The organism is Serratia sp. SM04, assembly GCF_040280225.1.
Lineage (GTDB): Bacteria > Pseudomonadota > Gammaproteobacteria > Enterobacterales > Enterobacteriaceae > Serratia > Serratia sarumanii.
Window position 1 is genome coordinate 1 of sequence record NZ_JBEOQT010000004.1, and the last position, 366,257, is coordinate 366,257.

Below are 366,257 nucleotides of genomic sequence, written 5' to 3' on the forward strand. Positions count from 1 at the left end.
CCTCCGCCCCAACCTACCCCAAATCCCCCCCATTGCTGGCGATCACTTTCTTATACCACCAGAACGATTTCTTGCGGGTGCGGGCGAGGGTGCCGTTGCCCTGGTCGTCGCGGTCGACGTAGACAAAGCCGTAGCGCTTGCTCATTTCGCCGGTTGAGGCGGCCACCAGGTCGATGCAGCCCCAGGTGGTGTAACCCAGCACCGGCACGCCGTCGGCGATGGCGTCGGCCATGGCGCGGATGTGTTCGCGCAGGTAGCTGATGCGGTAGTCGTCCTCAATCTCGCCTGCTGCATTGAACTCGTCGTGCGCGCCCAGGCCGTTTTCCACCAGAAACAGCGGTTTTTGGTAGCGGTCGTACATCATGTTCATGGTGATGCGCAGCCCCAGCGGATCGATGCCCCAGCCCCAGTCGCTGCGCGGCACGTGCGGGTTCGCCAGCGATTTCACCACGTTGGCGGCGCTGCTGTTGTTGTCGTTCATGTCGGCGGAGGCGCAGCGCGAGGCGTAGTAGCTGAAGGAGACGAAGTCGACGGTGTGCTTCAGGATGTCGGCGTCTTCCGGCGCCATCGCGACGCTCACGCCTTTCTCGCGGAAGACGCGGGCGGCGTAGGAGGGGTAAGCGCCGCGCGCCTGCACGTCGATAAAGAACAGGTTCTCGCGGTCTTTCTCCAGCGCGGCCCACACGTCTTCCGGCTTGCTGGACCACGGGTAGAAGTTGCCGCCGGCCAGCATGCAGCCCACCTGGTTGGCGGGGTTCACTTCGTGGGCGATGCGCGTCGCCAGCGCGCTGGCCACCAGTTCGTGGTGCGCGGCCTGGTATTTCACCTGTTCGGGGTTTTCGTCCGCTTCAAACACCAACCCCGCGCCGGAGAACGGGCTGTGCAGCAGGATGTTGATCTCGTTGAAGGTCAGCCAGTATTTCACCAGCCCGTCGAAGGCTTCGAAGCAGGTGCGGGCGTAGCGGGTGAAAAACTCCACCATCCTGCGGCTGCGCCAGGAACCGTATTCGGTCACCAGATGCATCGGCACGTCGAAATGGCACAGGGTCACCAGCGGCTCGATGCCGTATTGGCGGCACTCTTCGAACAGGCTGCGGTAGAAGGCGATGCCTTCGGGGTTGGGCGTCAGCTCGTCGCCGTTGGGGTAAATACGGCTCCAGGCGATGGAGGTGCGAAACACGGTAAAGCCCATCTCCGCCATCAGCGCGATGTCGTCGCGGTAGCGGTGGTAGAAATCGATGGCGTCGTGGCTGGGATAAAATTCGTCGTCGCGCAGGCTAAAGCGCTTCTCCAGCCCGAGTTTGACCGCCATGCGGTGCGGGCCGTGCGGGATCATATCGACGGTGGTCAGCCCTTTGCCGCCCTCGCGATAGCCGCCTTCCGCCTGGTTGGCGGCTAAAGCGCCGCCCCATAAAAACCCTTTAGGGAATGTTGAGTCAGACATGCAATCCTCTGGTGTCTCAATGCGTTGCGCTGGCGGCGTTCGCCGCCGGTGCGGTTTGGCCGGGTGCGGCGGCGTTTTCCGGCAGATCCTCGAAGCCCAGCATTAGCGTGAGCGCGAACGATAGCACCACCGAGAGCGCCATCACCGCCACCACCCACACGATGCTCATCGGGTTGGCCGGATCGAAGAACTGCACGCTGGTGAACAGCCCGGGCGAGGCCATCGAATGGCTGGCCAGCCCGCCGATGCCGGCGACCGCGCCGCAGACGAAGCCGCTGATCAGGCTGGCGACCAGCGGCCGTTTCAGGCGCACCGCCACGCCGTACAGTGCCGGTTCGGAAATCCCCGCCACGATGGCGGAGGCGGCGGCGGCCAGCGCGGTCTGGCGCAGCTCGCGGTTCTTGGTTTTCAGCGCCACCGCCAGCGAAGCGCCGCCCAGCGACAGGTTGGCGCCGATCTCCGAAGGCATCACCATGCCCTCTTTGCCGGTCTCGGCGATGGTCTGGATGATGGTCGGGGTAAACACCCGGTGCATGCCCGTGATCACCAGCAGCGGCCAAATCGCCCCCATGATGGCCACGGAGAGCCAGCCCAAATAGCCGTGCACGGTGTAGACCAGCGCAGAGATGCCGCTGCCGATCCAGATGCCGAGCGGCCCGATAAGCAGAATGGCGATCGGCGCGGCGATCAGCACGATCAGCATCGGTTTGAGGAAGTTCTTGGTCACCGCCGGGGTGATGCGATCCACCCCGCGTTCGATGTGCGACAGGATCCAGGTCATCACCAGCGCCGGGATCACCGTGTAGGTGTATTTCACCGCCGTCACCGGGATGAAGGCGAATTCCACCGCCTGGCCCTGTGCCGCCTTGGCCATCAGATCGATAAAGTTGGGATGCACCAACACCCCGGCGATGGCGATCGCCAACGACATGTTGGTTTTGAACTTCAGCGCCGCCGAAGCGGCGACCATCACCGGCAGGAAGAAGAATGCGCCGTCGCCGATCACGTTGAGGATGACGAGGGTCGAGGAGCCTTTTTCGAATACCCCGGCCATGTCCAGGATCATCGCCAGCAGCTTCACCATCGAGCCGCCGATGATGGCGGGGATCAGGGGCGACATGGTGCCCACCAGCGCGTCGAGAATGCCGGCGACGATGCCCTTCAGGGTGAGTTGGCGTTTCACCGGGGTGGCGGGGGCCGCCGCGCCCGGCATGCCGAGCGCCAGCACCGCCTGATAGGCCTTGGCCACCTCGTTGCCGATGATCACCTGGCACTGCTCGCCGCTGTGCACCACGCCCAGCACGCCGTCGATAGCTTTCAGCGCCGGGGTGTCGATCCGCGTTTTGTCTTTCACCACGAATCTCAGGCGGGTCATGCAATGGGTCACGGCCTCGATATTGCCCGCGCCGCCCAGGGCGGCCACGATGGCGTGCGAGATCTCTGCGTAGTTCTTCGGCATGGCGTGTCGTCTCTCAGATAGCAATTCGGATAGCCTAAAGGCGAATATTTACTGCCTGGGCGATCCGTCGTTCCATCCGTATGAAACGCCCATAAGAAACCGGTTTCACAAAATCATGTATTGGTGTTTTATTGTTGGCAAGAACTATGATTTTTGGCGTTTCGTTTTCGTGATCTGGATCGTCAGGGATAAGTGCGCACCGACGCACAGGGGGGCGAAAGCGTTCCAAACGCCGGGCGTCTTGGGTAGACTGCGCTGAACCCATGGATTTTGGCGGCGCACAGATGGCAACGATACTCGAGGTGGCGAAAAAGGCCGGCGTTTCAAAGGCGACGGTGTCGCGCGTGTTGTCCGGCAGCGGCTATGTCAGCGAGGAGAAACGCGCGTTGGTGGATAAAGCCATCGCAGAAACCGGCTATCGGCCCAACCTGCTGGCGCGCAGCCTGGCGACCAACACCACCCAAACCCTCGGCCTGGTGGTCACCAACACCCTCTACAGCGGCAACTATTTCAGCGAACTGATGGCGCAGTCGGCGCGCATCATGGAGGCGAACGGCCGCCAGCTGATCCTGGCGGACGGCAAGCACACCGCCGAAGAGGAGCGGGCCGCCATTCAGTTTTTGCTGGATCTGCGCTGCGACGGGGTGATCATCTATCCGCGTTTTCTGTCGATCGCGGAAATGGACGAGATCGTCTCCCAGCACCGCCAGCCGATTCTGGTGATCAACCGGCGGCTGCGGCTGAACGACAGCTACTGCATCTTCAGCGATCAGCACGCCGCCGGCGCGGCGGCGGTGGCGCACCTGATCGCGCGCGGGCATCGCGACATCGCCTTTATCACCGGCTCGCTCGATTCCCCCACCGGGCTGGAGCGGCTTTCCGGCTACAAATCCGCGCTAGCGCAGCAGGGCATCGCGGTTAACGAGGCGTTGATCGTCGAGGGGAAATGGCACGCGCAAAGCGGCGTGGCGGCGGTCGATGCGCTGCTGGCCGGCGGGCAGCCGTTCAGCGCCATCGTCGCCGGCAACGACGAGATGGCCATCGGCGCGATGAAGCGGCTGGCAGAGCGTGGCGTGGCGGTGCCGGAGGCGGTATCGGTCATCGGCTTCGACGACATCCCGCTGGCGCCCTATACCGTGCCGTCGCTGTCGAGCATGAAGATGCCGGTCACCGAGATGATCCAGGAGACCATCAACCGCCTGCTGTCGATGCTGGACGGCGGCGAGCTGAGCAAGCGCCCCAGCTTCCCGGCCAGCCTGATCGAGCGCGAGTCGGTGGCGGCGGGGCCGTATTGGGGTGGTAACTGATCCATCCGCGCCTCAATAGACAAACCCGACGGCCGGCCTTATATTGCTAATGAGAATCACTATCAAAAACCTCGCCGACGGTCGGCGTCATCATTCACAGGCAGGGCGAACATGTCTACGTCCCCCCAGCGGTTACTGCAGGAATATCATCAGCAAGCGCAGGACTATGCGCTGTCGGACATGCTGCGTGCGCGGCGCGGCGTGTTGGCCGCCGATGTCGACATCGAGCTGGATGAACCCCACCGCGCGGGGCTGAAGATCGTGGTGATCCGCCGCGGGCGTCTGCGCTGTGAAAGCGGAACGGGGCCGCAGGTGGAGCTGAACGGCCCTTCGCTGTTGCTGGCCGCCGGGCGGGACGACTTCGTGTTGAACAACCTGTTCCAGGCCGGCGAACCGCTCGATTATACCCTGCTGCAGTTCTCAGCCGCCTGGCTGGAGCAGAACGATGTCCGCCTGCCGCCCGGCCTCGATGGGCGGCGGCATGCGCAGTTGGTGCCGCTGGCGGCGCCGACAGCGCTGATCGGCCAGGCCCGGCAACTGTTCGCCTGCCCGCTGCACGAGTCGCAGCGCGGGCTGTGGTTCAGCGCCAGGGCCAACGAGCTGGCGGCGCATTGCCTGCATCAATGCTGGAACCGCAGCGCTGCCGCGCCGTCTGTTGGCGTGCACCTAGCCGCGCGCGATGTGGCGCGCCTGCAGCTGGCGCGCGAAATCCTGTTGGCGGAGATGGAGCAGCCGCCGAGCCTGGATCAACTGGCTCAGCGCGCCGGGTTGAACACCCGCAAACTCACGCAAGGGTTCCGCCAGCTGTTTGGCGCCAGCGTATTCGGCCTGCTGCAGGAGCACCGGCTGCAAACCGCTTGGCGCTTGCTGAGCGAGCAGGATCTGCACGTTTCCACCGTCGCCTGGCAGGTGGGTTATACGCCGGCGCACTTCTCCGTCGCCTTCCGCAAGCGTTTCGGCGTCATGCCCTGCGACGTCAAAAAGCGTTAGCCACGCAATCGAAAGAAAAAGTCTCGCCGGCGAAAGCCTTTACGGATGAGGACGTCCGCCGCTTTTGGCTACAGTAAGCGCCTTTGCTGTGGAGGATCTCATGCTGAGTGACCTGCGGGCGCTGACGCGTCCTTTCCGCATCATGCTGTATTCCGCGCTGGCGCTGCAGGCGCTGGCCGGCGTCAGTTCGCTGTTTCCCTGGTTGGCGATAGCCCGGCTGGTGGACGCCGATCCGGCGGCCTATTCCTTCTGGCTTGGCGTCGCCGCCGGTGGCCTTGCGCTGTGGCTGTTCGCCCAAACGCTGGCGCTGCACCTCACTCATCTGCTCGACGCGCGTTTGTGTCATCGGCTGCGCAGCCAATTGGCCGCCAAGCTGGTGCGTCTGCCGCTGAACTGGTTTGTGCGGCAGGGCGAGAGCGGCGCCGCCCGGGCGCTGTCGCAGGACATTCAGGCGCTGCATCAGCTGGTGGCCCATGCGCCGGCGGAGTTGGTGCAGCTGGCCGTGGTACCCGGCTGCGCGCTGGCGCTGCTGGCGGCGGTGCAGTGGCCGCTGCTGCTGTTCGCGCTGATACCTTTGCTGGCGGCCGCGCTGCTGTTTCGCGTCATCCGTTCGCCGCGACTGCGGCCGGCGTTTGAACAACGCGATCGGGCGTTTCGGCAGTTGAACGACGATTATCGGCAGCTGGCGGCGCATCCGCTGTTGGCGCGCCAGTTTCCCGGTGCGGGCATCGAAGCGCGTGCGCGGCAGAGCCTGCGGGGCTTTCTCGCCGCCTTTCACCGTTGGCTGCGGCGTATCGGCGCGCTCGGCGCCGTGACCCAATTACTGCTCAGCGCCGCGCTGTCGGCCGGTTGGCTGTTGCTCGGCGCCCGCTGGCTGGCGCCCAATCTCACGCTGGCGGAGCTGGCGCTGTTCGTGTTGCTGTTGCGCAGCGTGGCGCAACCGGTGATGGCGATGGGGCACGGCGGCGATGCATTGCGCGCGGCGACGCTGGCCGCCGGCCGCATTCGGGCGCTGCTGGCGCATCCCGAAATACGCTGGGGAGGGCGCTCGACGATCGCTTCGGCGCCGCAGGGGGCGGCGCTGCAGCTGAGCGATCTCGGTTGCCGGCAGGACGAACGCTGGTTGCTGCAGGGCGTCAATCTGGCCGTCGAACCGGGGGAATGGCTGGCGATTGTCGGGGCGTCGGGCAGCGGTAAAAGCACGCTGCTGCGGTTGATCGCCCGTTATAGCGAGCCGGATAGCGGAACGGTATCGCTCGACGGCGTGCTCGCCGACGCGTTCTCGGCGCAGGCATTCAATCAGATGGTGGCCGTGGTGCCGCAGGAGAATACACCGCCGGCGATGTCGCTGCGCGACAACCTGACGCTGTTCGTCGACGGGGCCGACGATGCGCAGCTGCGGCGCGTGCTGGCCGCGCTGGGGCTGGCGGCGCGTTTGCAGGATAGGTTGGACGATACGCCTTCGCTTTCCGGCGGGGAGGCGCAGCGTCTCGCCATCGCCCGGGCGTTGCTGGCGCGGCGGCCGCTGCTGTTGGCCGACGAACCGACTTCGGCGCAGGATCAGCAAAATCGCGAACGCATTCTGACGGCGCTGGCGCAGCTGCCCGCCACCCGGCTGGTGGCAACGCACGACGCGGAACTGTGCCGCCGCGCCGATCGGGTGGCGGTGCTGGCGGAGGGGCGGTTGCTGGCGGTCGGCACGCCCGCCGAGATGGCGGATCATCCGGCATTGTTGGCGGCGTTGGCCGAGCGCCAGGAGGCGGACGATGAAGTTTGAGTTGGTGAAAGCGTTGGCCCCGGCGCTGTTGCTGATGGCGCTGGCCGCCGCGTTGGATGGCGTCTGCGCCTTGCTGCTGGCGGCAGCGGTGGCGAACTGGCAGCAAAATCCCGGCCATTGGCTAGGGCTGCTGGCGCTGGCTACGCCTCTCTTGCTGGCGGTGCAGTATGCGGCGGCCTCCCGCGGTTTCTTCGCCGGCGGCGCGGTGATGAGCTCGTTGCTGCGGGCGCTGTTCCGCCGTCTGCCGCGCGCGCTGTCGCCGCAGGAGCAGGCACCGGGTCTGTTGGCCGGGGCCATCGGTCAGACGATGTCGGCACCCGCGCACCTGCTGGCGCCGTTGGTTGGCGCGGTCGTCACGCCGCTGGCGCTGATCGCCGGGCTGGCCTGCCTGAGCCCGGGAGTGGCGCTGATGCTGCTGGCGGCCTGCGTGCTGTTGATGCTGGTGTTGCGCGGTTCGGCGGCCCGGCTGCACCGGCGAGAGCGAGAGCTTGGGGAGGCCAATCAGAGTATTGAAGGGGCGCTGATGCAGTTTGCCCGTCATCAGGCATTGCTGCGCTTCGGCTACGGGCAGGCGGCCGCCGCCGAGGCGTTGACGCAACGGTTGGATGACCATCATCGGGCGCACGCCGCGCTGCTGCGCCAAAGCTTGCCATATCACCTGTTGTTCAGCGCCGGGCTGCAGCTGACGCTGTTGGCGGCATTGTGGTTCGGTGCCCATGAGGTGCTGGCGCAGCGCCTGAACGTCGCCCAATGGCTGGCGCTGATGATTGTCCTGGCCCGCTTGTTGGAGCCGTTGCTTCAGCTTTCTCACCTCGATCAGGCGCTGCGTCAGTTGAAGAGCGCGTGGGCGCAACTGCGGCAGGCGCTGGCGTCGCCCGCGTTGCCGCTGCCGGAACGGGACGGCGCCGCGCCGCAGGACGACGGCATCGCGCTTGAGGCGCTGAGCCTGGCGGCGGCGCACGGCGGCTGGCGGCTGCGGGAAATAGGCGGAGCCTGCGCCGCCGGAGAGATGTTGGCGATCGTCGGCCCTTCGGGCGCCGGCAAAAGCAGCCTGCTGAGCCTGATGGCGCGCACGCAGGATCCGACGGCGGGGCGGGTGTTCTACGGCGGCCGTGACGTGCGCGCGCTGTCGGCGCGGCAATTGGCGGGCGGTCGCGGCGTGATGTGGCAAGACAATCGCCTGCTGCGCGGCAGCGTGCGCTGGAATCTGACCCAGGGGCGAACGGATATCGGCGATGAGCGTCTGCTGGCGCTGTTGGCGGCGCTGGATCTGCCGCCCGACGTGCTGGAAGAAGAGGTCGGCAGCGACGGCGATCGTTTCTCCGGCGGGCAGAAGCAACGGCTGTGCCTGGCGCGCACGCTGCTGCAGGGGGCGCCACGATTGTTGTTGGACGAACCGGGCGCCAGTCTGGATCTGCGCAACGCCGAGCGCGTGGCGGCCCTGCTGGCCGGCTGGCCCGGCACGCGGGTCGTCGTCACCCACGATCCCGCGTTGGCCTGTCGGGCGGATCGAGTGTGGGTGCTGGAAGGCGGGCGGCTGACGGCGGCGGGCAGCCCGGATGCGCTGCGCGAGGCGGGGGGCTGGTTCGCCCGTTTCTGCCAGGCGAAAATGACCGGCGATCGATAGAGAAACTCCGGCAATCGAAAAAGTCGCGGCGGCCGTTTTGTTAGATTGATAACGATTATCATTTAACAATAACAATCAGGGAAAAACATGCGACTCATTCACCTCTCACCAGTGGCGGCCGCGATGCGCCGCGGCGCGTTGCTGTGCGCGCTGTGCGGCACCGGGGCGCTGGCGCAGGATGCGCCGGCCAAAACGGACGTAAAAGAAGATACCCTCACCGTGACCGCCGGCGCGGCGGCGCGGGATGACTATGTGGCTCCCGGCGTCACCACGCTGGGGAAAATCCCGCTGAAACCGCGTGAAGTGGCCCAGTCGGTCAGCGTGATCGATCGCCAGCAGATGGAGCAGCAGAATCTCACATCGCTGGATGCGGTGATGACGCGCGCCACCGGCGTCACCAGCGCCCCCTTCGTGTTGCTGACCACCGCGTGGTATGCGCGCGGCTTCAAGATCGATTCGTTCGAACTGGACGGCGTGCCGACGCTGCTGGGCAATACCGCCAGCTCGCCGCAGGACATGGCGGTGTATGAGCGGGTGGAGATCCTGCGCGGCTCCAACGGCCTGCTGCACGGGCTCGGCAACCCGGCGGCCACGGTCAACATGGTGCGCAAGCACGGACTGGCGCAAAACCGCGCGCAGTTTACCGCCAGCGCCGGGAGCTGGAATCAGTATCGCGGCGAAGCGGACGTGGGCGGCCCGCTGAACGCGTCGGGCAGCGTGCGCGGCCGTGCGGTGATGGCATGGGAAGATCGCGATTATTTCTATCGCGTCTCGGATCAGAAAACCCGTTTGCTGTATGCCACCGTCGACGCCGATCTGACGCCGGATACCCTGCTGCGTGTCGGCGCGCAGTACCAAACCATCGATTCCGTCACCAATATGGCCGGGGTGCCGATGGGGAAAGACGGCAGCGATCTGCACCTGCCGCGCAGCACCTATCTGGACGTGGACTGGGATCGCTTCAAATGGGACACCACGCGGCTGTTCGCTGCGGTGGAGCATCGGCTGAACGACGACTGGCAGGCCAAGCTGAGCGGCGACTATCTGCACGCCAAGTCTCGCCTGCTGTATGCCGGCGCCTGGGGCAACGTCGATCCGGCCACCGGCGACGGCGCGGCGCTGATGGGCGGCGCCTATCGTTTTCGCAATCAGCAGCTGGGGCTGGACGCCAGCCTGAACGGCAAGATCGACGCCTGGGGGTTGCGGCACGAGTTGGTCGTCGGCGCCAGCTACACCCATGCCGAAGAAGAACAGTTCACCGCACGGTTTGATTCTGTGTTTCAGGTGCCGGTGAACGTCTACCGCTGGGATCCGCACGGCGTGCCGAAGCCAGCGATCGGCGCTTACAGCTCGCCGGGGTCGACCAAAACCGTTCAGCGCGGGGTGTACGGCATGGGCCGCATTAAACTGGCGGAGCCGCTGACGCTGGTGGCCGGCGCGCGCGAAAGCTGGTGGCAACTGCGTTCGCCCAGCGACACTCTGGAAGAGAACGCGCGTCTGACCCCCTACGGCGGCCTGATCTGGGATTTCGCCAAAGACTGGTCGTGGTATGCCAGCTACGCCACGGTGTTTCAGCCGCAGAGCGGCAAAACCTGGAGCGGGCAGATGCTTAAGCCGGTGGAGGGCCGCACGCTGGAAAGCGGGGTGAAGGCGTCGCTGATGAATGGCGCGCTCAACCTCTCGGCCGCGGCGTTCCGCATCGATCTGGAGAACAACCCGCAGGTGGATCCCGATCACCCGGGCGGCGGTTTCGATACCTGGTATATCAGCGGCGGCAAGGCTCGCAGTGAAGGCCTCGAGCTGGAAGGGCGCGGATACCTCACGCCATGGTGGGACGTCACGCTCGGCTACACCTATACCGACACGCGCTACACCCGCGACGCCGGCAACCAGGGGCGCGCCTACAACAGCCTGACGCCGCGTCATATGCTGCGGCTGTGGAGCGATTACGACCTGCCGTGGGATCAGCGCAAGTGGAGCATCGGCGGCGGCATCCAGGCGCAGAGCGCGTTCAGCAGCGCCAATGGCGCGACGACGCTGCGCCAGGGCGGCTATGCGCTGGTCAACGCACGGCTGGGGTATCGCATCGACGAGACCTGGTCGGCGGCGCTCAACGTCAACAATCTGTTCGATCGCCGCTACTACGCCGGGCTTTTCTCGCCGCAGTGGAACAACCGTTACGGTGAACCGCGCAACCTGATGTTCACCGTCAAGGCCGAGTTTTGATGAATATGCGCGTATGGGCGGCGTGCCTCGGCAGCGCCATGGGGGGCGTTACCCTGGCGCTGCTGTTGGCGCGCGGCTATCCCTCGGCCGACCCGCTCGATCGGCTTTACGGCGCGCTGTTTCTGGCGTTGTTCGGCGGCATCGCGTTGCTGACGTATAGCCTGCTGGCGCCGGACTGGCGTCGCACGCTGCTGCGCGCCTGGTTGTGGTGGCCGCTGCCGCTGGCGCTGCTGGAGGCGTGGCGATGAACGCCGTCGCGCGACGGGCTTTGGCGTCGCTGCATCGGGGCTGCGGCGCGTTGTTCGGCTGCGCGCTGTTCGTGGTCCTGTTCACCGGCTGCTGGAGCCTGGCTGGCGACAGCTTCACGCTGTGGTGGAACGGCGTGACGATGAGCGGCGAGCAACGGCCGTTGGCGCAGCTGCTGGACGACGCGAAAGCCTACGGTGAAGACGGCGCGGCGCCTTACGTCATGCTGCCGAGCGCGCGTTATCCGGTGATTCGCTTTTGCCGCGCCCCGGACGACTGCGCCCTCGCGCTGAGCGCCGTCAGCGGGCGGCTGGTCAGCCTGACGGCACCTACCACGCTGTTGGTGACGCTGCACAAGAACCTGTTTCTCGGCTTTCCCGGTCGGGTGTTTCTCAGTTTGTTCGGCATCGCGTTCGCTTTGCTGCTGATCAGCGGGATTGCGCTGCATGGTCGACGGCTGCGCCAGCTGTTGCAGCTGCGGCGGCGTCAGGGGCTGCGGGTGCTGCTGTTCGATCTGCACAATCTGTTGGGGCTTTGGTGCTATCCGTGGCTGGTGATGTTCGCTTTGACCGGCGCGTTATCCGGCCTCGGCGCGCTCGGTACTGTGCTGCTGGCCGACCGCGTCAGCCCCGGTGCGCCGCAGCGGGTGATGGCGCAGCTGATGGGCGGTGCGCAACCTGCACCGCCCTTGCCTGACGCCGGGCGTACTCTTGCGCAGACGATGGCGGCGCTGCGGCGCCAGGCACCGGAATTTACGCCGCAAACCCTGCAGCGCGCGCCGGATGGTGCATTGCTGGCGGTGGGCGGCGTCACTCGCGGTATTCCCAGCAGCGCGCTGTTCGAGCAATTTCGTTTCGGCAGCGGCGAGCAGCCGGCGCTGATGCGGCGCAGCGCCGCTCATCAGGGGCCATGGACGCGCGCGTTCATCGCCGTTCAGCCGCTGCACTATGGCCAATACGCCTGGTTGCCGCGGGCGGCGGCGGCGGTGAGCGCGCTGCATTTTTTGGCCGGGTTCGGCGCGGCGACGCTGGCGCTGAGCGGGCTGGGATTGTGGTGCCTACGGCAGCCGCAGCGCCGTGCCGCGCGCTTTATCACCGGCGTCTGCTGTGGTCTGACGGTGGCGGGAAGTCTGCTGTTGGCCGCCCGGCCGCTGGCGGCGTTCCCTGCCGCCTGGCTGTTTTGGGGAATGTGGGGCGCGGTGGCGCTGTTGGCGTGGCGAGTTTGGCCGGGGTGGTTATTGTTCCTCAGCGGAATGGCCAGCGGTACGGCGCTGCTGGTGGCGGCGCTCGGCCATATGCTCAGCGCCGGCCCCGGCCTGTACTGGCTGGACAGCGCTTTACTGTTAGTCAGCGCGGCTCTGTTCGCCGCCGGCTCCTTGTTATGGCAATCGCGCGGTGCCTGGCCGCGCCAATTGGAGTAAAACATGCGACAACTATTGCAACATCGGCATCTGGTGCTGACCCTGGGGCTGCTCTATTTTAGCCAGGGCATCCCGATCGGCATCGCCATGGATGCGTTGCCGACCCTGCTGCGCCATGACGGCGCCAGCCTGCAGGCGCTGGCGTTTTTGCCGCTGGTGGGGTTGCCCTGGGTGGTGAAGTTTCTTTGGGCGCCGCTGGTGGATAATCACTGGTCGCCACGCTTCGGACGCCGCCGCAGTTGGATTATTCCGCTGCAGTGCGTGGTGACGATGTGCCTGATCCTGCTCAGCGCGGTCGGCATTTCCGCGGCGGCGGCAGGGCTGTGCGTCGCGCTGCTGGCCGTCGCGTCGCTGGCCAGCGCTACGCAGGATATCGCCACTGATGGCATGGCGGCGGAACACGTCAGCGGTGAGTTGCTGTCGCGCGTCAATGCCATTCAAATCGCCGGGGTGATGAGCGGCTTCTTCGTCGGCGGGGCGGGCATGATGATGCTGAGTGCCCGGGTAGGCGTGCAGGGTGCGCTGCTGGCGATGGCGATCTTCCCTGCCGTCAGCCTGCTGGCGATTGGCCGCTTCCGACAACACGCCGATCTGCCGCCCGAACGCGCCGATTCGCGTCCGGCCAGCCTGCTGCGCACGCTGCGCCGTCGCGGCGCGGCGCGGTTGCTGACGCTCACGCTGCTGTCGGCGGTGACCGCGGTATCCGGCTTCGGGTTGGCCAAGCTGTTTTTAACCGATCACGGTTGGACGCCGGCGCAGGTCGGCCAGATCGGCATGGCCGGCGGCATGGTGACGCTGGTGCTCGGGTGCGGTGGCGGCGCCTGGCTGGTGAGCCGGCTCGGGGTGTGGAAGGCGTTCGCGGTTGGCCTGGGTTGTGCGCTGTGCGCCTCGCTGTGCTGGCTGGCGATGGCCAACTGGGGTCTGCAATCCGGCGGCGTGATCGCCGCGGTGATGGGAGGCGCGCTGGCTTCCGGAGTGACCTCGGTCGCTATCATGACTGCCGGCATGCAGTTCGCTGCGCAGGGCGATCAGGCGGGCACAGACATGACCATGGTGCAAAGCTCGCGCGATATCGGGGAAATGGTCAGCAATATGCTGATGGTGGGGATGACCGCCAGCCTGGGCTACCGTTTTTCCTTCGCGTTGGCGGCCGCTTTGGCCGTGCTGCTGCTGGGCATCAATCTGGCCAGCAACCGGCACCCTGCGGCGGTGCGGCGGCAAGAAGAGTAGAGGAGATAGTTGGGGCCGGTTAAACCAGCTATCGATGTTTAACTGCGGCGAGCTGAGCAAGCGCCCCAGCTTCCCGGCCAGCCTGATCGAGCGCGAGTCGGTGGCGGCGGGGCCGTATTGGGGAAAGACATAATCGCGTACCCGCCTTTTTCAGGTGCTACAACGCTTGAACCCGTCCCTTCGACAAAGCAAAAATCCCCAGCGCGCTGCCCAACGCCAGGGCGCTGGCGGCTGCCGTGGATAGCGCGAACTCGCGCGTGTAGGGCAACAGCAGGCCAGCCGCAGAGATGCTGCCCAGCAGCAGGCTAAAGAACAGCGCTTTTTTACGATAGGGCGCCTTAAGGTTGAGATAGGCGGCGACGGCGCAGACGATAAGTGTTCCGCCGACGACGACCAACAGCGGCAGGATGATGAGCGCCCCGGCGAGGAGATTGGACAGCCCAACGTCCCCCACGCCGGCGTAAGAGACAATAAGGAACATGATGCCGATGGCTAATACCGTGCTCAGTTTGATGACGATATAAGTGCTCGCGCACAGGTTAAGCGCCTTTAATGCTACTAGCATCACGTTGTTTGCCATCGTTCATCCTTGAGTTTGTCGGATAGGGGCCGCGTTGGTCTGGGGAATGGTTTATCTTACCCCAACGCCCCAATCCTTCCCCGAATCTCTTCCTCCGGCAGATCCACGCCGATAAACACCAGCGTACTCTTGCGCTCTTCCTCAGGCAGCCACTCCCGATCCCAGTCGGCGTTATACAGCCGCTGCACGCCCTGGAACAGCAGGCGGCGCGGCTCGTCTTCGATAGACAGAATGCCTTTGTAGCGCAGCAGGTTGTCGGCGTATTCCAGCAGCAGGCCTTCCATCACGTCGGAGATTTGCATCAGCGGCAGCGGCCGTTCCAGCGTCACCACAATTGAGCGGATGTCGCTCTGCGGCTGCGGGATGCGGCGGAACAGCGGGGCGGGCGGCGTCAGGTTGAGCTTGTCGTTCAGCGTAAAGCCTTCGATGTCGAACAGCACGCTCAGATCGATATCGCCGTGCGTCACCTTGTAGACCGGCGCGCGGGCGTTCATCCGCTGCAGCCGCTGGATCAGCGCTTCGCAGTCCGGCGCTACGTCGGTTTTGGTCAGCAGGATGCGGTCGGCGTAGCCCACCTGCGCCTGGGCGATGCTGAACTGGCTCAGCTGCTGCTCGGCGTGCGCCGCGTCCACCAGGGTGATGATGCCGTCCAGCAGGAAGCGCTCGCACAGGATCTCGTGCGAGAAAAAGGTCTGGGTAATCGGGCCGGGATCGGCCATGCCGGTGCATTCGATGATCAGCCGGTCGAACGCCAGCTGGCCGCTGTCGGCGCCGTCCAGCAGATCCAGCAGCGCGTCCGCCAGTTCGTTGGACTTGCTGCAGCAGATGCAGCCGTTGCTCAACGTGGTGATACGGCTGGCGCGATCGCCGATCAGCGCATCGTCGATCGGCACTTCGCCGAACTCGTTCTCGATGACCGCGATTTTATAGCCGTGTTCGGCGTTCAGGATGTGGCGCAGCAGGGTGGTTTTGCCGGCGCCCAAAAAGCCGGTCAGGATGGTGACTGCAATGGGTTTCATACGGATCCTTGTGACTGCAGGTTAACAGCAGCGCATGCCGCCTTTGCCGTCGCCGCCGTAGCGCGCTTGCTGGCGCTCGCGGAAAAATTCTTTATAGGTCATCACCGGCTTGTCCGGGTGGTTGTCTTTCATGTGCTGGACGTAGGTATCGTAGTCAGGCACGCCCACCAACATGCGCGCCGCCTGCCCGAGGTACTTCCCCGCCTGGCCGAGATTTCCGAACATAAGCCTTCTCCAACTTTACCCTGCATCACTACAGCGCTTGCTTAAGCCTGATATTAGGGGAAGCCGGGGGATGGGGTTCCCGCAGGGATGCCCCACCTCCGGGTCGCCCCGGGTATCTCGATTGCATCGCGCCGCACGCCTGGCATCTTGCGATACGCAGGCCGTGCGGCTTTGGGTACTACTTAACGTTTATTATGCAGGGTATCCGTTAAATCACATCAATGCTGGGTCGAAACTTTGACCTCCCCCTCAGTTACGCCGTCGGCGGGCGCGGCCTGCGGCACCGGCACGTAAGGCGTTTCCTGGTCGGTGCGTTTCGGGTTCTTGTGCGCCGCCATTGCGGTTTTCACCCCGTAGAAGATGATGCTGTACACCACCAGCAGGAACAGAATGCTCAGCCCGGCGTTGGTGTAGTTGTTCACCACGATGTGGTTCATGTTGGCGATCTGCTGGGCGCTCAGCTCGGCGCCGCCTTCGGCGATCTTGCGTTTGTACTCGCCGGCCAGGAAGAAGAAGCCTTCCAACTGCGGGTTGTCGCTGAACAGCTTCAGCCCCAGCGCGTAGGTGGTGCAGATCAGCAGCCACACCGCCGGCAGCACGGTCACCCAGATGTATTGGGTGCGCTTCATCTTAATCAGCACCACGGTGCCCAGCACCAGCGCCACGGCGGCCAGCATCTGGTTGGAGATGCCGAACAGCGGCCACAGGCTCTTCACGCCGCCGAGCGGATCCACCACGCCCTGATACAGCAGGTAGCCCCACAGCCCGACGCAGCCGGCGGTGCCGACGATGCCGGCCACCAGCGAGTCGGTTTTCTTCAGGAACGGCACGAAGTTGCCCAGCAGATCCTGCAGCATAAAGCGCCCGGAGCGGGTGCCGGCGTCCAGCGCGGTCAGGATGAACAGCGCCTCGAACAGAATGCCGAAGTGGTACCAGAAGCCCATGTTGGCGCCCGGAATGATCTGATGGAACACGTGGGCGATGCCCACCGCCAGCGTTGGCGCGCCGCCGGCGCGGTTCAGCACCGAAGGTTCGCCGATGTCGGTGGCGGTCTGCAGGATCTGTTCCGGGCTGATGACGAAGCCCCAGGAACTGACCGCCGCCGCCGCATGCACGGTGACGTCCTTCAGCGAAGCCATGATCATCGGCGCGTCTTCGGTGCCTAAGCGGTGCAGATCCGGCATGGTGATGCCCAGCGCCGCCGGCGGGGTGTTCATGGCGAAGTACAGGCCCGGCTCGATGATAGAAGCCGCCACCAGCGCCATGATGGCGACGAAGGACTCCATCAGCATCGCGCCGTAGCCGATAAAGCGCGCGTCGGTCTCATTGGCCAACAGCTTCGGCGTGGTGCCGGAGGCGATCAGCGCATGGAAGCCGGAGACCGCGCCGCAGGCGATGGTGATGAACAGGAACGGGAACAGGGTACCTTTCCACACCGGGCCGGTGCCGTCGACGAACTGGGTAACCGCCGGCATTTTCAGCTCAGGGTTGAGGATCACGATGCCGATCGCCAGCCCGACGATCACGCCGATTTTCAGGAAGGTCGCCAGGTAGTCGCGCGGCGCCAGGATCAGCCACACCGGCAGCAGGGCGGAGACAAAGGCGTAGCCGATCAGCGTGAAGGTGATGGTGGTGTCTTTAAAGGTCAGCGCCGGGCCCCAGTACGGGTCGTGCGCCACCACGCCGCCGAACCAGATGGCGGCCACCAGCAGCACGATGCCGATGATTGACACTTCACCCACGCGGCCGGGGCGCAGGTAGCGCATGTAGATACCCATAAACAGCGCGATCGGCACGGTGGAGCAGACGGTGAACACGCCCCACGGGCTTTCCGCCAGCGCTTTCACCACGATCAGCGCCAGCACCGCCAGGATGATGATCATGATCAGGAAGCAGCCGAACAGCGCGATGGTGCCCGGTATCGGCCCCATCTCTTTTTTGATGATCTCACCGAGCGAGGCGCCGTTGCGGCGCGAGGAGATGAATAGCACCATAAAGTCCTGCACCGCCCCCGCCAGCACCACGCCGCCCAGCAGCCACAGCGTGCCGGGCAGGTAGCCGACCTGCGCGGCCAGCACCGGCCCCACCAGCGGCCCGGCGCCGGCGATGGCGGCGAAGTGGTGGCCGAACAGCACGTTCTTGTTGGTCGGCACGTAGTTCAGGCCGTCGTTGTTGACCACCGCCGGGGTGGCGCGGCCGGCGTCCAGCTTCATCACTTTGGTGGCGATGTACAGGCTGTAGTAGCGGTAGGCCACCAGATACACCGCCACCGAAGCGACGACGATCCACAGCGCGCTGATGTGTTCGCCGCGGCGCAGCGCCACCACGCCGAGGCAGGCTGCGCCGAGTATCCCCAGCAGCATCCACGGAATGTGCTTTAAAATCCCCTCTCGTTTCATGAGGTATCCTTAATTCCAGTCTGCAAAATATGAATGAACTCATCCGCTTGTAAGAGATGTCAGAGTGGCGCGGTGAGCCGTAGCGTCTTTCCCGAGGTAAGGCGGGTTTAGGAACAGCTCATCATCGCCGGGGGTAAGGGGGGAAGACAGGCGTATTTCGGTCAGCGGTCAGATTCGCCGGGTGAACGGTTGGATTGGCGGGGTAAGCGGTTGGCGGCCTGGAGAAGAGATTCGGCCGCCGGCGGGCGACGGCCTGTCTCCTCAGGCCGTCTGCATGGCCTGCAGCAGGTGGATAAACGCGGCGCTGAGCGGCGGCGTCGCCGGCTCATGGCGGGTAAAGACGTAAAAGCGCGCGCTGATGTCTATCTCCTGCGTCGGGATTTTCTGCAGGTGCAGCTGCGGGGCGTAGTGCGCGACCACCCGATCGCTCAGCAGCGCGATATAGCCCTGCTGCCTGACCAGGCACCAGGTCGCCAGAAAGGAGTCGGTCTCGACGATCTGGCCGTGTGGCGTGTAGCGTTCGGCGATCTCGCGGATGGCGGCATGCCCCACCGAGCAGGAGCGCGGCACCACCCATTTGGCCTCGGCCGGCGGCTGCCCGGCTGCGGTTAGATCGCCTCCCTGATAGAGCGAGAAGCGCTCGCTTTTCAGCGCCTGCATGGCCAGATCGGCGCCGCCCGCCGCGCCGTTCAGGCTGCTGACCGCCAAATCCAGCTCGCAGTTTCGCAGCCGGGCCAGCAGGCCTTCCGGGCCGTCCTCCACCACCGTCACCCGGGTATGCGGGTAGCGGCGGTTGAAGCCTTCGAGCACCTGAGGCAGGTAGCATAGCAGCGGATCGACGCTCATCCCCACCCGCAGGCGCTTCTCGCCGTCAGCGCTCAGGCCGCGCAGCTCGTCAAACGCGTTGAGCAACTGATTGGTGGCGGCGTCTATTCGCCGGTAAAACAGCTCGCCGACCGCCGTCAGGCGCACGCCGCGGTTGCTGCGCTCCAGCAGCCGCGCACCGATGGTCATTTCCAGCTCTTTCAGCACCCGGCTGAGCGTCGGCTGCGAGATGGCCAGCTTTTTCGCGGCCTCGTGCAAGCTTCCACAGTGGACAATGTCTTTGAACATCGTCAGATGAGCCAGCTTTGGCATGGTTTTCATGGTTGATCTCCCTGGAAGTGAAAGGCATCAGCCGGAGCCGGCGATGCGGCTGTAATAGGCCTGCTTCATCATGCTGTCGTTCAGCAATTTATTGATGGTTTGGTCGAGCACCGGCGTGGTGACGGAGGCCGGCATCAAGGTGGCGGTGATCTCCACGTCGTCGTCGCCGAAGGGTTCGATATCCAGATGCGAGATAAAGCAGTTTTCCCCTTGCAGCACCTGTTTGAATTTGGCCAGCGCCTCACGCTGCTCATGCTCGAAGGCAATGACGCAAATCTGGTAGGTAGACTCGCCGTTAACGTCATTGAAGGGCTGTTTGTTGACCATATTGACCAGCGGGCGCAACAGGGTGTTGGCGGCGAGAACGAACAGCGTGGCGGCCAGCGCATCACCGTACAGGCCGCAGCCGGCGCAGGCGCCGACCGCCGCGGAGCCCCAGAGCGTGGCGGCGGTGTTCAGGCCGCGGATGTTCATCCCTTCCTTCATGATGGCCCCGGCGCCGAGAAAGCCGACGCCGGAGACCACGTAGGAGATGACGCGCACCGCGCCGCCGCTGCCGTCGATGGTCATGGCCAGATGGACGAAGATCGCCGCGCTGGTGGCCACCAGCGTGTTGGTGCGCAGCCCGGCGGTGCGCTGGCGGAACTGTCTTTCGTAGCCGATGGCGGCGCCCAGGACGGACGCGGTCAGCAGCGTCAGCAGTGTATGAATGAAATGCATGATAATAACTCGATGTATTATCCGCTTATCATGAGCCACCCGTGGCGGGGTAACTCTTGATAAACAGGTAGTTAAGTTGGCGGGGTTCCGTCCCGCCAGGCCAGGGCGGCGCTCAGTGCGCGGCGGCGATCTGCCGGCTGAGCGTCTCGCTGATTTTGTCCGTCAGCGGCTGCATCCCCTCGCGGGTGCGCGCCTCGCGGCGCTGCGTGATGTGATAGCAGCCGTCGAGGGTGCCGGCGCCCAGCAGGAGGACGCGGTCAGACATCATCACCGCCTCCTCTACGCTGTGGGTGACCAGCACGATGGAGCGGGTTTTGATTTGGCGCGTGCTCCAGATACGCAGCAGATCGCTGCGCAGGTGTTCGCCGGTATAGACGTCCAGCGCGGAAAAGGGCTCGTCCAGCAACAGCAGCATCGGTTCTACCGCCAGTGCGCGCGCGAAGCCGACCCGCTGGCGCATGCCGCCGGAAAGCTCGCGCGGGTAGGCGTCGCGGTAGGGCGAGAGCCCGACCAGATCGAGCATTTTCAGCGTCTGGGCTTCGACCACCTGCGGCGGCAGATCCTGCGCCTGCAGCCCGAAGGCGATATTTTGGTAGACGTTCAGCCACGGGAAAATGGCGAAGGTCTGGAACACCATGTTGATCTGCGGATTCGGCCCCGAGACTTTTTTATCCCCCAGCATCACGGTGCCCAGATCCGGCGCGATCAGGCCGGAAAGAATGCGCAGCAGGGTGGATTTACCCGAGCCGGACTGCCCCAAAATGCTGACGACCTCGTTGTCGTAAAGGCGCAAATTGATTTCATTCAGCACCAGACGTTTTTCTTTACCGGTAGGCTGAACGCTTTTGCTGACGTTATTGACCGTCAGCAGCGTGGTTTTTTTTACCAACATGATCTGTCTCCACCCAATTAAAAATATGAGCATGGAAAAAGGGCCGATATTTATCGCCGGGCAGGCGTAAAGTAAATGCGGGTGCAAATAAGCCTGACCGTTATCGGACTGTTAATACGCTTATGCTGGAGGGGTTAGCCCATCGGGCGTGCCGGTGCGGCATGCGCGGAGGCCAGAGGCTGAAGGGTAAAGCGAAGGGATGCTATAACTGACTCATATCCTGACACTTTCAGGATGCAATGGGATGACTATTGCTCCTGTGACCTCAGCGATTCCAACAATAAAATAAACAACCAACTGTCGCCGTCCATATCATTCTCCCGTTATTTTTCGTGTGGCCATAATACGCGTGCCATAGCCTGTTATTCAATGTGGTTACGCCGAATTATGGCGGCAAAATGTAATTTAATATGAATGCGGGAAAGATTTTCTTTATTCATTAAACGGGGCGTAAACGGAAGGCGCGAGAATGAATATAGGCATCATTTTATGGAAATATAAACCTGAATTAAACGAGAGAATAAGAGGCCAGCGGAAAGTCACATAATGAACCGGCCGGAGAGCATCCTCCGGCCGGGATGAGGATCAGAACTGATACATGATGCCGGTTTCGACGATGTCGTCGGCGCCGGCGCCGACGGCGTTCTGCCGTTGCAGCAGGTTGAGTTTGTACTCTACGTAGGTCGACATGTTGGCGTTGAAGCTGTAATTCAGCGCCAGATCCAGGTATTTGACCAGATCGGCGTCGCCGATGCCGGGCAGGTTGCGGCCGCGCGTTTGCAGGTAGGCCACCGAGGGCGTGACGCCGGAATCGAAGTGATACTGCGCGACCGCCTCAATAGCGTCTGCGCGCGGGGCGAAGCCGGCGTAGCGATCGCCGTCGACGTAGGTCATGTTCTCGGTGCGCGCGTAGCTTGCCGCCAGGTAGAGGTTGTCCTGGTCGTATTTCAGCCCCAGGGTCCAGGCCCGGGCGCGATCGCCGTCAGCCAGGCCGAAGCGCTGTTGCGCCACGGTGCGCGCAGAGTTGGCGTAAGCGGCGCCAACGTTGAGCCCCACGCCGGTGTCGTAGGTGGCGGAAAAGGCGTAGCCATCGCCGTTTTGCGTCTGGATATCCTTCGCCCGTTGAGCGTCGTCTCCCCGATTCTTCCCCTGATATTGCAGGCCGAGATCCAGGCCGTCGACCAGACCACCCAGGCTGCGGCTGTGGTAGGTCAGCAGGCCGTTGGCGCGGCCGGTCATAAAGTTGTCGGCCGCTTCGTAGCTGTCGTTGCCGAATTCAGGCAGCACGTCCGTCCAGCCGGCCACGTCATACAGCAGGCCGTAGTTGCGGCCGTAATCCAGGCTGCCCCAGTGGCCGAACGTCAATCCGGCAAAGCCCAGGCGGGTATAGCTGTCGCCCGGCCCGGCGCTTTCCGGCTGATCGAGCCCTGCCTGATATTCCCATTGGCCATACCCCGTCAGCGCGTCGCCGATCTGCGTCTCGCCTTTGAAGCCGAAGCGGGTATAGGAGCGGTCGCCGTTATTGTCGGCGTCGCTGCTGAAGTAATGCACGCCGTTCAGTTGGCCGTACAGATCCAGTTTATTGCCGTCTTTATTGACGATTTCTGCGCCGCTGGCGGCGGCCGGCAGCAGGATGACCAGCGTCATCAGCACGCTTTTATGGTTCATTTCAGTTCCCCAAGTGAATGAAAACAGGGCCGTTAACCGGCCGATTGCGCTTGCGCGATTTTTTTGTACAGGCAGCTGCGGATCCGATCGGTGAGGTGCCGCAGGCTGTCCCGGTTGCGCGCCGCACGCGGGATATTGACGCTGAACTCGTCGTCGATCCGTTTGCTGGTCGCGTCCAGGATCAACACCCGATCGGACATCAGCACCGCTTCTTCGACGTCGTGTGTCACCATCACCATGGCGCGCGTGCGCAGCCGGTTGTCTCCCCACAGCGCCAGCAGGTCGCCCCGCAGTTTTTGCGCGGTAAAGATATCGAGGGCGGAGAAGGGTTCGTCCAGCAGCAAGAGGTCGGGCTCTACCGCCAACGCCCGGGCGAAGCCCACCCGTTGACGCATGCCGCCCGAGAGCTCGCGCGGCCAGGCGTGCTCATAGCCGGTCAGGCCCACCAGACGCAGCAGCGCTCCCAGCCGCTCGGCGATCGTCTGCGGCGGCAGCCGTTGCGCCAGCAGGCCGAAGGCGATGTTGTCGTACACCGTCAGCCAGGGATAGAGCGCGTAGGACTGAAACACCATGCCGACGTTGGCGCTCGGGCCGTCGACCGGTTTGCCCGCCAGCGTGAGCGTGCCGCTGTCCGGTGGGATCAGCCCGGCCAGCATGCGCAGCAGCGTGGACTTGCCCGAGCCGGATTGCCCCAGAATGGTGACGAACTCGCCGGCGTGCACGGTCAGCGTCACGTCGCGCAGCACGGGTTTGGGGCGCTTGTTTTCGCCGATAAACGTCTTGTTCAGCCGGCGGGCGCTGATAATCACGTCTTGAGTCAGCATGTTGTTCCCCCTTGATCAGTCATATTTGAATTTGGTTTCCGCGATGCGATACAGCGGTTGCCAGACGAAGATGATGCACAGCGCCACCAGCGCGCACATGGCGGCGCAGCCCAGCGCGGACTCCGGGTTCTTGCCGGCGTCGGTGACCACGGAAATGAACGCGCCCAGCCCGGTGGCGCTGAGGGTGGTGCTGCCCCACTGGATCACCTCGGCGGCGATGGCGCTGTTCCAGGCGCCACCGGCTGCGGAGATGATGCCCGTCACGATGTAGGGGAAAATCGCCGGCAGCATGTAGTAGCGCCACCAGCGGAAGCGGCGCAGCCCGAAGGTTTCACTGACCTCGGTGATCTGCGTTGGAATGGCGGATACGCCGGCGATCACGTTAAACAACACGTACCACTGGGTGCCCAGCATGATCATCGGGATGGCCCACCAGCCGAGATCCTGATGATAAATGGCGATGAAGGCGGCGATCAGCGGGTAGAAAATGTTGGGCGGAATGGCCGCCAGGATCTGGATGATCGGCTGGAAGATCTTCACCAGCCGCGGATTCATGCCGATCCACACCCCCAGCGGCGTGAAGATCGCCACGCTGAGCAGCATGGCGAAGTACTGTTTGGGGAAGTATTCCCACAGCCGGTAACCGAACCAGACGCAGGCCAGTACCACGCCGAGATACCACAGGCTGCGCCACAGCCAGTTTCCCTTGGCGGCGAGCCTGAACAGGCGGTGCAGGCCGAGGGCGTACCACAGCCGCGGCAGCTTGAACAGCCACAGGTCAGCCAGCGCGCGCAGCGTGTGGCCCAGTGCCGCACCGACGTGCGAAAAGGCCAGACTGTTGTAGAACCACGGATTGCCGAGCGGCCGGCTGGCGGTGACGTCTTCGTATTTGAAGCGCGCGGTGTAGCGCACCAGCGGGCGGAAAACCAGCTGATCGAGCAGCACGATGTTGGCGGCCAGCGCGACGATCGCATACAGGATCGCCGGCACGTTCTGCTGCGCCAGCGCTTCGGCGATATAGGAGCCGACGCCGGGCAGTTCGACCGAGCGATCGCCGACCGGAATGGCCTCGGAGGCCACCAGGGCGAACCAGGCGGCGGATTGCGACACCATAGCGTTCCACAGCAGGCCCGGCACCGAATAGATGAACTCCAGCCGCCAGAAGCGTTGCCACGGGTTGTAATTGAAGCTGCGGGCGGCTTCATCCAGCTCCTTGGGCACGATGCGCAGCGTCTGATACAGCGTCAGCATCATGTTCCAGGCCTGGCCGGTAAACACCGCGAAGATGGCGGTGCACTCCAGCCCCATCACGCTGTGCGGGTAGAGGTTGAGAAAATACACGGTCGTGAAGGTCAGGAACCCTACCAGCGGCACCGACTCCATAAAGTTGACGAAGGGCAGGATCACCCGGCGCAGTGGCGTATAGCGCGCGGCCAGCACGGCGAATACCACAGAAAACAGCAGCGACCAGGCCATGCCGAGGAGAAAGCGCATGCTGGTTCTGAGCGAATAATAAAGCAGGTTCCAGGCATCAAGACTAATGGCAGAGACGTTTTGTTCATTGAAGTCACCGTGCATGTCACCCCAGGCACGAATAAAAAAGGCAATGAAAAAAACACCGATGGCGATAACGATAAAGTCATTTAAATAAGACTTTCTGAAAACAGATGTACCCCGGTTATTTTGCATAACGCAATACCTTATTTTTCCCATAAGAAATCCGTCGGCGCTCGGGGAATATGCCCGGCGACACCAGATAAATACCGCTGTAGCGGTGAGACAGACGTTGTTTTCGCAGCGGGGCGATGGGTGGGCCGGCAGAGTGGGAAAGGCCGTCAGAAGGGGAACGGTTGCCGCATTCCGTGTCTTTCAGAATGCAACGCGGATGGCATTACTGAAAGACGCCCAATAGCATTAGCGTAAAACTAAAACTTTCATCGCCCATGGGGCCCTCCTCGGTTTAAATATGGCAGGGAGAGGGTAATGTTTTTCGCCAATAAAAAGCAATTGGCGCCGCGCGGTTTTTACGGTTGATGTGTAACAGGATAAATATTCATTTTTTAATTGCTATATCCGGAAAATAAAATAACGCATTGTGGTGGCGATAAAGACGGGAAAAATAAATCGCGGCGAAATAAAACGGCGCGCCTGAAGGGTGCGCGCCGCCGTAAATCAATAAACCTGTCTGCCGTTGATGCCAGCGGGGAAAATGCCGGTGGCGAAAATATGCCCGTTGGCCTGGATCTGGTCGCCGGGCAGCATCTCCAGCGGGAACTCGGCCGCCAGGCAGCTGAGAAAGGCATTGCGATCGTCGGTGGTGGTAAAGCCAATCAGATCGTAGAACAGCAGCGACGCGATCAGCTGGCGATGTTCCGGGATGCGCCGCAGCAGCGCCGCCGACGGGAACGGCAGGTGGAAGAAAAACGCGCAGGCGTTAAGCAGCCCTTGCTCCTTCAGCGCTTGGGCGCAGGGCAGCAGCTGGTAGTCGTCGATGCAGACGGTATCGCCGGGGCACAGGTGCTCGCAGGCGATATCGGCAAACCGGCGGTTCAGCTGCCGATAGGCGCGGTAGTTTTCCGGCGTGAAGTGTGCCTTCTCCGGCTGGTTGTGGAACACCGGCCACAGGCCGTCGTGGTAATAGCCCTGATAGTGGCGGCGAAACTCCTCGATCGACAGCGGAAAGGTCACCTGATCGTAACCGGCGCGCTGCCGGCAGCTGATCGGGCGCTGCGCGAAATTCTGCACGTCGCCGTTCCAGCCGAGCCACAGCCCCGGTTCGGCATCGGCCGCCAGCGTCTGGCCGGCGCAGGCCAGATCCTTACCGTCGCACTGCTTGTTGGAAATCAGCACCAAACGAGACATGGGGGTCTCCTCATCAGTGAAGGGCGCGCAGGGCGTGTGCCGAACCATCGGCGCGCCAGGGTGCTTGCAGGGCGGGCAGCGTGACGCGCAGGCCGCGCAAGGCCGGATGCGCCAGGCAGCAGCGCGTCAGCCAGCTTCCCAACCCGACGCCGCGGTATTCGGCGCTGACGAACAGTTCGCTCACCGAGGCGAAGGTGGCGTAATCGGTCACCATGCGGGCGAAGCCGAGCAGGTGGCGCTTGCGGTACAGGCCAAAGCACAGGCCGTGGTACACCAGGCGCTCGGCCGCCGCCCGATCCGGCAGGCTGAGAAAACGTTGGATCGCCTCGATATCCAACAATTGCCGATCGGTGCTGATATGAAAAACGCCTTTACGCCAGCAGAGCAGCGGCTGCACGGGCGCTCGTTGCGGTTGCATATTCATGATTATCCTTAGGTTAATGAACCGGGGGGTTACAGCATCCAGCCGAGTTCGGCGGCGGTGACCTGTTCCTCGAAGCGGCGCAGTTCGGCGCTTTTGCAGGTGTGCCACAGGGTGCAGAACGCCGGGCCGAGCAGCTCACGCAGCGGATCGCTGTGGCGGAACAGCGCCAGCGCCTCCTGTTGGCCGAGCGGCAAGGGCGCGGCGTTGTCGCTCTCGCAGCCGTTGGCGGCGGGCGGCAGCGGCAGCGGCTGTTCCAGCCCGTGCAGCAGGCCGCCGAGCATCACCGCCAGCGCCAGATAAGGGTTGGCGTCGGCGCCGGCCAGGCGGTATTCGATGCGCTGGTTGGCGCTGTCGGCGCAGGGCAGGCGCAGCGCCACCGTGCGGTTGTTGTGGCCCCAGGAGGCGCGCAGCGGCACGTGCATGCCGGGGCGGAAGCGGCGAAACGCGTTGATGTTGGGCGCCAGGATCGCCATCGACGCCGGCATCAGCGCCAGCATGCCCGCCATCGCCTGCTGCATGTTGTCGCTCAGTTCGCCCGGCGCGCCGGTCAGCAGGTTCTCGCCATGCTCGTTCTGCAGGCTGATGTGGAAATGCAGCCCGCTGCCGGCGGCGTGGGCGCAGGGCTTGGCCATAAAGCAGGCGTGCTGGTGATGTTGCTCGGCAATCTGCCGCGTCAGGCGCTTTAGCGCCATGATCTGGTCGCAGGCTTCCAGCACGCGCCGGCTGTGATGCAGGTTCAGCTCGTACTGGCCGGAGGCGGCTTCGGCCACCACGCCGGTCAACGGCAGGTTTTGCAGGCGGGCGTGCCGTTCGATGTCGCTCAGCAGCGCATGGTGGCGCTCGGGCGCATCCACCGCAAAGCTCTGCGTTGGGCAGGTTTCCGCCGCGGCGGGGTGCTGCGGATCCTGCAGGTAGAACTCCAGCTCGGCCGCCACCACCGGGAAGCAGTTGCGCTCGTGCAGGCGCTTCAGCACCCGTTGCAACACCACGCGCGGCTCCAGCTCGCAGGCGCCGCCGTCGGCGTTTTGCATCGTCAGCAGCAGCTGGGCGTGGCGTTCAGGATCGCGCGCGCAGGGGCGCAGCGTGCCGGGCACCGGCAGGCACAGACGGTCCGGCTCGCCCGCCCGCTGCCCCAGCCCGCTTTCTTCAATCACCCGGCCGTGCAGATCCAGGGCGTAGATCGACAGCGGGAAGTAGCAGCCTTTCTCCAGCCCAAAGGCTTCGGCGATCGGCAGCCGCTTGCCGCGCAGCTGGCCGTTCAGATCGTGCAGATAAATATCCAGCTGCTCGGTCTGCGGATAGCGCTGCAGGTAGTGTTCCAGCTCTTTGTGGAAGGCGCGCGTTGGCGAAGCGGGCAGCTCCGCCAGCAGCGGATTGAAGCCGATGATATTAGCATGCATGGCGTGCTCCAGAACGACGACCGGTCACGGCCAGAGGCAGGGATAAACGCATGGGACAACTCTCTTGTGAGGCCATAGCGGCGATGTGAAAAGGGTATCTGCGGCGGCAAAAACTGTCTGTAAAAACGCCGTAACGTTAACGGGGCGCGGAATAAAAATGCCGTAAAGAGCGTGGCGGCGTTGGCGGGTTGGCCGCGCCGGCACGGTCTATACTGGCGAGACGGGCCGTTGAAGGAGAGATAACGATGAAGAGAATAGGGCTGCTTATCGTCGCGCTGGCCGCGTTCAACGCCACCGCGTCTTCCCCACACGCGTGGGCCGAGAGCGAACGGGCGATGCGCGCCGCCTGCCTGAAAGCCAGCGGGCTAAAAAACGCCAGGGTGGAAGGGGCGATCGTTCACTACGGTGATGACGTCGGCTATTCGGCGCTGTTTATCGGCGGGCGCTACCCGCAGCCGTTTATGAAAAATAAGCCGGGCAGGGAGCTGTGCTTATATCAGCGCGCCACGCAGAAGGCGGCGGTGCAGGCGGTGGAGGGGGAATAAATAATCCCAGTCTCCTTACTGTAGCTGTATTTCTCCTTTGGGATTAATTCTTAAGTTGAATTCTTTCATGTATTTACGCCTTTCCGTATCGTTATTCATCGAGACGCCGAGCAAGACGGAGTATTCCCCCTCAGCCCAGTTTACCTGCGGATAAGTGACGCATTGCCCTGGTTTCAGGTCAGGCAACGGAGTGACTTCTGGTGAGGTCCAGACGATATGCCATTGCTGTTGTTCCTGTCGTGAGACGAGCATTCCCCGGTTTTGCAGGCTGTCGCCGCTGCGAACACTGTTGATAGGCACGGCAAAGCAAGGTTGGTTGTCTTTTAGCGAGACATCCAACGGATGGTACCAGGGGTGAGTGGATTGACAGCCATTCAGTAGCAGTGCGCATAGCAAAGAGAGATAAAATCGGTGTTCACCGGCCGTAAGTTTTCTGGCGTTTCTGTGAGTTGTGGCCATGGTTTTAATCCGTTAAAACATGAAAAAACACCATAGCGAAAGTTCAGACATGATTAACCCACTTTGTCGCAATCTTTTGCGTTCGCTCACAAGACGGAAAGGTAAAGGAGTTTTGGATTCAATTCATTGATTGATATAGAGAATGATTTTGTTATTTTTATATTCATTCATTAATAAAAAGCCGGGTTGCGTGCTTTATTACCTCGCCAAATCCGCACGTTTTCTTCTCTGTCCGATGCTGATGTCGCTGTTCCCGTATCTCGTTGCATCCCATGTTCAAGTCGCAAGACGATAACCACCTTCTTTTTCGAGCTGCCGAACTGCAAGCACGTCGGGTTTACGGTCTAAGCGCGGGCTGCGCGCCACTCTCCGCCATTTCCCGTTCGATCACGGTCGCCAGCGCCTGCGCGGCGGAAGAGAGTTGGTGCTGCGCCAGGCGGATCAGGCCCACGCGCCGTTCGATGATCGGGCCGATCAGCGGCACGCAGACCGCCCCCAGCTCATCCATCTGTTGCTCGCACAGCGCCGGCACCGCGCTGGCGCCGAGGCCGTTGGCCACCATGCGCCCGACCGTCACCAGCTGGTGGCTTTCAAACGCCACCTCCAGCGTTCGCCCGCTGCGGGCCAGTTCCTGCTCCAGCAGCAGCCGCACCGCCGATGGCCGCTGCAGGGTGATGAAATCCAGCGTCAGCAGCTCCTTCCAGCTTACCTGCGCCTTGCGCGCCAGCGCCGAATCCTTTGGCACCACCGCCAGAAAGCGATCTCGGCACAGCGGGGTGAAGTGCAGGGTGTCGCTCGGCTCCGGCTCGAAGGCGATGCCCATCTCCACCCGCCCTTCGCGGATCATTTCAAACACCTGCTCGTTGATGACGTCGTGCACCGCCACGTTGATGCCGGCGTAACGATCGCGAAACGCCTTGAGGATCGGCGGCAGCGGGTTGCCGGCGAACGACGGCATGGCGGCGATCGCCACCTTGCCCATCTGCAGGGTGAAGCGCTGGCGCATCGCCTCTTCCGCGTTGTCCCAGTCCGCCAGCAGCTGGCGCGCCATCGGAAAGAAGGTTTCCCCCTCCGGCGTCAGCGTCACCCGGCGGGTGGTGCGCAGCAGCAGCGGCCCGCCCAGCGCGTCTTCCAGCCCACGGATCGCCAGGCTGAGCGCCGGCTGAGAAATATTCAGCCGCTCGCTGGCCTGGGCGAAGTTCAGAGTGTGAGCTACCGCTAAAAACGCGCGTAACTGTTTGATGCTCATTTTCATTTTGGTTTGCGTTAACTCTTTGTTAATTGTCGGTTAACGTGTGATTAATAAAAATTCTAAATGAATGCGGCATAAAAACAAAATTAACAAATCATTTTTGTGACCTGAAGATGCCCTCACGCAAGCCAGGGCATTTCGCCCTGCGCCGCAACATGCAGGGGCAACGATATGGCAGGGCTCGACAAACGCGTCGGCAGCTACCAGGAAGCGCTGGCAGGCCTGACGGACAACATGACGGTGCTGGCGGGCGGCTTTGGCCTGTGCGGCATCCCGGAAAATCTGATCGAAGAGATCCGCCGGCGCGGTGTGCGCGGGTTGACGGTGGTCTCCAACAACTGCGGCGTCGACGGGTTCGGCCTCGGGCGGCTGCTGGAAACCCATCAGATCCGCAAGGTGGTGGGATCTTACGTCGGCGAAAACGCGCTGTTCGAGCAGCAGGCGCTCAGCGGCGAGCTGGAGGTGGATCTCACGCCGCAGGGCACGCTGGCGGAGAAGATCCGCGCCGGCGGCGCCGGTATCCCGGCGTTCTTCACCGCCACCGGTTACGGCACGCCGATCGCCGAAGGCAAAGAGGTGCGCGAGTTCAACGGCCGCCCTTACATCATGGAAACCGCCATCACCGGCGATTTCGCCATCGTTAAAGGCTGGAAGGCCGATCACTTCGGTAACGTCATCTACCGCCACACCGCACAGAACTTCAATCCGCTGATGGCGACCGCCGGGCGCATCACGGTGGTGGAAGTGGAAGAGATCGTGGCGCCGGGCGAGCTGGATCCGGCGGCGATCCACACCCCCGGCATCTACGTCGATCGGCTGATCCAGGGCACCTTCGAGAAGCGTATCGAACAACGCACCCTGCGGGCATAAGGAGAATTCGCATGCTTACCCGTGAACAAATGGCGCAGCGCGTGGCGCAAGAGCTGAGGGATGGTTACTACGTCAACCTGGGCATCGGCATCCCGACGCTGGTGGCCAACTACGTGCCGGCGGGCATGGACGTGATGCTGCAGTCGGAAAACGGCCTGCTGGGGATGGGCGAGTTCCCGACCGAGCAGCAGCTGGACGCCGACATGATCAACGCCGGCAAGCAGACGGTCACCGCGCGCCTCGGCGCGTCGATCTTCGATTCGGCGCAGTCGTTCGCCATGATCCGCGGCGGCCACGTCGATCTGACCGTGCTGGGGGCGTTTGAAGTGGACGTCGAGGGCAACATCGCCTCGTGGATGATCCCCGGCAAGATGGTCAAGGGTATGGGCGGCGCGATGGATCTGGTGGCGGGGGCGGAGAACATCATCGTGGTGATGACCCACGCCTCGAAGAGCGGCGAGTCCAAGCTGCTGCCGCGCTGCACGCTGCCGCTGACCGGCGCCCGCTGCATCCGCAAGGTATTGACCGATCTGGCCTACCTGGAAATTGAAGACGGCGCCTTCGTGCTGCGCGAACGCGCGCCCGGCGTCAGCGTGGCGGAGATTGTCGCCAAAACCGCCGGCCGGCTGATCGTGCCGGATCAAGTGCCTGAAATGCGTTTCTGAGACGGAGGTGAATGTGCAACAACGTGAAGTGGTGATCGTGGCGGCAACGCGCACGCCGGTCGGCAGTTTTCACGGCGCGCTGGCGCCGTTGACGGCGGTGGAACTGGGCACGGCGGCGGTGCAAGGGCTGCTGGCGCAAAGCGGGGTGGCGCCGCAGCAAATTGATGAAGTGATCCTCGGCCAGGTGCTGACCGCCGGCTGCGGGCAGAATCCGGCGCGCCAGACCGCGCTGAATGCCGGGCTGCCCGTTACGACGCCGGCGCTGACTATCAACAAGGTGTGCGGCTCTGGTTTGAAGGCGGTGCATCTGGCGGTGCAGGCGATCCGCAGCGGCGACGCCGACGCGGTGATCGCCGGCGGCCAGGAGAGCATGAGCCAGTCGCCTTACCTGATGGCCGGCGCGCGCGCCGGTCTGCGCCTCGGCCACGCGCAGATGGTGGACAGCGTGATCCACGATGGCCTGTGGGACGCGTTCAACGACTACCACATGGGCATCACCGCCGAGAACCTGGCGGAGAAATACGCCATCAGCCGCGCCGAGCAGGACAGCTTTGCGCTGCGCTCGCAGCAGAAGGCGCAGGCGGCGCAGCAGGCCGGGCGTTTCGCGCAGGAGATCACGCCGGTGACGGTGCCGAAGCCGAAGGGCGAAGCGCTGCTTGTTAAGCACGACGAGCAGCCGCGCGACACCAGCCTGGAGGCGCTGGCGCGGCTGCGTCCGGCGTTTCGCAAGGAGGGCACGGTGACCGCCGGCAACGCCTCTTCGCTCAACGACGGCGCCGCCGTGGTGTTGCTGATGAGCGCGGAAAAAGCCGCTGAATTGCGTTTGCCGGTGCTGGCGCGCATCGCCGGTTACGCCCCGTCGGGCGTGGATCCGGCGATCATGGGCATCGGCCCGGCGCCGGCCGCGCGCCGCTGCCTGGAGAAAGCCGGCTGGCGGCTGGAGGAGGTCGATCTGATCGAAGCCAACGAAGCCTTCGCCGCGCAGGCGCTGGCGGTGGGCAAAGAACTGGGCTGGGAGGCGGAGCGGGTCAACGTCAACGGCGGGGCGATCGCGCTGGGGCATCCGATCGGCGCGTCCGGCTGCCGCATTTTGGTGTCGCTGCTGTACGAAATGCAGCGCCGCGGGGTGAACAAGGGGCTGGCGATGCTGTGCATCGGCGGCGGGCAGGGCGTGGCGCTGGCGGTAGAGCGCCCGTAAACAACCGAGGAGGGCACGATGCAGTCATCTGACTATGCGGTACTGGGCGCCGGATTGATGGGGGTGGGCATCGCCACCCACTTTATTCGCCACGGCCATGAGGTGCTGCTGTATGACCCGGATCCGCAGCGCCTGGCGGAGGCGCCGGCGGTGGCGAGCGGCATTCTGGCCGAGCTGAGCGACGTCGGGCAGTTTGATAACGATGAGCGCGACGCGGCGCTGGCGCGGCTGCGCGTGACCGGCGATCTGAACGACGTGGCGCGCGCCCGGCTGCTTATCGAGGCGATCCCGGAACGGCTCGAGCTGAAGCACGCGCTGTATGAGCAGTTGGAAGGGCTGATCGCCGACGACGCGGTGATTGCCAGCAACACCAGCGGCCTGCCGCCGGACGAGCTGGCGGCGCGCATGACCCATCCGCAGCGCCTGCTGATCGCTCACTTCTGGCACCCGCCGCACCTGATCCCGCTGGTGGAGATCGTACCCGGCCGCGCCACCGATCCGCGCCATCTGGCGGCGGTGCAGGCGCTGCTCGGCGGGATGGCGCTGGAGGCGGTGCTGCTGGAGCGCGCCGCGCCGGGGTTTGTCGGCAACCGGCTGCAGTTTGCGGTGCTGCGCGAGGCGCTGCACATCGTCCACAGCGGCATCGCCAGCGCCGAGGTGGTGGATCAGGTGATGCGCGCTTCGCTGGGGCGGCGCTACGCCATGGTCGGCCCGCTGGAGGCCGCCGACATGACCGGGCTGCCGACGGTGGCGGACATCGCCCACCACCTGTTCCCGGAACTGGCGACCGGCGACGAGATGATGGCGCTGGTGGAACAGCGGCTGCAGCGCGGCGATACCGGCCAGCGCAGCGGCCGGGGATTTTATCTTTGGGATGACGCACGCAGGGAACGCATTCAACGGCGACGGGCGCATCAGCTGCGCTTTGCGCTGAAACCGTAATTTCGCACTCCGTACCTGACAATAACAACAACCACCCCAATGGATTTCGGGTTGCAGCCAGGCGGCAAGCGCGTGAATTCCCAGGAGATTACTTAAGTAAGTGACTGGGGAGAACGCACGCAGGCAACAACGCTGCGGCACGAAAGACGCAGGGGAAAGAGGTGACCGATGAGCGTTTTGATTGCCCTGGCAGCACTGGGATTACTGATGCTGGCCGCCTACCGCGGCTACAGCGTGATTTTGTTCGCCCCGATCGCCGCGCTGGGCGCGGTGCTGTTGACCGATCCCGGCGCGGTGGCGCCGACCTTCACCGGGCTGTTTATGGAGAAGATGGTCGGCTTCGTGAAGCTCTACTTCCCGGTGTTCCTGCTGGGGGCAGTGTTCGGCAAGCTGATCGAGCTGTCCGGCTTCTCCCGTTCGATCGTCGCGGCGGCGATCCGCATTCTCGGCCGGCGTCACGCCATTCCGGTGATCGTGCTGGTGTGCGCGCTGCTGACCTACGGCGGGGTGTCGCTGTTCGTGGTGGCGTTCGCGGTCTATCCGTTCGCCGCCGAGCTGTTCCGCCAGAGCGGTATCCCCAAGCGGCTGATCCCGGCCACCGTGGCGCTCGGTGCTTTCTCCTTCACCATGGACGCCCTGCCGGGCACGCCGCAGATCCAAAACATCATCCCGACCAGCTTCTTCGGCACCAATGCCTGGGCCGCGCCCTGGTTGGGGCTGATCGGCTCGCTGTTCATCATCGCGGTCGGTCTGCTGTATCTTGAACGCCAGCGGCGCAAGGCGCAGCTGAAGGGAGAAGGGTACGGCACCGATCTGCTGAACGAGCCGGAAACCCCGGACGACATCAACCTGCCGAACCCGCTGATCGCCATCCTGCCGCTGATTTTGGTCGGGGTATTCAACCTTGGCTTCACCCATTGGATCCCGCAGTGGTACGGCGCCAGCCACGAGCTGACGCTGCCGGGGCTGGCCAAACCGATCACCACCGACGTGGCGAAAATCACCGCCATCTGGGCGGTGGAAGCGGCGCTGGTGTCGGGTATTCTGCTGGTGGTGGTGTTCGGCTTTCGCAATATTCGCGGCCGGCTGGCGGAAGGCAGCAAGACGGCGGTCGGCGGCGCGATCCTGGCGGCGATGAACACCGCCTCCGAATACGGCTTCGGCGCGGTGATCGCCGCGCTGCCGGGCTTTTTGGTGCTGTCGCAGGCGCTGTCGGCGATCCCCAATCCGCTGCTGAACGAAGCGATCAGCGTCACCCTGCTGGCCGGCATCACCGGGTCGGCCTCCGGCGGCATGAGCATCGCGCTGGCGGCGATGGCCGATAATTTCGTGGCCGCCGCCCACGCCGCGCATATCCCGCTGGAAGTGCTGCACCGGGTGGCCTCGATGGCCAGCGGCGGCATGGACACCTTGCCGCACAACGGCGCGGTGATCACCCTGCTGGCGATCACCGGCCTCAGCCACCGGCAGGCCTATGGTGGCATCTTCGCCATCACCCTGATCAAGAGCGCCGCGGTGCTGTTCGTGATCGGCGTGTTCTACCTGACCGGCATTGTTTAAAGGAGCGATACCATGAGTGTACAAGGCAAAACCGCGCTGGTGACCGGCTCGACCAGCGGCATCGGCCTCGGGATAGCATCCGTGTTGGCCGCCGCCGGCGCGCGCGTGATCCTCAACGGCTTCGGCGACGTGGCGCAGGCGCAAGCGCAGGTCGCGCAGCTGGGCGCCGCGCCGGGCTATCACGGCGCCGATCTCGGCGATGCGGCCCAGATAGCGGACATGATGGAGTATGCCGAACGCGAGTTCGGCGGCGTGGACATTCTGGTGAACAACGCCGGCATTCAGCACGTGGCGCCGCTGGATCAGTTCCCGGTGGAGAAATGGAACGCCATCCTCGCCATCAACCTGTCGGCGGTGTTCCACACCTGCCGATTGGCGCTGCCGGGGATGCGCGAGCGCAACTGGGGGCGCATCATCAACGTGGCGTCGGTGCACGGGCTGGTGGCGTCGAGAGACAAGTCGGCCTATGTGGCGGCCAAGCACGGCGTGGTGGGGCTGACCAAGACGCTGGCGCTGGAGACCGCGCGCACGCCCGTCACCTGCAACGCCATTTGCCCCGGCTGGGTGCTGACGCCGCTGGTGCAGCAGCAGATCGACAAGCGCATTGCCGCCGGGACCGACCCGCAGCGGGCGCGCGATGAGCTGTTGGCGGAGAAGCAGCCGTCGCAAGAGTTCGTCACGCCAGAGCAGCTCGGCGAGCTGGCGCTGTTCCTGTGCAGCGATGCGGCGGCGCAGGTGCGCGGCGCCGCCTGGAACATGGACGGCGGCTGGCTGGCGCAGTAGTGAATTCTCTTTCCCGGAGCGCGCAACGCGCTCCGTCGTTATTTCCCACCATGAGTTAATTCCCCTGCGTGACGGTTTACCTGCGGCAATAATATTTATTTGTTATTTGCTATCTTTATTCCCAGATAATCACGCCGGTTTATTTTGGGTGAAACGTGCGGATTGGTTTATTTCGTGCTGCGGTTATTACATTATTTTTCTCTGCGTTACAGATGAACACGTTTTTGCTGAAATTAAATCCAACCTGAAATAATGGCAGGTTATGGCGTGAATTTTTATATCTTGCGTGCGCTGTTCACATCGGGTAATTATTTCCGCGTGGCTTAAGACCACCGTGTTTATAACAATAATTTTTTTCGGGCAGGGGTAATAATGAGAAAAAATACAACGCCAATATTCATTGGCGGCGTCTTGCTGTCGGCGTTATCCGCCGGCGCACAGGCCGAGATCACCATTCTGGATAAAAACCCGCAGAGCAATGTGTTGCTGGCACCGCTCAGTTTAAAGGTGGGCGGCAGCATTCGCCCCGAGTGGATCTTCAATAACGGCCCGGAGCCGGGCTATGACAAAAACGGCCACGACGGCGGCACGCGTTTTCGCTTCAGCGGCGACTATGCGCTGACGCAGGACACCTCGATCATCGGCTATTACGAGTGGGGCGTCGATCTGGCGCACGCGCTCAGCTGGGACGGGCACTATAACGAAGACGGCAAGCGCGACTATCAGCGCCAGCTGTACGCCGGTTTCAAAGACGATCGTTACGGCACCCTGACCTACGGCCATCAATACGGCATCTATTATTCGGTGGTCGGCATCAAAAGCGACGTCTGGGATAACGATGGCCACGCGGGCGGCACCGGCATCGGTATTTCCGGCGACTACGACGGCGGCAATAAACCGAAAAACAGCATCAAGTACACCAATGATTTCGGGCCGGTAACGCTGTACGCCAACTATTTATTGCCGGAAGACGATCTGCACACCGCGGATAACCTGATTTATCGCCGCAAGGGCGGGGGCGGGCTGGGCTTCGATTACAAGGTGACGAAGGATTTCACCTTCAGCGCGGCCTACAGTTATACCGACGCGAAGATCAAAGACAATCTGTACAACGAAAAGGATTATCACCAGCAGCTGTCCGGCACCGCGTTGACCTGGCAGCCGAACAACTGGTACATCGTCGGCACCGCCAGCTACTACAAAGACTATGTGCCGAGCACCCGCCAGCGCACGCTGTCGCACTTCTTCGCCGGTGACGGCTACGGGCTGGAAGGCTTTGTCGGTTACACCTTCAATATCGACAAGCCGTTCCTCAAATCGATCCAGCCTTACGTGGCGGCGGACTCGCTGCGGCTGAAGGGGGACGAGGCGTATCACGCCAACCACGTTTACCTCGGCGCGGGTACCACCATCGGTTACGGACTGTCGGTGTACGTGGAGCGCACGCTGGCCAACAGCAGCGACAACGAGCCGGACTCCACCTGGATTACGGTGTTCTACGACTTCTGATTTTCACCTGCTCCAAGCCGGCGCCTGCGCCGGCTTTTTCACATGGTAATTGCGCCGCCCAGGGTTTCTCCAGAGGCGTTGCGCTCCGCCAGGTAGCGCGCCGGCGGTTTGCCCACTGCCTTTCTGAACATGGTGACGAAGCCGCTGGCGCTCTCGTAGCCCAGATCCAGCGCCACCGTCTGCACGCTCTCGCCCTGCGTCAAGCGCTGCAGCGCCAGCATCACGTGCAGCTGGCGCCGCCAGTGGCCGAAGCTCATGCCCATCTGTTGTTGCAAGGTGCGGCTGAGGGAGCGCTCGCTCATGCCGATGCGCTGCGCCCACTGCCCGAGGGTGGATTTGTCCGCCGGGCAGCTCAGCATGCCTTCGGTCAACTGCCGGATGCGCGCGTCGTCGGATACCGGCAGGTGCAGATTTTCGATCGGCGCGGCTACCAGCTGATCCAGCAACACCGCCGTCAGGCGCCCTTCGGCTCCCTGTTCGTCGTAGAGCGGTTCGAAGGTGGTGGCCTGCAGCAGCAGTTCGCGCAGCAGCGGCGAGACCGACAGCGTGCAGCAGTTTTGCGGCAGACCGGCGGCGGCATGTTGATCGACGAACAGGCAGTAGGCCTCGGTGGAGCCGGCGCCCTGGGCGTTGTGCAACACGTTGCCCGGCATCCACAGTGCGCACTGCGGCGGCACCAGCCACAGCCCATTCTCCACTTCGCAGCGGATCATGCCGCGCACGGTGTAAATCAGCTGCGCCTTCTGGTGGCGGTGCGGCTCGACTTCCCAATCCTGCTCGAGGGTCGAACCTTGCAGGGCAAACAGCGGGCGCGGCACCTGATCGATATCCAGACAGCGGCGGGGGATCTGTACTTTCATGAGAACAATTCTCAATTTGGCGGAATTGAAAAGTATTATGTCCTGATTGCGCAATGCGGTCTAGCGCCGGTGCCGATAAAGTAAGCGCCAGTCCTAAACCATTTCCTGAGGAAACTGATTATGTCATTGGATACCGCCGATTTTCCGCTGGTATGGATGCGCCAAAACGGGCGCGATACCCAGGCCGAGCTGGCCGAATTCAGCGCGCTGCTGGCGCGCGCCGAGCCTTTTGTCCTGATGACCGACCGCAGCGTCGGCGATGAAGGTGAAGAACACGATCGCGATGCCCGCACCCAGGTCGCGCTGTGGAAGCGCGATAACCGCGAGGCGCTGAAGCTGTGGGTGAAAGGCATGATCATGCTGGAGCCGGACGACGCCAAACGCGCGGCGGCGGAAGAGTTCGCCGAATACGGCGCCAAGTTCTGGGGCTATCCGGTGCTGGTGGCCGCCGATGAAGCCGCAGGCCGGGTATTGGCGCAGACGTTATTGTTAAAATAAGGGGAATACCATGCACCAGCAACAGGTGATTGAACAGCTGCTGGCCTGGATCGAGCAGAGCCTGGATCAGCCGCTGACGCTGGACGACATTGCCGCCAAGTCCGGCTACTCCAAGTGGCATTTGCAGCGGATGTTCAAGCAGCATACCGGCCATATTCTCGGCACGTACGCGCGCCGCAGAAGGCTGACCGCCGCCGCGCGCGAACTGCGCCTGACCGGCACCAGCGTGGCCTGCATCGCCGACACTTACCAGTTCGATTCGCAGCAGACCTTCACCCGTTGCTTCCGCAAGCAGTTCGGTCTGCCGCCGGCCAGCTATCGCCGCAGCCAGGATTGGTCGAGCTATGGCCTGCAGCCGCCGCTGCGGCTGACCGAAACACCGTTGCCGCAGGCCGATATCGTGACGCTGCCCGCCATGCAGCTGGTGGGCCATACCCAGCGCCGCAGCTTTACGCTGGGGCAGCTGGCGGCCTCCAAGTGCGAGCTGCGCCGCCACGCCTGGCGGCAGCTGCTGCCGCCGCAGGCGCTGCCGGAGGTGGTATACGGCCTCACCAGCCTGGAGGTCGACCGGCAACGCCGGGGTAACCCGCGCATGGCCTACACCGCCGCTTTGCCGGACGAAGGGGCGATGGGGGAGCGGGTGACTATCGAACAGGGTGAGTATGCCCGCTTCACCTATCAAGGGCAGGAGGAAGGGTTACAAAACTTTATCGTCCGATTGTATGACACCGCGATGCCGCAGATGAACGCCATCCGTCGGCCGGGGCAGGATATCGAGCTTTTCTACCCGGCGCAGGAGGGCCGCTGCCCGCTTGGCGGCGCGGCGATCCGCTGCGAATATCTGATCCCGATCCGGCGGGTAGAAGCGTTGGCCGCCGCCGGTTAGGCGGCGGTTCTCGCAAAAATTCGCCTTCGTGGCGCTTCAGGTTACAAAAAATTGCGATATTACATCGGTAATGGTTCACACTTTGATTGATGTGCACATATAATGCGCATCCGGTCAAATCCCCCCTGTTTTTCAGGCCGCAGCGCTTGGCTGCCGGCTGAAACCCATCGGGGTAAAAGTGGCCGTAGAAACCGATCCCCCTAATCGCCAGTGGCCTTGACCAACACGAAGATGAAAATGAGCATTCGCGCGTTATTAACCCTGTTTACGGCACTGGTTGCATTCAGCCAGGCTGCCTTCGCCGTCGTTTACCCGCTGCCGCCAAAAGACAGCCGTTTGGTGGGCGAAAATATCCAAATCACCGTACCGGAAGACAGCAAACTGCCGCTGGAAAGCTTCGCCGCCCAGTATCAGATGGGGCTGAGCAACATGCTGGAAGCCAACCCGGGCGTGGATCCGTTCCTGCCGAAGGCCGGCAGCACCCTGACCATCCCGCAGCAGCTGATCCTGCCGGACGCGCCGCGTGAAGGCATCATCATCAACAGCGCCGAGATGCGTCTGTACTACTACCCGAAAGGGTCCAACACCGTGGTGGTGCTGCCGATCGGTATCGGCCAGTTGGGTAAAGACACCCCGCTGAACTGGACCACCACCGTGCAGCGCAAGAAAGACGGCCCGACCTGGACGCCGACCGCCAAGATGCGCGCCGAATACGCAGCCGACGGCGAGATCCTGCCTGCGGTGTTCCCGGCCGGCCCGGACAACCCGATGGGGCTGTATGCGCTGTATGTTGGCCGCCTGTACGCCATCCACGGCACCAACGCCAACTTCGGCATCGGCCTGCGCGTGAGCCACGGCTGCGTGCGTCTGCGCGCCGACGACATCAAGTACCTGTTCGAGAACGTGCCGGTCGGCACCCGCGTGCAGTTCATCAACGAACCGATGAAAGCCACCGTCGAACCGGACGGCTCGCGCTACGTGGAAGTGCACAACCCGCTGTCGGCCAACGAAGAGCAGCTGCAATCCAAAGATCCGGTGCCGCTGACCATCTCCGCGCCGGTCGGCAAAGTACTGATGGACGCCGGCGTCAACCAGAGCGAAGTGGACGCGGCGATCAAGGCCCGTTCCGGTATGCCGGTGAAAGTGAACTGATCGCGGCGTAAAAGCCTCTGGCCCGTCATCACGGGTCTCGTGTCAGAGACTAAGGTCCAAACTCAGTTTGGACCTTTTTTTACATCGAATGAACCCGTTTTCGGGCTGCTGTTTCGACGGTGGACTAGAAGCGATAGGATGCGGAGAGATTTATTTGACGCGGCGAACCAGGCTGGATTTGTGCGGCGCTGGTTGCACTGAGGTAATACCTATTATCCAACACGTTTTCGGCACTTAACTGCAGATCCCAGCGTTTCCCGCCATAACCGATACGCACGTCATACCTCTGATAGCCGGGTAACGCAGTGGTGTTTTGATTGTCGGCGAAACGCTTACTTACTGCTGTTACACCGGCCTCACTGAACCAGCCTAACTTGTCTCTATAGCCTATATACAACTCACCGTTGCGCCGCGACACATTATTGGGGCGCTTGCCCTGGAATTGTTCCTCTGCTTTGAGAAACGAGGCATTTTGCAACGCCATACCGCCGCGCAGATAAAGGTTTGCTGTGAGGTTGGCGTTCATGCTCAGTTCCAAGCCATCGGTACGTTGCTGGCCCGTCAGTTGCAATATGTCTGGATTCTCCGGATCTCGGGTGCGGCGGTTATACATTTCAAGCCGGTAGAGGGAAAGCGTAGTGGTGACTTGCTGCTCCAACCAATCGCTTTTTACGCCGGTTTCAAATTGACGGGTATATTCCGGCGACAGGCGGTTATTTTTATTCTCTGGCGTTATGCCGATCAATCCGCCGCCGACGGGAGCATAGGTTTTGCTGAAAGACGTGTACAGAGCGTGTGCCGCAACGGGTTGCCATACCACGCCCAGCCTGGGGCTGATGTTGTTGTTGTTTCTGGACTCCTGAAGGTTTCTATCGTACCGATTGCTGGTGACGTGGAAGCGATCGCCGCGCAGGCTGGCGACGAGGTGCCAGTCATCTATTGCCATCTGGTTCTGCAGGTAGAATGCGTTATTTCGAACCTGATGGCGGCTGTGACTGGCCAGCAGCATATTACCGTCATGCTGTTGTCGTAATTTTTCTGGCGCGAATAGATTTTTGATAGGGAAGGGGCGATTATTGCGGTAGAGTTTTGGGTTGCGATTTTGCCAGCTTTGTTCAATGCCGATCAGAAGTTGGTGTTCGAATGCCCCAGCATGTACCAGCCCTTCGACTTCAAGATTGCTGCTGATATTTTTGGCGTGCAGGTCTTGTTGCCATCGTGCGCGCCTGACGTTATCTCCGCTAACGCCAGTGACGTAGGTGTTATCGAACTGGCTATTGAGCGAGCTGAACATGAGCAGGTGACGCAATTGCCACTGGAGGTTCAGTTCATAATTCAGGCGCGAACGTAACGAGTGGAATCGGTCATGGATATAGTCGTTTTCGGTATCGCTGTATACACTGCCGATGGCGACGTTAGCGGGGCGACCGTTTACCGCTGGAATGCCGCGATCGGGCGTACGTTTGCTACTTTGATAATCGTATTGCAACAACCCATTAAGCCGCGGCGTGATTTTCCATAGTCCTGAAGGAGCCAGTAAGATTTTGTCGCGTGAGACGCCGTGGCGAAAGCTATTTGCCTTCTCCTGAGCGACATTAAAGCGAAAAATTGTGCTTTCATCGAGATCGTGGTTGATGTCGGCGTGCAGGCGTTTAAAACCGTATTCTCCTATTTGCGTAGTGACTTTCGAACCTTTACCTTTCTGCGGTTTCTTACTGATGCGATTAATAATTCCGCCACTGCTTCCTCGTCCATATAATACGGCGGCCGGCCCTTTCAGCACATCGATACGCTCAATATTGCTCAGATCGCGCGTATATTGCATATCATCACGAAACCCGTCCAACAGTAAGTCATTACCGGCGGAAAAACCGCGAATTTTGACGTTGTCAAAACGGGTGTCTCCACTGGCGTTAACGCCGGGAACGCCACTCAAAGCTTCGCTTAATGTTGGCTGGCCAAAGGCGGTGGCCTGGTCAACATAAACGCTGTCGACAGTTTGCGGTATCAGCTTTAATGGCGTCATGGTTCGGGTTGCGGTGGACGTTTCATTGATATGCGTACTTCTTTGCTCAATAACGAGAATGTTTTCCTCTTCTGATTTTGCTGAGTGGCAAGAAAACAATAGCGTAAGACACATGGCGATACGACGATTCCTTTTCATCTTATTTCCCTAGTGAATATATATTAATGGATTTTGCGCCAGTGCTTATATTTTATGTTTATAGGACGTTTGTTCTTATTTAAAAATTATTGGTTGGTCTTGATTCATTTTTCTTGGTTATTAAAAGTGGTGCTCATGGGTTAATACATTGCCAGATAGGACAATAATGATTGTCTTACTCTGTTTCAACGCTGCATTTAGCGTGGTTTTTTGAATGGTACGAATATTTTGAGAAAGAAGTGTATAGAGGGGAGTCTTATTCTTTTACTCTCTGTGAAATATCCCGTTGCTCGAAGGTATAAAGGCCTGGAAGGCTCACAAGCGTTGAGGAATGGCGGCATGTCATTTTGAGGGGCGCAATGATTGTTGATGTCACTATTCTCACATTGCTCTCTCTGTTGTTGCCAGGTCAATATACCCACCTCGCAATTATTCCAATAAAAACTATCGCTAATTAATAAGTTATATCTCTTCCGTTATCGCCTGCCAGTGAAAAAATTCTCGCAAAAAATCCACACTGTGAAAATAAGATCACACAAGCGTAACAAAAGGTAAACAAACCCCTCCTATATTGGCTGCTTCGCTTTTGGGAGGGAGTGTCATGCGTAACTGGAACGAACCGAAAAAGAACAAAGCGCACATCGAACTGATCCCGATGATCGACGTGATGATGTTTTTATTGGTGTTTTTCGTCTTGATTAGCCTGAACGTCATTCCTGCGCTCGGGCTGAAAACGCAGCTGCCGTCCGCCGGCAGCGCGCAGCAGCTGAAGCCGCAGAAGAAAGCGATCATCACGCTGGGGGCCGACGAACAGCTGCAGCTGGATGGCCAGCCGATCGCGCTCGACGCGCTGGTCAACACGCTGAAGCAACAGCAGCAGGCCAACCAGACCACCACCATCATCGTCAACAGCGACAAGGGCGTGGCGGTCGAGCGGCTGGTGGCGGTGATGGACAACCTGCGCCAGGGCGGTTTCTTCTCCGTCTCCATCGCGACACGGAAGCTGTGACATGTATCTGCTCTATCGCTCACGTCATCTTTTCAGCTGGTTGCCGGCGCTGATTGTCGCCGGTTGCCTGCTGTTCGCCAGCCAGCAGGCGGCGCTGAAGATCCAGCCGCGCTACGACGAAACCGCCATCGAACTGGCGCTGGTGGAGCCTGAACCGGCGCCTGAACCTCAACCGGAAACGCCGCCGGAGCCCCAGCCAGAACCGCCGCCGCCCGAGCCGGAGCCGATCCCCGAACCGGTAGTGCCGGCGCCGGAGCCGATCGTGGAAGCCAAGCCGGTGCCGAAACCGCAGCCGAAGCCCAAACCCAAACCGGTGAAAGAGAAAGCCAAACCGGTAGAGAAGCCTAAACCGACGCCGGCGCCCGCCGCCCCGCGCGCGCTGGTCAGCAAACCGGCGGCGCAGCCCGCACCGACCGCCCCGGCCGCGCCGAAGGTGAATGCGCAGGCGATTGAAAACGGCTATCTGCTGGCCTTGCGCCGCGAGCTGGAACAGCGCAAGCGCTACCCAAGCGGGCGCCAGGCCTCGCTCGAGCGCCCGCAGGGCAACGTCGAAGTGTGGCTGGAGGTCGATCGCAGCGGGCGGGTGCTCTCTTCCGGCATCGCCAACAAAGCCGCCAGCATGTTGCTGAACCGCGCGGCGATGAGCAGCCTGCAAAGCATCAGTTCAGTAAAGCCGTTCCCGAGCGAGGCGTTCGCCGGGCAAACAACCAAAAGATTTACCGCGACGTTCAATTATCAGGCGCCTTAGCGCAAGGGTTAATCGTTTGATTTTTATGGGATGCACACAATGAAATCGTTTAATCGTTCTGGGATCTATCTGGCGGTGATGTCGGCAATGCTGCCGGGCGCCGCGCTGGCGGCCGACGCCACCGATGTCGGCACCATCAGCGTCAAGGGGCAGTCGCTCGGCGGCGGCATGATGGTGCAGGATGACAGCGCCAAGGCGCGCTCCACCGTCACCAAAGAAGCGATGGACAAAATGCCGTCGGCGGCCAACGCCATCGATAAGCTGAAATACACGCCGGGCCTGAACGTCAACAGCAACGACGCCAGCGGCCTGAGCGGCGTGGACTACACCATGCGCGGCATGAACTCGGATCAGATCGGCCTGTCGATGGACGGCATCCCGATCAACGACTCCGGCAACTACGCGGTATACCCGAACCTGCTGGGCGATGCGGAGAACCTGGAAGAGGTGTTCGTCACCCAGGGCTCCTCCGAAGCGGACGGCCCGCACATCGGCTCGAGCGGCGGCAACATCGGCCTGGTGACGCGCCGCCCGGCGAAAGACTTCGGCGGTTTCCTCAAGCAGACGCTGGGCAGCAATAATCTGAGCAAAACCTTTGCCCGCCTGGAGACCGGCGAATACAACGGTTTCAGCAACTGGATATCTTATTCGCACACCGAGGCGAAGAAGTGGCGCGGCGAAGGGCGCCTGTACTCCGACAAGTTCGAGATGAACTCGCTGTATGAAGACGGCAACGGCAACAGCAGCAATCTGGTGATGAAGTACAACCGCCAGAACAACACCAACTACAACACCCTGAGCAAGGCGCAGTTCCAAAACGATGGGCGTGGTACCGATTACGCCACCACGCCGGAGTACAACAGCAAAGGGCAGTTGAACAAGTATTACAAGATCGAACGCAACCCGTTCGAGAACTTCACGCTATCGTTCACCCAGAAACTGCAGCTGCGCGACGACCTGTCGCTGACCCTGCAGCCGTATTACTACTGGGGCAATGGCGGCAGTTTCAACGGCCAGACGGCATCGGTATTGTCCAGCACGTCGGACAGGGCCGGGCAGTATGACCTCAGCAACCTGCAGTCCAACACCTATTACCGCCCGTCGTGGACCCAAACCTGGCGGCCGGGCATCACCACCAAGCTGAAGTGGGACATCAACGAGCAGCACAGCCTGGATATCGGCTACTGGTATGAGCGTGCGCGCCAGCTGCAAACCCAGCCGTTCATCAGCATCAAGGACGACGGCAACCCGGCGCAGATTTGGGGAAAACCTGGCGGCTCCGATCAGGTGAAGGATGCCAACGGCAATACGGTGCAGGGGCGCAACCAGTACACCATCACCCCGGCGCAGAAGGTGTGGTTGCAGGATACCTGGTTCGCCACGCCGGACTGGACCTTCGTCGGCGGCCTGGCCTATCAGTATGTGGAGCGCAAAGGGGACAACCGCGGCAGCCTGTACAACGTGCCGGAGAAGCGCAAAGCCACCTATCATGAATTCCTGCCGAACTTCAGCGCCAGCTACAAGGTGAACCAGGAAAACCAGGTGTTCTACAACCTGACGCGCAACATGCGCACGCCGCCCAACTACGTGCTGTACAACGTCGGCGACTCGCTCAGCACTAAGCCTGAGCTAAGCTGGAACCACGAACTGGGCTGGCGTTTCCAGCAAGAGGACATGCTGCTGAGCGCCACGCTGTTCTACATGCGCTACAGCGATCGCCAGATCTCCACCACCAACGCGGCCGGCGACTACGAGATGATGAACATCGGTAACGTGGAGAACAAAGGGCTGGAGCTGGAGTGGAGCGGCCAGTTGCCGCATAACTTCAACTACTACACCTCGTATACCTACACCGAATCGAAGCAGAAGAACGACATCGTCAGCAACGGCGGGCTGCCGCTGCCGACCTCCGGCAAAGAGGTGCCGAACGTGCCGAAAAACCTGCTGAACATGACGCTGGGTTATGACGACGGGCTGTATTACGGCAGCGTCAGCGGCAAGTACGTCAGTGCGTTCTACGGCGATCTGACCAACGACGAGAAGATCGGTGGCCGCACGGTGTTCGATCTGGCGGCGGGCGTGCATCTGCCGGTGGACAAGAAAATTGTCAAAAGCGCCGCGCTGCGCTTTGGCATCAGCAACCTGTTTGACAAGGAATACCTGACCTCGGTGCGCACCACCACCTTCAACGCGGCGCCTTACGGCGGCGTGAGGGCCAGCACGCCGTATTACAACGTCGGCGAAGAACGCACCTTCAGCGTCTCGCTGGAAGCCACCTTTTAACTGAATGCCCCGCCGCCTGCCGGGCGGCGGGGAAGAGGAGCCCTGTATGGACGCCAATCTGTTGCACGACATTATTTTCTACGTGATGTACGCCGCGCTGGCGATTGCGCTGGTGATCATCATCGAACGCACGCTGTACTTCGCCTACACCCAGCGTCAGGCGCGCCGGCTGGAGCAGGCGCTGACGCCGGACGTGCGCCGCGCCGCCGATCTGCCGGACGAGCTGACCCAGCGCAACAGCCTGCCGATGACGGTGATCGCGCCGGTACTGGCGCAGAAACACCACGCCGGCGACCGCGAGGCGATCGGCGATCTGATCGACGCCCAGTACCTGCTGAGCAAGCCGCCGATGGCGCGCGGCCTGTGGCTGCTGGAAACCGTGGTCACCGCCGCGCCGCTGCTGGGGTTGCTGGGCACGGTGATGGGGATCATCGAAACCTTCAAGGCGCTGGCCGCCTCGGGGGTGTCCGAGCCGAGCCTGGTGTCGGCCGGGATGGGCACCGCGCTGTACGCCACCGGCCTCGGCATCGCCATCGCGCTGCTGTGCCTGGTGGCCAACAACTTTCTGCAGAGCCGCATGGAGCGCATCAACGAACTGCTGAAGGTGCTGCTGATCCGCGCCGGCCAACCGGCCAGCCGCCCGGAGAGCGGCAGCGGCGAACAATGGGTTGACAGCGGGGCGCCGCGCTATGCCTAATGGCCATCCAGTACGGCGGCCGCTCGGCCGCCTTTATACGGCATTGTGGGGCGGATGTTTGTTGATGTTGAGCCAGAGCGCCGCGGCGCGTTTTGCTATTCCCGGCTATGAGCTGGTGTACACCGCACCGGTGGAAACCGCGCTGCAGGCCGACGATCTGCGCAACACCGCCGAGGTGTGGCGCGAGATGTTCGACGCGGCGAAAACCCGCATCGATCTGGGGCAGTTTTACGTGGCGAATCAGGACGGTTCGCTGCTGGACGGCGTGCTGCAGCACCTGAAGGCGGCCGGCGAACGCGGGGTGAAAATCCGCTTTTTGCTGGAAGAGAAGGGCCTTCGCATGTCTACCGCCGAGACGCTGGAACAGCTGAAGGCGATCCCCAATCTGGAGCTGCGCATCATTTCTTACCAGAAGCTGAGCGGCGGCATTCTGCACGCCAAATATCTGCTGGTGGACGGCGAGCAGGCGTTCGTCGGCAGCCAGAACTTCGACTGGCGCGCGCTGGAACACATTCACGAAACCGGGCTGCGCATCAGCGACGCCAAGGTGGTGGGGCAGATCCAGGCGATCTTCGAGCAGGATTGGCAGGCGCAGGCGCTGCTGGCGCAGGATAAGCCGGTGCCGGCGCTGCCCGATTCGCCGCCGACGGCGCAGCCGCAGGGCAACTATCTGGCGGCCAGCCCGCGCGCCTACAACCCGGCGGGGGTGATTGATTCGCAGGCCGAGCTGCCGCGCCTGCTGGCCGGCGCCAAGCGGCGGGTGCGGGTGCAGGTGATGGATTACGCGCCGCTGTCGTTCGGCCCGGAACGCAGCCGCCCCTTCTATGCGGTGATCGACAACGCGCTGCGCAGCGCGGCGGCGCGTGGGGTGCAGATCGAGCTGATGGTGGCCAACTGGAACACCAAAAAGCCGGATATTGCCTGGCTGAAGAGCCTGGCGCTGGTGCCGAATGTGCAGATCAAGGTGGTGACCATTCCGCCGGCCAGCAGCGGCTTCATTCCGTTCGCCCGCGTCATCCACAGCAAGCTGATGACCATCGACGATGAGATTGCCTGGGTGGGCACCAGCAACTGGACCGGCGGCTATCTGGACAACTCGCGCAATCTGGAGCTGGTGATGCACAGCGCGGCGATGAGCGGGCGGTTGGACAAGCTGTACCAACAGCTGTGGAACAGCGTCTACGCCGAACCGTTGCGGCTGGATTACGACTACCCGCCGCCCAAGCCGGGCGGAGAATCCTGATGAGCAGGGCGCGGTTCACCTCCGCGCCCTGTGTTTTTTAGCGCCGCCAGCCGGCCTTCTCCAGCGCCGTCACCAGCTGCTCGGCGCTCAACCCTTCCGCCCGGTGGCCGTTGCCGCTGACGGTATTGGCCGCCAGCAACGCATTCACGATCGCTTCTTCCACCGCTTCCGCCGCGGCGGCGAACAGCGCCGAAATATAGTCGTTGTTCACCATGCGCAGCGGCGTGGTGAAGGCGCCTTTATTGGCGTAGTCGGCGGGCGGCAGGCCGTCGTTGCCGGTGGCGAAGGCGATGAAAATGTCGCCGCTCGAATCCTCGGTGCCGCCGCCGGTGCGGGCGATGCCGATGCTGGCGCGCTGCGCCAGCCGCGCACACTGGTGCGGCAGCAGCGGCGCGTCGGTCGCCAGCGCCACCACGATGGAGCCCATGCCGGGATGCGGCAACTGCGGCGTGAACGGCGAGGGGAGATGCCCCAGATGCCGGCCTACCGGGTAACCGCCGACCAGCAGCGACTCGCGCTTGCCGTGGTTGGCCTGCACGATGGCGCCCACCGTCCAGCCGCCCTGATCGGCGGGCAAGCGGCGCGACGCGGTGCCGCTGCCGCCTTTGAATTCATGGCAGATCATGCCGCTGCCGCCGCCGACCGCGCCCTCCTGCGGCAAGCCGCCCCGGGCCGCCTGCTGCGCCTGGCGCACGTGCTCGGCCTTGACGTGAAAGCCGTTGATGTCGTTGAGCAGGCCGTCGAAGGTTTCCATCACCACCGGCATATTCCAATACACCGCGTTGTCGCCCGCGGGCAGCGTTTCACGCTCCAGCGCGATCAGCGCATCGCGCACCACGCCCACGCTGTGGGTGTTGGTGAAGGCGATCGGGCTGGTCAGCAGGCCCGCTTCGCGCACCCATTCCAGGCCGGTGGCGTCGCCGTTGCCGTTCAGCACGTGCACCCCGGCAAAGCAGGGGGCGTGGCGGGCGGAACCGGGGCGCGGTTCGATCACCGTCACGCCGGTGTGCACGCTGCGTCCGTCCGCCAAATCGGCATGGATGCTGGCATGGCCGACGCGCACGCCGGGCACGTCGGTGATGGCGTTCAGCGGGCCGGGCGTGCCCTGTCCGATGATAATGCCCAGATCCTGAGCGCGCTGCGTCATGGTTATTCTCCTTCTATTGAGGGGGCGGCGAGGGGCGCCGGTTGGCGGCCGCGCAGATGGTTCAGCGCCAGCCCGAAGCCGATGATGCCGGCAATGATAATAAAGTCTTTCAGGCTGCTGGCGATCAAAATCGTCCACAGCACGTACAGGCAGCACAGCAGCGCCACCACCACCGGCAGCGGCCACAGCGGCATCAGGTACGGGTGGTGGAAGTGGCGGCGACGGCGGCTGATCAGCGCCGCCACCGCCATGATGATGTACACCAGCAGCAGCAGGATCACGGTGAACGAGGTCAGCGATTCGAGATCGGAGCAAAACGCCAGCAGCGCCGACGGCACGCCGAACAGCAGGGTGGCGATCCAGGGAGTGCCGAAGCGCGGGTGGATGATTTTCAGCGCCCGGTTAAACGCCGGCAGCCAGAAACCGTCACGCCCGCTGGCAAACATCATGCGGCTGAACTGCGCCACGATGGCGATGATGGCGTTGAACACCGACAGATAAATCGCGCCGCTTACCACCCGCGCCAGCGTCGGGCCGCCGAGCTGGGTGACCACATAGCCGACCGGATCGGCCTGTTTGGCCATCTCCGTCAACGACGGCGAGCCGATCAGCAGGGCGGTGAACGGCACCAGCTCCACCAGCACCACGATGAACAGCGTCAGCATGATCGCGATCGCCATCGGTCTGCCCTGTTCGCGCATGTCTTCCGCCATGTACACCGCCGCGCCGTAGCCGTTGTAGGAGAACAGCGCGACCCCGACCATGGCGACGATCAGCGGCAGCGACACCGGCGCCAGGCTGCCCTGCGCGTCCAGCATCACCGGCGCGGTGAGGATCTCCGTGCTCTGATGCGGGTGGCTGAAGCCGAGCCAGGCGATCAGCGCCAGCACCGCCACTTCCACCACCAGAAAGGCGCCGGTCAGCAGGGCGTTGGCCTTGATGTTGAAAATGGCGCAGATGCCGCCGACCAGCACGGTGAGCATGCCGGCGGTCGAGGCGTCGAACTGGGTGCCCAGCGCGGTGTTCAGGTAGGGCACCGCGCCGGTGGCCAGCACCGCCGGCACGAACAGCGAGGCGCTGAGGATAAACAGATAGGTCTGCAACCCGCACAGGGTGCCGAACAGGCGCTTGATGATGCTGTATTCGCCGCCTGCGCTGGGGTGTGCGGCGCCGAGTTCGGCATAGCACAGCGCGATGGCGGCGGCGACGCAGGCGGCGATCAGAAACGACAGAAAGGCGCCGCTGCCGGCGTTGGCGATCGCCAGCGGGGCGATGACGAAGATCGAACTGGCCGGCGTCACGCCGGACGCGGTGATCATCACCACGTCGAGGACGCTGAGATTGCCTTTGAAGGTGTGTTCAGGGGCGGACTCTTTCATGGGATAACGACTCCATTAACGTGTGAGTGAATTATTGTTTTGCTGCACAGGCTGTACGCAGGAATCAAATGGAGCGCGCGGAAAATCCCCTGCGCCTTTCAAGCCGCAGCGTTGTTGGCAGCAGATCATTCGCACCAGTCACTTACTTAAGTAAGCTCCTGGAGACGAATGACTTTGCCGCCTGGCTGCAACTTGAAATTCGTTGGGGATAAGTTTGTTATTTTTATCCCGATGGGAAGCTGAAGCTGGCGCTCCGGGCATCGCCGGAGGCCGGCCAGCGCTGGGTCACGGTCTTGCGTTTGGTGTAGAACCTGACGGCGTCCGGGCCGTAGGCGTGCAGATCGCCGAACAGCGAGCGCTTCCAGCCGCCGAACGAGTGGTAGGCCACCGGCACCGGCAGCGCCACGTTGATCCCCACCATGCCGACCTGAATGCGGCTGGAGAAGTAGCGCGCCGCCTCGCCGTCGCGGGTGAACAGACAGGTGCCGTTGCCGTATTCGTGGGCGTCGATCAAGGCCATCGCCTCCGGCAGCGACGCCGCGCGCACCACGCCGAGCACCGGGCCGAAGATCTCCTCCTGATAGATGCGCATGCCGGGCGTCACGCGATCGAACAGCGTCGGGCCGAGGAAATAGCCCTGGCTGGGGCGGCCGTCGGCGCCGGTCACGCTCAGTTCGCGGCCGTCCACCAGCAGCTCGGCGCCTTCGGCTACGCCCTGATCGATATAGCCTTTCACCTTCTGATAATGCTGTTGGGTCACCAGCGGCCCCATGTCGTTGCGGTTGTCGCTGCCGGGGCCGACGCGCATGGCGGCCATCTGTTGCCGCAGCCCGGCGATCAGCGCTTCGGCGGTGCCGTCGCCCACCGCCACCACCAGCGGGATGGCCATGCAACGCTGGCCGCAGGAGCCGAAGGCCGCGCCCATCAGCGCGCCGACCGCACCAGGGATATCGGCGTCCGGCAGCACCACCGCGTGGTTCTTGGCGCCGCCCAGCGCCTGCACCCGTTTGTTCTGCGCGCAGCCGGTGTGATAGATGTGCTCCGCCACCGGCGTCGAACCGACGAAACTGATCGCCTTCACGCGCCCGTCATGCAGCAGCGTCTCCACCGCTTCGCGATCGCCGTTGACCACGTTGAGCACCCCCGGCGGCAGCCCGGCCTCCGTCGCCAGCCTCGCGATATACAGCGCGGCAGAAGGCACGCGCTCGGAAGGCTTCAGCACGAAAGTGTTGCCGCACGCCACCGCCATCGGCCACATCCACAGCGGCACCATCGCCGGGAAGTTGAACGGCGTGATGCCCGCCACCACCCCCAGCGGTTGAAATTCGCTCCAGCTGTCGATGCCCGGGCCGGCCTCTTTGCTGTGTTCGCCCTTCAGCAGTTCCGGCACATAGCCGGCATATTCGATATTCTCGATGCCGCGCTGCAGTTCGCCCAGGGCATCGCTGAGCACCTTGCCGTGCTCGGCGGTGATCAGTTGGCAGATGGCGTCGGCGTGCTGCTCCAGCAGATCCTTGAGCTTCATCATGATGCGCGCGCGCTTCAGCGGCGGGGTGTCGCGCCAGGCGGGATAGGCCTGTTCGGCGGCGGCGATGGCGCGCTCCACCGTGGCGCGGTCGGCCAGCTGCACCTCCTGCGCCGATTGGCCGGTGGCCGGGTCGTAAACCGGCTGGCTGCGTTCGCCGCCGGCGGCGGGCTCGCCGTTGATCCAATGGGTAATGGTCATGGCTCTCTCCTTATTCGGTGGCGTTGAGGGCGTCGCCGACGGCGTTGATCAGCGCATCGATCTGCGCTTCGCTGCTGATGAACGGCGGCGCCAGCTGCAGGGTGTCGCCGCCGTAGCGCACGTAAAATCCGCTTTCCCAGCAGCGCATCGCCGCCTCGAAGGGGCGCCGCGCCGGTTCGCCCGGCCGCGCCGCCAGCGTAATGCCGGCCGCCAGGCCGATGTTGCGAATGTCGGCGACGTGTTTGGCTCCCTGCAGGCTGTGCACCGCGCGCTCGAAATAGGGCGCCAGCGCCTGTACGCGCTCCACCATCTGTTCGCGCTGCAGGATGTCCAGCGTCGCCAGCGCGACCGCACAGCTGACCGGGTGGGCGGAGTAGGTGTAGCCGTGCGGGAATTCGAGCTGGTAGTCCGGCTCGCCGCCGTTCATGAAGGTGTGGTAGATCTCCGGCCGCACCACCACTGCGCCCATCGGTTGCGCGCCGTTGGTCACCTGTTTGGCGATGTTCATGATGTCCGGCGTGACGCCGAACGCCTCGGCGCCGGTCATCGCGCCGCAGCGGCCGAAGGCGGTGATCACTTCGTCGAAGATCAGCAGGATGTCATGCTGAGTACAGATTTCGCGCAGGCGCTGCAGGTAGCCGACCGGCGGCACGATCACCCCGGCGGAGCCGGAGAAGGGTTCGACGATCACTGCGGCGATCGTCGAGGCGTCGCGCAGCGCGATGATGCGGCTGAGCTCTTCCGCCAGCTCCGCCCCCTGTTGCGGCATGCCGCGCGAAAAGGCGTTGCCGGCCAGCAGGGTGTGCGGCAGGTGGTCCGCCTCGGCGCCGGCGCCGAACGTCTTGCGGTTGCCGGCGATGCCACCGACCGAGATACCGCCGAAGTTAACGCCGTGATAGCCCTTTTCCCGGCCGATAAAGCAGGTTTTGCCTGCCTGGCCTTTGGCGCGCCAGTAAGCGCGCGCCATTTTCAGCGAGGTGTCTGCCGCTTCGGAGCCGGAGCCGGTGAAGAACACGTAATCCAGCCCCGCCGGCGTCAGTGCCTTGATCTTGTTGGCCAGTTCGAACGACAGCGGGTGGCCGAACTGAAACGCCGGCGAATAATCCAGCGTCGCCAGCTGGCGCTGGGCGGCGTCGGTGATTTCCTGCCGGCCGTGCCCCAATCCGCAACACCATAATCCGGACAGACCGTCGAAAATCTTTCTGCCGTCATGGCTGGTGTAATACGCCCCCGCGGCCTGAGTAATGATGCGCGGCTGCGCTTTAAAATTACGGTTGCCGGTAAAAGGCATCCAATGGGCCTCTAACCCTTCGGCATCGAGACTATTTAGCGGGTGATTTTCAGCGGCCATGTTTTCCTCCGAACAGGAAAATAAGAGCGATTAATGAAATAAACCGAGTTGTTAACGAATTGTTGTGCGAAATTGACTATGTACCGCTTGTTCTCTACTGTGAATAATCATATGTCGAAACTTACTTAAGGTTTTATGCAAGTAAAAAAGCGCGCGCTGTTAGGGCAATTGTCGGATATGGATCTGCGTTTGTTGCGGGTATTCAAGGCCGTGGTCGACTGCGGCGGCATGAGCGCCGCCGAACTGGAGCTGAACATCAGCCTGTCGACCATCAGCAAACACATCAAGGATCTGGAACAGCGGCTGGGTCTGACGCTGTGCCAGCGCGGGCGCGAGGGCTTTGCGGTCACCGACGAGGGGCTGTTGATCTACCAGGAAACGGTCAACCTGCTGGCGGCCACCGAGGCGTTCCGGCGCGGGGTGGACGAGGTACACCAGCGCCTGGGCGGGCAGCTGCACGTGGCGATATTCGACCATACGGTCAGCAATCCGCAGGCGCAGATCGGCCGAGCCATCGCGTTATTCAGCGAGCGCGCGCCGGAGGTTTCTTTGCAAATGTACGTGGAGCCGATTAATACCATTGAACGCGGCGTAATTGACGGGCAATTTCAGGTTGGCGTTATTCCCATGCACCGCAGCGCGGAAAGTTTATCTTATCATTCGTTATTCAGTGAGAGGATGTTCTTATATTGCGGCGCGCAGCATGAATTATTTTCCGCCCCCCATGAAACATTAAATTGGGATCTGCTGCACAATTATGCCTTCGCGGGATTAGGCTACCATTCGCCGAATATGGAACTGAGCCTGCAGCAACATTTGCATCGCAAGGCGACGGGGTTCGCGCAGGAGTCGATCGCCACGCTGATCCTCTCCGGCAAATACGTCGGCTTTTTGCCGGATCACTACGCGGCGTTTTTCGTGGCGCAGAACCTGATGCGGGCGATCAAACCGGCGCTGTTCCGCTATCACTGCGAATACTCCAGCGTGCTGCGCCGCTCGCCGGTGCCGCAGCGGGTGGTGAAGCTGTTCCATGAGTGCCTGCTGGCGGCCCACGGAACAGCGTGACGCTTACTGCTCTTTCTTCTTGCCGAAGATTTTGATCAGCGCGCCGACCAGGATGCCGACCGCGATGCCGGCGAAGATCCAGCCGATGATGCCCATTTCCTTACTCCTGCTAGTGCGTTGATCTGATTATACCCGTCATACTTGAAACTGCATCTGTGTTGGCTGCGAGTGCGTACGCCAGTCACTGACTTGAGTAAGCTCTGGCGAGCCGCCTCTTGCCGCCGGGATGCAGCTCCAACTATTTAGGGTAGATATCATCATTCGACGCGAAATGCCTTTTCGATCATCCGTTGCCGCTGCGCCGGCGCATAGTCGATCCAGGAATTCTTGCTGTTGGATTTCTCCAGCGCCACCGCCAGTTCCTGGCCGGAAATCGGCAAATCGTCCTGCCAGAACGGCGCGATGGCGTGGCGGGTGATGAAATCGGTCAGGTAGCTCTCCGGGCTGCCCTGCCAGTGCGGGTACAGGCGCGCGGCCAGCTCGGCCATCAGCGCGCGTTGCTGCGGCTGTTCGCTGCTTTCCAGCAGGGCGAGGAACGGCAGCAGCAGGCGGCCGCAGACCTGGCCGTGGTGGTAGTCGCGCAGCGCGCCGATCTCGCCGGCGATGCCGTGGATCACCCCCAGCCCGGCGGCGCTCAGCGTCAGTCCCCCGAGGTAGGAAGCCTGCATAATCGCTTCGCGCGCCGCATCGCTGCGGTTGAGCGCCGGCCAGGCCGCAAGGAAGTGGCGGATGCCGCTCAGCGACATGTCGCGCGTCATGGCGCTGGCGGTTTTCGACAGATAGGCCTCGAACAGGTGGGTGAAGGCGTCGATGGCGCAGTAGGCCAGCACCTTGTCCGGCGCGCCCGCCAGCAGCTGCGGATCGAGAATGGCGGTGTGCGGCACGAAGTTATTGTGGCGCAGCGAGGCCTTCACTTTGCTGACCTGAGTGTCGGTGATCACCGCGTTCTGCGTCACCTCGCTGCCGGTGCCGGCGGTGGTGGGAATGGCGATCAGCGGCAGGGTGGCGCCGCTGATTTTGCTGTCGCCCACCTTTTCCATATAGCGCAGCGTCGGCAGCGGATGCTCCACCAGCGCGGAGAACGCCTTGGCGGCGTCCAGCACGCTGCCGCCGCCGATGGCCACCACGCGCCGCGCCTGGCCGCGCCAGCGCGCCACCCAGGCGTCAATTTCCTGCGGTGACGCCTCGTGGCTGACGATCTCGGTGCCGATGAACAGTGGCGCCAGCGATTCGCGCAGGCCGGCGTATACCGGGCCGTTGAGAAAAGATCGGCAGCTGAACAGCAGCGTTGGCTGCGGATCGGCAAGCAGCAGCGGCGGCAGTTGCCGGATGCTGCCGTGGCCGAACCAGGTCTGGCGGTTGGCGATGATGTGGCTGACGGACATGAGGTCTCCTTGACGGCGTTGCAGGGCGCGATGCCACAGCATAAGCCAGCGGGCGCAGAGCGGCCACCGCTTTCCCCGCTGCGGCAACTTGTGAGTTGTTTAACATGTAAACGATCGCGTTCTTGCATTTCGGCGCGCCTGATGCTTTTTTTAACAGTACCGGCCGTCATGCGGCCAACCCCATCCGAAATCGGTAGATTGTTAATGTATTAATAATGGCGAGGCGGGTATGGATATTCAGGTTGAACGCTTGTCTGCGGTGATCGATGCGGTGGCCAGCCCGCGCTTTTATCCCAGCCTGTTGAACTGGCTGGAAGGGTTTTTCGCCTTCGACAACGCCATCGTTTATGCCTTCGAACGCGGCCGGCCGCCGCGCTGCCTGATCAAAACCGAGCGGGAAAACAGCGATGCGGTCAACCAGATCTACCAACAGGGCGCCTATCTGCAGGATCCGTTTTACCGTGCGCTGAACGACGGCGGCGCAGGCGAGGTACTCACGCTGCGCCAGCTGGCGCCCTGCGGGTTTTATCACAGCGACTATTACCGTAATTTTTATCGCAAGACCGGCTGGCACGACGAGGCCGGCGTGCTGCTGCAGCTGACGCCGGAGCGCGGGCTGGGGGTGTTCTTCGGCTCGGCGCGCCGCACGGTGGCGGTGCGCTACCCGCAGCGGGCGGATCTGCGCAGCGCGCTGACGCTGGTGAAAAGCGTGGCGCGGCTGCACGGCGAAGTGGTGGCGGCGCCGGCCGAGGCCGATACGGGGAACGACGATGGCGCGCAGGCGCGCTATCTGCTGACGCCGCGCGAGCGCGAGATTGTCGATCTGATCCTCGCCGGCTGCGGTTCGCAGCAGATTGCCGACCGGCTGTTCATCAGCCTCGGCACGGTAAAAAATCACCGCAAGAACATCTACGGCAAGCTGAACATCGGCTCGCAGGCCGAACTGTTCAGCCTGTTGCTGACCGCCCCGCAGCGCCGCAGCGCGTGAATGTATCGATCTATCCCCTATAGCTTTCAAGCTACAGCTAGGCGGCCAGGACGAGCGTCCCCAGGAGCTTACTTAGGTAAGTGACTGGGGTGAACGTCAGCAGCCAACAACGCTGTAGTTTGAAAGATGAAGGGGACGAATGTCCCTAAGGGGACATAGCGGCACGGCTGCCGCCTCCCGATAATCCGATGTCATGGCATAGGCAATCGGGAGTGCGGCAGTGAACAACGAAATCGAGTCCTTAACCTACTACGCGGCGACCAAAAAATACGATCTGCGCTTCCCGACGCTGGAAGAGGATCTGGACGTCGACGTGGTGATCATCGGCGGCGGCTTCTCCGGCATCAACACTGCGCTGGAGCTGGCGGAGAAGGGCATCACCAACATCGCCATTCTCGAAGGCCGCTATCTGGGTTACGGCGGCACCGGGCGCAACGGCGGCCAGGTGATGGCCGGCATCGGCCACGATCTGGAGAAGATCAAGCGCCACGTTGGCCCGGCCGGGCTGGAAACCATCTTCAAAATCAGCAACCTCGGCGCCGGCATCATCCGCGAGCGCATCAAGAAATATGACATCGACGCCGACTTCTGCTTCGGCTACGGCTACCTCGGCAGCAATGCGCGCCAGGAGAAGACCCTGCGCGGCTGGCTGAAGGAGTTCAGGGCGGTAGCGCCGCAGGAGGAAATTGAGCTCTATACCGGGGCGGAGGTGAAGCAGGTGGTGGGCTCCGACGCTTACAGCTGCGCGCTGAAACACATGGGCGGCGGCCACGTGCATTCGCTCAACCTGCTGCTGGGCGAGGCCAAGGCGCTGAGCGGCTACGGGGTGAAAATCTTCGAGAACAGCAGCGTGCTCAACGTGGAGTATGGCCCGCGCATCACGGTGCGCACCGCCATGGGCTCGGTGCGCGCCAACAAGATGCTGTGGGCCTGCAACGGCTTCCTCAACGGCATGGAGCCGCAGATTTATCGCAAGACCATCAATACCTACGCCTTCCAGCTGGCCACCGAGCCGCTGTCTGACGATCTGATCCGCCAGATCAGCCCGATCCGCGGCGCCTACAGCGACATCCGCCCGGTGATCGACTATTACCGGGTGACCAACGAAAACCGGCTGCTGTTCGGCAGCGCCACCCGCCTGATCGAATATTTCCCGTCGGATCTCAAGGCCTGGAACCGCAACCTGATGCTGAAAGTGTTCCCGTACCTGAAAGACGTGAAGATCGATCTGGCCTGGGGCGGCCCACTGTGCTGCAGCGCCAACCTGTTCCCGCAGATCGGCACGCTGCCGGATCGCGACAACGTGTTTTACGTGCAGGGCTACTCCGGCTTCGGCGTGACGCCGAGCCACATCGTGTGCAAGGTGCTGGCGGAAGGTATGAGCGAAGGATCCGATCGCTACGATCTGATGAGCTCGATCCCGCACGTCAACATCTTCGGCAAGGACAAGCTGCGGCGGGTGATGACCACCGCCGGTAAGGTTTGGCACCAGACATCCGGCTACTGGAAAGGCCGCCGTTAACCCTCAGAGGAGAATGACATGAAACCGTTACTGCTTAAACAACCGCTGCCGGAACTGCTGGAGATCGGCAGCGTCAGCAACCTGGGCGCCACGGTGATCGCCGGCACGCCGACCGTCGGCGTGGCCAGCATCTTCGGCGAGCCGACCGACAACCTGAACTGCGGCGTGTTCAGCTGCACCCGCGGCAGCTTCGTGATGGAGTATCCGTTCGCCGAGCACGCCACGGTGTGGGAAGGCAGCGCGACCCTGACCAACGAACGCACCGGCGAATCGGTGCAGTATCAGGCCGGCGATTCCTGGTTCGTTGAGAAAGGCACCCCGGTGCGCTGGGACATCACCTCGGATCGCTTCGTCAAACACTACCTCGCCATCGTCGAGGGCTGACGCCGTCATGCCCCCCTCGGCCCGCTGAGGGGGAGCGCCTTAGCCTAACGCCCGCGCAATAAAATCGGTCACCCGCTTGAGGATCCGATCCTTATTGGTTTCGTTAAAGCTCTCGTGCCGCCCGCCCGCATTGATCATCCGTTCGAAATCGTCGCCGCGCAGACGATCGAGCGCGGTTTGCGTTTCGCTCATCAGCACCAGCCGATCATCGTCGCCGTGGATCCACAGCGTGGGCAGCGCGCCGAAGCCCGGCCCGGCGTTGATGGCGGCGAGGATCCGCTGCATGGCGCGCAGGGTGGGGCGCTTGAACGGCCCGTGCCACACCAGCGGATCTTCCTGATACGCCGCGCCAACCGCCGGATCGCGCGCCAGGGTAGCGGTATCCAGCGGCGCGTCGGGGATCGTCGGCAGTTCGGCCAGATCGGAGATCGCCGTTCTGTCGCCAAGCAGCGGGCCGGACAGCACCAGCGCGCGCACCTCCTCGCCATAGCGCTGCACGTAGCGGGTAGCGATCATACCGCCCATCGAGTGGCCGATCACCACCAGCGGCAAGGTGGGGTATTGCTGCCGGAAATGGCTGACCACGCGCTGCACGTCGTCGACCACGGCGTCATAATCCTCGATCAGCACGCGTTCGCCCTGCGACAGGCCGTGGCCGAGATGGTCGGGGCCAAACACCCGCGCGCCCTGCGCCTGCAGCGTGCGTGCCACGTATTGGTAACGGCCGAGATGCTCGCCGTAGCCGTGTATCAGCAGCGCCAGATAGCGCGGCTGGTCATTTCCCCAATCATGCACGGCGATGTCGCCGTGACGGCCTTTGATAAAGCTGACGGTTTGTTCGGGCATCTTATTGTTCTCATGGTGGTAGGGTTGCCCTTCAGCGTAGCGGCTGGCGACGAAGTTGTCAGGGGCGCCGGGTGCGGCGCCCGCAGAGAGGGGATTACAGGCCGAACTGGCGCGCCAGTTCGTCGAGCGCTTCGCGCTGGAAGCGATTAAAGGCGTCGCGCGGCTGCTGTTGCTGGATGAACGCCAGCAACGGATCCTGCACTTCAGTGCGCACGCCGCTCAGCTGTTCCATTACCGCCAGCCCGCAGAACGGCACGTAGGATTCGGCGTAGCCGCCTTCGTGCACCATCACCAGTTTACCGCCGCACAGCCGGTCGGCGGCGTCCTGCACCAGCGCGGTCATGGCGCGGAAGCTGTCGCTGTGCAGCTGCATGCGCGCCAGCGGATCGAGGGCGTTGGCGTCGTAACCGCAGGCGACGATGATCAGCTCCGGCTCGAATTTTTCCAGTGCCGGGATGATGATGCGCCGCATGGCGTGCAGGTAGCCGTCGTCGCCGGCGCCGGCCAGCATCGGCACGTTAACGTTGCAGCCCGCCCCGGCGCCTTCGCCGCGATCCCGTTCGCCGGAATAGCCCGCCGGGAAGCAGCCGTCCTGATGCAGCGACAGCGTCAGCACGTCGCCGCGCTGCCAATAGATGTGCTGGGTGCCGTTGCCGTGGTGCACGTCCCAGTCGAGTACCGCCACCTTGCCGAGGCCGTAGCGGGCCTTGGCGCGCTCGATGGCGATGGGAATATTGGCCAGGAAGCAGAAACCCATCGATTGATCCGGCAGGCAGTGGTGGCCCGGCGGGCGCGACAGCGCATAGGCGTTATCCAGCTCGCCCTGCAGCACCGCCTCCACCGCCGCGCAGGCCAGCCCGGCGGAGAGTTTGGCAATTTCATAGCTGCCCGGCCCCAGCGGCGCTTCCTCCCCCAGCAGGCCGCCGCCGCTGTCGCTCACCTGTTTGAAACGCTGCAGGTAGTGGGCGGGGTGAATGCGCAGCAGGTCTTCTTCCGTCGCCGGTTCGGCGCTCAGCAGGGTGAGCTGGCGCGACAGGCCGGACACGTCCATCAGGTTCTTCATGCGCCGTTTGGTTTCCGGCGACTCGGCGTGGCCGGCGCCCGAGGGCGGTTGTACCCAGCCGCCGACCGGCAGGGTGGTGGCGTGCAGGCCGGTGCTGTGCCAGAAACAGCGTTCATCAAACAAGAAACCGGTTGTTCTTTTCACCTTTCTCCTCCTGTTATACGGCGCGGTGCGCGCGGTGAAGCCAGCGAAATCAACAGCAGCGACAGCAGCGCGCAGCCCAGCGCGCCGAACAGCAAGGCGTTGAAACCGCCGGAAGATTCGATCAGAGAGCCGGCCAGCGTCGGGCCGATGGCCATGCCGCCGCCGATCACCAGGTTGATGCCGTTCATCAGCTTGCCGTCGTTATCCAACCCGGCGACGCGCGCCAGAATGAACGGCAGCACGAAGGTCCAGGTGAATTTGAACAGCAGGGCCGCCAGGGCGAAGCGCAGCAGCAGGGGCTGGCCCGTCAGCAGCGCCACGCTGGCCAGCAGCAGGGCGTACCCCAGTACGATCGGGCGCCCGCCGCCGAAGCGTGCGCCGATCAGCGCCGCGGCCCCCGCGCCGACGATGCCGAGCAAGGTGGCGACGGCCAGCACCTGGCCGCTGTGGGCCGGCGACAGCCCGGCGCCGGCGGCGATGCCGCCGATAAAGGTCCAGACCGCGCTCAGGCTGATGTAAAAGGTCAGCACCGCCAGCACGGCGCACAGCTTGCGCGCCAGCGAGGCGGCGGGGCCGCTGCGGGCGGCGCGGGCAGCGGTGAAACCGTTGGGGAACGCCGGGATGAGCGGCAGGCAGCACAGCATGATGGCCGCCAGAATCAGGTAGACCGCCATCAGGCCGAAGTGCGCGAACAGCGGCGGCAGCACCAGCAGCCCGACCGCGCCCAGCACCAGCTGGCCGAGCACCCAGAAGGCATAGACCCGGCTTGGATTGGCGGTGCCGGCGGCGCAGGTGATGCACAGGATCATCAGGGTGCCGCCCGCCAGCGAGGCGATAAAGCGCAGCGGCAGCAGCAGGGTAAAATCCTGCGCCAGCGCCGAAGCCAGGTTGCCGGCGATAAACACCAGCGCCGACAGCGTAGCGACCCGCCGCCAGTTGATGCGCCCGATCCACCACCACGCCGGCAGCGTGGCCAGGCTCATGGCGCCGAGTTCGGTGGAGAACAGGTGGCCGATCTGCGCCGGGCCGAGCTGCCACTGCGCGGCGAGCTGGGCGGCCACGGCGGGGGCGGTCATCAGAATGCCCGGCGCGATGGCGGCGAAGACGATAATGGCGGTCAGCAGCCGCGGCGGGCAGGGGAGCGCCGCGCCGACGGCGGGCGCGGAAACCGAATCACTGGACATAAACCTTATTCCCCAAGCGTTAAGTGACGATGAAATATCCCGCCCGGCCCGATTGCGGGCAGGGGGAGGCCGCGCCATAAATGGCGAATACGTTTTGGCGTTATTTTCCGGCCGTCGGCAGCGGCGGCCGTTATCGGGCGTTAACCGTGGGCGAGAAAGCCGCCGGCGACCAGCTCGGTGCGGTTCACCACGTCGGTTTTGGCGAATATATTGCGCATATGGGTTTTCACCGTGGACAGCGAAATGCCCAGCTTCAGGGCGATGCGCTTATTGCTGGCGCCTTCGCGCACCAGGTTGACGATCTCTTGCTCTTTGGCGGTCAGCATCTGCGCCTCGCCGTCGGGCAGCAGATCGCGCGTCGCCAGCTCGATCAGCGGCAGCACCGCGCGCAGGCGGCCGCGCTCCACTTCGGTAAACGGCGTATCGCGGATCAGCGATACCCCGGCGACGATGCGCTTGCGCTGGCGGATGAAGATCTCCGTCATGTCGCGCATGTCGTTCGGCAGCATAAAGTCGTGGTAATAGCGGCGGTTGCCGGCGATCGCCGCCGGGCTCATGCCGACCATGGTGATGTCCTGGCGATGGAAATTGGCCGGCTGCAGCGGGTCTATCTGTTGGAAGTGGTTCAGATACTGCTGATGCGTTTTATCGGGCATGCCATACAGGATGTAGTGATCCGGCCGCAGGTCGCGATCGACCAGATAAAACACCCCGGCGGACACCGGGATCAGGTGCGTGATGGTCGCCAAACAACTGTTGATAAAGGCATCGGATGCTGTGCTGTGCATGATTCGTGTTCCTCCCTTTATCGTTCAATCTGGAGAAGGTTGGCGGTCAATATATGAACGATACAAGCATAGTTGTAGCAATTTGGCAACACAATAAAAACATATTAACAACGTGAGGCCGATTGCAATAAAACACATAAATAACAAGATGACACTGCGTTAATCAGGGCTTTTCGGTTCGGATTTATCGCGATTTTCATTAATAGGTTAATGAAATAATTCACCGCTTTTCCCGCTGAATTTACAGCGCTTTTCAATGTTTGCCCGGACGAAGCCCTCGCCGCCCTGCGCGTGCTACAGCCGATGCCGTCGCCGTCGTCCCTCGTTCTTAAGAACGATAGCCAGGTTTTTCCGCCGCTTCCTACACTGCGAATTGAAGATAGCGCCAGGCGGCGCCAAACGTATAAGACGAAAAAATGATGACCTTTCTCGGGCTGAGGCGTCGGGTTGTTCAGTCCGCATGACCATACGGGGAACGAACGATGCAGAAAAAAACGTTGGCGGTGGCGTTGAGCGGCGCCTTATCGGGCCTGGCGCAGGGGGCAGACGCCGATCGCCCCAATGTGCTGATCATTCTGGTGGACGACATGGGCTACTCCGACATCAGCCCGTTCGGCGGTGAGATACCGACGCCCAACTTGCAGGCGTTGGCCGAACGGGGCGTGCGCATGAGCCAGTACTACACCTCGCCGATGTCGGCGCCGGCACGGTCGATGCTGATGACCGGCAACACCAATCAGCAGGCCGGCATGGGCGGCATGTGGTGGTATGAGAGCACCGCCGCGCAGCCGGGCTATGAAATGCGCCTGACCGACCGCGTGACCACGCTGCCGGAGCGTTTTCGCGACGCGGGTTACGCCACCATGATGGCGGGCAAATGGCACCTGGGCTATGTCGACGGCGCCAAACCGACCGATCGCGGCTTCGAGCGCGCCTTCGCCTTTATGGGCGGCGGCACCAGCCATTTCGACGATGCGAAACCGCTGGGCACCGTGGAGGCGTTCCACACCTTCTACACCCTGAACGGCAAACGCGTGTCGTTGCCTAAAGATTTCTACTCCAGCAAGGCCTATGCCGATCAGCTGGAACAGTGGATCCGCGATACGCCGCAGAATAAGCCCGTCTTCGCCTATCTGGCGTTCACCGCGCCGCACGATCCATTGCAGGCGCCGGATGACTGGATCGCCAAATTCGACGGCAAATACGACGCCGGTTACCAGCAGGCCTATCAGCAGCGCATTCAGCGCCTGAAAGCGCTGGGGCTGATTTCCGAGCGTACGCCGATGCCGACGCTGGCGCTGGATAAGGCCTGGAACGCGCTGACGCCCGAGCAGCAAAAATATGAAGCCAAGACCATGCAGGTGTACGCGGCGATGATCGCTTACATGGACGATCAGGTCGGCGCGGTGCTGAACACCCTGAAGCAGACCGGCCGCGACCAAAATACGGTGATCGTGTTCGCCACCGACAACGGCGCCAACCCCGCCAGCGGCTTTTACTACGGCTCGAAGCCGGAGTATTGGCGGCAGTTCGACAACAGCTACGCCAACCTCGGCCGCAAGGGCTCGTTCATCTCCTACGGGCCGCACTGGGCCAACGTCAGTAACGCGCCGTACGCCAATTACCACAAAACCACCAGCGCGCAGGGCGGCATCAATACCGATTTCATCATCTCCGCGCCGCGGCTGAAGGGGCGCGGCGGCATCGACCGCACGCCGATGGCGGTGTATGACATCGCACCGACGCTGTATGACTATGCCGGCATCGACGCCAACAAACCGCTGAAGGCCAAACCGACGCTGCCGATGGTCGGCGTCAGCTTCAAACGCTATTTCAGCGGCGAGGCTGACCGCGTGCCGCGCGCGACCTACGGCGTGGAGCTGCATAACCAGGCCGCCTATGTGGACGGCGTCTGGAAGCTGCGGCGGTTGGTGAAGGCCGGGCCGACGGCGCAGATGGCGCCGTGGGGGCTGTTCAACCTGCATGACGATCCGCTGGAAACGCGCGATCTGGCCGCCGCCAACCCGGAGAGAGTCAAACGGCTGAGCGAGGCGTATCGCCGCTTTGCGCAGCAGGGCATGGTCATTGAAGCCAAAGGCGCAGCGATCGACTACCTCGGCGTCGACGCCAGCACCGGCGACTACATCGGCCTGGATCCGTTGACTCACAAACCGTTGCCGCAGGCGGCGCCATGAACCTGGCCCAGCTGCGCGCGCAGCAGATCCCGGTAGAGAGCGAACCGCGCGCGGCGGCGCCTTTTCATCTGTTGGTGAAGCCGATCGGCGCCGGCTGCAACCTGGGCTGCCGCTACTGCTACTATCCGCAGCGCCAGCAGGAGCGGACGCGCAAGATGGACGACGACCTGCTGGCGGAATTTATCCGCGGCTACATCGCCGCCCAGCCGCGTTACAGCCGCGAGATCAACTTCGTCTGGCAGGGCGGTGAGCCGCTGCTGGCGGGGATCGGTTTTTACAAGCGGGCGCTGGCGTTGCAACGCCGCTACGCGCCGCCGGGCGTGCGGATCAGCAACAGCCTGCAGACCAACGGCACCCTGCTGAACGACGCCTGGTGCCGGCTGTTCCGGCAGCATCACTTTATCCTCGGCGTCAGCCTGGACGGCGATCGCGAGGTGCAGGACGCCCACCGGCCGGACAAGCGCGGCGGCGCCAGCTATGACGCGGCGCTGTGCGGCATTAAGCTGTTGCAGCGCCATCAGATCGATTTCAACCTGCTGATGGTGGTGCACGACGGCGTCGCGGATCGCGCCGAGGCGATCTACGATCATGCGGTGGCGATCGGGGCGCGCTATCTGCAGTTCCAGCCGCTGATGCTGGAAGGGGATGCGCCCACCGCCGGCTATGGGCTGAGCGCCGCCAACTGGGGGCGCTTCATGCTGGCGGTATACCGCCGCTGGCGCAGCCGCGGGCACGTCGGCCAGGTGTTTGTGATGAACATCGAACAGGTCTACGCGCAGTATTTCACCCACGTCAGCCCCAGCTGCGTACACGCCGAACGCTGCGGCGGCAATCTGGTGATGGAGCCGGACGGGCGGCTTTACGCCTGCGATCATCTGATCAACGCGCAGCACCTGCTCGGCCATGCCGATCGCCACACGCCGCTCGCCACCCTGGCGGCAAGGGCGGCGGAGATGCCGTTCGGTAAAAACAAGAGCCTGCGCCGCGAGTGCCAACGCTGCAGCGTGAAAAGCGTCTGCCAGGGCGGCTGCCCGGCGCATGTGGGCGAAGATCGTTACAACCGGCTGTGCGCCGGCTATTACGCCTTCTTTTCCGCGCTGCTGGCGCCGCTGCGTGCCTACCCGCGCAGCCCGCAGGGAGCGATGCGGTGGCGCGCCGCCGTGAGCGCGGCCGCAGGTTGAAAGCGTCTCGTCCTTAAGGACGATAGTCAGCATTTTCCTTTCCTCTCTATAGTGAGATGACCGCCGCTGGCGGTGAAAAACCTGCAAGCACCTGCATGCATCAGGCCAAAACTATAAGAGGAAATAACCATGAACCTGTCGTCGCGGTTGCACGCCCACCTGGCTCGAGGCAAGGTCGGCTTTCCCACCACCCTGGCCAGTTCGGTCGGGGTGATCATGGCCAGCCCGGTGATCCTGACGGTCACCAGCGGCTTCGGCATCGGCGGCGACACCTTCGCGCTGGCGATGCTGATCGCCTTCATCATGATGCAGGCGCAGCTCACCACCTTCTCCGAAGCGGCGGCGCTGCTGCCGACCTCCGGTTCGGTTTACGACTACATCTCCTGCGGCATGGGACGCTTTTTCGCCATCACCGGCGCGCTGTCGGCCTACCTGATCGTGCACATCTTCGCCGGCACCGCCGAGACCATTCTCTCCGGCATCATGGCGCTGGTGAACTTCGAGCACCTCAACACCCTGATGGAAAGCCACAACGCCTCCTGGATGGTCGGCGTCGGGCTGGTCATCGTGTTCGGCCTGCTCAACGCGTTCGGCATCGAGGCCTTCGGCAAGGCGGAGATCGTGCTGACCTTCGCCATGTGGAGCACGCTGGTGATTTTCGGCATCGTCGGGCTGCTGTCGCCGCATGCGGTGCCGCTCGAGGGCTGGTTCGGCAGCACGCTGAGCCTGAACGATCCCTTCGCGGTATTCAGCCTGATCGGCATGGCGATGTTCATGTTCGTCGGCTGTGAGCTGGTGACGCCGATGGCGCCGGAGATCAAACGCTGCGATCGGGTGATCCCGCGCGCGATGGCGCTGGGGCTGTGCGGCGTGGCGGTGTGCATGGCGCTGTATGGCGCGGCGCTCAGCCACCAGGTGGAAAACGTGGTGATCGACGCCGCCAGCGGCGCGCGCCTGCTGGAAACGCCGATGGCCATCCCGGCGTTCGCCGGCCAGGTGATGGGCCAGTTCGGCAAATATTGGCTCGGCGTCGGCCTGCTGTTGGCCGGCGCGGCGACCATCAATACGCTGATGGCGGCGGTGCCGCGCATTCTGTACGGCATGGCGCTGGACGGCGCGCTGCCGCGCATGTTCGCCTATCTGCACCCGCGTTTTAAGACGCCGGTGGTCGGCATTCTGGTGGCGGTGTTGATCCCCTGCGTACACGCCTTCGCCATTCAGGGCAACCTCGACAGGATCATTCCGCTGGTGCTGGCGGCGGTGTGCGCCTGGGGCGTGGCCTACCTGCTGGTGACCTGCTCGGTGGTGATCCTGCGCGTGCGCCGCCCCGATCTGCCGCGCGCCTATAAATCGCCGTGGTTCCCGCTGCCGCAGATCGTTTCCAGCGTCGGCATCGTGCTGGCCATCGTTTACATCACGCCGCCGGGAATGAACCCGAGCGACATCTACATTCCCTTTGGCTGGATGATCGGCCTGACCGCCGCCTATGCGCTGTTCTGGACGCTGTGCGTGCAAAAAGTGAATCCGTTCAAGCCGGTGCCGGTAGAGCAGGTGCTGGAGAACGCGTTCGCCAAAGGTGAAAACGAGGAGGCGCAGTTTGATCGGCTTACTTCCCTCACTTAATCGCGCCTGGCGGCGAGCGCCGTCGGGCTATCGGCCGGGCGCCGCGCTGGATCGTCTGGCGCGCAACCTGGAACCCTACGCGTGCGAACGCCTGGCACCGGGCCTGCTGCGGCTGACGCTGCCGCAGGGGCCGCAGATCGAGATCGGCGAACAGGTCCAGGGGCTGTTTATGGCGCATATCGTCAGCCACCGCTTTCGGTTGCAGGGCGCGTGCGCGATGCAGCTTCCGTTGACGCTGGACGTGGTGACCGGCGGCTGGCTGCGGCGGCGCGGGGTGCGTTATCTGCTGCGCCAGCGCCACGCGGCCGCGCAGCGGGTACTGGACGGCCTGCAGCGCTACCCGCAGATCGGCGAGACGCTGGCGCAGCTGGATTTTCGCCGCGTGCGGCTGACGGTGAACGACGGGCGCTGGCAGGTGGATATCGAGCATTTTGCCGCGTCGGAGGTGGTCAGCCGTTTGCCGGCCGGCCGCCGCTACCTGCGGCTGGATGCCGAACAGCGGCGGCTGCTGTTGAGCAGCCTGCTGATGATCGGCCAACTGATGGAGAAGCTGAATCATGAATAGAGTGGTTGTGATTACCGGCGGCGGCACCGGCGTCGGCGCCGCCTGCGCCCGTCTGCTGGCGGCGCAGGGCGATCGGGTGTTCATCATCGGCCGCCGCCCGGAACCGCTGGCGGCGCTGGCGCAAGAGATCGGCGCGCAGGCGCTGGTGGGCGATGCCGCCAGCGGCGAGAGCTGGAACCACGCGCTGCTGCCGGCCATTCTGCGCGACGCCGGGCGCATCGACTGCCTGATCGGCAGCGCCGGCGGCATGGGCTTCAAGCGCATCACCGAGATGACCGACGCGCAGTGGCAAGGGGCGATGGACAGCAACCTCAACAGCGCCTTCGCCAGCGCGCGCGCCTGCCTGCCGGAGCTGATTAAAAGCGGCGGAAACCTGCTGTTCGTGGCCTCGATCGCCTCGCTGGCCGCCGGGCCGGAGGTCTGCGGCTACGTCACCGCCAAGCACGCGCTGATCGGGCTGATGCGCTCCATCGCCCGCGACTATGGCCCGCTGGGCGTGCGCGCCAACGCGGTATGCCCCGGCTGGGTGACCACGCCGATGGCGGACGAAGAGATGCAACTGCTGATGGACGCCCATCAGATTTCGCTGGAGCAGGCTTACCAGATGGTCTGCCGCGACGTGCCGCTGCGCCGCCCGGCCAGCGCCGAGGAGATCGCCCGCGTCTGCCGTTTCCTGTGTTCCAGCGAAGCTTCAATCATTACCGGCGCGGCGCTGGTGGCCGACGGCGGCTCCACCATCGTTGACGTGCCGACCCTGGCTTTCACTTCCCTGTAAGGAGCATTTCCATGAGTTCAGAAGCGGTATTCATTCAGGTTGGCGCGCTGGCGGAAGGCTTTGCGCCGCACAGCAATACGCTGGAACGGCAGCACGGGTTGGCGGGCGCCACGCTGACGCTGCGCTTTAGCGACGGCGCGACGCAGCGCTGCCGGTTTACCGACGAGCAGACACTGGAGTGGGGCGAACGGCGCGGCGTCGCCTATCGCGCCACCAGCATTCGCCCCGGCGTGCTGTTTATCGATTTTCTCGATCCCGCCCGCGCCAACGCCAGCATTACGCTGGTATGCGACCGCAATCAGGGCAACTTCACCGCGGTATACGGCCAGCTGCCGGACGAAGCGCAGGCGCGGCTCGATGCCTTCAGCCGGGTGGAGCAGGGGCTGCCGCTGACCGCGGTCGGGGCCGAATTCCGCTTCGGTACGCTGGACGACGCCGACGTGGCGCCGCCGGGCTTTACCGATGAGCTGATCGGCATGCGCAACATGTACACCTACAGCCCGACCGAGCGGTACGAGCACATCTACCTGAACGATAACTTCTACGCCTGGCAGTGTCTGGACGGGGTGGAGAAAGGGCTGGCGGACGTCGATCGCTGCCACTACGTGAAGGTGGCTGAGCAGCTTTATCTGTTCGTCTGGCGCGAGAAGATCATCCCGACGCTGGGCGTGGTGATGATCGATCTGCAGGGCATGCGCACCGACGGCAAGATCCTCGGTTATCAGGGCAGCGATTTCAGTGCGCTGAGCAACTTTGCGGTCGGTGCCCATGCGCAGGTGCTGAACACCACGCGCCACCCGCGAGGATAGGGCGATGAGCGCAACCTATGCGGCCGACGCCTTCGCGGGGCAGGCGGTGCTGGTGACCGGCGGCGCGCAGGGCATTGGGCTGGCGATCGTCAGCGCCTTTGCCCGCCTGGGCGCCGAGGTGACGATCGCGGACGTGCAGCTGCCGCAGGCGCAGGCGGCGGCGCAGGCGCTGCGGGACGAAGGGCTGAGCGTGCAGGCGCTGGCCTGCGATCTGGCCGAACCGGGGCAGGTCGCCGAGCTGGTGGCGATGGTGGGCGAGCGGCATCAACGGCTGGACGTGGTGATCCACAACGCCGCTTACTTTCCGCTGACGCCGTTCGCCGCTATCGACGCGGCCCTGCTGCAACGCACGCTGAGCGTCAATCTGATGGCGCCGTTCTTTCTGGCGCAGGCGGCGCTGCCGTGGATGCGCCGCCGGGGCGGCGGCTGCCTTCTGGTGACTTCGTCGGTGACCGGCCCGCGGGTGGCCTACCCGGGGCTGGCGCACTACGCTGCCTCCAAGGCCGGGGTGAACGGGTTTATTCGCGCGGCGGCGCTGGAGCTGGCGGCGGAGAAAATTCGCGTCAACGGCGTGGAGCCGGGGATGATCCGCACGCCGGCGATGGCCAACCTGGGCGACGCGCAGGTGAATCAGGCGATCGCCGCCTCGGTGCCGCTCGGGCGGCTGGGGGAACCGGAAGACATCGCCGCGGCGATGGTGTTTCTCGCCTCGCCGGCGGCGGCCTACATCACCGGGCAGACGCTGGTGGTGGACGGCGGCGCGCTGCTGCCGGAAACGAATTCTCTGCTTACCTGACGCTGCAGCGTTGTTGGCTGCAACGCCAATTAATTTGAGAATTCCGGTTGGTTAAATCACTTCTTAGTGGGATGCGCGGTGACGTTGGCGGGCAGGCTGTCGCCCAGGGTGATCAGCTCGTCCAGCAGCGCCATCAGCTGGTCCATTTTCTGCCGCGAAAAGGCGGCTTCAATCTCGGCGTAGCCCTGTTCCACCTGGTGGCGCGCCACTTCATACAGATCCTGGCCCTGCTGGGTCAGCGACACGTACAGCTTGCGCTGATCGTTGACCGGCTTGAGGCGGAAGATCAGCTTGTCACGCTCCATGCGCGAGAGAATGCCGGTCAGGCTGGGGCGCAGGATGCAGGTTTCCGCCGCCAGCTCGTGGAATTCGATCGAGCGGCTGTTGGCCAGCACGCGGATGATGCGCCACTGCTGTTCGGTCAAATTGTGGCTTTTCAGGATCGGGCGGAAGAACCCCATGGCGGTTTCACGCGCCTGCAGCAGGGCGATGGTTAACGATTCATGCATAAGTTTGGCCTTAGCTATCAAGGTGTTCGTTGTTACGGCGCTCGTTATGGGGGCGCCCGCCCCGCAAAGCCCGATTTTGTTAATAACTTAATAGTAGCCAAAGTTACCCGTAGGGATAAAGCAAAAATGCGTGCCGCAGCGAAAAATGGCGAGAAAAATGATTAATACGTTGAATAATCACGCTAATGTTCGTTATTTGTGAATATTTTGTTATCACGATCACAAATCACTCCAAGCGCGTTGCGTAAAAGCTGCACAGCGTATAAAAGTAATCATTAATATATTAATGAATGCCGGTTGTCATGTTTTGCCATTGGAGGAGTTCGCATGAAAGGCACCGTATTTTCCGTTGCGCTGAACCACCGCAGCTAACTGGACGCCTGGGATCAGGCGTTTCACCAGCCACCGTATCAGAGCCCGCCCAAAACCCCGGTGTGGTTTATCAAACCGCGCAACACCCACCTCGCCAACGGCGGGGCGATCCCGTTTCCGGCCGGTGAAACCGTGCAGAGCGGCGGCACGCTGGCGGTGATCATCGGCGATACCGCGCGCAAGGTGCCGGTTGAGCAGGTGAGCCGTTATCTGGCCGGCTACGCGTTGGCCAACGACGTCAGCCTGCCGGAAAGCAGCTTCTATCGCCCGGCAATCAAGGCCAAATGCCGCGACGGGTTCTGCCCGCTGGGGGAGATCGGCCAGCTGGAGGCTGCCGATCGGCTGGAGATCGTCACCGAGATCAACGGCGTGGAGCAGGATCGCTGGTCCACCGCCGATCTGGTGCGCTCGGTGCCGGAGCTGATCGCCGCCATCAGCGACTTTATCACCCTGCAGCCGGGCGATGCGGTGCTGATCGGCACCCCGCACCAGCGGGTGGAGATCAAACCGGGGGATGAGGTGACGGTGCGCGCCGCCGGCCTGCCCACGCTGACCAACCGCGTCACCCAAGCAGGAGCCGCATCATGAAACATGCCCGTATTCGCCATCATGGCCAGGCCGTCAACGTCCAGGTGGACGACCAGCTGCGCGTCACGCTGCCGAACGGCGAGGTGCTGCAGGAGCGCGAAGTGGAATGGCTGCCGCCGGCGCAGGGCACGGTGTTCGCCCTCGGGCTGAACTATGCCGACCATGCCAGCGAGCTGGAATTCAAGGCGCCGGAGGAACCGCTGGTGTTCCTCAAGGCGCCGAACACCCTGACCGGGCACCGCCAGGTGTCGGTGCGCCCGGCCGGCGTGGAGTACATGCATTACGAAGCCGAGCTGGTGGCGGTGATCGGCAAGACCGCGCGCAACGTCAGCCGCGAGCACGCCATGGAGTACGTGGCGGGTTACACCCTGTGCAACGACTACGCCATCCGCGATTACCTGGAAAACTACTACCGGCCGAATCTGCGGGTGAAGAGCCGCGACACCCTGACGCCGATCGGACCGTACATCGTCGATCGCGACGACGTCGCCGATCCGCACCGGCTGGCGCTCAGCACCTACGTCAACGGCGAGCTGCGCCAGCGCGGCAGCACCGCCGACATGATTTTCGACATTCCGTTCCTGGTCGCCTACCTGAGTGAATTCATGACGCTGCAGCCGGGCGACATGATCGCCACCGGCACGCCGAAAGGGCTGGCCGACGTGCAGCCGGGCGACGAAGTGGTGGTGGAGATCGAGGGCATCGGCCGTCTGGTTAACCACATTATCAGTGAAAAAGATTACGAGGAGAGCCTGCGATGAAAACCATCAACCATTGGATCAACGGCAAGAACGTCGCCAGCAAAGAGTATTTCACCACCACCAACCCGGCGAACGGCGAGGTGCTGGCGGAAGTGGCCTCCGGCGGCCAGCTGGAGATAGACCAGGCGGTGGCGGCGGCGAAAGAGGCGTTCCCCAAGTGGGCGAATACGCCGATGAAAGAGCGCGCGCGCCTGATGCGCCGCCTGGGCGAGCTGATCGACCAGAACGTGCCGCAGATCGCCGAACTGGAAACCGCCGACACCGGCCTGCCGATCCACCAGACCAAAAACGTGCTGATCCCGCGCGCTTCGCACAACTTCGAGTTCTTCGCCGAGGTGTGCCAGCAGATGAACGGCAAGACCTACCCGGTGGACGACAAGATGCTCAACTACACGCTGGTGCAGCCGGTGGGGGTATGCGCGCTGGTGTCGCCGTGGAACGTGCCGTTCATGACCGCCACCTGGAAAACCGCGCCTTGCCTGGCGCTGGGCAACACCGCGGTGCTGAAGATGTCCGAACTGTCGCCGCTGACCGCCGATCGCCTGGGCGAGCTGGCGCTGGAGGCCGGCATCCCGGCCGGGGTGCTGAACGTGGTGCAGGGCTACGGCGCCACCGCAGGCGACGCATTGGTGCGCCATAAAGACGTGCGCGCGGTCTCCTTCACCGGCGGCACCGCCACCGGCCGCCGCATCATCGAAAGCGCCGGGCTGAAGAAATTCTCCATGGAACTGGGCGGCAAGTCGCCGGTGCTGATCTTTGAAGACGCTGACATCGAGCGGGCGCTCGACGCCGCGCTGTTCACCATCTTCTCGATCAACGGCGAACGCTGCACCGCCGGTTCGCGCATCTTCATTCAGGAGAGCATCTACCCGGAATTCGTCAAACGCTTCGCCGAGCGCGCCAACCGTCTGCGCGTGGGCGATCCGCAAGATCCCAACACCCAGGTGGGGGCGCTGATCAGCCCGCAGCACTGGGAAAAAGTCTCCGGCTATATCCGCCTCGGGGTGGAAGAAGGGGCGACCCTGTTGGCCGGCGGCCCGGATAAACCGGCCGGTTTGAGCCACGGCAACTTCCTGCGCCCGACGGTGCTGGCGGATGTCGACAACCGGATGCGCGTGGCGCAGGAAGAGATCTTCGGGCCGGTGGCCTGCCTGCTGCCGTTCAAGTCGGAAGAAGACGGCCTGCGCATGGCCAACGACGTGGAATACGGCCTGGCGTCGTACATCTGGACGCAGGATGTGAGCAAGGTTCTGCGCCTGGCCCGCGGCATCGAAGCGGGCATGGTTTTCGTCAACACCCAAAACGTACGCGATCTGCGCCAACCGTTCGGCGGCGTGAAAGCCTCCGGCACCGGCCGCGAAGGCGGCGAATACAGCTTCGAAGTGTTCGCCGAAATGAAGAACGTGTGCATTTCCATGGGCGACCACCCGATCCCGAAATGGGGCGTCTAAGCCTCGGGCCACAATAATAACGAAAGAGATGAGAACAATGACGACAAAACTTACCACTAATGCTGTCCCTGCTCCCGACGTCGTGCGCTGTGCCTACATGGAAATTCAGGTCACGAACCTTAAAGCCGCACGCGAATTTTACGTCGATATCCTCGGCCTGGTCGTGACCGCCGAGGATGACAAAACCCTCTACCTGCGTTCGATGGAGGAGTTCATTCACCATAACTTGGTGCTGCGCGAAGGCCCGGTCGCCGCCGTTGCGGCGTTTGCTTTCCGCGTGCGCACGCCGGAAGACGTCGATCGCGCCGAAGCGTATTTCAAGGCGCTTGGCTGCCGCACCGAGCGGCGGGTGAACGGGTTCGCCAAAGGCATCGGCGATGCGGTGCGGGTCGAGGATCCGCTCGGCTTCCCGTATGAGTTTTTCTACGACGTGCAGCACGTCGAGCGTCTGGCCTGGCGCTACGATCTGTATACACCGGGCGCGCTGGTGCGCCTCGATCACTTTAACCAAATCACCCCTGACGTGCCGCGCGCCGTGGAATACATCCAGGGGCTGGGCTTCCGCGTGACGGAAGACATCCGCGATGAAGACGGCGTGGTTTACGCCGCTTGGATGCGCCGCAAGGCGACGGTGCACGATACCGCGATGACCGGCGGCGCCGGGCCGCGCATGCACCACATCGCCTTCGCCACCCATGAAAAGCACAATATTTTGGCCATCTGCGACAAGCTCGGCGCGCTGCGCAAATCCGATTTGATCGAACGCGGCCCCGGCCGTCACGGTGTCTCCAACGCGTTCTACCTCTACCTGCGCGATCCCGATGGCCACCGCGTGGAGATCTACACGCAGGATTACTACACCGGCGATCCGGACAACCCGACCGTGACCTGGGACGTGCATGACAACCAGCGCCGCGACTGGTGGGGCAATCCGGTGGTGCCGAGCTGGTATACCGAAGGATCGCTGGTGCTGGATCTCGATGGGCAGCCGCAGCCGGTCATCGAACGCAGCGCGCCCAGCGAAATGGCCGTCACCATCGGCGCAGACGGTTTTTCCTACACCCGTGAGGGCGATACGGAAAAAGGTTTCAAACTTGGCAATACGCTGTAAATGCCGCTGCGCGGGCCGCGCCCGCGCCTATGCGCCGTCTGGAGAACGCTATGCCCCATTTTTACGCTGAATGTACCGACAACATCCGCCGCGAGGCGGATTTGCCCACCCTGTTCGCCAAGGTCAACGAAGCGCTGGCGGCGACCGGCATCTTTCCGCTGGCCGGCGTACGCAGCCGCGCCATCTGGCTCGACACCTGGCAGATGGCCGACGGCAAGCAGGACTACGCCTTCGTGCACATGACGCTGAAGATCGGCCACGGCCGCAGCCTGGAAAGCCGGCAGCAGGTGGGCGAGATGCTGTTTGCGCTGATCAAGGAACACTTCGCCGCGCTGATGGCGCAGCGTTACCTGGCGCTCTCTTTCACTATGGAAGAGCTGGATCCGGTGCTGAATTACAAACAGAACAATGTCCACGCGCTGTTCAACAAGGCGTGAATAAGGGGTCGTAAATGCTGGATAAAGAGCAGGTTAACCGCGCCGTACAGCGCCTGCATCAGGCGGAAAAGAGTCGTGAACAGATCCGCGCGCTGTCGCTCGATCATCCCGAGATCACCATCGAGGACGCCTACGCCATTCAGCGGCAGTGGGTGGAGCTGAAGATCGCCGAGGGGCGCAAGCTCAAGGGCCACAAGATCGGCCTGACCTCGCGCGCCATGCAGGTGAGCTCGCAGATCACCGAGCCGGACTACGGCGCGCTGCTGGACGACATGTTCTTCAATGACGGCAGCGACATTCCGATCGATCGCTTTATCGTGCCGCGGGTGGAGGTGGAGCTGGCGTTCGTGCTGGCCAAGCCGCTGCGCGGGCCGAACTGCACGCTGTTCGACGTCTACAACGCCACCGACTACGTCATTCCGGCGCTGGAGATCATCGACGCGCGCAGCCACAACGTCGATCCCGAGACGCAGCGGCCGCGCAAGGTGTTCGACACCATCTCCGACAACGCCGCCAACGCCGGGGTGGTAATGGGCGGGCGGCCGATCAAGCCGGATGCGCTGGATCTGCGCTGGATCGCCGCGCTGCTGTACCGCAACGGCGTGATTGAAGAGTCCGGCGTGGCGGCGGCGGTGCTCAACCACCCGGCCAACGGTGTGGCCTGGCTGGCCAACAAGCTGGCGCCGTATGAGGTGGAGCTGGAAGCGGGGCAGGTGATCCTCGGCGGCTCCTTCACCCGGCCGGTGCCGGCGCGGCGCGGCGACACCTTCCACGTCGACTACGGCCCGATGGGCTGCATCAGCTGCCGCTTTGTCTAATAAGCAGGCTCGGCGAACCGGGCCGCAATAAACCGGGCGGGGAGCCATGCGCTACGCCCGCTTGTCAGGGAGAATGCGATGTTAACCAACCACTTCAAGCGTGCGCTGCAGGAAAAACGCCCGCAGATCGGGCTGTGGCTCGGGCTGTGCAGCAGCTACAGCGCCGAGCTGCTGGCCGGCGCCGGTTTCGACTGGCTGCTGATCGACGGCGAACATGCGCCCAACAACGTGCAAACGGTGCTGGGGCAGCTGCAGGCGGTCGCGCCTTACCCGAGCCGGCCGGTGGTGCGGCCGCCGTGGAACGACGCGGTGATCATCAAGCAACTGCTGGACGTCGGCGCGCAAACCTTGCTTATCCCGATGATTCAAAACGCCGAACAGGCGCGCGATGCGGTGCGCGCCACGCGCTATCCGCCGCACGGCGTACGCGGCGTCGGCAGCGCCCTGGCGCGCGCTTCGCGCTGGAACCGGGTGCCCGATTACCTGCAGCAGGCCGACGAGCAGATGTGCGTGCTGGTGCAGATTGAAACCCGCGAAGCGGTGAAAAACCTCGACGCCATTTTGCAGGTGGAAGGGGTGGACGGCGTGTTTATCGGCCCGGCGGATCTCAGCGCCGATATGGGCTTCGCCGGCAATCCGCAGCACCCGGAGGTGCAGCGCACCATCGACGACGCGATTGCGCGCATCCGCGCCGCCGGCAAGGCGCCCGGCATTTTGATGGCCAACAAGGCATTGGCGCAGCGCTATCTGGAAGCCGGCGCGCTGTTCGTCGCGGTGGGGGTGGACACCACCCTGCTGGCGCGGGCGGCGGAAGCCCTGGCTGACGAGTTCAAACAGGGCGGGGTGCAAGCGCCTTCATCGGGAGTTTACTGAACCATGAACCACGTCGATTCGCTGCCGCCGGCCAACCCGGCGCAGCAACATAAAGCGTTAACCGCCGCCGAGCAATCGGTGATTAAAAAGTTGTTTCGGCGCCTGATCATTTTCCTGTTCGTGTTGTTTGTTTTCTCTTTCCTCGACCGTATCAACATCGGCTTCGCCGGGCTGACGATGGGCAAAGATCTCGGCCTCAGCTCGACCATGTTCGGGCTGGCGGCGACGTTGTTCTATGTCACCTACGTGATCTTCGGCATTCCGAGCAACATGATGCTGAGCCGGGTCGGCGCGCGGCGCTGGATCGCCACCATCATGGTGCTGTGGGGCATCGCCTCCACCTGCACCATGTTCGCCACCGGGCCGACCAGCCTTTACGTGCTGCGCATGATCGTCGGCATCACCGAGGCCGGTTTCCTGCCGGGCATTCTGGTGTACCTCACCTACTGGTTCCCGGCGTTCTACCGCGCCCGCGCCAACGCCTTGTTCATGATCGCCATGCCGGTGACCATGGCGATCGGCTCGCTGGTCTCCGGCTATATCCTGGCGCTGGACGGGGTGATGAACCTGAAGGGCTGGCAGTGGCTGTTTCTGCTGGAAGGCATTCCGTCGGTGCTGCTGGGCGTGGTGGTGTGGTTTTACCTCGACGATACGCCGGCCAAGGCCAAGTGGCTGACCGACGAGGAAAAATCCAGCCTGCAGGCGATGATGGAGGCCGACAAGCTGCAGCTGGTGCAGCCCAACGGGCCGAGCAGCCACCGCGCGCTGCAGCAACGCAGCCTGTGGCGCGAGATTTTCACGCCGATCGTGCTGATGTACACGCTGGCCTATTTCTGCCTGACCAACACCCTGAGCGCGATCAACATCTGGACGCCGCAGATCCTGCAAAGCTTCAACCAGGGCAGCAGCAACGTGACGATCGGCATTCTGGCGGCGATCCCGCAGATCTGCACCATCGCCGGCATGGTGTGGTGGAGCAAACGATCCGACAGGCTGCAGGAGCGCAAGCATCACACCGCGCTGCCATACCTGTTCGCCGCCGCCGGCTGGCTGCTGGCGTCTGCCACCGATCACAGCCTGATCCAGCTGCTGGGGATCGTGATGGCCTCGGTCGGCTCCTTTACCGCCATGGCGATCTTCTGGACCACGCCGGATCAGTCGATCAGCCTGGAAGCGCGCGCGGTGGGGATCGCGGTGATCAACGCCACCGGCAATATCGGATCGGCGCTCAGCCCGCTGTTGATCGGCTGGTTCAAGGATCTGACCGGCAGCTTCAACTCCGGGCTGTATTTCGTCTCGGCGCTGCTGATCGTCGGCGCCGTGCTGGTGTGGCGCATCCCGATGAAGGATTCGCGCCCGAGGGCGACGCCTTGATGCGCAAGTGGGCATGATTGCAGGAGGTCATGAGGTGCGGAAAAGTACCGGCTTTATCGCCAACATCGATATTTGCAAAGAGTATGACGCGCGCTACGCCGCCGACGAGGTGCACTACGAAACCTTCGCCGGGCTGGCGGCATTCTTCGGCCGCGACATGCAGGTGCACTGGCACGACTGCTTCTTTCAGGTGCATTTCCTGGAAACCGGCAAGATAGAGCTGCAGCTCGACGATCAGCACTATTCGGTGCAGGCGCCGCTGTTCATCCTTACGCCGCCGTCGGTGCCGCATGCGTTCTTCACCGAACCGGACAGCGACGGCCACGTGCTGACGGTGCGCCAGGAGCTGATTTGGCCGCTGCTGGAGCGCCTGTATCCCGGCAGCAACCTGGCGCTGGACATGCCGGGCATCTGCCTGTCGCTGGCCGATGCGCCGCAGGAGCTGGGCGCTCAGCCACTACTGGGCGCTGATCCGCCGCGAGTTCGGCCAGAACCTGGCCGGGCGCGAACAGACGCTGGCGCTGCTGGCGCAGGCGGTGTTCACGCTGCTGCTGCGCAACACCGCGCTGGAAGACAACGCCAACAGCGGCGTGCGTGGCGAACTGCAGCTGTTTCAGCGGTTCAACAAGATGGTGGACGAGCGTTTTCGCGAGCATCTGCCGGTGCCGGAGTATGCGCAGGCGCTGGGGGTGACCGAATCGCGGCTCAACGACCTGTGCCGGCGCTTCGCCAACCGGCCGCCCAAGCGGCTGATCTTCGATCGGCTGCTGCGCGAGGCCAAACGCATGCTGCTGTTCAGCGCCTGCACGGTGCATGAAACCGCCTACAGCCTCGGCTTCAAGGATCCGGCCTATTTCGCCCGTTTTTTCAATCGGCTGGAAGGCTGTTCCCCCTCGACCTACCGCGCGGCGCAACACGCCCTTTCGTAACCGCGATCACAGTTTGCCGCGAAAGCGGCAAACTGACCTGAAAAGTACCGGCGATTGCCGCAAAAGTCTCTTCTCGAAACCGGCTTTGGCAGCTTCAATTAAGCAACCAAAAGAAAACATTATTTTAACAAATGGCCGGATCCACGGCCTGAAAAATGCCGATGACGAGGAAGACCCGATGAAACCAGAAGACTTTCGTGCCGACAGCAAACGCCCGTTCACCGGCGCCGAATACCTGAAAAGTTTGCAGGACAGCCGCGAAATCTACATTTACGGCGAGCGTGTGAAAGACGTCACCACCCACCCGGCGTTCCGCAACGCGGCGGCGTCTGTCGGCCAGCTGTATGACGCGCTGCACGATCCGGCCAGCCAGGATCGCCTGTGCTGGAATACCGACACCGGCAACGGCGGCTATACCCATAAATTCTTCCGCTATGCCCGCAGCCCGGAAGAGATGCGCCAGCAGCGCGACGCCATCGCCGACTGGTCGCGCCAAAGCTACGGCTGGATGGGTCGCACGCCGGACTACAAGGCGGCCTTCGGCTGCGCGCTGGGCGCTTATCCGGAGTTCTACGGCCAGTTCGCCGACAACGCGCGCCACTGGTACAAACGCATTCAGGAAACCGGGCTCTATTTCAACCACGCCATCGTCAACCCGCCGATCGACCGCCACAAGCCGGTCAACGAGGTGAAGGACGTTTACATTCAGGTGGAGAAAGAGACCGACGCCGGCATCGTGGTCAGCGGCGCCAAAGTGGTGGCGACCAACTCGGCGTTGACCCACTACAACTTCATCGGCTTCGGTTCGGCGCAGGTGATGGGCGATAACCCGGACTTCGCGCTGATGTTTGTGGCGCCGATGGACGCCGAAGGGGTGAAGCTGATTTCGCGCGCCTCCTACGAGCTGGTGGCCGGCGCCACCGGATCGCCGTTCGACTACCCGCTTTCCAGCCGCTTCGACGAGAACGACGCGATCCTGATCATGGATCATGTGCTGATCCCGTGGGAAAACGTGCTGATCTACCGCGATTTCGACCGCTGCCGCCGCTGGAGCACCCAGGGCGGTTTCGCCCGGCTGTTCCCGCTGCAGGCCTGCGTGCGCCTGGCGGTGAAGATGGACTTCATCACCGCGCTGCTGCAAAAGAGCCTCTCTTGCACCGGCGTGCTGGAGTTCCGCGGCGTGCAGGCCGATCTGGGCGAAGTGGTGGCCTGGCGCAACCTGTTCTGGTCGCTGAGCGACGCGATGTGCGCCGAAGCCACAAAATGGGAAAACGGCGCCTACCTGCCGGATTCCGCCGCGCTGCAAACCTACCGCGTGATGGCGCCGATGGCCTACACCAAGGTGAAACACATCATCGAGAAGAACGTCACCAGCGGCCTGATCTACCTGCCGTCCAGCGTGCGCGACATGAACAACCCGGAGATCGACAAGTACCTGGCGCGCTACGTGCGCGGATCGGACGGTATGGATCACGTCGAACGCATCAAGATCCTCAAGCTGATGTGGGATGCGATCGGCAGCGAATTCGGCGGCCGCCACGAGCTGTATGAGATCAACTACGCCGGCAGCCAGGATGAGATCCGCCTGCAGTGCCTGCGCCACGCGCAGGGATCCGGCAACATGGATCGCATGATGCAGATGGTCGACAAGTGCCTGGCCGATTACGATCAGCACGGCTGGAAGGTGCCGCACCTGCGGAACAATGACGATATTAATCAGTTGGATAATCTGCTGAAGTAATTCAGGAGGAGGTTGTATGTCTCAGGAAAATGAACAGCGCCTGCGCTTTCGCGACGCCATGGCCAGCCTGTCGGCGGCGGTGAATATCGTCACCACCGACGGCCCGGCGGGGCGCTGCGGCATCACCGCCACGGCGGTGTGCTCGGTAACCGATACGCCGCCGACGCTGCTGGTGTGCATCAACCGCAACAGCGCGATGAACCCGGTGTTTCAGGAAAACCGCAGGCTGTGCGTCAACGTGCTCAACCACGAGCAGGAGCTGATGGCGCGCCACTTCGCCGGCATGACCGGCGTCAGCATGGAAGATCGTTTCCGGCTGGAAGAGTGGCAGCTCGGCGCGCTGGGGCAGCCGGTGCTGCGCAATACCCTGGCCAGCCTGGAAGGGGAGATCGAGCAGATCCAGAGCATCGGCACCCACCAGATGTACCTGGTGCAGATCAAGCAGATCGCGCTGAGCGAAGCCGGCAACGGGCTGATCTACTTCAAGCGCAATTTCCATTCGGTGATCCACCCGATGGCGGTGCCGGCCTGAGGCGTTGGGGCGCAGCCCGCTGCGCCCCGCGTTTCAACTCTTGTTGGCCGCCAGATCGCTCACCAGGCGGTTGACCGGATCGCTCATGTTGGTGAACTTGCTCAGCTCAGAGCGGGTCACCACCACGAACACCCCGACGTTTTTCGCCGGGATCATCGCCATGTAGGTAATGAACCCGCCGCCGCCGCCGGTCTTCTGAATGATGCCCGGCAGCCCGTCCTTCGGCGCCATATACACCCAGCCCAACCCCAGCGCATCCGCTTGCCCCGGCACGTCCATGCCCTTCAGCGACACCAGATCGTGGCGCTGGAAGTACATGGTTTGCTCGCTGGCGGCGGTGGCTTTGCGCGGGCCGCTGGCGCTGGAGGAGAGGAATTGTTGCATCCAGCGCTGCATGTCGCGCGGGGTGGAGTAGACGCCGCCGCTGCCAGCCGCGGCGGTGGTGTCGCGGCAGGCGCTCGGGCCGGCCGCCGCCACCATCAGGCGCGAGCACTGTTCGGGGCTCGGCGTCAGCGTGGTGTCGACCATGCCGAGCGGCGCGGTGATTTTCTCTTTCAGCAGCGCGTTGTAAGGCTTGCCCGCGGCGCGCGACAGCGCGTCGGCCAGCAGGTCATACGCCAGGTTGGAGTAGGCGGCGCGTACGCCCGGCGGCACCGTAACGTTGGCATGCGCCAGCCACTGCCAGCGCTGGGCCTTGGTCGGCCAGGTGAACACCGGCGTCTTCGGCGGCTTCTTGCCCGGCTGCTCGCGCGGGAGCGCGCTGGTGTGCGTCGCCAGGTTCAGCAGGGTGATCGGTTGGCCGGCGTTGTAAGCCGGCACATAGGCACCTTTGGGGGCGTACTTGCGCAGCGGGTCAGTCAGTTTGACCTGGCCTGCCGCCGCCATTTTCACCATCACTTCGCTGGTCATCAGCTTGGTGATCGACGCGATGCGGATCAGCGAATCCGGGCGCGGGCGCAGGTTGTTGCCGGGTTTGGTATCGCCAAAGCTGCGGTTAACCACCTGATTGCCGTCGATCACCACCAGCGCCATGCCGGTGGCACCGCTGTTGTAGAAAATATGTTCGGCATACTGGTCGACGATTTGCGAAGCCAGCTGCGGGGGGGCGGCCAGCGCGGCCAGCGGCGCGGCGCACAGGCCCAGCGCCAGCAATAAAGCGGAGACAGAGTTCTTCAACGGTCGTTATCCATTTAACAATGCAGCGGGAAAGGGCGTTATTCGTCGCCCAGTGTAATGCGCTCAGGCCCTGGCTGCATGTAGAAAAAAGAGCGGTGACGATAAATTTTTTGACCGCCGGCGGCCTACTGCGCGCGGGCGAAAATGGCGATCACTTCATCGAGGTGCGCCTTCATCGCCTTGCGGGCGCCGCGCACGTCGCGCGCTTCGATCGCCGCCAGGATCGCCCGGTGTTCCAGCTCGGAACGGTGCGGCATGTCGTCCGGCGTATAGTGGCGCTGCAGCACGCGAAACATGCTGCCGTAACGGTGGCCGAGCAGGTGGCCGATAATGAACGCATAGGCCGGGTTGCCGCTGGCCTGGGCGATGCGGATGTGGAACAGCCGATCGCCGGGGTGAGTGGCGGAGCCGGCGCGGTTATCGCGGCAGTTCTGCTCGTAGGCGGCGCGGATGCCCGCCAGCTCTTCGTCGGTGGCGTGGCGCGCGGCCAGCGCGGCGGTCTCCGGTTCGATCAACAGGCGGGTTTGCAGCAGTGAAAACGGCGGCAGCTCGGCGTTGAAATCCAGTTCGATATTCAGTTCGTCGTCGATCTCCGCCCATTGGTTGCGGCCGGCCTGCGCCATCACCGGCTCCTGCGACGGCGCCAGCGGCGTTTGCGAGCGCACGATCACCCCGTTGCCGACCTTGACGTCCACCAGGCCGATCACTTCCAGCGCGATCAGCGCTTCGCGCACCGACGCGCGGCTGACCTGCAACTGCTGGGCGAGATCGCGCTCCGAGGGCAGGCGGCTGCCCGGCGGAAATTCGTTATTTTCGATCAGACGTTTGAGCTGGTCTGCTATCTGTCTGTAAATTCTTGGGTTTTCCAGTCGGGTAATCGGCATTTTTGACCTTTGACGATTCGGCGTTCAGTGATTTGGCGCACAATTATGCGACAAGGCGCTTGAGTAATCGTTATTCAAGTGTAAAAAAATGGTTAATTGAAATGCGGTTTCAAGGCTGTTTTATTAACTTCTTCCCCCAACGATAACGCGTAAAGCGTCTTTTGTCATGTTAGAGGCCTGACCTTTAACCGCCTTTAGTGGCCTGACCATTAGACCTTTAGGCCGAGGAGTCAAGATGGATTTAACCGGGAAACGCGTACTGATCACCGCCGCCGGGCAAGGGATCGGTTTTACCACCGCCAGGCTGTTCGCCGCCGCCGGTGCCGAGGTGATCGCCAGCGACATCAACCTCGAGCGCCTGCAGGGCTGCGCCGGGATCCGCGCACTGACGCTGAACGTCACCGATCCGGCCGCCATCGCGGCGGCGGCGGAAGCGATCGGCCCGATCGACGTGCTGTTCAACTGCGCCGGCGTGGTGCACAGCGGATCGATCCTCGATTGCAGCGAAGATCAGTGGGCGTTCGCGCTCGATCTCAACGTTACCGCGATGTTCCGCATGATCCGCGCCTTCCTGCCGGGCATGTTGGCGCGCGGCAAAGGCTCGATCATCAACATGTCCTCGGTGGCCTCGAGCGTGAAAGGGGTGCCGACCCGCTTCGCTTACAGCGCCAGCAAGGCGGCGGTGATCGGCCTGACGCGCTCGGTGGCGGCGGACTACGTCACGCAGGGCATCCGCTGCAACGCCATCTGCCCCGGCACGGTGGAGTCGCCGTCGCTGCGCCAGCGCATTGCCGAGCAGGCGCGCGAGCAGGGGCGCAGCGAGCAAGAGGTGTATCAGGCGTTCGTCGCCCGTCAACCGATCGGGCGCATCGGCACCACCGAGGAAATCGCCCAACTGGCGCTGTATCTGGCCTCCGACGCCAGTTCGTACACCACCGGCACGGTGCAGATCATCGACGGCGGCTGGAGCAACTGAGTCGCCATTTTTGAGAGAGGAACGCATGAAACTTTTACGTTACGGGCAACCCGGGCAAGAGCGCCCCGGCATGTTGGATGCGCAGGGCCGCCTGCGCGATCTGTCGCAGCATATCGCCGACGTGGGGGGCGCCGCGTTATTGCCGGCGTCGCTCGCCAAACTGCGCGCGCTGGACAGCGCCGCGCTGCCGCTGGTCGAAGGGCAGCCGCGCCTCGGCGCCTGCGTCGGCGGCATCGGCAAGTTTATCTGCATCGGCCTGAACTACGCCGATCACGCGGCGGAAACCGGCGCGGCCATTCCTGAAGAACCGGTGGTGTTCAACAAATGGACCAGCGCGGTGGTCGGCCCCTATGACCAGGTGGAGATCCCGCGCGGCTCGCAGAAAACCGACTGGGAAGTGGAGCTGGGCGTGGTGATCGGCCAGGGCGGGCGCTACATCAGCGAAGCTGACGCCATGCGCCACGTCGCCGGTTACTGCGTGATCAACGACGTTTCAGAACGCGAATATCAAATTGAACGCGGCGGCACCTGGGACAAGGGCAAAGGCTGCGACACCTTCGGGCCGATCGGCCCCTGGCTGGTCACCGCCGATGAGATCGCCGATCCACACAGCCTGAACCTGTGGCTGGAGGTGGACGGCAAGCGCTATCAGGACGGCAACACCAGCACCATGATCTTCCGCATTCCGCAGATCGTCAGCTACCTCAGCCGCTTTATGAGCCTGCAGCCGGGCGACGTGATCTCCACCGGCACGCCGCCGGGCGTCGGCATGGGGCAGAAACCGCAGCCCATCTACCTGCGGGCGGGCCAGACGATGCGTCTGGGCATCGAAGGGCTGGGCGAACAGCGCCAGCAAACCGTACAGGCCTAATCGGGAGCGCCGCCATGACCACCATTACCGCACTGCGGGTTGAAGACATTCGTTTCCCCACGTCGCTGGGGCTGGACGGATCCGACGCCATGAATCCGGATCCCGACTATTCCGCCGCCTACGTGATCCTGGAGACCGATCGCGCGGATCTCAGCGGCCACGGGCTGACGTTCACCATCGGCCGCGGCAACGAGATCTGCTGCGCGGCGATCCGCGCGCTGGAGCATCAGATCGTCGGCGAGCGGCTGGAAGATATCGCCGCCGACATGGGCGCCTTCTGGCGGCGCTTCACCAGCGACAGCCAGCTGCGCTGGATTGGGCCGGACAAGGGGGCCATTCACCTGGCGACCGGTGCGGTGGTCAACGCGGTGTGGGATCTGTGGGCCAAATCGGTCGGCAAGCCGGTGTGGCGGCTGGTGGCGGAGATGACGCCGGAGGAGCTGGTGCGCTGCATCGACTTCCGTTACATCACCGACTGCATCACGCCGCAGGAAGCGCTGGCGCTGCTGAAACAGCGTGCCGAGGGCAAAGAAGAGCGCCTGGCGCGGCTGCTGCAGGAGGGGTATCCCTGCTACACCACCTCCGCCGGTTGGCTGGGTTATCCGGACGACAAGCTGCGTCGCCTGTGCCAGGAAGCGGTCGACGCCGGTTTCTCCTACCTGAAGCTGAAAGTCGGGCGCGATCTGGAAGATGACATCCGCCGGGTGCGCATCGCCCGCGAGGTGATCGGCCCGGATCGCCGGCTGATGATCGACGCCAACCAGGTGTGGGAGGTGGACGAAGCCATTCCGTGGGTGAAGCATCTGGCGTTCGCCAAACCCTGGTTTATCGAAGAGCCGACCAGCCCGGACGACGTGGAAGGGCACCGCCGCATCCGCGAAGGGGTGGCGCCGGTCAAGGTGGCCACCGGCGAGATGTGCCAGAACCGCATCATGTTCAAGCAGTTCATCATGCGCGGCGCGGTAGACGTGGTGCAGATCGATGCCTGCCGTCTCGGCGGCGTCAACGAAGTGCTGGCGGTGATGCTGATGGCGGCCAAATACCAGCTGCCGGTCTGCCCGCACGCCGGCGGCGTCGGGCTGTGCGAGTACGTGCAGCACCTGTCGATGATCGACTACCTGTGCATTGCCGGCACCCACGAAGGCCGAGTGATCGAGTACGTCGATCATCTGCATGAACACTTTGTCGATCCCTGCGTGATCAACGGCGCGGCCTACATGCCGCCGAGCCGCCCCGGCTATTCGATCGAGATGCATTCGTCGTCGATCGAGCAGTATCGGTTCCGCGGGTGAGGCGGGAGGATCGCATGCCGCGCATCGACGCTCATCAGCACTTCTGGCGCTATCAGCCACGGCACTACCCGTGGATCGACGAGCGGATGAGCGTGCTGCGGCAGGATTTCGATCCGCCCCGGCTGCAGCCGCTGTTGCAGGAACAGGGGTTCGACGGCGCGCTGGCGGTGCAGGCGCGCCCCAGCGAGGAAGAGACGCTGGCCCTGCTGGCGCTGGCTGAGCAGGGCGAGGGCGTATGCGGCGTAGTGGGCTGGCTGGATATCGCTTCGCCACAGCTGGCGCAGCGTCTGGAGGCCTTGCGGCCTTATAGCGCGCTGCGCGGGGTGCGCCATCAGGTGCAGGACGAAGCGGATCCGGCGGCCTGGCTGGCGCGGCCGGAAGTGGGGCACGGCATGCAAACGCTGCAGCGCGCCGGGTATGTGTACGAGATCCTGGTGACGCACCGGCATCTGGCGGCCGCGGCGGCGTTCGCCGCCCGCCACGATGAGCACTGGTTGGTGTTGGATCATCTCGGCAAGCCGGATATCGCGCGCGGCGCGCGGCACTGGGCGCAGCAAATTCGGCCGCTGGCGGCGCTGCCGCACGTGGCCTGCAAGCTGTCGGGGCTGATCACCGAGGCGCCGGGTGGCCGGTGGCGGGCGGAAGAACTGCTGCCGTTCTTCGACGCCGCGCTGGAGGCGTTCGGCCCGCAGCGGCTGATGTTCGGCTCCGACTGGCCGGTGTGCCTGCTGGCCGGCGATTACCGCCAGGTGGTGCAACTGTGCGAACGGGCGCTGTCGACGCTGGGGGCCGCCGAGCAGGCGGCGATTTGGGGCGACACCGCCTGGCGAATTTACGGTTTAACGGAGTCTGGTTATGGATCTGTATCTGCAAGATAAGGTGGTGCTGGTCACCGGCGGCGGTGCCGGCATCGGCGCGGCGATTGCTCATGTGCTGGCCGAAGAAGGCGCGATCCCGGTGCTGGTCACCAACGCCGCGCCGGAGGCGGCGCTGCTGGCCGATTTGCAGCGGCTGCAGCCGCGCACCGAGGTGATCCTCACCGAACTGTGCGACGAGGCGGCCTGCCGCCGCGCGGTCAGCCAGACGCTGGCGGCCTTCGGCCGCATCGACGGGCTGGTGAACAACGCCGGGGTCAACGACGGCGTCGGGCTGGAGGCGGGGCGCGAAGCCTTCGTCGGCTCGTTGGAAAAGAACCTGGTGCACTACTACCTGATGGCGCACCTGTGCCAGGCGGCGCTGCAGGAGAGCCGGGGCGCTATCGTCAACATCGCCTCCAAGACCGCGCTCAGCGGCCAGGGCGGCACCAGCGGTTACACCGCCGCCAAGGGCGCGGTGCTGGCGCTGACGCGTGAATGGGCGGTGTCGCTGCGCCATGACGGCGTGCGGGTGAACGCGGTGGTGCCGGCAGAGGTGATCACCCCGCAGTACCAGCGCTGGCTCAACACCTTCGCCGAGCCGCAGCGGCAGATGGCGAAAATCACCGCGCGCATTCCGCTCGGGCAGCGCATGACCACGCCGCAGGAGATCGCCGATACCGTGGCGTTTCTGCTGTCGTCGCGGTCATCGCATACCACCGGGCAGTGGCTGTCGGTGGACGGCGGCTACCTGCATTTCGATCGGGCGCTGACGTGAGCGGCGCGGCGGCAGGGCGGCGCCGTTTCTGCCAGGCGCTCGATCTGATTGACTCACCGGCGCTGATTGCGGAGTACCTGCAGCATCATCAGCGCATCTGGCCGGGCATCGCCGCGCATTTGCGCGAGCACGGCATTCTGGACATGGAGATTTACCGGTTGGGCACCCGGCTTTTCATGATCGTGGAGGTCAGCGCCGATTTCGACGCTGCGCGCTTTGACGCCGCTAGCCTGAACAACCCCGAAGTACAGCGATGGGAAGCGCTGATGTGGCACTACCAGGCCGCCACCCCCTGGACGCCGCAGGGCGAAAAATGGGTGGAAATGGCGCGGATATTTTCTCTGCAACAGCAATAACGCCAACATCATCATCGCCAGACGATACGAGGGTATCACCATGCTTGCTGAAAAAAGCGCGGCCTCCGCGCAGCCGGGCGTCTCCGTGACCGCCAATCTGCGCTGGGCCTTTATCCTGGTCACCAGCCTGTTCTTCATGTGGGGGCTGTCCTATGGCCTGCTGGACGTATTGAACAAACATTTTCAGGAGACGTTGCATGTCACCAAGGCGCAATCGGGGCTGCTGCAGGCGGCCTATTTCGGCGCCTATTTCCTGGTGGCGCTGCCCGCCGGGTACTTTATGGACCGCAAGGGCTATAAGGCGGGCATTCTGGTCGGGCTGTGCCTGTATGCGCTGGGAGCGCTGCTGTTCGTGCCGGCGGCGTCGGCCAACAGCTTCGGCGTGTTCCTGTTCGCGCTGTTCGTTATCGCCAGCGGTTTGGGCTGCCTGGAAACGGCCGCCAACCCGTACGCCACGGTGCTGGGCGACGCGCAGGGCGCCGAACGGCGGCTCAACCTGGCCCAGTCGTTCAACGGCCTCGGGCAGTTTATCGGCCCATTGATCGGCGGCACGCTGTTCTTCTCCGCCAGCCAGTCCGCCGGCGGCGGCGATCAGAGCGCGGTGAAGATGACCTATGTGGCGATCGCCGTGCTGGTGCTGCTGATCGCGCTGTTGTTCAGCCGCACCCGGCTGCCGGCGATCCGCGAAGAGGAAAAACCGGTGCACGGCGTGATAGCGCAGGGATTATGGCAGCATCCGCATTTCGTCGGCGGGGTGATCACGCAGTTCTTCTACGTGGCGGCGCAGGTGGGCGTGGGGGCGTTCTTCATCAACTACGCCACCGAACACTGGCGCGAGGTGTCTAACCAGAGCGCCTCTTACCTGCTGTCGATCGCTATGATCTGCTTTATGGTCGGGCGCTTCTTCAGCACCTGGCTGATGGGGCGAGTCAAACCGGCGACGCTGCTGGCGGCCTATGCGCTGATCAACATCGCGCTGTGCGGCGTGGTGATGCTGAGCGTCGACGGGGTGTCGGTGGTGGCGCTGATCGCGGTGTTCTTCTTTATGTCGATCATGTTCCCGACCATTTTCGCCCTGGGGGTGAAAAACCTGGGTAAACACACCAAGCGCGCCAGCTCCTTTATGATCATGGCGATCGTCGGCGGCGCCATCATGCCGTACTTTATGGGGGCGCTGGCCGACCGTTACAGCACCGCGCTCTCTTATCTGTTGCCGCTGCTGTGCTTCGCGGTGGTGCTGGTTTACGGCCTCCGGCAGCGCCGCGCCTGATTCACCCCGGCGGCGAATCGGCCTTCGCCGCCGTTGTCAGCGCCTGTGGGCGCGTTCGCATCAGGATCGCCAGCGCCAGCAGCAGCACGATGCCGGACAGCACGCCGTTTATCGTTAAGCCTCCGGCGTCCACCACCAGCCCGCCCGCCAGCGAGCCGCAGGAAATCGCCAGATTAAACAGCGCGATATACAGCGAAGAGGCGACCTCGACCGCATTGGGCGCCGCCTTGAGCATCCACGCCATCAGCGACACGGAAACGCCGCCGTAGGCGATGCCCCACAGCAGGAGGAAGGCACCGCCGCTCAGCGGCGCGCGGCCCAGCAGCGGCAGCAGCAGGACGGCGAGCGCCAGCCCGAAGGCGATCAGCGCCAGGGTGCGGCGCAGCCGTTTGGCGGCGGCCTGGCCGGCGATGAAATTCCCGACGATACCGGCGGCGCCGTAGGCGAACAGCAGCGGCCCCACCCAGCGGCTCTCGATGCCGGCGACCGTCTGCAGCAGCGGGCGGACAAAGGTGTAGGCCATAAAGTGGCCGGCGACCAGCAGAAACGTCAGCAGCAGCCCGAGGAGCAACCGGCGATTCGCGCGCTGCGCGGTGAACGACCGCCAGCTCACCGCCTGCGTGACCGGCAGCGGCGGCAGCACGCACAGCAGCAGGAGCAGGGTCAGCGCCGCCAGGACGGCGACGGCCAGAAACGCCATGCGCCAGCCCAGCGCTTCGCCGAGGAACACCCCGAGCGGCACGCCGAGCACCGAGGCCGCCGCTACGCCGCCGAAGATGACGGACAGCGCCAATCCGACGGAGGCCGGCGGCACCAGACGTTCCGCCAATCCGCCGGCGATGGCCCAGATACCGCCGATGCAAAAGCCCAGCAGGATGCGCGCAGCGAACAGCAGCGCCATGGAGGTAGCGGCGGCGGCCAGCAGGTTGGCGGCGATCAGCAGCAGCAGAAAGACGATCAGCAGGCTGCGGCGATCCGTGCGCCGTGCGCCCAGCACCACCAGCGGGGCGAACAGCGCGGCGAACAGGGCAGGCAGGGAAATCAGCAGCCCGGCGCGGCCTATCGATGCGTTCAAGGTGCTGACTATCGGGGTCAGCAGCCCGACGGGCAGCATTTCTGCCGTGACGACGGTAAAGGTGGATAGGCCGATGGCGAAGGTCGCCAGCCAGGGTTTTGCGCCGCCGCCGGCGTGTAAGGCACTCATAATGACTCTCCCAACAGATGAAGAGCCTCAGTGTATCCGCGCCAAAATGGCTGATAAACTGGCCTGAATGCGCAACATTGGGGACAAATCATGGCTAATTTACCGTCTATGCCGTTGGATAACCTGACCGACCTGCTGGTGTTCATTCGCGTCGCCGACGCCTGTAGCTTCACGCTGGCGGCCGAGAGGCTGGGCATCTCCCGCTCGGCGGCGGGCAAATGCGTGATCCGATTGGAGGAGCGATTAGCCACCCGGTTGCTGCAGCGCACCACGCGCAGCGTCAGCCTGACCGAAGACGGCGCGGTGTTTTACGAGTATGCGCAGCGCATCCTGTCGCAGGCCGAAGAGGCGGAAACGGCGCTCAATACGCGGCGGCAAACCCCACGCGGGCGGCTGCGGCTGGATCTGCCGGTCTCGTTGGGGCGGTTGCATATCCTGCCGATTCTGCGGGAGTTTTTGGCGCAGTGGCCGGAGGTGGACGCCGACGTCAGCTTCTCCGACGATTACAGCGATCTGGTGCGCGACGGCATCGACGTGGCTGTCCGCGTCGGCGGCAACGACGACAGCCGGCTGGTGCGGCGGGTGCTCGCGCCACATCGCCTGATCACCTGCGCGGCGCCGGATTATCTGGCGCGGCACGGCACGCCTGCAAAACCGGAGGCGTTGGGCGATCACGAGACGCTGGTCTTCAGCCATCAGGGGCTGCCGGCGCCCTGGCGCTATTTGGTCAACGGCCAACTGCACGAACAGCCGGTGCGCGGCCGGATGCGTTTCAACAACGTCGAGGCCTTGAGGGATGCGGCCGTCGCCGGAGCCGGCCTGTGCCAGGTGGGGGCGTTTCTGGTCGGCGAGCAGATTGCGGCCGGCACGCTGGTGCCGGTGCTGGAGCGCTATTGCCGCCCGGGGCCGCCGATCTGCGCCGTCTATCCCAGCCGGCGCCATCTCTCCCCCAAGGTGAAACTGTTCCTGGCGGCGATCGAACGGCGCTGGCAGGGCAAGGCGATTTGGGAAACCGCTTAGCGCGAGCGATTCACGCCGCTTTCAAGGCCAGCGTTCGCCGCATTAAGCGGTAGCCGCCGGCCGCCACCAGCAGCACGATCAGCCCGGCGGTGAGCGTGACGCCGAAGCCGGCCGCTATCCCGGCGGCATCGATCGCCAGGCCCGCCAATGCGGCGCCGAGCGCCACGCCTATCCCCAGGCCGGTGACCATCCAGGTCAACCCCTCCGTCAGCCGGGAGGGCGGCACGATGTTTTCAACCAGCCCCATGGCAATGATCATGGTCGGCGCAAAAAACAATCCGGCAACAAACATCGCCGCCGCCAGCGTCAAGACATTGTGCACCCACAGCAGCGGCAGGGTGGTGAAGGCGGTGGCAAACGCCGCGTATAAGAACAGGCGAGGCAAGGGGACGGGGATCTTCATTGCGCCGAAAATCAGCCCGGCCAGGCAGGAGCCGAACGCGTAAACCGACAGCACGATGCTGGCGGCGGCCGGCTGTCCTTGCTGCTCGGCGAAGGCCACGCTGATGACGTCCACGGTGCCGACGATGGTGCCCAGGGCGATCAGCGCCAGCAGCAGGATCTGCATTGACGGCATGGCCAGGATGGCGCGCTGCCGCTGGTTATTGCGGGTGTAGACCGGGGGCTGAGTGCTTTTTTGGGAGGCGAATGCCGCAACGCCCGCCACCAGAAGCAGCGCGGCCACCAGAGGACCGGCTTCTGGGAAGAGTGAAACGCTAAGCCCCACGGCGATCGGTGGGCCGACGATAAAGGCCACTTCATCTAACACGGACTCGAATGAAAATGCCGTGTGCAGCTGTGGCGTGCCGCGATAAATTTCGCTCCAGCGGGCTCGGACCATCGCGGAGATGCTGGGCATGCCGCCCGCAAGCGCGGCGAAGACGAACAGCGTCCAGTCCGGCGCCCGATAGTGGGTGCAGAGCAACAGCAGTAGCAGGGCGAGCGTACTGATCCCGGTGGCATACGGCAGCACGCGGCTTTGGCCGTGACGATCCGCCGCGCGCGCGATTTGCGGCGCAAGCAGCGCCATGGAAAAGGCGAACGTCGCCGCCACCGCGCCCGCCAACCAATAAGAGCCGCGTACCTGTGAGAGCATGGTGATGATGCCGATACCGGTCATCGAGACCGGCAGGCGCGCGATCAGCCCGGCAGAGGAAAACGCCTTGCTGCCCGGGGCGTTGAACAGGTTGAAATAAGGATTTGCCATGGAAAGGGCTCCAGAAGTTGGCGGCTCAGTATTCGCTCAATGGCCATCATTGACATACGCCACGTATGTTACGTTAATTGACATACATGGCGTATGTCAATTATAACGTTCATCAATAACGAGGCGGGAGTGGACCCATGGCACGTAAAGCGCGCGCAGAAATGATTGAAGAAACCCGACAAAAACTGGTGGCGGCCGCCCGTCAGCAGTTCGGCAGCGTGGGGTATGCCGAGACGGTGATGGATGAACTCACCGCGCAAGCCGGCATGACGCGCGGTGCGCTCTATCACCATTTTGGCGATAAAAAGGGGTTGTTCCTGGCGGTTGTGAAGGCGATTGACGCTGAAATGGATGCGCGTCTTGCCGACATTACCGCGCGTACGGCGGATGACTGGGAGGCGTTTGCGGCGCGTTGTCGCGGTTATTTGATCATGATGACGGAGCCGCAAGCGCAGCGCATTCTGCTGCGCGACTCACCTTCGGTGCTGGGGGCTGAATATTTGCAGGCCAGTAAGCTGCAATGCATTGTCTGGATGACGGGCGCATTGCAGGCGTTGATGGCGCAGGGGCGCATCGCTGTCGCCGAGCCGGAATCGCTGGCGCATTTGATCAACGGCGGCCTGATGGATGCCGCGCTTTGGATCGCGCACCAGCCGGATGAGAAAACCGCTTTGGAGCAGGCGTTGGCCGGTTTGTCGCTATTGCTGAACGGCTTGCGGCCAACGGCCGCTTAACCGGGCAGGGTATTTACTCCTGCGGCAGCAGCAGGGCGGGCTGGACGTTTTGCGCCAGCTGAATATTGTTGCGGCCGCTGTGCTTCGCCAGATAGAGCGCGGCGTCGGCCGCGCCGATCGCCGATTCGACGTCCAGTTTTTCCAATGCCGAGATGCCGGCGCTGAGCGTCAGCGTACCGCTGTGCTGCGAGCTGGCGCCGTGCGGGATATTCAGTTCCGCCACCCGTTGGCGCACCCGTTCGGCCAGCTGCGCCGCGTAGCCTTCGTGCACGTTGGTCAGCAGCACCAAAAACTCTTCCCCGCCGTAGCGCACCACGATGTCGCGCGAACGCACCGCATCGCGGATGGCGATCGCCACCTGCACCAGCGCCCGGTCTCCCATGGCGTGGCCGTAGCTGTCGTTGTAGACCTTGAAGTGGTCGATATCCAGCAGCAGCACGTAGTGGCGGCCGGTTTGCGGTTCCAGCAGCATGTTGATCTTATTCTCCAGCCCGCGACGGTTATAAAGGCCGGTCAGGGGATCGAGCATGCTCAAATTATTGAATTTGTCCCGCTCGTTATACAGGTTGGCCACCAGCGCGTGGGTAAAGATTTCACTGCGTTTCAACATCAGGTGATGAATGGAAAAAGCAATAATAGGCAATAGCGTGGTGAATAATATCCGCAGGGTATTATGCATACCGTCTAAAGCCAGGATCATCATTGCGGAAGGCACGGCGTGTAAACAAAAGGCGGTAAAGTTGTCCGTCAGAGAAATAGCGCTGATAAAAAAGATGCTGAACAAACTAATTAATAAAAAATCTTGGTTATTCGGCAGGCAATATTGACTTTTAACGTAGATATGTGCAGCCCACAGCAGGCCGAGCACGCTGGCGAACAGGTTGAGTTTGTACAGGTATTGCCGCGGCGTATGCAGAGAAAATAGCGCTGCCGCCAGACAAAATAACGGGATGCATAATAAAGGCAGAGTAAAAGAAGGGACATCCCTAAAAGGGAACAATAACGTAAATATGGAAGAGGCGGCATTCATCATTAGAAAAAGAAATAATGCCAGGCGCTGCTTGCTGTTCAGTAATTCCTGATAAGAACGGGCGTTCATACGGAGGTCACTCTTTGCAAAGTCGTACTGTCGAATAATTAAGGTTGAGAAGCATTCCCTTGGCGCGAAATATCCACTTGAATTGCATGGTTGACCGTTGTGATTATTATCATGCAAACAGGACTAGGAATTTTCTTATGTCAAATTATCATTTTTTCCTGCTGGTGTCATCTGGGTTTGGTCATCGCAGCGAAAATGATGCGGCGGCCAAAAAAGTGTTATATGATATTGGTTATCATTATCACTTGAGGGGGTTGTCATGCTCACTGCCATGATTGCCGCATGCGGGCTATGGGGCGTCAGCTGGTGCCTCGGCGATCGCCTGGCCAGCGCCTGGGGCGTTTTGCTGCCATGCGCGCTGATGCCGCTGCTGGCCTTGATCGATCTCGATATGATGCAGCTGCGCAGCCTGATCGTGATAGCGATGTTGGCGACGCTGGTGATGCTGTTCAACAGCCGGCTGCGTCATTATCTGCTGCTGCCTTCCTGCATGGCGCTGGCGGGCGGCCTGGCGGCGGTCAGCCTCAACTTCAGCTTCGGGTAAAACGCCGGAAACGGCAAAACCACGCTTAGGCGTGTTTTTCATCAATGCGTTGGGATTTTTTCGAAGGGACTGCCGGAGAGATCATCAATTGGTGCGAAGAGAGGGACTTGAACCCTCACGTCCGTAAGGACACTAACACCTGAAGCTAGCGCGTCTACCAATTCCGCCACCTTCGCACAGTCGATGTTGTTGCTTTGATTTATATTACGTCGCCAGCTTGGTGCGAAGAGAGGGACTTGAACCCTCACGTCCGTAAGAACACTAACACCTGAAGCTAGCGCGTCTACCAATTCCGCCACCTTCGCATCGATGCTGAGTGCAATATAAATCATGTGGTTATTTGGTGCGAAGAGAGGGACTTGAACCCTCACGTCCGTAAGGACACTAACACCTGAAGCTAGCGCGTCTACCAATTCCGCCACCTTCGCGTACCAGAAACATTACCGGAGTAACGTTACCACGGAGGCGAATTCTAGAGATTTTGGCGGGCACGTCAACAGTTATTTCCCCGCATTGCAGGCGTTTGCTGGAAAAACAGCCATATCGCCGCTTTTCCGCTGGTCAAACAGCCAAATCAGCCAATCAATCAACACCCTGACCCGTGGCGCCAGGAAACGGCCGGGCGGATACATGATGTAAATCGGCATCGGCGGCGGCGGCGTGTCCGCCAGCACTTCCACCAGTTCGCCCCGTTCCAGCCAGGGGGCAAGCGAATAGCGCGCCGCCTGAATCAACCCCATGCCGGCCCGCGCGCCGGCGATGTAGGCGTCGGCGCCGCTGACGCTCAGCCGGGCGGGGAGTTCGCGCAGTTCCACTTTGCCGCCGCGGCAGAATTCCAGCGGGTAATCGCGGTTGCTGGCCAGGGAAAAATACCCCACCGCGCGGTGCGACGCCAGGCTATCGATGTCGAGCGGCGTGCCGCAGGCCTGCAGGTAAGCGGGGGAAGCGCAGGTGACCTGCGGCAATTGGGCGATGCGCCGCGCCACCAGGCTGTCGTCTTCGGTTTCCCAGGCGCGCAGCACGCAGTCCACGCCTTCGCGCAACAGATCGACGTGGGTGTCGTTGGCGCCCAGCGCCAGCGTGATGTCGGGATAGCGCCGGTAAAAGTCGTCCAGCGCCGGAATGACAATCTGGCGCGCCAGCGAATGGGGCATATCGATGCGCACTTTGCCGGACGGTTGCAGCTTATGGTGGCTGAACAGCGTGTCCGCCTCCTCCAGCGCCCCCAGCAACTGTACGCAGCGTTGATAGTAGAGGCTGCCTTCGCTGGTCACCTGCACCTGGCGGGTGGTGCGGATCAGCAGGCGCACGCCCAGCCGCTGCTCCAGCCGTTTCAACGCGTTGCTGACCGTGGCGCGCGGCAGCTGCAGGCGCTCGGCCGCCCGGCTGAAGCTGCCCAGTTCGACGATGCGGGTAAAAATGCGCATGGCTTGAACCTGATCCATGTCCACTCCGGATTGTTGGTGATTTTTGAACAGTGATGTGCAATCTGCATTATTTATCTTTGTAGCGTAAACAACCAGACTTTGCTGCGTTATCCGTTCATCGCATGAGGGCAGCACAATGCAACAACGTAAACTGGGTTCTCACGGCCCCCTCGTCTCCGCCCTGGGGTTGGGATGCATGGGCATGAGCGACTTCTACTCCACCGGCGCCGATCGGCAGGAAGCCATCGCCACGCTGCACCGGGCGCTGGAGCTGGGCGTCACGCTGCTCGACACCGCCGACATGTATGGCCCGCACACCAACGAGGAATTGGTGGGGGAAGCGATCAAGGGCAAACGGCAACAGGTGTTCCTGGCCACCAAGTTCGGCATCCTGCGCGATCCGGCGGATCCTTCGGCGCGCGGCGTCAGCAGCCGGCCCGAGTATATCCGGCGCTCGGTGGAAGGCAGCCTGCGGCGCTTGGGCGTAGAAGAGATCGATCTTTATTATCAGCATCGGGTCGATCCGCAGGTGCCGATCGAAGACGTCGTGGGCACGATGGCGGATCTGATCCGCGAAGGCAAGATCCGCCATATCGGCCTGAGCGAGGCGTCGGTCGCCACGCTGGAGCGGGCGCACAAGGTGCATCCGATCACCGCACTGCAGACCGAGTATTCGCTGTGGACGCGCGATGCCGAACAGGGCGTGCTGGCGGCCTGTGAGCGCCTTGGCATCGGCTTTGTGCCTTACAGCCCGTTAGGGCGCGGTTTCCTCACCGGCGCTATCCGGCGGCCGGAGGATCTGGCCGAGGACGATTTCCGCCGCGGCAACCCGCGCTTCCAGGGGGAAAACTTCGCCCGCAACCTGGCGCTGGTGGAGAAGGTGGGGGAGCTGGCGGCACAGAAGGGCGTCAAGCCTTCACAGCTGGCGCTGGCCTGGGTGTTGGCGCAGGGCGAGCACATCGTGCCGATCCCCGGCACCAAACGCCGTCGCTACCTCGAAGAGAACGTCGCGGCGGCGGAGATAACGCTGAGCGCGGCCGAACTGGCGACGATCGACGCGGTGTTTCCGCTGAGTGCGGCGGCCGGCGATCGCTACGGCGCGGAGTCGATGACTTACATCAACGGTTAAAAAAAAGCGCGGCCTCAGGCCGCGCTCTGTCGTTTTCCGCCAACGGCGAATTATTTCTTCTTCGGCGCGCGCGGCGGGCGGCCGACGGTGGCCTGATACACCTTGAAGCGGCCGTTCTGCGCCAGCACTTCGTGGCTGCCAAAGGTGGCGTCCAGAATGTCCGGGTACGGCAGGAAGGCGTTGGCGACGATGCGCAGCCGGCCGCCGATCGGCAGGTGTTTCACCGCGCCGCGGATCAGGGTTTCGGCGGCGGTCAGGCTGGTCTGCAGCCCGTCGTGGAACGGCGGGTTGGAGATGATCATGTCGAAACGGCCGGTGATGTCGGAGTAAACGTTGCTGACGATCACTTCGCCTTCGATGCCGTTGGCGGCCAGCGTCGCGCGGCTGGACTCCACCGCGGCGGCGTTGACGTCGCTGAGGGTCAGTTTCACCTTCGGCGACAGCTTGGCCATCACCGAGGCCATCACGCCGGCGCCGCAGCCGATGTCCAGCACCTTGCCTTTCATGTGTTTTTCCAGCGTCGACAGCAGCAGCGAGCTGCCGACGTCCAGGCCGTCGCGGCTGAACACGCCCGGCAGCGTTTTCACTTCCAGATCGTGCAGCTGATAGCTGTCCCACCAGTCGTCCAGGCTGAACTCGGTCTGTGCGTCCAGGCGGCCGTGATACAGGCCGCAGCGGCGCGCGCTGTCGATTTTCACCAGCGTGGCGTGGCCTTCCAGCGTTGGCTCGGCGCTGCGCACGCCGCTGCGGTTTTCACCGACCACGAACACGTCCGCGCCCACCGGCAGCAGCGCCAGGATGTTGCACAGCTGGAATTGCGCTTCCTGCTTACTCTTTGGCCAGTAGTAAACCAGCGTGTCGCAGTCGGCGACGAAAGCGGGATCGACGGTCAAACCGAACTGCACGTTATCGCCCATCGTCCGGTTCAGTAACTGCCAGTGATGGTATTGCTGAGTGTGGACGCGCACGTCCGCGGCCTCGAATTGGGCCGGCAGGCTGTCCTGCAGGTCGCCGGCAAACAGCACGCGGCGTTCGATAAATTCATCACTGTGGCGCAGCATGACTTCACTGGCGGGGGTTAATGCAGACATCAGATATTGGCTCCTGGAAATGAGACCGGGGATTATAGAGCTTTGTGGCGATATGTTCGACGGGTTTGTTGGCGCGGGCTGCGCGGGTTTGTTAGCATAGCGCGGCGCATGGCAGGCATGGCGCACCACAACGGGTAGGAATCGGCATGGCATCAAAACGCGACTGGCTGTTACAACAACTGGGTATTACGCAGTGGACATTGCGCCGCCCGGGCGTGTTGCAGGGCGAAGTGGCGGTCAGTCTGCCACCCGAGGCGCGCCTGCTGGTGGTGGCGCAGACGCTGCCCGCACCGGACGATCCGCTGTTTTGCGACGTGCTGCGCAGCCTGGGGCTGACGCCGGCGCAAACTTACAGCCTGACGCCGGAACAGGCGGCGATGCTGCCTGAAGAGACCGCATGCAACAGTTGGCGGCTGGGCGTGGCGGAACCGCTTGCGGTCGCCGGTGCGCAGCTACACAGCCCGGCGCTGGCCGAGCTTTCCCAAGACGCGGGGGCCAAACGCGCCCTCTGGCAGCAGATTTGTCATCATGAACACGATTTCTACCCTGACGGCGGCCGACCTGGCCACGGCCTTCACCATTGAGCAAGCCAGCCACGCTTTTCCCTGGACGGAAACCACCTTCGCCAGCAATCAGGGCGATCGCTACCTTAACCTGAAGCTGAGCGCCGACGGGGAGATGGCGGGGTTCGCCATCACGCAGATCGTGCTGGACGAAGCCACGCTGTTCAACATCGCCATTCATCCGCAGTACCAGCGCCGTGGCTTTGGCCGCCTGCTGCTCAACGCGTTGATTGAACGGCTGGAGAGCCGCGGCGTGGTCACGCTGTGGCTGGAAGTGCGCGCCTCCAACCAGGCGGCGATCGCGCTGTATGAAGATCTCGGTTTCAACGAGGTCACCGTGCGCCGCAATTATTACCCGAGCGCCCACGGCCGCGAAGACGCGATCGTGATGGCGCTGCCGCTGGCGTAATCCGCCCGGCCGGTAAAAGCATTGATTGTCACCGGTTGGCAAATCGGCGAAAATGCCCGGCTGTTATCTTTTATTCACCGCTTTGCCCGGCGCCGCGATCGGCGCGTTCTGATGATGTCGCAGGGCGGACTAACCGTAGAACCTGAAAACCATGTCTCCTAGTGAATTTGCCCGCGAAGTCTCCAAAAGAAGAACTTTCGCCATCATCTCGCACCCCGATGCCGGTAAAACCACCATTACCGAAAAAGTGCTGCTGTTCGGACAGGCGATCCAGACCGCCGGTACGGTAAAAGGCCGCGGCTCCAGCCAGCACGCCAAATCCGACTGGATGGAAATGGAAAAGCAGCGTGGGATCTCGATCACCACCTCGGTGATGCAGTTCCCGTACCGCGACAGCCTGGTCAACCTGCTGGATACCCCGGGGCACGAAGACTTCTCCGAAGATACTTACCGTACTCTGACCGCCGTCGACTGCTGTCTGATGGTGATCGACGCCGCCAAGGGCGTTGAGGATCGCACCCGCAAGCTGATGGAAGTGACCCGTCTGCGCGACACGCCGATCCTGACCTTCATGAACAAACTGGACCGCGATATCCGCGATCCGATGGAAGTGATGGATGAAGTCGAGCGCGAACTGAAGATCGCCTGCTCGCCCATCACCTGGCCAATCGGCTGTGGCAAGCTGTTCAAGGGCGTTTACCACCTGTACAAGGATGAAACCTACCTGTACCAGACCGGTAAAGGCCACACCATTCAGGAAGTGCGCATCGTCAAGGGTCTGAACAACCCGGAGCTGGATGCGGCGGTGGGTGAAGATCTGGCGGCGCAGCTGCGCGATGAGCTGGAGCTGGTGCAGGGCGCTTCCCACGAATTCGATCAGGAAGCCTTCCTGAGCGGCGAGCTGACCCCGGTGTTCTTCGGGACCGCATTGGGCAACTTCGGCGTGGATCACATGCTGGACGGCCTGGTGGCCTGGGCGCCGGCGCCGATGCCGCGCAAAACCGACACCCGCGAAGTGACGGCGGCGGAAGAGAAATTCACCGGCTTCGTGTTCAAGATCCAGGCCAACATGGATCCGAAACACCGCGACCGCGTGGCCTTTATGCGCGTGGTTTCCGGCCGCTACGAGAAGGGCATGAAGCTGCGCCAGGTGCGCACCGGCAAAGACGTGGTGATCTCCGACGCGCTGACCTTTATGGCCGGCGACCGTTCGCACGTGGAAGAAGCCTATCCGGGCGACATCATCGGCCTGCACAACCACGGCACCATTCAGATCGGCGATACCTTCACCCAGGGTGAAGACATGAAGTTCACCGGCATCCCGAACTTCGCGCCGGAACTGTTCCGCCGCATTCGCCTGCGCGATCCGCTGAAGCAGAAACAGCTGCTGAAGGGGCTGGTGCAGCTGTCCGAAGAGGGCGCGGTGCAGGTGTTCCGTCCGATCGCCAACAACGATCTGATCGTCGGTGCGGTCGGTGTGCTGCAGTTCGACGTGGTGGTAGCGCGCTTGAAGAGCGAGTACAACGTGGAAGCGCTGTACGAGTCGGTCAACGTGTCGACCGCGCGCTGGGTCGAGTGCGACGACGTGAAGAAGTTCGAAGAGTTCAAGCGCAAGAACGAGATCAACCTGGCGCTGGACGGCGGGGACAACCTGTCCTATATCGCGCCGACCATGGTGAACCTCAACCTGACGCAGGAACGTTATCCTGACGTGACCTTCCGCAAGACGCGCGAACACTGATCAATCGGCAGGGCGCCCAGTGCGCCCTGCACGCCTCTCCTATTCCCACTGCGCTAATTAATAAACCTCCCTCATATTTTTCTTGCGAACCTAGGACACCAGGCGATGTTCGTTCGGCCTGCATTTTCCGTCTAATGGTCTATCTTTAACGGGATGTCCGCACATTGCTTGAGAGTAAATCACTGTAATATGTTGTTTGTTTGGTGAGTTATTCTGATGTGTTGCCGATAGGAGACAGTCAGTATCTTTAAATATCAATGAGATAACTATATTTCAGTTTTGTGTGACTTAGCCTGTCGTCAATAGGCGACAGTTTTTTGGCTAAAAATCCAACGTCTGATTTATTTTCTTTGATTTTTAAGGTTTTTTTTGAGTTGGCACGGCCGTTGCAATATTCCTGTCGTGAACGCTTAATCGTATAGCGATGATGAAGTATTTACCGAGAAGGCCGCGTGAAGGTGGCCGCAGGGTTCCGGCGCTCTGGCGTTGTGAGCCCCCAACAAAAGGAAGAGATCGATGAAAAAGACCAAATTTGCACACTCGCTGATGGCTGTTGTATTGGGTTCTGTGTTGGTCAGCGGCAGTGCGCTGGCCGAAGAGAGTCTGCTCAACAAGGCGTCTAACGCCGCGGACAGTGCCGGTGCCAAAATCGATAGCTCCATGAAAAAAGTTGACGGTTACATGGATGACAGCGCGATAACGGCTAAAGTTAAAAGTGCGTTGGTGGAAGATAAAACCATCAAAAGTTCCGACATTTCGGTGAAAACCGAAAAAGGCGCCGTGACCCTGAGCGGGTTCGTCGGCAGCCAGGCGCAGGCGGAGCATGCGGTCGCTGTCGCCGGCAAGGTGGAAGGCGTCAAGACCGTCAGCGACAAGCTGCACGTGAAAGATGAAGCCAACCAGTCGATCAAATCGTATGCCGGCGACACCGCCACCACCAGCGAGCTGAAAGCCAAGCTGCTGGCCGATGACATCGTGCCGTCGCGCAATGTGAAAGTGGAAACCACCGATGGCGTGGTGCAGCTTTCCGGTGAGGTGAAAACGCAGGCGCAGTCTGAGCGTGCGGAAAGCATCGCCAAGGCCATCGACGGCGTGAAAAGCGTGAAAAACGACCTGGTGGTCAAGCCGTAATCCCGCCAGGCGCCCGTAACAAGTGACAACAAGCCGCATCGGTCGGGCCGTGAAGGCGGCCCGACATGTACCACCAAAAAAAGAAACTGATTTGCCGTCGACGCCCCGTTGTCGGGGCGGTAGACAGCAGCGAATTTTTTCACAATGGTAAGGAGAAGCTTATGTTTCGTTGGGGCATTATCTTTTTAGTCATCGCGCTTATCGCTGCGGCACTGGGGTTCGGTTCGCTGGCGGGCACCGCCGCCTGGGCGGCTAAAATCGTGTTTGTCGTCGGCATTATCCTGTTCCTGGTCAGCCTGTTCACCGGCCGCCGGCGCCCTTAGCCGGCCGGTATTTTCCTGCAAACTGTAACAAAGCTTAATTCCTTTTCTCACGTCGGGGAGGGCCGGCCATGAACAGCGACATCATCGTCGGGCGCTGGAAACAGCTGAAAGGCCAGGTATGGCAGGCATTGGCCGAATGGTCCGGCAGCGATTGCGTCTGGCTGGCCGGCAGCAATGATTTCCTCGCCGGCGTGCTGCAAGAGGATTACGGAAGAGAGCGAGACGCGGTATCCTCGGAGAAAACGTCTCACTGAGGATGCCAAGTTGGGATACAGAATACCCATCACGCTCGGCAATATAGAACCGCTGGCGTCTAAGCCCTTTCGGCCAGGCAAGATGGCGCTGGTCTGCGAAGGCGGAGGCCAGCGCGGCATTTTCACCGCCGGCGTGCTGGACGAGTTTCAGCGCGCGGGCTTTAACCCATTCGACCTGCTGATCGGCACGTCGGCCGGCGCCCAGAATCTGTCTGCCTACATTTGCGGACAGGTGGGCTACGCGCGCCGGGTGATCACCCGTTACACCACCTCGGCTCAATTCTTCAATCCGCTGCGCTTCGTGCGCGGCGGGCATCTGATCGATCTCGATTGGCTGGTTGATACGGCAGCGGCGCAGATGCCGCTGGCGATGGACGTAGCGGAACGGCACTTTACCGACGGGCGCGAGTTTCTGCTGTGTGCCTGCCGCAGCGACGATTTCGAACCGACCTATCTGCCGGCGCAGCGCGAGCGCTGGCTGCCAGCCATCAAGGCGTCCAGCGCCATTCCCGGCTTCTATCGCCAGGGCGTGGAGCTGGACGGCATCAGCTATCAGGACGGCGGCATCAGCGATGCGATCCCGGTGGAAGAGGCCTATCGCCGCGGCGCCGACACCATCGTAGTGATCCGCACCGTGCCTTCGCAGATGTACTACACCCCGCAGTGGATGAAGCGCATGGAGCACTGGCTGAGCGACAGCAGCCTGCAGCAGATGGTGCGTATCCTGCAGCATCACGAGCAAAGCTATCACCGCATCCAGCGCTTTATCGAGAAGCCGCCGGGCAAGCTGCGCATCTTCGAGATCTTCCCGCCGAAGCCGCTGGCCAGCAATGCGCTGGGCAGCCGACTGGGGTCGCTCAATCAGGATTATCACCTGGGGCGCCGCTGCGGCCGCTATTTCCTGGCCACCGTCGGCCAGTGGATGGCGCAGCCGGAGCCGGACGGCATGAGGGTGAAAAAAGCGCTGTCGCGCCGCCTGATCCAGCCGGAGAACGTCAGAATGCCTTCGCCGATCGTGACCGACATCGTCATGCCGTCCGATCTTGGCGCGCAGCCGGAGGCCGCGGTGGTGGCGCCGAAGATCATTCTACCGGGCGATCTGCCGCCGGGTGAAGGGGGCGCGCTGTGAGTTATGCCTTTACCGACACCCACTGCCATTTCGATTTCCCTCCCTTTACCGGGCATGAGGGCGAGAGCCTGGTGCGAGCGGCAAGCGCCGGCGTCACGCGCATCATCGTCCCGACGGTCACCGCCGATCGCTTCGCGCGGGTGCTGCGGCTGGCGCAGGATCACGCGCCGCTGTTCGCCGCGCTGGGGCTGCATCCGCTGTATATCGCGCAGCATCATGAGCCGCAGTTGGAGCAACTGGCGGCGCTGCTGGCCGAACGGCCGCGCAAGCTGGTAGCGGTGGGGGAGGTCGGGCTCGATCTGTATATGGACAACCCGCAGTTCGAGCGCCAGCAAAGCGTGCTGCTGGCCCAGCTGCGGCTGGCGAAACAGCATGACCTGCCGGTGATCCTCCATTCGCGCCGCACCCACGATCAGCTGGCTGCAGCCCTGCGGCGCGTGCAGCTGCCGCGTCGCGGCGTGGTGCATGGCTTCGCCGGCAGCCTGTCGCAGGCGCAGGCGTTTATCCGCCTCGGCTATTACATCGGCGTGGGCGGCACCATCACCTATGAGCGGGCGCAGAAAACGCGCGGCGTGATGGCGCAGCTGCCGCTCGAGGCGCTGCTGCTGGAGACCGATGCGCCGGACATGCCGCTGGCGGGCTATCAGGGGCAGCCGAATCGCCCCGAACGCGCCGCCGAGGTGTTTCAAACGCTGTGCGAGCTGCGGCCGGAACCGGCCGACGAGATCGCCGCCCATCTGCAGCGCAATGCTCAGGCGCTGTTTGCCATGCCGGATTGATGAGGTGATAACGTGACCTGCGTCACGTTATAAGATTTTCATTTGCGTCTCGTTGTATGCATTTGTGACATAAATCGGTGCGAGAGTGACCTCGCTCAGTATAATCCCCCCGAAACTCTCCAATAGCAGACCTCTCTTTATGAGCAGGGATGTATTTTATTTTTTGCAACAGGGAAACTTTGCATGCAACTCATCATGAGCCTAGTCGGCATGGCGGTGCTGATCGCCATTGCGGTGCTGCTCTCCAGCAACCGCCGGGCCATCAAACTGCGCACCGTCGCGTGGGCGTTCATCATTCAGGTCGGCATCGGCGCGCTGGTGCTGTATGTGCCGCTGGGCCGCAGCATCCTCGGCAGTATGTCGAACGGCGTGGCAAACGTTATCGCCTACGGCAATCAGGGCATTTCGTTCATTTTCGGCGGGCTGGTGTCCGACAAGATGTTCGAGGTGTTCGGCGGCGGCGGCTTCGTGTTCGCGCTGCGCGTCCTGCCGGTGATCGTGTTCTTCTCCTCGCTGATTGCGGTGCTGTACTACCTCGGCATCATGCAGTTGGTGATCCGCGTGCTGGGCGGCGGGCTGCAAAAGCTGTTGGGCACCTCGCGCACCGAATCGCTGTCGGCGACCGCCAACATTTTCGTTGGTCAGACCGAAGCGCCGCTGGTGGTGCGTCCGTATATCGCCACCATGAGCCAATCAGAACTGTTCGCGGTGATGTGCGGCGGCCTGGCCTCGGTAGCCGGTTCGGTGCTGGCAGGGTACGCGCAGATGGGCGTGCCGCTGGAATACCTGATCGCCGCGTCCTTCATGGCCGCGCCGGGCGGGCTGCTGTTCGCCAAGCTGATGGTGCCGGAAACCGAGCAGACCCACGATAAAGACGATGCGATGAAGCTGATCGCCGAAGAGGATCGTCCGGCCAACGTGATCGACGCGGCGGCTTCCGGCGCGGCCTCCGGCATGCAGCTGGCGCTGAACGTCGGTGCGATGCTGCTGGCGTTTATCGCGCTGATCGCCTTGCTTAACGGCATTCTCGGCGGCATCGGCGGCTGGTTCGATTATCCGCAGCTGTCGCTTGAACTGATCCTCGGCTGGGTGTTCTCGCCGATCGCCTTCCTGATCGGCGTGCCGTGGAGCGAGGCGATGACCGCCGGTTCGTTCATCGGTCAGAAGATCATCGTCAACGAGTTCGTCGCCTACATGAACTTCGGCGCCTATCTGCGTCCGGACGACGTAGTGGCGGCGGAAGGCCTGCAGGTGCTGTCGGCCCATACCAAGGCGATCATCTCCTTCGCGCTGTGCGGCTTCGCCAACCTTTCCTCGGTGGCGATCCTGCTGGGCGGTCTGGGCAGCATGGCGCCCAATCGTCGCCACGACATCGCGCGCTTCGGTCTGAAGGCCGTGGCGGCGGGCACGCTGTCCAACCTGATGAGCGCCACCATCGCCGGCTTCTTCCTGGCGCTGTAAGCCATCCCGAGTCCCGCGACGGCGCGACCGATCGCGGGACTCCGCCTATACTCTAAGCAACGCGGGTGCGTGCCGCACCCGCGATCTTCAGCCGCTTCTTTAGCGAATTTGTGAACGATATCGCGTTATTTTGTGATGTTCTTCACATATAATTCCGATCTGTTACAGTGCTATTTCATATAGTGTGACGATGAACGCGAATCGCCTCCGGCATTCGTGTTCAAATAGCTATTACTGGCCGGCCGCAAGGCGGGTGGCCATGTGCGGTGAGAAGGATCTCAGTTGCCGCCGCGGGAACGCCGTTCCCCAGCGCTATCTTCATGGAACCAAGTCCGCTCGCCAACACCCAGGTACTCAGTTGGAGAGTTTTATGACCGAATTAACCGCAGCAGCGCAACGTGCGCTGAATTTGATGGATTTAACCACGCTGAATGATGATGACACCGACGAGAAAGTGATCGCGCTCTGTCGTCAGGCCAACAGCCCGGCCGGCCACACGGCGGCCATCTGCATCTACCCGCGTTTTATCCCGGTGGCGCGTAAGGCGCTGCGCGAGCAAGGCACGCCGGACATCCGCATCGCCACCGTGACCAACTTCCCGCATGGCAACGACGATATCGGCATCGCGCTGGCGGAAACCCGCGCGGCCATCGCCTATGGCGCGGATGAAGTGGACGTGGTGTTCCCTTACCGCGCGCTGATCGCCGGCAACGAACAGGTCGGCTTCGAGCTGGTGAAACAGTGCAAGCAGGCTTGCCAGGCGGCCAACGTGCTGCTGAAAGTGATCATCGAAACCGGTGAGCTGAAGCAGGCCGATCTGATCCGCAAGGCGTCCGAGATCGCCATCAAGGCCGGGGCGGACTTTATCAAGACCTCCACCGGTAAGGTGCCGGTCAACGCCACGCTGGAAAGCGCCGAGCTGATGATGTCGGTGATCCGCGATATGGGCGTGGCGAAGACGGTGGGCTTCAAGCCGGCCGGCGGCGTGCGCACCGCGGAAGACGCGCTGCATTATCTGCAGCTTGCCGATCGTATTCTGGGCGAAGGCTGGGCCGATGCGCGGCATTTCCGCTTTGGCGCTTCCAGCCTGCTGGCCAGCTTGCTGGCCGCGCTGGGCCACCAGACCCAGACCGCCGGCGGCGGCTACTGATCGATTTCGTTGGCGGGCGCCAGGCGCGCCCGTCTGCACCGACTCTCGGCGACACAGGGGGATGCCTTGTTCCTGGCTCAAGAAATTATTCGTAAGAAACGCGACGGCCAGCCGTTAAGCGAAGCGGAAATCCGCTTTTTCATCAACGGCATTCGCGACAACGTGGTGTCGGAAGGGCAGATCGCCGCGCTGGCGATGACCATTTATTTCCATGACATGAGCATGCCGGAGCGCGTGGCGCTCACCATGGCGATGCGCGATTCCGGCACCGTGCTGGACTGGAAAAGCCTGGCGCTGAACGGCCCGATCGTCGACAAGCATTCGACCGGCGGCGTGGGCGACGTGACCTCGCTGATGCTCGGCCCGATGGTGGCGGCCTGCGGCGGCTATGTGCCGATGATCTCCGGCCGCGGCCTGGGGCATACCGGCGGCACGCTGGACAAGCTGGAAGCCATTCCGGGCTTCAATATTTTCCCGGACGATAACGCCTTCCGCAAAATCATTCAGGACGTCGGCGTGGCGATCATCGGCCAGACCAGCTCGCTGGCGCCGGCGGACAAACGTTTTTACGCCACCCGCGACATCACCGCCACCGTGGATTCGATCCCGCTGATCACCGCCTCCATTCTGGCCAAGAAGCTGGCGGAAGGGCTGGATGCGCTGGTGATGGACGTGAAGGTCGGCTCCGGCGCCTTTATGCCGACCTATGCGCTGTCGCAAGATTTGGCGCAGGCGATCGTCGGCGTGGCCAACGGCGCGGGCTGCAAGACCACCGCCCTGCTGACCGACATGAACCAGGTGCTGGCCTCCAGCGCCGGCAACGCGGTGGAAGTGCGCGAAGCGGTGCGTTTCCTGACCGGCGAATACCGCAACCCGCGCCTGCTGGAAGTGACGCTGGCGCTGTGCGTGGAAATGCTGCTGTCCGGCGGCCTGGCGCAAGACGAGGCCGACGCGCGCGCCAAACTGCAGGCGGTGCTGGACAACGGCAAGGCGGCGGAGGTGTTTGGCTGCATGGTGGCGGCGCAGCAGGGGCCGATAGACTTCGTCGAACGCTACGATAGCTATCTGCCGGCGGCAACGCTGAGCAAGCCGGTGTATGCTGAAAAACCGGGCATCGTCAGCGCCATGGATACCCGCGCGCTGGGCATGGCGGTGGTTTCGCTGGGCGGCGGCCGTCGCCGGGCGAGCGACGCCATCGATTACAGCGTTGGCCTGACCGAGGTGGCGCGCCTGGGCGAGAAAGTGGATGCCCAGCAGCCGCTGGCGATGATCCACGCCAACGATGAAGAGAGCTGGCAGCAGGCGGCCGATGCGGTGCGCAGCGCGATGACGCTGAGCGACAAGGCGCCGGAAGCGACGCCGGTGGTGTATAAGCGCATCACGGAATAACCCAAGAATCAGGAACGGTCGCGGCTTTTTCGCGGCCGTCCAAAGCGTGAGAACACGCAGGAGAGCACAGATGAAACGCACATTTATTATGGTATTGGACTCCTTCGGCATCGGCGCCAGCGAAGACGCCGAACGTTTTGGCGATCAGGGTTCCGACACCCTGGGCCACATCGCCGAGGTTTGCGCGCGCGGTGAGGCCAACGTGGGCCGCCAGGGCCCGCTGACGCTGCCTAACCTGAGCCGTCTGGGTCTCGGCAAAGCGGCGGAAGAGTCCACCGGCAACTTCCCGCAGGGGCTGGATCGCAACGCCGACATCATCGGCGCTTACGCTTACGCCAGCGAACTCTCTTCCGGTAAAGACACGCCATCGGGCCACTGGGAAATCGCCGGCGTGCCGGTGCTGTTCGACTGGGGCTATTTCAAGGACGAGCACAACAGCTTCCCGCAGGCACTGCTGGACAAACTGGTCGAACGCGCCAAGCTGCCGGGCTACCTGGGCAACTGCCACTCATCCGGCACCGTGATCCTCGATCAGCTGGGTGAAGAGCACATGAAAACCGGCAAGCCGATTTTCTACACCTCCGCCGACTCGGTATTCCAGATCGCCTGCCATGAAGAAACCTTCGGCCTGGATCGCCTGTACGAGCTGTGCGAAATCGCGCGTGAAGAGCTGACCGAAGGCGGGTATAACATCGGCCGCGTGATCGCGCGTCCGTTCGTCGGCGACAAGCCGGGCAACTTCCAGCGTACCGGCAACCGTCACGATCTGGCGGTAGAGCCGCCGGCGCCGACCGTGCTGAAAAAGCTGGTGGACGAGAAGGGCGGCGAAGTGGTGTCGATCGGTAAAATCGCCGACATCTACGCCAACGTCGGCATCACCAAGAAGGTGAAGGCGACCGGCATCGACGCGCTGTTCGACGCGACCCTGATCGAAATGGAAAAGGCCGGCGACAACACCATCGTGTTCACCAACTTCGTGGACTTCGATTCCTCCTATGGCCACCGCCGCGACGTGGCGGGCTACGCCGCCGCGCTGGAGCTGTTCGACCGCCGCCTGCCGGAGCTGCTGAAGCTGGTGAAAGACGAAGACATCATCATCTTCACCGCTGACCACGGCTGCGACCCGACCTGGCCGGGCACCGACCACACCCGCGAGCACATCCCGGTGCTGGTTTACGGCCCGAAAGTGAAACCGGGCTCGCTGGGCCACCGCGAGACCTTCGCCGACATCGGCCAGACCGTCGCCAATTATTTTGGCCTGTCGCCGATGGATTACGGTAAGAGCATGTTTTAATCCGTGAGTTTAAGGCGGCGGCGCAGTTGGCCGCCGTCTGACATGCCACGGCTTATACGTTTAACACTATTTAATACGATTTAAAGGAAGAGAATTATGGCTACGCCGCACATTAATGCTGAGATGGGTGATTTCGCTGACGTAGTACTGATGCCGGGCGATCCGCTGCGTGCAAAATACATCGCCGAAACCTTCCTGGAAGGCGCGGTGGAAGTGAACAACGTGCGCGGCATGTTGGGCTTCACCGGCACCTACAAAGGCCGCCGCATCTCCGTAATGGGCCACGGCATGGGCATCCCGTCCTGCTCCATCTATGCGCGCGAGCTGATCGCAGAATTCGGCGTGAAGAAGATCATTCGCGTGGGCTCTTGCGGCGCGGTGCGTGACGATATCAAACTGCGTGACGTGGTGATCGGCATGGGCGCGTGCACCGACTCCAAGGTGAACCGTCTGCGCTTCAAGGACAACGACTACGCGGCGATCGCCGACTTCGACATGGTGCGCAACGCGGTCGACGCGGCGGCGGCGCAGGGCATCCCGGCGCGCGTGGGCAACATCTTCTCCGCCGATCTGTTCTACACCCCGGATCCGGACATGTTCCAGGTGATGAAGAAGTACGGCATCCTGGGCGTGGAAATGGAAGCGGCCGGCATCTACGGCGTGGCGGCAGAGCTGTACGAAGAGTTCGGCTGCAAGGCGCTGACCATCTGCACCGTGTCCGACCACATCCTGCGTCACGAAGCGACCACGGCGGCGGAACGCCAGACCACCTTTAACGACATGATCGTTATCGCGCTGGAATCCGTGCTGCTGGGCGACAAAGCATAATACCCCGGCGGGCGTCATCATGGCGTCCGCCCGTCAATCTATTCATTCCGCTTGGCCAGTTTTGGCTAACGCTTTACCTTTCTGCCATTTAACGCTATTACTTTCTTTATCAATCTATTCACCAATCTATTCATCCGATGCTCACCGTTGAACAAGTTTTGCGTCATGGGCCGGCTACGGCTCGTCAACTGACAGAAGCGTTAGGCATCAGCCAGCCGACGCTATCGCGCCGTCTCCGTGAACTGGCGGGCGCCGTATTGATCCTCGGTAAAGGTAAGGCGACGCGCTATGCGTTGCGGCGCGGGATCGGCGGTGAGAGGCAGTTTCCGCTATATCGGGTTGATGAACGGGGTAAGGCGCACCTGTTTGCCACACTTTGCCCGCTGTATCCTGCCGATAACTGTGCGGTGTGCGATGAGCGCAGCGGAGAGTGGCAGCTTTATGACGGCATGCCATGGTATTTGAACGACCTGCGGCCGATTGGCTTTCTCGGGCGAGCCTGGGGAAAAGCAGCGGCGCGCGAGTTGAATTTGCCGGAGGATGTGCGGCGATGGGATGAAGGTCAACGCTTGTTGGCGCTCTGCCGTTATGGCGAGGACATAACCGGCGATCTGCTGCCTGGTGCCGACAGCTATCAGCGTTGGTTAATGCGGGATACTGCCGTCGCCATCACGGTGGAAGATAAAACCGAGCGTTACGCCGCATTGTCTGTCCAGGCGCTGGCCGGGGAACTGGTGGGCTCTTCCGCCGGTGGCGAGCAACCCAAATTTGCCGCTTATGCTGAGCTGGCGCCTGGGCGCCGCGCGCATGTGTTGGTGAAGTTCAGCCTGGCGCCGACGCATGTCATTGCACAGCGCTGGAGCGATTTGCTGATCGCCGAGTCGCTGGCGTTGCAGACGATCGCCGCTGCGGGATTGCCTGCCGCATCGGCGCAAATCCTGTTCGGTGCTGACCGACAATGCTTTTTAGAGATCGAGCGCTTTGATCGCATCGGTGAAGAAGGGAGGGTAGCGATGGTGTCGCTGGAGGCGCTGGATGCCGAGTTCAGCGGCAGCGGCCACGCCAACTGGGTCGTGGCCGCCGAGCGGTTATTGCAGCTAGGGGTGATCGATCACTCAGTCTACCAACGGGTTGCCCTGTATTGGGCCTTTGGCCGGTTGATCGCCAACAGCGATATGCACCAAGGCAACCTGTCGTTCTTGCGGATAACCCAGCGGCCGGTCATGTTGGCGCCTTTGTATGATATGTTGCCGATGGCTTTTGCCCCGGCAAGCAGCGGTAATCTGCGCCACGACGCGCTGGAGATCCGTTTGAGCAACGAGGTGAGCGGCGCCGTCTGGCGGCAAGCGGAGCTATTGGCTCTCGAGTTCTGGCGGCGAACGGCGCAACATGACGACATCAGCGAGGCGTTCCGGGCGATTGCCGAGCAAATGTTGGTGCAACTGCAGAAGCTGCACGATCACATTCAGCGCCTGGCCTGAGTTACCCCTTCTTCGGCGCTTCCTGTTTTGCCTCAGGCGCATCCTCTTCGTCGTCTTCCACCGTATTGCCTTCTGCCAACGGCGTGTTGGCGGTCAACAGGTACGGCGACTGCTGCCAGCGGCTGCGGCGGTGTTGCAGCAGGGTGCGCGCCAGAATGATGCCGATCGCCAGCGCCAGCAGGATCATCAGGCGCAGCAGGTTGGTGGTGTTGTCCACCTGCTTGGACTCGGTCGCCAGCACGTGGGTGTCGAGGGTGATGCGGATAAAGCCGATCGGGCCGTCTTTGCCCCGAATGGATTCGACCAACTGGTGGTTGAAGTAGCTGCCGGCGCGCTTGCCGTCGAGCGACAGCCGATCGCGTATACTTATCTGCTCCCCGGCGTGGGAGACCAGCGTGCCGTCCAACTGATACACGCTGACGTCGAGAATGCGGCTGTGATCGGTGAGCTGCTTGAGGATGGCGTCGATGCGCGGGTTGTTGCCGTCGTCGTCCAGCAGCGGCGCCAGGCTGTAGGCGACCTGTTTGGTCAGCGTCTGCGCCAGCTCTTCGACCTGTTCGGATCGCGCCATTTGGTGACTCAGGCTAAAATAAGAGGCACCCTGCATCAGCAGCACCAGCAAAGCCAGGCAAATCAGGATAATAGCGGTACGGTGCAGGCGAAATTTCAGTTTAGCGCGAGCCATGCAGGTTCCTTGGGCATCGGGGACACTTTATGTTGCCAGAACCGCTGGCGATAGGATAGCTTGATGCGTCGTTTTATCATGCAGCGTTTTTGTCCATTCAGGAGTCAATGATGTCAAACAGTCTGACCTATTGCGATCTTCCGGCGGAGATCTCTCAATGGCCGGGTCTTCCCCTTTCGCTCAGCGGCGACGAAGTGATGCCGCTGGACTACCGGGCGGGCAATACCGGGTGGCTGTTATACGGCAGAAAGCTGGACAAGGCGCGCATTACACAATTCCAACGCAAGCTGGGCGCGGCGATGGTGATCGTCACCGCCTGGGGCGTGGACGACTATCAGGTGGTGCGCCTGGCAGGCACCTTGACGCCGCGCGCCAAGCTGCTGGCGGCGGAGAGCGGGCTGGACGTGGCGCCGCTCGGCAAGATCCCGCACCTGCGCACGCCGGGGCTGCTGGTGATGGACATGGATTCGACGGCGATCGAGATCGAGTGCATCGACGAGATCGCCAAACTGGCGGGCGTCGGCGAACAGGTGGCGGAAGTCACCGAACGCGCGATGCGCGGCGAGCTGGACTTTACCGCCAGCCTGCGCCAGCGCGTCTGCACGCTGAAAGGAGCCGACGCCAACATCCTCAAGCAGGTGCGCGACGAGCTGCCGCTGATGCCGGGGCTGACCAGCCTGGTGGGCAAGCTGCAGGCGATGGGCTGGCATGTGGCGATCGCCTCCGGCGGCTTCACCTACTACGCCGAATACCTGCGCAACCGGCTGCGGCTGGTGGCGGCGGCGGCCAATGAGCTGGAGATCCGCGACGGCAAGCTGACCGGCGAAGTGCTGGGGCCGGTGGTGGACGCGCAGTTCAAAGCCGATACGCTGCTGCGGCTGGCGGAGAAGCTGGAGATCCCGCTGGCGCAGACCGTGGCCATCGGCGACGGCGCCAACGATTTGAAAATGATGCAGGCGGCGGGGTTGGGCATCGCCTACCACGCCAAGCCGAAAGTGTATGAAAAAGCGCAGGTGGCGATCCGGCATGCGGATCTGATGGGCGTGCTGTGCATTCTCACCGGCAGCCTGAAACACGAAGTGCGATAACGAAAGATTGAGGTAAGACGTGGCAAAAGCGGCAAAACGGGCATTTGTGTGCAATGAGTGCGGGGCGGACTATCCGCGTTGGCAGGGGCAGTGCAGCGCCTGCCATGCCTGGAACACCATCACGGAAGTGCGTTTGGCCGCGTCGCCCGCAGCGGCGCGCAACGATCGCCTCAGCGGCTATGCCGGCGACGCCGGCGTCAGCAAGGTGCAGAAGCTGTCGGAAATCAGCCTCGAGGCGCTGCCGCGCTTCACCACCGGCTTTCTCGAGTTCGATCGCGTGCTGGGCGGCGGCGTGGTGCCCGGCAGCGCCATTCTGATCGGCGGCAACCCCGGCGCCGGCAAGAGCACCCTGTTGCTGCAGGTGCTGTGCAAACTGTCCGAGCAGATGAAAACCCTGTACGTCACCGGCGAGGAGTCGCTGCAGCAGGTGGCGATGCACGCTCATCGGCTGGGGCTGCCGACCGGCGGCCTGAACATGCTGTCGGAAACCAGCATCGAGCAGATCTGCCTGATCGCCGAGCAGGAACAGCCGAAGCTGATGGTGATCGACTCGATCCAGGTGATGCACATGGCGGACATTCAGTCTTCGCCGGGCAGCGTGGCGCAGGTGCGGGAAACCGCCGCCTATCTGACGCGCTTCGCCAAGACGCGCGGCGTGGCGATCGTCATGGTCGGCCACGTCACCAAAGACGGCTCGCTGGCCGGGCCGAAAGTGCTGGAACACTGCATCGACTGTTCGGTGCTGCTGGACGGCGACGCCGATTCCCGCTTCCGCACCCTGCGCAGCCACAAGAACCGCTTCGGCGCGGTCAACGAGCTGGGGGTGTTCGCCATGACCGAACAGGGGCTGCGCGAAGTCAGCAACCCTTCGGCGATCTTCCTCAGCCGCGGCGATGAAGTCACTTCCGGCAGTTCGGTGATGGTGGTGTGGGAAGGCACCCGGCCGCTGCTGGTGGAGATCCAGGCGCTGGTGGATCACTCGATGATGTCCAACCCGCGCCGCGTGGCGGTGGGCCTGGAGCAGAACCGGTTGGCGATCCTGCTGGCGGTGCTGCACCGGCACGGCGGGCTGCAGATGTCGGATCAGGACGTGTTCGTCAACGTGGTCGGCGGGGTGAAGGTCAGCGAGACCAGCGCCGATCTGGCGCTGCTGATGTCGCTGGTGTCGAGCCTGCGCGATCGGCCGCTGCCGAACGATCTGGTGGTGTTCGGCGAAGTGGGGCTGGCGGGAGAAATCCGTCCGGTGCCGAGCGGCCAGGAGCGCATCTCCGAAGCGGCCAAGCACGGTTTCAAGCGCGCCATCGTGCCGCACGGCAACATGCCGAAGAAGCCGCCGGCCAACATGCAGGTGTTTGGGGTCAAGAAGCTGGCGGACGCGCTCGACGTGCTGGAAGAGTTTTATTAATGTCGCCGACGGCGAGTAAGATATGCTATTTTGTTTAGCATACTAAACGGAGGTGGCCATGCCGCAATTTGATTACCTGAAGACGTCCATTAAGCAAAAGGGCTGTACTTTGCAGCAGGTGGCGGATGCCAGCGGCATGACCAAGGGCTATCTGAGCCAGCTGTTGAACGACAAAATCAAAAGCCCGAGCGCGCAAAAGCTCGAGGCGCTGCACCGTTTTCTCGGGCTGGAGTTCCCGCGTAAAGAGGTCAAAGTCGGCGTGGTGTTTGGTAAATTTTACCCGCTGCACACCGGCCACATCTATCTGATCCAGCGCGCCTGCAGCCAGGTGGACGAACTTCACGTTATCTTGTGCCACGATGAACCGCGCGACCGCGAGCTGTTCGAGAACAGTTCGATGTCGCAACAGCCAACGGTCAGCGATCGCCTGCGCTGGCTGCTGCAGACCTTCAAGTACCAGAAAAACATCCATATCCACTCGTTCGACGAGCAGGGCATCGAACCCTATCCGCACGGCTGGAACGTGTGGAGCGACGGCATGAAGGCCTTTATGGAACAGAAGGGTATCGTGCCGAGCTTCATCTATTCCAGCGAAGCGCAGGATGCGCCGCGCTACCGCGAGCATCTGGGCATCGAAACCATCTTGGTCGATCCCGAGCGTTCGTTCATGAACATCAGCGGCAATCAGATCCGCCAGGATCCGTTCCGCTATTGGGACTACATCCCGACCGAGGTGAAGCCGTTCTTCGTGCGCACCGTGGCGATCCTCGGCGGCGAGTCGAGCGGCAAGTCGACGCTGGTCAACAAGCTGGCCAACATCTTCAACACCACCAGCGCCTGGGAATATGGCCGCGATTACGTGTTTTCGCACCTGGGTGGCGACGAGATGGCGCTGCAGTACTCCGACTACGACAAAATCGCTCTCGGGCAGGCGCAATACGTGGATTTCGCGGTCAAGTACGCCAACAAGGTGGCGTTTATCGATACCGATTTCGTTACCACCCAGGCGTTTTGCAAAAAGTATGAGGGGCGTGAACACCCCTTCGTGCAGGCGCTGATCGACGAATACCGTTTCGATCTGGTGATCCTGTTGGAAAACAACACGCCGTGGGTGGCGGACGGCCTGCGCAGCCTTGGCAGCGCCGCCGATCGCCTGGCGTTCCAGCATTTGCTGGAGGAAATGTTGTGCGCCAACAACATCGAGTATGTGCACGTCGAGTCCAGCGATTACGAAGAGCGTTTCCTGCGCTGCGTCGAGCTGGTGCAGCAGCTGCTGGCGGCGGACGCCGGCCGGTTGGCGAATGCGCCCGCCCATCGCCACGCCGCAGGCTGAGAAAATTAGCGGAATGTGCGGTCGCGGCGGCAGAAACGCCTCTGTGGCGCACATTTAACGGCTTGTTTAAACATGGTTCATTCGGTAGCGACTAGGTTAAGATTTTCTTTACAATAACGCTCAGAAGAAGACATGTCTTATCGCTTACTCGCTCTCTGGTTGATCTGCTATGCCGCAGCCTGGACGCTGCTGACCGTTCATCTCGATCCCACCCTGCCTTACGACGCCGTCGAGGCGCTCAACTGGGGCCTCAACGCCGAGTGGGGCTCACCGAAAAATCCTTGGCTGGTCGGTGCGGCGATGCAGCCGGCGATCTGGCTCCCGTGGCTGCCGCTGAACCTGTACTGGTATGGCGGGCACTTCATCGCCATCGCCATCGGCATGTTGGGCGTCTGGCTATTGGCGCGCCGCCTGAGCGGCAGCACCTCGCTGGCCTGGATGGCGCTGCTGACGCTCAACCTGTCCGGCATCATCAATTTCGACATCATTCCCTACAACGACAATTACCTGTTGGTGATGCTGTGGCCGTGGATGGCGCTGTTCTTCCACTTGGCGATCTCGCGTTCGGCCAACTGGTGGCCGGCTTTCGCATTGGTGGCCGGTCTGGCGATGATGGCGAAATACTCGACCTTCGCCTTCGTCTATTTCGCGGCGCTGTCGACGCTGTTCGTACCGCAGATCCGCTGCTGCTATCGCCAGCCGCAGTTCTATCTGGCGGTGGCGATCTGGTTGGCGCTGGTGCTGCCGAACCTGTTCTGGCTGTGGAACCACGACTTCGCCGCCTTCAAGTGGGTGGATTCGCAGATCAAGATGCAGCTCAACCTCGATATGCTGCAGTCGCTGCTGCTGGTGTTCTATCCGTCGCTCGCGCTGTGGGTGATCCTGCGGCGCAGCGGGGCGGTGATGGCTTGGCCAGCGGCGTTGCCGATGCGGGTGTTGCTGTGGGTCTACCTGTTGCCGCTCGGCATCATTACCTTCTGGTTCTCTTTCAACGTCGGCGGCCGGCTGACCGAGTGGCTGCAGCCGTTCTTCATGCTGGCGCCCGCGCTGCTGGTTGGCTGCGTGCGCCAGCCGCCGGTGCGTTCGCTGCGCGCGGCGACCATCGGGCTGATGTGCGCGGCGCTGGCGGTCTATCTGGGGTATGCCGCGGTGATGCTGGGCAACGTGCGCAACGCCGGCCAGAAAATGGTGGGTATCAAGGCGTTCAGCGTCGGAGTGGAGCGGCTGTGGCAGGAGCGGTATGGCGTCAGCCTGCGCTACGTCGGCGGCGAATACCTGTCGCAGTGGATGACGGTGTACGCCGGCTCCCGGCCGCAGACCATTACGCGCTGGTCCAATCATACGCGCCCGAATATCTACAACGTCAACATCAGCTATCCGCAGATTGCGCAGCACGGTGTCGCCCTGTTCGGGCGGTTGGGTGAAGACTGCGCGCACAGCGACTTCGGCGGCGAGCTGGCCCACTGGCCGAAGATGCGCCTCGATTGGCAGCAGACGCTGACGTTCCGCGCCGATCCGCATGCCGACGAGCAAGCGCTGTGCGTTGGCTTCGTTCGTCCGCAGTAACGGCGGCGCAAAACGCCGCCGCGATTCAGGCTTAGTAAGCGATAACCAGCTTGCCTTGCATATGGCCGCCGAGCAGCCGTTGATGCGCGGCGGTCAGCGTTTCTACCGACAGCCCGTGCAGAGTTTCGCTCAGCGTGGTGCTCAGCTTGCCCTCGTCCAGCAGCTGCGCCACCTGTTGGAGGATCTGGCCCTGCTGCGCGATGTCCGGGGTGGTGAACATGCTGCGGGTGAACATGAATTCCCAGTGCAGCGCGGCGCTCTTCAGCTTCAGCGCGTTTTGATCCAACGGCTGCGCGTTCTCGACGATGGTGCAGATATGGCCCAGCGGCGCGACCAGCTCGGCCATCGCCGGCCAGTGGCCGTCGGTATCGTTCAGGCACAGGATGTAATCCACCTGCTCGATGCCGTACTGCGCCAGCTCGCCCTTCAGATCGCGGTAGTCCACCACCAGATCGGCGCCGCGCTCACGGCACCAGGCGGCGGATTCCGGCCTTGAGGCGGTGGCGATCACTTTCACCTTGCTGCGCAGCGCGGCCAGCGGAATGGCCAGCGAGCCGACGCCGCCGGCGCCGCCGATGATCAGCAGCGTCTTGTGCTCCGGCGCGTCCTGAATGTTCAGGTGTTCGAACAGCGCTTCCCAGGCGGTGAGGGCGGTGAGCGGCAGGGCGGCGGACTCGGCCCAGTTCAGGCTGCGCGGCTTGTGCGCGGCGATGCGTGAGTCGATCAGCTGGTGGCTGCTGTTGCTGCCGGGGCGGGTGATGTCGCCGGCGTACCACACTTCATCGCCGGGCTTGAAGCCGCTGACGCCGCTGCCCACGTCTACCACCACGCCGCTGGCGTCCCAGCCGAGGATGCGCGGCTGCTGCAGGCCGCTCTTTTGCAGACCGGTGTGCACTTTGGTGTCCACCGGGTTGACCGACGCCGCTTTCACTGCCACCAGCAGATCGTACTGGCCTGGAACCGGCATTTCCGGTGAGATTTCGATGAAACCGGCGGGGTTCTGCGGGTCTACGGCAATGGCTTTTATCGACATGATTGTGCTCCTTTTAAATGATGCCCCCAGTGTAGACCCGCGGCAGTGGGGTGATAAGATGGACAATATCTAACGGAGTGTTCGTTTAAGGTGAACAATGGAATTCAAACAGCTGCAGGACATGGCGCTGTTCGCGCTGGTGGCGGAGTGCGGCAGCTTCACCGTCGCCGCGCAGCGCGTCGGGTTGCCGAAGTCCAGCGTCAGCCAGCGCATCAGCCAGCTCGAACAGACGCTGGGGCTGCGCTTGCTCAATCGCACCACGCGCCAGCTGAACCTGACCTTCGCCGGTGAGCGCTATCTGGAACATTGTCAGGCGATGATGTCCGCCGCGGAACGCGCCGATCTGGCGTTGCAGCGGCTGCGCGATAACCCGAGCGGCCGCCTGCGCATTTCAACGCCCGCCGGGCTGGGGGCGACCCTGGTGGCGCGGCTGGCGGCGGATTTTCAGCGCCAATACCCGGACGTTTCGCTGGAGGTGTCGGTGTCCGACGCCATGGTGGATCTGGTGCAGGAAGGCTTCGACGCCGCGCTGCGCACCGGCAAGCCGCAGGATTCTTCGCTGATCGGTCGCCGTCTCGGGTATGCGCCGCGCTATCTGTTGGCGGCGCCGTCCTATCTGGCGCAGCATCCGCCGATCGAACACCCGCAACAACTGCAACAGCATCGCTGCATTGCCCACCGCGCCTGGACGGCCTGGAACCTGCGCTGCGGCGACGACTACTACCGTTGGCAGCTGCCGCTGGCGCACACCACCGACAACCTGCTGTATGCGCGTGAATGCGCTATCGCCGGCGCGGGGATCACGCTGTTGCCGGCGTTTCTCAGCCGCGAGGTGGTGGCGCAGAAGCTGTTGGTGGAAGTCTTGCCGGCGTGGCGCGCGGAGGGCAACGAGCTGTATCTGGTTTACCCGAGCCGCAAACTGAATTCCCCGGCGCTGGCCTGCTTCATCGATGTGGTGCTGCAGCATCCGGCGTTCGACGACTACGCCCGCGAGCTGCCGCGGGAATAAGAACCAAGGAAGCCCAGGCCGCTCCTGGGTTAAACAAGATATTACGTCACTTGCACGATGCGTTTTCCTGTGTTCTTCCCCGCCAGCAGGCCAACCAAGGCCGCGGGCAGCAGCTCAAAACCGGCGATCAGATCTTCGATGACCGCTAATTTCTCCTCCGCGACCCAGGCCGTGAGCGCCGTCAGCGCCTGTTCTTGTCGGTGAAGGAAGTCGGCCAACAGGAACCCCCGCATCGTCAAGCTGTTGACGATCAGCAAACCGGGGATCCCGGCCGGCGCGGCCGGTGGGGAGGCCGTATCGTACTGCGACACCGCGCCGCAGCAAACAATGCGCCCCTGTTTCGCCATGTGCGGCAGGCAGGCCGCCAAAATATCGCCGCCGACGTTGTCGAACAGCACGTCAATGCCGTTGGGGCACGAGCGGCGCAGGCCGTCATGCAGATTCCCCGCCTTATAATCTATCGCCGCGTCGAAACCCAGCCTGTCCGTCAGCAGAGCCGTTTTGGCGGCGCCGCCGGCAATGCCCACCGTGCGGCAGCCGTGGAGCCGGGCGATTTGTCCGGCGAACATGCCTACCGCCCCTGCGGCGGCGGAAATGACGACGGTTTCACCGGCCTTGGGGCGTCCGCATTCCAGCAGGCCGAAGTAAGCGGTGAGTCCGGGCACGCCGTAAACGCTGAGCAAGTGCGTATGCGGAACGATGTCCGGCTGTTTGAGCGCCTCAGCCGCCGGCAGGGCCGTGAAGGTTTGCCAGCCGGTTTCCGCCAACACGATATCGCCGGCGGCCAGCAGGGGAGAGCGCGACGTGACGACTTCGGCCAGCGTCGTCGCGGCCATGATGTCTCCTGGCTGCAATCCGGAACGATAGGTGACGCCCTGCATCCAGGCTCTGCTGGCCGCATCCAAAGGCACGTAAAGCGTGCGCAACAGAACCTCTCCGGGGCCGGGGATCGGCATCGGGGTCTCGCGAGTCTGAAAACAATCGACGGTCAGCTTTCCCTGTGGGAGTTTGCCGAGGATGATTTGGCGATTCTGCATAGGGGCTCCTGTTTAAATCTTGCCGAAGATGTCGATGCCGGTGAGTTGCGCCGACAATTCCCACAGGCGTTGGGCCTGTTCAGGATCGACGGCGTAGCTTTTTACGCCGCTGAAGGAAAGGCCCTCGTCATCGTTGCGCCGGGCGATATCGCAGTCTTCGCAATACAATCCGCCAAGGCCATTGAGTTGAGGCGATGTCGCCGCCCACACCTGGGTTGCCGCACCCTGTTGCGGCGTTTTCAGCATTTCCGGGTGGGCGGGTTTGCCGTCGGCGTCGATCCAGTCCAATGCGAGCATCTCTTCCTGCGAGAGGTAACGCTGCAGTGGCGTGGGGATCATGCCGGGATGCAGCGTGAAGGCGCGTACACCGGCGGCTCGTCCTCGTTTGTCGAGGTGCACGGCGAATAACGCATTAGCGGTTTTCGACTGGCCGTAGGCCCGCCACTTGTCATAGCCGCTGTGAAACTGCACGTCATTCCAGCGTATGGCGCTGGCATGGTGGCCGGAAGAGGAGATGACGACAACGCGGGCGCCGCCCGCCAAAGCCGGCCAGAGGTGGTTCACCAGCGCGTAATGCCCCAGGTGGTTGATCGCGAATTGTGCCTCCCAGCCTGGGCCGATGCGGGTTTCAGGACAGGCCATGATGCCGGCGCCGCAGATCACCATATCGAGGTGGACGCCGGTCGCCAGAAGATGTTGCGTGAACTCTCTGATGTTGTTCAGATCGGCCAAATCAAGCTCATAAATGTCGACGTTGCTGATACCGGCGAGGGCCAGACGAGTGCGGGCGATGACGGGATCGCGGGCGGCGACAATCACCTGTGCTCCCGCCTGCGTCAATGCGCGAGTCGTTTCCAACCCCAGGCCGGAATGGCCGCCGGTGACCAGCGCCGTCATGCCGGCCAGTTGACGATCTTTGAGCACGTCGGCGGCGGTGGTGGTGGCGTTGAAGCCAGAGCCGATGGGCGTTTGTTTGTTCATTGGGGATTCCTCGCTGTGGTTGGCTGTGACACAGGGAGTGTAAATCGGCGCTATCCGGCGGATGAATGCAACAAAAACCTAATTTCTGTCGCCATCGTCCTAAAGCCTTCGACCAGCGCATCGCGCGGGTTATGCTCTTGCAAGATCTTTATGGGGAGAGGATATGGATCCTTTATCGGAAGTGCTGGCGCCACTGAACAGCCAGAATGCGTTTTTCGGCGGCCTGAAGGCCGGCGGCGACTGGGCCGTTCATTTTCCCGCTCCGCAAGGCGGGAAGTTCAACGCGGTGGTGCGCGGCGGCTGTTGGTTGGCGGCGGAAGGGCTGGCAGAACCGCTGTGGCTGGCGGCCGGCGACTGTTTACTGCTGACTCGCAGCCTGCCGCTGACCGTCGGCAGCGACTTGTCTCTTCCGGCGCTCGACGCCGAAGCGCTTTATCTGCAGGCGCAAAACGGCGTGGCGCGCTGCGGCGAGGGGGAAACGTGCCTGTTTATCGGCGGCCGTTTTAGCTTTGGCGAGGAGGTGGAGCGGCTGTTCGGCAGCCTGCCCGCGTTGATGGTGATCCGCGGGGGCACGGAAGAGGCGGCCGTGCTGCAATGGGCGCTGCAGCGGCTGGCGGATGAGCTGGTGAGGCCTTCGCCGGGCAGTACGTTGATGGCGCATCATCTGGGGCAAATCATGTTGACCCAGGCGCTGCGGATTTACCTGATGGGGGAGGAGAGTGCGGCGTCCGGCTGGCTACCCGCTTTGTTCGATCCGCGCATCGGCGCCGCGATGCAGGCGGTACATGCCGATCCGGCCCGGCGCTGGACGGTGGCGGCGTTGGCCGACGCGGCGAGCGTTTCCCGTTCGACGTTGGCGCTGCGCTTCAAGCAGAAAGCCGGCATGGCGCCGCTCGAGTACGTGTCGCGCTGGCGCATGCTGCTGGCGGCGCGGGCGCTGCGTACCGGCGGCGAACCGATCTCCGCTATCGCGCAGCGTTTGGGGTACGATTCCGACAGCGCTTTCAGCCACGCGTTCAAACGCGTGATGGCGTGCTCACCGCGCGACTATCGCCGGGCGCAGGCGTAAAAAAGGCGCCGCATGCGGCGCCTGGGGTATTACTTGGCGATCTTCTTGTACTTGATGCGGTGCGGCTCGAGCGCGTCGGCGCCCAGCGTACGCTTCTTGTACTCTTCGTACTCGGTGAAGTTGCCTTCGAAGAATTCCACCTTGCCTTCATCCTGGTAGTCCAGGATGTGGGTGGCGATACGGTCGAGGAACCAACGGTCGTGCGAGATCACCATGGCGCAGCCAGGGAATTCCAGCAGGGCGTTTTCCAGCGCGCGGAGGGTTTCGATATCCAGGTCGTTGGTCGGTTCATCGAGCAGCAGCACGTTGCCGCCAACCTGCAGCAGCTTGGCCAGGTGCAGACGGCCACGCTCACCGCCGGACAGCTCGCCCACGCGTTTGCCCTGATCGACGCCCTTGAAGTTGAAGCGGCCGACATAGGCGCGGCTCGGCATCTCGGTGTTGCCGATGCGCATGATGTCCTGCCCGCCGGAGACTTCTTCCCACACGGTTTTCGAACCGTCCATGCTGTCGCGGAACTGATCGACGGACGCCAGCTTGACGGTGTCGCCCAGCACGATGCTGCCGGAATCCGGCTGTTCCTGGCCGGACATCATGCGGAACAGCGTGGATTTACCCGCGCCGTTCGGGCCGATGATGCCGACGATTGCCCCTTTCGGCACCGAGAACGACAGGTCGTCGATCAGCAGGCGGTCGCCGTAGGACTTGCGCAGGTTGCTGACTTCGACCACTTTGTCGCCCAGGCGTGCGCCAGGTGGAATGAACAGTTCGTTGGTTTCGTTACGTTTCTGGTATTCGGTGTTGTTCAGCTCTTCGAAGCGGGCCAAACGGGCCTTGCCTTTGGACTGACGGCCTTTGGCGCCCTGACGCACCCACTCCAGCTCTTTCTCGATCGACTTGCGGCGAGCGGCTTCGGCGGACGCTTCCTGCGCCAGACGCGCGTCTTTCTGCTCCAGCCAGGAAGAGTAGTTGCCTTCCCACGGGATGCCCTCGCCGCGGTCCAGTTCGAGGATCCAGCCGGCCACGTTATCCAGGAAGTAACGGTCGTGGGTAATCGCCACCACGGTGCCTTCGAAGTCGTGCAGGAAGCGTTCCAGCCAGGCCACGGACTCGGCGTCCAGGTGGTTGGTCGGTTCGTCCAGCAGCAGCATGTCCGGTTTTTCCAGCAGCAGGCGGCACAGCGCGACGCGGCGGCGTTCACCCCCGGACAGGTGGGCGATTTTGGCGTCCCAGTCCGGCAGGCGCAGCGCGTCGGCGGCGCGTTCCAGCTGGGCGTTGAGGTTGTGACCGTCGTGCGCCTGAATGATCTCTTCCAGGCGGCCCTGTTCGGCGGCCAGCTTGTCGAAGTCTGCGCCTTCTTCGGCGTACAGCGCGTACACTTCGTCCAGGCGTTTCAGCGCGCCGACCACTTCCGCCAGCGCTTCTTCCACCGACTCACGCACGGTGTGTTCGAGGTTAAGCTGCGGCTCCTGCGGCAGGTAACCGATCTTGATGCCCGGCTGCGGGCGCGCTTCCCCTTCGATATCGGTATCGATGCCGGCCATGATGCGCAGCAGGGTGGACTTACCGGCGCCGTTCAGGCCCAGTACGCCGATTTTGGCCCCGGGGAAGAAGCTCAGGGAGATGTTTTTCAAAATATGACGCTTCGGCGGTACCACCTTGCCGACGCGGTGCATGGTATAGACGTATTGAGCCACGTTGCTCTAAGCCTCTCTATATCAGTATTTATAGGATGTCTGGCGGCATGAGTGTAGCCCGTTTCGATCTCGGATCCCAGACATCGCTCAGCGATCGCTAAGTATAACCGTTTATGCGCCGATAAAGGCGCATATTGGTGGCTTATGGCGTGACGACGATCGCGACGCGGCGGTTTTCCGCGCGGCCGCTGGAGGTGCGGTTATCGGCAACGGGATCGCGCTTGCCCATGCCGCGGGTTTCGATATTGGCGCGCGGAATGCCGACGCTGGCCAGCAGATCGGCCACCGCATCGGCGCGGCGCAGGGAGAGCTGGTCGTTATAGCTGTCTTCACCGTAGTTGTCGGTATGGCCGTCCAGGCGGAACTTGGTGATGCCGACGCTCAGCAGCGCACGGCCCATCTTCTGCACCGTCTCGGTGCTTTCCGGGTTCAGCTTGCCGATGTTATTGCCGAACAGCACTTTATCCGACAGGCCGAACTCCCAGCCGTTATCGGTCAGCTTGAAGCCCTGCGATTGCAGCAGCGCGATCTGCTCGGGCGTCAGGCCCTGCGGTTTGCTCTGGCAGCCGGCGAGCGCCAGCAGGGCGACGAACACCATCGTCAGCAGTGAAAAACGACCTTTAAACAGTTGCTGTATCATAGTCAAAATCCCTAGTTCAAGTGTTATAGCCGGGGCTCTTATTTATGTATAGCCAGCCGCCAGCCTCCGTTATAACGATGCTTTGCCTGATACATCGCATCGTCAGCTTCGTGCAAAAGACCCTGAGGCGTCGACGCGTGATCAGGGTACAGCGCAATACCGATACTCAGAGAGGTAATGACCGCCTCGTCGTTCGGCAAAATGACCGGTTGCGTCATGCAGTCGATGATGTTGTCAGCGATCTGCAGGACATCTTCCGTGCCGTGTACCGGCGCCAGCAGCACGGCGAATTCATCCCCGCCCAGACGCGCGACCAGATCGGTCTCGCGCAGCTGCGCGCGAATGCGCCCGGCAATGGTGGTCAGCACCGCATCGCCTGCGGCGTGGCCGTAACTGTCGTTCACCTCCTTGAAGCGATCGCCGTCGATAAACAGCACCGCCAATTTCGCCGGCGGTTCGATATCGCCCAGCGCCCGGCTCAGCCGCCCTTCGAAGAAGGCGCGGTTCGGCAAGCCGGTCAGGCTGTCGTGCGTCGCCCGGTGAGCCAGCGAGTCGTTCTCCTGCTTCAGATGGGCCTGCCAGGCCTCCAGCTCGTCGAGCAAGCCGTTGAAATCGTTGCTGAGCTCATGCAGCTCGGCGATCGGCGCCGACGGCACCCGCAGGCCGAAGGTGCGATCGCGGCGCACCGCGTGCGCCACGTTGGCGATGTCGTCCAGCGAACTGACGATGCCGACCAGCATACGGCGCGACAACACCAGAGCGCACAGGGTGCTGAGCACCATGCAGGCGATCATGCCGACCAGGCCGCGCAACAGGAAACGCAACAGGCTGCCGCCGTTGCCGCTCAACCAGACCTGGCCAACCTGTTTGCCCCCGTGAGAAATAGGCAGGATGACCGGCTCGGGCAGCGCCCAGTGCGCAACCATCTGCTCCAGACCGTGCAGCGGGCTGTCGGAGGGATGGCGCCAGCTGGCCAGCATCTTGCCTTTATTATCCAGAATGCGTGCCTCCAGGATCTCTTCGTTGGAGGCGATCAGCATCAGCGCCTCACGCGCGGCGACGCCGTCTTCAAACACCACGGCGGCCTCGACGGTATAGCTGATGGAGCGCGCGATCAGGTGCAGGTTGTGGTCGGCATAGGCGCGCAGCGCAAACAGCGCCACCAGCGTCAAAAAGATGCCGGCGGTGCCGACGGCGATCAGCGCCAGCCCAAGATGCACCCGCTGCAGCACTCGGCCCAGCGTCGGGCGCGCATTGCCGGCGCGGTTTCTGTGCAACAGCCTCATAGCGGCGGCGCCTGTTTGCGTGCCAGCTGCAGCACGTTGGGGTGAACGCGCACGCCGCTGCGCGCCAGAGCGTCCAGGTTGACCTTGAAACTGGCCTGATCCCCATCGATCTGCAGGCAAAATGCGCTGCCGGCGGAGCATTCGCTATCGTTCTCGCTGATGCTGAGAATGGAGTTGCCGGAAATGCGCTGCATGAAATTTTGTCTCTGCGCGGCGGTGATGTTCCCTAAGTAGATGACATCGCAGCCGGTACTCAGCGTTGGGCTGTCGAACGGCACACGCTCGGCTTTAATCGGACGCGGGGCGCTCAGCAGGATCGGATCGAACAGCCCTTCGGCATACTGGGTGGGGGCGGTCACGCACAAGCGGATCGGATTGGGTTCACGCGACCAGCGGGCGTAGCTGATGATGCCTACCACCACGGTCGTCACGGCGTGCGTGCGTTTTTGATAGGGATCATCGGCGGCGCGCGCAGGCCCGGACAACGTCAGCAGCACCAACAACACGATCAGCAGCAGGCGACCGATATTCAGACGTGCGTCAAGGAAGCCCGGCACGGGGCTTTTTGCGCAACGCATCGCTATCGCGGTCTTACTCGCCATCTTCACCCGCCATTCCGGTCTGATCCACCGCCCGCAGGCCGTGGCCTGACAAGGAAAAGTTCGGCCCGCTTGAAGGGACAATCGTTTTGCTGAAAGCTGTCAGTCGCACTGCCTAATGAACACTATCTCACCCATAATTGGCGCGGATTGTATTATAAGATGTCTTCGTTGGGCGCTTTATGTGCTGTTTTCTCGGAATTATCCTACTTATTTTTGATAGTATAAAAATGCCTACCCAGGTTTGCCACCGCTTTTCTGCAAAGTTGGCGCGTTTGGCCAGCTGTCAGGCGATTTGCGCAACGGCGGCGTCATCTCGCAAGTGCAATAATGTCATAGCTAATAATTAAAAATTATTTTACTTCTCTTATAAATGCCGGGGCGGCTAATAAAAATCCGGTGGCTGGAAATATCCCTATCCCGTCGGCCTGATTTGTCAGCCAAAGTAAACGTTTTTTACCTGGCTCCCGTCATGGCGATACACTTCTTCTTCTACAGTATTGAATGGATAAGCGATTGCGCTGTCTATGGTAGATATCTGCGTCCGGGCCGTGCGCCCGGCTTTATTTTGTCCCGCTGCGTCGTGGTGCGGCGGTCACCGGGGAGCTGGGCGGCTCCTGCGGTCCAACCAGTGAGGAAAGAGCGAGGATGGTCAAGGTGGACAAGCGACGGCTGTTGGCAATGGGCCTGTGCCTGACGGCGTTTTCAGGCGCGGCGCTGGCGGATTCTCTGGATGCGCAACGTCAGCGCTACCAGCAGATCAAACAGGCATGGGACGGCAATCAGATGGGCGTGGTGGCGCAGCTGATGCCGACGCTGCGCGATTATCCGCTTTATCCTTACCTGGAATACCGCGAGCTGACACAGGATCTGAGCCAGGCGGGGTTCTCCGAGGTGAACGACTTTATCAAACGCAACCCGACGCTGCCGCCGGCGAAATCACTGGCCCCGCGCTTCGTCAATGAGCTGGCGCGGCGCGAAGACTGGCGCACCCTGTTGGCCTTCAGCCCGCAGCCGCCCAAACCGGTGGCGGCGCGCTGCAATTATTACTACGCCAAGTGGGCCACCGGCGATCAGCAGGCGGCCTGGAGCGGCGCCGACGAACTGTGGCTGAACGGCAAAACGCTGCCGGGCGCCTGCGATCGGCTGTTCAGCGTCTGGCGCGGCGCAGGCAAGCAGACGCCGCTGGATATTCTGGCGCGCATGAAGCTGGCGTTGAAGGAGGGCAACAGTTCGCTGGTCAGCAACCTCTACAGCCAGCTGCCGGCCGACTACCAGACCATGGGCAACGCCCTGGTGCGCTTGCAAAACGATCCGACCACCGTGGAAGCCTTCGCCCGCAGCGTGGGGCCGACCGACTTTACCCGCGCCGCCACCGGCATCGCCTTTGAGCGCCTGGCGCGGCAGGATGTGGAAAACGCGCGGGCGATGATCCCGACGCTCGCGCGGCTGCAGAAAATGAGCGACGACGAGCGGCTGGGGCTGGAAGAGGCGGTGGCCTGGCGCCTGATGGGCAGCGATGCCACCTATGAACAGGCGCAGTGGCGCGATCGGGTGATTCTGCGTAGCCGTTCGCCTTCGCTGCTGGAGCGCCGGGTGCGCATGGCGTTGGGCAACGGCGATCGGCAGGGCGTGGCGACCTGGCTGGCCCGCCTGCCGGAGGCGTCGCGCAACAAGGATGAGTGGCGCTACTGGCGCGCCAGTCAGTTGATGGACGAAGGCAAACGCGCCGAAGGCGAGGAGATATTGCGTAACCTGATGACCGAACGCGGCTTCTATCCGATGGCGGCGGCGCAGAAGCTGAACGCCACTTATCCGGTGATGGTGGCGGTGGCGGCCAAGCCGCGCGCGTCGCTGGTCGACGGGCCGGAGGTTGCCCGGGTGCGCGAGCTGATGTACTGGAACATGGACAACCTGGCCCGCAGCGAGTGGGGCTCCTACGTCGCCAGCCGCAGCCGACCGGAACAAGAGGCGCTGGCGCGCTACGCCTTTGAGCAAAAATGGGCCGATCTGAGCGTGCAGGCGACCATCGTCGGCAAGCTGTGGGATCATCTGGAGGAGCGCTTCCCGGTCGCCTGGCCGCAGGAGTTCCGCCGCGCCACCGATGACAAGGGGATCACCACCAGCTACGCGATGGCGATAGCGCGCCAGGAGAGCGCCTGGAATCCGAAGGCGCAGTCGCCGGTTGGCGCTTCCGGCCTGATGCAGGTGATGCCGCGCACCGCGCAGCATACGGTGCAGATGTTCAATATTCCCGGCTACGTCGGCCCGAGCCAGCTGTTCGATCCGCAGACCAACATCACCATCGGCACCAGCTATCTGGAGTCGGTCTATCAGCAGTTCGGCCGCAACCGGATCCTGTCGAGCGCCGCCTATAACGCCGGCCCGTCACGGGTGAACACCTGGCTGGGCAACAGCGCGGGGCGTATCGACCCGGTGGCGTTCATCGAAAGCATTCCGTTCTCGGAAACCCGCGGCTACGTCAAGAATGTGCTTGCCTACGATGCGTTTTACCGTTATCTGACGCACCGGCCGGCCAAGGTGTTGACCGACGCCGAGTGGCAGAGACGTTATTGATTTTGACGGCCCTATGGTATGCTGCTGTACTAGTTAAATAGTATGGTGGCTGCCATGACGCAATTATCGTTAAACGACCCCGCTCTTTCAGAACAAGGCAATGAGGATTGGCTGCGCTTCGTCGCGCTGCTGCAGAATTCGTTTGCGCAAGAGCTGCATCAACCGCTGCTGCAGCTGATGCTGACGCCGGACGAGCGCACCGCGCTGGGCACCCGGGTGCGGATCATTCAGGAACTGATGCGCGGCGAGATGAGCCAGCGCGAGCTGAAAAATGAACTGGGCGCGGGGATCGCCACCATCACCCGCGGCTCGAACAGCCTGAAAGCGGCTTCACCCGAGCTGAAACAGTGGCTTGAGCAGCAGCTGTTGCACGACGCGCCCTAGCGGGCTCGGTGCTATTGCTGATAGATGGCGTTGTGAAACGGCACCAGCGCCAGCAGCAGCGCCTGGTGGTAAACGCTGGTGCGGCTCAGCCGGCCGTCGGTGAAGACGCCGATGGCGCCGCCCTGGCGCTTCACCTCGGCATTGCCGGTGATCGCCGCCATTTCGCTGCCCAATTCGCGACCGGCGCGAATACCTTGTAAGATGACTTCCGGCAGCATCAGGCTCGCCGAGCGGGATTCGCCGCGGATGTGCGGGTTCTCGATGGTCATCCAGGCGAAGGTCATATTCTCTTCAATCCCGGCTTCCACGCCGACCCAAAAATCGGCCTCGGGCCTGACCTGGCGCGCTTCCATGACGCGTTGACGCGAGCCGGTGCGGGTTTCGTGGTTGCCTATCGGCTGCAGCGAGACGCCGCTGGCGACGTCAACGGATTCAATGCGGTATTGGTTCGCGCCAAAGACGTCATCGAAGGCCAGTTGAATAGCCTTGATCTTTGCCGGGTTGGTAGTTGCAGCGACAACATGGTACATAACGGGTTTGATATCCTTCTGGCCGATACGCCGGGCAGCGGCAAAAGCGCCGCCGGGCCGGGGATAAACGCAAATTTCACGCAGTATAACGGAAAACAAAAATGTTACAGGTATACCTCGTTCGCCATGGCGAAACGGAATGGAACGCGGCTCGCCGCATCCAGGGTCAGTCCGACAGCCCGTTAACCGCCATGGGTGAACACCAGGCCCGTCTGGTCGCCAGGCGCGTCAGTAAGGAAGGCATTACGCACATCATTACCAGCGATCTGGGGCGCACGCGCCGCACCGCGCAGATCATCGCCGAAGCCTGTGGCTGCGAAGTGATAGGCGATCCGCGTTTGCGTGAGCTGCACATGGGGGTTCTGGAAGAACGCCTGATCGACAGTTTGACGCCGCAGGAAGAGCAGTGGCGCAAACAGATGGTCGATGGTACTCCTGACGGCCGTATCCCTCAAGGCGAATCCATGGAGGAGCTGGGCGAGCGCATGCGCGCCGCGCTGGAGAGTTGCCTGATGCTGCCGGAAGGCAGCAAGCCGCTGCTCGTCAGCCATGGCATCGCGTTGGGGTGTTTGATCAGTACGGTGCTGGGGTTACCGGCCTATGCGGAACGCCGTTTGCGCTTGCGCAACTGTTCACTGTCGCGCGTCGATCACCAGCAGAGCCCGTGGCTGGCTTCCGGCTGGATCGTGGAGACGGCGGGCGATGTCACGCATCTGGACATGCCCGCGTTGGACGAACTGCAGCGTTAACGCCGAATCGGGATCAGGTAATCGCACTTGATCTCGATAGGTGCCTGATGCGGACGGCGCTCGCCTTTCGGGTAGAAGCGTTCGATGTCGTGCCCTTTGCGGCGCGTCAGTTGGAGCGCCGGCAGGCAGGTGCCGTAGACCGTCAGAATAAAGTCTTGCAGGCCCTCAGTGGGCCCTTCGTAGCTGAACATCGCAAACTCACCGCCCGGCAACACCAGCGGCTGGCCTTCCTGCGCCTTGTCAGGCACCTGATCCGGCTCCAGCGCCGTGGTGTACAGCACTTCCTGTTCGTCGTCCTTCTCCTGGCTCGGCCGCGAGTGGTGCAGCCCGTACAGTACCGGCGGCAGGGTTTCGACGTCACCGAGGAACTGGCGCCAGAACTGCGAGCGCAGCTCGGTGCGCACGGTGGTGATCTGTTCCAGCGTACAGGAGTAGCTTTGGGTCAGGCCGACCAGGCGCTTGTCCGGCAGCGAGACGAATTCCGGCTGCGGCAGGGTGAAAGCCCCCAGACGGATCGGCGGGCAGATGCCGAATGCGTTCCAGTCCTCGGCGCGGCGGTACAGCGCCGGCGTTTGCGCAAACTGTTTTTTGAAGGCGCGGGTGAAGGTCTGCTGCGAGTCGAAGCGATACTGCAGGGCGATATCCAAAATCGGCCGGCTGGTCAAACGCAGCGCGACGGCGGCTTTGGACAGCCTCCTTGCCCGGATGTAAGCACCGATGGCGTTACCGGTAATATCTTTGAACATCCGTTGCAGGTGCCATTTGGAATAGCCGGCCTTGGCCGCCACGTTATCCAGCGACAAGGGTTGGTCCAAATGGCTTTCCAGCCAGCTAAGCAGATCACGAATGATACCGGCTTGATCCATAGATCTTCCTCGTAAAGCTTGGGGGTAGGAACCCGAACTGTTGATTCGTCACGCTGGTGCTGCGCTATCAGACCGATCCATGAGCCATTATGCGTTGCACTCTTTGCCTCTGCTGCGCTTGCCGCGCCAGAGTTGGATTGGGGTACACCGTAGTGGGCGCAAAGAAATAACGACGCCGCATCATAGCAATTTTTTTACTCCGCGACTCTCAAAGATTTTTGTCACGCTCTGTGCTAAAACGGACGGTGCGGACCCGTAAAAAACCGATTCCGTGAGCTTAGACATAAATAATGGCGATCGCCGAACCTATTTTTGCGGCAAGGTTATATCGGAGTTAAGTAAATGAAAAAAGGCTGGATATTTTTATTCGGTTTGGTTTGCGCAACCGTTGGCAGCGCGCAGGCGGAGCAGGTGGGCTCCGTTGATACCGTGTTTAAATTGTTGGGGCCGGACCACAAAATCGTGGTGGAAGCATTCGACGATCCGGATGTTAAAAATGTAACTTGTTATATCAGCCGCGCCAAAACCGGCGGCATCAAAGGCGGCCTGGGGCTGGCGGAAGACACCGCCGACGCGGCCATTTCCTGCCAGCAGGTGGGGCCTATCGAGCTGAGCGACAAGATCAAAAACGGCAAGTCGGAAGGTGAGGTGGTATTCCAGAAACGCACCTCGCTGGTGTTCAAGAAGCTGCAGGTGGTGCGCTTCTACGACGCCAAGCGCAATTCGCTGATTTACCTGAGCTACTCCGACAAGGTGATCGACGGTTCGCCGAAGAACGCGCTGAGCGCGGTGCCGATCATGCCGTGGGCTGAGACGAAATAAAAAAACGGGGTTCAGCATGCTGAACCCCGTTTTCATGACGGCAGGCCGGAATTACTCTTCCAGATCGCCGCAGAAGCGGTAGCCTTCGCCGTGAATGGTGGCGATGATTTCCGGCGTGTCCGGCGTCGATTCGAAGTGTTTGCGAATGCGACGGATGGTGACGTCCACGGTGCGGTCATGCGGCTTCAGCTCGCGGCCGGTCATTTTCTTCAGCAGTTCGCCGCGGGACTGGATCTTGCCCGGGTTTTCGCAGAAGTGCAGCATGGCGCGGAATTCGCTGCGCGGCAGCTTGTACTGTTCGCCGGCCGGGCTGATCAGCGAGCGGCTGTTGATGTCCAGCTCCCAACCGTTGAACTTGTAGCTCTCGACCAGGCGGCGCTCTTCGCCGAGGCTGCCCAGGTTCATGGTGCGCGACAGCAGGTTGCGCGCGCGGATGGTCAGCTCACGCGGGTTGAACGGCTTGGTGATGTAATCGTCGGCGCCGATTTCCAGGCCGAGGATTTTGTCCACTTCGTTATCGCGACCGGTCAGGAACATCAAGGCGACGCTGGCCTGTTCACGCAGTTCGCGCGCCAACAGCAGGCCGTTTTTGCCTGGCAGGTTGATGTCCATGATGACCAGATTGATATCATTTTCAGACAGGATATTGTGCATCTCTGCACCATCATTGGCTTCATGAACAATGTAGCCTTCCGCCTCGAAAATGCTCTTCAGGGTGTTACGAGTGACTAACTCGTCTTCGACAATCAGAATGTGCGGGGTCTGCATATTTGCTACCTAAAATTGCCAACAAAATAGAAAATAGGAAGTACAGAAGTCTTTGTTTTCTTAGAGGAGGGCAGAGATAGCGCCACGTTCCCTCTCAGCAAATGACTAAAGTACGTAAACTCGTTCTTGATGCACTTTCCATCTCATGTCAACAAGATCGCTAGCCTGGTGGGGATGCTGTTCCCTACAACCCCTGGGGTGCCAAATTGGCGCATATCCTAACCCCATTAACAGCAATATAACAGCGCGTGCCGAATTCATCACCCAACAAAACTACGCTTTGTTGACATATATCAAATTCAATTGTAGCACGTTAACAGATTTGTGAAAAACACTTACAGAAATGCCAGTTTAAGTCACAGAACCTCAAATTCTGTGAACGATTCAGCATTATCCGGCCCGATAGGATACAATTATTCGTTTATTGATCATCGCTTTGTTTTAACTCATTGATAAATAAATGCAGTAAAACATAAGCACGAATAATGACTATTACGACGGGTTTATTAGCTCAACGAGCCGTTTAATCTTGTTTGTTGCTATTAACGCGTTTATTGTTACGCAATTGTAAATATAAGCGGGTGCTGCGCCATCGTCAAAAGCGCAGGCCTGCCTTCGGTGGAAGAGTGATGCAGCTTCATATTGTTTTAGTGGCTCCGGCGCGGCCGGAAAATGTCGGCGCGGCGGCGCGCGCGATGAAAACCATGGGCTTCACGTCGTTGCGCATCGTCGACAGCGAGGCGCACCTGCAGCCGGCGGCGCGCTGGGTGGCGCACGGAGCCGGCGAGATCCTCGACGGCGTGCAAACGTTCGCCACGCTGGAACTGGCGCTGGCGGACGTGGATTTCACCGTCGCCACCACCGCCCGCAGCCGCGCGCGTTTTCACTATTACTGCACGCCGCCCGAGCTGCTGGAACAGCTGAGCGAGCGCAAGCAGTGGGTCGGCCAGGCCGCGCTGGTGTTCGGCCGCGAAGATTCCGGCCTGACCAACGAAGAGCTGGCGCTGGCGGATTTGCTGACCGGCGTGCCGATGCAGGCGGATTATCCGTCGCTTAACCTGGGCCAGGCGGTGATGGTTTACTGCTACCAGCTGGCGAGCCTGATGGGCGTCAGCACGCCGCAGGAAACGGCGGCGTCGGAAGGGCAGCTCAAGGCGCTGCGCCGCCGCGCCGATGCCTTGTTGAACGCATTGGATGTCGGCGATGACCAAAAATTGCGCGACTGGCTGCACCAGCGGCTCGGCGCGCTGCAACAGCGAGATACGGCGATGTTGCATACGCTGCTGCACGACATCGAAAAAAAACTCGCCAAGTGATAGCGGCTCCATCAGACGGTTACCCAGCGTGATCCACTGGTAAATCGGCTTTAAGTTGTTTTTTTGTTCTGTCGTTTTGCTTTTCACCTGTTGCATCGCGCATTACCGCCGCTGAACGGAAAATAAGCAAAAAAAAGAAATAGTTTGACTTGGGATAGCGATTGCTTTAACCAATAGAGGGGACAGAGTATTTCATGAGACAGACAGACAACATGCGCAACATCAGCCTGAAAACCACAATTATTACCACCACCGATACCACAGGTAACGGGGCGGGCTGACGCGCACAGGAAACACAGAAAAAAGCCCGCACCTAATCAGTGCGGGCTTTTTTTTCGGCTTAAATTCGGAGAGATCACACATGCGAGTGCTGAAATTTGGCGGAACCTCGGTGGCGAATGCAGAACGTTTTCTGCGCGTTGCCGACATCATGGAGAGTAATGCGCGTCAGGGACAGGTAGCCACGGTCTTGTCCGCCCCTGCAAAGATCACCAACCATCTGGTGGCGATGATCGACAAAACGGTGGCGGGCCAGGACATTCTGCCGAATATCAGCGACGCCGAGCGGATCTTTGCCGATCTGCTGAGCGGCCTGGCGCAGGCGCTGCCGGGCTTTGAATACGATCGCTTGAAAGGCGTGGTCGATCAGGAGTTCGCGCAGCTCAAACAGGTGCTGCACGGCGTTTCGCTGCTGGGGCAGTGCCCGGACAGCGTAAACGCGGCGATCATCTGCCGCGGCGAAAAGCTCTCCATCGCCATCATGGAAGGGGTGTTCCGCGCCAAGGGCTACCCGGTCACGGTGATCAACCCGGTGGAGAAACTGCTGGCGCAGGGCCACTACCTGGAGTCCACCGTGGACATCGCCGAGTCCACGCTGCGCATCGCCGCGGCGGCGATCCCGGCTGACCACATCGTGCTGATGGCTGGTTTCACCGCCGGTAACGACAAGGGCGAGCTGGTGGTGCTGGGCCGCAACGGCTCCGACTATTCCGCCGCCGTGCTGGCCGCCTGCCTGCGCGCCGACTGCTGCGAGATCTGGACCGACGTCGACGGCGTGTATACCTGCGATCCGCGCACCGTGCCGGACGCCAGGCTGCTGAAGTCGATGTCGTATCAGGAGGCGATGGAACTCTCTTATTTCGGCGCCAAAGTGCTGCACCCTCGTACCATCACGCCGATTGCCCAATTCCAAATCCCTTGCCTGATTAAAAACACCTCCAACCCGCAGGCCCCCGGCACGCTGATCGGCAAAGACAGCACCGATGACGGGATGCCGGTGAAAGGCATCACCAACCTGAACAACATGGCGATGATCAACGTCTCCGGCCCGGGCATGAAAGGCATGGTCGGCATGGCCGCGCGAGTGTTCGCCGTGATGTCGCGCGCCGGCATTTCGGTGGTGCTGATCACCCAATCCTCTTCCGAATACAGCATCAGCTTCTGCGTGCCGCAGGGCGAACTGCTGCGCGCGCGCCGCGCGCTGGAGGAGGAGTTCTATCTGGAGTTGAAAGACGGCGTGCTGGATCCGCTGGACGTGATGGAACGCCTGGCGATCATCTCGGTAGTCGGCGACGGCATGCGCACCCTGCGCGGCATCTCCGCGCGCTTCTTCTCCGCGCTGGCGCGCGCCAACATCAATATCGTCGCCATCGCCCAGGGCTCTTCCGAGCGTTCAATCTCGGTGGTGGTCAGCAATGAATCCGCCACCACCGGCGTGCGCGTCAGTCACCAGATGCTGTTCAACACCGATCAGGTGATCGAAGTGTTCGTCATCGGCGTCGGCGGCGTCGGCGGAGCGCTGATCGAACAGATTTACCGCCAGCAGCCGTGGCTGAAGCAAAAGCATATCGACCTGCGGGTGTGCGGCATCGCCAACTCGCGCGTGATGCTGACCAACGTGCACGGTATCGCGCTGGACAGCTGGCGCGACGAACTGGCCGGCGCGCAGGAGCCGTTCAATCTCGGCCGCCTGATCCGGCTGGTGAAGGAGTATCACCTGCTGAACCCGGTGATCGTCGACTGCACTTCCAGCCAGGCGGTGGCCGATCAGTATGTGGACTTCCTGGCGGACGGTTTCCACGTGGTGACGCCGAACAAAAAGGCCAACACCTCGTCGATGAACTATTATCAGCAACTGCGCGCGGCGGCCGCCGGTTCGCACCGCAAGTTTCTCTACGACACCAACGTCGGCGCCGGTTTGCCGGTGATTGAGAACCTGCAAAACCTGCTGAACGCCGGCGATGAGCTGGTACGCTTCTCCGGCATCCTGTCCGGCTCGCTGTCCTTTATCTTCGGCAAGCTGGATGAAGGGCTGTCGCTGTCGGCGGCGACCCTGCAGGCCCGGGCCAACGGCTACACCGAGCCGGATCCGCGCGACGATCTGTCCGGTATGGACGTGGCGCGCAAGCTGCTGATCCTGGCGCGCGAGGCCGGTTACAAGCTGGAGCTGAGCGATATCGAGGTCGAGTCGGTGCTGCCGCCGTCCTTCGACGCGTCGGGCGACGTGGAGCATTTCCTGGCGCGCCTGCCGGAGCTGGATAAAGAGTTCGCGCGCAACGTGGCCAACGCCGCCGAGCAAGGCAAGGTGCTGCGCTATGTCGGCCTGATCGACGAAGGCCGCTGCAAGGTGCGCATCGAGGCGGTGGACGGCAACGATCCGTTGTATAAAGTGAAGAACGGCGAGAACGCGCTGGCCTTCTACAGCCGCTACTATCAGCCGCTGCCGCTGGTGCTGCGCGGCTACGGCGCCGGTAACGATGTGACCGCAGCGGGCGTGTTCGCCGATCTGCTGCGCACACTGTCATGGAAGTTGGGAGTTTAATATGGTTAAGGTGTATGCACCGGCCTCGATCGGTAACGTCAGCGTCGGTTTCGATGTGCTGGGCGCGGCGGTTTCGCCGATCGACGGCACGCTGCTGGGCGACTGCGTCAGCGTAGAAGCCGCCGAGACGTTCAGTTTGCAGAATGCCGGGCGCTTCGTCAGCAAGCTGCCGGCCGAGCCGAAAGAGAACATCGTTTATCAATGCTGGGAGCGCTTCTGCCAGGAGATCGGCCGCGAAGTGCCGGTGGCGATGCGGTTGGAAAAGAACATGCCGATCGGATCGGGGCTGGGCTCCAGCGCCTGTTCGGTGGTGGCCGGGCTGATGGCGATGAACGAATTCTGCGATCGGCCGCTGGATGAGACGACGCTGCTCGGCCTGATGGGCGAGCTGGAAGGCCGCATTTCCGGCAGCGTGCATTACGATAACGTGGCGCCATGCTACCTTGGCGGCCTGCAGCTGATGCTGGAAGAAGAAGGCATCATCAGCCAGGAGGTGCCGTGCTTCGACGATTGGCTGTGGGTCATGGCCTATCCGGGCATCAAGGTCTCCACCGCCGAAGCGCGCGCCATTTTACCCGCGCAATACCGTCGCCAGGATTGCATCAGCCACGGCCGCTATCTGGCCGGCTTTATCCATGCCTGCCACACCCGGCAGCCGCAGCTGGCCGCCAAATTGATGCAGGACGTGATCGCCGAACCGTACCGCACCCGGCTGCTGCCGGGCTTCGCCGAAGCGCGCAAGGCGGCGCAGGAGATCGGCGCGCTGGCCTGCGGCATCTCCGGCTCCGGCCCGACGCTGTTCGCCGTCTGCAACGACGGCGCCACCGCGCAGCGCATGGCCGCCTGGCTGCAACAACACTATCTGCAAAACGACGAAGGTTTTGTTCATATTTGCCGTCTGGATACCGCAGGCGCTCGACTACTGGGATAACGCATGAAACTGTACAACCTTAAGGATCACAACGAGCAGGTCAGCTTCGCGCAGGCGATCAAACAAGGCCTGGGCAAGCAGCAGGGGCTGTTCTTCCCGCTGGAGCTGCCGGAGTTCGAACTGACCGAGATAGACCAACTGCTGGAGCAGGACTTTGTCACCCGCAGCAGCCGTATTCTGTCGGCCTTTATCGGCGAAGAGGTACCGGAAGCGGCGCTGAAGAAGCGCGTGCAGGCCGCTTTTGAGTTCCCGGCGCCGGTGGCGAAAGTGACCGAAGACGTCTCCTGCCTGGAGCTGTTCCACGGCCCGACGCTGGCGTTCAAAGACTTCGGCGGCCGCTTTATGGCGCAGATGCTGGCGGAAGTGGCCGGCGATCAGCCGGTGACCATTTTGACCGCCACCTCCGGCGACACCGGCGCCGCCGTGGCGCACGCCTTCTACGGCCTGAAAAACGTCCGGGTGGTGATCCTCTATCCGCAGGGCAAAATCAGTCCGCTGCAGGAGAAGCTGTTCTGTACTCTGGGCGGCAACATTCACACCGTAGCGATCGACGGCGACTTCGATGCTTGCCAGGCGCTGGTGAAGCAGGCGTTCGACGATCAGGAATTGAAGGACGCGCTGCACCTGAACTCGGCCAACTCGATCAACATCAGCCGCTTGCTGGCGCAGATCTGCTACTACTTCGAAGCGGTGGCGCAGCTGCCGCAGGAAGCACGCAATCAGCTGGTGATTTCGGTGCCGAGCGGCAACTTCGGCGATCTGACCGCCGGGCTGCTGGCCAAGTCGCTGGGCCTGCCGGTGAAGCGCTTTATTGCCGCCACCAACGCCAACGACACCGTGCCGCGCTTCCTGACCAGTGGCCAGTGGCAGCCGCACGCCACGGTCGCGACGCTGTCCAACGCCATGGACGTCAGCCAGCCGAACAACTGGCCGCGCGTGGAAGAGCTGTTCCGTCGTAAGGTCTGGCAGCTGAAAGAGCTGGGCCACGCGGCGGTCAGTGATGAGACCACTAAGGAAACGATGCGTGAACTGGCCGAGCTGGGTTATATCTCAGAACCGCACGCGGCCATTGCCTATCGCGCGCTGCGCGATAGGCTGCAGGAAGGGGAGTTCGGTCTGTTCCTCGGCACGGCGCACCCGGCCAAGTTTAAAGAGAGCGTGGAAGCGATCCTCGGCCAGGAGCTGCCGTTGCCGAAAGCGCTGGCGCTGCGGGCCGATCTGCCGCTGCTGTCGCACACGCTGCCGGCCGGCTTTGCCGAACTGCGCAAATTCCTGATGGCGCTGCCGGCCTGAAGTTCGGCAGGCTAGAATGCGAAAAGCCGTCTTGCGACGGCTTTTTTTATGCCTGCTCCGGGCGTTTGAACACCAGTTCATTGCCCTGCGAGGCGGCTTCGTCGAAGGCGTAGCCTTCCAGGTTGAAGTCCACCAGCTGCTCGCTGCGCGTCAGGCGGTTCTTGATGATAAAGCGACTCATCAACCCGCGCGCTTTCTTGGCGTAGAAGCTGATGACCTTGAACTTGCCGTTCTTCTCGTCGAGGAACACCGGTTTGATCAGCGCGCCGTGCAGTTTGGCCGGCTTCACCGCCTTGAAATACTCGTCGGACGCCAGGTTGACCACCACGTCGTCGCCCTGCTGCTCCAGCGCTTCGTTGAGTTTTTGGGTGATTTTATCGCCCCAGAAGCTGTATAGGTCTTTGCCTTTCGGGTTTTCCAGCTTGATGCCCATCTCCAGCCGGTACGGCATCATCAGATCGAGCGGGCGCAGCACGCCATACAGGCCGGACAGCATGCGCAGATGCTGCTGGGCGAAGTCGAAATCGGCTTCGCTGAAATCCTGCGCCTGCAGGCCGGTGTAAACGTCGCCCTTGAACGCCAGCAGCGCCTGACGGGCGTTGTCCGGGGTAAATTTCGGCTGCCACTCGCTAAAGCGCGCGGCGTTCAGCCCGGCCAGCTTGTCGCTGATGCTCATCAGGCTGGCGATTTGCGCCGGCGTCAGCTCGCGGCAAATTTTGATCAGCTGTTTCGACTTGTCCAGCATTTCGGGCTGTGTGAAGCGTTCTGTTGCCAGCGGGCTGTCGTAATCGAGAGTTTTTGCAGGGGAAATAATAACGAGCATGGCCAGATCCTGTTTATCCAAGTGCGGATACTGTAGCAAAAAGCGCGGGAAAAAGGGGCAATCGGTCCAATAGGCAGGGGCGCGCACCGCACGCGCCCCGGAAAACTCAGCGCGGCGGCTTTTGGTCGTCCCACACGCCCGGCTCCAGCTGCGACTTCAGCTCCGGATAACGGTTGGCGTCGAAGGTCGGCAGCTTGCCCAGACGGCGTTGGCGATGGTAGTCGTCGGCCAGCTTAAGCGCCACCCGTGACAGCAGCAGGATTGCCGTCAGGTTGGTGATGGCCATCAGCGCCATGGAGGTATCCGCCATTTTCCACACCAGCGGCAGCTCCGCCAGCGCGCCGAACATCACCATGCCCAACGCCACGCAGCGGAAAATCAGCAGGCCGCCCGGATGGTTGTGCTCGAGGAACACCAGGTTGCTCTCGGCATAGGCGTAGTTGGCGATGATCGAGGTGAAGGCGAAGAAGAAAATGGCGATGGCGACGAACGGCGCCCCCCAGCTGCCGACGGCGGTCGACAGCGCGCGCTGGGTCAGATCGATGCCGCTGATGCTGTCGGTCGGCTGATCGAGAATGCCGGAGGAGAGGATGATCGCCGCGGTGGCGCTGCAGATGACGATGGTATCGATAAACACCCCGAGCATTTGCACATAGCCCTGTGAGGCCGGATGCGGCGGATAAGGTGAAGCGGACGCCGCCGCGTTGGGCGCCGAGCCCATGCCGGCTTCGTTGGAGAACAGGCCGCGCTGCACGCCCTGGGTCATCGCCTGGGAGATGCCGTAACCGACGGCGCCGGCCGCGGCTTCCTGCAGGCCGAAGGCGCTTTTGAAGATCAGCGTCAGGATCGCCGGCATGTGTTCGATGTTATGGCCAATCACCCAGAGGGCCAGCAACAGGTAGGCGCCGGCCATCAGCGGCACCACCAGCTCGGCCACTTTGGCGATGGAGCGGATGCCGCCGAAGATCACCACGCCGCTCAGCAGCACCAGGCCGATGCCGACGTGCAGCGGCTGCAAATGGAAGGCGACGGCGGAGGCCTGCGCGATGGAGTTGGCCTGCACGGCGTTGAACACCAGGCCGAACGCGATGATCAGGAAGATGGAGAACAGCACGCCCATCCAGCGCATGCCGAGACCCTTTTCCATGTAGTAGGCCGGGCCGCCGCGGTAGTTGCCGTTATCGTCTTTGGTTTTGTAGAGCTGCGCCAGCGAGCTTTCCACAAAGGAGGTGGCCATGCCGATAAACGCCACCACCCACATCCAGAAGATGGCGCCGGGGCCGCCGGCGGTCAGGGCGATGGCGACGCCGGTCAGGTTGCCGGTGCCGACGCGCGCCGCCAGCGTGGTGCACAGCGCCTGGAAAGAGGAGATGCCGGCGCTGTCGCTCTTATTGCTGTTTTTCAACACCGAGAACATGTGGCTGAAGTGGCGGAGCTGGATAAAGCGGGTGCGCAACGTGAAGTAGATGCCGGTGCCGAGCAGCAGATAAATCAGCACCGACCCCCACAAAATGTTGTTTATAAAATTCATCAGGTCCGTCAAGGGATCCCTCCTTTTATCGAAATTTAGTGCGCACCTTGCAGCATCCACCGCAGGTGAAAAACATTGGCCTATTTTTTACAAGAGCTTAGCTGGAATCTGTCCGGCGTCAGTCGATTAAGATTTTTCGCAGATTAGCGGACGAATTGCATCAATTTTTTCGAATTTAACATAATTTATTCGGACAATAGCACGTTATTGCCTTTCCATCCGCTCGGTAATGGCGAAAGATATCGGCGTAAACGGTTGCTCGCCCAAGGATAAAACAGATGCCTGCGCGCCGCGGTTTTCCAGCCTTGCACCGGGCTTGGCGCATGTTATTATCAGGGCAGGGCATGGTTGAACAATGCCAAAAGTTCATGCACAAACGATGAGATAATGCCAACATGACCGACAAATTAACTTCCCTGCGCCAGCTGACCACGGTGGTTGCAGATACGGGTGATATCGCGGCAATGAAGCTGTATCAACCGCAGGACGCCACAACCAACCCTTCGCTGATCCTCAATGCAGCCCAAATTCCTGAATACCGTAAACTGATTGACGAAGCCATCGCCTGGGCGCGCGGCCAGAGCAGCGATCGCGAGCAGCAGATCGCCGACGCCGCCGACAAGCTGGCGGTCAATATCGGTCTGGAGATCCTCAAACTGGTTCCGGGCCGCATCTCCACCGAAGTGGATGCACGTCTGTCTTACGACACCGATGCCAGCGTGGCCAAGGCCAAGCGCCTGATCAAGCTGTACAACGAAGCCGGCATCAGCAACGATCGCATTCTGATCAAACTGGCCTCGACCTGGCAGGGCATCCGTGCGGCGGAGCAGCTGGAGAAAGAAGGCATCAACTGTAACCTGACGCTGCTGTTCTCCTTCGCTCAGGCTCGCGCCTGTGCCGAAGCCGGCGTTTACCTGATCTCGCCGTTCGTCGGCCGTATCCTCGACTGGTACAAAGCCAACGGCGACAAGAAAGAGTTCGCCCCGCATGAAGATCCGGGCGTGATCTCCGTGACCGAGATTTACCAGTACTACAAACAGCACGGTTACAACACCGTGGTGATGGGCGCCAGCTTCCGTAACGTCGGCGAAATCATCGAACTGGCCGGCTGTGACCGTCTGACCATCGCCCCTGCGCTGCTGAAAGAGCTGGCGGAGAGCGAAGGCGCGCTGGAGCGCAAACTGTCTTACACCGGTGAAGTGAAGGCGCGTCCTGCCGCACTGACCGAACCTGAGTTCTACTGGCAGCACAACCAGGATCCGATGGCGGTTGAGAAACTGACCGACGGCATCCGCAAGTTCGCCGTAGACCAGGGCAAACTGGAAAAAATGATCGCCGACCTGCTGTAATTCCGGCAGATCCCGCAGTAAAAAGGTGGCTCAGGCCACCTTTTTTTATGCCCGACGCACCCGCTGGCGAGGGAAGCCCTTATACTCTCGGCAATGACAACAGAACGGGGACGAACCCGTTCGGACCCCATCAGGCTGTAGAGGTTACGCATGGATATTTTACGTATTGGTTTGGTTTCCGTTTCCGACCGCGCTTCCGGCGGCGTTTATCAGGATAAAGGCATTCCGGCGTTGGAGGAATGGCTGAGCGGCGCGCTGGCGACGCCGTTCAAGCTGGAAACCCGGCTGATCCCCGATGAGCAGACGCAAATTGAACAGACGCTGTGCGAGCTGGTGGACGAAATGGGTTGCCATCTGGTGCTGACCACCGGCGGCACCGGGCCGGCGCGCCGCGACGTCACCCCCGACGCCACGCTGGCGATCGCCGATCGCGTGATGCCCGGCTTCGGCGAGCAAATGCGTCAGATCAGCCTACACTATGTGCCAACGGCAATTCTTTCTCGCCAGGTGGGGGCGATCCGCAAGCAGGCGCTGATCATCAACCTGCCCGGCCAGCCGAAGTCGATCAAGGAAACGCTGGAAGGGGTAAAAGATGAGCAGGGCAATGCGGTGGTGCACGGCATCTTCGCCAGCGTGCCTTATTGCATTCAACTGCTCGACGGGCCTTACGTCGAAACGCACGCCGCGGTGGTAGCAGCATTTCGGCCAAAGAGCGCGCGTCGCGAGATAAACCTCTAAATTTCAGCGTTCTGCGAGATCGGCTTCAGCCCGTCTGGTGTGAAAATAATTTGCCGCTATAGTAAGGATTCTTTTACAGAAAGCCTGCGGCTTTTATTTTTACAGCCTTTACCGACGGTGCCCTATGCCTCACGACAATAATCGCCGGCTGAACCGGCAAGACTACAAAACGCTGACGTTGGCCGCGTTGGGCGGCGCGCTGGAGTTTTACGACTTCATCATCTTCGTGTTCTTCGCCGCCGTGGTCGGCGATCTGTTCTTCCCGGCGGACATGCCGGAATGGCTGCGGCTGGTGCAAACCTTCGGCATCTTCGCCGCCGGCTATCTGGCCCGTCCGCTGGGCGGCATCGTGATGGCGCACTTTGGCGATCTGGTCGGCCGCAAAAAGATGTTTACCCTGAGCATTCTGCTGATGGCGTTGCCGACGCTGGCGATGGGCCTGCTGCCGACCTACGCCAGCATCGGCATCGCTGCGCCGCTGCTGCTGCTGTTGATGCGCGTGCTGCAGGGGGCGGCGATCGGCGGTGAGGTGCCGGGCGCCTGGGTCTTCGTCGCCGAACACGTGCCGCGTCGGCGCATCGGCTTCGCCTGCGGCACGCTGACCGCCGGGCTGACGGTGGGCATCCTGCTGGGCTCGGTGGTGGCGACGGTGATCAACACCACGCTCAGCCCGCAGAGCATTGCCGGCGGCGGCTGGCGCATTCCTTTCCTGTTGGGCGGCATGTTCGGCCTGGTGGCGATGTACCTGCGCCGCTGGCTGCAGGAAACGCCGATCTTCATCGAGATGCAGGCGCGTAAAGCGCTGGCCGAAGAGCTGCCGCTGAAGTCGGTGGTGCTCAACCACAAACGGGAGGTGGCGGTATCGATGCTGCTGACCTGGCTGCTCTCCGCCGGCATCGTGGTGGTGATCCTGATGACCCCGACCTATCTGCAAAAGCAGTTCGGCATCGCGCCGGCCTTGACGCTGCAGGCCAACAGCATCGCCACCATCATGCTGATCGCCGGCTGCATCGTCGCCGGTTTGTCGGCCGATCGCTTCGGCGCCAGCAAAACGCTGGTGGTCGGCAGCGTGCTGCTGGCCGGCTGCAGTTGGCTGTTCTATCAAACGGTGGGCGTGCGCCCGGAAATGCTGTTCGCCTGCTATGCCCTGGTGGGGTTCAGCGTAGGCGTGGTGGGGGCCGTGCCGTACGTGATGGTGCGGGCTTTCCCGGCGGAAGTGCGGTTTACCGGTATCTCGTTCTCATATAACGTCTCGTACGCTATTTTTGGCGGTCTAACCCCTATTTTTGTGACGCTGATCATGAAATTAACCCCGTTAGCACCCGCTTACTACGTGCTGGCGCTGTCGCTCATCGGGCTGCTGCTCGGCGTCTACCTGCATCGCGACCTGAACAGCGAAGCCGGGGAGCGGCAAGCCGATTCCTACAGCTAAAAAAAAGCCCTGCAATGCAGGGCTTTTTCGTCAGGGAAGGGCGATTATGCGGTGACCGGTGAGGTCGCGACGCGGGCCGGGGCCGGTTCGCCAATCGGCAGCACGGTGCGGCCGTATTGCTCGTTGAGCACTTCGGCCATCGCCAGGTAAATGGCGCTGGCGCCGCAGATGATGCCTTCATAACCGGCGAAGGTCAGCAGCGCGTGGTTGCCGGTGATGTTGCCGACGGCCAGCAGGGCGAACAGCAGCGTGAGGCTGGCGAACACGAACTGCAGTACGCGGTTGGCGCCCAGGGTGCCGAAGAACATGAACAGGGTGAAGACGCCCCACAGCGCCAGGTAGATGCCCAGCACGTGCGCCTCGGTAGCCTCAGCCAGGCCCAGACGCGGCAGCAGCAGCAGGCCGACCAGGCTCAGCCAGAAGCTGCCGTAGGCGGTGAAGGCGGTCATGCCGAAGGTGTTGCCCTTCTTGTATTCCAGCAGACCGGCCAGGATCTGGGCCAGGCCACCGAAGAAAATCCCCATGCTGATGATGGCGGAGTTCAGTGGGAAAAAGCCCGCGTTGTGCAGGTTCAGCAAGACGGTGGTCATCCCGAAGCCCATCAGGCCGAGAGGGCCGGGATTCGCCAACTTGTTGGTGTGCATAAGTCCTCTGCGATAACAGAAAATTAACGGAAACAGCGAAGTAAAATAATAAATGGTCTGAATGGCCAAAAAATCGAAGTTTTCCACCAGAGCGCGCGCATCATAATGATCCCCGCAGCCGGAAACAATGATCTGAATGACGATAAAAAAAAGAAATTTTTTTCGCCTTGCCCCTTGATGCCGGATTGGATGGCCCCATCTTATTTGCAACCGCAGCTGCTAACCGCGGGTCGCACTGAGATATCGGGCAGTTGAAAAGCAAAAAATCGCCCGCATATAGGTTAGCAACCTGACTGATTATGAATTTTTTAGTGGAGACGTTTAGATGGGCAAAATTATTGGTATCGACCTGGGTACTACCAACTCTTGCGTAGCAATTATGGATGGTGCCAAGGCACGCGTGCTGGAAAACGCCGAGGGCGACCGCACCACTCCTTCTATTATCGCATATACCCAGGACGGTGAAACTCTGGTTGGCCAGCCGGCTAAGCGTCAGGCAGTGACCAACCCTGAAAACACCCTGTTCGCCATCAAGCGCCTGATCGGTCGCCGCTTCCAGGATGAAGAAGCGCAGCGCGACAAAGCGATCATGCCGTACAAAATCGTCGAAGCCGACAACGGCGACGCCTGGCTGGAAGTGAAAGGCCAGAAAATGGCTCCGCCGCAGATCTCTGCGGAAGTGCTGAAAAAAATGAAGAAAACGGCGGAAGATTACTTGGGCGAACCGGTAACTGAAGCGGTTATCACCGTACCGGCTTACTTCAACGACGCCCAGCGTCAGGCGACCAAAGACGCCGGCCGCATCGCGGGTCTGGAAGTAAAACGCATCATCAACGAACCGACCGCTGCGGCCCTGGCCTACGGCCTGGACAAAGAAGTCGGCAACCGCACCATCGCGGTTTATGACCTGGGCGGCGGTACTTTCGATATCTCCATCATCGAAATCGACGACGTTGACGGCGAAAAAACCTTCGAAGTGCTGGCGACCAACGGTGACACCCACCTGGGTGGCGAAGACTTCGACAGCCGTCTGATCAACTACCTGGTGGAAGAGTTCAAGAAAGATCAGGGTATCGATCTGCGCAACGATCCGCTGGCGATGCAGCGCCTGAAAGAAGCCGCTGAGAAAGCGAAGATCGAACTGTCTTCCGCTCAGCAGACCGACGTTAACCTGCCGTACATCACTGCAGACGCGACCGGTCCAAAACACATGAACATCAAAGTGACTCGCGCCAAACTCGAGTCGCTGGTTGAAGATCTGGTTGCGCGCTCTATCGAGCCGCTGAAAGTGGCGCTGAAAGACGCAGGCCTGTCGGTTTCCGACATTCAGGACGTGATCCTGGTGGGCGGCCAGACCCGTATGCCAATGGTGCAGAAGAAAGTCGCAGACTTCTTCGGCAAAGAACCGCGTAAAGACGTGAACCCGGACGAAGCGGTTGCCGTGGGCGCGGCGGTACAGGGCGGCGTGTTGGCCGGTGATGTGAAGGACGTTCTGCTGCTGGACGTGACCCCGCTGTCGCTGGGTATCGAAACCATGGGCAGCGTGATGACGCCGCTGATCACCAAAAACACCACGATCCCGACCAAGCACAGCCAGGTGTTCTCTACCGCTGAAGACAACCAGTCTGCGGTAACCATCCACGTGCTGCAGGGTGAGCGTAAGCGCGCCAGCGATAACAAATCTCTGGGCCAGTTCAACCTGGACGGCATCCAGGCGGCACCGCGCGGCATGGCGCAGATCGAAGTGACCTTCGATATCGATGCCGACGGCATCCTGCACGTGTCTGCCAAAGACAAGAACACCGGCCGTGAGCAGAAGATCACCATCAAGGCATCTTCTGGCCTGAACGAAGACGAAATCCAGAAAATGGTGCGCGACGCCGAGCTGAACGCTGAAGCCGACCGCAAGTTCGAAGAGCTGGTGCAGACGCGTAACCAGGCGGATCACCTGATCCACGGCACGCGCAAGCAGCTGGAAGAAGCGGGCGACAAACTGCCGGCGGAAGACAAAACGGCGATCGAAGCGGCGCTGAAAGATCTGGAAGCGGCGGTGAAAGGCGAAGACAAAGCCGAGATCGAAGCGAAGACTCAGGCTCTGGTGCAGGTTTCCGGCAAACTGCTGGAAATGGCTCAGGCGCAGCAGGCTCAGCAGGGTGCTGACGCCGGCGCGGACAACGCGGCGCAGAAAGACGACGACGTGGTTGACGCTGAGTTCGAAGAAGTTAAAGACAAAAAATAATCGCCCTTAAGCGGGCACGGGGCGGCCGAGGTGCCGTTCCCGGAAACCAGCACGGGCGTCGAGGCAACTCTGCGCCCGTGCACGCATGTTAAGGGTAAGCAAAAGAATGGCGAAGAAAGACTATTACGAGATTCTCGGCGTCAGCAAGACGGCGGATGAACGTGAGATCAAAAAGGCGTACAAACGCCTGGCGATGAAATACCATCCTGACCGCAACCAGGAACAAGACGCCGAAATCAAGTTTAAAGAAGTTAAAGAAGCTTACGAAGTCCTGACCGACGACCAGAAACGCGCGGCCTACGACCAGTATGGGCACGCGGCCTTTGAGCAGGGCGGCATGGGCGGCGGCGGCTTTGGCGGCGGTGCCGACTTCAGCGATATCTTTGGCGACGTGTTTGGCGACATCTTCGGCGGAGGCCGCCGTCAGCGCGCCAGCCGCGGTTCCGATCTGCGCTATAACATGGAGCTGACCCTCGAGGAAGCGGTACGTGGCGTCACCAAAGAGATCCGCATCCCGACGCTGGAAGAGTGCGACGTCTGCCACGGCAGCGGCGCCAAGCCGGGCAGCTCGCCGGTGACCTGCCCAACCTGTCACGGCCAGGGCCAGGTGCAGATGCGCCAGGGCTTCTTCACCGTGCAGCAGGCGTGTCCGCACTGCCATGGCCGCGGTCAGATCATCAAAGATCCGTGCAACAAGTGCCACGGCCACGGCCGGGTAGAGAAATCCAAAACGCTGTCGGTGAAAATTCCGGCCGGCGTCGATACCGGCGACCGCATCCGCCTGGCGGGTGAAGGCGAAGCCGGCGAGCACGGCGCACCGGCGGGCGATCTGTACGTTCAGGTGCAGGTGAAGGCGCACCCGATCTTCGAGCGTGAAGGCAATAACCTGTACTGTGAAGTGCCGATCAACTTCGCCATGGCGGCGCTGGGCGGCGAGATTGAAGTGCCGACGCTGGACGGCCGGGTGAAACTGAAGGTGCCTTCGGAGACCCAAACCGGCAAGCTGTTCCGCATGCGCGGCAAGGGTGTGAAATCGGTGCGTGGCGGCAGCCAGGGCGACCTGCTGTGCCGCGTGGTGGTGGAAACCCCGGTCAATCTGAACGACAAGCAGAAGCAGCTGCTGCGTGAGCTGGAAGAGAGCCTGGGTGGCCCGTCCGGTGACAAGAACAGCCCGCGTTCGAAGAGCTTCTTCGACGGGGTGAAAAAGTTCTTTGACGATCTGACTCGCTAACCTGCTGTTTCTGTTGGTTTATGTTCTAACCCCGGGCGTTTGTCCCGGGGTTTTTATTTGCACGCCATACCCCTAATCCCCTATAAATAATGTGACTTATTCGTGCTTTAGATCGGTTTTATCGAGTTATTTAGCATTTATAAACTTATTTTTTCGAACTAAAACGCCCTCTATACTCACTTCATGACTGTGGTTTGCAGGGCGTTACGCCCTGCACAGATTTGGAGAGACGTACTGTGACCAATATCATTCGTCAATTTTTACGTCAGGAAGCTGCGGGCGGCATCATTCTGATCGCGGCGGCAATCGTCGCCCTGATCATGGCCAACACCCCGGCGCAGGGGATCTATCAGGCATTCCTTAACCTGCCGGTGATGGTGAAGATTGCTTCGCTGGAGATCGCCAAACCGCTGCTGCTGTGGATCAACGACGGCCTGATGGCCATCTTCTTCCTGGTGGTGGGGCTGGAGGTCAAGCGCGAGTTGATGCAAGGCTCGCTGTCCGGGCGCGACAAGGCGGTGTTTCCGGCGATCGCCGCGCTGGGGGGCATGCTGGCGCCGGCGCTGATTTACCTGCTGTTCAACGGCGCGGATGAAGTCACCCGCCAGGGCTGGGCGATCCCGGCCGCGACCGATATCGCCTTCGCGCTGGGCGTAATGGCGCTGCTGGGCAACCGCGTGCCGACCAGCCTGAAAGTGTTCCTGTTGGCGTTGGCGATCATCGATGACCTGGGCGTGATTATCATCATCGCGCTGTTCTACACCCACGAAGTGTCGATGGTGGCGCTGGGCGTGGCGGCGGCGGCGACGGTGCTGCTGGCGGTGATGAACTGGCGCGGCGTGGGTAAAACCTCGCTGTATATGATGGTCGGCCTGGTGTTGTGGGTCGCGATCCTCAAGTCCGGGGTGCACGCGACGCTGGCCGGGGTGATCGTCGGCTTTATGATCCCGCTGAACGTCAAGAAGGGGCCGTCGCCGTCGGAAACGCTGGAACATGAGCTGCACCCCTGGGTTGCGTTTATGATCCTGCCGCTGTTCGCTTTCGCCAACGCCGGGGTTTCTTTGCAGGGCGTATCGCTGGAAGGATTGACGTCGCTGCTGCCGGTTGGGATTGCGGCCGGCCTGTTTATCGGTAAGCCGCTGGGGATTTTCCTCTTCAGCCTGCTGGCGGTGAAAATGGGCATCGCCCGTTTGCCTGAAGGCATCGGCTTCAAACAGGTGTTTGCCGTTTCGGTGCTCTGCGGCATTGGTTTCACCATGTCGATTTTTATCGCCTCGCTGGCGTTCGGCGATGCGGATGCGGCGCTCAGCACCTATTCCCGCCTGGGGATCTTGTTGGGCTCCACCGCTGCGGCGGTGGTAGGGTATGGATTGCTGCGTCTGGCGTTGCCGCGCGTACGTTAATCCTGAATGTGCCCGGTAAGGGCACATAATAAAATGGCTGGTCGGAGCTGCACGGTATAAAATATGTGCAGCTTCGGCCGTTGTTCGTTGGGACTAATGGGGCTATACGTTGTCTGAAGCAGGGAAAGGAAATTTGTCGCTCGTCACGGCACACCGTTTGCCGCTGCGAAACGTTGTTAAGGAGAGCCGCTCGTGAGGATGTCGCATATCAACTTTAATCACCTTTACTATTTCTGGCAGGTCTGCAAGGCCGGTTCCGTGGTCGGTGCCGCCGAAGCGTTGTTTCTGACGCCGCAGACCATCACCGGCCAGATCAAAGCGCTGGAAGAGCGGTTGGACGGCAAGCTGTTCAAACGCCAGGGGCGCGGGTTGGTGCCTTCGGAGCTGGGGCAACTGGTGTTTCGTTATGCCGACAAGATGTTTATGCTCAGCCAGGAAATGCTGGATATCGTCAACTACCGCAAAGAGTCGAATCTGCTGTTCGACGTCGGCGTGGCCGATGCGCTGTCGAAGCGCCTGGTCAGCCAGGTATTGGAAACGGCGGTGGTGGTGGACAACGAACAGATCCACCTGCGTTGCTTTGAATCGACGCACGAGATGCTGCTGGAGCAGCTCAGCCAGCACAAGCTGGATATGATCCTGTCGGATTGTCCGGTGGACTCCAGCCAGCAGGAAGGGCTGTTCTCGCTGAAGCTGGGCGAGTGCGGCATCAGCTTCTTCTGCCGCCAGCCGGCGCCGGAGCTGCCGTTCCCGGCTTGTCTGGAGCAGCGCAAACTGCTGATCCCCGGCCGCCGCTCGATGCTGGGGCGCAAGCTGCTCAACTGGTTCAATACGCAGGGCATTCAGGTGGAGATCCTGGGCGAGTTCGACGATGCGGCGCTGATGAAGGCCTTCGGCATGTATCACAATGCGATTTTCGTGGCGCCGACGCTGTATGCGCAGGATACCTACAACGATGACAACGTGGTGGAGATTGGGCGCATCGACAGCGTGCAGGAGGAGTATTACATCATCTTCGCCGAGCGCATGATCCAGCATCCGGCGGTGCAGCGCGTGTGCAACAAAGATTTTTCTGCGCTGTTTTCCTGCTAGCGGTTCACTGAACGCAGGATGTAAAAAAACCGGCCTGAGCCGGTTTTTTTATCAAGCAGATAACGAAATGCTTATTGCATTGCGTTGATGCGTGCAGTCAGGTTTGACTTATGACGCGCTGCTTTGTTTTTGTGGATCAGGCCTTTAGCTGCCTGACGGTCCACCAGTGGCTGCATTACCAGGAATGCATTTTGTGCTGCTTCTTTGTCGCCAGCTGCGATAGCTGCGTCTACCTTCTTGATGAAGGTACGCACCATTGAGCGACGGCTTGCGTTATGCTTGCGGCGTTTCTCAGACTGTACGGCGCGTTTCTTAGCTGATTTGATATTAGCCAAGGTCCAACTCCCAAATATATTCTATTGAGGACAATTCAAAGGCCGAGGAATATGCCCTTTTAGCCTTCGTTTGTCAATGGATTTGTGCAAATAAGCGCCGTTTGTACAGGCGGCACTCGCTACGTTGTGATGGCGCAGGATTTTACCAGCTTCGCTCTTGGGAATACAGTGTTTCGCGAGAAAATTCGCCAATGTTTTGCCGCGGCGGGCGCAAGCCGTTGGCTGCGGTCGAGAATCGGCCCGGCGGCGCCGGATAAACTGCGGCGAAGCCGTTTCACGCGCAGATTATCTCCGGTATGGTGTGTCTATTACATAAAGGCACCAATCGCGGGTTAACCTTACCGGCTGTACAAGGTATAATCCGCCGATTTCCACTGTTTTGAGCCAGCTATGGAGCTAATTCGCGGCATTCACAATATCCGGGCGCGCCACCATGGTTGCGTGCTCACCATCGGCAACTTTGACGGCGTGCATCGCGGTCATCAGGCGTTGCTGGAGCAGTTGAAGCAACAAGGGCAACGCCTCGGGCTGCCGGTGATGGTCATGATCTTTGAGCCGCAGCCGCTGGAGATGTTCGCCGCAGACAAGGCGCCGGCCCGCTTGACGCGCCTGCGCGACAAGGCCAACTACCTGGCGCAGGCGGGCGTCGATTACCTGCTGTGCGTCAAGTTCGATCCGCGTTTTGCCGCCAACACCGCGCAGGCGTTCGTCGCCGAGCTGCTGGTGGAAAAGCTGGGCGTCAAATTCCTGATGGTGGGGGATGATTTTCGCTTTGGCGCCGGGCGCCAGGGCGATTTTCCGCTATTGCAGCAGGCCGGAAAAGAGTACGGCTTCGAGGTGGTCAGCACCCCGACCTTCCGCGAAGGCGATCGGCGCATCAGCAGCACCGCGATCCGCACCGCGCTGAGCGAGGACGATCTGCCGCTGGCGGAGACCCTGCTGGGCCACCCGTACAGCATCTCCGGGCGCGTGGTGCATGGCGACGAGCTGGGCCGCACCATCGGCTTCCCGACCGCCAACCTGCCGCTCAAGCGCCTGGTGGCGCCGGTGAAAGGGGTGTATGCGGTGGAAGTGTACGGCCTGGGGCCGCAGCCGCTGCCGGGCGTGGCCAATATCGGTACGCGCCCGACCGTCGCCGGCGTGCGCCAGCAGCTGGAAGTGCATCTGCTGGATGTCACAATGGATCTTTACGGGCGCCATATTGAGGTGGTGCTCCGCGCAAAATTGCGCAATGAACAGCGGTTTGCTTCGCTCGATGCCCTGAAGCAGCAAATCGCCAATGATGTGGTGACGGCCCGGAAGTTCTTCGGGCTACAGACACCGGTTTAATCTCTATAGCCGAAAACGGAACCGAGAATCTAATGAGTGACTACAAGAATACCCTGAACTTGCCGGAAACAGGGTTCCCGATGCGCGGCGATCTCGCCAAGCGCGAACCTGGCATGCTGCAACGTTGGTATGAACAGGATCTGTACGGGATTATTCGTACTGCCAAAAAGGGCAAAAAAACCTTCATTTTGCATGACGGCCCTCCGTATGCGAACGGCAGCATTCACATTGGTCACTCGGTTAACAAGATTCTCAAAGACATTATCATCAAGTCGAAAGGGATGGCCGGCTTCGACTCGCCTTATGTGCCGGGTTGGGACTGCCACGGCCTGCCGATCGAACTGAAGGTTGAACAGCTGTACGGCAAACCGGGCGAGAAGCTGACGGCGGCCGAGTTCCGCCAGAAGTGCCGCGAGTACGCGGCCGAGCAGGTTGAAGGCCAGAAAAAGGACTTCATCCGCCTGGGCGTGCTGGGCGACTGGGATCGTCCGTACCTGACCATGGACTTCAAAACCGAAGCCAACATCATCCGCGCGCTGGGCAAGATCATCAGCAACGGCCACCTGCTGAAAGGCGCCAAGCCGGTTCACTGGTGCACCGACTGCGGATCGTCGCTGGCGGAAGCGGAAGTGGAGTATTACGACAAGACTTCGCCGTCGATCGACGTGACTTTCCATGCGGCCGACGCGGCTGCCGTGGCGGCCAAGTTCGGCGTGAGCAACTTCAGCGGCGCCATCTCCCTGGTTATCTGGACCACCACCCCGTGGACACTGCCGGCCAACCGCGCGATCTCGCTGCACCCGGACTTCACCTATCAGCTGGTGCAGGTTGACGGCCAGTGCCTGATCCTGGCGGCCGAGCTGGTGGAAAGCGTGATGAAACGCGCCGGCATCACCGAATGGGCGGTGCTGGGCAGCTGCAAAGGCGCCGATCTGGAGCTGCTGCGCTTCAAACACCCGTTTATGGGCTTCGACGTGCCGGCCATTATGGGCGAGCACGTGACGCTGGACGCCGGTACCGGTGCGGTGCATACCGCAGGTGGCCACGGTCCGGATGACTTCGTCATCAGCCAAAAATACGGTCTGGAGATCGCCAACCCGGTAGGGCCGAACGGCTGCTACCTGACCGGTACCCATCCGCTGCTGGACGGCAAGTTCGTCTTCAAGGCCAACGATCTGATCGTCGACCTGCTGCGTGAGAAAGGTGCGCTGCTGCACGTCGAGAAGTTCCTGCACAGCTACCCGTGCTGCTGGCGCCACAAGACGCCGATCATCTTCCGCGCCACGCCGCAATGGTTCATCAGCATGGATCAGAAAGGCCTGCGTCAGCAGTCGCTGGAAGAGATCAAAGGCGTGCAGTGGATCCCGGATTGGGGCCAGGCGCGCATCGAAATGATGGTGGCCAACCGCCCGGACTGGTGCATCTCGCGTCAGCGCACCTGGGGCGTGCCGATGTCGCTGTTCGTGCATAAAGAAACCGAGCAGCTGCACCCGCGCAGCGTTGAGCTGATGGAAGAAGTGGCCAAGCGCGTCGAGCAAGACGGCATTCAGGCCTGGTGGGATCTGGACGCGGCCGACATCCTCGGCGCGGACGCCGCCGACTACGTGAAAGTGCCGGATACGCTGGACGTGTGGTTCGACTCCGGTTCCACCCACGCTTCGGTGGTCGACGTGCGTCCTGAGTTCCACGGCCACAGCGCCGACATGTATCTGGAAGGCTCCGACCAACACCGCGGCTGGTTCATGTCATCGCTGATGATCTCCACCGCGATGAAAGGCAAGGCGCCTTATAAAGAAGTGCTGACCCACGGCTTCACCGTTGACGGCCAGGGCCGCAAGATGTCCAAGTCGATCGGCAACACCGTCAGCCCGCAGGACGTGATGAACAAGCTGGGCGGCGACATTCTGCGTCTGTGGGTGGCGTCGACCGATTACACCGGCGAGATTGCGGTGTCCGACGAGATCCTCAAGCGTTCCGCCGACTCTTATCGCCGCATCCGCAACACCGCGCGCTTCCTGCTGGCCAACCTGAACGGGTTCGAGCCGAGCACCGATTGCGTGGCGCCGGAAGACATGGTGGTGCTGGATCGCTGGGCGGTCGGCCGTGCGCTGGCGGCGCAGCAGGATATCGAGCAGGCTTACGCCAACTACGATTTCCATGAAGTGGTGCAGCGTCTGATGCAGTTCTGCTCGGTCGAGATGGGCTCCTTCTACCTGGATATCATCAAGGATCGTCAGTACACCGCGAAGAGCGACAGCGTCGCCCGCCGCAGCTGCCAGACCGCGCTGTATCACATCGTGGAAGCGCTGGTGCGCTGGATGGCGCCGATCATGTCGTTCACTGCGGACGAGATCTGGGGCTTCATGCCGGGCAAGCGCGCGCAGTACGTGTTCACCGAAGAGTGGTACGACGGCCTGTTCGGGCTGGCGGAAGGCGAGCCGATGAACGACGCTTTCTGGGCCGAGCTGCTGAAAGTGCGCGGCGAAGTGAACAAGGTGCTGGAGCAGGCGCGTGCCGACAAACGCCTCGGCGGTTCGCTGGAAGCGGCGGTAACGCTGTATGCCGACAGCGAGCTGGCGGCGCGCCTGAACAGCCTGCAGGATGAGCTGCGCTTCGTGCTGCTGACCTCTGCGGCAAGCGTTGCGCCATTGGCGGATGCGCCGGCCGACGCGCAGGCTTCCGAGCTGCTGAAAGGGCTGAAGATCGCCTTCAGCACGGCGCCGGGTGAGAAGTGCCCGCGCTGCTGGCATTACACCACCGATATCGGCCTGGTGGCGGAGCACGCAGACATCTGCGGCCGCTGTGTAAGCAACGTCGCCGGTGACGGCGAGAAGCGTAACTTTGCCTGAGAACTCGCGCCTGATGAGTAAATCAATTTGTTCGACCGGCCTGCGTTGGCTGTGGGTTGTGGTGGCGGTGCTGGCGCTGGATTTCGGCAGCAAGCAGTGGATCCTCGCTAACTTTACGCTGGGCCAGTCCCAGCCATTGATCCCGTCGTTCAACCTGTTTTACGCGCGCAACTACGGCGCCGCGTTCAGCTTCCTCGCCGATCACGGCGGCTGGCAGCGCTGGTTCTTCGCCGGCATCGCCATCGCCATCGTTGCGGTGCTGCTGGTGATGATGTACCGCAGTGCGGCGCAGCAGAAGCTGAACAACATCGCCTACGCCTTTATCATCGGCGGGGCGCTGGGCAATCTGTTCGACCGCCTGTGGCACGGTTTCGTGGTCGATTTCATCGACTTCTACGTCGGCGACTGGCACTACCCGACCTTCAACCTGGCGGACAGCTTTATCTGCGTGGGCGCGGCGATGATCGTGCTGGAAGGTTTCCTGTCGCCGGCGAACAAAAGCGCAAAGAGTAAAGGTGAGTAATATGACGGCTCAGGTTATCAGTGACAGCGCGGTGCTGGTTCACTTTACGCTGAAACTGGAAGACGGTTCGACCGCCGAATCCACCCGCAGCAGCGGCAAGCCGGCGCTGTTCCGCCTGGGTGACGGCAGCCTGTCGGCGCCGCTGGAGGCGCAGCTGCTCGGCCTGCGCGCGGGCGACAAATGCGCCTTTACCCTGCAGCCGGAAGCGGCGTTCGGCGCGGAGAACCCGGATCTGGTTCAGTTTTTCTCGCGCCGCGACTTCGCGGAAACCGGCGTGCCGGACGTGGGCACCATCATGCTGTTTACCGCCATCGACGGCAGTGAAATGCCGGGCGTGGTGCGCGCGGTGGCGGAAGATTCGATCACCGTCGATTTCAACCATCCGCTGGCGGGCCATCCGGTGACCTTCGATATCGAAGTGCTGGAGATCGATCCGCAGCAGGAGGAGATGCATGCAAATATTGCTGGCTAACCCGCGCGGCTTCTGCGCCGGGGTTGATCGTGCGATCAGCATCGTGGAACGCGCGCTGGAACTGTATGGCGCGCCGATCTACGTGCGGCATGAAGTGGTGCACAACCGCTACGTGGTCGACAGCCTGCGTGAGCGCGGCGCGGTGTTTATCGAAGAGATAGCCGAAGTGCCGGACGGCTCTATCCTGATCTTCTCGGCGCACGGCGTTTCTCAGGCGGTGCGCGCCGAAGCCAAGGCGCGCGATCTGACCATGCTGTTCGACGCCACTTGCCCGCTGGTGACCAAGGTGCATATGGAAGTAGCGCGCGCCAGCCGCCGCGGCACCGAAGCGATCCTGATCGGCCACGCCGGGCACCCGGAGGTGGAAGGCACCATGGGCCAGTACAGCAACCCGCAGGGTGGCATGTACCTGGTCGAATCGCCGGAAGACGTGTGGAAGCTGCAGGTGAAAGACGAAAACAACCTGTGCTTCATGACGCAGACCACGCTGTCGGTGGATGATACCTCGGACGTGATCGACGCCTTGCGTCAGCGTTTCCCGAAAATTATCGGGCCACGTAAGGATGATATCTGCTACGCCACTACCAACCGTCAGGAAGCGGTGCGCAACCTGGCCGGCGATGCGGACGTGGTGCTGGTGGTGGGGTCGAAGAACTCCTCCAACTCCAACCGTCTGGCGGAACTGGCGCAGCGCGTCGGCAAACCGGCTTATCTGATCGACTCGGCGGCGGATATTCAGGAAAGCTGGCTGAGCGAAGCGCGCAATATCGGCGTTACCGCCGGCGCCTCGGCACCGGACGTGCTGGTGCAGGAGGTGATCTCTCGCCTGAAAGCGCTGGGTGGCCTGGACGTGCATGAAATCAGCGGGCGTGAAGAGAACATCGTGTTTGAAGTGCCTAAAGAGCTGCGCGTGGACGTTCGTCAGATCGATTGACATGCGCCGGCGGATGACAACGGGGAGCTTAGGCTTCCCGTTTTTTTTGGAAAGCGCGCCGCGTAAAAAATAATATTCCATGCATATTCAAATTTTCTGCTAACTAAAGCCAAATTTATTCTGAGTATTTGAAATAACGTCGGTGTGATTAATTATATAGGCTGGCGAAAAGTTATTAATAAAGATATCATTAGGCTGCAATCTAAATAGGACCCGGTGTTGGTAAGGTGATTACAATAATTACAATAATAGATATTGCAGATGTTTCTTATTTTATTCCTGACGGATATGTTCTACGGCGCTTAATCCCTTCTCCTGCAAATAGAGTTTCATATGCTCCAGCAATCGTCTGACTTTTAATGGCTGGCTCTCCCTGCGCGGCATAATGGCGTAGCAATTAATTTCCGGTAACCGCCAATCGGGCAATATTTCAATCAGCTCGCCGCTGCGCAATTCACGTTCAACGTTGGCGAAGAAATTGCGAATGATACCCTTGCCGGTCAGCGCCAACTCCTTCATCGCCATACCGCTGTTGGTGAACAAGCGCCCGGTCATACGCATGCGGTGTTCACCGCCGTTACGATGGATCAGACGGACAAACTGCGGGTTGCCGAGTGGCGTAAAGGTGACCCATTGGTGGTGCGTCAGCGCCTGTGGCGAATCCGGCACGCCGTGATGCGCCAGGTAAGCCGGCGAGGCGCACAGCACTTCGCGGCAGCACGCCAGCCGCGTGGAAACGTAGCTGGAGTCGGCCAGCACGCCGCCGCGTATCGCCAGATCGATGCGCTGCGTGATGAGATCTATCTTCTCATCGTGGATTTCCAGCCGCAGCGTGAGACGAGGATGTTCGTCGAGAAAACTTTGCAGCGCCGGCACCAGGTAGTGAGTGGCGAATTCGGTGGAGGTGGCGACGCGCAGCTCACCGACCAGTTCGCCGCGCAGCGCGGCGATCCGTTGTTGGCCACGTTCGGCGGCGTGGATCATCAGCAGGCAATCTTCATAAAAGCACAATCCGGCTTCGGTCAGACTCAATGAACGCGTCGATCGCAGCAGTAATTGAATACCCAGATGTTCCTCCAACTGGCGAATATGCTGGCTGACGGCGGAAGTCGTCATGCCCAATTCTTTTGCCGCCATGCTGAATGCGCCGCAATCGACCACTTTTGAGAAAATGGCCATGCGTTTTAAAATATTGCTCATAGTTTGTTAAGCACAACTTAACCAAGATTGTGAATTATACGGGCTAATAATATAGCACTATCTCTTCTATATTGCCTGAAGCACATAAACGCCGGGCTGATTATTATTTCGCAGAGTTTTTTCTCTTTTTGATAAATCTTATTGCGCTTATCAATAATGCACCCGCGCCACATCGCAATAGGAGCTCATTGTGGACAGCGCTCAGAAAGAAGAAATATCGTTAAAAATCCTACGTGAATTATTGCAATACCGCCGCCGCTTCCCCGGCGACGATACCTCGATTGCCGAAGAAGAACGGCGGGTCACTCAGGTGCAATTGCCGCGCATTCGGGCATTCATTGAAAACGAGCAACGTATCGAATTCGTGCTGCCGGCCTTTCCCACCAAGTCGCCCAACACCAACAAGGTGATCGGCGCGGTGCCGGACATGGCGGAGCGGCTGTCGCTGATCTTCCTCAACTCGCTGTGCCAGCGCATTCAACTCTATTACCCGCCGGGGGCGCATATCGTTATCTGCTCCGACGGCCACGTGTTCGGCGATCTGATCCGCGTCAGCGATGAAGCGATCAACCACTATCAGCGTGAGATTGAAAGCCTGCTGCATGAAGTGGGCGCGACGCACCTGAGCGTGTTCAACCTCGGCGACGTCAAAGGCCTGGCGGAACATACCGATGATTACGATCTGCTGCGCCGGCTGTTGGTGGAGGGCTATGCCGAATCGGAAGAGGCGATCAAGCAACAGCTGATGCAGGACGAACAGGGCCTCTTGCTGTACCGCGCCATCACGCGATTCCTGTATGAAGACAGCCAGCTGCCGGGCTACAGCGGTTCCAACGCCGCGCTGCAGAAAGACGCCAAACAACGCGCCTGCGGCGTGATCCAGCGCAGCTGGGCCTGGGGCAACCTGCTGGCGCAGCATTTCCCGGCGGCGATCCGCCTGTCGATTCACCCGCAGCCGGCCGACAGCCTGAAAATGGGCATCCACATGATGCCGACCAAAGACGACTGGCTAACGCCGTGGCACGGCGTGGCGGCCAACGTGAACGGCCAGTTCGTGCTGATGAAGCGTAAAGACGCGCAGAGCCTGGACGGCGAACTGGTGGAGATCCGCGGCACGCCGAGCCATTACCTGATCGAACAACCGCAGATGGCCTGAGGCCGTGGCGGGCTTTTGCGCCCGGAATCCTGGCGGGCGCGTTTTTGACGGCACGTTGCCGTGTGAGCAGCACATTCGATGCAAGGAGAATCACCGATGAACAACCAACCGCTTAATTGCCATATTCAACCGAATACCCCGTTTGGCGCGATCCTGACGCCGCAGCATCCGGGGCAAAAGATCGGCGAGCTGCCGGTGGCGGCGCTGCGGGCGCTGGCGCAGGAACACCACTTGCTGGTGCTGCGCGGATTCGACTCGGGTTTCAGCGAGGCGGAAGTTCTGACTCGCTACGCTGAGCAGTGGGGCGAGATCATGATGTGGCCGTTCGGCGCGGTGCTGGACGTGAAGGAGCATCCGGACGCCAAGGATCATATCTTCGACAGCAGCTACGTCCCGCTGCACTGGGATGGCATGTATAAGCCGACCATCCCCGAGTTCCAGCTGTTCCACTGCGTGGCGGCGCCGTCGCCGGACGAAGGCGGATGCACCACCTTCGTCGACACCACGCGGCTGTTGGCCAATGCGGACGAAGCGCTGCTGGATCAGTGGCTGTCGGTCTCGATCACCTACCGCATCAAGCAGGTGGTGCATTACGGCGGCGAAGTCTGTTCGCCGCTGGTGGTGCAGCACCCGAACGGCAGGGGCTTGATCATGCGCTACAATGAACCGCCGACGGAAGGAAAAAAATTCCTCAATCAACATGCGCTGGAATACCACGGCGTGCCGGAACACCAGCAGGAACAGTTCCACCACACTCTGCAGCAGCATCTGTACGATCCGCGTCACTATTATGCCCACCAATGGCAACAGGGCGACGTGGTGGTGGCGGACAACTTCTCGCTGCTGCACGGCCGTGAGGGCTTTACCGCCCGTTCCGCGCGTCATTTGCAGCGCGTGCATATTCAGAGCAACCCGGTGTGCGCCAATCTGGCGCTGAAGCCGGCCAACGCAGAAGCGTAAAGGAGCATTATGGCAAGGATACTGATGGCGGCGGTCGCCACTCCGGGGCACGTCTACCCGATGTTAGCCATCGCTCGCCACCTGATTGCCCAAGGGCATCAGGTGCGGGTGATGACCGGCGCGCTGTTTCGCGAACGCGCCGAGGCGGCGGGCGCGAGCTTCGTGCCGTTCGACGCGCAGGTGGATTTCGATTACCGCCACCTGGAAGAGCACTTCCCCGAGCGCGCCGCGCTGCCGCCGGGCAATGCGCAGATGGCGCTGGCGCTGAAGGATTTCTTCGCCGCGCCGATCCCGTTGCTGGATCGGCAGCTGCGTGCGGCCATCGCCGCCGAAAAGACCGATCTGCTGATGGTGGAGAACTGTTTCTACGGCGTGCTGCCGCTGCTGCAGTCCGCCGAGCGGCCGCCGGTCTTCGGTATCGGCGTTACGCCGCTGTCGTATTCTTCGCGCGATGCTATTTTTTATGGCCCGCGTATCCCGCCGGCGCTGCTGCCGCAGGCGTTGACCCGTGAGCAGTTGGTGGATGAGGAAACGCGCGTGCTGATCGATGACGTGCAGCAGAGCTTCGATGCGGCGCTGCTGCAGGCGGGCGGGCGGGCGCTGGATCGCCCGTTCACCGACGCGCTGATCGGTGGCTGCGAGCGTTTCCTGCAGCTGGCTACCACGGCGCTGGAATATGAGCGTGACGATCTGCCGAGCGGCGTGCGATTCGTTGGCCCGCTGCGCAGCGGCGGCCAGCCGGCGGCGGAAGAGACGCTGTGGGAGGCGGACGATCGTCGGCCGCTGGTGATTGTGACACAGGGCACGCTGGCCAATGTCGATCTGCATCAGCTGATCGTGCCGACGCTGCAAGCGCTGGCGCATCTGCCGGTGCGGGTGCTGGCCACCACCGGCGGAAGGGCGACGGAAGGGCTGATGGACGCGCTGCCGGGCAATGCCAGAGTGCGGGAGTTTATCTCCTTCGAACGCTGGCTGCCGGAGACGGCGCTGCTGATCACCAACGGCGGTTACGGCTCGATCAACTATGCGCTGGACAGCGGCGTGCCGCTGATCGTCGCCGGCACCGGCGAGGACAAGCTGGAGGCGGCCGCGCGCGTGGTGGCCGCCGGCTGCGGCATCAGCCTGCACACCAGCACGCCGAGCGCCGAACAGATCCTGGCGGCGGCGACGCGCATTCTACAGCAGCCGATCTATCGGCAACGTGCGGCGCTGGTGCGTGAGGACTATGCCCGCCACGACGCGCTGACGGCGATCGCCAACGAAGTGGCCGCTATCACCGCCTGACCTCGCCGTTCTCCCTTCCCCAGGCGCCGTTTTCGGCGCCTTTATCCCGCATTTTTTTGCCATGGAAACTGCATGATTATGTACAATCGTCGCAGGCCGCCAAATCGGTTGAATGTTAATCTCACGACAGCGCCGCTGATGAAAGCGGGGGAATATCATAATTTTCTAATTATGAAATGAATCCTCTGGCGACGCTGAAGCGGGGCGGTTACCCTGAATCGATAGCCTAATGGGATAGGCGTCAAATCAAGAAGAGAGCAAGCATGAGTGATACACAAATCCGCATTGCGATTGCGGGCGCCGGCGGCCGGATGGGCCGTCAGTTGATCCAGGCGGTGCAGCAGGCGGAAGGCGTGGTATTGGGGGCGGCGCTGTCGCGCCCGGGTTCCAGCCTGATCGGCGTCGACGCCGGTGAGCTGGCGGGCATTGGCGCGCTGGGTGTCAAGGTGAGCGACAGTCTGGAGAAGGTGGCGAACGAGTTCGATATTTTGATCGACTTCACCCGCCCGGAAAGCACCCGGGGCTACCTGGATTTTTGCGTGGCGCACCACAAGGCGATGGTGATTGGCACTACCGGCTTCGATGACGCCGGCAAGCAGGCGATCCGCGATGCGGCGCAGCATATCGGCATCGTGTTCGCCGCCAACTTCAGCGTCGGCGTCAACCTGGTGCTGAAACTGCTGGAGAAGGCCGCGCAGGTGATGGGCGACTATACCGATATCGAAATCGTTGAGGCGCACCACCGCCACAAAGTGGACGCGCCGTCGGGCACTGCGTTGGCCATGGGCGAAGCGATCGCCGGCGCGCTGGGGCGCGATCTGAAAAGCTGCGCGGTCTATGCGCGCGAAGGCCATACCGGCGAGCGCGATCCGAAAAGCATCGGCTTTGCCACCATTCGCGCCGGCGACATCGTCGGCGAGCACACCGCGATGTTCGCCGACATCGGTGAACGGGTGGAAATCACCCATAAAGCCTCTAGCCGTATGACTTTTGCCAGCGGCGCGGTGCGCGCGGCTTCCTGGTTACATAACCGTGATAAAGGTCTGTTTGATATGCGCGATGTGTTGAATTTGGACCAATTATAATTGATTTGCATACCATCGTGATGTGGTTGTATTGATCATAATGCTATGATAATCGGACAATAAATTTATTGTCCTTTTTTTTAACATGAAAAATGAAATGTTGGTGTGTTTTTGTTGTCGTGATTGTTATTTATCGATGATTATCTCGCTAATCACCCCGTTTTCATCCACCAGATCCCATTTCAGCGTCTTTTTAAGCCCATTCTGGCGCCATTTTCCGTCATTCAGCTTCGCAACCGTTTTCCAGCCTCGGTTTTCTGTGTTTTTATCGACGCTCAAGCCGCATGAGCGCCGAGAACTGCAAAAATAAAACAAAAAACGGCAGTTTGGGTAGACAAGCCGGGCACTCATCATTAAAATGCGCCCAATTTGCCAAAAATTGGCCTCGCGGACGGTTTTTGCATTGATTTAGATCGCGATATCTGAATTAATATGCAAATATTGTGATTGATTATTCCTCGGAGGATGTTTTGATAAAGTCAGCGCTATTGGTTCTGGAAGACGGAACCCAATTCCACGGTCGGGCCATCGGGGCAGAGGGAACGGCAGTGGGGGAAGTGGTCTTCAATACGTCGATGACCGGTTATCAAGAAATCCTCACTGATCCTTCCTATTCCCGCCAGATCGTTACTCTTACTTATCCTCATATCGGCAATGTCGGCACCAATGCTTCCGACGAAGAATCCTCCGCAGTACACGCCCAAGGCCTCGTCATTCGTGACCTCCCGCTGATCGCCAGCAACTACCGCAACGAAGAAAGCCTGTCCGACTACCTCAAGCGTCACAACATCGTGGCGATCGCCGATATCGATACCCGTAAATTAACCCGCCTGCTGCGCGAGAAGGGCGCCCAGAACGGCTGCATCATCGCCGCCGACTCGCCGGACGCCGCGCTGGCCCTGGCCAAGGCGCAAGGTTTCCCGGGGTTGAAGGGCATGGATCTGGCGAAAGAGGTCACCACCCAAGAGGCTTACAGCTGGCAGCAAGGCAGCTGGACGCTTGAAGGCGACCTGCCCGAAGCCAAAACCGCCGCGGAGCTGCCGTTCCACGTGGTGGCTTACGACTACGGCGCCAAGCGCAACATCCTGCGCATGCTGGTGGATCGCGGCTGCCGCCTGACCGTGGTGCCGGCGCAGACCCCGGCCGACGAGGTGCTGAAAATGAATCCGGACGGCATCTTCCTGTCCAACGGCCCGGGCGACCCGGAGCCATGCGACTACGCCATCGCCGCCATCAAACAGTTCCTGGAAACCGACATTCCGGTGTTCGGCATCTGCCTGGGCCACCAGCTGCTGGCGCTGGCCAGCGGGGCGAAAACCATGAAGATGAAGCTCGGCCACCACGGCGGCAACCACCCGGTGAAGGATCTGGACAACAACACCGTGATGATCACCGCGCAGAACCACGGCTTCGCCGTCGATGAAAACAACCTGCCGGCGAACCTGCGCGTCACGCACAAATCGCTGTTCGACCACACGGTGCAGGGCATTCACCGCACCGACAAGGCGGCGTTCAGCTTCCAGGGTCACCCGGAAGCCAGCCCAGGCCCGCACGATGCCGCGCCGCTGTTCGATCACTTTATCGAACTGATTGAGACTTACCGTTCTAACGCCAAATAATCAGGAGCAGTAAAAAAATGCCAAAACGTACAGACATAAAAAGCATCCTGATCCTCGGCGCTGGCCCGATCGTTATCGGCCAGGCGTGTGAGTTCGACTACTCGGGTGCCCAGGCGTGTAAAGCGCTGCGCGAAGAGGGTTACCGCGTCATTCTGGTCAACTCCAACCCGGCGACCATCATGACCGACCCGGAAATGGCCGACGCGACCTACATCGAGCCGATCCACTGGGAAGTGGTGCGCAAGATCATCGAAAAAGAGCGCCCGGATGCGGTGCTGCCGACCATGGGCGGCCAGACGGCGCTGAACTGCGCGCTGGAGCTGGAGCGTCAGGGCGTGCTGGCCGAGTTCGGCGTGACCATGATCGGCGCCACCGCCGATGCGATCGACAAGGCCGAAGACCGTCGCCGTTTCGACGTGGCGATGAAGAAAATCGGTCTGGACACCGCGCGTTCCGGCATTGCGCACACCATGGAAGAAGCGCTGGCGGTCGCCGCTGACGTCGGCTTCCCGTGCATCATCCGCCCTTCCTTTACCATGGGCGGCACCGGCGGCGGCATCGCCTACAACCGCGAAGAGTTCGAAGAGATCTGCGAACGCGGTCTGGATCTGTCGCCGACCAACGAGCTGCTGATCGATGAATCGCTGATCGGTTGGAAAGAGTACGAGATGGAGGTGGTGCGCGATAAGAACGACAACTGCATCATCGTCTGCTCCATCGAAAACTTCGACGCCATGGGCATCCACACCGGCGACTCGATCACCGTCGCACCGGCGCAGACCCTGACCGACAAGGAATACCAAATCATGCGCAACGCCTCGATGGCGGTGCTGCGTGAGATCGGCGTGGAAACCGGCGGCTCCAACGTGCAGTTCTCGGTCAACCCGAAAACCGGCCGCCTGATCGTTATCGAAATGAACCCGCGCGTGTCGCGCTCTTCGGCGCTGGCGTCGAAAGCCACCGGCTTCCCTATCGCCAAGATCGCCGCCAAGCTGGCGGTGGGCTACACCCTCGATGAGCTGATGAACGACATCACCGGCGGCCGCACCCCGGCATCGTTCGAACCGTCCATCGACTACGTCGTGACCAAGATCCCGCGCTTCAACTTCGAGAAGTTCGCCGGCGCCAACGACCGCCTGACCACCCAGATGAAATCGGTCGGCGAAGTGATGGCCATCGGCCGCACCCAGCAGGAGTCGCTGCAAAAAGCGCTGCGCGGCCTGGAAGTGGGCGCCACCGGCTTCGACCCGAAAGTGAGCCTGGACGATCCGGAAGCGCTGACCAAAATCCGCCGCGAGCTGAAAGACGCCGGCTCTGACCGCATCTGGTACATCGCCGACGCCTTCCGCGCCGGTCTGTCGGTTGACGGCGTCTTCAACCTGACCAACGTCGACCGCTGGTTCCTGGTGCAGATTGAAGAGCTGGTGCGCCTGGAAGAGCAGGTGGCCGAAGCGGGCATCAACGGCCTGAACAAAGCGTTCCTGCGCACCCTGAAGCGCAAGGGCTTCGCCGATGCGCGTCTGGCCAAGCTGGCCGGCGTCGCCGAAAGCGAAATTCGCAAGCTGCGCCACAGCCACGGCCTGCATCCGGTGTACAAGCGCGTGGATACCTGCGCGGCGGAATTCGCCACCGACACCGCCTACATGTACTCCACCTATGAAGAAGAGTGCGAGTCCAACCCGACCAACGACCGGCCGAAAGTGATGGTGCTGGGCGGCGGGCCGAACCGTATCGGCCAGGGCATCGAGTTCGACTACTGCTGCGTGCACGCCTCGCTGGCGCTGCGCGAAGACGGCTACGAGACCATCATGGTCAACTGCAACCCGGAAACCGTCTCCACCGACTACGACACCTCCGACCGCCTGTACTTCGAGCCGGTAACGCTGGAAGACGTGCTGGAAATCGTGCGCATCGAGAAGCCGAAGGGCGTGATCGTGCAGTACGGCGGCCAGACCCCGCTGAAGCTGGCGCGTGAGCTGGAAGCCGCGGGCGTGCCGATCATCGGCACCAGCCCGGACGCCATCGACCGCGCCGAAGACCGCGAGCGCTTCCAGCAGGCGGTCAACCGCCTGGGCCTGAAGCAGCCGGCCAACGCCACCGTCACTGCCATTGAGCAGGCGGTGGAGAAGGCGGCGGGCATCGGCTATCCGCTGGTGGTGCGCCCTTCCTACGTGCTGGGCGGCCGGGCGATGGAAATCGTCTATGACGAAACCGACCTGCGCCGTTACTTCCAGACTGCGGTCAGCGTGTCCAACGATGCGCCGGTGCTGCTGGACCGCTTCCTGGACGACGCGGTGGAAGTGGACGTCGACGCCATCTGCGACGGCGAGCGCGTGCTGATTGGCGGCATCATGGAGCACATCGAGCAGGCGGGCGTGCACTCCGGCGACTCCGCGTGTTCGCTGCCGGCGTACACCCTGAGCCAGGAAATTCAGGACGTGATGCGTCGCCAGGTGGAAAAACTGGCGTTCGAGCTGCAGGTACGCGGCCTGATGAACGTGCAGTTCGCGGTGAAAGACAACGAAGTCTACCTGATTGAAGTCAACCCGCGCGCCGCGCGCACCGTGCCGTTCGTCTCCAAAGCGACCGGCGTGCCGTTGGCCAAGGTGGCCGCGCGCGTGATGGCGGGCAAAACGCTGGTCGAGCAGGGCGTGACCGAAGAAATTATCCCGCCGTACTACTCGGTGAAAGAAGTGGTGCTGCCGTTCAACAAATTCCCGGGCGTCGACCCGATTCTGGGGCCGGAAATGCGCTCTACCGGGGAAGTGATGGGCGTGGGCCGCACCTTTGCGGAAGCCTTCTCCAAAGCGATGCTGGGCAGCAACTCGGGCATGAAGAAACAGGGCCGCGCGCTGCTGTCGGTGCGTGAAGGCGACAAGGCTCGCGTGGTCGATTTGGCCGCCAGCCTGCTGAAGCAAGGCTTTGAGCTGGACGCCACCCACGGCACCGCGGTGGTGCTGGGCGAAGCGGGCATCAACCCGCGCCTGGTCAACAAGGTGCACGAAGGGCGTCCACACATTCAGGATCGTATCAAGAACGGTGAGTACACCTACATCGTCAACACCACGGCCGGCCGTCAGGCGATTGAGGACTCCAAGCTGATTCGCCGCAGCGCCCTGCAGTACAAGGTGCACTACGACACCACGTTGAACGGCGGCTTCGCCACCGCGATGGCGCTGAAAGCGGATCCGACCGAGCAGGTGACGTCGGTGCAGGAAATGCACGCGCGCATCGGCAAGTAACCGCGCGATAACGCTACGCCAGGGGCGCTGCAGTTCAATGCAGCGCCCTTTTTTTATTCAGCGAATTTGTCGGCAGGCGTTAAAAATTTCCGCTATCAATCAGTGGCCAAACTGTCACCCTGTGTGATTGGTATATGCTTGGTGTATTGGCAAGGAACGAAGGAACGACGATAACAATGATTCTGATAATTTACGCTCACCCGTATCCCCGGCATTCGCATGCCAATCAGCGCCTGCTGCAGGCGGTGAGGGATCTCCCCGAGGTAGAGGTGCGCTCACTGTATGAGCTGTACCCCGATTTCAATATCGATATCAACGCCGAGCAGCGGGCGCTGGAGCGCGCCGACCTGGTGGTGCTGCAGCATCCGATGCAGTGGTACAGCTTCCCGCCGCTGTTGAAGCTGTGGATCGACAAAGTGCTGGAGCACGGCTGGGCCTACGGCCACGACGGCAACGCGCTGGTGGGTAAAGACTGCCTGTGGGCGGTGACCAGCGGCGGCGACGAGCACCACTTCGAGCTGGGCGACTTTCCCAACTTCGCTGCGCTGGCGCAGCCGCTGCAGGCCACGGCGATCTACTGCGGCATGAACTGGCAACCCTATTTTGCCGTACATAATACTTTTACCTGCAACGAACCGGCGCTGCTCGCCGCCGGCGAAGCCTACCGGCAGCGGTTGGTCGACTATCTGATGGAACATGCCGAAGCGGAAACTCGGGAGGCCAGCCATGGATAATCACCACATGATGATCGAGGGGCTGATCTACCTCGGCTCCGCCGCGCTGTTCGTGCCGATCGCGGTGCGTCTGGGGCTGGGCTCGGTGCTCGGCTACCTGATCGCCGGCTGCATCATTGGCCCCTGGGGACTGAAGCTGGTGTCGGACGCCGAATCGATCCTGACCTTCGCCGAGATCGGCGTGGTGCTGATGCTGTTTATCATCGGCCTGGAGCTGGATCCCAAGCGGCTGTGGACGCTGCGCGCCTCGGTATTCGGCGGCGGCAGCATTCAGATGGTGGGCTGCGGCCTGGCGCTGAGCGCCTTCTGTTACTTCCTCGGCCTCAACTGGAAGGTGGCGCTGCTGATAGGTTTGACGCTGGCGCTCTCATCCACCGCCATCGCCATGCAGGCGATGAGCGAACGTAATTTGACGCCGTCGCCGATCGGCCGCAGCGCGTTTGCGGTGCTGCTGTTCCAGGATATCGCGGCGATCCCGCTGGTGGCGATGATCCCGCTGCTGGCCAGCAGCGGCGCCACCACCACGCTGGGCGCTTTCGTGCTGTCGGCGGCCAAGGTGGTGGGCGCGTTGACGATGGTGGTGCTGCTCGGCCGCTACGTCACCCGCCCGCTGCTGCACTTCGTCGCCCGTTCGGGCATGCGCGAGGTGTTCAGCGCCGTGGCGCTGTTCCTGGTGTTCGGCTTCGGCATCCTGCTGGAGATGGCCGGGCTGTCGATGGCGATGGGGGCGTTCCTCGCCGGGGTGCTGCTGGCGAGCTCGGAATACCGCCACGCGCTGGAGAGCGATATTCAGCCGTTCAAAGGGCTGCTGCTGGGGCTGTTCTTTATCGGCGTCGGCATGTCGATCGACTTCGGCACGCTGTTCCATCACCCGCTGCTGATCGCCTCGCTGTTGCTGGGCTTTATGCTGATCAAGGCGGCGCTGCTGTGGCTGATTGGGCCGCTGCTCGGCGTGCCGAAGCGCCAGCGCGGCCTGTTTGCCATTCTGCTGGGGCAGGGCAGTGAATTCGCCTTCGTGATCTTCAGCGCCGCGCAGCTGGCCGGCGTACTGCCGGTCGAATGGGCCAAGTCGCTGACGCTGGCGGTGGCGCTGTCGATGGCGGCCACGCCGCTGCTGTTGGTGATCGCCGCGCAGCTGGAGAAAAATGCGCCGAAAGAGGAGCGCCCGGCGGACGTCATCGACGACGAAAATGCCAGCGTGATCATCGCCGGCTTCGGCCGTTTCGGCCAGATCGCCGGCCGCTTGCTGCTGGCCAACGGCGTACACACCGTGGTGCTGGATCACGATCCGGACCATATCGAAACGCTGCGCAAATTCGACACCAAGGTGTTCTACGGCGACGCCACGCGCGCCGATCTGCTGGAGGCCGCCGGCGCCGCCCAGGCCAAGGTGCTGATCAACGCCATCGATGACGTGGAAGACAGCCTGGCGCTAACCGAGCTGGCCAGGCAGCACTTCCCGCATCTGAAGGTGGTGGCGCGGGCGCGCGACGTCGATCACTGGTATCAGCTGCGGCAGCTGGGGGTGGAAAAACCGGAGCGCGAAACCTTCGAAAGCTCGCTGCGCGTCGGCCGTGAAACGCTGGAGCTGCTGGGGCTGGACGCCTATGAGGCGCGCGAGAAGGCGGACACGTTCCGCCGCTATAACCTGAAGATGCTGGAAGACACGCTGGAGAATTATCAGGACACCGAGTTCCGCATCGCCAGCCTGCAGCGGGCCAAGGAGATGCTCAGCGCGGCCATCGAGCAGGATCAGAATCGGCTGGCGCGGGTGCAGCAGACCGGCTGGCGCGGCAGTATCGACGGCAAGGCGCCGGAGGACGAGGTGGTGGAAGCCAAAGGATAAGAGTAGGGGCGCCAGATCGGCGCCTCTTCTTTTGCTTAGCTCAGCGCGACCTTGATGCCCAAGGCGATCAGCATGCCGCCCAGCAGCTTGTCGACGATCTTCTGGGTCTTTTCCAACCCGCGGCGCACCGGCCCGCTCTGGATCAGGAACACCAGCAGCGGCCACCAGATAACCGACAGGCCGAGAATAATCCCCGCGTACCACAGCTTGTCGCCCAGACCGGAATCGATCTGCAGCACCTGGGTGAACACCGCCAGGAAGAACAGGGTGGCCTTCGGGTTCAGCAGGTTGCACAGGTAGCCTTGCGCAAAGGCGCTCTTCAGGCTGACCTGCTGCTGCGGCAGATTGCTGACGTTCATCTTGCCGCCGCCGCGCGACAGCAGCGCCTGGATGCCGATCCACACCAGATAGACCGCCCCGGCGTATTTCAGCAGGTTAAACAGCCACGGCGTGGTGGTGATCACCACCGCCAGCCCGGCGACGCAGTAGGACATGTGGGTGGCGACGCCGCAGATCACACCGAAGGCGGTCATCATGGCGGCCAGCCGCGGATAGCGGGCGGCGTTTTTGATCACCAGGAAAAAATCCGGGCCGGGGGAGAGCATGCCGAGGGCGGCAATGCCGGCGACGAACAGCGAAGTTTCAAGCATGGGAGCGTCTCGCGCAAAAGACAGAGTTCTGGCGATAATAACGCCGCTTCCTCTGATGCGCATCAACCCAATGAGGTATTGTTAGGCTCTATGATAATAATTCATCTACCGCCAGCAACGGAGCACCATGCAGCAGACTAACGCCACAGACCGGCCGGAGCCGCACCGGCAACAGCGTGAAATTACCCGCCTGTGCATTCAATGCGCGCTGCTGCTGTTGCAGCACGGCGCCGAGAGCACGGTGGTGGAACAGCTGTCGACCCGCCTGGGGCTGGCGCTGGGGATGGACAGCGTGGAAAGCTCGATCTCCGCCAATGCGGTGGTGTTGACCACTCTCAGCCACGGTGCCTGTCTGACCACCACCCGCAAGAACGTCGATCGCGGCATCAATATGCAGGTGGTGACCGAAGTGCAGCATATCGTGATCCTCGCCGAGCATCGCCTGGCGGATGCGCACGACGTGGCGCGCCGCTTTGACAGGATCCGGCCGCTGCGTTACCCGCGCTGGCTGGTGGTGCTGATGGTGGGGTTGTCCTGCGGGTGTTTCAGCATGCTCAACGGCGGCGGCGGCGATGCTTTCCTGGTGACCTTTATCGCCAGCGGCGCGGCGATGCTGGTGCGTCAAATCCTCACCGCCCGCCATATGAATCCGCTGATCAATTTTTGCCTGACGGCGTTTGTCGCTACGTCGATCTCCGGACTGCTGCTGCGCCTGCCGGCGTTTAAAGACACCTCGAGCGTGGCGATGGCCGCCAGCGTGCTGTTGCTGGTGCCGGGCTTCCCGCTGATCAACGCGGTGGCAGACATGTTCAAGGGGCACGTCAATACCGGGCTGGCGCGTTGGGCGATGGCCAGCCTGCTGACGCTGGCGACCTGCATCGGGGTAGTGATGGCGATGTCGCTGTGGGATCTGCGGGGGTGGTCATGAGTCTGCTGTGGGCCTTGTTGCAGGAGATGCTGTTGGCGGCGGTGCCGGCGCTGGGCTTCGCCATGGTGTTCAACGTGCCGCTGCGCGCGCTGCGCTATTGCGCGTTGCTCGGGGCTATCGGGCGCGGCTCGCGCATGCTGATGATGTATGGCGGCATGAACATCGAGTGGGCCTCGCTGCTGGCGGCGATCCTGATCGGTATCATCGGCATCTACTGGTCGCGCTGGCTGCTGGCGCACCCGAAGGTGTTCACCGTGGCGGCGGTGATCCCGATGTTCCCCGGCATTTCCGCCTATACCGCGATGATAACGGTGGTGGAGATCTCGCATCTGGGCTACAGCGAAGCCCTGATGGAGACCATGATCACCAACTTCCTCAAGGCCAGTTTTATCGTTGGCGCATTGTCGATCGGCCTGTCGTTGCCGGGCCTGTGGCTGTACCGCAAACGCCCCAGCGTGTGAAATGACCTGGCGGGAGATCGTTGGTTATTAGATATACTGATAAGAGCTATCTTATATATTCATCTTGCTTGATTAGCCTATCGACGGCACTCAGGCCTTTACGTATAGTGTCACCAATTTTGCTGCCTACACAGGGTTAAACAATGATTATCAGCCTGATCGCTGCCTTGGCGGCGGATCGCGTTATTGGCATGGAAAACGCCATGCCGTGGCACCTGCCGGCGGACCTTGCGTGGTTTAAACGCAACACGTTGAATAAGCCGGTTATTATGGGCCGCAAGACCTTCGAGTCCATCGGCCGCCCGCTGCCGGGCCGCCACAATATCGTTTTGAGCAGCCGCCCGGGCAATGCCGCCGGGGTGACCTGGGTGACCTCGCTGGATGAAGCGCTGGCCGCCGCGGGCGAGGTGGAAGAAGTGATGGTGATCGGCGGTGGGCGCATCTATACCCAGCTGCTGCCGCGCGCCGATCGCCTGTACCTGACGCACATCGACGCCGAAGTCGGTGGCGATACCCACTTCCCGGATTACGAGCCGGACGAGTGGGAAACCACGTTCAGCGAATTCCACGACGCCGACGATCTGAACTCGCACAGCTACTGCTTCGAAATCCTGCAGCGCCGCTGATTTAAGCGCGTTAGCCAACTCTCCCCGGGGGCGCAAGCAATTGCGCCCCCGGCCTTTTTGCGCCCGTCGTTTGTAACCTTTCCGTCACATTACCTGATTAGTATGAAGCCCAACTCCGAGCGCCACGGCAACTCTGGTGAATCTTGACTGCGGCGCCATAACTAAAAAGGTAACCACGCTATGACCAAGCAAATTGAGCAATTAGACGCCGACCGCCTGATCGATCCCACTCGCCGCAAACTGCTGCTCGGCAGCGCCGGCGCCGTCGGCCTGGCCGGTTTTCTCGGCGGCGGCATCTGGTCGGTCTCCAGTGAGGCGTTGGCCGAGGATCTGCCGCCGAACAAGCTGTTGGGCTTTCAGGGTATCGCCGCGTCTACCGCCGATGAGGTGACCATCGCGCCGGGCTACCGCGCCGAGGTGCTGATCTCCTGGGGCGAGCCGCTGGTGGACGGCGCGCCGGCCTTCGATCCGCAGGGCAACAACAGCGCCGCCGATCAGGAAAAACAGTTCGGCGACAATAACGACGGCATGAGCTTCTTCCCGATCGATGACAATCACGGCGTGATGGCCATCAATAACGAATACGTTAACGAGCAGTACCTGTTCGCTCACGGCGGCGCCAAGGCTACCAGCCTGGAAGAGGTGCGTAAATCGCAGGCGGCGCACGGCGTCTCCATCGTGGCGGTAAAGCGCGTCGGCGACGGCCAGCGCTGGGAGGTGGAGCGCCCGTCGCGCTATAACCGCCGCATCACCGCCAATACCGAAATGCAGTTCAGCGGCCCGGCCGCCGGGCACCCGTTGCTGCAGACCGCCGCCGATCCGAGCGGGCGCAAGGTGCTGGGCACTTTCGGCAACTGCGCCAACGGCAAGACGCCGTGGGGCACCTACCTGACCTGCGAAGAAAACTTCGATACCTACTTCGGCACTCATCAGGCTGATTACAAAACCACGCCGGAACAGAAGCGCTACACGCTGAAGGCCAGCGAACCGGAGCGCAACTGGCCGGACTATGACGAGCGCTTCGACGTGGCGAAGAACCCCAACGAATTCAACCGCCACGGCTGGATCGTCGAGATCGATCCGCTGAATCCGACCTCGACGCCCATCAAGCACACCGCGCTGGGCCGCTTCAAGCACGAGAACGCGGCGGTGACCGTGGCCAAAGATGGCCGTTTGGTGGTGTACATGGGTGACGACGAACGCGGCGAACATATCTATAAGTACGTTTCCAAAGGCGTGGTCGACGCCGCCAATCCGGCCAACAATCGCACGCTGCTGGACGAAGGGACGCTGTACGTGGCGCAGTTCGACGGCGATGAGGCCGGCACGCCGCTGAAGGGCAAAGGGCGCTGGATTGCGCTCGAGTTCGGCAAGAACGGCCTGACGCCGGAGAACGGTTTCCGCGACGAGGCCGAAGTGCTGATCTTCGCCCGCAAGGCGGCGCAGCAGGTCGGCGCCACCAAAATGGATCGCCCGGAGTGGATCGCGGTGAACCCGCATGACGGCCGTGCGTACTGCACGTTGACCAACAACAGCAAGCGCGGCGAGGAAGGGATGCCGCTGAACGCCGCCAACCCGCGGCCGAACAATATCTATGGCCAGATCATTCGCTGGGACGAGGGCGGCGACGCCACCGCCGGCACCTTCGCCTGGGACATCTATGCGCTGTGCGGCAACCCGATCGCCCACCCGGAAGGCGTCAACCGTGGCACGCCGAACATCACGGCGGAAAATACCTTCAACAGCCCGGATGGGCTGGGCTTCGATCGCGCCGGCCGCCTGTGGATCCTCACCGACGGCAAGTACAGCAACAAGGGCGATTACGCCGGGCAGGGCAACAACCAGATGCTGGTGGGCGATCCGATCAGCGGCGAAATTCGCCGTTTCATGGTGGGGCCGAAGTCCTGCGAACTGACCGGCATCACCTTCACCCCGGACTACAAGACGATGTTCGTCAACGTGCAGCATCCGGGAGAAGAGGGCGATTCGCACTTCCCAAACAACAGCCCGCGCCCGCGTTCATCGGTGTTGATGATCACGCGTGAAGATGGCGGGGTGATTGGGGCGTAAGGCGCTAAAGAGAGCAAAGGCGGCCTGGGGCCGCCTTGATGTTTTCAGAACGCGGCCAGCCTGCCGGCGTGGTCGGGCGCCTCGCCGCGATTAGCGGGCTGCGTGAAGTAACGGCGGTCTTCCCAGCGTAGCATCGTCAGATCGCCGCCCCAGCAGCAGCCTGTGTCCAGCCCGATCACGCCTTCCGGCGTGCCCTTGCCTTCCAGCGAGGCCCAGTGGCCGAAGACGATGGTGTATTCCGGATCCACCAGGCGCGGCAGCTCGAACCACGGTTTCAGCGGCGCGGGTGCGGTGCCCGGCGCATCTTTGCAGATCATGTCGAGCTGGCCGTTGGGGAAGCAATAACGCATGCGCGTCAGCGCATTGGTGCTGAAACGCAGACGCGCCAGGCCGCTCAGCTCCGGCGTCCAGTTGTTCGGCATATCGCCGTACATGGCGTCGAGGAACAGCGGGTAGCTGTCGCTGCTTAATACCGCTTCCACTTCGCGCGCGCACATTTTCGCGGTGTCGATATCCCACTGCGGGGTGATGCCGGCGTGCGCCATCACCAGCTTTTGCTCATCGTCCACCTGCAGCACCGGTTGGCGGCGCAGCCAGTTGATCAGCTCGTCGGCGTCCGGCGCCTCCAGCAGCGGGGTGATGCGATCTTTGGGTTTGTTGCGGCTGATGCCGGCGTAAACCGCCAGCAGGTGCAGATCGTGGTTGCCCAGCACCATGCGCACCGCCGGGCCGAGCGAGCGCACGAAGCGCAGCACGTCCAGCGAGGCGGGGCCGCGCGCCACCAGATCGCCGGTCAGCCACAGTTGATCGCGCTCGGGATCGAACGCAACCTGAGCCAGCAGCGACTTCAGTTCATCGAAACAGCCGTGAACGTCGCCGATAAGGTATGTCGACATAATTAATGGATCAGCGTTGGAATGGCTAAGCGAAACACGGGAATAGCGGTGCGGAACGGCTGACCCTGGTGGTCAACCATTTCGTAATGGCCTTCCATGGTGCCCAGCGGCGTTTCCAGAATGGCGCCGCTGGTGTACTGAAACTCTCCGCCGGGCGGAATGACGGGCTGTTCGCCGATCACGCCTTCGCCCTGAACTTCGGTTTGGCGGCCGTTGCTGTTGGTGATCAGCCAGTAACGGCCCAGCAGTTGCACGTCGGTCCGCCCCAGATTGCGGATGGTGATGGTATAGGCGAAGACGTAACGCTCTTCTTCAGGGATCGACTGTGATTCCACATAGATGCTCTGAACCTGAATACACACGCGGGGCGAATCAATCATGACAACAACTCCTTATTGCTGCGGCGCCGGATTGGCTGACAGCCAGTTCGCCAGCTTGCAGTACTGCGCCACAGAAATATTTTCTGCTCTGAGCGAAGGATCGACGCCCAGCTCCGTCAGCTGCTCCGGCGTGAACAGGTCGCCCAGGCTGTTGCGGATGGTTTTCCGCCGCTGGTTGAACGCCTGCGTGGTGATGCGGCTCAGCATGCGCACGTCGCCCACCGGATTCGGCAGCACGCTGTGCGGCACCAGACGCACCACGGCGGAATCGACCTTCGGCGGCGGCGCGAACGCGGTCGGCGGCACTTCCAGCACCGGAATGACGTTGCAGTAGTACTGCGCCATTACGGTCAAACGCCCGTAGGCCTTGCTGTTCGGGCCGGCCACCAGACGGTTGACCACCTCTTTTTGCAACATAAAGTGCATGTCGCGGATTGCCTGAGTATAGCTGAAAAGGTGGAACATCAGCGGCGTCGAAATATTGTACGGCAGGTTACCAAATACGCGCAGCGGTTGGCCAGCTTCCTCGGCCAGTTCGGCGAAATTCACCGTCATGGCGTCCTGCTGGTGGATGGTCAGCTTGTCTTTCAGCCGCGGGTGGTTTTCCAGCCGGGTGGCCAGATCGCGGTCCAGTTCGATCACCGTCATGCGGTCCATGCGCGCGCCGACCGGCTCGGTCAAGGCGCCGAGGCCGGGGCCGATCTCGACCACCGCTTCGCCCGGCTGCGGGTGAATGGCGGAGACAATGCTATCGATGACAAACTGATCGGTTAAAAAGTTTTGTCCAAAGCGTTTGCGGGCAAAGTGCCCTTGGTGGACTCTGTTATTCATTACAATTAATTATCATTTTAATGGCGAGATTCAGGGCCGTTTGGAAACTGCCGACATCGGCGGTGCCGGTGCCGGCCAGTTCCAGAGCGGTACCGTGGTCGACCGAGGTGCGTATGAAAGGCAAACCGAGGGTGATATTCACCGCGCGGCCGAACCCTTGGTATTTTAGCACCGGCAGCCCCTGATCGTGATACATCGCCAGCACCGCATCGGCATCTTGCAGATATTTGGGCTGGAACAGGGTGTCCGCCGGCAGCGGGCCGACAAGATGGATGCCCTCAGCGCGCAGCGCGTCGAGCGCCGGGATGATGGTGTCTATCTCTTCGTGCCCCATATGGCCGCCTTCCCCGGCGTGGGGGTTCAGGCCGCAGACGTAAATGTGCGGCCGGGCGATGCCAAATTTGGTTTTCAGATCGTGGTCGAGGATGCGGATGACTTCGAACAGGCTCTGTTGCGTGATGGCGCCCGGCACCGCCAGCAGCGGCAGGTGGGTGGTCGCCAGCGCCACGCGCAGCTCTTCGGTCGCGAGCATCATCACCACGCGATCGCAGCGGCTGCGATCGGCAAAGAATTCGGTATGGCCGATAAACGGCACGCCGGCGTCGTTGATCACGCCCTTGTTCACCGGGCCAGTGATCAGCGCGGCGAATTCGCCGTTCAGGCAGCCGTCGCAGGCGCGCGCCAGGGTTTCCACCACGTAGGCACTGTTGCCGACGTTCAGCTCCCCGGCGGTGACCGGCTGAGCGAGCGGCACCGGCAGCACGGTCAGCGTGCCGGCGCGTTGCGCTTCGGCCGGTTGCTGCGGCTGGTAGTCGCGCAGCGTCAGCGGCAGGCCCAAACGCTTGGCGCGTTCAAGCAGCAGGGCCGGATCGGCGCACACCACCAGCTCAACAGGCCAATCCTGTTGCGCCAGCGCTGCCACCAAATCCGGCCCTACCCCGGCGGGTTCGCCGGGGGTAATGACGACGCGTTTATTGCTGTGCATCGCTGCCATCGAGGATCTTCACGTAAGCCTGGGCGCGCTGTTCCTGCATCCAGGTCTGCGCTTCTTCGGCGAATTTACGGTTGAACAGCATGCGGTAAGCGCGATCTTTCTGCGCGGCGTCGGTCTTATCCACCTGACGAGTGTCCAGCAGCTGAATCAGGTGCCAGCCGAAGGAAGAGTGGACCGGCGCGCTGATTTCACCCTTGCTCAGCTTCAGCAACGCATCGCGGAAGGCCGGATCGTAGATGTCCGGGGAAGCCCAGCCCAGATCGCCGCCCTGCATGGCAGAACCCGGATCCTGCGACAGCTGTTTGGCTTCGTCGGCAAACTTGGCGCGGCCGCTCTTGATCGCTTCCGCCACGGATTGCAGCTTGGCGCGCGCCTGATCGTCGGTCAGCACCACCGAAGGTTTCAGCAGGATGTGACGGGCGTGCACTTCGGTAACCGACACCGACTGGCTGGCGCCGCGGATGTCGTTCACTTTCAGGATGTGGAAGCCGACGCCGGAACGGATTGGGCCGACGACGTCGCCTTTCTTGGCGCTCACCAGACGTTCCGCGAACAGGGTCGGGATCTCTTGCAGCTTGCCCCAGCCCATGTTGCCGCCTTTCAGCGCCTGAGAATCGGCGGAGTAGGTGATCGCCAGCTTGCCGAAGTCGGCGCCGCTGTTGATCTCACCCACCAGGCGTTTGGCCAGCTCTTCGGCTTTGTCGACCTGCTGCTGCGACGGATTCTCCGGCAGCGGGATCAGGATGTGGCTGATGTTCATTTCGGTGTCGCTGCCGTTCTGCGCGCCCACCTGCTTGGCCAGCGCGTCCACTTCCTGCGGCAGGATGGTGACGCGACGGCGCACTTCGTTGTTACGCACTTCGGAGATCAGCATCTCTTTGCGGATCTGCGAACGGTAGGTGTTGTAGTTCAACCCTTCGTACGACAGGCGGCTGCGCAGCTGATCGACGCTCATCTTGTTTTGCGCGGCGATGTTGGCGATCGCCTTGTCCAGATCGGCGTCGGACACGGTGATGCCCATTTTCTTGGCCATCTGCAGCTGGATGTTATCCATGATCAGGCGTTCGATGATCTGATGGCGCAGCGTCTTGTCGTCCGGCAATTGCTGGCCGGCCTGCTGGGCGTTGAGCTTCACTGACTGCAACAGACCGTTGACGTCGCTTTCGAGTACCACGCCGTTATCCACGACGGCGGCGACTTTATCCACTTCTTGGGGTGCTGCGAACGCGGCATTGGCGCAAACCACCAATCCGAGAATAAGCGTTCTCCAGTTCTTCATACATTTCCCATTATGTAATCCGCAAATGCGGGTGAAAGTTCTCGTTTTCAAAGTGTTGCAAAGCGTCAGAATGCGCGCTGATACGGCAGAATGCCGGAGCGCAGCATTTCTGCGGAGCCGAGACTATGATCGCTGCTCAGGCCGCGCAGTTCGACGTTGAACGAAACTCTGTTGTCGTAAACGCTGGTATTGTTGCTGTTGTTCCAAGCGGTGATCTTGCGCTCATAGCCCAGGGTCACCGCCCAGCAGCAGGTGTTGTACTTCAGCCCCACCAGCTGATCGGCGGATTGCTTGGCGCGGGTGTCGTAGTAATACGCCCCGACCACCGCCCAACGATCGGCGATCGGCCAGCTGCCGGTGATGCCCACCTGCGAGATGCCGTCCTGGAAGGCCGGAACCGTTTTGGTGTTCAACGCCGTCTGGATGTATTCCGGCGTGGCGTAACGGTAGTTCAACTGCACCACGCGCTCGGCGTCCTGGCGGTATTCCACCACGCCGTTGCCCAGCGAGACGCTGTTCAGGCGGGTGTCGTACTGCAGGCCGCCGCGCAGGCCCCAACGATCGTCGATTTTCCAATAGGTATCGCCGGCCCAGGCCACGCTGCCGGTATCGTCGTTGTTGTCGTACCCGGTTACCTGATCGCCGGTGCGCGAACGGCTGAAGTAGTAGATTTGACCCACGGAAGCGTTAAAACGTTCAACCAGCGCGTCATCATAAATGCGGGTGGTCAAACCGGTGGAGACGCGGTTCTGCGAAGCGATGCGATCCAGGCCGCTGTAGGTGCGGTCGCGGAACAGGCCGGAGTAGTCGGTCTGCAGCAGCGTGGTGTCGTAGGTGTAGATGTTGCTCTGGTCGCGGTACGGCACGTACAGGTACTGTACGCGCGGCTCCAGCGTCTGGGTGGCGCCTTCGGCCCAGATCATCGGGCGTTCGAACACCAGCTTGCCGTCGACCTTGAACTGCGGCAATACGCGGTTGACCGAATCATCAAGCTCCGGTGCAACGGCGCCTTTGCGGCTCTGGTAGTTGGCGGCGAAACCGTCAGGAATATCCTGCTGGTAGTGGGTCGCCATCACCTTGGCTTCGGTGTTCAGGCTGGCCCAGCCGTTGGTCAGCGGCAGGTTGAGCGTCGGCTCCATATGCAGACGGGTGGCGTCCGGGCTGTATGGGTTGACGCTGGTGAACTTGGCCGCCTGGCCGTAAATATGGAAATCGAACGGGCCGAGGTCGTTTTTGTAGTAGTTCAGATCCAGCTGCGGCTGAACTTTATACGATTCCGACTGCGAGCGATCGGTATCGTCGTAAATCTGGAACTGCTTGGAACTCAGCGTGGCGTTCCAGTTCTCGTTGGCGTAGCCGAGGCTGAATTTCTGCGTGGCATAGCCGTCGGTGGTGGAACCGTACTTGGAGTCCAGATCGGTGAAGTATTTGGAATCGCTGACCTTGGTGTAGTCGACGTTGAAGCGCCACACCTGATCCATGACGCCGTTGTGGTTCCAGTAGAACAGCCAGCGCTTGCTGTCGTCATGATCTTTGCCGTATTCCTTGTCGTCCGGCAACCAGTCGAACTCCATCAGGCCGAGGCCCGGCTGCACCAGATAGCGGAACTCGGTCTGCCACTGCAGGCCGCGCTTGGACATATAATGCGGCGTGATGGTGGCGTCGTAGTTCGGCGCGATGTTCCAGTAGTACGGCAACATGAACTCGAAGCCGTTGTTGCTGCCGTACTTGGCGTTCGGGATCAGGAAGCCGGAACGGCGCTTGTCGCCGACCGGCAATTGCAGGTACGGGCTGTAGAACACCGGCACGCCGCCGATGCGGAAGCGGGCGTTCCACACTTCCGCCACCTGCTCTTCGCGATCGTGGATCACTTCGGAGCCGACCACGCTCCAGCTGTCGTCGCCCGGCAGACAGGAGGTAAAGGTGCCGTTTTCCAGAATGGTGTAACGGTTGGCGCCGCGCATTTTCATCTTGTCGGCGTCGCCACGCCCCTGACGGCCTACCATTTGGTAGTCGCCTTCATAGACGTCGGTATCTTTGGTGTTCAGGTTCGACCAGGCCTTCGGGCCTTTCAGTTTGATCTGATTGTCGCTGTAGTGCACGTCGCCGGTGGCGGTAACGGTGCGCACCGGCTCCGCCTGGCCAGGGTTTTGCGTCTGGTTCAGCTCGACTTCTTTGGCGGTCAGGGTGCTGTTGCCCTGCTCGATATGCACGTTACCGCTGAACAGGGCGCTTTTCGGATAGTCGGCGCGCGAGTCATCGGCATTGATGGTGACCGGCAGGCTGTTCGGATCGCCGCTGACCAAAGGTTTGTCGTAAACGGGAACGCCAAGCATGCATTGCTCGGCCAGATCAGCCAGCGCGTGCTGACTGTAGAGTGCCGTCCAAATCATCGTGGCCAGCAGTGTTGGGAAACTTTTTTTCATACGCGGTTTTGGTGTTCCGTCATCAGAGGCGTCATGTCCGGCAAACGGTCAGAGACTATATTACTCATCTGCGTTGCGCTAGTGCTAAATCCAGCCGTTTACTTGCGTCGTCGTTAGGCGCAAAGATAAATGACAGGTATGATAATCCAAATTCTGGGAAAAATCGCCTGCGCCCTTTCCTGAAGCGAAGGGGGCGGGCGGCTTTCGGCATGATAATTGAGGAGTATATGCAGTATTGGGGAAAACTGCTCGGCGTCATCGTCGCCATTTGGTCTGGCGCGGGATTCTGGGGTGTAGTTCTGGGGCTGATTATCGGTCATATGATCGATACGGCGCGCAGCAATAAGCGCAGCCGGGGTTTCTTCACCGACCAGCAAACGCGGCAAACGCTGTTTTTCCGCACCACTTTTCAGGTGATGGGCCACCTGACCAAATCCAAAGGACGCGTTACCGAGGCAGATATCCAGATCGCCAGCCTGTTCATGGATCGCCTGCAGCTGCACGGCGAAGCGCGCACCGCGGCGCAGCAGGCGTTCCGCGAGGGGAAACAGAGCCAGTTCCCGCTGCGTGAGACGCTGCAGCAGTTCCGCAGCATCTGTTTTGGCCGCTTCGATTTGATTCGGATGTTTCTGGAAATTCAGATTCAGGCGGCGTTCGCCGACGGCTCGCTGCACCCGAATGAACGCCAGGTGCTGTATGTCATCGCCGAAGAGCTGGGCATTTCGCATGCGCAGTTCGATCAGTTTCTCAGCATGATGGAGGGCGGGCGTCAGTTCGGCGGCGGTCAGCAGGGCGGGTATTCGCAGGGCGGCTATCAGCAGGCTCAGCGCGGCCCGACGCTCGACGATGCGTGCAAGGTGCTCGGCGTGCGCAGCAGCGACGATGCCGCCACCATCAAACGCGCCTACCGCAAATTGATGAGCGAACACCATCCGGATAAGCTGGTGGCGAAGGGCTTGCCGCCGCAGATGATGGAAATGGCCAAGCAGAAAGCGCAGGAAATTCAGGCGGCGTACGATCTGATCAAACGCGAGAAAGGCTTCAAATAACGATACCCGTCATACTTCGAGCTGCAGGTGTGTTGGCTGCCTGCGCTTACCCCGGTTACGTACTTTTTGTACGCTCCCGGGGCAGCGCTTAGTTGCCGCCTTCCTGCAACTCGAATTATTTAGGGTATCCCTGAGATTAGCCTCAGAAATCCGGTTCGGCGCGAAAGTGCATCGGCGTCTGGAAGGCGGGGTGGGTGATGCGCAGCTCTTGCGCATGCAGCTGCAGCCGCGGCGCCATCGCCTTGGCCTCCGGCGGGGCGTAGAAACCGTCGCCGAGGATCGGATGCCCCAGCGCCAGCATGTGCACCCGCAGCTGGTGCGAGCGGCCGGTGATCGGCGTCAGCTTTACGCGCGTGCTGCCGTCGGCGTCGCGTGACAGCACCTGATACTCCGTCTGCGCCGCTTTGCCGGTGTCAAAACACACCTTTTGCAGCGGCCGGTTCGGCCAGTCGCAGATCAGCGGCAAGTCCACCAACCCTTCGTCATGCGCCATATGCCCCCAAACGCGGGCGATATAGGATTTCTTCGGTTCGCGTTCGCGGAACTGACGCTTCAGCTCGCGCTCGGCGGCCTTGTTGAGCGCCACCACGATCACCCCGCTGGTGGCCATGTCCAGCCGGTGCACCGATTCGGCGGCCGGATGATCGGCCTGAATGCGGGTCATCAGGCTGTCTTTGTTTTCCGGCGCGCGGCCGGGCACCGACAGCAAGCCGCTGGGCTTGTTGACCACCATGATGTGTTCATCCTGATACAGGATGTGCAGCGGGTCCTGCGGGGGATTGTAGGGTTCCATCTTGGCTCCGCGAAAAGGGCCGAACGGGGAGGCGGTTGCCGCCCCGCGTCGCGCCGGTTACTGGTGGGTGACCACCACCAGACGAATGGCGTCGAGACGCCAGCCGGCTTCATTAAGGTTGGCCAGCACCTGACGGCGGTTGAACTCCAGCGCTTCGACTTCGTCGTCGCGGATGTTCGGGTTGACCGCCTTCAGCGCTTCCAGACGCGCCAGCTCGGCGCTGAGCTTGTCGTCCGCCTCTTGCTTCGCCTGTTCGATAAGCGTGCGCGCCTGCGCTTCCACCAGGCTTTCCGCCTGCTGCAGCATGGCGTGCACGTCTTGCTGCACGGCGTTGACCAGCTTGCTGGAGGTGTGGCGGTTGACCGCGTTCAGCTGGCGGTTGAAGCTTTCGAACTCGACCTGCGCCGCCAGATTGGTGCCCTTGCGATCCATCAGCATGCGGATCGGCGTCGGCGGCAGGAAGCGGGTCAGCTGCAGGTGCTTCGGCGCCTGAGCCTCCACCACGTACACCAGCTCAACCAACAGGGTGCCGACCGGCAACGCTTTGTTTTTCAACAGGGACACCGCGCAGCTGCCGGTATCGCCGGACAGGATCAGATCCAGGCCGTTGCGGATGATCGGGTGTTCCCAACTGACGAACTGCGCGTCTTCGCGCGACAGCGCCCGATCGCGATCGAAGGTGACGGTGCAGCCGTCCTGCGGCAGGCCCGGGAAGTCCGGCACCAGCATATGGTCGGACGGCGTCAGCACGATCAGGTTGTCGCTGCGGTCTTCCTGGTTGATGCCGACGATGTCGAACAGGTTGAGCGCGAAGCCCACCAGATTGACGTCGTTATCCTGCTCGGCGATGGCGGCAGCCAGCGCCTGGGCTTTGTCGCCGCCGTTGGAGTGCATCTCCAGCAGGCGGTCGCGGCCCTGTTCCAGCTGCGCTTTCAACTGATCGTGCTGCTGGCGGCAGGCGTGGATGAATTCGTCAAAGCCTTCCTGTTCGGTCGGCGCGGCCAGATAACCGATCAACTGCTCGTAGCAGCTGTCGTAGATGGTGCGGCCGGTCGGGCAGGTGTGTTCGAAGGCGTCCAGCCCCTCGTGGAACCAGCGGCCCAGCACCGCCTGCGCGGTGTGCTCCAGGTAAGGCACCATGATTTGGATATCGTGCATCTGGCCGATACGGTCCAGACGGCCGATACGCTGTTCCAGCAGGTCCGGGTTGAACGGCAGATCGAACATCACCAGCTGGCTGGCGAACTGGAAGTTGCGGCCTTCGGAGCCGATCTCGGAACACAGCAGCACCTGCGCGCCTTCCTCTTCGGAGGCGAAGTAGGCGGCGGCGCGGTCGCGCTCGATAATCGACAGCCCTTCGTGGAACACCGCGGCGCGGATCGCTTCACGCTCGCGCAGCACCTGCTCCAGCTGCAGCGCGGTGTCGGCCTTGGCGCAGATCACCAGCACTTTTTCGTTGCGGTTGGCCAGCAGGTAGTCCAGCAGCCACTCGACGCGCGGGTCGAAGTTCCACCAGGTGGCGTTTTCGCCCTCGAATTCCTGGTAGATCTGCTCCGGGTACAGCATGTCGCGCGCGCGCGCTTCGACGGACTTCTTGGCGCCCATGATACCGGACACTTTGATCGCGGTCTGATACTGGGTCGGCAACGGCAGCTTGATCTGGTGCAGGTTGCGGTGCGGGAAGCCCTTCACGCCGTTACGGGTGTTGCGGAACAGCACGCGGCTGGTGCCGTGGCGATCCATCAGCATGGAAACCAGCTCCTGGCGCGCCTGCTCGGCGTTGTCGCCTTCGCTGTTGGCGGCTTTGAGCAGCGGTTCGATGTCCTGCTCGTCGATCAGCTCGCCCAGCAGATTCAATTTGTCGTCGGCCAGGCGTTTACCGCTCAGCAGCAGGGTGACGGCGTCGGCCACCGGGCGGTATTTCTGCTGCTCGGCGACGAACTCGCCGTAGTCGTGGAAACGGTTTGGATCGAGCAGGCGCAGGCGCGCGAAGTGGCTCTGTTGGCCCAGCTGTTCCGGGGTGGCGGTCAGCAGCAGCACGCCGGGGATATGCTCGGCCAACTGCTCGATCACCTGATATTCGCGGCTCGGCGCTTCTTCGCTCCAGGCCAGGTGGTGCGCTTCGTCGACCACCAGCAGATCCCACTGGGCGTCCGCCAGCTCTTCCAGGCGCTGCTTGTTGCGGCGCACGAAGTCCAGCGAGCAGATCACCAGCTGTTCGGTTTCGAACGGGTTGCTGCTGTCGAGCTTGGCTTCGGCGTAGCGGCTGTCGTCGAACAGCGAGAAGTAGAGGTTGAAGCGGCGCATCATCTCCACCAGCCACTGGTGCTGCAACGTTTCCGGCACCACGATCAGCACGCGCTCGGCGCGGCCCGCCAGCAGCTGCTGGTGGATGATCATGCCGGCTTCGATGGTTTTGCCGAGGCCGACTTCGTCCGCCAGCAGCACGCGCGGCGCATGGCGCTGGCCGACTTCATGGGCGATGTGCAGCTGGTGCGGGATCAGGCTGGCGCGCATGCCGCGCAGGCCGGCGAACGGCAGGCGATACTGCTCGCTCTGGTACTTGCGCGCGCGAAAACGCAGCGCGAAACGGTCCATGCGGTCAATTTGGCCGGCGAACAGGCGATCCTGCGGCTTGCTGAAGGTCAGCTTGCTGTCCAGCAGGACTTCGCGCATCGCCACGCCGCTCTCCTGGGTGTCCTGGCGGGTGCCGATATAGGTCAACAGACCGTTTTCCTCTTTCACCTCTTCCACCTGCAGCTGCCATCCTTCGTGGCTGCTGACGGTATCGCCCGGGTTGAACATCACGCGGGTGATCGGCGAATCGTTTCTGGCATAGAGGCGGTTTTCACCGGTGGCGGGGAAAAGCAGGGTAATCATGCGCGCGTCCAGCGCCACGACGGTGCCCAGTCCTAATTCGCTTTCCGTGTCGCTGATCCAGCGTTGACCAAGAGTAAAAGGCATATATTGTCGGCTCGATTCTTTGTAAGTAAGTCTTGTTACCGGGCGGGAAGGGCCGCGGCACCTGTACTGAACGTCTGCTATCCCGGTTTGTTTTAAATTTGACGGGCAATAGCCATTCACGCCATGCAGACGTCGCGAGACGGCAGGGCTAAGCGTGGTTCAGTTTTGGGAAGGGCGCTATGGTAATGGAAGGCGGCGCGTTCGTCACCTGCAAAACCGGATGATTTTTCTTAACCTGGCGCAATCTCAAAACAGCCCCATCTGCCCGGTGACCAGCGTGGTGAAATCGTCGTGCAAGAAAGGGAGTATAGCGTCTGCCACCGGTTGCAGCTGGCGTTCGAGGTAATGCTGATAGTCGATGGGCGAATGGCGCGTTTCCAGCGGTTCCGGCCCGGCGACGGTCATCACGTAGCTGATCCAGCCGCCGTTCTGATACTGCAGCGGCCGCCCCTGGCTGCGGTTGTAATCGTCGGCGATGCGCGCGGCGCGGGCGTGCGGCGGCACGTTGCGCTGATAGTCGTCGAGTTTCCTGCGCAGGCGCTTGCGGTACACCAGCTGATCGTCGAAGTCGCCGTTCAGTGTTTTGCCGACGTAGTCGCGCACATAGTCCTGGTAGGGTTGCCGTTTGAAGATGCGCTGATAGAGCTGCTGCTGGAACTGCTGCGCCAGCGGCGTCCAGTCGGTGCGCACCGTTTCCAGGCCTTTGTACACCATCTCTTCCTCGCCGTCGGCGCGCGCGATCAGGCCGGCGTAACGCTTCTTGCTGCCCTGTTCGGCGCCGCGAATGGTCGGCATCAGGAAGCGGGAATAGTGGGTTTCGAACTCCAGCTCCAGCGCGTTCTCCAGCCCGAACTGCTGCTGCAGATGCTGCTGCCACCAGGCGTTGACCCGCTGCACCAGCGCCCGGCCGATCTGCGCCGCCTGCTGCTCGTCATGCGGCTGTTTCAGCCACACGAAGGTGGAGTCGGTATCGCCGTAAATCACCTGATAGCCTTCGGCTTCGATCAGCTCGCGGGTTTGACGCATGATCTCGTGGCCGCGCAGGGTGATCGACGACGCCAGCCGCGGATCGAAGAAGCGACAGCCGCTCGATCCCAGCACGCCGTACAGCGCGTTCATGATGATCTTCAGCGCCTGCGACAGGGGCTTGTTGTGTTGGCGCTTGGCGGCCTCGCGCCCTTGCCAGATCTGCTCGACGATCGCCGGCAGGCAGTGTTTGCTGCGCGAGAAGCGGGCGTTGCGAAAGCCGGGCACCGAATCGGCGTCGTTTGGGTGGCGCATGCCTTCCACCAACCCGACCGGATCGATCAGGAAGGTGCGGATGATCGACGGGTACAGGCTTTTATAGTCCAGCACCAGCACCGAATCGTACAGGCCTGGCCGGGAGTCCATCACGAAGCCGCCGGGGCTGTGTTCCTCCGGCTGTTCGCCGAGGTTGGGGGCGACAAAGCCCAGGCGGTGCATGCGTGGCATATAAAGGTGGCTGAAGGCCGCCACCGATCCGCCGCTGCGATCGGCCGCCAGCCCGGTGACGGTGGCGCGTTCCAGCAGGAAGTTGAGCAGATCGGCCTTGGCGAAGATGCGCGTCACCAGCTCGCAGTCCTTCAGGTTGTAGCGGGCCAGCGCCGGCTTGTCTTCGGCGAAGCGCCGGTCGATCTCCGCCATGCGTTGATAAGGGTTGTCGATCGCCTTGCCTTCACCCAGCAGTTCCTGCGAAACGTACTCCAGGCTGAAGGAGGGAAAGTTCCAGGTGGCGGACTTCAGCGCTTCGATGCCGTCGATGATCAGACGGCCGGCGGCGGCGGCGAAAAAGTGGTTCTGCTTGAAGCCGTGCTCGCGCCACTCCAACAGGTTGCCGCCGCGCCCCAGCCGCAGCGGGATTTGGTAGCGTTCGGCGTGCTTTTGCAGCACCCGCAGATCGAACTGCACCAGGTTCCAGCCGATGATGGCGTCGGGATCGTGGCGCTCCAGCCACGCGTTGAGTCGTTCCAGCAGTTGGGGGCGGCTGGCGCAGTATTCCAGATCGAAATCCAGCGGCGCATCGCCGCCGTTGGCCGGCCCCAGCATGTAGACCTGCCGCTGGCCGCAGCCTTCCAGCGCGATGGAGTAAAGCTCGCCGTGGGCGGTGGTTTCGATATCCAGCGACACCAGCCTGAGCGTCGGGCGGTAGTCCGGCGCCGGCTTCATCTGGCCATTGAGCAACGGCCCGCCGCCGTTGGCCTGGCCGTTGAACCACACCGGCGCGGTGATGAAGCGCTCCATCAGATAGCGTTCGGGCGGGCGAATGTCGGCCTCGTAGACCGTAACGCCGCCTTCCCGCAGCAGTTTTTCCAGCTTGATGAGCTGACGGTGCTGGCGGCAGTACAGCCCCAGCATCGGGCGGTGATGAAAATCCGTCAGTGCCAGCGGTTTCAGTTCCACCTGCCGTTCTTCGCGCAGCAGCAGTTCCGCGCGCGGCTTTTGTTCGGCGGGGATAAACGCCACCGAGGTTTGCGGCGGCAAGCGCAGCTGACGCGGGCCTGCGTCGGTCGCCAGCCAAAATTCGACCTCGGTGCCGGCGGGCGTGTCGCGCCAGTGGCGAGTGAGCAGGAAACCCTGTTGCAGTGCTGTCATAACCCCTTCGTCTTCCGCCGGGCGGCGTGCGCGACATTCAGCGAGATGTCGGTTTTGGCGCTAATATAGATAAATTATAGTATGTGTTTTTATACAGTCATTGTCCATCGGCGTTCGGCGCTGCCAAATACGCATACAATTCATCGATTGACTCGCCAGCGGCGGCGCTGGAAAATCCTCGGCCCCGTTTGGCCGAATAATCCGCAGAGGTGTAATGGAAGCCTATTTACAAGATTTGATCACCCAGTCGCTGGCTTTCACCCTGATGGTCGTCCTGCTGGTCGCTTTTCTCGAGTCGCTGGCGCTGGTGGGGCTGCTGCTGCCCGGCACGGTGATGATGGCCAGCATCGGCGCCCTGATCGGCAGCGGCAAGGTGGACTTCTACTACGCCTGGGCGGCGGGGATCGTCGGCTGCCTGCTCGGCGACTGGATCTCTTATTTCGTCGGCCGCGCCTTCAAGGGGCCCTTGCACCGCTGGTCGTTCCTGAAGAAGAACAAAGCGCTGCTCGACAAAACCGAACACGCCTTGCACCAGCACAGCATGGCGACCATTCTGATCGGCCGCTTCGTTGGCCCGACGCGCCCGCTGGTGCCGATGGTGGCCGGCATGCTCGATCTGCCGCCGTACAAGTTTGCCTTGCCGAACATCATCGGTTGCCTGACCTGGCCGCCGGTCTATTTCTTCCCCGGTATCCTGGCGGGCGTGGCGATCGACATTCCCGCCGGCGCCAACAGCGCGATGTTCAAGTGGCTGCTGCTCGCCGCGGCGCTCACGATCTGGCTGGCGGTGTGGCTGAGCTGGCGCTGGTGGCGTGAGGATAAGCGCAGCGCCGATCGGCTGAGCCGTTGGCTGACGCCGCTGCGGCTGCGCGTGGTTTGCGGATTGAGCTGGCTGGCGGCGCTGGCGGTCGGTTATCTGCTGAGCCAGCAGCCCTTGATGCCGGTGTATCGGCACCTGCTGTGGCAGGTGCTGTCCGGGCAATGATTGCGGGGGCGTAAGCCCCCTTCGTATTACTGGAAGAACGCTTCCAGCTGTTCAAATACCCGCACGTCTTCGCTGTGGCGCTTCACCTGCAGCACGTCTTCCAGCTTTTCCACCTGGCTGATCATTTGCTCCAGCCGCTGATCGTCGGCGACCAATAGCCAAATGCGGCTCTGCTGGCCGTCCTTCAGCGGCAGACACAAAATGCCTTCTACGTTGAACGCGCGGCGAGCGAACAGCCCGCAAACGTGCGACATGACGCCGGGATGGTTGCGCACGGCCAGCTCCAGGATCACCTGGGGTTTATCTTGTGGTTGCAGCATGGCTTATTCTCCAATCATGTCGATGTTGGCGGCGCCCGGCGGCACCATCGGGAACACTTTTTCGTTGATATCGATCAGCGCGTGGATCAGGCAGGGACCCGGGCGTTGGATCGCTTCGGCCAGCGCCGCCTGCGGATCTTCCGCGGCGTTCAAATCGCAGGTATCCAGCCCGAATCCGGCGGCGATCTTCAGGAAGTCGGTGCGCTTCGGATAGGCGGCGGCGAAGATGCGCTGCTGGTAGAACAGGGTTTGCTGCTGGTGCACCAGCCCCAGCGCCTGGTTGTTCATCAAAATGATTTTCACGTCCAAATCGTGCTCGACCGCGGTGGCCATTTCCTGAATGTTCATCATCAGGCTGCCGTCGCCGGAGAAGCACAGCACTTTACGCGCGGGCTCCGCCAGCGCCGCACCGATCGCCGCCGGCAGACCGAAGCCCATGGTGCCCAGGCCGCCCGACGTCAGCCACTGGCGCGGCCGGCTCAGCGGATAGGCCTGCGCCACCCACATCTGATGCTGGCCCACGTCGGTGGTGATAATGGCGCTGTCGTCCACGCAGCGCGCGGCGGCCAGCACCAGGCCGTAATGGCTCAGCGGATCGTCGGCGTTTGGCATGTTGAACGGGAACTCGCGCTTCAGGTCGTTGACGGTGCTCAGCCACGCGCTGCGCGGCTGCGTGTCGATCTGCGGCAGCAGCTGTTGCAGTACCTGGCCGACGTCGGCATGGATCGCCACGTTGGCCTGCTTGACCTTGCCCAGCTCGGCGCGGTCGATATCCACGTGAATGATGGCGGCGTTAGGGCAGAACTGCTCGGTTTTGCCGATTGCCCGATCGTCGAAGCGCGCGCCCAGCACGATCAGCAGATCGGCCTCCTGCAGAATGAAGTTGGTGCTGCGCGCCGCGTGCATGCCCAACATGCCCAGCGACAGCGGGTGTTCCACCGGCATCGCCCCCAGCGCCATCAGCGTCATGGTGGTGGGCAGACCGGCGCGCTCGGCCAGTTCCAGCGCCTGCCGGTGAGCGTCGGCGCAGATGATACCGCCGCCCAGGTAGAGGATCGGGCGTTTCGCCTGGTTGATCATCGCGGCGGCCTGCGCAACTAGCGCCGGATCGAAGGTTGGGGCGGCGTCCGGCACGGCGATCGGCGGCAGCTCTTCCAGGGTGATGGTGGCGGTTTGCACATCTTTCGGCACATCGATCCAGACCGGGCCGGGGCGGCCGGATTCGGCGATGCGGAACGCGTCGCCGATCACCTGCGGCAGCTCGCGGATATCGCGCACCAGATGGTTGTGCTTAGTGATCGGAATGGAAATGCCGTAGGTGTCCACCTCCTGGAAGGCGTCGGTGCCGATCATTGAGGAGGGCACCTGACCGGTGATGCACACCAGCGGAATGGAGTCGAGCTTGGCGTCGGCGATGGCGGTGACCAGGTTGGTGGCGCCCGGCCCGCTGGAGGCGATGCACACCGCCGCTTTGCCGTTGGCGCGCGCCATGCCCTGCGCCATAAAGCCCGCGCCCTGTTCGTGGCGCGCCAGCACGTGGTGAATGCGGGTGCTTTGGCTCAGCGCGTCATACAGCGGCAGCGCGGCGCCGCCGGGGATGCCGGCGACGGTGGTGATACCCTGCCGCTCCAGCAGATGAACGATCAATTGTGCGCCGGTGAAGCTGGTGCCCGGTTGAGGCGTGCCCGAAGTTGCCATGTTCCTGTCCTTTCTCAAGGCCGGTGAGCTTTGCTGGGCAGGGTGCTAAAACAAGAAACCCCGCCCGGTTTGCGCCGGCGGGGTTTGGGAATCGATGCGTTGATTCGGACCCTACGGCGCATTGCCGACGACCACCACCACACGCACGACGACCACCGCGGCTGGTAGCGCGGTAACTAGTAGGGTCGAAGTCAGCGAGGATGCGATCACAGGGAACCTTATCATCAGTAAAAAGAGTCAGGTTTTTATAAAAACACAGGCGCAAAATTCGCACAACAGGTTTATTGGCGCAGCATAAAAAACGCGCGTCAGATCACGCTTTACCCGAAATGCCCAGCACGCGCGCTTCGGGCGCGCTGCCGTCCAGCAGCGCCTGCGTCGGGCCGTCGTAATAGATGCGGCCGTCTACCACCAGCAGCGTGCGCGGGGCGATGCGCGCGGCGTCGTCGAGGTTGTGCGACACCATCAGCAGCGTCAGGTTGCGCTGTTCGCACACCGTCTGCAGCAGCTGCAGCATCTCGTTGCGCAGCGCCGGATCGAGCGCCGAGAAGGGCTCGTCGAGCAGCAGGATCGGCCGTTGGCGAATCAAACAGCGCGCCAGCGCGGCGCGCTGACGCTGGCCGCCGGAAAGCTGCGACGGCAGGCGCTCCAGGTGCTCTTCCAGGCCGACCTGACGAGCGATATGCGCCCGCTGTTGGCGCTGCTGCTCAGTCAAGCGCAGACCGGGATCCAACCCCAGCCCGATGTTCTGCGCTACCGTCAGGTGCGCGAACAGGTTGTTCTCCTGAAACAGCATCGACACCGGCCGTTTGGCCGGCGGTGTGGCGGTGTGGTCTTCGCCGTTCAGCAGCAGCCGGCCGCTGGCCGCCGGCAGAAAACCGGCGATCAGGCTCAGCAGGGTGCTTTTACCGGCGCCGCTGGGGCCGAGCACCGCGACGCGCTCGCCCGGCTGGATGCGCAGATCAAAGCGCATCGGCAGGTGTTCATACAGATAGGTCAGTTTTTCAAGCGTCAGCATGGCGCCCCGGTAAGCGTTCGATCAGGGTAAACAACAGGAAGCACAACAGCAGCAACAGCAGCGCGGTCACAGCCCCGTCGTTGCTGCGGTAGGCGCCAATCTGCTGATACAGGTAAAAAGGCAGGGTACGGAAATGCTCGTTGCCAAACAAGGCGACTACGCCGAAATCGCCGATCGACAGCACGCAGGCGAAGGCCAGCGCCTGCGCCAGCGGGCGGCGCAGCGCGCGCAGTTCGATCAGCCGCAGCCGTTGCCAGCCGTGGATATCCAGCGACAGGCACAGTGGGTTGTAGCGTTCGGCGAGGTCGCGCATCGGGTTCTCCAACACCTTCAGCGCATAGGGCACCGCCATCAGCGCATTGGTGAGGATCACCAGCGCATAGGGTGACTGCGGCAGCCCGATCGTATCGCTCAGCAGCAGGAAGAAGCCGGTGGCCAGCACGATACCCGGCATCGCCAGGATCACCATGCCGCTCAGCTCCAGCGCCTGGCCGCCGCGCAGATGCTGCCGCAGCTTCAGCTCGCGGCTGCTCCACAGCAGCATCATCGTGAGCGCCACGCACAGCAGCCCGGCGCCGAGGGCGATGCGCAGCGACGTGAACAGCGCCTGCCACAGCACCGGCTGGCGCAGCACGCTGACGATAGCCTGATTGGCGCCGTCGGCGATCACCGCCAGCAGAGGCGGCAATAACAGCAACAGCGCGGCGGCGATCAGCAGAAAATCGCCGACGCGCCGCCACAGGCTGTCTTCCGGGTTGCGCCAGCGCTGGGCGTGGGTATGGCCCACCGGCAGCGCCTGGCTCAGCCGCTGGCTGATCAACACCAGCCCCAGACAACAGCTTAACTGGATCAGCGCCAGCATGGCGGCGCGGCCCAGATCGTAGTCGTAACTCAGCGCCTGGTAGATCGCCAGTTCGATGGTGGTGGCCTGCGGCCCGCCGCCCAGCGACAGCACGGTGGCGAAGCTGGCGAAGCACAGCATGAAGATCAACGCGCCGCTCGGCAGGATCTGGCGGCGCAGCGCCGGCCATTCGACGAAGCGGAACTGCTGCCAGCCGTTCATGCCCAACTGGGCGGCCAGCTGGCGCTGCTCCACCGGAATGTTCTCCAGCGCCTGCAGCAACAGGCGGGTGGCCAGCGGCAGGTTAAAGAACAGGTGCGCCAGCAGAATGCCCTGCAGGCCGTAGGGCGAAAAGCCATACTCGACGCCCAGCCAGCCGCACAGCGTCGCCAGCCAGCCTTGGCGCCCATAGACGCTGAGCAGGCCGAACACCGCCACCAGCACCGGCAGCACCAGCGTCATGGCGCACAGCCGCAGCAGCAGCTGACGGCCGGGGAAACGGCGGCGATAGAGCGCGCGTGCCAGCAGAACGGCGGGCAGCACCGAAATCAGCGCCGACAGCAGCGCCTGCCAGAAGGTGAAGCGCACCACGTGCCACAGGTAGCTGTCCTGCCACAGGCCGCGCCAGTCGCTGCCCGGCGCGTGACGCCACAGTGAGCCCATCGCCAGCGCGGCGACCAGCAGGATCACGCCGGCGGCCAGCAGCCCCGGCCAGAGCCAGCGGGGGATCAGCGGCTGACGGCGGTTTGCCATGCCCGGATCCAGCCGCTGCGTTGTTTGGCCACCTCTTCGGCGCTGTATTGCAGCGCGGTCTGCGGCACGTTCATCTGCTCAAAGCCGACGGGCAGTGGGGTGTTGATCACCGGGTACATCCAGTTGCCGGTCGGGATGGTGTTCTGGAACGCCGGCGTCACCATGAACTGCATGAAGCGCTCCGCCAGCTCAGGCTGTTTGGCGGCCTTCAGCTTGCCCGCCACTTCCACCTGCAGGTAGTGGCCTTCGCTGAACGTGGCGGCGGCGTAGAGATCTTTTTTCTCTTCGATCAGGTGATAGGCGGGAGAGGTGGTGTAGCTGAGCACCAGATCGCCTTCGCCTTTCAGGAACAGGCCGTAGGCTTCGCTCCAGCCTTTGGTGACGGTGACGGTCTTCTTCGCCAACTGCTGCCAGGCGGCCGGCGCCTTGTCGCCATACACTTTTTGCATCCACAGCAGCAGGCCGAGGCCCGGCGTGCTGGTGCGCGGATCTTCGTAGATCACTTTCCAGTTGCGATCGCTGCTGACCAGCTCCTGCAGGCTTTTCGGCGGGTTCTTCAGTTTTTCTTTGTTGTAGACGAAGGCGAAGTACCCGTAGTCGTAAGGCACGAAGGTCGCGTCCTGCCAGCCGCCCGGCACCGTCAGTTTGGCGGTGTCGACGCCGCTCGGCGCGAACAGGCCGGTTTGCTGCGCCGCCTGCAACAGGTTGTTGTCCAGCCCCAGCACCACGTCGGCGGCGCTGTTCTTGCCTTCCATGCGCAGGCGGTTCAGCAGCGAGACGCCGTCTTCCAGCGCGACGAACTTCAATTCACAGTCGCACTCGGCTTCGAAGGCTTTTTTCACCGCCGGGCCGGGGCCCCAGTCGGCGGCGAAGGAATCGTAGGTGTAAACCGTCAGCGTCGGCTTGGCGAACACCGGCGCGGCGCACAGCAGCAATAAGCAGGGCAGATATGTTTTGACCACGTTGCACTCCTGAAAAATAAGGGGGCAAGGGCATCTGAGGGGGCGAGGCGGCGTCGCCGGTTCGCTGGGCTCAAATCCCTCCGCCGGTATTGACCGGATCAGGTTCGACGGGTGTGCTCTCAGCGGAAAATCGGGCTTATCACGCGGCCCGACTTACCGCACCCCGTTGAGACGGCGCTATTGTAAAGATTAACCGACCCGGGCGAAAGGCGCTTATGCCTCCGGCGGGGCAAACCAGGCGGACTTGAAGTCGAACCAGCCGAGGGTGTTCATCCGCACGCCGCGCATGCTGCGCTGGCCGTGCAACTGCAGCCAGTGATGGAACAGCGGATGCAGCTGGTGGTTGCTGACCAGACGCTGGCAGAACTCCGCCAGCGGCAAGCGGTTGGCGCGCCACAGCGCCGCGTCCTGCGCCAGATCTTCGTTCATGCAGTGCTGCATCAGCGGCAGTTCGTACAGCGTGGCGAACAGCGAAAACTCCAGCGGCAGATAGAAGTTGGCGCTGCCGAGCCACAGATCGCTGCGCGCGTCGCCCTGGTGCCAGGTGGCGTAATCCACGCTTTGCACAATCAGGCGGATGCCGTGCTGCGCCAGCAGCGGTTCGATCGCCTGGCGAATGGCGTGAAACTCCGAATGCTCATTGAAGTGGGTCATCGTCAGTTCGGTCAGGCCCGCGGGCTTGGGCTGCTGCGCCAGCGTGCGGTTGTGGTGCCAGCGCGGCAGCAGGCCGTATGCCGGCGACCAATAGCGCTGGTAGAGCGGCCCGGCGTGGCTCAGCAGCGAAATGGGGTTGATCAATTCGCACAGCCAGCTGCGAATGGCGGGATCGGCAGCCAGCGGGGAGCGCTGATCGAACAGCAGGAAATAGCAGCCCTCTTCCAGCCGGCTTTCCAGCTCGCTGTTGCCGGTTTCATCGCCCTGCAGCTGTACGCCGGAGTGCACCAGCTCTTCGGAAAACTCCGGCAGCACCCAGATGTTCACCTCGTCGATCAGCGCCCGGTAGCCGAAATAGTCGTCGAAGGCGTGGATCTTCATCTGGCTGGGATGGTTGCGCACCATGCGGTAGGGGCCGGTGCCGACCGGATGGCGGGCGAAATCAGGCAGCTCGCGCCATTCGCGCGGCAGGATCATGGCCTGCACGCTGCCCAGCAGCCAGGGCAGCCAGTGGTCGGGGCTGCGCAGCTGCACGTCGATCACGAACGGCGTCGGCGAGGTGACGCTCTCGATATGCGAGAACAGCGGTTGCGAGGTCAGACGCGAGAGGGAAGTGATGACGTCCGCCATCTCCAGCTCGCGGCCGTGATGAAAATGGATCGCCGGGCGCAGGTAAAACCGCCAGTGCAGCGGCGTCAGCGCCTGCCAATGGTGGGACAGATCGGACTCGAGTTCCCCGTTTTCCTCATTTATGCGCGTCAGGCCGTTGAAGATCTGGCGCGCCAAATGGGTCTCCGAACGCCGCAGCGCCGAGCCGGGCAGCAGGTTGTACAGCTGCCGGTAGTAGAGCACCCGCAGGATGTGTTTCCCCTGGCGGAAGCTGCGCCCCAGCTGCGACAGCAGCATCTGGCGCACCACGTTTTTGTCGCCCACCAGCTGCACCAACTGATCGATGCGGTCCTGTTCCAACAGCTCCTCGGCCCGCTGTTGCTGCAGCGCCAGGCCGGTGTAGTGGAAGGTTAGCCGCGAACGTTTGCCGCGCCCCGACTCCGCCTGCCAGGTGAGCCAGCCCTCCCGCTGCATGGCGCTCAGCAGGGAGCGTACGTGGCGCCGCGAGCAGCTCAGCACCTCCGCCAGATCCTGCAGCGTGGTGTCGGTGGTTTCACCGTGGCAGCGCTGCCACAGGCGGATGAACTGCTGCTGCAATCGGGACGTGGACATAAAAGAGGAACGCTCCTGCCTCAACTCGTCAATTTTTCTTTCCCTATATTACGCCGATAATTTTCATCAATGAAAGGGGGAGGGCGTAATGATGAAAGCTTTCTTATCCAGACAGTTCTACCAGCGCTATTTCAGCGCGGTGCGCCGTCAGCGCGCAGACTGGCTGAGCGTGGTGCCCGAGCAGGCGCGGCTGGCGATGCTGGCGCACCTGACGCAATGGGACATCAAAGAGATGACCGATAAGCAGTATCGCGAGCACCTGTAGGGGCTCCGGCAACCAATTTCTGAGTAATGGTGCTGTTTCACCAGCCAGTGGGGCGACCCACTGGTTTTTTTATGCGTGGTCATGGCAATGCGCTTGCATTTTTCTCGCCGTGGCCTAAGGTTCTTTTTTCTGCTTTGAGGTCAGGGAAGACGATATGCAACGCCTGAGCCGGTTGTCACAGCGCATCAATCCCATCTTTGCCGCATTCCTGCTGATTGCTTTTCTTTCTGGCATCGCCGGCGCGTTGCTGACGCCGACGCTCAGCCTGTTTCTGACCACCGAGGTCAAGGTGCGGCCGCTGTGGGTCGGGCTGTTTTACACCGCCAACGCGGTGGCCGGCATCGTCGTCAGTTTTCTGCTGGCCAAACGCTCCGATACCCGCGGCGATCGGCGCAGGCTGATCCTGCTGTGCTGCCTGATGGCGGTCGGCAACTGTCTGCTGTTTGCCTTTAACCGCGACTACCTGACGCTGATCACCGCCGGGGTGCTGATGTCCGCCGTTGCCAACACCGCCATGCCGCAGATTTTCGCGCTGGCGCGGGAATACGCCGACAGCGAGGCGCGTGAAGTGGTGATGTTCAGCTCGGTGATGCGCGCCCAGCTATCGCTGGCGTGGGTGATTGGCCCGCCGCTGTCGTTTGCGCTGGCGCTCAGCTACGGGTTCACCGTGATGTTCCTGATCGCCGCCGCCACCTTCGCGGTCTGCGTGCTGCTGGTAGGATTCATGCTGCCTTCGGTGCCGCGCGCGGCGGATGGCGAAGGGTTGCGGGAAGGCGCTTCCGCGCCGATTGCGCCCGCCAGCGCCTGGCGCAATCGCGATGTGCGGCTGCTGTTCATCGCCTCGATGCTGATGTGGACCTGCAATACCTTGTACATCATCGATATGCCGCTGTATATCACCGCCGATCTCGGCCTGCCGGAAGGGCTGGCCGGGGTGCTGATGGGCACCGCCGCCGGGTTGGAGATCCCGGCGATGCTGTTGGCCGGTTATTACGTCCAACGCTTCGGCAAACGCAACATGATGCTGCTGGCGGTGGCGGCGGGCGTGCTGTTTTATCTCGGGCTGACGGTGCTGGAGAGCAAGCCGGCCCTGATCGCGCTGCAGTTGCTCAACGCGGTGTTTATCGGCATCGTCGCCGGTATCGGCATGCTCTATTTTCAGGATTTGATGCCGGGCCGGCCGGGCGCCGCCACCACGCTGTTCACCAACAGCATCTCTACCGGGGTGATCCTGGCCGGGGTGCTGCAGGGCGCGCTGGTGGAGAATTTCGGTCATGGCTCGGTGTATTGGATGGCGGCGCTGTTGGCGCTGGCGGCGCTCGGGATGAGCGCCAAAGTGCGTGAAGTGTGAGGTCAAACGACGGCATTCTTGATGCAAGTCATTGAGAAGGCTGAACCGGACGCCCAAGCTGAAGACATATGGCGCGCGATCGTTGCGCCCACGCCCATCTCGCTATTGAGATGCCGCCTTGTCGTTTAGAACAGTGGGAACGTTATGGATAAACTCACACCGCTCAAACCGCTTCCTTCCCTGTGCGCCCTTGCCGCCACGCTGATTATCTGGTTCCTCATTCCCGTGCCGGAGGGCGTCGCGCCTAATGCTTGGCAGCTGCTGGCGCTGTTTATCGGCACCATCATCGCCATCATCGGCAAGGCGATGCCGATCGGCGCAGTCTCGGTGATCGCCATCGCCCTGGTGGCGGTGACCGGCGTCACCAATCCCGGCAAGCCGGGCGCCGCGCTGGACGACGCGCTCAGCGGCTTTTCCAACCAGCTGATCTGGCTGATCGGTTTTTCGATCATGATCTCCCTCAGCCTGAATAAAACCGGGCTGGGCGCGCGCATCGGCTATTACTTTATTTCGCTGTTCGGCAAAAAAACGCTGGGCATCGCCTATGCGCTGACGCTGGCGGAAACCACGCTGGCGCCGGTGACGCCGAGCAACACCGCGCGCGGCGGCGGCATCATTCACCCGATCATGAAGTCGATCGCCGACAGCTTCGGCTCCAAACCCGAGCTCAATACCTCCGGAAAAATCGGCCGCTACCTGTCGCTGGTGAACTACAACATCAACCCGGTCACCTCGGCGATGTTTATCACCGCTACCGCGCCTAACCCGCTGATTGTCAGCCTGATCGCCAAAGGCACACACGGCAGCTTCGAGCTGTCCTGGTCGATGTGGGCAGTCGCCGCTCTGGTGCCGGGACTGTGCTCGCTGATCGTGATGCCGCTGGTCATCTATCTGCTGTATCCGCCGGAGGTGAAAAGTACCCCGGACGCGCCGCGCTTCGCGCGCGAAAAACTGCAGGCGCTGGGGCCGGTAACGCTGCCGGAGAAAATCACCCTCGGGGTGTTCGCGCTGTTGCTGGTGCTGTGGGCCGGCATTCCGGCGATGATCTTCGGCCCGGCGCTGGCGGTCAATCCCACCACCGCGGCGCTGATCGGCCTGGCGGTGCTGCTGGCCACCGGGGTGCTGAGCTGGGAGGATGTGCTCAAGCATAAAGGTGCCTGGGACACCGTGGTGTGGTTCTCGGCGCTGGTGATGATGGCCAGCTTCCTTGGCAAGCTGGGGCTGATCGGCTGGCTGTCGCAAACCGTGGGCAACGGCATCGACCATATGGGCATGAGCTGGGTGGGCGGCACGATCTTGCTGACCCTCATCTATTTGTATTCGCACTATTTCTTCGCCAGCACCACCGCGCACGTGACGGCGATGTTCGCCGCCTTCTTCGCCGCCGGCATCGCGCTCGGCGCGCCACCGGCGCTGCTGGGCCTGATCCTGGCGTTCTCTTCCTCGCTGATGATGTCGCTGACGCATTACGGCACCGGCACCGCGCCGATCGTCTTCGGCTCCGGCTACGTGACGCTGGGGGAATGGTGGAAAGCGGGATGGGTGATGAGCGTGGTTAACTTGCTGATCTGGATAGTGATCGGCGGAGCATGGTGGAAGCTGCTGGGCTACTGGTGAGGAAAAAAAATCACCCGCCGGGCGGCGGGTGAAGGGGATTAATTCAAAAACGCCGGCTGCTGCGCTTCGTAGCGGGAGATGTCCGCTTCGTGCTGCAGCGTCAGGCCGATGCTGTCCAGCCCGTTGATCATGCAGTGGCGGCGGAAGCTGTCGATTTCGAACGGATAGCTTTTGCCGCCGGCGTTGACCGTCTGGTTCTCCAGATCCACCACGAACTCCGTTCCCTCGTTGGCGTCCACCAGCTTGAACAGCTCATCCACCTGCTGCTCGCTCAGCGTCACCGGCAACAGCTGGTTGTTGAACGAGTTGCCGTAAAAGATATCGGCGAAGCTCGGCGCGATCACCACTTTGAATCCGTAATCGGTCAGCGCCCAGGGCGCGTGTTCGCGCGAGGAGCCGCAGCCGAAGTTCTCGCGCGCCAACAGGATGCTGGCGCCTTTATAGCGCGGTTTGTTCAGCACGAATTCCGGGTTCGGCTGCTGGCCGGCGTCGTCGAGGAAGCGCCAGTCGTTGAACAGGTGCTGGCCGAAGCCGGTGCGGGTGACCTTCTGTAAAAACTGCTTGGGAATAATGGCGTCGGTGTCGACGTTGGCCGCATCCAAAGGCACCACTAAGCCGGTATGTTGAGTAAATTTAGCCACGTTAGCCCCTTAGTGAATATCACGGATGTCGGCGAAGTGACCGGCAACGGCGGCCGCGGCGGCCATCGCCGGGCTGACCAGGTGGGTGCGCCCACCGCGGCCCTGACGCCCTTCGAAGTTACGGTTGCTGGTGGACGCGCAGCGTTCGCCCGGATTCAGGCGATCGTTGTTCATCGCCAGACACATCGAGCAGCCCGGCAAACGCCATTCGAAACCGGCTTCGATAAAGATTTTGTCCAACCCTTCGGCTTCCGCCTGGGCCTTCACCGGGCCGGAGCCCGGCACCACGATGGCCTGCACGCCGCTGGCGACCTTGCGCCCCTTGGCGATCGCCGCCGCCGCGCGCAGATCTTCGATACGCGAGTTGGTGCAGGAGCCGATGAACACTTTGTCGATCGGCACGTCGGTCAATTTGATGCCCGGTTTCAAGTCCATGTAGGCCAAGGCTTTTTCCGCGGAGGCGCGCTCGACCGGATCGCTGAACGATTCCGGCGCCGGGATCGCCTGATTGACGGCGATCACCTGGCCGGGGTTGGTGCCCCAGGTGACCTGCGGCGCGATTTCTTCGGCGCGCAGCGTTACCACGGTATCGAATTGGGCTTCGGCATCGGACTTCAGCGTGCGCCAATAGGCGACCGCCTGCTCCCAGTTTTCTCCGGTTGGCGCGAACTGACGCCCCTTCAGGTAGGCGAAGGTGGTGTCGTCCGGCGCGACCAACCCGGCTTTGGCGCCCATTTCGATCGCCATGTTGCACAGGGTCATGCGGCCTTCCATGCTCAACGCTTCGATCGCCTTGCCGCAGAACTCCACCACGTGGCCGGTGCCGCCGGCGCTGCCGGTTTTGCCGATCACCGCCAGCACGATGTCTTTGGCGGTAATGCCCTCGGCGGCGTCGCCGGTGACCTCAATCTTCATGGTCTTGGCGCGGCCCTGCTTCAGGGTCTGGGTCGCCAGCACGTGTTCCACTTCGGAGGTGCCGATGCCGAACGCCAGCGAGCCGAAAGCGCCGTGGGTGGCGGTGTGCGAGTCGCCGCAAACGATGGTCATGCCCGGCAGCGTCATGCCTTGCTCAGGCCCGATCACGTGCACGATGCCCTGGAACGGGTGGTTCAGGTCATACAGCGAAACGCCGAATTCCGCGCAGTTCTTGATCAGCTCCTGCATCTGGATGCGCGCCATCTCGCCGCTGGCGTTGATGTCTTTGGTCTGGGTCGACACGTTGTGATCCATGGTGGCGAAGGTTTTGCCGGGCTGGCGCACCTTGCGGCCCATGGCGCGCAGGCCGTCGAACGCCTGCGGCGAAGTGACTTCGTGCACCAGGTGACGGTCGATATACAGCAACGGCGTTTCGTTCGGCGCTTCGTGCACCACGTGGGCGTCGTACAGCTTCTGGTATAAGGTCTTGGCCATGTTATGCCCCCTGAGCTACAAAGCGAGCGATGATGTCGCCCATTTCATCGGTGCTGACGGCTTTGCCGTCACCGGCCAGATCGGCGGTGCGGTAGCCCTGTTCCAACGCCTGGTTGATGGCGCGCTCCACGGCGTCGGCCGCTTCATCGGCGCCCAGGCTGTAACGCAGCAGCAGGGTGGCGGACAGGATCTGCGCAATCGGGTTGGCGATGCCTTTGCCGGCAATATCCGGCGCGGAACCGCCCGCCGGTTCGTACAGGCCGAAGCCTTGCTCGTTCAGGCTGGCGGACGGCAACATGCCCATCGAGCCGGTGATCATCGCGCACTCGTCGGACAGGATGTCGCCGAACAGGTTGGAGCACAGCAGCACGTCGAACTGGGACGGATCCTTGATCAGCTGCATGGTAGCGTTGTCGATATACATGTGCGACAGCGACACGTCCGGGTAATCCTTGGCGACCTGATTGACCACTTCACGCCACAGGATGGAGCTTTGCAGCACGTTGGCCTTGTCGATCGACGTCACCTTGTGGCGGCGCTTGCGGGCGGATTCGAAGGCGATGCGCGCGATGCGTTCAATCTCGAAACGGTGATACACCTCGGTATCGAAAGCGCGCTCCTGCATGCCCTGGCCTTCGCGGCCCTTCGGTTGGCCGAAGTAGATGCCGCCGGTCAGTTCGCGCACGCACAGAATGTCGAAGCCGCGGGCGGCGATGTCGGCGCGCAGCGGGCAGAATGCCTCCAGCCCTTGATACAGGCGCGCCGGGCGCAGGTTGCTGAACAGTTTGAAGTGCTTGCGCAGCGGCAACAGCGCGCCGCGTTCCGGCTGCTCGGCCGGCGGCAGGTGTTCCCATTTCGGGCCGCCTACCGATCCGAACAGGATGGCGTCGGCCTGCTCGCAGCCGGCGACGGTCGCCGGCGGCAGCGGGCTGCCGTGGCGATCGATGGCGATGCCGCCGACGTCGTATTCGGCAGTGGTGATGCGAATGTCAAAGCGTTGACGCACCGCGTCCAACACTTTGCGCGCCTGAGCCATTACTTCCGGGCCGATGCCGTCTCCGGGCAAGACGGCAATGTGATAAGTCTTCGTCATGTTCACACCGTTTCCTGATTATTTTGATGTTTGTTTTGCTGCAGGCGCTGCTTTTCTTTTTCTACCTGCTGTGAGCGCCAAATATTGTTCAACACGTGCACCATCGCCTTGGCGGAAGATTCGACGATGTCGGTCGCCAGACCTACGCCGTGGAAGCGGCGGCCGTTGTAAGAGACCACGATATCCACCTGGCCCAGCGCGTCGCGGCCATGGCCCTTGGCGGTCAGCTGGTATTTCACCAGCTCGATCGGGTAGTCGGTGATGCGATTGATTGCCTGATAAACCGCATCGACCGGGCCGTTGCCGGTGGCGGCCTCGGCTTTCTCTTCGCCGCCGCAGATCAGTTTCACCGAGGCGGTGGCCATGATGCTGCTGCCGGACTGCACGCTGAAGTAGCCCAGGCTGAAGTGCTCCGGCTCTTCCTGCTGTTTGTTGATGAAGGCCAGCGCCTCCAGGTCATAGTCGAACACCTGGCCCTTCTTGTCGGCCAGCTTCAGGAAGGCGGCGTACAGGGTATCCAGGTTATAGTCCTGCTCCTGGTAGCCCATCTCTTCCATGCGGTGTTTCACCGCCGCCCGGCCGGAGCGGGAGGTCAGGTTCAACTGCACGTCCTTCAGGCCGATCGACTGCGGGGTCATGATTTCGTAGTTTTCGCGGTTTTTCAGCACGCCGTCCTGGTGAATGCCGGAGGAGTGGGCGAAGGCGTTGGAGCCGACGATCGCCTTGTTGGCCGGGATCGGCATGTTGCACAGCTGGCTGACGATCTGGCTGGTACGGAAGATTTCCTGATGATTGATGTTGGTGTGCACGTTCATGATGTCCTGGCGCACTTTAATCGCCATGATCACCTCTTCCAGCGAACAGTTGCCGGCGCGCTCACCGATGCCGTTCAGGGTGCCTTCCACCTGACGGGCGCCGGCCTGAACCGCGGCGATGGAGTTGCCGACCGCCATGCCCAAATCGTCGTGGCAGTGCACGGAAATGATGGCTTTGTCGATGTTCGGCACGCGGTCATACAAGGTGGTGATGATGCCGCCGAACTGGTTCGGCGTGGTGTAACCGACGGTGTCCGGAATATTGATGGTGGTGGCGCCGGCGTTGATGGCGGCTTCGACCACGCGGCACAGATTGTCGATCGGCGTGCGGCCGGCGTCTTCACAGGAGAACTCTACGTCGTCGGTGTAGTTGCGGGCGCGTTTGACCGAGCGCACCGCCATCTCCAACACTTCGTCGAACGAGCGCTTCAGTTTCGATTCGATGTGCAGGGTTGAGGTGGCCAGGAATACGTGGATGCGGAATGCTTCGGCGACGCGCAACGCTTCGGCGGCCACGTCGATGTCTTTGTCTACACAGCGGGCCAGGCCGCAGACGCGGCTGTTCTTGATCTGGCGCGCGATGGTTTGCACCGACTCGAAGTCGCCCGGCGAAGAGACCGGGAAGCCGACCTCCATCACGTCGACGCCCATTCTTTCCAGCGCCAGCGCAATCTGAATCTTCTCTTTTACGCTCAGGCTGGCCTGCAACGCCTGTTCGCCATCACGCAGCGTGGTATCGAAAATAATGACTTGTTGGCTCATCGGTGCATTCCTTATCGTGTTGATTTCACGCTAAGCGGGCAAAAAAAAACCCGCGCAGTAGCGCGGGTTTCTTATGGGTGATCGGCTGAGTCAGCTCCGAACTTCGTCCATAGGCATACCGCGCAAACAAGATGCGTTGAGTAGTAGGCCTAGTAGACGATGAGTACGGATCATAAGGGTTCAGCTTCTCTTAAATTGGGTGTCTGCCTAATTTGATACGTGATTGGCCTGGCGATGTCAACACCTGATTGAATGCGGGGACAATGCACCAGCCCATTGGCCAAACAGAGGATCATTCGGCAAAAAAGCGACGCCTTAGAGAAAAAATGGGGCCAGTTTGCGCGCTGCTTAGCATAAACGAATCGAATATATACTGCGCTAATTGCTTCTGGATTTCGTTGCGTTAAGATTTGCGATGAAAAAATAAGAGGGATTAATCACGGGGGGCAACAAAATAACATTTTTTATACAAATGATTTAAATTGAATTCATATGATTAATTGATTATTTTAGTCATAATATAACAAAATAATGTAATTTTACACAAAGTGAGCGGTGTTTTTAGATGGTTTGATTGCTTATGATGTGTTTTTATAGTTTGTCTCATACAGTGCAGCTATGTTGTTTAGTTGTATTAATCATTGTTGATACCTAATTATTAGTACTACCCAGGTGGCATTCTTCCCGCTGACGGGAGAAACTACTGACATGTATTCCATATACGACTTATATCGTGTCGATAACACGAGGTTTTTTATCGGTTGATGACGGTAATGGCAGGATTTGTCGTGCAAAGATATGACAATGCGGCGTTTCATTGTTTGTCGAGCATAAGGATTAGATTATCTACACAGGATTTAGTGGAGTGAAATATGGCTGAATATGATTCAGAAATCACTATGGTCAAAGAGCCGGCGGACATTCATTTGCGCAGCGTCGATCTTAATTTGCTGACGGTGTTTGACGCCGTGATGCAAATGCAAAATATTACGCGAGCCGCTAATTCGCTAGGGATGTCGCAGCCGGCGGTGAGCAACGCGGTAGCGCGCCTGAAGGTGATGTTCAACGACGAACTGTTCGTGCGCTGCGGGCGCGGGATCCAGCCCACCATGCGGGCCAGGCAGCTGTTTGGCCCGGTGCGGCAAGCGTTGCAGCTGGTGCAGAATGAATTGCCGGGCGCCGAGTTCGAGCCGCTGACCAGCACGCGAGCGTTTTCCTTGTCGCTGTGCAGTCCGCTCGACTTGCGCCTGGGCGCCGGGATAATCAATCACGTCAAACAGATCGCGCCGCAGCTTAATCTGCAAATAAAGTCATACATCAACAATAATATCGAACATCAATTGCGTTATCAGGACGTCGAGTTTGTCATCGGCTACAGCCGTTTCGAATCGGCAGAGTTTCGCAGTTTGGCGATGTTCGACGACGAATTAGTGCTGGCGGCCGCGCAGGCGCACCCGAGAATGGGCGAGGAGGCGACGCCGGAGCAAATGCTGGCCGAACAGCACGCGGCGGTATCCCTGGAAAGTTTTGGATCGTTCAGTAAGCCTTTTTATTTAGAGGAACCGATGCTGCGCGCCGTGACGCAGCAGTGCACGGATCTCTACAGCGTGTTGAATATGGTGTCGCAAACGGAGATGGTGGCGATTGCACCAGCCTGGCTGGTGAGACAACAGACGGAGGCGTTGAAAATAAAGGCGGTTCCTTTGTGCGCCAATCACAATAAAGCAACCTGCTATCTTTCCTGGCATGAATCCTCTGAGCGGGATAAAGGGCACCAGTGGATGAAATCCGTCCTGATTGAGGCGGGTAACCCAAAGTAAAGCGATAAAAAATGGGAGCCATATAAAGATAATATTCAACTGAGCGTTTTTTTCTCATGATAAAAACTAAGAACTATCTGTGTTTTTATTAAGATGTTTCTTGGTTTTACGGCGATAAAATAACTTATTTTCATAGTGGGTTTGTTCGTTCAGCAAAAATAATTAATATAAATTAATATTCTGATTTTTACTTTCCGGCTAGTATTTTAAACTAACTCGATGCGGCGGCCCGGATGGGCCGCGTTTTATTGCCGCCGGCAAACCTTTTCCTTCCCATTCTGTCCAACTGATGAAAGCGCGAAAGCCGGCCTGAGTTTTGGCTCACACTTCTACGCTGAAATCGCTTTTCCCCCTGCCTGAGAGTAGGTAGACTGCGCGGAAAAAAGTAAACACGTGTAAGCTGAGATGAGGGCCGCAAGGCGTCGTTCAGGCTTAACTGTATGATTCATTTCAGGCTTAGAGCACTATGATCACTAATCTGCTGCAATACCATCTGATCCATCGTATACAGCATCAAATCACCCACCGAGCCGATCGCACAGCTTTTCGCCAATGGTCGCCCAACGGCGAGTTGCAACTGACCTGGGGTGCGGCCGCCGCCCGCATCGATCGCATCGCCGCCGGGCTGCTGGGGCTGGGCGTCGAAGTGCAAGAACGCATCGGTATTTTCGCCAATAACACAATGGCCTGGTCGTTGACCGATCTCGCGATCCTGCACCTGCGTGGCGTCAGCGTACCGCTCTATTCCACCAATACGCCGGCGCAGGCGGCGTTTGTCACCAACGACGCCGACATCCGCATACTGTTCGTCGGTGAGCAGGCGCAGCTTGACGCCGCCATCGCGCTGCGCGGCGTCTGCCCACAGCTGCGGCACATTATCGTCTTCGACGAGGGAGCCGATCTGCGCGGCTGCGAGATCGCACAGCATCTGAGCGCCTTCGAGCGCGCTGCCGATCCGGTGGCTTTTGCCGCTCAACGTCGGCAGCGTATTGAAGAGTGCGACCTGCAGGATCTCTTCACCCTGATTTATACCTCGGGTACTACCGGCGAGCCGAAAGGGGTGATGCTGGACTACCGCAACCTGGCGGCGCAGCTCTACCTGCATGATGAAAGGCTGACGGTCGGCGAAGAGGATGTGTCGCTCAGCTTCCTGCCGCTGTCGCACGTGTTCGAGCGGGCCTGGAGCTTCTTTGTGATGCATTCCGGCGCGCAGAACGTCTTCCTGCCGAATACCGATTGGGTGCGGGAAGCGATGGGGCAGGTCCGCCCGACGCTGATGTGTGCGGTGCCGCGTTTCTACGAGAAGATTTTCAGCGCGGTGCATGAAAAAGTGGCGCGCGCCCCTTGGCTGCGCCGTGCGTTGTTCCACTGGGCGATCGTCTGCGGCGAGCGCAAGTTCCTGCAGGAGCGGGCCGGCAAACCGTTGGGCAAAGTGTTCGACTTCACCCACCGCTGGGCCGACAAGCTGGTGTTGAGCAAGCTGCGCGGTATCCTCGGCGGCCGGGTGCGCTTTTTGCCGGCGGCGGGCGCCAAGCTGGACGACAATGTGATCCTGTTTTTCCAGGCGATGGGCGTCAACATCAAGTACGGTTACGGCATGACCGAAACCTGCGCCACCGTCTCCTGCTGGGAAGAGGGGCATTTCCGCTTCGGCTCTATCGGCAAACCGCTGCCGGAGGTCGAGGTGCGCATTGGCGAGGAAAATGAAATCCAGGTGCGCGGGCCGATCGTGATGCGCGGCTATTTCAACAAACCGTTGGAAACCGCCGCGACCTTTACCGAGGACGGCTGGCTGAAAACCGGCGACGCCGGTGCGATCGATGAAGAGGGCAACCTGTTCATCACCGAACGGCTGAAGGATTTGATGAAAACCTCCGGCGGCAAATACATCGCGCCGCAGATGCTGGAAGGCACGCTGGCGCAGGATCGCTTTATCGAGCAGGTGGCGATCATCGCCGATGCGCGTAAATTCGTTTCTGCGCTGATCGTGCCGTGCTTTGAGTCGCTGGAAGAGTATGCGAAGTCAGTCAACCTGAAATACCAGGATCGCCTGGAACTGCTGCGCAACGGCGAAATCCTCGAGATGTTCGAAAAGCGCCTGCGCGAGATGCAAAAGGAGCTGGCGCGCTTCGAACAGGTGAAGAAGTTCACCCTGCTGCCGGCAGCCTTTTCCATGGAGTTGGGAGAGCTCACGCCAACGCTGAAGCTGCGCCGCAAAGTGATCCTGCAGCGCTATCAGCGCGAAATCGATTCAATGTACCAGGAACAGGCCTGACGCCGCCGCCGGGCCATGTGCCCGGCGAAAAAAGCGGCATATCCTTCACCTGATTTAGTTCTGTAATTTTCCCTCTGTTCGAAACAATGCCTAGCCTGACAACCCTGCGGCTAGCGCATTGTTTTTATAAAGCCATGATATCCAGCCGCTTGGCAATAACCATGCCTCCGCTAAGCCATTTTGTCGTTTGCCTGCCCCAAATTCTGACGTTATGTTAATTCGATAGCGACAACCCATAAAAACTTTGGGGCATTGCCCCGCAGCAGGCGCCACGTTCCGGCGCCAGAGAAGAATAAGCAAGCCTGGAGGCAAACCCATGGAGATGTTGTCAGGAGCCGAGATGGTCGTCCGATCGTTGATCGATCAGGGCGTTAAGCATGTATTCGGCTACCCCGGCGGGGCGGTGCTCGATATCTACGACGCCCTGCATACGGTTGGAGGGATCGATCATATTCTGGTGCGCCACGAGCAGGGGGCGGTGCACATGGCCGACGGCTACGCGCGCGCCACCGGTGAAGTGGGCGTGGTGCTGGTGACCTCCGGCCCCGGCGCCACCAACGCCATTACCGGTATCGCCACCGCCTATATGGACTCGATCCCGATGGTGGTGCTGTCGGGGCAGGTGCCCAGCTCGCTGATCGGCTACGACGCCTTCCAAGAGTGCGATATGGTGGGGATTTCGCGCCCGGTGGTGAAGCACAGCTTCCTGGTAAAACGCACCGAAGACATCCCGGCGGTGTTGAAGAAGGCGTTCTTCCTGGCTTCCAGCGGCCGGCCCGGCCCGGTGGTGATCGATCTGCCGAAAGATATCGTCGGCCCGGCGGTGCGGATGCCTTATGCCTACCCGCAGGACGTGAGCATGCGTTCTTACAACCCGACGGTGCAGGGGCACCGCGGGCAGATAAAACGCGCGCTGCAAACCATTCTGGCGGCCAAAAAGCCGGTGATGTACGTCGGCGGCGGCGCGATCAACGCCAGTTGCGAAGCCGAACTGTTGGCCTTGGCGGAGCAGCTGAATCTGCCGGTGACCAGCAGCCTGATGGGGTTGGGCGCTTTCCCTGGCACCCACCGGCAGAGCGTCGGCATGCTCGGCATGCACGGCACCTATGAAGCCAACAAAACCATGCATCACGCCGACGTGATCTTCGCCGTCGGCGTGCGTTTCGACGATCGCACCACCAACAATCTGGCCAAATACTGCCCGGACGCCACCGTGCTGCATATCGATATCGATCCGACCTCGATCTCCAAAACGGTGGACGCCGATATTCCGATCGTCGGCGATGCCAAACAGGTGTTGGTGCAGATGCTGGAGCTGTTGGCACAGGACGAGAAAGCGCAGGATCACGACGCGCTGCGCGACTGGTGGCAGTCTATCGAGCAGTGGCGTGCCCGCGACTGCCTGGGTTACGACAAGCACAGCGGCACCATCAAACCGCAGGCGGTGATCGAAACCTTGCACCGCCTGACCAAAGGCGATGCGTATGTCACCTCGGACGTCGGCCAGCACCAAATGTTCGCCGCGCTCTATTATCCGTTCGATAAACCGCGCCGCTGGATCAACTCCGGCGGCCTCGGCACCATGGGCTTCGGCTTGCCGGCGGCACTGGGCGTCAAGCTGGCGCTGCCGGAGGAAACCGTGGTGTGCGTGACCGGCGACGGCAGCATTCAGATGAATATTCAGGAGCTGTCCACCGCGCTGCAATATAACCTGCCGGTGGTGGTGGTGAACCTCAACAACCGCTATCTGGGCATGGTAAAGCAGTGGCAGGACATGATTTATTCCGGCCGTCACTCGCAGTCCTACATGGATTCGCTGCCGGACTTCGTCAAGCTGGCCGAGGCTTACGGCCATGTCGGCATCGCCATCCGCACGCCGGATGAGCTGGAAAGCAAGCTGGCGCAGGCGCTGGCGGAAAAAGAGCGGCTGGTGTTCGTCGACGTGACCGTCGATGAAACCGAACATGTTTACCCGATGCAGATCCGCGGCGGAAGCATGGACGAAATGTGGCTTAGCAAAACGGAGAGGACCTGATCATGCGCCGTATTTTATCTGTCTTGCTGGAAAACGAATCCGGCGCCTTGTCGCGCGTGGTCGGGCTGTTCTCCCAGCGCGGTTATAACATCGAGAGCCTGACGGTGGCGCCGACCGACGATCCGACGCTGTCGCGCATGACTATCCAGACCGTCGGCGACGAGAAAGTGCTGGAGCAGATTGAGAAACAGCTGCACAAGCTGGTGGACGTGCTGCGCGTCAGCGAGCTGGTGCAGGGCGCCCACGTCGAGCGCGAGATCATGCTGGTGAAGCTGCAGGCCAGCGGCTACGGCCGTGAAGAGGTGAAGCGCTGCGCCGACATTTTCCGCGGCCAGATCGTGGATGTGACGGCGACGCTGTACACGGTACAGCTGGCTGGCACCAGCGACAAGCTCGACGCTTTCCTGAGCGCGGTGCGTGAAGTGGCGGAGATCGTGGAAGTGGCCCGTTCCGGGGTGGTCGGCGTGTCGCGCGGCGACAAAATCATGCGCTGAGCGCGGTCTGGCGGCGAATAATCGGGGGCGCGGCGTGGCTGCGCCCTTTGTTTTTCGGTATTTTTTGCCCGATTGCTGGCACCTTTCGGCAAAAGCGGTTGCTAGGCAGTGTTTTCTGCTGTTAGATCGCAGAGGCTGGATTGAATAACCGCACGGGATGTCATGGTTAATCCGAGCACAGCCTTCACTTCTATTTTCAGCGTCATTAAGGGGTTCATGTGAAACTGGATGAAATCGCGCGTCTCGCGGGCGTTTCGCGCACGACGGCCAGTTACGTCATCAACGGCAAGGCGAAGCAGTATCGTGTCAGCGATAAAACCGTCGAGAAAGTGATGGCCGTGGTCAGGGAGCATAACTATCACCCGAATGCCGTCGCGGCGGGGCTGCGCGCCGGGCGTACCCGTTCTATCGGTCTGGTGATCCCGGATCTGGAAAATACCAGCTATACCCGCATCGCCAACTACCTGGAGCGCCAGGCGCGCCAGCGTGGTTACCAATTGCTGATCGCCTGTTCCGAAGATCAGCCGGACAACGAAATGCGCTGTATCGAGCACCTGCTGCAGCGCCAGGTGGACGCTATCATCGTTTCCACCGCCTTGCCGCCGGAACATCCTTTCTATCAACGCTGGGCCAACGATCCGCTGCCGATCATCGCGCTGGACCGCGCGCTGGATCGCGAGCATTTCATCAGCGTCGTCGGGGCCGATCAGGAAGACGCCTTTGCGCTGGCGCAGGAGCTGCGCACCTTCCCGGCGGAATCGGTGCTGTATCTGGGTGCCTTGCCGGAGCTTTCGGTGAGCTTCCTGCGCGAGCAGGGCTTCCGTCAGGCCTGGCAAGAGGATCCCCGCCATGTCGATTACCTGTACGCCAACAGCTATGAACGTGAAGCCGCCGGCGCGCTGTTCGCCGAATGGCTGAAAACGCACCCGATGCCGCAGGCGCTGTTCACCACCTCATTCTCGCTGTTGCAGGGCGTGATGGACGTGACGCTGAAGCAACGCGGCCGTTTGCCTACCGATCTGGCGATTGCCACCTTCGGCGACCATGAACTGTTGGATTTCCTCGAGTGCCCGGTGCTCGCGGTGGCGCAGCGCCATCGCGACGTGGCCGAACGCGTGCTCGAGCTGGTGTTGGCCAGCCTGGACGAACCGCGTAAACCCAAGCCGGGTTTGACGCGTATTCGCCGCAATCTGTTCCGCCGCGGCAGCCTGAGCCGCAAATAGTTCGCTCTACGGGAGCTCGCTTTGGCGGGCTCCTGGTTTAGACATAGCCCGCCACCCGGAACAGCCGCCTGCAATATTCCAGGAAATAGCCATACACCACGCCCATCGCCATGGAGACCAGCGCATTACTGGTCACCGCCGCCAGCATTTGTGGGCCGTCGGCGCCTACGCTCCACAGAATGGCGGCATAAACCGGCGACTGGAAACTGACGTAGGCCAGCAGATCGGCGAGGTTGCGCAGCACGAACTGGCCGCGCGGGCAGCGGCGCGCCGTGCGGATAAACAGATCGCGATAGCGGCCGTAGGGCCAGGCGATCAGGATGTTGACCGGAATCGACAGCAGGCGCGAAGAGAGGGATTGCTGAAAGCTCATGCCGGAGATCAACACTTCTATCGCCATGCCGGCGATAAAGCAGTACACCACCAGTGCGAACGTATCGGCAGCGGCGCTACGCCAGTGAGCGGCGGGCGAAAGCATGTGTCATCCCCTTTGGTTAACCTGCTGTTAAATTATTAATGCTTGGATGTTAAGTCTGGGTTTTTGCGTTTTTTATAGTGTACTAATCTGCATTATGTTTTTTAACTAGGTTTATATTTTTATTTTTAACATTTGTTCGGTTTTTGTCCCGCGGAACCGGGGAAGAGGTGAGGGTGGAGGGATTAAAATCGGCACTTTAAAATAAACTCATTAAAAACATGTGGTTGCGACTTTTTGCTTCAAGTGAGGATTTTTTCCGGCAGAAATTGTGGAAATAAAGGTGTAAGAAAATGAAACCATAATTGTAAACAGGTATTTTGGGAATAATCTTACCAAATTGATTTAAATCGAAATTACTTCTGCTCGTAATATCCGAGCCATTTATTTTTTTCGCGGCCTCATCACGGCAGTGCAAATTGAAGTAAAATAGCGACCGGTTTTACGGTGAATAACGATTGAGCGTTATTAACTCAAGGAGTTATGGCCTTATTCCGCGATCGATTCGCCAGGCGCCGAGCCTTGGCGGGCGCGGCTCGCCAGCGGTTACCGCACTGAGATTGCCGAGCTGAAAAATGAGACATGGCTTGCAGAAGGAAGTAATGAGTTAATTAATCGCCAGTTCGTCAGGTTTTTAATCAGATTCTTTCCGCTTAGAAAATTCTCTCCGTTTATCATGGTGTTAATTTTTAATCGTCGAATAATCAGAGTTTCTTTCGCGAGTCAGCTCCCAAAATGACCAGAGAAATATTGCCAAAGCGCTGGCGCTCTGGCTTGACAAGGTTTTCATACCCTCCGTAAACTCCATTGTGTGGGAATTTGTGGGGTAAAGTGGTGAAAACGGTCACTAAGGGGTAGCTCAGGAATGTTCCGTGGAGCGACGATGGTCAACCTCGACAGCAAAGGGCGGCTCGCCGTACCTACCCGATATCGGGAATTGCTCAACGAGGAATCGCAAGGCCAAATGGTCTGTACCATTGACCTCCATCAGCCCTGCCTGCTGCTTTATCCTTTGCCCGAATGGGAAATTATTGAACAAAAATTATCACGTCTGTCGAGCATGAATCCCGCCGAGCGCCGCGTTCAGCGCCTGTTGCTGGGGCATGCCAGTGAGTGTCAGATGGATAGTGCCGGTCGTTTGCTGCTCGCCAATACGCTGCGGCAACACGCCGGGCTCACGAAAGAAGTGATGCTGGTCGGTCAGTTCAACAAGTTTGAACTGTGGGATGAACAGACCTGGTATCAACAAGTCAAGGATGATATTGACGCTGAACAGTCGACTCAGGAACCGTTGTCTGAGCGGCTACAGGACTTGTCGCTATAAGCATGTTGGAAAACTATAAACACACCACCGTCCTGCTGGACGAAGCCGTCAACGGCCTCAACATCCGCAGCAACGGCATATATATCGACGGTACTTTTGGTCGCGGTGGCCATTCTCGTCTGATTCTGTCCCAACTGGGGCCGGAAGGACGCTTGTTGGCGATTGACCGTGACCCTCAGGCGATTGCAGCCGCCAAATCTATTGAAGATCCTCGTTTTACCATCGTACACGGCCCATTCTCCGAGTTGTCGCACTACGTGCGGGAACGTGAATTGGTGGGCAAGATCGACGGCGTTCTGCTCGATCTGGGCGTTTCTTCGCCGCAGCTTGACGACGCAGAGCGCGGGTTTTCCTTTATGCGCGATGGCCCGCTGGACATGCGCATGGATCCCTCCACCGGCCTGTCCGCCGCAGAGTGGCTGATGAAGGCCGAAGCGGACGACATCGCCTGGGTGCTGAAAACCTTTGGCGAAGAGCGTTTCGCCAAGCGCATCGCGCGCGCCATCGTGGAAAGAAACCGCGTGGAGCCGATGACGCGCACCAAAGCGTTGGCGGATCTGATTGCCGATGCCAGCCCGTTCCGTGAAAAGCACAAGCATCCGGCGACGCGCAGCTTCCAGGCGATCCGCATCTATATCAACAGCGAGCTGGAAGAGATCGAGCGTGCGCTCGACGGCGCGCTGGAAGTGCTGGCCCCACGGGGCCGTTTGTCGATCATCAGCTTCCACTCGCTGGAAGACCGCATCGTCAAACGCTTTATGCGTCACCACAGCCGCGGCGCCCAGGTGCCGGCGGGCATTCCGTTGACCGAAGAGCAACTGCGCAGCATGGGCGGGCGAACGCTGAAAGCGCTGGGCAAAATGATGCCGTCGGAAGCGGAAGTGGCGGACAACCCGCGTGCGCGCAGCTCGGTGCTGCGTATTGCTGAGAGGATGCCCGCGTGATCGGCAACGAACGTCACGGCCTGGTCGGGGTGATTGGCGGCGATCTGCTGCGCAATGCCAAGATCCCCCTGATTTTACTGATTGCGTCACTGGTCTCCGCGGTTTTCGTGGTGACCACCGCGCACCGCACCCGCCTGCTGACCGCCGAGCGCGAACAGCTGGTGCTGGAGCGCGATGCGCTGGATATCGAGTGGCGCAACCTGATTTTAGAAGAGAACGCCCTCGGCGATCACAGCCGGGTTGAACGTATCGCGACAGAAAAACTGCAGATGCAACACGTTGATCCATCGCAGGAAAATATCATCGTTAAACAATGAATGGTTTAACCGGAATAATGACACGGAGTAGAAAGGAAACGCATGAAAGCAGCGCGCCCCGGTAAGTTGAGACGCCAGGAAGATCAGGCCAGCTTTGTCAGCTGGCGTTTTGCGTTGCTGTGCGGCTGCATTTTGCTGGCGATGGTCGGCTTGATGCTGCGCGTCGCGTACCTGCAGGTCATCAACCCCGATCGTCTGGTGAAAGAAGGCGACATGCGTTCGCTGCGCGTGCAGGAAGTGCCGACCGCGCGCGGCATGATCAGCGATCGCGCCGGCCGGCCGTTGGCGGTCAGCGTGCCGGTCAATGCGGTGTGGGCGGATCCGAAAGAGCTGAACGAGCGCGGCGGCATCACGCTGGACAGCCGTTGGAAAGCGCTTTCCGATGCGCTGAACATCCCGCTGGACCAACTCTCAAACCGCATCAACGCTAACCCGAAAGGGCGCTTCGTTTATCTGGCGCGCCAGGTGAACCCGGCGATCGGCGACTACATCCACAAACTCAAGCTGCCGGGGATCTACCTGCGGCAGGAGTCGCGCCGTTACTATCCGGCGGGGCAGGTGACGTCGCATATCATCGGCGTGACCAATATCGACGGGCAAGGCATCGAAGGCGTCGAGAAGAGCTTCGACCGCTGGCTGACCGGGCAACCGGGCGAGAGAACGGTGCGTAAGGACCGCTTCGGCCGGGTGATCGAAGATATTTCCTCCGTCGACAGCCAGGCGGCGCACAACCTGGTGCTGAGCGTCGATGAACGCCTGCAGGCGCTGGTGTATCGCGAGCTGAACAACGCGGTGGCGTTCAACAAGGCCGAGTCGGGCACTGCGGTGCTGATCGACGTGAACACCGGCGAAGTGCTGGCGATGGCCAACAGCCCGTCTTACAACCCGAACAACATGGCCGGTACGCCGAAAGAGACCATGCGTAACCGTGCTATCACCGATATTTTTGAACCCGGTTCAACCGTGAAGCCGATGGTGGTGATGACCGCGCTGCAAAACGGCGTGGTGAGAGAAAACAGCGTGCTGAACACCATCCCGTACCGCATTCAGGGCCACGAGATCAAAGACGTGGCGCGGTACTCGGAGCTGTCATTGACCGGGATCTTGCAGAAGTCGAGTAACGTCGGTGTTTCAAAGCTGGCGTTAGCGATGCCGTCCTCAGCGTTAGTAGATACTTACTCTCGTTTTGGGCTGGGAAAAGCGACCAATTTGGGGCTGGTCGGAGAAAGCAGTGGCATATACCCAAAAAAACAACGGTGGTCTGACATAGAGAGGGCCACCTTCTCTTTCGGCTACGGGCTGATGGTAACTCCGTTACAGTTGGCGCGAGTCTATGCAACGATCGGCAGCCTGGGCGTATATCGCCCATTGTCGATCACCAAGGTTGACCCTCCGGTCGCCGGCGAGCGCGTTTTCCCTGAAGCTCTGGTGCGCACCGTGGTGCACATGATGGAAAGCGTGGCCCTGCCGGGCGGCGGCGGCGTGAAAGCCGCCATCAAGGGATACCGTATCGCCATCAAAACCGGTACCGCGAAAAAAGTGGGCCCGGACGGCAAATACGTCAACCGATACATCGCTTATACCGCCGGCGTCGCGCCGGCAAGTAACCCCCGTTTTGCCCTGGTGGTCGTCATCAATGACCCGCAGGGTGGGAAATACTATGGTGGCGCAATCTCCGCGCCGGTGTTCGGCGCCATCATGGGCGGCGTATTGCGCACCATGAACGTCGAGCCTGACGCGTTGCCTACCGGTGACAAAAGCGAATTAGTGATTAACAAGAAAGAGGGTTCAGGTGGCAGATCGTAATTTGCGCGACTTACTCGCCCCGTGGGTGCCGACGGCACCCGGGCGCGCGCTGCGGGAAATGACATTAGACAGCCGTGTGGCGGCTGCCGGGGATCTGTTTGTCGCCGTTGTCGGCCATCAAACGGATGGACGCCGCTATATTCCGCAGGCCATCGCGCAGGGCGTCGCCGCCGTGATCGCCGAAGCTGACGGTCAGGCCGAAGACGGCGCCATCGTTGAAATGCACGGCGTGCCGGTGATCTACCTGAGCCAACTGAACCAGCGCCTTTCCGCGCTGGCCGGGCGTTTTTACCACCAGCCGGGCGAGCGTCTGCGTTTGGTCGGCGTGACCGGCACCAACGGCAAAACCACCACTACGCAGCTGCTGGCGCAGTGGAGCCAACTGCTGGGCGAAACCAGCGCGGTGATGGGCACCGTCGGCAACGGCCTGCTGGGCCAGGTGTGCCCGACCGAGAATACCACCGGTTCTGCGGTGGATGTTCAACACGTATTAAACGAGCTGGCGGAACAGGGCGCGACCTTCGCCGCCATGGAAGTTTCTTCCCACGGTCTGGTGCAACACCGGGTGGCGGCGCTGCCGTTCGCCGCGGCGGTCTTCACCAACCTGAGCCGCGATCACCTGGATTACCACGGTGATATGGCCAATTACGAGGCGGCCAAATGGTCGCTGTTCGCCGCCCACAGCGTGGGGCAGGCGATCATCAACGCCGACGATGAAGTCGGTCAGCGCTGGCTGAGGAAGCTGCCGGATGCGGTGGCGGTGACGATGCAGGGCAACCTGCAGCCGGGCGGCCACGGCCGCTGGCTGAAAACCACGGCGGTCGACTATCACGACAACGGCGCCACGGTTCGCTTCAGCTCCAGCTGGGGCGACGGCGAGATCGAAAGCCGCCTGATGGGCGCGTTCAACGTCAGCAACCTGCTGTTGGCCTTGGCGACGCTGCTGTCGCTGGGCTATCCGCTGGAGGCGCTGGTGGAAACCGGCAGCCGTCTGCAGCCGGTCTGCGGCCGCATGGAAGTGTTTAACGCGCCGGGCAAACCGACGGTGGTGGTGGATTACGCCCACACGCCGGATGCGCTGGAAAAAGCGCTGGAAGCCGCGCGCCTGCACTGCCAGGGGCAGCTGTGGTGCGTGTTCGGCTGCGGCGGCGATCGCGACAAGGGCAAGCGTCCGCTGATGGGCGGCATCGCCGAACAGTTCGCCGATCGCGTGGTGATCACCGATGACAACCCGCGTACCGAAGAGCCGCGCGCGATTATCAACGATATCCTGACCGGATTGCTGGACGCCGGGCAGGCGCTGGTGATCCACGGCCGCGCCGAAGCGGTAACCAGCGCCATCATGCAGGCGCAGGAACAGGACGTGGTGTTGGTGGCGGGCAAAGGCCACGAAGATTATCAGCTGGTGGGCAACCGCCGCCTGGATTACTCCGACCGCACGACGGTCGCCCGACTGCTGGGGGTGCTGGCATGATCCCTGTCTCTCTTCAGACACTGGCTGAGGTATTGAGCGCTGAGCTGATTGGCGCCGATTGCCAAATTGTCGAGGTGACGACAGACACCCGCAAGGTGACCGCCGGTTGCCTGTTTGTGGCGCTGAAAGGCGAGCGTTTCGACGCTCACGACTTCGCGGCGGATGCCGTAGCCGCAGGCGCCGGGGCGTTGCTGGTCAGTAAGCGCTTATTGGTGGACGTGCCGCAGCTGGTGGTGCAAGACACCCGTCTGGCGCTGGGGCAGCTTGGCGCCTGGGTGCGTCAGCAGGTGCCGGCGCGCGTGGTGGCGCTGACCGGCTCCTCGGGCAAGACATCGGTGAAAGAAATGACCGCCGCCATTCTGCGCGAATGCGGCGAAGTGCTGTATACCGCCGGCAACTTCAATAACGACATCGGCGTGCCGCTGACGTTGCTGCGTCTGGAACCGCAGCATGATTTTGCCGTGATTGAGCTGGGCGCTAACCACATTGGCGAAATTGCTTACACCACCGCATTGACGCGGCCGCAGACCGCTTTGGTGAACAACCTGGCGGCGGCTCACCTGGAAGGCTTTGGCTCGCTGGCCGGCGTCGCCCAGGCGAAAGGTGAAATCTTTACCGGCCTGCCGGCCGACGGCGTGGCGATCATCAACGCCGATAACAACGACTGGCCGCACTGGCAGAACATGCTGGGCGGCAAAACCGTCTGGCGCTTCTCGCCGCAGGCCGCCGCAGGCGTGGACTTCTTCGCGGACGACGTGCGGGTAAACGGCGCGGGCACGCAGTTCACGCTGCACAGCCCGTTCGGCACCGCCGAGATCGCGCTGCCGCTGCCGGGGCGCCACAACGTGGCCAATGCGCTGGCGGCGACGGCGCTGGCGATGTCGGTGGGCGCCACCCTCGAAGCGGTGCGTCAGGGGCTGAAACAGCTGCAGGCGGTGCCGGGGCGTCTGTTCCCGGTGGCGCTGGCCGAAGGCAAGCTGCTGCTGGACGACAGCTATAACGCCAACGTCGGGTCGATGACCGCGGCGGCGCAGGTGCTGGCAGAGATGCCGGGCTACCGCGTGATGGTGGTCGGCGATATGGCCGAGCTGGGTGCGGAAGCGGAAGAGTGTCACCGTCAGGTGGGCGAAGCCGCCCGTCTGGCCGGGGTCGACAAAGTGATCAGCGTCGGCGGTTTGAGCCGCGTGCTGAGCGAAGCCTCCGGCAACGGCGAACATTATCAGGACAAGACAGCAGTGATCGCGCGCGTGGCGGAATTACTGTCGGAACATGCGGTCATTACCGTGTTAATCAAAGGTTCACGTAGTGCCGCAATGGAGCAGGTAGTACGCGCGTTACAGGAGAAAGCACCATGTTAGTTTGGCTGGCCGAGCATTTGGTCAAGTATTACTCAGGCTTCAACGTCTTTTCTTATCTGACGTTCCGAGCCATTGTCAGCCTGCTGACCGCGCTGTTCCTGTCGCTGTGGATGGGCCCGCGGGTGATCAAGCGCCTGCAAGAAATGTCCTTCGGCCAGGTGGTGCGTAACGACGGCCCCGAGTCGCACTTCAGCAAGCGCGGCACGCCGACCATGGGCGGCATCATGATCCTGACCTCCATCACCATTTCGGTGCTGATGTGGGCTTACCCGTCCAACCCGTATGTCTGGTGCGTGCTGTTCGTGCTGGTGGGGTACGGCATCGTCGGCTTCGTCGACGACTACCGCAAGGTGGTGCGTAAGGACACCAAAGGGCTGATCGCCCGCTGGAAGTATTTCTGGCAGTCGGTGATTGCGCTGATTGTCGCATTCGCCATGTACGCCGTAGGAAAAGACACGCCAGCCACCGAGCTGGTTGTGCCGTTCTTTAAGGACGTGATGCCGCAGCTGGGCCTGCTGTATATCCTGCTGGCCTATTTCGTCATCGTCGGCACCAGCAACGCGGTCAACCTGACCGATGGCCTGGACGGCCTGGCGATCATGCCGACGGTATTCGTGGCGGCCGGCTTCGCGCTGGTGGCCTGGGCGACCGGTAACATGAACTTCGCCAACTACCTGCATATTCCGTATCTGCGTCATGCCGGTGAGCTGGTGATCGTGTGTACCGCCATCGTCGGCGCCGGCCTCGGGTTCCTGTGGTTCAACACTTACCCGGCCCAGGTATTTATGGGCGACGTCGGTTCGTTGGCGCTGGGCGGCGCGCTGGGCACCATCGCGGTGCTGCTGCGTCAGGAGTTCTTGTTGGTGATCATGGGCGGCGTATTCGTGGTAGAGACGCTGTCGGTGATCCTGCAGGTGGGATCGTTCAAGCTGCGCGGGCAACGCATTTTCCGCATGGCGCCGATTCACCACCACTATGAATTGAAAGGCTGGCCGGAGCCGCGCGTTATCGTGCGCTTCTGGATCATTTCGCTGATGCTGGTGCTGATTGGCCTGGCAACGCTGAAGGTGCGTTAATCATGGCAGACTATCAGGGTAGAAAAGTCGTCATCATCGGGTTGGGCCTCACTGGCCTGTCCTGTGTCGATTTCTTCATGGCGCGCGGCGTGACGCCGCGCGTGATGGATACCCGTATCGCGCCGCCAGGGTTGGACAAACTGCCTGAAAGCGTGGAGCGCCATCTGGGCGATCTGAATCAGGACTGGCTGCTGGCGGCGGATCTGATCGTCGCCAGTCCGGGCGTCGCGCTGGCGACCCCGGCATTGAGCGCCGCGGCGGACGCCGGCGTGGAAATCGTCGGTGACGTCGAACTGTTCTGCCGTGAAGCGCAGGCGCCGATCGTGGCGATCACCGGCTCTAACGGTAAAAGCACCGTCACCACCCTGGTGGGCGAGATGGCGAAAGCCGCCGGTTGGGCGGTGGGCGTGGGCGGCAATATCGGCCTGCCGGCGCTGAGCCTGCTGCGCCAGGAATGCCAGCTTTACGTGCTGGAGTTGTCCAGCTTCCAGCTGGAAACGACGTATAGCCTGCGGGCGGCGGCGGCGACCATCCTGAACGTGACCGAAGATCATATGGATCGCTATCCGTTCGGCCTGCAGCAGTATCGCGGCGCCAAGCTGCGCGTGTATGAAAACGCCGCGGTGTGCGTGGTGAACGCCGACGATGCGCTGACCATGCCGGTGCGCGGCGCCGACGAGCGCTGCGTCAGCTTCGGCGCCGACGTGGGCGACTATCACCTGAACCGTCAGCAGGGGGAAACCTGGCTGCGGGTGCGCGGTGAGAAGGTGCTGAATACGCGCGAGATGAAGCTGACCGGCCGCCACAATTACACCAACGCCCTGGCAGCGCTGGCGTTGGCGGATGCGGTCAATATTCCGCGCGCATCCAGCCTGAAGGCGCTGACCACCTTCACCGGCCTGGCGCACCGCTTCCAGCTGGCCTGGGAGAACAACGGCGTGCGTTGGATCAACGATTCCAAAGCCACCAACGTCGGCAGCACCGAAGCGGCGCTGAACGGCCTGCAGGTGGACGGCACGCTGCATCTGCTGCTGGGCGGCGACGGCAAGTCCGCCGATTTCTCGCCGCTGGCGCGCTATCTGCAGGGCGACAATGTGCGGCTGTACTGCTTTGGCCGCGACGGCGCCCAACTGGCACAGCTGCGGCCGGAGGTGGCGACGCTGACCGAGACCATGGAGCAGGCGATGCGCACCATCGCCGGCCGCGTACAGCCCGGCGACATGGTATTGCTGTCGCCGGCCTGCGCCAGCCTCGATCAGTTCCGTAATTTTGAAGTGCGCGGCGATGAGTTCGCCCGCCTGGCGCAGGAGCTTGGCGGATGAAACTACGCTTGCCGAACTTCGGGCTGACAGAACGGATGAAAGACTGGGTGACCGGCGCGCGCGACAACGATGCGGTCAACATGGTGCTGTACGATCGCACCCTGCTGTGGCTGACCTTCGGGTTGGCGATCATCGGCTTCGTGATGGTGACCTCGGCGTCGATGCCGATCGGCCAACGCCTGGCGGACGATCCGTTCCTGTTCGCCAAACGTGACGCGCTGTACCTCGGCCTGGCGTTCGGTCTGTCGCTGGTGACGCTGCGTATCCCGATGGAAGTTTGGCAGCGTTACAGCAACGTGATGCTGCTGATGTCGATAGTGATGCTGCTGATCGTGCTGGTGGTGGGAAGCTCGGTAAACGGGGCCTCGCGCTGGATCGCGCTCGGCCCGCTGCGTATTCAGCCGGCGGAGCTGTCCAAGCTGTCGCTGTTCTGCTACCTGGCGAGCTATCTGGTGCGCAAGGTGGAAGAGGTGCGCAGCAACTTCTGGGGCTTCTGCAAGCCGATGGGCGTGATGGTGGTGCTGGCGGTGCTGCTGCTGGCGCAGCCGGACCTCGGTACCGTGGTGGTGCTGTTCATCACCACGCTGGCGATGCTGTTCCTGGCCGGCGCGAAAATGTGGCAGTTCCTGGCGATCATCGGCTCCGGCGTGTTCGCCGTGGTGCTGCTGATCATCGCGGAACCGTACCGTATGCGCCGCGTGACCTCGTTCTGGAACCCGTGGGCCGACCCGTTCGGCAGCGGCTACCAGCTGACCCAGTCGCTGATGGCGTTTGGCCGCGGCGAGTTCTGGGGGCAGGGGCTCGGCAACTCGGTGCAGAAACTCGAGTATTTGCCGGAAGCGCACACCGACTTCATCTTCTCCATTTTGGGTGAAGAACTGGGCTATATCGGTGTGGTTTTAGCCCTGTTAATGGTATTCTTCGTCGCTTTTCGCGCGATGTCCATCGGGCGCCGCGCGCTGGAGATCGACCAACGCTTCTCCGGCTTCCTGGCCTGCGCGATCGGCGTATGGTTCAGCTTCCAGGCGCTGGTTAACGTCGGCGCCGCGGCGGGCATGCTGCCGACCAAAGGTCTGACGCTGCCGCTGATCAGTTACGGCGGTTCAAGTTTGCTGATTATGTCGACGGCCATCGTGCTGTTGCTGCGAATTGATTATGAAACGCGCCTGACCAAGGCTCAGGCGTTTGTGAAGAGGTAAGGGATGAGCGGGAAACCTAAGCGTTTAATGGTGATGGCAGGCGGTACCGGCGGGCACGTGTTCCCGGGGCTGGCGGTCGCGCATCATCTGATGGCGCAGGGCTGGCAGGTGCGCTGGCTCGGAACCGCAGACCGAATGGAAGCCGATCTGGTGCCGAAGCACGGGATCGAGATTGATTTTATCCGCATCTCCGGCCTGCGCGGCAAAGGCCTGAAGGCCCAGCTGACTGCGCCGCTGCGGATCTGGCAGGCGGTGCGCCAGGCGAAAGCCATCATGCGCAGCTATCAGCCGGATGTGGTGCTGGGGATGGGCGGTTACGTTTCCGGCCCCGGCGGCCTGGCGGCTTGGCAGTGCGGCATCCCGGTGGTGCTGCACGAGCAGAACGGCATCGCCGGCTTGACCAACCGCTGGCTGGCGCGCATCGCCGCCAAAGTGATGCAGGCCTTCCCTGGCGCGTTCCCGAACGCCGAGGTGGTGGGCAACCCGGTGCGCACCGACGTGTTGGCGCTGCCGCTGCCGGCGGAGCGGTTGCAGGGGCGCGAAGGCCCGATCCGCGTGCTGGTGATTGGCGGAAGTCAGGGCGCGCGCGTGCTGAATCAGACAGTTCCTGAAGTCGCGGCGCGTTTGGGCGATAGAATTACGCTCTGGCATCAGGTTGGCAAGGGCGCGCTGGAAACGGTGCTGCGCGACTACGAAAGGGGAGGGCAGACGCAGCACAAGGTGACCGAGTTCATCGACGACATGGCCGCCGCCTACGCCTGGGCCGACGTGGTGGTCTGCCGCTCCGGCGCGTTGACCGTCAGCGAAATCGCGGCGGCGGGGCTGCCGGCGATCTTCGTGCCGTTCATGCACAAGGACCGTCAGCAGTACTGGAACGCGCGTCCGCTGGAAGAAGCCGGCGCGGCGAAGATTATCGAACAGCCGCAGTTCAACGCCGATGTGGTGGCCGAACTGCTGGCGAGCTGGGATCGCAAGACGCTGCTGGCCATGGCCGAGAAAGCGCGTGCGGTCGCCATTCCGGACGCCACCGAGCGCGTGGCGGCGGAGCTGGTGCGGCTCGCCAAGTAACGAGTGCAGGGGTTCGGTGCGCTGAACCTGAATAAAAGCAATGTGATGTAGGGCCGGGGTACCGGATCCGGATTAGAGAGAGTGATGAATACACAACAACTGGCGAAACTACGTACTATCGTGCCCGAGATGCGTCGCGTCCGGCACATTCACTTTGTCGGCATCGGTGGTGCCGGCATGGGTGGTATCGCCGAAGTGTTGGCAAACGAAGGGTATCAGATCAGCGGCTCCGACCTGGCGCCGAATCCGGTCACCCAACAGTTGAGCGCGCTCGGGGCGACGATTTACTTCAATCACCGTCCGGAAAACGTGCTGGATGCGAGCGTGGTGGTGGTGTCTACCGCCATCTCCGCCGACAACCCGGAGATCGTCGCCGCCCGTGAAGCGCGCATCCCGGTGATCCGCCGCGCAGAGATGCTGGCGGAGCTGATGCGTTTTCGCCACGGCATCGCTATCGCCGGCACGCACGGCAAAACCACCACCACGGCGATGGTTTCGAGCATTTACGCCGAAGCCCGCCTGGACCCGACCTTTGTCAACGGCGGGCTGGTGAAGGCGGCGGGCACCCACGCGCGACTGGGGTCCAGCCGTTATCTGATCGCGGAAGCGGATGAGAGCGATGCGTCGTTCCTGCATCTGCAGCCGATGGTGGCCGTGGTCACCAACATCGAAGCCGACCACATGGACACCTACCAGGGCGACTTTGAGAACCTGAAGCAGACGTTTATCAATTTCTTGCACAACCTGCCGTTCTACGGCCGCGCGGTGATGTGCATCGACGATCCGGTAGTGCGCGAGCTGTTGCCGCGCGTGGGTCGCCACATCACCACCTATGGCTTCAGTGAAGATGCCGATGTGCGCATCGAAGACTACCGGCAGATTGGGCCGCAGGGGCACTTTACCCTGAGCCGTCAGGACAAGCCGTTGCTGACGGTGACGCTGAACGCGCCGGGCCGCCACAATGCGTTGAACGCCGCAGCGGCGGTAGCGGTAGCGACCGAAGAAGGCATCGACGACGAAGATATCCTGCGCGCGCTGGCGGGCTTCCAGGGCACCGGGCGCCGCTTCGATTTCCTCGGCGAGTTCCCGCTGGAGCCGGTCAACGGCAAAGCGGGCAGCGCGATGCTGGTGGACGACTACGGCCACCATCCGACCGAGGTGGACGCCACGCTGAAAGCGGCGCGCGCCGGCTGGCCGGACAAGCGTCTGGTGATGATCTTCCAGCCGCACCGTTATACGCGCACCCGCGATCTGTACGACGATTTCGCCAACGTGCTGTCGCAGGTGGATGTGCTGCTGATGCTCGACGTGTACGCCGCCGGCGAAGCGCCGATCCCGGGCGCGGACAGCCGTTCGCTGTGCCGCACCATCCGCAGCCGCGGCAAGCTGGATCCGATCCTGGTTTCCGATGCCGATACCGTGCCGGAAACCCTGGCGCAGCTGCTGCAGGATGAAGACCTGGTGCTGGTGCAAGGCGCCGGCAACGTGGGCAAAATCGCCCGTAAACTGGCCGAGCTGAAGCTGCAGCCGCCGAAGAAAGAGGAGGAGCACCATGGCTGATAAAGTTGCAGTTCTGCTGGGCGGCACCTCCGCTGAACGTGAAGTCTCCCTGCAATCCGGCGCCGCGGTGCTGGCCGGGTTGCGCGAAGCCGGTATCGATGCGCACGGCGTCGATACCCGCGATTTCCCGGTGACCCAGCTGAAAGAGCAGGGGTTCACCAAGGTGTTTATCGCGCTGCACGGGCGCGGCGGCGAGGACGGCACCCTGCAGGGGCTGCTGGAGTTCCTCGAACTGCCTTATACCGGCAGCGGCGTGATGGCCTCGGCGCTGACCATGGACAAATGGCGCACCAAGATGGTGTGGCAGTCGATGGGCTTGCCGGTGGCGCCTTACGTGGCGCTGAATCGCCAGCTGTATCTCGGCGCTGAAAAAGCAGCGCTGCTGGAGCGCGTGGCGGATCTCGGCCTGCCGCTGATCGTCAAGCCGAGCCGAGAAGGCTCCAGCGTCGGCATGAGCAAGGTCACCGAGAGCGCCGCGTTGGAAGCCGCGCTGGAAGAGGCCTTCCGTCATGACGACGATGTGCTGGTGGAGAAGTGGCTGAGCGGCCCGGAATACACCGTAGCGATGCTGGGCGACCAGGTGCTGCCGTCGATCCGCATCCAGCCGGCCGGCGTGTTTTACGACTACCAGGCCAAGTACATTTCGGACGACACGCAGTACTTCTGCCCGAGCGGTTTGAGCGCCGAGCAGGAAGCCGAGATGGCGGCGTTGGCGCTGCGCGCCTATCGCGGCCTGGACTGCAGCGGCTGGGGCCGCGTCGACGTGATGCAAGACAGCGATGGCAGCTTCTATCTGCTTGAGGTGAACACCTCTCCGGGCATGACCAGTCATAGCCTGGTGCCGATGGCGGCGCGCCAGTTTGGATTAAGCTTCTCGCAGTTGGTGGCGAGAATTTTGGAGTTGGCCGACTGATATGTCGCAAGCTGCCCTGAATGCGCGCGATCGCGAGGTGGATAACGGCCCGCGCCGCAGCAATGGAACCCAGTTGGCGGGAATGATTTTCCTGCTGATGGTGTTGGGAACGGTCGTGTGGAGCGGTTGGGCGGTGCTTGGCTGGATGAAAGACGCCAGTCGCCTGCCGCTCTCAAGGCTGGTGGTGACCGGCGAACGCCACTACACCACCAACGATGATATTCGTCAGGCGATCCTGGCGCTGGGCGCGCCCGGCACCTTTATGACGCAGGATGTGGACGTTATCCAGCAGCAGATCGAGCGTCTGCCGTGGATCAAGCAGGCCAGCGTGCGCAAACAATGGCCGGATGAGCTGAAGATCCATCTGGTGGAGTACGTCCCGGTGGCGCGCTGGAACGATTTGCACATGGTGGACGCCGAAGGCAAAGCGTTCAGCGTGCCGGCGGAGCGGGCGGGCAAACAGAAGTTGCCGCTGCTCTACGGGCCGGAAGGGAGCGAGCAGGATGTGCTGGAAGGCTATCGGGCGATGAGCGCTTCGTTGGCGGCCAGCAAATATACGCTGAAAATGGCGGCGATGACCGCGCGCCATTCCTGGCAGCTGGCGCTGGACAACGATGTCCGGCTTGAGCTGGGGCGCGATGACCGCAATGGGCGTTTGCAGCGGTTTATCGAGCTTTACCCGGTATTGCAGCAGCAGGGCCAGGCGGAGAGCAAGCGTGTCAGCTATGTCGATCTGCGCTACGAGTCCGGCGCTTCGGTAGGGTGGGCTCCGGTGTTGGTCGATCCGCAGGCGCTTGGCGGTCAGCAAAACAGTAATCAGCAACAGAATCAGGCACAGGCAAAACAACAATGATCAAGTCGACGGACAGAAAACTGGTAGTTGGACTGGAGATCGGTACTGCAAAAGTCTCCGCGTTGGTAGGGGAAGTTCTGCCCGATGGCATGGTCAACATTATCGGGGTGGGCAGCTGCCCGTCTCGCGGTATGGATAAGGGTGGCGTAAACGACCTGGAGTCGGTGGTGAAGTGCGTACAGCGCGCCATCGATCAGGCCGAGCTGATGGCGGACTGCCAGATCTCCTCGGTGTATCTGGCGCTGTCGGGCAAACACATCAGCTGCCAGAACGAAATCGGCATGGTGCCGATTTCGGAAGAGGAAGTGACGCAGGACGACGTGGAGAACGTGGTGCACACCGCCAAATCGGTGCGCGTGCGCGACGAACACCGCATCCTGCACGTGATTCCTCAGGAATACGCCATCGATTATCAGGAAGGCATCAAAAACCCGGTTGGGCTGTCCGGCGTGCGCATGCAGGCCAAGGTGCATCTGATTACCTGCCATAACGATATGGCGAAGAACATCGTCAAGGCCGTGGAACGTTGCGGCCTGAAAGTTGACCAACTTATTTTCGCCGGTCTGGCCGCGAGCTACGCGGTGCTGACCGAAGATGAACGCGAACTCGGCGTTTGCGTGGTGGATATCGGCGGCGGCACCATGGATATGGCGGTGTACACCGGCGGTGCGCTGCGCCACACCAAAGTGATCCCTTATGCCGGGAACGTGGTCACCAGCGATATCGCCTACGCCTTCGGCACGCCGCCGACCGACGCGGAAGCGATTAAAGTTCGACACGGCTGTGCGCTTGGGTCGATTGTTAGCAAGGATGAGAATGTAGAGGTGCCTAGCGTCGGGGGACGTCCTCCGCGCAGTCTGCAAAGACAGACGCTGGCTGAAGTCATTGAGCCACGCTACACCGAACTGTTGAATCTGGTTAACGATGAAATTTTGCAATTGCAGGAGCAACTGCGTCAGCAAGGGGTGAAGCATCATCTGGCGGCAGGTATCGTGCTGACCGGTGGCGCCGCCCAGATTGATGGCCTGGCAGCCTGTGCGCAACGGGTGTTCCACACTCAGGTACGCATCGGCCAACCCTTGAACATCACGGGTCTGACGGATTATGCGCAGGAGCCTTACTACTCGACGGCGGTAGGTCTGCTGCACTATGGAAAAGAGTCTCACCTGAGCGGTGAGACGGAAGTAGAAAAACGCGCCTCGGTGGGCAATTGGTTTAAACGCATCAATAGCTGGCTGAGAAAAGAGTTTTAATGTTTCAACAAAGAGATCATGCTGAGTAATCTTTTTATGATCTCGCAGCGACAGGCACAAAACGGAGAGAAACTATGTTTGAACCAATGGAACTAACCAATGACGCGGTGATTAAAGTCATCGGCGTCGGCGGCGGCGGTGGCAACGCCGTTGAACACATGGTGCGCGAGCGCATCGAAGGTGTTGAATTCTTCGCTGTGAACACGGACGCCCAGGCGCTCCGCAAAACGGCGGTTGGCCAAACCATCCAGATCGGTAGCGGTATTACCAAAGGTCTGGGTGCGGGCGCGAACCCGGAAGTGGGTCGCAATTCAGCGGAAGAAGACCGCGAAGCCCTGCGCGCAGCGCTGGACGGCGCAGACATGGTCTTCATCGCGGCCGGCATGGGCGGCGGTACCGGTACCGGTGCGGCGCCAGTGGTGGCTGAAGTGGCTAAAGATTTGGGTATTCTGACCGTGGCCGTGGTGACCAAGCCTTTCAACTTCGAAGGCAAGAAGCGCATGGCATTCGCGGAGCAGGGTATCGCTGAGCTGTCCAAACACGTGGACTCGCTGATCACCATCCCGAACGACAAATTGCTGAAAGTTCTGGGGCGCGGCATCTCTCTGCTGGACGCGTTCGGCGCGGCCAACGACGTGCTGAAAGGCGCGGTGCAGGGTATCGCCGAGCTGATCACCCGTCCGGGCCTGATGAACGTCGACTTCGCCGACGTGCGCACCGTGATGTCCGAAATGGGCTACGCGATGATGGGTTCCGGCGTGGCTTGCGGTGAAGACCGTGCCGAAGAAGCGGCCGAAATGGCGATCTCCAGCCCACTGCTGGAAGACATCGACCTGTCCGGCGCGCGCGGCGTGCTGGTCAACATTACCGCCGGCTTCGACCTGCGTCTGGATGAGTTCGAAACCGTGGGTAACACCATCCGTGCGTTCGCTTCCGACAACGCGACCGTGGTTATCGGTACCTCGCTGGATCCTGAAATGAACGACGAACTGCGCGTTACCGTGGTTGCAACCGGTATCGGTATGGACAAGCGTCCTGAAATCACCCTGGTGACCAATAAACAGGCCAGCCAGCCGGTGATGGATCACCGTTATCAGCAGCACGGCATGTCGCCTCTGCCGCAGGAAGTGAAACCTGCCGCCAAGGTGGTCAACGACCAAGCTGCGCAACCGAATAAAGAGCCCGACTATCTTGATATTCCAGCCTTCCTGCGTAAACAGGCAGACTAAGAATATCCTGAGAATTTGGAATCTCCGCTCTTTGTGCTAAACTGTCCCGCCGGCCATGCTGTATGCTTGGCTGGTAGGATGGATAACATTGCGAGATAAAACGATGATCAAACAAAGGACATTAAAACGTATTGTTCAGGCGACTGGCGTCGGTTTGCATACCGGCAAGAAAGTCACGCTGACAATGCGCCCAGCGCCGGCTAATACCGGGGTCATCTATCGTCGCACTGACTTGAATCCACCGGTTGATTTTCCGGCTGATGCAAAATCCGTGCGTGATACCATGCTCTGTACTTGCCTGGTGAATGAGCATGACGTGCGTATTTCGACCGTTGAGCACCTCAACGCCGCGCTGGCTGGGTTGGGCATCGACAACATCGTTATCGAAGTCGACGCCGCTGAAATCCCAATCATGGACGGCAGCGCCAGTCCGTTCGTGTTCTTGCTGCTGGATGCCGGCATCGAAGAGCTGAACTCGGCGAAGAAATTCCTGCGTCTGAAAGAGACCGTGCGTGTTGAAGATGGCGACAAATGGGCCGAGCTGTCCCCGCATAACGGGTTCCGCCTGGACTTCACCATCGACTTCAACCACCCGGCTATCGACGCCAGCTCTCAGCGCTATCGTCTTGATTTCTCGGCTGAGTCGTTCGTGCGTCAAATCAGCCGCGCGCGCACCTTCGGGTTCATGCGTGACATCGAATACCTGCAGTCCCGCGGCCTGGCCCTGGGCGGCAGCTTCGACTGCGCCATCGTGGTGGATGACTACCGCGTGCTGAACGAAGACGGCCTGCGTTTCGAAGACGAATTCGTACGTCACAAAATGCTGGACGCCATCGGCGACCTGTTCATGTGCGGCCACAACATCATTGGCGCGTTTACCGCGTACAAGTCTGGCCACGCGCTGAACAACAAACTGCTGCAGGCTGTACTGGCCAAGCAGGAAGCGTGGGAATACGTGACCTTCCAGGACGAAGCCGAAATGCCGTTGGCATTCAAGGCACCGTCCACCGTATTGGCGTAAGGTCTGAATTCCTCGCCCGCTGCGAATAACGGCAGGTGCATCCTCTGAGAGCCTGAGAATTCAGGCTCGTGATGCGGTCTGATGTTTTGCAGTTGTGTCGCTGATTACTTATCACGACTGGTTGTGTTGGTACCCTCTCCGGCCAATGCAGCCAGCCGTTCCAATATCTTGCGCAGTTTTTCCGGGCTACGGCTCGCCAATCCTCTCAGTTCTTCCGCACTTTCCAGACTCAAATGCCGCATCGGCACCGGTTTTTCCGGCGCTTTCTCTGCGTTTTGCACCTGGTGGCTGCCTTTCGCCATCAAGGCCGGATTAATCCTGATGTCGATCGACGACAATGATGGTAGAATTTGCGCTCGTAGTGCAGACAGCAAAGCGGGTTGTTCGTAGCGCAAGCGCATCATCCAACTGGCATTTGCCGTTTCGAGCACTAAAATACCCTGTCGGAAATTCGCGACGCGGCACCAGGGATGCAGGGGAGCGGGCAACAGGCCCTTCACTGCACGGTTAAGCTTGAGCAGCGCCACCGCGCGTTGCTGGACGTTATGCAGCGGCCCTTTGCTGCCGGCAGACGCGTCGTCGAACAGGACATCTAATAATTGTGGACGGCTATCGCGCATAATGGGCTCCGGCGGATTATAAACTCGTGATCGGTATTCTAAATCGTTGGCGACAATTTGGCAGACGTTATTTCTGGCCCCATCTCCTGTTAGGGATGGTTGCGGCCACGCTTGGCGCGTCTTCCAGTTTGTCCGGCGCCCCCGATCAGGCCGCACTGCCGAATACGTCGTCCAGCCTTAACCGGCAAAATGCGGCCAACGGCACCTTCAACAGCCTGGCCCTGCTGCAGGACGCGCATCGCCGTCCTACCTTCAGCGTAGATTATTGGCAGCAACATGCACTGCGCACCGTCATTCGTCACCTCTCTTTCGCGCTGGCGCCGCAGGCGGTTTATGCGCGGGTGCAGGAGAGCGAAGCCGAAGCCGAACCGCCTTTGCAGGTGGCGCAACTGGCGCTGCTTTCTACCCTCAACGCGCTGCTGACGCACGAGCCGAAGCCGCCGACCATCATTCGCCATACCCACCTTGAGGTGCTGCCAACGCTGGCACGGCACCAGACCGGCCTGTGGGTGGCGCAGGTACAGGGCATTCGCGCCGGGCCTGCCGCGCTCGTCTGACTCCGCCCTTAGGGCACAAAAACCATAAATAATAGCAAGTTGACTGCCGTATTCGGCCGTCATGACAGAGATATCAAACATCATGTTAGTGAAATTATTAACCAAAGTTTTTGGCAGCCGTAACGATCGTACTCTGCGCCGCATGCGCAAAGTGGTTGAGCAGATCAACCGCATGGAACCGGACATGGAAAAACTGTCCGATGACGAGCTGAAAGCGAAAACCAACGAGTTCCGCGCGCGCCTGGAGAAAGGCGAGTCGCTGGACAGCCTGATCCCTGAAGCCTTCGCCGTAGTGCGTGAGGCGAGCAAGCGCGTGTTCGGCATGCGTCACTTCGACGTGCAGCTGCTGGGCGGCATGGTGCTGAACGACCGCTGCATCGCCGAGATGCGTACCGGTGAAGGTAAGACCCTGACCGCGACGCTGCCGGCCTATCTGAACGCCCTGAGCGGCCGCGGCGTGCACGTCGTGACCGTCAACGACTATCTGGCGCAGCGTGACGCCGAAAACAACCGCCCGCTGTTCGAGTTCCTCGGCCTGAGCATCGGCATCAACCTGCCGGGCATGCCGGCGCCGGCCAAGCGTGAAGCTTACGCCGCCGACATCACCTACGGCACCAACAACGAATACGGCTTCGACTACCTGCGCGACAACATGGCGTTCAGCCCGGAAGAGCGCGTGCAGCGCAAACTGCACTATGCGCTGGTGGATGAGGTGGACTCCATCCTGATCGATGAAGCGCGTACGCCGCTGATCATCTCCGGCCCGGCCGAAGACAGCTCCGAGATGTACATCAAGGTCAACAAGCTGATCCCTAAACTGATCCGCCAGGAAAAAGAAGACTCCGACACCTTCAAGGGTGAAGGGCACTTCTCGGTGGATGAGAAGGCGCGCCAGGTTCACCTGACCGAACGCGGCCTGATCCTGATCGAAGAGATGCTGGTGGAAGCCGGCATCATGGATGAGGGCGAGTCGCTGTACTCGCCGACCAACATCATGCTGATGCACCACGTTACCGCCGCGCTGCGCGCCCACGTGCTGTTCACCCGCGACGTTGACTACATCGTGAAAGACGGCGAAGTGATCATCGTCGACGAACACACCGGCCGTACCATGCAGGGCCGCCGTTGGTCCGACGGCCTGCACCAGGCGGTGGAAGCCAAAGAAGGCGTGGAGATCCAGAACGAGAACCAGACGCTGGCTTCGATCACCTTCCAGAACTACTTCCGCCTGTACGAGAAGCTGGCGGGGATGACCGGTACCGCCGATACCGAAGCCTTCGAATTCAGCTCGATCTACAAGCTGGACACCATCGTGGTGCCAACCAACCGTCCGATGATCCGTAAGGACATGCCGGATCTGGTGTACATGACCGAGAAAGAGAAGATCGGCGCTATCATCGAAGACATCCGCGAGCGTACCGCCAAAGGCCAGCCGGTGCTGGTGGGCACCATCTCGATCGAGAAATCCGAAGTGGTTTCCCGCGAACTGACCAAAGCGGGCATCGAGCACAAGGTGCTGAACGCCAAATTCCACGCCATGGAAGCAGACATCGTCGCCCAGGCCGGCCAGAGCGGCGCGGTGACCATCGCCACCAACATGGCGGGCCGTGGTACCGATATCGTGCTGGGCGGCAGCTGGCAGGCCGAAGTGGCGCTGCTGGAAGCGCCGACCGAAGAGCAGATTGAAGCCATCAAAGCCGCCTGGAAAGAACGCCACGACGCGGTGCTGGCGGCAGGCGGCCTGCATATCATCGGCACCGAGCGCCATGAATCGCGCCGTATCGATAACCAGCTGCGCGGCCGTTCCGGTCGTCAGGGCGATGCCGGTTCATCCCGCTTCTACCTGTCGATGGAAGATGCCCTGATGCGTATCTTCGCTTCGGATCGCGTGTCCGGCATGATGCGTAAACTGGGTATGAAAGAAGGCGAAGCGATTGAGCACCCGTGGGTGACCAAGGCGATCGCCAACGCCCAGCGCAAGGTAGAGAGCCGCAACTTCGACATCCGTAAGCAGCTGCTGGAATACGACGACGTCGCCAACGATCAGCGCCGCGCCATCTACAGCCAGCGTAACGAATTGCTGGACGTGTCCGACGTGAGCGAAACCATCGCCAGCATCCGCGAGGACGTGTTCAAGAGCACCATCGACAACTACATCACGCCGCAGTCGCTGGAAGAAGAGTGGGACATTCAGGGGTTGGAAGAGCGCCTGAAGAACGACTTTGATCTGGAGATGCCGATCGCACAATGGCTGGACAAAGAGCCGGAGCTGCACGAAGAGACGCTGCGCGAACGCATTCTGGAGAACGCCAAAGAGCAGTACCAGCGTAAGGAAGACGTGGTCGGCAGCGAAATGATGCGCAACTTCGAGAAGGGCGTGATGCTGCAGACGCTGGATTCCCTGTGGAAAGAACACCTGGCGGCGATGGACTACCTGCGTCAGGGTATCCACCTGCGCGGCTATGCGCAGAAGGATCCGAAGCAGGAGTACAAGCGTGAATCCTTCAACATGTTCGCCACCATGCTGGAATCGCTGAAATACGAAGTGATCAGCGTGCTGAGCAAGGTACAGGTGCGGATGCCGGAAGAGGTGGAAGCGCTGGAACAGCAGCGCCGTGAAGAGGCTGAGCGCCTGGCGCAGCACCAACAGTTGAGCCACCACGACGAGAACGCGCTGGTGACCGAAGATCCGAACGCGCCGGCGACCGCCGAGCGTAAAGTGGGCCGCAACGATCCATGCCCATGCGGCTCCGGCAAGAAATACAAGCAGTGCCACGGCCGCCTGCAGTAATGCCGGCCGCGGTTAACCGATAACACCAGGGGTTCAGCTTGCTGAGCCCCTGTTTTTTGACACCCATCAGGAGGGTGAGATGAAACATCTGAATATCGCCGTGGGCATCATCCGCAATGCGCAACGGGAGATCTTTATTACCCGCCGCGCCGCCGACGCGCACATGGCCGGGTTCTGGGAGTTTCCCGGCGGCAAGATCGAACAGGGTGAAACGCCGGAACAGGCGCTGAGCCGCGAGCTGCGGGAAGAGACCGGTATCGAAGCCGAACGTGCCGAGCTGCTGGAGGTGGTGGAGCATCGCTTCAGCGATCGCATCGTGACGCTGAATTTTTATCTGGTGGAGGCCTGGGCAGGCGAGCCGTTCGGCCGTGAAGGGCAACCGATGCGCTGGGTAAAACAGGCGGAGCTGCGTGAAGACGAATTCCCGGAAGCCAACGTCGGCATCATCCGACTGTTGGTGGCGCAGGCGAACGCCGCGCAATGACAAGCGTGGCCTGGCGCCTGCCAGGCCAACCGTGGGTGATCAGCGATCGTCCATTTCACTCCAGTCTTCGCTTTCCGACAGATCGCTGTTGCTCGGAATGCGCTTCTCTTCATCGGCCCACTCGCCGAGATCGATCAGCTGGCAGCGCTTGCTGCAAAACGGCCGGAACGGGCTGACTTCACCCCAAACCACGCCGGTGCCACAGGTTGGGCATTTTACTACGGTCGTCATAACGGTTCCTTACGCCTTCTGTCAGTGCTGAGAAGGCTTTCTTTCACAAGTTCAACAACAGGCCAGTTCGAACGTCAGGCGTTCAGGCACCACGCCATTTTCGCTATCCAGCGGCAGGAAACGAATGGCATAACGCGTCTTGTGGCCGGAAATCTGCGGATAAAGCTGCGGCGCCAGATGGAGGCGCAGGCGCAGCAGATCTGCCCCTTCGGCGTTGTCCTGGAAAAAGCCGTTCAGGCTGATTTGATTGCGGAACGGCCCGGACTGGCGGATCAGATCCAGCACCATGGTCAGCGCCTGGTTCAGCGGATCCAGCGACTGCAGCCAGGTGGCGACGTCGGCGTCGCGATCCTGCTGCGGCGCGTGCATCCACATGTGCAGGGTCGGCAGATCGAAGCTGCAGCAGCCGCCGGGAATGTTCAGCCGTTGACGCACCAGGCCGATCAGCCGGTCTTCGCGCAACGCCTGACCGAGGCGCGGCGCCGCCATCAGCGCCGATGAGCGCGACTTCAACTGGCCGCGCAGCTGATCGATCAGCGCCATGTCCACGCCCGGCACATCGGCCCAGGCCAGTAGTTTCTGCTGCTGGCGCTCCAGCTCTTTGAGCAGTTCGGTGCGTACTTCGCCGCGCTCCAGCACGTCCAGCAAGTCGGAGACGGTGCGAAAGAAGGTGAGAGCGATGGCGGTTTCGCTCAGGGCGCGTTGGCCGTGCAGCTGTTGCAGCAGAAATTCGATGCGCAGCCAGGTGCGCATTTTTTCGTTCAGCGGGTGTTCAAAGAGAACGGTTGGGGAAACATCACTCATGCAGTTTAATCCTGTTGGGGCGCTGTTGCCGCCAGTTCAAGGTAGCGACGATGCAGTGCGGCGACCTGTGGCTCTATCCCCTGAGCGGCGCCGCTGTTGTCAATAATGTCATCCGCCACGGCGAGGCGCTGCCGGCGCGTGGCCTGGGCGGCGAGAATGCTCTGAGCTTGCTCACGGCTGACGCCGTCGCGCGCGATGGTGCGAGCCAGCTGGGTTTCGGCGTCGACGTCGATCACCAGCACCCGATCGGCGCGATCCTGCAGGCCGTTTTCCACCAGCAGCGGCACCACCCACAGCGCGTACGGGCTGGCGGCCTGCGCCAGTTGGCGCTGGGTTTCACGGTGTATCAGCGGATGCAGCAGCTGGTTCAGCCAGGTTTTGTCATCGGGATGGCTGAAGATGCGCTGACGCAGCGCAGCACGGTTCAACGCGCCGTCCGGCAGCAACATTTCATTACCAAATCGTTCGGCGATCGCGGCCAAGGCAGGGGTGCCCGGCTCGACGACCTGACGGGCGATCACGTCGGCATCGACAAGGGTTGCGCCGTGGCGCGCAAAGGCGTTCGCGACGGTCGTCTTGCCGCTGCCTATGCCCCCGGTCAACGCAACAATGTAGGCCATGGTGTTAGGTGCATCCGATGTTCATAAAAAAATAATAGTCGAATCATAAAGCGATCGCGCAGAAGTGCAAGTCGGCAGGCGGCGCTTGCGCGTCGGCACCGTTCGGGCGGCGAGAAAAAGCGCAGCGGCACGGCAAAAATGAGCGGGCAATCACACTGCGATTATGCAGGTAAATTTGTCGGATTGTAGCGTAAATAAAGGCGAATTCGCAGTCTTGTTCGGCGATTATTAGCGCGTATTATAACGTCACTGGAACTGGCATTAATCTCGCCGCCGTCTTTTTGCGCCACTGGAAAGCCGTCGGGCAGAGATTCGAACATCCTCCTTGCGATCCGTCGCCATTAACCAGGAAATCATAAGTCATGCGTATTGAAGAAGATTTGAAGTTGGGCTTTAAAGACGTGTTGATCCGCCCTAAGCGTTCCACGCTGAAAAGCCGCTCCGAGGTTGAACTGGAACGTCAGTTTACCTTCAAGCATTCAGGTTGCAGCTGGTCCGGCGTGCCGATTATCGCCGCTAACATGGACACGGTGGGCACCTTCCGCATGGCCGAGGCCCTGGCTTCTTTCGACGTTCTCACCGCCGTACACAAACATTACAGCGTCGAGCAATGGGCTGACTTTGTGCAGCGCATGCCGGAATCGGTGCTGCGCCACGTGATGGTGTCCACCGGCACCTCCGAAGCCGACTTCGCCAAAATGCAGCAGATCCTGGCTCTGTCTCCGGCGCTGAAATTCATCTGCATCGACGTGGCCAACGGCTACTCTGAACATTTCGTCGCCTTCCTGCAGAAAGCGCGCGAAGCCTGCCCGAATCACGTGATCTGCGCCGGCAACGTAGTGACCGGCGAGATGGTGGAAGAGCTGATCCTCTCCGGCGCCGACATCGTTAAGGTTGGCATCGGCCCGGGCTCAGTCTGTACTACCCGCGTGAAGACCGGCGTGGGCTACCCGCAGCTGTCGGCGGTGATTGAATGCGCCGATGCTGCCCACGGGCTGGGCGGCCAAATCGTCAGCGACGGCGGCTGCTCGGTGCCGGGCGACGTCGCTAAAGCCTTCGGCGGCGGCGCTGACTTCGTGATGCTGGGCGGCATGCTGGCCGGCCACGACGAGTGTGAAGGCACCGTGGTGGAAGAGAACGGCGAAAAGTTCATGCTGTTCTACGGCATGAGCTCCGAATCGGCGATGAAGCGCCACGTCGGCGGCGTGGCGGAGTATCGCGCGGCCGAAGGCAAAACCGTCAAACTGCCGCTGCGCGGCGAGGTGGAGTTTACCGTGCGCGATATCCTCGGCGGCCTGCGCTCTGCTTGCACCTACGTTGGCGCCGAGCGCCTGAAAGAGCTGACCAAGCGCACCACCTTTATCCGCGTGGCGGAGCAGGAAAACCGCGTCTTCGGCAGCAAATAAGCCGCACCTTGCATTCGGGCGTCGCGTACCGCGGCGCCCGCTATACCTCTCCTTTATCCCAGCACGCTCCCCAGTTGAAAGATAGGCAGGTACATGGCGATCACCAAAGCGCCGACAATCCCGCCCACCACCAGCATCAGCAGCGGCTCCAGCGTTTGCGCCAGCGTATCGGCCAGCTCGTGCGTCTGCCGTTCATACCACTGCGCCAATTTATCCAGCAAGACGTCCAGCGAGCCCGATTCTTCGCCCACCCGCACCAGCTGCCGGCACAGCGGCGGAAACAGCGGTTGCAGGGCGAGGGCGTGATGAAACGCCTCGCCTTCGGCGAGCTGCCGCTGCACCTGCTCCAGCGCCTGTCGGTACAGCAGATGGTCGGCCGCCAGCGCCGCCGCGTTCAACCCTTCCACCAGCGTCAGCCCCGCGCGTTGGGTCATGGTCAGAATACGAAACGTTTGGCTCAGCGCGCCGCCGCTCACCAGCCGGGCGATCAGCGGCAGGCGCAGCAAGGCGGCCTGCTCACGTCGGCGCCACGGCGGGCGCGGATGCAGCCAGCGGCAATAGCCGAACATCAACGCGCCGAGCAGCAGCGCCAAATAGGGGCCAACGGCGATCAGCAGCGCGGACAACCCCAATAACCCTTGGGTAAACCAGGGCAGCGGCGCATCGAACGACTGATAAACCTTGGCGAATTCCGGCAGCACCATCACCAGCATCAGCACGCTGACCAGCAGCGCCACCGCACAGATGAAGAGGGGATAGCGCAGCGCTTTGGTCACTTTGCGGCGCAGCAGCAGCTGGGCTTCCTGCTGTTGCGCCAGCTGCAGGCAGCAGCGATCGAGATTGCCGGTTAGCTCGCCGATGGCGATCAGTTGGCGATAGATAAGTGGAAAAACGCCTGGCTGCGCGGCAAGGGTTTCGGAGAGCGGCTGCCCTTCGCGCACCTGTTCTGCCAACTGGCGCAACAGGCAACGCCAGGCCGCCGAAGGGTGCTCTGCCGCCAGAAGCTGCAGCGTATTGACCAGCGGCAACCCGGCCTGCAGCAGGGTGGCGAGTTGGCGGGTGAAGTGGATCAAAGGTTCTCCGCGCCACTGGCCGGGCGTGACGCGTTTGCCGTGCCCGATCCGCCAGGGTTGCATACCTTGCTCAATCAGTAACCGGCTCACCTGCCGTTTTTCATCGCTCATCAGTTCGCCGCGGTGCAGGGCGCCCTGGGCGTCGAAAGCCTGCCAAAGAAACAGCCGGCGCGCTTTCATGGCGCGGTTACGCCGAGCTGGACGACGTCGATCACGCGGTACAGCTCTTCCAGCGAGGTCGCGCCTTCGCTGGCCAGCGCCAGGCCCGCCTGCAGCAGCGAAAGCTGCCCCTGCTCGCGGGCGACATCCGCCAGCCGGCTGGGAGCGGCGTTCGCCAGCAACGCCGCCTGTATTTCCGGCGTAATGGGCAACAGTTCATACACGCCGATGCGCCCGTAGTAGCCGCCGAAGCAATGCTCGCAGCCATCGGCGCGCCAGGCGGTCAGCGGTTCCGGCCAGACCGAGGCAGGAAAATGCGTGGGTTGGCTGTGCGGGTAGCGGCAGTGGCGACACAGCCTGCGCACCAGCCGCTGCGCGATGACCAGTTTCAGACAGCCGGCGAGCAGGTAGCCGGGGATACCCATGTGCATCAGGCGCGTCAGGGTTTCGCCGGTGGAGTTGGTATGCAGCGTCGACAGCACCAGGTGGCCGGTTTGCGCGGCCTTGACCGCGATCTCGGCGGTTTCCGCATCGCGGATCTCGCCGATCATGATGACATCCGGATCCTGGCGCAGCAGGGCGCGCAGCACCCGGGCGAAGCTCAGCTCGGTTTTGGCGTTGATCTGGGTTTGATTGACGCCGAACAGCGGGATCTCGACAGGATCTTCGACGCTGCACAGGTTGCTTTGCGCATCGTTCAACTGGCGCAGGCCGCTGTACAGCGTTACCGTCTTGCCGCTGCCGGTCGGGCCGGTCACCAGGATCAAACCTTGCGGGCAGGCCAGCGCCGCCGCGTAGCGCGCCAGGTCCGCTCGGCTCATGCCCAGTTGATCCAGCGGCAGCTCCTGCTGTTCGCCCTGCTGAACGCGCAGCACCACCTTTTCGCCGTGCAGCGTCGGCAGAGTGGCGATACGCATGGCATAGCGCGCGCCGTCCAGCGTCAGGCTGAGCTGCCCGTCCTGAGGCAGACGGCGCTCGGCGATATCCAGCTGGCCGAGGATCTTCAGCCGGGCGATGAGGCGTGCGGTCAGCTGGGGTGACGGCGAGGCGAGGGTTTGCAGCACGCCGTCGATGCGCAGGCGAATGCGAAAATGCTGCCGAAAGGGCTCGAAGTGGACGTCCGAGGCGCGACGCTGAATGGCCAGGCGCAGCGTCTGGTTGATGAACTGCACCACCGGCGCGTCGCCGTCGTCGGGGTAGGCGATGTCGGCGCTGTCTTCTTCGGCCGCCAGCGGCGCCGGTAGCGGTTCCTGGCGTTGGTTCAGCGCCTGCTCCAGCCTGGCCGCCGGCCATTGCTCCAGATGGATGCGCTTGCCGGTGGCGAAACGCAGCGCCGCCAGCAGCCCTTGCGGCGCCTCTTCGTTGAGCGCGATCGTCAGGGTGGTTGGATCTTCGTTCAGCGCCAGCGCCTGATAGCGCCGGCACAGGGCGTGAACTTCTTCGCTGATTTGCGCGTTCATCGCCGTTACTCCGCCGCGTTGTCGAAGCGGAAGACTTCCTGGCACACTTCAACCAGCGTTGCGTTTTCGCTGCTGCACAGTCGGCTCCAGCGGGTCAGCCCATCGGCGTTCACTTTGGGGGTTAATGCCACCGCCAGCCCCTGCAGCGTTTGGGTGCCGGTCAGTGTGATCACGCCTTTGACGACTTTCACCCCGCTGACGTAACGCGACGTGCCGCCGGTGGGAATGCCTTTGCTGCCGGCTTCACAGCCGGTGGGGGCACCTTCGTCCAGCACGCACAGCTCGACCGCCAGTTTGTACGGCGACATGGTTTGCAGCATGTCGGTCATCGCCGCTTTCTGGATGTAGCGCTGGTAGGCGGGAATGCCGATGGCGCTGAGGATGGCGATGATGGCGATCACCACCATCAGTTCTATCAGGGTAAAGCCGCGTTGCGTTTCCATGCGTTGTCTCCTCCATAAGGGTGTGGAAGGCAACGGTAGCGGTTTGCGCGGGGGCACGGCGAGGGGCTTTTGCGCGTTTCTCGGCGCGCTTCCATCAGTAATGACGTTGTTTGCAGCGGTGAATAAAAGGGTGCGAGGGGCTTCGCAATTTTACGGTAACGCCCCCGGCAGCGGCCGGGGGCGAGGGGATCATTTGAAGCGCATCGACAGATCGAGCGCGGTCACATGCTTGGTCAGCGCGCCGACCGAAATGTAATCCACGCCGGTCTCGGCGAAGGTGCGCAGCGTCTCTCTGGTGACGTTGCCGGATACTTCCAGCTGGGCGCGGCCCTGGGTTTGGGCGACCGCCTGGCGCATCATCTCGACGCTGAAGTTGTCCAGCATGATGATGTCGGCGCCGGCGTCCAGCGCCTGCTGCAGTTCATCGAGCGATTCGACTTCCACTTCCACCGGCACGTCGGCGTGCAGCCAGAAGGCTTTTTCCACCGCGTTCTTGATAGAGCCGGAGGCGATGATGTGGTTTTCCTTGATCAGGAAGGCGTCGGACAGCCCCAGCCGGTGGTTGCTGCCGCCCCCGCACAGCACGGCGTATTTCAGCGCGGTGCGCAGGCCGGGCAGGGTTTTGCGGGTATCGAGCAGGCGAGTCCGGGTGCCTTCCAGCAGAGCCACATAGCGGCTGACCTCGGTCGCCACGCCGGAGAGCGTCTGCACGAAGTTCAGCGCGGTGCGCTCGCCGGTCAGCATCACTCGTGCGGGGCCGCGCAGCCGGCAGAGCGGTTGGTTCGGCGTCAGACGGTCGCCGTCCGCCACCAGCCACTCCACCTGCACCTGATTGCCCAATTGAATAAAGACCTCATTCAGCCAGCGGCGGCCGCAGAATACGCCGGCTTCGCGGGTGATGACGGTGGCTTCGGCCTGCTTGTCCGCCGGTAACAATTGCGCGGTAATATCGCGCCCGGCGTCGACTTCACCCCCCAGGTCTTCGCGTAGCGCCTGGGCGACGGCATAGGGAATATCACTTTCAATTCGTTCAAGAAGCTCGGTGCGGCGACTGTCGGCACTGTAGCGGCGTGTCGGCATGGAAAACTCCGAAATGGACGGTTAGATCGTAGGGGAACATGCTACTCTGTTGCAGGAATAAGTACCACCGCAGAGAGGTGTCTGATGCAGTTGGAAAATGGCTGGATTGTCGGGGTGACGCGAGTGGTCTCGCCGCACTGCGATCGGCGCCCGGATGACGAGCCGCCGTCGCTGCTGGTCATCCACAACATCAGCCTGCCGCCCGGCGAGTTCGGCGGCCCCTATATCGACCAGCTGTTTACCGGCACGCTCGATCCCGCGCAGCACCCCTATTTCACCGAGATCCATCAGCTGCGGGTGTCGGCGCACTGCCTGATCCGCCGCGACGGGGAGATCGTGCAGTACGTGCCCTTCGACCAGCGCGCCTGGCACGCGGGCGTTTCCCTGTATCAGGGGCGCGACCGGTGCAACGATTTCTCCATCGGCATCGAGCTGGAAGGCACCGATCAGTTACCCTACACCGAGGCGCAATACCGCGCGCTGCAGGCGGTCACCGCGCTGCTGGCAGAACATTATCCGCCGCTGGCGGCCAATATCGCCGGGCATTGCGATATCGCCCCCGGCCGCAAGACCGATCCCGGGCCGGCGTTCGATTGGGATCGCTATCTGGCATCTCTGGAACAACGCGGCGCGCCCGCTGACGCTATGCTTGAGACAAGAAAAAGGGAGAGGAATCGCTAATGACGCTGTTTACGCTGTTGCTGGTTTTGGCCTGGGAGCGCCTGTTTAAGCTGGGAGAACACTGGCAGCTGGATCACCGTCTCGAAGTGGTGTTTCAGCGGCTGCATCGGGTTTCGCTGGCGCAGACGCTGGCGATGACCGCCGCCTGGATGGTGATCGTCTGGGGCGTTCTGTGGCTGTCGCACGGGTTGTTCTTCGGCGTGGTGACGCTGCTGCTGTGGATCGTCATCGATCTGCTGTGCGTCGGCGCCGGCATCAAGCGCAAACACTACCGCGCCTACCTGAAAGCGGCGCGGCAGGGCGATACCCACGCCAGCGATCAGATGGCGGAAGAGCTGGCGTTGATCCACGGTTTGCCGGTGGACTGCAGCGAAGAGCTGCGCCTGCGCGAGCTGCAAAACGCGCTGCTGTGGATCAACTTCCGTTATTATCTGGCGCCGCTGTTCTGGTTCGTGGTCTTTGGGCCTTACGGGCCGATCGCGCTGGCGGGGTATGCCTTCCTGCGCGCCTATCAAACCTGGCTGGCGCGCCACAATACGCCGCTGGAGCGTTCGCAATCGGGCATCGATCACCTGCTGAACTGGCTGGACTGGATCCCGGTGCGCTTGGCCGGGGTGGCCTACGCGCTGTTCGGCCACGGCGAGCGTGCGCTGCCGGCCTGGTTCGCCTCGCTGGGGGATCGGCATTCGTCGTCGTATCAGGTGCTGACGCGGCTGGCGCAGTTCTCGCTGGCGCGCGATCCGCATATGGATCCGGTGCAAACGCCGCGGGCGGCGGTGACGCTGGCGCGCAAGGTGACGATGATCATCGTGGTGGTGGTGGCGCTGTTGACCATTTACGGCACGCTGCTTTAAGCGGCAGCGAAAAGCAAAACGGGCGCCGAGGCGCCCGTTTTTTTGGCCATTCGGCCGGGATTACAGCTTGGCGAAGCAGCGACGCGCGGCGTCGATGGTGCGCTGAATGTCTTCCTTGCTGTGCGCCACGGACATGAAGCCCGCTTCGAAGGCGGACGGCGCCAGATACACCCCTTCTTCCAGCATCAGATGGAAGAAGCGCTTGAAGCGTTCCACGTCGCACTGCATCACGTCCTGGTAGCAGGTGACCGCCGGCGCGTCGGTGAAGAACAGGCCGAACATGCCGCCGACGTTGTTGACCACCAGCGGGATATTCTCTTCCTGCGCCGCGTGCAGCAGGCCAGCGGCCAGCATCTCGGTCAGTTCGGTCAGCGTCTGGTGCACGCCCACCTGCGACACTTCGGTCAGGCAGGCATAGCCCGCCGCCATGGCGATCGGGTTGCCGGACAGGGTGCCCGCCTGGTAGACCGGGCCGGTCGGCGCCAGCGCGTCCATCACGTCGCGGCGGCCGCCGAAGGCGCCCACCGGCATGCCGCCGCCGATGATTTTGCCCAGACAGGTCAGATCCGGCTCGACGCCGTAATAGGACTGTGCGCCGGCCAGCGCCACGCGGAAGCCGGTCATCACTTCATCGATGATCAAGAGCGCGCCGTACTTGTCGCACAGCGCGCGCAGGCCCGGCAGGAATTCCGGCAGCGGCGGCACGCAGTTCATGTTGCCGGCGACCGGCTCGACGATGATACAGGCGATCTCGGACGGGTACTGCTCGAAGGCGGTCCGCACCGAATCCAGGTCGTTATAGGTGCAGGTCAGGGTGTGCTTGGCGAAATCGGCCGGCACGCCCGGTGAGTTCGGCTGGCCGAGGGTCAGCGCGCCGGAACCGGCTTTCACCAGCAGGCAGTCGGCGTGGCCGTGGTAGCAGCCTTCGAACTTGATGATTTTGTCGCGGTTGGTGTAGCCGCGCGCCAGGCGGATGGCGCTCATGGTGGCTTCGGTGCCCGAGTTCACCATGCGCACCATATCCATCGTCGGCACCAGCTCAGTGACCAGCTGCGCCATTTTGACTTCCATCTCGGTCGGCGCGCCGAAGCTCAGGCCGCGCTGCGCCGCTTCGATCACCGCGTCGCGGATCGCCGGGTGGTTGTGTCCCAGCACCATCGGCCCCCAGGAACCGACATAGTCGATATAGGCCTTGCTGTCGGCATCGAACAGATAAGCCCCGTCTGCCCGCTCGATAAACAGCGGCACACCGCCCACGCCGGTGAATGCACGCACCGGAGAGTTCACCCCGCCGGGGATCAACTGTTGCGCCTGGGCGTACAGACTTTCGGACTTGCTGTGTAGGCTCATAAATCGGCTCCTGGATTCTCTTTTGAATGATTTGACCGCGCTATTCTAGAGGAGAGCGCCGCGTTATGAAACGATCACAGTCAGATACCATTAACGGCAGCGCCCGCCGCCGGGTTGGGGTAGAATAACCGCCTTGCCTATTTGTATTACAAATTACCTAACGAATTACTCGCGATGACGGAATCACAATCACAGCCAGTCGGGACGTTGAGCCCGCGTCTTAGCCGCAGCGATGCGGTGCGTCAGTTTATTCGCCGCGATAAAACGCCGGTGGCGATCCTGGTGATGGCCGCGCTGGTGGGGACGCTGGCCGGTTTGCTCGGCGTGGCCTTCGATAAGGCGGTGGAGTGGGTGCAGCAGCAGCGGCTGGCTTCGCTGGCGCAGGTCGCCGACTCCTGGATCCTGGTGTGGCCACTGGCGTTTATCCTGTCTGCCGCGCTGGCGGCGCTGGGCTATTACCTGGTGCGGCGCTTTGCCCCTGAGGCGGGCGGCTCGGGCATTCCGGAGATCGAAGGCGCGCTGGAGGAGCTGCGGCCGGTGCGCTGGTGGCGCGTGATCCCGGTGAAATTCATCGGCGGCATGGGCACGCTGGGGGCGGGCATGGTGCTGGGGCGCGAAGGGCCCACGGTGCAAATGGGCGGCAACGTCGGGCGCATGGTATTGGACGTGCTGCGCATTCGCGGCGCCGAGGCGCGTCATACGCTGCTGGCGACCGGGGCCGCCGCCGGGTTGTCCGCTGCGTTCAACGCGCCGCTGGCCGGCATCTTGTTCATCATCGAAGAGATGCGGCCGCAGTTCCGCTACAACCTGATCTCGATTAAAGCGGTGTTTATCGGCGTGATCATGTCGAGCGTGGTGTTCCAGCTGTTTAACGGCCAGGGCTCGGTGATCGCGGTCGATAAACTTTCTTCGGCGCCCATTAATACCCTGTGGCTCTATCTGGTGCTGGGGGCGATATTCGGCGCGGTGGGCGTGGGATTCAACGCGCTGATCTTCCGCACTCAGGATATGTTTGCGCGCCTGCACGGCGGCAGAATGCGCAATGTCTTGCTGATGGGCGGGCTGCTCGGCGGCGTGTGCGGCATTCTGGGGCTGATCCAGCCGGAGGCGGCGGGTGGCGGCTTTGGGCTGATCCCGATCGCCGCGGCGGGCAATTACAGCGTCGGCATGTTGATGTTCATCTTTATTACCCGCATCTTCACTACGCTGCTGTGCTTCGGCTCCGGCGCGCCGGGCGGCATCTTCGCGCCTATGCTGGCGCTGGGCACGCTGTTCGGCACCGCCTTCGGGCTGGCGGGGGCGCATCTGTTCCCGCAGTACGGCATCGAGGCGGGCACCTTCGCCATCGCCGGCATGGGGGCGCTGTTCGCCGCCACGGTGCGCGCCCCGCTGACCGGCATCGTGCTGGTGCTGGAAATGACCGACAACTACCAACTCATTTTACCGATGATCATCACCTGCCTCGGTGCCACGGTGGTGGCGCAGCTGCTCGGCGGCAAGCCGCTGTATTCGTCGATCCTGGCCCGCACGCTGCAAAGGCAGGAGGCGCAGCTGGCGCGGGAAGCGGCGGAGAAAACAGGTAAGGAAAATACAACAAATGCGGTGAATACTTGAACGCAACACTCAGGTATCGGATAATCGTTAATATTAATCAGGCAGCCATAGTAGCGATCTGATGCTGAACAATGTTGGGAGTAAAGAGTATGAGTGATCAAACGGCACTGCCCCTGCAATTTACCGAGGCAGCAGCAAACAAGGTTAAGTTCCTGATTGCTGACGAAGAAAACCCGAACCTTAAGCTGCGGGTTTACATTACCGGCGGCGGCTGCAGCGGATTCCAGTACGGCTTCACTTTTGACGACAAGGTCAACGATGGCGACATGACCATCGAGAAGCAGGGCGTGGCGCTGGTGGTCGATCCGATGAGCCTGCAGTATCTGGTCGGCGGTTCGGTGGACTACACCGAAGGGCTGGAAGGGTCGCGCTTCGTGGTGACCAACCCGAATGCCAAAACCACCTGCGGTTGCGGTTCGTCGTTCAGCATCTGAGTTTGCCTGTCAGAATATCAACCCGCTCGCCTTACGGCCGGCGGGTTTTTTATGCCTACCATTCCACGAGGATCACTTCCGCCCCGTTCTCCTGCGCCGGTTGGCGGGTAATGTTCGGCTGCGCCGCCGCATGGCTGCATTCGGCCCGTGGGGCGGCGGCCTCGAGGCGCACGGCGCATTGCGGTTCAATGGTGAGAGTAACGCCGATCCGGCCGCTGACGGCATCGGCATGCGCGGCGCCACTCAGCAGGGCGCCACAGCAGGCAAGCAGGATTTTTTTCATCATTGCGGGAATAGCCATCCGTAAGCAATCTTGTGATGACTTATCGGCAAAAAGTTAAAAAGGTTTAACAGCGCGGGGAGGGGATTAACCTGCGGATAACAGAATTTTACATCGTCACTACGCTATTTATTGGGTGAAAATAATACCACCAAGCCCGTTTTTAGTCTAATAAATCACCCAATGCGGCGTTGCCAAGCGCCGCCCCACAGGGCGACGGCTCAGCGTTCGAGAATAAAGGCGGGCAATTTGAGGTGCCAGCGGATGGCCGCCAGCCGAATGGCCAGGGTGATGATCATGCCCAACATCATGGCCTGTTGCAGCGGCATGTGGAAGGTGTAAAACGCCGTGGCGTGCACGATGCCGCCGATGATGCAGGCGGTGGCGTAAATCTCGGTGCGCAGGATCATCGGGATCTCGCGCGCCAGCACGTCGCGGATAATGCCGCCGCCGACGCCGGTGATCACCCCCATGCAGATTGCCACCAGCGGGCCGGTGCCGGCTGCGAAGGCCTTGTTGACGCCGATGCCGACGAACACCGCCAGTCCGACGGCGTCCAGCACCGGCAGCACCCACTGCGGCAGACGGCGCGGCTGGCGCACCAGCAGCAGCGTCAAGACGCAGGTGATCATCGCCACCACCAGATCGGTGGGATCCTTGACCCAGAACACCGGGCCGTTGGCCAGCGCCATGTCGCGGATGGTGCCGCCGCCGACCGCGGTGACCACGCCCAATACCAGCACGCCGAACGGATCCATGCGCAACTTGCCGGCCAGCAGTACGCCGGAGATGGCGAACACCGCCGTACCGAGAATATCCAACCAGAACACCAGCATCAGCGGATCTCCGCCAGCTGGCGGCACAGCTGCTGCGCCGCCAACAGGATGCGCGGCCCGCCGCGGTTGAACCAGTCTTCGTTCAGCGCGATCACCGGCACCTGCAGCTGCGGCGCCCAGAAGGCTTTCACATTGGCGGCTTCTTTCGCGCCGCCGGTGATGACGATGGCCTGCGGCTGACGCGCCAGCACCTGTTCGCGGCTGATTTGCGGCCAAGGGGTGCGGCTGTCGGCGAAGACGTTCTGCCCGCCGCACAGAGCCAGCACCTGGCTTTGCAATGTGGCGCCGGAGCTGGTGAACAGCGGCTGGGTACCGAACTGCAGCAGCACGCGCCGTGGCGAGTTAGCGGCGTACTGTTGTCTGAGAGCGGCGAACTGGCGGCGAAGGCCTTCCGCCGCCTGATGCGCCTGCTCCGGGTGCGGGCTGTATTGCGCCAGCTGGTCCAGCAAGCCGGCGATCCCTTCGAGGGTGTCGGCGTCCGCATAGAAAATTGGGATGCCGAACGCGGCGAGCTGATCCAGCACGCGCTGCGGATTGCCGCCGCGCCAGGCGAGGATCAGGTCCGGCTTGAGCGCCAGCACCCGCTCCAGATTGATGCCCTGCCAGGTGGCCACCTGCTCCAGCCTGGCGGCCTGCGGCGGATAATCGGAATAGGCGCTCGCCGCCACCAGCACATCGCCCATGCCGGCGGCATAGGCGAGTTCGGTGGCGTTGGGCGCCAGGCTGATCACCCGCTGGGCGGCGCCGGCCGGCATGGCCAGCCAGAGCGCCAACAAACAGAGCATCGAGGTAAAGCGCAGCCTCACATTAACCGCGCTTGGCCAGGGTTTGCAGCATGGCGTTGACCATCAGCGTGGACTGTTTGGCCGCTACCACCAGGAACTCGTCAAAGCTCATGTGCGACTCGCTGTCGGCGACGTCGGAAATGGCGCGCACCACCACGAACGGCGTGCCGAACAGATGGCAGACGTGGGCGATCGCCGCGGCTTCCATTTCCACGGCGGCGACGCGCGGGAAGGTGGCGCGAATGCGCGCCAGCGGCTCGGCGCCGTTGATGAAGGCGTCACCGCTGCAGATCAGGCCGCGCACCGCGTGCAGATCCAGCTGTTTGATGCAGCCTTCCGCCAGCGCGATCAGCGCGTCGTCGGCGACGAACGCCGCCGGGCAGCCGGCCATCTGACCCGGCTCGTAGCCGAAAGCGGTGACGTCGGCGTCGTGGTAGCGCACTTCTTCCGACACCACGATATCGCCCACGCGCAGGGTGCTGGCCAGGCCGCCGGCGGAACCGGTGTTGATCACCAGATCCGGGCTGCAGTGTTCCAGCAGCAGGGTGGTGCCCATGGCCGCAGAAACTTTGCCGATGCCGGATTTCAGCAGAGCCACCTCAACGCCGCCGATCTGGCCGGTGTAGATTTCGCAGCCCGCGCGCTGAATGGTTTGACGGTTTTCGATTTGATCGCGCAGCAGGGTGACTTCCTGCTCCATTGCGCCGATGATGCCTACTTTCATAAATAACACTCGCTGATTGGCCGTGAGAATTGCGGCATAGTCTATCATGGCTGTGTGAGAGAGATAATGCGTTGCATCCGCCGCCGGGAATTGTTATCACGGGGGCAGGGCGCAACGGCGGAGAAACAGATGTCCGGGATCGACTTCAAGCAAAAAATCAGCTTCCAACGGCCTTTCAGCAAACCGATCGAGGCCGAGGAAGAGTACGACATCGTGCGGCAGTTCGAGAGCGATCGCGGGCGCATCGTCAACTCGGCCGCCATTCGCCGTCTGCAGCAAAAAACCCAGGTGTTTCCGCTGGAGCGCAACGCGGCGGTGCGCAGCCGCCTGACGCACTCGATGGAGGTGCAGCAGGTCGGGCGCCACATCGCCAAAGAGATCCTCAACCGCTTCAAACAGGCAGGGAGAATTGATGAGCTCGGCCTGACCCGGCTGCTCGATCCGTTTGAAAGCATCGTGGAAATGGCCTGTCTGATGCACGACATCGGCAATCCGCCGTTCGGTCACTTCGGTGAGTCGGCGATCAACGACTGGTTCGCCCAACGGCTCGATCCCGCCAGCTGCGGCAGCGAGCCGGGCAGCCACGATCGCTGCCAGGTGGTGACGCTGCGCCTGCATGAAGGGGAGAGCGATCTGAACCGGCTGCGCAGCCGGATCCGTCAGGATCTCAGCCACTTCGAGGGCAACGCCCAGGCGATCCGCATGGTGTACAGCCTGCTGAAGCTCAACCTGACCTACGCGCAGGTCGGCTGCATTTTGAAATACACCCGCCCGGCCTACTGGGCGAGCGACATCCCCGCCAGCCACAGCTATCTGATGAAAAAGCCCGGCTACTATCTGGCGGAAGAGGCCTTCGTCGATCGGCTGCGGCGCGAGCTGCACATGGGCGAGTTCGATCGTTTCCCGCTGACCTACATCATGGAGGCCGCCGACGATATCTCGTACTGCGTGGCCGATCTGGAAGACGCGGTGGAGAAGAGCATTTTCACCGTCGAGCAGCTGTATCAGCACCTGATTCAGGAGTGGGGCGAAGTAGCGCCGGGCGATCTGTTCGACAAGACCGTCGCCAGCGCGTTTCGCAAGATCGATCGGGGCGGCGCGCGGCGCAGCGCGGAAGATCAGTTCTTCATGTATCTGCGGGTGTTTACCGTGGCGCGGCTGGTGCCGCACGCGGCGCAGCGCTTTATCGACAATCTGGACGCGGTCTATCAGGGCAGTTTCAATCAGGCGCTGCTGGAGGATTCCAGCCCGGCGTACCGGCTGCTGAAAATATTTAAAAATGTGGCGTTCAAGCACGTGTTCAACCACCCGGAGGTCGAGCAGCTCGAGCTGCAAGGCTACCGGGTGATCAGCGGCCTGCTGGACATTTACAGCCCGCTGCTGGCGATGTCGCTGGCGGACTTCAGCCAGCTGGTGCGCGAGGACAGCCACCGCGCTTACCCGATCGAAACGCGCCTGTTCCACAAGCTGTCCACCAAGCATCGGCTGGCGTATGCGGAGGCGGTAGAGGGGCTGCAGCATTTATCGCCGGAGCAGCAAGCCATTCGGGAATATTATTTCCGCGCCCGTTTATTGCAGGACTATATCAGCGGAATGACCGACCTTTACGCCTATGATGAATATCGTCGATTAATGGCGGCGGAATAATTCAACTGAAGAATAATTGTCAGCAATTCCAACCGGTTGGCTGTCTCGACTTTTGTAAAGACGGACAATATTTGTTTACTATTGCCAATCATCTGTGCCGGAACTTCGGGCTATTAATTAACTCTGAATAAGCACGCAAGACGGCCATTCTTTTTGAACGACTTTATAAGAGACACACAGATGAAAAAAACCGCATTAGTTCTGAGCGCACTGGCATTCAGTATCGGTATGGCGATGGGCCCGGTCACGGCCAGCGCCGCTGAAACCGCCTCTTCCAACACCCAACAGCTGCCGAGCCTGGCGCCGATGCTGGAAAAGGTGATGCCTTCCGTGGTGAGCATTAACGTTGAGGGCAGCACCACGGTCAATACGCCGCGCATGCCGCAGCAGTTCCAACAGTTCTTCGGCGAAGATTCGCCGTTCTGCCAGGACGGTTCGCCATTCCAGGGCTCACCGATGTGTCAGGGCGGCGAACAGCCAGGGCCGGATGGCCAGCCGCAGGGCACGCAGCAGAAATTCCAGGCGCTGGGCGCCGGGGTGGTCATCGATGCCGCCAAGGGCTATGTGGTGACCAATAACCACGTGGTGGACAACGCCAACAAGATTCAGGTGCAGCTGAGTGACGGCCGCCGTTTCGACGCCAAGGTGATCGGCAAGGATCCGCGTTCCGATATCGCGTTGATCCAGCTGAAAGACTTCAAGAATCTGACGGCGATCAAGATGGCGGATTCCGATCAGCTGCGCGTCGGCGATTACACCGTGGCGATCGGCAACCCGTACGGGCTGGGTGAAACCGCCACTTCGGGCATCGTATCCGCCCTGGGGCGCAGCGGCCTGAACATCGAAAACTACGAAAACTTCATCCAGACCGATGCGGCGATCAACCGCGGTAACTCCGGCGGCGCGCTGGTTAACCTGAACGGCGAGCTGATCGGCATCAACACCGCGATCCTGGCGCCGGACGGCGGCAACATCGGTATCGGCTTCGCCATTCCGAGCAACATGGTGAAAAACCTGACGGCGCAAATGGTCGAATATGGCCAGGTGAAACGCGGCGAGCTGGGCATCATGGGCACCGAGCTGAACTCTGAGCTGGCCAAGGCGATGAAGGTCGACGCGCAGCGCGGGGCCTTCGTCAGCCAGGTGATGCCGAAGTCTTCCGCCGCGAAGGCGGGCATCAAGGCCGGCGACGTGATCGTCACCATGAACGGCAAGGCCATCTCCAGCTTCGCCTCGTTCCGGGCGGAGATCGGCACGCTGCCGGTCGGCAGCAAGATGTCGCTGGGCATTATTCGCGACGGCAAACCGGTGACGATTGACGTCACGCTGGAGCAAAGCGCGCAGACTCAGGTGGCCTCGGGCAATATCTACACCGGCATCGAAGGCGCCGAGCTGAGCAACACCCAGGTCGGCAATGTGAAGGGCGTCAAGGTCGACAGCGTGAAAGCCGGCAGCGCCGCGGCGCGTATCGGCCTGAAAAAGGGCGATGTGATCCTGGGCGTGAACCAGCAGCCGATCCAGAACCTGGGCGAGCTGCGTAAAATCCTCGACAGCAAGCCGTCGGTGCTGGCGTTGAATATCCAGCGCGGCGAAAGCCAGCTGTACCTGCTGGCGCAGTGATAGGCGTCTGGCGTTAAAAAGAAAGGCACGCTGCGGCGTGCCTTTTTGCGTTATGGCCTGAGGATTCAGGCCGGTTGCGTCAGATGCGCGCGCGCCGCGTGGATCACCAGTTCAATCTCATCCAACAGCTCCAGCCACTCCGGCTCCAGCTCGTCGTTGGTGACGCCCTGGCGCAGCTGCCGCTCGAGGTAGAAACACAGCTGCTTGAGGCGCGGCACGCCGCTGTAGCTGCAACTGCCGTGCAGCTTATGGACCAGATCGAGGATCTCGTCGTCATGCTGGCCGTCGAGCAGCGCTTGCACCCGCTCGCGCACCTGCGGCAGGAAATCGAGCAGCATTTGCAGCAGATCGCGCGCCAGATCCGGTTTATTGGCCGCCTGACGCAGCGCCAGCGGCCAGTCGAGCGACAGCGGCGCGTCGTCGGCGACGGCGTTTTCCACGTCGCCGCTGTGGTAGCGCGACAGCACGCGGGTCAGCATTTTCTCGTCGATCGGCTTGGCCAGATAGTCGTCCATCCCGGCCTGCAGCAGGTGCTCGCGCTCGCCGCTGGCGGCATGGGCGGTAACGGCGACGATCGGCGTGGAGTTGTGATGCGGCAGTTGGCGGATCAGCTCGCTGGCGTGAATGCCGTCCATCTTCGGCATCTGAATGTCCATCAGGATCAGATCCAGCACGTTGTCGCGCGCCAGCGCCAGCGCTTCCTCGCCGCTCTCGCACAGCAGGGTTTTTTCTACCTGTTCCCCCAGCAGCGTGCCGATCAGCTTCAGGTTGGCCGGGTTGTCGTCAACCGCCATCACCGTCAGCGGCAGGCGTTTACGCTCAGGCGGCGCGGTGAGGCGTGTCGGTGTCTCCATCCTGAGCAGCGGGAACAACCGGGTGCTGGTGATCGGCTTGATCAGGCAGCCGAGCGCGCCTTGTTGCTTGAGCAGCTCGGCGTCGATCTGCGCCTGGCACGGCAGCGCCAGAATCACCCGATCGGCCAGCTTCAGCGAGGCCAGCAATTTGTCCTCGTGCTGCGCCATATTGGCGCGGAACGGGATGGGCACGCCGGCCAGCAGGAAGTCATAGTGGCCTGGCGGCAGCTGGGCCAGCGTCGGCGAGTGGGTGATCACCAGCTGCGTGACGCTGAGCATGTTGAGCGTCGCCTGCGCCGCCGTCGGGTTGGACTCGATATAGGCCAGCGTTTTGCCGTTCAGATCCGGCAGGCTCGGCGCCAGCGACAGCATGCCCTCGTTCAGATCCAGCGTGATGTGGAACCAGAAGGTCGAGCCGCGGTTCAACTGGCTGTGGAAGCAGATATCGCCCCCCATCTCTTTCACCAGCTTTTGCGTGATCACCAGCCCCAGCCCGGTGCCGCCGTGGCGGCGGGAGATGCTGGCGTCCGCCTGACGAAACGCCTGGAACAGCTGCGACTGCTGGCGTTCGGAGATGCCGATGCCGGTGTCGTGGATCTGCACTTCCACTTCCACCCGGCGATCCAGCTGTTTGCGCAGCTCGACGCGAATATCGATATTGCCGGTTTCGGTGAACTTGATGGCGTTGCCCAGCAGGTTGGTGATGATTTGCTGCAGGCGCAGCGAGTCGCCGATCACCTGCTCCGGCACGTCGTTGTGCACATCCAGCGTCAGTTCCAGCCCCTTATCGTGCGCGCTGGGCGCCAGCAGCACCACCACTTCGTCCAGCGTTTCACGCAGGGCGAACGGAATATGCTCCAGCACCAGCTTGCCGGCCTCCAGCTTGGAGAAGTCCAGCACGTCGTTGATGATGGTCAGCAGGTTGTTGGCCGAGCGTTCGATGGTCTGCAAATAGTCGGTCTGGGTCGCGCTCAAATCGGTTTTCAGCATCTGGCGGGTGAAACCGATTACGCCGTTGAGCGGGGTGCGCAGCTCGTGCGACATGTTGGCCAGGAATTCGGACTTGATGCGCGCCGCTTCCTGCGCGCGTTTTTTCGCCAGATCCAGCTCGACGTTCTGGATCTCCATCTGCTCCAGGGTTTCACGTAGGTCGGAGGTGGCCTGATCGATGTTCTGCTGCATCTCTTCGTGATAGGCGGTGAGCGACATCGCCATCGAGTTGATGCCGTTCTTCAGCATGTGCAGCTCGCCGAGCATGTAGCCCTCCACGCGGCTGTCGAGCTGGCCGCGGCGGATACGGTCGACGGTATTCACCATGTTGCGGATCGGGCCGGTCACGTCGCGCATCAGCCGGTAAGCGAACAGGATGGCGATGCACATGCACAGCAACAGCAGCAGGGTGGAGACGAACACCTCTTTATATTGCTGCAGCCGCACCGACTGCAGATCCAGCTCGATCGCCACATAGCCCAGGTTGTTGTCGGGGTGGCTACCGCCGTCGGCGGTTTCATCCGGATACTGGCTTTCCGACAGGATCGGCGTGCGCAGGATCAGCGAATCGCCGCGTCGGGTGAGCATCAGCTCGGTAGGCAACGGCACGCCTTTCGGCAGCTGCAGCTGAGCGAAGTTGTGGTGATAATTGGAGGTGACGAACAAATTGTTCTGCGCATCGAACACGGTGATCGAACGCACGATGTCCGAATGGCGGCGGTGCAACAGACTGACCAACTGCCTGACCGATTCGCGGCTGCGGAACGTCATGCCGTACTCGCTGGCCACCGCCAGCGGCTCGATGATGCTGGCGCCGGCGTCGACCAGTTGCTCCTGCTGCTCGTTATAGCGGTGCACCACGAAGAAGGTGCTGAGCAGCAAACCAATCAGCAAGGTCGGGGCCAGAATCAGGATCATCATGCGCGCACGCAGGCTGTATTTGGTCATGGGATTCCAATGTGGGAGAATTGACAGCTGACACTAGCTTAATGAACCAGCACACAATCGACAAATATGGCGCAATTCTACTCTCCCAAACGCCGCGTGACGACCCGGCAGAGCTCACAAATCTTCACCGTGACGGTGAGCGATCTCGATCCTTTCGGCCAGGGCGTGGCGCGCCACGACGGCAAAGCGGTGTTCGTGCCGGGCGTATTGCCGGGCGAGCAGGCGGAAATCCAGCTGACCGAAGATAAGCGCCAGTTCGCCAAAGGCAAGCTCAAGCGCCTGCTGAGCCGCAGCCCACAGCGGGTGGCGCCGCGCTGCCCGCATTTCGGCGTGTGCGGCGGCTGCCAGCAGCAGCATGCGGATGAGGCGCTGCAACAGCAGAGCAAGGCGGCGGCGCTGGTGCGCATGATCGCCCGCGAAACCGGGGTGACCCCGCAGCAGGAGCCGGTGATCGCCGGCCCGGAATACGGCTATCGCCGTCGCGCCCGCCTGAGCCTGGCGTGGCAGCCCAAGCTGCAGCGCCTGATGATGGGCTTTCGACAGGCGGCCTCCAGCGAGCTGGTGGCGGTGGAGCACTGCCCGGTGCTGCGGCCGGAGCTGGAACGGCTGCTGGCGCCGGTGCGCGCCTGCCTGAGCGGGCTGCAGGCGGTACGGCGGCTGGGGCATGTAGAGCTGGTGCTGGCGGATAACGGCCCGCTGCTGGTGCTGCGCCATCTCGACGCGCTGAAAGAGGCGGATCGGCAGGCGCTGTTGGCGTTTGGCGAGCGGGAAAACCTCGCCGTTTACCTGGCGCCGGACAGCGATCGCGTGGAAAAACTGTGCGGTGACACGCCGTATTATCAGGTTGACGGGCTACGCTTAGACTTCAGCCCGCGCGACTTTATTCAGGTCAATGACGCCGTAAACCAACAAATGGTGGCGCAGGCCCTTGAATGGCTCGACATTCAACCCAATGATCGGGTGCTGGACCTGTTCTGCGGCATGGGCAATTTTACCCTGCCGCTGGCGCGCCGCGCCGCTGCGGTGGTGGGCATCGAAGGTGTTGCCACGCTGGTAGCGAATGGGCAATATAATGCACATAAGAATAAGCTGAATAATGCATCGTTCTTCCACGAGAATCTGGAGGACGACGTTGCGCGGCAACCTTGGGCAGCACAAGGGTTTGATAAGGTGATGCTGGATCCCGCCCGCGCCGGTGCGGCCGGGGTGATGTCACACATTGTAAAACTGGCGCCGGCGCGGGTGGTGTATGTTTCCTGTAACCCCACCACGCTGGCTCGCGACAGCAAAGTGCTGTTGAGCGCCGGTTATCGTCTTGCGCGCGTGCGGATGTTGGATATGTTTCCGCACACGGGGCATCTTGAATCAATGGCGCTGTTTATCAACGAGCGCGCGCCAGAGGTCGCTGCAAAGTAGGGAGAAGTTATGGTTGCGGTAAGAAGTGCACATCTGAATACGGCGGGTGAGTTCGCTCTCGATGAGTGGATAGCCGGCTTGGGGCTACCTAACCCGCAGTCATGTGAGCGATTGGCCGCAACCTGGCGTTATTGTGAGCAGCAGACCCAGAATCACCCCGACGCCTCGCTGCTGCTGTGGCGTGGTCTGGAGATGGTGGAAATCCTCTCGACGCTGAGCATGGACAACGACAGCATGCGCGCCGCGCTGCTGTTCCCGCTGGTGGACGCCGGCATCGTGCAGGAAGAGACCCTGACCGAAGCGTTCGGCAAGGGTATTGTCGCGCTGGTGCACGGCGTGCGCGACATGGACGCCATCCGCCAACTGAAAGCTACCCAAAACGACTCGATGGCCTCCGAACAGGTCGACAACGTGCGCCGCATGCTGTTGGCGATGGTGGAGGATTTCCGCTGCGTGGTCATCAAGCTGGCGGAGCGCATCGCTCACCTGCGCGAGGTGAAAGACGCGCCGGAAGACGAGCGCGTGCTGGCGGCGAAAGAGTGTTCCAACATCTACGCCCCGCTGGCCAACCGGCTCGGCATCGGCCAGCTGAAGTGGGAACTGGAAGATTTCTGCTTCCGCTACCTGCATCCGGAAGAATACAAGCGCATCGCCAAGCTGTTGCATGAGCGCCGCATCGATCGCGAACAGTTCATCGACGATTTCGTCGCCGGGCTGCGCGCCGAAATGGCCAGCGAAGGTATTCGGGTGGAGATCTACGGCCGGCCAAAACACATCTACAGCATCTGGCGCAAGATGCAGAAAAAGCACCTGGCGTTCGACGAACTGTTCGACGTGCGCGCGGTGCGCATCGTGGCGGAGCGCCTGCAGGATTGCTATGCGGCGTTGGGCATCGTGCATACCCACTTCCGCCATCTGCCGGACGAGTTCGACGACTACGTCGCCAACCCGAAACCCAACGGCTACCAGTCTATCCACACCGTGGTGCTGGGGCCGCGCGGCAAAACCGTCGAGATTCAGATCCGCACCCGGCAAATGCATGAAGACGCCGAGCTGGGCGTAGCCGCGCACTGGAAGTACAAAGAGGGCGCGGGCGTGACCGTGCGCTCCGGCTACGAAGAACGCATCGCCTGGCTGCGCAAGCTCATCGCCTGGCAGGAAGAGATGGCGGACTCCGGCGAGATGCTCGACGAAGTGCGCAGCCAGGTGTTCGACGATCGGGTGTATGTGTTTACGCCGAAAGGCGACGTGGTGGATCTGCCGGCCGGCTCCACGCCGCTCGATTTCGCCTACCACATTCACAGCGACGTCGGCCACCGTTGCATCGGCGCCAAGATCGGCGGCCGCATCGTGCCGTTTACCTATCAGCTGAAGATGGGCGATCAGATTGAGATTATCACCCAGAAGCAGCCGAACCCGAGCCGCGACTGGCTGAACCCGAACCTGGGTTATGTCACCACCAGCCGCGGGCGCTCGAAGATCCACAACTGGTTCCGCAAGCAGGACCGCGACAAGAACATTCTCGCCGGCCGCCAGATGCTGGACAACGAACTGGAACACCTCGGCATCAGCCTGAAAGAGGCCGAGAAGCTGCTGATCCCGCGCTACAACATGAACTCGCTGGACGAGGTATTGGCGGCGATCGGCGGCGGGGACATTCGCCTGAACCAGATGGTGAATTACCTGCAGGGCAAGTTCAACAAGCCGAGCGCCGAAGAGCAGGATCGCGAGGCGCTGCGCCAGCTGGTGCAGCAGAAAGCGCCGCCGCCGGCCCGCAACAAGGACAACGGCCGAGTGGTGGTGGAGGGCGTGGGCAACCTGATGCACCACATCGCCCGCTGCTGCCAGCCGATCCCGGGCGACGACATCGTCGGCTTTATCACCCAGGGGCGCGGTATTTCGATCCACCGGGCGGACTGCGATCAGCTTGTCGATCTGCAATCGCACGCGCCGGAGCGCATCGTCGACGCGGTATGGGGCGAAAGCTACTCCAGCGGTTATTCGCTGGTGGTGCGCGTAATGGCCAACGATCGCAGCGGGCTGCTGCGCGACATTACCACCATTCTGGCCAACGAAAAGGTCAACGTACTGGGCGTCGCCAGCCGCAGCGACACCAAGAAGCAGTTGGCCACCATCGACATGGATATCGAAATCTACAACCAGCAGGTGCTGAGCCGGGTGCTGGCGAAGCTGAACCAGCTGCCGGACGTGATAGACGCCAAGCGTCTGCACGGCAACTAAGCCCACATCGCCTTTCGGGCCGTATCGATAGCGGATGCGGCCCGAAATCCATGAATTCGGCGGGCGCTCCCCTGCGCCCCCATGCTTTCTCAGAGATTTTTTATGACCCAATCCACTCCGCTGCAGCGTCTGCTAAACATCATGAAAACGCTGCGCGACCCGCAGATCGGTTGCTCGTGGGACCGCAAGCAAACCTTCGCCACCATTGCGCCTTATACGCTGGAAGAGACTTACGAAGTGCTGGACGCCATCGAGCGGCAGGACTATGCCGATTTGCGCGACGAGCTGGGCGACTTGCTGTTTCAGGTGGTGTTTTACGCCCAGATGGGGCAGGAGCAGGGACTGTTCGATTTCGATGAGGTGTGCACCGCCATCAGCGACAAGCTGGAGCGCCGTCACCCGCACATCTTCGGCGACGCCGAGGGCGGAGACAGCGAAGCCGTGGCGGCGCGCTGGGAGCAGTTGAAGGCCGGTGAGCGCGCTGAAAAAGCGCTGCACTCGGTGCTGGACGATATTCCGCAGGCGCTGCCGGCGTTGATGAAAGCGCACAAGATCCAAAAACGCTGTGCCTCGGTCGGCTTCGACTGGAATACCCTGGGCCCGGTGCTGGACAAAGTGTACGAAGAGATCGACGAAGTGATGCACGAAGCCCGCCAGGCGGTGGTCGACGAGAGCAAGCTGGAAGAGGAGATCGGCGATCTGCTGTTCGCCACGGTGAACCTGTCGCGCCATTTAGGCCACAAGGCGGAGAACGCGCTGCAGGCGGCGAACCGCAAGTTCGAGCGCCGCTTCCGCCAGGTAGAAGCGATCGTAAAACAACGCGGGCTGAACTTGGAAGACGCCACGCTGGAGCAGATGGAAGACGCCTGGCAACAGGTGAAGAAATCTGAAATCTGATGTACTGCCGACGTTAATGGCACTGGATCGAACATTAAGGAAGTTCCACGCAGGCAAAGGAAGGTGGCGTCATGATCAAGAGGCTGGTGCTTTTAGCATGTTTTTTTCCCGGTTTCAGCACGGCGTCGCCTCCTGCTGATGTTGGGCGGCTGCGGTATGATGAACGCAGGCTGCCATTAGTCGATGTGCAGATCGATAACCGGTTACACACGCTCATGCTGGATACCGGCAGCGCAGAAGGGATACACCTTTATCAACACGATCTGGAGCGTCTGGTCGCGCAACCGAGCCTGAAGGTGGTGCGGCTGGCACCTCGGCAGCTCAGAGATCTCTCTGGCGGTGAAAATCAGGTGTCTGCCTGGCGGATTAGTCGGCTGTTTATTGGCAATATCCCTTTTAACGACGTCGAAGCGGTGAGTTTTAAGCCCTGGGGACTCAACCTGGGAAACGAGGTGCCGGTAAGTGAAGTGATGGGGCTCGGGTTGTTCCGCGATCGAAAAGTGCTGATGGACTTCGAAAACGATCGTTTGCAAATGTTGGCTCATCTGCCTTCAGACATTGCAAAATGGGCTTCTTATCCGTTCGAACAGACCGATGAGGGGCTGAGCGTGACGGCCTTCGTTGGCAATAAACCGTTGCGCCTGATTGTTGATACCGGCGCCAGCCATTCTCTTTTGTTTGCCGCTGGCTTGCCGGCTGGCCTCTTGTTTTCCGGCTGTCGTTCCATTGAGCCTGAGGCCACGAACCTGGATTGCCGAGTGACCAGATTCACCTTGACCGATCGCCGGGGCCGGCATCACAACGATTTGGCTATCGTTACCGAAGGCCCAACGTCTGAGGTGCTGGGCTTTGATGGTCTGTTGGGGATGGGCTTTATGCGGGGTCATCGTGTGATTGTTGATATGCCTGAACGCATGCTCTACATCAGTCGTTAACGCGATGAGCCTCGATCCCAGGCTAATCGGGTTTAGGAAAGCTGAATCGCCGCGACAATGTTGATCGCCGACAAGGTTCGCTCAAGCTGAAACGGTTAAGCTTTCGGTCAGGTTAGAGGCGCATGGCTGCCGGCGGCGGCAAAAGGGCAACAAACTGAAATCTAAGGCGTTTTATCGCTCCTGAGGGGCGGTAAAAAGAAATTTTCTCTGCTAACTCTTTGTTTTAACTGGAGGGTTTATGCGGCGCCGGCGGAGTAAACCCTGATGAACACGGGAGGGCGGCCGAGATGATGGACAGCAAAACGATCGTTTGTAGGTCAGGAGAGGTTCGGGTATACTACTTTCCCGTCCTGGTTCTTCCATCGTCTTTAAACCTAAACTCTCAGGTTCAGCATGACAACTAATTATATTTTTGTGACCGGCGGGGTCGTATCCTCTCTGGGTAAAGGCATTGCCGCAGCCTCTCTGGCGGCTATTCTTGAAGCCCGTGGCCTCAACGTTACCATCATGAAACTGGACCCGTACATCAACGTGGATCCGGGCACCATGAGCCCGATTCAGCATGGGGAAGTTTTCGTCACCGAAGACGGCGCAGAAACCGATCTGGATTTGGGTCACTACGAGCGCTTCATCCGCACCAAAATGTCGCGTCGCAACAACTTCACCACCGGCCGCATCTACTCCGACGTGCTGCGTAAAGAACGCCGCGGCGACTATCTGGGTGCGACCGTGCAGGTCATTCCGCACATCACCAACGCGATCAAAGAGCGCATCATCGAAGGTGGCGAAGGCCACGATGTGGTGCTGGTGGAAATCGGCGGCACCGTCGGCGATATCGAATCGCTGCCGTTCCTCGAAGCTATCCGTCAGATGGCGGTGGAAGTGGGCCGCGAGCACACCCTGTACATGCACCTGACGCTGGTGCCGTACATGGCGGCGGCCGGCGAAGTGAAAACCAAGCCGACCCAGCATTCCGTAAAAGAGCTGCTTTCCATCGGTATTCAGCCTGATGTGCTGATTTGCCGTTCCGATCGCGCAGTTCCTGCTAACGAACGCGCTAAAATCGCGCTTTTCTGCAATGTGCCGGAAAAAGCGGTTATCTCTCTGAAAGACGTTGATTCTATTTATAAAATCCCAGGCCTATTGAAATCTCAGGGGCTGGACGATTATATTTGTAAACGATTCAGCTTGAACGCACCGGAAGCCAACCTGGCCGAATGGGAACAGGTGATCTACGAAGAAGCCAATCCGGGCGGCGAAGTGACCATCGGCATGGTCGGCAAATACGTTGAGCTGCCGGACGCCTACAAGTCGGTGATCGAAGCGCTGAAGCACGGCGGGCTGAAAAACCGTCTGACCGTGAACATCAAGCTGATCGACTCGCAGGACGTGGAAACCCGCGGCGTGGAAGTGCTGAAAGGGCTGGACGCGATCCTGATCCCGGGCGGCTTCGGTTACCGCGGCGTGGAAGGCAAAGTGATGACCGCACGCTATGCGCGCGAGAACAACATTCCTTACCTGGGCATTTGCCTGGGCATGCAGGTGGCGTTGATGGAGTTCGCTCGCAACGTGGCGGGCATGGAAAACGCCAACTCCACCGAGTTTATGCCAGACTGTAAGTACCCGGTGGTGGCGTTGATCACCGAATGGCGCGACGAAGACGGCAACGTCGAAGTGCGCAGCGAAGAAAGCGATTTGGGCGGCACGATGCGCGTAGGTGGCCAACAGTGCAACCTGATCGACAACAGCCTGGTGCGTCAGCTGTATGGCGAACCGACCATTGTCGAGCGTCACCGTCACCGTTACGAAGTTAACAACATGCTGTTGAAGCAGATCGAAGCCGCAGGGCTGCGTGTCGCCGGTCGTTCCGCCGACAACAAGCTGGTCGAGATCATTGAACTGCCGAATCACCCGTGGTTTGTAGCCTGTCAGTTCCACCCGGAATTTACGTCTACGCCGCGTGATGGGCATCCGCTGTTCGCCGGCTTCGTGAAAGCCGCAGGCGAGCATCAGAAGCGCCAGGTGAAATAAAATATTTGGTAGGCGGCGCGCGGTGAGAACCGCGCGCTGTTTGTCTGGAGTTTTAGTTTAACTTGTACTGAGGAAAACCTAATGTCCAAAATCGTTAAAGTCATCGGTCGTGAAATCATCGACTCCCGCGGTAACCCGACTGTTGAAGCCGAAGTTCATCTGGAAGGCGGTTTCGTCGGCCTGGCTGCTGCGCCGTCAGGTGCTTCTACCGGTTCCCGCGAAGCGCTGGAACTGCGTGACGGTGACAAGTCTCGTTTCCTGGGTAAAGGCGTACTGAAAGCCGTTGCTGCAGTAAACGGTCCGATTGCTCAGGCAGTACTGGGTAAAGATGCCAAAGACCAGGCGAACATCGACAAGATCATGATCGAGCTGGACGGCACCGAAAACAAATCCAACTTCGGCGCCAACGCCATTCTGGCGGTTTCCCTGGCAGCAGCGAAAGCGGCCGCAGCTTCTAAAGGCATGCCGCTGTACGAGCACATCGCTGAACTGAACGGCACCCCAGGCAAATTCTCCATGCCACTGCCGATGATGAACATCATCAACGGCGGCGAGCACGCTGACAACAACGTCGACATTCAGGAATTCATGATTCAGCCGGTTGGCGCGAAAACCCTGAAAGAAGCGGTGCGCATCGGTTCTGAAGTGTTCCACCACCTGGCGAAAGTTCTGAAAGCCAAAGGCATGAACACCGCCGTGGGCGACGAAGGCGGCTACGCGCCAAACCTGGGTTCCAACGCCGAAGCGCTGGCGGTTATCGCTGAAGCGGTAAAAGCGGCGGGCTACGAGCTGGGCAAAGACGTCACGCTGGCGATGGACTGCGCGGCTTCCGAATTCTACAAAGACGGTAAATACGTGCTGGCCGGCGAAGGCAACAAAGCCTTCACTTCCGAAGAGTTCACTCACTTCCTGGAAGATCTGACCAAACAGTACCCAATCGTGTCTATCGAAGACGGCCTGGATGAATCCGACTGGGCGGGCTTCGCTTACCAGACCAAAGTTCTGGGCGACAAAATCCAGCTGGTGGGCGACGATCTGTTCGTGACCAACACCAAGATCCTGAAAGAAGGCATCGAGAAAGGCATCGCTAACTCCATCCTGATCAAATTCAACCAGATCGGTTCTCTGACCGAAACTCTGGCGGCTATCAAGATGGCGAAAGACGCCGGCTACACCGCGGTGATCTCTCACCGTTCCGGTGAAACCGAAGACGCGACCATCGCCGACCTGGCGGTAGGGACTGCGGCTGGCCAGATCAAAACCGGTTCCATGAGCCGTTCTGACCGCGTTGCCAAGTACAACCAACTGATCCGTATCGAAGAAGCGCTGGGTGACCGTGCGCCGTTCAACGGCCTGAAAGAAGTTAAAGGCCAGTAAGTTCGACCAATTCGGTTGCTAAATAAAAACCCGCCGCGGCGGGTTTTTTTATGTTTTAAATTCGTGATGAATGTCAGTCTAATAATAATTTTTTTATTGAAAACGTGGTCCTATTTAACCCGATAATTTTATTAAAGATAGTAACTGTGTTTATTTTATATTCCATTTTTATTTGCTTTATAATTATTCGTTACTAGACTGCCAATGAGGCAGTTTATTTCTCGCCGTTCTGCCGTAGATCTTCATCCTCACTATGCCTTAATACTGCCGGCTTGCTGGCCGGTTGAGAGAGGGCTTGATGCGACAGCGAATCGTCATTGTCGGCGGCGGAACCGGCGGCACCATCCTGGCCAATGTATTGGCCGAAAAATTGCACCGAGAAATTATTAATAATAAAGTCGAGTTATTAATGATATCGGATTCACCGCTGCATTATTACAAACCGGCGTTTATGTATGTGGCGTTCAATACTTTTTTCAAGCAGGAACTCACGCGCTCACAGCGGAGTTTATTGCGCCCTGAAATACAATTCATTGTTGATAAAGCGGAATCTTTCGATTTAACACAGCGAAATATAGCCACGCAAAGCGGTAAAATTTATTCCTATGACTTTCTGGTCTTTGCTACCGGCTGCGTCCCCTGGCCGGAGCGTATCGAAGGGCTGGCGCAGGCGGGCGATCATTTTTACCAGTATCAGGCCGCCAGGCGGTTGGCGCAAAAACTGGCGACTATCGAGAAAGGGCGTATCTTCATCACCGTTTCCTTCCCTGAAACCCCCAACGTGCCCCACCAGTGCGGCATCGCGCCGATCGAAACCACGCTGATGCTGGATGACTACCTGCGGCGGCGCGGCGTGCGTAAGGCGGTGGAGATCGTTTATACCTATCCGACCATTTCCCAATTGCTGCGCAACTGCCTGTTTTTGCAGCGCCCGACCGGCGAAGCGCTGCCCGCCATTTTTGCCGCGCGCGATATCCGTCACCAGCGCGGTTTTACCCTCAGCCGGGTGGACGCACAGCGCAACATCGCCTATTCCGCCGAGGGGGAGGAACAGCCGTTTGACATCCTGATGGCCACGCCGCCGATCCGGGCGGTGGAAGCGGTGCGCAACACCGGCCTGAGCGATATTCAAAACGGCGAGGGGTGGTTGCCGACCGATCACCAAACGCTGCAGGTGTACGGCCAGCAGGGCGTATACGTGATAGGCGACACCGTGGATCTGCCGGTCAGCAAGGCGGGCGGTTCTTGCCACAATCAGGCGCCGGTGATCGCCGACAACATCGTGGCGGAAATACGGCTGGGGCAAACGGTCAGCCATTACGACGGCAAGGTGCAGGCGGTCGCGCAAATGGGGCTGAATGCCGGCATGCCGCTGGTGTACGACTACCGTCACGACGTGCTGCCGACCCCGGCCACCAAGGTGGGCGGCATGCTGCGCAACGGTTTTAACCGCGGTCTGTATTGGGCCACGGTAAGGGGGCTGATATGACGGAAAGCACGGTGCATGGTGATGAACTCCAATCGCTGGCGGGCTTGCTGGAAAAACTGCGGCCGCTGCTGGCCGGCGGGCGGCTGGACAACGTGGTCGATCTGCTGTCGTTGCTGTCGGACGTAGTGGATATCGCCGACAACGCGCTGGTGGAAAAACTGGCCGGCGTATTCGAAGGGCTGGTTACGGTCGGTTGGGAGGGAGGGACTGCGTTGAAGATGGCGCACAGCGAGCTGCAATTGAACCCGCCGCCCGCCAATTTTCGTGCGGCTTACGCCTTGCTGAAGCAGCCGGACACCCTGCTGGGCGTCATGCTGCTGCTGCGCACTCTGCAAATTATCGGGCGGCGTACACGGGATGGCGCGTTGCCGCCGGATGCTTCCGATGAATAATTGAATCGGCTTCGTTCACTCAGATAAGGAGTCGTTATGTTCGGCAAACTTGACCATGCCTTCGCTACCCGCGCTATTCATTATGGCTACGATCCTCAGCAGCATCAGGGGGCGCTGAGCCCGCCGGTGTTTATGAGCTCCACTTTTACCTTTCCCACGGCGGAATATGGCGGCGCTTGCTTTGCCGGCACCGAACCGGGGTATTTCTATTCACGTATCGCCAACCCGACGCTGAATCTGCTGGAGCAGCGCATCGCCAACCTCGAAGAGGGGGAAGCGGCGGTGGCGTTCTCTTCCGGCATGGGGGTGATCACCGCCTGTTGCTGGACGTTGCTCAGCCCGGGCGATGAGCTGATCGTCGATGAAACGGTGTATGGGTGCACCTTCAGCTATTTTCATCACGGTCTGGCGCGCTTTGGCGTCAAGATAACCCATGTTGATCTGACCCGGCCGGAGCGGCTGGCCGCCGCGATCGGTAGGCGCACCCGGCTGGTGTATTGCGAAACCCCGGCCAACCCCAACATGCGACTGATCGATATCGCCGCAGTGGCGGAGATTGCACATCGGCATCAGGCGTTGCTGCTGGTGGACAACACCTACTGTACGCCGTACCTGCAGCGGCCGCTGACGCTGGGCGCCGACATCGTGGTGCACTCGGCCACCAAGTACCTCGGCGGCCACGGCGATCTGCTGGCCGGGCTGGCGGTGACGAGCGAGGCGCTGGCGCAGACGATCCGGCTTGAGGGGCTAAAGGACATGAACGGGGCGGTGCTGTCGGCGCAGGATGCTGCACTGATACTGCGCGGTTTGAAAACCTTGCCGCTGCGCATGGATCGTCATTGCGATAACGCGCAGCGTCTGGCGGAGATGTTGGCGGAGCATCCTGCGGTCGAGCGGGTGTATTATCCCGGCCTGGCGAACTTCCCGCAGCATGCGTTGGCGCAGCGGCAAATGGCGCGCCCCGGCGGCATGCTGGCGTTTGAGCTGCGGGGCGGCATGAGTGCAGGCATTCGCTTCCTCAATGCGCTGCAGCTCATCTTGCGCGCGGTCAGCCTGGGCGATTGCGAAAGCCTGGCGCAACACCCGGCCAGCATGACGCACTCGGCCTACAGCCCCGAAGAGCGGCGGCGCCATCATATCAGCGAGGGATTGGTGCGGTTGTCCGCCGGGCTGGAGGCGTTTGACGACTTGCAGGCGGATGTCCTGCAAGCATTGGCGCAGGCGCATTAAAAAACCCGCCGCAGCGGGTTTTATCAGAAGCGAGCGTTACATCTGTTGCGTTGCCGCGGTCACCGGCGAACCCCCGCCTTTCTTGCGCACCCACAGCCAGTAAGCCACGGTGAGTAAAGCAATCCACACCAGCCCGACGTACAGCGCGATGCGGCTCTCTTCGAAGTAGCCGAGCAGGCCGATGACGAATGCCATAAAGGCGGTCGCCAGCGCCGGCGCCACCGGCCACCATGGAACCGGGAAGCTCAACTGACGAGTTTCTTCCGGCGACAGCGTGCGGCGCATGACGATCTGCGACAGCAGGATCATCAGCCACACCCAGACGGTGGCGAAGGTGGCGATCGAGGCGATGATCATGAAGACCTTCTCCGGGATCAGGTAGTTGAGCACCACCGCCAGCAGCAGGGCGACCGACATCACCAGCACCGTCATCCACGGCACGCCGCTGGCGGTCAGTTTGGTGAAGCTGCGCGGCGCCTGGCCGTCCTGCGCCATGCCGTACATCATGCGGCCGGCGCCGAAGATGTCGCTGTTGATGGCCGAGATGGCGGCGGTGATCACCACCACGTTCAGCACGTTGGCGGCGGAGCTGATGCCAAGATTGCTGAAAATCTCGACGAACGGGCTGCCGTTCTGGCCGATGCTGTTCCACGGATAGATCGCCATCAGCACCATCAATGTCAGCACGTAAAACAGCAAGATGCGCACCGGTACGGCGTTGATCGCCTTCGGCAGCACTTTGGCGGGGTCTTTCGCCTCGCTGGCGGTAATGCCGATGATCTCGATGCCGCCGAAGGCGAACATCACCACCGCCAATGACGCGACCACGCCGCCGATGCCGTTAGGCATAAAGCCGCCGTGCTGCCACAGGTTACTGATACCGGTAGCGTGCTGGGCTTGGCCGAAGCCGAACAGCATCACCGCCGCGCCGCCGACGATCATCGCCACGATGGCGGCGACCTTGACCAGCGACAGCCAGAATTCCAGCTCGCCGAACACCTTGACGCTGCACAAATTGAGCGCGCCGATAAACAGAATGATGCTGAGCACCCAGACCCACTGGGCGACGTCCGGGAACCACAGCCCCATATAGATGCCGAAGGCGGTGACGTCCGCCAAAGCGACGATCACCATTTCGAAGGTGTAGGTCCAACCGGTGAGGAACCCGGCCAGCGGGCCGAGATAGTGGCTGGCGTAGTGGCCGAACGAGCCGGAAACCGGCTGGTGCACCGCCATTTCACCCAGCGCGCGCATCACCATGAACACCGCCGCGCCGCCCACCAGGTAGGCCAGCAGCACGGCCGGGCCGGCCAGCTGGATGGCGCCGGCGGAGCCGTAGAACAGGCCGGTGCCGATCGCCGAGCCGAGAGCCATGAAACGGATGTGCCGCGCGTTTAGTCCGCGTCTGAGTTGTGTTGTTTCGTTACGCATGTTGCTTCCCGTTAAGTGTTTGCCGAACAGGCACGCGCTGCCCGCGCCGGGTGGAACGCACCCGGCGGGGCAGAACAAACTGCGTGATTCAGTGTGTGATGATTATGCCTGGCTAGGCAGCAGCGCCGCAGGCAGCAGCGATGTCAGGTGACCGGCCGCCAAGAGTTGGCTGGCGGCTTCAATGTCGGGGGCGAAGAAACGATCCTTGTCGTAGAAACTGACATGCTCGCGCAGCAGACGGCGCGCCTGCTCCAGACCTTCCGAGGTCTTCAGGCCGTTGCGGAAATCCAGGCCCTGACAGGCGGCCAGCCATTCGACCGCCAGAATGCCGCGCACGTTGTCCGCCATGATCCACAGGCGGCGACCGGCGGCCGGCGCCATGGAAACGTGGTCTTCCTGGTTGGCGGAGGTCGGAATGCTGTCGACGCTCGACGGGTGCGCCAGCGCTTTGTTTTCGCTGGCCAGCGCCGCGGCGGTCACCTGGGCGATCATGAAGCCGGAGTTCACGCCGCCGTTTTCCACCAGGAACGGTGGCAGTTGCGACATGTGCTTGTCCATCATCAGCGAGATGCGGCGCTCGGACAGCGAACCGATTTCGGCGAACGCCAGCGCCAGGTTATCGGCGGCCATCGCCACCGGCTCGGCGTGGAAGTTGCCGCCGGACAGCACGTCGCCCTGTTCGGCGAACACCAGCGGGTTATCCGAGACGGCGTTGGCTTCAATTTCCAGCACCTCGGCGGCCTGGCGGATCTGCGTCAGGCAGGCGCCCATCACCTGCGGCTGGCAGCGCAGGGAGTAAGGATCCTGCACTTTTTCGCAGTTGCGATGCGAGTCGGAGACTTCGCTGCGCGCGCCGAGCAGGTGGCGGTAGGCGAGGGCGGCGTCGATCTGGCCGCGCTGGCCGCGCACCTCGTGGATACGCGCATCGAACGGGCTGCGAGAGCCCAGCGCCGCTTCCACCGTCAGGCTGCCCGCCACGGTCGCGGCGGCGAACAGGTCTTCGGCATCGAACAGGCCGCGCAGCGCGAAGGCGGCGGAGACCTGGGTGCCGTTCAGCAGCGCCAGGCCCTCTTTCGCCGCCAGCGTCAGCGGTTTCAGGCCGGCCTTGGCCAGCGCTTCGGTCGCCGGCAGCCATTGGCCCTGATGGCGCGCCTGGCCTTCGCCCAGCAGCACCAGGCTCATGTGCGCCAGCGGCGCCAGGTCACCGGAGGCGCCGACCGAGCCCTTCAGCGGAATATGCGGATAAACTTCGGCGTTGACCAGCGCGATCAGCGCCTGGATGACTTCCAGACGAATGCCGGAGAAGCCGCGCGACAGGCTGTTGATCTTCAGCACCATGATCAGGCGCACCAGGTTGTCGTCGGTCGGCTCGCCCACGCCGGCGGCATGCGACAGCACGATCGAACGCTGCAGGTTTTCCAGATCGTCGCGGGCGATGCGTGTCGAAGCCAGCAGGCCAAACCCGGTGTTGATGCCGTAAGTGGTGCGGTTTTCTTCAACGATGCGTTCCACGCAGGCCACGCTCTGCTGGATTGGCGCGTAGGCGTTGTCGTCCAGCGTCAGCGTCACCGGGTGTTGATAGACGTCGCGTAGCTGGGCCAGCGTCAGTTTGCCCGGGCGAATAGTCAGCGCTTTCATGCTTTTTCTCCTTGGGTCGCGGCAACCATCGGCAGGTTCAGGCCTTGCTCGCGGGCGCAGTCGATAGCGATATCGTAACCGGCGTCGGCGTGACGCATGACCCCGGTAGCCGGGTCATTGTGCAGGACGCGGGCGATGCGCTCGGCGGCTTCGTCGGTGCCGTCGCAGACGATCACCATGCCGGAGTGTTGGGAGAAGCCCATGCCGACGCCGCCGCCGTGGTGCAGGGAAACCCAGGTGGCGCCGCTGGCGGTGTTCAGCAGGGCGTTGAGCAACGGCCAGTCGGAAACCGCATCGGAGCCGTCTTTCATCGCTTCAGTTTCACGGTTCGGGCTGGAAACGGAGCCGGAATCCAGGTGGTCGCGGCCGATGACGATCGGGGCGGACAGTTCGCCCCGGCGCACCATTTCGTTGAACGCCAGGCCCAGCTTGGCGCGCTGGCCGAGGCCAACCCAGCAGATGCGCGCCGGCAGGCCCTGGAAGCTGATGCGCTCGCGCGCCATGTCCAGCCAGCGGTGCAGGTGTTCGTCATCCGGGATCAGCTCTTTCACCATGGCGTCGGTTTTGTAGATGTCCTGCGGATCGCCGGACAGCGCCGCCCAGCGGAATGGCCCGATGCCGCGGCAGAACAGCGGACGGATGTAGGCCGGCACGAAGCCCGGGAAGTCGAAGGCGTTGTCGACGCCGGTTTCTTTCGCCATCTGCCGAATGTTGTTGCCGTAGTCGAAGGTCGGCACGCCCATCTGCTGGAAGGCCAGCATGGCTTTGACGTGATCGGCCATCGACTGCTTGGCGGCGGCGACCACTTTAGCCGGCTCGGTCTGGGCGCGCTGGCGATACTCTTCCCAGCTCCAGCCCTTCGGCAGGTAGCCGTTCAGCGGATCGTGGGCGCTGGTCTGATCGGTGACCATGTCCGGGCGCACGCCGCGGCGAACCAGCTCAGGCAGAATTTCCGCCGCGTTGCCGCACAGGGCGATGGAGATGGCTTTGCCTTCTGAGGTGTATTTTTTGATGCGGGCCAGCGCGTCGTCCAGATCGTTGGCCTGCTCATCGACGTAGCGGGTTTTCAGGCGGAAATCGATGCGGCTCTGCTGACATTCGATGTTCAGCGAGCAGGCGCCCGCCAGCGTCGCGGCCAGCGGCTGCGCGCCGCCCATGCCGCCCAGGCCGGCGGTCAGCACCCAGCGGCCCTGCAGGCTGCCGTCGTAATGCTGGCGGCCCGCTTCGACGAAGGTCTCATAGGTGCCCTGAACGATGCCCTGGCTGCCGATGTAGATCCAACTGCCGGCGGTCATCTGGCCGTACATGGCCAGGCCTTTGGCGTCCAGCTCGTTGAAGTGTTCCCAGGTTGCCCAGTGGGGCACCAGGTTGGAGTTGGCGATCAGCACGCGCGGCGCGTTGCTGTGGGTTTTGAAGACGCCGACCGGCTTGCCGGACTGCACCAGCAGGGTTTCGTCTTCCTCCAGCGTTTTCAGCGTTTCGACGATCTTGTCGTAGCAATCCCAGTCGCGCGCGGCGCGGCCGATGCCGCCGTACACCACCAGCTCGTGTGGGTTCTCCGCAACTTCAGGATCGAGGTTGTTCATCAGCATGCGTAACGGCGCTTCGGTCAGCCAGCTTTTTGCGTTTAATTGTGTGCCGCGTGGCGCGCGTACATCGACATTGCGAACTTTGTTATTTGTAGTCACAGCAGTTTCCTCAAACAGTATCGGTGCAGATTCCATGCCGCGGTGGGGGATGAGTACCACGGCATAACAATGCGTAGGGTTTATTAACATATACTTGTATGTACAAGCATATGCAACACTGACCAGTTGCCGCTGAAAAGTGGCATAAGAAAAAGTTATTTTCTTTTTATATCAGTTTGATATGCGATTTTTTATCGCCGGCTTCATGTATGGAAAGCCGGAGAAAAGTGAGCTGTTCGGCAAAAATGAATTAAAAATGACTCATTTTTGGGCGGCTAGTCACAATATTTTTACAGACTGATTACAGTTGCGGCCAGGGGATAAACAAACCCTATCGCCGCAGGGAAAAAGCCCGCCGTCGGTGGCAGGCTTGTCAGGGTCAGGCCGCCGGTTGTAGCGTCGGTTTGCGGCTCATTTTGCATACCGTGGCGATGGCGGCGATCAGCGCCGGCACGCACAGGAACATCAGGATGCTCTGCACCTCCCACTGCATCGCCAGCAGTTGGGCGCCCATCATGGTGCCGGCGACGCCGCCGAAGCGGCCGATGCCCTGCATCCAGGCGATGCCGGTGGCGCGGCTGTGCGTGGGGTAGAAGGTGGCCGCCAGCGTTTGCAGCCCGGACTGCGCGCCGTTCATGGTGACGCCCATCAGGAAGATGAAGGCGCCCAGCAGCACGATGTGTTTATCCTCGGTCGCCATCGCCACGATCAGCAGGGCAGTGGCGACAAAGCCGCTCGAGACCACCTTATGCGCGTTCCAGCGATCCATCAGCCAGCCGGCCACCAGGATGCCAAGCGTGCCGCCGAAGGTGAACAGCGAGGTGAGCATCGCCGATTGCTCCAGCTGGTAACCCAGCCCCTGCATCAGGATCGGCATCCAGCTCAGCAACACGTAGTAGATTACCAGCCCCATAAAGTAGGTCAGCCACAGCATCAGCGTGCCGAGCAGGTAAGGGCGGCTGAACAGCAGGCCGACGCTGGTCTTGGTGTGCGTAAGCTTTTCTTCGTACAGGTAAAAACGCGTCACGCCGTCCAGGCTCTGGCTGACGAAGCGCTGTGCGATGCGCTTGATCTTCGCCGCATCCTGCCCGCGGTTGACCATGTATTTGACCGATTCCGGCAGCAGCAGGATCAGCAAAACCGTCAACGCCAGCGGCGCAATGGCGCCGAGCAGCAGCACGCTGTGCCAGCCGTAGCTCGGGATCAGCCACGATGAAATGGCACCGCCGCCGGCCGCGCCCAGCGGAAAGCCGCAGTACATGGTGTTGATCGCCAGCGAACGGCAGCGCTGCGGCGCGTATTCGGAGATCAGCGTGATGGCGTTGGGCATCGCCGCTCCCAGCCCGAGGCCGGTGAGAAAGCGCCACAGCGTCAGGCTGTTGAGCGAGCCGGCGTAGGCGGTGGCCAGGCTCGACAGGCCGAAGAACAGACAGGAAAACACCAGCACGCGCTTGCGGCCGATGCGATCGGAGATTGGCCCGGCGATCAGCGCGCCGAGCGACAGCCCCAGCAGCGCAGCGCTCAGCACCGGCCCCAGATCCTGTTTGACGATGCCCCAGTCTTTGGCGACCGAGGGGGCGATATAGCCCATGGCGGCGGTATCGAAACCGTCGATGGCGAGGATCAGGAATCCGAGAATGATCAGAGTCCAGTGAAACAGCGAAAACTTGCTGTCGTCGATGGCCTGCTGAATGTTCAACTCGCTGGTGGAATGAGTCATGGCACCCTCTAAACGCAGATGTAGTCGTGATGGATGGAACGTGGCCGAAACTGGCGCTCGGCTTGTGTTTGCTTGTATATACATCTGCGCGTCGGCGCTTTATGTCAAATATATTTATCTTATGCGTTAAATAAATGTTGTTTTTGCGAAGCAGGTTACACCGTGAATGAAAGATCAGAACCCGTCGAACAAATTAATTAAACGCCATTGGCGGTGGGATATGCTGGCGGCGAGGAGAATAAAATTTAATACAATTTTGGCCGTTTGGTCGCCGGGCCGGAATCTGCGATAATCGCTTTTTACTTTTCCAGATTGAGAAACCGATGCAGTACCCGATCAATGAGATGTTCCAAACCTTGCAGGGCGAAGGCTTTTTCACCGGCGTGCCGGCCATTTTTATCCGCCTGCAGGGCTGCCCGGTAGGGTGCAGTTGGTGCGACACCAAACATACCTGGGAAAAGGAAGCCAATCAGGAAGTCGACCTGCAACGGATCCTGGTCAAAACAGAAGAGAGCGACGCCTGGGGCAACGCCAGCGCCGAGCAGCTGTTGGCGGTGATGCGTCAACAAGGCTACACCGCACGCCATGTGGTGATCACCGGCGGCGAACCCTGCATCTACGATCTGGCGCCGCTGACCGAGCTGTTCGAACAGCATGGTTATGGCTGCCAGATTGAGACCAGCGGCACCCACGAGGTGCGCTGTTCCGCCAACACCTGGGTGACGGTTTCGCCGAAGGTGAATATGCGCGGCGGCATGAAGGTGCTGGATCAGGCGCTGCGGCGCGCCGACGAGGTGAAGCATCCGGTGGCGCGCGAGCGCGACATCGAGGCGCTGGACGCGCTGCTGGCGACGCTGCAGGACGACAAGGCGCGCATTATCGCGCTGCAGCCGATCAGCCAGAAAGAAGAGGCGACCCGCCTGTGCATCGAAACCTGCATCGCGCGCAACTGGCGGCTGTCGATGCAGACCCACAAGTATCTGAACATCGCCTAAAATCAGGGCGCCCTTGGGCGCCCTTTCTTTTAACCTTTATATACGCATCCCGCAGTACAGGTCTCTTTCACCATCACCGCAGTCAGTTCCGGCAACTGGGGCTTGAGCTGCTGCCAAATCCAGGCGGCGAGCACTTCGCTGGTGGGATTTTCCAATCCTGGAATATCGTTCAGATAATGGTGATCCAGCCGCTCCCAGATCGGGGAAAACACAGCCTTGAGCTCGGCGAAATCCATCACCCAACCGGTGTGGGGATCCACTTCACCGGTCACTTCCAGACGCACCATAAACGAATGCCCATGCAGACGGCCGCACTTATGGCCCTCCGGCACGTGGGGCAAACGGTGTGCGGCTTCAAACTGAAAATCTTTAAACAGCGTGGTTGCCATTATTACGGCCTCATTGACTCAAAAACCGCCGCATAGTACCGGAAAGCGCGTCTGCTTGCCATTTATACCGTTATGGTCTACCGCCACGCCAAACGCATCCGGTTAACACTTTTTTTGTTTGGTGTTTGCGGCACCTATCGGCTGGGGTAATGAGCCGAAATGTTGAACGGTGAAAAAACGATGAAAAAAAGCGCTTTAATTTCATCTGGATAAAAAACTTTGTTTAACGGTTTAAGCGTTATCCCTTACCGGAAAAACAGCTTAGTCATTTTGGTTATGATTTATTGCTATCCCTTATTTAATCGTTGCTATTCTGCTCGGTAACCTTACAAACTCTCCTGATCTTTTCCGCACACCCGACGCAGCGAAGAGACAGCGACTGACACTGGCGCGCGCCTGGCAGGAAAGGCGCTAAGTATAGGAAATAAGTACAGCAATGACGACTCAGGCTCCTCCAACATCTTTGCTCCCGCTGACGCCCGAACAGCTGGCGCGCTTGCAGGCGACGATCGGCGACTATTCGCCGACGCAGCTGGCGTGGCTGTCCGGCTATTTTTGGGGCATGGTCAATCAACAGCCCGGAGCCGTGGCCATTGCGCCTGTCGCCCCTGCGGCTGCCGCCGGCATCACCATCATTTCCGCTTCGCAGACCGGCAATGCGCGCCGCCTGGCGGAGCAGCTGCGCGACGATCTGCTGGCCGCCAATCTGAGCGCCACGCTGATCAGCGCCGGCGACTACAAGTTCAAGCAGATAGCTCAAGAGCGCCTGCTGGTGATCGTCGCCTCTACGCAGGGGGAAGGCGAGCCGGCGGAAGAAGCGGTGGCGCTGCATAAATTCCTGTTCTCGAAGAAGGCGCCGAAGCTGAATGACACCGCTTTTGCGGTGTTCGGGCTGGGTGACACCTCTTATGAGAATTTCTGCCAGTCTGGTAAGGATTTCGACGGCAAGCTGGCCGAGCTGGGGGCCGAGCGCCTGGTGGAGCGCGTGGACGCCGACGTGGAGTACCAGGAACTGGCCGCCGCCTGGCGCAAACAGGTGGTGTCGGTGCTGAAGGCGCGCGCGCCGGCGGAAAGCGCCGCACCGGGCGTGTTGGCCAGCGGCGCGGTCGATCTGATCGACAGCAGTCCGTACAGCAAGGAACAACCGCTTACCGCCCAGCTTGCGGTCAATCAGAAAATTACCGGCCGCGCGTCGGATAAAGACGTGCGCCATATCGAAATCGATCTGGGCGACTCCGGCCTGCGCTATCAGCCGGGCGATGCGCTCGGCGTATGGTTCGACAACGATCCGGCGCTGGTGGACGAACTGGTGCAGCTGTTGTGGCTGAAAGGCGACGAGCCGGTCGAGGTGGAAGGGCAAACCCTGCCGCTGGCGCAGGCGCTGCGCAGCCATTTCGAGCTGACGCAGAACACCACGCCGATCGTCGATAAATACGCCGCGCTGTCGCGCGACGAAACGCTGATCGGCCTGTTGGCGGATAAAGCTGCGCTGCAGCAGTACGCGCACAACACGCCGATCGTCGACATGGTGCGTCAGGCGCCGGCGGATCTGAGCGCCGAACAGCTGGTCGGCCTGCTGCGCCCGCTGACGCCGCGTCTGTACTCCATCGCCTCTTCGCAGGCGGAGAACGAAAGCGAAGTCCACATCACCGTGGGCGTGGTGCGTTACGACATCGACGGGCGCGCCCGCAGCGGCGGCGCCTCCGGCTTCCTGGCGGATCGCCTGGAGGAAGACGGCGACGTGCGGGTGTTTATCGAACACAACGACAACTTCCGCCTGCCGGCCAACCCGGAAACGCCGGTGATCATGATTGGCCCCGGCACCGGCATCGCGCCGTTCCGCGCCTTTATGCAGCAGCGCGACGCCGACGGCGCCGGCGGCAAAAACTGGCTGTTCTTCGGCAACCCGCACTTCACCGAAGATTTCCTGTATCAGGTCGAATGGCAGCGCTACGTGAAAGACGGCCTGCTGACCCGCATCGATCTGGCCTGGTCCCGTGACCAGCAACATAAAATATACGTACAAGACAAACTGCGCGAACAGGGCGCGGAAGTGTGGCGCTGGATTCAGGAAGGCGCGCACATTTACGTCTGCGGCGATGCCAATCGCATGGCGAAAGACGTGGAAAACACATTACTGGAACTGGTGGCCGAGCACGGTGGCATGGATACCGAGCAGGCGGATGAATTTTTAAGTGAGCTGCGCCTTGAGCGCCGTTATCAGCGAGATGTTTACTGATGAGTGATAAACACCCCGGGCCTTTGGTAGTCGAAGGCAAACTGGCCGATGCGGAGCGCATGAAGAAGGAGAGCAACTTCCTGCGCGGCACCATCGCCGAAGATTTGAACGACGGCCTGACCGGCGGCTTCAACGGCGACAACTTCCTGTTGATCCGTTTTCACGGCATGTATCAGCAGGATGACCGCGATATTCGCGCCGAACGCGCCGAGCAGAAGCTGGAGCCGCGCCACGCTATGATGCTGCGCTGCCGCCTGCCGGGCGGCATCATCAGCCCGCAGCAGTGGCTGGGCATCGACAAGTTCGCGCAGGAGAGCACGCTGTACGGCAGCATTCGCATCACCAACCGCCAGACGTTCCAGTTTCACGGCATTCTGAAAGGCAACGTCAAACCGGTGCACCAGCTGCTGAACCGCCTGGGGCTGGACGCGTTGGCGACCGCCAACGACGTTAACCGCAACGTGCTGTGCACCTCCAACCCGGTGGAATCCGAGCTGCATCAGGAAGCCTACGAGTGGGCGAAGAAGATCTCCGAACACCTGCTGCCGCGCACCCGCGCCTACGCTGAGGTGTGGCTGGATCAGGAGAAGGTGGCCACCACCGACGAAGAGCCGATTCTGGGGCCGACCTACCTGCCGCGCAAATTCAAAACCACGGTGGTGATCCCGCCGCAGAACGACGTCGATCTGCACGCCAACGACATGAACTTCGTGGCGATCGCCGAAAACGGCAAGCTGGTAGGCTTCAACCTGCTGGTGGGCGGCGGGCTGTCCATCGAACACGGCAACAAGAAGACCTACGCGCGGCAGGCCAGCGAATTCGGCTACATTCCGCTCGAGCATACGCTGGCGGTGGCGGAAGCGGTGGTGACCACGCAGCGCGACTGGGGCAACCGCACCGATCGCAAGAACGCCAAAACCAAATACACGCTGGAGCGCGTCGGGGTGGACGTTTTCCGCGCCGAAGTGGAAAAGCGCGCCGGTATCACCTTCGCGCCGATCCGGCCGTATGAATTCACCGGCCGCGGCGATCGCATCGGTTGGGTGAAGGGCATCGACGATCAATGGCACCTAACGCTGTTTATCGAGAACGGCCGTCTGCTGGACTATCCGGGGCGCCCGCTGAAGACCGGCATGGCGGAGATTGCCAAGATCCATAAAGGCGACTTCCGCCTGACGGCGAACCAAAACGTGATCATCGCCGGCGTGCCGGCAAGCGAGAAGGCGAAGATCGAAGCCCTGGCGCGCGATCATGGCCTGATCGACGACGAGATCAGCGAGCAACGCAAGAACTCGATGGCCTGCGTATCGTTCCCGACCTGCCCGTTGGCGATGGCGGAGGCCGAGCGCTTCCTGCCGCAGTTCGTCACCAAGGTGGAAGGGATCATGCATCGGCACGGGGTGGGTGACGAGCATATCGTGCTGCGCATCACCGGCTGCCCGAACGGCTGCGGCCGCGCGCTGTTGGCGGAGCTGGGGCTGGTGGGCAAGGCGGTCGGCCGCTATAACCTGCATTTGGGCGGCAACCGCGAAGGCACGCGCATTCCGCGCATGTACCGCGAGAACATCAACGAAGACGAGATCCTGAGCGAGATCGACCTGCTGGTGGGGCGCTGGGCGAAGGAGCGCAACGCCGGCGAAGGCTTCGGCGACTTCACCATCCGCGCGGGCATCGTCAAACCGGTGCTGGATCCGGCGCGAGATTTCTGGGAGTGAGGCCGGGCGGCCCCTGGGGCAGAGGGGCCGCACAGGTAATTTCAAGTAGCAGGAGAGACAACATGGCTGAATTCGATCTGGCGGCGCTGAACGCGTTGTCCAAATCCGGGCAGGCGCTGGCATTGGCGGTGGTCAACGGCCAACTGGAGACCCTCAGCGCCGAACAGCGCGTTGCATGGGCGCTGGAGCATCTGCCCGGCGAGTTCGTACTCTCGTCCAGTTTCGGCATTCAGGCGGCGGTATGCCTGCACCTGGTGACGCGCATCCGGCCGGATATCCCGGTGATCCTGACCGACACCGGTTACCTGTTCCCGGAAACCTACCGCTTTATCGATCAACTGACCGACCAGCTGAAGCTGAATCTGCAGGTGTTCCGCGCCGAACAGTCTCCCGCCTGGCAAGAGGCGCGCTACGGCAAACTGTGGGAGCAGGGCGTGGAAGGGATTGAGAAGTACAACCAGATCAACAAGGTCGAGCCGATGAACCGCGCGCTGGAGACGCTGGGGGCGCAGAGCTGGTTCGCCGGCCTGCGGCGCGAGCAGTCCGGCAGCCGCGCCAATCTGCCGGTGCTGGCGGTGCAGCGCGGGGTGTTCAAGATCCTTCCGATCATCGACTGGGACAACCGCAAGATTTACCAGTACCTGACCGAACATGGGCTGAGCTATCACCCGCTGTGGGAGCAGGGCTACCTGTCGGTAGGCGATACCCACACCACCCAGAAGTGGGAGCCGGGCATGAGCGAGGAAGAGACGCGTTTCTTCGGCCTGAAGCGCGAGTGCGGCCTGCACGAAGGCTAAACGGCGCGATCAACATGACGGGGCTCAGCAGTGCTGGGCCCTGTTTTTTTGCGAACTACTTTTTCTTCTGTGCTTTCGGCGGGTGCGCCTGCGCCAGCTCTTTGATCAGCGGCAGCAGGATCTGCACGCTTTCGCGGCTGCGTTTGTCGATCCGCCCTGGCAGGTAGCGATCCAGATACTGCAGGTTGTCATACTGCGGGCGGTGCCAGGTGATGCCCTGCGGGAAGTGCGGGCTGACGGCGCGCTGCTGGTAGCCGTCCTTGTCGCCCAGCGACCAGTTGGTGGCCTCCACCGACAGCACCGGGATGCCTGCGGCGTCGAACACCTCTTGATCGGAGCAGCAGCCGGTGCCCTTCGGATGCTGGGCGCTGCCCGGATTGCTGGCGGCGGCGATGCCGTAGCGGTGGGCGATATCCAGCGCGCGATCGCGGGAGCGTTTCGCCATTTGCGGCGGCGTGTTGCGCCCGGCGTTGAAGTACAGACGATCGCCGGTGATCAGGCTGTCGAGGTTGATCACCAGCACGGTGTTGCTTTTCTCTTCCGCGCTCATGCGTTGCAGGTAGTTTTGTGCGCCCAGCGAGCCGATCTCTTCGGCACTGGTGGCGACGAAGCGCAGGCCGTAGGCTGTGGGGATGCTTTTCAGGCGCTCCGCCAGTTCCAGCATCACGCCGATGCCGGAGGCGTTGTCGTCGACGCCCTGCAGCGTCAGGCCGCCGAGGTTGTTATCCAGGTCTTCGTCGCTCTGCGGCGTGTAGGTGTCGAAGTGGGCGACAATCACTATTTGTTTCGGGCTGTCGCCGTTGCGGGCGGCGATCACCGAGCTGGCGGTGACGTTGTTCCAATTCTTCTTGCCGTCTTTGCTGGTGTAGAGATAGCGCGTGTTGACGCTGCGAATATCGCTTTGATAACCCATCTTGCTGAACTGCTGCTTCAGGTAGTCGGCGGTGAGCAATTCGGCCGGGCTGCCCGCCATGCGGCCGGGGAAGTAAGTGGCGATGTGGCGGGTCTGTTCGGCGGCGAAACGGCCCATTGGCGCGTCTTTTGCGGGCTGTGCGGCACAAACGCTGAAGACGCCGCCGAGTGCGAGGGCCAGCAGGCTGGTCTTCAGGTAAAAACGGGAAAACATACCGAAAAATCCTTCTTTGCTATCGGCGCTGCCGATCATTTTTCTTCGGCACCCAGTATGAGACGCCGGGCGGCATTACACAATTTCCCCGTCTCTTAATTTTCGCGCGAATGCGCAAACCGTCGCCGCAGTTATCACCGTTTGCCTCTGGCGTTGCGGCCTATATTCCATAAAGGAACTAATCATTCCTTTTCGTCATTTCAGAGGCTAAATCTCAGCCCGTATAGTCACACTATCTTTCTGTTATATGAAAAGGCTGTTGTGGACTATCTACCAATATTTGCCGACCTGAAACAACGTCCGGTGCTGGTCGTTGGCGGCGGTGACGTGGCTGCGCGCAAAGTCGATCTGCTTCAGCGCGCCGGGGCTGAAATACGGATAGTTGCGCAGTCGCTCTCACCGGAACTGGAACAACAACGTCAGCAAGGGCAACTGCTCTGGCTGGGGAAAACCTTTGACCCGCAACAGCTGGACGACGTGTTTCTGGCGATCGCCGCCACGGACGACAACGCGCTGAATGCCGCGGTGTTCGCCGAGGCGGATAAACGCCGGGTGTTGGCCAACGTGGTGGACGATCAGCCGCGCTGTTCGTTCATCTTCCCGTCGATCATCGATCGCTCGCCGCTGGTGGTGGCGGTGTCGTCCAGCGGCCAGGCGCCGGTGCTGGCGCGGTTGCTGCGCGAAAAGCTGGAGGCGTTGCTGCCCGCCAGTTTGGGGCAGATGGCGCAGGTGGCGGGCCGCTGGCGCGGCCAGGCCAAACAGCGGCTGGCCTCGATCGGCGAACGTCGTCGTTTCTGGGAGAAAACCTTCGGCGGCCGTTTCGCCACGCTGGTGGCCAACGGCCAGACGGCGCAGGCGGAGCGGCAGCTGGAGCAGGATTTGCAAAGCTTCGCCGCAGGCGATGAAGGCGTGCAGGGCGAGATAGCCCTGGTGGGCGCCGGGCCAGGCGACGTGGGGCTGTTGACCCTGCGCGGGCTGCAGGTGATGCAGCAGGCGGACGTGGTGCTGTATGACCACCTGGTCAGCGGCGAGATCCTCGATCTGGTGCGCCGCGACGCCGAGCGCATCTGCGTGGGTAAGCGCGCCGGCGCGCACTCGGTGATCCAGGAAGAGACCAACCGGCTGCTGGTGGAGCTGGCGCAGCAGGGCAAACGCGTGGTGCGCCTGAAGGGCGGGGATCCGTTCATCTTTGGCCGCGGCGGCGAAGAGCTGCAGGTGGCCGCCGCCGCCGGCATTCCGTTTCAGGTGGTGCCGGGCGTCACGGCCGCCGCGGGGGCGACCGCCTACGCCGGCATTCCGCTGACGCACCGCGACCACGCGCAGAGCGTGACCTTTATCACCGGCCACTGCCGCCCCGACGGCGATGGCCTGGACTGGGCCGATCTGGCCCGGGCGCGGCAGACGCTGGCTATCTACATGGGCACCATGAAGGCGGCGGACATCAGCCAACGCCTGATCGCCCACGGCCGCGCTGCCGATACGCCGGTGGCGGTGATCAGCCGCGGCACGCGCGCCGATCAGCAGGTGCAGATCGGCACGCTGGATCAACTGGAACATCTGGCCCAACGGGCGCCGCTGCCGGCGCTGTTGGTGATTGGCGAAGTGGTGGAACTGCACCATCAAATCGCCTGGTTCGGGCATCAATCGCAGACGGAAGGGGCCGCGCGCCCGGCCGTCGTGAATTTGGCATAGGCAAGGCTTTTAAGGATCTGTTATGGACGAAAAACGACTCACTCATTTGCGGCAATTGGAGGCGGAGAGTATCCATATCATCCGTGAAGTCGCCGCTGAATTCGCCAACCCGGTGATGCTGTATTCCATCGGTAAAGACTCTTCCGTGATGCTGCATCTGGCGCGCAAGGCGTTCTTCCCCGGCACGCTGCCGTTCCCGCTGCTGCACGTCGATACCGGCTGGAAGTTCCGCGAAATGTACGAATTCCGCGATCGCACCGCGAAGGAGTACGGCTTCGAGCTGCTGGTGCATAAAAACCCGGAAGGGGTGGCGATGGGCATCAACCCGTTCGTGCACGGCAGCGCCAAGCATACCGACATCATGAAGACCGAGGGCCTGAAGCAGGCGTTGAACAAGTATGGTTTCGACGCCGCCTTCGGCGGTGCGCGGCGCGACGAGGAGAAATCACGCGCCAAAGAGCGCATCTATTCGTTCCGCGATCGCTTCCACCGCTGGGATCCGAAAAACCAGCGGCCGGAGCTGTGGCACAACTACAACGGCCAGATCAACAAAGGGGAGAGCATCCGCGTCTTCCCGCTGTCGAACTGGACCGAGCTGGATATCTGGCAGTACATCTTCCTGGAAAAGATCGACATCGTGCCGCTGTACCTGGCGAAACCTCGCCCGGTGGTGGAGCGCGACGGCATGCTGATGATGGTGGACGACGATCGCATCGATCTGCAGCCGGGTGAAGTGATCAGCCAGCGCATGGTGCGTTTCCGCACCCTGGGGTGCTGGCCGCTGACCGGCGCGGTGGACTCGCAGGCGCAAACCCTGCCGGAGATCATCGAAGAGATGCTGGTCTCCACCACCAGTGAACGCCAGGGGCGGATGATCGATCGCGATCAGTCCGGCTCGATGGAGCTGAAAAAGCGTCAAGGGTATTTCTAAGGAGCCGCCGGATGAACAACGCAATCGCACAACAAATAGCCGACCAGGGCGGCGTCGAATCCTATCTGCACGCGCAGCAGCACAAGAGCCTGCTGCGCTTTCTGACCTGCGGCAGCGTCGATGACGGCAAAAGCACCCTGATTGGCCGCCTGCTGCACGATACCCGCCAGATCTACGAGGATCAGCTGTCGACGCTGCACAGCGACAGCAAACGCATCGGCACCCAGGGCGAGAAGCTCGATCTGGCGCTGCTGGTGGACGGCCTGCAAGCCGAGCGCGAGCAGGGCATCACCATCGACGTGGCCTATCGCTATTTCTCGACCGAAAAACGCAAATTTATCATCGCCGATACCCCGGGGCATGAGCAGTACACCCGCAACATGGCCACCGGTGCCTCCACCTGCGATCTGGCGATCCTGTTGATCGACGCGCGCAAAGGGGTATTGGACCAGACTCGCCGCCACAGCTTTATCGCGACCCTGCTGGGCATTCGCCACCTAGTGGTGGCGGTGAACAAGATGGATCTGGTGGACTACCAGGAAGCGGTGTTCGAGCAGTTCAAACAGGATTACCTGACCTTCGCCCAGCAGCTGCCAGGCGATCTGGACATCAAATTCGTGCCGCTGTCGGCGCTGGACGGCGACAACGTGGCGAGCGAAAGCGCCCATATGCCGTGGTACAGCGGCCCGACGCTGCTTGAAGTGCTGGAGAGCGTGGACGTGGTCAGCGAGCGAGAAAACCAGCCGCTGCGCTTCCCGGTGCAGTACGTCAACCGCCCGAACCTCGATTTTCGCGGCTATGCCGGCACGCTGTCCGCCGGCGTGGTGCGGGTGGGGCAACGGGTCAAGGTGCTGCCTTCCGGCGTGGAGTCAAGCGTGGCGCGCATCGTGACCTTCGACGGCGATCTGCAAGAGGCGGTGCCGGGCGAGGCGATTACGCTGGTGCTGAAGGATGAGGTGGACATCAGCCGCGGCGATCTGCTGGTCGACGCCGGCGAAAGCCTGCAGGCGGCGCAGAGCGCGCTGGTGGACGTGGTATGGATGGCCGAGCAGCCGCTGGTGCCGGGCCAGAGCTACGACATCAAGATCGCCGGTAAAAAGACCCGCGCCCGCGTGGAGAGTATCCGCCATCAGGTGGAGATCAATACGCTGGCGCAGCACCCGGCAGACACGTTGCCGCTTAACGGCATCGGCCTGGTGGAGCTGACCTTCGACGAGCCGCTGGTGCTGGACAGCTATCAGAGCAATCACGACACCGGCGGGCTGATCTTCATCGATCGCATGAGCAACGTCACGGTGGGCGCCGGTCTGGTGCGTGAAACGCTGCAGGCCGCATCGGCGGCGCGCGGCGAGTTCAGCGCTTTCGAGCTGGAGTTGAATGCGCTGGTGCGCAAGCACTTCCCGCACTGGGGCGCACGCGATCTGCTCGGTGGCCGATAAGGTGGCCGCTGAACTGAGGGCGACCGGGCCGGACGATGAGAACGTGGTTTGGCATCCGCACGCGGTGACGCGCGCGGATCGCGAAGCGCGCAATGGCAATCGCGGCGCGGTGCTGTGGTTTACCGGGCTGTCCGGCTCGGGCAAATCCACCGTCGCCGGCGCGCTGGAGCAGGCGCTGCACGGGCTCGGCGTCAGCACCTATCTGCTGGACGGCGATAACGTGCGCCACGGCCTGTGCCGCGATCTCGGCTTCTCGGACGAAGATCGGCGCGAGAACATCCGCCGGGTGGGGGAAGTGGCCAAACTGATGGTGGATGCCGGGCTGGTGGTGCTGACCGCGTTCATTTCGCCGCACCGCGCCGAGCGGCAGATGGTGCGCGAAATGCTCGGCGACGATCGCTTTATCGAAGTGTTCGTCGACACGCCGTTGGCGATCTGCGAGGCGCGCGATCCGAAGGGATTGTATAAAAAAGCGCGCGCCGGCGAGCTGCGCAATTTCACCGGCATCGACGCGGTTTACGAGGCGCCGCAGCAGCCGGAAATCCACCTCGATGGCCAACAATTGGTAACAAATTTGATTGCGCAATTGTTAGACGTGTTGCGTGGTCAGGCTATTATCAAACCCTGAATTCAAAAAAAGCGTGTGGCGTTTTTCGCCATGCGCTTTTTACTCTAAGCCGCCGCAGAGCGAGCCGAATAACCAGGGATCACTATGCAAAATGTCACGCCTATCTTGATCGACTCCAAGCAGTCAAAACAGGAGAGAGAAGAGCCTTCTTATTCTTTCCTGGGCGGCGTCAGCGGCTTTGTTTTCTACTGGCTGGCGTTCGCGTTGCCGTTTCTGGTTTACGGTTCCAACACGCTGTTTTTCCTGCTTTATACCTGGCCGTTCTTCCTGGCGCTGATGCCGCTGTCGGTGCTGATCGGCATCACCCTCAGCATGCTGTTGCGCGGCCGTCTGATCCTGACGCTGTTGCTGACCGGCGCCATCGTGCTGTGCCTGTTCTGGCTGGTGTTTAGCTTCTTGACCGGGTGGTGAGAGAGCGGGCGCCGATGCCGGCGCCCGAAGGATTGCAAAGCGGTGCCGAAGGTTACAAAACTTTGCTCAGAAACGCCTGTGTGCGCGGATTGGCCGGATGGCTGAAGATCTGCTGCGGCGCACCTTCCTCCTGAATGATCCCCTGATCGATAAACAGCACCCGATCGGCCACCTCGCGGGCAAAGCCCATCTCATGCGTGACCACCACCATGGTCATGCCCTCGTGGGCCAGCGATTTCATCACCGCCAACACTTCGCCCACCAGCTCCGGATCGAGCGCGGAGGTGGGTTCGTCGAACAGCATGATCTTCGGCTCCATCGCCAGCGCGCGGGCGATGGCCACCCGCTGCTGCTGGCCGCCGGACAGGCTGTTGGGGTAGGCGTCGATCTTGTCGAGCAGGCCGACCTTGCGCAGCAGCTGTTCGGCTTGCGCGATGGCTTCGGCGCGCGGCCGTTTCTTCACGCTCACCGGCGCCATGATGATGTTTTCCAACACCGTCATGTGCGGGAACAGGTTGAAGCGCTGGAACACCATGCCCACGCTTTCACGCATCTTGTTCAGGTCGGTTTTCTGATCGTGGATGGCGAAGCCGTTGACCTCGATCTCGCCGCCGGAGAGCGTTTCCAGCGCGTTGATGCAGCGCAGGAAGGTGCTCTTCCCGGAGCCGGAAGGGCCGATGACGCATACCACTTCGTTGGCGGCGATCCGGCAGGAAATGCCGCGCAGCACGTGGCTCTCGCCGAACTGTTTTTGCAGGTTATGTACGCGAATCACTTTTACCGAACCTCTTTTCCATGTGTTGCACCAGCAGCGAGAGCAGGAAGGTGATGACCCAATAGACCAGCGAAATGGTCAGGTAGGGCTCCCAGTAGGTGGCGTAGGCGCCGGAGACGGTGCGGGCGGCATAGGCCAGATCCGCCAGGCCGATGGCGGAGGCCAGCGACGAATCCTTGACGATGGCGATGGCGTTGTTGCCCAGCGGCGGCAGCATGCGGCGGAAGGCCTGCGGCAGGATCACCTGGCGCATGGTCTTGCCGTAGCTCATGCCCAGCGAACGCGAAGCTTCCATTTGGCCGCGGTCGATAGACTGGATCCCGGCGCGGAAGATTTCCGACACATAGGCGCCGGCGTTGAGCGTGATCGCCACCACGCAGGAGAGAAAGGCGCCGTAGTCGGCGCGCAGCGCGCGGGCGAAATCGACGCTCATCAGGCCGCTGGTGACCAGCAGGCCGTCGCGCGGGTTGATGAACAGCGGCACCAGCGCGAAGTGCACGACCATGATTTGTACGAACAGCGGCGTGCCGCGAAAGGCGCTGATGTAGATGCGCACCGGCCACTGAACGCCGTAATGCAGTATGGGTTTCCAGATGCCGTGCGGCGCCTGCGCCAAACGACCCAGCCCGAGGATCAATCCCCAGGTGGTGCCCAGCAGCACGCAGATAATGGTGCATTTGATGGTCATCCAGGCGCCTTCCATAAACAGCGGCGCGTATTCCTGGATAATCTCCCAGCGGAAGTTCAAGATCAGATCCTTATTTAAGCGTGTTAAGGCTACTGCGCGTTGTCATCTTGGGATTGGGCAGTGCTCGCCATCCTCATGGACTGCGTGTCCACTCCGGTGGCTGTGCGCTGGCCGCACCCAATCTGACTTAGCTCGCTACGCCTGTTTATTTACTGGCCGACTGCGCTGAGGCGCGCCAGTTGATTATTCCTCCGGCAGCGTCGGTACGTTGCTGTCGAACCAGGTTTGGTAGATCTTGGCGTAGGTGCCGTCGGCGACGATCTTCTTCAGGCCGGCGTTAATCTTGTTACGCAGTTCGTCGTTGCCTTTGGCGACGGCGATGCCGAAATACTGGCGCTCGAACTTGGCATCGGACACCAGCTTGAAGGCCTTCTCAGGGTGGGTTTTGATATAGAACTTGGCCACGCCGACGTCGCCGACCGCCGCGCCGATGCCGTCTTCATACAGCTCCTGCAGCATCAGCGGCGTATTGTCGAAGCGCTTGATGGCGGTGCTGTTTTTGCCCAGCACATCGGACACCACGATGTCGCCGGTGCTGGAGTTCACCACGCCGACCTTCAGCGCTTTCAGCGCGGCGATGGAATCGACCGTCGAGTCTTGCGGCACGACGATGGCCTGTTCGGCCGGGAAATAAGGCGCCGAGAAATCAACCATTTGCTTGCGTTTGTCGGTGATGGTGATGCCGGAAATGATGATATCGCGATCGCCGGAATTCAGCGTGGCGAAGATCCCTTCCCACGGCGTATTGATCAGTTTGATTTGGAAGCCTTCGGCCTTGGCCACCGCTTTGATGATGTCGATGTCGAACCCTTCCAGCTGTTTTTGGCTGTTTTCAAATTCGAACGGCCGATAGGTGCCGCCGGAGCCGACGACGTAGGTAGGTTCAGCCGCCAATGCGGCGGTGGAGAAGGTGGCGGCCAGGCAGGCGCCTATCAGAACTAAACGTTTTAACATCGCGATCCCCGATAATGAAAGGTTATACATTGGAATTATTTATGCACTAGTAGTGCATAAAAATAAGCTTCAATGAATGAAAGTGCAACCGCTGCATGAGGATTATTCTTTCTATGGTGGTAAATATTCATTTTTTGCATTGCTGTGGCGTAAGCTATGGGCCGGTAAGCGGCGGTGCAGTGATTCTTGCTGCATAATGGAGGAAGGGCAGTGTGTCTCTCATCGGAAAACGCGCCGCGCGCGTCGGGTAAAAGGGGCTTTTTTTGCCGCTTTCGCCGCGGATTTGGGTTATAAACTCGGGAACCCTTCATCCGTATTCTGAATTTGGCGTTGAAATGCCGCTCTCAGTGTGGAGTCCAACGAGAAGTTGTGGGATGATTGGTCGGTTTTTCAGGGGGCGGAGATGGGAAAACTTACGCTGCTATTGCTGGCATTGCTCGGTTGGTTACAGTATTCACTGTGGCTGGGCAAAAATGGTATTCACGATTACGTGCGGGTCAATGAAGACGTTGCGGTCCAGCAGGGCAACAACGCCAAGTTGAAAGCGCGTAACGATCAGCTGTTTGCCGAAATCGACGATTTGAACGGCGGACAGGAAGCGATCGAAGAGCGTGCGCGTAATGAGCTGGGCATGATCAAGCCTGGTGAGACTTTCTATCGTCTGGTTCCTGACCAATCCAGACGCAACGCGGCGTCTTCCTCGCAAAACAACGCACAAAAATAACGCATGAATCACTCCGCAGGCACCTTTCCCTCGGTGATTGCCGTCCTGCCCGCTGCCGGTATCGGCAGCCGCATGCAGGCGGAATGCCCGAAGCAATATTTAACTATCGGCCGGCATAGCATCGTCGAACACGCCATCCATGCCCTGTTGCGCCACCCGCGCATCGAGCGGGTGATCGTGGCGATCGGCCCCGAAGATCGCCAGTTCGAACAGTTGCCGATCGCCCAGGATCCGCGAGTGATCGTCACCGAGGGCGGCAAGCAGCGCGCGGATTCGGTGATGGCCGGGCTGAATCTGGCGGGCGATGCGGACTGGGTGTTGGTGCACGACGCCGCGCGCCCCTGCCTGCACGCCGACGATCTCGAGCGCCTGCTGGCGATTACCGCACACAGTAAGGTCGGCGGCATTCTCGCCGCGCCGGTGCGCGACACCATGAAACGCGCCGAACCCGGCCGCGAAACCATCGCCCATACCGTCGATCGGCAGGATCTGTGGCACGCGCTGACGCCGCAGCTGTTTCCGCTGCCGTTGCTCAAGCAGTGCCTGCAGCGCGCGCTGGATGAAGGCGCGAACGTCACCGACGAAGCCTCGGCGCTGGAGCATTGCGGTTATCATCCGCTGCTGATCGCCGGCCGGGCGGACAACATTAAAGTAACGCGGCCGGAGGATTTGGCGCTGGCGGCGTTCTATTTGACTCAGTTAGACAATTAAGGAGCGCATCATGCGTATCGGTCACGGTTTTGACGTACATAAATTCGGCGGCGAAGGCCCGTTGGTGATCGGCGGTGTTCGCATCCCTTACGATAAAGGTTTGCTGGCCCACTCCGACGGTGACGTCGCGCTGCACGCCGCGACCGATGCCCTGCTGGGCGCGGCGGCGCTGGGCGATATCGGCAAGCTGTTCCCCGATACCGATCCGGCGTTCAAAGGCGCCGACAGCCGCGAACTGCTGCGCGAAGCCTGGAAACGCATTCGCGCCAAAGGGTATCGCCTCGGCAACCTCGATATCACCATTATCGCCCAGGCGCCGAAAATGGCGCCGCACATCCCGCAGATGCGCGTTTTCCTGGCGGAAGATCTGCAGTGCCATATGGATGACGTCAACGTGAAGGCCACCACCACCGAGCAGCTCGGCTTCACCGGGCGCGGTGAGGGCATCGCCTGCGAAGCGGTTGCCTTGCTGATCAAGGAATAACCGCATGGATATGGCGAATCTGACCTGGCTGCATGGCCGGCCGCAGAGCACCGGGGTGTTGAAAGCCAATCCGGAAGATTTCGTGGTGGTGGAAGATCTGGGCTTTGCACCGGACGGTGAAGGCGAGCACGTGCTGGTGAACATCCGCAAAAACGGCTGCAATACCCAGTTCGTGGCCGACTATCTGGCGCGCTTCGCCGGTATTCACGCCCGTTCCGTCAGCTATGCCGGCTTGAAGGATCGCCACGCGGTGACCGAACAGTGGTTCTGCCTGCATATGCCGGGCAAGGACACGCCGGATTTCTCCCGGTTTGCGCTGGAAGGCTGCGAGGTGCTCTCGTATGCCCGCCACCTGCGTAAAATGCGCATCGGCAACCTGAAGGGCAACCACTTTACGCTGGTGCTGCGCCAGATTTCAGATCGTCAGGACGTTGAGCGCCGTCTGCAGGCCATCGCCGCGCAGGGCGTGCCGAACTACTTCGGCAGCCAGCGTTTCGGCCGTGGCGGCAACAACCTGGTGATGGCGCGCCGCTGGGCGAATGATGAAATTCGCGTCAAAGAGCGCAGCAAGCGCAGTTTTTACCTCTCTGCCAGCCGCAGCGCGCTGTTTAATCTGGTCGCGAGCAGGCGCCTGGCGGACGGCCTGCAGCGCACCGTGCTGGAAGGTGACGCCCTGCAGCTGAGCGGCCGCGGCAGCTGGTTTGTCGCCAAAGCCGATGAGCTGGAGACGTTGCAACAGCGCTTGGATGCCGGTGAGCTGGTTGTCACCGCGACGTTGCCGGGCGACGGCGAGCCGGGCACCGCCGGCAGCGCGTTGGCATTTGAACAACAATGCTTGGCGGAGCAGCCGGAATTGCTTACGCTTTTAAAGCGCGAGCGTGTCGACCCCGCTCGTCGGGCCCTGCTGCTGCAGCCGCAAAATATGCGGTGGAGCTGGTGGGATGACGTTACCGTGGAACTGCGCTTCTGGCTGCCGGCAGGCAGCTTCGCCACCAGCGTGGTTCGCGAGATCATGCAGCAGGATGACAGCGATGCGGATATTGCTGAGTAACGATGACGGCGTCAGCGCTCCGGGCATTCAGGTGCTGGCGGCGGCGCTGCGGGAATTCGCCGAGGTGCAGGTTGTGGCGCCGGATCGTAACCGCAGCGGCTCTTCCAATGCCTTAACGCTGGAGTCGCCGCTGCGCACGCAGACGCTGGCCAACGGGGATATTGCGGTGCTGCAGGGGACGCCGACCGACTGCGTTTACCTTGGCGTCAACGCCTTGATGCGCCCGGCGCCCGATATCGTGGTCTCCGGCATCAACGCCGGGCCGAATTTAGGCGACGACGTCATCTATTCCGGCACCGTCGCGGCGGCGATGGAGGGCCGGCACCTGGGGCTGCCGGCGTTGGCGGTGTCGCTGAACGGCCACCGGCACTACGCGACCGCCGCCGTCATTACCTGCCGCATCCTGCGCGCGCTGCAGCGAGAACCGTTGCGAACCGGAAAAATCCTGAATATCAACGTACCGGATCTGCCGCTGGCGGAGATCAAAGGCCTGCGCGTGACCCGCTGCGGCAGCCGCCATCCAGCCGACAAGGTCTTCTGCCAGCAGGATCCGCGCGGACAAAATATCTACTGGATCGGGCCGCCTGGTGATAAATTTGATGCCGGGCCGGATACCGACTTTGCGGCGGTGGAACAAGGCTATGTGGCGATAACGCCGCTGCAGGTGGATTTAACCGCCTACGCGGCGCAAGAAGTCGTGAAAACATGGTTAACCAAAGCAGAGGTTAGCGGGGAATGGTGAACAAGCGCATGCAAACATTGCTGACGCAGCTGCGGCAGCAGGGGATCCGGGACGAAAAGCTGCTGCGGGCGATCGAGGCGGTGCCGCGCGAGCGTTTTGTCGACGAAGCGCTGGATCATAAGGCCTACGAAAACACCGCATTGCCGATCGGCTCCGGCCAGACCATTTCCCAGCCTTATATGGTGGCGCGGATGACCGAACTGCTGAATCTGACGCCCACCTCGCGGGTGCTGGAGATCGGCACCGGTTCCGGCTATCAGACCGCCATTCTGGCGCATCTGGTGCAACACGTTTGTTCCGTCGAACGCATCAAGGGGTTGCAGTGGCAGGCCAAGCGCCGCCTGAAGCAGCTCGATCTCCACAATGTTTCCACCCGCCACGGCGATGGCTGGCAGGGCTGGGCGTCGCGCGGCCCGTTCGATGCGATCATCGTCACTGCCGCGCCGCCGGAGATCCCACAGGCGCTGGTGGAACAGTTGGACGACGGCGGTATTCTGGTGTTGCCGGTGGGGGAGCAGGCTCAAACTCTCAAACGCATTCAGCGTCATGGCAACGAGTTCGTTGTCGATGCGGTAGAAGCGGTGCGCTTTGTGCCGCTGGTGAAAGGCGAATTGGCCTAGCGATCGTCTGATTTTTCGACCGTCGGCAAAATCTGTTGCACTTTCATCATGCCCGGATAAGGTTTTCTCGTTCCAATCAGGTTAATTTTCACTAGAATTGGCCTTTCTACGTAGTTGTCTTATGGTGCGGCAACGCCAATCTGGTTAGCATTGGCGCGCGTTTTGATGCTCCGGCGCGAGATGACCTGGCATTCAGGGATCGGCCGGCGGCGCCTTTACATCGCAGAAACTGGGAAGTGGCAAAAGCTCGGCTACGATGTAAAGGGTATTTTGGATATATCACTGATATTGCTGTCATGGGGGAAGCATGAGCACGGGAAGCCCAATGATTACGTTACGCCGGGTTGCGGTGTGTACGATGGTAAGTTTGTGGTTGGCGGGTTGTACGAACAATGCCTCAACGTCGGCCCCTATCAGCAGCGTGGGGGGCGGCGGCGCCGTTCCATCCGGCAATAATAATGGCGGGGCGCAGCAGGCCAGCCCAGAGGGCCGCATTGTCTATAACCGCAGTTATAACGCCATTCCTAAAGGGAGTTACAGCGGCGGCGAAACTTATACGGTCAAGCGCGGCGACACGCTGTTTTATATTGCCTGGATCACCGGCAACGATTTCCGCGACCTGGCGCAGCGCAACAATATTCCCGAGCCATACAGCCTGAATGTTGGCCAAACCATTCAGCTTGGTAATGGTTCCGCCAACGGCGGCGGCGGTATGTTGGCGACGACTGACGCGACCCAAGGCGGCGTTCCGAAGCCACCTTCCACCTCCCAGATCCAGACGGCAACGGTTGATTCTCAATCAACTAACGCGTATTCTGAAAACTCGGGTAAACAGAATGTAGGTAAGATGTTACCTGCAGCAGGGGCCGCAGCGGTTGGGACCGCGGCTGCGCCTGTTACCGCGCCGGAAGCCGCTCCACCAGTGAGCAGCACCGTCAGCAACAGCGCTCCGGTCAGTACCTGGAGATGGCCGACTGACGGTAAGGTTATTGATAACTTTTCCTCATCAGAAGGTGGGAATAAGGGTGTCGATATCGCCGGTTCCCGTGGGCAGCCGATCTTCGCTACCGCCGATGGCCGCGTAGTGTATGCAGGCAACGCTTTACGGGGTTACGGTAATCTAATCATCATCAAACATAATGATGATTACCTGAGCGCCTACGCTCATAACGACACAATGCTGGTCCGGGAACAACAAGAAGTGAAGGCGGGTCAAAAAATAGCCACCATGGGTAGCACCGGTACCAGTTCAGTACGTTTGCATTTTGAAATTCGTTACAAGGGGAAATCCGTAAACCCGCTGCGTTATCTTCCGCAGCGATAGATTGGGCAGAATACGCTGAGATTCTGCTCGCGGTATCACGGGTAGGAGCAGCATATGAGCCAAAATACGCTGAAAGTTAACGAGTTACATGATGATGCGGATTTCGACGAGAATGGAGCTGAGGCCGAGTCGTTTGATGAAAAAGCGCTGGTAGAAGAAGAGACCAGCGAGAACGATTTAGCGGAAGAAGAGCTGTTGTCTCAAGGCGTTACGCAACGCGTATTGGATGCGACGCAGCTCTATCTGGGTGAGATCGGTTATTCACCTCTGCTGACCGCAGAGGAAGAAGTCTATTTTGCGCGGCGTGCTCTGCGCGGTGACGTGCCGTCCCGCCGCCGCATGATTGAAAGCAACCTGCGGCTGGTGGTGAAAATCGCCCGCCGCTACAGCAACCGCGGTCTGGCGCTGCTGGATCTGATCGAAGAGGGTAACCTCGGTCTGATTCGCGCAGTGGAAAAATTCGACCCGGAACGCGGTTTCCGCTTCTCCACTTACGCAACCTGGTGGATCCGTCAGACGATTGAACGGGCGATCATGAACCAAACCCGTACCATTCGTTTGCCTATCCATATCGTCAAAGAACTGAATGTCTATCTGCGCACCGCGCGCGAGCTTTCCCACAAGCTGGATCATGAACCGAGCGCTGAAGAGATTGCCGAGCAACTCGACAAGCCGGTGGATGACGTCAGCCGCATGCTGCGTCTGAATGAGCGCATCACCTCGGTGGATACGCCGCTGGGCGGGGATTCGGAGAAAGCGCTGCTGGACATTCTGGCCGACGAGAAGGACAACGGGCCTGAAGACACCACGCAAGACGACGATATGAAGCAAAGCATCGTCAAATGGCTGTTCGAACTGAACGCCAAACAGCGTGAAGTGTTGGCGCGTCGTTTCGGCCTGCTGGGCTATGAAGCGGCGACGCTGGAAGACGTAGGCCGGGAGATTGGCCTGACGCGCGAGCGCGTCCGTCAGATTCAGGTTGAAGGTCTGCGCCGTCTGCGTGAGATTCTGCAGATGCAGGGCCTGAGCATTGAGGCGCTGTTCCGCGAATAACGCCGGTTGTTGAACCGCATCAAATAAAAACGGTGAGCGTCATGCTCACCGTTTTTTTATGCTCGAGTTTGGCGCCAGACTACACCATATTTTTCAGCCGGTAGATCCATTCCAGCGCCTGGCGCGGCGACAGGGAATCCGGATCCAGCGCTTCCAGGGCTTCAACCGCCGGCGAGGTTTCTTCCTGCAGCAGCGTCATCTGGGTGGCATCGACGCTGCCCGAGGCGGTGTGGCTGGAGATAGACTCCAGCTCGCGCAGCTTCTGGCGGGCGCGCTTGATGACGTCGCGCGGTACTCCGGCCAATGCGGCGACCGCCAGGCCATAGCTTTTGCTGGCGGCACCGTCCTGCACGCTGTGCATGAAGGCGATGGTATCGCCATGTTCGAGCGCGTCCAGATGCACGTTGACCACGCCTTCCATTTTCTCCGGCAGGGTCGTCAGCTCGAAGTAGTGGGTGGCGAACAGCGTCATCGCCTTGATGCGGTTGGCCAGGTTCTCGGCGCAGGCCCAGGCCAGCGACAGGCCGTCGTAGGTGGAGGTGCCGCGGCCGATTTCATCCATCAACACCAGACTGTGCTCGGTGGCGTTGTGCAGGATGTTGGCGGTTTCGGTCATCTCCACCATGAAGGTGGAGCGGCCGGAAGCCAGATCGTCCGCCGCGCCGACGCGGGTGAAGATGCGATCCACCGGGCCGATGGTGGCCTTGGTGGCCGGCACGTAACTGCCGATGTGCGCCATCAGCACGATCAGCGCCGTTTGCCGCATATAAGTGCTTTTACCGCCCATGTTCGGGCCGGTAATGATCAGCATACGGCGCTGTGGCGACAGGGTGAGCGGGTTGGAGATAAACGGCTCGCTCAGCACCTGCTCCACCACCGGGTGACGGCCTTCGGTAATGCGGATCCCCGGCTGCTCGCTCATGGTCGGGCAAGCGTAGTTCAGGGTATCGGCGCGCTCGGCCAGGTTGGCCAGCACGTCCAGCTCGGCCAGTGCGGCGGCGCTTTGCTGCAGCTCCGCCAGGTGTGGCAGCAACAGATCGAACAACTCGTCGTACAGGCTTTTCTCGATCGCCAGCGCCTTGCCCTTGGAGGTGAGCACTTTGTCTTCGTACTCTTTCAATTCCGGGATGATGTAGCGCTCGGCGTTTTTCAGCGTCTGACGGCGCACATAGTGGATCGGCACCAGGTGGCTTTGGCCGCGGCTGACCTGAATGTAGTAGCCGTGTACGCCGTTGAAGCCGACCTTGAGCGTATCCAGCCCCAGCTTTTCACGCTCGCGGATCTCCAGCCGATCGAGGTAATCGCTGGCGCCGTCGGCCAGTGCGCGCCACTCGTCCAGCTCGCTGTTGTAACCGGGGGCGATCACGCCGCCGTCGCGCACCAGCACCGGCGGGGATTCAATGACCGCGCGCTCCAGCAGCTCGCGCAGCTCGTCGAACTGGCCCACCTGAGACAGCAGCTGCTGCACGTGCGGGGTATCCACATCTTGCAGCAGCGCGCGAATGTCGGGCAGTTGCTGGAAAGCATGGCGCATGCGCGCCAGATCGCGCGGCCGGGCGGTGCGCAGCGCCAGACGCGCCAAAATTCGCTCCTGATCGCCCACCTGACGCAGTGAAGGCTGCAGATCGGTGAACAGCTCCTGCAATGCGCCGATCGCCTGTTGGCGGGCGGTGAGAACCTTGATATCGCGGGTCGGCATGTGCAGCCAGCGTTTCAGCATGCGGCTGCCCATCGGCGTGACCGTGCGATCGAGGATCGCCGCCAGCGTGTTGTCGCTGCCGCCGGACAGGCTCTGCGTCAGTTCCAGGTTGCGGCGGGTGGCGGCGTCCATGATGATGCCGTCCTGCTGGCGCTCCATGGTGATGCCGCGAATGTGCGGCAGCGAAGTGCGCTGAGTATCTTTGACGTACTGCAGCAGGCAGCCGGCGGCGCGCAGCGCCTGGTGCGCCTGTTCGACGCCGAAACCGGTCAAATCGCGGGTGCCGAACTGCAGGTTGAGCTGCTGACGCGCGGTCTCAAGCTCGAATTCCCACAGCGGGCGGCGGCGCAGGCCGTGGCGCTGTTCGATCAGCGCCATTTGTTCGAAGGTTTCCGGGTAGAGCAGCTCGGCCGGATTGGTGCGCTGCAGCTCGGCGGCCATGGTTTCCAGATCCTGCGGCTCGGCGACGCGAAAGCGGCCGGAGCTCACGTCCAGCGTGGCGTAGCCGAAGCCGCGCGCGTCCTGCCAGATCGCCGCCAGCAGGTTGTCCTGGCGCTCTTGCAGCAGCGCTTCGTCGGTGATGGTGCCGGGCGTGACGATACGCACCACTTTGCGCTCGACCGGCCCTTTACTGGTGGCCGGATCGCCGATCTGCTCGCAGATGGCGACGGACTCGCCGAGCTGCACCAGCTTGGCCAGGTAGTTCTCTACCGCGTGGTGCGGCACGCCGGCCATCGGGATCGGTTCACCCGCCGAGGCGCCGCGTTTGGTCAGCGAGATATCCAGCAGCTGGGAAGCGCGCTTGGCGTCGTCGTAAAACAGCTCGTAGAAGTCGCCCATGCGGTAGAACAGCAGGATTTCAGGATGCTGGGCCTTGAGGCGCAGGTACTGCTGCATCATCGGCGTATGCGAATCGAGTTTATCGGTGCTATTCATGCGATTATTTTTCCAATCCATTGAATGTAAAGGGAACTGTGATTTTCATTGTCGTCATTCGCTATCACATTGTTTCAGCAGGCACCGCCCCATTCAGCGCTTGGCGGGCGGCGCAAATCAAATCATCAAAACGCCAAACGGCGCGCTCAAACCCGAGGTTTGCACAGACGCTTATACTAGCCCAGCGGGCAATCGGCTGTCACAGGTAAAAATGGGAAGCGCTGCGCAAGGAGGAGTTGTAACGAAGCGAGATTGTCGTTCGCCTGCGGGCAACAACGCAAGTCGCCGCCCGCTGAGGCGGCGTGGAGTTTATTGCGCGGCGGTGAGGGGCATGAAGTTATGTACAATCCTTGATATAATCTCATCAATGAATTTTCTGATCGGGGGGCGTCATGAGTAATACTAAAAAAGTGCCGGTGGGTTATGTTAAGCCATCTCGTACGGACATTGCCCGCTCAGTGGCGACATCAACGGCGGTTGAAACAGGTCAACCTTCAGCCAGAATTGAAGCTTCTTTAGAAGAAGTGCGTAAAAAATTCGCTCATCTGCGCCTTGCCTAATACTTTCTTAGTGCTTGGTTGACCCAGTGTTTCATCGGCTCGTAGTTCATGTTCATACCCGAGTGAATAGCCGAGATATATTGGGCTCTGTTTTGTTCCCAGCTTTGATAATCCAACGGTTTATGCCCACCCTGAACCGCCATCACATCGGCCAACAGCCGTGACAAACGGCCATTCCCTTCTCTAAAAGGGTGTATGAGTATCAGTTCAACATGGATTATCGCGATCGCTTCTATCAGCTGTTCTTCGCTCATGTCTGAGCAAGGTGTGTAACTTGCCAGGTATTTCACTTCGAAATCGTCCAGTAGTTTGGGCAATCGCGTCGAAGGGGCAAACATGAAGCCTCCTTTGCTGATATTGACGGTTCTTGCTTGTCCAGCCCACGCATAAATATTGCCTAACCAGCGGTGATGCCATCCCTTAAGCATCTCGACGGTGATTCTTCCTAATGGAAAGTGCTGTTCGAAAACGGAACGGTAGAGCTGCTCCAGCAACACCAACTCGGCGCCGTCGAGTTCGTCGCTATCGGTGATACCCAGCTTATTGGCTAGAACTCGCTCGCCGGATTCTTTCTCATATTGACCTTCGCTGCTGGAAATATGGTATCGGCTCATGAATACGCTCGATGATAATGAGGTGGGGGATAAGGCAAGTATAATCAGCGATGTGTAGTGGAACAATTTAATTAAAATCAGTTTGTTAAGTTAGAATTAATCATAGTTCTGATTAATACCATCGAAATAAATATTTTCAATTCATTGGATGTTAACGGCACAACGCAAGTCGCCGCCCGCTGAGGCGGCGTGGAGTTTATTGCGCGGCGGTGAGGGGCAGGGGCAGTTGATAGAGACGGAAGCTGTCGGGCACTTCGGATTCATGGCCGGGCAGCAGGCGGTGGCGAATGCGCGATTCGCTGACGAAGGCGCAGCCTTGTGGGGTGATAGTCAGATTGACCGGCGATTCCATGCCTTCGCGCAAGACCTCAATCCGGTGCATGCCTGCCGCCTTGGGAGACGGGATCCGCAGGATCCGCCCCTGGCCGCTCTGGATCCCGTTTTCCAGCACGATCAGCGCGCCGTCCGGTGCCAACCCCATCCCGTCCGGGTTTTCAATCAGGCGCGGCAGCTGTATTTCCGTCAGCTGCGGCTTTGGATCGTTATAGCGGAGGGTGTAGAGCTTACCGGTGCCGAAATTGGCGACAGCCAGCAGCCGGTCGTCGAGCAGCACGATCCCGGCGGCGCCCAGCCCGCTGGGGGCCGCTAAGCGTGGATCCTGATACAGCGTACTGAATGCCGCTTCGCCCGGCCGCAGGCGCAGGATGCCGCCGCCGCGGGTTTCCGTCACGTACACCGTACCGTCTGCGCCGAGCACGATATCGTTGCCCATTTCTCCCGCCGGCAGCGCCAGGCTGCGGTTGAGCGTGCCATCCGCGACGTTCAGCGCGTAGATGCGGTTGGCGCGCGTTTTGCCGCCGGAGAGGAAGTCCGGCGAATTGCCCCACAGCAGCCCGCGCCGTTCGTCCAGCCGCAGCGCGTTTGAGGCGAACACCGTGTCAGCGCCGGGGAAAAAGGTTTCCCACGCTTTACCCGGCCGTTTGCGCAGCACGTTGCCGCTGGTGATCAGGCCGACATACAGCGTGCCGTCCGCCGCGCGGGCGATGCCGTTGGGATAAAGCGCGCCGGGCGGCAGCGTCATGCTGCTTTCCGTACAGTGCGCATCGACGGCGGCCTGCGCCGGCGCGCTGAGGGTGAATGCAGTAGCGAGGGTGAATAACGCCGCTCGCGCGGTCACAGCGTATGACATGTTTCTCTCCTGGAATGAAGGAAAAGGGGCTACCAACGTTCGGGGCGGGCAGCGTGCGCCATTGGCGCCTCCAGCGCGGCCACGTCTTCTTGCGATAGCCTGAGGTCGAGCGCCGCCAGTGCATCCTGCAGATGGTGTGGCTTGGACATGCCCACCAGCGGCGATGCCACGCCGGGTTTGGCCAACAGCCAGGCCAGCGCGATTTGCGCCGGAGGAACGCCGCGCGCGGCCGCCACCTCCGCTACCGCAGCGACGGTGCGTTCGACCTCGTTTCTGCCGCCGTACCAACGGGGGGCCTGCTCGTCGGTGGCGGCACGCAGCGTGCCGCCACTGCCGGAGCCGGCCAGCACGCCGCGGGCCAGCGGCGACCAGGGCGTCAGGCCAAGACCTTCCTCCAGGCACAGCGGGATCAGCTCTTCTTCGTCTTCACGCGTCACCAGGTTGTATTGGCTTTGCAACGAAATAAACGGCGCCAGGCGGTGCTGACGTTGAAAGGCCAGCATTTTCATCAGGCGCCAGGCGTGCAGTGAAGACGCGCCGAGATAGCGGATCTTGCCCGCCCGCACCAGGCCATCGAGGGTGTCGGCGGTTTCTTCGATCGGCGTTTCGGTGTCGAAGCGGTGCAGCACGAACAGATCGAGGTAATCCGTTCCCAACCGCTGCAAGGAGGCGTCAATGCTGTGCAGCAGGTGCTTGCGCGACAGCCCCCGGCTGTTCGGCTGCGCGTCCATCGGAAAGTAAGCCTTGGTGGCGATCACCACGTCTTCTCGACGGGCGAACGCCTTCAGCGCGCGGCCGAGAATGCGCTCGCTTTCTCCGCCGGAGTAAATGTTGGCGGTATCGAAGAAATTGATGCCCGCTTCCAGCGCCTCGCGGATAAAGGGGCGCGCTTCATCCTCCTTCAGCACCCAGGGGCGCCAGGCCGGATCGCCGTAGGTCATGCCGCCCAGGCAGAGGCGGGACACCTTCAGGCCGCTGTCGCCAAGCCGAACGTAGTTCATGGCGTCGTCTCCTCAGCGCATGCCGGCGATGGTGTAACCGCCGTCCACCAGCAGGCTTTGGCCGGTGATGAAGCGGGCTTCGTCCGTCGCCAGCCACAGCGCCACATCGCCGATGTCTTCCGATTCGCCCAGGCGGCCGGCGGGCGTATGGGCGATAAAGGGCGCGAACGCCGCGCTGTCGGCCACGCTGCCGCGCGCCATCGGCGTGTCGATGATGCCGGGGTTGATGTTGTTGACGCGGATGCCCTGGCCGCTGTATTCGAGCGCCACCGCGCGGATCATCGCATCGAGCGCGCCTTTGCTGGCGGAGTAGCTGGATGAACCGGCCAGCGCGCCGTGGGTCAGCCAGGAGGAAGTGTTAACGATCACGCCGCCCGAGCGCTGAGCCAGGAAGGTTTCAATCTCGTATTTCATCGCCAGCCAGACGCCTCTGAGGTTAATGGCGATCACCCGGTCAAAATCTTCGCTGGTCTGTTCGGTGATGGGAGCGAAGTTGCCGATGATGCCGGCGTTGTTGAAGGCGACGTCGAGCCGGCCGTAGTGGGCGGTCACCGTGGCGAGCAGCCTACGGATATCGTCTTCCTGAGAGACGTCGGCCACGATGGGCAGGGCGTCGCCGCCGGCGAGCGCGATGTCGCGCGCCGTGGCTTCGATTTCCGCCGCGCGTCGGCCGGCCAGCGCCACTTTGGCGCCTTCGCGGGCATAGGCCAGCGCGGCGGCGCGGCCGATGCCTGTGCCGCCGCCGCTCACCAGCACGACTTTGTCCGCCAGACGGCGCGGCGTTTCATGAGTTGGAGCTGTAGCATTAATCATCGCATCGATACCTGGTAATGGGTTCGATCGTAATGCTATGTTGTTAGATAACGGATAACTATCCGCTAAAAATTCATCTCACTATTAGATAATTTATATTAATAGCATGAAGAAACCCGAATTGTCCGGCCTGGCGGCCTTCGTGGCTATCGCCAGTGAACGCAGCTTCCGCCGCGCCGCCGCCCGATTGGGCGTGACGCCGCCGACGCTGACCCACACCCTGCGCGAACTGGAAGCGCAGGTGGGCATTCGCCTGCTGAACCGCACCACCCGCAACGTTTCGCCGACGGAGGCCGGTGAGCATCTGTTGGCACAGCTGGTGCCGGCCTTTACCGACATCGACGCCGCGCTGGAGAGCCTGAATGCGTTTCGCGAAGGGCCGCGCGGCCTGGTGCGCATCAACGCGCCGCGTTCGGCGATCGATCTCGCCATCGTGCCGCATCTGGGGCGGTTGGCCAGCGAATATCCCGGCATTACGCTGGAGGTGGTGGCGGACGAAGGGTTCGCCAACATCGTCGAGCAAGGCTTTGACGCCGGTATTCGGCTCGGCGAGGATCTGCACAACGATATGCGCGCGGTGCGTCTGACGCCGGAGCTGCGTTTTGCCATCGTCGCCACGCCGGACTATTTTCAACGGCACGGCGAACCGACGCACCCGCAGGATTTACTGCAGCACCGCTGCATCGGTTGGCGCAAGGCCTCTTCGGGCGAGCGCTACAAATGGGCATTTCAGCAGGGCGAGCAGCGATTTACCGTGGCGGTCAACAGCCCGCTGATCGTGGATGACGCCAGGCTGTTGCTGCAGGCGGCGTTGGCGCACGTCGGCATCGCATTCGCCATCGAGCAGGAGGTGGAAGAACACCTGGCGAGCGGGCGGTTGCGGCGAGTGTTGGCCGACTGGTGCGCGCCGTTTCCCGGTTTTTACCTCTATTACCCCAACCGCAGGAACCATTCCGTGGCGCTGGCCACGGTGATCGAGTTGCTGCGTCTGCCCACCTAATCCTCTTCGCCTGCCATCGCGTTCGGAGAGCAGCAGGCGAATCAAGCTTGAACTATTTTTATTCTCTTTTCGTTTGTTCAGGCGCAAATAAACCCTTAAATGCTCGGCGTGTTTATAACTGTCTGTTTATAATTGTTATTTGAGTATTTATTGCGAATATTCTGAGTTTGTATCGGTTATTTGAGAGCCCGGTCACACTATTTTTTTATGCGAAATGTGAAGGGGGTCAAGCCATCAGGTCAAGGAGAGACGGTTATTCTCTCCCCTGGCTTACCGATCCGTTTTTCATGCTCCGTATACTGTCTGCAACCAGGGCAACGTGACGGAAATTTTCATAAGGAATGTGCGTGAAGCAATCGTGATTGCATCTGGCATACAAATAACACGGGGTTTTTTTGATTATCTGAGGTGCTTGGTATGGAAAAGAAAAAAATCTATCTGTTTTGTTCTGCCGGTATGTCCACTTCCCTGTTGGTTTCAAAAATGAAGGCGCAGGCCGAGAAATACGAAGTGCCGGTGATCATCGCCGCCTACCCGGAAGCGCTGGCTGCGGAGAAAGGCGTTGAAGCGGATCTGATCCTGCTGGGGCCGCAGATTGCCTACACCTTGCCGGAAGTGCAAAAACAGCTGCCCAACAAACCCGTTGAAGTCATCGATCCGCTGCTGTACGGCAAGGTCGATGGGCTGGGCGTGCTGAAGGCCGCGGTGGCCGCCATCAAGAAAGCCAACCAATAACAGGAGGCCGCCGTGAATACCCTCATTGCCTCGCTCGAGAAGGTTATCCTGCCTTTCGCCGTAAAAATCGGCAAGCAGCCCCACGTCAACGCCATCAAGAACGGCTTTATCCGCCTGATGCCGCTGACCTTGACCGGGGCGATGTTCGTGTTGATTAACAACGTGTTCCTGAGCTTCGGCGAAGGATCGTTCTTCTATTCGCTGGGCGTGCGCCTGGACGCCTCCACCATCGAGACGCTCAATAGCCTGAAGAGCATTGGCGGCAGCGTGTACAACGGCACGCTGGGGATCATGTCCCTGATGACGCCGTTCTTTATCAGCATGGCGTTGGCCGAAGAGCGCAAGGTCGATCCGCTCGCCTCGGCGCTGCTGGCGGTGGCGGCCTTTATGACCGTCACGCCGTTCAACGTCGGCGAGGCCTATGCGGTGGGCGCCAACTGGCTGGGCGGCGCCAACATCATTTCCGGTATGGTGATCGGGCTGGTGGTGGCCGAGATGTTTGCTTTCATCGTGCGGCGCAACTGGGTGATCAGCCTGCCGGACAGCGTGCCGGCTTCGGTGTCGCGCTCCTTCTCGGCGCTGATCCCCGGTTTCATCATCCTCTCCATCATGGGGCTGGTGGCGTTCGCGCTGGCGCACTGGGGCACCAACTTCCACCAGATCATCATGGACGGCATTTCGGCGCCGTTGGCCAAGATGGGCAGCGTGGTAGGCTGGGTGTACGTGCTGTTCTCCTCGCTGCTGTGGTTCTTTGGGGTGCACGGCTCCATGGCGCTGGCGGCGCTGGACAGCGGCATCATGACGCCGTTCGCACTCGAAAACGTGGAGCTGTACAACAAATACGGTTCGGTCGAAGCGGCGGTGGCCGCCGGGAAAGAGTTCCACATGTGGGCGAAGCCGTTCGTCGACTCCTACATTTACCTCGGCGGCACCGGCTCGACGCTGGGCCTGATCATCGCCATCTTCATCGCCTCGCGCCGCGAGGATTACCGCCAGGTCGCCAAGCTGGCGACGCCGTCCGGCATTTTTCAGATCAACGAACCGATTCTGTTCGGCCTGCCGGTGATCATGAACCCGGTGATGTTCATTCCGTTCATCCTGGTGCAGCCGGTGCTGACCATTATCACCTCGCTGGCTTATTATTCCGGGCTGATCCCGCCTATCACCAACATCGCGCCCTGGACCATGCCGGTCGGCCTGGGGGCGTTCTTCAACACCAACGGCAGCATCATGGCCATGTTGTTGAGCCTGTTTAACCTGGCGGTCGCCACCGTGATTTATCTGCCGTTCGTGGCGATCTCCAACAAGGCGCAGAGCCAGATCGACGCGGCGACGGAAAGCGAAGAAGACATCGCCAAGGCGCTGAAATTCTAACTGTGGAACGGGGCGGCGCGGCCGCCCTGCGAGGGACGCGAGTATGGAATATCAATTTGCCGACGGGTTTTGGTGGGGCAGCGCCACCTCCGCGCCGCAGTCTGAAGGGGCGGCCGCGCGGGACGGCAAGAGCCGCAACATCTTCGACTATTGGTACGAGATCGCGCCCGAGCGCTTTCACGATCGGGTGGGGCCGGCCGAGGCCTCGACCTTTTACGACCATTTCCGCACCGATATCGGGCTGCTCAAAACGCTGGGCCACAATACCTTCAGAACGTCTATCTCGTGGTCGCGGCTGATCCCGGACGGTGACGGCGAGGTGAACCCGCAGGCGGTGGCGTTCTATAACGCGATGATCGACGAGCTGCTGGCGCAGGGCATCACCCCGTTTATCAATCTCTATCACTTCGATATGCCGCTGTGCATGCAGCAGCGCGGCGGCTGGGAAAGCCGGGCGGTGGTCGAAGCCTATGCGCGTTACGCCGATATCTGCTTCGGCCTGTTTGGCGATCGGGTCACCCACTGGTTCACCTTCAACGAGCCGATCGTGCCGGTGGAGGCCGGTTACCTGAATGACCTGCATTACCCTTGCGTGGTGGACTTCAAACGGGCGGTCACCGTGGCGTATCACAGCGTACTGGCGCACGCCATGGCGGTGCAGCGTTTCAGAGCGCGGGAGCTGCCGGGGAGCATCGGCATCATTCTGAATCTGAGCCCGACCTATCCACGTTCCGACGCGCCGGAGGATCGGCAGGCCGCGCATGACGCCGATCTGCTGCTCAACCGCAGTTTCCTCGATCCGGTCGCCAAAGGGCGTTATCCGGCGGCGTTGCTGCAGCTGCTGGAGCGGCATGGGCTGATGCCCTGCTGCGAGCCGCAGGATGCGCCGCTGATTGAAAGCGGCGTGGTGGACATCCTCGGCGTCAACTATTACCAGCCGCGCAGGGTGCAGGCGAAAGAGGGGCGTCGTGCCGAGGGGCCGATCGCATCGCCGGAGGATTTGTTCAGTTACTATGCAATGCCGGGCCGCAAAATCAATCCGCACCGCGGCTGGGAGATCTACGAAAAGGGGCTGTACGACATCCTGATGGATCTGAAAGAGAACTACGGCAACCTGCCTTGTTATATTTCGGAAAACGGCATGGGCGTTGAGGGCGAAGAGGCGTTTATCGGCGCCAATGGGCGGGTGGAGGACGATTACCGCATCGACTTTATTCGCGAGCACCTGAAGTGGCTGCACCGCGCGCTGGCGGAAGGCTCGCAGTGCAAAGGCTATCATCTGTGGACCTTTATCGACTGCTGGTCCTGGCTGAACGCCTACAAGAATCGTTATGGGCTGGTGCGGCTGGATCGGGCGGATCAGCGCCGCACCATCAAGAAAAGCGGCTACTGGTTTGCCGAGGCGGCCAGACGCAACGGATTTGACTAACGGGAGGCCGGCGCCGTGTCCGACAACCGAATTTCGCTGAGTGCCAACGACGTGAAGCTGATTCGCGAGCAGGATTTTTTTAACTGCAAAGATTTTCACCTGTTTATCTACAACAAGGTGGAAAGCGCCACCGGGCTGCATCAGCACGACTATTACGAGTTCACCATCGTGCTGAGCGGCAAATGCTATCAGGAGATCAACGGCAAGCGGGTGCTGCTGGAGCGCGGGGATTTCGTCTTTATCCCCATCGGCTCCTACCACCAGAGCTTTTACGAGTTCGGCGCGACGAAAATCTTCAACGTGGCGGTCAGCAAAGCGTTCTTTGAAGAGCACTATTTGCAGCAGCTGCCGCGCTGCTTCGTCGCCTCGCAGGCCTACAGCCTGAGAAACGAGTTTTTGGCCTATATCGAATCGGTGGTGAGTTCGCCGCAGTTTCGCGAGGACGACTTCGCCGAATTTCTCGAAACGCTGACCTTCTATGTGATCAGCCGTATTCGTCACCATAAAGAAGAAAACGACGGCGGCGATGATATCCCGCAGTGGCTGAAGAACACCCTGGCCGGCATGCATGACAAGGCGATGTTCGGCGAAAGGGCGTTGGCTAACATGGTGGCGCTGTCGGGGAAAACCCAGGAATATCTGACCCGGGCGATGCGGCGTTACTACCACAAGACGCCGATGCAGGTGATCAATGAGATCCGCATCAACTTCGCCAAGACGCAGCTGGAGGTCACCAACTATTCGGTTTCCGATATCGCCTTCGATTCCGGCTATGGCGATGTCAGCCTGTTCATTAAAAACTTCAAGCGGCTCACCGATGTGACCCCAGGCAACTACCGAAAAAAGTGCTACGGCCCTCTTTAGGGCCGCTCCCGATCAGTATCAACGCCGATATGCCGATGAGCTTCAGGCCGCCGGCCGGTTAATCATTCGATTTTTACCTTAGCGAAGGGGAATGCCGCGCCGGTCGGTCGGGCTTCCCTTGCCAAAAATTCATCCTGCGGGAGCCACTATGGAAAAACTACTGATCGTGAATGCCGATGACTTCGGCCTGAGCAAGGGGCAAAACTACGGTGTTATCGAGGCGTATCAGCATGGCGTCGTTTCCTCTACCACGGCGATGGTGAACGGCGGCGGCGCACAGCACGCGGCGGCGCTCAGCCGGCAATATCCGGGGCTGCCGATCGGGCTGCATTTCGTTTTGACCCATGGCAGGCCGCTGGGCGCCATGCCTTCGCTGGTCAACGAGCATGGCGAATTGGGCAAATGGCTGTGGCGCCGCGCCGAGGCCGGCGAGCTGCAGCTGGACGAGATCCAGGAGGAGCTGCAGCGCCAGTTCACGCGGTTTGTGACGCTGTTCGGCAGGCCGCCGACGCACATCGACAGCCACCACCATGTACATATGCAGCCGCAGATTTACCCGCTGGTGGAGGCGTTTGCGCAGGCGCAGGGTCTGCCGCTGCGCCTCGATCGCGAAGAGGCGAAACGGCGCGATATTGCGTTGCAGACGCCCTGCAGCACCGACGCGTTTGACGCGGGATTCTACGGCGAAACGATTTCCGAAGCCTTGTTCCTGCAGCGGTTGGCGCGCGCTGACGAGCAGGGCGCCGAGTCATTGGAAATGATGTGCCACCCGGCGTTCCTCGACACGACGATCCTGCTGAGCAAATACTGCCACCCGCGCCTCGTCGAGCTGGATGTGTTGACCGCGCCGACGCTGAAAGCGGCGATCGCCGAACGCGGTTTTCTGCTGGGCTCTTTCCTGGATCTGTAGCTCCGCGCCGTTTACAGCATGGCGTGCGCCTTTTTCAGGCCGGTGTCCTCTTGCGGATCGGCGCCCTGAGGCAAGTGCTCCGTTTCCTGTTCTTCAGGCTGCGGCTCGTCGACATCGGGCGCCGCTTCCGGCGGCGGCATGGTGTCGTGAATGATCTGCTCATCAAAGGTCGGATTGAGCGCCGGCGACAGCGGCGAGCTGGCGAGGCTGTCCGGCAGCGGAATGTGCGGCACCGGCGCGTCCTGCGCCAGCTGCGGCTCCTCCGCTTTCGCCGTGCGGCTGAGGGCCGCCAGCAGCACGCCGCACAGGGCGAAGAAGGCGTACAGGATATTGCCGCCAAGCGGCTCGATCAGCGCGCCGACCGCCAGCGGCCCGATGCTGGCGCCGACGCCGAACGCCATCAGCAGGCAGGCGGCCAGCGAGACGCGACGCTCCGGCTCGATCAGATCGTTGGCCAATGCCACCACCAGCGGGTAGAGCGTAAACTGCAGCATGCTGACGACGAACCCCACCGCCAGCAGCAGCGGGAAATCGATGTGCGGCAGCAGCGCCAGCGGCAGCGCCGCCACGATCAGAAAAATGGCGTTGAGGCGCATCAGCAAGGGGCGGTTATAGCGATCCGACAGCCAACTGAGCGGGAATTGCGCCACCAGCCCGGCGAAGATGGCCAGCGCCATGAACAGGCCGGTTTGCTGTGTGCTTAAGGATTGCAGGCTGGCGTAGACCGGCGCCAGGCCGTAAAACGAACCTACCACCATGCCGATCACCAGCGTGGTGGCCAGCACCTTGGGAATGGCGCCGACAAAGTAACGCAGTTCCATCGGCGCCGGCGACATGTGGCGCGCATTGGTGCGGGTGGTGAGAGCGATCGGCACCAGGCAGAGCGCGAAGCACAGAGCGATCACCAGCAGCGTGGCGATGCCCAGATTGCTTTGCAGCATCAGCACGATCTGGCCCAGCGACATGCCGAGATAGGTCGCCGCCATATAGAAACCGAACACCATGCCGCGCTGGTTGGATTCCGCCTGGTCGTTTAGCCAGCTTTCCAGCACCATGAACTGACACATCATGCACAGCCCGATCACCAGGCGCAGCGCAACCCAGGCGGGAATGAACGCCGTCAGGCCGTGCCCCAGCACCGCGGCGGTAATGATGCCGGCGCAGGCCACGTAGGCGCGGATATGCCCGACGCGGGCGATGAGAAAGTGGCCGACCTTGCCGCCGATCACCAACCCGATGTAGTTGGCGGCGATGATGGCGCCGATCAGCGCGCTGCTGACGTGGATGGAGGCCAGCCGCAGCGAGACGTAGGTGGTGAGCAGGCCCGAGCCCAACAGCAGCAGCAGGGTGGTGGTGTACAACGGCAAGAATACGCCCAACGTTTTTTTCACGCTATCGTCCTAATCTCTTCTGGTGCGCCCTGAGGCCGCCGCCGCAGCGTGCCGCCTCCGTGATGTTCCTTGTGCTGGTGCGCCGCCGCTCGCTGGGGCGCTTCTTTTGATACTAGCAGCTTGGCCGGGCGCTTAAAACCGCACCTCCTGCGAGGCGCTGCGCATTTCTGCGCGCCAGCCGTCGCGCCGCCTTGATAAATGCTACTATCGGGCGCATATACCTGAATTCGCGAGGGAGGGGTTATGAGTGACGACCAACTGCGCCGGCTCAGCGTGCTGGCGGGGGAAAAACTGAAGGCTCAGGGCCGCTGGATCACCTGCGCGGAATCCTGCACCGGCGGCGGCATTGCCAAGGCCATTACCGATATCGCGGGGAGCTCCGCCTATTTCGATCGCGGTTTCGTCACCTACAGCAATGCGGCGAAGCACGACCTGCTGGGAGTGAGCGAAGCCACGTTGGCGGCGCACGGCGCGGTCAGCGAAGAGGTGGTGCGCGAGATGGCGATAGGGGCGCTGCGTGCGGCGCGGGCCGATCTGGCGCTCTCGGTAAGCGGCATCGCCGGCCCGGACGGCGGCAGCGCGGAAAAGCCGGTCGGCACCGTGTGGTTCGGCTTCGCCAGCAGCGATGGCCGGGGGCTGTCACGCAAGATGCAATTCGAGGGCGATCGCGATGCGGTGCGGCTGCAGGCGACGATTTTCGCGCTGCAAACCGCCATCGACGAATTTTTGTAAATTAGGCTTGATACTGTATGACCATACAGTATAATTAGTGACATTTCCTGCACAACATACATTCAGTGGCAGTGTGGGGTAACACCGGCATTGCGAAACGAAGGAGCAAAAATGGCTATTGATGAGAACAAGCAAAAGGCGTTAGCTGCGGCACTGGGCCAGATTGAGAAACAGTTCGGCAAAGGCTCCATCATGCGCCTGGGTGAAGACCGCTCCATGGACGTGGAAACGATCTCCACCGGCTCACTGTCACTCGATATCGCTCTGGGCGCCGGCGGCCTGCCGATGGGCCGCATCGTCGAAATCTACGGCCCGGAATCCTCCGGTAAAACCACCCTGACGCTGCAGGTGATCGCCGCTGCGCAGCGCGAAGGCAAAACCTGTGCGTTCATCGACGCTGAGCACGCGCTGGATCCTATCTATGCGAAAAAGCTGGGCGTCGATATCGACAACCTGCTGTGCTCCCAGCCGGACACCGGCGAGCAGGCGCTGGAAATCTGTGATGCGCTGACCCGCTCCGGCGCGGTTGACGTCATCATCGTCGACTCCGTGGCGGCGCTGACGCCGAAGGCGGAAATCGAAGGTGAAATCGGCGATTCGCACATGGGTCTGGCGGCGCGCATGATGAGCCAGGCGATGCGTAAGCTGGCCGGCAACCTGAAAAACGCCAATACCCTGCTGATCTTCATCAACCAGATCCGTATGAAAATTGGCGTGATGTTCGGCAACCCGGAAACGACGACCGGCGGTAACGCCCTGAAGTTCTACGCTTCGGTGCGTCTGGATATCCGCCGCATCGGCGCCATCAAAGAGGGCGACGAAGTGGTGGGCAGCGAAACCCGCGTGAAAGTGGTGAAGAACAAAATCGCTGCGCCGTTCAAGCAGGCTGAGTTCCAAATCATGTACGGCGAAGGCATCAACAGCCGTGGCGAACTGGTCGATCTGGGCGTGAAGCACAAGATGATCGAAAAAGCCGGCGCCTGGTACAGCTATAACGGCGAGAAGATCGGCCAGGGCAAGGCGAATGCCTGTAACTTCCTGAAAGAAAACCCGGCTATCGCCGCCGAGCTGGATAAGAAGCTGCGTGACCTGCTGCTGCACAGCGGCGGTGAATTGGTGGCCGCTTCCGGTGACGACTTCGAAGACGACGAAGCGGAAACCAGCGAGCAGTTCTAATCGCTGAAGATGTGCGCCGCCGTTCGTGTGGCGCATATCCCATAAATTCAGGCTTGAATGATGAATGACTTGCTAAGCCGCGCCATGCGCCTGCTGTCGCAACGCGATCATAGTGAAGCTGAACTGCGCCGCAAACTTGCGGCGCAGCCGTTTGTGGCGAAAGCCCGTTTTGGCAGCAAGGGGCCACATGCGCCGGCATCACCGCCGGTGGTTGAAGAGCCGGTGGATCCTGCGCTGATCGAGCAGGTTATCGCCTACTGTTACCAGCATAACTGGCTGGACGATAAGCGTTTCGCTCACAGCTACATCGGCAGCCGCAGTCGTAAAGGTTACGGTGCGCAGCGCATCCGCAGCGAACTGATGCAAAAGGGCGTCGACAAAGCGCTGGTGCAGGACGCGCTGGCGGATTGCGACATCGACTGGTGTGAACAGGCAAAACAGGTGGCGCAGCGAAAATTTGGCGATGCGTTGCCAACCGACTGGAAAGAGAAAGCCAAAGTGCAGCGTTATCTGCTCTATCGCGGCTTCTTCCAGGAAGAAATTCAGTCAATTTACCGTGATTTTGCGCAATGAGCGCACACGGGGTTTTACTTCCCTCTGAAGAAAATTTATCTTATCCCCACTTTTTGTTCGTGAGCTGGTTGTCATCGTCGGGATGACGCGTCACCGGCTCACGTGTCGTTATTCTAGCCTTTCCAGGAAAATTATGAGCAAGAGCACCGCTGAGATCCGTCAAGCGTTTCTCGATTTCTTTCATAGTAAGGGTCATCAGGTTGTAGCGAGCAGCTCCCTGGTGCCTAACAATGATCCGACATTGCTGTTTACCAATGCCGGCATGAACCAATTTAAGGATGTTTTCCTGGGGCTCGACAAACGCGCCTATTCCCGCGCCACCACCTCGCAGCGCTGCGTGCGCGCAGGCGGCAAGCATAACGACCTGGAAAACGTCGGTTATACCGCGCGTCACCACACCTTCTTTGAAATGCTGGGCAACTTCAGCTTCGGCGATTACTTCAAGCACGACGCGATCGGCTACGCATGGGAACTGCTGACCGGTGAAAACTGGTTCAACCTGCCGAAAGAGCGACTGTGGGTCACCGTGTATGAAACCGATGACGAAGCGTTCGACATCTGGCAGAAGCAAATCGGCGTACCGGCCGAGCGCATTATCCGCATCGGCGACAACAAGGGCGCGCCTTTCGCTTCCGATAACTTCTGGCAGATGGGCGACACCGGCCCATGCGGCCCGTGCACCGAGATTTTCTACGATCACGGCGATCACATCTGGGGCGGCCCTCCAGGCAGCCCGGAAGAAGACGGCGACCGCTACATCGAGATCTGGAACATCGTTTTCATGCAGTTCAACCGTCAGTCCGACGGCACCATGCTGCCGCTGCCGAAACCTTCTGTGGATACCGGTATGGGTCTAGAGCGCATTGCGGCGGTGTTGCAGCATGTGAACTCCAACTATGAAATCGATCTGTTCCGTACCCTGATCGCCGCCGTGGCTAAAGTGACCGGCGCAACCGATCTGGACAACAAATCCCTGCGCGTTATCGCCGACCACATTCGTTCCTGCGCCTTCCTGGTGTCGGACGGCGTGATCCCGTCTAACGAAAACCGCGGCTATGTGCTGCGCCGTATCATTCGTCGCGCGATCCGCCATGGCAACATGCTGGGCGCGAAAGACACCTTCTTCTACAAACTGGTGGCGCCGTTGATCGAAGTGATGGGCCCGGCGGCCGACGAACTGAAACGCCAGCAATCGCTGGTGGAGCAGGTGCTGAAAACCGAAGAAGAGCAGTTTGCCCGCACGCTGGAGCGTGGCCTGGCGCTGTTGGACGAAGAGCTGGCCAAGCTGCAGGGCGATACCCTGGACGGCGAAACCGCTTTCCGTCTGTACGATACCTACGGTTTCCCGATCGATCTGACCGCTGACGTCTGCCGCGAGCGCGGTTTGAAAGTCGACGAAGCAGGCTTTGAAGACGCGATGGAAGCACAGCGCCGCCGTGCGCGCGAATCCAGCGGCTTTGGTGCCGACTATAACAGCCTGATCCGCGTGGACGGCAGCAGCCAGTTCAGCGGTTACGATCACGACGAGCAGCAGGCGACGGTCATCGCGCTGTTCCGCGACGGCCAGCCGGTCGATCAGATCAACGCCGGCGAAGAGGCGGTGGTGGTGCTGGATGAGACGCCGTTCTATGGCGAGTCCGGCGGCCAGGTCGGCGATAAAGGCGTGCTGAAAGCCGCCGGCGCTGAGTTTACGGTCAACGATACCCAGAAATACGGTCAGGCTATCGGCCATCAGGGCAAACTGGCGCAGGGTTCGCTGAAGCTGAACGATCGCGTGGACGCGCAGATCGACGCTGAGCGCCGCAACAGCATTCGTCTGAACCACTCCGCAACTCACCTGCTGCACGCCGCGCTGCGCCAAACGTTGGGCGACCACGTCGCGCAGAAAGGCTCGCTGGTTAACGACAAATACCTGCGTTTCGACTTCTCGCACTTCGAAGCGATGAAGCCGGAGCAAATCCGCGCGGTGGAAGATCTGGTGAACCAGCAGGTGCGTCGTAACCTGCCGGTGCAGACTGAGCTGATGGCCTTGGAAGATGCCAAAGAGAAGGGCGCGATGGCGCTGTTCGGCGAGAAATACGATGACAACGTGCGCGTGCTGACCATGGGCGACTTCTCCACCGAGCTGTGCGGCGGCACCCACGCCAGCCGCACCGGTGATATCGGCCTGTTCCGCATTCTGAGCGAGTCGGGCACTGCGGCGGGCATCCGCCGTATTGAAGCGGTGACCGGCGCTGGCGCTATCGCTACGCTGCATCAGCAAAGCGATTTGTTGCAAGACGTTGCTCAGTTGGTGAAGGGCGACAGCAACACCCTGACCGATAAAGTGCGCTCGGTGCTCGATCGCACGCGCGCGCTGGAAAAAGAACTGCAGCAGTTGAAAGATCAGCAGGCGGCGCAGGAGAGCGCTTCGTTGTCCAGCCAGGCAAAAGTGGTTAACGGCGTGAAGCTGTTGGTCAGCCAGTTGGACAATGTCGAAGCCAAAATGCTGCGCACCATGGTGGATGACCTGAAAAATCAATTGGGTTCGGCCATCATCGTGTTGGCAACGACGGCCGATGACAAAGTCAGCCTGGTTGCTGGTGTGACCAAGGATCTGACTGACCGCGTGAAAGCCGGCGAGTTGATCGGCAACGTGGCGCAGCAGGTCGGCGGCAAGGGCGGTGGTCGCCCGGATATGGCGATGGCGGGGGGGACGGATATCAACGCCCTGCCAGCGGCGTTAAACAGCGTAGAAGCCTGGGTGGCCTCGAAGCTGTGAATATAAATAAATAGCACGCACAAACGCCATAATACTTTGTTGATTATGGCGTTTTCATACTGTGCTAACACAATTTAGTTACAATTGCGGGAACAAAGTTTTTCAGGTCGGCTAAACTTACCATTATCTGAGGTGGGACCAAGTCTGCTTACACTTATTGTGGGTTGCGCGGCTTACGTTTTCACCACATATGATGGATAATGACGGGGAAACTGAGAGACCCGACTCTTTTAATCTTTCAAGGAGCAAAGAATGTTAATTCTGACTCGTCGAGTTGGTGAAACCCTCATGATTGGCGATGAGGTTACGGTTACTGTGCTAGGGGTAAAAGGCAACCAGGTGCGTATTGGTGTGAACGCCCCCAAAGAGGTTTCGGTTCACCGTGAAGAAATCTATCAGCGCATTCAGGCAGAGAAGTCTCAGCAGACGACTTACTGATTCCGAAGCAGCGTCTCGTTGCCAGACGAGACGCTACTGCATCGTTTTACCCACTTCCTTCGCCCTCCCTCTTCTTTTTCGTGATTATTTTCCCGGTTAGTTTCCTGCTTTGTTGCTACAGACGCGGCGGTTGCCTGTTGATAAAACGCCCTTTTTGCCGTGAAATCGCCCATGTTGGGTGCGAATTGTGCAAACGCGCATGAGTTGGGAAAAATTGTTTGACTTAAAAGTCGGAGAAAGTAATATGTGCGCCACGCAGTGCCGATGAGCTTCTCTAAAGCGAGTTAGGCACAATTCGAAAAGAAGCGTTTGGTGAGGTGGCCGAGAGGCTGAAGGCGCTCCCCTGCTAAGGGAGTATGCGGTCAAAAGCTGCATCCGGGGTTCGAATCCCCGCCTCACCGCCATTTGCATCCGTAGCTCAGCTGGATAGAGTACTCGGCTACGAACCGAGCGGTCGGAGGTTCGAATCCTCCCGGATGCACCATATTAGCCGTATGGTAGAGTTGGGAACAAAGTACCATAGGGTATCAAAGAATTACTGTGCATCCGTAGCTCAGCTGGATAGAGTACTCGGCTACGAACCGAGCGGTCGGAGGTTCGAATCCTCCCGGATGCACCATTCTTCACTTCCCGTACTGCGAAGAGAAATCTTCAGGCGGGCAGTAAAAAAGAAAGTGTCCCTTAGGGAGGATAACGTTGCTTCAGCAACGGCCCGCAGGGTGAGGCGCAAGCGCCGAATCATCCTCCCGGATGCACCATTCTTTAAGTCTGGCTTCATTAGCGAAGCAGGCAAGCAGTAAAAACAGTAATGCATCCGTAGCTCAGCTGGATAGAGTACTCGGCTACGAACCGAGCGGTCGGAGGTTCGAATCCTCCCGGATGCACCATCTAAGAGAAACCCGCTTCGGCGGGTTTTTCGCTTTTCAGCATTTAACCATTCTCTACTTCACCCCTGTCCTCCTTTGCGCCCGATAGGGCATAGCACATTCCGTTATGACGCAGTCAGCGACAACCCAACGGCTTTACGCTAAAGTAGTTTTCTTTCCTCAACGATCATGGAGTAACGATGTACGACCGCTATCAGGGTCTTATTTTCGACATGGACGGCACGATTCTGGACACCGAGCCAACGCACCGTAAAGCGTGGCGTGAAGTGCTGTCCCGTTATGGCATGACGTTTGATGAAGCGGCCATGGTGGCGCTGAGCGGTTCGCCGACCTGGCGCATCGCGCAGGCGATTATCGCCAGCCATCAGGCCGATCTCGATCCTCATCACCTGGCCGCGGAGAAAACCCGCGCGGTGGAAGCGATGCTGCTGGACAGCGTGCGTCCATTGCCGCTGATCGAGGTGGTGAAGTCCTATCATGGCCGCCGTCCGATGGCGGTCGGCACCGGCAGCGAGCACCGCATGGCGGAAATGCTGCTGCGTCATCTCGGCCTGTTCAACTGCTTCGACGCGATCGTCGGTGCGGACGACGTGCAGCGCCACAAACCGGAGCCGGACACCTTCCTGCGCTGCGCCGAACTGATCGGCGTGCCGCCGGAAAAATGCGTGGTGTTTGAAGACGCTGATTTCGGCATTCAGGCGGCGAAAAGCGCCGGTATGGCGGTGGTAGACGTCCGTACGCTGTGAGTAGTACGCTAGCCGTAATATCGTTATTTGGCAGTAGCTTCCTCAGTGCGACGCTGCTGCCGGGAAATTCAGAAATCGTTCTGGTCGCCTTGCTGACCCAGAGTCGCGTCTCGCCGGAGTTGCTGGTGCTGGCCGCGACCCTGGGCAACACGCTGGGTGGCTTGACCAATGTCATTATCGGGCGCCTGTTACCGGCGTTGAAACCACAGCGGGGGCTGGCAACGGCGCTCGGGTGGCTGCAACGCTTCGGCCCGGCTGCGCTGTTGCTCAGCTGGGTGCCGGTGGTGGGCGATTTGTTGTGCGTGTTGGCAGGTTGGCTGCGCATGCCCTGGGGCTCTGTCGCGCTGTTTCTGTGTATCGGAAAGGCGCTGCGTTACATCGTTTTGGCTATGATAACGGTACAGGGCATCGCCTGGTGGCAGTAACCAAGTGAATATAACTCAATATTCTCTCGGGTGCGGATTCAGTATGCTTACGAGTTATTGTTTTTAGAAGCGGGAGGTCAATTTGATCCCGGACGTATCACAGGCGCTTTCTTGGTTGGAAGCCCATCCCCAGGCATTAAAAGGCATTCGTCGCGGCATCGAGCGTGAAACGCTGCGGGTCACGCCGAACGGCACCTTGGCGACCACCGGGCATCCGGAAAAGCTGGGCGCGGCATTGACGCACCACTGGATCACCACGGATTTCGCCGAAGCGCTGTTAGAGTTCATTACGCCGGTTGATGACAATATCGACCACCTGCTGACGTTCCTGCGCGATATTCATCGCTACGTGGCGCGCAATATCGGCGATGAGCGCATGTGGCCGCTCAGCATGCCGTGCTTTATCGAAGCTGAGCAGGATATCGAGCTGGCGCAGTTCGGCTCGTCGAACATCGGCCGCATGAAGACGCTGTACCGCGAAGGGTTGAAGAATCGCTACGGTGCGCTGATGCAGACCATTTCCGGCGTGCACTACAACTTCTCGCTGCCGCTGGAGTTTTGGCAGGCCTGGGCCGGCGTGCAGGACGCAGAAAGCGGTAAAGAGCAGATCTCGGCGGGCTATTTCCGCCTGATCCGCAACTATTACCGTTTCGGCTGGGTGATCCCGTATCTGTTCGGGGCATCGCCGGCCATTTGTTCTTCGTTCCTCAAGGGGCGCGAGACCAATCTGCCGTTCGAGCGCACCGAGCAGGGGATGTGCTACCTGCCGTACGCCACTTCGCTGCGCCTGAGCGACCTGGGTTATACCAACAAGTCGCAGAGCAATCTGGGCATCACCTTTAACGATCTGCACAGCTATGTGGCCGGTCTGAAACGGGCGATCGCGACGCCTTCCGAAGAGTTCGCCAAGCTGGGCGTGAAAGAGGGTGACCGTTACCTGCAGCTGAACAGCAACGTGCTGCAAATCGAGAACGAGCTGTATGCGCCGATCCGGCCGAAGCGCGTGACCAAAAGCGGCGAGACGCCGTCGGACGCGCTGCTGCGCGGTGGTATCGAATACATCGAAGTGCGTTCGCTGGACATCAACCCGTTCTCGCCGATCGGCGTGGATGCGGTGCAGGCGCGTTTCCTGGATCTGTTCCTGGTGTGGTGCGCGCTGGCCGATGCGCCGGAGATGAGCAGCGATGAACTGCTGTGCACGCGCAAGAACTGGAACCGGGTGATCCTGGAGGGCCGCAAGCCGGGCCAGACCATCGGCATCGGCTGTGGCGCCAGCCATGAACCGCTCGAAAAAGTGGGCAAGGCGTTGTTCGCCGATCTGCGTCGGGTGGCGGAAGTGTTGGACGGCGAAGCCGGCGATCGCCAATACCAGCAGGTGTGCGATGAGCTGGTCGCCGCGTTCGACGACCCTGAGCTGACCTTCTCCGCGCGCATCCTGAAAGCGATGCAAGCGGAAGGCACCGGGCGCGTCGGCCTGCAATTGGCGGAGCAATATCGCAAGATGCTGCTGGAAGAGCCGTTGGAAATCCTGAACGAGGCCGAGCTGGATAAAGAGCGGGAAGCCTCGTGGCAACGCCAACGCGACATAGAAGCCAATGATACGCTAAGCTTTGAAGCGTTCCTGAAGCAAAACGGCGGAAGCTGAAAAAGAAAAAGGCCACATCAATGTGGCCAAATATGCATCTCTGATGACAGGGATGATGATAACAAATGCGCGTCTTTCAGATACTGAGACTCGCAGGGTTGGAAAAGGTTTCCCGGTTAGGAAAAAAAGTTTCGAAATAAATGCTCTTTTACGAGGAGGTAGCGAAATGCCATTGCTGGATAGCTTTACCGTCGATCATACCCGTATGGCAGCCCCGGCTGTCCGCGTTGCGAAAACCATGAAGACGCCTCACGGCGATACCATCACGGTGTTTGATCTGCGCTTTTGCCGCCCGAACCTGGAAGTGATGCCCGAGCGCGGCATTCACACGCTGGAGCACCTGTTCGCCGGCTTTATGCGTGACCACCTGAACGGCCAGGGCGTGGAGATTATCGACATCTCCCCGATGGGCTGTCGTACCGGTTTCTACATGAGCCTGATCGGCGTGCCGGAAGAGCAGCGCGTAGCTGATGCGTGGAAAGCGGCGATGGCCGACGTGCTGAAAGTGACCGACCAGCGCAAAATCCCTGAGCTGAACGAATACCAGTGCGGCACTTACCATATGCACTCGCTGGAAGAAGCGCAGGAGATCGCCAAGCACATCCTGGATAACGACGTGGTGGTGAACCACAACGACGAGCTGGCGCTGCCGAAAGAGAAGCTGCAGGAACTGCATATCTAGCCGCGAGTTCCCGCAGAGAAAAAAAGACGCGATTTCGCGTCTTTTTTACGTTCTGGCCAGCGGTCAGTGATGGCCGACGCTGGACTGCAGCGAGGTGATCGGCGTGACCCGCACCTGTTTTATCATGTTGCCCTGCACGTCGAGAATGTCGATATCGTAATGGCCGATACGCAACCGGGTGCCGATTTCGGGGATCTCTTCCAGCTCTTCGAGCAGCATGCCGTTGACGGTGCGCGCCTCGTTGGCCGGCAAGGTCCAGTTGAAGGCCTTGTTCAGCTCGCGCAAGTTGGCGGTGCCGTCGATCAAGACCGAACCGTCGCTCTGCGGCGTGACCTCTTCCGCCAGCGTGGGTGACATCGAGGTGGTGAAGTCGCCGACGATCTCCTCGAGGATATCCTCCACCGTGACCAGGCCCTGAATGTCGCCGTACTCATCGACCACGATGCCGACCTTCTCTTTGTTGCGCTGGAACTTCACCAGCTGCACGTTGAGCGGCGTGCCTTCCGGCACGAAGTAAATCTCGTCGGCGGCGCGCAGCAGGTTCTCTTTGTTGAACTCTTTTTTCTCGGTCATCAGGCGGTAGGCTTCGCGCACGCGCAGCATGCCGATGGCGTCGTCCAGCGAACTGCGGTACAGCACGATGCGTCCGTGCGGCGAGTGGGTCAACTGGCGCATGATCGACTTCCAGTCGTCGTTGACGTCGATGCCGACAATCTCGGTGCGCGGCACCATGATGTCGTTAACCGTCACCTTTTCCAGATCCAGCACCGAGATCAGCATGTCCTGATTGCGCCGGGAGATTTGCGACTGGGATTCGCGCACGATGGTGCGCAGCTCATCCTTGCTGACGGCATCGCTGATACGCACGTTGGTGCGAATGCCGAACAGGCGCAGCGTCATACTGGTAATGCCGTTGAGCAGCCAGACCAGCGGGAACATCACTTTTTGCAGCGGTGCCAGCAGAAAGCTGCTGGGGAAGGCGATGCGTTCCGGGTAGAGCGCGGCGAAGGTTTTCGGCAGCACTTCGGCGAACAGCAGCACGGCGAAGGTCAGTATGCCGGTGGCGATCGCCACGCCGAGGTCGCCATACAGCCGCATGCCGACGATGGTCGCCAGCGCCGAGGCGAGGATGTTGACCAGGTTGTTGCCGATCAGCACCAGGCCGATCAGCCGATCCGGTTTTTGCAGCAGCCTCTCCACACGGCGCGCCGAGCGATTGCCCTGTTTGGACAGGTGACGCAGGCGATAACGGTTGAGCGTCATCATGCCGGTTTCGGAGGCGGAGAAGTAAGCGGAGACCACGATCATGATCACCAGGATAATGATGAGGGTCCCCGTCGACACATGCTCCAATGCAGTATTCCTTATAGAGAGGGAAAGTTGAGGCGGCCGGCTTAGCGCACCATCACCTGCTGAATCAGACGGCTGCCGAAGTAGGCGAGCGTCAGCAGGAAGGCGCCGGCGAAGCTGAACCAGACGACGCGGCGGCCGCGCCAGCCTTCATGGTAATGGCCCCACAACAGCACGATATACACGAACCAGGCCATGATCGACAGCACCGCTTTATGCACGTTCTCTTTGCTGAACAGGTTATCCATGTACAGCAGGCCGGTGCACAGAGTGAGCGTCAGCAGCACCACGCCGATCTGGGTGATATGGAACATCTTGCGCTCGATGCTCATCAGCGGCGGCATGTCGGCGCTAAAGGTCAACTTCTTGTTTTTCAGAAGGTAGTCGAGCCAGGCAAGCTGCAAGGCGTAGAGCGCGGCGATGATCAGGGTGGCGTAAGAGAACAGCGCCAGGCCGATATGCACCATCAATTCCGGGCTGGACTCCAGGTGAGTGATGAACTCGCCGGGCATGAAGCTGGCGAAGGCCAGATTGATCATCGCGAAGCTGTAGACGATCGGCAGCAGGAACCAGCCGCGGTCGCGCGAGGCGACGAAGGTCATCACCGAACAGATGATCAGGCTGACGATCGAGCCAATGTTCAGCAGGCTGAGATTCTGCCCGGCGCTGACGTCGAAGATGCGCTGCTGCAGCGCGATGGCGTGGCAAATCAGCGCCACCACCGCCGAGACGAGGGCAAGCCGACGGTATGCGCTGTTCTTCCGCAACAAGCTGGGAATGATCAGTCCAAGGCTGAGCAGGTAGGCCATCAAAGCCACAATGGAGAAAACTGGCATAGCGTTTAATTTTGCTTCGGCGTGGTTAATTGGAGTGTCAGTATAACGTTGCGCGCGTTTCACTCCAACCTATCTCCAACGCTGAGGCAGAGATCCGGCGCGCTTCGTGTTATCATCGGCGCAATTGTGTCGCCGGAGCGGCCTGTCATCACACGTTGAGCATGAGACGATGTTTGAAAATTTAACCGATCGATTGTCGCGCACGTTGCGCAATATCAGCGGCCGCGGGCGGCTGACCGAAGAGAATATCAAGGAAACCCTGCGTGAAGTGCGTATGGCGTTGCTGGAAGCGGACGTCGCGCTGCCGGTGGTGCGCGACTTCATCAACCGCGTCAAAGAGAGCGCGGTCGGCCATGAAGTCAACAAGAGCCTGACGCCGGGGCAGGAGTTCGTCAAGATCGTCAAGGGCGAGCTGATCGCCGCGATGGGCGAAGTCAACACCGAGCTGAATCTGGCGGCCCAGCCGCCGGCGGTGGTGCTGATGGCGGGCCTGCAGGGCGCCGGTAAAACCACCAGCGTCGGTAAGCTCGGCAAGTTCCTGAAAGAAAAACAGAAGAAGAAAGTGTTGGTGGTTTCCGCGGACGTTTATCGCCCGGCGGCGATCAAACAGCTGGAAACGCTGGCGGAAGGCGTCGGCATCGACTTCTTCCCGTCTGACGTCAAAGAAAAACCGATCGACATCGTCAATCGCGCGCTGCAACAGGCCAAGCTGAAATTCTACGACGTACTGATCGTCGATACCGCCGGCCGCTTGCACGTTGACGAAGCGATGATGGACGAGATCAAGCAGGTGCACGCGGCGATCAAGCCGGTGGAAACCCTGTTCGTGGTCGACGCCATGACCGGCCAGGACGCCGCCAATACCGCCAAGGCGTTTAACGAAGCGCTGCCGCTGACCGGCGTGGTGCTGACCAAGGTCGACGGCGATGCGCGCGGCGGTGCCGCGCTGTCCATCCGTCATATCACCGGCAAGCCGATCAAGTTCCTCGGCGTGGGTGAAAAGACCGAAGCGCTGGAGCCGTTCTACCCGGATCGCGTGGCATCGCGCATCCTGGGCATGGGCGACGTGCTGTCGCTGATCGAAGATATCGAAAGCAAGGTCGACCGCGAGCAGGCGGAGAAGCTGGCCAACAAGCTGAAGAAGGGCGACGGTTTCGATCTGACCGATTTCCTGGAGCAGCTCAAGCAGATGCGGAACATGGGCGGCATGGCCAACATGCTGAGCAAGCTGCCGGGCGCTGGCCAGCTGCCGGACAACGTCAAGTCGCAGATGGACGATAAAGTGCTGGTGCGCATGGAGGCGATCATCAACTCGATGACGCTGAAAGAGCGCGCCAAACCGGAAATCATCAAGGGCTCGCGCAAGCGCCGCATCGCGATGGGGGCCGGCATGCAGGTGCAGGACGTCAACCGCTTGCTGAAGCAGTTCGACGAAATGCAGCGTATGATGAAGAAGATGAAGAAAGGCGGCATGGCGAAGATGATGCGCGGCATGAAAGGTATGATGCCGCCGGGCTTCCCAGGCCGCTGATAGGCCTCCGCACGCCGAGTGCGGGCGCTTTCAGCATTCGCCGTTCGCGGTGAAAACCGCCCGAAATTTGACAGGCTGCAAAAGTTGTCCCCTGCGATCGACGCTTTAGATTGCTTTTTGCGCCAAAATGAGTAAAATTTTCGGGCTTTTTATATTGCAACCGGGCCCCGTCCCTCAATGGGGCCCGGCTGTTTTATTAACTAAAGAGGATGTTATGGTAACAATTCGTTTGGCACGTGGCGGCGCTAAAAAGCGTCCGTTCTATCAAGTAGTAGTGACCGACAGCCGCAACGCTCGTGATGGTCGTTTCATCGAGCGCGTAGGCTTCTTCAACCCGATCGCTTCCGGTCAGGCTGAAGCACTGCGTCTGGACCTGGACCGCATCGAGCACTGGGTCGGTCTGGGTGCAACCGTTTCTGATCGCGTTCACGCGCTGATCAAAGACGCTAAGAAAGCAGCTTAATCTGTCGCGGTGGTGGCAATGAGCAAGCAACTCAAACCGGTAGCGCCGATCGCGCCGATTGTACTCGGTAAAATGGGGTCCGCTTACGGCATTCGTGGTTGGCTCAGAGTGTTTTCATCCACCGAGAACGCCGAAAGCATTTTTGACTATCAGCCGTGGTTTATCCAGCAGGCGGGTCAGTGGCAGCATATCGAGTTGGAAGACTGGAAGCGCCACAGTCAGGATCTGATCATCAAGGTCAAAGGCATTGACGATCGGGACGCGGCGAATCTGCTGACTAATCGCGAGATTATGGTGGATTCCGATCAACTTCCTCCGCTGGAGGGTGATGATTACTACTGGAAAGACCTGATGGGCTGCCAGGTAGTCACCACCGCCGGCTACGAGCTGGGTAAAGTCATCGATATGATGGAAACCGGCTCGAACGATGTGATGGTTGTGAAAGCGAACCTGAAAGATGCGTTCGGCATGAAGGAGCGGTTGATTCCGTTTCTTCATGGGCAGGTTATCAAGAAAGTCGATCTCACTGCCCGCGTGATTGAGGCAGATTGGGATCCTGGTTTTTGACCCCCGGATCAAACGGTCGAAGCAAGTGGAATAACGGTAAGGGGATTGGCTTGTGTTCATCGGTATTGTAAGCCTGTTTCCTGAGATGTTCCGCGCTATCACCGATTACGGGGTGACTGGCCGGGCAGTAAAAAATGGCCTGCTGAGCGTGCAGTGTTGGAGTCCTCGCGACTTCACCTACGACCGGCATCGCACCGTGGACGATCGCCCTTACGGCGGCGGCCCGGGAATGCTGATGATGGTGCAACCTTTACGGGAAGCCATTCATGCGGCGAAAGCAGCGGCAGGCGAGGGAGCAAAGGTGATTTATCTGTCACCTCAGGGGCGCAAGCTGGATCAAACCGGCGTGTGCGAACTGGCGGCCAATCAGAAGATGATTCTGGTGTGCGGCCGCTACGAAGGGATAGACGAGCGCGTAATCCAAACCGAAATTGACGAAGAATGGTCAATCGGCGATTACGTTCTCAGCGGCGGGGAACTGCCGGCGATGACCCTGATTGATTCAGTCGCCCGTTTCATACCGGGTGTGCTGGGCCATCAGGCCTCAGCGGAGGAAGACTCCTTCGCCGACGGATTGCTGGACTGCCCGCACTATACCCGCCCAGAGGTGTTGGAAGGGATGGAAGTACCGCCGGTTCTGCTGTCGGGCAACCATGCCGAGATACGTCGCTGGCGCTTAAAGCAGTCGCTGGGCCGAACCTGGCTTAGAAGACCTGAACTTCTAGAAAGCCTAGCTCTGACTGACGAGCAAGCGGTGTTGCTGGCTGAGTTCCAACGGGAACATCAGGCCAGGCAACAGGACTATGAAGGAAACGTCTGACATCAGACGGGACCGATATATCAGTTTACCTAGGGTAAGAGACATATTATGAGCAACATTATTAAGCAACTTGAACAAGAGCAGATGAAACAAGACGTACCTGCATTCCGTCCGGGTGATTCCGTGGAAGTGAAGGTATGGGTCGTTGAAGGTAGCAAAAAACGTCTGCAGGCATTCGAGGGCGTGGTTATCGCTATCCGTAACCGCGGTCTGCACTCTGCATTCACTGTTCGTAAGATTTCCAACGGCGAAGGTGTTGAGCGCGTATTCCAGACTCACTCCCCAGTAATCGACAGCATTGCTGTGAAACGTCGTGGTGCCGTTCGTAAAGCTAAACTGTACTACCTGCGTGAGCGTACTGGTAAGGCTGCTCGTATCAAAGAGCGTCTGAACCGCGTTGGCTAACGCTGCATCCAAAAGTTAATAGTTATCAGGGGTTGGCATTATGCCAACCCCTTTTTTTATCTGAAAAATCTATCACCTTGCATTTACGAGACTTAGCCGCCTGGCAGCGACATTAAAAAGCCTGCATCAGCAGGCTTTTTGCATTACAGCGCGGCGGCGCTTTGTTTATGCTGATTCTCCGGCGGGTGCGGCTGCGCCGGGACAATGTCATCGCCAGGTTTGACGATCACCCGCGCGACGGACTCGTGCGTGGCGAACGTGCAGCTGCAATTGATGTTGCGGCATTGATGGTAACGCTCTTTGGTCGACTCGCTCAGATAGCGGCTGGAGCGAGTGTGGGCCACGTGACCGCATAATGGACAGTGCATCATAGTTGAATCCCTCGTTCTGCTACATCAGGTTATATGACTTATAATAGCCCATTGACTCGCAAAAGCAAGATTAAGATGCAAATGAATTATCACCCCTCCGTGATTGCAAACTCCATGCGTTGAGTCAGTACATCCAATGCGAGGCTGGTGGAGAAACCTCGATCATTAAGCGTGTGAACGACTTGACTTATGATCCACGCTTGTCTGTCGATAACCTCTTTGAATCCACTCAGGTGGATCGGCGTTTCTGGACTGAGCTCAGGGCGGCCAACGGCGAGGTTTATGGATAATTGCACATTCCCTTGTTGAATGTTTGCCCACCTCGCTTTTGCCGCACGCATTGCGCTTTCTTTATTCGCGTAGAGCGTCGGCAGGGTAAAAACGTTATTGCTTTCACCTGCCAGATAGCTTGAAGCCGCATTTTCATCTGTGGTATTCCCTTCCTCACGTTGTACTGTCATCTGCTGTTGCCTGGCATGCTGAGTATCTTGCCATTTGGCAATAACGCCGGTGTAAGCGTTCCGATCGGCCACATTGAAGTAGTGCTGGTCGCCATCGCTGCGTTCCAAAGTCAGTGACGGCAGCGGTTTGCCCGAGATGCTTAGACCAGAACCTGGGACCAGAAACAGCAGGCGTTCATTTTTAATGGCGGCGACTGCACCATTCATGGTCGCCAGCCGGGTAAGAAAGGCGACATCCGTTTCCTGAGACTGATCGATATGCGTGATTTTGATCTCTGCCAGTCCTGCCGCCAGCGTATGCCCCATCCGGTTACGGTTGGCCACTTCGTTGACGATGTCACCAAGGGTGCGATCGTGATAGGAATGATCTCGCGCCACGTTCATCGAGTTTCGAAAGTCGACGCTGCGGGCCCGAATGACGAGTTTATCCGGTGCGCCACGATGTTCGATTTCATCAACGATAAACTTGCCTTTGTCGATCAAGGCGTGTCCTTTCCAGCCGAGCTTCACAGTGAGCGTTTGGCCGCGTTTGGGCATGGCGATTTGCCCATCCGCATCGTCGAGCTCAAGATCCAATCGATCCGCGGTAAAACCGCGATTATCGGTTAACGTCAATGAGAGCAGACGGTGGCGGAAAGCCTCCGTGATGTCTGCTTGCTGCAAAAACAAGGCGTAGTCTGGCGCAATGAGCGCGCCAATAGGGACGGGGGTTTGCGTGATCACGGCAGCATCTCCCTGAGCCGCGCCGCAGCCTGACCTGCTTTATCGGCAAGGTCAGAGGCTTGTTGGCGCAGATCGCCGAACATGGCGATCAGCGATTCATCAACGCGCATCAGATTGATCGTAAATTCTATCTGTCGCGCGCTGCCGTTCGAAAAAAGCTGGGTTTTCGTGTCGACTATGCTTTCAATGACATACATCCCATGAATAGTTCCATTGCCCTCGATCAGTGGCCAGGCTCTGCCTTGGGTAGCCATGAGCTGAAGCGCCATCAATGACAATGTCCCTCCGGTCACTTCCGGTACCAAGACTCCCGTCAGCGTTATTTTCTCATTGTCTACTCCCAGAAACTGCGCGGCAGGGCGCTGGCCGATGCGCGGCAGAGTCGGCCAGCGGTAATTGGCGCTGCGTTGCATGCTTTGATAAGGCACGGTTTTCAACATAAAAACGAACATGCCGAGGGTCAGCATCATCATATTTCTCCTATTCGCATGATTAACTCATCCGGCTGCGAGCATTTGCCGCCTGGCGATGAGCAAGTAATTCAAATTGCCGCGCGACTTCGCGGCCGATGTCTTGTTCATTCTGACCGGCGCCGGCAGTGATGTTGATAGTGACCGACGGAACCTGGATTTGGGTTACCGGCGAATCTGCTACCGGCGAGGCCGGCATTACAGGCGCGCTGAGCGACAGTAAAGCCGCCGACATGGCGGCCGTATGGCGGCGGCCGGTCACCTGAACGGGGCCGCTGACCAACTCAGGACCGTTTTCGCCTACAATGCCGAATTGTCCGGCAGGAATGTCTCCCCCGCGATCGAACTTGCCGGCAAACCAGGCGCTGCCGTTTTCGGCATTGCCAGAGGTGCCGCTCTTATCGCCAAATTGCATCCAGTCGGGAAGATATTCGGTCAATGACGTCAGTTGTTTTATCCAGCCATCAATGGTGTCTGAAATGTAATTCTTCAGCGCCTCACACCCTGCCGATATCTGCTCCCAGAGATGGCTAAAGAAGGGGCCGACCTTGTCCCAGTTTTCAATCAGGGTAAAAGCGGCAAGCGCAACCAGGCCGACAATGGCCAGCAGCGGGTTGGCCATCGCTATCCGCCCTAGCCACATCATGGCTTGCCCTGCCTTTAGGATCGCGCCGCTGATAATAGAGAATCCTGAGAGTACCTGGGTGGCGACTAGGCTGACGCCGCTAAGGCCGCCGAGCAATAACGTGAGCCCATCGGCGACCTGCAGCAAGGTGCCGGCCAACGCCGGATTATTGGTTATCCACATATTCAGTTTCACCAGCCACTCTGTCGCCGTTTGGGTCAGTTCCCGCAGGGCAGCGTTTTGGCCGCTAAACAGGTTGATTCTCAGGCTATCCCATGAGGCAAAAAGCTTTTGGATATCACCATCCATATTGTCGCCTTTGACGGTGACCAAGTGCTGCGCTGAGCCGGCAACCTGGTTGGCCTGGAGCTTCTCTCTGCCCGAAGGCGCAATCTGTTGCGCCGCACTGACGATATCGACACCTGTTGTGGCTTTGCTTTTCATGGCCGCACCAACGGCCCGAATATCCATGCCATATTGATTGCTGGCCAGCGCCAATACATCGGCAATGCGGTCGAATTGATCGGAGCCCATATTGAAGCTGTGCAGCATTTCCGTCATCGTTGCGGTGGTTTCGTTGACGCTGCTGCCCGTCGCGGCGGAGAGTGTCAGTGCGGCGGGCGAAGCCGTTAAAATTTCCTTGGCATTCAACCCTTGTTTTGCCAGCGCTGTTTGCGCTTGTAGGGCTTGATCCGGGGTATAACCGGATTGGCTCATACCGCGAGCCTGCTGCTCGAGAGCCGTGAGCTGCGGATCAGATTTGCCCAGATTCAGCTGCGCCCGCAGTTGAGAAAGCTGTTTTTCAAATTCGATTCCCGGCGCCAGCAGGTTAGCTCCCCCTATGGTGGCACTTTTGGCGACAGAAAAGCCTGCGCTGCTGGTGTTGCGTAATTTTTCCAGCTTGTCGAGGCGCGCTTGATTGCCTGCCTGTGCGGATCGATAGCGCTCCTGCGCTATCGATTGCCGTTGTTCTCTTAGGGTAACGATAGCGGCGCCGGCATTAATTCTGCCGTCACGCAGATTTTTGCGCTCATTGCTGAGCGATTTTAGATTAATCCCTTGCTGGGTAAGATGATGGCGCTGGCTTTTATCGATTGCGGTGAGGAGATCACGTTTCTTTTCCAGGGCATTTATCGTCTCCGCGACCTGCGCAATCTCTTTGTTCATAAATCGGGAACGCTGGCTTGGCTCGCGATCTTTCGTCAGCATTGCCAGCGCGGCGGATTTTTTGCGCGACGCTGCCAGCAACTTATTGGTCTCAGCCAGCGACTGGTTCGTCTTTTGGAAAGCGTCGATGTCATTTTCCTGCTGGCGCAGATGTTTGACTTTTTTCTCTGCTCGTTGGATATCCTGTCCCAGACTGTTGTACAGGTTTTTATCCCCGGTAGGCCTGCGCAACTGCCTCATCAGTTCTTTGCTCTGCTTGGCTATCGCTTGAAGCCCGATGACAATCTCGTTTTGTGACTCCAGCTCCTGTCTGCTGTTACTCATCTGTTTTTACTCCACTACGTTGCAGCGCTCTGTGGCGCCAGCCGATCAGCTCCGCCAGCGTCATGCCGTTCATTTCTGACGGCGGCCAGTGGAAAATCACCGCGATATCCGCCATCAGGTCATCTACTGTCAGAGTAGGCTCGACCGTTACTCGGCCGATGTCGGCGACAAAAAACCGATCACCTGGCCGGCCAGCGCAATCAGGTCAGGCAGTTCCAAACGGGTACACTCTTCCTTGGTCAGGTTCGGGTAGGTGACCCGAGGCAGGATAGTGATCAACGCGTCGACATCGGCGTTGGCCAGCGCGGCCAGACCGATGCCGCGCAGGCTGCCGGCATTCGGCTTAGTCACTTGCACGCGAGTGATTTCACTGTCGCCACGTTTAATCGGAGTATTCAGGACGACGGTGTTCTCCGGGGATGCATTCAGTTCCATGGGGTATCCAGTTTTCAGTCGGAAAAAGAGGGCCAGCGCGGGGCTGGCCGTTTGAGGTGAAAAATTACAGGCCGATGGCGCGGCGGTGCGCAGCCAGCAGATCTACGCCGTCGACTTTTTCGATCATGTTGACGGTATCGATCTCGATCAGCTCTTTGCCGTCGATGCTCAACTTGAAGTAGGTGCAGTCGGTGGAAACTTTGGTTTCGGTATCTTCACCCTGCTTGAAGTCGCCGCTGTCGATCTCTTTATGACGGCCGCGCATCACCACTTCGAGCGCAGAGACGTCGCCGGTATCGTCGCGTTGGAAAGAGCCGGTAAAGCGCAGCGGTACCGCATCGACGCGGCCCCATTGCTTGAGCACCAGTTCGTCAATGCCGCCCATGGTCCATTCCACCACCAGCGCATCGTCATCCAGGCCGAAGTCCACCGAGGCTGCGCCGCTCATGCCGCCGCCGCGGAATTTTTCCAGCTTGCGTGTCAGTTTCGGCAGCGTCATTGAGGAAACCACGCCCATGTAGTTGAAGCCGTCGTTAAACAGGTTCAGGTATTTCAGTTTTTTTGGCAGTGCCATGCTTCAGTCTCCTTAGCTGTTCACGGATGCGGCGAAGTTCGCCAGGTAGCGATCGGTAATGCGCTGACGCAGAGTCAGATCCTCCAGAGGAGGTACCGGGGTGTAGTCGTAATCGATAAACAGCTTGCCGGCCTTCAGGGTCTCTTTGTCGTTGGCGCTTTCGTCATACCAGCAGTCACCGTCGATGATCAGACCTGCGGATTTAAGTTCGCGGAACTTGGCCTTGATGCCGTCGATCATGTCGCGGATCAGCGTCGGGGTGAGCGGACGATCAATCGCCCACAAATGAGCTTCGGCCAAGGTGTCGGCCAATACCTGCGCGGTGCGGGTATAGTTTTCAAACTGGAACAGCGGCTCGTCGGAGCAGGTGCGAGATCCCCAGAACTTGAAGCCATCTTTGCGGATCAGGGTGGTGACGCAACCTTCATTCAGCAGATCGGCGTCGGTGCCTGCGGTTTGCAGATCCCAAAATACGCTGGCCGAGATGCCGCTCACGCCGTTGACGCCGACGTTGGATAAGGTTTTATGCCAGCCGGTCTCTTGGTCGATCTTGGCACGCAGCCCCAGCGCACGAGCGGTGGCGAAGGCGATGTCGCTGCTGTTGGTGGTGGTATTCCAGTTGATGAAGTCCGGCCAAATCAGCATCAGTTCGCGCTGGCTGAAGTTGGCGCGATATTTGATGGCGTCGGACACGGTTTTACAGCCGTAAGCGCTGATATAGCCGAAAGCGCGCAGCTGCTGGCAGATGCCGGCCAACGCGGTCGCCACTTCCTGATTATCATGGCCCGGTACGCCCAGAATGCGCGGTTTCACGCCCAGCTCGGCCTGAGCGGCCAGCAGCGCTTTCATGCCAGTGTACTTACCGTTTTCATCGGCGCCACCGATGATATTGGACGTGGTTTCGGCCTCGTCTTTCCCTTCCGCCACGCGTACCACGACGGTTACCGGCTTAGTCTGCTCGGCGATCGCCAGCAGCGAACGCGCCAGCGTCCCTTTTTTACCTGCTTTGCCGCTGGCGGCCAGGACGTCGGTAATCAGCACCGGGGTGTTGAGAGGAAACAGGGTTGCATCGGCATCTTCTGCGGTACAAACCATGCCGACAATGGCCGTCGAGACGGTGGAAATTACGCGGGTGCCTTCGTTGATTTCGAGGACACGCACGCCGTGGTGATAGTCACCCATAGCATTACTCCGTTTGTGGTTGGTGATGACAGCATGCCTGTTGGCAGGCGGCGCCGCATCTCATTCGGGGTGTGGGATAACTGGTACAACAGCAGGAAAAATAAAGAAAAAAACGCCCCAAACGGGGCGTTGAACGACGTTATTGCGGCGGTTGCGGCCAATCGATATCAGGGGCCGCTTCGGGATCGACCCGATTAAGCAATACGCGGTAGGTTTTCCAGCGGGTCAGCAGCAGCAGTTCTTCTTCGCTCGCCATTCCCAGGTCAGAAGCGTCGTTAAGCGTTTCTATCTGCAGCGAACTTTGCTTAATCAACTCTTGTTTTTTATTAGCAGCCTGTTGCCGTAGCTCTTGAGTTGAATACGATCTTGGTATGATTTTTTCTCCATCAAAAATCCAGCGGCCGTTAATATCAGCGCCTTCCGGCAAGTTTCCGACCTCTGCCACGCTCATATTTTCCGGGAAAAATCCGGAAACGTCATAATGGCCTTCGGCATTCGGTTTCGTGGTGATTGAACGAATGATCCCGTCCTTGTCATACATCAGTTTTACCGTTTCAGGACGGAAGCTTTTTTGACATTCATACCAGTCTTCCCCTGCATCGGATTTTAAAAACAAAACACCGTGCGAGGCGGCCAGTTGTTTCTGCTCTACCGTTTCCGGCGCGGCGAGGGTAAAGTTCTTCATGTTATTCATCACTAAACGCTCCAGACGGTAACCCAATTGCCACCAATGTGTTTTTGCAGCGGACGACGGAAAATTACGTCGATGTATTCATCCACGTTGTTATTTGCTGCGCCGGTCAGGACATAACCCGCACTATCCGAATAGCCGGGGCCTCGCCAGGTAGCGATACTTTCCACATTACCCAGGCGAACATCGCGCACAAAGTTTTGATTGAGATAGTTGCTTAAATAGCCACCCCAAATGCTGCCGTTGATATTGCCGTCATTAAAGTAGGTTGCTTCACCTAACATCAGGCGCGGCCATGGGCCATTGCTGCGAATATCGCCTTGATGACCAAATTGGAACCAGCCATCAGAGCCGCCAGATGAAACATGCATTGCACCAAATGCACGCTTACCTATCTCCTCATAAAAGTAATGATCAACATACTGATTACCTGCACCTTGTATGTGCAGCCCTTGAGTATTGCGATTACCACTGGTTTCGGTTATTACCCCTTTTTTAGTAATAAAATCTTGGCCATTGATATAAAGAGTTCTATCAACGTGGGCGTCTAAGCCAACGGTAAGGTTTTCATTGGCCCGAACGTTTTTTGCACCCAGACTTAATTGACCCTGGCTATCATTAATGATGCGAACATCATAATCCGCGTTCGTATTGCCATGATGGAAATCTATATAGGGCGAGGTTCCGAATAATTCGACGCCGCCTTTGGTGGTTAACGACCCCATCACTGTGGCGTAAGGTGTGGTCAATCCCGATTTCGTTTCAATTGAGCCGTTGACCGTCAAGCTGCCGGTAATGGTATCGCCGCTCTGTTTGACGAATTTGCCGTCGGCTTCCGCCTTGCTGTAAGCACCGACGTCCGCAGCGGTCGGTTTAAAACCGGTGGTGTAAATTCGGTACCAGTTCAGCGGTTTGTCAGGGGTGGTGGATGTGCCGACGTAAGATGATCCATTAGTCTGAACCGCCAGATAGCCACTGGAAGGGCCGCCGTCGATTGGCAGGTTCAGCACGCCGTAGACGCCGCCGCCCGGCGCGTTTTTCGATGCGCTGGTGACACGGTAGATCTCGCCAAGATTGCTGATGGTCTCCTCGCGATGTTTCGGGCCAGAGCCTAGACCAAAGGCGCCCACCTCCATCAATTGACTGGCTTGCGTACCGACGTTACACGTGGCGGCAGTACCCAATTCCAAGTTGCGGCGCGCGATGGACTTGTTTGGCAGATCTTTCAGGTTAGCGGCAATTTTCAGCGAGGCGTCGCTGACCGTTTTCACCGCTTTTGGGGTGGCGGCCTGCGTTTCGCTGGCGCTATTGCTGTCGTTGCTCAATTGAGTGAAACCCTTTGCCAGCAAGGTGGCGTCAGGATGATTGCGCGAGCGGGCATGTTCGTCGATAGCGGCATTCAGCATATCGCGCGAGACCAGTAAGGCGGTTTTGTCTGCGACGATCGTCGCATTGGCGTCGCCTTTTACCAGAAGCACCATGCGCACGACCTGGGTGCGGCCGGCACCTTCGGTCAACTGCGGCTTGTAGGTGTCGGGCGTATTGGCGATCGCCACCAGCACGCCGTTTTTGTCATACAGCCCCAGCTCGCGGATCCACCAACCACCAACGTCCTCCGGGATCACTTGTTCGGCGATCACTTGGTTGCTGTTGCCGGTATCTATCTGCAGTGAATTCAATGCTGCGCGGCGTTTTTCGTTCACCAGCTTGGTCTGGCTTTCATCGGGCTGCGTTGGCGAACCCCCGCCGTCGCCGACCGCCATATGCGTAATTTCCAGCTTTTGGCCGGTTGCTGCAGCGTTAGCCAGCAGCGTTTTGCCCTGTTCGGTGAGCAGGGCGCGGTATTTTGCTGTCATGGTGTGGTTCTCTTCTGTTTGCCGGCCGGGTAGGTAAGGCCGTTTTTATACATCACATACAGGCTCAATCCGCGCAGGATCTCGCCTGACCAAAAGCCGAAGAACATGCCGTTATCGGTGCCAAGACGCGGCGCGGGCGACCAGCCGCCGTCCATCACGTCACCGGTGGAGAGGTAATGCCTTTGTAATTCCGTAACGCATTGTTCGATAAAGTGTTCGAGGCCCTCAATTTCACTGCCGGCCATTTTTGCCAGCACCGCGCCAGCCAGCCACAGGCCGCACATGTGGCCGGTAAAATCCTGTGCATCGGGCTGCGGCAGGCTGGCCATCGGGAAATCGGTTGGCGTGACACCGTCGGCGTCATTGGTAAAATCAATCAGCCAGCGCAGCCAGTTTTCGACATATTCCACCAGCTTGAGCGGTGGCGTTTTGCCCGCCTGCTGTAACTCGAGCCAGGCGCGCGCGGCACCGAAGAAGGCGCGTGGCTGATAGCCGGACCAGGCCGTGCCGTCACCCCAGTGATACATGGTCCAGGTATCCGCCGGACCGTAACTCCGATTGTCCCAACGGTTCCAGATATAGGCCGATGCGCCGGGGCCCAGCACGCCGAATTGCTGCTGATACCACTGCTGCGACTGCCACAGAAACTCGACCATGTTGTTGAGCATCACCCCGTCGGGATCGGCGGCGGCGTGCACGAAAATGAACGGGTACTGGTAGCCCGGATAAGGCATGCCGTGCCAACCATCGAACTGTTGGCCGTCCGCCTGATAAATGTTGGAGAACGGCATGACGCCCGGCGTACAGAACAGGCCGTCGTGGCGGTGATTCAGGAGGGTGCAGTCTCCCAACAGTGCGGTGTAGGGGTGTGCCGCCTGGAACGTGATGCGATAGCGGATCGTGTAGCCGTCATCTGCGTTGAGCGTCGGTGGAATGTCGTTCAGTACGTAGTAGCTGAATGTGGCGTCCGGTACATTGCCGTCTTGCAGAATGGTTACTTGCTTGACGCGGCTGAAACGAGGTGCGGCCGGTTTAGGCTCGACATCCTGATGATCCGGCTGATAGCCGCTCAGCGTAGCCGCTTGCGGGGCGAAATTTGCGATTTGCCATTTGCCGCCGGTGGCGGGCAGCATCCAATACCAGCGCCATTTGTCATCATCTTCGAGCCGCAGGTTGAAGTCGGCGTCCGCGCGATAGACCAACTGCGTAACGGGGAAACTTTCCTCCGCGGTCAACCAGGCGCCGATCACCATGCCAGCGTCATCATTGGGGAAACGGGCTTGGATCACCGTCGCGCTGCGGCTGTCGTAAACCTGTTCCTCAAACTGGCTGGCGATCGCGCAACCGCCGTAGTCGGTCACTGCGCGCAGATCGGCCAGCAGATAGTCGCTGCCGTCTTCTTTCGTCAGCGCCGCCAGGCTGCTGAGCGCGATGTCGTATGTTTTTACCTGAGGTTGGAACGACTGCGGCAGAGCGACGCCCCATTCAGTGGTGCTCGCCGCGTTTTTTTCCGGTGCTATAGACAGCTGTATTTTGCAGGAGATCGGCTGATTCTGATCGTCGACGCCACCAAAGCAGGTGCGGATTTTTGACTGGTGATTAATGCGGAACCAGATTGCCTGTTGTTCCAGCGATTGTTGCGATGCTATCTCTTTGCGAATGGTGATCATGCCTTCGGCGCTACGGCCGTAGCTTACCGGCTCACCGGAAGGGTATGACCAATCGTAGGAGATGCCGTCGGTAAACGGCGTATTGGCGCTGCGGCTCTGGCGAAAGAACTTATCCTGCGCATCAATATCGGTATATTCCATCGCGGTGAATTCAACGCTTTTCCAGGCGTTGAAATAGCGCTGATCGCCGGTGATGCTGTGCAGCAGATAGCAGGCGTCGGCAAACCACAGCTCGGCATCGGCCGCGTTGCCCATGGCGTTGTGCGGGACCGGCACATGCAGCGGACGGTTATGCTGTACCTGATTACGCTTGATTAACACGCCGCCGTGTTCGACTGGTTGGCGATTGGCGAAATTCAGCTTGTGATTGCCGCCGAGCGTGACGTCTTTTAACTGCACCGTACCGATTTGTTCAGCAGGCAGTCCTTTGATCAGGATCTCGCCGTCGGCATCGATCTGGTAACCCTGCCAATTGATGATCCAGTCCACGTCATAGCGTTTACCGTCGTTATTCCAGTCGATTTCACCGGCGGCATTGACCGCGCGCACCTGGGCGTTGACGGCATTCCAGGCCAGCGAGCCGTCGAAGGCGAAAGTAGCGATGTCGAGATATTCACCCCAGTAGGGGGCGCCGTGAGGGATCAGAGTACGGCCCTTGTTGAAAGTTAGAGGAATACCTTTGAAGCCGCTATGCGTCGGATCCCTCGTATCGACCGGCCAATTGGCGGGCACCGGCTCTTTGGCGTTGACGATCCAGTTGGCGATCCAGCGTTGAGGGCTGTCAGGGATCGGCGCACCGTCGTAAAAGTAGGTCACATAGGCGTCAAAACAGGCGATGGCCTGTTCCAAATATTTTTGTTCTCCGGTCGCCAGATACGCATGGGCATAGCCAAGGATCTGCAGAGCCTGTCCTTCGGTGGTGGCGTCATTCGGCAGCCCCGCCATGCGCGACAGCTCGCGTTCATGGCGCGAATCGGCCAAGACATGCTCGTCGTTAAGCACGAAGTGTTGTTGAGTCGAGTCCAGCGTGATGCCGGTATTGCGTTGCAAGAATTGGTAATGTCCCTCCAGCATTTGCAGGGCGAGACTGGCATAGTCGGGGTACACGGTAGTAAGCTCTCCATCATATTGACCGCTGGCGACGTTGATTGCGCCAGCGGCTTCGAGGTTCAGCGCCAGGCCTGTCAGATGGCGGCTGACCGGCTTGGCATCGGCGATCATCCGCTCCATTTCCAGATACATCTCTTCGGTGATACCGTTCTCCAACACGCCGATATCCAACGTGAAGGTGCCGGGCTCACCGTTGGTTTCCCACCACTCGCGCAGTTTGATCAGGTAACCCAACGGTTCCACCACGCGGCGAATAGCGCCGATGGTGCCCTTGTGACGGTGGATGAAGAAAGCGGCGGCTACGACGCTGCGTTTGGCATCTTCCGTCCAGGTTTCATCCCAATGATCGACCGAGAAGGCCCAGGCCAGGTACGGCAGCAGATTGACCGGACAGGTGGCTGGATCCCACAGATCGCGCAGCGGCACCGGCATGGCGGCCAGTTCGGCACAGGCGGCCGCAGCCGCGACCTCCAGCGGGGAAGAGCCGACCGGCAGCAGACGGTTACTCATCGGAGCCTCCCACCGTCAGACGATAAGAAGCACAATGCGACGCCTGGGTTTTATCCAATACGATGTCGGCCTGCGGGGTCTTCAATTCAACGCGTTGCACCCCTTCGGCATGCAGTGCGGCGTAGATTGCCGACAAGCGAATGTCACGGCCTAAACGGTGCTGGGCGCTGATGTAATTTTTCAGTTTGGCTTCGGCAGCGCGACGCACCGGTTCTGCTTCAGGGCCAGGGTAGAGGTACAGTACGGCATCGATGTTGTAGCTGATGATGTTGGCAGAGCGGACGGTGACGCGATCGGCCACCGGGCGCACATCTTCATCGTTCAACGCTTTATCGACGATCGCCACCAGTTCGGCGCTGGCGGTGCCGTCTCCTTCGCGTGACAGTACGGAAATCAGCACGTTGGCTGGACTGGGACTGATCGCGGAAACGTCGGCGACCCGACCATCGGCGGAACGGCCGTGATACTCGTAAGAGCCACTGGATCCAGCCACGCTTAAACCTTCGAATGCCTGCTGGATGCGCACACGGAAATCGCTATCCGATTCCATGACCGCCGGCAACGGCGGGATGACGCTGTCATCCGGCTGTTGCACCACCAGGCGTAGCACCTGGAAGTTTGCGCCCAGTTGGTCGAGGTCGCTGCCGCTGGCATAACCCAGCATCACTGCCTGTGCGGCTTCATTCACACGCTGGCGTAACAGCAGTTCGCGGTAAGCATTTTCTTGCAGCAGTTTGACGATCGGCTCCGATTCCAGCGTCAATGTGCGGGCGATGGCTTCACGCTGCTCTTCCGGGTAAAGGGAAATCAGCGTGGCCTTGCGATCCGCCAGCAGCGATTCGTAATCGAGAGGATCCACCACCGTCGGGGCGGGTAATAAACTCAGGTCAATGGTTGCCATGGTGTCAGCTCACTGAAATAGAAAGAGAAAAGGCATCCGGCGTATCTGTGCGGTTGCCGGTAATGTCGACCACCATTTTTCCGTCAAAGGTGGTGTTGCAACTGATGCCCGTCAGCCGAATGCGTGGTTCCCACTGCAGCATTGCGCTGTAGCAGGCCGCCATCATTTGCAATCGCAGTACGTCGTTTTGCGGCTGATCCAGCAACTCGGATAGCAACGAACCGTAGCTGCGGCGCATGACGCGTGAGCCGATAGGCGTAATCAGGATGTCGCTCACCGACTGGCGAATGTGCTCGAGATCGGCGATTGCGCGGCCGTTGCCGCGATTCATGCCAAGAAATTTCGCGTTGTTCATGCTGGTTTGTCCGTTTGGCCTCTGCCGTTTTGCACTCCACCGTGAGTGTGGGTATGCACCACAATGCCGTTAGAGCTGATGCTGCCACCGGTGTGATTGAGATCGCCGGTCATCGAGCCGCCCTGATGGATGGCGATGGTGCCGGTAGTGAGTTGCTGGGTACACTCCACTTCGGGAGCGTCCAGCGTAATTTTTCCGCTGGCGATACAGGTGATATTTGGCGCCGTCAGTGTGATCCGCTCGGCGGCTTCAATGGTGGCGCTTTTTATGCCGACGGCCTTAAGCGCCCCGGTAGCCGGCTCGTATTCGAGCACTGCACCGTCAGGAAAAGCGATATGCGCCGCCTGTGCTGAGGCCGACGGTGCGGGGTGAGCATCGGAAAATACGCCGGGCAACACGAAAGCGGTTTCAAGTTCCCCGCCAAGTGACAGCACCAAGACCTGTTCACCAATGCTGGGCGCCCACCAGCTGCGTGCGTCGCCGGCCCGTCCGGTCAGCCAGTTGAGCCAGTCGGTAAGATTGCCGCCGGTGGCTATGCGACAGCGCCCGCGTTCCAGGTCGAGCTCGCTGACGGTCCCGATCCGTATCAGGTTGCGCACTAGGCGCTGAATATCGAAGTTGTCTGTGTTCATGTCTCAAGAATGCCGCTGGATGAAAAGGGGGACAACGCGACGGCGTTTGGCTGCCGCCGGCACAACCGAAGCTGCCTGTAGGGCGCTACGGCTGACCAAATTCGCTGAGTAACTCTCCGTGCAGATAAATCTGGGTGAAGCGAACGACGTTCTCCGGTTCGGGAGGTTCAGCAAGCGGGGTGATATGCAATGCGCCGTCGCGCGGTTCCACCCGGATTCGTTCGGTAAGTTGCAGCTGCAATATCAACTGGTTGGGAGTGTCTATGTCTCTTTGAAACGAAAAATCATTTTTACGCTTATCCGGATTGGCAAGAAGGTCTGGTTGGTGGCTGCGCAGCCAGGCCAGTACGGTGACCATGACCCGGTCATCGTCAGCTGACGGCACATCCAGCGCCAGATTGAGCTGATAGCGATATTCGAAGGACAGCGAGGGGGCGAGCGTTGAGACCACGCGGCCGTTAACAATGCCAAGGCGCAACCGTTCGGGGTTTTGCTGCAACAAGGGAATGGCATTGAGCAGTGCTGCACGTAGCTGTTCGGGTTTTAACATGGTGTATCTCCTGAAAAGGAAGCGGTTTGAGTGGGCGTTTATTGAAAACGGTCAGTGTGAGATGCCGTTCAGACATAGCGCACGTTCGGCCGTGCGGCGGCGCTCCAATCCTTTATTTTTGACGCCGTTGACATAAATCCAACGAGACAGTTGATCGCAAGCCGCCTGCCACTGACGGCGTTTGACAAAGGTGGCCAGCGTTGAATTGCAGGTGGCGTTGACGCCGACGTTGAAAGCGAAAGCGCTGACGGCGTCGTAAACCGGCTGCGGCATCTTGACGTCCATACAGCGCGCGATGCCGCGCTCTACGGAGCGCACATCGTCGACCAAATGGGTAGCCGCCTGGCGTTCGTTGATGACGGCACCCGGCTTCACGCCGGCGGTGTGGCCGATGCCGTTGGTCCAGACGCCGGCGCTGCATTGGTAGGGGGACAGCCGACAGCCTTCGAAATCGGCGATCAGGCGCAAACCTTGCTCAGAGGTTTTCAGCGTATTGAACTGAGGCAGCAGGGCGGCGAGCGTTAAAATAGCCGCCACGCTGCAGCGTTTAGCGAGTGAGCTCATCGTAGACTCCGCGTTTCAGGCCGTTTTTTTTTAGCGATTTCAGCAGCTGGTAGCTTTTACGCCGGTAGTACCAATTCACTGCAAAGGTACCGACGCCGACTGCGGCGCCGACCAGGATGGCAATGTCCTGTGCAGAGTGGCTCCCTAACCAGGCCAGGCAAGCCGCGACGAAATAGGCAAGGGTTGAAGTGAGTTTCTCCATCGCTTAATCCCACAATTTGACGGTTTCGCGTTGGGCCGCCGCAGGCAGGTCCGGCAATTCAACCGGTTGACCGTGCGGCAGCAGGGGCCCCAGATCGGCCAGGCCACGGTTAGCCAGATAGACTTGTTCCACCTGGCGTTGCGTGCTGCCGTAGTAGCGCCAGCAAATCGCATCAATGGTGTCACCTTGTTGTGCATAAATTTTCATCATTACCATCCTGCGATAGCGTTGGGAGAGAGGGCTGTGGCCCCGGATATCTTCAGTTTCGCGCGCGTGGGAGGGAGGGGCAACGCGAGGGGGTTGTGGATGAGATGGCACAACTGAGGAGCAAAAGTGCCGTCGGCAGAAATAAAAACCCCGCCGGCGGCGGGGGGATGAAAAACGTTTGGCTGGAGGGATTAGCAGGGGGGGGGTTCGTCAGCGGGATAAAATATTTCTTGATAATCATTGTTCGGCAGCACCTGACTGGCCAAATCGGAGATCAGCGACATGGCGATCAGAAACTCGGAGGCACTGCATTGCGCAGCCTGTGAAACATCGGCGATGAATTGGATGCGGGACAGTGTTACTTGTTGTTTATCCATAATTTCCACTGTTTTTGCCCTCTCTTGACTATACTGTGTATTTATACAGTATTAAGCAAAACGCTAAAGGCGTCAATGGTTGGGCTTATCATTTGTGCAGTAAAAATACGGCCAATCATTGATTAGCGGAAATTGTACAAGGAGGCCGTCAAAATGAATTTTGCCGCCGCGTGCGAGAACCTCCAATTGCCAGCATTGCGGTTCTATGCCAATACCTCGAAGTTTGCGGGCAATATTCAGACAATGCTGCCGCTGTGGCGGCGTCAAACGAGCCGACGGCGCGGGTGCCGGCGGCAGGTGAAGAGCGCGCGTTCCACAGTTATTGCCAGAACTCCAAGGCGTCGCGGCGGCGAGTGTTTTAGCGACGATCCGCCATTGTACGGTGCGCGTTCGGTATACCCGTTCAATTCCCAAATGCGGTGCATAAATGCCGACAACTTTTGTGACGGGCTCGTCATAAGCGTTCCGGGTTTCTGAGGCTTCGCGCGCGACCCGCACCCATTGGTGGCTGCGTGGCACATTGGCGCCGCCTTGCGCCTGTATGTAACCGGCAAAGTCGCCGGCGTCGGCAGCGGCGCGCACGGCTTCGGTGCCGGCGTCAAACTGCGGCGTCAGGTTTTGGCCGCGAATACGTCGACATTCGCGGTAGACCCCGAGACCGGGCAGGCCGAAGGGATGAAACTGAGGGATGCGCCAGGTGGCGGCCCAGGCGCTGACCGCGCGGGCGGTATCGCTCAGCGGGGCGCCGGTTTCGCGATCGAGCTCTTCCTCCAATGCATACCCATCGAGGTTTTTTGCTACATATTTGGCCAGATAGGCGGTTGCGCCACCCCGGTTGAGGTGTTTGCTCTGGAAACGATGTTGTTGGGCACCGGGTTCTGCTGCATCCTGTTGCAGCGCATAACGCTGTATGATGTCAAGCACTGCCTGACGTTGCATTTGTGGAGTGAACATCATCAGATGCCAGTGCGGCGTGCCGTCATGATGAGGCTCAACCACTCGCATACCGTAGACCTGCAGACGGCGATCCTTGAAGGCGGTTCGCATTTTCCCCCACTGGGCAACCAGATAACGTTGGCCATCCTTCGGTGTTAGGGCTTGTCCTTGCCAGCGTGTATTGAAGCGCATTTTGCCTCGTGCGCCGACATGCTGGATAGGGTGAAAGCGTGCCGGCGTCGTCAACGTGATAAACAACCCGCAGTGGCCGTTGCGAGTGGCGTAGGTTTCTATACCGGCGAGGGTATTCATCAACTCCATACGACGAATGGCGGGATTGGCGATGCTGCCGAGCACTTTATCCATAAGATCGGCGCGCTCGCCCGTGGCGACGTTTTCCAGCTCGCAACGGTGAAGATAATCGAGGTTCGATTGACGCCGAGCCTTGACATCGTGAAGGGCCTGTCTGCTGGCATAAGGTGACGTGTTGTTGCGGACGTTGCCTATCGCGATTTGCAGCGCCTCGCGCCACTGCATGCGCTGCATTTTGAGACGCCGCAGCCACCAGCGATCGTCGGTCAGGCGCGACAGCGCCGCAATCGCCCGCTCGCTGTCCAACTTGCCTTTACGATAACAGCGCCAGTGCATAGGCTGGATATTGAAGGCGCGGGCTATCGTGGCGATTTGGCGATAGAGGCGGCGCTGTATATCCGCGTGTAGCAGGATCTCGGCATTATTGCCATGCTTCGCCAGCAAGGCGTCACATTCACTCTGGTAGAGCGCAGAAAGTTGGCCCCCGATACGCCGCGCCAACTGCTCCAGCGCTTTATCGCCCAGCGCGGGCAGTGCGCTATAGCTGTCCGCTTCGCTGCCAAAGTGCAGTGATTTGCGTTGATCCAAACCGAAATTATTATTTACCTGCTGAATGCGTGGCCATATCCGCCGATGGAAAACTCGCACCAGATAATGCCAGGCTGCGTGGGCTCCCTTCTGGCTGAGCAGTTGGCGGTGGCGCTCAAGGAACGGCGTGCGCAGATAATAAGGCAGGTCATGAATGCACTGCAGTATCGCTTGCCATTGGCGCAGTTGGTCGCGATTCAGCGCCGCTTCGCGCCCTATCGCACGGCGTGGGGCATTCCATGGATAGGCGTAATCACCGTACGCTGCGTGTTGTATGGCAGAGGCGTTGCCCGGCAGATGTTCCGCCGGCCTATTTTTAACGGCGAGCGACATGACGTTGCTTGGCTTCTGATAGCTGCTGGCAGGTCACGCAGCGGCTGACGCCGGGAATCGCGATGCGTCTCGCCACAGGAATCGCCGCGTCACAATCGGCACAGCAGAACGCCGAGGGCGCTGTGGCAACCGGCCTGGCGTACGCAATTTGTTTCTCGAGCATCAATGCCTGGCGCTCTTGCGCCATATCAATAGTATCAGCCATAACATTTTCCAGTATTTAATAGGGTGAATTTGGGCCGAGCGATGCCCGGCGGGTTGCACGCCAGCTTTATTCGAAAGGTTATTTTTTTGGGGTTAACAGACAGTCTGTTTCGCTGATATAGCGCGGCAACGATTGACTGAGCGAGATGAGTTCATTGAGTGCCGCGACGATTTTCCGCCGTTCGGCATAACCCATTTCGTGAAACTTTAACCACACATAGCGTTCAGTCAGCCCGGCGTGGAAGCAAAACGTATGGCGCAGGTGCAGCGGCGCCGTGTCGTAAATTTCTTCGGCATGGTTGGTTTGCCGGGCAAACAGTGTGCGGCGGATTTCAGCAATACGCCGCAGGCCGATAGCCCGTTGCTCCTCGCTGGCTAGAAGCATGACAATCTCCTTATCTGAATCTGATGATGGATGAATACTCGCAAAAGCAAGGTTTGGTTATCCGTCGATCAAGGTCGAAAATTTGAGTAAACACGGTGTAAACAAAGTGCTTACGCAAGATCGTCGTCGCCTTACGGTATTTGCATTTTCATCAACCATGTCGCATCATCTTAACTAAAGCGATCGATATGCCGAGTGACGGCGAATTGATGTTACTTTAAATCGCATAATGCGACTTGTAAATGCAAATTTTATTTTAATCGGTGATGATATGCGTGAAGAAGCAACAAACAACAACACCTCCGTGGGAGCGGTGATTGAAAGAGTTCTTTCATCTTATGGCGTTGGCACGCAGAAGGAATTGAGTGAAATCCTCGGGATAGCGCCGAATAACATCAGTAGTTGGCAACAACGGGGGAGTGTTCCCGGATACGTCATCATCAACTGCGCGTTAACCACGGGGGCAGACTTGGCCTGGCTGATGACCGGCGAACTTGTAAAATCAAAAAGTAATCGCAAGCCTGCGTCACCTGCGCAAGGTAAAGCGCTTTACGATCGCGTTTTGGCTTCCGGCGGGAAAGGGGTATTGCGCCGCATTTTGGATGCTTACGGTTTCAATCTGCAAAAAGAGTTGGGTGACCTGCTGGGTATATCTTCAGGCACGATGAGCACCTGGGTCCGCCGCAACTACTTCCCCGGCGATATCGTGGTGACCTGTGCTCTGGATACAGACGTCTCGCTGCTGTGGTTGGCGACGGGACAGGGGGAAATGTGGGGTGATGCCGCACCGGCGGTACCGGTTCCCGGAGGGCGCACGATACCGAAATATCGCCTGCTCGCCGGGCAGTTGAAAGAGGTGGGGCAGTGGTCGGCAGACTGTTCTTTGATTCCTGACGGCGTGGCTCAGCCGGCTTATGTTGATGGCGGGCGCGTATCCTGGCTGGTGGATCTGGCCGTTACGCATATCGCCAATGGCCGCTGGCTGGTGGACATAGACGGTAACCTGGACGTTTACGATATAGCGCGTTTACCGGGTAACCAAGTGCGGGTCAGCGGCGGCAACGTCGACTTTCAATGTTCTCCGGATGCGTTGAAAGCGCTTGGTATGGTCTGGTTAACGTTGACGCCGCAGGCATAAAAAAGCCCATCTATGATGGGCTTCGAGAGATTCTGGAAGGGAGATTACAGGCCGTAGACCAGCGTGACCGAGGTGGTGGTGTCGGTGTTCTTCGGTGCCGAGGCCGGCGGTTTGCTGTTGTAGGTCACGGTGTAGGCTACGCGCAGTGAGAAGCGATCGTTGATCGCCACGTTCAACGCGCTTTCCGAGTTCAGCGTGGTTTCCTCGTTCGCCAGCGCGGAAACGCCCTGAATGAACTTGGTGTTGTCGGTCAGCTGATAGGAATAGTTGGCCGCACCGTAGGCCAGCCCTTTGGTCGAGCGGCCGCCGCCGTGGTATTCGTCATGGCGCACGCCGGGACCGAATTCTACCCGCAGGTCGCTGAGCGGCCCGTTGAGGAGTTGACGGCCGTAGCCGCCCGTCAGCGTGGAGCGTGAATCGTAACCGTTGAAACGGTCGCTCAGCCAGCTGGCTTGGCCGAACAGGTAGTTGCGGTCGGTCAGGTTATAGCGCGTACGGCCACCGGCCTGGTATTTTTCGGAGGAGCGCACGTTGGAGGAGGTGGTGTTGTTGGCCGCCCCCCACAGGCTGTACGCCGCGTCGCTGTTGAACCAGGTCATGTTGGTGTTGGCCAGCAGGGTGGAACTCTGCGAGTTGCCTGACTGGGCGTTGTAGCCCGCCTGCACGTTGCCTTCAAACGGTTTCTTGGCGGTGGCCGGATCGTCCATCGCGGTGAAAAGCGTATTGTCGGCGAGAGCTGAAACACTGGTGAAAGTCGTTAAGCAGCAAATATACAGCGGAAAAGCGCGACGAGCGCGAGAAGAGAGCATTTTGGATCCAGTTGTTAAGGGTGGTTATTGTTGATGACGGTCACATTATATCGGTTCATTTCGGCGACAAAAATAGCCGCCATTAGCTTAAGTTTTTAATTTTTATTCCTTATTTATTCGCTTTTCTTCTACTGAAATTCATCGCTTTCAGCAGCGCTTCGTGCTGAGTCTGGCGGATGCCTGTCTCAGCCCATTCGTTGGCGCTGAGGTGGGGGGCGCGTCTTCCTTGTAAAATCAAGTGTGCATTTATGTTTACGATTTTCGTTTATTGCTAGGCAAGCGGGTAGAGAGGCGCTTGCAATCCTTTTGTTTGCATATCTTATTAAATTTATTGCGTTTATTGTATTTATCAAAGTGCATTTTCCAATGGGTTTTCTTAGGGGTAATTACGGTAATTTTTTATTTACGGAAATTGGATTGAAAACTTTACATTGCGTGATAAGGTAGAGCCCTGAAACGCTCAAGGTTCCACTTCAACGCATAACGCCAAACGACAGGAATAGCATCATGCAAAAAGACGCGCTCAATAACGTACACATCAGTGCAGAACAGGTTCTCATCACGCCGGAGGAGCTGAAGAACCAGTTCCCGCTCAGCGCCGACGACGAAAATGAAATCGCCACCGCGCGCAACACCATCGCCAACATTTTGCAGGGGCGCGATCATCGCCTGTTGGTAGTGTGCGGACCTTGTTCGATCCACGATCCGGATGCGGCGCTGGACTACGCCCGTCGTTTGAAAACCCTGGCGGCTGACTTGAGCGATCAGCTGTATATCGTTATGCGCGTCTATTTTGAAAAACCCAGAACCACTGTCGGCTGGAAAGGTTTGATCAACGATCCGTACATGGACGGTTCGTTTGACGTTGAAGCAGGCTTGCATATCGCGCGTCGCCTGTTGCTGGATCTGGTGGGCATGGGCTTGCCGTTGGCTACCGAAGCATTAGATCCGAACAGCCCGCAGTACCTGGGGGACTTGTTCAGCTGGTCGGCGATCGGTGCGCGCACCACCGAGTCGCAGACCCACCGCGAAATGGCTTCCGGCCTGTCGATGCCGGTCGGCTTCAAAAACGGCACCGACGGCAGTCTGGGCACCGCCATCAACGCCATGCGCGCCGCCGCCATGCCGCACCGTTTCGTCGGCATCAACCAGGCGGGCCAGGTTTGCCTGCTGCAGACCCAGGGCAACCCGGACGGGCATGTGATCCTGCGCGGCGGTAAAACCCCGAACTACAGCGCCGAGCACGTTGCGGCCTGTGAAAAACAGATGCTCGAGGCGGGACTCCATCCGTCCTTGATGATAGATTGCAGCCATGGCAACTCGAATAAAGACTATCGCCGTCAGCCGGCGGTGGCCGAGTCCGTGGTGGAGCAGATTAAGGCGGGCAACCGTTCGATCACCGGCATCATGCTGGAGAGCCATCTGCATGAGGGCAACCAGTCTTCCGAGCAGCCGCGTGCAGACATGCGTTACGGTGTGTCCGTCACCGACGCCTGCATCAACTGGGAAAGCACGGAAACGCTGCTGCGTCATATGCATCAGGAACTCGGCGCTGCGCTGACGGCACGCACGGGAGAAAAGTAAGTTATGGTGGCAGAACTGACCGCGTTGCGCGATCAAATTGACGAGGTGGACAAAGCGCTGCTGGATCTGCTGGCGAAACGCCTGCATCTGGTAGCGGAAGTCGGCGAGGTGAAAAGCCGCCACGGTTTACCGGTTTATGTGCCGGAGCGCGAAGCGGCGATGCTGGCCTCGCGCCGTCAAGAGGCGGAAAACCTCGGCGTGCCGCCGGATTTGATCGAGGATGTCTTGCGCCGCGTGATGCGCGAATCGTACGTCAGCGAGAACGATAAAGGCTTTAAAACCCTGTGCCCGCAGCTGCGGCCGATCGTCATCATTGGCGGCAACGGCCAGATGGGCCGGCTGTTCAACCGGCTGCTGACGTTGTCGGGTTATCAGGTCAGGGTATTGGATCAGGAAGATTGGCCGCAGGCGGAACAGCTGTTGGCAGACGCCGGCATGGTGATCGTCAGCGTGCCGATCCATGTGACCGAACAGGTGATAAGCCGCCTGCCGCCGTTGCCCGACGACTGTATTCTGGTGGATTTGGCGTCGGTGAAGAACCGTCCGCTGCATGCGATGCTGGCGGTGCACAGTGGCCCGGTGGTGGGGTTGCACCCGATGTTCGGCCCGGACGTGGGCAGCGTGGCGAAGCAGGTCGTGGTTTACTGCGACGGCCGCCGGCCAGAGGCTTACCAGTGGTTGCTTGAACAGCTGCAGGTGTGGGGGGCGCGGCTGCACCGCATCAGTGCGGTCGAACACGATCAGAACATGGCGTTTATTCAGGCGCTGCGGCACTTTGCCACCTTCGCCTACGGGTTGCATCTGGCGGAAGAGAACGTGCAACTGGAGCAGTTGCTGGCGCTCTCTTCGCCGATCTACCGGCTGGAGCTGGCGATGGTTGGCCGCCTGTTTGCGCAGGATCCGCAGCTGTACGCCGACATTATCATGTCGTCGGAGGAAAACGTGGCGTTGATCAAACGCTACTACCAGCGCTTCGGCGAGGCGATCAAGCTGTTGGAGCACGGCGACAAACAGGCGTTTATCGATAGCTTCCGCAAGGTGGAGCACTGGTTTGGCGATTACGCCCAGCGCTTCCTGGTGGAAAGCCGCACGCTGTTGCGGCAGGCTAACGACAGCCGGCAGTAAAATACCGGCGGTAAATAAAAATGAAGGGTTCGGCTTGGCCGAACCTTTTTTTATCGCGTCAGGATGGGTTGACCGGCACCACGGTGTCGCTGGGATAACAGCCCAGCACCTTCAGCGAGCGGGTGATGGGCGCCAGATCGCGCAGCGCTTTTTGCATTGCGTCGGCACGCAGGTTGGCCTGCACATCGATGTAAAACATCTCTTCCCACGGATTGCCGTTGATCGGGCGTGACTCCAGTTTGGTCATGATGATGCCGTTGTCGCGCAATACCAGCAGCGCTTCGACCAGCGCGCCGGATTGCTGACCGGTCGCCATGATCAGCGTGGTTTTGGCCGGCACCTGTTCGGAGACGTCGATCGCTTTACGCGCCAGGACGATAAAGCGGGTGATGTTCTGTTGTTGATTGGCAAGGTTGTGTTCCAGCACTTGCAGCCCGTACAGCGCGCCGCCGGCCTCGCTGCCCAGCGCCGCCACCTTCGGCGAATTCAACTTGGCGACTTTCTCCATTGCGGCGGCCGTGCTTTCAGTGTATTCGATTTTCCAGTGCGGGAATCGATTCAGGAACTGGCTGCACTGCTGGAACGGCTGCGGGTGGCTGTAGACGGTTTCAATCTGGCTCAAATCGCTGTCGCCGGCCACCAGAACACAGTGGTTGATCGGGTTGGTCAGTTCGCCGACGATCGACAGACTGGTGTGTTGCAGCAGGTCGTACACCTCATTAATCGAGCCGGAGCTGGTGTTCTCGATCGGCAGAATGGCGTAGTCCGCCTGGCCGGTTTCCACCTGGGCGAAGATATCCTGAAACTTCTGGCAGCCACATTCGATCAACCGATCGAAATGGCGGGCGGCGTATTGGCGCGCCGCCAGATGTGAATAAGAGCCTTTCGGGCCGAGAAAGGCGATGCGGGCGGAGTGTTGGCTGACGGGATTGAGCTGGTGCTGCAGCAGCGCCTGCTGGGTCAGGACGGAGTCTTCAATGATCAGTTGGAACAGGCGGGTGACGTAGAAACCGTCCAGGTCGTAAGGCTTGGCGGCGGCGATCAGCGCATCCAGCAGATCGCGCTCGCGCTCTTTGTCGCGGATCGGACGGTGAGAGTGCAGTTTGGTCTTGCCGACTTCGATCGCCAGTTCACGGCGTTCCGCCAACAGGGCCAATAGTTTCAAATCCAGTGCGCTGATGCGCTCGCGCAGCACCAATAACGGGTTGTCAGTCATAATCAGCTTCCGCCTTCAGTTCTTATTCGTTGTATAACAGCCATAAAAAAAGCCTCCTGTTTCCAGGAGGCCTTGTTGTTCGTCTTCGCATTCTTTCTCACACGACGAAACGCCTCCCAGTCAGGGGAAGGTAAAAAAGAATGCGAGGAAAAACGGTGTGCGTGGCATGGTCTACCTAAGATTAATGCGAACAGGTTTTAAAGTAACCGCTGGCTTTTACCCCGTCAACAAAAATACCCGACAAAAAACGCGCCCTCAGGCGCGTTTGATGCGGCAACCGCAGTCGGACTCGGACAGTTATTCTTCTTCCGGTGTGACTTCCGGCACGATGTCTTTCACGCTGGCATTGCAGCGGCGCGCTTCGCCTTTGTGCTGCACCTTGTTCAGCTGGCGCTCCAGCTTGGCGATCAGCTCGTTAACGGCGGTATACATGTCATCATGTTTGGCGCTGGCGACCAGCGGGCCGTTCGGCGTGGTAATGGTAGCGTCGGCGACAAACCCCTGCGGTTCTTTGGATAAGACGATGTGCGGGTTTATCAGCTGGGTCTGCCATTTTTCCAGTTTGGTGAGACGGTCTTCGACATGATTGCGGATTGCGGGAGTGATATCCATTTGTTTGCTGGTAATGTTCAATGTCATATAACTTACCTCTCTGTCTTTCCGTCTTGGTGAACCCAGCATACCCCGCTTTTTGTTTAAATGCGTGATGTAAATCACGATTTTTTGTCACTTTTTGCAAAGTTAGTTCAATCTGTGATTCAGCATTTGAATTGGTTATCTAATGCTTGAGAGTTGCCGCCGGATGGCGCATTATCGATGAGTTGACCGGTGAGGAGCGCTAGCTAACACCGTGTTTTTACTTGTGTATTCTTCCAGTGAAAACCAGGTCCACGCCAATGAAAACGGCAGCCGAGGCTGCCGTTTTGTTTTTTTGCCGTTGCCGACGCGCGCTTATTGCGGGTTGGCGGCGATCACTTTGGCCACTTTGTCAGCCTGGCCGTTCAGCTGCAGCTGCTTGTAGGCATTTTCCATCAGCGGCAACACGTCGTGCGTCGCTTTGGTATCCGGGAATTCACGCAACATCTGCTCGGCGCGATTAACGACCGCGACGTAAGCACCGCGTTTAGTGTAGTATTCCGCCACCGAAAGCTCATACTTGGCCAAGCGGTCTTTCAGATACACCAAACGCTTGTTGGCGTCGGTCGCGTATTGGCTGTTCGGGTATTGCTGAATCAACTGGCTGAAGTCGCGGAACGCAGCGCGAGCGTGCTGAGGATCGCGGTCCGAACGGTCAACCCCGAAGAAGCCCTGCAGCGCGCTGTCATCGAGCGCCATGTCGGTCAGACCGCGCATGTACATCACGTAATCGATGTTCGGGTGCGTCGGGTTCAGGCGCATGAAGCGATCGATGGATGCCTGCGCCATCGGCAAGTCGGCGGCCTTATAGTAGGCGTAAATCAAATCCAGCTGGACCTGCTGGGAATACGGCCCGAAAGGATAGCGGTTATCTAACGCTTCGAGTTGCGTAATCGCGCCCTTGAAGTTACCGTCCTGCAGCTTTTGCTGCGCGGTGGCATAGATTTCCGAAGGTGGGTTGTCGGGAACCGCATCCTTGGATGTGGAGCAACCTGCCAGCGCCAGGCTCAACGTGGCTGCCGCCACCAGATATTTCATACGCGTCATGACGTTTTGATTATCCTCAGGGTGTTATTCCGGGAGACTGTCCGTTAAGCTCCCGACAAAGACCAGGTACAATAGCACATTATATTAAACGGCATCGCCGTGAAAACCCAACGTTAACGAAGAAGCTGCATATGGCACAACAAGTACAACTCACCGCAACGGTGGCCGAATCTCAACTCGGACAACGTTTAGATCAGGCTTTGGCCGAATTGTTCCCTGATTATTCACGATCTCGCATAAAAGAGTGGATCCTGGGCGATCGGGTGAAGGTCAATGGCAAAACGTCAAACAAACCGAAAGAGAAGGTGCTGGGCGGAGAGACGGTCGCCATCGATGCACAGATAGAAGAAGAGGCGCGTTGGGAGCCGCAGGATATCGCGTTGGATATCGTCTATGAAGACAGCGACATCCTGGTGATCAACAAGCCGCGCGATTTGGTGGTGCACCCTGGCGCCGGTAACCCGGACGGCACCGTGCTCAATGCGCTGCTGCATCACTACCCGGAAATCGCCGACGTGCCGCGCGCCGGCATCGTGCACCGTCTGGATAAAGACACCACTGGCCTGATGGTGGTGGCGAAAACCGTGCCGGCGCAAACCCGGCTGGTGGAAGCGCTGCAGGCACGTGAAATCACCCGTGAATACGAAGCGGTGGCGATCGGCACCATGACCGCCGGCGGCACGGTAGAAGAGCCCATAGCGCGCCATTCCACCAAGCGTACCCACATGGCGGTGCACCCGATGGGTAAACCGGCGGTGACGCACTACCGCATCATGGAACACTTCCGCGCACACACCCGTCTGCGTCTGCGCCTGGAAACCGGCCGTACTCACCAGATCCGCGTGCACATGGCTTACATCAGCCATCCGCTGGTGGGCGATCCGCTGTACGGCGGCCGTCCACGTCCGCCGAAGGGGGCTTCGGAAGCCTTCATCAACACGCTGCGCGGTTTTGACCGCCAGGCGCTGCACGCCACCATGCTGCGTTTGTACCATCCGATCAGCGGTATCCAGATGGAGTGGCATGCGCCGCTGCCGCAGGACATGGTCGATCTGATTAACGCGCTGAAGGCGGATACCGAAGAATTCAAAGATCAGATGGACTGGTAATGAACTCGCTCATTCTGCCCGACTGGCCGTTGCCTCCCGGCGTTAAGGCCTGCAGCACCACGCGCGGCGGCGGCGTCAGCCTGCCGCCTTATGACTCGCTGAACCTCGGCGCCCACGTCGGTGACGAGGAGCAAGCGGTGAAGCGCAATCGGGAACGGTTGGTTACCGTCGCCGGCTTGCCGCAGATGCCGGTGTGGCTCGAGCAGATACATGGCACCCGTGTGGTGACGTTGGCGGGGCAAGCGCCCGCCGATCTGCGGGCGGATGCGGTGTACAGCAACGTGCCGGGGCAGGTGTGTGCAGTGATGACGGCGGATTGCCTGCCTGTGCTGTTCTGTTCGCAGCACGGCGACGAAGTGGCCGCCGCTCATGCCGGCTGGCGTGGGTTATGCCATGGCGTGCTGGAGCAAACCGTGGCGGCGTTCAGCGCCGCGCCGAGCCAGATCAGCGCCTGGCTGGGGCCGGCGATCGGCCCGCAGCAGTTTGAGGTCGGGCCGGAGGTGCGCGCTGCCTTTATCGCGGAAGACGCCGAAGCCGCGGCGGCGTTTACGCCGCACGGCGATAAGTTTTTGGCTAATATCTACTTGCTGGCTCGCCAACGTTTGTTGCGGGCAGGCGTGCAGGCCATCTACGGCGGCGACCGCTGCACGGTTAACGAAAAGAGTCATTTTTTCTCCTATCGACGCGATGGAATAACCGGACGTATGGCAAGTTTAATCTGGCTGATATAACCTATTGAATTAGGACGATCCAACGACGCATGGCGTTGTACCGAAAATTTAGCGTCGAGATAACCTTGAAAATTTGAGGGATGACCTCATTTAATCTCCAGTAGCAATTTCGACCCATCTTGGAGGTGTTATGCGTCTGGATCGTCTTACCAACAAATTCCAGCTTGCCCTCGCCGATGCCCAGTCACTAGCCCTTGGGCACGACAACCAGTTTATTGAACCGCTACATCTGATGAGCGCCCTGCTCAATCAGGAAGGGGGCACGGTTCGTCCACTTTTAACTTCCGCAGGTATCGATGCCGGGCGCGTGCGCACCGAGATCGAACAGGCGCTGTCCCGTTTACCGCAGGTAGAAGGTACCGGTGGCGACGTTCAACCGTCCCACGAGTTGGTGCGCGTCCTGAACCTGTGCGACAAGCTGGCACAGAAGCGTGCGGATAAATTCATTTCTTCCGAGCTGTTTGTGCTGGCGGTGCTGGAAGACCGCGGCTCGTTGACCGACTTGTTGAAAGCGGCCGGCGCAACGGCCGACAAAATCAGCAAAGCCATTGAACAAATGAGAGGCGGTGACAGCGTGGAAGACCAAGGCGCCGAAGACCAGCGGCAAGCATTGAAGAAATACACGATCGATCTGACCGAACGCGCCGAGCAGGGCAAACTTGACCCGGTGATCGGCCGTGACGAAGAGATCCGTCGCACCATTCAGGTGCTGCAACGCCGTACCAAAAACAACCCGGTGCTGATCGGCGAACCTGGCGTGGGTAAAACCGCCATCGTCGAAGGCCTGGCGCAGCGCATCATCAACGGCGAAGTGCCGGAAGGGCTGAAGCACAAGCGCGTATTGTCCCTCGATATGGGCGCCTTGATCGCCGGCGCCAAATACCGCGGCGAGTTTGAAGAGCGCCTGAAAGGCGTGCTCAACGATCTGGCCAAGCAGGAAGGCAGCGTTATCCTGTTTATCGACGAACTGCACACCATGGTCGGCGCCGGTAAGGCGGATGGTGCGATGGATGCGGGCAACATGCTCAAGCCGGCGCTGGCGCGCGGCGAACTGCACTGCGTCGGTGCCACAACGCTGGATGAGTACCGCCAATATATAGAGAAAGACGCGGCGCTCGAACGTCGTTTCCAGAAAGTGTATGTGGCGGAGCCGAGCGTGGAAGACACCATCGCTATCCTGCGCGGCCTGAAAGAGCGTTACGAATTGCACCACCACGTGCAGATCACCGACCCGGCCATCGTGGCGGCGGCGACGCTTTCTCACCGTTATATCGCCGATCGTCAATTGCCGGACAAGGCTATCGACCTGATCGACGAAGCGGCGTCCAGCATTCGCATGCAGATGGATTCCAAGCCGGAATCGCTCGACAGGCTTGAACGCCGCATCATTCAGTTGAAGCTGGAACAGCAGGCGCTGAATAAAGAGTCTGACGACGCCAGCAAGAAACGCCTGGACATGCTCAGCGATGAGCTGGGGCAGAAAGAGCGCGAATATTCGGAGCTGGAAGAAGAGTGGAAAGCGGAAAAAGCCTCGCTCTCCGGCACCCAGAACATCAAGGCTGAACTCGAGCAGGCCAAAATCACCCTGGAGCAGGCGCGCCGCGTCGGCGATCTGGGGCGGATGTCGGAACTGCAATACGGCAAAATCCCTGAGCTGGAGAAACAGCTCGCCGCCGCCACGCAGGCCGAAGGCAAAAGCATGAAGCTGCTGCGCAATCGGGTGACCGATGCGGAGATTGCCGAAGTGCTGGCGCGTGCCACCGGCATCCCGGTGGCCAGAATGCTGGAAGGCGAACGCGACAAACTGCTGCGCCTGGAGCAAGAGCTGCATTCGCGGGTGATCGGCCAGGACGAAGCGGTCAGCGCGGTCTCTAATGCTATCCGCCGCAGCCGCGCCGGGTTGTCCGATCCTAACCGGCCGATCGGTTCGTTCCTGTTCCTCGGCCCGACCGGGGTGGGGAAAACCGAGCTCTGCAAGGCTCTGGCTTCGTTCCTGTTCGACAGCGACGACGCCATGGTGCGTATCGACATGTCCGAGTTTATGGAGAAACACTCCGTTTCGCGTCTGGTCGGCGCGCCTCCGGGCTATGTGGGTTATGAAGAGGGCGGCTATCTGACGGAAGCCGTGCGCCGCCGGCCTTACTCGGTGATTCTGCTGGATGAAGTCGAGAAAGCGCACCCGGACGTATTCAACATTCTGCTGCAGGTGTTGGATGACGGCCGACTGACCGATGGCCAGGGCCGTACCGTCGATTTCCGCAATACCGTGGTGATCATGACTTCCAACCTGGGCTCCGATCTGATCCAAGAGCACTTCGGTCAGATGAACTACGCGCAGATGAAAGAGTCGGTGATGGAGATGGTGAGTCACCACTTCCGTCCTGAGTTCATCAACCGTATCGACGAAGTGGTGGTGTTCCATCCGCTGGGCGAGAAACACATTGCTGCAATCGCCAAAATTCAGCTGTCGCGTTTGTACAAACGTTTGGAAGAACGCGGTTACGAAGTGACCATGACCGAACCGGCCCTGGCTTTGTTGAGCAAAACCGGTTACGACCCTGTGTATGGTGCGCGTCCGTTGAAACGCGCGATTCAGCAGGAGATCGAGAACCCGCTGGCGCAGCAAATCCTGTCCGGCAAGCTGATTCCCGGCAAGCTGGTGACGCTGGATGTGGAAAACGACCATATCGTTGCACGCCAATAACGGCAACTAAGCGTCATGAAGATAAAAGGGAGCGGGTGACCGCTCCCTTTTCTTTATCTTCATTTGTCTCTATTTATAGGGTTTGCCGCTATTGCTGCGCTAAAACCGGTGTTTTTTGACTAATAAACATCCTAAAAAGGCATTTTGGGTGATTATTTGAGCGCTTGAAAAGTTTTTTGCATTTAGGGGTTGCGGCCTGCCGAGAACTCCCTATAATGCGCCTCCACTGACCGGGAACAACGACTGACAAGCCGCCGGGTCAGCGAGAAGACAGCGAAATAAACGCTTGACTCTCCGGGCTAAAAGCGTAATATACGCAGCCCGCGCCGATGAGTTTCTCGGCACTGCTCTTTAACAATTTATCAGACAATCTGTGTGGGCACTCCACAAGACGATATCCAGCATCTTCGGATGCAAAAAAATATCAAGTCTTGAAGAGTGACTAACTGAAGTAAAATTCATGCAGTAAATCTTTGAGCATCGCTTCTCGAGTGGAAGCACATCAAGCTTTTAATTGAAGAGTTTGATCATGGCTCAGATTGAACGCTGGCGGCAGGCTTAACACATGCAAGTCGAGCGGTAGCACAAGAGAGCTTGCTCTCTGGGTGACGAGCGGCGGACGGGTGAGTAATGTCTGGGAAACTGCCTGATGGAGGGGGATAACTACTGGAAACGGTAGCTAATACCGCATAACGTCGCAAGACCAAAGAGGGGGACCTTCGGGCCTCTTGCCATCAGATGTGCCCAGATGGGATTAGCTAGTAGGTGGGGTAATGGCTCACCTAGGCGACGATCCCTAGCTGGTCTGAGAGGATGACCAGCCACACTGGAACTGAGACACGGTCCAGACTCCTACGGGAGGCAGCAGTGGGGAATATTGCACAATGGGCGCAAGCCTGATGCAGCCATGCCGCGTGTGTGAAGAAGGCCTTCGGGTTGTAAAGCACTTTCAGCGAGGAGGAAGGTGGTGAACTTAATACGTTCATCAATTGACGTTACTCGCAGAAGAAGCACCGGCTAACTCCGTGCCAGCAGCCGCGGTAATACGGAGGGTGCAAGCGTTAATCGGAATTACTGGGCGTAAAGCGCACGCAGGCGGTTTGTTAAGT

At 61.0% G+C, this 366,257-nt stretch carries 329 protein-coding genes, 7 tRNA genes, 1 rRNA gene, 2 pseudogenes, 1 riboswitch and 2 other annotated features; of the genes and pseudogenes, 204 read left to right on the forward strand and 135 right to left on the reverse strand.

The window, feature by feature from the left end; all coding sequences use genetic code 11:
- Positions 1-13: 13 nt before the first annotated feature.
- Positions 14-1,444, reverse strand: a complete 1,431-nt coding sequence (locus tag ABTW55_RS07545; protein WP_060422632.1) for a 6-phospho-beta-glucosidase — start codon at positions 1,442-1,444, stop codon at positions 14-16.
- Between the two features lie 16 nt (positions 1,445-1,460).
- A complete protein-coding gene (gene ascF, locus ABTW55_RS07550; RefSeq protein ID WP_033652800.1) occupies positions 1,461-2,903 on the reverse strand; it encodes a PTS cellobiose/arbutin/salicin transporter subunit IIBC in 1,443 nt (480 codons plus the stop codon).
- Between the two features lie 284 nt (positions 2,904-3,187).
- On the opposite strand from ascF, the gene ABTW55_RS07555 reads away from it, so the two are divergent.
- The 8 genes from ABTW55_RS07555 to ABTW55_RS07590 all read left to right on the forward strand — a co-directional run bounded on the left by ABTW55_RS07555 (position 3,188) and on the right by ABTW55_RS07590 (position 13,726).
- Entirely contained in the window at positions 3,188-4,210 is a 1,023-nt protein-coding gene (locus tag ABTW55_RS07555; RefSeq protein ID WP_122302052.1) for a LacI family DNA-binding transcriptional regulator, read from the forward strand.
- Between the two features lie 111 nt (positions 4,211-4,321).
- A complete protein-coding gene (locus ABTW55_RS07560; RefSeq protein WP_033652802.1) occupies positions 4,322-5,200 on the forward strand; it encodes an AraC family transcriptional regulator in 879 nt (292 codons plus the stop codon).
- A gap of 100 nt (positions 5,201-5,300) precedes the next feature.
- Positions 5,301-6,977, forward strand: a complete 1,677-nt coding sequence (locus ABTW55_RS07565) for an ABC transporter ATP-binding protein (RefSeq protein WP_060422629.1) — start codon at positions 5,301-5,303, stop codon at positions 6,975-6,977.
- The gene (locus ABTW55_RS07570; RefSeq protein WP_060422626.1) at positions 6,967-8,604 is read left to right on the forward strand and encodes an ABC transporter ATP-binding protein; all 1,638 of its coding nucleotides are present in this window, start codon (positions 6,967-6,969) and stop codon (positions 8,602-8,604) included. Before ABTW55_RS07565 ends, ABTW55_RS07570 begins: the two co-directional genes overlap by 11 nt.
- Before the next feature lie 87 nt (positions 8,605-8,691).
- A complete protein-coding gene (locus ABTW55_RS07575; protein WP_195892174.1) occupies positions 8,692-10,830 on the forward strand; it encodes a TonB-dependent siderophore receptor in 2,139 nt (712 codons plus the stop codon).
- Positions 10,830-11,078, forward strand: coding sequence for a hypothetical protein (locus tag ABTW55_RS07580; RefSeq protein ID WP_033652804.1), 249 nt, complete (start codon positions 10,830-10,832; stop codon positions 11,076-11,078). Before ABTW55_RS07575 ends, ABTW55_RS07580 begins: the two co-directional genes overlap by 1 nt.
- Positions 11,075-12,496, forward strand: a complete 1,422-nt coding sequence (locus ABTW55_RS07585; protein ID WP_060422620.1) for a PepSY domain-containing protein — start codon at positions 11,075-11,077, stop codon at positions 12,494-12,496. The genes ABTW55_RS07580 and ABTW55_RS07585 overlap by 4 nt, the downstream gene beginning before the upstream one ends.
- Positions 12,497-12,499: 3 nt before the next feature.
- Positions 12,500-13,726, forward strand: a complete 1,227-nt coding sequence (locus ABTW55_RS07590) for a RhtX/FptX family siderophore transporter (protein ID WP_033652805.1) — start codon at positions 12,500-12,502, stop codon at positions 13,724-13,726.
- Between the two features lie 157 nt (positions 13,727-13,883).
- Here the strand turns inward: ABTW55_RS07590 and ABTW55_RS07595 are convergent, their stop codons facing one another.
- The 13 genes from ABTW55_RS07595 to ABTW55_RS07655 all read right to left on the reverse strand — a co-directional run bounded on the left by ABTW55_RS07595 (position 13,884) and on the right by ABTW55_RS07655 (position 27,885).
- Positions 13,884-14,306, reverse strand: coding sequence for a hypothetical protein (locus ABTW55_RS07595; RefSeq protein WP_047569526.1), 423 nt, complete (start codon positions 14,304-14,306; stop codon positions 13,884-13,886).
- A 56-nt stretch (positions 14,307-14,362) separates the two neighbouring features.
- Positions 14,363-15,325 carry a GTPase gene (gene yjiA / locus ABTW55_RS07600; protein WP_060422617.1) on the reverse strand — a complete coding sequence of 321 codons (963 nt, stop codon included), beginning with the start codon at positions 15,323-15,325 and terminating at the stop codon, positions 14,363-14,365.
- Positions 15,326-15,346: 21 nt separating this feature from the next.
- Positions 15,347-15,550 carry a YbdD/YjiX family protein gene (locus ABTW55_RS07605; RefSeq protein WP_004953088.1) on the reverse strand — a complete coding sequence of 68 codons (204 nt, stop codon included), beginning with the start codon at positions 15,548-15,550 and terminating at the stop codon, positions 15,347-15,349.
- Positions 15,551-15,768: 218 nt separating this feature from the next.
- Positions 15,769-17,949, reverse strand: coding sequence for a carbon starvation CstA family protein (locus ABTW55_RS07610; RefSeq protein ID WP_033648584.1), 2,181 nt, complete (start codon positions 17,947-17,949; stop codon positions 15,769-15,771).
- 261 nt (positions 17,950-18,210) lie between these two features.
- A complete protein-coding gene (locus tag ABTW55_RS07615) occupies positions 18,211-19,095 on the reverse strand; it encodes a LysR family transcriptional regulator (protein WP_039567600.1) in 885 nt (294 codons plus the stop codon).
- Between the two features lie 27 nt (positions 19,096-19,122).
- Positions 19,123-19,815, reverse strand: a complete 693-nt coding sequence (locus ABTW55_RS07620) for an MgtC/SapB family protein (protein WP_019453282.1) — start codon at positions 19,813-19,815, stop codon at positions 19,123-19,125.
- A gap of 112 nt (positions 19,816-19,927) precedes the next feature.
- Complete coding sequence (locus ABTW55_RS07625) at positions 19,928-20,707, reverse strand: ABC transporter ATP-binding protein (protein ID WP_041037732.1); 780 nt, start codon at positions 20,705-20,707, stop codon at positions 19,928-19,930.
- Between the two features lie 585 nt (positions 20,708-21,292).
- On the reverse strand, positions 21,293-22,375 hold the full coding sequence (locus ABTW55_RS07630; RefSeq protein WP_060422614.1) for a porin: 1,083 nt from the start codon (positions 22,373-22,375) through the stop codon (positions 21,293-21,295).
- 32 nt (positions 22,376-22,407) lie between these two features.
- Positions 22,408-23,199: an ABC transporter ATP-binding protein gene (locus ABTW55_RS07635; protein ID WP_060419543.1), complete on the reverse strand. Its 792-nt coding sequence runs from the start codon at positions 23,197-23,199 to the stop codon at positions 22,408-22,410.
- Positions 23,200-23,214: 15 nt separating this feature from the next.
- Positions 23,215-24,693 carry an ABC transporter permease subunit gene (locus ABTW55_RS07640; protein ID WP_110620874.1) on the reverse strand — a complete coding sequence of 493 codons (1,479 nt, stop codon included), beginning with the start codon at positions 24,691-24,693 and terminating at the stop codon, positions 23,215-23,217.
- 678 nt (positions 24,694-25,371) lie between these two features.
- Positions 25,372-26,061: a trehalose-6-phosphate synthase gene (locus tag ABTW55_RS07645; protein ID WP_060422608.1), complete on the reverse strand. Its 690-nt coding sequence runs from the start codon at positions 26,059-26,061 to the stop codon at positions 25,372-25,374.
- A gap of 13 nt (positions 26,062-26,074) precedes the next feature.
- A complete protein-coding gene (locus ABTW55_RS07650) occupies positions 26,075-26,479 on the reverse strand; it encodes a GNAT family N-acetyltransferase (protein ID WP_230199957.1) in 405 nt (134 codons plus the stop codon).
- Between the two features lie 35 nt (positions 26,480-26,514).
- Positions 26,515-27,885: a glutamine synthetase family protein gene (locus ABTW55_RS07655; protein ID WP_060422605.1), complete on the reverse strand. Its 1,371-nt coding sequence runs from the start codon at positions 27,883-27,885 to the stop codon at positions 26,515-26,517.
- A gap of 245 nt (positions 27,886-28,130) precedes the next feature.
- On the opposite strand from ABTW55_RS07655, the gene ABTW55_RS07660 reads away from it, so the two are divergent.
- Entirely contained in the window at positions 28,131-28,430 is a 300-nt protein-coding gene (locus ABTW55_RS07660; RefSeq protein ID WP_060422603.1) for a hypothetical protein, read from the forward strand.
- Positions 28,431-28,445: 15 nt separating this feature from the next.
- Here the strand turns inward: ABTW55_RS07660 and ABTW55_RS07665 are convergent, their stop codons facing one another.
- Both ABTW55_RS07665 and ABTW55_RS07670 read right to left on the reverse strand, forming a co-directional pair.
- Positions 28,446-28,889 (reverse strand): putative T6SS immunity periplasmic lipoprotein, encoded by a 444-nt coding sequence (locus ABTW55_RS07665; RefSeq protein ID WP_146224373.1) that lies wholly within the window; start codon positions 28,887-28,889, stop codon positions 28,446-28,448.
- Between the two features lie 337 nt (positions 28,890-29,226).
- Complete coding sequence (locus ABTW55_RS07670; RefSeq protein WP_033636930.1) at positions 29,227-30,144, reverse strand: LysR family transcriptional regulator; 918 nt, start codon at positions 30,142-30,144, stop codon at positions 29,227-29,229.
- A gap of 168 nt (positions 30,145-30,312) precedes the next feature.
- Here ABTW55_RS07670 and ABTW55_RS07675 point away from each other — a divergent pair, with 168 nt between their 5' ends.
- The 7 genes from ABTW55_RS07675 to ABTW55_RS07705 all read left to right on the forward strand — a co-directional run bounded on the left by ABTW55_RS07675 (position 30,313) and on the right by ABTW55_RS07705 (position 37,668).
- The gene (locus ABTW55_RS07675) at positions 30,313-31,011 is read left to right on the forward strand and encodes a CoA transferase subunit A (RefSeq protein ID WP_004933280.1); all 699 of its coding nucleotides are present in this window, start codon (positions 30,313-30,315) and stop codon (positions 31,009-31,011) included.
- Between the two features lie 11 nt (positions 31,012-31,022).
- Positions 31,023-31,676, forward strand: a complete 654-nt coding sequence (locus ABTW55_RS07680; RefSeq protein ID WP_041037752.1) for a CoA transferase subunit B — start codon at positions 31,023-31,025, stop codon at positions 31,674-31,676.
- A 13-nt stretch (positions 31,677-31,689) separates the two neighbouring features.
- A complete protein-coding gene (locus tag ABTW55_RS07685) occupies positions 31,690-32,874 on the forward strand; it encodes an acetyl-CoA C-acetyltransferase (protein ID WP_060422600.1) in 1,185 nt (394 codons plus the stop codon).
- 18 nt (positions 32,875-32,892) lie between these two features.
- Positions 32,893-33,816 (forward strand): 3-hydroxyacyl-CoA dehydrogenase family protein, encoded by a 924-nt coding sequence (locus tag ABTW55_RS07690; RefSeq protein ID WP_060422597.1) that lies wholly within the window; start codon positions 32,893-32,895, stop codon positions 33,814-33,816.
- Positions 33,817-33,984: 168 nt separating this feature from the next.
- Positions 33,985-35,376, forward strand: a complete 1,392-nt coding sequence (locus ABTW55_RS07695; RefSeq protein ID WP_033652826.1) for a GntP family permease — start codon at positions 33,985-33,987, stop codon at positions 35,374-35,376.
- 12 nt (positions 35,377-35,388) lie between these two features.
- Positions 35,389-36,159 carry a 3-hydroxybutyrate dehydrogenase gene (locus ABTW55_RS07700; protein WP_060422594.1) on the forward strand — a complete coding sequence of 257 codons (771 nt, stop codon included), beginning with the start codon at positions 35,389-35,391 and terminating at the stop codon, positions 36,157-36,159.
- A gap of 372 nt (positions 36,160-36,531) precedes the next feature.
- On the forward strand, positions 36,532-37,668 hold the full coding sequence (locus tag ABTW55_RS07705) for a porin (protein WP_033636938.1): 1,137 nt from the start codon (positions 36,532-36,534) through the stop codon (positions 37,666-37,668).
- 38 nt (positions 37,669-37,706) lie between these two features.
- Here the strand turns inward: ABTW55_RS07705 and ABTW55_RS07710 are convergent, their stop codons facing one another.
- On the reverse strand, positions 37,707-38,528 hold the full coding sequence (locus ABTW55_RS07710) for a helix-turn-helix transcriptional regulator (protein WP_047569483.1): 822 nt from the start codon (positions 38,526-38,528) through the stop codon (positions 37,707-37,709).
- A gap of 120 nt (positions 38,529-38,648) precedes the next feature.
- Here ABTW55_RS07710 and ABTW55_RS07715 point away from each other — a divergent pair, with 120 nt between their 5' ends.
- The 3 genes from ABTW55_RS07715 to ABTW55_RS07725 all read left to right on the forward strand — a co-directional run bounded on the left by ABTW55_RS07715 (position 38,649) and on the right by ABTW55_RS07725 (position 41,064).
- Positions 38,649-39,026, forward strand: coding sequence for a hypothetical protein (locus ABTW55_RS07715; protein ID WP_033652831.1), 378 nt, complete (start codon positions 38,649-38,651; stop codon positions 39,024-39,026).
- Positions 39,027-39,036: 10 nt separating this feature from the next.
- Entirely contained in the window at positions 39,037-39,912 is an 876-nt protein-coding gene (locus ABTW55_RS07720; RefSeq protein WP_033648560.1) for a helix-turn-helix domain-containing protein, read from the forward strand.
- A gap of 231 nt (positions 39,913-40,143) precedes the next feature.
- On the forward strand, positions 40,144-41,064 hold the full coding sequence (locus ABTW55_RS07725; RefSeq protein ID WP_025305160.1) for a L,D-transpeptidase family protein: 921 nt from the start codon (positions 40,144-40,146) through the stop codon (positions 41,062-41,064).
- Positions 41,065-41,188: 124 nt separating this feature from the next.
- Here ABTW55_RS07725 and ABTW55_RS07730 read toward each other — a convergent pair whose 3' ends face one another.
- Positions 41,189-43,228 carry a TonB-dependent siderophore receptor gene (locus ABTW55_RS07730; RefSeq protein ID WP_060422590.1) on the reverse strand — a complete coding sequence of 680 codons (2,040 nt, stop codon included), beginning with the start codon at positions 43,226-43,228 and terminating at the stop codon, positions 41,189-41,191.
- Between the two features lie 601 nt (positions 43,229-43,829).
- Here ABTW55_RS07730 and ABTW55_RS07735 point away from each other — a divergent pair.
- Genes ABTW55_RS07735 through ABTW55_RS07755 form a run of 5 tightly spaced genes read left to right on the forward strand, consistent with a single transcriptional unit; the run spans position 43,830 to position 49,208 of the window.
- Positions 43,830-44,237, forward strand: coding sequence for a biopolymer transporter ExbD (locus tag ABTW55_RS07735; protein ID WP_004933244.1), 408 nt, complete (start codon positions 43,830-43,832; stop codon positions 44,235-44,237).
- Position 44,238: 1 nt separating this feature from the next.
- On the forward strand, positions 44,239-44,985 hold the full coding sequence (locus ABTW55_RS07740) for an energy transducer TonB (RefSeq protein WP_049194524.1): 747 nt from the start codon (positions 44,239-44,241) through the stop codon (positions 44,983-44,985).
- Positions 44,986-45,024: 39 nt separating this feature from the next.
- Positions 45,025-47,268, forward strand: coding sequence for a TonB-dependent receptor (locus tag ABTW55_RS07745; RefSeq protein ID WP_033636947.1), 2,244 nt, complete (start codon positions 45,025-45,027; stop codon positions 47,266-47,268).
- 46 nt (positions 47,269-47,314) lie between these two features.
- The gene (locus tag ABTW55_RS07750) at positions 47,315-47,965 is read left to right on the forward strand and encodes a MotA/TolQ/ExbB proton channel family protein (RefSeq protein ID WP_033648555.1); all 651 of its coding nucleotides are present in this window, start codon (positions 47,315-47,317) and stop codon (positions 47,963-47,965) included.
- Positions 47,958-49,208: a phospholipase D-like domain-containing protein gene (locus tag ABTW55_RS07755; RefSeq protein ID WP_060422587.1), complete on the forward strand. Its 1,251-nt coding sequence runs from the start codon at positions 47,958-47,960 to the stop codon at positions 49,206-49,208. The genes ABTW55_RS07750 and ABTW55_RS07755 overlap by 8 nt, the downstream gene beginning before the upstream one ends.
- A 37-nt stretch (positions 49,209-49,245) precedes the next feature.
- Here ABTW55_RS07755 and ABTW55_RS07760 read toward each other — a convergent pair whose 3' ends face one another.
- From ABTW55_RS07760 to ABTW55_RS07775, 4 genes are all read right to left on the reverse strand, one after another.
- Positions 49,246-50,355, reverse strand: a complete 1,110-nt coding sequence (locus tag ABTW55_RS07760; protein WP_060422584.1) for a P1 family peptidase — start codon at positions 50,353-50,355, stop codon at positions 49,246-49,248.
- Between the two features lie 2 nt (positions 50,356-50,357).
- A complete protein-coding gene (locus ABTW55_RS07765; RefSeq protein ID WP_060422582.1) occupies positions 50,358-51,734 on the reverse strand; it encodes an APC family permease in 1,377 nt (458 codons plus the stop codon).
- Positions 51,735-51,957: 223 nt separating this feature from the next.
- The gene (locus ABTW55_RS07770; RefSeq protein WP_060422580.1) at positions 51,958-53,460 is read right to left on the reverse strand and encodes a CoA-acylating methylmalonate-semialdehyde dehydrogenase; all 1,503 of its coding nucleotides are present in this window, start codon (positions 53,458-53,460) and stop codon (positions 51,958-51,960) included.
- Positions 53,461-53,470: 10 nt separating this feature from the next.
- Positions 53,471-54,811 carry an aspartate aminotransferase family protein gene (locus tag ABTW55_RS07775; protein WP_060422578.1) on the reverse strand — a complete coding sequence of 447 codons (1,341 nt, stop codon included), beginning with the start codon at positions 54,809-54,811 and terminating at the stop codon, positions 53,471-53,473.
- 135 nt (positions 54,812-54,946) lie between these two features.
- Here ABTW55_RS07775 and ABTW55_RS07780 point away from each other — a divergent pair, with 135 nt between their 5' ends.
- Complete coding sequence (locus ABTW55_RS07780) at positions 54,947-55,876, forward strand: LysR family transcriptional regulator (protein ID WP_033648549.1); 930 nt, start codon at positions 54,947-54,949, stop codon at positions 55,874-55,876.
- Between the two features lie 257 nt (positions 55,877-56,133).
- Here the strand turns inward: ABTW55_RS07780 and ABTW55_RS07785 are convergent, their stop codons facing one another.
- A complete protein-coding gene (locus ABTW55_RS07785; RefSeq protein ID WP_060422576.1) occupies positions 56,134-57,261 on the reverse strand; it encodes an iron-containing alcohol dehydrogenase in 1,128 nt (375 codons plus the stop codon).
- A 229-nt stretch (positions 57,262-57,490) separates the two neighbouring features.
- Here ABTW55_RS07785 and ABTW55_RS07790 point away from each other — a divergent pair, with 229 nt between their 5' ends.
- The 3 genes from ABTW55_RS07790 to ABTW55_RS07800 all read left to right on the forward strand — a co-directional run bounded on the left by ABTW55_RS07790 (position 57,491) and on the right by ABTW55_RS07800 (position 60,155).
- Positions 57,491-58,249 carry a helix-turn-helix transcriptional regulator gene (locus ABTW55_RS07790; RefSeq protein ID WP_039567527.1) on the forward strand — a complete coding sequence of 253 codons (759 nt, stop codon included), beginning with the start codon at positions 57,491-57,493 and terminating at the stop codon, positions 58,247-58,249.
- Between the two features lie 220 nt (positions 58,250-58,469).
- Positions 58,470-59,771, forward strand: a complete 1,302-nt coding sequence (locus ABTW55_RS07795) for an FAD-binding oxidoreductase (RefSeq protein WP_049194537.1) — start codon at positions 58,470-58,472, stop codon at positions 59,769-59,771.
- Between the two features lie 18 nt (positions 59,772-59,789).
- On the forward strand, positions 59,790-60,155 hold the full coding sequence (locus ABTW55_RS07800) for a cupin domain-containing protein (protein WP_019454941.1): 366 nt from the start codon (positions 59,790-59,792) through the stop codon (positions 60,153-60,155).
- A gap of 39 nt (positions 60,156-60,194) precedes the next feature.
- Here ABTW55_RS07800 and ABTW55_RS07805 read toward each other — a convergent pair whose 3' ends face one another.
- The 4 genes from ABTW55_RS07805 to ABTW55_RS07820 all read right to left on the reverse strand — a co-directional run bounded on the left by ABTW55_RS07805 (position 60,195) and on the right by ABTW55_RS07820 (position 64,180).
- Entirely contained in the window at positions 60,195-61,001 is an 807-nt protein-coding gene (locus ABTW55_RS07805) for an alpha/beta hydrolase (protein ID WP_041037782.1), read from the reverse strand.
- Between the two features lie 94 nt (positions 61,002-61,095).
- Positions 61,096-62,208, reverse strand: coding sequence for a class II histone deacetylase (locus ABTW55_RS07810; protein WP_033648541.1), 1,113 nt, complete (start codon positions 62,206-62,208; stop codon positions 61,096-61,098).
- Positions 62,205-63,392 carry an MFS transporter gene (locus ABTW55_RS07815; RefSeq protein ID WP_060422573.1) on the reverse strand — a complete coding sequence of 396 codons (1,188 nt, stop codon included), beginning with the start codon at positions 63,390-63,392 and terminating at the stop codon, positions 62,205-62,207. The genes ABTW55_RS07810 and ABTW55_RS07815 overlap by 4 nt, the downstream gene beginning before the upstream one ends.
- 140 nt (positions 63,393-63,532) lie before the next feature.
- The gene (locus tag ABTW55_RS07820) at positions 63,533-64,180 is read right to left on the reverse strand and encodes a LuxR family transcriptional regulator (RefSeq protein ID WP_033636963.1); all 648 of its coding nucleotides are present in this window, start codon (positions 64,178-64,180) and stop codon (positions 63,533-63,535) included.
- Positions 64,181-64,662: 482 nt separating this feature from the next.
- Here ABTW55_RS07820 and ABTW55_RS07825 point away from each other — a divergent pair, with 482 nt between their 5' ends.
- The 7 genes from ABTW55_RS07825 to ABTW55_RS07855 all read left to right on the forward strand — a co-directional run bounded on the left by ABTW55_RS07825 (position 64,663) and on the right by ABTW55_RS07855 (position 72,124).
- Positions 64,663-66,375, forward strand: coding sequence for an arylsulfatase (locus ABTW55_RS07825; protein ID WP_049194545.1), 1,713 nt, complete (start codon positions 64,663-64,665; stop codon positions 66,373-66,375).
- Positions 66,372-67,556, forward strand: a complete 1,185-nt coding sequence (locus ABTW55_RS07830; protein WP_060422570.1) for an anaerobic sulfatase maturase — start codon at positions 66,372-66,374, stop codon at positions 67,554-67,556. Before ABTW55_RS07825 ends, ABTW55_RS07830 begins: the two co-directional genes overlap by 4 nt.
- Positions 67,557-67,685: 129 nt before the next feature.
- A complete protein-coding gene (locus ABTW55_RS07835) occupies positions 67,686-69,179 on the forward strand; it encodes an APC family permease (protein ID WP_033636966.1) in 1,494 nt (497 codons plus the stop codon).
- Positions 69,154-69,744, forward strand: coding sequence for a DUF3156 family protein (locus ABTW55_RS07840; protein ID WP_060422568.1), 591 nt, complete (start codon positions 69,154-69,156; stop codon positions 69,742-69,744). Before ABTW55_RS07835 ends, ABTW55_RS07840 begins: the two co-directional genes overlap by 26 nt.
- Positions 69,737-70,519 (forward strand): SDR family NAD(P)-dependent oxidoreductase, encoded by a 783-nt coding sequence (locus ABTW55_RS07845; RefSeq protein WP_033636968.1) that lies wholly within the window; start codon positions 69,737-69,739, stop codon positions 70,517-70,519. The genes ABTW55_RS07840 and ABTW55_RS07845 overlap by 8 nt, the downstream gene beginning before the upstream one ends.
- A gap of 11 nt (positions 70,520-70,530) precedes the next feature.
- A complete protein-coding gene (locus tag ABTW55_RS07850; protein WP_060422565.1) occupies positions 70,531-71,328 on the forward strand; it encodes a molybdenum cofactor biosynthesis F family protein in 798 nt (265 codons plus the stop codon).
- 4 nt (positions 71,329-71,332) lie between these two features.
- Positions 71,333-72,124, forward strand: a complete 792-nt coding sequence (locus ABTW55_RS07855; protein ID WP_060422562.1) for an SDR family oxidoreductase — start codon at positions 71,333-71,335, stop codon at positions 72,122-72,124.
- A gap of 56 nt (positions 72,125-72,180) precedes the next feature.
- On the opposite strand, the gene hpaR is transcribed toward ABTW55_RS07855, so the two are convergent.
- Positions 72,181-72,633, reverse strand: coding sequence for a homoprotocatechuate degradation operon regulator HpaR (hpaR, locus tag ABTW55_RS07860; RefSeq protein WP_047569450.1), 453 nt, complete (start codon positions 72,631-72,633; stop codon positions 72,181-72,183).
- A 372-nt stretch (positions 72,634-73,005) separates the two neighbouring features.
- Between hpaR and ABTW55_RS07865 the strand changes: the two genes are divergently transcribed.
- The 11 genes and pseudogenes from ABTW55_RS07865 to hpaC all read left to right on the forward strand — a co-directional run bounded on the left by ABTW55_RS07865 (position 73,006) and on the right by hpaC (position 83,620).
- Positions 73,006-73,593 carry a fumarylacetoacetate hydrolase family protein gene (locus ABTW55_RS07865; protein WP_350429247.1) on the forward strand — a complete coding sequence of 196 codons (588 nt, stop codon included), beginning with the start codon at positions 73,006-73,008 and terminating at the stop codon, positions 73,591-73,593.
- Positions 73,590-74,354, forward strand: a complete 765-nt coding sequence (locus tag ABTW55_RS07870) for a fumarylacetoacetate hydrolase family protein (RefSeq protein ID WP_033648528.1) — start codon at positions 73,590-73,592, stop codon at positions 74,352-74,354. Before ABTW55_RS07865 ends, ABTW55_RS07870 begins: the two co-directional genes overlap by 4 nt.
- Positions 74,351-75,805 (forward strand): 5-carboxymethyl-2-hydroxymuconate semialdehyde dehydrogenase, encoded by a 1,455-nt coding sequence (gene hpaE, locus ABTW55_RS07875; RefSeq protein ID WP_033636981.1) that lies wholly within the window; start codon positions 74,351-74,353, stop codon positions 75,803-75,805. Before ABTW55_RS07870 ends, hpaE begins: the two co-directional genes overlap by 4 nt.
- A gap of 37 nt (positions 75,806-75,842) precedes the next feature.
- The gene (gene hpaD, locus ABTW55_RS07880; RefSeq protein ID WP_004933173.1) at positions 75,843-76,916 is read left to right on the forward strand and encodes a 3,4-dihydroxyphenylacetate 2,3-dioxygenase; all 1,074 of its coding nucleotides are present in this window, start codon (positions 75,843-75,845) and stop codon (positions 76,914-76,916) included.
- 50 nt (positions 76,917-76,966) lie between these two features.
- Complete coding sequence (locus ABTW55_RS07885; protein ID WP_004933172.1) at positions 76,967-77,353, forward strand: 5-carboxymethyl-2-hydroxymuconate Delta-isomerase; 387 nt, start codon at positions 76,967-76,969, stop codon at positions 77,351-77,353.
- 14 nt (positions 77,354-77,367) lie between these two features.
- Entirely contained in the window at positions 77,368-78,171 is an 804-nt protein-coding gene (gene hpaH / locus ABTW55_RS07890) for a 2-oxo-hept-4-ene-1,7-dioate hydratase (protein ID WP_039567496.1), read from the forward strand.
- Between the two features lie 78 nt (positions 78,172-78,249).
- Positions 78,250-79,044, forward strand: coding sequence for a 4-hydroxy-2-oxoheptanedioate aldolase (hpaI, locus tag ABTW55_RS07895; protein WP_033636985.1), 795 nt, complete (start codon positions 78,250-78,252; stop codon positions 79,042-79,044).
- A 3-nt stretch (positions 79,045-79,047) separates the two neighbouring features.
- The gene (gene hpaX / locus ABTW55_RS07900; protein WP_033636986.1) at positions 79,048-80,418 is read left to right on the forward strand and encodes a 4-hydroxyphenylacetate permease; all 1,371 of its coding nucleotides are present in this window, start codon (positions 79,048-79,050) and stop codon (positions 80,416-80,418) included.
- Between the two features lie 13 nt (positions 80,419-80,431).
- Positions 80,432-81,347 (forward strand): annotated as a pseudogene (hpaA, locus tag ABTW55_RS07905) (4-hydroxyphenylacetate catabolism regulatory protein HpaA).
- 178 nt (positions 81,348-81,525) lie between these two features.
- Entirely contained in the window at positions 81,526-83,088 is a 1,563-nt protein-coding gene (gene hpaB / locus ABTW55_RS07910) for a 4-hydroxyphenylacetate 3-monooxygenase, oxygenase component (protein WP_033636988.1), read from the forward strand.
- 16 nt (positions 83,089-83,104) lie between these two features.
- Positions 83,105-83,620: a 4-hydroxyphenylacetate 3-monooxygenase, reductase component gene (hpaC, locus tag ABTW55_RS07915; RefSeq protein WP_033636989.1), complete on the forward strand. Its 516-nt coding sequence runs from the start codon at positions 83,105-83,107 to the stop codon at positions 83,618-83,620.
- A gap of 33 nt (positions 83,621-83,653) precedes the next feature.
- On the opposite strand, the gene ampH is transcribed toward hpaC, so the two are convergent.
- Together ampH and ABTW55_RS07925 are read right to left on the reverse strand one after the other, a co-directional pair.
- Entirely contained in the window at positions 83,654-84,796 is a 1,143-nt protein-coding gene (gene ampH, locus ABTW55_RS07920; protein WP_047569437.1) for a D-alanyl-D-alanine-carboxypeptidase/endopeptidase AmpH, read from the reverse strand.
- A gap of 125 nt (positions 84,797-84,921) precedes the next feature.
- Positions 84,922-85,680, reverse strand: coding sequence for a FadR/GntR family transcriptional regulator (locus ABTW55_RS07925; RefSeq protein ID WP_033636991.1), 759 nt, complete (start codon positions 85,678-85,680; stop codon positions 84,922-84,924).
- A gap of 235 nt (positions 85,681-85,915) precedes the next feature.
- Between ABTW55_RS07925 and ABTW55_RS07930 the strand changes: the two genes are divergently transcribed.
- Genes ABTW55_RS07930 through fucP form a run of 7 tightly spaced genes read left to right on the forward strand, consistent with a single transcriptional unit; the run spans position 85,916 to position 92,077 of the window.
- A complete protein-coding gene (locus tag ABTW55_RS07930) occupies positions 85,916-86,656 on the forward strand; it encodes an SDR family oxidoreductase (protein ID WP_049194555.1) in 741 nt (246 codons plus the stop codon).
- 25 nt (positions 86,657-86,681) lie between these two features.
- Positions 86,682-87,527, forward strand: a complete 846-nt coding sequence (locus tag ABTW55_RS07935) for a fumarylacetoacetate hydrolase family protein (protein ID WP_033648523.1) — start codon at positions 86,682-86,684, stop codon at positions 87,525-87,527.
- Between the two features lie 14 nt (positions 87,528-87,541).
- Positions 87,542-88,819: an L-fuconate dehydratase gene (locus ABTW55_RS07940; RefSeq protein WP_033648522.1), complete on the forward strand. Its 1,278-nt coding sequence runs from the start codon at positions 87,542-87,544 to the stop codon at positions 88,817-88,819.
- Between the two features lie 14 nt (positions 88,820-88,833).
- Complete coding sequence (locus ABTW55_RS07945; protein WP_060422557.1) at positions 88,834-89,697, forward strand: amidohydrolase; 864 nt, start codon at positions 88,834-88,836, stop codon at positions 89,695-89,697.
- Positions 89,675-90,451 carry an SDR family oxidoreductase gene (locus ABTW55_RS07950; protein WP_060422554.1) on the forward strand — a complete coding sequence of 259 codons (777 nt, stop codon included), beginning with the start codon at positions 89,675-89,677 and terminating at the stop codon, positions 90,449-90,451. The genes ABTW55_RS07945 and ABTW55_RS07950 overlap by 23 nt, the downstream gene beginning before the upstream one ends.
- The gene (locus ABTW55_RS07955) at positions 90,448-90,807 is read left to right on the forward strand and encodes an L-rhamnose mutarotase (protein ID WP_033652860.1); all 360 of its coding nucleotides are present in this window, start codon (positions 90,448-90,450) and stop codon (positions 90,805-90,807) included. Before ABTW55_RS07950 ends, ABTW55_RS07955 begins: the two co-directional genes overlap by 4 nt.
- Before the next feature lie 40 nt (positions 90,808-90,847).
- Positions 90,848-92,077, forward strand: a complete 1,230-nt coding sequence (fucP, locus tag ABTW55_RS07960; protein ID WP_049212459.1) for an L-fucose:H+ symporter permease — start codon at positions 90,848-90,850, stop codon at positions 92,075-92,077.
- Between the two features lies 1 nt (position 92,078).
- On the opposite strand, the gene ABTW55_RS07965 is transcribed toward fucP, so the two are convergent.
- Entirely contained in the window at positions 92,079-93,281 is a 1,203-nt protein-coding gene (locus ABTW55_RS07965) for an MFS transporter (RefSeq protein ID WP_060422552.1), read from the reverse strand.
- Between the two features lie 108 nt (positions 93,282-93,389).
- Here ABTW55_RS07965 and ABTW55_RS07970 point away from each other — a divergent pair, with 108 nt between their 5' ends.
- The gene (locus tag ABTW55_RS07970) at positions 93,390-94,301 is read left to right on the forward strand and encodes a LysR family transcriptional regulator (protein WP_033637002.1); all 912 of its coding nucleotides are present in this window, start codon (positions 93,390-93,392) and stop codon (positions 94,299-94,301) included.
- Between the two features lie 10 nt (positions 94,302-94,311).
- Here the strand turns inward: ABTW55_RS07970 and ABTW55_RS07975 are convergent, their stop codons facing one another.
- The gene (locus ABTW55_RS07975; RefSeq protein WP_060422549.1) at positions 94,312-95,508 is read right to left on the reverse strand and encodes an MFS transporter; all 1,197 of its coding nucleotides are present in this window, start codon (positions 95,506-95,508) and stop codon (positions 94,312-94,314) included.
- A gap of 137 nt (positions 95,509-95,645) precedes the next feature.
- Here ABTW55_RS07975 and ABTW55_RS07980 point away from each other — a divergent pair, with 137 nt between their 5' ends.
- The gene (locus ABTW55_RS07980; RefSeq protein WP_033648512.1) at positions 95,646-96,242 is read left to right on the forward strand and encodes a TetR/AcrR family transcriptional regulator; all 597 of its coding nucleotides are present in this window, start codon (positions 95,646-95,648) and stop codon (positions 96,240-96,242) included.
- 13 nt (positions 96,243-96,255) lie between these two features.
- Here ABTW55_RS07980 and ABTW55_RS07985 read toward each other — a convergent pair whose 3' ends face one another.
- Positions 96,256-97,158, reverse strand: a complete 903-nt coding sequence (locus ABTW55_RS07985; protein WP_370739131.1) for a GGDEF domain-containing protein — start codon at positions 97,156-97,158, stop codon at positions 96,256-96,258.
- Between the two features lie 442 nt (positions 97,159-97,600).
- On the opposite strand from ABTW55_RS07985, the gene ABTW55_RS07990 reads away from it, so the two are divergent.
- Positions 97,601-97,885: a DUF1435 domain-containing protein gene (locus ABTW55_RS07990; RefSeq protein ID WP_033637006.1), complete on the forward strand. Its 285-nt coding sequence runs from the start codon at positions 97,601-97,603 to the stop codon at positions 97,883-97,885.
- Positions 97,886-97,974: 89 nt separating this feature from the next.
- Here the strand turns inward: ABTW55_RS07990 and ABTW55_RS07995 are convergent.
- The 4 genes from ABTW55_RS07995 to ABTW55_RS08010 all read right to left on the reverse strand — a co-directional run bounded on the left by ABTW55_RS07995 (position 97,975) and on the right by ABTW55_RS08010 (position 99,330).
- A tRNA-Leu gene (locus ABTW55_RS07995) sits at positions 97,975-98,061 on the reverse strand.
- Positions 98,062-98,103: 42 nt separating this feature from the next.
- A tRNA-Leu gene (locus tag ABTW55_RS08000) sits at positions 98,104-98,190 on the reverse strand.
- A 36-nt stretch (positions 98,191-98,226) separates the two neighbouring features.
- Positions 98,227-98,313, reverse strand: a tRNA-Leu gene (locus tag ABTW55_RS08005).
- Between the two features lie 72 nt (positions 98,314-98,385).
- Positions 98,386-99,330 carry a LysR family transcriptional regulator gene (locus ABTW55_RS08010; protein ID WP_060422546.1) on the reverse strand — a complete coding sequence of 315 codons (945 nt, stop codon included), beginning with the start codon at positions 99,328-99,330 and terminating at the stop codon, positions 98,386-98,388.
- Between the two features lie 118 nt (positions 99,331-99,448).
- Between ABTW55_RS08010 and ABTW55_RS08015 the strand changes: the two genes are divergently transcribed.
- Positions 99,449-100,441 (forward strand): aldo/keto reductase, encoded by a 993-nt coding sequence (locus ABTW55_RS08015; protein WP_060422543.1) that lies wholly within the window; start codon positions 99,449-99,451, stop codon positions 100,439-100,441.
- Between the two features lie 50 nt (positions 100,442-100,491).
- Here the strand turns inward: ABTW55_RS08015 and rsmC are convergent, their stop codons facing one another.
- The gene (gene rsmC / locus ABTW55_RS08020) at positions 100,492-101,532 is read right to left on the reverse strand and encodes a 16S rRNA (guanine(1207)-N(2))-methyltransferase RsmC (RefSeq protein ID WP_060422541.1); all 1,041 of its coding nucleotides are present in this window, start codon (positions 101,530-101,532) and stop codon (positions 100,492-100,494) included.
- 146 nt (positions 101,533-101,678) lie between these two features.
- Between rsmC and ABTW55_RS08025 the strand changes: the two genes are divergently transcribed.
- The 14 genes from ABTW55_RS08025 (at position 101,679) to yjjJ (ending at position 115,464) form a co-directional block, all read left to right on the forward strand.
- Positions 101,679-102,116, forward strand: a complete 438-nt coding sequence (locus ABTW55_RS08025) for a DNA polymerase III subunit psi (protein ID WP_033637012.1) — start codon at positions 101,679-101,681, stop codon at positions 102,114-102,116.
- On the forward strand, positions 102,061-102,504 hold the full coding sequence (gene rimI, locus ABTW55_RS08030) for a ribosomal protein S18-alanine N-acetyltransferase (protein WP_033649119.1): 444 nt from the start codon (positions 102,061-102,063) through the stop codon (positions 102,502-102,504). Before ABTW55_RS08025 ends, rimI begins: the two co-directional genes overlap by 56 nt.
- Before the next feature lie 151 nt (positions 102,505-102,655).
- Positions 102,656-104,245 carry a peptide chain release factor 3 gene (prfC, locus tag ABTW55_RS08035; RefSeq protein ID WP_004933094.1) on the forward strand — a complete coding sequence of 530 codons (1,590 nt, stop codon included), beginning with the start codon at positions 102,656-102,658 and terminating at the stop codon, positions 104,243-104,245.
- A gap of 516 nt (positions 104,246-104,761) precedes the next feature.
- On the forward strand, positions 104,762-105,376 hold the full coding sequence (gene osmY, locus ABTW55_RS08040) for a molecular chaperone OsmY (RefSeq protein ID WP_033637016.1): 615 nt from the start codon (positions 104,762-104,764) through the stop codon (positions 105,374-105,376).
- Positions 105,377-105,537: 161 nt separating this feature from the next.
- Positions 105,538-105,699, forward strand: coding sequence for a DUF1328 domain-containing protein (locus tag ABTW55_RS08045; RefSeq protein ID WP_004857650.1), 162 nt, complete (start codon positions 105,538-105,540; stop codon positions 105,697-105,699).
- A gap of 68 nt (positions 105,700-105,767) precedes the next feature.
- The gene (locus ABTW55_RS08050; protein WP_033649120.1) at positions 105,768-105,953 is read left to right on the forward strand and encodes a stress response protein; all 186 of its coding nucleotides are present in this window, start codon (positions 105,768-105,770) and stop codon (positions 105,951-105,953) included.
- A 10-nt stretch (positions 105,954-105,963) separates the two neighbouring features.
- Complete coding sequence (locus ABTW55_RS08055) at positions 105,964-107,082, forward strand: patatin family protein (RefSeq protein ID WP_033652870.1); 1,119 nt, start codon at positions 105,964-105,966, stop codon at positions 107,080-107,082.
- Positions 107,079-107,861, forward strand: coding sequence for a TatD family hydrolase (locus tag ABTW55_RS08060; RefSeq protein WP_033649122.1), 783 nt, complete (start codon positions 107,079-107,081; stop codon positions 107,859-107,861). Before ABTW55_RS08055 ends, ABTW55_RS08060 begins: the two co-directional genes overlap by 4 nt.
- Positions 107,862-108,044: 183 nt before the next feature.
- On the forward strand, positions 108,045-109,322 hold the full coding sequence (locus ABTW55_RS08065; RefSeq protein WP_033637021.1) for a NupC/NupG family nucleoside CNT transporter: 1,278 nt from the start codon (positions 108,045-108,047) through the stop codon (positions 109,320-109,322).
- Positions 109,323-109,692: 370 nt separating this feature from the next.
- Positions 109,693-110,472, forward strand: coding sequence for a deoxyribose-phosphate aldolase (gene deoC / locus ABTW55_RS08070; RefSeq protein WP_060422538.1), 780 nt, complete (start codon positions 109,693-109,695; stop codon positions 110,470-110,472).
- A 66-nt stretch (positions 110,473-110,538) separates the two neighbouring features.
- Positions 110,539-111,861 (forward strand): thymidine phosphorylase, encoded by a 1,323-nt coding sequence (deoA, locus tag ABTW55_RS08075; RefSeq protein WP_060422535.1) that lies wholly within the window; start codon positions 110,539-110,541, stop codon positions 111,859-111,861.
- Between the two features lie 70 nt (positions 111,862-111,931).
- Positions 111,932-113,155 carry a phosphopentomutase gene (deoB, locus tag ABTW55_RS08080; protein ID WP_033649124.1) on the forward strand — a complete coding sequence of 408 codons (1,224 nt, stop codon included), beginning with the start codon at positions 111,932-111,934 and terminating at the stop codon, positions 113,153-113,155.
- Between the two features lie 96 nt (positions 113,156-113,251).
- A complete protein-coding gene (gene deoD, locus ABTW55_RS08085) occupies positions 113,252-113,983 on the forward strand; it encodes a purine-nucleoside phosphorylase (protein WP_033652875.1) in 732 nt (243 codons plus the stop codon).
- A gap of 137 nt (positions 113,984-114,120) precedes the next feature.
- The gene (gene yjjJ / locus ABTW55_RS08090; RefSeq protein WP_060422532.1) at positions 114,121-115,464 is read left to right on the forward strand and encodes a type II toxin-antitoxin system HipA family toxin YjjJ; all 1,344 of its coding nucleotides are present in this window, start codon (positions 114,121-114,123) and stop codon (positions 115,462-115,464) included.
- A gap of 1 nt (position 115,465) precedes the next feature.
- Here the strand turns inward: yjjJ and ABTW55_RS08095 are convergent, their stop codons facing one another.
- Positions 115,466-116,149 (reverse strand): YtjB family periplasmic protein, encoded by a 684-nt coding sequence (locus ABTW55_RS08095; RefSeq protein ID WP_060422530.1) that lies wholly within the window; start codon positions 116,147-116,149, stop codon positions 115,466-115,468.
- A gap of 110 nt (positions 116,150-116,259) precedes the next feature.
- On the opposite strand from ABTW55_RS08095, the gene serB reads away from it, so the two are divergent.
- The 4 genes from serB (at position 116,260) to ABTW55_RS08115 (ending at position 121,541) form a co-directional block, all read left to right on the forward strand.
- Positions 116,260-117,237, forward strand: a complete 978-nt coding sequence (gene serB / locus ABTW55_RS08100) for a phosphoserine phosphatase (RefSeq protein WP_060422527.1) — start codon at positions 116,260-116,262, stop codon at positions 117,235-117,237.
- 19 nt (positions 117,238-117,256) lie between these two features.
- Positions 117,257-118,642 carry a DNA repair protein RadA gene (gene radA / locus ABTW55_RS08105; protein ID WP_319864503.1) on the forward strand — a complete coding sequence of 462 codons (1,386 nt, stop codon included), beginning with the start codon at positions 117,257-117,259 and terminating at the stop codon, positions 118,640-118,642.
- A gap of 58 nt (positions 118,643-118,700) precedes the next feature.
- The gene (gene nadR, locus ABTW55_RS08110; protein WP_060422523.1) at positions 118,701-119,975 is read left to right on the forward strand and encodes a multifunctional transcriptional regulator/nicotinamide-nucleotide adenylyltransferase/ribosylnicotinamide kinase NadR; all 1,275 of its coding nucleotides are present in this window, start codon (positions 118,701-118,703) and stop codon (positions 119,973-119,975) included.
- 132 nt (positions 119,976-120,107) lie between these two features.
- Entirely contained in the window at positions 120,108-121,541 is a 1,434-nt protein-coding gene (locus ABTW55_RS08115) for a glycosyltransferase family 39 protein (RefSeq protein ID WP_060422519.1), read from the forward strand.
- Between the two features lie 31 nt (positions 121,542-121,572).
- Here ABTW55_RS08115 and ABTW55_RS08120 read toward each other — a convergent pair whose 3' ends face one another.
- A complete protein-coding gene (locus ABTW55_RS08120; protein WP_060422517.1) occupies positions 121,573-122,574 on the reverse strand; it encodes a zinc-binding alcohol dehydrogenase family protein in 1,002 nt (333 codons plus the stop codon).
- A gap of 97 nt (positions 122,575-122,671) precedes the next feature.
- Between ABTW55_RS08120 and ABTW55_RS08125 the strand changes: the two genes are divergently transcribed.
- Positions 122,672-123,583 (forward strand): LysR family transcriptional regulator, encoded by a 912-nt coding sequence (locus ABTW55_RS08125; protein ID WP_060422514.1) that lies wholly within the window; start codon positions 122,672-122,674, stop codon positions 123,581-123,583.
- Positions 123,584-123,624: 41 nt separating this feature from the next.
- Here the strand turns inward: ABTW55_RS08125 and ABTW55_RS08130 are convergent, their stop codons facing one another.
- Positions 123,625-124,620 carry an NADP-dependent oxidoreductase gene (locus ABTW55_RS08130; RefSeq protein WP_060422511.1) on the reverse strand — a complete coding sequence of 332 codons (996 nt, stop codon included), beginning with the start codon at positions 124,618-124,620 and terminating at the stop codon, positions 123,625-123,627.
- 12 nt (positions 124,621-124,632) lie between these two features.
- A complete protein-coding gene (locus tag ABTW55_RS08135) occupies positions 124,633-125,601 on the reverse strand; it encodes an SDR family NAD(P)-dependent oxidoreductase (protein WP_060422508.1) in 969 nt (322 codons plus the stop codon).
- Positions 125,602-125,764: 163 nt separating this feature from the next.
- Between ABTW55_RS08135 and ABTW55_RS08140 the strand changes: the two genes are divergently transcribed.
- Complete coding sequence (locus tag ABTW55_RS08140; protein ID WP_060422505.1) at positions 125,765-126,670, forward strand: AraC family transcriptional regulator; 906 nt, start codon at positions 125,765-125,767, stop codon at positions 126,668-126,670.
- A gap of 29 nt (positions 126,671-126,699) precedes the next feature.
- Here the strand turns inward: ABTW55_RS08140 and ettA are convergent, their stop codons facing one another.
- The 4 genes from ettA to ABTW55_RS08160 all read right to left on the reverse strand — a co-directional run bounded on the left by ettA (position 126,700) and on the right by ABTW55_RS08160 (position 130,901).
- Positions 126,700-128,367 carry an energy-dependent translational throttle protein EttA gene (ettA, locus tag ABTW55_RS08145; RefSeq protein ID WP_025159620.1) on the reverse strand — a complete coding sequence of 556 codons (1,668 nt, stop codon included), beginning with the start codon at positions 128,365-128,367 and terminating at the stop codon, positions 126,700-126,702.
- 142 nt (positions 128,368-128,509) lie between these two features.
- The gene (locus ABTW55_RS08150; protein WP_033649136.1) at positions 128,510-129,007 is read right to left on the reverse strand and encodes an OmpA family protein; all 498 of its coding nucleotides are present in this window, start codon (positions 129,005-129,007) and stop codon (positions 128,510-128,512) included.
- Between the two features lie 38 nt (positions 129,008-129,045).
- Positions 129,046-130,293 (reverse strand): diguanylate cyclase domain-containing protein, encoded by a 1,248-nt coding sequence (locus ABTW55_RS08155; RefSeq protein ID WP_033637037.1) that lies wholly within the window; start codon positions 130,291-130,293, stop codon positions 129,046-129,048.
- Positions 130,290-130,901, reverse strand: a complete 612-nt coding sequence (locus ABTW55_RS08160; RefSeq protein ID WP_373681958.1) for a YfiR family protein — start codon at positions 130,899-130,901, stop codon at positions 130,290-130,292. Before ABTW55_RS08160 ends, ABTW55_RS08155 begins: the two co-directional genes overlap by 4 nt.
- A 639-nt stretch (positions 130,902-131,540) precedes the next feature.
- On the opposite strand from ABTW55_RS08160, the gene sltY reads away from it, so the two are divergent.
- Positions 131,541-133,469 (forward strand): murein transglycosylase, encoded by a 1,929-nt coding sequence (gene sltY, locus ABTW55_RS08165; protein WP_033637039.1) that lies wholly within the window; start codon positions 131,541-131,543, stop codon positions 133,467-133,469.
- 54 nt (positions 133,470-133,523) lie between these two features.
- The gene (trpR, locus tag ABTW55_RS08170; RefSeq protein ID WP_004933017.1) at positions 133,524-133,853 is read left to right on the forward strand and encodes a trp operon repressor; all 330 of its coding nucleotides are present in this window, start codon (positions 133,524-133,526) and stop codon (positions 133,851-133,853) included.
- A gap of 11 nt (positions 133,854-133,864) precedes the next feature.
- Here the strand turns inward: trpR and yjjX are convergent, their stop codons facing one another.
- On the reverse strand, positions 133,865-134,383 hold the full coding sequence (gene yjjX / locus ABTW55_RS08175; protein WP_033637040.1) for an inosine/xanthosine triphosphatase: 519 nt from the start codon (positions 134,381-134,383) through the stop codon (positions 133,865-133,867).
- A 101-nt stretch (positions 134,384-134,484) separates the two neighbouring features.
- Here yjjX and gpmB point away from each other — a divergent pair, with 101 nt between their 5' ends.
- Positions 134,485-135,132 carry a 2,3-diphosphoglycerate-dependent phosphoglycerate mutase GpmB gene (gene gpmB, locus ABTW55_RS08180; RefSeq protein ID WP_025305227.1) on the forward strand — a complete coding sequence of 216 codons (648 nt, stop codon included), beginning with the start codon at positions 134,485-134,487 and terminating at the stop codon, positions 135,130-135,132.
- Here the strand turns inward: gpmB and robA are convergent.
- Entirely contained in the window at positions 135,129-135,998 is an 870-nt protein-coding gene (gene robA, locus ABTW55_RS08185; RefSeq protein WP_033637041.1) for an MDR efflux pump AcrAB transcriptional activator RobA, read from the reverse strand. The two genes, gpmB and robA, sit on opposite strands and share 4 nt — an antisense overlap.
- A gap of 342 nt (positions 135,999-136,340) precedes the next feature.
- Here robA and creA point away from each other — a divergent pair, with 342 nt between their 5' ends.
- Entirely contained in the window at positions 136,341-136,820 is a 480-nt protein-coding gene (gene creA, locus ABTW55_RS08190; RefSeq protein WP_033637043.1) for a protein CreA, read from the forward strand.
- 51 nt (positions 136,821-136,871) lie between these two features.
- Here the strand turns inward: creA and arcA are convergent, their stop codons facing one another.
- The gene (arcA, locus tag ABTW55_RS08195; RefSeq protein ID WP_004933003.1) at positions 136,872-137,588 is read right to left on the reverse strand and encodes a two-component system response regulator ArcA; all 717 of its coding nucleotides are present in this window, start codon (positions 137,586-137,588) and stop codon (positions 136,872-136,874) included.
- Between the two features lie 629 nt (positions 137,589-138,217).
- On the opposite strand from arcA, the gene ABTW55_RS08200 reads away from it, so the two are divergent.
- From ABTW55_RS08200 to thrC, 5 genes are all read left to right on the forward strand, one after another.
- Positions 138,218-138,904, forward strand: coding sequence for a tRNA/rRNA methyltransferase (locus ABTW55_RS08200; protein ID WP_033652888.1), 687 nt, complete (start codon positions 138,218-138,220; stop codon positions 138,902-138,904).
- Between the two features lie 212 nt (positions 138,905-139,116).
- Positions 139,117-139,185, forward strand: coding sequence for a thr operon leader peptide (gene thrL, locus ABTW55_RS08205; RefSeq protein WP_086581142.1), 69 nt, complete (start codon positions 139,117-139,119; stop codon positions 139,183-139,185).
- Positions 139,124-139,241 (forward strand) — a sequence feature (Thr leader region). Its footprint overlaps the gene before it by 62 nt.
- Before the next feature lie 24 nt (positions 139,242-139,265).
- The gene (thrA, locus tag ABTW55_RS08210; protein ID WP_060422500.1) at positions 139,266-141,725 is read left to right on the forward strand and encodes a bifunctional aspartate kinase/homoserine dehydrogenase I; all 2,460 of its coding nucleotides are present in this window, start codon (positions 139,266-139,268) and stop codon (positions 141,723-141,725) included.
- Between the two features lies 1 nt (position 141,726).
- Positions 141,727-142,656: a homoserine kinase gene (thrB, locus tag ABTW55_RS08215; RefSeq protein ID WP_049213070.1), complete on the forward strand. Its 930-nt coding sequence runs from the start codon at positions 141,727-141,729 to the stop codon at positions 142,654-142,656.
- Positions 142,657-142,659: 3 nt separating this feature from the next.
- Entirely contained in the window at positions 142,660-143,949 is a 1,290-nt protein-coding gene (gene thrC / locus ABTW55_RS08220) for a threonine synthase (RefSeq protein ID WP_033652890.1), read from the forward strand.
- Between the two features lie 46 nt (positions 143,950-143,995).
- Here the strand turns inward: thrC and yaaA are convergent, their stop codons facing one another.
- On the reverse strand, positions 143,996-144,772 hold the full coding sequence (gene yaaA, locus ABTW55_RS08225) for a peroxide stress protein YaaA (protein ID WP_060422497.1): 777 nt from the start codon (positions 144,770-144,772) through the stop codon (positions 143,996-143,998).
- 106 nt (positions 144,773-144,878) lie between these two features.
- The gene (locus ABTW55_RS08230) at positions 144,879-146,315 is read right to left on the reverse strand and encodes a sodium:alanine symporter family protein (RefSeq protein ID WP_033637048.1); all 1,437 of its coding nucleotides are present in this window, start codon (positions 146,313-146,315) and stop codon (positions 144,879-144,881) included.
- Between the two features lie 383 nt (positions 146,316-146,698).
- Between ABTW55_RS08230 and tal the strand changes: the two genes are divergently transcribed.
- The 3 genes from tal (at position 146,699) to ABTW55_RS08245 (ending at position 149,822) form a co-directional block, all read left to right on the forward strand.
- Complete coding sequence (gene tal, locus ABTW55_RS08235; protein WP_033637049.1) at positions 146,699-147,652, forward strand: transaldolase; 954 nt, start codon at positions 146,699-146,701, stop codon at positions 147,650-147,652.
- Between the two features lie 150 nt (positions 147,653-147,802).
- Positions 147,803-148,390, forward strand: a complete 588-nt coding sequence (gene mog / locus ABTW55_RS08240) for a molybdopterin adenylyltransferase (RefSeq protein WP_004932980.1) — start codon at positions 147,803-147,805, stop codon at positions 148,388-148,390.
- A gap of 124 nt (positions 148,391-148,514) precedes the next feature.
- A complete protein-coding gene (locus ABTW55_RS08245; RefSeq protein WP_033637050.1) occupies positions 148,515-149,822 on the forward strand; it encodes an MFS transporter in 1,308 nt (435 codons plus the stop codon).
- 44 nt (positions 149,823-149,866) lie between these two features.
- On the opposite strand, the gene satP is transcribed toward ABTW55_RS08245, so the two are convergent.
- Positions 149,867-150,466, reverse strand: a complete 600-nt coding sequence (gene satP / locus ABTW55_RS08250; protein WP_033649275.1) for an acetate uptake transporter — start codon at positions 150,464-150,466, stop codon at positions 149,867-149,869.
- Positions 150,467-150,791: 325 nt separating this feature from the next.
- On the opposite strand from satP, the gene dnaK reads away from it, so the two are divergent.
- The 4 genes from dnaK to nhaR all read left to right on the forward strand — a co-directional run bounded on the left by dnaK (position 150,792) and on the right by nhaR (position 156,431).
- A complete protein-coding gene (gene dnaK / locus ABTW55_RS08255; protein ID WP_004932972.1) occupies positions 150,792-152,705 on the forward strand; it encodes a molecular chaperone DnaK in 1,914 nt (637 codons plus the stop codon).
- 106 nt (positions 152,706-152,811) lie between these two features.
- The gene (gene dnaJ, locus ABTW55_RS08260; RefSeq protein WP_033637051.1) at positions 152,812-153,936 is read left to right on the forward strand and encodes a molecular chaperone DnaJ; all 1,125 of its coding nucleotides are present in this window, start codon (positions 152,812-152,814) and stop codon (positions 153,934-153,936) included.
- Positions 153,937-154,172: 236 nt separating this feature from the next.
- Positions 154,173-155,339, forward strand: coding sequence for a Na+/H+ antiporter NhaA (nhaA, locus tag ABTW55_RS08265; protein WP_033649145.1), 1,167 nt, complete (start codon positions 154,173-154,175; stop codon positions 155,337-155,339).
- 192 nt (positions 155,340-155,531) lie between these two features.
- Positions 155,532-156,431: a transcriptional activator NhaR gene (gene nhaR, locus ABTW55_RS08270; RefSeq protein ID WP_004932962.1), complete on the forward strand. Its 900-nt coding sequence runs from the start codon at positions 155,532-155,534 to the stop codon at positions 156,429-156,431.
- Positions 156,432-156,502: 71 nt separating this feature from the next.
- Here nhaR and rpsT read toward each other — a convergent pair whose 3' ends face one another.
- Positions 156,503-156,766, reverse strand: a complete 264-nt coding sequence (gene rpsT, locus ABTW55_RS08275) for a 30S ribosomal protein S20 (RefSeq protein ID WP_004932960.1) — start codon at positions 156,764-156,766, stop codon at positions 156,503-156,505.
- Positions 156,767-157,156: 390 nt separating this feature from the next.
- Between rpsT and ribF the strand changes: the two genes are divergently transcribed.
- From ribF to ispH, 5 genes are read left to right on the forward strand one after another with little or no spacing between them, the layout of a single operon-like run.
- On the forward strand, positions 157,157-158,095 hold the full coding sequence (gene ribF, locus ABTW55_RS08280; protein WP_033649147.1) for a bifunctional riboflavin kinase/FAD synthetase: 939 nt from the start codon (positions 157,157-157,159) through the stop codon (positions 158,093-158,095).
- A gap of 32 nt (positions 158,096-158,127) precedes the next feature.
- Positions 158,128-160,944 (forward strand): isoleucine--tRNA ligase, encoded by a 2,817-nt coding sequence (ileS, locus tag ABTW55_RS08285; RefSeq protein ID WP_033637055.1) that lies wholly within the window; start codon positions 158,128-158,130, stop codon positions 160,942-160,944.
- Between the two features lie 13 nt (positions 160,945-160,957).
- Positions 160,958-161,467 (forward strand): signal peptidase II, encoded by a 510-nt coding sequence (lspA, locus tag ABTW55_RS08290; protein WP_041033196.1) that lies wholly within the window; start codon positions 160,958-160,960, stop codon positions 161,465-161,467.
- Between the two features lies 1 nt (position 161,468).
- Complete coding sequence (fkpB, locus tag ABTW55_RS08295) at positions 161,469-161,939, forward strand: FKBP-type peptidyl-prolyl cis-trans isomerase (protein WP_033637057.1); 471 nt, start codon at positions 161,469-161,471, stop codon at positions 161,937-161,939.
- On the forward strand, positions 161,920-162,873 hold the full coding sequence (gene ispH, locus ABTW55_RS08300; RefSeq protein ID WP_033637058.1) for a 4-hydroxy-3-methylbut-2-enyl diphosphate reductase: 954 nt from the start codon (positions 161,920-161,922) through the stop codon (positions 162,871-162,873). Before fkpB ends, ispH begins: the two co-directional genes overlap by 20 nt.
- A 273-nt stretch (positions 162,874-163,146) precedes the next feature.
- Here ispH and ABTW55_RS08305 read toward each other — a convergent pair whose 3' ends face one another.
- Entirely contained in the window at positions 163,147-164,073 is a 927-nt protein-coding gene (locus ABTW55_RS08305; RefSeq protein ID WP_033652892.1) for a LysR family transcriptional regulator, read from the reverse strand.
- 190 nt (positions 164,074-164,263) lie between these two features.
- Here ABTW55_RS08305 and pvcA point away from each other — a divergent pair, with 190 nt between their 5' ends.
- The 8 genes from pvcA to kefC all read left to right on the forward strand — a co-directional run bounded on the left by pvcA (position 164,264) and on the right by kefC (position 175,999).
- A complete protein-coding gene (pvcA, locus tag ABTW55_RS08310) occupies positions 164,264-165,229 on the forward strand; it encodes an L-tyrosine isonitrile synthase (protein WP_033637062.1) in 966 nt (321 codons plus the stop codon).
- A 96-nt stretch (positions 165,230-165,325) separates the two neighbouring features.
- A complete protein-coding gene (locus ABTW55_RS08315; RefSeq protein WP_033649154.1) occupies positions 165,326-166,189 on the forward strand; it encodes a TauD/TfdA family dioxygenase in 864 nt (287 codons plus the stop codon).
- 24 nt (positions 166,190-166,213) lie between these two features.
- Positions 166,214-167,473: a glycosyltransferase gene (locus ABTW55_RS08320; RefSeq protein WP_060422492.1), complete on the forward strand. Its 1,260-nt coding sequence runs from the start codon at positions 166,214-166,216 to the stop codon at positions 167,471-167,473.
- Between the two features lie 263 nt (positions 167,474-167,736).
- On the forward strand, positions 167,737-168,558 hold the full coding sequence (gene dapB / locus ABTW55_RS08325; RefSeq protein ID WP_033649157.1) for a 4-hydroxy-tetrahydrodipicolinate reductase: 822 nt from the start codon (positions 167,737-167,739) through the stop codon (positions 168,556-168,558).
- A gap of 470 nt (positions 168,559-169,028) precedes the next feature.
- On the forward strand, positions 169,029-170,177 hold the full coding sequence (gene carA, locus ABTW55_RS08330; RefSeq protein ID WP_048232622.1) for a glutamine-hydrolyzing carbamoyl-phosphate synthase small subunit: 1,149 nt from the start codon (positions 169,029-169,031) through the stop codon (positions 170,175-170,177).
- 17 nt (positions 170,178-170,194) lie between these two features.
- Positions 170,195-173,419 carry a carbamoyl-phosphate synthase large subunit gene (carB, locus tag ABTW55_RS08335; RefSeq protein ID WP_038873387.1) on the forward strand — a complete coding sequence of 1,075 codons (3,225 nt, stop codon included), beginning with the start codon at positions 170,195-170,197 and terminating at the stop codon, positions 173,417-173,419.
- A 176-nt stretch (positions 173,420-173,595) separates the two neighbouring features.
- Positions 173,596-174,153 carry a glutathione-regulated potassium-efflux system oxidoreductase KefF gene (kefF, locus tag ABTW55_RS08340; RefSeq protein WP_033637069.1) on the forward strand — a complete coding sequence of 186 codons (558 nt, stop codon included), beginning with the start codon at positions 173,596-173,598 and terminating at the stop codon, positions 174,151-174,153.
- The gene (gene kefC / locus ABTW55_RS08345) at positions 174,146-175,999 is read left to right on the forward strand and encodes a glutathione-regulated potassium-efflux system protein KefC (RefSeq protein WP_060422488.1); all 1,854 of its coding nucleotides are present in this window, start codon (positions 174,146-174,148) and stop codon (positions 175,997-175,999) included. Before kefF ends, kefC begins: the two co-directional genes overlap by 8 nt.
- 35 nt (positions 176,000-176,034) lie before the next feature.
- Here the strand turns inward: kefC and ABTW55_RS08350 are convergent, their stop codons facing one another.
- Positions 176,035-176,649, reverse strand: coding sequence for a LysE family translocator (locus ABTW55_RS08350; protein ID WP_015376619.1), 615 nt, complete (start codon positions 176,647-176,649; stop codon positions 176,035-176,037).
- Positions 176,650-176,776: 127 nt separating this feature from the next.
- Here ABTW55_RS08350 and ABTW55_RS08355 point away from each other — a divergent pair, with 127 nt between their 5' ends.
- The 4 genes from ABTW55_RS08355 (at position 176,777) to ABTW55_RS08370 (ending at position 180,734) form a co-directional block, all read left to right on the forward strand.
- The gene (locus ABTW55_RS08355) at positions 176,777-177,577 is read left to right on the forward strand and encodes a threonine/serine exporter ThrE family protein (RefSeq protein ID WP_033637071.1); all 801 of its coding nucleotides are present in this window, start codon (positions 176,777-176,779) and stop codon (positions 177,575-177,577) included.
- Complete coding sequence (locus ABTW55_RS08360) at positions 177,574-178,038, forward strand: threonine/serine exporter (RefSeq protein WP_033652897.1); 465 nt, start codon at positions 177,574-177,576, stop codon at positions 178,036-178,038. Before ABTW55_RS08355 ends, ABTW55_RS08360 begins: the two co-directional genes overlap by 4 nt.
- Positions 178,039-178,181: 143 nt before the next feature.
- Entirely contained in the window at positions 178,182-178,664 is a 483-nt protein-coding gene (gene folA / locus ABTW55_RS08365) for a type 3 dihydrofolate reductase (RefSeq protein WP_033637073.1), read from the forward strand.
- Positions 178,665-178,844: 180 nt separating this feature from the next.
- Positions 178,845-180,734 carry a PhoX family phosphatase gene (locus tag ABTW55_RS08370; RefSeq protein ID WP_041033219.1) on the forward strand — a complete coding sequence of 630 codons (1,890 nt, stop codon included), beginning with the start codon at positions 178,845-178,847 and terminating at the stop codon, positions 180,732-180,734.
- Between the two features lie 44 nt (positions 180,735-180,778).
- On the opposite strand, the gene apaH is transcribed toward ABTW55_RS08370, so the two are convergent.
- From apaH to lptD, 6 genes are all read right to left on the reverse strand, one after another.
- Positions 180,779-181,630 (reverse strand): bis(5'-nucleosyl)-tetraphosphatase (symmetrical) ApaH, encoded by an 852-nt coding sequence (gene apaH / locus ABTW55_RS08375; RefSeq protein WP_033637075.1) that lies wholly within the window; start codon positions 181,628-181,630, stop codon positions 180,779-180,781.
- A 2-nt stretch (positions 181,631-181,632) separates the two neighbouring features.
- On the reverse strand, positions 181,633-182,010 hold the full coding sequence (apaG, locus tag ABTW55_RS08380; RefSeq protein WP_016929119.1) for a Co2+/Mg2+ efflux protein ApaG: 378 nt from the start codon (positions 182,008-182,010) through the stop codon (positions 181,633-181,635).
- A 12-nt stretch (positions 182,011-182,022) separates the two neighbouring features.
- Positions 182,023-182,841, reverse strand: coding sequence for a 16S rRNA (adenine(1518)-N(6)/adenine(1519)-N(6))-dimethyltransferase RsmA (gene rsmA / locus ABTW55_RS08385; RefSeq protein WP_033637076.1), 819 nt, complete (start codon positions 182,839-182,841; stop codon positions 182,023-182,025).
- Positions 182,834-183,826, reverse strand: a complete 993-nt coding sequence (pdxA, locus tag ABTW55_RS08390; RefSeq protein ID WP_033638664.1) for a 4-hydroxythreonine-4-phosphate dehydrogenase PdxA — start codon at positions 183,824-183,826, stop codon at positions 182,834-182,836. The genes rsmA and pdxA overlap by 8 nt, the downstream gene beginning before the upstream one ends.
- Positions 183,813-185,114: a peptidylprolyl isomerase SurA gene (gene surA, locus ABTW55_RS08395; RefSeq protein ID WP_033637077.1), complete on the reverse strand. Its 1,302-nt coding sequence runs from the start codon at positions 185,112-185,114 to the stop codon at positions 183,813-183,815. The genes pdxA and surA overlap by 14 nt, the downstream gene beginning before the upstream one ends.
- 65 nt (positions 185,115-185,179) lie before the next feature.
- Complete coding sequence (gene lptD, locus ABTW55_RS08400; RefSeq protein ID WP_060422486.1) at positions 185,180-187,540, reverse strand: LPS assembly protein LptD; 2,361 nt, start codon at positions 187,538-187,540, stop codon at positions 185,180-185,182.
- Between the two features lie 227 nt (positions 187,541-187,767).
- Here lptD and djlA point away from each other — a divergent pair, with 227 nt between their 5' ends.
- Positions 187,768-188,589: a co-chaperone DjlA gene (gene djlA, locus ABTW55_RS08405; protein ID WP_033637079.1), complete on the forward strand. Its 822-nt coding sequence runs from the start codon at positions 187,768-187,770 to the stop codon at positions 188,587-188,589.
- Positions 188,590-188,731: 142 nt separating this feature from the next.
- Here djlA and rluA read toward each other — a convergent pair whose 3' ends face one another.
- From rluA to ABTW55_RS08420, 3 genes are all read right to left on the reverse strand, one after another.
- A complete protein-coding gene (rluA, locus tag ABTW55_RS08410) occupies positions 188,732-189,382 on the reverse strand; it encodes a bifunctional tRNA pseudouridine(32) synthase/23S rRNA pseudouridine(746) synthase RluA (protein ID WP_033637080.1) in 651 nt (216 codons plus the stop codon).
- 57 nt (positions 189,383-189,439) lie between these two features.
- On the reverse strand, positions 189,440-192,346 hold the full coding sequence (gene rapA, locus ABTW55_RS08415; RefSeq protein WP_033637081.1) for an RNA polymerase-associated protein RapA: 2,907 nt from the start codon (positions 192,344-192,346) through the stop codon (positions 189,440-189,442).
- A 246-nt stretch (positions 192,347-192,592) separates the two neighbouring features.
- Positions 192,593-194,959 carry a DNA polymerase II gene (locus tag ABTW55_RS08420; RefSeq protein ID WP_060422483.1) on the reverse strand — a complete coding sequence of 789 codons (2,367 nt, stop codon included), beginning with the start codon at positions 194,957-194,959 and terminating at the stop codon, positions 192,593-192,595.
- Positions 194,960-195,173: 214 nt separating this feature from the next.
- Here ABTW55_RS08420 and ABTW55_RS08425 point away from each other — a divergent pair, with 214 nt between their 5' ends.
- Positions 195,174-195,944 carry a DedA family protein gene (locus tag ABTW55_RS08425; protein ID WP_033637083.1) on the forward strand — a complete coding sequence of 257 codons (771 nt, stop codon included), beginning with the start codon at positions 195,174-195,176 and terminating at the stop codon, positions 195,942-195,944.
- Between the two features lie 26 nt (positions 195,945-195,970).
- On the opposite strand, the gene ilvN (ABTW55_RS08430) is transcribed toward ABTW55_RS08425, so the two are convergent.
- The 7 genes from ilvN (ABTW55_RS08430) to sgrR all read right to left on the reverse strand — a co-directional run bounded on the left by ilvN (ABTW55_RS08430) (position 195,971) and on the right by sgrR (position 203,411).
- Positions 195,971-196,264, reverse strand: a complete 294-nt coding sequence (gene ilvN / locus ABTW55_RS08430; RefSeq protein WP_016929110.1) for an acetolactate synthase small subunit — start codon at positions 196,262-196,264, stop codon at positions 195,971-195,973.
- Positions 196,265-196,267: 3 nt separating this feature from the next.
- The gene (gene ilvB / locus ABTW55_RS08435; RefSeq protein ID WP_060422480.1) at positions 196,268-197,962 is read right to left on the reverse strand and encodes an acetolactate synthase large subunit; all 1,695 of its coding nucleotides are present in this window, start codon (positions 197,960-197,962) and stop codon (positions 196,268-196,270) included.
- 111 nt (positions 197,963-198,073) lie between these two features.
- A complete protein-coding gene (gene ivbL / locus ABTW55_RS08440; protein ID WP_154747116.1) occupies positions 198,074-198,187 on the reverse strand; it encodes an ilvB operon leader peptide IvbL in 114 nt (37 codons plus the stop codon).
- A gap of 88 nt (positions 198,188-198,275) precedes the next feature.
- Positions 198,276-198,980, reverse strand: a complete 705-nt coding sequence (gene thiQ / locus ABTW55_RS08445; protein ID WP_025301552.1) for a thiamine ABC transporter ATP-binding protein ThiQ — start codon at positions 198,978-198,980, stop codon at positions 198,276-198,278.
- Positions 198,967-200,574 carry a thiamine/thiamine pyrophosphate ABC transporter permease ThiP gene (gene thiP, locus ABTW55_RS08450; protein ID WP_060422477.1) on the reverse strand — a complete coding sequence of 536 codons (1,608 nt, stop codon included), beginning with the start codon at positions 200,572-200,574 and terminating at the stop codon, positions 198,967-198,969. Before thiP ends, thiQ begins: the two co-directional genes overlap by 14 nt.
- Positions 200,550-201,536, reverse strand: coding sequence for a thiamine ABC transporter substrate binding subunit (gene thiB / locus ABTW55_RS08455; RefSeq protein ID WP_060422473.1), 987 nt, complete (start codon positions 201,534-201,536; stop codon positions 200,550-200,552). Before thiB ends, thiP begins: the two co-directional genes overlap by 25 nt.
- Before the next feature lie 57 nt (positions 201,537-201,593).
- Positions 201,594-201,712: riboswitch (TPP riboswitch) on the reverse strand.
- A gap of 37 nt (positions 201,713-201,749) precedes the next feature.
- A complete protein-coding gene (gene sgrR / locus ABTW55_RS08460) occupies positions 201,750-203,411 on the reverse strand; it encodes an HTH-type transcriptional regulator SgrR (protein ID WP_033652906.1) in 1,662 nt (553 codons plus the stop codon).
- A gap of 88 nt (positions 203,412-203,499) precedes the next feature.
- Between sgrR and sgrT the strand changes: the two genes are divergently transcribed.
- The 3 genes from sgrT (at position 203,500) to ABTW55_RS08475 (ending at position 206,644) form a co-directional block, all read left to right on the forward strand.
- Positions 203,500-203,676 (forward strand): glucose uptake inhibitor SgrT, encoded by a 177-nt coding sequence (gene sgrT, locus ABTW55_RS08465; RefSeq protein ID WP_170310358.1) that lies wholly within the window; start codon positions 203,500-203,502, stop codon positions 203,674-203,676.
- A 154-nt stretch (positions 203,677-203,830) separates the two neighbouring features.
- Entirely contained in the window at positions 203,831-205,027 is a 1,197-nt protein-coding gene (locus ABTW55_RS08470; RefSeq protein ID WP_033652907.1) for a sugar efflux transporter, read from the forward strand.
- Positions 205,028-205,171: 144 nt separating this feature from the next.
- Positions 205,172-206,644, forward strand: a complete 1,473-nt coding sequence (locus ABTW55_RS08475) for a DASS family sodium-coupled anion symporter (protein WP_033649188.1) — start codon at positions 205,172-205,174, stop codon at positions 206,642-206,644.
- 38 nt (positions 206,645-206,682) lie between these two features.
- Here ABTW55_RS08475 and leuD read toward each other — a convergent pair whose 3' ends face one another.
- From leuD to leuA, 4 genes are read right to left on the reverse strand one after another with little or no spacing between them, the layout of a single operon-like run.
- Positions 206,683-207,285, reverse strand: coding sequence for a 3-isopropylmalate dehydratase small subunit (gene leuD / locus ABTW55_RS08480; RefSeq protein WP_025159634.1), 603 nt, complete (start codon positions 207,283-207,285; stop codon positions 206,683-206,685).
- 9 nt (positions 207,286-207,294) lie between these two features.
- Positions 207,295-208,695, reverse strand: coding sequence for a 3-isopropylmalate dehydratase large subunit (gene leuC / locus ABTW55_RS08485; protein ID WP_041033249.1), 1,401 nt, complete (start codon positions 208,693-208,695; stop codon positions 207,295-207,297).
- Position 208,696: 1 nt separating this feature from the next.
- Positions 208,697-209,788 (reverse strand): 3-isopropylmalate dehydrogenase, encoded by a 1,092-nt coding sequence (leuB, locus tag ABTW55_RS08490; protein WP_033649192.1) that lies wholly within the window; start codon positions 209,786-209,788, stop codon positions 208,697-208,699.
- Positions 209,789-209,790: 2 nt separating this feature from the next.
- Positions 209,791-211,365 (reverse strand): 2-isopropylmalate synthase, encoded by a 1,575-nt coding sequence (leuA, locus tag ABTW55_RS08495; RefSeq protein ID WP_004932820.1) that lies wholly within the window; start codon positions 211,363-211,365, stop codon positions 209,791-209,793.
- Positions 211,366-212,237: 872 nt separating this feature from the next.
- Here leuA and leuO point away from each other — a divergent pair.
- The 5 genes from leuO to cra all read left to right on the forward strand — a co-directional run bounded on the left by leuO (position 212,238) and on the right by cra (position 219,212).
- Positions 212,238-213,185 (forward strand): transcriptional regulator LeuO, encoded by a 948-nt coding sequence (gene leuO / locus ABTW55_RS08500; protein ID WP_033649194.1) that lies wholly within the window; start codon positions 212,238-212,240, stop codon positions 213,183-213,185.
- A gap of 466 nt (positions 213,186-213,651) precedes the next feature.
- Positions 213,652-215,460, forward strand: a complete 1,809-nt coding sequence (locus tag ABTW55_RS08505) for a long-chain fatty acid--CoA ligase (protein ID WP_060422470.1) — start codon at positions 213,652-213,654, stop codon at positions 215,458-215,460.
- A gap of 316 nt (positions 215,461-215,776) precedes the next feature.
- Positions 215,777-217,495, forward strand: a complete 1,719-nt coding sequence (gene ilvI, locus ABTW55_RS08510; protein WP_060422467.1) for an acetolactate synthase 3 large subunit — start codon at positions 215,777-215,779, stop codon at positions 217,493-217,495.
- Between the two features lie 2 nt (positions 217,496-217,497).
- Complete coding sequence (gene ilvN / locus ABTW55_RS08515) at positions 217,498-217,989, forward strand: acetolactate synthase small subunit (RefSeq protein ID WP_004932806.1); 492 nt, start codon at positions 217,498-217,500, stop codon at positions 217,987-217,989.
- Positions 217,990-218,207: 218 nt separating this feature from the next.
- Positions 218,208-219,212: a catabolite repressor/activator gene (cra, locus tag ABTW55_RS08520; RefSeq protein ID WP_004932801.1), complete on the forward strand. Its 1,005-nt coding sequence runs from the start codon at positions 218,208-218,210 to the stop codon at positions 219,210-219,212.
- A gap of 37 nt (positions 219,213-219,249) precedes the next feature.
- Here cra and ABTW55_RS08525 read toward each other — a convergent pair whose 3' ends face one another.
- Positions 219,250-219,690 carry an L-alanine exporter AlaE gene (locus ABTW55_RS08525; protein ID WP_033637098.1) on the reverse strand — a complete coding sequence of 147 codons (441 nt, stop codon included), beginning with the start codon at positions 219,688-219,690 and terminating at the stop codon, positions 219,250-219,252.
- Positions 219,691-220,552: 862 nt separating this feature from the next.
- Between ABTW55_RS08525 and mraZ the strand changes: the two genes are divergently transcribed.
- The 16 genes from mraZ to lpxC all read left to right on the forward strand — a co-directional run bounded on the left by mraZ (position 220,553) and on the right by lpxC (position 238,404).
- On the forward strand, positions 220,553-221,011 hold the full coding sequence (mraZ, locus tag ABTW55_RS08530) for a division/cell wall cluster transcriptional repressor MraZ (protein ID WP_025159638.1): 459 nt from the start codon (positions 220,553-220,555) through the stop codon (positions 221,009-221,011).
- A gap of 2 nt (positions 221,012-221,013) precedes the next feature.
- A complete protein-coding gene (rsmH, locus tag ABTW55_RS08535) occupies positions 221,014-221,955 on the forward strand; it encodes a 16S rRNA (cytosine(1402)-N(4))-methyltransferase RsmH (protein WP_033637099.1) in 942 nt (313 codons plus the stop codon).
- Positions 221,952-222,272: a cell division protein FtsL gene (gene ftsL / locus ABTW55_RS08540; RefSeq protein ID WP_012005204.1), complete on the forward strand. Its 321-nt coding sequence runs from the start codon at positions 221,952-221,954 to the stop codon at positions 222,270-222,272. The genes rsmH and ftsL overlap by 4 nt, the downstream gene beginning before the upstream one ends.
- Before the next feature lie 42 nt (positions 222,273-222,314).
- Entirely contained in the window at positions 222,315-224,078 is a 1,764-nt protein-coding gene (locus tag ABTW55_RS08545) for a peptidoglycan glycosyltransferase FtsI (protein ID WP_060422465.1), read from the forward strand.
- Positions 224,065-225,552, forward strand: coding sequence for a UDP-N-acetylmuramoyl-L-alanyl-D-glutamate--2,6-diaminopimelate ligase (gene murE, locus ABTW55_RS08550; RefSeq protein ID WP_060422462.1), 1,488 nt, complete (start codon positions 224,065-224,067; stop codon positions 225,550-225,552). The genes ABTW55_RS08545 and murE overlap by 14 nt, the downstream gene beginning before the upstream one ends.
- Positions 225,549-226,910 carry a UDP-N-acetylmuramoyl-tripeptide--D-alanyl-D-alanine ligase gene (gene murF / locus ABTW55_RS08555; protein ID WP_033652913.1) on the forward strand — a complete coding sequence of 454 codons (1,362 nt, stop codon included), beginning with the start codon at positions 225,549-225,551 and terminating at the stop codon, positions 226,908-226,910. Before murE ends, murF begins: the two co-directional genes overlap by 4 nt.
- Positions 226,904-227,986 carry a phospho-N-acetylmuramoyl-pentapeptide-transferase gene (gene mraY, locus ABTW55_RS08560; protein WP_004932782.1) on the forward strand — a complete coding sequence of 361 codons (1,083 nt, stop codon included), beginning with the start codon at positions 226,904-226,906 and terminating at the stop codon, positions 227,984-227,986. Before murF ends, mraY begins: the two co-directional genes overlap by 7 nt.
- Before the next feature lie 2 nt (positions 227,987-227,988).
- A complete protein-coding gene (murD, locus tag ABTW55_RS08565; RefSeq protein ID WP_033641855.1) occupies positions 227,989-229,308 on the forward strand; it encodes a UDP-N-acetylmuramoyl-L-alanine--D-glutamate ligase in 1,320 nt (439 codons plus the stop codon).
- Positions 229,305-230,507 (forward strand): cell division protein FtsW, encoded by a 1,203-nt coding sequence (gene ftsW / locus ABTW55_RS08570; RefSeq protein WP_004932776.1) that lies wholly within the window; start codon positions 229,305-229,307, stop codon positions 230,505-230,507. The genes murD and ftsW overlap by 4 nt, the downstream gene beginning before the upstream one ends.
- A 3-nt stretch (positions 230,508-230,510) precedes the next feature.
- Positions 230,511-231,575: an undecaprenyldiphospho-muramoylpentapeptide beta-N-acetylglucosaminyltransferase gene (gene murG / locus ABTW55_RS08575; protein WP_060422458.1), complete on the forward strand. Its 1,065-nt coding sequence runs from the start codon at positions 230,511-230,513 to the stop codon at positions 231,573-231,575.
- An 84-nt stretch (positions 231,576-231,659) separates the two neighbouring features.
- On the forward strand, positions 231,660-233,135 hold the full coding sequence (gene murC / locus ABTW55_RS08580; protein WP_025301571.1) for a UDP-N-acetylmuramate--L-alanine ligase: 1,476 nt from the start codon (positions 231,660-231,662) through the stop codon (positions 233,133-233,135).
- Positions 233,128-234,048 carry a D-alanine--D-alanine ligase gene (locus ABTW55_RS08585; RefSeq protein WP_060422455.1) on the forward strand — a complete coding sequence of 307 codons (921 nt, stop codon included), beginning with the start codon at positions 233,128-233,130 and terminating at the stop codon, positions 234,046-234,048. The genes murC and ABTW55_RS08585 overlap by 8 nt, the downstream gene beginning before the upstream one ends.
- Before the next feature lies 1 nt (position 234,049).
- Positions 234,050-234,901, forward strand: coding sequence for a cell division protein FtsQ (ftsQ, locus tag ABTW55_RS08590; protein ID WP_033637108.1), 852 nt, complete (start codon positions 234,050-234,052; stop codon positions 234,899-234,901).
- Entirely contained in the window at positions 234,898-236,154 is a 1,257-nt protein-coding gene (gene ftsA, locus ABTW55_RS08595) for a cell division protein FtsA (RefSeq protein ID WP_004932758.1), read from the forward strand. The genes ftsQ and ftsA overlap by 4 nt, the downstream gene beginning before the upstream one ends.
- A 74-nt stretch (positions 236,155-236,228) precedes the next feature.
- On the forward strand, positions 236,229-237,383 hold the full coding sequence (gene ftsZ / locus ABTW55_RS08600) for a cell division protein FtsZ (protein ID WP_004932757.1): 1,155 nt from the start codon (positions 236,229-236,231) through the stop codon (positions 237,381-237,383).
- A gap of 103 nt (positions 237,384-237,486) precedes the next feature.
- Positions 237,487-238,404 (forward strand): UDP-3-O-acyl-N-acetylglucosamine deacetylase, encoded by a 918-nt coding sequence (lpxC, locus tag ABTW55_RS08605; protein WP_025159644.1) that lies wholly within the window; start codon positions 237,487-237,489, stop codon positions 238,402-238,404.
- A 104-nt stretch (positions 238,405-238,508) separates the two neighbouring features.
- Here lpxC and ABTW55_RS08610 read toward each other — a convergent pair whose 3' ends face one another.
- Positions 238,509-239,024 carry a DUF721 domain-containing protein gene (locus tag ABTW55_RS08610; RefSeq protein WP_033637110.1) on the reverse strand — a complete coding sequence of 172 codons (516 nt, stop codon included), beginning with the start codon at positions 239,022-239,024 and terminating at the stop codon, positions 238,509-238,511.
- Positions 239,025-239,050: 26 nt separating this feature from the next.
- On the opposite strand from ABTW55_RS08610, the gene secM reads away from it, so the two are divergent.
- From secM to mutT, 3 genes are all read left to right on the forward strand, one after another.
- Positions 239,051-239,581, forward strand: a complete 531-nt coding sequence (gene secM, locus ABTW55_RS08615; RefSeq protein ID WP_033649205.1) for a secA translation cis-regulator SecM — start codon at positions 239,051-239,053, stop codon at positions 239,579-239,581.
- 82 nt (positions 239,582-239,663) lie between these two features.
- On the forward strand, positions 239,664-242,372 hold the full coding sequence (gene secA, locus ABTW55_RS08620; RefSeq protein WP_060422452.1) for a preprotein translocase subunit SecA: 2,709 nt from the start codon (positions 239,664-239,666) through the stop codon (positions 242,370-242,372).
- A 79-nt stretch (positions 242,373-242,451) separates the two neighbouring features.
- Positions 242,452-242,856 carry an 8-oxo-dGTP diphosphatase MutT gene (mutT, locus tag ABTW55_RS08625; protein ID WP_049196040.1) on the forward strand — a complete coding sequence of 135 codons (405 nt, stop codon included), beginning with the start codon at positions 242,452-242,454 and terminating at the stop codon, positions 242,854-242,856.
- A gap of 39 nt (positions 242,857-242,895) precedes the next feature.
- Here the strand turns inward: mutT and yacG are convergent, their stop codons facing one another.
- Genes yacG through coaE form a run of 3 tightly spaced genes read right to left on the reverse strand, consistent with a single transcriptional unit; the run spans position 242,896 to position 244,511 of the window.
- Complete coding sequence (gene yacG / locus ABTW55_RS08630; RefSeq protein ID WP_004932737.1) at positions 242,896-243,087, reverse strand: DNA gyrase inhibitor YacG; 192 nt, start codon at positions 243,085-243,087, stop codon at positions 242,896-242,898.
- 51 nt (positions 243,088-243,138) lie between these two features.
- Positions 243,139-243,891 carry a cell division protein ZapD gene (gene zapD, locus ABTW55_RS08635; protein WP_033652917.1) on the reverse strand — a complete coding sequence of 251 codons (753 nt, stop codon included), beginning with the start codon at positions 243,889-243,891 and terminating at the stop codon, positions 243,139-243,141.
- A gap of 5 nt (positions 243,892-243,896) precedes the next feature.
- Entirely contained in the window at positions 243,897-244,511 is a 615-nt protein-coding gene (coaE, locus tag ABTW55_RS08640; protein ID WP_033637119.1) for a dephospho-CoA kinase, read from the reverse strand.
- A 362-nt stretch (positions 244,512-244,873) separates the two neighbouring features.
- Here coaE and ABTW55_RS08645 point away from each other — a divergent pair, with 362 nt between their 5' ends.
- The gene (locus ABTW55_RS08645; RefSeq protein WP_015376656.1) at positions 244,874-245,917 is read left to right on the forward strand and encodes a GMP reductase; all 1,044 of its coding nucleotides are present in this window, start codon (positions 244,874-244,876) and stop codon (positions 245,915-245,917) included.
- 53 nt (positions 245,918-245,970) lie between these two features.
- Here ABTW55_RS08645 and hofC read toward each other — a convergent pair whose 3' ends face one another.
- The 4 genes from hofC to nadC form a co-directional block, all read right to left on the reverse strand.
- The gene (gene hofC / locus ABTW55_RS08650) at positions 245,971-247,170 is read right to left on the reverse strand and encodes a protein transport protein HofC (protein WP_049196042.1); all 1,200 of its coding nucleotides are present in this window, start codon (positions 247,168-247,170) and stop codon (positions 245,971-245,973) included.
- Positions 247,167-248,609 carry a type II secretion system protein GspE gene (gene gspE, locus ABTW55_RS08655; RefSeq protein ID WP_060422449.1) on the reverse strand — a complete coding sequence of 481 codons (1,443 nt, stop codon included), beginning with the start codon at positions 248,607-248,609 and terminating at the stop codon, positions 247,167-247,169. The genes hofC and gspE overlap by 4 nt, the downstream gene beginning before the upstream one ends.
- 5 nt (positions 248,610-248,614) lie before the next feature.
- A complete protein-coding gene (gene ppdD, locus ABTW55_RS08660) occupies positions 248,615-249,052 on the reverse strand; it encodes a prepilin peptidase-dependent pilin (protein WP_041033285.1) in 438 nt (145 codons plus the stop codon).
- A gap of 189 nt (positions 249,053-249,241) precedes the next feature.
- Positions 249,242-250,132, reverse strand: a complete 891-nt coding sequence (gene nadC, locus ABTW55_RS08665; RefSeq protein ID WP_004932717.1) for a carboxylating nicotinate-nucleotide diphosphorylase — start codon at positions 250,130-250,132, stop codon at positions 249,242-249,244.
- Between the two features lie 84 nt (positions 250,133-250,216).
- Here nadC and ampD point away from each other — a divergent pair, with 84 nt between their 5' ends.
- Together ampD and ampE are read left to right on the forward strand one after the other, a co-directional pair.
- On the forward strand, positions 250,217-250,813 hold the full coding sequence (ampD, locus tag ABTW55_RS08670; protein ID WP_060422448.1) for a 1,6-anhydro-N-acetylmuramyl-L-alanine amidase AmpD: 597 nt from the start codon (positions 250,217-250,219) through the stop codon (positions 250,811-250,813).
- Entirely contained in the window at positions 250,813-251,667 is an 855-nt protein-coding gene (gene ampE / locus ABTW55_RS08675) for a beta-lactamase regulator AmpE (RefSeq protein ID WP_033631795.1), read from the forward strand. Before ampD ends, ampE begins: the two co-directional genes overlap by 1 nt.
- A 60-nt stretch (positions 251,668-251,727) precedes the next feature.
- Here the strand turns inward: ampE and hemL are convergent, their stop codons facing one another.
- Positions 251,728-253,017, reverse strand: a complete 1,290-nt coding sequence (hemL, locus tag ABTW55_RS08680; protein WP_060422446.1) for a glutamate-1-semialdehyde 2,1-aminomutase — start codon at positions 253,015-253,017, stop codon at positions 251,728-251,730.
- Positions 253,018-253,191: 174 nt separating this feature from the next.
- Here hemL and clcA point away from each other — a divergent pair, with 174 nt between their 5' ends.
- Together clcA and erpA are read left to right on the forward strand one after the other, a co-directional pair.
- Positions 253,192-254,631: a H(+)/Cl(-) exchange transporter ClcA gene (gene clcA / locus ABTW55_RS08685; protein WP_033637129.1), complete on the forward strand. Its 1,440-nt coding sequence runs from the start codon at positions 253,192-253,194 to the stop codon at positions 254,629-254,631.
- An 89-nt stretch (positions 254,632-254,720) separates the two neighbouring features.
- Entirely contained in the window at positions 254,721-255,065 is a 345-nt protein-coding gene (erpA, locus tag ABTW55_RS08690; protein ID WP_004932708.1) for an iron-sulfur cluster insertion protein ErpA, read from the forward strand.
- Between the two features lie 55 nt (positions 255,066-255,120).
- Here the strand turns inward: erpA and ABTW55_RS08695 are convergent, their stop codons facing one another.
- From ABTW55_RS08695 to mtnN, 4 genes are all read right to left on the reverse strand, one after another.
- A complete protein-coding gene (locus ABTW55_RS08695; RefSeq protein WP_060422443.1) occupies positions 255,121-255,351 on the reverse strand; it encodes a hypothetical protein in 231 nt (76 codons plus the stop codon).
- Positions 255,352-255,566: 215 nt separating this feature from the next.
- Positions 255,567-256,181: a TRIC cation channel family protein gene (locus ABTW55_RS08700; RefSeq protein ID WP_049196046.1), complete on the reverse strand. Its 615-nt coding sequence runs from the start codon at positions 256,179-256,181 to the stop codon at positions 255,567-255,569.
- The gene (btuF, locus tag ABTW55_RS08705; RefSeq protein ID WP_060422786.1) at positions 256,181-256,966 is read right to left on the reverse strand and encodes a vitamin B12 ABC transporter substrate-binding protein BtuF; all 786 of its coding nucleotides are present in this window, start codon (positions 256,964-256,966) and stop codon (positions 256,181-256,183) included. Before btuF ends, ABTW55_RS08700 begins: the two co-directional genes overlap by 1 nt.
- Positions 256,967-256,988: 22 nt before the next feature.
- Positions 256,989-257,690, reverse strand: coding sequence for a 5'-methylthioadenosine/S-adenosylhomocysteine nucleosidase (gene mtnN, locus ABTW55_RS08710; RefSeq protein WP_033637132.1), 702 nt, complete (start codon positions 257,688-257,690; stop codon positions 256,989-256,991).
- A gap of 129 nt (positions 257,691-257,819) precedes the next feature.
- Here mtnN and dgt point away from each other — a divergent pair, with 129 nt between their 5' ends.
- Both dgt and degP read left to right on the forward strand, forming a co-directional pair.
- Complete coding sequence (gene dgt, locus ABTW55_RS08715) at positions 257,820-259,337, forward strand: dGTPase (protein ID WP_060422441.1); 1,518 nt, start codon at positions 257,820-257,822, stop codon at positions 259,335-259,337.
- A 180-nt stretch (positions 259,338-259,517) separates the two neighbouring features.
- Positions 259,518-260,957, forward strand: coding sequence for a serine endoprotease DegP (gene degP / locus ABTW55_RS08720; RefSeq protein WP_033649228.1), 1,440 nt, complete (start codon positions 259,518-259,520; stop codon positions 260,955-260,957).
- Between the two features lie 65 nt (positions 260,958-261,022).
- On the opposite strand, the gene barA is transcribed toward degP, so the two are convergent.
- A complete protein-coding gene (gene barA, locus ABTW55_RS08725; RefSeq protein ID WP_350429245.1) occupies positions 261,023-263,749 on the reverse strand; it encodes a two-component sensor histidine kinase BarA in 2,727 nt (908 codons plus the stop codon).
- Between the two features lie 66 nt (positions 263,750-263,815).
- Here barA and rlmD point away from each other — a divergent pair, with 66 nt between their 5' ends.
- The 9 genes from rlmD to ABTW55_RS08770 all read left to right on the forward strand — a co-directional run bounded on the left by rlmD (position 263,816) and on the right by ABTW55_RS08770 (position 275,757).
- Positions 263,816-265,165 (forward strand): 23S rRNA (uracil(1939)-C(5))-methyltransferase RlmD, encoded by a 1,350-nt coding sequence (gene rlmD / locus ABTW55_RS08730; RefSeq protein ID WP_033649231.1) that lies wholly within the window; start codon positions 263,816-263,818, stop codon positions 265,163-265,165.
- Positions 265,166-265,174: 9 nt separating this feature from the next.
- Entirely contained in the window at positions 265,175-267,406 is a 2,232-nt protein-coding gene (gene relA / locus ABTW55_RS08735; RefSeq protein WP_033637137.1) for a GTP diphosphokinase, read from the forward strand.
- A gap of 102 nt (positions 267,407-267,508) precedes the next feature.
- Complete coding sequence (mazG, locus tag ABTW55_RS08740; protein ID WP_060422434.1) at positions 267,509-268,303, forward strand: nucleoside triphosphate pyrophosphohydrolase; 795 nt, start codon at positions 267,509-267,511, stop codon at positions 268,301-268,303.
- A 71-nt stretch (positions 268,304-268,374) separates the two neighbouring features.
- Entirely contained in the window at positions 268,375-269,238 is an 864-nt protein-coding gene (locus ABTW55_RS08745; RefSeq protein ID WP_060422431.1) for a hypothetical protein, read from the forward strand.
- Positions 269,239-269,631: 393 nt separating this feature from the next.
- The gene (gene pyrG / locus ABTW55_RS08750) at positions 269,632-271,269 is read left to right on the forward strand and encodes a glutamine hydrolyzing CTP synthase (protein WP_033637139.1); all 1,638 of its coding nucleotides are present in this window, start codon (positions 269,632-269,634) and stop codon (positions 271,267-271,269) included.
- A gap of 81 nt (positions 271,270-271,350) precedes the next feature.
- Positions 271,351-272,646 (forward strand): phosphopyruvate hydratase, encoded by a 1,296-nt coding sequence (gene eno, locus ABTW55_RS08755; RefSeq protein ID WP_033637140.1) that lies wholly within the window; start codon positions 271,351-271,353, stop codon positions 272,644-272,646.
- A 298-nt stretch (positions 272,647-272,944) separates the two neighbouring features.
- Positions 272,945-274,135, forward strand: coding sequence for an NAD(P)/FAD-dependent oxidoreductase (locus ABTW55_RS08760; RefSeq protein WP_039568868.1), 1,191 nt, complete (start codon positions 272,945-272,947; stop codon positions 274,133-274,135).
- Positions 274,132-274,527 (forward strand): hypothetical protein, encoded by a 396-nt coding sequence (locus ABTW55_RS08765; protein WP_077791442.1) that lies wholly within the window; start codon positions 274,132-274,134, stop codon positions 274,525-274,527. Before ABTW55_RS08760 ends, ABTW55_RS08765 begins: the two co-directional genes overlap by 4 nt.
- Before the next feature lie 36 nt (positions 274,528-274,563).
- Positions 274,564-275,757: a methionine gamma-lyase gene (locus ABTW55_RS08770; RefSeq protein ID WP_060422428.1), complete on the forward strand. Its 1,194-nt coding sequence runs from the start codon at positions 274,564-274,566 to the stop codon at positions 275,755-275,757.
- A gap of 36 nt (positions 275,758-275,793) precedes the next feature.
- Here ABTW55_RS08770 and ABTW55_RS08775 read toward each other — a convergent pair whose 3' ends face one another.
- The 4 genes from ABTW55_RS08775 to ABTW55_RS08790 form a co-directional block, all read right to left on the reverse strand.
- Complete coding sequence (locus ABTW55_RS08775; protein ID WP_060422424.1) at positions 275,794-277,188, reverse strand: amino acid permease; 1,395 nt, start codon at positions 277,186-277,188, stop codon at positions 275,794-275,796.
- Between the two features lie 102 nt (positions 277,189-277,290).
- Positions 277,291-278,826 carry a histidine ammonia-lyase gene (gene hutH / locus ABTW55_RS08780; protein WP_033637148.1) on the reverse strand — a complete coding sequence of 512 codons (1,536 nt, stop codon included), beginning with the start codon at positions 278,824-278,826 and terminating at the stop codon, positions 277,291-277,293.
- Positions 278,823-280,514, reverse strand: coding sequence for a urocanate hydratase (hutU, locus tag ABTW55_RS08785; protein WP_041033306.1), 1,692 nt, complete (start codon positions 280,512-280,514; stop codon positions 278,823-278,825). The genes hutH and hutU overlap by 4 nt, the downstream gene beginning before the upstream one ends.
- A gap of 379 nt (positions 280,515-280,893) precedes the next feature.
- On the reverse strand, positions 280,894-282,234 hold the full coding sequence (locus ABTW55_RS08790) for an aromatic acid/H+ symport family MFS transporter (protein WP_033637149.1): 1,341 nt from the start codon (positions 282,232-282,234) through the stop codon (positions 280,894-280,896).
- Positions 282,235-282,557: 323 nt separating this feature from the next.
- Between ABTW55_RS08790 and queE the strand changes: the two genes are divergently transcribed.
- Positions 282,558-283,229 carry a 7-carboxy-7-deazaguanine synthase QueE gene (gene queE / locus ABTW55_RS08795; protein WP_060422421.1) on the forward strand — a complete coding sequence of 224 codons (672 nt, stop codon included), beginning with the start codon at positions 282,558-282,560 and terminating at the stop codon, positions 283,227-283,229.
- Between the two features lie 29 nt (positions 283,230-283,258).
- Here the strand turns inward: queE and queD are convergent, their stop codons facing one another.
- On the reverse strand, positions 283,259-283,618 hold the full coding sequence (gene queD, locus ABTW55_RS08800) for a 6-carboxytetrahydropterin synthase QueD (protein ID WP_004932638.1): 360 nt from the start codon (positions 283,616-283,618) through the stop codon (positions 283,259-283,261).
- Between the two features lie 436 nt (positions 283,619-284,054).
- Between queD and cysJ the strand changes: the two genes are divergently transcribed.
- From cysJ to ABTW55_RS08815, 3 genes are all read left to right on the forward strand, one after another.
- Positions 284,055-285,857: an NADPH-dependent assimilatory sulfite reductase flavoprotein subunit gene (gene cysJ / locus ABTW55_RS08805; RefSeq protein ID WP_033649245.1), complete on the forward strand. Its 1,803-nt coding sequence runs from the start codon at positions 284,055-284,057 to the stop codon at positions 285,855-285,857.
- On the forward strand, positions 285,857-287,572 hold the full coding sequence (gene cysI, locus ABTW55_RS08810; RefSeq protein ID WP_033652937.1) for an assimilatory sulfite reductase (NADPH) hemoprotein subunit: 1,716 nt from the start codon (positions 285,857-285,859) through the stop codon (positions 287,570-287,572). The genes cysJ and cysI overlap by 1 nt, the downstream gene beginning before the upstream one ends.
- A gap of 62 nt (positions 287,573-287,634) precedes the next feature.
- Entirely contained in the window at positions 287,635-288,369 is a 735-nt protein-coding gene (locus tag ABTW55_RS08815) for a phosphoadenylyl-sulfate reductase (protein WP_060422418.1), read from the forward strand.
- 55 nt (positions 288,370-288,424) lie between these two features.
- Here the strand turns inward: ABTW55_RS08815 and ABTW55_RS08820 are convergent, their stop codons facing one another.
- Positions 288,425-289,495, reverse strand: coding sequence for an aminopeptidase (locus ABTW55_RS08820; protein ID WP_033649282.1), 1,071 nt, complete (start codon positions 289,493-289,495; stop codon positions 288,425-288,427).
- A 261-nt stretch (positions 289,496-289,756) separates the two neighbouring features.
- On the opposite strand from ABTW55_RS08820, the gene cysG reads away from it, so the two are divergent.
- From cysG to ABTW55_RS08845, 5 genes are all read left to right on the forward strand, one after another.
- A complete protein-coding gene (gene cysG, locus ABTW55_RS08825) occupies positions 289,757-291,187 on the forward strand; it encodes a siroheme synthase CysG (RefSeq protein WP_060422416.1) in 1,431 nt (476 codons plus the stop codon).
- 22 nt (positions 291,188-291,209) lie between these two features.
- Entirely contained in the window at positions 291,210-292,118 is a 909-nt protein-coding gene (gene cysD / locus ABTW55_RS08830; protein ID WP_004932620.1) for a sulfate adenylyltransferase subunit CysD, read from the forward strand.
- An 11-nt stretch (positions 292,119-292,129) separates the two neighbouring features.
- Positions 292,130-293,557 carry a sulfate adenylyltransferase subunit CysN gene (gene cysN, locus ABTW55_RS08835; RefSeq protein ID WP_033652939.1) on the forward strand — a complete coding sequence of 476 codons (1,428 nt, stop codon included), beginning with the start codon at positions 292,130-292,132 and terminating at the stop codon, positions 293,555-293,557.
- Entirely contained in the window at positions 293,496-294,185 is a 690-nt protein-coding gene (cysC, locus tag ABTW55_RS08840; RefSeq protein WP_080431152.1) for an adenylyl-sulfate kinase, read from the forward strand. Before cysN ends, cysC begins: the two co-directional genes overlap by 62 nt.
- 84 nt (positions 294,186-294,269) lie before the next feature.
- Positions 294,270-294,596 carry a DUF3561 family protein gene (locus tag ABTW55_RS08845; RefSeq protein ID WP_004932611.1) on the forward strand — a complete coding sequence of 109 codons (327 nt, stop codon included), beginning with the start codon at positions 294,270-294,272 and terminating at the stop codon, positions 294,594-294,596.
- Positions 294,597-294,648: 52 nt separating this feature from the next.
- Here ABTW55_RS08845 and ABTW55_RS08850 read toward each other — a convergent pair whose 3' ends face one another.
- The 3 genes from ABTW55_RS08850 to ABTW55_RS08860 all read right to left on the reverse strand — a co-directional run bounded on the left by ABTW55_RS08850 (position 294,649) and on the right by ABTW55_RS08860 (position 297,073).
- On the reverse strand, positions 294,649-295,371 hold the full coding sequence (locus tag ABTW55_RS08850; protein ID WP_060422411.1) for an amino acid ABC transporter ATP-binding protein: 723 nt from the start codon (positions 295,369-295,371) through the stop codon (positions 294,649-294,651).
- Positions 295,355-296,122 carry an amino acid ABC transporter permease gene (locus tag ABTW55_RS08855; RefSeq protein WP_086556831.1) on the reverse strand — a complete coding sequence of 256 codons (768 nt, stop codon included), beginning with the start codon at positions 296,120-296,122 and terminating at the stop codon, positions 295,355-295,357. Before ABTW55_RS08855 ends, ABTW55_RS08850 begins: the two co-directional genes overlap by 17 nt.
- Positions 296,123-296,302: 180 nt before the next feature.
- A complete protein-coding gene (locus ABTW55_RS08860; protein ID WP_060422407.1) occupies positions 296,303-297,073 on the reverse strand; it encodes a basic amino acid ABC transporter substrate-binding protein in 771 nt (256 codons plus the stop codon).
- A 403-nt stretch (positions 297,074-297,476) separates the two neighbouring features.
- Between ABTW55_RS08860 and ftsB the strand changes: the two genes are divergently transcribed.
- The 8 genes from ftsB (at position 297,477) to rpoS (ending at position 303,782) form a co-directional block, all read left to right on the forward strand.
- Positions 297,477-297,797, forward strand: a complete 321-nt coding sequence (gene ftsB, locus ABTW55_RS08865; protein WP_016929043.1) for a cell division protein FtsB — start codon at positions 297,477-297,479, stop codon at positions 297,795-297,797.
- Between the two features lie 3 nt (positions 297,798-297,800).
- On the forward strand, positions 297,801-298,508 hold the full coding sequence (gene ispD, locus ABTW55_RS08870) for a 2-C-methyl-D-erythritol 4-phosphate cytidylyltransferase (protein WP_033649254.1): 708 nt from the start codon (positions 297,801-297,803) through the stop codon (positions 298,506-298,508).
- A gap of 10 nt (positions 298,509-298,518) precedes the next feature.
- Complete coding sequence (ispF, locus tag ABTW55_RS08875) at positions 298,519-298,992, forward strand: 2-C-methyl-D-erythritol 2,4-cyclodiphosphate synthase (RefSeq protein ID WP_004932594.1); 474 nt, start codon at positions 298,519-298,521, stop codon at positions 298,990-298,992.
- A 4-nt stretch (positions 298,993-298,996) separates the two neighbouring features.
- Complete coding sequence (truD, locus tag ABTW55_RS08880; protein ID WP_033649256.1) at positions 298,997-300,043, forward strand: tRNA pseudouridine(13) synthase TruD; 1,047 nt, start codon at positions 298,997-298,999, stop codon at positions 300,041-300,043.
- Positions 300,024-300,785, forward strand: a complete 762-nt coding sequence (gene surE, locus ABTW55_RS08885) for a 5'/3'-nucleotidase SurE (protein WP_033637163.1) — start codon at positions 300,024-300,026, stop codon at positions 300,783-300,785. The genes truD and surE overlap by 20 nt, the downstream gene beginning before the upstream one ends.
- Complete coding sequence (locus ABTW55_RS08890; RefSeq protein WP_033637164.1) at positions 300,779-301,405, forward strand: protein-L-isoaspartate(D-aspartate) O-methyltransferase; 627 nt, start codon at positions 300,779-300,781, stop codon at positions 301,403-301,405. The genes surE and ABTW55_RS08890 overlap by 7 nt, the downstream gene beginning before the upstream one ends.
- A 325-nt stretch (positions 301,406-301,730) precedes the next feature.
- Positions 301,731-302,729 (forward strand): murein hydrolase activator NlpD, encoded by a 999-nt coding sequence (gene nlpD / locus ABTW55_RS08895; protein WP_033652940.1) that lies wholly within the window; start codon positions 301,731-301,733, stop codon positions 302,727-302,729.
- Positions 302,730-302,783: 54 nt separating this feature from the next.
- Positions 302,784-303,782 carry an RNA polymerase sigma factor RpoS gene (gene rpoS, locus ABTW55_RS08900; RefSeq protein WP_004932578.1) on the forward strand — a complete coding sequence of 333 codons (999 nt, stop codon included), beginning with the start codon at positions 302,784-302,786 and terminating at the stop codon, positions 303,780-303,782.
- Positions 303,783-303,861: 79 nt separating this feature from the next.
- Here the strand turns inward: rpoS and mutS are convergent, their stop codons facing one another.
- Positions 303,862-306,417 carry a DNA mismatch repair protein MutS gene (gene mutS / locus ABTW55_RS08905; RefSeq protein ID WP_060422784.1) on the reverse strand — a complete coding sequence of 852 codons (2,556 nt, stop codon included), beginning with the start codon at positions 306,415-306,417 and terminating at the stop codon, positions 303,862-303,864.
- Between the two features lie 392 nt (positions 306,418-306,809).
- On the opposite strand from mutS, the gene ABTW55_RS08910 reads away from it, so the two are divergent.
- Positions 306,810-306,977 (forward strand): hypothetical protein, encoded by a 168-nt coding sequence (locus tag ABTW55_RS08910; protein ID WP_162846236.1) that lies wholly within the window; start codon positions 306,810-306,812, stop codon positions 306,975-306,977.
- Here ABTW55_RS08910 and ABTW55_RS08915 read toward each other — a convergent pair.
- The 4 genes from ABTW55_RS08915 to ABTW55_RS08930 form a co-directional block, all read right to left on the reverse strand.
- The gene (locus ABTW55_RS08915) at positions 306,974-307,591 is read right to left on the reverse strand and encodes a Fic family protein (RefSeq protein WP_060422403.1); all 618 of its coding nucleotides are present in this window, start codon (positions 307,589-307,591) and stop codon (positions 306,974-306,976) included. The two genes, ABTW55_RS08910 and ABTW55_RS08915, sit on opposite strands and share 4 nt — an antisense overlap.
- A 196-nt stretch (positions 307,592-307,787) precedes the next feature.
- On the reverse strand, positions 307,788-308,780 hold the full coding sequence (locus ABTW55_RS08920) for a hypothetical protein (protein ID WP_230199956.1): 993 nt from the start codon (positions 308,778-308,780) through the stop codon (positions 307,788-307,790).
- A 29-nt stretch (positions 308,781-308,809) separates the two neighbouring features.
- Positions 308,810-309,781: an aldo/keto reductase gene (locus tag ABTW55_RS08925; RefSeq protein ID WP_039568911.1), complete on the reverse strand. Its 972-nt coding sequence runs from the start codon at positions 309,779-309,781 to the stop codon at positions 308,810-308,812.
- Between the two features lie 12 nt (positions 309,782-309,793).
- Positions 309,794-310,594, reverse strand: coding sequence for an SDR family NAD(P)-dependent oxidoreductase (locus tag ABTW55_RS08930; RefSeq protein ID WP_060419463.1), 801 nt, complete (start codon positions 310,592-310,594; stop codon positions 309,794-309,796).
- 106 nt (positions 310,595-310,700) lie between these two features.
- Between ABTW55_RS08930 and ABTW55_RS08935 the strand changes: the two genes are divergently transcribed.
- The 6 genes from ABTW55_RS08935 (at position 310,701) to chbG (ending at position 316,906) form a co-directional block, all read left to right on the forward strand.
- Positions 310,701-311,594, forward strand: a complete 894-nt coding sequence (locus tag ABTW55_RS08935) for a LysR family transcriptional regulator (protein WP_060422402.1) — start codon at positions 310,701-310,703, stop codon at positions 311,592-311,594.
- A 417-nt stretch (positions 311,595-312,011) separates the two neighbouring features.
- Positions 312,012-312,329 (forward strand): PTS sugar transporter subunit IIB, encoded by a 318-nt coding sequence (locus tag ABTW55_RS08940; protein WP_004932561.1) that lies wholly within the window; start codon positions 312,012-312,014, stop codon positions 312,327-312,329.
- Between the two features lie 12 nt (positions 312,330-312,341).
- Complete coding sequence (chbC, locus tag ABTW55_RS08945; RefSeq protein WP_004932557.1) at positions 312,342-313,703, forward strand: PTS N,N'-diacetylchitobiose transporter subunit IIC; 1,362 nt, start codon at positions 312,342-312,344, stop codon at positions 313,701-313,703.
- Positions 313,704-313,746: 43 nt separating this feature from the next.
- Positions 313,747-315,132 carry a glycoside hydrolase family 1 protein gene (locus ABTW55_RS08950; RefSeq protein ID WP_060422400.1) on the forward strand — a complete coding sequence of 462 codons (1,386 nt, stop codon included), beginning with the start codon at positions 313,747-313,749 and terminating at the stop codon, positions 315,130-315,132.
- 15 nt (positions 315,133-315,147) lie between these two features.
- Positions 315,148-315,996, forward strand: coding sequence for a transcriptional regulator ChbR (gene chbR, locus ABTW55_RS08955; RefSeq protein ID WP_033637170.1), 849 nt, complete (start codon positions 315,148-315,150; stop codon positions 315,994-315,996).
- Positions 315,997-316,144: 148 nt separating this feature from the next.
- Entirely contained in the window at positions 316,145-316,906 is a 762-nt protein-coding gene (gene chbG / locus ABTW55_RS08960; protein WP_060422397.1) for a chitin disaccharide deacetylase, read from the forward strand.
- An 11-nt stretch (positions 316,907-316,917) separates the two neighbouring features.
- Here the strand turns inward: chbG and ABTW55_RS08965 are convergent, their stop codons facing one another.
- The gene (locus ABTW55_RS08965) at positions 316,918-318,297 is read right to left on the reverse strand and encodes an MFS transporter (protein ID WP_049213106.1); all 1,380 of its coding nucleotides are present in this window, start codon (positions 318,295-318,297) and stop codon (positions 316,918-316,920) included.
- A gap of 243 nt (positions 318,298-318,540) precedes the next feature.
- Here ABTW55_RS08965 and pncC point away from each other — a divergent pair, with 243 nt between their 5' ends.
- The 13 genes from pncC to luxS all read left to right on the forward strand — a co-directional run bounded on the left by pncC (position 318,541) and on the right by luxS (position 328,362).
- Positions 318,541-319,029, forward strand: a complete 489-nt coding sequence (pncC, locus tag ABTW55_RS08970) for a nicotinamide-nucleotide amidase (RefSeq protein ID WP_060422394.1) — start codon at positions 318,541-318,543, stop codon at positions 319,027-319,029.
- A 111-nt stretch (positions 319,030-319,140) separates the two neighbouring features.
- Positions 319,141-320,205, forward strand: a complete 1,065-nt coding sequence (gene recA, locus ABTW55_RS08975; protein ID WP_004932541.1) for a recombinase RecA — start codon at positions 319,141-319,143, stop codon at positions 320,203-320,205.
- 60 nt (positions 320,206-320,265) lie between these two features.
- Complete coding sequence (recX, locus tag ABTW55_RS08980; RefSeq protein ID WP_033649272.1) at positions 320,266-320,778, forward strand: recombination regulator RecX; 513 nt, start codon at positions 320,266-320,268, stop codon at positions 320,776-320,778.
- A gap of 133 nt (positions 320,779-320,911) precedes the next feature.
- Positions 320,912-323,539, forward strand: a complete 2,628-nt coding sequence (gene alaS / locus ABTW55_RS08985; RefSeq protein ID WP_033649274.1) for an alanine--tRNA ligase — start codon at positions 320,912-320,914, stop codon at positions 323,537-323,539.
- 252 nt (positions 323,540-323,791) lie between these two features.
- Positions 323,792-323,977: a carbon storage regulator CsrA gene (csrA, locus tag ABTW55_RS08990; protein WP_004091602.1), complete on the forward strand. Its 186-nt coding sequence runs from the start codon at positions 323,792-323,794 to the stop codon at positions 323,975-323,977.
- A 311-nt stretch (positions 323,978-324,288) separates the two neighbouring features.
- Positions 324,289-324,381, forward strand: a tRNA-Ser gene (locus ABTW55_RS08995).
- Positions 324,382-324,384: 3 nt separating this feature from the next.
- A tRNA-Arg gene (locus tag ABTW55_RS09000) sits at positions 324,385-324,461 on the forward strand.
- Positions 324,462-324,519: 58 nt separating this feature from the next.
- A tRNA-Arg gene (locus ABTW55_RS09005) sits at positions 324,520-324,596 on the forward strand.
- A gap of 191 nt (positions 324,597-324,787) precedes the next feature.
- A tRNA-Arg gene (locus ABTW55_RS09010) sits at positions 324,788-324,864 on the forward strand.
- Positions 324,865-325,043: 179 nt separating this feature from the next.
- Positions 325,044-325,610: a fructose-1-phosphate/6-phosphogluconate phosphatase gene (gene yqaB / locus ABTW55_RS09015; protein WP_033637176.1), complete on the forward strand. Its 567-nt coding sequence runs from the start codon at positions 325,044-325,046 to the stop codon at positions 325,608-325,610.
- Positions 325,607-326,035, forward strand: coding sequence for a YqaA family protein (locus ABTW55_RS09020; RefSeq protein ID WP_004932520.1), 429 nt, complete (start codon positions 325,607-325,609; stop codon positions 326,033-326,035). Before yqaB ends, ABTW55_RS09020 begins: the two co-directional genes overlap by 4 nt.
- Before the next feature lie 82 nt (positions 326,036-326,117).
- Positions 326,118-327,680 carry a glutamate--cysteine ligase gene (gshA, locus tag ABTW55_RS09025; RefSeq protein ID WP_033650024.1) on the forward strand — a complete coding sequence of 521 codons (1,563 nt, stop codon included), beginning with the start codon at positions 326,118-326,120 and terminating at the stop codon, positions 327,678-327,680.
- A 166-nt stretch (positions 327,681-327,846) separates the two neighbouring features.
- Positions 327,847-328,362 carry an S-ribosylhomocysteine lyase gene (gene luxS / locus ABTW55_RS09030; protein WP_019455133.1) on the forward strand — a complete coding sequence of 172 codons (516 nt, stop codon included), beginning with the start codon at positions 327,847-327,849 and terminating at the stop codon, positions 328,360-328,362.
- A gap of 63 nt (positions 328,363-328,425) precedes the next feature.
- Here the strand turns inward: luxS and ABTW55_RS09035 are convergent, their stop codons facing one another.
- Both ABTW55_RS09035 and ABTW55_RS09040 read right to left on the reverse strand, forming a co-directional pair.
- On the reverse strand, positions 328,426-329,715 hold the full coding sequence (locus tag ABTW55_RS09035) for an HlyC/CorC family transporter (RefSeq protein ID WP_319864498.1): 1,290 nt from the start codon (positions 329,713-329,715) through the stop codon (positions 328,426-328,428).
- A 41-nt stretch (positions 329,716-329,756) separates the two neighbouring features.
- Positions 329,757-330,548, reverse strand: coding sequence for an inner membrane protein YpjD (locus ABTW55_RS09040; RefSeq protein ID WP_033637181.1), 792 nt, complete (start codon positions 330,546-330,548; stop codon positions 329,757-329,759).
- A 169-nt stretch (positions 330,549-330,717) separates the two neighbouring features.
- Between ABTW55_RS09040 and ffh the strand changes: the two genes are divergently transcribed.
- From ffh to rplS, 5 genes are all read left to right on the forward strand, one after another.
- Positions 330,718-332,079 (forward strand): signal recognition particle protein, encoded by a 1,362-nt coding sequence (ffh, locus tag ABTW55_RS09045; RefSeq protein ID WP_004932504.1) that lies wholly within the window; start codon positions 330,718-330,720, stop codon positions 332,077-332,079.
- A gap of 214 nt (positions 332,080-332,293) precedes the next feature.
- On the forward strand, positions 332,294-332,542 hold the full coding sequence (rpsP, locus tag ABTW55_RS09050) for a 30S ribosomal protein S16 (RefSeq protein WP_004932501.1): 249 nt from the start codon (positions 332,294-332,296) through the stop codon (positions 332,540-332,542).
- An 18-nt stretch (positions 332,543-332,560) separates the two neighbouring features.
- Positions 332,561-333,109: a ribosome maturation factor RimM gene (gene rimM / locus ABTW55_RS09055; protein ID WP_033637182.1), complete on the forward strand. Its 549-nt coding sequence runs from the start codon at positions 332,561-332,563 to the stop codon at positions 333,107-333,109.
- Positions 333,110-333,161: 52 nt separating this feature from the next.
- Positions 333,162-333,929 carry a tRNA (guanosine(37)-N1)-methyltransferase TrmD gene (trmD, locus tag ABTW55_RS09060; RefSeq protein WP_004932485.1) on the forward strand — a complete coding sequence of 256 codons (768 nt, stop codon included), beginning with the start codon at positions 333,162-333,164 and terminating at the stop codon, positions 333,927-333,929.
- 48 nt (positions 333,930-333,977) lie between these two features.
- On the forward strand, positions 333,978-334,334 hold the full coding sequence (gene rplS, locus ABTW55_RS09065; RefSeq protein WP_025301638.1) for a 50S ribosomal protein L19: 357 nt from the start codon (positions 333,978-333,980) through the stop codon (positions 334,332-334,334).
- 143 nt (positions 334,335-334,477) lie between these two features.
- Here the strand turns inward: rplS and ABTW55_RS09070 are convergent, their stop codons facing one another.
- The 22 genes and pseudogenes from ABTW55_RS09070 to ABTW55_RS09175 all read right to left on the reverse strand — a co-directional run bounded on the left by ABTW55_RS09070 (position 334,478) and on the right by ABTW55_RS09175 (position 353,049).
- Positions 334,478-334,705 carry an ogr/Delta-like zinc finger family protein gene (locus ABTW55_RS09070; protein WP_016929021.1) on the reverse strand — a complete coding sequence of 76 codons (228 nt, stop codon included), beginning with the start codon at positions 334,703-334,705 and terminating at the stop codon, positions 334,478-334,480.
- Between the two features lie 89 nt (positions 334,706-334,794).
- Entirely contained in the window at positions 334,795-335,889 is a 1,095-nt protein-coding gene (locus ABTW55_RS09075) for a phage late control D family protein (protein WP_033652956.1), read from the reverse strand.
- Complete coding sequence (locus ABTW55_RS09080; protein WP_033652990.1) at positions 335,886-336,359, reverse strand: phage tail protein; 474 nt, start codon at positions 336,357-336,359, stop codon at positions 335,886-335,888. Before ABTW55_RS09080 ends, ABTW55_RS09075 begins: the two co-directional genes overlap by 4 nt.
- 22 nt (positions 336,360-336,381) lie before the next feature.
- Complete coding sequence (locus tag ABTW55_RS09085; protein ID WP_060422388.1) at positions 336,382-338,475, reverse strand: phage tail tape measure protein; 2,094 nt, start codon at positions 338,473-338,475, stop codon at positions 336,382-336,384.
- Positions 338,468-338,590 (reverse strand): GpE family phage tail protein, encoded by a 123-nt coding sequence (locus tag ABTW55_RS09090; RefSeq protein ID WP_033641916.1) that lies wholly within the window; start codon positions 338,588-338,590, stop codon positions 338,468-338,470. The genes ABTW55_RS09085 and ABTW55_RS09090 overlap by 8 nt, the downstream gene beginning before the upstream one ends.
- 32 nt (positions 338,591-338,622) lie before the next feature.
- Positions 338,623-338,910 (reverse strand): phage tail assembly protein, encoded by a 288-nt coding sequence (locus tag ABTW55_RS09095; protein WP_033652960.1) that lies wholly within the window; start codon positions 338,908-338,910, stop codon positions 338,623-338,625.
- Between the two features lie 64 nt (positions 338,911-338,974).
- Positions 338,975-339,484, reverse strand: a complete 510-nt coding sequence (locus ABTW55_RS09100; protein WP_033641919.1) for a phage major tail tube protein — start codon at positions 339,482-339,484, stop codon at positions 338,975-338,977.
- Positions 339,485-339,496: 12 nt separating this feature from the next.
- On the reverse strand, positions 339,497-340,666 hold the full coding sequence (locus ABTW55_RS09105) for a phage tail sheath protein (protein WP_060422386.1): 1,170 nt from the start codon (positions 340,664-340,666) through the stop codon (positions 339,497-339,499).
- A 139-nt stretch (positions 340,667-340,805) separates the two neighbouring features.
- The gene (locus tag ABTW55_RS09110; protein WP_033652963.1) at positions 340,806-341,360 is read right to left on the reverse strand and encodes a tail fiber assembly protein; all 555 of its coding nucleotides are present in this window, start codon (positions 341,358-341,360) and stop codon (positions 340,806-340,808) included.
- Between the two features lie 2 nt (positions 341,361-341,362).
- On the reverse strand, positions 341,363-343,213 hold the full coding sequence (locus ABTW55_RS09115) for a phage tail protein (protein ID WP_033652965.1): 1,851 nt from the start codon (positions 343,211-343,213) through the stop codon (positions 341,363-341,365).
- Between the two features lie 2,768 nt (positions 343,214-345,981).
- Positions 345,982-346,503, reverse strand: a pseudogene (locus ABTW55_RS09120) (phage tail protein I); the annotation flags it as partial.
- Positions 346,496-347,404 (reverse strand): baseplate assembly protein, encoded by a 909-nt coding sequence (locus tag ABTW55_RS09125; protein WP_033652967.1) that lies wholly within the window; start codon positions 347,402-347,404, stop codon positions 346,496-346,498. The gene ABTW55_RS09125 and the pseudogene ABTW55_RS09120, both read right to left, overlap by 8 nt.
- 4 nt (positions 347,405-347,408) lie before the next feature.
- Positions 347,409-347,759: a GPW/gp25 family protein gene (locus ABTW55_RS09130; protein WP_033652968.1), complete on the reverse strand. Its 351-nt coding sequence runs from the start codon at positions 347,757-347,759 to the stop codon at positions 347,409-347,411.
- Positions 347,756-348,391, reverse strand: a complete 636-nt coding sequence (locus tag ABTW55_RS09135) for a phage baseplate assembly protein V (RefSeq protein ID WP_033652969.1) — start codon at positions 348,389-348,391, stop codon at positions 347,756-347,758. The genes ABTW55_RS09130 and ABTW55_RS09135 overlap by 4 nt, the downstream gene beginning before the upstream one ends.
- 85 nt (positions 348,392-348,476) lie before the next feature.
- Entirely contained in the window at positions 348,477-348,941 is a 465-nt protein-coding gene (locus tag ABTW55_RS09140; protein ID WP_060422378.1) for a phage tail protein, read from the reverse strand.
- Positions 348,942-348,992: 51 nt separating this feature from the next.
- Positions 348,993-349,505 carry a lysozyme gene (locus ABTW55_RS09145; RefSeq protein WP_033652971.1) on the reverse strand — a complete coding sequence of 171 codons (513 nt, stop codon included), beginning with the start codon at positions 349,503-349,505 and terminating at the stop codon, positions 348,993-348,995.
- Entirely contained in the window at positions 349,489-349,707 is a 219-nt protein-coding gene (locus tag ABTW55_RS09150; protein ID WP_033641928.1) for an HP1 family phage holin, read from the reverse strand. Before ABTW55_RS09150 ends, ABTW55_RS09145 begins: the two co-directional genes overlap by 17 nt.
- A 3-nt stretch (positions 349,708-349,710) precedes the next feature.
- Positions 349,711-349,914 carry a tail protein X gene (locus ABTW55_RS09155; protein WP_033641929.1) on the reverse strand — a complete coding sequence of 68 codons (204 nt, stop codon included), beginning with the start codon at positions 349,912-349,914 and terminating at the stop codon, positions 349,711-349,713.
- A gap of 191 nt (positions 349,915-350,105) precedes the next feature.
- The gene (locus ABTW55_RS09160; RefSeq protein WP_072265030.1) at positions 350,106-350,300 is read right to left on the reverse strand and encodes a hypothetical protein; all 195 of its coding nucleotides are present in this window, start codon (positions 350,298-350,300) and stop codon (positions 350,106-350,108) included.
- A 63-nt stretch (positions 350,301-350,363) separates the two neighbouring features.
- Positions 350,364-352,460, reverse strand: a complete 2,097-nt coding sequence (locus tag ABTW55_RS09165) for a replication endonuclease (protein ID WP_080289885.1) — start codon at positions 352,458-352,460, stop codon at positions 350,364-350,366.
- Entirely contained in the window at positions 352,444-352,665 is a 222-nt protein-coding gene (locus tag ABTW55_RS09170) for a TraR/DksA C4-type zinc finger protein (protein ID WP_033641931.1), read from the reverse strand. The genes ABTW55_RS09165 and ABTW55_RS09170 overlap by 17 nt, the downstream gene beginning before the upstream one ends.
- 78 nt (positions 352,666-352,743) lie before the next feature.
- Positions 352,744-353,049 carry a hypothetical protein gene (locus ABTW55_RS09175; RefSeq protein ID WP_033652973.1) on the reverse strand — a complete coding sequence of 102 codons (306 nt, stop codon included), beginning with the start codon at positions 353,047-353,049 and terminating at the stop codon, positions 352,744-352,746.
- Between the two features lie 271 nt (positions 353,050-353,320).
- Here ABTW55_RS09175 and ABTW55_RS09180 point away from each other — a divergent pair, with 271 nt between their 5' ends.
- A complete protein-coding gene (locus ABTW55_RS09180) occupies positions 353,321-354,187 on the forward strand; it encodes a helix-turn-helix domain-containing protein (protein ID WP_373275241.1) in 867 nt (288 codons plus the stop codon).
- A gap of 44 nt (positions 354,188-354,231) precedes the next feature.
- Here ABTW55_RS09180 and ABTW55_RS09185 read toward each other — a convergent pair whose 3' ends face one another.
- Positions 354,232-354,996 (reverse strand): YdiY family protein, encoded by a 765-nt coding sequence (locus tag ABTW55_RS09185; RefSeq protein ID WP_004932469.1) that lies wholly within the window; start codon positions 354,994-354,996, stop codon positions 354,232-354,234.
- Between the two features lie 507 nt (positions 354,997-355,503).
- Between ABTW55_RS09185 and ABTW55_RS09190 the strand changes: the two genes are divergently transcribed.
- Positions 355,504-356,580, forward strand: coding sequence for a 3-deoxy-7-phosphoheptulonate synthase (locus ABTW55_RS09190; protein ID WP_016929016.1), 1,077 nt, complete (start codon positions 355,504-355,506; stop codon positions 356,578-356,580).
- A gap of 3 nt (positions 356,581-356,583) precedes the next feature.
- The gene (gene tyrA, locus ABTW55_RS09195; protein ID WP_033637185.1) at positions 356,584-357,705 is read left to right on the forward strand and encodes a bifunctional chorismate mutase/prephenate dehydrogenase; all 1,122 of its coding nucleotides are present in this window, start codon (positions 356,584-356,586) and stop codon (positions 357,703-357,705) included.
- Between the two features lie 58 nt (positions 357,706-357,763).
- Here the strand turns inward: tyrA and pheA are convergent, their stop codons facing one another.
- The 4 genes from pheA to bamD form a co-directional block, all read right to left on the reverse strand.
- On the reverse strand, positions 357,764-358,921 hold the full coding sequence (gene pheA, locus ABTW55_RS09200) for a bifunctional chorismate mutase/prephenate dehydratase (RefSeq protein WP_033637186.1): 1,158 nt from the start codon (positions 358,919-358,921) through the stop codon (positions 357,764-357,766).
- A 42-nt stretch (positions 358,922-358,963) separates the two neighbouring features.
- Positions 358,964-359,090: a sequence feature (Phe leader region), on the reverse strand.
- A complete protein-coding gene (locus ABTW55_RS09205; protein WP_193169524.1) occupies positions 359,042-359,089 on the reverse strand; it encodes a hypothetical protein in 48 nt (15 codons plus the stop codon). (Overlaps the previous feature by 48 nt.)
- 128 nt (positions 359,091-359,218) lie before the next feature.
- Positions 359,219-359,560 (reverse strand): ribosome-associated translation inhibitor RaiA, encoded by a 342-nt coding sequence (raiA, locus tag ABTW55_RS09210; protein ID WP_060422373.1) that lies wholly within the window; start codon positions 359,558-359,560, stop codon positions 359,219-359,221.
- A 312-nt stretch (positions 359,561-359,872) separates the two neighbouring features.
- Entirely contained in the window at positions 359,873-360,604 is a 732-nt protein-coding gene (bamD, locus tag ABTW55_RS09215) for an outer membrane protein assembly factor BamD (protein WP_004932456.1), read from the reverse strand.
- A gap of 131 nt (positions 360,605-360,735) precedes the next feature.
- Between bamD and rluD the strand changes: the two genes are divergently transcribed.
- The 4 genes from rluD to ABTW55_RS09235 all read left to right on the forward strand — a co-directional run.
- Positions 360,736-361,713 carry a 23S rRNA pseudouridine(1911/1915/1917) synthase RluD gene (rluD, locus tag ABTW55_RS09220; protein ID WP_004932452.1) on the forward strand — a complete coding sequence of 326 codons (978 nt, stop codon included), beginning with the start codon at positions 360,736-360,738 and terminating at the stop codon, positions 361,711-361,713.
- The gene (gene yfiH / locus ABTW55_RS09225) at positions 361,713-362,444 is read left to right on the forward strand and encodes a purine nucleoside phosphorylase YfiH (protein WP_041033370.1); all 732 of its coding nucleotides are present in this window, start codon (positions 361,713-361,715) and stop codon (positions 362,442-362,444) included. The genes rluD and yfiH overlap by 1 nt, the downstream gene beginning before the upstream one ends.
- A gap of 130 nt (positions 362,445-362,574) precedes the next feature.
- Positions 362,575-365,148: an ATP-dependent chaperone ClpB gene (gene clpB / locus ABTW55_RS09230; RefSeq protein WP_025301647.1), complete on the forward strand. Its 2,574-nt coding sequence runs from the start codon at positions 362,575-362,577 to the stop codon at positions 365,146-365,148.
- 511 nt (positions 365,149-365,659) lie between these two features.
- A 16S ribosomal RNA gene (locus tag ABTW55_RS09235) occupies positions 365,660-366,257 on the forward strand; the annotation flags it as partial.

Bases quoted from the DNA above. Each gene is read 5' to 3' on its own strand.
- ABTW55_RS07545 (WP_060422632.1), bottom strand. From the start codon at position 1,444: ATGTCTGACTCAACATTCCCTAAAGGGTTTTTATGGGGCGGCGCTTTA.
- ascF (WP_033652800.1), bottom strand. From the start codon at position 2,903: ATGCCGAAGAACTACGCAGAGATCTCGCACGCCATCGTGGCCGCCCTG.
- ABTW55_RS07555 (WP_122302052.1), top strand. From the start codon at position 3,188: ATGGCAACGATACTCGAGGTGGCGAAAAAGGCCGGCGTTTCAAAGGCG.
- ABTW55_RS07560 (WP_033652802.1), top strand. From the start codon at position 4,322: ATGTCTACGTCCCCCCAGCGGTTACTGCAGGAATATCATCAGCAAGCG.
- ABTW55_RS07565 (WP_060422629.1), top strand. From the start codon at position 5,301: ATGCTGAGTGACCTGCGGGCGCTGACGCGTCCTTTCCGCATCATGCTG.
- ABTW55_RS07570 (WP_060422626.1), top strand. From the start codon at position 6,967: ATGAAGTTTGAGTTGGTGAAAGCGTTGGCCCCGGCGCTGTTGCTGATG.
- ABTW55_RS07575 (WP_195892174.1), top strand. From the start codon at position 8,692: ATGCGACTCATTCACCTCTCACCAGTGGCGGCCGCGATGCGCCGCGGC.
- ABTW55_RS07580 (WP_033652804.1), top strand. From the start codon at position 10,830: ATGAATATGCGCGTATGGGCGGCGTGCCTCGGCAGCGCCATGGGGGGC.
- ABTW55_RS07585 (WP_060422620.1), top strand. From the start codon at position 11,075: ATGAACGCCGTCGCGCGACGGGCTTTGGCGTCGCTGCATCGGGGCTGC.
- ABTW55_RS07590 (WP_033652805.1), top strand. From the start codon at position 12,500: ATGCGACAACTATTGCAACATCGGCATCTGGTGCTGACCCTGGGGCTG.
- ABTW55_RS07595 (WP_047569526.1), bottom strand. From the start codon at position 14,306: ATGGCAAACAACGTGATGCTAGTAGCATTAAAGGCGCTTAACCTGTGC.
- yjiA (WP_060422617.1), bottom strand. From the start codon at position 15,325: ATGAAACCCATTGCAGTCACCATCCTGACCGGCTTTTTGGGCGCCGGC.
- ABTW55_RS07605 (WP_004953088.1), bottom strand. From the start codon at position 15,550: ATGTTCGGAAATCTCGGCCAGGCGGGGAAGTACCTCGGGCAGGCGGCG.
- ABTW55_RS07610 (WP_033648584.1), bottom strand. From the start codon at position 17,949: ATGAAACGAGAGGGGATTTTAAAGCACATTCCGTGGATGCTGCTGGGG.
- ABTW55_RS07615 (WP_039567600.1), bottom strand. From the start codon at position 19,095: ATGAAAACCATGCCAAAGCTGGCTCATCTGACGATGTTCAAAGACATT.
- ABTW55_RS07620 (WP_019453282.1), bottom strand. From the start codon at position 19,815: ATGCATTTCATTCATACACTGCTGACGCTGCTGACCGCGTCCGTCCTG.
- ABTW55_RS07625 (WP_041037732.1), bottom strand. From the start codon at position 20,707: ATGTTGGTAAAAAAAACCACGCTGCTGACGGTCAATAACGTCAGCAAA.
- ABTW55_RS07630 (WP_060422614.1), bottom strand. From the start codon at position 22,375: ATGAACCATAAAAGCGTGCTGATGACGCTGGTCATCCTGCTGCCGGCC.
- ABTW55_RS07635 (WP_060419543.1), bottom strand. From the start codon at position 23,199: ATGCTGACTCAAGACGTGATTATCAGCGCCCGCCGGCTGAACAAGACG.
- ABTW55_RS07640 (WP_110620874.1), bottom strand. From the start codon at position 24,693: ATGCGCTTTCTCCTCGGCATGGCCTGGTCGCTGCTGTTTTCTGTGGTA.
- ABTW55_RS07645 (WP_060422608.1), bottom strand. From the start codon at position 26,061: ATGTCTCGTTTGGTGCTGATTTCCAACAAGCAGTGCGACGGTAAGGAT.
- ABTW55_RS07650 (WP_230199957.1), bottom strand. From the start codon at position 26,479: ATGCAACCGCAACGAGCGCCCGTGCAGCCGCTGCTCTGCTGGCGTAAA.
- ABTW55_RS07655 (WP_060422605.1), bottom strand. From the start codon at position 27,885: ATGCATGCTAATATCATCGGCTTCAATCCGCTGCTGGCGGAGCTGCCC.
- ABTW55_RS07660 (WP_060422603.1), top strand. From the start codon at position 28,131: ATGAAGAGAATAGGGCTGCTTATCGTCGCGCTGGCCGCGTTCAACGCC.
- ABTW55_RS07665 (WP_146224373.1), bottom strand. From the start codon at position 28,889: ATGGCCACAACTCACAGAAACGCCAGAAAACTTACGGCCGGTGAACAC.
- ABTW55_RS07670 (WP_033636930.1), bottom strand. From the start codon at position 30,144: ATGAAAATGAGCATCAAACAGTTACGCGCGTTTTTAGCGGTAGCTCAC.
- ABTW55_RS07675 (WP_004933280.1), top strand. From the start codon at position 30,313: ATGGCAGGGCTCGACAAACGCGTCGGCAGCTACCAGGAAGCGCTGGCA.
- ABTW55_RS07680 (WP_041037752.1), top strand. From the start codon at position 31,023: ATGCTTACCCGTGAACAAATGGCGCAGCGCGTGGCGCAAGAGCTGAGG.
- ABTW55_RS07690 (WP_060422597.1), top strand. From the start codon at position 32,893: ATGCAGTCATCTGACTATGCGGTACTGGGCGCCGGATTGATGGGGGTG.
- ABTW55_RS07695 (WP_033652826.1), top strand. From the start codon at position 33,985: ATGAGCGTTTTGATTGCCCTGGCAGCACTGGGATTACTGATGCTGGCC.
- ABTW55_RS07700 (WP_060422594.1), top strand. From the start codon at position 35,389: ATGAGTGTACAAGGCAAAACCGCGCTGGTGACCGGCTCGACCAGCGGC.
- ABTW55_RS07705 (WP_033636938.1), top strand. From the start codon at position 36,532: ATGAGAAAAAATACAACGCCAATATTCATTGGCGGCGTCTTGCTGTCG.
- ABTW55_RS07710 (WP_047569483.1), bottom strand. From the start codon at position 38,528: ATGAAAGTACAGATCCCCCGCCGCTGTCTGGATATCGATCAGGTGCCG.
- ABTW55_RS07715 (WP_033652831.1), top strand. From the start codon at position 38,649: ATGTCATTGGATACCGCCGATTTTCCGCTGGTATGGATGCGCCAAAAC.
- ABTW55_RS07720 (WP_033648560.1), top strand. From the start codon at position 39,037: ATGCACCAGCAACAGGTGATTGAACAGCTGCTGGCCTGGATCGAGCAG.
- ABTW55_RS07725 (WP_025305160.1), top strand. From the start codon at position 40,144: ATGAAAATGAGCATTCGCGCGTTATTAACCCTGTTTACGGCACTGGTT.
- ABTW55_RS07730 (WP_060422590.1), bottom strand. From the start codon at position 43,228: ATGAAAAGGAATCGTCGTATCGCCATGTGTCTTACGCTATTGTTTTCT.
- ABTW55_RS07735 (WP_004933244.1), top strand. From the start codon at position 43,830: ATGCGTAACTGGAACGAACCGAAAAAGAACAAAGCGCACATCGAACTG.
- ABTW55_RS07740 (WP_049194524.1), top strand. From the start codon at position 44,239: ATGTATCTGCTCTATCGCTCACGTCATCTTTTCAGCTGGTTGCCGGCG.
- ABTW55_RS07745 (WP_033636947.1), top strand. From the start codon at position 45,025: ATGAAATCGTTTAATCGTTCTGGGATCTATCTGGCGGTGATGTCGGCA.
- ABTW55_RS07750 (WP_033648555.1), top strand. From the start codon at position 47,315: ATGGACGCCAATCTGTTGCACGACATTATTTTCTACGTGATGTACGCC.
- ABTW55_RS07755 (WP_060422587.1), top strand. From the start codon at position 47,958: ATGCCTAATGGCCATCCAGTACGGCGGCCGCTCGGCCGCCTTTATACG.
- ABTW55_RS07760 (WP_060422584.1), bottom strand. From the start codon at position 50,355: ATGACGCAGCGCGCTCAGGATCTGGGCATTATCATCGGACAGGGCACG.
- ABTW55_RS07765 (WP_060422582.1), bottom strand. From the start codon at position 51,734: ATGAAAGAGTCCGCCCCTGAACACACCTTCAAAGGCAATCTCAGCGTC.
- ABTW55_RS07770 (WP_060422580.1), bottom strand. From the start codon at position 53,460: ATGACCATTACCCATTGGATCAACGGCGAGCCCGCCGCCGGCGGCGAA.
- ABTW55_RS07775 (WP_060422578.1), bottom strand. From the start codon at position 54,811: ATGGCCGCTGAAAATCACCCGCTAAATAGTCTCGATGCCGAAGGGTTA.
- ABTW55_RS07780 (WP_033648549.1), top strand. From the start codon at position 54,947: ATGCAAGTAAAAAAGCGCGCGCTGTTAGGGCAATTGTCGGATATGGAT.
- ABTW55_RS07785 (WP_060422576.1), bottom strand. From the start codon at position 57,261: ATGTCCGTCAGCCACATCATCGCCAACCGCCAGACCTGGTTCGGCCAC.
- ABTW55_RS07790 (WP_039567527.1), top strand. From the start codon at position 57,491: ATGGATATTCAGGTTGAACGCTTGTCTGCGGTGATCGATGCGGTGGCC.
- ABTW55_RS07800 (WP_019454941.1), top strand. From the start codon at position 59,790: ATGAAACCGTTACTGCTTAAACAACCGCTGCCGGAACTGCTGGAGATC.
- ABTW55_RS07805 (WP_041037782.1), bottom strand. From the start codon at position 61,001: ATGCCCGAACAAACCGTCAGCTTTATCAAAGGCCGTCACGGCGACATC.
- ABTW55_RS07815 (WP_060422573.1), bottom strand. From the start codon at position 63,392: ATGTCCAGTGATTCGGTTTCCGCGCCCGCCGTCGGCGCGGCGCTCCCC.
- ABTW55_RS07820 (WP_033636963.1), bottom strand. From the start codon at position 64,180: ATGCACAGCACAGCATCCGATGCCTTTATCAACAGTTGTTTGGCGACC.
- ABTW55_RS07825 (WP_049194545.1), top strand. From the start codon at position 64,663: ATGCAGAAAAAAACGTTGGCGGTGGCGTTGAGCGGCGCCTTATCGGGC.
- ABTW55_RS07830 (WP_060422570.1), top strand. From the start codon at position 66,372: ATGAACCTGGCCCAGCTGCGCGCGCAGCAGATCCCGGTAGAGAGCGAA.
- ABTW55_RS07835 (WP_033636966.1), top strand. From the start codon at position 67,686: ATGAACCTGTCGTCGCGGTTGCACGCCCACCTGGCTCGAGGCAAGGTC.
- ABTW55_RS07845 (WP_033636968.1), top strand. From the start codon at position 69,737: ATGAATAGAGTGGTTGTGATTACCGGCGGCGGCACCGGCGTCGGCGCC.
- ABTW55_RS07850 (WP_060422565.1), top strand. From the start codon at position 70,531: ATGAGTTCAGAAGCGGTATTCATTCAGGTTGGCGCGCTGGCGGAAGGC.
- ABTW55_RS07855 (WP_060422562.1), top strand. From the start codon at position 71,333: ATGAGCGCAACCTATGCGGCCGACGCCTTCGCGGGGCAGGCGGTGCTG.
- hpaR (WP_047569450.1), bottom strand. From the start codon at position 72,633: ATGCATGAATCGTTAACCATCGCCCTGCTGCAGGCGCGTGAAACCGCC.
- ABTW55_RS07870 (WP_033648528.1), top strand. From the start codon at position 73,590: ATGAAACATGCCCGTATTCGCCATCATGGCCAGGCCGTCAACGTCCAG.
- hpaE (WP_033636981.1), top strand. From the start codon at position 74,351: ATGAAAACCATCAACCATTGGATCAACGGCAAGAACGTCGCCAGCAAA.
- hpaD (WP_004933173.1), top strand. From the start codon at position 75,843: ATGACGACAAAACTTACCACTAATGCTGTCCCTGCTCCCGACGTCGTG.
- ABTW55_RS07885 (WP_004933172.1), top strand. From the start codon at position 76,967: ATGCCCCATTTTTACGCTGAATGTACCGACAACATCCGCCGCGAGGCG.
- hpaH (WP_039567496.1), top strand. From the start codon at position 77,368: ATGCTGGATAAAGAGCAGGTTAACCGCGCCGTACAGCGCCTGCATCAG.
- hpaI (WP_033636985.1), top strand. From the start codon at position 78,250: ATGTTAACCAACCACTTCAAGCGTGCGCTGCAGGAAAAACGCCCGCAG.
- hpaX (WP_033636986.1), top strand. From the start codon at position 79,048: ATGAACCACGTCGATTCGCTGCCGCCGGCCAACCCGGCGCAGCAACAT.
- hpaB (WP_033636988.1), top strand. From the start codon at position 81,526: ATGAAACCAGAAGACTTTCGTGCCGACAGCAAACGCCCGTTCACCGGC.
- hpaC (WP_033636989.1), top strand. From the start codon at position 83,105: ATGTCTCAGGAAAATGAACAGCGCCTGCGCTTTCGCGACGCCATGGCC.
- ABTW55_RS07925 (WP_033636991.1), bottom strand. From the start codon at position 85,680: ATGCCGATTACCCGACTGGAAAACCCAAGAATTTACAGACAGATAGCA.
- ABTW55_RS07930 (WP_049194555.1), top strand. From the start codon at position 85,916: ATGGATTTAACCGGGAAACGCGTACTGATCACCGCCGCCGGGCAAGGG.
- ABTW55_RS07935 (WP_033648523.1), top strand. From the start codon at position 86,682: ATGAAACTTTTACGTTACGGGCAACCCGGGCAAGAGCGCCCCGGCATG.
- ABTW55_RS07940 (WP_033648522.1), top strand. From the start codon at position 87,542: ATGACCACCATTACCGCACTGCGGGTTGAAGACATTCGTTTCCCCACG.
- ABTW55_RS07945 (WP_060422557.1), top strand. From the start codon at position 88,834: ATGCCGCGCATCGACGCTCATCAGCACTTCTGGCGCTATCAGCCACGG.
- ABTW55_RS07950 (WP_060422554.1), top strand. From the start codon at position 89,675: ATGGATCTGTATCTGCAAGATAAGGTGGTGCTGGTCACCGGCGGCGGT.
- fucP (WP_049212459.1), top strand. From the start codon at position 90,848: ATGCTTGCTGAAAAAAGCGCGGCCTCCGCGCAGCCGGGCGTCTCCGTG.
- ABTW55_RS07965 (WP_060422552.1), bottom strand. From the start codon at position 93,281: ATGAGTGCCTTACACGCCGGCGGCGGCGCAAAACCCTGGCTGGCGACC.
- ABTW55_RS07970 (WP_033637002.1), top strand. From the start codon at position 93,390: ATGCCGTTGGATAACCTGACCGACCTGCTGGTGTTCATTCGCGTCGCC.
- ABTW55_RS07975 (WP_060422549.1), bottom strand. From the start codon at position 95,508: ATGGCAAATCCTTATTTCAACCTGTTCAACGCCCCGGGCAGCAAGGCG.
- ABTW55_RS07980 (WP_033648512.1), top strand. From the start codon at position 95,646: ATGGCACGTAAAGCGCGCGCAGAAATGATTGAAGAAACCCGACAAAAA.
- ABTW55_RS07990 (WP_033637006.1), top strand. From the start codon at position 97,601: ATGCTCACTGCCATGATTGCCGCATGCGGGCTATGGGGCGTCAGCTGG.
- ABTW55_RS08010 (WP_060422546.1), bottom strand. From the start codon at position 99,330: ATGGATCAGGTTCAAGCCATGCGCATTTTTACCCGCATCGTCGAACTG.
- ABTW55_RS08015 (WP_060422543.1), top strand. From the start codon at position 99,449: ATGCAACAACGTAAACTGGGTTCTCACGGCCCCCTCGTCTCCGCCCTG.
- rsmC (WP_060422541.1), bottom strand. From the start codon at position 101,532: ATGTCTGCATTAACCCCCGCCAGTGAAGTCATGCTGCGCCACAGTGAT.
- ABTW55_RS08025 (WP_033637012.1), top strand. From the start codon at position 101,679: ATGGCATCAAAACGCGACTGGCTGTTACAACAACTGGGTATTACGCAG.
- rimI (WP_033649119.1), top strand. From the start codon at position 102,061: ATGAACACGATTTCTACCCTGACGGCGGCCGACCTGGCCACGGCCTTC.
- prfC (WP_004933094.1), top strand. From the start codon at position 102,656: ATGTCTCCTAGTGAATTTGCCCGCGAAGTCTCCAAAAGAAGAACTTTC.
- osmY (WP_033637016.1), top strand. From the start codon at position 104,762: ATGAAAAAGACCAAATTTGCACACTCGCTGATGGCTGTTGTATTGGGT.
- ABTW55_RS08045 (WP_004857650.1), top strand. From the start codon at position 105,538: ATGTTTCGTTGGGGCATTATCTTTTTAGTCATCGCGCTTATCGCTGCG.
- ABTW55_RS08050 (WP_033649120.1), top strand. From the start codon at position 105,768: ATGAACAGCGACATCATCGTCGGGCGCTGGAAACAGCTGAAAGGCCAG.
- ABTW55_RS08065 (WP_033637021.1), top strand. From the start codon at position 108,045: ATGCAACTCATCATGAGCCTAGTCGGCATGGCGGTGCTGATCGCCATT.
- deoC (WP_060422538.1), top strand. From the start codon at position 109,693: ATGACCGAATTAACCGCAGCAGCGCAACGTGCGCTGAATTTGATGGAT.
- deoB (WP_033649124.1), top strand. From the start codon at position 111,932: ATGAAACGCACATTTATTATGGTATTGGACTCCTTCGGCATCGGCGCC.
- deoD (WP_033652875.1), top strand. From the start codon at position 113,252: ATGGCTACGCCGCACATTAATGCTGAGATGGGTGATTTCGCTGACGTA.
- yjjJ (WP_060422532.1), top strand. From the start codon at position 114,121: ATGCTCACCGTTGAACAAGTTTTGCGTCATGGGCCGGCTACGGCTCGT.
- ABTW55_RS08095 (WP_060422530.1), bottom strand. From the start codon at position 116,149: ATGGCTCGCGCTAAACTGAAATTTCGCCTGCACCGTACCGCTATTATC.
- serB (WP_060422527.1), top strand. From the start codon at position 116,260: ATGTCAAACAGTCTGACCTATTGCGATCTTCCGGCGGAGATCTCTCAA.
- nadR (WP_060422523.1), top strand. From the start codon at position 118,701: ATGCCGCAATTTGATTACCTGAAGACGTCCATTAAGCAAAAGGGCTGT.
- ABTW55_RS08115 (WP_060422519.1), top strand. From the start codon at position 120,108: ATGTCTTATCGCTTACTCGCTCTCTGGTTGATCTGCTATGCCGCAGCC.
- ABTW55_RS08120 (WP_060422517.1), bottom strand. From the start codon at position 122,574: ATGTCGATAAAAGCCATTGCCGTAGACCCGCAGAACCCCGCCGGTTTC.
- ABTW55_RS08125 (WP_060422514.1), top strand. From the start codon at position 122,672: ATGGAATTCAAACAGCTGCAGGACATGGCGCTGTTCGCGCTGGTGGCG.
- ABTW55_RS08130 (WP_060422511.1), bottom strand. From the start codon at position 124,620: ATGCAGAATCGCCAAATCATCCTCGGCAAACTCCCACAGGGAAAGCTG.
- ABTW55_RS08135 (WP_060422508.1), bottom strand. From the start codon at position 125,601: ATGAACAAACAAACGCCCATCGGCTCTGGCTTCAACGCCACCACCACC.
- ABTW55_RS08140 (WP_060422505.1), top strand. From the start codon at position 125,765: ATGGATCCTTTATCGGAAGTGCTGGCGCCACTGAACAGCCAGAATGCG.
- ABTW55_RS08150 (WP_033649136.1), bottom strand. From the start codon at position 129,007: ATGATACAGCAACTGTTTAAAGGTCGTTTTTCACTGCTGACGATGGTG.
- ABTW55_RS08155 (WP_033637037.1), bottom strand. From the start codon at position 130,293: ATGAGGCTGTTGCACAGAAACCGCGCCGGCAATGCGCGCCCGACGCTG.
- sltY (WP_033637039.1), top strand. From the start codon at position 131,541: ATGGTCAAGGTGGACAAGCGACGGCTGTTGGCAATGGGCCTGTGCCTG.
- trpR (WP_004933017.1), top strand. From the start codon at position 133,524: ATGACGCAATTATCGTTAAACGACCCCGCTCTTTCAGAACAAGGCAAT.
- yjjX (WP_033637040.1), bottom strand. From the start codon at position 134,383: ATGTACCATGTTGTCGCTGCAACTACCAACCCGGCAAAGATCAAGGCT.
- gpmB (WP_025305227.1), top strand. From the start codon at position 134,485: ATGTTACAGGTATACCTCGTTCGCCATGGCGAAACGGAATGGAACGCG.
- robA (WP_033637041.1), bottom strand. From the start codon at position 135,998: ATGGATCAAGCCGGTATCATTCGTGATCTGCTTAGCTGGCTGGAAAGC.
- creA (WP_033637043.1), top strand. From the start codon at position 136,341: ATGAAAAAAGGCTGGATATTTTTATTCGGTTTGGTTTGCGCAACCGTT.
- arcA (WP_004933003.1), bottom strand. From the start codon at position 137,588: ATGCAGACCCCGCACATTCTGATTGTCGAAGACGAGTTAGTCACTCGT.
- ABTW55_RS08200 (WP_033652888.1), top strand. From the start codon at position 138,218: ATGCAGCTTCATATTGTTTTAGTGGCTCCGGCGCGGCCGGAAAATGTC.
- thrA (WP_060422500.1), top strand. From the start codon at position 139,266: ATGCGAGTGCTGAAATTTGGCGGAACCTCGGTGGCGAATGCAGAACGT.
- thrB (WP_049213070.1), top strand. From the start codon at position 141,727: ATGGTTAAGGTGTATGCACCGGCCTCGATCGGTAACGTCAGCGTCGGT.
- thrC (WP_033652890.1), top strand. From the start codon at position 142,660: ATGAAACTGTACAACCTTAAGGATCACAACGAGCAGGTCAGCTTCGCG.
- yaaA (WP_060422497.1), bottom strand. From the start codon at position 144,772: ATGCTCGTTATTATTTCCCCTGCAAAAACTCTCGATTACGACAGCCCG.
- tal (WP_033637049.1), top strand. From the start codon at position 146,699: ATGACCGACAAATTAACTTCCCTGCGCCAGCTGACCACGGTGGTTGCA.
- mog (WP_004932980.1), top strand. From the start codon at position 147,803: ATGGATATTTTACGTATTGGTTTGGTTTCCGTTTCCGACCGCGCTTCC.
- ABTW55_RS08245 (WP_033637050.1), top strand. From the start codon at position 148,515: ATGCCTCACGACAATAATCGCCGGCTGAACCGGCAAGACTACAAAACG.
- satP (WP_033649275.1), bottom strand. From the start codon at position 150,466: ATGCACACCAACAAGTTGGCGAATCCCGGCCCTCTCGGCCTGATGGGC.
- dnaK (WP_004932972.1), top strand. From the start codon at position 150,792: ATGGGCAAAATTATTGGTATCGACCTGGGTACTACCAACTCTTGCGTA.
- dnaJ (WP_033637051.1), top strand. From the start codon at position 152,812: ATGGCGAAGAAAGACTATTACGAGATTCTCGGCGTCAGCAAGACGGCG.
- ribF (WP_033649147.1), top strand. From the start codon at position 157,157: ATGGAGCTAATTCGCGGCATTCACAATATCCGGGCGCGCCACCATGGT.
- ileS (WP_033637055.1), top strand. From the start codon at position 158,128: ATGAGTGACTACAAGAATACCCTGAACTTGCCGGAAACAGGGTTCCCG.
- lspA (WP_041033196.1), top strand. From the start codon at position 160,958: ATGAGTAAATCAATTTGTTCGACCGGCCTGCGTTGGCTGTGGGTTGTG.
- fkpB (WP_033637057.1), top strand. From the start codon at position 161,469: ATGACGGCTCAGGTTATCAGTGACAGCGCGGTGCTGGTTCACTTTACG.
- ispH (WP_033637058.1), top strand. From the start codon at position 161,920: ATGCAAATATTGCTGGCTAACCCGCGCGGCTTCTGCGCCGGGGTTGAT.
- ABTW55_RS08305 (WP_033652892.1), bottom strand. From the start codon at position 164,073: ATGAGCAATATTTTAAAACGCATGGCCATTTTCTCAAAAGTGGTCGAT.
- ABTW55_RS08315 (WP_033649154.1), top strand. From the start codon at position 165,326: ATGAACAACCAACCGCTTAATTGCCATATTCAACCGAATACCCCGTTT.
- ABTW55_RS08320 (WP_060422492.1), top strand. From the start codon at position 166,214: ATGGCGGCGGTCGCCACTCCGGGGCACGTCTACCCGATGTTAGCCATC.
- dapB (WP_033649157.1), top strand. From the start codon at position 167,737: ATGAGTGATACACAAATCCGCATTGCGATTGCGGGCGCCGGCGGCCGG.
- carB (WP_038873387.1), top strand. From the start codon at position 170,195: ATGCCAAAACGTACAGACATAAAAAGCATCCTGATCCTCGGCGCTGGC.
- kefF (WP_033637069.1), top strand. From the start codon at position 173,596: ATGATTCTGATAATTTACGCTCACCCGTATCCCCGGCATTCGCATGCC.
- kefC (WP_060422488.1), top strand. From the start codon at position 174,146: ATGGATAATCACCACATGATGATCGAGGGGCTGATCTACCTCGGCTCC.
- ABTW55_RS08350 (WP_015376619.1), bottom strand. From the start codon at position 176,649: ATGCTTGAAACTTCGCTGTTCGTCGCCGGCATTGCCGCCCTCGGCATG.
- ABTW55_RS08355 (WP_033637071.1), top strand. From the start codon at position 176,777: ATGCAGCAGACTAACGCCACAGACCGGCCGGAGCCGCACCGGCAACAG.
- ABTW55_RS08360 (WP_033652897.1), top strand. From the start codon at position 177,574: ATGAGTCTGCTGTGGGCCTTGTTGCAGGAGATGCTGTTGGCGGCGGTG.
- folA (WP_033637073.1), top strand. From the start codon at position 178,182: ATGATTATCAGCCTGATCGCTGCCTTGGCGGCGGATCGCGTTATTGGC.
- ABTW55_RS08370 (WP_041033219.1), top strand. From the start codon at position 178,845: ATGACCAAGCAAATTGAGCAATTAGACGCCGACCGCCTGATCGATCCC.
- apaH (WP_033637075.1), bottom strand. From the start codon at position 181,630: ATGTCGACATACCTTATCGGCGACGTTCACGGCTGTTTCGATGAACTG.
- apaG (WP_016929119.1), bottom strand. From the start codon at position 182,010: ATGATTGATTCGCCCCGCGTGTGTATTCAGGTTCAGAGCATCTATGTG.
- rsmA (WP_033637076.1), bottom strand. From the start codon at position 182,841: ATGAATAACAGAGTCCACCAAGGGCACTTTGCCCGCAAACGCTTTGGA.
- pdxA (WP_033638664.1), bottom strand. From the start codon at position 183,826: ATGCACAGCAATAAACGCGTCGTCATTACCCCCGGCGAACCCGCCGGG.
- surA (WP_033637077.1), bottom strand. From the start codon at position 185,114: ATGAAGAACTGGAGAACGCTTATTCTCGGATTGGTGGTTTGCGCCAAT.
- lptD (WP_060422486.1), bottom strand. From the start codon at position 187,540: ATGAAAAAAAGTTTCCCAACACTGCTGGCCACGATGATTTGGACGGCA.
- djlA (WP_033637079.1), top strand. From the start codon at position 187,768: ATGCAGTATTGGGGAAAACTGCTCGGCGTCATCGTCGCCATTTGGTCT.
- rluA (WP_033637080.1), bottom strand. From the start codon at position 189,382: ATGGAACCCTACAATCCCCCGCAGGACCCGCTGCACATCCTGTATCAG.
- rapA (WP_033637081.1), bottom strand. From the start codon at position 192,346: ATGCCTTTTACTCTTGGTCAACGCTGGATCAGCGACACGGAAAGCGAA.
- ABTW55_RS08420 (WP_060422483.1), bottom strand. From the start codon at position 194,959: ATGACAGCACTGCAACAGGGTTTCCTGCTCACTCGCCACTGGCGCGAC.
- ABTW55_RS08425 (WP_033637083.1), top strand. From the start codon at position 195,174: ATGGAAGCCTATTTACAAGATTTGATCACCCAGTCGCTGGCTTTCACC.
- ilvN (WP_016929110.1), bottom strand. From the start codon at position 196,264: ATGCTGCAACCACAAGATAAACCCCAGGTGATCCTGGAGCTGGCCGTG.
- ilvB (WP_060422480.1), bottom strand. From the start codon at position 197,962: ATGGCAACTTCGGGCACGCCTCAACCGGGCACCAGCTTCACCGGCGCA.
- ivbL (WP_154747116.1), bottom strand. From the start codon at position 198,187: ATGATAAGGTTCCCTGTGATCGCATCCTCGCTGACTTCGACCCTACTA.
- thiQ (WP_025301552.1), bottom strand. From the start codon at position 198,980: ATGCTGACGCTTGAAAAACTGACCTATCTGTATGAACACCTGCCGATG.
- thiP (WP_060422477.1), bottom strand. From the start codon at position 200,574: ATGGCAAACCGCCGTCAGCCGCTGATCCCCCGCTGGCTCTGGCCGGGG.
- sgrR (WP_033652906.1), bottom strand. From the start codon at position 203,411: ATGTCCACGTCCCGATTGCAGCAGCAGTTCATCCGCCTGTGGCAGCGC.
- sgrT (WP_170310358.1), top strand. From the start codon at position 203,500: ATGATGAAAGCTTTCTTATCCAGACAGTTCTACCAGCGCTATTTCAGC.
- ABTW55_RS08470 (WP_033652907.1), top strand. From the start codon at position 203,831: ATGCAACGCCTGAGCCGGTTGTCACAGCGCATCAATCCCATCTTTGCC.
- ABTW55_RS08475 (WP_033649188.1), top strand. From the start codon at position 205,172: ATGGATAAACTCACACCGCTCAAACCGCTTCCTTCCCTGTGCGCCCTT.
- leuC (WP_041033249.1), bottom strand. From the start codon at position 208,695: ATGGCCAAGACCTTATACCAGAAGCTGTACGACGCCCACGTGGTGCAC.
- leuB (WP_033649192.1), bottom strand. From the start codon at position 209,788: ATGACGAAGACTTATCACATTGCCGTCTTGCCCGGAGACGGCATCGGC.
- leuA (WP_004932820.1), bottom strand. From the start codon at position 211,365: ATGAGCCAACAAGTCATTATTTTCGATACCACGCTGCGTGATGGCGAA.
- leuO (WP_033649194.1), top strand. From the start codon at position 212,238: ATGGCTGAATATGATTCAGAAATCACTATGGTCAAAGAGCCGGCGGAC.
- ABTW55_RS08505 (WP_060422470.1), top strand. From the start codon at position 213,652: ATGATCACTAATCTGCTGCAATACCATCTGATCCATCGTATACAGCAT.
- ilvI (WP_060422467.1), top strand. From the start codon at position 215,777: ATGGAGATGTTGTCAGGAGCCGAGATGGTCGTCCGATCGTTGATCGAT.
- ilvN (WP_004932806.1), top strand. From the start codon at position 217,498: ATGCGCCGTATTTTATCTGTCTTGCTGGAAAACGAATCCGGCGCCTTG.
- ABTW55_RS08525 (WP_033637098.1), bottom strand. From the start codon at position 219,690: ATGCTTTCGCCCGCCGCTCACTGGCGTAGCGCCGCTGCCGATACGTTC.
- mraZ (WP_025159638.1), top strand. From the start codon at position 220,553: ATGTTCCGTGGAGCGACGATGGTCAACCTCGACAGCAAAGGGCGGCTC.
- rsmH (WP_033637099.1), top strand. From the start codon at position 221,014: ATGTTGGAAAACTATAAACACACCACCGTCCTGCTGGACGAAGCCGTC.
- ABTW55_RS08545 (WP_060422465.1), top strand. From the start codon at position 222,315: ATGAAAGCAGCGCGCCCCGGTAAGTTGAGACGCCAGGAAGATCAGGCC.
- murF (WP_033652913.1), top strand. From the start codon at position 225,549: ATGATCCCTGTCTCTCTTCAGACACTGGCTGAGGTATTGAGCGCTGAG.
- mraY (WP_004932782.1), top strand. From the start codon at position 226,904: ATGTTAGTTTGGCTGGCCGAGCATTTGGTCAAGTATTACTCAGGCTTC.
- murD (WP_033641855.1), top strand. From the start codon at position 227,989: ATGGCAGACTATCAGGGTAGAAAAGTCGTCATCATCGGGTTGGGCCTC.
- ftsW (WP_004932776.1), top strand. From the start codon at position 229,305: ATGAAACTACGCTTGCCGAACTTCGGGCTGACAGAACGGATGAAAGAC.
- murG (WP_060422458.1), top strand. From the start codon at position 230,511: ATGAGCGGGAAACCTAAGCGTTTAATGGTGATGGCAGGCGGTACCGGC.
- murC (WP_025301571.1), top strand. From the start codon at position 231,660: ATGAATACACAACAACTGGCGAAACTACGTACTATCGTGCCCGAGATG.
- ABTW55_RS08585 (WP_060422455.1), top strand. From the start codon at position 233,128: ATGGCTGATAAAGTTGCAGTTCTGCTGGGCGGCACCTCCGCTGAACGT.
- ftsQ (WP_033637108.1), top strand. From the start codon at position 234,050: ATGTCGCAAGCTGCCCTGAATGCGCGCGATCGCGAGGTGGATAACGGC.
- ftsA (WP_004932758.1), top strand. From the start codon at position 234,898: ATGATCAAGTCGACGGACAGAAAACTGGTAGTTGGACTGGAGATCGGT.
- ftsZ (WP_004932757.1), top strand. From the start codon at position 236,229: ATGTTTGAACCAATGGAACTAACCAATGACGCGGTGATTAAAGTCATC.
- lpxC (WP_025159644.1), top strand. From the start codon at position 237,487: ATGATCAAACAAAGGACATTAAAACGTATTGTTCAGGCGACTGGCGTC.
- ABTW55_RS08610 (WP_033637110.1), bottom strand. From the start codon at position 239,024: ATGCGCGATAGCCGTCCACAATTATTAGATGTCCTGTTCGACGACGCG.
- secA (WP_060422452.1), top strand. From the start codon at position 239,664: ATGTTAGTGAAATTATTAACCAAAGTTTTTGGCAGCCGTAACGATCGT.
- mutT (WP_049196040.1), top strand. From the start codon at position 242,452: ATGAAACATCTGAATATCGCCGTGGGCATCATCCGCAATGCGCAACGG.
- yacG (WP_004932737.1), bottom strand. From the start codon at position 243,087: ATGACGACCGTAGTAAAATGCCCAACCTGTGGCACCGGCGTGGTTTGG.
- zapD (WP_033652917.1), bottom strand. From the start codon at position 243,891: ATGAGTGATGTTTCCCCAACCGTTCTCTTTGAACACCCGCTGAACGAA.
- coaE (WP_033637119.1), bottom strand. From the start codon at position 244,511: ATGGCCTACATTGTTGCGTTGACCGGGGGCATAGGCAGCGGCAAGACG.
- ABTW55_RS08645 (WP_015376656.1), top strand. From the start codon at position 244,874: ATGCGTATTGAAGAAGATTTGAAGTTGGGCTTTAAAGACGTGTTGATC.
- hofC (WP_049196042.1), bottom strand. From the start codon at position 247,170: ATGAAAGCGCGCCGGCTGTTTCTTTGGCAGGCTTTCGACGCCCAGGGC.
- gspE (WP_060422449.1), bottom strand. From the start codon at position 248,609: ATGAACGCGCAAATCAGCGAAGAAGTTCACGCCCTGTGCCGGCGCTAT.
- ppdD (WP_041033285.1), bottom strand. From the start codon at position 249,052: ATGGAAACGCAACGCGGCTTTACCCTGATAGAACTGATGGTGGTGATC.
- nadC (WP_004932717.1), bottom strand. From the start codon at position 250,132: ATGCCGACACGCCGCTACAGTGCCGACAGTCGCCGCACCGAGCTTCTT.
- ampD (WP_060422448.1), top strand. From the start codon at position 250,217: ATGCAGTTGGAAAATGGCTGGATTGTCGGGGTGACGCGAGTGGTCTCG.
- ampE (WP_033631795.1), top strand. From the start codon at position 250,813: ATGACGCTGTTTACGCTGTTGCTGGTTTTGGCCTGGGAGCGCCTGTTT.
- hemL (WP_060422446.1), bottom strand. From the start codon at position 253,017: ATGAGCCTACACAGCAAGTCCGAAAGTCTGTACGCCCAGGCGCAACAG.
- clcA (WP_033637129.1), top strand. From the start codon at position 253,192: ATGACGGAATCACAATCACAGCCAGTCGGGACGTTGAGCCCGCGTCTT.
- erpA (WP_004932708.1), top strand. From the start codon at position 254,721: ATGAGTGATCAAACGGCACTGCCCCTGCAATTTACCGAGGCAGCAGCA.
- ABTW55_RS08695 (WP_060422443.1), bottom strand. From the start codon at position 255,351: ATGATGAAAAAAATCCTGCTTGCCTGCTGTGGCGCCCTGCTGAGTGGC.
- ABTW55_RS08700 (WP_049196046.1), bottom strand. From the start codon at position 256,181: ATGCTGGTGTTCTGGTTGGATATTCTCGGTACGGCGGTGTTCGCCATC.
- btuF (WP_060422786.1), bottom strand. From the start codon at position 256,966: ATGCTCTGTTTGTTGGCGCTCTGGCTGGCCATGCCGGCCGGCGCCGCC.
- mtnN (WP_033637132.1), bottom strand. From the start codon at position 257,690: ATGAAAGTAGGCATCATCGGCGCAATGGAGCAGGAAGTCACCCTGCTG.
- dgt (WP_060422441.1), top strand. From the start codon at position 257,820: ATGTCCGGGATCGACTTCAAGCAAAAAATCAGCTTCCAACGGCCTTTC.
- degP (WP_033649228.1), top strand. From the start codon at position 259,518: ATGAAAAAAACCGCATTAGTTCTGAGCGCACTGGCATTCAGTATCGGT.
- barA (WP_350429245.1), bottom strand. From the start codon at position 263,749: ATGACCAAATACAGCCTGCGTGCGCGCATGATGATCCTGATTCTGGCC.
- rlmD (WP_033649231.1), top strand. From the start codon at position 263,816: ATGGCGCAATTCTACTCTCCCAAACGCCGCGTGACGACCCGGCAGAGC.
- relA (WP_033637137.1), top strand. From the start codon at position 265,175: ATGGTTGCGGTAAGAAGTGCACATCTGAATACGGCGGGTGAGTTCGCT.
- mazG (WP_060422434.1), top strand. From the start codon at position 267,509: ATGACCCAATCCACTCCGCTGCAGCGTCTGCTAAACATCATGAAAACG.
- ABTW55_RS08745 (WP_060422431.1), top strand. From the start codon at position 268,375: ATGATCAAGAGGCTGGTGCTTTTAGCATGTTTTTTTCCCGGTTTCAGC.
- pyrG (WP_033637139.1), top strand. From the start codon at position 269,632: ATGACAACTAATTATATTTTTGTGACCGGCGGGGTCGTATCCTCTCTG.
- eno (WP_033637140.1), top strand. From the start codon at position 271,351: ATGTCCAAAATCGTTAAAGTCATCGGTCGTGAAATCATCGACTCCCGC.
- ABTW55_RS08760 (WP_039568868.1), top strand. From the start codon at position 272,945: ATGCGACAGCGAATCGTCATTGTCGGCGGCGGAACCGGCGGCACCATC.
- ABTW55_RS08765 (WP_077791442.1), top strand. From the start codon at position 274,132: ATGACGGAAAGCACGGTGCATGGTGATGAACTCCAATCGCTGGCGGGC.
- ABTW55_RS08770 (WP_060422428.1), top strand. From the start codon at position 274,564: ATGTTCGGCAAACTTGACCATGCCTTCGCTACCCGCGCTATTCATTAT.
- ABTW55_RS08775 (WP_060422424.1), bottom strand. From the start codon at position 277,188: ATGCGTAACGAAACAACACAACTCAGACGCGGACTAAACGCGCGGCAC.
- hutH (WP_033637148.1), bottom strand. From the start codon at position 278,826: ATGAAAGCGCTGACTATTCGCCCGGGCAAACTGACGCTGGCCCAGCTA.
- ABTW55_RS08790 (WP_033637149.1), bottom strand. From the start codon at position 282,234: ATGACTCATTCCACCAGCGAGTTGAACATTCAGCAGGCCATCGACGAC.
- queE (WP_060422421.1), top strand. From the start codon at position 282,558: ATGCAGTACCCGATCAATGAGATGTTCCAAACCTTGCAGGGCGAAGGC.
- queD (WP_004932638.1), bottom strand. From the start codon at position 283,618: ATGGCAACCACGCTGTTTAAAGATTTTCAGTTTGAAGCCGCACACCGT.
- cysJ (WP_033649245.1), top strand. From the start codon at position 284,055: ATGACGACTCAGGCTCCTCCAACATCTTTGCTCCCGCTGACGCCCGAA.
- cysI (WP_033652937.1), top strand. From the start codon at position 285,857: ATGAGTGATAAACACCCCGGGCCTTTGGTAGTCGAAGGCAAACTGGCC.
- ABTW55_RS08815 (WP_060422418.1), top strand. From the start codon at position 287,635: ATGGCTGAATTCGATCTGGCGGCGCTGAACGCGTTGTCCAAATCCGGG.
- ABTW55_RS08820 (WP_033649282.1), bottom strand. From the start codon at position 289,495: ATGTTTTCCCGTTTTTACCTGAAGACCAGCCTGCTGGCCCTCGCACTC.
- cysD (WP_004932620.1), top strand. From the start codon at position 291,210: ATGGACGAAAAACGACTCACTCATTTGCGGCAATTGGAGGCGGAGAGT.
- cysN (WP_033652939.1), top strand. From the start codon at position 292,130: ATGAACAACGCAATCGCACAACAAATAGCCGACCAGGGCGGCGTCGAA.
- cysC (WP_080431152.1), top strand. From the start codon at position 293,496: ATGCGCTGGTGCGCAAGCACTTCCCGCACTGGGGCGCACGCGATCTGC.
- ABTW55_RS08845 (WP_004932611.1), top strand. From the start codon at position 294,270: ATGCAAAATGTCACGCCTATCTTGATCGACTCCAAGCAGTCAAAACAG.
- ABTW55_RS08860 (WP_060422407.1), bottom strand. From the start codon at position 297,073: ATGTTAAAACGTTTAGTTCTGATAGGCGCCTGCCTGGCCGCCACCTTC.
- ftsB (WP_016929043.1), top strand. From the start codon at position 297,477: ATGGGAAAACTTACGCTGCTATTGCTGGCATTGCTCGGTTGGTTACAG.
- ispD (WP_033649254.1), top strand. From the start codon at position 297,801: ATGAATCACTCCGCAGGCACCTTTCCCTCGGTGATTGCCGTCCTGCCC.
- ispF (WP_004932594.1), top strand. From the start codon at position 298,519: ATGCGTATCGGTCACGGTTTTGACGTACATAAATTCGGCGGCGAAGGC.
- truD (WP_033649256.1), top strand. From the start codon at position 298,997: ATGGATATGGCGAATCTGACCTGGCTGCATGGCCGGCCGCAGAGCACC.
- surE (WP_033637163.1), top strand. From the start codon at position 300,024: ATGCGGATATTGCTGAGTAACGATGACGGCGTCAGCGCTCCGGGCATT.
- ABTW55_RS08890 (WP_033637164.1), top strand. From the start codon at position 300,779: ATGGTGAACAAGCGCATGCAAACATTGCTGACGCAGCTGCGGCAGCAG.
- nlpD (WP_033652940.1), top strand. From the start codon at position 301,731: ATGATTACGTTACGCCGGGTTGCGGTGTGTACGATGGTAAGTTTGTGG.
- rpoS (WP_004932578.1), top strand. From the start codon at position 302,784: ATGAGCCAAAATACGCTGAAAGTTAACGAGTTACATGATGATGCGGAT.
- mutS (WP_060422784.1), bottom strand. From the start codon at position 306,417: ATGAATAGCACCGATAAACTCGATTCGCATACGCCGATGATGCAGCAG.
- ABTW55_RS08910 (WP_162846236.1), top strand. From the start codon at position 306,810: ATGAGTAATACTAAAAAAGTGCCGGTGGGTTATGTTAAGCCATCTCGT.
- ABTW55_RS08915 (WP_060422403.1), bottom strand. From the start codon at position 307,591: ATGAGCCGATACCATATTTCCAGCAGCGAAGGTCAATATGAGAAAGAA.
- ABTW55_RS08920 (WP_230199956.1), bottom strand. From the start codon at position 308,780: ATGTCATACGCTGTGACCGCGCGAGCGGCGTTATTCACCCTCGCTACT.
- ABTW55_RS08925 (WP_039568911.1), bottom strand. From the start codon at position 309,781: ATGAACTACGTTCGGCTTGGCGACAGCGGCCTGAAGGTGTCCCGCCTC.
- ABTW55_RS08930 (WP_060419463.1), bottom strand. From the start codon at position 310,594: ATGATTAATGCTACAGCTCCAACTCATGAAACGCCGCGCCGTCTGGCG.
- ABTW55_RS08935 (WP_060422402.1), top strand. From the start codon at position 310,701: ATGAAGAAACCCGAATTGTCCGGCCTGGCGGCCTTCGTGGCTATCGCC.
- ABTW55_RS08940 (WP_004932561.1), top strand. From the start codon at position 312,012: ATGGAAAAGAAAAAAATCTATCTGTTTTGTTCTGCCGGTATGTCCACT.
- ABTW55_RS08950 (WP_060422400.1), top strand. From the start codon at position 313,747: ATGGAATATCAATTTGCCGACGGGTTTTGGTGGGGCAGCGCCACCTCC.
- chbG (WP_060422397.1), top strand. From the start codon at position 316,145: ATGGAAAAACTACTGATCGTGAATGCCGATGACTTCGGCCTGAGCAAG.
- pncC (WP_060422394.1), top strand. From the start codon at position 318,541: ATGAGTGACGACCAACTGCGCCGGCTCAGCGTGCTGGCGGGGGAAAAA.
- recA (WP_004932541.1), top strand. From the start codon at position 319,141: ATGGCTATTGATGAGAACAAGCAAAAGGCGTTAGCTGCGGCACTGGGC.
- recX (WP_033649272.1), top strand. From the start codon at position 320,266: ATGAATGACTTGCTAAGCCGCGCCATGCGCCTGCTGTCGCAACGCGAT.
- alaS (WP_033649274.1), top strand. From the start codon at position 320,912: ATGAGCAAGAGCACCGCTGAGATCCGTCAAGCGTTTCTCGATTTCTTT.
- csrA (WP_004091602.1), top strand. From the start codon at position 323,792: ATGTTAATTCTGACTCGTCGAGTTGGTGAAACCCTCATGATTGGCGAT.
- yqaB (WP_033637176.1), top strand. From the start codon at position 325,044: ATGTACGACCGCTATCAGGGTCTTATTTTCGACATGGACGGCACGATT.
- luxS (WP_019455133.1), top strand. From the start codon at position 327,847: ATGCCATTGCTGGATAGCTTTACCGTCGATCATACCCGTATGGCAGCC.
- ABTW55_RS09040 (WP_033637181.1), bottom strand. From the start codon at position 330,548: ATGCCAGTTTTCTCCATTGTGGCTTTGATGGCCTACCTGCTCAGCCTT.
- ffh (WP_004932504.1), top strand. From the start codon at position 330,718: ATGTTTGAAAATTTAACCGATCGATTGTCGCGCACGTTGCGCAATATC.
- rpsP (WP_004932501.1), top strand. From the start codon at position 332,294: ATGGTAACAATTCGTTTGGCACGTGGCGGCGCTAAAAAGCGTCCGTTC.
- rimM (WP_033637182.1), top strand. From the start codon at position 332,561: ATGAGCAAGCAACTCAAACCGGTAGCGCCGATCGCGCCGATTGTACTC.
- rplS (WP_025301638.1), top strand. From the start codon at position 333,978: ATGAGCAACATTATTAAGCAACTTGAACAAGAGCAGATGAAACAAGAC.
- ABTW55_RS09070 (WP_016929021.1), bottom strand. From the start codon at position 334,705: ATGATGCACTGTCCATTATGCGGTCACGTGGCCCACACTCGCTCCAGC.
- ABTW55_RS09080 (WP_033652990.1), bottom strand. From the start codon at position 336,359: ATGATGCTGACCCTCGGCATGTTCGTTTTTATGTTGAAAACCGTGCCT.
- ABTW55_RS09085 (WP_060422388.1), bottom strand. From the start codon at position 338,475: ATGAGTAACAGCAGACAGGAGCTGGAGTCACAAAACGAGATTGTCATC.
- ABTW55_RS09090 (WP_033641916.1), bottom strand. From the start codon at position 338,590: ATGGCGGATATCGCGGTGATTTTCCACTGGCCGCCGTCAGAAATGAAC.
- ABTW55_RS09095 (WP_033652960.1), bottom strand. From the start codon at position 338,910: ATGGAACTGAATGCATCCCCGGAGAACACCGTCGTCCTGAATACTCCG.
- ABTW55_RS09100 (WP_033641919.1), bottom strand. From the start codon at position 339,484: ATGGCACTGCCAAAAAAACTGAAATACCTGAACCTGTTTAACGACGGC.
- ABTW55_RS09105 (WP_060422386.1), bottom strand. From the start codon at position 340,666: ATGGGTGACTATCACCACGGCGTGCGTGTCCTCGAAATCAACGAAGGC.
- ABTW55_RS09110 (WP_033652963.1), bottom strand. From the start codon at position 341,360: ATGAATAACATGAAGAACTTTACCCTCGCCGCGCCGGAAACGGTAGAG.
- ABTW55_RS09115 (WP_033652965.1), bottom strand. From the start codon at position 343,213: ATGACAGCAAAATACCGCGCCCTGCTCACCGAACAGGGCAAAACGCTG.
- ABTW55_RS09125 (WP_033652967.1), bottom strand. From the start codon at position 347,404: ATGGCAACCATTGACCTGAGTTTATTACCCGCCCCGACGGTGGTGGAT.
- ABTW55_RS09130 (WP_033652968.1), bottom strand. From the start codon at position 347,759: ATGAACAACGCGAAATTTCTTGGCATGAATCGCGGCAACGGCCGCGCA.
- ABTW55_RS09135 (WP_033652969.1), bottom strand. From the start codon at position 348,391: ATGAACACAGACAACTTCGATATTCAGCGCCTAGTGCGCAACCTGATA.
- ABTW55_RS09140 (WP_060422378.1), bottom strand. From the start codon at position 348,941: ATGTTAAAACCCGAACAGCTACGTGCAGCACTGCTCAATGCCATTCCC.
- ABTW55_RS09145 (WP_033652971.1), bottom strand. From the start codon at position 349,505: ATGAGCTCACTCGCTAAACGCTGCAGCGTGGCGGCTATTTTAACGCTC.
- ABTW55_RS09150 (WP_033641928.1), bottom strand. From the start codon at position 349,707: ATGGAGAAACTCACTTCAACCCTTGCCTATTTCGTCGCGGCTTGCCTG.
- ABTW55_RS09155 (WP_033641929.1), bottom strand. From the start codon at position 349,914: ATGAAAATTTATGCACAACAAGGTGACACCATTGATGCGATTTGCTGG.
- ABTW55_RS09165 (WP_080289885.1), bottom strand. From the start codon at position 352,460: ATGTCGCTCGCCGTTAAAAATAGGCCGGCGGAACATCTGCCGGGCAAC.
- ABTW55_RS09170 (WP_033641931.1), bottom strand. From the start codon at position 352,665: ATGGCTGATACTATTGATATGGCGCAAGAGCGCCAGGCATTGATGCTC.
- ABTW55_RS09175 (WP_033652973.1), bottom strand. From the start codon at position 353,049: ATGCTTCTAGCCAGCGAGGAGCAACGGGCTATCGGCCTGCGGCGTATT.
- ABTW55_RS09180 (WP_373275241.1), top strand. From the start codon at position 353,321: ATGCGTGAAGAAGCAACAAACAACAACACCTCCGTGGGAGCGGTGATT.
- ABTW55_RS09185 (WP_004932469.1), bottom strand. From the start codon at position 354,996: ATGCTCTCTTCTCGCGCTCGTCGCGCTTTTCCGCTGTATATTTGCTGC.
- ABTW55_RS09190 (WP_016929016.1), top strand. From the start codon at position 355,504: ATGCAAAAAGACGCGCTCAATAACGTACACATCAGTGCAGAACAGGTT.
- tyrA (WP_033637185.1), top strand. From the start codon at position 356,584: ATGGTGGCAGAACTGACCGCGTTGCGCGATCAAATTGACGAGGTGGAC.
- pheA (WP_033637186.1), bottom strand. From the start codon at position 358,921: ATGACTGACAACCCGTTATTGGTGCTGCGCGAGCGCATCAGCGCACTG.
- raiA (WP_060422373.1), bottom strand. From the start codon at position 359,560: ATGACATTGAACATTACCAGCAAACAAATGGATATCACTCCCGCAATC.
- bamD (WP_004932456.1), bottom strand. From the start codon at position 360,604: ATGACGCGTATGAAATATCTGGTGGCGGCAGCCACGTTGAGCCTGGCG.
- rluD (WP_004932452.1), top strand. From the start codon at position 360,736: ATGGCACAACAAGTACAACTCACCGCAACGGTGGCCGAATCTCAACTC.
- yfiH (WP_041033370.1), top strand. From the start codon at position 361,713: ATGAACTCGCTCATTCTGCCCGACTGGCCGTTGCCTCCCGGCGTTAAG.
- clpB (WP_025301647.1), top strand. From the start codon at position 362,575: ATGCGTCTGGATCGTCTTACCAACAAATTCCAGCTTGCCCTCGCCGAT.